This window comes from Burkholderia sp. BCC0044 (assembly GCF_902832955.1).
Lineage (GTDB): Bacteria > Pseudomonadota > Gammaproteobacteria > Burkholderiales > Burkholderiaceae > Burkholderia.
In genome coordinates, this window is the sequence record NZ_CADFDO010000004.1 from 610,952 (window position 1) to 1,065,441 (window position 454,490).

General features: G+C 67.6%; 428 protein-coding genes and 5 pseudogenes (1 of these 433 cut by a window edge). 164 read left to right on the forward strand and 269 right to left on the reverse strand.

Annotation, left to right across the window (positions count from 1 at the left end):
- The 15 genes from HWX14_RS25410 to HWX14_RS25480 all read right to left on the reverse strand — a co-directional run.
- A protein-coding gene (locus HWX14_RS25410; RefSeq protein ID WP_175885109.1) for a LysR family transcriptional regulator crosses the window boundary here: on the reverse strand, positions 1-177 show its start. Its footprint begins 747 nt before the window's first position; the window shows 177 of its 924 coding nt (coding positions 1-177); its start codon is at positions 175-177; its stop codon lies off the left edge, out of view.
- A 221-nt stretch (positions 178-398) separates the two neighbouring features.
- Positions 399-689, reverse strand: a complete 291-nt coding sequence (locus tag HWX14_RS25415) for a hypothetical protein (protein ID WP_175885110.1) — start codon at positions 687-689, stop codon at positions 399-401.
- A 155-nt stretch (positions 690-844) separates the two neighbouring features.
- Entirely contained in the window at positions 845-1,270 is a 426-nt protein-coding gene (locus HWX14_RS25420) for an Hsp20/alpha crystallin family protein (RefSeq protein WP_175885111.1), read from the reverse strand.
- 36 nt (positions 1,271-1,306) lie between these two features.
- Positions 1,307-1,750: an Hsp20/alpha crystallin family protein gene (locus HWX14_RS25425; RefSeq protein WP_175885112.1), complete on the reverse strand. Its 444-nt coding sequence runs from the start codon at positions 1,748-1,750 to the stop codon at positions 1,307-1,309.
- A 369-nt stretch (positions 1,751-2,119) separates the two neighbouring features.
- On the reverse strand, positions 2,120-2,311 hold the full coding sequence (locus HWX14_RS25430) for a hypothetical protein (RefSeq protein WP_175885113.1): 192 nt from the start codon (positions 2,309-2,311) through the stop codon (positions 2,120-2,122).
- Between the two features lie 173 nt (positions 2,312-2,484).
- Positions 2,485-3,501, reverse strand: a complete 1,017-nt coding sequence (gene rfbB / locus HWX14_RS25435; RefSeq protein ID WP_175885114.1) for a dTDP-glucose 4,6-dehydratase — start codon at positions 3,499-3,501, stop codon at positions 2,485-2,487.
- Complete coding sequence (gene rfbD / locus HWX14_RS25440) at positions 3,498-4,382, reverse strand: dTDP-4-dehydrorhamnose reductase (RefSeq protein ID WP_175885115.1); 885 nt, start codon at positions 4,380-4,382, stop codon at positions 3,498-3,500. The genes rfbB and rfbD overlap by 4 nt, the downstream gene beginning before the upstream one ends.
- Complete coding sequence (gene rfbC / locus HWX14_RS25445) at positions 4,379-4,960, reverse strand: dTDP-4-dehydrorhamnose 3,5-epimerase (RefSeq protein WP_175885116.1); 582 nt, start codon at positions 4,958-4,960, stop codon at positions 4,379-4,381. Before rfbC ends, rfbD begins: the two co-directional genes overlap by 4 nt.
- Positions 4,957-5,853: a glucose-1-phosphate thymidylyltransferase RfbA gene (gene rfbA / locus HWX14_RS25450; protein ID WP_175885117.1), complete on the reverse strand. Its 897-nt coding sequence runs from the start codon at positions 5,851-5,853 to the stop codon at positions 4,957-4,959. The genes rfbC and rfbA overlap by 4 nt, the downstream gene beginning before the upstream one ends.
- 109 nt (positions 5,854-5,962) lie before the next feature.
- Positions 5,963-7,360 carry an MFS transporter gene (locus tag HWX14_RS25455; RefSeq protein WP_175885118.1) on the reverse strand — a complete coding sequence of 466 codons (1,398 nt, stop codon included), beginning with the start codon at positions 7,358-7,360 and terminating at the stop codon, positions 5,963-5,965.
- Entirely contained in the window at positions 7,357-8,076 is a 720-nt protein-coding gene (locus HWX14_RS25460; protein WP_175885119.1) for an ABC transporter ATP-binding protein, read from the reverse strand. The genes HWX14_RS25455 and HWX14_RS25460 overlap by 4 nt, the downstream gene beginning before the upstream one ends.
- Positions 8,073-8,858, reverse strand: coding sequence for an ABC transporter ATP-binding protein (locus HWX14_RS25465; RefSeq protein ID WP_175885120.1), 786 nt, complete (start codon positions 8,856-8,858; stop codon positions 8,073-8,075). The genes HWX14_RS25460 and HWX14_RS25465 overlap by 4 nt, the downstream gene beginning before the upstream one ends.
- Entirely contained in the window at positions 8,855-9,742 is an 888-nt protein-coding gene (locus HWX14_RS25470; protein WP_175885121.1) for a branched-chain amino acid ABC transporter permease, read from the reverse strand. The genes HWX14_RS25465 and HWX14_RS25470 overlap by 4 nt, the downstream gene beginning before the upstream one ends.
- The gene (locus HWX14_RS25475) at positions 9,735-10,628 is read right to left on the reverse strand and encodes a branched-chain amino acid ABC transporter permease (protein ID WP_175885122.1); all 894 of its coding nucleotides are present in this window, start codon (positions 10,626-10,628) and stop codon (positions 9,735-9,737) included. Before HWX14_RS25475 ends, HWX14_RS25470 begins: the two co-directional genes overlap by 8 nt.
- 36 nt (positions 10,629-10,664) lie before the next feature.
- The gene (locus HWX14_RS25480; protein ID WP_175885123.1) at positions 10,665-11,765 is read right to left on the reverse strand and encodes an ABC transporter substrate-binding protein; all 1,101 of its coding nucleotides are present in this window, start codon (positions 11,763-11,765) and stop codon (positions 10,665-10,667) included.
- A 318-nt stretch (positions 11,766-12,083) separates the two neighbouring features.
- Between HWX14_RS25480 and HWX14_RS25485 the strand changes: the two genes are divergently transcribed.
- From HWX14_RS25485 to HWX14_RS25530, 10 genes are all read left to right on the forward strand, one after another.
- Positions 12,084-12,434 (forward strand): RidA family protein, encoded by a 351-nt coding sequence (locus HWX14_RS25485; RefSeq protein WP_175876157.1) that lies wholly within the window; start codon positions 12,084-12,086, stop codon positions 12,432-12,434.
- A 12-nt stretch (positions 12,435-12,446) separates the two neighbouring features.
- The gene (locus tag HWX14_RS25490; RefSeq protein ID WP_175885124.1) at positions 12,447-13,691 is read left to right on the forward strand and encodes a D-amino acid dehydrogenase; all 1,245 of its coding nucleotides are present in this window, start codon (positions 12,447-12,449) and stop codon (positions 13,689-13,691) included.
- Positions 13,688-14,497, forward strand: coding sequence for an aspartate/glutamate racemase family protein (locus HWX14_RS25495; protein WP_175885125.1), 810 nt, complete (start codon positions 13,688-13,690; stop codon positions 14,495-14,497). Before HWX14_RS25490 ends, HWX14_RS25495 begins: the two co-directional genes overlap by 4 nt.
- 90 nt (positions 14,498-14,587) lie before the next feature.
- Positions 14,588-15,289 carry a GntR family transcriptional regulator gene (locus HWX14_RS25500; protein ID WP_126365612.1) on the forward strand — a complete coding sequence of 234 codons (702 nt, stop codon included), beginning with the start codon at positions 14,588-14,590 and terminating at the stop codon, positions 15,287-15,289.
- Positions 15,290-15,444: 155 nt separating this feature from the next.
- Positions 15,445-16,329 carry a glycosyltransferase family 2 protein gene (locus HWX14_RS25505; RefSeq protein WP_175885126.1) on the forward strand — a complete coding sequence of 295 codons (885 nt, stop codon included), beginning with the start codon at positions 15,445-15,447 and terminating at the stop codon, positions 16,327-16,329.
- Between the two features lie 78 nt (positions 16,330-16,407).
- Positions 16,408-17,343, forward strand: coding sequence for a dihydrodipicolinate synthase family protein (locus tag HWX14_RS25510; RefSeq protein ID WP_175885127.1), 936 nt, complete (start codon positions 16,408-16,410; stop codon positions 17,341-17,343).
- Between the two features lie 104 nt (positions 17,344-17,447).
- Complete coding sequence (rhmD, locus tag HWX14_RS25515; protein WP_175885128.1) at positions 17,448-18,626, forward strand: L-rhamnonate dehydratase; 1,179 nt, start codon at positions 17,448-17,450, stop codon at positions 18,624-18,626.
- Positions 18,627-18,727: 101 nt separating this feature from the next.
- A complete protein-coding gene (locus tag HWX14_RS25520; protein WP_175885129.1) occupies positions 18,728-19,516 on the forward strand; it encodes an SDR family NAD(P)-dependent oxidoreductase in 789 nt (262 codons plus the stop codon).
- Positions 19,517-19,533: 17 nt separating this feature from the next.
- Entirely contained in the window at positions 19,534-19,848 is a 315-nt protein-coding gene (gene rhaM, locus HWX14_RS25525; protein ID WP_175885130.1) for an L-rhamnose mutarotase, read from the forward strand.
- Between the two features lie 51 nt (positions 19,849-19,899).
- Entirely contained in the window at positions 19,900-20,796 is an 897-nt protein-coding gene (locus tag HWX14_RS25530) for an amidohydrolase family protein (protein ID WP_175885131.1), read from the forward strand.
- 116 nt (positions 20,797-20,912) lie between these two features.
- Here HWX14_RS25530 and HWX14_RS25535 read toward each other — a convergent pair whose 3' ends face one another.
- Positions 20,913-21,767, reverse strand: a complete 855-nt coding sequence (locus HWX14_RS25535) for an SDR family oxidoreductase (RefSeq protein ID WP_175885569.1) — start codon at positions 21,765-21,767, stop codon at positions 20,913-20,915.
- A gap of 139 nt (positions 21,768-21,906) precedes the next feature.
- Between HWX14_RS25535 and HWX14_RS25540 the strand changes: the two genes are divergently transcribed.
- The gene (locus HWX14_RS25540) at positions 21,907-22,242 is read left to right on the forward strand and encodes a helix-turn-helix domain-containing protein (protein ID WP_244130331.1); all 336 of its coding nucleotides are present in this window, start codon (positions 21,907-21,909) and stop codon (positions 22,240-22,242) included.
- A 19-nt stretch (positions 22,243-22,261) separates the two neighbouring features.
- On the opposite strand, the gene HWX14_RS25545 is transcribed toward HWX14_RS25540, so the two are convergent.
- From HWX14_RS25545 to HWX14_RS25575, 7 genes are all read right to left on the reverse strand, one after another.
- Positions 22,262-22,531: a hypothetical protein gene (locus tag HWX14_RS25545; RefSeq protein ID WP_244130332.1), complete on the reverse strand. Its 270-nt coding sequence runs from the start codon at positions 22,529-22,531 to the stop codon at positions 22,262-22,264.
- 114 nt (positions 22,532-22,645) lie between these two features.
- The gene (locus tag HWX14_RS25550; RefSeq protein WP_175885133.1) at positions 22,646-22,960 is read right to left on the reverse strand and encodes a helicase; all 315 of its coding nucleotides are present in this window, start codon (positions 22,958-22,960) and stop codon (positions 22,646-22,648) included.
- Positions 22,961-23,098: 138 nt separating this feature from the next.
- A complete protein-coding gene (tkt, locus tag HWX14_RS25555) occupies positions 23,099-25,144 on the reverse strand; it encodes a transketolase (protein WP_175885134.1) in 2,046 nt (681 codons plus the stop codon).
- Between the two features lie 279 nt (positions 25,145-25,423).
- A complete protein-coding gene (locus HWX14_RS25560; protein WP_175885135.1) occupies positions 25,424-26,383 on the reverse strand; it encodes an enoyl-CoA hydratase/isomerase family protein in 960 nt (319 codons plus the stop codon).
- A 227-nt stretch (positions 26,384-26,610) separates the two neighbouring features.
- Positions 26,611-26,982, reverse strand: coding sequence for a BON domain-containing protein (locus tag HWX14_RS25565; protein WP_175885136.1), 372 nt, complete (start codon positions 26,980-26,982; stop codon positions 26,611-26,613).
- Positions 26,983-27,094: 112 nt separating this feature from the next.
- Positions 27,095-28,033: a LysR family transcriptional regulator gene (locus HWX14_RS25570; RefSeq protein ID WP_175885570.1), complete on the reverse strand. Its 939-nt coding sequence runs from the start codon at positions 28,031-28,033 to the stop codon at positions 27,095-27,097.
- A gap of 273 nt (positions 28,034-28,306) precedes the next feature.
- The gene (locus HWX14_RS25575) at positions 28,307-29,287 is read right to left on the reverse strand and encodes an NAD(P)H-quinone oxidoreductase (protein ID WP_175885571.1); all 981 of its coding nucleotides are present in this window, start codon (positions 29,285-29,287) and stop codon (positions 28,307-28,309) included.
- A gap of 194 nt (positions 29,288-29,481) precedes the next feature.
- On the opposite strand from HWX14_RS25575, the gene HWX14_RS25580 reads away from it, so the two are divergent.
- Positions 29,482-30,354: a LysR family transcriptional regulator gene (locus HWX14_RS25580; RefSeq protein ID WP_244130333.1), complete on the forward strand. Its 873-nt coding sequence runs from the start codon at positions 29,482-29,484 to the stop codon at positions 30,352-30,354.
- Positions 30,355-30,382: 28 nt separating this feature from the next.
- On the opposite strand, the gene HWX14_RS25585 is transcribed toward HWX14_RS25580, so the two are convergent.
- Positions 30,383-33,145: a LuxR C-terminal-related transcriptional regulator gene (locus tag HWX14_RS25585; RefSeq protein WP_175885138.1), complete on the reverse strand. Its 2,763-nt coding sequence runs from the start codon at positions 33,143-33,145 to the stop codon at positions 30,383-30,385.
- 339 nt (positions 33,146-33,484) lie between these two features.
- Here HWX14_RS25585 and HWX14_RS25590 point away from each other — a divergent pair, with 339 nt between their 5' ends.
- On the forward strand, positions 33,485-33,904 hold the full coding sequence (locus HWX14_RS25590; RefSeq protein ID WP_175885139.1) for a nuclear transport factor 2 family protein: 420 nt from the start codon (positions 33,485-33,487) through the stop codon (positions 33,902-33,904).
- 68 nt (positions 33,905-33,972) lie between these two features.
- Here the strand turns inward: HWX14_RS25590 and HWX14_RS25595 are convergent, their stop codons facing one another.
- Complete coding sequence (locus HWX14_RS25595; RefSeq protein ID WP_175885140.1) at positions 33,973-35,637, reverse strand: fatty acid--CoA ligase; 1,665 nt, start codon at positions 35,635-35,637, stop codon at positions 33,973-33,975.
- A 319-nt stretch (positions 35,638-35,956) separates the two neighbouring features.
- Here HWX14_RS25595 and hchA point away from each other — a divergent pair, with 319 nt between their 5' ends.
- The 4 genes from hchA (at position 35,957) to HWX14_RS25615 (ending at position 41,303) form a co-directional block, all read left to right on the forward strand.
- Entirely contained in the window at positions 35,957-36,838 is an 882-nt protein-coding gene (hchA, locus tag HWX14_RS25600) for a glyoxalase III HchA (protein WP_175885141.1), read from the forward strand.
- Positions 36,839-37,759: 921 nt separating this feature from the next.
- Positions 37,760-39,457, forward strand: coding sequence for a M4 family metallopeptidase (locus tag HWX14_RS25605; RefSeq protein WP_175885142.1), 1,698 nt, complete (start codon positions 37,760-37,762; stop codon positions 39,455-39,457).
- A 433-nt stretch (positions 39,458-39,890) separates the two neighbouring features.
- Entirely contained in the window at positions 39,891-40,733 is an 843-nt protein-coding gene (locus tag HWX14_RS25610; protein WP_175885143.1) for a hypothetical protein, read from the forward strand.
- Positions 40,734-40,982: 249 nt separating this feature from the next.
- Positions 40,983-41,303, forward strand: a complete 321-nt coding sequence (locus HWX14_RS25615; protein ID WP_175885144.1) for a hypothetical protein — start codon at positions 40,983-40,985, stop codon at positions 41,301-41,303.
- Between the two features lie 70 nt (positions 41,304-41,373).
- On the opposite strand, the gene HWX14_RS25620 is transcribed toward HWX14_RS25615, so the two are convergent.
- Both HWX14_RS25620 and HWX14_RS25625 read right to left on the reverse strand, forming a co-directional pair.
- Positions 41,374-42,363, reverse strand: coding sequence for an ABC transporter substrate-binding protein (locus HWX14_RS25620; RefSeq protein WP_175885145.1), 990 nt, complete (start codon positions 42,361-42,363; stop codon positions 41,374-41,376).
- A gap of 61 nt (positions 42,364-42,424) precedes the next feature.
- A complete protein-coding gene (locus tag HWX14_RS25625; RefSeq protein ID WP_175885146.1) occupies positions 42,425-42,769 on the reverse strand; it encodes a DUF3088 domain-containing protein in 345 nt (114 codons plus the stop codon).
- A 492-nt stretch (positions 42,770-43,261) separates the two neighbouring features.
- Between HWX14_RS25625 and HWX14_RS25630 the strand changes: the two genes are divergently transcribed.
- From HWX14_RS25630 to HWX14_RS25645, 4 genes are all read left to right on the forward strand, one after another.
- Positions 43,262-44,446, forward strand: coding sequence for a porin (locus HWX14_RS25630; RefSeq protein ID WP_175885147.1), 1,185 nt, complete (start codon positions 43,262-43,264; stop codon positions 44,444-44,446).
- Between the two features lie 150 nt (positions 44,447-44,596).
- Positions 44,597-45,853, forward strand: a complete 1,257-nt coding sequence (gene soxC, locus HWX14_RS25635) for a sulfite dehydrogenase (RefSeq protein ID WP_175885148.1) — start codon at positions 44,597-44,599, stop codon at positions 45,851-45,853.
- Positions 45,846-46,370 (forward strand): cytochrome c, encoded by a 525-nt coding sequence (locus HWX14_RS25640; protein ID WP_175885149.1) that lies wholly within the window; start codon positions 45,846-45,848, stop codon positions 46,368-46,370. The genes soxC and HWX14_RS25640 overlap by 8 nt, the downstream gene beginning before the upstream one ends.
- An 88-nt stretch (positions 46,371-46,458) precedes the next feature.
- On the forward strand, positions 46,459-47,646 hold the full coding sequence (locus tag HWX14_RS25645; protein ID WP_175885150.1) for an LLM class flavin-dependent oxidoreductase: 1,188 nt from the start codon (positions 46,459-46,461) through the stop codon (positions 47,644-47,646).
- A 39-nt stretch (positions 47,647-47,685) separates the two neighbouring features.
- On the opposite strand, the gene HWX14_RS25650 is transcribed toward HWX14_RS25645, so the two are convergent.
- The 7 genes from HWX14_RS25650 to HWX14_RS25680 all read right to left on the reverse strand — a co-directional run bounded on the left by HWX14_RS25650 (position 47,686) and on the right by HWX14_RS25680 (position 54,559).
- Positions 47,686-48,903, reverse strand: a complete 1,218-nt coding sequence (locus tag HWX14_RS25650) for an acyl-CoA dehydrogenase family protein (RefSeq protein WP_175885151.1) — start codon at positions 48,901-48,903, stop codon at positions 47,686-47,688.
- A gap of 114 nt (positions 48,904-49,017) precedes the next feature.
- Positions 49,018-49,905 carry an ABC transporter permease gene (locus HWX14_RS25655; protein WP_175885152.1) on the reverse strand — a complete coding sequence of 296 codons (888 nt, stop codon included), beginning with the start codon at positions 49,903-49,905 and terminating at the stop codon, positions 49,018-49,020.
- The gene (locus tag HWX14_RS25660) at positions 49,902-50,909 is read right to left on the reverse strand and encodes an ABC transporter ATP-binding protein (protein ID WP_175885153.1); all 1,008 of its coding nucleotides are present in this window, start codon (positions 50,907-50,909) and stop codon (positions 49,902-49,904) included. The genes HWX14_RS25655 and HWX14_RS25660 overlap by 4 nt, the downstream gene beginning before the upstream one ends.
- Positions 50,910-50,976: 67 nt before the next feature.
- A complete protein-coding gene (locus HWX14_RS25665; RefSeq protein WP_175885154.1) occupies positions 50,977-52,008 on the reverse strand; it encodes an ABC transporter substrate-binding protein in 1,032 nt (343 codons plus the stop codon).
- Positions 52,009-52,056: 48 nt separating this feature from the next.
- Positions 52,057-52,983: a TauD/TfdA family dioxygenase gene (locus tag HWX14_RS25670; RefSeq protein WP_175885155.1), complete on the reverse strand. Its 927-nt coding sequence runs from the start codon at positions 52,981-52,983 to the stop codon at positions 52,057-52,059.
- 214 nt (positions 52,984-53,197) lie between these two features.
- The gene (locus HWX14_RS25675) at positions 53,198-54,205 is read right to left on the reverse strand and encodes an SDR family oxidoreductase (RefSeq protein WP_175885156.1); all 1,008 of its coding nucleotides are present in this window, start codon (positions 54,203-54,205) and stop codon (positions 53,198-53,200) included.
- Between the two features lie 72 nt (positions 54,206-54,277).
- Positions 54,278-54,559, reverse strand: a complete 282-nt coding sequence (locus tag HWX14_RS25680; protein WP_175885157.1) for a hypothetical protein — start codon at positions 54,557-54,559, stop codon at positions 54,278-54,280.
- 286 nt (positions 54,560-54,845) lie between these two features.
- Between HWX14_RS25680 and HWX14_RS25685 the strand changes: the two genes are divergently transcribed.
- Positions 54,846-54,983 carry a hypothetical protein gene (locus HWX14_RS25685; protein ID WP_175885158.1) on the forward strand — a complete coding sequence of 46 codons (138 nt, stop codon included), beginning with the start codon at positions 54,846-54,848 and terminating at the stop codon, positions 54,981-54,983.
- 64 nt (positions 54,984-55,047) lie between these two features.
- Here HWX14_RS25685 and HWX14_RS25690 read toward each other — a convergent pair whose 3' ends face one another.
- The 3 genes from HWX14_RS25690 to HWX14_RS25700 form a co-directional block, all read right to left on the reverse strand.
- Entirely contained in the window at positions 55,048-55,317 is a 270-nt protein-coding gene (locus tag HWX14_RS25690; protein ID WP_175885159.1) for a DUF2934 domain-containing protein, read from the reverse strand.
- Positions 55,318-55,343: 26 nt separating this feature from the next.
- Positions 55,344-55,769, reverse strand: a complete 426-nt coding sequence (locus HWX14_RS25695) for a CBS domain-containing protein (protein ID WP_175885160.1) — start codon at positions 55,767-55,769, stop codon at positions 55,344-55,346.
- A gap of 71 nt (positions 55,770-55,840) precedes the next feature.
- Positions 55,841-56,551, reverse strand: coding sequence for an MgtC/SapB family protein (locus tag HWX14_RS25700; RefSeq protein WP_175885161.1), 711 nt, complete (start codon positions 56,549-56,551; stop codon positions 55,841-55,843).
- Between the two features lie 502 nt (positions 56,552-57,053).
- Between HWX14_RS25700 and HWX14_RS25705 the strand changes: the two genes are divergently transcribed.
- The 3 genes from HWX14_RS25705 (at position 57,054) to HWX14_RS25715 (ending at position 60,792) form a co-directional block, all read left to right on the forward strand.
- Positions 57,054-57,338, forward strand: a complete 285-nt coding sequence (locus HWX14_RS25705; protein WP_011545460.1) for a helix-turn-helix transcriptional regulator — start codon at positions 57,054-57,056, stop codon at positions 57,336-57,338.
- Entirely contained in the window at positions 57,328-58,632 is a 1,305-nt protein-coding gene (locus HWX14_RS25710) for a HipA domain-containing protein (protein WP_175885162.1), read from the forward strand. The genes HWX14_RS25705 and HWX14_RS25710 overlap by 11 nt, the downstream gene beginning before the upstream one ends.
- Before the next feature lie 213 nt (positions 58,633-58,845).
- Positions 58,846-60,792, forward strand: a complete 1,947-nt coding sequence (locus tag HWX14_RS25715) for an ATP-binding protein (RefSeq protein ID WP_175885163.1) — start codon at positions 58,846-58,848, stop codon at positions 60,790-60,792.
- A 208-nt stretch (positions 60,793-61,000) separates the two neighbouring features.
- On the opposite strand, the pseudogene HWX14_RS25720 reads toward HWX14_RS25715, so the two are convergent.
- The 12 genes and pseudogenes from HWX14_RS25720 to HWX14_RS36620 all read right to left on the reverse strand — a co-directional run.
- A pseudogene (locus tag HWX14_RS25720) lies at positions 61,001-61,441 on the reverse strand (oxidoreductase); the annotation flags it as partial.
- A gap of 195 nt (positions 61,442-61,636) precedes the next feature.
- Positions 61,637-61,828 carry a hypothetical protein gene (locus HWX14_RS25725; protein WP_175885164.1) on the reverse strand — a complete coding sequence of 64 codons (192 nt, stop codon included), beginning with the start codon at positions 61,826-61,828 and terminating at the stop codon, positions 61,637-61,639.
- Between the two features lie 47 nt (positions 61,829-61,875).
- Positions 61,876-62,697, reverse strand: coding sequence for an alpha/beta fold hydrolase (locus HWX14_RS25730; protein ID WP_175885165.1), 822 nt, complete (start codon positions 62,695-62,697; stop codon positions 61,876-61,878).
- 289 nt (positions 62,698-62,986) lie between these two features.
- Positions 62,987-64,381: a TolC family outer membrane protein gene (locus HWX14_RS25735; protein WP_175885166.1), complete on the reverse strand. Its 1,395-nt coding sequence runs from the start codon at positions 64,379-64,381 to the stop codon at positions 62,987-62,989.
- The gene (locus HWX14_RS25740; RefSeq protein WP_175885167.1) at positions 64,324-65,634 is read right to left on the reverse strand and encodes an HlyD family efflux transporter periplasmic adaptor subunit; all 1,311 of its coding nucleotides are present in this window, start codon (positions 65,632-65,634) and stop codon (positions 64,324-64,326) included. Before HWX14_RS25740 ends, HWX14_RS25735 begins: the two co-directional genes overlap by 58 nt.
- Positions 65,625-66,620: a GNAT family N-acetyltransferase gene (locus HWX14_RS25745; protein ID WP_175885168.1), complete on the reverse strand. Its 996-nt coding sequence runs from the start codon at positions 66,618-66,620 to the stop codon at positions 65,625-65,627. The genes HWX14_RS25740 and HWX14_RS25745 overlap by 10 nt, the downstream gene beginning before the upstream one ends.
- Complete coding sequence (locus tag HWX14_RS25750) at positions 66,617-67,198, reverse strand: 2OG-Fe(II) oxygenase (RefSeq protein ID WP_105787107.1); 582 nt, start codon at positions 67,196-67,198, stop codon at positions 66,617-66,619. The genes HWX14_RS25745 and HWX14_RS25750 overlap by 4 nt, the downstream gene beginning before the upstream one ends.
- Positions 67,199-67,261: 63 nt before the next feature.
- Complete coding sequence (locus tag HWX14_RS25755; protein WP_175885169.1) at positions 67,262-69,355, reverse strand: peptidase domain-containing ABC transporter; 2,094 nt, start codon at positions 69,353-69,355, stop codon at positions 67,262-67,264.
- A 19-nt stretch (positions 69,356-69,374) separates the two neighbouring features.
- On the reverse strand, positions 69,375-69,554 hold the full coding sequence (locus HWX14_RS25760) for a hypothetical protein (protein WP_146124490.1): 180 nt from the start codon (positions 69,552-69,554) through the stop codon (positions 69,375-69,377).
- Positions 69,555-69,584: 30 nt separating this feature from the next.
- A complete protein-coding gene (locus tag HWX14_RS25765; protein WP_175885170.1) occupies positions 69,585-70,526 on the reverse strand; it encodes a TraB/GumN family protein in 942 nt (313 codons plus the stop codon).
- Positions 70,527-71,284: 758 nt separating this feature from the next.
- On the reverse strand, positions 71,285-71,836 hold the full coding sequence (locus HWX14_RS25775; RefSeq protein WP_175885572.1) for a hypothetical protein: 552 nt from the start codon (positions 71,834-71,836) through the stop codon (positions 71,285-71,287).
- Positions 71,837-71,903: 67 nt separating this feature from the next.
- Positions 71,904-72,412, reverse strand: a pseudogene (locus HWX14_RS36620) (ATP-binding protein); the annotation flags it as partial.
- Between HWX14_RS36620 and HWX14_RS25785 the strand changes: the two are divergent.
- Positions 72,362-72,682: a LysR substrate-binding domain-containing protein gene (locus HWX14_RS25785; protein ID WP_279611842.1), complete on the forward strand. Its 321-nt coding sequence runs from the start codon at positions 72,362-72,364 to the stop codon at positions 72,680-72,682. The pseudogene HWX14_RS36620 and the gene HWX14_RS25785 overlap by 51 nt on opposite strands.
- Positions 72,683-73,077: 395 nt before the next feature.
- On the opposite strand, the gene HWX14_RS25790 is transcribed toward HWX14_RS25785, so the two are convergent.
- The 9 genes from HWX14_RS25790 to HWX14_RS25830 all read right to left on the reverse strand — a co-directional run bounded on the left by HWX14_RS25790 (position 73,078) and on the right by HWX14_RS25830 (position 82,830).
- Entirely contained in the window at positions 73,078-73,608 is a 531-nt protein-coding gene (locus HWX14_RS25790; RefSeq protein ID WP_175885172.1) for an OsmC family protein, read from the reverse strand.
- A gap of 60 nt (positions 73,609-73,668) precedes the next feature.
- Complete coding sequence (locus HWX14_RS25795) at positions 73,669-74,739, reverse strand: substrate-binding domain-containing protein (protein ID WP_175885173.1); 1,071 nt, start codon at positions 74,737-74,739, stop codon at positions 73,669-73,671.
- A gap of 167 nt (positions 74,740-74,906) precedes the next feature.
- A complete protein-coding gene (locus HWX14_RS25800; protein WP_175885174.1) occupies positions 74,907-75,968 on the reverse strand; it encodes an ABC transporter permease in 1,062 nt (353 codons plus the stop codon).
- Positions 75,965-77,527, reverse strand: a complete 1,563-nt coding sequence (locus tag HWX14_RS25805; RefSeq protein WP_175885175.1) for a sugar ABC transporter ATP-binding protein — start codon at positions 77,525-77,527, stop codon at positions 75,965-75,967. The genes HWX14_RS25800 and HWX14_RS25805 overlap by 4 nt, the downstream gene beginning before the upstream one ends.
- Before the next feature lie 102 nt (positions 77,528-77,629).
- A complete protein-coding gene (locus HWX14_RS25810) occupies positions 77,630-79,012 on the reverse strand; it encodes an LLM class flavin-dependent oxidoreductase (protein WP_175885176.1) in 1,383 nt (460 codons plus the stop codon).
- A gap of 26 nt (positions 79,013-79,038) precedes the next feature.
- Complete coding sequence (locus tag HWX14_RS25815; protein WP_175885177.1) at positions 79,039-79,806, reverse strand: ABC transporter permease subunit; 768 nt, start codon at positions 79,804-79,806, stop codon at positions 79,039-79,041.
- The gene (locus HWX14_RS25820; protein WP_175885178.1) at positions 79,803-80,537 is read right to left on the reverse strand and encodes an ABC transporter permease subunit; all 735 of its coding nucleotides are present in this window, start codon (positions 80,535-80,537) and stop codon (positions 79,803-79,805) included. Before HWX14_RS25820 ends, HWX14_RS25815 begins: the two co-directional genes overlap by 4 nt.
- Before the next feature lie 4 nt (positions 80,538-80,541).
- Complete coding sequence (locus HWX14_RS25825) at positions 80,542-81,345, reverse strand: transporter substrate-binding domain-containing protein (protein ID WP_175885179.1); 804 nt, start codon at positions 81,343-81,345, stop codon at positions 80,542-80,544.
- A gap of 177 nt (positions 81,346-81,522) precedes the next feature.
- The gene (locus HWX14_RS25830) at positions 81,523-82,830 is read right to left on the reverse strand and encodes an NtaA/DmoA family FMN-dependent monooxygenase (protein WP_175885180.1); all 1,308 of its coding nucleotides are present in this window, start codon (positions 82,828-82,830) and stop codon (positions 81,523-81,525) included.
- Positions 82,831-83,177: 347 nt separating this feature from the next.
- Here HWX14_RS25830 and HWX14_RS25835 point away from each other — a divergent pair, with 347 nt between their 5' ends.
- From HWX14_RS25835 to HWX14_RS25860, 6 genes are all read left to right on the forward strand, one after another.
- Complete coding sequence (locus HWX14_RS25835; RefSeq protein WP_175885181.1) at positions 83,178-84,344, forward strand: MsnO8 family LLM class oxidoreductase; 1,167 nt, start codon at positions 83,178-83,180, stop codon at positions 84,342-84,344.
- Complete coding sequence (locus tag HWX14_RS25840) at positions 84,341-84,916, forward strand: GNAT family N-acetyltransferase (RefSeq protein WP_175885182.1); 576 nt, start codon at positions 84,341-84,343, stop codon at positions 84,914-84,916. The genes HWX14_RS25835 and HWX14_RS25840 overlap by 4 nt, the downstream gene beginning before the upstream one ends.
- A gap of 75 nt (positions 84,917-84,991) precedes the next feature.
- Positions 84,992-86,632, forward strand: a complete 1,641-nt coding sequence (locus HWX14_RS25845; RefSeq protein ID WP_175885183.1) for an ABC transporter substrate-binding protein — start codon at positions 84,992-84,994, stop codon at positions 86,630-86,632.
- A 61-nt stretch (positions 86,633-86,693) separates the two neighbouring features.
- On the forward strand, positions 86,694-87,704 hold the full coding sequence (locus tag HWX14_RS25850) for an ABC transporter permease (RefSeq protein WP_175885184.1): 1,011 nt from the start codon (positions 86,694-86,696) through the stop codon (positions 87,702-87,704).
- A gap of 13 nt (positions 87,705-87,717) precedes the next feature.
- Complete coding sequence (locus tag HWX14_RS25855) at positions 87,718-88,587, forward strand: ABC transporter permease (protein ID WP_175885185.1); 870 nt, start codon at positions 87,718-87,720, stop codon at positions 88,585-88,587.
- Positions 88,584-90,260, forward strand: coding sequence for an ABC transporter ATP-binding protein (locus HWX14_RS25860; RefSeq protein ID WP_175885186.1), 1,677 nt, complete (start codon positions 88,584-88,586; stop codon positions 90,258-90,260). Before HWX14_RS25855 ends, HWX14_RS25860 begins: the two co-directional genes overlap by 4 nt.
- A 124-nt stretch (positions 90,261-90,384) precedes the next feature.
- Here HWX14_RS25860 and HWX14_RS25865 read toward each other — a convergent pair whose 3' ends face one another.
- Positions 90,385-90,597 carry a twin transmembrane helix small protein gene (locus HWX14_RS25865; protein ID WP_006489184.1) on the reverse strand — a complete coding sequence of 71 codons (213 nt, stop codon included), beginning with the start codon at positions 90,595-90,597 and terminating at the stop codon, positions 90,385-90,387.
- A complete protein-coding gene (locus tag HWX14_RS25870) occupies positions 90,594-90,944 on the reverse strand; it encodes a hypothetical protein (protein ID WP_060310533.1) in 351 nt (116 codons plus the stop codon). The genes HWX14_RS25865 and HWX14_RS25870 overlap by 4 nt, the downstream gene beginning before the upstream one ends.
- Positions 90,945-91,186: 242 nt before the next feature.
- Between HWX14_RS25870 and HWX14_RS25875 the strand changes: the two genes are divergently transcribed.
- Positions 91,187-91,945: a YoaK family protein gene (locus HWX14_RS25875; protein WP_175885187.1), complete on the forward strand. Its 759-nt coding sequence runs from the start codon at positions 91,187-91,189 to the stop codon at positions 91,943-91,945.
- Between the two features lie 100 nt (positions 91,946-92,045).
- On the forward strand, positions 92,046-92,231 hold the full coding sequence (locus HWX14_RS25880) for a ribbon-helix-helix protein, CopG family (RefSeq protein WP_006489181.1): 186 nt from the start codon (positions 92,046-92,048) through the stop codon (positions 92,229-92,231).
- A 50-nt stretch (positions 92,232-92,281) separates the two neighbouring features.
- Here HWX14_RS25880 and HWX14_RS25885 read toward each other — a convergent pair whose 3' ends face one another.
- Both HWX14_RS25885 and HWX14_RS25890 read right to left on the reverse strand, forming a co-directional pair.
- Positions 92,282-93,118 (reverse strand): spermidine synthase, encoded by an 837-nt coding sequence (locus HWX14_RS25885; protein WP_175885188.1) that lies wholly within the window; start codon positions 93,116-93,118, stop codon positions 92,282-92,284.
- Positions 93,119-93,184: 66 nt separating this feature from the next.
- Positions 93,185-93,526 (reverse strand): zinc ribbon domain-containing protein YjdM, encoded by a 342-nt coding sequence (locus HWX14_RS25890; RefSeq protein WP_175885189.1) that lies wholly within the window; start codon positions 93,524-93,526, stop codon positions 93,185-93,187.
- 372 nt (positions 93,527-93,898) lie between these two features.
- Here HWX14_RS25890 and HWX14_RS25895 point away from each other — a divergent pair, with 372 nt between their 5' ends.
- The 3 genes from HWX14_RS25895 to HWX14_RS25905 all read left to right on the forward strand — a co-directional run bounded on the left by HWX14_RS25895 (position 93,899) and on the right by HWX14_RS25905 (position 95,353).
- Positions 93,899-94,162, forward strand: a complete 264-nt coding sequence (locus HWX14_RS25895; protein WP_244130338.1) for an HPr family phosphocarrier protein — start codon at positions 93,899-93,901, stop codon at positions 94,160-94,162.
- A gap of 65 nt (positions 94,163-94,227) precedes the next feature.
- Positions 94,228-94,449 (forward strand): hypothetical protein, encoded by a 222-nt coding sequence (locus tag HWX14_RS25900; protein WP_175885191.1) that lies wholly within the window; start codon positions 94,228-94,230, stop codon positions 94,447-94,449.
- 337 nt (positions 94,450-94,786) lie between these two features.
- Positions 94,787-95,353 (forward strand): GNAT family N-acetyltransferase, encoded by a 567-nt coding sequence (locus HWX14_RS25905; RefSeq protein ID WP_175885192.1) that lies wholly within the window; start codon positions 94,787-94,789, stop codon positions 95,351-95,353.
- 22 nt (positions 95,354-95,375) lie between these two features.
- Here the strand turns inward: HWX14_RS25905 and HWX14_RS25910 are convergent, their stop codons facing one another.
- Both HWX14_RS25910 and HWX14_RS25915 read right to left on the reverse strand, forming a co-directional pair.
- Positions 95,376-95,597, reverse strand: a complete 222-nt coding sequence (locus HWX14_RS25910) for a hypothetical protein (RefSeq protein WP_175885193.1) — start codon at positions 95,595-95,597, stop codon at positions 95,376-95,378.
- A 23-nt stretch (positions 95,598-95,620) separates the two neighbouring features.
- On the reverse strand, positions 95,621-95,953 hold the full coding sequence (locus HWX14_RS25915; RefSeq protein ID WP_175885194.1) for a hypothetical protein: 333 nt from the start codon (positions 95,951-95,953) through the stop codon (positions 95,621-95,623).
- Between the two features lie 599 nt (positions 95,954-96,552).
- Here HWX14_RS25915 and HWX14_RS25920 point away from each other — a divergent pair.
- Positions 96,553-97,263: a response regulator gene (locus HWX14_RS25920; RefSeq protein ID WP_175885195.1), complete on the forward strand. Its 711-nt coding sequence runs from the start codon at positions 96,553-96,555 to the stop codon at positions 97,261-97,263.
- A gap of 67 nt (positions 97,264-97,330) precedes the next feature.
- Here HWX14_RS25920 and HWX14_RS25925 read toward each other — a convergent pair whose 3' ends face one another.
- The 3 genes from HWX14_RS25925 to HWX14_RS25935 all read right to left on the reverse strand — a co-directional run bounded on the left by HWX14_RS25925 (position 97,331) and on the right by HWX14_RS25935 (position 102,109).
- The gene (locus tag HWX14_RS25925; RefSeq protein WP_244130339.1) at positions 97,331-98,959 is read right to left on the reverse strand and encodes an efflux transporter outer membrane subunit; all 1,629 of its coding nucleotides are present in this window, start codon (positions 98,957-98,959) and stop codon (positions 97,331-97,333) included.
- 62 nt (positions 98,960-99,021) lie between these two features.
- The gene (locus HWX14_RS25930; RefSeq protein WP_175885197.1) at positions 99,022-100,614 is read right to left on the reverse strand and encodes a DHA2 family efflux MFS transporter permease subunit; all 1,593 of its coding nucleotides are present in this window, start codon (positions 100,612-100,614) and stop codon (positions 99,022-99,024) included.
- Between the two features lie 85 nt (positions 100,615-100,699).
- Positions 100,700-102,109, reverse strand: coding sequence for an HlyD family secretion protein (locus HWX14_RS25935; RefSeq protein ID WP_175885198.1), 1,410 nt, complete (start codon positions 102,107-102,109; stop codon positions 100,700-100,702).
- A gap of 160 nt (positions 102,110-102,269) precedes the next feature.
- Between HWX14_RS25935 and HWX14_RS25940 the strand changes: the two genes are divergently transcribed.
- Positions 102,270-102,482: a hypothetical protein gene (locus tag HWX14_RS25940; protein ID WP_175885199.1), complete on the forward strand. Its 213-nt coding sequence runs from the start codon at positions 102,270-102,272 to the stop codon at positions 102,480-102,482.
- Between the two features lie 200 nt (positions 102,483-102,682).
- Positions 102,683-103,156 carry an NUDIX hydrolase gene (locus HWX14_RS25945; RefSeq protein ID WP_175885200.1) on the forward strand — a complete coding sequence of 158 codons (474 nt, stop codon included), beginning with the start codon at positions 102,683-102,685 and terminating at the stop codon, positions 103,154-103,156.
- Here the strand turns inward: HWX14_RS25945 and HWX14_RS25950 are convergent.
- From HWX14_RS25950 to HWX14_RS25970, 5 genes are all read right to left on the reverse strand, one after another.
- Entirely contained in the window at positions 103,131-103,613 is a 483-nt protein-coding gene (locus tag HWX14_RS25950; RefSeq protein WP_175885201.1) for a DUF1641 domain-containing protein, read from the reverse strand. The genes HWX14_RS25945 and HWX14_RS25950 overlap by 26 nt on opposite strands.
- A 114-nt stretch (positions 103,614-103,727) precedes the next feature.
- Positions 103,728-104,207 (reverse strand): BON domain-containing protein, encoded by a 480-nt coding sequence (locus tag HWX14_RS25955; protein ID WP_175885202.1) that lies wholly within the window; start codon positions 104,205-104,207, stop codon positions 103,728-103,730.
- 181 nt (positions 104,208-104,388) lie between these two features.
- Complete coding sequence (locus HWX14_RS25960; RefSeq protein WP_175885203.1) at positions 104,389-104,895, reverse strand: low affinity iron permease family protein; 507 nt, start codon at positions 104,893-104,895, stop codon at positions 104,389-104,391.
- 162 nt (positions 104,896-105,057) lie between these two features.
- Entirely contained in the window at positions 105,058-105,798 is a 741-nt protein-coding gene (locus tag HWX14_RS25965) for an FRG domain-containing protein (protein ID WP_175885204.1), read from the reverse strand.
- A gap of 139 nt (positions 105,799-105,937) precedes the next feature.
- Positions 105,938-106,321: a DUF305 domain-containing protein gene (locus HWX14_RS25970; protein WP_175885205.1), complete on the reverse strand. Its 384-nt coding sequence runs from the start codon at positions 106,319-106,321 to the stop codon at positions 105,938-105,940.
- Between the two features lie 169 nt (positions 106,322-106,490).
- Here HWX14_RS25970 and HWX14_RS25975 point away from each other — a divergent pair, with 169 nt between their 5' ends.
- The 5 genes from HWX14_RS25975 (at position 106,491) to HWX14_RS25995 (ending at position 114,323) form a co-directional block, all read left to right on the forward strand.
- Positions 106,491-108,329: a thiamine pyrophosphate-requiring protein gene (locus HWX14_RS25975; RefSeq protein ID WP_175885206.1), complete on the forward strand. Its 1,839-nt coding sequence runs from the start codon at positions 106,491-106,493 to the stop codon at positions 108,327-108,329.
- A gap of 298 nt (positions 108,330-108,627) precedes the next feature.
- Positions 108,628-109,689, forward strand: a complete 1,062-nt coding sequence (gene coxB, locus HWX14_RS25980; RefSeq protein ID WP_175885207.1) for a cytochrome c oxidase subunit II — start codon at positions 108,628-108,630, stop codon at positions 109,687-109,689.
- Between the two features lie 13 nt (positions 109,690-109,702).
- Positions 109,703-112,342: a cytochrome c oxidase subunit I gene (ctaD, locus tag HWX14_RS25985; protein ID WP_175885208.1), complete on the forward strand. Its 2,640-nt coding sequence runs from the start codon at positions 109,703-109,705 to the stop codon at positions 112,340-112,342.
- A complete protein-coding gene (locus HWX14_RS25990; RefSeq protein ID WP_175885209.1) occupies positions 112,339-112,740 on the forward strand; it encodes a cytochrome C oxidase subunit I in 402 nt (133 codons plus the stop codon). Before ctaD ends, HWX14_RS25990 begins: the two co-directional genes overlap by 4 nt.
- Positions 112,731-114,323, forward strand: a complete 1,593-nt coding sequence (locus tag HWX14_RS25995) for a cytochrome c (protein WP_175885210.1) — start codon at positions 112,731-112,733, stop codon at positions 114,321-114,323. Before HWX14_RS25990 ends, HWX14_RS25995 begins: the two co-directional genes overlap by 10 nt.
- 78 nt (positions 114,324-114,401) lie before the next feature.
- Here HWX14_RS25995 and HWX14_RS26000 read toward each other — a convergent pair whose 3' ends face one another.
- Together HWX14_RS26000 and HWX14_RS26005 are read right to left on the reverse strand one after the other, a co-directional pair.
- Positions 114,402-114,767: an addiction module antidote protein gene (locus HWX14_RS26000; RefSeq protein WP_175885211.1), complete on the reverse strand. Its 366-nt coding sequence runs from the start codon at positions 114,765-114,767 to the stop codon at positions 114,402-114,404.
- Between the two features lie 45 nt (positions 114,768-114,812).
- Positions 114,813-116,273: an efflux transporter outer membrane subunit gene (locus tag HWX14_RS26005; RefSeq protein ID WP_175885212.1), complete on the reverse strand. Its 1,461-nt coding sequence runs from the start codon at positions 116,271-116,273 to the stop codon at positions 114,813-114,815.
- Positions 116,274-116,350: 77 nt separating this feature from the next.
- Here HWX14_RS26005 and HWX14_RS26010 point away from each other — a divergent pair, with 77 nt between their 5' ends.
- From HWX14_RS26010 to HWX14_RS26025, 4 genes are all read left to right on the forward strand, one after another.
- Positions 116,351-116,968, forward strand: coding sequence for a TetR/AcrR family transcriptional regulator (locus tag HWX14_RS26010; protein WP_175885213.1), 618 nt, complete (start codon positions 116,351-116,353; stop codon positions 116,966-116,968).
- 82 nt (positions 116,969-117,050) lie between these two features.
- A complete protein-coding gene (locus HWX14_RS26015) occupies positions 117,051-118,175 on the forward strand; it encodes an efflux RND transporter periplasmic adaptor subunit (protein WP_175885214.1) in 1,125 nt (374 codons plus the stop codon).
- On the forward strand, positions 118,172-121,312 hold the full coding sequence (locus tag HWX14_RS26020) for an efflux RND transporter permease subunit (protein WP_175885215.1): 3,141 nt from the start codon (positions 118,172-118,174) through the stop codon (positions 121,310-121,312). The genes HWX14_RS26015 and HWX14_RS26020 overlap by 4 nt, the downstream gene beginning before the upstream one ends.
- A 35-nt stretch (positions 121,313-121,347) precedes the next feature.
- Entirely contained in the window at positions 121,348-122,154 is an 807-nt protein-coding gene (locus HWX14_RS26025; RefSeq protein WP_175885216.1) for an oxidoreductase, read from the forward strand.
- A 108-nt stretch (positions 122,155-122,262) separates the two neighbouring features.
- Here HWX14_RS26025 and HWX14_RS26030 read toward each other — a convergent pair whose 3' ends face one another.
- From HWX14_RS26030 to HWX14_RS26065, 8 genes are all read right to left on the reverse strand, one after another.
- Positions 122,263-124,068 carry a tannase/feruloyl esterase family alpha/beta hydrolase gene (locus tag HWX14_RS26030; protein WP_244130340.1) on the reverse strand — a complete coding sequence of 602 codons (1,806 nt, stop codon included), beginning with the start codon at positions 124,066-124,068 and terminating at the stop codon, positions 122,263-122,265.
- A 164-nt stretch (positions 124,069-124,232) separates the two neighbouring features.
- The gene (locus tag HWX14_RS26035) at positions 124,233-124,631 is read right to left on the reverse strand and encodes a RidA family protein (RefSeq protein WP_175885217.1); all 399 of its coding nucleotides are present in this window, start codon (positions 124,629-124,631) and stop codon (positions 124,233-124,235) included.
- A 108-nt stretch (positions 124,632-124,739) separates the two neighbouring features.
- Complete coding sequence (benD, locus tag HWX14_RS26040; RefSeq protein WP_175885218.1) at positions 124,740-125,516, reverse strand: benzoate diol dehydrogenase BenD; 777 nt, start codon at positions 125,514-125,516, stop codon at positions 124,740-124,742.
- Positions 125,513-126,535, reverse strand: coding sequence for a benzoate 1,2-dioxygenase electron transfer component BenC (gene benC, locus HWX14_RS26045; RefSeq protein ID WP_175885219.1), 1,023 nt, complete (start codon positions 126,533-126,535; stop codon positions 125,513-125,515). Before benC ends, benD begins: the two co-directional genes overlap by 4 nt.
- Before the next feature lie 39 nt (positions 126,536-126,574).
- On the reverse strand, positions 126,575-127,063 hold the full coding sequence (gene benB / locus HWX14_RS26050) for a benzoate 1,2-dioxygenase small subunit (RefSeq protein WP_175885220.1): 489 nt from the start codon (positions 127,061-127,063) through the stop codon (positions 126,575-126,577).
- On the reverse strand, positions 127,060-128,418 hold the full coding sequence (locus HWX14_RS26055; protein WP_175885221.1) for a Rieske 2Fe-2S domain-containing protein: 1,359 nt from the start codon (positions 128,416-128,418) through the stop codon (positions 127,060-127,062). The genes benB and HWX14_RS26055 overlap by 4 nt, the downstream gene beginning before the upstream one ends.
- A gap of 115 nt (positions 128,419-128,533) precedes the next feature.
- Entirely contained in the window at positions 128,534-129,484 is a 951-nt protein-coding gene (gene catA, locus HWX14_RS26060; protein WP_175885222.1) for a catechol 1,2-dioxygenase, read from the reverse strand.
- Between the two features lie 504 nt (positions 129,485-129,988).
- Entirely contained in the window at positions 129,989-130,483 is a 495-nt protein-coding gene (locus HWX14_RS26065) for a GNAT family N-acetyltransferase (protein WP_175885223.1), read from the reverse strand.
- 317 nt (positions 130,484-130,800) lie between these two features.
- Here HWX14_RS26065 and HWX14_RS26070 point away from each other — a divergent pair, with 317 nt between their 5' ends.
- From HWX14_RS26070 to HWX14_RS26080, 3 genes are all read left to right on the forward strand, one after another.
- Positions 130,801-132,270, forward strand: a complete 1,470-nt coding sequence (locus HWX14_RS26070; protein WP_175885224.1) for a benzaldehyde dehydrogenase — start codon at positions 130,801-130,803, stop codon at positions 132,268-132,270.
- Positions 132,271-132,284: 14 nt separating this feature from the next.
- Positions 132,285-133,412, forward strand: a complete 1,128-nt coding sequence (locus HWX14_RS26075; protein ID WP_175885225.1) for an NAD(P)-dependent alcohol dehydrogenase — start codon at positions 132,285-132,287, stop codon at positions 133,410-133,412.
- Between the two features lie 170 nt (positions 133,413-133,582).
- A complete protein-coding gene (locus HWX14_RS26080) occupies positions 133,583-134,746 on the forward strand; it encodes a helix-turn-helix domain-containing protein (protein WP_244130370.1) in 1,164 nt (387 codons plus the stop codon).
- Between the two features lie 219 nt (positions 134,747-134,965).
- Here HWX14_RS26080 and HWX14_RS26085 read toward each other — a convergent pair whose 3' ends face one another.
- Positions 134,966-135,868, reverse strand: a complete 903-nt coding sequence (locus HWX14_RS26085) for a LysR family transcriptional regulator (protein ID WP_175885227.1) — start codon at positions 135,866-135,868, stop codon at positions 134,966-134,968.
- Between HWX14_RS26085 and HWX14_RS26090 the strand changes: the two genes are divergently transcribed.
- A complete protein-coding gene (locus tag HWX14_RS26090) occupies positions 135,867-136,808 on the forward strand; it encodes a glucose 1-dehydrogenase (RefSeq protein ID WP_244130341.1) in 942 nt (313 codons plus the stop codon). The genes HWX14_RS26085 and HWX14_RS26090 overlap by 2 nt on opposite strands.
- A 25-nt stretch (positions 136,809-136,833) precedes the next feature.
- Here HWX14_RS26090 and HWX14_RS26095 read toward each other — a convergent pair whose 3' ends face one another.
- Entirely contained in the window at positions 136,834-138,036 is a 1,203-nt protein-coding gene (locus HWX14_RS26095; protein WP_175885228.1) for a sugar transporter, read from the reverse strand.
- A 197-nt stretch (positions 138,037-138,233) separates the two neighbouring features.
- Between HWX14_RS26095 and HWX14_RS26100 the strand changes: the two genes are divergently transcribed.
- The 5 genes from HWX14_RS26100 to HWX14_RS26120 all read left to right on the forward strand — a co-directional run bounded on the left by HWX14_RS26100 (position 138,234) and on the right by HWX14_RS26120 (position 143,737).
- Positions 138,234-138,908: an HAD family hydrolase gene (locus tag HWX14_RS26100; protein WP_012336648.1), complete on the forward strand. Its 675-nt coding sequence runs from the start codon at positions 138,234-138,236 to the stop codon at positions 138,906-138,908.
- A gap of 641 nt (positions 138,909-139,549) precedes the next feature.
- Positions 139,550-140,512 carry a class I SAM-dependent methyltransferase gene (locus HWX14_RS26105; protein ID WP_175885229.1) on the forward strand — a complete coding sequence of 321 codons (963 nt, stop codon included), beginning with the start codon at positions 139,550-139,552 and terminating at the stop codon, positions 140,510-140,512.
- Between the two features lie 13 nt (positions 140,513-140,525).
- Complete coding sequence (locus tag HWX14_RS26110) at positions 140,526-141,620, forward strand: methyltransferase type 12 (protein ID WP_175885230.1); 1,095 nt, start codon at positions 140,526-140,528, stop codon at positions 141,618-141,620.
- Between the two features lie 12 nt (positions 141,621-141,632).
- Positions 141,633-142,688 carry a Rieske 2Fe-2S domain-containing protein gene (locus tag HWX14_RS26115; protein WP_175885231.1) on the forward strand — a complete coding sequence of 352 codons (1,056 nt, stop codon included), beginning with the start codon at positions 141,633-141,635 and terminating at the stop codon, positions 142,686-142,688.
- On the forward strand, positions 142,685-143,737 hold the full coding sequence (locus HWX14_RS26120; protein WP_175885232.1) for a Rieske 2Fe-2S domain-containing protein: 1,053 nt from the start codon (positions 142,685-142,687) through the stop codon (positions 143,735-143,737). Before HWX14_RS26115 ends, HWX14_RS26120 begins: the two co-directional genes overlap by 4 nt.
- Before the next feature lie 35 nt (positions 143,738-143,772).
- Here HWX14_RS26120 and sdhB read toward each other — a convergent pair.
- From sdhB to HWX14_RS36895, 9 genes and pseudogenes are all read right to left on the reverse strand, one after another.
- A pseudogene (gene sdhB, locus HWX14_RS26125) lies at positions 143,773-143,976 on the reverse strand (succinate dehydrogenase iron-sulfur subunit); the annotation flags it as partial.
- Between the two features lie 43 nt (positions 143,977-144,019).
- A complete protein-coding gene (locus tag HWX14_RS26130) occupies positions 144,020-144,241 on the reverse strand; it encodes a hypothetical protein (RefSeq protein ID WP_124478963.1) in 222 nt (73 codons plus the stop codon).
- A 149-nt stretch (positions 144,242-144,390) separates the two neighbouring features.
- Entirely contained in the window at positions 144,391-145,515 is a 1,125-nt protein-coding gene (locus HWX14_RS26135; RefSeq protein WP_175885233.1) for a putative zinc-binding metallopeptidase, read from the reverse strand.
- A gap of 31 nt (positions 145,516-145,546) precedes the next feature.
- On the reverse strand, positions 145,547-146,029 hold the full coding sequence (locus tag HWX14_RS26140) for a hemerythrin domain-containing protein (RefSeq protein ID WP_175885576.1): 483 nt from the start codon (positions 146,027-146,029) through the stop codon (positions 145,547-145,549).
- 282 nt (positions 146,030-146,311) lie between these two features.
- Positions 146,312-146,719 (reverse strand): hypothetical protein, encoded by a 408-nt coding sequence (locus HWX14_RS26145; RefSeq protein WP_244130342.1) that lies wholly within the window; start codon positions 146,717-146,719, stop codon positions 146,312-146,314.
- Positions 146,719-147,090, reverse strand: coding sequence for a hypothetical protein (locus HWX14_RS26150; protein WP_175885234.1), 372 nt, complete (start codon positions 147,088-147,090; stop codon positions 146,719-146,721). The genes HWX14_RS26145 and HWX14_RS26150 overlap by 1 nt, the downstream gene beginning before the upstream one ends.
- A gap of 51 nt (positions 147,091-147,141) precedes the next feature.
- The gene (locus tag HWX14_RS26155) at positions 147,142-147,390 is read right to left on the reverse strand and encodes a CsbD family protein (protein WP_124702634.1); all 249 of its coding nucleotides are present in this window, start codon (positions 147,388-147,390) and stop codon (positions 147,142-147,144) included.
- 408 nt (positions 147,391-147,798) lie between these two features.
- Positions 147,799-148,506: a succinate dehydrogenase/fumarate reductase iron-sulfur subunit gene (locus HWX14_RS26160; protein WP_011545529.1), complete on the reverse strand. Its 708-nt coding sequence runs from the start codon at positions 148,504-148,506 to the stop codon at positions 147,799-147,801.
- Positions 148,507-148,597: 91 nt separating this feature from the next.
- Entirely contained in the window at positions 148,598-148,840 is a 243-nt protein-coding gene (locus HWX14_RS36895; protein WP_175885577.1) for a DUF6566 family protein, read from the reverse strand.
- A 177-nt stretch (positions 148,841-149,017) separates the two neighbouring features.
- Here HWX14_RS36895 and HWX14_RS26170 point away from each other — a divergent pair, with 177 nt between their 5' ends.
- From HWX14_RS26170 to HWX14_RS26230, 13 genes are all read left to right on the forward strand, one after another.
- On the forward strand, positions 149,018-149,713 hold the full coding sequence (locus HWX14_RS26170; protein WP_175885235.1) for an MgtC/SapB family protein: 696 nt from the start codon (positions 149,018-149,020) through the stop codon (positions 149,711-149,713).
- The gene (locus HWX14_RS26175) at positions 149,710-150,048 is read left to right on the forward strand and encodes a hypothetical protein (protein WP_175885236.1); all 339 of its coding nucleotides are present in this window, start codon (positions 149,710-149,712) and stop codon (positions 150,046-150,048) included. Before HWX14_RS26170 ends, HWX14_RS26175 begins: the two co-directional genes overlap by 4 nt.
- The gene (locus HWX14_RS26180; RefSeq protein ID WP_175885237.1) at positions 150,045-152,246 is read left to right on the forward strand and encodes a VTT domain-containing protein; all 2,202 of its coding nucleotides are present in this window, start codon (positions 150,045-150,047) and stop codon (positions 152,244-152,246) included. Before HWX14_RS26175 ends, HWX14_RS26180 begins: the two co-directional genes overlap by 4 nt.
- Complete coding sequence (locus HWX14_RS26185; RefSeq protein WP_175885238.1) at positions 152,237-153,028, forward strand: endonuclease/exonuclease/phosphatase family protein; 792 nt, start codon at positions 152,237-152,239, stop codon at positions 153,026-153,028. Before HWX14_RS26180 ends, HWX14_RS26185 begins: the two co-directional genes overlap by 10 nt.
- Positions 153,029-153,057: 29 nt before the next feature.
- Positions 153,058-153,546, forward strand: a complete 489-nt coding sequence (locus HWX14_RS26190; RefSeq protein WP_175885239.1) for a phage protein NinX family protein — start codon at positions 153,058-153,060, stop codon at positions 153,544-153,546.
- Positions 153,547-153,695: 149 nt separating this feature from the next.
- The gene (locus HWX14_RS26195; protein WP_175885240.1) at positions 153,696-157,088 is read left to right on the forward strand and encodes a maltotransferase domain-containing protein; all 3,393 of its coding nucleotides are present in this window, start codon (positions 153,696-153,698) and stop codon (positions 157,086-157,088) included.
- Positions 157,088-160,498: a maltose alpha-D-glucosyltransferase gene (gene treS, locus HWX14_RS26200; RefSeq protein ID WP_175885578.1), complete on the forward strand. Its 3,411-nt coding sequence runs from the start codon at positions 157,088-157,090 to the stop codon at positions 160,496-160,498. Before HWX14_RS26195 ends, treS begins: the two co-directional genes overlap by 1 nt.
- Positions 160,495-162,702 (forward strand): 1,4-alpha-glucan branching protein GlgB, encoded by a 2,208-nt coding sequence (gene glgB / locus HWX14_RS26205; protein WP_175885241.1) that lies wholly within the window; start codon positions 160,495-160,497, stop codon positions 162,700-162,702. The genes treS and glgB overlap by 4 nt, the downstream gene beginning before the upstream one ends.
- Before the next feature lie 33 nt (positions 162,703-162,735).
- Positions 162,736-164,850, forward strand: coding sequence for a glycogen debranching protein GlgX (gene glgX / locus HWX14_RS26210; RefSeq protein WP_175885242.1), 2,115 nt, complete (start codon positions 162,736-162,738; stop codon positions 164,848-164,850).
- Between the two features lie 9 nt (positions 164,851-164,859).
- A complete protein-coding gene (gene treZ / locus HWX14_RS26215; protein ID WP_175885243.1) occupies positions 164,860-166,731 on the forward strand; it encodes a malto-oligosyltrehalose trehalohydrolase in 1,872 nt (623 codons plus the stop codon).
- Positions 166,728-168,962 carry a 4-alpha-glucanotransferase gene (gene malQ / locus HWX14_RS26220; RefSeq protein ID WP_175885244.1) on the forward strand — a complete coding sequence of 745 codons (2,235 nt, stop codon included), beginning with the start codon at positions 166,728-166,730 and terminating at the stop codon, positions 168,960-168,962. Before treZ ends, malQ begins: the two co-directional genes overlap by 4 nt.
- Positions 168,959-171,736 (forward strand): malto-oligosyltrehalose synthase, encoded by a 2,778-nt coding sequence (treY, locus tag HWX14_RS26225; protein ID WP_175885245.1) that lies wholly within the window; start codon positions 168,959-168,961, stop codon positions 171,734-171,736. Before malQ ends, treY begins: the two co-directional genes overlap by 4 nt.
- A 503-nt stretch (positions 171,737-172,239) precedes the next feature.
- Complete coding sequence (locus HWX14_RS26230) at positions 172,240-173,490, forward strand: phosphatidylserine decarboxylase family protein (protein ID WP_175885246.1); 1,251 nt, start codon at positions 172,240-172,242, stop codon at positions 173,488-173,490.
- A gap of 22 nt (positions 173,491-173,512) precedes the next feature.
- On the opposite strand, the gene HWX14_RS26235 is transcribed toward HWX14_RS26230, so the two are convergent.
- The 5 genes from HWX14_RS26235 to HWX14_RS26255 all read right to left on the reverse strand — a co-directional run bounded on the left by HWX14_RS26235 (position 173,513) and on the right by HWX14_RS26255 (position 176,127).
- Positions 173,513-173,740, reverse strand: coding sequence for a hypothetical protein (locus HWX14_RS26235; protein ID WP_175885247.1), 228 nt, complete (start codon positions 173,738-173,740; stop codon positions 173,513-173,515).
- Between the two features lie 327 nt (positions 173,741-174,067).
- Positions 174,068-174,397, reverse strand: a complete 330-nt coding sequence (locus tag HWX14_RS26240; RefSeq protein WP_175885248.1) for a DUF1488 domain-containing protein — start codon at positions 174,395-174,397, stop codon at positions 174,068-174,070.
- A gap of 4 nt (positions 174,398-174,401) precedes the next feature.
- Positions 174,402-174,950: a type 1 glutamine amidotransferase domain-containing protein gene (locus HWX14_RS26245; protein ID WP_175885249.1), complete on the reverse strand. Its 549-nt coding sequence runs from the start codon at positions 174,948-174,950 to the stop codon at positions 174,402-174,404.
- A gap of 276 nt (positions 174,951-175,226) precedes the next feature.
- Positions 175,227-175,592: a DUF3022 domain-containing protein gene (locus tag HWX14_RS26250; protein ID WP_175885250.1), complete on the reverse strand. Its 366-nt coding sequence runs from the start codon at positions 175,590-175,592 to the stop codon at positions 175,227-175,229.
- Positions 175,593-175,677: 85 nt separating this feature from the next.
- On the reverse strand, positions 175,678-176,127 hold the full coding sequence (locus HWX14_RS26255) for a hypothetical protein (RefSeq protein ID WP_175885251.1): 450 nt from the start codon (positions 176,125-176,127) through the stop codon (positions 175,678-175,680).
- A gap of 158 nt (positions 176,128-176,285) precedes the next feature.
- On the opposite strand from HWX14_RS26255, the gene HWX14_RS26260 reads away from it, so the two are divergent.
- Together HWX14_RS26260 and HWX14_RS26265 are read left to right on the forward strand one after the other, a co-directional pair.
- On the forward strand, positions 176,286-176,648 hold the full coding sequence (locus HWX14_RS26260) for a DUF3175 domain-containing protein (RefSeq protein ID WP_175885252.1): 363 nt from the start codon (positions 176,286-176,288) through the stop codon (positions 176,646-176,648).
- Positions 176,649-176,690: 42 nt separating this feature from the next.
- Positions 176,691-178,013, forward strand: a complete 1,323-nt coding sequence (locus tag HWX14_RS26265) for a cation:proton antiporter (protein WP_175885253.1) — start codon at positions 176,691-176,693, stop codon at positions 178,011-178,013.
- A 4-nt stretch (positions 178,014-178,017) separates the two neighbouring features.
- On the opposite strand, the gene ligD is transcribed toward HWX14_RS26265, so the two are convergent.
- The 12 genes from ligD to HWX14_RS26325 form a co-directional block, all read right to left on the reverse strand.
- A complete protein-coding gene (gene ligD / locus HWX14_RS26270) occupies positions 178,018-180,825 on the reverse strand; it encodes a DNA ligase D (RefSeq protein WP_175885254.1) in 2,808 nt (935 codons plus the stop codon).
- A 51-nt stretch (positions 180,826-180,876) separates the two neighbouring features.
- Positions 180,877-181,899, reverse strand: a complete 1,023-nt coding sequence (locus tag HWX14_RS26275; RefSeq protein ID WP_175885255.1) for a Ku protein — start codon at positions 181,897-181,899, stop codon at positions 180,877-180,879.
- 72 nt (positions 181,900-181,971) lie between these two features.
- Positions 181,972-184,077: a catalase HPII gene (katE, locus tag HWX14_RS26280; RefSeq protein WP_175885256.1), complete on the reverse strand. Its 2,106-nt coding sequence runs from the start codon at positions 184,075-184,077 to the stop codon at positions 181,972-181,974.
- 130 nt (positions 184,078-184,207) lie between these two features.
- On the reverse strand, positions 184,208-184,594 hold the full coding sequence (locus HWX14_RS26285; RefSeq protein WP_175885257.1) for a DUF3022 domain-containing protein: 387 nt from the start codon (positions 184,592-184,594) through the stop codon (positions 184,208-184,210).
- Entirely contained in the window at positions 184,591-184,752 is a 162-nt protein-coding gene (locus tag HWX14_RS26290; RefSeq protein WP_006498332.1) for a DUF1328 family protein, read from the reverse strand. The genes HWX14_RS26285 and HWX14_RS26290 overlap by 4 nt, the downstream gene beginning before the upstream one ends.
- Before the next feature lie 46 nt (positions 184,753-184,798).
- Positions 184,799-184,987, reverse strand: coding sequence for a DUF3008 family protein (locus HWX14_RS26295; protein WP_006498333.1), 189 nt, complete (start codon positions 184,985-184,987; stop codon positions 184,799-184,801).
- A 73-nt stretch (positions 184,988-185,060) separates the two neighbouring features.
- On the reverse strand, positions 185,061-186,494 hold the full coding sequence (locus tag HWX14_RS26300) for an RNA polymerase factor sigma-54 (RefSeq protein ID WP_175885258.1): 1,434 nt from the start codon (positions 186,492-186,494) through the stop codon (positions 185,061-185,063).
- A gap of 258 nt (positions 186,495-186,752) precedes the next feature.
- The gene (locus HWX14_RS26305; RefSeq protein ID WP_175885259.1) at positions 186,753-187,262 is read right to left on the reverse strand and encodes a ferritin-like domain-containing protein; all 510 of its coding nucleotides are present in this window, start codon (positions 187,260-187,262) and stop codon (positions 186,753-186,755) included.
- 61 nt (positions 187,263-187,323) lie between these two features.
- Positions 187,324-187,635, reverse strand: a complete 312-nt coding sequence (locus HWX14_RS26310; RefSeq protein ID WP_175885260.1) for a hypothetical protein — start codon at positions 187,633-187,635, stop codon at positions 187,324-187,326.
- Between the two features lie 49 nt (positions 187,636-187,684).
- Complete coding sequence (locus HWX14_RS26315; protein ID WP_175885261.1) at positions 187,685-187,996, reverse strand: hypothetical protein; 312 nt, start codon at positions 187,994-187,996, stop codon at positions 187,685-187,687.
- A complete protein-coding gene (locus HWX14_RS26320) occupies positions 187,993-188,241 on the reverse strand; it encodes a hypothetical protein (protein WP_175885262.1) in 249 nt (82 codons plus the stop codon). The genes HWX14_RS26315 and HWX14_RS26320 overlap by 4 nt, the downstream gene beginning before the upstream one ends.
- A gap of 194 nt (positions 188,242-188,435) precedes the next feature.
- On the reverse strand, positions 188,436-188,738 hold the full coding sequence (locus tag HWX14_RS26325) for a hypothetical protein (RefSeq protein ID WP_126365284.1): 303 nt from the start codon (positions 188,736-188,738) through the stop codon (positions 188,436-188,438).
- A gap of 170 nt (positions 188,739-188,908) precedes the next feature.
- Between HWX14_RS26325 and HWX14_RS26330 the strand changes: the two genes are divergently transcribed.
- From HWX14_RS26330 to HWX14_RS26340, 3 genes are all read left to right on the forward strand, one after another.
- Positions 188,909-189,163: a hypothetical protein gene (locus tag HWX14_RS26330; protein WP_175885263.1), complete on the forward strand. Its 255-nt coding sequence runs from the start codon at positions 188,909-188,911 to the stop codon at positions 189,161-189,163.
- Between the two features lie 88 nt (positions 189,164-189,251).
- Positions 189,252-189,683 carry a CBS domain-containing protein gene (locus HWX14_RS26335; RefSeq protein ID WP_058903681.1) on the forward strand — a complete coding sequence of 144 codons (432 nt, stop codon included), beginning with the start codon at positions 189,252-189,254 and terminating at the stop codon, positions 189,681-189,683.
- 91 nt (positions 189,684-189,774) lie between these two features.
- Entirely contained in the window at positions 189,775-190,257 is a 483-nt protein-coding gene (locus HWX14_RS26340) for a PRC-barrel domain-containing protein (protein ID WP_175885264.1), read from the forward strand.
- 126 nt (positions 190,258-190,383) lie between these two features.
- Here the strand turns inward: HWX14_RS26340 and HWX14_RS26345 are convergent, their stop codons facing one another.
- On the reverse strand, positions 190,384-190,863 hold the full coding sequence (locus tag HWX14_RS26345) for a response regulator (RefSeq protein WP_175885265.1): 480 nt from the start codon (positions 190,861-190,863) through the stop codon (positions 190,384-190,386).
- Between the two features lie 233 nt (positions 190,864-191,096).
- On the opposite strand from HWX14_RS26345, the gene HWX14_RS26350 reads away from it, so the two are divergent.
- A complete protein-coding gene (locus tag HWX14_RS26350; RefSeq protein ID WP_175885266.1) occupies positions 191,097-191,771 on the forward strand; it encodes a UdgX family uracil-DNA binding protein in 675 nt (224 codons plus the stop codon).
- Entirely contained in the window at positions 191,768-193,060 is a 1,293-nt protein-coding gene (locus tag HWX14_RS26355) for a divalent metal cation transporter (protein WP_175885267.1), read from the forward strand. Before HWX14_RS26350 ends, HWX14_RS26355 begins: the two co-directional genes overlap by 4 nt.
- Positions 193,061-193,174: 114 nt before the next feature.
- Here HWX14_RS26355 and HWX14_RS26360 read toward each other — a convergent pair whose 3' ends face one another.
- The 7 genes from HWX14_RS26360 to HWX14_RS26390 all read right to left on the reverse strand — a co-directional run bounded on the left by HWX14_RS26360 (position 193,175) and on the right by HWX14_RS26390 (position 197,898).
- Entirely contained in the window at positions 193,175-193,786 is a 612-nt protein-coding gene (locus HWX14_RS26360; protein ID WP_175876030.1) for a hypothetical protein, read from the reverse strand.
- A gap of 59 nt (positions 193,787-193,845) precedes the next feature.
- On the reverse strand, positions 193,846-194,460 hold the full coding sequence (locus HWX14_RS26365; protein WP_175885268.1) for a DUF4142 domain-containing protein: 615 nt from the start codon (positions 194,458-194,460) through the stop codon (positions 193,846-193,848).
- A gap of 34 nt (positions 194,461-194,494) precedes the next feature.
- Positions 194,495-195,352: an SDR family oxidoreductase gene (locus HWX14_RS26370; protein ID WP_175885269.1), complete on the reverse strand. Its 858-nt coding sequence runs from the start codon at positions 195,350-195,352 to the stop codon at positions 194,495-194,497.
- Between the two features lie 127 nt (positions 195,353-195,479).
- A complete protein-coding gene (locus HWX14_RS26375) occupies positions 195,480-196,046 on the reverse strand; it encodes a hypothetical protein (protein WP_175885270.1) in 567 nt (188 codons plus the stop codon).
- Between the two features lie 61 nt (positions 196,047-196,107).
- A complete protein-coding gene (locus tag HWX14_RS26380; RefSeq protein ID WP_175885271.1) occupies positions 196,108-196,407 on the reverse strand; it encodes a DUF2795 domain-containing protein in 300 nt (99 codons plus the stop codon).
- A 27-nt stretch (positions 196,408-196,434) separates the two neighbouring features.
- On the reverse strand, positions 196,435-197,463 hold the full coding sequence (locus HWX14_RS26385) for an SDR family oxidoreductase (protein ID WP_175885272.1): 1,029 nt from the start codon (positions 197,461-197,463) through the stop codon (positions 196,435-196,437).
- 30 nt (positions 197,464-197,493) lie between these two features.
- Complete coding sequence (locus tag HWX14_RS26390; protein WP_175885273.1) at positions 197,494-197,898, reverse strand: BON domain-containing protein; 405 nt, start codon at positions 197,896-197,898, stop codon at positions 197,494-197,496.
- Between the two features lie 243 nt (positions 197,899-198,141).
- Here HWX14_RS26390 and HWX14_RS26395 point away from each other — a divergent pair, with 243 nt between their 5' ends.
- Both HWX14_RS26395 and HWX14_RS26400 read left to right on the forward strand, forming a co-directional pair.
- Positions 198,142-199,461, forward strand: a complete 1,320-nt coding sequence (locus HWX14_RS26395; RefSeq protein ID WP_175885274.1) for a glycosyltransferase family 1 protein — start codon at positions 198,142-198,144, stop codon at positions 199,459-199,461.
- Entirely contained in the window at positions 199,461-200,507 is a 1,047-nt protein-coding gene (locus HWX14_RS26400; protein ID WP_175885275.1) for a UDP-glucuronic acid decarboxylase family protein, read from the forward strand. The genes HWX14_RS26395 and HWX14_RS26400 overlap by 1 nt, the downstream gene beginning before the upstream one ends.
- Before the next feature lie 61 nt (positions 200,508-200,568).
- Here HWX14_RS26400 and HWX14_RS26405 read toward each other — a convergent pair whose 3' ends face one another.
- A complete protein-coding gene (locus tag HWX14_RS26405; RefSeq protein WP_175885276.1) occupies positions 200,569-202,875 on the reverse strand; it encodes a PAS domain-containing protein in 2,307 nt (768 codons plus the stop codon).
- A gap of 119 nt (positions 202,876-202,994) precedes the next feature.
- Between HWX14_RS26405 and HWX14_RS26410 the strand changes: the two genes are divergently transcribed.
- Both HWX14_RS26410 and HWX14_RS26415 read left to right on the forward strand, forming a co-directional pair.
- Positions 202,995-203,693, forward strand: coding sequence for a PIG-L family deacetylase (locus tag HWX14_RS26410; protein WP_175885277.1), 699 nt, complete (start codon positions 202,995-202,997; stop codon positions 203,691-203,693).
- A complete protein-coding gene (locus HWX14_RS26415; protein WP_175885278.1) occupies positions 203,672-204,595 on the forward strand; it encodes a glycosyltransferase in 924 nt (307 codons plus the stop codon). The genes HWX14_RS26410 and HWX14_RS26415 overlap by 22 nt, the downstream gene beginning before the upstream one ends.
- A 17-nt stretch (positions 204,596-204,612) precedes the next feature.
- Here HWX14_RS26415 and HWX14_RS26420 read toward each other — a convergent pair whose 3' ends face one another.
- Entirely contained in the window at positions 204,613-205,980 is a 1,368-nt protein-coding gene (locus HWX14_RS26420) for a sigma-54 dependent transcriptional regulator (protein WP_175885279.1), read from the reverse strand.
- A gap of 558 nt (positions 205,981-206,538) precedes the next feature.
- On the opposite strand from HWX14_RS26420, the gene HWX14_RS26425 reads away from it, so the two are divergent.
- The gene (locus HWX14_RS26425) at positions 206,539-207,543 is read left to right on the forward strand and encodes a sigma-54 dependent transcriptional regulator (protein ID WP_175885280.1); all 1,005 of its coding nucleotides are present in this window, start codon (positions 206,539-206,541) and stop codon (positions 207,541-207,543) included.
- Between the two features lie 51 nt (positions 207,544-207,594).
- Here the strand turns inward: HWX14_RS26425 and HWX14_RS26430 are convergent, their stop codons facing one another.
- A complete protein-coding gene (locus tag HWX14_RS26430; protein WP_175885281.1) occupies positions 207,595-208,545 on the reverse strand; it encodes a glycosyltransferase family 4 protein in 951 nt (316 codons plus the stop codon).
- Positions 208,535-209,623 (reverse strand): glycosyltransferase family 9 protein, encoded by a 1,089-nt coding sequence (locus tag HWX14_RS26435; protein WP_175885282.1) that lies wholly within the window; start codon positions 209,621-209,623, stop codon positions 208,535-208,537. The genes HWX14_RS26430 and HWX14_RS26435 overlap by 11 nt, the downstream gene beginning before the upstream one ends.
- Before the next feature lie 89 nt (positions 209,624-209,712).
- On the opposite strand from HWX14_RS26435, the gene HWX14_RS26440 reads away from it, so the two are divergent.
- Entirely contained in the window at positions 209,713-210,765 is a 1,053-nt protein-coding gene (locus HWX14_RS26440) for an RNA-guided endonuclease TnpB family protein (protein WP_175885283.1), read from the forward strand.
- Between the two features lie 13 nt (positions 210,766-210,778).
- Here HWX14_RS26440 and HWX14_RS26445 read toward each other — a convergent pair whose 3' ends face one another.
- The 9 genes from HWX14_RS26445 to HWX14_RS26485 all read right to left on the reverse strand — a co-directional run bounded on the left by HWX14_RS26445 (position 210,779) and on the right by HWX14_RS26485 (position 221,059).
- Complete coding sequence (locus tag HWX14_RS26445; RefSeq protein ID WP_175885284.1) at positions 210,779-211,780, reverse strand: glycosyltransferase; 1,002 nt, start codon at positions 211,778-211,780, stop codon at positions 210,779-210,781.
- Complete coding sequence (locus HWX14_RS26450) at positions 211,777-213,522, reverse strand: carbamoyltransferase C-terminal domain-containing protein (RefSeq protein ID WP_175885285.1); 1,746 nt, start codon at positions 213,520-213,522, stop codon at positions 211,777-211,779. The genes HWX14_RS26445 and HWX14_RS26450 overlap by 4 nt, the downstream gene beginning before the upstream one ends.
- Before the next feature lie 3 nt (positions 213,523-213,525).
- Positions 213,526-214,734 carry a glycosyltransferase family 9 protein gene (locus HWX14_RS26455; RefSeq protein WP_175885286.1) on the reverse strand — a complete coding sequence of 403 codons (1,209 nt, stop codon included), beginning with the start codon at positions 214,732-214,734 and terminating at the stop codon, positions 213,526-213,528.
- On the reverse strand, positions 214,731-215,342 hold the full coding sequence (locus HWX14_RS26460) for an HAD-IIIA family hydrolase (protein ID WP_175885287.1): 612 nt from the start codon (positions 215,340-215,342) through the stop codon (positions 214,731-214,733). Before HWX14_RS26460 ends, HWX14_RS26455 begins: the two co-directional genes overlap by 4 nt.
- On the reverse strand, positions 215,333-216,082 hold the full coding sequence (locus HWX14_RS26465; protein WP_175885288.1) for an SDR family oxidoreductase: 750 nt from the start codon (positions 216,080-216,082) through the stop codon (positions 215,333-215,335). The genes HWX14_RS26460 and HWX14_RS26465 overlap by 10 nt, the downstream gene beginning before the upstream one ends.
- Positions 216,083-216,279: 197 nt before the next feature.
- A complete protein-coding gene (locus HWX14_RS26470; RefSeq protein ID WP_175885289.1) occupies positions 216,280-216,807 on the reverse strand; it encodes a hypothetical protein in 528 nt (175 codons plus the stop codon).
- Positions 216,749-219,556, reverse strand: a complete 2,808-nt coding sequence (locus HWX14_RS26475; RefSeq protein ID WP_244130345.1) for an ABC transporter transmembrane domain-containing protein — start codon at positions 219,554-219,556, stop codon at positions 216,749-216,751. The genes HWX14_RS26470 and HWX14_RS26475 overlap by 59 nt, the downstream gene beginning before the upstream one ends.
- A gap of 47 nt (positions 219,557-219,603) precedes the next feature.
- Positions 219,604-220,467 (reverse strand): BON domain-containing protein, encoded by an 864-nt coding sequence (locus HWX14_RS26480; RefSeq protein ID WP_175885290.1) that lies wholly within the window; start codon positions 220,465-220,467, stop codon positions 219,604-219,606.
- A 184-nt stretch (positions 220,468-220,651) separates the two neighbouring features.
- Positions 220,652-221,059, reverse strand: coding sequence for a chemotaxis protein (locus tag HWX14_RS26485; protein WP_175885291.1), 408 nt, complete (start codon positions 221,057-221,059; stop codon positions 220,652-220,654).
- 454 nt (positions 221,060-221,513) lie between these two features.
- Between HWX14_RS26485 and HWX14_RS26490 the strand changes: the two genes are divergently transcribed.
- Positions 221,514-223,106, forward strand: coding sequence for an ATP-binding protein (locus HWX14_RS26490; RefSeq protein WP_175885292.1), 1,593 nt, complete (start codon positions 221,514-221,516; stop codon positions 223,104-223,106).
- Between the two features lie 10 nt (positions 223,107-223,116).
- Here HWX14_RS26490 and HWX14_RS26495 read toward each other — a convergent pair whose 3' ends face one another.
- The 4 genes from HWX14_RS26495 to HWX14_RS26510 form a co-directional block, all read right to left on the reverse strand.
- Positions 223,117-223,440, reverse strand: coding sequence for a four-helix bundle copper-binding protein (locus HWX14_RS26495; protein ID WP_175682225.1), 324 nt, complete (start codon positions 223,438-223,440; stop codon positions 223,117-223,119).
- A 34-nt stretch (positions 223,441-223,474) separates the two neighbouring features.
- Positions 223,475-224,680: a zinc-dependent alcohol dehydrogenase gene (locus HWX14_RS26500; RefSeq protein ID WP_124620546.1), complete on the reverse strand. Its 1,206-nt coding sequence runs from the start codon at positions 224,678-224,680 to the stop codon at positions 223,475-223,477.
- 173 nt (positions 224,681-224,853) lie between these two features.
- Positions 224,854-225,342, reverse strand: coding sequence for a hypothetical protein (locus tag HWX14_RS26505; protein ID WP_175885293.1), 489 nt, complete (start codon positions 225,340-225,342; stop codon positions 224,854-224,856).
- Between the two features lie 30 nt (positions 225,343-225,372).
- The gene (locus HWX14_RS26510) at positions 225,373-226,011 is read right to left on the reverse strand and encodes an NAAT family transporter (RefSeq protein WP_175885294.1); all 639 of its coding nucleotides are present in this window, start codon (positions 226,009-226,011) and stop codon (positions 225,373-225,375) included.
- A gap of 122 nt (positions 226,012-226,133) precedes the next feature.
- Between HWX14_RS26510 and HWX14_RS26515 the strand changes: the two genes are divergently transcribed.
- A complete protein-coding gene (locus tag HWX14_RS26515; protein WP_006481288.1) occupies positions 226,134-226,352 on the forward strand; it encodes a DUF6566 family protein in 219 nt (72 codons plus the stop codon).
- A gap of 49 nt (positions 226,353-226,401) precedes the next feature.
- Here the strand turns inward: HWX14_RS26515 and HWX14_RS26520 are convergent, their stop codons facing one another.
- The gene (locus tag HWX14_RS26520) at positions 226,402-226,779 is read right to left on the reverse strand and encodes a DUF5594 family protein (protein WP_175885295.1); all 378 of its coding nucleotides are present in this window, start codon (positions 226,777-226,779) and stop codon (positions 226,402-226,404) included.
- A 42-nt stretch (positions 226,780-226,821) separates the two neighbouring features.
- Entirely contained in the window at positions 226,822-228,351 is a 1,530-nt protein-coding gene (locus HWX14_RS26525; protein ID WP_175885296.1) for an FAD-dependent oxidoreductase, read from the reverse strand.
- Positions 228,352-228,589: 238 nt separating this feature from the next.
- On the opposite strand from HWX14_RS26525, the gene HWX14_RS26530 reads away from it, so the two are divergent.
- A complete protein-coding gene (locus HWX14_RS26530; RefSeq protein ID WP_175885297.1) occupies positions 228,590-229,750 on the forward strand; it encodes an NAD-dependent formate dehydrogenase in 1,161 nt (386 codons plus the stop codon).
- Between the two features lie 30 nt (positions 229,751-229,780).
- Here the strand turns inward: HWX14_RS26530 and HWX14_RS26535 are convergent, their stop codons facing one another.
- The 5 genes from HWX14_RS26535 to HWX14_RS26555 form a co-directional block, all read right to left on the reverse strand.
- Positions 229,781-231,205, reverse strand: a complete 1,425-nt coding sequence (locus HWX14_RS26535) for a PLP-dependent aminotransferase family protein (RefSeq protein WP_175885298.1) — start codon at positions 231,203-231,205, stop codon at positions 229,781-229,783.
- A 361-nt stretch (positions 231,206-231,566) separates the two neighbouring features.
- Positions 231,567-231,815 (reverse strand): hypothetical protein, encoded by a 249-nt coding sequence (locus HWX14_RS26540; RefSeq protein ID WP_006481293.1) that lies wholly within the window; start codon positions 231,813-231,815, stop codon positions 231,567-231,569.
- A 34-nt stretch (positions 231,816-231,849) separates the two neighbouring features.
- The gene (locus HWX14_RS26545) at positions 231,850-232,305 is read right to left on the reverse strand and encodes a DUF1269 domain-containing protein (RefSeq protein WP_175885299.1); all 456 of its coding nucleotides are present in this window, start codon (positions 232,303-232,305) and stop codon (positions 231,850-231,852) included.
- Positions 232,306-232,392: 87 nt separating this feature from the next.
- Entirely contained in the window at positions 232,393-232,845 is a 453-nt protein-coding gene (locus tag HWX14_RS26550) for a phosphate-starvation-inducible PsiE family protein (protein WP_006498395.1), read from the reverse strand.
- Positions 232,842-233,219: a LysR family transcriptional regulator gene (locus HWX14_RS26555; protein WP_175885580.1), complete on the reverse strand. Its 378-nt coding sequence runs from the start codon at positions 233,217-233,219 to the stop codon at positions 232,842-232,844. The genes HWX14_RS26550 and HWX14_RS26555 overlap by 4 nt, the downstream gene beginning before the upstream one ends.
- A gap of 417 nt (positions 233,220-233,636) precedes the next feature.
- On the opposite strand from HWX14_RS26555, the gene HWX14_RS26560 reads away from it, so the two are divergent.
- The 5 genes from HWX14_RS26560 (at position 233,637) to HWX14_RS26580 (ending at position 241,786) form a co-directional block, all read left to right on the forward strand.
- Positions 233,637-234,716, forward strand: coding sequence for a Dyp-type peroxidase (locus tag HWX14_RS26560; protein ID WP_175885300.1), 1,080 nt, complete (start codon positions 233,637-233,639; stop codon positions 234,714-234,716).
- Positions 234,709-235,524, forward strand: coding sequence for a family 1 encapsulin nanocompartment shell protein (locus HWX14_RS26565; RefSeq protein WP_175885301.1), 816 nt, complete (start codon positions 234,709-234,711; stop codon positions 235,522-235,524). Before HWX14_RS26560 ends, HWX14_RS26565 begins: the two co-directional genes overlap by 8 nt.
- A 104-nt stretch (positions 235,525-235,628) precedes the next feature.
- Positions 235,629-235,898 carry a hypothetical protein gene (locus tag HWX14_RS26570; protein ID WP_175885302.1) on the forward strand — a complete coding sequence of 90 codons (270 nt, stop codon included), beginning with the start codon at positions 235,629-235,631 and terminating at the stop codon, positions 235,896-235,898.
- 635 nt (positions 235,899-236,533) lie between these two features.
- Positions 236,534-239,383 carry an AAA family ATPase gene (locus tag HWX14_RS26575; RefSeq protein WP_175885303.1) on the forward strand — a complete coding sequence of 950 codons (2,850 nt, stop codon included), beginning with the start codon at positions 236,534-236,536 and terminating at the stop codon, positions 239,381-239,383.
- A 123-nt stretch (positions 239,384-239,506) separates the two neighbouring features.
- Positions 239,507-241,786 carry an FdhF/YdeP family oxidoreductase gene (locus HWX14_RS26580; protein ID WP_175885304.1) on the forward strand — a complete coding sequence of 760 codons (2,280 nt, stop codon included), beginning with the start codon at positions 239,507-239,509 and terminating at the stop codon, positions 241,784-241,786.
- Positions 241,787-241,921: 135 nt separating this feature from the next.
- On the opposite strand, the gene HWX14_RS26585 is transcribed toward HWX14_RS26580, so the two are convergent.
- Positions 241,922-243,343 carry a cytosine permease gene (locus tag HWX14_RS26585; protein ID WP_175885305.1) on the reverse strand — a complete coding sequence of 474 codons (1,422 nt, stop codon included), beginning with the start codon at positions 243,341-243,343 and terminating at the stop codon, positions 241,922-241,924.
- Positions 243,344-243,733: 390 nt separating this feature from the next.
- Between HWX14_RS26585 and HWX14_RS26590 the strand changes: the two genes are divergently transcribed.
- Complete coding sequence (locus tag HWX14_RS26590) at positions 243,734-244,657, forward strand: LysR substrate-binding domain-containing protein (RefSeq protein ID WP_175885306.1); 924 nt, start codon at positions 243,734-243,736, stop codon at positions 244,655-244,657.
- A 76-nt stretch (positions 244,658-244,733) separates the two neighbouring features.
- Here the strand turns inward: HWX14_RS26590 and argE are convergent, their stop codons facing one another.
- The 4 genes from argE to HWX14_RS26610 all read right to left on the reverse strand — a co-directional run bounded on the left by argE (position 244,734) and on the right by HWX14_RS26610 (position 248,420).
- Positions 244,734-245,897, reverse strand: a complete 1,164-nt coding sequence (gene argE / locus HWX14_RS26595) for an acetylornithine deacetylase (RefSeq protein WP_175885307.1) — start codon at positions 245,895-245,897, stop codon at positions 244,734-244,736.
- The gene (locus HWX14_RS26600; protein ID WP_175885308.1) at positions 245,890-246,567 is read right to left on the reverse strand and encodes a DUF1028 domain-containing protein; all 678 of its coding nucleotides are present in this window, start codon (positions 246,565-246,567) and stop codon (positions 245,890-245,892) included. Before HWX14_RS26600 ends, argE begins: the two co-directional genes overlap by 8 nt.
- An 8-nt stretch (positions 246,568-246,575) precedes the next feature.
- Positions 246,576-247,013, reverse strand: a complete 438-nt coding sequence (locus HWX14_RS26605) for a RidA family protein (protein ID WP_175885309.1) — start codon at positions 247,011-247,013, stop codon at positions 246,576-246,578.
- 75 nt (positions 247,014-247,088) lie between these two features.
- Positions 247,089-248,420 carry an NAD(P)/FAD-dependent oxidoreductase gene (locus HWX14_RS26610; protein ID WP_175885310.1) on the reverse strand — a complete coding sequence of 444 codons (1,332 nt, stop codon included), beginning with the start codon at positions 248,418-248,420 and terminating at the stop codon, positions 247,089-247,091.
- Between the two features lie 363 nt (positions 248,421-248,783).
- On the opposite strand from HWX14_RS26610, the gene HWX14_RS26615 reads away from it, so the two are divergent.
- On the forward strand, positions 248,784-249,071 hold the full coding sequence (locus HWX14_RS26615; RefSeq protein WP_175885311.1) for a hypothetical protein: 288 nt from the start codon (positions 248,784-248,786) through the stop codon (positions 249,069-249,071).
- Between the two features lie 207 nt (positions 249,072-249,278).
- Here the strand turns inward: HWX14_RS26615 and HWX14_RS26620 are convergent, their stop codons facing one another.
- The 4 genes from HWX14_RS26620 to HWX14_RS26635 form a co-directional block, all read right to left on the reverse strand.
- Positions 249,279-249,725 carry a hypothetical protein gene (locus tag HWX14_RS26620; RefSeq protein WP_175885312.1) on the reverse strand — a complete coding sequence of 149 codons (447 nt, stop codon included), beginning with the start codon at positions 249,723-249,725 and terminating at the stop codon, positions 249,279-249,281.
- Positions 249,726-249,959: 234 nt separating this feature from the next.
- A complete protein-coding gene (locus HWX14_RS26625; RefSeq protein WP_244130347.1) occupies positions 249,960-250,565 on the reverse strand; it encodes a hypothetical protein in 606 nt (201 codons plus the stop codon).
- Between the two features lie 34 nt (positions 250,566-250,599).
- Positions 250,600-250,995: a RebB family R body protein gene (locus HWX14_RS26630; protein ID WP_244130348.1), complete on the reverse strand. Its 396-nt coding sequence runs from the start codon at positions 250,993-250,995 to the stop codon at positions 250,600-250,602.
- 12 nt (positions 250,996-251,007) lie between these two features.
- Positions 251,008-251,565: a sigma-70 family RNA polymerase sigma factor gene (locus tag HWX14_RS26635; RefSeq protein ID WP_175885314.1), complete on the reverse strand. Its 558-nt coding sequence runs from the start codon at positions 251,563-251,565 to the stop codon at positions 251,008-251,010.
- 410 nt (positions 251,566-251,975) lie between these two features.
- On the opposite strand from HWX14_RS26635, the gene HWX14_RS26640 reads away from it, so the two are divergent.
- Positions 251,976-252,650, forward strand: a complete 675-nt coding sequence (locus HWX14_RS26640; protein WP_175885315.1) for a Crp/Fnr family transcriptional regulator — start codon at positions 251,976-251,978, stop codon at positions 252,648-252,650.
- Positions 252,651-252,733: 83 nt separating this feature from the next.
- Here HWX14_RS26640 and HWX14_RS26645 read toward each other — a convergent pair whose 3' ends face one another.
- The 4 genes from HWX14_RS26645 to HWX14_RS26660 all read right to left on the reverse strand — a co-directional run bounded on the left by HWX14_RS26645 (position 252,734) and on the right by HWX14_RS26660 (position 254,868).
- Complete coding sequence (locus tag HWX14_RS26645) at positions 252,734-253,057, reverse strand: RebB family R body protein (protein WP_175885316.1); 324 nt, start codon at positions 253,055-253,057, stop codon at positions 252,734-252,736.
- Positions 253,058-253,238: 181 nt separating this feature from the next.
- Positions 253,239-253,598 (reverse strand): RebB family R body protein, encoded by a 360-nt coding sequence (locus HWX14_RS26650; protein WP_175885317.1) that lies wholly within the window; start codon positions 253,596-253,598, stop codon positions 253,239-253,241.
- 192 nt (positions 253,599-253,790) lie between these two features.
- Positions 253,791-254,123 (reverse strand): RebB family R body protein, encoded by a 333-nt coding sequence (locus tag HWX14_RS26655; protein ID WP_174432906.1) that lies wholly within the window; start codon positions 254,121-254,123, stop codon positions 253,791-253,793.
- A gap of 79 nt (positions 254,124-254,202) precedes the next feature.
- Positions 254,203-254,868, reverse strand: coding sequence for a hypothetical protein (locus tag HWX14_RS26660; protein ID WP_175885318.1), 666 nt, complete (start codon positions 254,866-254,868; stop codon positions 254,203-254,205).
- Positions 254,869-255,344: 476 nt separating this feature from the next.
- On the opposite strand from HWX14_RS26660, the gene HWX14_RS26665 reads away from it, so the two are divergent.
- The 4 genes from HWX14_RS26665 to HWX14_RS26680 all read left to right on the forward strand — a co-directional run bounded on the left by HWX14_RS26665 (position 255,345) and on the right by HWX14_RS26680 (position 257,844).
- Positions 255,345-255,500, forward strand: coding sequence for a hypothetical protein (locus HWX14_RS26665; RefSeq protein ID WP_175876061.1), 156 nt, complete (start codon positions 255,345-255,347; stop codon positions 255,498-255,500).
- Positions 255,501-255,709: 209 nt separating this feature from the next.
- Positions 255,710-256,723: a tryptophan--tRNA ligase gene (trpS, locus tag HWX14_RS26670; RefSeq protein ID WP_175885319.1), complete on the forward strand. Its 1,014-nt coding sequence runs from the start codon at positions 255,710-255,712 to the stop codon at positions 256,721-256,723.
- 339 nt (positions 256,724-257,062) lie between these two features.
- Positions 257,063-257,494 carry an STM2901 family protein gene (locus tag HWX14_RS26675; RefSeq protein ID WP_175885320.1) on the forward strand — a complete coding sequence of 144 codons (432 nt, stop codon included), beginning with the start codon at positions 257,063-257,065 and terminating at the stop codon, positions 257,492-257,494.
- Positions 257,494-257,844 (forward strand): DUF1493 family protein, encoded by a 351-nt coding sequence (locus tag HWX14_RS26680; RefSeq protein ID WP_175885321.1) that lies wholly within the window; start codon positions 257,494-257,496, stop codon positions 257,842-257,844. Before HWX14_RS26675 ends, HWX14_RS26680 begins: the two co-directional genes overlap by 1 nt.
- A 22-nt stretch (positions 257,845-257,866) precedes the next feature.
- On the opposite strand, the gene HWX14_RS26685 is transcribed toward HWX14_RS26680, so the two are convergent.
- The 4 genes from HWX14_RS26685 to HWX14_RS26700 form a co-directional block, all read right to left on the reverse strand.
- A complete protein-coding gene (locus HWX14_RS26685) occupies positions 257,867-258,280 on the reverse strand; it encodes a VOC family protein (protein ID WP_175885322.1) in 414 nt (137 codons plus the stop codon).
- Between the two features lie 93 nt (positions 258,281-258,373).
- On the reverse strand, positions 258,374-259,294 hold the full coding sequence (locus HWX14_RS26690; RefSeq protein WP_175885323.1) for a bestrophin family ion channel: 921 nt from the start codon (positions 259,292-259,294) through the stop codon (positions 258,374-258,376).
- A 178-nt stretch (positions 259,295-259,472) separates the two neighbouring features.
- Complete coding sequence (gene cydB / locus HWX14_RS26695) at positions 259,473-260,480, reverse strand: cytochrome d ubiquinol oxidase subunit II (protein WP_011545622.1); 1,008 nt, start codon at positions 260,478-260,480, stop codon at positions 259,473-259,475.
- A 2-nt stretch (positions 260,481-260,482) separates the two neighbouring features.
- The gene (locus HWX14_RS26700; protein ID WP_175885324.1) at positions 260,483-261,883 is read right to left on the reverse strand and encodes a cytochrome ubiquinol oxidase subunit I; all 1,401 of its coding nucleotides are present in this window, start codon (positions 261,881-261,883) and stop codon (positions 260,483-260,485) included.
- Positions 261,884-262,303: 420 nt separating this feature from the next.
- Between HWX14_RS26700 and fdhD the strand changes: the two genes are divergently transcribed.
- The 5 genes from fdhD to moaD all read left to right on the forward strand — a co-directional run bounded on the left by fdhD (position 262,304) and on the right by moaD (position 266,657).
- Positions 262,304-263,176: a formate dehydrogenase accessory sulfurtransferase FdhD gene (fdhD, locus tag HWX14_RS26705; RefSeq protein ID WP_175885325.1), complete on the forward strand. Its 873-nt coding sequence runs from the start codon at positions 262,304-262,306 to the stop codon at positions 263,174-263,176.
- Complete coding sequence (gene glp, locus HWX14_RS26710) at positions 263,173-264,387, forward strand: gephyrin-like molybdotransferase Glp (protein ID WP_175885326.1); 1,215 nt, start codon at positions 263,173-263,175, stop codon at positions 264,385-264,387. Before fdhD ends, glp begins: the two co-directional genes overlap by 4 nt.
- Positions 264,388-264,601: 214 nt before the next feature.
- Positions 264,602-265,726: a GTP 3',8-cyclase MoaA gene (gene moaA / locus HWX14_RS26715; protein WP_175885327.1), complete on the forward strand. Its 1,125-nt coding sequence runs from the start codon at positions 264,602-264,604 to the stop codon at positions 265,724-265,726.
- Between the two features lie 47 nt (positions 265,727-265,773).
- A complete protein-coding gene (locus HWX14_RS26720; protein ID WP_053526677.1) occupies positions 265,774-266,346 on the forward strand; it encodes a molybdenum cofactor biosynthesis protein MoaE in 573 nt (190 codons plus the stop codon).
- A 53-nt stretch (positions 266,347-266,399) separates the two neighbouring features.
- Complete coding sequence (gene moaD / locus HWX14_RS26725) at positions 266,400-266,657, forward strand: molybdopterin converting factor subunit 1 (protein WP_006498429.1); 258 nt, start codon at positions 266,400-266,402, stop codon at positions 266,655-266,657.
- Between the two features lie 166 nt (positions 266,658-266,823).
- Here the strand turns inward: moaD and HWX14_RS26730 are convergent, their stop codons facing one another.
- On the reverse strand, positions 266,824-267,555 hold the full coding sequence (locus HWX14_RS26730) for a GntR family transcriptional regulator (protein ID WP_175885328.1): 732 nt from the start codon (positions 267,553-267,555) through the stop codon (positions 266,824-266,826).
- 154 nt (positions 267,556-267,709) lie between these two features.
- Between HWX14_RS26730 and HWX14_RS26735 the strand changes: the two genes are divergently transcribed.
- On the forward strand, positions 267,710-269,080 hold the full coding sequence (locus HWX14_RS26735) for an adenylosuccinate lyase family protein (protein ID WP_175885329.1): 1,371 nt from the start codon (positions 267,710-267,712) through the stop codon (positions 269,078-269,080).
- Between the two features lie 26 nt (positions 269,081-269,106).
- Positions 269,107-270,513 carry a cation:dicarboxylase symporter family transporter gene (locus HWX14_RS26740; protein WP_175885330.1) on the forward strand — a complete coding sequence of 469 codons (1,407 nt, stop codon included), beginning with the start codon at positions 269,107-269,109 and terminating at the stop codon, positions 270,511-270,513.
- Between the two features lie 109 nt (positions 270,514-270,622).
- On the opposite strand, the gene HWX14_RS26745 is transcribed toward HWX14_RS26740, so the two are convergent.
- Positions 270,623-272,047, reverse strand: a complete 1,425-nt coding sequence (locus HWX14_RS26745) for a PLP-dependent aminotransferase family protein (RefSeq protein ID WP_175885331.1) — start codon at positions 272,045-272,047, stop codon at positions 270,623-270,625.
- Positions 272,048-272,639: 592 nt separating this feature from the next.
- Here HWX14_RS26745 and HWX14_RS26750 point away from each other — a divergent pair.
- The gene (locus tag HWX14_RS26750; RefSeq protein WP_244130349.1) at positions 272,640-272,903 is read left to right on the forward strand and encodes a hypothetical protein; all 264 of its coding nucleotides are present in this window, start codon (positions 272,640-272,642) and stop codon (positions 272,901-272,903) included.
- 10 nt (positions 272,904-272,913) lie between these two features.
- Here HWX14_RS26750 and HWX14_RS26755 read toward each other — a convergent pair whose 3' ends face one another.
- Complete coding sequence (locus HWX14_RS26755; RefSeq protein WP_175885332.1) at positions 272,914-274,326, reverse strand: PLP-dependent aminotransferase family protein; 1,413 nt, start codon at positions 274,324-274,326, stop codon at positions 272,914-272,916.
- A 231-nt stretch (positions 274,327-274,557) separates the two neighbouring features.
- Here HWX14_RS26755 and HWX14_RS26760 point away from each other — a divergent pair, with 231 nt between their 5' ends.
- Together HWX14_RS26760 and HWX14_RS26765 are read left to right on the forward strand one after the other, a co-directional pair.
- The gene (locus HWX14_RS26760; protein ID WP_175885333.1) at positions 274,558-275,787 is read left to right on the forward strand and encodes an FAD-dependent oxidoreductase; all 1,230 of its coding nucleotides are present in this window, start codon (positions 274,558-274,560) and stop codon (positions 275,785-275,787) included.
- Positions 275,788-275,824: 37 nt separating this feature from the next.
- Positions 275,825-276,976 (forward strand): branched-chain amino acid ABC transporter substrate-binding protein, encoded by a 1,152-nt coding sequence (locus HWX14_RS26765; protein WP_175885582.1) that lies wholly within the window; start codon positions 275,825-275,827, stop codon positions 276,974-276,976.
- A 31-nt stretch (positions 276,977-277,007) separates the two neighbouring features.
- Here HWX14_RS26765 and HWX14_RS26770 read toward each other — a convergent pair whose 3' ends face one another.
- From HWX14_RS26770 to HWX14_RS26790, 5 genes are all read right to left on the reverse strand, one after another.
- A complete protein-coding gene (locus HWX14_RS26770; protein WP_175885334.1) occupies positions 277,008-277,928 on the reverse strand; it encodes a hypothetical protein in 921 nt (306 codons plus the stop codon).
- Between the two features lie 90 nt (positions 277,929-278,018).
- A complete protein-coding gene (locus HWX14_RS26775; protein ID WP_175885335.1) occupies positions 278,019-278,342 on the reverse strand; it encodes a TfoX/Sxy family protein in 324 nt (107 codons plus the stop codon).
- 56 nt (positions 278,343-278,398) lie between these two features.
- On the reverse strand, positions 278,399-280,135 hold the full coding sequence (locus HWX14_RS26780) for a site-specific integrase (RefSeq protein WP_175885336.1): 1,737 nt from the start codon (positions 280,133-280,135) through the stop codon (positions 278,399-278,401).
- A 187-nt stretch (positions 280,136-280,322) separates the two neighbouring features.
- Entirely contained in the window at positions 280,323-280,514 is a 192-nt protein-coding gene (locus tag HWX14_RS26785) for a DUF2964 family protein (protein ID WP_175885337.1), read from the reverse strand.
- A 13-nt stretch (positions 280,515-280,527) separates the two neighbouring features.
- Entirely contained in the window at positions 280,528-281,007 is a 480-nt protein-coding gene (locus HWX14_RS26790) for a universal stress protein (RefSeq protein ID WP_175885338.1), read from the reverse strand.
- Positions 281,008-281,311: 304 nt separating this feature from the next.
- On the opposite strand from HWX14_RS26790, the gene HWX14_RS26795 reads away from it, so the two are divergent.
- Positions 281,312-282,073, forward strand: a complete 762-nt coding sequence (locus HWX14_RS26795; protein WP_175885339.1) for a fumarylacetoacetate hydrolase family protein — start codon at positions 281,312-281,314, stop codon at positions 282,071-282,073.
- A gap of 31 nt (positions 282,074-282,104) precedes the next feature.
- Positions 282,105-283,517: a 3-deoxy-D-arabino-heptulosonate 7-phosphate synthase gene (locus tag HWX14_RS26800; protein ID WP_175885340.1), complete on the forward strand. Its 1,413-nt coding sequence runs from the start codon at positions 282,105-282,107 to the stop codon at positions 283,515-283,517.
- A 44-nt stretch (positions 283,518-283,561) separates the two neighbouring features.
- Here HWX14_RS26800 and HWX14_RS26805 read toward each other — a convergent pair whose 3' ends face one another.
- The 3 genes from HWX14_RS26805 to HWX14_RS26815 all read right to left on the reverse strand — a co-directional run bounded on the left by HWX14_RS26805 (position 283,562) and on the right by HWX14_RS26815 (position 286,645).
- Complete coding sequence (locus HWX14_RS26805; protein WP_175885341.1) at positions 283,562-284,614, reverse strand: AraC family transcriptional regulator; 1,053 nt, start codon at positions 284,612-284,614, stop codon at positions 283,562-283,564.
- 148 nt (positions 284,615-284,762) lie between these two features.
- On the reverse strand, positions 284,763-285,089 hold the full coding sequence (locus HWX14_RS26810) for a hypothetical protein (RefSeq protein ID WP_175885342.1): 327 nt from the start codon (positions 285,087-285,089) through the stop codon (positions 284,763-284,765).
- A gap of 32 nt (positions 285,090-285,121) precedes the next feature.
- Entirely contained in the window at positions 285,122-286,645 is a 1,524-nt protein-coding gene (locus HWX14_RS26815; RefSeq protein WP_175885343.1) for a hypothetical protein, read from the reverse strand.
- Between the two features lie 448 nt (positions 286,646-287,093).
- On the opposite strand from HWX14_RS26815, the gene HWX14_RS26820 reads away from it, so the two are divergent.
- Entirely contained in the window at positions 287,094-289,262 is a 2,169-nt protein-coding gene (locus HWX14_RS26820) for a hypothetical protein (protein WP_175885344.1), read from the forward strand.
- A 7-nt stretch (positions 289,263-289,269) separates the two neighbouring features.
- Entirely contained in the window at positions 289,270-289,977 is a 708-nt protein-coding gene (locus HWX14_RS26825; protein ID WP_175885345.1) for a DUF3142 domain-containing protein, read from the forward strand.
- 119 nt (positions 289,978-290,096) lie between these two features.
- Here the strand turns inward: HWX14_RS26825 and HWX14_RS26830 are convergent, their stop codons facing one another.
- Together HWX14_RS26830 and HWX14_RS26835 are read right to left on the reverse strand one after the other, a co-directional pair.
- Positions 290,097-290,933, reverse strand: a complete 837-nt coding sequence (locus tag HWX14_RS26830) for an alpha/beta hydrolase (protein ID WP_175885346.1) — start codon at positions 290,931-290,933, stop codon at positions 290,097-290,099.
- A 142-nt stretch (positions 290,934-291,075) separates the two neighbouring features.
- Entirely contained in the window at positions 291,076-291,909 is an 834-nt protein-coding gene (locus HWX14_RS26835; RefSeq protein WP_175885347.1) for an oxidoreductase, read from the reverse strand.
- 94 nt (positions 291,910-292,003) lie between these two features.
- On the opposite strand from HWX14_RS26835, the gene HWX14_RS26840 reads away from it, so the two are divergent.
- The gene (locus tag HWX14_RS26840) at positions 292,004-292,975 is read left to right on the forward strand and encodes an AraC family transcriptional regulator (protein WP_175885348.1); all 972 of its coding nucleotides are present in this window, start codon (positions 292,004-292,006) and stop codon (positions 292,973-292,975) included.
- Positions 292,976-293,016: 41 nt separating this feature from the next.
- On the opposite strand, the gene HWX14_RS36805 is transcribed toward HWX14_RS26840, so the two are convergent.
- The 3 genes from HWX14_RS36805 to HWX14_RS26855 are packed head-to-tail and all read right to left on the reverse strand — an operon-like array spanning position 293,017 to position 294,763.
- On the reverse strand, positions 293,017-293,148 hold the full coding sequence (locus HWX14_RS36805) for a hypothetical protein (protein ID WP_279611844.1): 132 nt from the start codon (positions 293,146-293,148) through the stop codon (positions 293,017-293,019).
- Between the two features lie 47 nt (positions 293,149-293,195).
- A complete protein-coding gene (locus HWX14_RS26850; protein ID WP_175885349.1) occupies positions 293,196-294,401 on the reverse strand; it encodes an MFS transporter in 1,206 nt (401 codons plus the stop codon).
- A complete protein-coding gene (locus tag HWX14_RS26855; protein ID WP_175885350.1) occupies positions 294,398-294,763 on the reverse strand; it encodes a RidA family protein in 366 nt (121 codons plus the stop codon). The genes HWX14_RS26850 and HWX14_RS26855 overlap by 4 nt, the downstream gene beginning before the upstream one ends.
- 132 nt (positions 294,764-294,895) lie before the next feature.
- Between HWX14_RS26855 and HWX14_RS26860 the strand changes: the two genes are divergently transcribed.
- Complete coding sequence (locus tag HWX14_RS26860; protein WP_175885351.1) at positions 294,896-295,714, forward strand: helix-turn-helix domain-containing protein; 819 nt, start codon at positions 294,896-294,898, stop codon at positions 295,712-295,714.
- 16 nt (positions 295,715-295,730) lie between these two features.
- Complete coding sequence (locus tag HWX14_RS26865) at positions 295,731-296,591, forward strand: PhzF family phenazine biosynthesis protein (protein WP_175885352.1); 861 nt, start codon at positions 295,731-295,733, stop codon at positions 296,589-296,591.
- Positions 296,592-296,618: 27 nt separating this feature from the next.
- Here HWX14_RS26865 and HWX14_RS26870 read toward each other — a convergent pair whose 3' ends face one another.
- Both HWX14_RS26870 and HWX14_RS26875 read right to left on the reverse strand, forming a co-directional pair.
- Positions 296,619-297,782, reverse strand: a complete 1,164-nt coding sequence (locus HWX14_RS26870) for an aldose epimerase family protein (protein WP_175885353.1) — start codon at positions 297,780-297,782, stop codon at positions 296,619-296,621.
- Between the two features lie 104 nt (positions 297,783-297,886).
- Entirely contained in the window at positions 297,887-298,792 is a 906-nt protein-coding gene (locus HWX14_RS26875; protein ID WP_175885354.1) for an AraC family transcriptional regulator, read from the reverse strand.
- Between the two features lie 120 nt (positions 298,793-298,912).
- On the opposite strand from HWX14_RS26875, the gene HWX14_RS26880 reads away from it, so the two are divergent.
- Entirely contained in the window at positions 298,913-299,821 is a 909-nt protein-coding gene (locus HWX14_RS26880; protein ID WP_175885355.1) for a LysR family transcriptional regulator, read from the forward strand.
- A 175-nt stretch (positions 299,822-299,996) separates the two neighbouring features.
- Here the strand turns inward: HWX14_RS26880 and HWX14_RS26885 are convergent, their stop codons facing one another.
- From HWX14_RS26885 to HWX14_RS26905, 5 genes are all read right to left on the reverse strand, one after another.
- The gene (locus HWX14_RS26885; protein ID WP_175885356.1) at positions 299,997-301,484 is read right to left on the reverse strand and encodes a mechanosensitive ion channel family protein; all 1,488 of its coding nucleotides are present in this window, start codon (positions 301,482-301,484) and stop codon (positions 299,997-299,999) included.
- A gap of 111 nt (positions 301,485-301,595) precedes the next feature.
- Positions 301,596-302,021 (reverse strand): DoxX family protein, encoded by a 426-nt coding sequence (locus HWX14_RS26890; protein WP_175885357.1) that lies wholly within the window; start codon positions 302,019-302,021, stop codon positions 301,596-301,598.
- A 230-nt stretch (positions 302,022-302,251) separates the two neighbouring features.
- A complete protein-coding gene (locus HWX14_RS26895; RefSeq protein ID WP_175885358.1) occupies positions 302,252-304,057 on the reverse strand; it encodes a winged helix-turn-helix domain-containing protein in 1,806 nt (601 codons plus the stop codon).
- Between the two features lie 453 nt (positions 304,058-304,510).
- Complete coding sequence (locus tag HWX14_RS26900; protein ID WP_175885359.1) at positions 304,511-305,332, reverse strand: alpha/beta hydrolase; 822 nt, start codon at positions 305,330-305,332, stop codon at positions 304,511-304,513.
- A 64-nt stretch (positions 305,333-305,396) separates the two neighbouring features.
- Positions 305,397-305,828, reverse strand: a complete 432-nt coding sequence (locus tag HWX14_RS26905; protein WP_175885360.1) for a DUF3331 domain-containing protein — start codon at positions 305,826-305,828, stop codon at positions 305,397-305,399.
- A 525-nt stretch (positions 305,829-306,353) separates the two neighbouring features.
- On the opposite strand from HWX14_RS26905, the gene HWX14_RS26910 reads away from it, so the two are divergent.
- Complete coding sequence (locus HWX14_RS26910; protein ID WP_175885583.1) at positions 306,354-307,175, forward strand: alpha/beta hydrolase; 822 nt, start codon at positions 306,354-306,356, stop codon at positions 307,173-307,175.
- Between the two features lie 109 nt (positions 307,176-307,284).
- On the opposite strand, the pseudogene HWX14_RS26915 reads toward HWX14_RS26910, so the two are convergent.
- A pseudogene (locus HWX14_RS26915) lies at positions 307,285-308,852 on the reverse strand (MFS transporter).
- A gap of 83 nt (positions 308,853-308,935) precedes the next feature.
- On the opposite strand from HWX14_RS26915, the gene HWX14_RS26920 reads away from it, so the two are divergent.
- Together HWX14_RS26920 and HWX14_RS26925 are read left to right on the forward strand one after the other, a co-directional pair.
- A complete protein-coding gene (locus tag HWX14_RS26920) occupies positions 308,936-309,964 on the forward strand; it encodes an HlyD family secretion protein (protein WP_175885361.1) in 1,029 nt (342 codons plus the stop codon).
- Positions 309,961-311,397 (forward strand): efflux transporter outer membrane subunit, encoded by a 1,437-nt coding sequence (locus tag HWX14_RS26925; RefSeq protein ID WP_175885362.1) that lies wholly within the window; start codon positions 309,961-309,963, stop codon positions 311,395-311,397. The genes HWX14_RS26920 and HWX14_RS26925 overlap by 4 nt, the downstream gene beginning before the upstream one ends.
- 25 nt (positions 311,398-311,422) lie before the next feature.
- On the opposite strand, the gene HWX14_RS26930 is transcribed toward HWX14_RS26925, so the two are convergent.
- Positions 311,423-312,694, reverse strand: coding sequence for an NAD(P)/FAD-dependent oxidoreductase (locus HWX14_RS26930; RefSeq protein ID WP_175885363.1), 1,272 nt, complete (start codon positions 312,692-312,694; stop codon positions 311,423-311,425).
- Between the two features lie 227 nt (positions 312,695-312,921).
- Here HWX14_RS26930 and HWX14_RS26935 point away from each other — a divergent pair, with 227 nt between their 5' ends.
- The 7 genes from HWX14_RS26935 to HWX14_RS26965 all read left to right on the forward strand — a co-directional run bounded on the left by HWX14_RS26935 (position 312,922) and on the right by HWX14_RS26965 (position 321,172).
- Positions 312,922-313,194 carry a UBP-type zinc finger domain-containing protein gene (locus tag HWX14_RS26935; protein ID WP_175885364.1) on the forward strand — a complete coding sequence of 91 codons (273 nt, stop codon included), beginning with the start codon at positions 312,922-312,924 and terminating at the stop codon, positions 313,192-313,194.
- A 336-nt stretch (positions 313,195-313,530) separates the two neighbouring features.
- Entirely contained in the window at positions 313,531-314,817 is a 1,287-nt protein-coding gene (locus HWX14_RS26940; RefSeq protein WP_175885365.1) for a cytochrome c, read from the forward strand.
- Positions 314,814-315,314, forward strand: a complete 501-nt coding sequence (locus tag HWX14_RS26945; protein ID WP_175885366.1) for a (2Fe-2S)-binding protein — start codon at positions 314,814-314,816, stop codon at positions 315,312-315,314. The genes HWX14_RS26940 and HWX14_RS26945 overlap by 4 nt, the downstream gene beginning before the upstream one ends.
- Positions 315,314-317,575 carry a molybdopterin cofactor-binding domain-containing protein gene (locus tag HWX14_RS26950; protein WP_175885367.1) on the forward strand — a complete coding sequence of 754 codons (2,262 nt, stop codon included), beginning with the start codon at positions 315,314-315,316 and terminating at the stop codon, positions 317,573-317,575. Before HWX14_RS26945 ends, HWX14_RS26950 begins: the two co-directional genes overlap by 1 nt.
- Positions 317,576-317,665: 90 nt before the next feature.
- Positions 317,666-318,583: a LysR family transcriptional regulator gene (locus HWX14_RS26955; protein ID WP_006481367.1), complete on the forward strand. Its 918-nt coding sequence runs from the start codon at positions 317,666-317,668 to the stop codon at positions 318,581-318,583.
- A gap of 180 nt (positions 318,584-318,763) precedes the next feature.
- Positions 318,764-319,981: an MFS transporter gene (locus tag HWX14_RS26960; protein WP_175885368.1), complete on the forward strand. Its 1,218-nt coding sequence runs from the start codon at positions 318,764-318,766 to the stop codon at positions 319,979-319,981.
- A gap of 78 nt (positions 319,982-320,059) precedes the next feature.
- Complete coding sequence (locus HWX14_RS26965) at positions 320,060-321,172, forward strand: alkene reductase (RefSeq protein WP_175885369.1); 1,113 nt, start codon at positions 320,060-320,062, stop codon at positions 321,170-321,172.
- Positions 321,173-321,252: 80 nt separating this feature from the next.
- Here HWX14_RS26965 and HWX14_RS26970 read toward each other — a convergent pair whose 3' ends face one another.
- From HWX14_RS26970 to HWX14_RS26980, 3 genes are all read right to left on the reverse strand, one after another.
- Positions 321,253-321,927: a phosphohydrolase gene (locus tag HWX14_RS26970; RefSeq protein ID WP_175885370.1), complete on the reverse strand. Its 675-nt coding sequence runs from the start codon at positions 321,925-321,927 to the stop codon at positions 321,253-321,255.
- 82 nt (positions 321,928-322,009) lie between these two features.
- Entirely contained in the window at positions 322,010-323,920 is a 1,911-nt protein-coding gene (locus HWX14_RS26975) for an amidohydrolase (RefSeq protein ID WP_175885371.1), read from the reverse strand.
- A 162-nt stretch (positions 323,921-324,082) separates the two neighbouring features.
- Positions 324,083-327,076: a winged helix-turn-helix domain-containing protein gene (locus HWX14_RS26980; protein WP_175885372.1), complete on the reverse strand. Its 2,994-nt coding sequence runs from the start codon at positions 327,074-327,076 to the stop codon at positions 324,083-324,085.
- Between the two features lie 398 nt (positions 327,077-327,474).
- Between HWX14_RS26980 and HWX14_RS26985 the strand changes: the two genes are divergently transcribed.
- Complete coding sequence (locus tag HWX14_RS26985; RefSeq protein ID WP_175885373.1) at positions 327,475-328,395, forward strand: AraC family transcriptional regulator; 921 nt, start codon at positions 327,475-327,477, stop codon at positions 328,393-328,395.
- Between the two features lie 51 nt (positions 328,396-328,446).
- Here HWX14_RS26985 and HWX14_RS26990 read toward each other — a convergent pair whose 3' ends face one another.
- A complete protein-coding gene (locus HWX14_RS26990; protein WP_175885374.1) occupies positions 328,447-329,496 on the reverse strand; it encodes an MBL fold metallo-hydrolase in 1,050 nt (349 codons plus the stop codon).
- A gap of 503 nt (positions 329,497-329,999) precedes the next feature.
- On the opposite strand from HWX14_RS26990, the gene HWX14_RS26995 reads away from it, so the two are divergent.
- On the forward strand, positions 330,000-330,905 hold the full coding sequence (locus tag HWX14_RS26995; protein WP_175885375.1) for a LysR family transcriptional regulator: 906 nt from the start codon (positions 330,000-330,002) through the stop codon (positions 330,903-330,905).
- Positions 330,906-330,932: 27 nt separating this feature from the next.
- Here the strand turns inward: HWX14_RS26995 and HWX14_RS27000 are convergent, their stop codons facing one another.
- From HWX14_RS27000 to HWX14_RS27020, 5 genes are all read right to left on the reverse strand, one after another.
- Positions 330,933-332,402 carry an alginate export family protein gene (locus HWX14_RS27000; RefSeq protein ID WP_175885376.1) on the reverse strand — a complete coding sequence of 490 codons (1,470 nt, stop codon included), beginning with the start codon at positions 332,400-332,402 and terminating at the stop codon, positions 330,933-330,935.
- A 14-nt stretch (positions 332,403-332,416) separates the two neighbouring features.
- A complete protein-coding gene (locus tag HWX14_RS27005; RefSeq protein WP_175885377.1) occupies positions 332,417-333,370 on the reverse strand; it encodes a glyoxalase in 954 nt (317 codons plus the stop codon).
- Between the two features lie 426 nt (positions 333,371-333,796).
- The gene (locus HWX14_RS27010; protein ID WP_175885378.1) at positions 333,797-335,686 is read right to left on the reverse strand and encodes an amidohydrolase; all 1,890 of its coding nucleotides are present in this window, start codon (positions 335,684-335,686) and stop codon (positions 333,797-333,799) included.
- 19 nt (positions 335,687-335,705) lie between these two features.
- Positions 335,706-335,873: a DUF1427 family protein gene (locus HWX14_RS27015; protein ID WP_034185508.1), complete on the reverse strand. Its 168-nt coding sequence runs from the start codon at positions 335,871-335,873 to the stop codon at positions 335,706-335,708.
- A gap of 168 nt (positions 335,874-336,041) precedes the next feature.
- The gene (locus HWX14_RS27020; protein WP_011545683.1) at positions 336,042-336,728 is read right to left on the reverse strand and encodes a hydrolase; all 687 of its coding nucleotides are present in this window, start codon (positions 336,726-336,728) and stop codon (positions 336,042-336,044) included.
- A 306-nt stretch (positions 336,729-337,034) separates the two neighbouring features.
- On the opposite strand from HWX14_RS27020, the gene HWX14_RS27025 reads away from it, so the two are divergent.
- The gene (locus tag HWX14_RS27025) at positions 337,035-337,313 is read left to right on the forward strand and encodes a XapX domain-containing protein (RefSeq protein WP_175885379.1); all 279 of its coding nucleotides are present in this window, start codon (positions 337,035-337,037) and stop codon (positions 337,311-337,313) included.
- A gap of 109 nt (positions 337,314-337,422) precedes the next feature.
- Positions 337,423-338,331, forward strand: a complete 909-nt coding sequence (locus HWX14_RS27030) for a LysR family transcriptional regulator (RefSeq protein WP_175885380.1) — start codon at positions 337,423-337,425, stop codon at positions 338,329-338,331.
- Between the two features lie 157 nt (positions 338,332-338,488).
- On the opposite strand, the gene HWX14_RS27035 is transcribed toward HWX14_RS27030, so the two are convergent.
- The gene (locus HWX14_RS27035) at positions 338,489-339,226 is read right to left on the reverse strand and encodes a YoaK family protein (RefSeq protein WP_175885381.1); all 738 of its coding nucleotides are present in this window, start codon (positions 339,224-339,226) and stop codon (positions 338,489-338,491) included.
- Positions 339,208-339,444: a DUF1427 family protein gene (locus HWX14_RS27040; RefSeq protein WP_175885382.1), complete on the reverse strand. Its 237-nt coding sequence runs from the start codon at positions 339,442-339,444 to the stop codon at positions 339,208-339,210. The genes HWX14_RS27035 and HWX14_RS27040 overlap by 19 nt, the downstream gene beginning before the upstream one ends.
- A gap of 301 nt (positions 339,445-339,745) precedes the next feature.
- Between HWX14_RS27040 and HWX14_RS27045 the strand changes: the two genes are divergently transcribed.
- Both HWX14_RS27045 and HWX14_RS27050 read left to right on the forward strand, forming a co-directional pair.
- Positions 339,746-340,621 carry an alpha/beta hydrolase gene (locus tag HWX14_RS27045; protein ID WP_175885383.1) on the forward strand — a complete coding sequence of 292 codons (876 nt, stop codon included), beginning with the start codon at positions 339,746-339,748 and terminating at the stop codon, positions 340,619-340,621.
- Positions 340,622-340,662: 41 nt separating this feature from the next.
- Entirely contained in the window at positions 340,663-341,805 is a 1,143-nt protein-coding gene (locus HWX14_RS27050) for an FAD binding domain-containing protein (RefSeq protein WP_175885384.1), read from the forward strand.
- A gap of 193 nt (positions 341,806-341,998) precedes the next feature.
- On the opposite strand, the gene HWX14_RS27055 is transcribed toward HWX14_RS27050, so the two are convergent.
- The 5 genes from HWX14_RS27055 to HWX14_RS27075 all read right to left on the reverse strand — a co-directional run bounded on the left by HWX14_RS27055 (position 341,999) and on the right by HWX14_RS27075 (position 345,417).
- Positions 341,999-342,277, reverse strand: coding sequence for a DUF4148 domain-containing protein (locus HWX14_RS27055; protein ID WP_175885385.1), 279 nt, complete (start codon positions 342,275-342,277; stop codon positions 341,999-342,001).
- A 174-nt stretch (positions 342,278-342,451) separates the two neighbouring features.
- Entirely contained in the window at positions 342,452-343,201 is a 750-nt protein-coding gene (locus HWX14_RS27060; protein ID WP_175885386.1) for an amino acid ABC transporter ATP-binding protein, read from the reverse strand.
- Positions 343,188-343,838, reverse strand: coding sequence for an amino acid ABC transporter permease (locus HWX14_RS27065; protein WP_175885387.1), 651 nt, complete (start codon positions 343,836-343,838; stop codon positions 343,188-343,190). Before HWX14_RS27065 ends, HWX14_RS27060 begins: the two co-directional genes overlap by 14 nt.
- Entirely contained in the window at positions 343,835-344,521 is a 687-nt protein-coding gene (locus tag HWX14_RS27070) for an amino acid ABC transporter permease (RefSeq protein WP_175885388.1), read from the reverse strand. Before HWX14_RS27070 ends, HWX14_RS27065 begins: the two co-directional genes overlap by 4 nt.
- 89 nt (positions 344,522-344,610) lie before the next feature.
- Positions 344,611-345,417: a transporter substrate-binding domain-containing protein gene (locus HWX14_RS27075; protein WP_046546696.1), complete on the reverse strand. Its 807-nt coding sequence runs from the start codon at positions 345,415-345,417 to the stop codon at positions 344,611-344,613.
- Between the two features lie 474 nt (positions 345,418-345,891).
- Here HWX14_RS27075 and ansP point away from each other — a divergent pair, with 474 nt between their 5' ends.
- The gene (gene ansP, locus HWX14_RS27080; RefSeq protein ID WP_175885389.1) at positions 345,892-347,382 is read left to right on the forward strand and encodes an L-asparagine permease; all 1,491 of its coding nucleotides are present in this window, start codon (positions 345,892-345,894) and stop codon (positions 347,380-347,382) included.
- Positions 347,383-347,460: 78 nt separating this feature from the next.
- Here the strand turns inward: ansP and HWX14_RS27085 are convergent, their stop codons facing one another.
- Both HWX14_RS27085 and HWX14_RS27090 read right to left on the reverse strand, forming a co-directional pair.
- On the reverse strand, positions 347,461-347,766 hold the full coding sequence (locus tag HWX14_RS27085) for a DUF4148 domain-containing protein (protein ID WP_175885390.1): 306 nt from the start codon (positions 347,764-347,766) through the stop codon (positions 347,461-347,463).
- A gap of 127 nt (positions 347,767-347,893) precedes the next feature.
- Positions 347,894-348,172 carry an AbrB/MazE/SpoVT family DNA-binding domain-containing protein gene (locus HWX14_RS27090; RefSeq protein WP_175885391.1) on the reverse strand — a complete coding sequence of 93 codons (279 nt, stop codon included), beginning with the start codon at positions 348,170-348,172 and terminating at the stop codon, positions 347,894-347,896.
- A gap of 207 nt (positions 348,173-348,379) precedes the next feature.
- Here HWX14_RS27090 and HWX14_RS27095 point away from each other — a divergent pair, with 207 nt between their 5' ends.
- From HWX14_RS27095 to HWX14_RS27105, 3 genes are read left to right on the forward strand one after another with little or no spacing between them, the layout of a single operon-like run.
- Positions 348,380-351,628: an efflux RND transporter permease subunit gene (locus HWX14_RS27095; RefSeq protein WP_175885392.1), complete on the forward strand. Its 3,249-nt coding sequence runs from the start codon at positions 348,380-348,382 to the stop codon at positions 351,626-351,628.
- 50 nt (positions 351,629-351,678) lie between these two features.
- Complete coding sequence (locus tag HWX14_RS27100; protein WP_175885393.1) at positions 351,679-353,106, forward strand: efflux RND transporter periplasmic adaptor subunit; 1,428 nt, start codon at positions 351,679-351,681, stop codon at positions 353,104-353,106.
- Positions 353,107-353,138: 32 nt separating this feature from the next.
- Positions 353,139-354,683 (forward strand): efflux transporter outer membrane subunit, encoded by a 1,545-nt coding sequence (locus HWX14_RS27105; RefSeq protein WP_175885394.1) that lies wholly within the window; start codon positions 353,139-353,141, stop codon positions 354,681-354,683.
- Here the strand turns inward: HWX14_RS27105 and HWX14_RS27110 are convergent.
- From HWX14_RS27110 to HWX14_RS27130, 5 genes are all read right to left on the reverse strand, one after another.
- Entirely contained in the window at positions 354,661-356,121 is a 1,461-nt protein-coding gene (locus HWX14_RS27110) for a heavy metal sensor histidine kinase (RefSeq protein WP_175885395.1), read from the reverse strand. The two genes, HWX14_RS27105 and HWX14_RS27110, sit on opposite strands and share 23 nt — an antisense overlap.
- Positions 356,118-356,795: a heavy metal response regulator transcription factor gene (locus HWX14_RS27115; protein ID WP_175885396.1), complete on the reverse strand. Its 678-nt coding sequence runs from the start codon at positions 356,793-356,795 to the stop codon at positions 356,118-356,120. Before HWX14_RS27115 ends, HWX14_RS27110 begins: the two co-directional genes overlap by 4 nt.
- Positions 356,796-356,955: 160 nt before the next feature.
- Positions 356,956-357,300, reverse strand: a complete 345-nt coding sequence (locus HWX14_RS27120; RefSeq protein ID WP_175885397.1) for a hypothetical protein — start codon at positions 357,298-357,300, stop codon at positions 356,956-356,958.
- A 93-nt stretch (positions 357,301-357,393) separates the two neighbouring features.
- A complete protein-coding gene (locus tag HWX14_RS27125; RefSeq protein WP_175885398.1) occupies positions 357,394-358,134 on the reverse strand; it encodes an SDR family oxidoreductase in 741 nt (246 codons plus the stop codon).
- Between the two features lie 236 nt (positions 358,135-358,370).
- Positions 358,371-359,015 carry a hydrolase gene (locus HWX14_RS27130; protein WP_175885399.1) on the reverse strand — a complete coding sequence of 215 codons (645 nt, stop codon included), beginning with the start codon at positions 359,013-359,015 and terminating at the stop codon, positions 358,371-358,373.
- A gap of 235 nt (positions 359,016-359,250) precedes the next feature.
- On the opposite strand from HWX14_RS27130, the gene HWX14_RS27135 reads away from it, so the two are divergent.
- The gene (locus HWX14_RS27135; protein WP_175885400.1) at positions 359,251-360,147 is read left to right on the forward strand and encodes a LysR family transcriptional regulator; all 897 of its coding nucleotides are present in this window, start codon (positions 359,251-359,253) and stop codon (positions 360,145-360,147) included.
- Between the two features lie 382 nt (positions 360,148-360,529).
- On the opposite strand, the gene HWX14_RS27140 is transcribed toward HWX14_RS27135, so the two are convergent.
- The 3 genes from HWX14_RS27140 to HWX14_RS27150 all read right to left on the reverse strand — a co-directional run bounded on the left by HWX14_RS27140 (position 360,530) and on the right by HWX14_RS27150 (position 363,853).
- Positions 360,530-360,922: a hypothetical protein gene (locus HWX14_RS27140; protein WP_175885401.1), complete on the reverse strand. Its 393-nt coding sequence runs from the start codon at positions 360,920-360,922 to the stop codon at positions 360,530-360,532.
- Positions 360,923-361,093: 171 nt separating this feature from the next.
- Positions 361,094-362,380: an MFS transporter gene (locus HWX14_RS27145; protein ID WP_175885402.1), complete on the reverse strand. Its 1,287-nt coding sequence runs from the start codon at positions 362,378-362,380 to the stop codon at positions 361,094-361,096.
- Positions 362,381-362,428: 48 nt separating this feature from the next.
- Positions 362,429-363,853, reverse strand: a complete 1,425-nt coding sequence (locus HWX14_RS27150; protein WP_175885403.1) for a M20 family metallopeptidase — start codon at positions 363,851-363,853, stop codon at positions 362,429-362,431.
- A 132-nt stretch (positions 363,854-363,985) separates the two neighbouring features.
- On the opposite strand from HWX14_RS27150, the gene HWX14_RS27155 reads away from it, so the two are divergent.
- Positions 363,986-364,882, forward strand: coding sequence for a LysR family transcriptional regulator (locus tag HWX14_RS27155; protein WP_175885404.1), 897 nt, complete (start codon positions 363,986-363,988; stop codon positions 364,880-364,882).
- 275 nt (positions 364,883-365,157) lie between these two features.
- Here HWX14_RS27155 and mdeB read toward each other — a convergent pair whose 3' ends face one another.
- Entirely contained in the window at positions 365,158-367,845 is a 2,688-nt protein-coding gene (gene mdeB, locus HWX14_RS27160) for an alpha-ketoglutarate dehydrogenase (protein WP_175885405.1), read from the reverse strand.
- A gap of 71 nt (positions 367,846-367,916) precedes the next feature.
- Entirely contained in the window at positions 367,917-368,933 is a 1,017-nt protein-coding gene (locus tag HWX14_RS27165; RefSeq protein ID WP_175885406.1) for a 1-aminocyclopropane-1-carboxylate deaminase, read from the reverse strand.
- A 173-nt stretch (positions 368,934-369,106) separates the two neighbouring features.
- Here HWX14_RS27165 and HWX14_RS27170 point away from each other — a divergent pair, with 173 nt between their 5' ends.
- Positions 369,107-369,619 carry an Lrp/AsnC ligand binding domain-containing protein gene (locus tag HWX14_RS27170; RefSeq protein WP_175885407.1) on the forward strand — a complete coding sequence of 171 codons (513 nt, stop codon included), beginning with the start codon at positions 369,107-369,109 and terminating at the stop codon, positions 369,617-369,619.
- A 161-nt stretch (positions 369,620-369,780) separates the two neighbouring features.
- On the opposite strand, the gene HWX14_RS27175 is transcribed toward HWX14_RS27170, so the two are convergent.
- From HWX14_RS27175 to HWX14_RS27190, 4 genes are read right to left on the reverse strand one after another with little or no spacing between them, the layout of a single operon-like run.
- Positions 369,781-370,896 (reverse strand): Rieske 2Fe-2S domain-containing protein, encoded by a 1,116-nt coding sequence (locus HWX14_RS27175; protein ID WP_175885584.1) that lies wholly within the window; start codon positions 370,894-370,896, stop codon positions 369,781-369,783.
- Between the two features lie 24 nt (positions 370,897-370,920).
- Complete coding sequence (locus HWX14_RS27180) at positions 370,921-372,621, reverse strand: tryptophan 7-halogenase (RefSeq protein WP_175885408.1); 1,701 nt, start codon at positions 372,619-372,621, stop codon at positions 370,921-370,923.
- A 51-nt stretch (positions 372,622-372,672) separates the two neighbouring features.
- Positions 372,673-373,755 (reverse strand): monodechloroaminopyrrolnitrin synthase PrnB family protein, encoded by a 1,083-nt coding sequence (locus HWX14_RS27185; protein ID WP_175885409.1) that lies wholly within the window; start codon positions 373,753-373,755, stop codon positions 372,673-372,675.
- On the reverse strand, positions 373,755-375,371 hold the full coding sequence (locus HWX14_RS27190) for a tryptophan halogenase family protein (protein ID WP_175885410.1): 1,617 nt from the start codon (positions 375,369-375,371) through the stop codon (positions 373,755-373,757). Before HWX14_RS27190 ends, HWX14_RS27185 begins: the two co-directional genes overlap by 1 nt.
- Positions 375,372-376,165: 794 nt before the next feature.
- Between HWX14_RS27190 and HWX14_RS27195 the strand changes: the two genes are divergently transcribed.
- Positions 376,166-376,768, forward strand: a complete 603-nt coding sequence (locus tag HWX14_RS27195; protein WP_175885411.1) for a LysE family translocator — start codon at positions 376,166-376,168, stop codon at positions 376,766-376,768.
- Between the two features lie 246 nt (positions 376,769-377,014).
- Here the strand turns inward: HWX14_RS27195 and HWX14_RS27200 are convergent, their stop codons facing one another.
- The 3 genes from HWX14_RS27200 to HWX14_RS27210 are packed head-to-tail and all read right to left on the reverse strand — an operon-like array spanning position 377,015 to position 380,629.
- Positions 377,015-377,986, reverse strand: coding sequence for a PDR/VanB family oxidoreductase (locus tag HWX14_RS27200; protein WP_175885412.1), 972 nt, complete (start codon positions 377,984-377,986; stop codon positions 377,015-377,017).
- A gap of 22 nt (positions 377,987-378,008) precedes the next feature.
- Positions 378,009-379,406: an SLC13 family permease gene (locus tag HWX14_RS27205; RefSeq protein ID WP_175885413.1), complete on the reverse strand. Its 1,398-nt coding sequence runs from the start codon at positions 379,404-379,406 to the stop codon at positions 378,009-378,011.
- On the reverse strand, positions 379,403-380,629 hold the full coding sequence (locus HWX14_RS27210; protein ID WP_175885414.1) for an aromatic ring-hydroxylating dioxygenase subunit alpha: 1,227 nt from the start codon (positions 380,627-380,629) through the stop codon (positions 379,403-379,405). Before HWX14_RS27210 ends, HWX14_RS27205 begins: the two co-directional genes overlap by 4 nt.
- A 274-nt stretch (positions 380,630-380,903) precedes the next feature.
- On the opposite strand from HWX14_RS27210, the gene HWX14_RS27215 reads away from it, so the two are divergent.
- A complete protein-coding gene (locus HWX14_RS27215; protein WP_175885415.1) occupies positions 380,904-381,464 on the forward strand; it encodes a DNA-binding protein in 561 nt (186 codons plus the stop codon).
- 67 nt (positions 381,465-381,531) lie between these two features.
- Here HWX14_RS27215 and HWX14_RS27220 read toward each other — a convergent pair whose 3' ends face one another.
- The 6 genes from HWX14_RS27220 to HWX14_RS27245 all read right to left on the reverse strand — a co-directional run bounded on the left by HWX14_RS27220 (position 381,532) and on the right by HWX14_RS27245 (position 387,633).
- Positions 381,532-382,857 (reverse strand): hydantoinase/carbamoylase family amidase, encoded by a 1,326-nt coding sequence (locus HWX14_RS27220; RefSeq protein ID WP_175885416.1) that lies wholly within the window; start codon positions 382,855-382,857, stop codon positions 381,532-381,534.
- Complete coding sequence (locus tag HWX14_RS27225) at positions 382,857-383,834, reverse strand: dihydroorotate dehydrogenase (RefSeq protein WP_175885417.1); 978 nt, start codon at positions 383,832-383,834, stop codon at positions 382,857-382,859. Before HWX14_RS27225 ends, HWX14_RS27220 begins: the two co-directional genes overlap by 1 nt.
- Positions 383,827-384,693 carry a dihydroorotate dehydrogenase electron transfer subunit gene (locus HWX14_RS27230; protein ID WP_175885418.1) on the reverse strand — a complete coding sequence of 289 codons (867 nt, stop codon included), beginning with the start codon at positions 384,691-384,693 and terminating at the stop codon, positions 383,827-383,829. The genes HWX14_RS27225 and HWX14_RS27230 overlap by 8 nt, the downstream gene beginning before the upstream one ends.
- A gap of 39 nt (positions 384,694-384,732) precedes the next feature.
- Positions 384,733-385,980, reverse strand: coding sequence for an MFS transporter (locus HWX14_RS27235; protein ID WP_175885419.1), 1,248 nt, complete (start codon positions 385,978-385,980; stop codon positions 384,733-384,735).
- 151 nt (positions 385,981-386,131) lie between these two features.
- Positions 386,132-386,455: a hypothetical protein gene (locus tag HWX14_RS27240; RefSeq protein WP_175885420.1), complete on the reverse strand. Its 324-nt coding sequence runs from the start codon at positions 386,453-386,455 to the stop codon at positions 386,132-386,134.
- A 104-nt stretch (positions 386,456-386,559) separates the two neighbouring features.
- Positions 386,560-387,633, reverse strand: coding sequence for a porin (locus HWX14_RS27245; RefSeq protein WP_175885421.1), 1,074 nt, complete (start codon positions 387,631-387,633; stop codon positions 386,560-386,562).
- 332 nt (positions 387,634-387,965) lie between these two features.
- Between HWX14_RS27245 and HWX14_RS27250 the strand changes: the two genes are divergently transcribed.
- From HWX14_RS27250 to HWX14_RS27265, 4 genes are all read left to right on the forward strand, one after another.
- Complete coding sequence (locus HWX14_RS27250; RefSeq protein WP_085043334.1) at positions 387,966-388,880, forward strand: helix-turn-helix transcriptional regulator; 915 nt, start codon at positions 387,966-387,968, stop codon at positions 388,878-388,880.
- 692 nt (positions 388,881-389,572) lie between these two features.
- Positions 389,573-390,499 carry a ribokinase gene (gene rbsK, locus HWX14_RS27255; protein WP_175885422.1) on the forward strand — a complete coding sequence of 309 codons (927 nt, stop codon included), beginning with the start codon at positions 389,573-389,575 and terminating at the stop codon, positions 390,497-390,499.
- A gap of 40 nt (positions 390,500-390,539) precedes the next feature.
- Positions 390,540-391,913: an L-fucose:H+ symporter permease gene (fucP, locus tag HWX14_RS27260; protein WP_175885423.1), complete on the forward strand. Its 1,374-nt coding sequence runs from the start codon at positions 390,540-390,542 to the stop codon at positions 391,911-391,913.
- Between the two features lie 2 nt (positions 391,914-391,915).
- A complete protein-coding gene (locus tag HWX14_RS27265) occupies positions 391,916-392,968 on the forward strand; it encodes an aldose 1-epimerase family protein (protein WP_175885424.1) in 1,053 nt (350 codons plus the stop codon).
- A 58-nt stretch (positions 392,969-393,026) separates the two neighbouring features.
- On the opposite strand, the gene deoR is transcribed toward HWX14_RS27265, so the two are convergent.
- Positions 393,027-393,797 carry a DNA-binding transcriptional repressor DeoR gene (gene deoR, locus HWX14_RS27270; RefSeq protein WP_124557405.1) on the reverse strand — a complete coding sequence of 257 codons (771 nt, stop codon included), beginning with the start codon at positions 393,795-393,797 and terminating at the stop codon, positions 393,027-393,029.
- Positions 393,798-393,943: 146 nt separating this feature from the next.
- Between deoR and deoC the strand changes: the two genes are divergently transcribed.
- Together deoC and HWX14_RS27280 are read left to right on the forward strand one after the other, a co-directional pair.
- Positions 393,944-394,624: a deoxyribose-phosphate aldolase gene (gene deoC / locus HWX14_RS27275; protein ID WP_175885425.1), complete on the forward strand. Its 681-nt coding sequence runs from the start codon at positions 393,944-393,946 to the stop codon at positions 394,622-394,624.
- A gap of 39 nt (positions 394,625-394,663) precedes the next feature.
- Positions 394,664-394,819 (forward strand): hypothetical protein, encoded by a 156-nt coding sequence (locus HWX14_RS27280; RefSeq protein WP_244130352.1) that lies wholly within the window; start codon positions 394,664-394,666, stop codon positions 394,817-394,819.
- A 294-nt stretch (positions 394,820-395,113) separates the two neighbouring features.
- Here HWX14_RS27280 and HWX14_RS27285 read toward each other — a convergent pair whose 3' ends face one another.
- Together HWX14_RS27285 and HWX14_RS27290 are read right to left on the reverse strand one after the other, a co-directional pair.
- Complete coding sequence (locus tag HWX14_RS27285; protein WP_175885426.1) at positions 395,114-396,391, reverse strand: ATP-binding protein; 1,278 nt, start codon at positions 396,389-396,391, stop codon at positions 395,114-395,116.
- A complete protein-coding gene (locus HWX14_RS27290) occupies positions 396,375-397,124 on the reverse strand; it encodes a response regulator (RefSeq protein WP_175885427.1) in 750 nt (249 codons plus the stop codon). Before HWX14_RS27290 ends, HWX14_RS27285 begins: the two co-directional genes overlap by 17 nt.
- Positions 397,125-397,449: 325 nt before the next feature.
- Here HWX14_RS27290 and HWX14_RS27295 point away from each other — a divergent pair, with 325 nt between their 5' ends.
- From HWX14_RS27295 to HWX14_RS27305, 3 genes are read left to right on the forward strand one after another with little or no spacing between them, the layout of a single operon-like run.
- The gene (locus HWX14_RS27295) at positions 397,450-398,706 is read left to right on the forward strand and encodes an efflux RND transporter periplasmic adaptor subunit (protein WP_175885428.1); all 1,257 of its coding nucleotides are present in this window, start codon (positions 397,450-397,452) and stop codon (positions 398,704-398,706) included.
- 12 nt (positions 398,707-398,718) lie between these two features.
- Positions 398,719-401,916 carry an efflux RND transporter permease subunit gene (locus HWX14_RS27300; RefSeq protein WP_175885429.1) on the forward strand — a complete coding sequence of 1,066 codons (3,198 nt, stop codon included), beginning with the start codon at positions 398,719-398,721 and terminating at the stop codon, positions 401,914-401,916.
- Positions 401,913-403,340, forward strand: a complete 1,428-nt coding sequence (locus HWX14_RS27305) for an efflux transporter outer membrane subunit (protein WP_175885430.1) — start codon at positions 401,913-401,915, stop codon at positions 403,338-403,340. The genes HWX14_RS27300 and HWX14_RS27305 overlap by 4 nt, the downstream gene beginning before the upstream one ends.
- An 84-nt stretch (positions 403,341-403,424) precedes the next feature.
- On the opposite strand, the gene HWX14_RS27310 is transcribed toward HWX14_RS27305, so the two are convergent.
- Positions 403,425-403,910, reverse strand: coding sequence for an anthrone oxygenase family protein (locus HWX14_RS27310; protein ID WP_175885431.1), 486 nt, complete (start codon positions 403,908-403,910; stop codon positions 403,425-403,427).
- Complete coding sequence (locus HWX14_RS27315; protein ID WP_175885432.1) at positions 403,907-404,737, reverse strand: NmrA family transcriptional regulator; 831 nt, start codon at positions 404,735-404,737, stop codon at positions 403,907-403,909. The genes HWX14_RS27310 and HWX14_RS27315 overlap by 4 nt, the downstream gene beginning before the upstream one ends.
- Positions 404,738-404,832: 95 nt before the next feature.
- On the opposite strand from HWX14_RS27315, the gene HWX14_RS27320 reads away from it, so the two are divergent.
- Entirely contained in the window at positions 404,833-405,498 is a 666-nt protein-coding gene (locus HWX14_RS27320; RefSeq protein WP_175885433.1) for a TetR/AcrR family transcriptional regulator, read from the forward strand.
- 71 nt (positions 405,499-405,569) lie between these two features.
- Here the strand turns inward: HWX14_RS27320 and HWX14_RS27325 are convergent, their stop codons facing one another.
- The 6 genes from HWX14_RS27325 to HWX14_RS27350 all read right to left on the reverse strand — a co-directional run bounded on the left by HWX14_RS27325 (position 405,570) and on the right by HWX14_RS27350 (position 414,406).
- On the reverse strand, positions 405,570-406,424 hold the full coding sequence (locus HWX14_RS27325) for a 3-hydroxybutyryl-CoA dehydrogenase (protein ID WP_175885434.1): 855 nt from the start codon (positions 406,422-406,424) through the stop codon (positions 405,570-405,572).
- A gap of 38 nt (positions 406,425-406,462) precedes the next feature.
- Complete coding sequence (bktB, locus tag HWX14_RS27330) at positions 406,463-407,656, reverse strand: beta-ketothiolase BktB (RefSeq protein WP_175885435.1); 1,194 nt, start codon at positions 407,654-407,656, stop codon at positions 406,463-406,465.
- A 48-nt stretch (positions 407,657-407,704) separates the two neighbouring features.
- Positions 407,705-409,378, reverse strand: a complete 1,674-nt coding sequence (locus HWX14_RS27335; protein ID WP_175885436.1) for an electron transfer flavoprotein-ubiquinone oxidoreductase — start codon at positions 409,376-409,378, stop codon at positions 407,705-407,707.
- A 36-nt stretch (positions 409,379-409,414) separates the two neighbouring features.
- Positions 409,415-411,205, reverse strand: a complete 1,791-nt coding sequence (locus HWX14_RS27340) for an acyl-CoA dehydrogenase (RefSeq protein ID WP_175885437.1) — start codon at positions 411,203-411,205, stop codon at positions 409,415-409,417.
- Between the two features lie 406 nt (positions 411,206-411,611).
- A complete protein-coding gene (locus tag HWX14_RS27345) occupies positions 411,612-412,772 on the reverse strand; it encodes an AraC family transcriptional regulator (protein ID WP_175885438.1) in 1,161 nt (386 codons plus the stop codon).
- Positions 412,772-414,406, reverse strand: coding sequence for an AMP-binding protein (locus tag HWX14_RS27350; protein WP_175885439.1), 1,635 nt, complete (start codon positions 414,404-414,406; stop codon positions 412,772-412,774). Before HWX14_RS27350 ends, HWX14_RS27345 begins: the two co-directional genes overlap by 1 nt.
- Positions 414,407-414,707: 301 nt before the next feature.
- Between HWX14_RS27350 and HWX14_RS27355 the strand changes: the two genes are divergently transcribed.
- Together HWX14_RS27355 and HWX14_RS27360 are read left to right on the forward strand one after the other, a co-directional pair.
- Positions 414,708-415,499: an HAD-IIB family hydrolase gene (locus HWX14_RS27355; RefSeq protein WP_175885440.1), complete on the forward strand. Its 792-nt coding sequence runs from the start codon at positions 414,708-414,710 to the stop codon at positions 415,497-415,499.
- A 186-nt stretch (positions 415,500-415,685) separates the two neighbouring features.
- Positions 415,686-416,786: an AraC family transcriptional regulator gene (locus tag HWX14_RS27360; protein WP_175885441.1), complete on the forward strand. Its 1,101-nt coding sequence runs from the start codon at positions 415,686-415,688 to the stop codon at positions 416,784-416,786.
- 15 nt (positions 416,787-416,801) lie between these two features.
- Here the strand turns inward: HWX14_RS27360 and HWX14_RS27365 are convergent, their stop codons facing one another.
- A complete protein-coding gene (locus HWX14_RS27365; protein ID WP_175885442.1) occupies positions 416,802-418,313 on the reverse strand; it encodes a HAMP domain-containing sensor histidine kinase in 1,512 nt (503 codons plus the stop codon).
- Positions 418,313-419,032, reverse strand: a complete 720-nt coding sequence (locus HWX14_RS27370; protein ID WP_050016036.1) for a response regulator transcription factor — start codon at positions 419,030-419,032, stop codon at positions 418,313-418,315. The genes HWX14_RS27365 and HWX14_RS27370 overlap by 1 nt, the downstream gene beginning before the upstream one ends.
- Before the next feature lie 661 nt (positions 419,033-419,693).
- Here HWX14_RS27370 and HWX14_RS27375 point away from each other — a divergent pair.
- The gene (locus tag HWX14_RS27375) at positions 419,694-420,251 is read left to right on the forward strand and encodes a type 4 pilus major pilin (protein WP_175885443.1); all 558 of its coding nucleotides are present in this window, start codon (positions 419,694-419,696) and stop codon (positions 420,249-420,251) included.
- Between the two features lie 305 nt (positions 420,252-420,556).
- Here the strand turns inward: HWX14_RS27375 and HWX14_RS27380 are convergent, their stop codons facing one another.
- From HWX14_RS27380 to flgB, 12 genes are all read right to left on the reverse strand, one after another.
- Positions 420,557-421,546: a hypothetical protein gene (locus HWX14_RS27380; RefSeq protein ID WP_175885444.1), complete on the reverse strand. Its 990-nt coding sequence runs from the start codon at positions 421,544-421,546 to the stop codon at positions 420,557-420,559.
- A 109-nt stretch (positions 421,547-421,655) separates the two neighbouring features.
- Positions 421,656-422,570 carry a flagellar hook-associated protein FlgL gene (gene flgL, locus HWX14_RS27385; protein WP_175885445.1) on the reverse strand — a complete coding sequence of 305 codons (915 nt, stop codon included), beginning with the start codon at positions 422,568-422,570 and terminating at the stop codon, positions 421,656-421,658.
- 10 nt (positions 422,571-422,580) lie between these two features.
- Entirely contained in the window at positions 422,581-423,921 is a 1,341-nt protein-coding gene (flgK, locus tag HWX14_RS27390) for a flagellar hook-associated protein FlgK (protein ID WP_175885446.1), read from the reverse strand.
- Positions 423,918-424,298, reverse strand: coding sequence for a flagellar biosynthesis protein FlgJ (locus HWX14_RS27395; RefSeq protein WP_175885447.1), 381 nt, complete (start codon positions 424,296-424,298; stop codon positions 423,918-423,920). The genes flgK and HWX14_RS27395 overlap by 4 nt, the downstream gene beginning before the upstream one ends.
- Before the next feature lie 16 nt (positions 424,299-424,314).
- The gene (locus HWX14_RS27400) at positions 424,315-425,439 is read right to left on the reverse strand and encodes a flagellar basal body P-ring protein FlgI (RefSeq protein WP_175885448.1); all 1,125 of its coding nucleotides are present in this window, start codon (positions 425,437-425,439) and stop codon (positions 424,315-424,317) included.
- A 59-nt stretch (positions 425,440-425,498) separates the two neighbouring features.
- On the reverse strand, positions 425,499-426,164 hold the full coding sequence (flgH, locus tag HWX14_RS27405; protein ID WP_175885449.1) for a flagellar basal body L-ring protein FlgH: 666 nt from the start codon (positions 426,162-426,164) through the stop codon (positions 425,499-425,501).
- Positions 426,164-426,949 carry a flagellar basal-body rod protein FlgG gene (gene flgG, locus HWX14_RS27410; RefSeq protein ID WP_175885450.1) on the reverse strand — a complete coding sequence of 262 codons (786 nt, stop codon included), beginning with the start codon at positions 426,947-426,949 and terminating at the stop codon, positions 426,164-426,166. The genes flgH and flgG overlap by 1 nt, the downstream gene beginning before the upstream one ends.
- A 52-nt stretch (positions 426,950-427,001) precedes the next feature.
- Positions 427,002-427,727 (reverse strand): flagellar basal body rod protein FlgF, encoded by a 726-nt coding sequence (locus HWX14_RS27415; protein ID WP_175885451.1) that lies wholly within the window; start codon positions 427,725-427,727, stop codon positions 427,002-427,004.
- A gap of 4 nt (positions 427,728-427,731) precedes the next feature.
- Positions 427,732-428,901, reverse strand: coding sequence for a flagellar hook-basal body complex protein (locus tag HWX14_RS27420; RefSeq protein ID WP_175885452.1), 1,170 nt, complete (start codon positions 428,899-428,901; stop codon positions 427,732-427,734).
- Complete coding sequence (locus HWX14_RS27425; RefSeq protein ID WP_244130353.1) at positions 428,898-429,608, reverse strand: flagellar hook capping FlgD N-terminal domain-containing protein; 711 nt, start codon at positions 429,606-429,608, stop codon at positions 428,898-428,900. The genes HWX14_RS27420 and HWX14_RS27425 overlap by 4 nt, the downstream gene beginning before the upstream one ends.
- 20 nt (positions 429,609-429,628) lie before the next feature.
- Complete coding sequence (gene flgC, locus HWX14_RS27430; protein WP_175885454.1) at positions 429,629-430,027, reverse strand: flagellar basal body rod protein FlgC; 399 nt, start codon at positions 430,025-430,027, stop codon at positions 429,629-429,631.
- Complete coding sequence (flgB, locus tag HWX14_RS27435) at positions 430,027-430,395, reverse strand: flagellar basal body rod protein FlgB (RefSeq protein ID WP_175885455.1); 369 nt, start codon at positions 430,393-430,395, stop codon at positions 430,027-430,029. The genes flgC and flgB overlap by 1 nt, the downstream gene beginning before the upstream one ends.
- A 209-nt stretch (positions 430,396-430,604) precedes the next feature.
- Between flgB and flgA the strand changes: the two genes are divergently transcribed.
- Complete coding sequence (flgA, locus tag HWX14_RS27440; RefSeq protein ID WP_175885456.1) at positions 430,605-431,363, forward strand: flagellar basal body P-ring formation chaperone FlgA; 759 nt, start codon at positions 430,605-430,607, stop codon at positions 431,361-431,363.
- 26 nt (positions 431,364-431,389) lie between these two features.
- On the opposite strand, the gene HWX14_RS27445 is transcribed toward flgA, so the two are convergent.
- The 17 genes from HWX14_RS27445 to fliE form a co-directional block, all read right to left on the reverse strand.
- Positions 431,390-432,148, reverse strand: coding sequence for a glucosaminidase domain-containing protein (locus HWX14_RS27445; protein WP_175885457.1), 759 nt, complete (start codon positions 432,146-432,148; stop codon positions 431,390-431,392).
- Entirely contained in the window at positions 432,135-432,560 is a 426-nt protein-coding gene (locus HWX14_RS27450) for a hypothetical protein (RefSeq protein ID WP_175885458.1), read from the reverse strand. Before HWX14_RS27450 ends, HWX14_RS27445 begins: the two co-directional genes overlap by 14 nt.
- A complete protein-coding gene (locus HWX14_RS27455; RefSeq protein WP_175885459.1) occupies positions 432,557-432,844 on the reverse strand; it encodes a flagellar biosynthesis anti-sigma factor FlgM in 288 nt (95 codons plus the stop codon). Before HWX14_RS27455 ends, HWX14_RS27450 begins: the two co-directional genes overlap by 4 nt.
- 55 nt (positions 432,845-432,899) lie before the next feature.
- Complete coding sequence (locus HWX14_RS27460) at positions 432,900-433,955, reverse strand: flagellar motor protein MotB (RefSeq protein ID WP_175885460.1); 1,056 nt, start codon at positions 433,953-433,955, stop codon at positions 432,900-432,902.
- Positions 433,952-434,824 (reverse strand): flagellar motor stator protein MotA, encoded by an 873-nt coding sequence (gene motA, locus HWX14_RS27465; protein ID WP_175885461.1) that lies wholly within the window; start codon positions 434,822-434,824, stop codon positions 433,952-433,954. Before motA ends, HWX14_RS27460 begins: the two co-directional genes overlap by 4 nt.
- 54 nt (positions 434,825-434,878) lie before the next feature.
- Complete coding sequence (locus tag HWX14_RS27470; RefSeq protein WP_244130354.1) at positions 434,879-435,547, reverse strand: FliA/WhiG family RNA polymerase sigma factor; 669 nt, start codon at positions 435,545-435,547, stop codon at positions 434,879-434,881.
- Positions 435,548-435,606: 59 nt separating this feature from the next.
- Positions 435,607-436,065 carry a flagellar basal body-associated FliL family protein gene (locus tag HWX14_RS27475; protein WP_175885463.1) on the reverse strand — a complete coding sequence of 153 codons (459 nt, stop codon included), beginning with the start codon at positions 436,063-436,065 and terminating at the stop codon, positions 435,607-435,609.
- Positions 436,062-437,210 carry a flagellar hook-length control protein FliK gene (locus HWX14_RS27480; protein WP_175885464.1) on the reverse strand — a complete coding sequence of 383 codons (1,149 nt, stop codon included), beginning with the start codon at positions 437,208-437,210 and terminating at the stop codon, positions 436,062-436,064. The genes HWX14_RS27475 and HWX14_RS27480 overlap by 4 nt, the downstream gene beginning before the upstream one ends.
- On the reverse strand, positions 437,207-437,506 hold the full coding sequence (locus HWX14_RS27485; RefSeq protein WP_175885465.1) for a hypothetical protein: 300 nt from the start codon (positions 437,504-437,506) through the stop codon (positions 437,207-437,209). The genes HWX14_RS27480 and HWX14_RS27485 overlap by 4 nt, the downstream gene beginning before the upstream one ends.
- A gap of 5 nt (positions 437,507-437,511) precedes the next feature.
- A complete protein-coding gene (fliS, locus tag HWX14_RS27490) occupies positions 437,512-437,901 on the reverse strand; it encodes a flagellar export chaperone FliS (RefSeq protein WP_175885466.1) in 390 nt (129 codons plus the stop codon).
- Positions 437,898-439,265 carry a flagellar filament capping protein FliD gene (gene fliD, locus HWX14_RS27495; protein WP_175885467.1) on the reverse strand — a complete coding sequence of 456 codons (1,368 nt, stop codon included), beginning with the start codon at positions 439,263-439,265 and terminating at the stop codon, positions 437,898-437,900. The genes fliS and fliD overlap by 4 nt, the downstream gene beginning before the upstream one ends.
- Before the next feature lie 15 nt (positions 439,266-439,280).
- Positions 439,281-439,727, reverse strand: a complete 447-nt coding sequence (locus HWX14_RS27500) for a hypothetical protein (RefSeq protein WP_175885468.1) — start codon at positions 439,725-439,727, stop codon at positions 439,281-439,283.
- A gap of 14 nt (positions 439,728-439,741) precedes the next feature.
- Positions 439,742-441,049 carry a FliI/YscN family ATPase gene (locus HWX14_RS27505; RefSeq protein ID WP_175885469.1) on the reverse strand — a complete coding sequence of 436 codons (1,308 nt, stop codon included), beginning with the start codon at positions 441,047-441,049 and terminating at the stop codon, positions 439,742-439,744.
- Positions 441,046-441,735, reverse strand: a complete 690-nt coding sequence (locus HWX14_RS27510; protein WP_175885470.1) for a FliH/SctL family protein — start codon at positions 441,733-441,735, stop codon at positions 441,046-441,048. The genes HWX14_RS27505 and HWX14_RS27510 overlap by 4 nt, the downstream gene beginning before the upstream one ends.
- Positions 441,732-442,709, reverse strand: a complete 978-nt coding sequence (locus tag HWX14_RS27515; protein WP_244130372.1) for a FliG C-terminal domain-containing protein — start codon at positions 442,707-442,709, stop codon at positions 441,732-441,734. The genes HWX14_RS27510 and HWX14_RS27515 overlap by 4 nt, the downstream gene beginning before the upstream one ends.
- A 67-nt stretch (positions 442,710-442,776) precedes the next feature.
- On the reverse strand, positions 442,777-444,411 hold the full coding sequence (fliF, locus tag HWX14_RS27520; protein WP_175885472.1) for a flagellar basal-body MS-ring/collar protein FliF: 1,635 nt from the start codon (positions 444,409-444,411) through the stop codon (positions 442,777-442,779).
- 14 nt (positions 444,412-444,425) lie between these two features.
- A complete protein-coding gene (gene fliE, locus HWX14_RS27525) occupies positions 444,426-444,746 on the reverse strand; it encodes a flagellar hook-basal body complex protein FliE (protein WP_175885473.1) in 321 nt (106 codons plus the stop codon).
- Between the two features lie 408 nt (positions 444,747-445,154).
- Here fliE and HWX14_RS27530 point away from each other — a divergent pair, with 408 nt between their 5' ends.
- The 8 genes from HWX14_RS27530 to HWX14_RS27565 all read left to right on the forward strand — a co-directional run bounded on the left by HWX14_RS27530 (position 445,155) and on the right by HWX14_RS27565 (position 452,410).
- On the forward strand, positions 445,155-446,015 hold the full coding sequence (locus tag HWX14_RS27530) for a flagellin (protein ID WP_175885474.1): 861 nt from the start codon (positions 445,155-445,157) through the stop codon (positions 446,013-446,015).
- A 148-nt stretch (positions 446,016-446,163) separates the two neighbouring features.
- The gene (locus tag HWX14_RS27535; RefSeq protein ID WP_175885475.1) at positions 446,164-447,009 is read left to right on the forward strand and encodes a FliM/FliN family flagellar motor C-terminal domain-containing protein; all 846 of its coding nucleotides are present in this window, start codon (positions 446,164-446,166) and stop codon (positions 447,007-447,009) included.
- A gap of 7 nt (positions 447,010-447,016) precedes the next feature.
- Positions 447,017-447,358 (forward strand): flagellar motor switch protein FliN, encoded by a 342-nt coding sequence (gene fliN, locus HWX14_RS27540; RefSeq protein ID WP_175885476.1) that lies wholly within the window; start codon positions 447,017-447,019, stop codon positions 447,356-447,358.
- Positions 447,355-448,110 carry a flagellar type III secretion system pore protein FliP gene (gene fliP, locus HWX14_RS27545; RefSeq protein ID WP_175885477.1) on the forward strand — a complete coding sequence of 252 codons (756 nt, stop codon included), beginning with the start codon at positions 447,355-447,357 and terminating at the stop codon, positions 448,108-448,110. The genes fliN and fliP overlap by 4 nt, the downstream gene beginning before the upstream one ends.
- Complete coding sequence (locus tag HWX14_RS27550) at positions 448,110-448,382, forward strand: flagellar biosynthetic protein FliQ (RefSeq protein WP_279611845.1); 273 nt, start codon at positions 448,110-448,112, stop codon at positions 448,380-448,382. Before fliP ends, HWX14_RS27550 begins: the two co-directional genes overlap by 1 nt.
- Positions 448,360-449,187, forward strand: a complete 828-nt coding sequence (gene fliR / locus HWX14_RS27555) for a flagellar biosynthetic protein FliR (protein ID WP_244130355.1) — start codon at positions 448,360-448,362, stop codon at positions 449,185-449,187. The genes HWX14_RS27550 and fliR overlap by 23 nt, the downstream gene beginning before the upstream one ends.
- Positions 449,184-450,320 carry a flagellar type III secretion system protein FlhB gene (locus tag HWX14_RS27560; protein ID WP_175885478.1) on the forward strand — a complete coding sequence of 379 codons (1,137 nt, stop codon included), beginning with the start codon at positions 449,184-449,186 and terminating at the stop codon, positions 450,318-450,320. Before fliR ends, HWX14_RS27560 begins: the two co-directional genes overlap by 4 nt.
- Entirely contained in the window at positions 450,317-452,410 is a 2,094-nt protein-coding gene (locus HWX14_RS27565; protein WP_175885479.1) for a flagellar biosynthesis protein FlhA, read from the forward strand. Before HWX14_RS27560 ends, HWX14_RS27565 begins: the two co-directional genes overlap by 4 nt.
- A gap of 417 nt (positions 452,411-452,827) precedes the next feature.
- Here the strand turns inward: HWX14_RS27565 and HWX14_RS27570 are convergent.
- Positions 452,828-453,409: pseudogene (locus HWX14_RS27570) on the reverse strand (OmpA family protein); the annotation flags it as partial.
- A gap of 620 nt (positions 453,410-454,029) precedes the next feature.
- Positions 454,030-454,230 carry a hypothetical protein gene (locus HWX14_RS27575; RefSeq protein ID WP_175885480.1) on the reverse strand — a complete coding sequence of 67 codons (201 nt, stop codon included), beginning with the start codon at positions 454,228-454,230 and terminating at the stop codon, positions 454,030-454,032.
- Positions 454,231-454,490: the final 260 nt, after the last annotated feature.

Sequence of the window (454,490 nt, forward strand, 5' to 3'; positions counted from 1 at the left end):
GACGCGGCGCGTGGTGCGCTCGAAGAGCCGCACGCCGAGCGCGTCCTCGAGCTTGTCGATCCGGCGGCTCAACGCAGGCTGCGAGAGGCTGACCGCTTCGGCAGCCTTGCGGAAACTGCCCGTTTCCACGACCGCGCGAAACGCCTGCAAGTCCGTCAAATCGAAATTGATGCCCACCGGTCAGTCTCCGCCATTCAGATGCGCAGCATTTTGCATGATTCCGTGGGCGTCATGCGTGTGGCGTCGTCCATGCGGCCGCGTTGGCGCGGCGCGGTGTGCGGCACGGCCGGCCGGAATCGCGCGGGCCGCGCCGCGAATCGGGCCGCCCGACGCAATGCTCAAGCGCCGGCGCGGGCCACCCGGGCCCGCGCCGGAAGCATGCTCAGCGTCCGGCGCGATCAGCGCCGTGCGCGTTGTCCGTGATCCGAATCGCGGTTCGACCCGGCTCGATTCCGTCTCACATACCGGTCCGACACGACCGACCGTCGCTGGATCCATGCGAGCGCGAGTTCGAGCGCCTGGTCGCTTGCTTCGCGGGTATCGGCGAAGTCGCCGTCGACGCCGAGCGTCCGGGTTTCACCGTCGCGATCCGTGAGGATCGCCGCCGCCGAGTAGCGGCCCGTCTCCGTGTCGGTCACCACGGCCCGGACCGTATATCCACCATGTTCGATCGTCCTGTTGGTATGCATCAGATGCCTCCTGCAGGGAAATGCGACATGTGCGACGACGCGCCGGCACCGTCGCGCAAGCGAGGCGCCAGCACTTCATGCCGCAAGCGCAAGCACGGATGCCTGCGAGCGGTGCGGATCGCGCCGGCGCGATGACACGCACCCGGCGCGTCCACTCACCCCGCCGTCACCTGGATCCGCCGCGGCTTCGCTTCTTCACGCCGCGGGATGCTCAGTTTCAGCACGCCGTCCCGCAATTGCGCGTCGATGCGCGACACGTCGAAATCCGGGCTGAGCGTGAATGCGCGCGAGAAGTGCGGATGCTGCACTTCGCCGTGCTGCAGGCGCAATCCCGGCGGCGTCGGAATGACGGCCTCCGCTTCGATCGCAAGGCTGCCGTCGTGCACGCGGACGTCGAGCTTGTCGCGCGGCACGCCCGGCAGGTCCGCGTACAACGTGATGCCGTGCGCGTCCTCGACGATGTCGACGGCTGGCGCAATCCGCGTGCGCGGCGTGTCGGGCCGAGCCGCTTCACGGTTCGTCACGGCCGTTCGCGTATCGGCCGGACGGGTGGTCAGTTCAGTGGTGTTCGTGTCACTCATGATGTCCTCCGTCATGCGTTCGTGACGTCGTGCGGTTTACTGGACGGTAATCGCCCGCGGCTTCGAGGCCTCCGACTTGCCGACGCTGATCGTCAGGCAGCCGTTCGCATAGCGCGCGTCGATCTTGTCGGGGTCCGCGTGCTGCGGCAGTTCGACCACGCGGCGGAACGCGCCCATGAACCGCTCGTTCGCGTAGACGCGTCGCTCGTCGTCGGTCGTGCCAGCGTCCGGCGGAGTCCGCTCGCCGCTGATCGTCAGCAGCCGGCGATCGACGGAGATGTCGATCTTCGCGGGGTCGAGACCCGGCGCGAACGCGACGATCTCGACCGTGTCGTCGGTGCTGCCGATATTGACCGGTGGAAACGTACCGGGGCGCGGCGCGCGCAGGCTGGCCGGAAAACCCGTGAACGCGCTGGCCATCTGTCGTTGCAGGCGGTCGAATTCCGCGAGCAGATCGGTGGGGAAGAAGATATCGCTCATGATGGGCTCCTGTTGTCCCCGTGCGAAGGGACGAACCGGACCACGCGCTCCAGTTCGTCCATCCGCGACAGGGTCGCTGACTAACAAATAGAAACACGCAGCGCGTCAACCGCGACTGCCTGAGCGATACCTAAAATAGGATACGTCGAGTGAATTTCAAGGGGGAGGGCGACGGCACTTTGTCGATACGTGCGTGCGCCATGTGGGGGACCCGTCGTCGGAGCGGCCGGCATGGTCGACGTCGAGATGGCTGGTCCGACATGTCCGACGTTGCGCGGAGCGGGGCACGGCGATAGAGGGCGGAATTTGCAACGGCACGCTGGAAAAGACGCGGCGGCGCACCGGCGCCGTCGCGTCGCGTCCACCTGTTCAGCGCGACGGCCCGGACGGTGGCTTCACCTCGGACAGGTCGTCCTCGCGAACCTCGGCCTGACGCACCGTGGTGCCGTCCTCGCCGGTTTCCGAAATATCGGTTTCGAAGGTCTGCTGCCCGTCGTCGCGTTTCTCCGCGGGTTTCTCGGTACCTGTCTGCTTGTCTGCCTGTGGCTGTTGACGTGTCATCTTGCTCTCCTGACCGCAACCTGGGATGTTGCGCACGTTGCAAGTGAGCAAGGCGCGGGCCGCGCGAAGCTTTCAAATAGAAAGGTCCGCGCGATACCGCCAGCAACCCCGGCTTGGCGATTGACCTCGGCCCTCGGCACGGCACGACATCGACGTGCCGAGCGCCACCGCCTCTATACATACCAATCCAGCGTCTTCACGATCCCCGTTTCGAAGCTCTCCGCCGGCCGCCATTGCAGCTCGCGGGCGAGCTTCCCCGCATCGATCGCATAGCGCCGGTCGTGACCCGCGCGATCGGTGACGAAGCGGACGAGGCGCGCATGCGGCGCGTGTTCGGGCCGCCGCGCGTCGAGCAGCGTACAGATCAGCGCGACGATGTCGACATTGCGCCATTCGTTGCAGCCGCCGACGGTGTAGGTCTCGCCGATCGTCCCGCGCCGGATGACCGTGTCGATCGCGCGGCAATGGTCGTCGACGTACAGCCAGTCGCGCACGTTCGCGCCGTCGCCGTACACCGGGATGTCGGTGCCTTCGATGCAATGACGGATCACGGTCGGAATGAACTTCTCGCTGTGCTGGCGCGGCCCGTAATTGTTCGAGCAGTTCGTCGTGGTGACGGGCAATCCGTACGTATGGAAATACGCTCGCACGAGATGGTCTGAACTCGCCTTGGTGGCCGAGTACGGAGAATTCGGCGCATACGGCGTCGTTTCGGAAAAGGGCGGATCGTCGGGGCCCAGCGAGCCGTACACCTCGTCAGTACCGATATGGTGAAAGCGGCGGCGCGCAAGGGCGTCGGCCCTGCCGAGTTTCTGCTCGTTCAGCCAAAGCTGGCGGCACGCGTCGAGCAGCGTCCAGGTGCCGAGCACGTTCGTGCGAACGAATTCGCCGGGGCCGTCGATCGAGCGATCGACGTGGCTTTCGGCCGCGAAGTGGACGACGGTGTCGATCGCATGGTCGCGCAGCAGCGACTCGACGAGCGGCCGGTCGCAGATGTCGCCGAGGACGAAGCGATGACGATCGGCGCCCGGCAGGTCGTCGCCGAGATTGTCGAGGCTGCCCGCATAGGTCAGCAGATCCAGCGTGGTGACGCTGACCTGCGGGTCGTTTTCGAGCAGATGACGCACGAAATTGGCGCCGATGAAACCGGCACCGCCCGTCACGAGAACATGTTTCGGTCGATAGCTCATGGGGTTTGCTTCCAGGTGGCAAACACTTCAGTGAGACCCGCGATCCACGAAGGCGATTCGACCCCGAAGTGTTCTCGCAGGAGGCTGCAGTCGAGCGCGGAATTCGCCGGTCTCGGCGCAGGCAACGGATAGGCATCGGTCCGGATCGGCCGGACCCACGGCACGCGGTCGATGAGGCCGGTGCGCCGCGCCTCGGTGAAGATCGTTTCGGCGAAGCCGTGCCACGTGGTCACGGGCGTGCCGCACAGGTGATAGGTGCCCCAGCGCAGCGCTTCACCGGCCCGGTAGCGCGCCGCGATCGTCAGCAGCGCGTCGGCGAGCGCACCGGCATGCGTCGGCCCGCCGTACTGATCGGCGACGACGCCGACGACCTCGCGCTCGCGCGCCAGGCGCAGCATGGTGCGCACGAAATTGCTGCCGTGCGCGCCGAACACCCATGCGACGCGCAGAATCAGATGACGGTCGGGCAACCGCTCGCGCACCGCTTCCTCGCCCGCGAGCTTGCTGCGGCCATACGTGCCGAGCGGCGCGACGGCGGCGGTTTCCGCATACGGGCCCGGCAGGCGGCCGTCGAACACATAGTCGGTCGACAGATGGATCAATGGAATGCCGCGCGCGGCGCACGCGTCGGCGAGCACGGCCGGGCCGTCGCGGTTCGCCCGCCACGCGGCATCGGGCTCGGCTTCCGCGCGGTCGACGGCGGTCCATCCGGCGGCATTGATCACGAGCGCGGCCCGCTGTTCGTCGAGCGCGCGGCGCACCGCGTCGGCATCGGCGATGTCGAGCGCGGCGCGCGACAGCCCGACGAGCGGCTGCTCGCCCGCGCGCAGCACCAGTTCGCGGCCGACCTGGCCGAGCGCGCCGGTCACGACGATCGTCATCGCGCACTCCCGTATGCCGGCAGCAGCGTCGGCGCGCCGGCGGCCAGTTCGGCGAGCGGCGGCTGCCGCCGATCCTTGTCCGACAACTGATACGGCGCGCCGGAATCCGGCCAGTCGATGCCGATCTCCGGATCGTCCCAGCGCACGCCCGCATCCGAATCGGGATCGTAGTACTGCGTGCACTTGTACGCGAAGTCGGCCTCGTCGGACAACACGCAAAAGCCGTGCGCAAAACCGGGCGGAATCCATAGCATCCGGTGCGATACGTCGTCGAGCTGCGCCCCGAACCAGCGGCCGAAGAACGGCGAGCCGCGCCGGATGTCGACGGCGACGTCGTAGACCGCGCCGCGCGACGCGTGCACCAATTTGCCTTGCGGATTGACCCGCTGGTAATGCAGCCCGCGCAGCACGCCGCGACGCGAGCGCGACTGGTTGTCCTGCACGAAGGTCGCGTCGACGCCTGCGTCGCGCAGCCAGCTTGCCCGGAAGCTTTCGACGAAAAAGCCGCGCGCATCGCCGAACACGCCGGGCTCGATCAGCAGCACGCCGGGCAGCGGCGTCTCGATGACCCGTGTCATGCGGCGACCTCCTTGCTCATCAGATCGAGCAGATAGCGGCCGTAGCCGCTTTTCGCGAGCTTGTGCGCGAGCGTTTCGAGCTGCTCCGCATCGATCCAGCCGAGCCGGTACGCGATTTCCTCGGGGCACGCGATCTGCAGGCCCTGCCGCGCCTGCATCACCTGGATGAAATTGGCCGCGTCGAGCAGCGATTCGTGCGTGCCGGTGTCGAGCCATGCGTAGCCGCGCCCGAGTATCTCGACGTTCAGCGTGCCGCGCGCGAGATACGCGAGATTCAGGTCGGTGATTTCCAGTTCGCCGCGCGCGGACGGGCGCACGGCCTTCGCCAGTTCGACGACGTCGTTGTCGTAGAAATAAAGGCCCGTGACCGCGTAGTTCGATTTCGGCTCGCGCGGCTTCTCCTCGAGGTCGATCGCGCGGCCATCCGCGTCGAACGACACGACGCCGTAGCGCTCCGGATCGCGCACGTAGTAGCCGAACACGGTCGCGCCGGCGGTCCGTGCGGCGGCCTGCTGCAGCAGCGACGACAGCGCGGGCCCGTGATAGATGTTGTCGCCGAGCACGAGCGTCGCCGCGTCGCGGCCGATGAACGGCGCACCGATCACGAACGCCTGCGCAAGACCGTCGGGGCTCGGTTGCGCCGCATACGAAAAGCTCATGCCCCACTGGCTGCCGTCGCCGAGCAGTTGCTGGAACGCGTCGAGATCGCGCGGCGTCGAGATGATCAGCACGTCGCGGATGCCGGACAGCATGATCGTGCTGAGCGGGTAATAGATCATCGGTTTGTCGTACACCGGCATCAATTGCTTCGATACCGAATGCGTGAGCGGATGGAGCCGGGTGCCCGAGCCGCCCGCCAGAATCAGTCCTTTACGGCCAATCGCTGTTTGCATGAGGTCCCTCGCTGCAAGAGGAAAAATGCGTGCGTGATACGCGGAATACACCGAATGCTTCGACGGCGCCGACTACGCCCGATTGCCGCCGATACCCGTGCGTGCCCGGCTACGGCTGCTCGGCGCCCCCGGCGTGAATCGCACGGAATACGATCGCGAAGCCGAGCGCGTACAGCGCGGCGATCACCGCGAAGCCGACGGCCGTCGCGCGGTCCGGATCGTCGATCACGTGCAGGATCACCGATGCGATCGCGATGCCGACGAGCGAACCGATCTGCCGGCTCGCGTTCAGCGACGCGGCGGCAAGGTTCGCGTCCGCCGCATCGGCCGACTGCATCACGACGAGGTTCATCGCCGGAATGGCCTGGCCGGCGCCGAAGTTCGCGAGGCCGACCGCGACGGCCAGCAGCGGATACGGCATCGCCGCGACGCCGACGAGCGCCACGCTGCCGAGCGCGGCGAGCGCGAGCCCGATCAGCAGCGTGCGGCGCGCGCCGAGCCGGGCGCTGACCTTCGCGGATGCGAGATTGCCGATGCCGAACATCGCCATCAGCGGAAACAGCTCGAATCCGGCGACGAGCGCGCTCGCGCCGCGGACGTTCTGCAAATAGAGGCTCAGCAAAAAGATCTCGGCGAGAATGCCGAAGTTGATTGCGAGGCCCAGCGTGCTGCCGGCGACGAAACGCCGGTTCGCGAGCAGCGCCGGTGAAAGAATGCGCGAGTGCGCGTAGCGCTCGCGTAATACGAACGCCGCGGTGGCGGCCAGCGTCACGGCCACGCCGGCGAGGATCGACGGCGAGCGCCAGCCGGCGCTGGGCCCTTCGATCAGCGTGAAGCTCAGCGCGGCGAGCGCGAGCGCGCCGAACAGATGGCCGAGCGCGTTCAACGGGCCGGGATGGCGCGGCGCCCGCGCGATATGCCGGTACGTGAGCCACAGGCCGGCCGCACCGACCGGCAGATTCACCCAGAAGATGCCGCGCCAGCCGATCGCGTCGACCAGCACGCCGCCGACGCAGGGCCCGAGCGCCATCGCGGCCGACACCAGCGCGCCCCAGATGCCGATCATCCGTGTTCGCATCGGCCCTGGCGGGAACGCGAGCGTGAGCAGGCTCAGCGAACTCGGCATGAAGAGCGCCGCGCCGACACCCTGCGCGAGCCGCGCCGCGACCAGTGCACCGCTGGACTGTGCGGCCGCGCACAGCACCGACGCGCCGACGAACAGCGCGAGCCCGGCCACGTAGACGGCTTTCGACCCGTAGCGGTTCGCGAGCGCGCCGCCGAGCAGCAGCAGCGCGGCGAAGCTGAGCGTGTACGCATCGACAACCCACACCAGCGCGGTCAGCGACATCGACAGGCTGGTTTCCATGGCCTTCAGCGCGACGTTGACGATCGTCACGTCGAGCATGGCCATCACGAAGCCGCACGCGAGCGCGACCATCACGAGCACCGGGCGCGCCGCCGCGGATGCGTACGCGCCGGCGGCCGGCGCGGCGCCCCCGCCGCTCATGCGGCCCTCCCGCCGAGGTACAGGCGCCGCATCTCGTCGCTGTCGAGCAGCTCGCCAGCGGAGCCTTCGAGCGCGACGCGCCCCATCGTCAATACGATGCCGCGATCCGCGATGCGCAGCGCCTCGATCGCATTCTGCTCGACCATCAGCACGGCGATATGCTCGGTGTCGCGCATCCGGACGATCGCGTCGAACACCTCGTCGACCATCTTCGGCGACAGGCCCGCCGACGGCTCGTCGAGCAGCAGCAGGACAGGGCGCGGCATCAGTGCGCGAGCGAGCGATACGATCTGCCGCTCGCCGCCGGACAACGCACCCGCCAGCGACCGGTGGCGACGCCGCAGCACCGGGTACTGCTCGCACAGCTCGTCGATCCGCGCCTCGCGCGGAAACGCGGACATCGACTGGCCGCCGAGCATCAGGTTTTCCCGCACGGTAAGCGACGCGAACACGTTGTCGGTCTGCGGCACGAAGCCGATCCCGTACTCGCGGATCTTGCGATGAACCGGCACGCGCGCCACGTCCGTGCCCTGGATCGTCACGCTGCCGGCGCGCGGCAGCACGAAGCCCGCGATCGCCTTCAGCAGCGTCGATTTTCCGCAGCCGTTCGGGCCGAGGATCGTCACGATGTCGATGGCGCCGACCGTGAGCGACACGCCGTGCAGGATGTCGACTTCGGGCGTGTAGCCGGCGACGAGTTCGCGCACGTCGATCATGACGCCTCCAGCGGGCGAGGGGCGGCGTGGGCGCGCCCGAGATAGGCGTCGAGTACGCGACGGTTGCGCTCGAGTTCGGCCGGCCGGCAGTTCGCGATCGTCACGCCGCGGTCGAGCACGACGCAGCGGTCGCACAGCTCGCGGATGAAATGCATGTCGTGCTCGATGACGACCAGCGTGACGCCTTGTTTGCGAATCCGTCGCAGCTCGTCGATCAACTCGCCGCGCAGGTTCGGGTGCACGCCGGCGGTCGGCTCGTCGAGCAGCAGCAGTTTGGGCTCGGTCATCATCGCGCACGCGATGCCCAGCAGCTTTTTCTGGCCGCCGGAGATCGACGCGGCGGAAAGGTGCGCGACGCCCGACAGTTTCAGCTCGTCCAGCAGCGCGGCGGCGCGCGTACGGGTATCGGCATCGAGCGCGCGCGTCGCCCGGCCGCGCCAGAGGGCGGCGGCGATGCCGTGGCGCGCGGACGAAGCCGCCATCGCGAGTTCGAGCACCGACATGCGCGCGGGCATCGACGGCAACTGGAACGTGCGGCGCACGCCCAGCCGCGCGATCCGGTGCGGCGACAGCGCGTCGATCCGCTGGCCGTCGAAGCGGATCGCGCCCGCCGCGAGCGGCGCGAAGCCGGTGATCGCGTTGAGCGCGGTGCTCTTGCCGGAGCCGTTCGGGCCGAGCAGCCCGACGATCTCGCCGCCGTCGACCGACAGCGTGACGCCGGACAGGACGACGTTCTCGCCGTAGCGGATCGTCACGCCGTCAAGATCGAGCAGCGCGCTCATGGCCGCACCTCCAGGCGCTCCGGCACGAGCCCGTGCGGACGCCAGAGCACGCACGCGAGCAGCATCAGGCCGACCAGGCCGAGCCGCACCGCGCCGGTCAGGTCGCTGCCGACGTCGAGCCAGTCCTTGAGAAACGGCGCCAGCGCGTAGACGGCCTGCACGATCAGCGTGCCGACCAGCACGCCCAGGTGGCTGCCGAGGCCGCCGACCATCACGACGGTCCACAGTGCGAAGGTCTCGGACGCGATCATCGCGTCCGGCCCGACATAGCCGATGTACCACGCGGCGAGCGCCCCGGCCAGCGCGGCGGGCAGCGCGCCCGCGATGCACGCACGCGTTTTCAGCGCGAGCGGATCGTAGCCGAAGCAGACCGCGAGCGCGGGCTCTTCGCGCATCACCTTCAGCGCCCGGCCGAAGCGGCTCGCGGTCAGGCGCCGGTACGTCGCGTAGGTGAGCGCGAGGCAGCCGGCCGTGACCGCGAGGAAGGCGAGGTCGGCCCACGGCGCCCGCAGGCCGGGGAACAGCGGCGCGATGCCGCCGATGCCTTGCGCGCCGCCGGTGAGCCAGCTTTCGTTGAGTGCGATCGTGCGCAGGATCTCGGCGATCGCGAGCGTCGCGATCCCCCAGTAGTCGGCGGACAGCTGCCGCCCGAGCCGCGCGACGACGATCGCCAGCGCACCCGCGGCGGCCAGCGCGAGCGCCAGCGCCGAAGGCAGCGGCCAGCCGAGCTGCGACGCGATGCCGGCCGCATACGCGCCGAGCCCGCTGAACGCAATGAAGCCGAAATTGACGAGGCCCGCATAGCCGGCCTGCAGGTTCAGCCCGAGCGCCATCGTCGCGTACAGGCAGCCGACGGTCAGCAAATGGATGACGAAGCTAGACACGCCGTACCTCCCGATCGAAGATGCCGTAGGGCCGGAAAATCAGTGCGACGAGCAGGATTGCGAACGACACCGCGCCGACGTACTCGACCGGAAAGAACTGCATCGGCCGATCGACGAGCCCGCCGAAATCGACGTTCAACGCGACGGTTTCGGCCACCGCGATCAGCAGCGCGCCGGCCGCGGCGCCGAGCGGATTGCCGAGACCGCCCAGGATCGCCGCGGAAAACACCGGAATCAGCAATCCGTAGCCCAGATTCACGTGCACGCTCTCGGTGGCGCCGAGCATCGTGCCGCCGAGCGCCGCCAGCACGCCGCTCGCGAACGTGATCACATTGGTCACGCGCGTCGCGTCGATGCCGGTCGCGAGCGCCAGCGCACGATTCGACGCGAGCGCACGCATCGCGCGCCCGAGGCCGGTGCGGTACAGCAGCGCCGCAAATATCGCGAGCGCGCCGGCCCCGCAGGCGATCGAGCTCAACTGCGGCACGGACAGCGCGACGCCGGCGATCACCATCGGCGGATGCACGTCCTGCGCATACTGCTGCGGCCGCGAGCCGGCGAGGCCGAGCACCAGCGCGACCGCGAGCATCGAGATCGCGAGCGAGCCGATCATCGCCACCGCGCTGCCCGAACGCAGCAGCCTCGCGAACACGAACAGGTTCAGCAGCGTCGCGGCCGTGCCGACCAGCGCGCAGGACACGACCGTCGCGAGCGCGAACGGCAGCCCCGCGCGCTCCAGCCACAGCGTCGCGAACGCGCCGAGCATCGCGTACTGGACATGCGCGATGTTGGGAAAGCGGATCAGCGAATAGAGCGTCGACAGGCCGACCGACACCAGCAGCAGATCGGCGGTGCGGATCAATACGTCGACAATGAATGACAGCATGGCGAAGTCCTCGGGTTCATTCGGGCAGGCGGCCGCTCACTGCTGCGCGACGACCGATTGGCGGTAGACCACCTTCTCGTACGGCTGGACTTCGCGCTGGCCGTCCGCATCGAACGCGATCGCGCCGGTCACGCCGGTATACGACTTGCCCAATGCCGCGAGCGCCGTGCGGATCTTCGCCGGTTCGATGGATTGCGCGCGGCCGATCGCCGCGGCGGACAACAGCGTCGCGTCGTACGCGTAGCTGCCGAACGCCGAGCGCGGGGCCTCGTTGTACGCGGCCTGATAGGCGCTCGCATACGCTTTCGCGCCCGTGCCGAGCGCGGCGACTTCGAGGCCGATCTGGCCTTGCGCGATCTGCGCGGGCGTGTCGCTCGTGCACATCGTCAGGTAGATGCCGTACCACGGATGCTGGTTGAGCCGCATCTCGAATGCCTGCCGGTTCAGCGTCGCGGCTTCCTGGCCATAGGCGCTGTAGACATACGCGTCGGGCTGCGCGCGCGATGCCTGCTCCAGTTCGCGGCGATAGGTCGATTGCCCTTCCGTGTAGAGCACCGTCGACACCACCGTGCCGCCGAGCGCCTCGAAACGCTTCTTGAATTCGCCCGCGATGCCCTGGCCGTAGCCGTTGTTCGGCGCGATCAGCGCGATGCGGCGCAGCTTGCGGGCGTACACGTCCTGCGCGGCGAAGCGCGCGGACAGGTCGTCCAGCCCGATCACGCTGAACGAGCCCGCGCCGATCTTGCGCACCTGCTGGCTCGACGAGCCGATGTTGATGTGCACGTCGCCCTGACGCACGAGGAACTGTCCGACCGGAATCGTCACCGACGACGAGAACTCGCCGAGCACGACCGGCACGTGCTCGACGGTCGCGAGCTTGCGCGCGGCGTCGAGCGCGGTGTTGGCCGAGCCGCCCGAATCCTCGATGCGCACGGCGAGCTTCTGGCCCAGCACGCCGCCTTTCGCATTGATCTGCGCGACGGCAAGCTCGATGCCGCGGCGTTGGTCTTCGCCGATGGACGCACTCGCGCCGGTCAGCGGCAGCACCGCGCCCACGCTGACGTCGGCCTGCGCAGCGCCCGACGCAAGCGCACCGAGCGCGATCCAGACACCGACACTCCACTGACTTGCCTTCATCTTCGTTCTCCCGTCGCATGGTCGGCCGCACGGTTGGCGGCATGGTTTGATATACAGAAGTGTCGACAGAATCACAGAACAAAAATCGTTTGCAAATAAATTTTCGAGTCGCTGTGAGGAATTGGGAAAGACCTGTTTGATATAGAAAAGTCGCCCTTTTTTCATGCATTTATGCACGCGGATAAAGAACGTGGATAGCCGTGGTGCACGGGCGCGCCAATCTGGCGCAATCGGGAATATTTCTGAAAAAAGTGTATACAGAGGTGAATTGCAGTGCTTAAATCTGCCCAACTCGACACGACCTCGGAGGGCAGTCAGATGGTGGAGATCAAGCGATACGGCGTGGGTGAACGGATGAGCCAGCTGGTGGTCGCGGGTGGGCTGGCCTTCGTCGCGGGCCAGGTGGCGGACGACACGTCGCTCGACGTGGCCGGGCAGACCCGTCAGATCCTCGACAAGATCGACCGGCTGCTCGAAGACGCGGGGCTCGACAAGCGCCGGATCGTGTCCGCGAGCATCTGGCTGGCCGACTATCGCAGCTTCGCCGAGATGAACAGCGTGTGGGACGCGTGGGTGCCGCAGGGCGACGCACCGGCACGCGCGTGCGTCGAATCGAAGCTCGCGTTTCCGCAGTACACGGTCGAGATCGCGGCGATCGCCGCGAGCTAGGAGAACCAGACGATGAAGACGATCGTGCTCGGCGGCGGCATCGTCGGCGTAACCACCGCGTACTTTCTCGCGAAGGCGGGCGACGAGGTGACGGTGATCGAACGTCGCGACGGCGTCGCGCTCGAAACGAGCTTCGCGAATGCAGGGTTGATCGCGCCCGGCCATTCGTATACCTGGGCGTCGCCGCGCGCACCGAAGATCCTCTTCAAGTCGCTGTTTGCCGACGGCCAGGCGCTGCGGCTCAAATGGACGCCCGACTGGCGGATGTGGGCGTGGTGCGCGCTGTTCCTGCAGAACTGCACGGCCGAGCGCTCGCGCCGCAACACGTCGATCAAGGTGCGGCTGTGCCGTTATGCGCAGCAGCGGCTTCAACAGGCGACGCGCGACGAGCTGCTCGAATACGACCGGACGAGCGGCGGGCTGTTGTACCTGTATCGCGACCCTGCGTCGTTCGAGCGCGGCGTCGCGAACATGCGGATCCTGACCGACAACGGCCTGCCGCTCGACATCCTCGATGCGCGGGCCACGGTCGAACGCGAGCCGGCGTTGCGTCACGCGGCGGCCGGGATCGCGGGCGCGATCCATTGCCCGAGCGACGAGAGCGGCGACGCGCATCTGTTCACGCGCGCACTCGCCGAGCGCTGCCGAGCGCTCGGCGTCGAATTCCGCTTCGGCACGTCGATCGACGGCGTGCGCGCGAGCGCCGATACGATCGACTACGTCGAGACGTCGCAGGGCCGCGTGACCGGCGATCGATACGTGCTCGCGCTCGGCGCGTATTCGCCGTTCGTCGCGCGCGCGCTCGGCTACCGGTTGCCGATCTATCCGGTCAAGGGGTACTCGGTCACGCTGCCGATCGGCGACGCGCACGAACCGCCTGCGCTCGGCGGCGTCGAGGAGAACCAGCTCGTCGCATGGGCGCGCTTCGGCGACCGGCTGCGGCTGACCGCGACCGCCGAGTTCAGCGGCTACGACACCACGCATTCGCCGGGCGATTTCGCGCACATGCTCGCGACCGCGCAGGCACTGTTTCCGAACGGCGCCGACTATTCGAAGCCGTCCTACTGGGCCGGGCTGCGGCCGATGACGCCGGAGGGCACGCCGATCATCGGCGCATCCCGGCACCGCAACCTGTTTTTCAACACCGGCCACGGCCATATGGGCTGGACCATGTCGTGCGGCACCGCGAAGATCGTCGCGGATCTGATCCACGGCAAGCGGCCCGACATCGACATCACCGGGATGACCCTGCAATGAGCGAACTTCTCTCCACCGCCCAGGATCCGGATGTCGGCGCCGGCCCGGCGCGCGACGCGTACGCCCGCTTCGATTTCTCGCTCGACGCCGGCATCGCGCGGCGCGCGGCGATCGGTCTCGTCGTGCTGGCGACCGATCACACGATCGAATACGAGTGGCGGCGTCTGCTCGCGATCGATGGCGTCGCGTTCTACGAAAGCCGGATCGCGAATTCGGCCGAGATCACGGCCGAGACGCTCGCGCGGATGGACGGCGGGATCTGCGCGGCGGTCGAATTGATCCGGCCTGGCGAGCGCCTCGACGTCGTCGCGTTCGGCTGCACGTCGGCGTCGATGGTGCTCGGCGAGGAGCGCGTGTTCGAGCGCATTCGCGAGGCGCGGCCCGGCGTCGCGTGCACCACGCCGATTACCGCGGCGCGCATCGCGCTGAAGGCGCTCGGCGCGCGCGGGGTCGCGCTGCTGACGCCGTACGAGCGCACGATCAACGATGCGATGGCCGCGTACCTGCGCGCACGCGGCGTCGACATCGTGCGGGTCGGCTCGTTCGAGCACCGCGACGACAACGAGGTCGCCCGCATCGAGCGCGCGTCGATCGAGCACGCGGTGCTGACGCTCGCCGCCGATCCGGCCGTCGACGCGGTATTCGTGTCGTGCACGAGCCTGCGCATCGTCGATGCGCTGGCCGACATCGAAGCGCGCGCGGGCAAGCCGGTGCTGTCGAGCAATCACGCGCTCGCCTGGCACGCGCTGCGGCTTGCGGGCATCGACGATCCCGTGCCGGGTTTCGGCAGCCTGCTGATGCGCTGACGCATGGCTCCGGCATGTAAAAAGACGCGCGCGGGCGAATTGCCGATGGATAATGACGCGCGGTGACAACAGGTGGAACCAGGAGACGAGATGTCGACTTCCGTTATGGCTGGCCGGGAGACCGCGGCGCCCACGCGCACGGGCCTCACGGTCAACGAGATTTACGAGCAGTTGAAACAGATGGCCGTGCTGTACGAGATCCGGCCGGGCGAACGGTTCAACGAGCTGGAGCTTGCCGAGCGCTTCAACGTGAGTCGCACGCCGATTCGCGAGGCGCTGAACCGGCTCGTTGCCGAAAACCTGCTGGTGTTCGTGCCGAACCGCGGTTTCTTCATTCGGGAACTGGAGGGGAAGGATGTGTTCGATCTGTTCGAATTGCGTCGCTCGATCGAGACGACCGCGGTGATGCTCGCGTGCGAACGCGCGTCGGACAACGACATCAAGGCGCTGCGACGCTTCTGGAAGCAGGTGATGAAGAATGCCGCGCGGATGTCGTCGGCCGAGCTGGTCGTCAAGGACGAGCAGTTTCACCTGGAGCTCGCCGCGTTATCGGGCAATGCCGAGATCGGCCGGGTGCTGCAAGGGATCAACGCGCGGATTCACTACGTGCGCTGGGTCGACGTCGATCAGCGACGCAACGAGGCGTTTACCGAGCATCTCGAGATTCTCGACGCGCTCGCCGAACGCGATGCGGCGCGGTGCGCGACGCTGACCGACACGCATATCCGCTGGCGGATGGAGGAGATCACGCGCGTCGTCCAGGCGAGCGTCGTCAAGCTGTACGCAAAATAAGGAAAGACCGGCTGCGGCATTTGCGACGATCGCGCGCAGTACGCGAACGGGGGCAGGCAGGCCGGTCGACGAGACAAGCAGTCGTGCAAAGGAGGACGGGCCGCCCGGATCGACCGGCGCGGCGCATCGCTACTTGATCGTCACGAGGTGCCGTCATGACACACGGTACGTTGGTCACGCTGTACAAGCCGTCCGCGGCGCAGATCGAGCATTTGCTGACCTTGCCCGCAAAAAGCCCCGCCGTCGTCGCGGTCGACAATTCGCCCGTCGCCGATCGTGCACTGTACGCACGGCTCGCCGAAGGCGGCGTCGACGTGATCGCGAATCACAATCGCGGCGGCATCGCCGGTGCGTTCAACGCCGGCGTCGAATTCCTGATCGGCCGCGGCTGCGACGTCTTCTTCATCTTCGATCAGGATTCGCACGTTCCGGACGACTATTTCGACCGAATGCTGGCCGGCTGCGCGCGGGTGGGCGACAGCCGCTTCCTGGTCGGCCCGCGGATCTTCAACCGCAATTTCCAGCGCGACCTGCCGTTGTTCACGGTGCGCCGCTGGTCCGCGCAGATCACGCCGATCCACGGCGGCGCGCACGGCCTGCTGTCGTGCTCGGTCATCATCTCGTCGGGCACCGCGATCTCGCTCGACGCGTATCGCGCGCTCGGCCGCTTCCGCGAGGATTTCTTCATCGACCACGTCGACGCGGAATACTGCATGCGCGCGCAGGCGCACGGCGTGCCGGTATGCGTCAACGCCGACGTGTCGCTGCCCCACGAACTCGGCAGCCCGTCCGCGCAGCAGCACTGGCCGCGCGTCGAGATCTTCGATCAGAGCGCGCTGCGCCACTACTATGCGGCGCGCAACTGCATCCTCGTCGCGCGTGATTACTGGCGCCGTTATCCGGCCATGCTGCTGATCAACCTCATCACGCTCAAGCACGTCGCGTTCGTGCTGCTGCATGCGCGCAACAAGCGCCTGAAGCTGAAGGCAATCTATTGCGGCGTGACGGACGGGCTGCGAGGGCGGTACGGGCGCGTGTGACGCTTGATTTGTCGCGGTATGGGCGCACGACCAACGCGCCACACAATTCGGATCACTGATTATAAGAGAGGATTCCAGATGAGCTTGCCAACGCCGATTCACCGCCGCTATACGGGCGCGTTCTCCGTCGCGCCGACGATCTTCACCGAGTCGGGCGAGATCGACATGCCGGGCCAGAAGCGCTGTGTCGACTTCATCATCGACGCGGGAGCGGACGGCCTGTGCATCCTGGCGAACTACTCCGAACAGTTTTCGTTGACCGACGACGAGCGCGAGCGGCTCATCGCGGCGATCCTCGAACACGTGGCGGGACGCGTGCCGGTGATCGTGACGACCACGCATTTCAGTCCGACGATCTGCGCGGCGCGCAGCCGCGCCGCGCAGGCGGCCGGTGCGGCGATGGTGATGGTGATGCCGCCGTACCACGGCGCGACGATCCGGTGCGGCGAGGCCGCGATCGAGCAGTTCTATGCCGAGCTTTCCGACGCGATCGCGATTCCGATCATGTACCAGGACGCGCCGATGAGCGGCACGCAGGTATCGGCCGCGTTTCTGGCGCGCATCGCGCACACGATTCCGAATCTGCGCTACTTCAAGATCGAGGTGCCGCAGTCGGCGGCGAAGCTGCGCGAATTGATCGCGCTCGGCGGCGACGCGATCGAGGGGCCGTTCGACGGCGAGGAAGCGATCACGCTGCTTGCCGATCTCGATGCGGGCGCAACCGGCAGCATCCTCGGCGGCGGCTATCCGGACGGGCTGCGGCCGATTCTCGCCGCGTATCTCGCCGGGCAGCGCGACGACGCGATCGCCCAGTACGAGCAATGGCTGCCGTTGATCAACTACGAGAACCGTCAGGCCGGCCTGCTGGCGGCGAAGGCGCTGATGAAGGAGGGCGGCGTGATCGCCTCGGACGCGCCGCGTCGTCCGCTCTTGCCGCTGCATCCGGCGACGCGCGCGGGCCTGATCGAGATCGCGCGACGGCTCGATGCGCTGGTGCTGCGCTGGGCACGCTGACGCGACTGCCTCGCAGCACGACCATGCGATTTCCGCCGCAATCCATGCGCACGACGCGCACGGGCGGCCGCCGCACCCGATGACCCAAACAAGGAACCCGAAGAATGAGCATGCCGACGATACGCGCGGTCCGCGCGCTGACGGTGCGTGGTGGCGGTGCCGACTACCACGATCAGGATGCCGGTCACTGGATCGACGACCACATTGCGACGCCGATGTCGCGCTACCCCGAATACCGGCAGAGCCGCCAGTCGTTCGGCATCAACGTGCTCGGCACGCTCGTGATCGAAGTCGAGGCCAGCGACGGCACGGTCGGCTTTGCGGTGACGACCGGCGGCGAGATCGGCGCGTTCATCGTCGAGCGGCATCTCGCGCGCTTCATCGAAGGGCAGCGCGTGACCGACATCGAGAAGATGTGGGATCAGATGTTCCATGCGACGCTGTACTACGGGCGCAAGGGTGTCGTGCTCAATGCGATCTCCGGCGTCGATCTCGCGCTGTGGGATCTGCTCGCGAAGGTCCGGCAGGAGCCCGTGCACCAGTTGCTCGGCGGCAAGGTGCGCGACGAGCTCGAGTTCTACGCGACCGGCGCGCGGCCCGATCTCGCGAAGGAAATGGGCTTCATCGGCGGCAAGCTGCCGCTGCATCACGGCCCGGCCGAAGGAGAGGCCGGCCTGCGCCGCAATCTCGACGCGCTCGCCGAGATGCGTTCGCGTGTCGGCGCCGATTTCTGGCTGATGCTCGACTGCTGGATGAGCCTCGACGTGCCGTATGCGACGCGGCTCGCGCACGAAGCGCACGCGCTCGGCCTGAAATGGATCGAGGAATGCCTGCCGCCCGACGACTACTGGGGCTACGCGAAGCTGCGCCGCGACGTGCCGCGCGGCATGCTCGTCACGACCGGCGAGCACGAGGCGACCCGCTGGGGCTTCCGGATGCTGCTGGAGATGGAGTGCTGCGACATCATTCAGCCGGACGTCGGCTGGTGCGGCGGTCTCACCGAGCTGATGCGGATCTCGGCGCTCGCCGATTCGCGCGGCGTGCTGGTGATTCCGCACGGCTCGTCGGTCTACAGCTATCACTTCGTCGCGACGCGGCACAACAGCCCGTTCGCCGAATTCCTGATGATGGCGCCGCAGGCGGATCGCGTCGTGCCGATGTTCGATCCGCTGCTGCTCGACGAGCCGGTGCCGGTCGGCGGGCGGATGAAGGTACCCGACACGCCCGGTTTCGGCGTGCGCCTGAATCCGGACGTGCGCATGCAGCGCCCGTACGAACACTGAGCGCGCGGAGGCGCGCATCCGCATCGTGATTGATGCCGGCTGGTTCGAATGGCGCGGCAGCCGCTACTGAACGCGTGATGGTCGAGGTGGAGGAGGGCGCAATGACGAAGTTGCTCGAAGACAGGATCGTCGTCGTGACGGGCGGATCGCGCGGGATCGGCCGCGCGATTGCGCTGGCGTGTGCGCGGCATGGCGCGGACGTCGTCGTCAACTACTGGACGAACCCGTTGCTGCCTGCGCAGGCCGATCACGGGATCGACGCGCTCGTCGACGCGATCCGCGCGACGGGGCGCGACGCGCTGGCCGTGCCGGGCGACGTCGCGCAGCCCGACACGGCGCGCGCACTGGTCGCGGCCGCAGTCGAGCGATTCGGCCGGATCGACGTGCTGGCGAGCAATGCCGGAATCTGCCCGTTCCACGGCTTCCTGGACTTGCCGCCCGAGCTGCTGCAACGAACGATGGAAGTGAACCTGCACGGCGCGTTCTACATGACCCAGGCCGTCGCCCGGCAAATGGCCGCGCAAGGGCAGGGCGGCGCGATCGTCGCGACCAGTTCGATCAGCGCGCTGGTCGGCGGCGGCATGCAGACGCACTACACGCCGACCAAGGCCGGCGTCCATGCGCTGATGCAGTCGTGCGCGGTCGCGCTCGCGCCGCATCGGATCCGCTGCAATTCGGTGCTGCCCGGCACGATCCGCACCGAAATCAACGACGACGATCTCGCCGCGCCCGGCAAGACCGAGTACTTCGAGCGCCGGATTCCGCTCGGCCGCCTCGGCGAGCCGGACGACGTCGCCGACTGCGTCGTGTTTCTCGCGTCCGACATGGCGCGCTACGTGAATGGCGCGGCGCTGCTCGTCGACGGCGGCATGTACGTGAACCTTCAGTGAAACCGCGAGGCATGGGCATGGAAACGATCGCCTTCAGGATGCGCCTGCACCCCGGCAAGCGGGACGAATACCGGCGCCGGCACGATGCGATCTGGCCGGAACTGGCCGACGCGCTGCGTGCGGCGGGCATCTCCGACTACTGGATCTTTCTCGACGACGACACCCATCACCTGTTCGCCGTGCTCAAACGGCCGGCCGATCACCGGCTCGCGCAACTCGCCGAAACGGACGTGATGCGCCGCTGGTGGGCGTACATGGCCGACCTGATGGCGACCGGGCCGGACGGGCGCCCGGTCGAGAAATCGCTGGAGCCGATGTTTCATCTGGAGTGACGCAGATCCGTTGCAGCGGATCTGCGTGTCGCACGAACTCACGGAGCCCACATGCAGGTTGTCGATCCCCATGTCCACTTCTGGGACGCCGACGCGCTGAGTTACAGCTGGCTCGATCGCGCGCAGCCGGCATTCTCCGGCGCGGTGGCGGATTTGCCGCGCCGCTACCTGCCCGCTGACTTGCGCGAGGATGCCGGCGCGGATATCGACGTGCTGAAGGTCGTGCACGTCGAGGCGATCCACGATGCGTGGACGACGCCGAGCGAAGTCGACTGGCTGCAGGCGCTTGCCGACGCGCCGGCGAGCGGCGGGATGCCGGACGGCATCGTCGCGGGCGTCGACCTGTTCGCGCCGGACGCACGCATCCGGCTCGCCGGCGCGGCGGCGCATCCGAACGTGCGCGGCATTCGTCAGGTGTTGAACCGGCATCCTGACCGCTGGTACAACTACGTCGACGTGGACTATCTGGCCGAACCGCGCTGGCGCGAGAACTTCGGGATGCTGAGCGAGTTCGGTTTGTCGTTCGACCTGCAGTTGTACCCGGCCCAGGTCGGCGCGGCGCTCGCCGTCATCGACGCGCACCCCGACACGCCCGTGATCGTCAATCACACGGGCATGTTCGTCGACCGGAGCAGCGTGCACGGCTGGCGCGAATGGCGCGACGGACTGCGCGGGCTCGCGCGGCGGGCGAACGTGACGATGAAGCTGTCCGGGCTCGCGATGTTCGACCATCGCTGGACGGTCGAGAGCTTCCGCCCGTACGTGCTGGAGGCGATCGACGTGTTCGGCGCCGCGCGCTGCATGTTCGCGTCGAATTTCCCGGTCGATCGGCTCCATGCCGGCTATCAAGCGCTGTGGCACGCTTACGCGGCGATCGTCGCGGGAGCTGGCGACAACGAGCGCGACGCACTGTTCGTCCACAATGCGATGCGAATTTACCGGTTGTGAGCCACGCGCCCGCCATCGAGCGGCGAGCGTTGTCGCCGAAGTGCGTCCCGGCAGCGTCAGCCGGACGCGCACGCTGCAGCGGCGCTGGGCTGACGCCTCATCGGGACTTGTTCGCCTTAACCGCGCAACGCGGTGGCAACGACGCTCGCCAGCGGCGTCGTGGGTCGACCGATCAGCCGCGCGAGCGCGCCGCCGTCGTCGAACAGCGCGCCGCGCGACGCGGCCACGTCGGCATCGGCGAGGACGCTGGCGAACTCGGGCGGCAACCCGGCGCTCGTCAGCACGTCTGCATAAGCGTCCTGCGCAAGATCGTTGTAGACGACGGTCTTGCCGGACTGCCGCGACACCTCCGCGGCTAGCTGTGCCAGCGTGAACGCATCGTCGGCCGCCAGTTCATACGTTTTTCCTGCATGGCCGTCCGTCGTCAGTGCCACGGCCGCGGCCTCGGCATAGTCCTTCCGCGCGGCGGAAGAGAAGCGCCCCTCCTTCGCGGCCCCGATGAACGCGCCGTGCTCGAGCGCAGCGGGGAGGGCCATCAGATGGTTTTCCGTGTACCAGCCATTGCGCAGGATGACGGCGGGGACGCCCGAGGCCGCGATGACTTCTTCCGTCTGCCGATGCTCGATCGCGAGCCGGGCAGGCGACATGTCGGCGTGCAGCATGCTCGTATAGGCGAGCAACGAGACGCCAGCCTGCCCGGCTGCATCGATCACCGCGCGGTGCAACGGCAGGCGGCCGGCGACTTCGGTCGACGAGATCAGCAGCAGTTTGTCGACACCGACGAACGCGGCGGCGAGCGTTTCAGGCCGCTTGTAGTCGGCCTCGCGTACCACCACGCCACGCTCTTCAAGGTCGCGGACCTTCGCGGGATTCCTGACCGCCGCGACGATCCGGTTGGCCGGCACGGTTTCAAGCAATGCGTCGATCACAAGGCGCCCGAGTTGCCCGGATGCTCCCGTTATTGCATACATGTTCATTCTCTCCGTGATTCGGTAGGTGAGGTTCCAAGTGTAGGGAGGAAGGTTTCCATTGGAAACCATCTATCCATCGGTTACCATCATTTTCAAGTAACCAAATGGAAACCTCGGTGGGACGACGATGGGCTTGAGAATGCGAAAGAAGGTGGAGCCGCTTCCCGGCTGTCCGATGTCGAAATGCATGGCGTTGATCGGCGGCCTGTGGACGCCCGAACTGATCTGGTGCCTGAGCAATGGCCCGCGTCGGTTTTCGGAATTGCGGCGCGACAACCCGACCATCACCGCGAAGGTGCTGACCGGCAGGCTGCGTGATCTGGAGGAGCGGGGCGTGATCCGGCGAAGCGTGTTGCCGACGTCGCCGCCGTCGGTGGAATACGAGCTGACATCGCTGGGCGAGGAACTGCTGCCGGCGATTACGTCGATCGTGGAGGTCGGGTCGCGCCTGCTGCTTCGTGACCGGCCTCGCTAGTCATTCCCCACCGCGCGGGCTACCGCGCGCCCGTCGAACGACTGCGCTTCGTATTCGGCAACGGCTCGTGATGCATCGGCCCCTTGACGAGGTCGCTCATCGCGTCGCGGAGCCAGCGGTTGGCCGGCTCGTGATGAAAGCGCGGATGCCGGTGCGGATAAAGCTCATACGTGGGCGCGGGGAAGGGCAGCGGCAGCAGCGGGCCTGCGATGCGAGCGCCGTTGCGATCAATTTCTTCGGACCGGCGGGGCGTAGCAGTCAGGTCGCGGTGCTGGCGGCGCTGCGGCATCGCTTCTCGCCGGCAATGCGCGCAGCGGGCCTGCGCGCATTGCCGAACGGGACAGCATCGTCACGACGATCCGTGAACGGATCGCCGAGTGTGGCATCACGCCCGAGGAATGCTTTACGCGTCTTTCAACCAGGGCATTTCGACGGGCGACACGACCAGTTGCCGGAATTCGCGTTTCAGATCGAAGATGAACCCGACCAGGATCATGGAGTCGGCGTAAGGAATCGGAAAGACCTGCGGATTTTCCGGGTTACGCAGCGGGCGCTCCGGCGTGTCGGCTGTCGCCGCGGCGTTTTCGCGAACGCTTTCCAGGTCGTCTGCCATGGCCGGCCCGCCGGCTTTCAGCACACGGCTACGCAGCTCGCTGAAGGGTTCGATGCGCGCGGCGTCTTCGTGGTATTCAGGCACTTCATAAACGAACCAGGACATTGTCGTCTCCCATGAGAAGGGGCGCTATTCTAACGCTACGCGAGAATCTGCCGAAAATCGGGGCTGCCCACGTCTTCAGGTGGGCAAGCATTCGCCCGGAACGGCGAGTCATCGATCGACGAGCGGATTGCGGCAATGTCACACGTTGGATAACACCTGATGCGCCGCGCGAACGACCGCATCTACCGTGATGTCGAATTTTTTGTACACGTCGTTGATCTTTCCCGACTCGCCGAAGCTGTGCATGCCGACGAACCGACCCTCCGGTCCGATGTACCGCTCCCATCCGAGTTCGACCGCCGCCTCGACCGCGACTCTCGCCGGAGAAGTGCCCAGCACGGCCCGCTGGTAATCGCGCGGCTGCTCCTCGAACAGCAGGCGGCACGGCATCGATACGACGGCCGTCGGCACGCCTTCCTGCTGCAGGATGTCGCGTGCCTGGACGGCGAGGTCGACCTCCGAACCCGTCGCGAGCAGCGTGAGTTGGCGCGGTCCGCCATCGGCCTCCCGCAAAACATAGGCCCCTCGCGCTGACTTGTTTTCGTTTCCAGGCTCGCTGCGCAGCAGGGGGACCGGCTGTCGTGACAAGGCGAGGAGTGCAGCCCTGCGGGGCTGTTCGAGAATCAGTTCCCAGCACTCCGCCGTCTCGACCGGATCGGCCGGCCGATAGACGGCGAGTTGCGGAATGGCCCGCAGGGCGGCAAGTTGCTCGACGGGTTGATGAGTCGGGCCATCTTCGCCGAGACCAATGGAATCGTGCGTCATCACGAAGATGGAGCGCACCCGCATCATCGCGCTCAACCGGATCGCCGGGCGGCAGTAGTCAGAAAAGCAAAGGAAGGTGCCGCCGTACGGAATGAGGCCGCCATGAAGGGCAATGCCGTTCATCGCGGCGGCCATGCCGTGTTCGCGGACGCCGTAGTGGAGGTATGAGCCTTTGAACCGGCCGGGCTCGATCGCGACTTGATTCTTCGTCTTCGTATTGTTGGACTGCGTAAGATCCGCCGAGCCGCCCAGCAATTCCGGAATCGCGTCGAAGAGATGATCAAGCACTTCACCGCTGGCCTTGCGGGTGGCCATTGCACTGCCCGCGGCAACGAACGCCTGTCGTGCTGCCGCGATCGCCGCCTGCCAGTTGTCCGGAAGCTTTCCGGCATTGCGCCGGTCGAATTCGGCGCGCAGCGCCAGCGGCGTCCGGCGGACACGCTCATCCCACGCGAGTCTCGTCTCGCGGCCGCGCGCCCCGATCTCCCGCCATGCTTTCAGCAAGTCATCCGGGATTTCAAACGGCGGCGAATGCCAATCGAGGATCTGGCGTGCGCCCGCGATTTCATCCTCGCCCGGGGCATCGCTATGGGCTTTTTCGGTGCCAGCCTTCGTCGGAAAGCCGAACCCGATGATCGTCCTGCATGCGATCAGGGTCGGTCGGTCATTCGTAGTCCGAGCGGTCTCGATAGCGCGCCGTATCGCATCCGTGTCGTGACCGTCGATCTCCAGGACGTGCCATCCAGCCGAGTGAAAGCGCTCGATCTCGTTGTCCGAGACCGCGAGCTGGGTGGGACCGTCGATGGAAATCGAATTGTTGTCCCAGAACGCGATCAGTTTGCCCAACCGGAGGTGGCCGGCCAAGGAAATGGCCTCATGGCTGATGCCTTCCATCAGGCAACCGTCGCCGAGAAATACGTACGTGTAGTGATCGACGAGATCATCGCCGAACTGCGCATTCATGACGCGCTCGGCCAACGCCATGCCGACGGATTCCGCGATGCCTTGTCCGAGGGGACCGGTAGTCAGTTCGATTCCGTCGGCGTGCGAGTATTCGGGGTGACCTGGCGTCTTGCTGCCGACTTGCCGGAACCGCTTGAGCTCGTCGAGGGTCATGTCGGCATAGCCCGTGAGATAGAGCAGGCTGTAGAGGAGCATCGATGCGTGTCCGTTGGAAAGGACCAGCCGGTCTCGATCGATCCAGTGGGGGGCGGATGCATCAAATTGCATGAATTCGTTGAACAGGACCGTCGCGACGTCAGCCAGCCCCATTGGCGCACCGGGATGACCGCTGTTGGCGTTCTGTACCGCGTCCATGGCAAGGAAGCGAATACAATTCGCCAGCGCGCGAAGATGCGGGTCTCGTGGGGGCGGCACCGTCTTTGCGGTCGTGCGGGAATTTGCGGTGGGATCACTCATCGGTTCTCCTGTTTGGGCTCGGGAATGGAAGATGAGGCTCCGGGGCAATATGCATACCTTCTCGACGATGGCGAGGTTACGCCGGAATGCGTTTCGTATTGGCGTGGTCCTTGTCGTGAATCCTGGGATTCGACCCTTTTTGATTGATAATCCGCATTATGTAAAGTGAATGATGCGCGGAGGAAAGGCGCCCCCCCGCATCATTCACTGACACGCACTTTTCAAACATGTCGGGCCCGACGGTCCAACTCATCGATCCGCGATGAGCAAGAATGCCGCTCAATCGGCCGGAGGCAGTTTTGCCGAAAGGTCCGGAAACCGAAGCTCGCCTTCATAGGTTTCGGCACCCGCGGCAAGTATCGCTTTCACGCGCGCCTGAATTGCTTCGTGGGCGACACAAAGATCGGCCTCGTGCGCTTCCACCAGCAAACCTTCGGAGAATGAAACGTCGGACCCCATGTCCACGGACTTTTTCAGGTGGGCGATCGTCGTGGGCGGAAAGGTCGAGATGCGGCGCGCGAGCTTGTCCACGAAAGGACCCAGTTCGTTGGCCGGCAGCGCACGGTTGATATAGCCGTAGTGGTCCGCCAGTTCCGCAGAGAAGTCCTCCCCGCTCAACAGTACCTCGAGCGCTCGCGCGCGGCCCATCCGTCGCGGCAACCGCTGCGTGTTGCCGCCGCCCGGAACGAGTCCGCAGATGACCTCCGGTTGACCGAACACCGCGTTGCCGATCGCCGCGAAACACATGTCCGCGGCCAGCGCGATCTCGCATCCGCCGCCCCGCGCGATTCCTTCGACCTTCGCGATCACGGCCTTCGGCATGTTGCGCAGGCGCTCGCCGAGCATTTGCGTCAGGCGGAACGTGCGTGTATTCGACGTCGTTTTCGGCGCAGAGCCGACACGGTGCAGACCCGAGTGGGCGATGAAGAACTTCGGCACGGCGCTTTGCAGCACGACGACATGCACGCTCGCGTCCTGCTCCAGTTCGCGCGTCACCGCGTCGAATTCCGCCGACAGGACCTCGTCGAGCAGGTTCAGCGGCGGGTAGTTCAGCGTGACGGTCGCGACGCCGCCGTCGCGCGCGACCTGGATATGCTTGTAACCGGTATCGCCACTCCCCTGCGATGGAGCGGATTTGTCGGGCGCAGCGCCACGCCCTGTCGATGCGGGCAGCACGCCAGGCGCGAGTGTTGCGGCACCGAGTGACTGGACGAATAAACGTCGTGAGAAAGTCGACATGGCAGATTCCCTGGTTGATTAACAGACCGACGTGCTTACATTCGGCGGTTCAAGCTGTGCAAAATCTTGCGCTTGCCTGCCCGTCTGAGGAAAACCGATGCCCGGCATGGCGACTGGGCCCCTCTTTGAAGTCTGTTTTCGAATGCCGGATCTTTCACCCTGCGAATTCCTCCGAATGCTTGACGTCCGGAGGGCATGGATCGATCAGCAGCGGCCAACATGCCGCATCATTGGCCGCCTTCCATTCGCAACCCGAGCTTACTGGTTACCGACGTTACGCCCGGAACTTGGCGAGCCGCCTCCACCGCAGCCTTATTCTGAGCCTCGTCCGTTATCATTCCCGCCAGCGTCACCTCGCCAGTCTTTGCCTTGGCAAACACGGTTACCTGTGCATTGCCGATGCCGGGCGCCTTTACGATCGCTTGCCGCACCCTCTTCGCGAATTTGCGATTTTCCAGGCGCTCGGCCTTCTTTGCCGAGCGAGACGACGTAGTCGGCGGCTTGGCCGTTTGCGTGTCGGGAGTGTCGGATTGCGCGTAGCAAGTTACAGACATCAACGCGACGACACCGGCCGAAGCGATCATGGAACGTAGCTTCATCATCTTCTCCTCATCAAGAACGAAGCTCAAACAGTGGATTTGGGGCGTCACGGTCTGGCACCCGGTATTGCGGGTGTGTGGCACCTGCAATTTCAATTGAAGCGCACGGACTTTATGCGGGAATCGAATTCAATGCACCTTCGTCGGCCTCCAGCGCCGGCGACAGTGTCATGCGCAGGTGGTCCAGAAATGTTCGGATCTTCGCGTCCATGAACTGCCGAGACACGTATATGGCATAAACATCCAGCATCGTCAGACGGTAGTCGGGCAATACCCTGACAAGCTTCCCGCTTCGTAGATCATCGATAGCTGAATAGATGGCCAGCGACCCGATGCCCATTCCAGCTCGCAGGGCAATCGCCAGTGCTTCCGGTGCGTTCGCCTGAAACGGCGCCGAAAGAACGGAGTGTGATATCACCTCGCCGCGCGCGCCATGCAGCAGCCATTCATCGTTCGGATCGGCAGGCGTGTCGAGCCGCAAACATGTATGGTCGGCGAGATCGGCTGGCTTCGATGGGGTGCCATGTCGATCGAGATAAGCTTTCGACGCGACCAGCACGCTATAGGATCTGCCATAGGGGTGCGCGATATATCCGGAATCAGGAAGACTCGATGCCGTAACCACCGAAATATCGTAGCCGTCTTCCACCAGGTTCGGCATCCTCTGCGAATACGTGATCTCGACGGCAACCTCGGGAAAGGCCGCTTGATAGGCCACGGCTGCTTCGGTTACATGACTCTGTCCCAAGCCAGGCATGGTATGGACACGCAACCGCCCGTACGGCCTGACGAGTGCATTTCTTGCCTCGGCATTTGCCTGGTCGACATCGCCAAGAATTGATAACAGGCACTCGAAATAGCGCCGTCCGCTGTCGGTGAGCGAGATCCGTCGTGTCGTTCGATTCAGCAGGCGAGTCTGCGCGTATTCCTCGAGGCCAGACACCGCTCGCGACACTTGCGCAATCGCAACATCGGTCTGCTTTGCCACGGCCGTAAAGCTACCTGCCTGAACGACACGCACAAATGTGCGCATGTTTTCGAGCATATCCATTTTCATCCATTGCCTTTCATTGCCCGTGCCTGAACCGGCAATTTCGAAGCCTGCTTCTGCACGCCTCGGGGAGGCGCCGGTCGAGCGACAACGTACATGCAATGACGAAATCGCTCGTTCCGCCAAGGCCATGCTCAACTCGACAGTTCGAATTGTCGAACTTTCACCCTCGCAGGATCACCCCCCGCACGGGGGGCTACCCGCCATTCGTTCGTATGAGATGCTCGAAGGACCACGCGACTTTCCGTCGTGGACAATTCGTCAATAGTGTCTCTACGGGCGGAGTACGATCTTGCCGATATGGCGGCCGGAATCCATCAATTCATGCGCCGCACGTGCATCGTGAAGATCGAACAACCGGTACACCTGCGGCTTGACGGTGCCTTGCCGGATCAACGGCCACACGGCGTGCTCCAGCTCGAGAATGATCCGCGCCTTCTCCTCATAGGTGCGCGAGCGCAGCGTCGAGCCGATGTGCGTGAGCCGCTTCGTCAGCATCGGGAACAGGTCGAGTTCCTTTGCCGGGCCATTGATCACGCCGATCTGCACGATGCGGCCATTCAGCGCGGCCGCCGCGAAATTGCGCGCGACGTAGTCGCCGGCGATGATATCGACGATCACGTCGACGCCCTTGCCGTCCGTGAAGCGCGCGACCGCCTCGACGAAATCCTCGCTGCGGTAGTCGATCGCGTGATCGGCACCGAGGCGCACGCTCGCGTCGCGCTGCGCGTCCGAGCCGACGGTCGTGATGATTTTCGACGCGCCGAACGCTTTCGCCAGCATCGTCGCGGTCGTGCCGATGCCGGACGCGCCGCCGTGGATCAGCACGCTTTCGCCGGCCTTGAACCCGCCGCGCTGAAACAGGTTTAGCCAGACCGTCATGAAGGTCTCCGGCATCGCCGCCGCTTCCGTCATGTCGAGACCGTCGGGAATCGCAAGCGTATTGCGTTCGTTCGCGACCGCGTATTGCGCGTAGCCGCCGCCGGGAATCAGCGCGCACACGCGATCGCCGATCGCGAAGCGCGTGACGTCGTGGCCGAGCGCGACGACTTCGCCCGCGACCTCGAGACCGGGAATGTCCGAGGCGCCGGGCGGCGGATCGTACAACCCCTTGCGCTGGAACACGTCGGGGCCGTTGACGCCGGCCGCGTGAATGCGGATCAGCACTTCGCCGATGCCGGGCGACGGCACCGCACGGGTAGTCGGCACGAGCACTTCGGGGCCGCCGGGACGCACGATTTCGATCGCGGTCATGCTGGCGGGGAGCGGTTTCACGTCATCAATCACGATATGATCCTTAACGTTCGTCGATGCCCGACCGATTCACGGGCCTTCCCGGAATCGCGGCATCGCAATGTGTGTGAAGAGAGTCTAGGGGCGATGCTGCGCGCGCACACGCAGCGAATTGCCGATCGGGGAATGCAAAAATGCATCAGTCGGGACACACGATGAACTGGGACGACGCGCGCGTCTTTCTCGCGATTCATCGCGAGCGCACCTTGCGCCGCGCGGCACAGACGCTCGGCGTCGACCAGGCAACCGTCGGGCGGCGGCTCGCGACGCTCGAACACATGCTCGGCGCGACACTGTTCCTGCGCTCGTCGAAAGGCTATCTGCCCACACCGGTCGGCGAACTCGCGTTACGTGCCGCCGAGGCGATGGAGCAACACGCGCACGAACTGGTCCGGTTGACGCAAGGTGTCGACCGGCGGCTCGCCGGCGAAGTGAAGATCACGACCACGGATGCGCTCGCGCTCGAATTCGTGATGCCGTCGATCGCGCGACTTCACGCGAAGCATCCGGACGTATCGGTCGCGTTGAACACGTCGACGCAAGTCCTGAACCTTGCGAAGCGCGAAGCCGATATTGCGGTCCGCACGGTGCGGCCCGAGAATCCCGATCTCGTCGCGCGTCGCCTGGCACGCTGGGACATGGGCCTGTTCGCGTCGCAAGACTATCTGCGCCGGCACGGCGAGCCCGAGCGCGGCCACGCGTTCGCAGGGCACGACCTCGTCGTCTACCAGCCGTACATCGACGCGAGCCGAACCCCGACGATCGCCGGCGAGCCGATCGATGGCGGCCGCATCGTCACGCGCACGACTTCCAATCTGATGATGCGTGCCGCGCTGCGCTCGGGCCTCGGGATCGGCGAGGTTCCGGTTCACATGGGAGAGCGCGACGGGCTCGCGCGCGTGTGGCCGGAACGTGTTCGTGCGGCACCGTACGAAGTGTGGCTCGTCACGCATCGCGACCTGCGCCACACCGCGCGCATTCGCGCGGCGATCGACGAAATCTCGGCGTCGTTCGCCACCCATCGTTGACGCCCGCCGCGTACAGCGCGGCCACCGCTCATTCGTCGCCGGGCCGCACACGCGAGGCATCGAGCGCGAGGCCGCTGCGCACTGCCTGGATGCGCGACGTGACATTGAGCTTTTCGAAGATGTTCTTCAGGTGCCACTTGATCGTCTCCGGCGCGACGCGCAGCGCCCGGGCGATTTCCTTGTTCGACAGACCACGCGCGACGTAGTCGAGGATTTCGGCTTCGCGCGCGCTCAGGCTGGCCACGGCGGGCCTGCCCGCGGGTGTCGCGCTGGCGGCTCGCTGCGCGTCGAATGCGCGCAACAGTTCGCGCGGATACCACCCGCCGAGCGCCGGAAACCGGTCGATCTGCTTCTGCACGCGCGCGAGCATGCGCTCCACCACCGGGCCTTCGTCGACGAAGGTGCGCACGAGCCCGTTACCCTGGCCGTATTCAAGCGCCCGCGCGAGCATCGCGAGCGCCGTATCCTCGTCGCCCGCCTGGTCACATGCCACCGCGCGCAACACGGCCGCCTGCGCCGCGAGCCAGTCGAATCTGCGTGCAGCGAGCACGTCGTGCACGATCGCCGTGATCTGCACGGCTTCGTCGATGCGCGCGTCGGCAAGCAAGAGCCGCGCATGCGCGCATCGCGCCATCTGCCAGGTCTCGACCTGACTCGACGTCTCGTACGGCGCCGCCGCCGGCACCAGCGATGCGAGCGCGCGCTCCACGCGATGCGCCTGTGTGGGCTTCCCTGCGCTCAGGTGCAGCCGCACGCCCGTCGCCATGCAGCCGACGCGCAGCCGCAGCCATTGCCGGCTGCATGCGACGTGATCGGCCTCGTCGAGCAGTTCATGCGCACGCGCGTCGTTCCCCGACTGGAACTGCAACAGCGCGGCGGTCTGCACGAACCGCAGCAGCGGGCCGAGCGAGCACGCCTGCATCGCGATGTCGAAGCGGTCGGCCTGCGCGTCGCGCACTTTCTGCCAGTCGTTCCACTCGTAGTAGATCGCCGACAGGTAACCGGCCGACAGCGCTGTGGCCGCCGACAGGCGCCCCGCTGCCCGCTCCGCGGCACGCAACGCGGTTTCGAACGTCTTCGACGCGTCGTGCAGGCGGCCCGCGACGAATTCCGCGAGCCCGGACATGTTCTGGCGATACACGTTCGCGAACAGCGGCTCGTGGCCGGAGGCCGCGCGCTCGGCCCGTGCGCGGAGCGCCAGCGCGTCGTCGAGGCGCCCCGCGTAGCCGAGCCCGAAGCTCAGCGTCGTCTGCCCGATCTGCTCGATCCACGAGCCTGCCGGTGGGCCGGCCGCCAGCACGCGTTCGCCGAGGCGCAGCGCGTCGGTGCTGTGGTCCGACAGCGCGGTGACCAGCGAGCGGACGGCCAGCAGTTCGGTTGCCGTGACAGCATCCGTATCGAGCCGCCCCGCGTCGACGTCGCCTTCCAGCGTCTCGAGCGCGCGGCGCGCGTCGATCATCTGCATCGACAATGCAAGCGCCCACGCGTGCGCGATCCGCAGCCGCAAGCGGCCGGCCAGCGCTCCAGCGGGCAGGCGCGACACCCAGTCGAGCACGGTGCGCACGTCGCTCGACGCGATGAGCTTCATTGCACATGCTTCGACCCAGCCGGCGGCCGCGTCGAAATCGCCGGCTGCGAGCGCGTGCCGGACGGCGTCCGGCCAGTGCCGCTCGGCCGCATGCCATTCGCTCGCGCGGCGATGCAGCATGGCGACCGAATCGGGCTCTCGCAGTGCGAGTTCCTCGCGCAGATACTGCAAAAACAGCGCGTGATAGCGATAGCGCCGACGGTCGCCGTCGATCGAACGGATGAAGAGGTTGCGTGCGCTCAGCCATTCGAGGCAGTCCAGCCCATCGTCGCGGCCGGTCAGCGCGTCGCACAGCGCCGGCGTCATCTCGTCCAGCACGGCCGTATGCAGCAGAAAGTTCCGGATCGCGGCGGGCACCCGCGTCATCACGTTCTCGTTGAGGTAGGTCGCGATGCCCGCGCGTGCGTGGCTGACCTGTTCGGCGACGCGCGCCGCGTCGCGGTCGTCGTGCAGCGCCAGGGCCGCCAGCTGCAGTCCGGACACCCAGCCCTCGGTGGCCACGCGCAGGCGTTCGATGTTTTCCGCGTTGAGCGCCTTGCCGGCGATCCGCTCGAAGAATGCGCGCGTCTCCGCATCGTCGAAGCGCAGGTCATTCTCGTCGATGCGCACCAACTGGTCACGCGACTCGAAGTAGCTGAGCGGCAGCGCCGGAATCGATCTGCACGCCAGCACGACGTGCAGGTTCGACGGCGCATAGCGCAGCAGCTCGAACATCGCGTCGTGGATCACCGGCGACGACAGGCGATCGAAGTCGTCGAGCATCAGGAACAGTTCGACGCCCGAACTCTCCAGCTCGTTGAGCAGCTCGTCGAACACGGTCTTCAGCGGAATCAGCGCGCGGTCGCGCAGCAGCCGCTGCGCGCGCACGCCGACGCCGCCTGTCGCATCGACGATCGCCGCGACCACGTACGACGAGAAGATCGACGCGTTGTCGTCGTCCCTATCGAGGCTCACCCACGCGACCTTCGCATCCGATGCGACGAGCGCGCTGCGCCATTCCGCGAGCAGCGTGGTCTTGCCGTAACCGGCCGGCGCGCAGACGAGCGTCAGCCGGCGGTCGAGCCCGCGCTGAAGCCGCCCGAGTCGTCCGATGCGCGACACGATTCCGCGGGCCGACGCCGGCGCGAGCTTGGTGCGCACGAGCACTTCGATCCTGTCGGCGGCCGGCGGGCCGGCCGGCTGTCTGCTGTCCCTCGGCGTCATGCTGTTCCCGTTCTCCTTGTGCTGTGCGCGTGTCCGCCGGCGCTGGAAAGCGCGACAGGCGGGCCGGCCGAACGCCCGGCCAACGCGCGCCGCGCACCGAAACAGGATAGCGATTCGGCACCGGCCTTCAAAAGTAGGTGATGTCCGGACCGGTGCGCGCTTGCGGCGCCGCGTTACGGTCCACGATAAAGGACCCGCATTGTTCTCGAACGAATGTCGAATGTTCAGCCCCCCATTCGGGGGGCTACCTTGCGCGGAAAACTCGCTTCATCCTGACTGCTCGGCCCGCGGGCGGCCGTCATCGCCGCTGTCGCAGTACTTTCTCGCCAGGAGTTGCCCATGAACCGTCGCGACGTCGTCGCAGCGTTTTTCGACCGGTATCGCCGGCATGACGTCGACGGCATGCTTGCGCTGTTCGCGCCGGATGCCACGCTCGACTACGTGCCGATCGCCGCGACCGGCCCGGCGGCCGTGCAGGGCAAGGCCGTCTGGGCGGCGCTGCTGGACGCTTTTCCGGACCTGGGCAACGAGGTCGATGCGATCCATGCGGACGACGCCGGCCGTCATGCCACGGCCGAGGTCACCATCGGCGGCACACAGGTGCGGGAATTCGCCGGCATCCAGAACCGCGGGCGCGCGTTCTCGCTCAGGCATGCGTTCGTGTTCGAGTTCGATGCCGACGGCCGCATCGCGCGGCTCGCCGCCTACTGGGACAATGTGCGGCTATTCGAGGATCTCGGCAAGACGACGCTCGGCTGACGCCCGGTCCGGCGGGCCACCGCCGCCGCCGTGTGCGTGTGGCAGGTACGCGGCGTCCGCACCGATGCTCAGTCCGGCTGGTAGCGCGCGCGCAGTGCGCGCTTGTCGATCTTGCCGACACTGGTCTTCTCGATCGAGTCGACGACCAGCACGCGTTCCGGCACCGCGTAGCGCGAGATCAACCCGCGATCGGCTACCTGCTTCACATGGGCTTGCAGCTCCGCCGGTTCGACGCGGCCCGCCTGCTCGTCGGCAAGCACGACGAGCGCGAGCGGCCGCTCGCCCCAGCGCGCGTCCTTCACGCCGATCACAGCCGCTTCCCGCACGGCCGGATGCCGCGACAGGATGTCCTCGAGCTCGAGCGACGACACCCATTCGCCGCCCGTCTTGATCACGTCCTTGATCCGATCGGTGATCTGCAGTCGGCCGTCGGGATCGATGACGCCGATGTCGTTCGTATGCAGATAGCCGCCGGCCCACAGCGCCGCCGATGCCTGCGCATCGCCGAGATAGCCGCGCGTCGCCCACGGCATCCGCACGACCACCTCGCCCGCCGATCGCCCGTCGTGCGGCACGTCGCGAAACTGCGCGTCGACGATGCGCAGGTCGACGAGCGGCAGCGGCAGGCCGGCCCTCGTCCGGCGCGCGATATCGTCGCCCGGCGCGTCGGCGGCCGTGCGCGGCGGATCGATCTGCGCGATCGTCATCAACGGGCACGTTTCCGACATCCCGTATCCGGTGTACACCTCGATGCCGCGCGCGAGCGCCGCCCGTGCCAGTCCTTCCGGCAGCGGCGAGCCGCCGATGATGACCTTCCACGACGACAGATCGGTTCCGGCCGGCGCCGGGCTGTCGAGAATCATCGCAAGCAGCGTCGGCACGCAGTGCGAATAAGTCACCGCTTCGCGCGCGATCAGCGCGAGCAAGCCTTCCGGCGAATAGCGCCCCGGATAGACCTGCTTGAGGCCAAGCGCGGTCGCGATATACGGCATGCCCCACGCATGCACGTGGAACATCGGCGTGATAGGCATGTAGACGTCGTCGCGATGCACGCGCCCGCGCTCGCGGGCGCTCGACAACGCCGCCATGCCGGCCAGCGTGTGCAGCACGAGCTGGCGATGCGTGAACGCGACGGCCTTCGGCAACCCGGTGGTGCCCGTCGTATAGAACGTCGTCGCAACGGTCTGCTCGTCGAAATCGGGAAATGCGAAGTCGGGCGAGCCGGCCGCGACGAGTCGCTCGTATTCGTCGGCGAAGCCGTCGGGCAGTTCGACGTCGTCGCCGTCGGCGATCAGCACGAAGTGCGTCGCCACGGTCAACCGGGCGCGCATGCTCGTCAGCAGCGGCAGGAAATCGCGGTGCACCAGCACGACACGCGCCCCCGAATGGTTGAGCGTGTACAACAACTGATCGGGAGACAACCGGACGTTGGCCGTCATCAGCACCGAGCTCATCATCGGAATCGCGTGGTAGCACTCGAGGTAACGATGGCTGTCCCAGTCCATCACGGCCACGACGTCGCCGGCGCCCACACCGAGCGCCGTGAGTCCGCTCGCGAGCTGGCCGATGCGATGCCGGAACGTCCAGTAGTCGTGCCGGACCCGATCGCCGTACACGATCTCCTGCTCGGGCCGCGTCGCGAGCGGCGCATGCAGCAGTTGCTTGATCAGCAGCGGATACGTATGTGCGGCCGGAGCCGCCGCATCGTCCGGGGACAGGTATGACGAATTCATGAACGCCTCCATAAGCGACCTGGCCGGTCGTCGCGATTGCGGCCACGATACCGGACGGGGCGGATTTCGCGCCCCCCCTGTTCAGGGGGAAGGACGCCGGCGGACCGGCCGGGCGTTCGGCTATTCATACGAACATCGCGGCGGCCGCGACGCCCGCCCCACCTGTTCGGGGGGGCGTTCGCCGCAACACGGCGTTGTAGGATTCATCGCAGCGCGTATCCTCGTCGTGGGGTCCCCATCCGCACCGCCACATGCATCGAGCCCACGCGCCGGCGAACCCATGCCGCCCCCCTGAACCCATCCCGAACAAGGAGCAGCCATGACTTCCGACACGACGCAGATGGACCGAACGCCCGCCCCCGATCCCGCCGAAAACAATGCGTTCTTTCCGTCGCCGTATTCGCTGTCGCAATACACGTCGGCGAAGACCGATTTCGACGGTGCGGACTACCCGAATCCGTACAACGGCGGCAAGTGGAAGGTCCTGATGATCGCGACCGACGAACGCTACGTCCTGATGACGAACGGCAAGATGTTCTCGACCGGCAATCATCCGGTCGAGATGCTGCTGCCGATGCATCACATGCACAAGGCCGGTTTCGAGATCGATGTCGCGACGCTCTCGGGCAATCCGGCGAAGCTCGAGCTGTGGGCGATGCCGAAGGACGACGAAGCGGTGCGGAGCACGTACCAGGAATATCTGCAGAAGCTCAAGACGCCGCTGAAGCTGTCCGACGTGCTCGAGAAGAACGCTGGCGCGGATTCGCCCTACATCGCGGTGTTCATTCCCGGTGGCCACGGCGTGCTCGCCGGCATTCCGTACAGCAAGGACGTCAAACGAACCCTCAAGTGGGCGATCGACAACGATCGGTTCATCGTCACGCTATGCCACGGCCCCGCGTGCCTGTTGTCTGCGGCGATCGACGAGGCCCCGGAGGACTACCCGTTCAAGGACTACGAGATCTGCGTCTTTCCGGACGCGCTCGACACCGGTCCGAACCTCGACATCGGCTACATGCCGGGCCCGCTGCCGTGGCTCGTGGCCGACCGCCTGGAGAAACTCGGGGCCAAGGTGCTGAACAAGGATATGACCGGCCGCTGCCATCAGGACCGCAAGGTGATCACGGGCGATAGTCCGCTCGCGTCGAACGGTGTCGGCAAGCTTGCCGCCGCCGCATTGCTGAAGGAAGTGGGAAGCTGACGCACGTGAAGCCCGCGGAATCGGGCCCGTGGCGCCTATCATCGGTCCAATGCGAGTCCATCCGTGACGTTGTGCGCCCGGCACAAAATCAGGAAGCGATGTGGGAGTGGGATCATCCGCCCGGGGACGGTGGTATACAACCCTTTCCCCTCGCTCGAGTTGGCGAGGTCGACCTTATCGGCGGCGAGTAACGGGGAGCCTCGCCACTCATCCGGCTGTAGCGTCCATGAGTGACGCTTCCGGTCAGTCGACGCAACCGGTCCCGATGAACTCATGCCGAGCCATGCCGACGAGTGAAGGCTCTGCATGGGCGGCACTTCCTTTGTTTGCATGTCGTCCGTTGCGCGAGGTCTATCCATGTGCTGCATGACAAGCTGCGGCGCCAAATGTCGGAAATTTTTCATCGAAAGTAGCCGGTGTTGGATTGCCAGTTACGTCACCGCATCGCTATCCCCGTCGTCCACCATACATTCCATGCACACTCAAATGAATCGCCATCAAAAATGTAAATTTCAACGACCCTTCCAAATCTCATCGAGATAAACGAATTCAAAACAGTAGAAACCAATATTCAATAAGGAAAATTGCAACCCTCACCTCGAATTGTGCTTCACATCGCCCCGCTTTACTCGCCTTCGCAACACCTCCCCCGCCCCGTCGCTGCACCGCTGATCCCCTGGCCACAAGCCTTCACGGCAAGGCCGCCGATACATCCAACGCAGCCTCCACAATCATTTCAAATTCCTCACCAAATCCCGACTTGATTAACAATGCCGACACGAAAAATTAATCTCAAAGAAAATATCTTGTAATTATAAAAACGACCTTCTAGCATCCCCCTGCTGTTCGCGACATGTCTTGTTTAAAAGTCGTCACTTGATGCATTCCTCGAACAAACCCACTCATAACCTGGGGAATTACATGAAGAAACTGTCTCGACTGCTGCCCATCGCCGCGATTACCGCCGCGAGTCTCAGCGCTTTTGCCCAGGCCGGCGACCAGCCGGCCGCGGTCGACAAGGCGCTGCAACTGATCCAGCAGAACCCGGCCGCCTTCAGTGTGGCTATCGGCGGCACGGCCCGCACGTTGAAGTTCGCCGGGCCGCAAGCAACCGCACCGACCGACGGCGATCAGTTCCAGGTACGCGACGTGATCGTCGATCCCGACGGCACCGAGCACGTGCGCTTCGATCGCTTCCATGCGGGCCTGCCCGTGATCGGCGGCGACGTCGTCGTCCATTCGAGCAACGGGCAGTTGAAGCAGGCCAGCGTGACTCAGCTCGCGCCTATCAGCCTCGCCGGCACGATCGGCAAGGTCGGGAACCGCGCCGTCGTACGCAACGCACCCGACATTGGTGCGACGCGCGCCAGACACATCGCGGCCGCGCGCTTCGACTCGGACGTGCGCCGCGTCGACGACGCGGAACTCGTCGTGTTCGCACGCGACGTCACGCCGACGCTGGCCTACGCGGTACGCGTTCATGGCAAGGCGACCGACACGCACGGCGACGCCGTGCTGTACTACGTCGATGCACGCACCGGCACCGTGCTCGACGCACAGGACCTGATCAAGACCGCCGCCGCGACCGGCACCGGCCGCTCGCTGTACTACGGCAACCTGACGCTCACGACGGACCAGACCGGCACGAACGCGTACCGGATGCTCGATCCGGGCCGCGGCGGCGGCTCGGTCTACGATGGTCGCGGCCTGAGCTCGGACGAGGTCGAGCAAGCGAACGATTTGCCGATCTTCGCGAGCAGCACGAACGTGTGGGGCAACAACACGACCACCGACCGGCAGACCGTCGCGGCAGACATCGACTACGGGCTCGCATTGACTTGGGACTACTACAAGACCACGCACAACCGTAACGGCATCTTCAACGACGGTCGCGGCGTGAAAAGCTACGCTCACGTGGTGTTCGATACCGGCAGCGGCACGACGGGCGCGAATGCGGCATGGCTGTCGTCGCGCGTGATGGCGTACGGCGACGGCGAGCCGGGCACTCGCCTGCCGAAACCCGTGGTGTCGGTCGACGTCGCCGGGCACGAGATGAGCCACGGCGTGACCGAGGCCACCGCGAACCTGAATTATTCGGGCGATGCGGGCGGCCTGAACGAGGCGACGTCCGACATTTTCGGCACGCTCGTGAAGTTCTACGCGAACAACCAGAACGATCCCGGCAACTACGTGATCGGTGCGCGCGTGGTGAGCGGCGGCCTGCGCAAGATGTACAAGCAGGATCTCGACGGCCGGTCGTTCAGCTGCTATCCGTCCGGCGGCTTCTCGTGGTCGAATCCGCGCCACGATCCGCATTTCACGTCGGGTGTCGGCAACCGCTTCTTCTACCTGCTGTCGGAAGGGCCGTCGGTGCCGTCGACCGATACCGGCCTGTCGAGAGCGCAACTGGTCTGCAACGGCGACACGACCTTCAGCGGGCTGGGCCGCGACAAGGCCGGCAAGATCTGGTACCGGACGCTGACCGTGTACCTGAACGCCAACTCGAGCTACCCGAACGCGCGGCGTGCATCGATCCAGGCGGCGAACGACCTGTATGGCGCGAACTCGGCCGAAAGCGCGACGGTCGCGCGTGCGTGGAGTGCGGTCGGGGTGAATTGACGGTGCTTGTGTGAATGCGTCGAACGCCGGAAGTCGCGTGACGGTACTTCGCTTCGGAGGAAAGCGATTCGGTCGTGGTCACGCGGCGCTCGGGTGAATGACGGGAAGGTGCCGACCGACCGCCGCGCGTGCAGGCGGCTGGTCGGCAAGTCGTACGTTCCTGCGGTCCGACCGATGAATGTGCATTCGACGGGTATGCATTCCATATGTTGCCAGGCGTGCCGACCTCACATGGTAAGCGTATTCGCGAACCGTTCGGCCGGACGCTCCGCGTGAACACCGTGACATCGTATTGGCGCCGCCGCCCGGGAAGCCGGCTTCCTGAACGAGCCGACAACGCGTTATATTCTGGTCCCAGGCAGGACGATGACGGAAGCCTCCCGCCATCGCCGCCCTTCCCGACGCGCTTCCTCACCCCGAGAGAACGATAAAAATGGACCACGCGCAGTATTTCAGCCAAAGCTCGATCCAGGCCGCGAATCTTCGCCTGCACTATCTGTCGCAGTTGCTGCGCGAGCAGACGGGCTCGATCGTCCAGTACGGCATCCTGCGCGGGTTTCCGATCGGCTTCAGCCACTGGGCCGAAGTCGCGGTCGGCGGCTACTTGCTCGGCACCTACGAGATCGCCGTTTGCGCGATCCTCGAAGCGCTCGGGTCGCCGGAAAAGGTGCTGGTCGACCTCGGGGCCGCCGACGGCATTTTCGGCATCGGCCTGGTCAGGAACAACGTCTTTGCGCGCAGCCTGTGCTTCGAGATGGACGAGCAGCGCCGCCACGCGATCCAGCACCGCGCCGCGGAAATGGGATTGGCGGACCGCGTCTCCGTTTACGGCAAGGCCGATCGCAACCTGCCCGCGATTCTGTCGGAGCACGGCGGGAAGCCGGCCGAACGGGTCATCCTGTGCGATATCGAGGGCGCGGAGTTCGACCTGTTCGACGACGCGCTGCTGGAGCAGCTCTCCGGCAGCCACGTCATCATCGAAATCCACGACTTCCTGCTTTCCGACCCGGAGCAAGCCGCACGCGCCTTCGACGAATTGAGTCAGCGCGCGGGCCAGTACTTCAACGTGTACGAAATCCGCGACGGGCTGCGGGACATTCGCAACATCCCGTTGTTGCGACACTGGTCGGACTGGGACGCATGGCTGATGTGCGTCGAGGCACGCTACCGGATGATGCGATGGCTGTGGCTCGAGCCGAAAAGCCAGCCTCGACGCGCCGATCAGGACATCGATCGCCTGATCCTCGACTACCAGCGCAGGATTTTCGCCGTGTGACGGAGGCAACCGGCGCGTATCGATCCACTGCGCGCCCACCGACCGCGGCGTCACACGTGCCGCACGACGATATCCCACGCGGTTTGTTAAATAGCGTGAGTGACCGACCACGCGCCGGCAATTTGCCTTACCATCGCGCCGTCATCTTGCCCCGCGTCGAACACGGTTGAATCGCCCCCGGATGACGACCGTCTTTTCTTTCCGTAGCCCCATCCGGCGCACCCATTCCACCCGCCCCCAGGACCGATCATGTTCCAGACTCCGGGAGATTCCTTCGTCAGCGGCTCGTTGCTCGGCCTGTGCGTCGAGGTGCCGCTTGCCGCGCTGGTTTCGCTGGCCATGCACGGCGTCGACTGGAACGGCCCGCGCGTCGCGATGCTCATCGCCACGCCCGTGCTGATCGCATGCATTGCGCTGCTGACCCGTCCGGTCGCCTTCAGCACGGTATGGAAGCACAAGCGCTCGCCGTTCGAGCTCGACGACAACGTTCGCGCATCGATTTACGGCCGGCTCTGCGGGATCGCGCTCGGCGTGGTATTCGGCATCATGGTCGCGACGACGTTCGCCTGATCCGGTCGCCCGAATCTTCCGACGAAACCCGCATCACCGCTGACCCGCAAGCGCTTCCCGCTTCATCGCGTCACCCCGCCGCAACCAGCGGATTGAACGACGTATCCCACAACGGCGCGACATGCGCCGGCCCGTCCAGCACGCCGATGCGGGCAAACACGTCCGCGACCTGCTGGTGCTGCGCGACCACGTCGGGTGTCACCGGCAGCAACGCATAGTCTTCGCTGCGCTGGTCGAACATCGTGACGAGATCGGCCACCGGCACACGCGTCTCGCGATTCTGCGCGAGCGCATAGTCGCGGAAATGGCCGTTCGCCCACGCATACGCCCGTCGAAACCGCAGCAGCAGATCGCCGGTCGCCGCGCGGCGACGCGCATCGTCGAGCGTGCGCGGATTCGCGTACACCGGAAAATTGCCCGACAGATAGCCCTTCCCCGTCTTCAGCACGCGGGCGCCGTAGCGGTTGCGCGCGAGCTGGCCGTTGTAGCCGTAGATCGCCCATGCGTCGATGTCGCCGCGATCGTACGCGGACAGCCCGTCGGTCGGCGACAGGTTGATCGGCTGGATGTCGTCGAAGGTCAGGCCGGCTTCCGTCAACTGTCGATACAGGAAATAGTGCGACGTCGTCGCGCGCACGTAGCCGACGCGCTTGCCCTTCAGGTCCGCGATGCTGCGGATCGGCGTGTCCTTGCGCGCGAGCGTGACCTGGTTGTTCAGGTCTTCGCGCACGCGCGAGATGAACTTCACATTGGCCTTCTGGCGCGCGGCGAACACCGCCGGAATTTCGCTGCCCGAACCGATATCGAGCGCATCCGCGTTGAGCGCCTCGATATGCAGCACGCCGTTGTTCAGCTCGCGCCAGTCGATCCGGTATGGCGTGTCGGCGAGCCCGGCCGCCTGCAGCAGCGCACGCCAGCCGCCCTTGTAGGTCGCGACGCGCAACGTCGTGCCGCCCAGGTCGGCATCGGCGGCCGGCGCGGCGAATGCGGCCAAGGGATGCGCCGCGATTGCGGCGCCGGCAAGCAGCAGGCGGCGACGTGCCGCCGACGTTGACGACATCGGGTGCTCCTGTCGATCGAATGGAATCGAATGAAATCGGATGGAAAGTGAAACCGCCGCGTCAGTGCAGCACCGGAAAGCCGTGGCGCTCGGCCAGCAGTTCGAGGATGCGGCGCGCGTCGGTGACGAAGCGCACGTCGCCGAGCGTCTGCGCGTCGTCCGGCGCAGGCAGGTCGCGGCCCAGCACGAGCACCGGCAGGCCTTGATGCGCGTCGTCGAGCGCGTCGATCACCGCGGGCCGCGGCCGCGCGAAGCCGACACGCTTCACGTCGAGACGCACGGCGAGATCGGGCGCGCTTGCCAGCAGCCCTTCGATCGGCAATCCATGCGGACAGACGAAGCGCTCGCCCGGATGCTTCGGATCGGCAAAGCCCGGCTCCAGCAGAAACAGTACATCGCGACTCATGTCGAACGGCTCCTTTTCTCGTTGATCGACCTCATCGGGAAGCGCGCATGCCTGTGCGCGCTGCTGTTCCCGACGCATGCCGGCCAGCGGCCGGATGCCAGACTCTACCGTCGCACCTCGCACGGCCCTACCAACGTTTTGCGGAATCGATATGCGAACGCGCATAGCGCAACGGCCGGTCGTCGCCTAGCGGGCCGTTGTGTAAACGCATCGTCATGCGAACGACGGGTATTGCGTACATCGAACGATTTCATCGATCGATATGACCGCGCGTGTATGTTTGCGGCGAGCGACGTTCGCGGTCCACACGATGCGTTCGCCGCAGCAGTCATGCCGGACGCGATCGCGTCGCCCGTGTCGGGCCGGCGGCAATGCACATTACAAATCGTCCGCGCAGCGAATTACAAACCACGGATCGGCCGTTCAGCGGCGCGTCCGTCGTCAATAGCATCGTGATCCTCGCAAACGTAGTGATAAAAACAGAGGATGATCATGATCAAAAAAACGGTGGTACTGGGTTTGGTTTCGATCGGTTCGGTCGGCGCGCATGCGCAGAGTTCGGTGACGTTGTACGGGGTCGTCGACGCCGGCATCGCGTATACGAACAACCAGGGCGGCGCGAGCAACATCCAGCAGACAAGCGGCAAGCTGAGCGGCAGCCGCTGGGGCCTGAAAGGCGCGGAGGATCTCGGCGGCGGCCTGCAGGCGGTCTTCACGCTGGAAAGCGGGTTCCGGCCGAGCGACGGCGGGCTCGGCCAGGGCGGCCGCCTGTTCGGGCGGTCCGCGTACGTGGGCCTCGGCAAGAAAGGGCTCGGCACGTTGACGTTCGGCCGTCAGTACGAGCCGATCACCGATCTCGTCGCGCAATACTCGGGGGCGGGTTTCTGGTCGCCGGCCACGCACGTGGGCGACAACGACAACCTGAACCAGAGCTTCCGGCTGAACAACGCGGTGAAGTTCCGCAGCGACACGATCGCCGGCTTCACGGCCGACCTGCTCTATGCGTTCAGCAACCAGGCCAATGGCGGCGCGGGCACCGGTTTCTCGAACAACAACGCGTGGGGCGCGTCGGCGAACTACGTGAACGGCCCGCTGTCGATCGGCGGCGGCTATGTGCGGTTCAATCATCCGAACGCGACGTCGAACACGAGCGGCGCGGTGGGCGGCGCAACCTCGACCACCGGCAACGACTACAGCGGCGCGTTCTTCTACGGGCTGAACGGCGGCGTACTGAAGCAGCAGATCGGCGCGGTGGGCGCGAACTACGCGCTCGGCCCGACGACGCTCGGCTTCGCATGGAGCCACACGCAGCTCAACTATGTCGACGGCTCGTCGCGCAAGTTCAACAACTACGACGTGAACGCGCGCTACCAGATCACGCCGGCGGCCACGCTGATCGGTGTCTATACGTTTACCGACGGGCGCGCGAGCGGCCTGCCGGGCACGGGCGGCCAGACGCTGAAGCCGCGCTGGCACCAGTTCACGCTCGGGTTCGACTATGCGCTGTCGAAGCGCACCGATATCTATGTATCGGGCATCTACCAGCTCGCGGCCGGCGATGCGAGCACCTCGACGTCGGGCGGCTATCGCAAGATCGCGGCGATCTCGAACATCGGCAGCGCGTCGTCGACGAACCGCCAGCTCGCATTCGTCAGCGGGCTGCGCGTGAAGTTCTGACGGCACGCGCATCGGGCGCGGTGCAACAGGCACGACAGGTGCGTCAAGCACGATAAGCAAAGCGGGAATCGTTGTTTGCCGCGCCTTGCCCGGTTGCCGAAAATGATCGTTTCCCTGCGCGCGGCTCCCGCGCGCAACACGCGTTCGACCATGACCGATTCCCGTTTTCCTCCCCGCGCGCCGCGTCCCGGCCGGCGTACGGCGTTGCGCCAGCTCGCCGGCGGCTGGGCAGCCGCGATGCTGCCCGCCGGCGGTGCGCTCGCGAGCCAGCCGCTCGACGTACCGCCGTGGACGCGCACGCCCGGTGCGCCGCTGCTGTCGCCCCCGTACGGCCTGCCGGGCGAGCATGAACGCGACGTGATTCGCCGCAGCGCGCGCACGCCTGCACTGCCCGGTTCCGGCTCGTCGATGACGCCGCTCGCCGACCTGTTCGGCGACATCACGCCGAACGGGCTCGTGTACGAGCGTCATCACGCGGGCGTGCCGGACATCGATGCGCAGCGTCATCGCGTCGTCGTGCACGGCCTCGTGCGCGAGCCGCGCGTCTTCACGCTCGACGACCTGCTGCGTTTTCCGTCCGAATCGCGGATCCACTTCCTCGAATGCTCGGGCAACACCGGCAGCGAATGGAGCGGCCCGAGCGGGCTGCCGGTTCAGTTCACGCACGGGTTGCTGTCGTGCTGCGAATGGACCGGCGTGCGGCTGTCGACGCTGCTCGACGAAACGGGCATCGATGCCGACGCACGCTGGCTGCTCGCCGAAGGCGCGGACGGCGCGGCGATGACGCGCAGCCTGCCGCTCGACCGGATTCTCGAGCGCGCGCTGGTCGTCTATGCGCAGAACGGCGAACGGCTGCGTCCGGAGAACGGCTACCCGGTGCGACTGATCGTGCCGGGTTTCGAAGGCAATACGAACATCAAGTGGCTGCGACGGCTGAAGCTGGTGCGCGCGCCGGAGATGACGCGCGAGGAAACGTCGAAATACACGAATCTGCTGCCCGACGGCTGCGCGCGCCAGTTCGTGTTCGAGATGGACGCGAAGTCGGTCATCACGCGGCCGTCGGCCGGCCATCGGCTCGGCGCGCACGGCTATTACCCGATCAGCGGCTACGCGTGGTCGGGCCGCGGCCGGATTCGCGCCGTCGACGTGTCGACCGACGGCGGCCGCACATGGCGGCCGGCACGGCTCACCAGCGACGTACGCGATCGTGCGTTGACGCGTTTCGAGGCCGACTGGGTATGGCGCGGCGAGCCGGCCGACCTGCAAAGCCGCGCGACCGACGACACCGGCTACGTGCAGCCGACCCGCGACGCGCTCGTCGCCGCGCGTGGCCTGAACTCGCAGTACCACTACAACGGCATCCAGAACTGGCGCGTCGGCACGGACGGCGAGGTGCGCAATGCGTAAGCCGCTCGCTTGTCTGCTGGCAGCCTGCGCGATGACGTCGAGCGCGTTCGGCGCCGGCTTCGGTCTCGGCCAGCCGATCGATCGCGCGGCGCTCGCCGCGTGGGACATCGACGTCGCGCCGGACGGCAGCGGCCTGCCGCCCGGCGCGGGCACGGTCGCACGCGGCGGCCACGTGTTCGCCGAAAAATGCGCGATGTGTCACGGCGCCGGCGGCGAAGGCGGCGTCGGCGATCCGCTCGTCGGCGGCGCCGGCTCGCTCGCGAGCGCGAAGCCCAAAAAGACGGTCGGCAGCTACTGGCCGTACGCGACGACGCTGTTCGACTACATTCGCCGGGCGATGCCGTACAACGCACCGCAATCGCTGAGCACGGACGACGTCTATGCGGTCACCGCGTACGTCCTCCACCTGAACGGCATCGTGCCCGCCGACGCCCGGCTCGACCTGCGCACGCTGCCGCGCGTGCGGATGCCGAACCGCGACGGCTTCGTGCCCGACCCGAGGCCGGGCAAGCTATGACGCGTGCCGATCCGCTTGCCGCCGCATCCGCCGCATCGGGCAGCGCACCTGCGCGCGTCGCATCGCACCTTTCAGCAAGGACACCTTGATGAGCGATTCCTCCGTCGCCGCCCCGCTCGCGCCGTCGCCGTTCGTCGACGTTCGTTCGCCGGCGGATTTCCCCGACAGCCCCGTGTCGCGCACCCTCGCGCAGCCGCTGATGCTCGGGCTGTTCCTGCCGATCCAGGCCGGCGGATGGAGCGCGTCGACGCTGCCGCGCTCGACCGACTGGACGTTCGACTACAACGCCGATCTCGTGGCCCGCGCCGAAGCGCTCGGCTTCGATCTCGTGTTCGCGCTGTCGCAGTGGTTGCCGAAAGGCGGCTACGGCGGCGTGTTCGACGGCCAGGCGCTCGACTCGTTCATGACGCTGGCCGCGCTGACCGCGCGCACCGAGCGGATCATCCTCGTCGCGACGAGCCACGTGCTCTACGGGCCGTGGCATCCGCTGCATTTCGCGAAGTTCACCGCGACGCTCGACCACATCTCGCGTGGGCGCTGGGGCATCAACGTGGTGACCGGCCATCGCGCGATCGAACACGAGATGTTCGGCTGGAACCGGATCGAACACGACCGGCGCTACGAGATGGCCGCCGAATTCCTCGACGCGGTCCAGCAGTTGTGGGCGCAACCGGATAATTTCAGCTACACGCCCGAGCTATCGAGCTGGCGGCTGGGCGGCGCATTCGTGACGCCGAAGCCGCGCTACGGCCGCCCGCTGCTGATCAACGCGACGGGTTCCGATGCGGGTATCGCATTCGCCGCGCGCTATTCGGACATCGTGTTCGTCACGAGCCCGGCCGGCCCCGACGCCGAACGCGCGATCGACGCGCTGCCCGCGCATACCGCCCGCGTGAAGGCGGCCGCCGCCGCGCGCGGCCGTACGATCCGCACGCTGCTCAATCCGCTCGTGATCTGCCGCGAAACGGCGGCCGAAGCGCGCGCATACCGCGACGCGATCGTCGCGCATGCGGACGAAGGCAGCTTCCACCGCTTCGACAGCGACGCGCACGCGTGGCGCGGCGGTTTCGAGCAGCGTGCGCAGGCCGCCGCGCGCGCGATCGGCGGCAACATCTCGATCACCGGCTCGCCCGACGAAGTCGCCGATACCATCGTGCGGCTGCACCGCGCGGGCATCGACGGCATCCAGTTGAGCTTCTACGACTTCAAGCCCGATCTCGACTTCTTCGGCGAGCGTGTGCTGCCGCTGCTGCGCGAAGCCGGCTTGCGGCGTTGAAACCCGGCGCGGCGGCGCAGCAGCCGCCGGCTGCCGTCGTCAGAACACGCGCCCTTCGGTCAGGTGCGTCGTCACGCCGTTCAACGCGTAATCGCCGATCACGCGTGCCTTGTGCAGCAGCGGGTTGTGGCTGAAGATCGTGCGCAGGTTGCGCCAGTGGCGATCGAAGTTGTGTTCGCGCGCCGTCGCCGACGCGCCGCCCACTTCGAACAACCGCTCGGCCGCATGCAGCGCGAGCTTGCTGACGATCAGTTGCGTGCGCGCGGTCGCGAGCGCGCTGTCGAGCACGAGCGCATCGGCATCGGCCGCGCCGGCTTCGATCGCGTCGGCGGAACGGTCGAGCGCGCGTGCGTTTTCCCGCACGAGCGCATCGATCGCGTGGCTATGCGCGGACAGTTCGCCGACGATCTGCTGGACGAAATGATCGTCGCGCGCGGTCGGCGCCGGGCTGTGCAGCGCGGGACGGCCGTGCGCGAGCACGTAGCGGCGCGCGTCGGCCACCACGTTGCGCACGATGCCCGCGCCCGTCGCGACGAGATGAAGCTGCCGCAGCGCGCCGCCATGACGGCCGACGAGCGTCGACCCGTCGCGCGGGACCACTTCGTCCGCGAACACCTGCACGTCGTTCAGCAACAGGCTGCCGCTCGCGGTCATGCGCTGGCCCATCCCGTCCCAGTCGTCGAGCACCTGCAGGCCGTCGCGCGCCACGGGAACGATCACGGCGAGCGCGTCGCCCTGCTCGTTCTCCACGTTGATGCGCGCGAAATCGGCGAACGCGGTGCCCGTCGAATAGTATTTGCGGCCCGTCACGCGGTAGTGGTCGCCGTCGCGGCGCAGCACGGTCGTGTTCTCGCCCGGGCGCGACGTGCCGCGCTCGGTCGACGCGCCGCCGAAGATCGCGCCGGCCAGCACGCGCTCGAGCTGCACGTCGTTGAACGCCGTGCGCGGCGACAGCCGCAGCGTCTCGGTCTGGTCGTAGTGGATGCGCAGCGCGTGCGCGAGATTCGAATCGGCGGCCGCCAGCGTCGCGATCGTCTCGAACAGGTCGACCAGCGTGCCGCCCAAACCGCCGTGCTCGACCGGAATCCGCAGCGCGCCCAGCGCCGAGCGCCGGAAGATCGCGAAGCCTTCGAACGGCAATTCGCGACGCGCCTCGCGTGGTGCGGCATCCTCGCCGATCGCGGTCGCGAGATCGGGCAGTGCGGCAAGCGCGTCGCGCAATGCGTCGCGCGGATCGACGGCATCACGGGCAGTCATTCGGCGGGTCCTTGTTCGGGTAGATCAGCGAGTATAAGGACGCCCCCGCCGCGCGTGAAAAGCCGATTTCAGCTTACGTTATGCATGCCCCGGGATTGATCGCAGACGGACGCGTCAGTGCTGAATCCCCCAGCGCCGCACGGTCACGCGCTCGAGCGTATCGAACACGAGGTTCTCGACCAGCAGCCCGATCACGATGACCGCCGCGAGGCCCGCGAACACGCGATCCGTATACAGCTCGTTGCGGTTCTGGAAGATGTACCAGCCGAGCCCGCCCTGCCCCGCGCTCGCGCCGAACACGAGCTCGGCCGCGATCAGCGTGCGCCACGCGAAGGCCCAGCCGACGCGCAGGCCCGACAGGATCGACGGCAGCGCGGCCGGCACGAGGATCAGCGCGATCTGGCGCAGGCCCGTGAGCCCGTAGTTGCGCCCGGCCATTTTCAGCGTGGCGGGCACGCCGACGAAGCCGGTATAGATGCTGAGCGCGAGCGGCCACAGCACCGCGTGCACGAGCACGAACAGCAGGCTGCCGGTGCCGAGCCCGAACCACAGCAGCGCGATCGGCAGCAACGCGATCGACGGCAGCGGATTGAACATCGACGTCAGCATCGTCAGCAGGTCGCGGCCGATGCGCGTGGATACCGCGAGCGACGTCAGCGCGAACGCCAGCAGCACGCCCAGCGCATAGCCGCGCAGCAGCACCGACATCGAGATGCCGGTCTTGACCAGCAGTTCGCCCGACTCGATGCCCTGCACGAACGCGGCCAGCGTCGCGCCGAAGGTCGGGACGAGCAGATCGTTCGCGACGATGCGCGCCACGATCTCCCATGCGGCGATCAGCACGAGCGCGATGACGCTGCGGCGAAACCACGCGGCGTCGGCGATGCGGCGCAGCAGCGGCGCGGGCGCCGCGCGTTCGGCGTCGGGCAGCGCGTCGAGCGTGCGCGTGTATTCGTCGCGCACGGGCGGCAGCGGCGGCAGGACCGGATCGATCGTACTCATGATGCGGCGTCCTCCGTCGTCGGTACGTGCGGTGCATGCGGTGCATCGGTGTCGAACAGCAGGCGGTGGATTCGCGCGACGTTGTCGCGGAAGTCGCCGGTGTCGACGTTCTCGAGCGAATGCTCGTGGCTGTTGAGTTCCGCGCGCACACGGCCCGGATGCGGCGACAGCAGCAGAATCCGGTTGCCGACCACCAGCGCCTCCTCGATCGAGTGCGTGACGAACAGCAGCGTGAAGCGGAATTCGTCCCACAGCCGCAGCAGTTCCTCCTGCATCTTGCGGCGCGTGAGCGCGTCGAGCGCGGCGAACGGTTCGTCCATCAGCAGCACGCGCGGCTGCATCGCCAGCGCACGCGCAATCGCGACGCGCTGTTTCATGCCGCCCGACAGCGTATGCGGATAGGCGTCGGCAAACGTGCTCAGGCCGACCTTGTCGAGATAGTGCAGCGCGCGCTCGCGTGCTTCGGCGCGCGACAGCTTCGCGGCGGCGCGCAACGGAAACGCGACGTTCTCGACGACCGTCTTCCACGGCGGCAACTGATCGAATTCCTGGAACACGACGATGCGGTCGGGGCCCGGCCCGCGCACGGGGCGGCCGTCGAGCGCGATCGAACCCGAGACGGGCTCGATGAAGCCGGCGATCGCCTTCAGCAGCGTCGACTTCCCGCACCCCGACGGGCCGAGCAGCACGAAGCGGTCGCTGCCGTACACGTCGAAGCTCACCTGATGCGTCGCGCGAACGATCCGTTCGCCGCTGCGGTATTCGAGGCTGACCTGGTCGATGGCGAGCAGGCGTTCGCTGTGCGCGCCGGCCTGCTCGGCCTGCTCGGCCTGCGCGGCCGAGTGGTCGTCGGCACGTGTATCGGGCACGGCAGACGCAGCCGGCGACGCGCCGCCACGTGCCGCATACGGCGGCAACCAGGTTCGGGGGGAAGTGGCGTTCACGATCGAATCTCTTGCGGGGAAAGCATCAACATACGGCCGGGCGTCGTGCGGACCAACCATCGATTGCGCATATCGAAACCGCGCCGACGCATAAGCGTCGAACGCGGCGTCGCAGCATCGGCGCCGCTCAACTGCCGCCGGCCGTCGCCGGATCGTCGAAGAAGTAGTCGCGCCACGACTTCGGTTCGTTGCGGATCGCGCCGGTGCGATGCATGAACTGCGCGAGCGGCAGCGTGTTCTGCGGCGCGGTCTTGAACTGCACCTGCGGATTGCGCAGGATCTTCAGCAGCAGCGCGCGATCGATCTTCGACCCGTTCACGCGGATATAGGTATCGGCCGCGCGCTCCGGATCGGCCGCGATCTGCCGGGCGGCGTCGGCCAGCGCGGCGACGAACGCACGGTAGGTCTTCGGGTTGTCGTCGCGGAATTTCTCGGTCGCGTACAGCACCGTCGCGGAGCTCGGGCCGCCGAGCACGTCGTACGAATTCAGCACGATGTGCGCGTTCGGATTGCCGGCGAGTTCCTGTTCCTGGAACGGCGGGTTGCCGAAGTGGCCGGTGATCACGTTGCTGTTCGCGAGAATCGCGGCCGTCGCGTCCGGATGCGGAATCGCCTGCGTGAACGCATCGAGCTTGTCGAACTGCTTGTCGCCCCACTGCTTCGCGGCCGCGTACTGCAGCACGCGCGACTGCACCGACACGCCGACCGCCGGCACCGCGATGCGGTCCTTCGCGCTCAGGTCGGCGATCGTCTTCACGTTCGGGTTGCTGCTCACGAGGTAGTACGGAAAATTGCCGAGCGACGCGACGCCCTTCACGTTCTGCCGGCCGCGCGTACGGTCCCACACGGTCAACAGCGGCCCGACGCCCGCGCCCGCGATGTCGACCGCGCCGGACAGCAGCGCGTCGTTCACGGCCGCGCCGCCCGACAGCCGCACCCAGTCGACCTTGATGTCGAGGCCGGCCTTGCGCCCTTCTTTCTCGATCAGTTGCTGGTCGCGCGCGACGTTCAGCATCAGGTAGACGACGCCGAACTGCTCGGCGATGCGGATGCGGCCTTCCGCGTGCGCGGCTTGGGGGATCGCTGCGCCCGCGAAGGCGAGCGCAGCGGTGAGCGTGGCCGCCAGCGCGCGACGCGCCGGCAAGAACGAAAACGACATCGGAACTCCGGTCAGGATGGGGCGGAAATGAATGACGCGGCGCGCGGCTCAGAAAGGCGCGTCGCCTTCGATCGTCGTGCGGTACAGCTTGCGGCGCAGGTGGTCGGGCGTGCCGGCGGCGAGATGCATCAGCGAACGGTTGTCCCAGAACACCAGATCGTGATCGCGCCATGCATGCCGATACAGGTGCTCGGCGCGCACGCTGTGCGCGAACAGTTCGTCGAGCAGCGCGCGGCTTTCGTCGTCGGGTAACCCGACGATGCGCGTCGTGAAATGCTCGCTGACGAACAGCGCCTTGCGGCCGGTTTCCGGATGGGTGCGCACGATCGGATGCACGACCGCCGCGACCTGTGCGATCTGTTCGGGCGACAGGTTCGGCCGCCACGGGCTGCGCGCCTGCAGTTCCGCATAGCGCGCGAGATACGTATGCTCGGCGCGCCGCCCTTCGACCGCGCGGCGCAGGTGCGCGGGCAGCGTATCCCACGCGAGATGCATGTTCGCGAACAGCGTGTCGCCGCCTTCCGCCGGCAGTTCCTGCGCGTGCAGCAGCGAGCCGAGGCTCGGCTTTTCCTTGTACGACAGGTCGGAATGCCAGAAATGGCCGGCGTCGCCGAGCCCGACCGGTTTGCCGTTCTCGACGATGTTCGACACGATCAGCACTTCCGGGTGGCCGGCCAGCGCGAACTGGTGCAGCACGTGAATCTGCAGCGGGCCGAAGCGGCGGCTGAACGCGATGTGCTCGTCCGGCGTGATGCGCTGGTCGCGAAACACCAGCACGTGGTGATCGAGATGCGCGCGATGGATCCGCGCGAAATCGTCGGCGTCGAGCGGTTGCGACAGGTTCAGGCCGATTACCTCGGCGCCGAGCGGCGCGTCGAACGGCACGATGTCGAAATGCTGCGCCGCGCCGTCCGGCCGCAAGGCGGGATGCCCGGCGGAAAGCGTTGCGGCGTCGCGGAGGGGGGTAGTCGTCACGGCACGGCCCTGATTCGGTCAAAACGCGAATCTACGAGGGGGTGCCGGACTGCGTCAACGAAGCGATTCGGATACGTTTATCTGCTGTGGTGATAAAGATCGCTGCTCGCGCATACGGCGCCGATTCGGCGTGGAATCGGGGTGAAATCGTGCGTCCCATGCCGATAGCCGGGGCCGACCGCATCCGGCCGCGTCGGCCTGCACCGGGAGCCGACTAAGGCTGCCCTGCCCCGCCCGACGCGCCATAGATCTGCCCGGTCACGTAGCTCGCGCGCGACGAAAGCAGCTCGACGTAGATCGACGCGATCTCCGCCGGTTGCCCCGGCCGCCCCATCGGCACCTGCTCGCCGAACTTCTCGACGTTGTGCGTCGTCTGTCCGCCGCTAACCTGCAACGGCGTCCAGAACGGCCCCGGCGCGACGCCGTTGACGCGGATCCCGCGCTGGATCATCTGCTTCGCGAGCCCCTTCGTGAAATTCGCGATCGCCGCTTTCGTCATCGCGTAGTCCAGCAGGTTCGCGGACGGGTCGTATGCATTCACCGACGTCGTGTTGACGATCGCCGAACCGGGCGGCATGTGCGCAATGGCGGCCCGCGTGATCCAGAACATCGCGTAAAGGTTGGTGCGCAGCGTCCAGTCGAACTGCTCGGTGCTGATGTCGAGGATCGATTCATGGCTCTGCTGGCGGGCCGCGTTGTTCACGAGGATGTCGAGGCCGCCGAGCGCGGCGACCGCCCGCTCGACGAGCCCGTTGCACGCGCCTTCGCTGCGGATATCGACCGGCAGCGGCACCGCCTTGCGTCCCGCGCTGCGGATCAGGTCCACGACTTCGCGCGCATCGGGCTCTTCGTCGGGCAGATAGACGATCGCGACGTCCGCGCCTTCTCGCGCACAGGCGATCGCCACCGCGCGGCCGATGCCCGAGTCGCCGCCGGTGATCAGCGCCTTGCGGCCGTCGAGCCGGCCGCTGCCGCGATAGCTGCGCTCGCCGTGATCGGGGCGCGGCGTCATGCGGCCCGCGAGGCCCGGCCACGGCTGGTGCTGCTGCGGAAACGGCGCATGCGGATAAAGCGTGCGCGGATCGCGCGGCGCCGTATCGCCGGCGTCGGGCGCGCCGCCGCCCGTCTGCGCGATCGTCGGCAGGGCGACGCTGGCGACCAGTCCGGCCGTCGTGCCCTGCACCCATTTGCGGCGCGATTCGGAAACTTCGTCTGATGACATGGTGGACTCCGGTGCGTGGGTGTCGGAACGGAACGAGACGCGGGGATTCGGCCGCGTCGCCGCTACAGCGCGCTACAGCGGCCGCGGCCGGTTGCCGGAATCGTCGGGCGCGTCGTGCTCGTCGGGCCACGGCTTGCCGGCCGGGTCGTGCACCTCGGTCTGCCCCGGGTCGTCGGGCACGACCTTGCGCGCCCGATCGTCCGGAATCGCGTCGAGTTCGCCGCCGCCGGGCGCATGGCCGGGGCGTGCGGTCGAATCGCCGGCGGGTGTCGGGTTGCGCCGGTTCGGCGCATCGGCCGTCTCGCGTGCCGCGTCGGGCGACGCGGTGTCCTGCCGTTGACTGTCACGGGTCATGAATTTCTCCCTGTCCGGATGCCGATTGCGTTGCGCCGCACCGCGCCGCGACGGGCGGTGCGGCGGCCTGCAACGCTTCCAGCAAGGGACATGCCGTCGTCGGGCTGCGCCGTCGCACCGCCGGCCGGTGAATCGTCGACCGAAATTACAAGCGACGCGTCATCCGGTGCAGTCACGGCGAGGCACGTGGCCGTGCCGATGCGGAAACAAAACGCGGCACGCACGATGCTCGAAAGCGGCATGCCGGTTGCGCGCCGGTGCCCTTTTGACGCCGAGGAGGAAAATCATGAGCGTGACGAACGCGATACCGAACGACGACGATACGACCGACACGCCGGATATTCCGCCGCCCGAGCCCGACGACGAGCGCCACGACGACTTGCCCGACTTGCCGGACCCGACCGAAGTGGGCGAGGACGGCTGACCGAGCGCGCAAACCGTGCAGCGGCCGCGCGGTTTTTCGACGCTGCCGGACGGCGCCCCGCGTTTCACCGCGTGCGCCGCCTTTCGTTCGCAATCTCGTCCGTCGGTATGACGTCGGTGTCCTGCAGCGGCTCGCCGGGGATGCGGCGCTTCGCGGACTGGTCGGCCGGCACATCCGCCGACTGCCCGGCGCCCCCGTCCGCGCCGATGCCCTCGGCATCGAGTTGCTGCTCGGCCCGCTGCCAGTATTCGTCGGCCCGGCCGTCCGGCGCGCCGTCCGCCTGCCACAGCCGGTATGCACGCTCGCGGATCTGCGTTTCCCTGTCTTCGTTCATGTCGTTCTCCGTGTTTGCCATCGCGATCACCGATCCGGACGCGCCGGCGCCGACACCGCGCCGAGCGTCGACGACATCGCGCCGTCCGCGGCGGTCGCCAGATCGCCCAGCGCGACGATGCCGACCAGCCGCTTCTGCCGGTCGACCACCGGCACGCGACGAATCTGCGCGTCTTCCATCTTCTTTTGCACCGCCGACATGTCGTCGTCCTCGTAACACCAGTTCGCCGGCCCGCTGACGACGCCCTCGACCGGCTCGTCCGGCGGCACGCCCATCGACACCGCGCGCACGACGATGTCCCGGTCCGTCAGCATGCCGATCAGCCGCGTGCCGTCGCAGACGGGCAGCGCGCCGACGTTCAGGTCGCTCATCAGCCGGGCCGCCTCGCGCAGGCTCTGCGTCGGGCCGATGGTCGCGGCGTCGCGTGTCATCACTTCCGATACACGTGTCATGTTTCGCTCCTTGATGAACCGCCCACGGCGGCCTGCTGCACGAGCATCGCGCGTTCCGGCCGCCGCCCGCGTCAGTTCTCCGTCGAGCCGCGGACCGACGTCAGGCCGGCCGATTCGGCGATCCGCATCAGTTGCTTCAGCATCACGTCGGCGCCGACTGCTTCGCGCCACTGCACGAGCAGTTCTTCCTCGCGCACCGCGCGGGCGGCCGCTTCGCAAAAGCTTTTCGTCCGGCACGTGAAGCCCGCGTCGCGCAGCTTCGCGGCCAGTTGTTCGCGCGCGGCCGAGCCCGGCGGATATTCGATCGTGACGAGCGCGGTCCTGACGCCGCGCAGGCGCCGCTCGACGAACCGCAGCGGCCAGACGACCAGCAGCGCGAGCACCAGCCCGAGCGCGCCGAGCGACAACTGGCCGCCGCCGATGCATAGCCCGATGACCGTCACGAACCACAGCGTCGCGGCCGTGGTGACGCCCGACACCAGGCCGTCGCGATGCAGGATCGCGCCGCCGCCGATGAAGCCCATCCCGGTCAGGATGCCGAGCGGCAGCCGCATCAGGTCGAGCACCGAGAACGCACCGTCCGGCTTGCCCGCCTGCAGCAGCAGCGCATTGACCTGCAGCATCGACAGGCACGCGGCGAGGCAGACGAGAATCGTCGTGCGCAGGCCGGCCGTCTTGCCGGATTCGCTGCGGTCGACGCCGATCAGCCCGCCGGCGATCAGCGCCAGCGCGATCCTGACGAGAACGTCGTGCCACTGCAGTACGAGCGGCATCGGCTCCATACGCCCTCCCGTGCAAATCGTCATAAGTCGGGGCGCGAACGCCGCCGACGACGCTTGCCGATCGCAAGGATCGGGCCTGCTTTCCGGGTGCGGCGGCGCGTGTAGCGTGTCGGAGGAAATTGTAGAAAGGGGCGTTCTGCGGGCAGCGTGCCACGGTGGCGAAGGGCTTCGGGCCGAATCTGTTCGCGGAACGATCGAGGATCGTCGCTCGGCGCGCGGAACGGGGGGCGGACTGACTGCCGAGGCGGACATCAGCGGGCGCCGTCGTCGGCGTGGCCGGTGGGGCGCGTGCAAAGGTGCCTCGGCCTCCGTCTTTTCCGCATCCGATCGGATACGAATGGCGTCACGGCACGCCTTTCTCGACGATTCGTTCCCGATCGGGAACGAAATGACGATGCAGCTTGCGGGATCCGCCGTTCGTTCCCGTACGAATACGAATGCTGCCGAATCCGGTGAGGTATGCAATACTGTTCCCGCTCAGATACGAAGCACGGAGAACGTCATGTCGGAGTCCCAATCCGTCGACACGATCGGCGCGCTCGCCCACTTCATTCGCGCGGCGCGGATCCAGCAGGGGTTCACGCGGGACGAGCTCGCGAACGCGACCGGACTGTCGCCGAAATTCATCAGCCAGGTGGAAGCCGGCAAGCCGACCGCGCAAATCGGCAAGGTCATGCTGCTGCTGGGCGAACTGGGCGTGCGGCTGTATGCCGAGTCGTCGATCGAGATCTCCGAAGCCACCGCGCTGAAGGCCGCGCAACGCCGCAGGAGCAGCCATGGCGGCTAGAACGCTGATCGCATCCGCGAACGGCGTGCGCATGGGCACGCTGACAGACGACAAGGGGATCTGGTCGTTCGCGTACGACCCGCAATGGCTCGCGTCACCCGTCACATATCCGCTGTCGCCGGCGTTTCCGCTGCGCGCGGGCGTGTTCACCGACACATCGACCGATCGCCCGGTCCAGTGGTTTTTCGACAACCTGCTGCCCGAGGAAGGCATGCGCACGTCGCTCGCGCGCGAGGCGAAGGTCGATGCGGCCGACGCGTGGGGTCTGCTCGCATACTTCGGCCGCGAATCGGCCGGCGCGCTGACGCTGCTGGCCGATGGCGAGCAGGAAACGCCCGGCGGCCTGCAGCCGCTGTCGCTCGACGAACTCGAGCGCCGGATCCAGGCGATGCCCGAGCGCGCGCTGACCGCCACCGCGCCCAAGCGCATGTCGGCGGCCGGCGCACAGCAGAAGCTGCTGCTGGTGTTGCGCGGCGATGCGCCCGACTACACGCTGTTCGAGCCGGTCGGCAGCGAACCGTCGATGCACCTGCTCAAACCCGACATGCGCGCGGCCGGCTATCCGCATTCGGCGATCAACGAGTTCTTCTGCATGCAGCTCGCGAAGAAGATGGGGCTCGACGTGCCCGACGTGCATTTCCTGCGCGCGCCGTCCGCCTGCTACGTGATCGACCGGTTCGACCGCGACATCGCGTCCGAACCGGCCGGGCGCGTGCATACGATCGACGCGATGCAGTTGCTCAACTACGACCGCGGTTTCAAGTATCAGCGGGCGAATGCGCAGGAGCTCGCTCGCGCGATCGACCGCACCAGCACGCGCGCACTGACACGCCTGTCGGTGTTCCGCTGGACTGTGTTCAACGTGGTGGTCGGCAATGCCGACGCGCACCTGAAGAACCTGTCGTTCTTCGTCGACGCGCGCGGCTACCGGCTCGCGCCGTTCTACGACATCGTCAGCACGGTCGTGTATCACACGCCGACGCACCGGCCCGAACATCGCGGCGAGCACTGGCCGCACTGCGAGCTGACGATGCCGCTCGGGACTGCGACGCGGTTCGCCGATATCGACGCGAATGCGCTGGTCGCGTTCGGTCAGGCGCTCGGGCTCAGGGAGAAAGCAGCCGCCAGCGAACTGCAGCGCTTTCTCGAACCGCTCGATCGTCACGTCGAGCAGACGCTCGATGAAGTGCGGAACCTCGCGCACCCGGACGCCGGGGAAATGCGGTTGCTGAATTCGATCGCCGCGATGCCGATCGCGGAGATGGGGCGCGCGCTGCGGCACACGCGCAGTTGAGCGAGGATGCGAGGATTCGCGACCATGGCCATCAACGGTAGGCGAACTTTAAGAGCCGATCCGCCCGGCGTCAGGACCTCCGCATCCTCATCCTGCACAGACACGCGAAACACACCGAGCATTATTGCTATGCAGTCCATAGTGCATTCCATCCATTGATGCGTTGCGTCATATCTGACACCCTCGAAATGTGTCGGCAGCGCATGGGGTGTAATGAAAATGAACGGATTTCGTTTTGAAAATGAAATCGATCGCGCATGCGATACAGTCGACCGGGATCTTGCGGTTCCAGGCGGTTCGAAAACGGGGGCTCCGTCTCCTTCGTCAGACGAAACCCGCTCGCCCAGCCCGGACGAGCCGGGGATCATCAGTCTGATCGGCGTGCTTCAGACGCCGGCATGCTATTTCGACGCAACCGGCGAAGTCGCCGGCATCAACGACGCATGGCTGGCCTACGCCGACCGTCCCGCCGCAACCACGCATCGAGTCCAATGGACGGAGTTGATCCATGCCGAGCATCGATATGCCGCGCTATCGACGCTTCGCGCCGTGCCGCCGGACTCGGACCACACCGCGCTGGAATGCCGACTGGGGCGTTCCCACGACATTGCGCAATGGTTCATCGTCAATCTTCATCGCGTGGGCGCCGGGTGGCTGTGCACGTGTACGAACATCCATGACCTGAAGGTCAAGGAAGACGAACTACGGGATCGCGCCTCGATACAGTCGGACATGCTCAATGTCAGCATCGATTGCATCAAACTGATTTCGCCGGCAGGAAATCTGCTGCACCTGAATCGCGCCGGATGCCTTGCACTCGGTGTCGACGAAGATTCCGGGTTCGGTATGCCGCGGCTGCCGTTGTTACCCGAAGACGTCTGGCCCGACGGAAATATCGCACTGGACGCCGCTCGGCGCGGCGTATTCGGCAGATTTTCCGGGCGAAGCGAGCTTCCGGGGCGCGAGATCCAATACTGGGACAATATGCTGACGCCCCTGCTGGACGCCGACGGAAAGACCACTGCCATCCTGTGTGTGTCGAGAGACGTCACGCGCGAGCGCCTCGCGCTCGATCTGCTTCAGCGTAGCGAGGAGCGGCTCGCCATCGCGGCCCGTGTCGGCGGACTGGGAATCTGGGACTACGACATTGCGTCGGACACACTGCAGTGCGACGAGAACTGGTATCGAATCATGGGTCGCGCGCCGGGCAATCCCATTACCTCGCTTGACCAGTTTCGCCCCTTCATTCATTCGGACGACGTCGACGAGGTCATTCAAGCCACGCAGACTGCGAAAGCGTTCGTTTCATCCGGCAAGGATTATCGGTTCGAATATCGCGTCGTTCGGCCCAATGGCGAAATCCGCTGGGTGCAGTCCACGCTCTATCCGCAGCATGAAAACGGAATCGCCAAACGGACGATCGGGTTCGTGCTCGACGTGACGGAGATCCGATTGGCGCAGCGTCGCCGAGAGGCGTGGCTGCACTTCATTTCCCACGACATGCGCTCGCCCCAAGCGTCGATTCTGGCTTTGATCGATCTTCAGCGAGCCGACGGACGACACACCGCCGCATCGACCCTGCTCGATCGAATTGCCACGTACGCGCAGCGAACGCTGGCATTGGCCGACGACTTCGTTCTGCTGGCGCGCGCCGAGGCGCCGACCTGGGCCGTGGTAGAAACGGATATCGGCAGCGTGGTGCTCGATGCCATAGACGAATTGTGGGCACTGGCTCAGGCGCGACACATCCGGCTCGACGTGAGCATCGGGGACGATGCCTGCGTCGCGCATGTGGAGCCCTTCCTGCTGGTCCGTGCGATCATCAATCTCGTCAATAACGCGATCAAGTTCAGTCCAACGCACGCCACGGTAACCGTCAGGCTGTCGCGCGTCGAGCATGGATATGCGATTGCCGTTTCCGACCATGGCCCCGGCATTTCCGCCGAAGCTCAGCAGCGTCTGTTCGAACCATTTCAACGCTTTCAGGCCGGGCCGTCTCGTTGCCCGCCGGGCGCGGGCCTCGGGCTGGCTTTCGTGAAGACGATTGCGAAGCGATATGGCGGAAGCATCGAGCTCCACACTCGGCCCGGCAAAGGCTGCACATTCGTTTTGACGTTGCCGGACACTTCGTCGCGGATGTTGCCGACCGAGGCTCGATGAGCACGAGGCTCGCCTCGCCACGCGCTTCACGTGCCGATCATCGAGGCTCAGGCCAACCGGGCCCGGGATGATTCGGTTCTCTCGGCCACCGTTGTCGCAACGCGAGGCGAAGCGAAGGTCGATGCGGCCGACGCGCGGATAGGCTGTCGTGCGCGGGTGTCGTGCCGACCCGCCGATACCCGCGCGGCGTGCCGCGAATGCTCAGGCGTCAACCCCGCCCCGCAAAGGCATCGACGCCCGTCGCCGCCGCGGACCACGCCCACAGCCGCGCCGCGTCCTCCGGATCGATCGCATGCGGCCGCACGCCTGATTCCTCATTGCCGCGCGTCACCGTCGCGACGTCGCAATCCTCGCAATAGACACCACCGAGATCGGCCAGGCGCGGCGACGTCGCCGCCCATACCTGAGTTGCCGCCCCCTGCGCAGGCGTCTTGAACGTCGGATCGATCGGCACGCCGTGCTCGTCGACCCAGCCCTGCGCCATCATTTCCTCGCGCGTCAGATGGCGCTGCAGCGGCGTCGCGATCTTGCCGGGATGCAGCGAATACGCGCGAACGCCGAACGGCGCCCCGAGCACGTCGAGCTGCACCGCGAACAACGCGTTGGCGGTTTTCGACTGCCCGTACGCGAGCCATTTGTCGTAGCCGCGCACGTAGAACAAAATAAAGTTGTCACCGTTTGCGAAGTAAAGATGTCACTTCAGCAGTTCGCAGTCACCCAAGAGCTGCGAACCCTTGTGAATTCAAGGATTTGCCCGCCGCGAATTAAAGTTGTCACCGAGCGCGGCGTTGCGAAGAGCGATGTCAACTCCCTCGCGACGTCGTTGCAGCACCGGCGGTCGCGGTCACACGTTGTTCAAAACCTGAGTTTGAGCACACAATCTTGCCGTCGTGATAACAAAGTTATCTTTCGAGACTTTTCGCGACATGATCCGGTATGGAGGAGTGATGGTGGTGATTGCTTGTTCTGGCTCATCCTTGCGCCGGACGGAGTTATTTTGTTGCCCCACGCGCAATTGATTGCGATCCACACCCATGTCGAATAGTCGATTCTGATCGGATCACTTACTCCAAAATTGCACAACTATTTCATGGATATGAGCGGCGCGACAAATTGCTCAAAATGCGGCAACCAGATAGGGATAGCCTCCTTGACAGTGAACATGCCGTGACCGTTCTTACCGAAAGACGGTTCGATAATCATTTTTCCCTGACCGCCAGCCGCCTGAAATGCTGCAAACCATGTTGCAACAACGTCAGGGGCAAAGAACTTGTCGTTCTGAACATAATGCCAAAGTACAGGAATGCGTGTTGTCGTCGCGAAATGCGCAACCGTGTCAGCCATCTGATGCGCGCCACAAGGCGTGCCTGGATGTGTCAACGGGTTCCCGCCGCGGCCACCAGAAAAGTTGACGACAGCGACCAATCCGTCCGGGGCATAGCTTGCTGCTGCCAGCGACGCGAATCCGCCCGCTGATTGCCCTACCAAAACAACACGTTTCCTATCCACCTGAGGCAATGTCTGCGCATATTTGATGGCTGCAAGCACATCCTGTGCTGCTTGCTCGCCGGCAGCAGTGTAATCAGGATGCCGGCAAGAACGCACCTCCTCCTCGTCGACGCCTCCCGTGGCTCCGTAGCCCCGGCGGATCGGCACGATAACAGCAAAACCGAGTTGGACGAACGTCCGAATTTGAGGCAATACACGGTAACGGCCTACTTTCCATCGATCGCGGGAATTAGGCGGACTTCCGTGACTCAAAACAATCAATGGAAATGGACCGGGACCGGCAGGCATATAAGTAGTCGCTACTATGTCCCGCTTATGAGCGTCCGCGCCAACGGACACCTTGACGATGGTTTCGTGCAGATCAGTCGCGATGGCCTGATCGTCGCTCGCTGACATTGCACAGCCGATTAGGGGAACGGTCAAGGCTCCCAACATCAATGGTCGGAGCAACCGGGCAAATATCCATTTTTGACACGTTTGCCTCGGATGTGCAGGAGTCTCCATTGCTTGGCAAGCCGCCTTCGCAACGCCCTCAAACCGCCGATGACGAGTGATTGATGCACCGCGAGTGAAAATTGAATGCGGTTCAGCGGTTGACATATAGTTTCATAGCGGTAGCGTCGGCCCAACGGGGTTGTCTGATAGCAGCAGCGCACGACATTGATTGACTCGTCTCCGTCGGAGATCATTGCACATTCGTTCCCTCGTATATCTCGCGATTAAGCTCGGCGACATAGTATTCAGTGAGATCGGTTGTCAACCGCTTCAATTTAACCTCGGACTGCAGTGCATCAAAAGTCGCCCTGATGGAGTCGGTCTGAGCTGCATATAACCGATCCTCCGCATCGAGCACGTCCACATTGATCTTGACGCCAAGCGCGTATGCCTTTCGGGTCGCGTTGCGCGCTGTAACTGCCGCACGAATGGCTTCGGACAGCGCATGCACCCGAGAAAGGCTCGACGTTAAAGTCAGGTATGCCTGACGTGTTTGCTGACGCACGGTTCGAATGGTCTCAACCAGTTTGCTATCGGCCGAGTCTTTTTCGTCGAGTCGCTGGCGCGTTTTCGCGATCGTGGAGAATCCGTCGAAGATCGGTACGCTAATCTGAATACCGATCGCGTCGGAGTGACCAGCCCGCCCCAAGAGAATGTTGGTCTGGCTTTCCAGATAGGTCGCCGAGCCGCGACTGTGGCTGAGCACGAGCTCCACGGTCGGAAGAAATTCGCTGCGGGCCTCCTTGATTTTCTTTTCGGCAATTCGCGTTTCGAGTCGCGATCTGGCAATACCAAGATTTTCTCCCTCGGCCCGATCCAGCAGATCGGTCAACTCGCCCGGCGACACTGGCCGCAGCGTCCACGCGGACGGCGGTGACTTCACTGTGACTGAGTCGTCGCCAGCGATCTTGCGCAGCTTACTCATCGCGATCTCGACGTCATTCTCAAACTCGGCCAGATCAGCGTCGGACCGAGCGAGTCTCGCGTGAGCATCGTCCACGTCAACCACCGTAACCACACCCAATTCGAACGCATGCCGCGCCGACTCCAACGCTTCCGCCAATGCGACTCGGTGCGCTGCTGCTGCGCGTTGTCTGGCTTCCGCAGCCAGGACGTCGACGTAAGCGGATATCGCATCGGCCAACAGATTCTGGTGCGCCTCCGCCAGCGCGATCGCGTCGCGCGCTTCGGTCAATCTCGCCTCGTCGAGGGTCTGCCATTGCCCGACATTAATCAATGGCTGGGTAAGCGAGAGCGTGAAGCCGTTGGTATGGAAATCCTTTGCGCCCGTGTTTTCCCCGACCAGTGTGCTTCCTTTCTGCATCTTTCCCGATAATGAGACGCGGGGAAGCAAGCCCGCCCTGGCCTCCGGCACGGCCTGCTGTGCCGCGCGAAATTCCGCGCGTGCCGCAGCGAAAGCGGCATTCGCGGTCTCCACATGGTCAATCGTCTGCACGAGATCCCATGCCGGTGCGGCAGCCTGTGCAAATGCCGCCGGCAAAGCAGCCTGACCCAGGGACAGCGCGACTATCGCACGACGCCACCGTAGCGCCCCGAGATCGCGTAGAGCGGCTCCAAAACCCATTCGTAGATTTTCCTCGTTTCGAGAAGGATGTCGGCGTCGACCTTCATACCGTCCTCGAGATTGACTGACCGGCCGTATGCTTTCACCGTCTGCTCATCGAGCTGAACGCGTACTCGATACAGCGTTTCTCTCGAATTGCTGTCCTGCTGCAACAACGTCGGCGGGAGTGCGGTATGCGCTATTTCGATTACGTGACCACCATATTGGCCAAACTTTTCGTACGGAAATGCTTCGTAGCGCAGCAGTACCGCCGAGCCGATCGATATGAGACCGGCTGCGCGGCTCGGCACATACAGGTCTACCACGCACTGCGCATCGTATGGCACCACGCTCACCAAAAGGGTCGCCGACGTAACCGACTGGCCTGGATCGTAGAGCGCTGCCGTGACCCGCCCGCGGATCTGAGAATAGACAACGATTTCCCTCCGGCCCTCGTTGTCGGCAAGCTGGGCACTGAGATCAGCCAGCTTCTGGTCGTACCCGGACAACTCGTTTTGCGCCTGCAGCGGGAAATTACGCTGAGCGCTTTGGGATTGCTGCAAACCAGACAACGTCGCTGCCATATCGCGTTCGACACCGGCCAGTTTGGCTTTCACATCGAGGTTGTCCTGGACTTTCTGCTGCAATTGCGCGAGCGGAAAGTACCCTTGCGCTGCGAGCTGTCGATAGCGGCTGAGGTTTTGCTCATTCGCGTCAACGAGTTCATGCAATGCGCTCGCTTGTGCTCGCATCTGACGGAGTTCGGCCTGAAGATCGCGGACCTTATCGTCGAGCGCTTTTCGCTCTTCGACGAGAATCCGGCTGCGTCGGCTTTTCTCGCTGGATATCTCGTCACGCCGCTCGTTCAAGCTGACGGTGATCGCCTCTTGAGTCTGACCAACGGATGCGCTGCGCCTGTCGCTGTCGATCACGTACAGCGGCGTGCCATTTTCGACCAACTGCCCTTCGTTCACCAGACGTTTGACGACTGTTCCATCGACGGACGCATATACGTGTGCAACCTTTTGCGTCAATTGCACCTGCCCGCCGACGCGCACCCGCCGCGTATAGTTACCGAAAGCGAGAAACGCGCATACTGCCAATGCAAATGCCAACGATGCAATCGTCAGCACCCAGCGCGGCACTTCCTGCGAAAGCAGGACCGTGCCGGGCAAGGTGCGTTGACGGAATTCGAGTGCAGTTTCACGGAACAATGGCCGAGTCAACACATCCGCACGCGGACTCGAAACATCCGAATCGACGTTTATAGCCACAGCGCAAAACTCCCACCGGTAGCATCGAGGCCGAGCCGCTCAAAATAGGCGCGCGAACGCACTACGTTATCGCCAAACGTGTCGAGCATGCGAAGTTCAACTGCGCCGACTGCCCGTGCCCATCGTTTGAATTCATGCAGAAGTCGTAATCCGATCAACCCTCTCCGCCGCGGCGCGACATACAGATGTTCGCATAGCGCTACCTTCGCGTTGGTCCAGGAAAGCTCGTGGAGCACTCCGTGCAGAAAACCTTGAGGTTCTCCGCCGATTCGGGCAACAAGAACACAATGACCCGGATCGACAATTGCCGACGCGATGAACCTCTTCGTCGACGCTTCATCGAAACGAATCGAAGCGTAGCGGCTATCGACGTGCAACTGGCGTGCAAATGTGAGAATTGCAGAACAATCGCCTGGATCTGCCGCGTCTATCGTCAGATGAGCAACTTGCGCGAGACTATAACGGGGTGCCGATTTTGCGACGATCTCATCGATCATCGACGCGTTTAGCGCGATACCGGCTCTCTTGGCTGACACCGGAATACTTTGCAGGAATTTTTTTCCGCTGCCCTGTTCGATCAGGTTCGCGCATTCCATCTCGATTAGGCGGCCAAGCAACGCTTTCGGCACGGCTTTCGCCCTCCCGGAACGGCGATCGATGAGTTTTCCGGTCGCGCAAGCGTCGAGCCACGCCTGAGGTCGTTCCGACGAACAGAACAAGAACGCCAATTCCTCGGCTTCGCGTCCGATCAACTGTGCGACGAGCGGGCGGGCGTGGAGGCCAACCAGTGTCGTCTTGAACCGGTTCGTTCCATATACGCTGTGAAAAAGTCCGGCAGCTTGGACGTCCCCATCGCATTCCCATCGTTTCAGCAGATTTTCGACCCCGAGCAGATGATCGAGGAACGTGCGCCCCGAATGCGAGACCTGGCCCGCACCGGTCTCGACCAGAAATGCTACTTGCTCTTCATGTGATCGTCTGCTCATACGCCGGCCTTTTGGCTCTTGAAAACGATCGAAACACGCAGTTCCGTGCACTCACGACTTGGCGCATGGGCTGCATGCGGAATGGAGCCCGGAAAAGAAACAATTCGCCCGGGTCGAGGATAAACGGCTTTCACGATATCCTGCCCGTCACGCGTATAGAACAGCGTCTCTCCGGACCAGTTCTTGTGCCAGCTCTGATGTGCGTAGTAAATCGTCGAAAAGTAGTTCTCGGTATCGTCGTTATCCGTGTGCACATAGCCCTCGACACCGTAGGTATGACTGTTCGCATAAACCCGCAGCGGTTGGTGTCCCTTCAGCGGGCCAGCGGACAGCAGTTTCCACAGTTCGTAGACTGGGCCGGCCGCCGCGTTATTCGACAGTTCCACCTCGCAGTTCGCCCGACTCTCGATTCCGCCGCCCGCGAAACTGGCATGCCAGAAACAGAAGCGGTCGCGACGGACGTTCGAACGCCAGCCGTATTGCCAAATCGGGCGACGGACCAACTCGCTAAGGCCTTGGCGCAAAGCAGCCGGCACCAGGTCGTCGAAAACAACGATCGTTTTTGCAATGTGCTCCAATTGGCTTCCCCGTTTTTACTGATATGTACCGCAGGTGGGGCCGTCGACTTGCGAACGTGCCCGTTACATGGCCGACACGTCGATAATCCGGTCCGCGCTGGCGATTGTTTCCGGTCGATGTGCGACGACGATTCTCGTCAGCGAAAGTTTCTTGATCGCGTCGTTCACGCGCTTCTCATTTTCCACGTCCAGGTGACTAGTGGCTTCGTCGAGGAGCAATACTGACGGCTGTCGATACAGTGCCCGTGCGAGCAGTACGCGCTGCTTCTGGCCACCGGACAGGACCGAACCCATATCGCCAACCATCGAATTAAAACCCATCGGCATGCGGTTGATGTCGTCTTCGATGGCCGCGATCCTGGCGGACTCACGAATGCGAGCGTGGTCCGGCATTTCGTCGAAGAAGCAGATGTTTTCTGCCAGGGTGCCCGCAAATAGCAGGTCTTCCTGCATGACCGTTCCGATGAGTCGACGGTGCGTCATCGTTCCGAGTGCCTCAATAGGGGAATCGTTTATATGAACGGCACCTGACGTCGGGCGCAGCAAGCCGGCAATAATTTTCAGAATCGTCGTTTTTCCGCTGCCACTCGCACCCACAATCGCGACATGCTCACCAGGATCGACAGTCATACAAAATTTTTTGACGACTTCCGCTTCCTCGTCGGCATAGCGGAACGAAACATCTTTCAGCACTATCCTTGCCGCGGGGAAATGCGTTGCCTCGACACCCGTCGTACGCACTTCTTCCTTTTCGTACATGATGTCGGCCAGGCGGTTCAGCTGGACGTCCAGCATGCGAAATTCGTATGCCTTGTCGACGAGGCTCGTCACACGTTTGGAAAACTGCTCTCGATATGAAAGGTAGGCGAGCAACATGCCGATCGAGAACGCCTTTTCGATCACGGCATTGGCACCCATCACGACGACGATCAGATTTTCGGCACGAAAGATAAAGCTATTTGCGCCGTGGAAGAACACCAGCAACCGCTGCGTACGCAACCATGCGTTCTTTTGTCGAACGATCTGGTTCAACCAGCCGGCGACTCGCGAATGTTCCTTGCCGAACAGTTTGATGCTTTGAATGCCGCGAACGCTTTCGAGCAGATACGTCTGTTGCTTGGCGTCGAAGACGAACTGGCTCTCGTTGGCAGATCTCAGTGCGCCGTACAGTGAAATCCGTAACACGATGTAGATTGCCAGCGCGCAGACGCTAATCAGCGCAAGCTTCGCGTCGTACACGATCATCATCACGAGCGTGCCGATTGACATCGCGCCGTCGAGTACAGCTTCTACCACGCTCGTGCTGAGCGTGTTCTGGATGACGTTGATCGTATTGACCCGGGTAACAATATCGCCGAGGTGCCGTTTTCCGAAAAAGCTGCCCGGCAAATGAAACAATCGACTACCGACGTTGGCGAGCCACTGCACGTTGAGCGATGCGCCCATGTGCGCAACAATCCAAGCGCGCAAGGCTTCGATGGCAGTCTGCGACGTCCAGACAATGCCGAATCCGATGGCAAGGGTCAATACCAGTTGTTCGTCACCGGTAACAAGAGCCTCGTCGGTTACCCATTGTACAAAGAACGGTGTCACGATCGTGCAAACTTCGATCGCGATGGCGAGCAGGAATATCTGCCAAAGCGATCGTTTGAGTCCGACAATGCGTCCAGTCAACTCGCGTACCCGAAGCTTTTCTTTCCGCTTCGCCCGTTTGAATTCCGGGTTGGGCGTTAGTTCGAGCGCGACGCCTGTGAAATGCCTGGACAGTTCCTTCCATTCAACAGTGCTGCGTCCGAGTGCCGGGTCGACGATTTCCACGCCCGAGGAACGGACCCGTTCCAGCACGACGAAGTGATTGAAACTCCAATGCAGAATGCAGGGTAGTTGCAAGTGACGCACTTCATCCAATTCGAGTGACAGTGGGCGCGCCGTCAGTTTCAGATGGCTTCCGATCTCCACGAGGTTGGCGAGCGTCGTGCCTTTGAGGGATACCGAAAAGCGTTGACGCAACTGGCGCAAATCGATTTCATGACCATGGAACGACGCGATCATACAGACGCAAGCTAGTCCACATTCGGCCGCCTCGTTTTGAAGAACGACCGGAACCTTCTTGCGCAATCCGATCTGAAGATTGCCAAATATCTCGAAGAGATTCATGAGGGCAGCAGTAGAGCGACTAGCCGACCAGCGCTTTGACGCCGAGCGCGGCGATGAATATGAGAACCACGATCACCGTGTGTCGCGTCCACTTCGATTGTCCGATTCGGCCACGCTCGGATAGATGCCGTACGCCCAGCGTGATGAGATAGGCCAGCACGCCGATGATGAGGGCGGAGAGAATCGCGTGTTTGTTCATGTTCGAAATTTTGTGTAGGTTGAGCTTGTCTCAGGCGACATCGATGACGAATCCTCTAGCCGCAAGGAGCGTCAGCAAGCCACTGGGTCCGTTGAAGTGGTTGAATCCAACCGCGACGGAAATTGGAGCTGCGATAGGGAATTGCGTTTCAGCCAAGATCCTGTCGGCAAACCGATGGTTTCGCTGATCCAGCATTTTTTCGTTGACGATTTTGTCGATACGCGGGGAGTAAGGATCGAGGGCTGAAATCTCCGTCGCAACTTGCCCGACATCTCCTGTCAGCCATGCTTCCGCAATGCGTGTCAATGCTGTATTGGTTTGTGCTGCGGTCGCGTTCTGTTCAAGATAGCTACGGAGCATCGCGTCTTGAATGTCCTCTGGAAACGAGTCAAACATCACAAACTGTTGCTCAATGCTTTCAAAGCTTTCTATCGGGACATCGTGGCGACGCGCTTCCGCCACGATCTTCGCTTCAACGCTGGTCAGCTTGCCGAGGTCCGCATTTCGCTTCTCGATGTCCTGGAGCAGGATCGAGATGGCCCAAGGTTTCAGTCTTTTGATTTTCTCGATCGGTACCTTAATCGCGTTGATGCGGGTGATGAGAAGTGCGGCGGTCAGCGCAGTCAGATGCATGAACACGTCGTCGTCGTTCGGGTAGCTGCAGTGCCTTATCGCATTCGCCCGGTCGGTGGCGTCATCAGGATTGGCTTCAATAAATACCTTGGCAGACGCGGCGATTTTCTCGACGATACGAGGCGGTAGCCGTTCGTGACGAGGAAGCACGTGAATCGTCGGAATGAGATTGACCACGAGGCCTGTTCCGGAGACAGCTTTCCAGGAAATCCCGTTATTGGGGGCCGATCTTTTCGGCATCGAGGTGTCATCTTGCGGTGCAGCGTCGGCACCGGGAGCAATAGCGTTGATCATGAAAGAAATCACGACTCTCACAAAATCACGGCGGGAAATCGACATACACAATCCACTAGTAGCCAAACGACAGTCGATACCTAACGCCAACTTTGCGTGGTTCGGTCAATACCGCGGGCCTCGACCCAAAGCCGGCCCGCGGCACTTCTGCTAACGGTTAATCACCGCCGCCGTCTCCTCCGCCATCGCCCCCATCGCCGCCGTCCCCGCCATCGCTGGAACCGTCGTCGCCCGAGCTATCGCTGGAATCGCCGCTAACAGCATCACCAACTGCTTCACCGACGGCCTCCCCCGCAATAGCTCCCACCGCGCTACCCACTGCTGCGCCGACCGGCCCACCCACTTCACCGCCGACAAGCCCGCCGACAGCAGCACCGACCGCATTCCCTACGTCACCGGCAGACACGCCACCACTCGGGATTACAAGCTCGTTGTCATTCAGGAGTCTCATGATTGAAAATCTCCATTTCGTTGGATTCTATTAATCGAATGCCCGCTATAAAAGCTTCGGTGAAAATGCAGCCCCGGGAGATTACACGCACGTCTGCGGTTTATCCACTGCATCCACGTCACGGTAAATCGTGATTTTTGCCATACGGGCCGAGCGAGACTATCAAAGCCAACTGGAAAAATCTATTCGATACACCTTTCATGAGCACAAGAAATAATTTCCAGCAGAAAGGTTTTGCATTTAAGATGAAAGATATGCCTGCCATATTAACGACCTCTCTGTCGAACTGTCATATTCGACAGGTCTATATGAAGCGATTTGCGGAATAGAGAGCGGAAGTCCCAAATATTGATCAACCGAGATGGCGTTCGTAATATCTCCGTGTCAACGCCTTGCGGTACTCGGGTTTCATCGGCCGAGCCCTGTCCGGCGCCCAACCCCCACCTCCGTAACTGCCCCCACAGAAGGCGCATCGATATGGCGATTCGAGCAGCCGAATATTCACGATGTAGGGGGCCTCATAGCCGCAGCGGCGGCACGCGGTTTCCAGTTGCCGATAATATGCCGGGGAGGTGTTGAATTTCAGCATCTGGTGCACCACGCTACGGTAGCCGCGAGCAATACAGCTGCGACAGTGGCGAAACAGCGGGCTGTACTGGCGCCGCTGACTCGGGTGCAGCAGCCCGATCTCGAGCGACGCATAGGGGATACCGAGGACGCAGTGTAGTCGCGTAACGCTGACGCTTCCGAATTGCAGTACTACGCCCTCGTACGGGTCGATGTCGGGGCCCATCACCCACGCAACAACGTTCCCGGGTAATGCCTTTACCCTCTCGAACTTCCACAAAATCGACACGAGCGATTCGCAGGGATCCAGCCAGCGCTTGTTGAACACGTAGCCCATCGACGGTGTGAGCTTTTGCTCGTCGAGCGTCAGAATCGGCAAACGCAGCGGTTGGAGCGACGCTCCGCTACGCTGTAGCGAGGACGTGGCCGATCGCACGGCGAGACTGATTAACCACATTGATGCGCCGCGTGCTGCCACAAGGCCGGCTCGGGACAGTAACCCGGCGCATCCACTAACTCGCTTTCCTTCAAAACGATTTAGACCGCACGTGCGAACGACTCCATCGGAATCTCAAGACGGCCCGGCAGACTTGCCTTGTGGCGGGCCGCCTCAAACGCCCGCCAGAACTCACCCGCGTCGTCGAGCAAGCGATAGCCAGCGTCGAAAGCCAGCGGCAGATAGAATCGCGTAAAACTCCAGCCGCTCGCCTCCGGATACGCGGTCTGGTCGTAACCGTTCAGACAGGTCGCGACATCGTCAACGTTGCGAATCCCGTAAAACGGCAGCTCTTCCACCATCAAGCGCGACGATCTGGGTCTTACCAACAATCTGCAGGGCGGTTTTCTGGGAGAGCAGTTCCTGTTGGCCGACGAGAAACGTGAACAGCTTGATCTGCTGGCGATCGAGCGCATCCTCACCGAAACCATCATCATGAATGATCCCGCCGCGATGCGCGAGGCCACACGTCTCGGCTTGGGGGTGTCGTTGATCGCACTGTTAGATGTGCTGCCCGATTTGGAGCGCGGGGATCTGATTCGGCTGCTGCCGGACTGGCACGCCGATGTCGGCGCAATTTCACTCTATTACGCATCACGCACGCTCATTTCGGCCAAGACACGTGTCTTTGTCGATTTCATCGTCAACGCTTTCAAGACCGACCGGGTGGGCCACGTCAGTCCGTAGCGGAAAGCGCGTCCAGAGTCGGGCAATCGCTGGTCCGAGGTGGTGAGGAGGCGTAGGCAGGTCGTGGGCCTCGGCCGATCCGCCGTCGGTCTCGATCACGACATCGACGGCCGGTCCACCTTCGACGCCGCCGTTGATGTGACGTCGTGACGAACGGCAGTAGCGGGGTCGGGCAGAGACATTCAAAACGCCCGGTGCGCGCGCTTAGCGTACGAAAAATTCCCTTTCTTGAGGCCACCCCAACTAGCGCCATGACCGCCCTCGTCGGGCGCGCGATGGTGCGAATCCGTCAACGCCACGCATTCGCATCACGGCCATCGGGATAAGATAAGTATTCTTATCACAATATGCCGATTTCATTTCCAAACTCGGCGGTGCAGCAATCCGTCAGCGCATCACGCGCGGGTATGCCGCAATTCCCCATCGATATGCTGCGGCAACCTCAGCAGATTAAAGATCGGGCACACCTCCTCGACCGCCTGATGCAGCGCCCGAATGGCCTCCGGCGGCTCCGGCGACACGATGTCCAGCGTATAGCGGATGTTGTGCGGAAATACCGGCACATGCTCGAACCCCGGCTGCTGCGCGAGCGGATGCTGGTCGCCGGTGACTTCGACTTCGATCGCGTCGATCTTCAGCCCCCGCTCCGCGGCCTGGATCAACGTGATGTGCGTGAGGCAACTGCCGAGCACGCCAAGCTGCAGTTCCGGCGATGCAGGCCCGAGGTTATAGCCCGCGAAATCGGGCGGGCTGTCGCTGATCACCTGGAAATCGCGAATCCGGATCTCGCGCACGCCGCTGCGACCGAGCGCGCGCACGGTCGCCTTCAGCGACGTCGCCTTGAAATCGGGATCGTTGCGGGCGGCCTGCTGCTTCGCGCGCCACGCATCGCGCTTTTGCGCGAGATAGTCGTTCAGGGTCGTCATGGTCATGTCATCGGTAGGCGGCACGCAGGCGACCGATCGGTTCGCTGCGCGCCGGGGCGATCAGTCGACCGCCGGAATCCACGCGGCCGTCGCCGCGTCGCTCGCGCGGAACGCCGGAAACTTCGCGCCGAGTTCGGCCACGGTGTGAATGTCGTTCTTCACGAGATCGTCGCGCGTGATCAGCGTCGGCTTGACCGCGATGCGCGCGCCCGGGTTTTGCCCGGCGACCAGCAGCGCCGCGGCCCGCACCGACACCGCGCCGACGACCGCCGGATTGGTCGCGGCCGTCGCGACCCATGCGCTGTTCGGCGCGCGGATGGCCTCGATGTCGGCCGTCGAGACGTCCGCGCTGTAGATGTGGATTTTCGACGACAGCCGGGCCTCGTCGGCCGCGAGCTTCGCGCCGCGCGCGAATTCGTCGTACGGCGCGAACACCACGCGAATGTCCGGATTCGCGCGATACGCGGCGGCCGCCTGGTTCGCGACCGACTGCGCGATCGGATTGTCGACGGTGCCCCAGCGCGCCTTTTCCTGCACCTTCGGGTGCGCACGCTTGAAGTCGCGCCACGCGGCATCGCGACGGTCGAGCGGCGCGAATCCGGCCACGTACACATACCCGGCCGAGAACGCGTCGCCGTTGTCCTTCAAGGCCTGATCGAGCAGCAGGTTCGCGAGGTCGCGATCGTTCTGCTCGATCTGCGGCACCTTCGGATTGGCGAGATCGACGTCGAACGCGACGACCTTGATGCCTTTGTCGAGCGCACGCTGAACGACGTCCTTCAGCGATTCCGGCAAGCCGTGATTGACGATGATCGCGGACACGCCGATGCTGATCGCCTGCTGAATCTGCTCGCGCTGTTCGGCCGCATCCTGCCGGCCTTCATAGATGCGCAGATCGACGCCGAGCGCGCGTGCCTGCTTCTGCGCGCCGGCTTCATAGGCCTGGAAGAAATCGCCGGTCGACAGGTAGTTGACGAGCGCGATCTTCACGCCGCCCTTGTCGAACGGCGCCGGCGCACCCTTGAGGGGGCCGGCGTGTGCAGTGGGCATACCGAGCGCGAGTGCGGCGCCCAGTACGAGTGCACCGAGTTTCGGTTCGAGGCGCGACTTTCGGTGAAGCAACGAGCGCATGGCGTGTCTGTCTCCGTATAGGACGATATCGGCTCAATCTATCAGCACGGCACGCGAACTCAAACCGACCGATTCGGCAATCGATATTACTTTGGATAACAAACGGTCAAGCTTGCAGATTACTCGAACCTTTGAGCGCCGAAACCGAGTCTCGGCACCCTCACCCGTCACGCCCGGGCATCCGTACGGCGACCGATGCCGAACGTAAACGCGAGGGCGAGCACGAGCAGCACGCCCTTGATGAAATCCTGCATATAGTAGGGCGCGTTCAGCATCGTGAGCCCGTTGAGCAGCACGCCGACGAACACCGCGCCGACGACCGTGCCGAACACGTTGGGCCGCTTCGCGCCCCACACCGCGTAACCGATCAGCGCGGCCGCCACCGCGTCGAGCAGCAGCGAGTGGCCCGCGCTCACGTCGCCGCGGCCGACCCGCGCGGCGATCAGCACGCCGCCCAGCGACGCGATCGCGCCCGACACCACATACGCGGCGATACGGTAGCGCGCGGCCGGCGCACCGGCCAATCGCGCAGCCGTTTCGTTGCCGCCGATCGCATAGATCACGCGGCCCCAGCGCGTCGCTTCCATCGTGACGCAGGCCAGCACCGTCACCGCCGCGAGCAGCAGCACCGGCAACGGTACGACGTCGAACACGCGCAGCCGGCCGAGCGCGAGGAACGCGTCGGGAAATACGCCCGTCGCGTCCGTGCCGTCGGGCAGCACGGAGCCGGTCGCGAGCGAACGGCCGCCGGTCGGGATCAACTGCAGGCCGGCCAGCAGGAACAGCGTGCCGAGCGTCGCGAGCTGGTCGGGCACGCGCAGCCGCGTGATCAGCAAGCCGTTGAACAGCCCGGCGGCCACGCCAAGCACGACGCAGGCGAGCACGGCCGCCCACGCGCTGCCGTGCCAGACGACCAGTACGTAGCTCGCGGCCATCTGCGCGGTCGCGGCCACGCTGCCGACCGACAGGTCGAAGCCGCCGGCCGCGAGCGTGATCGTCACGCCGATGCCGAGCAACGCGACGATCGACACCGCCTGCAGGATGCTGAACAGATTGTCGACGTTCAGGAACGCGGGCTCCTTGAGCGCGAACACGACCACGAGGATGGCCAGCACGAGCAGGATGCCGGTTCGTTCGAGCGCATCGCGGATACGGGCCGGCACGGGGCGCGACGACCGTTCGACGGATGCGGCTTGATGCACAGCGGAAGAAGAAGTCACGGGTTTCATGAGCAGGCACCCACGATGGAGGAAGTCGGATACAGGCAATCGAGCGTCGCGCGATCGAACCGCACGATACGATCGGCGATCTCGGCGGCTTCCTCGAGATCGCTGACGAACACGATCGTCGTACGCTCGTGCGCATGACGCCGCAGCGTATCGACGATATCGGCGCGCGCGCCCGCATCGATGCCCTGGAACGGCTCGTCCAGCAGCAACAGCCGCGCCGGCTCGGCGTGCCAGCGCGCGAGCACGACCTTCTGCTGGTTGCCGCCAGACAGGTGCGCGACGCGATCGTCGGGCCCGTCGCAGCGAATGCCGAACCGCTCGATCGCCGCCGCGGCGGCCGTGCGCTCGCGCGTTCGGCGCACCGCACCGCTCGCGAACCAGCGCGACAGGAACGGAAAGCCGATCGTGCCCGCGATCGATGCGAACGGCACGCTGTCGGGAAACAGCGACGTGCGCCAGCGATCCTCGCCGGCCAGGAATACGCCGGCGCGAATCGCGTCGGCCGGCGAACGGGGCCGCCACGACCGGCCGTCGAGCGTCATCTCGCCGGCCGCCGCCCGCACCGCGCCGAAGATCGTCCGCGCGAAGCGCGACTTGCCGCCGCCGACGGGGCCCGCGATCGCGACGATCTCGCCGCGCCGGACGTCGAGGTCGAACGGCGTGCTGGTCGGCGTCAGCCGGATCTGCCGTGCGCTGAAGCCTGAGCCGGCCACGGATTCGGCCTGTGCGGCCCTCTCTGGCGCCACGGCCCGCGCACGCGGCAGCGGCCGCCCGATCATCGTTTCCACCGCGGCGTCGAAATCGATCGGCGCGGCCAGATCGGCGACGATCCGGCCGTCGCGGACGATCGCCGCGCGATCGGCAATGCGGCGCAAATCGCCGAGCCGATGCGACACCAGCAGGATGGCGACGCCGTCGCGGCGCAACGCGTCCACCAGCACGAACAGCCGCTCGGCCTCCGCCGCGGACAGGCTCGCGGTCGGCTCGTCGAGAATCAGCAACGACGGCTGCCCGGCCAGCGCGCGCGCCAGGGTCACGCGCTGCTGGTCGGCCAGCGACAGCGAGGCGAGCGGCGCCGCCAGGTCGACGTCGAGGCCGACCCGCGCGGCGAGCGATCGTGCCGCGTCGCGGCGAGCTGCCGGCAGCACGCGCCACGGCGACGCCGGATCGCACAGCCGGTCCAGCAGCAGGTTGTCGGCGATCGACAGCGTCGGCACGACGGCGTCGGCCACCGACTGGTGCACGGTCGCGACGCCGAGCCGCTTGGCCGCGTGCGGCAACGCCGGCCGATACGGTTCGCCGCGCAGCGTCAGCGTGCCGCCGTCCGCTTGCAGCGCGCCGCTCAGGATCTTCACGAAGGTCGACTTGCCTGCGCCGTTCGCGCCCATCAGTGCGACGACTTCGCCGGCGCCGATCGACAGGTCGAGCGCCGACAGCGCGACGGTCGCGTCGAAACGCTTCGCGATGCCCGTGGCGCTCAGGACGGGCGGCGACGCCGATCGAGGGGGGCGATCTTCGCGCCGCGTCGCGTCCACGGTTTCGTTCGTCGCGCGATTCATGCCGGAAGATCCCGGTCGGCACGATGCGGTTGCAGCAGGAACAGTACGTCATCGGTCATGTCACGCCACTCCGCGGAAAGTCGTTCGGTATCGATCGGATCGTCAGCCCGCTTCAGGCACGGGAAACCGGAACGAAGCGCCATGGGCCGTGTCCGGCAGGCGGTCGCGCCCGCTCAGCCGTGAACGGAACGTGCCGCTCGCCGGCGTCGCGCGGTACAGGCCGCGCTTCTTCAGTTCCGGCACGATCAGTTCGGCGAAATCGTCGAGCGTGCCGGGGCTGATCAGCGGATTGAGCATGTAGCCGCTCGTCGTCGACTGCCGCGCATGCTCGGCGAGCTGGTCCGCGACTTCGTCCGGCGCGCCGACGAGGATCAGGTCGGTGCCGCGCGTGACGCTCGCGAACTTGCGCCGCACGTCGCCGGCGGTGAGCGGCTTGCCGCTGCCGTCCGGCCGCACCACGTAGGACGTCAGCCCTTCCGTCTGCGTCGTCAGCGGTTCGTCGTCCGCATAGCGGTCGATGTCGATGCCGGTGTCGCCCGCATAGCTGACGAGTTGCGCGTGCTGGTGATAGTGCTGCTGCAGCGTGTGGTATTTCTCCTTCGCGTCGCTCGACGAGGGCGCGGTCACGATGCGCAGCACCGTCAGCGACTTCACGTCGTCCGCCGCCCGGCCGCGTTCAGCCGCGAGCCGGCGAATCTCGTCGAGGCCCGCGCGAATCTCGTGCGGATTCGACTTCGCGACGAACACCACCTCGGCGTGCTTCGCCGCGAACGCGCGCCCGCGCCCCGACCAGCCGGCCTGGATCAGCACGGGCGAGCGCTGCGGCGACGGTGCGCACACGTGCGGCCCCTGCACGCGGTAGTGCGTGCCTTCGTGCGCGATCGGTCGCACACGGTCGCCACGCGCATAGCGCGGCGCGTGCTTGTCGGCGACGACCGCGTCGTCCGCCCAGCTTCCTTCCCACAGTTTGTACACGACGTCGAGGAATTCCTCCGCGCGCGCGTAGCGTTCGTCGTGGCCGATCATCCGGTCGAGCCCGAAGTTGCGCGCCGCGCTCGACAGGTAGGACGTCACGATGTTCCAGCCGATCCGGCCGTTGCTCAGATGATCGAGCGTGCTGAAGCGGCGCGCGAGCGCGAACGGGTGCTCGTACGTCGTGCTCGCCGTCACGCCGAACGCGAGCCGCTCGGTCTGCGCGACGAGCGCCGGAATCAGCATCATCGGATCGTTCGCGGGCGCCTCGACCGCCCACTGCACCGCCGCGTCGGCCGACCCGCCATAGACGTCGTACAGGCCGAGCACGTCCGCGAAGAACAGCATGTCGAGATCGGCCTGCTCGGCCGTGCGCGCGAGGTTCGACCAGAACGCGAGCGTGTTCGCGCGCAGCCGTTCGTCGGCGGGATGGGTCCACAGGCTCGGCGCGCCGCCGCAGCCGACGCTGGCTTGTTCATACAGGGAAAACAGCAAGGGGCGAGGATCGGACATCGTCGAAATCGGTACCAGGGCAGGAATCAGTTGGGTGCCGCCCACGCGCCGGCCGACGCGCGGCGGCGCGGTGCGGGCACGCGGTCGTCGGGCGTGCGCGTCAGGTAGCGATTGATGCGCTTCTCGAGACGGGCGGCGGGAATGGTCAGCAGCGCGACCAGCACGACATAGACGATCGCCGCGCCGGCCAGCGGTTCGTATACGCGCAACGTCTCGAAGCGCAGCGTATTGGCCGTGCCCATCACGTCGAACACGGTCACGGTCGACGCGAGGACGGTCGATTTCAGCAGCAGGATCGCCTCGCCGGTGAGCGCGGGCAGCGCAAGCCGCCATGCGCGCGGGCCGACGATGCGGCGCAGCACCTGCACGCGCGTCATCCCGTATGCGTGGCCGGCCTCGATCTCGCCGGCCGGCACGCCGGCGATCGCGCCGCGCAGGATCGTCGCGACGTACGCGCTCTCGTTCACGCTCAACGCGACGATCGCGTACCAGAATGCGTCGCGCAGCAGCGGCGACGCCCAGCTGTCGCGCATCCATTCGCGCGGAACGATCTGCCCGAATCCGTAGTACAGCAGATAGAGCTGAACGAGCAGCGGCGTGCCGCGGATCAGCATCAGCCAGCCGCGCGCGGACCAGCGCAGCGGCGTATGGCGTGCACCGGCGGCGAGCGCGAGCGGCACGCCCATCAGCACGCTGGCCGCACCCGACACAAGCGTCAGCGCGAGCGTGGTCGGCACCGCGGCGAGCAGCTTCGGCATCACCGTGTCGAGCAGGAAAGGCAGCGAGAAGATCATGTCGTCGCGCGCCTCGTGCCGCGGTTCGCATGCCGCTCGAGCGCCGCGAAAATGCCGGTCGACGTGATGCTCAGCAGCAGGAACAGTGCGGCCGTGACCAGATAGAAGAAGACGTAGTGCCGCGTCGCGCCGGCCGCGAGCTGGCTCGCCTTCAGCAGATCCGTGAACGAGCCGAGCACGCTGATGAACGACGCGTCCTTGGTCGCGTTCAGCCAGACATTGCCGACGCCCGGCAGCGCGAGCCGCGCGGCGGCCGGGAGCCGGATGCGCGCGAACGTCTGCCAGGGCGTCATCCCGTATGCGTGCGCGGCTTCGATCTGCCCGACCGGCACGTTGACGAGCGCCGCGCGGAAGATGTCGGTGAGATACGCACCCTGGATGAAACCGAGCGACAGCGTGGCGACGACGAACGGATCGAACGCGAAGTCGCCGGATACGATGCCGCTGCCGCGCAGTGCGTTCTCGATGGCGGGTGCGACCGCGTAGAACGCGAGCAGCAGGCACAGCAGCTCGGGCAGCGCGCGCACGAGCGTCGTGTAGAGGCGCGCCAGCCACACGAGCGCCGCGTATCGCGACAGCTTGCCGAGCGCGCCGGCGATGCCGAGCAGCACGCCGGTGCCGAACGACGCCGCCGCGACGCCGAACGTCAGCGCGAACGCGCCCGCGAACACGCGGCCATAACCGCCGTCGCCGAAGGCGAGCAACACGAGCAGCGAATCGTCCGCGGCCATGGGGTCAGCGGCCCTTCTCGATCGTGCCTTTCAGGTTCGGATAGCGGGCGGTGATCGCATCCCACGTGCCGTCCTGCTGCAGTTGCGCGATCGCGGTCGACAGCTTGCCGCGCAGCGCATCGCCGTGCCGCACGCCCGCGCCGATGCCGAGCCCCAGCACCGGATTGTCCGCGCACGTGGCCTTGACCTCGAAATCCTTGCCGTCGCGCGACGCGAGGAACGCCGTGAACAGCCCCTTGCCTTCCTGCACGTAGTCGACGCGACCGGACACCAGATCCGCGAGCGCATTGTCGAACTTGTCGAACGCCTTGATCTGCGCGTCCTGCTTGAAGCGGGCATCGAGGAACGCCGAGAAGTTCGTGCCGGCCTCGACGCCGATCACGCTGCCCTTGAAGGTCGCGGGCACCGCGCAGTCGACGCGGCGGCGGTCGCTTTTCGCGCCGACGAACACCGTCGGCGATTCGTAATACGCGCGGCTGAAATCGATCGCTTTCTGCCGTTCGCCGGTGATCGTCATCGACGACCAGATCACGTCGATCTTGCGGTTCTGCAACGCCGGAATCAGGCCGTCCCATGCAATGTCGGTGAGCTCGCACCGCACGTTCAGCTTGCCGCACGCGGCATCGAGCACGTCGATTTCCCAACCCTTCCACTTGCCGCCGGCGTCCTTCGAAAAGAACGGCGGATACGATTCGGCGTCGATGCCGACGCGCAACGTCGGCTGGGCCGCATGGGAAATCGGCGCGAGGCCGAGCACGAACAGCGCGGCCGCGACACGGCGGACCCTGGAACGCATCAAACGATTCATGTGGCGCATTTCTGAAATAACGTCGGAACGACCGGCGTGGCAGCCGGCAGGAGGCGTGACTGTAATGCGCGCCGATGCGTGTACCAAATGGTTATTTTTGCGATGGATATCTGATCGTGCGATATGCGCCGAACCGCGCACCGGCCAACGTCCTCGCCCGGTACGCGGGTCATCCGTTCACGCCGCCACGGCCTCGCGCCGCAACGCCGGCAGTTCGAGATTCGCGCGGAAATCGCCGCCCACATAGTCGGTATCGAGCAGATCGCGCCGCCGCAATTCGGGCAGCAAGCCGTTGAGCAGCAGGTCTTCCTGATCCGGCTGGCCGAGCCCGTGCAGCGACAGCACGTCGACGAGCCCCGCGCGATAGCGCGCCTCGATCGCATCGGCGAGCTGCTCCGGCGTGCCGGCGACGAACCAGTGGCCGGTCTCCTGCGCGCGGATGATCAGCTCGCGCAGCGTCAGCCGCTGGCGCGCGTAGCCGACGAAGATCGCCACGCGTCCGCGCCGGCGGTGCACGCTGTCGATCGCCGGCAGCAGCGACGCCGGCAGCGGCTGGTCGAGCGGCAGGCCGCTCAGGTCGACACCGCCGCCCAGCATGTCGGCGAGCTTCAACCTGCCCTGTTCGTAATCGATGCGTTCATGCTTGTCGCGCAACCGCCGCGCGACGTCCGCATCGGATTCGCCGATCACCGAATGAAACGAGTTCATCACGAGCGGCGGCCGGTCGCCGCGACCGAATGCGGCCGCCTGCCGGTGCAACTCGGCGACGAACAGGCGCGCATCGTCGAGCGTCGGCTGCGACGTGTAGACGACTTCCGCATACCGCGCGCCGAGCGCCACGCCGCTCGCCGACTGCCCCGCCTGGAACAGCACGGGCCGCCGTTGCGGCGAAGGCGGCACGTTCAGCGGCCCCTGCACCTGGAAATGCGCGCCGCGATAGTCGATCGCGCCGAGCTTCAGCGGATCGACCGAAATGCCGCCGCCCGGCCCGCGCCGCGTCGCGCGCGGATCGTTCGCGTCGAACAGCGCGTTGACGACTTCGACGAATTCGGCCGCGCGCGCATAACGCTGCTCCGGGTCGGGCAGCGCCGCGTCGCCGAAATTCTCCTCGCCGACCGACGACGTGACCGCGTTCCATGCGGCGCGGCCGCCGCTCACGTGATCGAGCGTGCCGATCAGCCGCGCGAGGTTGTATGGATGGTGATACGTAGTCGACACCGTCGCGACGAGCCCGATCGCCGATGTCGCCTGGCTCAGCGCCGCCAGCGCGACGATCGGCTCCTGGCTGCCGGTGGTCCCGGCGAGGCCGGCCGCATCGGCCTGCAGCAGGTCGGCGGTAAAGAGGCCGGTGATCTTCTCGGCTTCCGCCTTGCGCGCGAGCGCCGCCGCGCGCCGCACGCCCTGCGCGACGTCCGCATCGCCGGGCGCGTACAGCACGCTCGCCGCGCCGACGAGCGTCTTCAGCCGTCTGCGTGCGCCGCTCATGACGCGGCTCCGGTCGTCGCGCGATGGCACGCTGCGAGCGCCGTACGTCGTTCGCGTTGCTCGTTCATTCGTATTCCTCGTGATTCCGTTCGGTCGGAGAATCGGAGCATGCCGGCGGCCATCGCGACGGCGAGCGGACTCGCGTCGGACCGTCGGACAGGCTCCACGCACGCGCCGCGAGGCGCGCAGCCAACGACCATAACGCAAGCCCCCCGGGCGGCCGGAACGAATATTTTCGGCTTTCGATATTCTTCTTGATTGTTTGACCGTGCGAACGTCGACGCAAAATAATTCGGCATGCCAAATCCGTTGATCAGGCCGTTTCGACCCGCGCCGATCGCTTCATCATGACGTTCGACGCCCTCCGCTCCCACTTCGATTTGTCCGCTTTGTCCGCATTGCCGTTCCGCTTGAGCGTGCTCGACAAGAGCCCCGTCGCGCCCGGCGAAACCGCCGCCGACGCGCTGGCGCGCAGCGTATCGCTCGCACGCTTCGCCGATGCGGCCGGCTATCACCGCTACTGGCTCGCCGAACATCACAACACCGCCGCGCTCGCATGCCCGTCGCCGGAAATCCTGATCGCGCACGTGCTCGCGCAGACGCGGCGCATTCGGGTCGGATCGGGCGGCGTAATGCTGCAGCACTACAGTCCGTACAAGATCGCGGAAAACTTCAACCTGCTCGCGTCGCTCGCGCCCGGCCGCGTCGATCTCGGCATCGGCAAGGCGCCGGGCGGCCTGCCGCTGTCGACGCGCGCACTGCAGGCCGGCTACGATCCGGCGCGGCGCGCGTCGTTCGCCGATCTGGCCGAGGAACTGAATCGCCACCTCCAGGGCGACGAGGCGACAGCCGACGCGGCCGGTCAGGATGGCGCCGCGCTGCACGCGACGCCACGCCCGCCCGAGCCCGCGCAACCGTTCCTGCTCGGCGCCAGCGCGGAAAGCGCGACGCTCGCCGCGCGGCTCGGCTGGGCGTTCGTCTACGCGTCGCATCTGAATGCGTCCGCGACGGATCTGGAACGAACGTTCGACACTTATCGCCAGGCGTCGGGCGGCTGCACGCCGCTGCTGGCCGTCTCCGCGATCGTCGCCGACACCCGCGACGCGGCGGCGCAGCTCGCGAGCGGACATCAGGGCTTTCGCGTGCAGGTGGGCGACACGCCCGCCGTCAACGTCGGCAGCCTCGAACAGGCGCATGCATACATCCGTCAGGCCGGCGGCGGCCCGCACCGGATCGAGCCGCGCGAAACGCGGATCGTGCACGGCACGCGCGACGACGTGCTGCGCGAGCTCGACGCATTGCATCGTCGTCACGGAATTAGCGAATTCGTCGTCGATACGCCGGTCGCCGATGCCGCGCCGCGGATTGCGTCGCTGCGGTTGCTCGCCGGCGTACCTGCCGACGACGATCACGACACCGCGGCGGCGCGCGACACACTCGGCGGATCGAACGCGCGAGCCCCGCACGCGCGCACGACCACGCATCAACCGGACTTCGAGGGCACCGTGCCATGACCGATACGATCCGCATCGCCGGCGCGGACGACGTGCCGGCCGTCTATGCGTTGCTGCAGGACGCCTACGCGCCGCTCGCGGCGCAAGGCGTGCACTTCACGATCACGCGCTCGCCGATCGAACGCGTCGCGCAGACCGTTGCGCGCGAAACGACATTCGTGCTCGAACACGCGACACCCGCCGGCCGCCCGGCGCTCGCGGCCACGTTGACCGTGCGGTTTCCGTGGGTATCCGGCGAACGCCATCGCACGCCCTATCCGTTCCTGCACTGGTTCGCGGTCGCCCCCGCGTTCAAGCGGCAGGGATTCGGCAACGCACTGATCGCGCACGTCGAGACGCAGTTCCTGGCGTCACAGGTGAAGGCGCCCGCGACGTATCTCGCGACCGCGACCAACCATCCGTGGTTGCAATCGTATTACGAGCGGGGCGGCTACCAGCCGTTCGACCGCTCGACGAACGCGCTCGGCACGCCGCTCGTCTGGCTGAGAAAAATCCTGATCCCGGATCTCTACGCTGATCCTGCGGCGGACGATCCCGCCCGAAACCCGTTGCGCATCCACGCGAACGCATGAAGTGACGTGACGCGCCGGCCCACGCAGCCACGCGAACCGCATCCACCGCTACCACCTCGTAAAAGGCTTTCTCGCATGACATTCGCATTTCCGGATTCCGCGCTGCGCGCGTCGCGCCGCACCGTATCGGCCGCGCTGCTGCTCGCACTCGCACTGCCGCATGCGGCGTTCGCGCAGGGCGCGCCCGTCTCCGGCGGCACGCTGACCTGGGGCGTCGAAACCGAACCCCGCACGCTGAACCCGCAACTGAACGGCCAGGACAAGGTCGAGCTGCTGCTGCGCAACGCGTACGAAAGCCTGCTCGCGCAGAAGCCCGACGGCAGCTACGTGCCGTGGCTCGCGACCGGCTACAAGGTCTCCGCCGACGGCAAGACCTATACGTTCGCGCTGCGCGACGGCGTGAAGTTCACCGACGGCGCGCCATTCGACGCGAAGGCCGTCGCCCGCAATTTCCTGAACGCACGCGAACTGTCGTATGCGGCCGGCAGTCAGCTCGCGCGGCTGATCTCGCACGTCGCGGACGTCAAGACGCCGGACGAGCACACGGTCGTCGTCACGCTCGACGCGCCGTATGCGCCGTTCCTGACCTTCGCCGGCCGGCTGCCGCTGCTGTCGCCGAACGCATTCGACCGGCCCGGCCTGAAATCGGGCGGCCCCGACATCGCGGGCACCGGCCCGTTCATCCTGCGCCGCTACGTGAAGGGCCAGGAAATCGAGTTCGCGAAGAATCCCGACTATCGCTGGGCGCCGCCGACGGCCGGCCACCAGGGCCCCGCGTATCTCGATCGCGTCGTCTACCGGTTCCTGCCCGAATCGTCGGTCCGCACCGGCGCGCTGCTGTCCGGCCAGGTCGACGTGATCGAGGGCGTGTCGGGCAACGACGCCGCGCTGATCCGCAAGAACGCCGATTTCACCTACCGCCGCGCGCTCAACACCGGCACGCCGTACTCGCTGTTCCTGAACGTCGGCTACGGCCCGACGCAAGACGTGAAGGTGCGCCGCGCGCTGCTCGAAGGGCTCGACACGACCGGCATCGTGCAGTCGATCTACCGCGGCGAGCGCACGCGCGCCTGGGGCATCACGTCGCCGATCGATCCGTTCTACGACGCGTCGATCGAAAAGACCTACGGCAACCACCCTCAGCTCGCGAACCAGTTGCTGGATGAAGCCGGCTGGAGCGCGCGCGATAGCGGCGGCTACCGCACGAAGAACGGCGAGCGACTGACGATCGCGGTCGTCCAGGCGCAGGCGACCGTGCGCGATCAGCGCGACGTGCTGCTGCAAGCGCTGCAGGCGCAGGCGCGGCAACGGCTCGGCGTGGACCTGAAGATTCAGTACGTCGACGACGGCACATACGTCGAGGCGCGCAAGAGCGGCAAGTTCGGCTCGATCGCGAACTCGAACACGCCGCCGGACGGCATCGACATCGAAGGCCACTACCTGCCCGTCGATCGCGGCGGCGCGCTGAACTACAGCCGCGCGGCGGCGCCCGAGCTGACGCGCTGGCTGCAGGCGGCCGCGCGCACGCAGAACGTCGCCGAGCGCAAGAAGCTGTACGGCGAGCTGCAGCACTTCGCGATCAACGAGCAGGCGTACGCGCTGCCGCTGTACGAGCCGGAAGACCAGATCGCCGCCGCGAAGGCGGTCCAGGGGCTGCGCTTCCGCTCGTTCGCGCAGATGCCCGAAAACCCGTACGACGTGTGGGTGAAGAAGTAAGCCGACGCGTGTCGGCCTGCCTCGCATCGCCCATCGCGCCACCCCGACAGGAGAGTCGACCATGAACCGTCCGTCGTCCGCTTTCGTCGCCGTCCCGGACGCGGCGCCTGCCGCGCCGCAGCCGGCCGCGTGGCGCCGCTGGCTGCGTTCGCCGATCGCGACGCGGCTCGCCACCGGCGCGCTCGTGCTGTGGGCCGCGGTCACGCTGTCGTTCGCGGCCGTGCATCTCGCGCCCGGCGACATCGTCGGCATCCTGATCGGCGAGCAGTTGAGCACGCCGGAGATCGAAGCCGCGATCCGCCAGGAATGGGGACTCGACGAGCCGCTCGCGCTGCAATACGTGCATTACCTGTGGCGCGTGCTGCACGGCGAGTTCGGCCGCTCGTACATCCTGAACACCGACGTCGCGCCGCTCGTGCTCGGCCAGCTTTGGCCGACGCTGAAACTGACGGGCGCGGCGCTGGTCGTGACGATCGTGTTCGCGGTCGGCCTCGCGGTGCTGACGGCCGGCCGCCGCTGGGCCGGGCGTGCGGCATCGGGCGTCGAGCTGCTGCTCGCGTCGACGCCGTCGTTCTGGCTCGGCATCATGCTGCTGTTCGTGTTCAGCTTCACGCTGAAGCTGTTCCCGGTGGCCGGCGATCGCGGCTTCGCGTCGCTCGTGCTGCCCGCGCTGTCGCTCGGGCTCGCGCAGGGCGCGGTGATCGGCCGCGTGCTGCGGCAAGGCATCGAGCGCGCGCTCGACGAACCGTACGCGCTCACCGTGCGTTCGTGGGGTATCGGCGGGCTCGCGCTGCGCGTGCGCCATGCGCTGCGCCACGCGGCGCTGCCGGCCGTCACGCTCGCCGGCTGGCTCGTCGGCGGCCTGCTGAGCGGCGCGGTGATCACCGAGCAGGTGTTCGGCCGGCCCGGCCTCGGCAAGGTGACGGTCGACGCGGTGCTGTCGAAGGACATGCCGGTGATCCTCGCGATCGCGATCCTGTCGGCGGCCATCTACGTCGCGCTCAGCACCGCCGTCGACCTGCTGTACCTGCTGATCGATCCCCGCCTGCGCGACCGCCGCGCACCGCGTTGAACCGGAGACTTCGATGTCCACGCCCATCGACTTCACGTTGCGCACGCCCGCAACCTTCGCCGCCGCCGGCTGGCTGCGCCGCCATCCGGGCCTCGCGCTCGCCGCCGTCTATCTGCTGCTGAACGCGGTCGCCGTCGTCGCACCCGGCTGGCTCGCGCACTACGATCCGCTGGCGGCCGATCCGCTGTCCGCGCAGCTCGGCAGCAGCGCCGAGCACTGGCTCGGCACCGATCAGCTCGGCCGCGACATCTTCTCGCGGGTCGTGTATGGCGCGCGCTACTCGCTGTCGATCAGCGCGGCCGCGATCGGCGTCGCGACGCTGTTCGGCACCGCGCTCGGGCTGTTCGCGGGCCTCGCGCGCGGCTGGCTCGACGAGCTGATCACGCGCGTGCTCGACGTCGTCTCCGCGTTTCCCGACCTGCTGCTCGCGCTGATGCTGATTTCGTTCACCGGCCCCGGCGCGGTCAACCTCGTGTTCGCGCTCGGCGTCGCGTCGGTGCCGCGCTTCGCACGCGTGGTGCGCGCGCAAACCTTCGTCGTCGCGGCGTCCGGCTATGTCGAGCACGCGCGCACGCTCGGCCTCGCGCCGGCGGTACTGGTGTGGCGGCACGTGTTGCCGCATGCGATCGCGCAGGTGCCGGTGCTCGCGACGATCGGGCTCGGCACGGCGATCATCGGCACGTCGGGGCTGAGCTTTCTCGGGATGGGGCCGCAGCCGCCCGCCGCGGAATGGGGCTTGATGCTCGCCGAAGGCCGCAACTATCTGTACAACGCGTGGTGGATCGCGGTATGGCCCGGCCTCGCGATCACCGCGGCCGTGATCGCCGTGAATGCGCTCGGCGGCTACTGGCAGGCGCGCTTCGAACACCGGGAGACAGCATGAGCACATCCGATGCCGTTGCGCGTGCAACGACTTCCACCGCCGCGCCGCTGGCCCGCATCGAACGTCTGACGATCGGATTTCGCGGGCCGCGAGGAACGCAGGCCGTCGTCGGACCGCTCGATCTCGCCGTGCATGCCGGCGAATGCGTCGCGCTCGTCGGCGAGTCGGGCTCCGGCAAGTCGGTCACCGCGCGCAGTCTGGTCGGGCTGAACGGCCCGCATGCGGTGATCGACGCCGCCCGGTTCGAGATCGCCGGCATCGATGCGCGCGGCCATCGCGAGCGCGACTGGCGCGCGATACGCGGCCGCCGGATCGGCTACGTGCTGCAGGATGCGCTGGTGTCGCTCGACCCGCTGTGGCGCGTGCGCGACCTCGTCGCTGAGGCGTTGCACGATACGCGTCGGCGCGACGTCGCCGCGCGCAGCGCCGACCTGCTGCGCTCGGTCGGCATCGACGATCCGGAGCGGCGGCTGCCGCAGTATCCGCATCAGTTGTCGGGCGGCTTGCGGCAGCGCGTGCTGATCGGCACCGCCATCGCGGGCGGCGCGTCGCTGCTGATTGCCGACGAGCCGACCACCGCGCTGGACATGACCGTGCAACGCCAGATCCTGTCGCTGCTGCGTGCGCGTCGGGACGCCGGCGACGCGATCCTGCTGATCAGCCACGACCTCGCGGTGGTCGCGGACCTGGCCGATCGCGTGCTCGTGATGCGCGCGGGCGAGGTCGTCGAACAGGGGCCGGCACGCGACGTGCTGAGCGCACCGACGCATCCGTACACGCGTGCGCTGCTCGCGGCAATTCCGACTGCCGAGTCGCGCGGGTTCCGGCTCGCGAGCGCCGAGCGCGCTCCGCTGCCGCCGAAGCGCATCGACACGCAGGCCCCGGTGCTGGCCGTCGACGCGCTGACGAAGCGCTATGGCGGCCGCGATGCGCCGCCCGCCGTCGACGGCGTGTCGTTCTCGCTCGCGCGCGGCGAGACGCTCGGCATCGTCGGTGAATCCGGCTCCGGCAAATCGACGGTTGCGCGGATCGTGCTCGGGCTCGTCGAACCCGACGCCGGCACCGTCACGCTCGACGGTCAGCCGTGGAATGGCATCCCGGAAGCCGCGCGGCGCGCCCGCCGTGCGCGGCTGCAACTGATCGCGCAGGACCCGTACAGTTCGTTCGACCCGCGCTATTCAGTCGGCCGGATCATCGGCGAAGGGCTCGACGCGGCAGGTATCCATGGCGACGCACGCCGCCGCCGCGTGCTGCAACTGCTCGACGAAGTGCAGCTCGGGGCCGCGTGCTTCGACCGTTATCCGCGCGAATTGTCCGGCGGCCAGCGGCAGCGCGTCGCGATCGCGCGCGCGTTCGCGTCCAACCCGGCGCTGCTCGTCGCGGATGAACCGGTCAGCGCGCTCGACGTGTCGATCCAGGCGCAAGTGCTCGACCTGCTCGCCGATCTGCAGGCCGAACACGGCACCGCGATGCTGTTCATCTCGCACGACCTGGGCGTCGTGCATCACGTGGCCGACCGGATTCTCGTGATGCGGCGCGGTCGCGTGGTCGAAAGCGGGCCGGTCACGCAGGTATTCGACGCGCCGTCGCATCCGTACACCGCGTCGCTCCTCGACGCACTGCCGACGCTGCCCGGCGCGGCCACCGCCCCCACCCTCGCCGCGCTCGCATGACGGTTGCCCGCCCGCGTCGAACCGCCGCGCCGGGCTGATCGATCGCCGGTTCTCGCCGTCAGGCCCACCGCGGTGCGATATCGCGCGGGATCGAACTGCCCGGCGCCCACGCGACAACCGCGCGTCACCGCCCGATCGGCAACCCGGTCGGCTCGATCCAGCCGAGCTTGTACGCGATCAGCAGCGACAGGAACAGCGTGACCGACAACCCGACGCGCGCGGCGAGCGACCACGCCATCCGCTTGGATTTGCCGCGATCGTGATTCATGAAGTACAGCGCGAAGATCAGGCTCGCGATGATCATCGCGAATGCCACAGAAACCAGCAGGGTTTTCATTGCCGTTGCCTTTGAAGATCCGAATCGGCCTGAATCAGTTCGGCCAGTTTTTGCCGCTCGTCGGCGACGCCGCCGACGCCCGACGCCGGCCAGTCCAACGCGACGCCGTTGCCCAGCGAATCGCGCACCAGCGTTTGGTAGCGCCGGTCGTTGATCGTGCCGTGCGCCATCGTGTCCGAGATCTCGCGCCGGAACGGCAGCGGGAAACTCGCGTACGCGCGCGACAGCGCCGCGTATTGTCTCGCATCGATCTCTTTCGACGATGGTATGACAGTCCAGACCACCACGGCGACGATGGCCGTGAACGGGATCGCCGTGTAGCGAAGGATGAACTTGATCGGGGTCATGAAGCGGTGGGCAGAAGGGATCGCAAGCGCGCGCCGCGCGGCAGCGCAACAGCCAGCCGGCGGCGCCTTGCAGCATTGTACTGAAAGCACCATCCGGCCAACAGAGTATGATAACGACATTATCATGTTCATCACATGATTCGACGGCTCCGGTATCCGGTGCAAGCGGCGTGCCCGTCACGTCGCCCGGCGCCCGTTTTCCGCCTGTACCCGCGAATCCGCGACGATCGAGCGACGCCCTTATGCCAGCGCAGTACTTCCGAAGCCTGACGGGAAAACACCGCAGCGCGACCGCGAACCGCCAGCTCGGGGTGTCGCTCGCGTTCGTCGCCGGCGCGACCAATGCCGGCGGCTTTCTCGCGGTCAGGCAATACACGTCGCACATGACCGGCATCGTTTCGGCGATCGCCGACCAGACGGCGCTCGGCGACGTGCGGCTCGCGCTCGCCGGCATCAGCTCGCTGGGCTCGTTCCTGATCGGCGCCGGTTGCTCGGCGATCCTCGTCAACTGGGGGCGCCGCCGCGGCCTGCACAGCCAGTTCATGCTGCCGCTGCTGGTCGAAGCCGCGCTGCTGTTGCTGTTCGGGCTGCTCGGCAGCCACCTCGCGCTGTGGGAAACGTTCTTCGTGCCGGTGACCGTGACGCTGCTGTGCTTCATCATGGGGCTGCAGAACGCGACGATCACGAAGCTGTCCGGCGCGGAGATCCGTACGACGCACATGACGGGCATCGTGACCGACCTCGGCATCGAGCTCGGCAAGCTGTTCTACTGGAACCGGTCGGCCATCGACGTCGACGCGCACGCGGTGACCGCCAACCGTTCGAAACTGCGGATCCACGCGACGATGCTCGCGTCGTTCTTCGTCGGCGGCCTGGCCGGCGCGATCGGCTTCAAGCACGTAGGCTACGTATCGACCGTGCCGCTCGCCGCGGTGCTCGTCACGCTCGCCATCGTGCCGGTGATCGACGACCTGCTCGCGCTGCTGCGCAGCAAACGCTGATCGCGTCGCGCCACGGGCGGCGCTTCCGGTGCTTCCGGCGATCAAGCCGGAAGTGGATCGATTATAATTTGATTAACATATCGACCACCCTCGCCCCGTCATGGAAACGAAAACCGCCCGCCTGACCGTCCTGATCGATCCCGCGAAGAAGGAAGCCTTCGAGATGCTCTGCGCGGAGCAGGATCTTACGCCGTCGCAAGTGGTGCGGCAGTTGATCCGCGAATATCTCGACCGGCATGGCGTCACGTACAAGACCCGGAGCGCGATCGGCAAACGTGTGAAGTAAGCGCGGCGGCACGGGCCGCGCGGCGCCTGCCCGACGTAAGCCCGACGCCGTTACGCGCCGATCTCCCACCGTGCGTGCGACTGCGCGCGCCACACCAGCCGCCGCGAATCGATGCCCTCGCCGTGCTTCATGCGCCTCGCGGTGGCAGCGAGCTTCAGTTCGCCGGCCTGCGCGCACCCGAGCGCCCGCTCCAGCAGGATACGCAACGACGGCAGCCGGCTGCCGTCCTTCCATGCGAATGCAACGAAGTTGTTGTCGTCGCCGCACGGCACCAGCGCATACGACGAACCGAATACCGATCGCAGTTGCTCGAGATGCTGCGGCAAGGCCGGATCGTCGTCCATGAAGTTGATCGCGAGCACGCCGGCTTCGCTCAGGCGCGCGCGGCACGCATCGAGGAATGCGCCGCCCGTACAGCGGCCGCGCATACCGTCGGCGACGAACGCATCGTGCAGGATCACGTTCGTGCGCACATCCGCCCGTTCCAGATGATCCGCGCCGTCGGCGCATATCACGCGAAAGCGCGCGTCGTCGGCAGGAATCCTGAACACGTCGCGCAACGCGATCACGTCGGGGTTGATCTCGACCGCGTCGATCGACGTGCCGGGCAGATGGCGGTAGCAGTATTTCGCGAGCGACCCGCCGCCGAGCCCGAGCATGCAGATGTGTGCGGGCTCGGGCTGCAACAGCAGGAAACCCATCATCACGCGCGTATAGCCGAGCGCCAGCCGCACCGGGTCGCGCAGCGACATGAAGCTCTGGGTGCCCAAATGATCGAAGTGCAGCGAGACCGCATGCTGCGTCTCCAGCACGAACGGCCGGCCGTCGTTCAGCGGCGTCGCCAGGAACCTGGTGTACGCGTCGTAGGAAGTTCGATCCTCGGCCATGTGCGGGTAATGGGCTGAAAAAGCAGCGGCTGAAAATGCGGATGCAGCGGTCGCCTGACCGTGCGCTCAGACCTTCTTCAGATAGCACGCCTTCAGCATGAAGCCGCCCATGTCGGTCTTGCAGTCGACTTCGTGATCGCCGCCGACGAGCCGGATGCTCTTGACCTTGGTGCCCATCTTCAGCGTGATCGACGAGCCCTTCACGCGCAGGTCCTTGATCAGCACGACCGAATCGCCGTCCGACAGCACGTTGCCGTTCGCGTCCTTGACGACGTCGCCCGCCGGTTCGTCGCCGGCGTCGGCGGCCGCGTCGGCCGACCATTCATGGCCGCAGTCCGCGCACACGGTCAGCGCGCCGTCCGGGTAAGTGTTTTCCATCGCGCATTGCGGGCAGGCGGGGGCGTTCATTGCAGCTTCCATTCGGGGAGGGGTTCGGGTCGGTCGACGATATCGGGCGAGCAGGTTGCGCGCCCGGATGCGCGGCGATGCGCCCGCCGGCAGTGCCGCGGGCCGGCATCGGCGCACACGGCATTATAATGCAATTCACATGATCCAGCCGATGCATTATAATCGTCCACTTTGCGACAATCCGCGAACTTGAATGCGCCTTCGCAGCGGATGTCGGCAAGTTCGCGCCGAATGGCGCGTGCAATCCGCCCGGCCGGCGGCCCACGACCCTGCGGGAAATCGTGACACGGCGGCCGCCCGATGTCCGCGACACGTGCGCAACCATGCATGTCGCGCACCGCCCGCCCACTTGTCCGGAGGCTTTCCAGCATCGTGGCAACCGTCGTGTACGTTGAAATCGGCCCTGCATGGAACCGCAATCGCGGCCATGCCGCGCGCGACGCGACCGTCGACGCGGCACGCCGCTTCGACAGCGACATCCAGCTGATCGCGAACGGGCACAGCAGCAACGCAAAAGACAGCGGCGCGATCGCGTCGCTGCAGGTTCACGGCGGCACGTCGGCCCAGGTGCTCGCCACCGGCCCCGATGAGGAAGCGGCGCTGCACGCGCTGCTGCCGTTGCTCCAGGCAAGCTGACACGCGCGCCGCCGATCCCGCGGCCGCGTGCCGTCCACCCCGAAACGCCATTTCCCGAGGAAGCGATGAACGACACTCTCACGTCCAACACCCCCAACCTGTCGGCCTCCGCGATCTGGGCGCTCGAACGCCTCGCCGATGTCCGCTACGGCCGCGATGCGCCGGCGCTCGGCTGGTCGGTCGAACAGGAACTCGTCGGCGCGGGCTTCGTCAGCCATGCGGCGAACGGGCGCTCCGGCGCGTCGATCACCGCGCACGGTCGCAGTTTCCTGAAGAGCCGCAAGTAATCGCCATCCGGCACGGGCGCGATCCCGCGTCGTGCGCAACACGCGGGCGCGTCGATGGCCGTCGTCTGGAAGCGGGCCGATGGCTCGCTGCGGTTAGTATTCGCGGCAGGCGTTCGCTACGCGGCGGCGAACGGCCCGCATTCGTCGACGCCCGCCTGATGCGCGGGACCGCGACGTCGTCGTCACGCGAACTGGTCCGTGCGGGCACCGCCGGATTCCGGCCATCCGCGCGATGCGGTCGCCTGCCCCGATGCGGACGGGGAATTGCATCCGCGTCGCTGTTCCGCGGTATCGTACGGAACCCAAGCGCGGCGCGCTGCGTCGCCGTCCCTTCCTCATGGAACGCCCGATGACATTCAGCGCCCTGCCGCCCGTCTCGTCCCCGCCCATTCTCGACACACCGCGCCTGATCCTCGAAGGCCATCCGCTCGGTGACTTCGACGCGCTCGCCGCGATGTGGGCGGAGCCCGGCGTCGTCGCACACATCTTCAACGGCACGCCTTCCACGCCGCGCGACTCGTGGATGCGCATGCTCGCGTATCGCGGGCTGTGGCCGCTGCTCGGCTATGGGTATTGGGCGATTCGAGAAAAGGCGTCGGGGCGTTACGTCGGCGATCTCGGCTTCGCGGATTTCCACCGCAACATCGAGCCGCCGATTCGCGGCGTGCCCGAAGCCGGCTGGGCGCTCGCGACGTGGGCGCAAGGCAATGGCTATGCGACCGAGGCGCTCACGGCCGCGCTCGCGTGGCTCGACGCGCAGCAGCGATTCGAGCGCAGCGTGTGCCTGATCGCGCCGACGAATGTCGCATCGATCCGGGTCGCGGAGAAAGCCGGTTACGGCGAGCCGCGGCGCATCCGCTTCAACGACGCCGAATCGCTGATGTTTTCGCGCAAGTGCCGATAGGCGCGGCGAACCGGCGGCCGTGTCAGTCGGCTACCGGTTCGTAGCAACGCATGAAGAGGGCGTCGTCCATCGGCCAGCAGTTGCCGCATTCATCGCGCAGGATCCAGTCGCCCGGCTTCACCGCCCGCCAGCCTTCCGGCGTCGCCACCATCCACCTGCCGTGACGGCGCTCTACCCGTTCGTGGTCGCCGTCGGCGAACCATCGTGTTGCATCGACGTGACTCGTCCGTTTTTTGAATTTCATGTAACCACCGAAGGATACGAATCTTAGTGTCGCGTGGGCGCGGTGCCGGCGTCGAACGACTGTTGCCGCGCCCTCAGCGCGTTCGTCGCCGCGCGGCTCGCGCGCAATGCCGTCCAGCCCTCCGCGATGAGCGCCTCCAGCGTTTCGCGCGCGACGGTGGAAATCCGGACATCGATCTCCTGCACTTTCATCAGCGCCGACACGACCGCGTCCGGCTGATCGGGTGCGAGCGCAACGATAAACGCCGAGCGCATCTCGGCGGCCCGGACGGCCTCGTTCCAGTCGGCACGCGCCACCGCGGTTTCGATCGCATGCGTGAGCGCCTCGAGACTCAGGACGATTTGCAACGACGTCATTTCGCTTCCCCGTGAATCCCGCGAATCATGCTTACTGCCCGCTTGCCTCGCGCGTCGGGAGCCGGCGCGGCATCGATCCGACCCGCATGCATCCGGTTGCGCACGCAAGCAACATGACTCGACGTGTCGTCGAAGCAGGCAGTCGATGCGACCGGGAAACCGACGCCATCGCAGTATGCGAGGCGCGTAAGTCAGGTTCGGGAATTGTAGGGAGCGATACGCGCTAACGTCGGTAATATTTTGTAATGATATGTCGACTAACCTTGCCTGGCCTGGGTTCGGCCGGTGCGAGCGTGGTTCGCTGACGTCGGATCGGCGCAAACGTTTTCGTCTGAAGGATGCGTGCCCGCACATCGTCGCGAGCGCCGCGCCGGATCTCGCCTCGACCCGTTTCGACCTCACACGCGGCGCGGCGCGGCCCGCCCCGCGCTTGCCATCCGGCGGCGGCGACTTGCCCATAGCTAAGCTCACCGAACGATCCAGATTTCGTCACATTCCGTCGGAATGTCGAGCAGTATCATCCACGTCGCTTCGGCCACGACGCGTTCGGACTGGGCCCGACCGCTCGCCACCTTCCCGTTTTGCCCCTTCGCTCACCGATGCCCATCCGAATCCTGCTCGTCGAAGACGACGCCCCGCTGTCCGCGCTGATCGCCGATTATCTGCGCAAGCATCATTATCAGGTGGACACGCTGTTCGACGGCGCCGGCGCGGTGCCGGCGATCGTCGCGAGCCGCCCCGACCTCGTGCTGCTCGACATCAACCTGCCGGGCAAGGACGGCTTCGAGATCTGCCGCGAGGCGCGCATGCACTACGACGGCATCGTGATCATGGTGACGGGCCGCGACGAACCGTTCGACGAATTGCTCGGCCTGGAACTCGGCGCGGACGACTTTCTCCGCAAGCCGTTCGAGCCGCGCCTGCTGCTCGCGCGGATCAAGGCGCAGTTGCGGCGCACGCGCGTGCCGGCGGGCGAGCCCGTGCTGGATTCGCCTCAGCGATACGTGTTCGGCAAGTTCTCGATCGACCGGGCCGATCGCCGCGTGCATCTTCCCGACGGCAGCATGCCGCGCCTGACGTCGACCGAATTCGACCTGCTGTGGGCGCTGGTGTGCCGCGCGGGCGAGGTGGTCAGCCGGGAAGACCTGACGCTGCTGCTGCGCGGCATCGCGTTCGACGGCCTCGATCGTTCGATCGACGGCCGCATCTCTAAGCTGCGCCGCAAGCTGCGCGACGATGCGAACGAACCGAAGCGGATCAAGACGATTCGTTCCAAGGGTTATCAGTTCAGCAAGCACGCGTGGGATTGAGGTCGCGCGTGGGCCGGCGAACGACGTTGCGCGAGCGCGGCCCGCGATGTCGGGCACGCGCTTGCGGCTATCTGGTGCGTGCCGCCTCTGCACCCGCATCCGCATCCGAGTTCGTGCCCGAGCCGGCCTCCCATCCGCCGCCGAGCGCCTTGTACAGCGCGACGAGATCCGTCGTCTTCTGCAACGCGCCCTGCTCGGCCTGCTGCCGCCCCTCCGACCATTGCCGCTCGGCGTCCAGCACGTCGAGGAACGGCGACAGCCCCTTCCGGTAGCGATCGCGCGCGAGATCCAGCGCGCCCTGCTCGGCCTTCACCGCATCGTCCAGCGCAGCCGCGCGCGTCTGGTCGGTGCGGTACACGGCCAGCGCATTGTCGACGTCGCGCAGCGCGACGAGCACCGCCTGCCGGTAGGCGAGCGCCGCTTCGGCCTGGCGCGCCTGCGACAGCCGCAGGTTCGACACGAGCTGCCCGCCGGAGAAGATCGGCAACGAGACGGCCGGCCCGAACGAATAGAACAGATGCGACCAGTGCGCGAGTTCGCGCACGTGCGACGCGCGCAGCCCAACCTGCCCGGTCAACGAGATGTCCGGATAGAACTGCGCGACCGCGACGCCGACGTCGGCAGTGGCCGCATGCAGCTCGGCCTCCGCGCGGCGAATGTCGGGGCGGCGGCGCGCGAGCGTCGACGGCAGCCCGACCGGCACGGTCGGCGGCACGTCCGGCAACGCGCGCGGCGCGTCGAGCCAGTCGTCGAGCGCGCCCGGCGCGCCGCCGACCAGATACGCGAGACCGTTGCGCAGCAGCACGATCTGCTGGTCGAACTGCGGCAGTTGCGCGCGGATCTGCGCGAGCCGGGCCTCGGCGCTGCGCACGTCGAGATCGCTCGCGAGACCGTGCGCGGCCTGCTCGCGCGTCAGGTCGAGCAGGCCGCGCTGTGCGCGTTGCAGGTCGTCGGCCAGCGCGCGCTGCGCTTGCGCGCCGCGCAGTTGCAGATAGGTCTGCGCGACTTCGGCCTCGAGCGACAGCAATGCGTCGTCGCGGCTCGCGACCGCCGCGCTCGTCTGGGCGCCGGCCGCTTCGACCGAGCGGCGCACGCGGCCGAACAGGTCCAGCTCCCACGAAGCGTCGAACCCGGCCTGCCACAGGTTGACCGGCGCTTCGAGCGCATCGAGCGCGCCGCGCGCCCCTTGCTGCACGCTCGCGCCGGTGCCCGGCCCGAACCGGTCGAGCGGCGAGCCGGGCGCGCCGAGACGATCGACGCGCTGGTCGATGCCCTGCTCCTCGACGATGCCTTTCAGGCCGAGCTGTTCGCGCTGATAGCTCGCGCTCGCGCGCACGTCAGGCAAACCCTGGGCGGCGGCCGCGCGGACCTGCGCGCGGGCCTGCGCGATACGCAGCACGGCGGCCTGCACGTCGAGGTTGTCGTGCGCGGCGCGCTCGACGAGCCGGTCGAGCAGCGGATCGCCGAATGCGCGCCACCAGCGCGGATCGGGATCGGCGCTCGTCACCGGCGATGACGGCGCCCGCGCGCCGGGGGCCGATGCCACCGCCGCCGCTGATGCAGCCGATGCGCCCGATGCCGGCGATGCCGCGTCCGCGGCCTGCAAGTCATGCCAGTTGGCCGGCGCCTCGGCCTGCAGGGGCTTGAAATCCGGCCCGACGGTACAGCCCGCGAGCACCGCGCAGGCGGCGAGCATCGCGGCGATCCCGCATGCTCGTGGCGAATGTCGGCGACGGCCGAGTCGGTGCATCGTCATCGTCAATGCCCTCCCGCGCCGCCCGCGGCCTTCGCCGGCGAGAACAGGAACGTCAGCGGAATGCTGAACGCGCAGAACACCGCGAGGATCGCGAACACGTCGATATACGCGAGGATCGTCGCCTGTTCGATGAAGGTCTGGTACAGCCGCCCGCTCGCCGTCTGCAGCGCGGCCGACGGCGGCGCGCCCGTCAGCGCGCCGATCGCGCGCGCGTTCTCCTGCAGCGCGTCCTGGAAGTTCTGCGACAGCGTCGACATGTGCGTGGACAGATGCGCCATGCGCGCCTGCGTGCGCTCGCGGATCAGCGCGGTCGACACCGAGATGCCGATCGAGCCCGCGACGTTGCGGAACATCGTGAACAGCGCGGACGCATCGTCGTTGAGCCGCTGCGGCACGGTCAGATACGCGAGCGTCGTGATCGGCACGAACATGAAGCCGATCGCGAGCGACTGCGCGCAGCGAATCAACATCAGGTGCGTGTAGTCGATGTCCGGCACCAGCGTGCGCGAATAGATCAGCGAAGCGCACAGCAGCACGAAGCCGAACCCGACCAGATAGCGCGTCTGCACGTGCGGCATCAGCCGGCTCACGAGCGGAATCTCGAGCGTGATCAGCAGCGCGCCGGGCGACAGCACGAGCCCCGCGAGCGTCGCCGTATAGCCGAGACGCTGCTGCGCGAGCTGCGGCACGATCACCGCGCTGCCGTACAGCACGGCCGCGAACGTCGCGATCGTCACGCAGCCGAGCGCGAAATTGCGGTCGCGCAGGCACGACAGGTCGACCACCGGTTTCTTCGTGCGCAGCAGCCACAGCGTCGCGCCGACCAGCCCGAGCACCGACAGCACCGCGAAGACGCGAATGAAGTTCGAGCCGAGCCAGTCCTCGTCCTCGCCGCGATCGAGCATCACCTGCAGGCAGCCGAGCCCGATCGCGATCAGCCCGATGCCGATGTAGTCGATCGAGATCCCGCGCTCGGCGCCGCGCCGCCACGGCGGATCCTCGACGAGCTGCATCACCGCGAGCACGGTCAGCGCGCCGATCGGCACGTTGAGCAGGAACACCCAGCGCCACGAGAAATGGTCGGTGATCCAGCCGCCGAGCGTCGGCCCGAGCACCGGCGCGACGACGATCGCGATCGCCGAGATCGAGAACGCGCGGTTGCGCTGCTCGGGCGGGAACGTATCGAGGATGATCGACTGCTGGTTCGGCTGCAGCCCGCCGCCGAACAGCCCCTGCAGTACGCGGAACACGATCAGTTCACCGAGGTTGGTCGCGACGCCGCACAGGAACGAGCACGCGGTAAACGCGGCGATGCACAGCAGGAAGTAGCGCTTGCGGCCGAGCATGCGCCCGAGGAAGCCCGAGATCGGCAGCACGATGCCGTTTGCGACGAGGTACGACGTGAGCGTCCAGGTCGCCTCGTCGTAGCTCGCCGACATCGTGCCGGCGATGTGCGGCAGCGCGACGTTGACGATCGTCGTGTCGAGCACTTCCATGAACGCGGCGAGCGTGACGACGATCGCGATGAGCCACGGGTTCGCGGCGGGACGCCATGCGCCGCCGGACGCGCCGCTGCGGTCGGGCGGCCGGTTCATCGGCGGGCCTCGCGCGGCGGGGACGGCATGCGGGTGTCGGGCATCGGATCGCTCCGGTCGAGACCGGTCGCGGCACGGCGGCCGGTCATTTCAGGTGGACGGTCGGCACGACCGACAGGCCGAGACCGAGCGGCGGACGGTTCGGCAGCGGGCCGTCGAGCACGATCTTCACCGGCACGCGCTGCACGATCTTCACGAAGTTGCCGGTCGCGTTCTCGGTCGGGAACGCGGAGAAGCGCGAGCCGCTGCCGAGCTGGAGGCTGTCGACATGGCCATGCAGGTCGAGATCGGGATACGCGTCGACCGACACGTCGACGTGATCGCCGATACGCATCCGCTCCAGCTGCGACTCCTTGAAATTCGCGGTGATCCATACCTGCGGCGTGACGATCGAGAAGATCGACGTGCCCGCTTGCAGGAACGTGCCCAGTTGCACGTTGCGCCGCGTGACCCAGCCGTCGGACGGCGCGCGCATCTCGCAGTACGACAGGTTCAGGTTGGCCGTCTCGAGCTGCGCGCGCGCCTGCAGCACCTGCTGGCGGCGTTCCTCGACGGCCGTTTCGGCCTGCCGGATCTGCTGCGGCACGAGGCTCGCGGTGCGCGCCTGCGCCTGGGCCATCGCGACGTTCGCGTCGGCGGTCGCGCGCTGCGCGTCGGCCGCGTCGATCGCCTGCTGCGACGTTGCGCGCGCATCGACCGTGCGCTGCCGCTCCTGCGCGGCGAGCGCCTGCCGGTACGCGGCTTCCGCCGATTCGATCTGCGCGCGCGCCTGCCGGTACTGGGCCGGATACTGCACGCGGGCGATGTCGAGCTGCACGCGCGACGCATCGAGCTGCGCCTGCGCGAGACCGAGCTGCGCCTGCGCCGCGTCGACCTGCGCGCGGTAGTCGCGCGGATCGATCTCGACGAGCACGTCGCCGCGCCGCACGAACGTGTTGTCGTCGACCGCGAGCCGCGTCACGTAGCCGGACACGTGCGGCGCGACCGCGACCGCGTTGCCGTCGGTGTATGCGTCGTCGGTGCTTTCCTGGTTGCGCGTCGCGAACCACCAGACGAACCCGGCGATGAGCAGCACGAACACCACCGCGCCGAGGATGATCAGCGGCTTTTTGCCGGGCCGCTTGCGTTCGCCGTCGCCGTTGTTGCCGTCCCCGTCGCCGCCGGTGCGGCCGCCGCGATCGTCGTGCGGATGGTCGTCGCCGCCCCCGCCGCCCGGCGCATCGGTCGAGCGCTCGCCGCTGCGGCCCGGCGCGGCGCCCGAGCCGCCGCCGGACTGGCCGTCGCCCGCACGGGCGACGGTGGCCGGCCAGCGGCCGTGCGGCGGCGCGGACGCCGGCCAGGGCGCGCGCAGCGGCGTCGACGGCAAGACACCGGCCATCGCCGGCGCAAACGCGTCCGGCGCGCCGCTGCCGCGCCGTCCGGGCGTCCACGCGCGCCCGAGCGCGACGCCGAATCGCTCACGAACGGATAACGGACACAAGATCGCATCGGGCATGAATCGGGGCTCCAGGCGGCGGCCGCGGGCGTCATTGCCCGTGCCGACCTCAAGCGCGCGATCAAGCAAGCAGCGGGCCCGGCAACGGGCTTCGTTCGACCCCGGCACGCGCGATGCGCGACAGGTGCACTTCGACCGCTCCGACAGGACGCCGCGAACCATGACACGCTCGCCCCCCTCGCTCGACACCGACACACGCGACGAAGATCGCGGCGACAGCACGCCCGGCCCCGAAGGCAAGCGCCGCGGCACGGCCACGCCGCCGCCGCGCAGCGCGCGCGACCCCGCCGAAGGCAAGCCGGCCGAGCCGGAAGCCGAAACGCCGCCGCGTCGCGCGCCATTCGGCGAACAAGGCGAACACGGCGACGCGTGATCGCCGCGCGTCGTGCCGCCCCACCCAATCGAAGCGGCCGCGATGGACGGCGGCAGAAATGACAAGCCGTTGAAAAATCGCGGCCGGCGGCCGGCAAGCGGGCCCGAAACTGTTCACGCGCGGGCACGCGCGACGGGAAGCAGGCACGCACGTTGCGCCAGAAGCGCATGGATCTTTCAATCACCCGTCGCCTCCCCTGCATGACGCTACCCGATCCGTCCGATTTCCCTGTTCGCGCGGTGCCGCTCGCGCCGCTCGCAAAGGAACGCGCGACGATCGTCTGCCTTCGCAACCGGCGCGTGCTGCTGGTCGCCCGCGGACGGTCGTCGCGCTGGACGCTGCCGGGCGGCGTGATCCGGCGCGGCGAGTCGGCGCTCGACGCCGCGCATCGCGAGCTTCTGGAGGAAACGGGGCTCGCCGATCTCGAGCTCGCGTATTTCTTCTACGTGGACGGCAGCGTGAAACGCCACCACGTGTTCGTCGCGAGCCTGCCGCGCGGCGCGCACGCGTGCCCCGGCCGGGAAATCGCGCTGTGCCGCTGGGTCGGTATCGACGCTGTGCCGCACTGGCCGGCAAGCGCGCCGACGCAGCGGATCATCCGTCAGTTCGCGGGCCTGTGCGCCGCGAGCGACCTGCCACCGGGCGCGGTCACGCGTCTTTCGTCGTCTCGTTGAGCCCGGCGACCGGCGATTGCTGATCGCGCGCGAGCCCTTGTGCGAAGACTTTCAGCCCTTCGAGCAGCGGCGTCAGCGCATCCCACAGCGCCTCGTCGTGCAGCAGCCGGTAGACGCCGCGCACACCAGGCGCGACATGCTCGTGCTGCGCCGGCTGCCATGAGCCGACGTGATGCAGCGCGTCGGCCGCGGCGAACGCGGCGCGGCCGAACTGCTCCGGCGGAATGCGCGACAGCGCCGTCACGAGCACCGCGAGATTCTGCATGCCGCTCTGCATGCCCGGCTTGTCGAGCGCGTCGACGAACGTGTCGGCCAGCCGCGCGTTCGCGCTGACGACCTCGTTCGCGAAGCGCAGGAAGCCGTGCCGATGCAGGCTGCCGAGCAGGTGTTCGAGCGCGTCGTGCGCGCCGGGCTCCGGAGGCGGAGGCGTCGTATCGGGGGGCTGGCGTTCGGTCATGGGCTTGCTCCGGTTGAGGCGCCAGGCTGCCGGGGGTGCCGGCAGCCGTGCGTGCGCCGAATGCGTGTCGTACTCGTTCGCCGGCCCCCGTCGATGCGGGCAGCCGCGGCCGCGTCAGTGAGACTGACCTTCGGGCGGCGCCTTGTATTCGCTGCGCGCGCCCAGCGCGTCCTCGACGTGATGCACGCCATGCAGCGCGGCGACGCCGTCGATCAGCGCCTGCCGTTCGGCCTCCTCGACCTGTCCGGTCAGGCACACGTTGCCGTGCTCGACGCTCACGTCGATGTCGCGCGGGCGACCGACGAGCCGGCCGAGCGCCGCACGCACGCGCTCGGCAACCTGCACGTCGTCCGCATCGCCCGCGAGCCAGTCGGCCCGCAGGCCGGCGATCGCGCCGCGCGCATGATCGGCCGCGCGCTTCAACTGCGTATTCGCATAATCGGTCACGCCGTGCCGGCCCGCAACCGCCTTGTCGCGCAGATACGCGCGGCGACGCCGGCCGGACGACGGATCGAGGAAGTACATCGCGGCCGCTCCGCAGGCGACGGCCACCGCAAGATTCAGCAACGGATTCGAAGGGGTTCTGGAGTTCATGGAGTCACCGTCGGCAGTACCCGGAACGCCCGGGCTTCGTGTCGGTATGCAGCACGTGCCGTTCCCCGCTGCGAGCGTCGCGTTCAAGCGCTCGCGCGGCGATGCGGCGCCGGAAACGACAAGCGTTTGAAAAATCATCGGGCCGCGCCTCGCTCGATCGGAGGAGCGGAAGATCCGACGATCAGGATTCGGGCGGCGCGTCGGCCGTTTCCGCGCGCTTCCCGCCCGGCTCGTCGTCGCCGCGCTCGGCCGCGCGCTGCGCCATCTCGACGTAGGTCTGCGCCAACGCGCGCAATTCTTCCTCGGACGCATCCTCGATCCCGATCAGCCGGTCGCTCGCCGCGCGCGTGACCGCGAGCAGCTCGTCGAGCTTCAGGTGCAACGCCACGCTGTCGCGGTTCTGGTTGCGCTGCAGCAGGAACACCATCAGGAACGTGATGATCGTGGTGCCGGTGTTGATGACGAGCTGCCATGCGTCGGAGTAGTGAAACAGCGGCCCGCTCACGAGCCACAGCACGGTGATGGCGACCGCGCTGCCGAACGCGACCGGCGAGCCGGCCCAGGTGGTCACGCTCGACGCGAAACGTTCGAACGCGCGCGTGACCGCGTGCCCGGCCGGCCGGGGACCGGCGCCGGGCTCGCACGCGGTGTCGCGACGGCTGCTCGGTGGTTCGTTGGGTTCGCGCATGAAAGCCTCCGGATTCGATCGTTTGTTTGAATGCGCGCATGAACCGCGTCGCCGCCCGCCGCGAACCGGACGCAAGCAGGGCAGCTCGGGGCTCGGTCCCGCGTGCGCGCCGTCGCAACAAGCATCGCGCGTGCCCGCCCCGCAAGCCCGTGCGGCCGTGGTTTACCGCGGCGCGTGCGTGTCCTCGTCGTCCGGGAAATAGCGCGTGTCGGTCAGCTGCGCGATGCCGTCGAGATCCGGAAAGATCGTCGCGACGCTCACGCCGACACCGCCGAGTTCCTGCCGGATCGTCGCGAACCGCGCGCCCGGCACGACGATGCGCACCAGACGGCCGGCGAGGTCCGCGTGCTCGTCGAGCGGCACGAACCGCCCGGCGTCGGCGTCGTAACAGTGAATCGTGAACCAGCCGTCCTGCGCGGTGATCCTCGGCATCACGTGGCGCGGCCGGAACACCTTGGTGCGCGTGACCTGCAGCGGGGCGCGCCGTTCGGCGGCGGTCGCGATGTCGGCGGCGTCGTGCGACAGGCACCACACCACGCCGTCTCCGCCCGATTCGCCCGCGCGCCTCACCGCGAACCACAGCGCGGCCAGCGCGTTGCCGGACCAGTCGAGCAGGTGCGTACGCATCCCGTGCTGCTGCGCGAGCGCCAGCCAGTCGCATGCGTCGAGGGCCTGCCCGGGTTCGAGATGCGGCAGCGCGCGCCGCGTGAATTCGTCGAGCATCTGCGCTTCGACGTCGGGCGACGCGCGCTGCCGCGCGATGCCCGGCACGAGCGGCCAGCCGGCGTTGCACTGGCCGCGAAACAGCCGCAGCGCCATCGTCTGCCGCTGCGCGCCGATCACGGCCATGTAGTCGGCGACGCTGTCGATCGACCGGACTTCCGCCGCACGCTCACCGTCCATGCGTCGCGCCTCCTGCCGCGTCCGCCCGTGCTCGCGGCCATCGCATCGGCGCGTGTCCGCTATCGCCGCTGGCCGGATACGGAACCGCCGGTACGGCCGGCCGCGTATCGCCCTGCGTATTTCCGTCTCGCATCACGGGTCACGGCGCCTTGCCGTGCTCCTTCTGCCAGCGCTCCATCAGCGCGATCTCGTCGCGCTGCGCGGCGACGATCCGGCTCGCGAGCTGCCGCAGCGTCGGATCCTTGCCGTATTTCAGCTCGACCTGCGCCATGTCGATCGCGCCCTGGTGATGCGGCGCCATGTGCGCGACGAAATCGCGGTCGGCGTCGCCCGTGTACGGCGCGCTCTCCATCGCTTCCATCATCTTTCGGTCGGCGCGCTTGAACGCCTGCGTGGACGTATCGGGCACGCTGGCTGGATTGGGCGGGCGCAACTGCGCCGCCGCGGGCAGCGCCGCTCCGCACGCGGCCAGCAGCGCGCAGGCTGCACCGCGGCGTATGAACGAACGGTTGAATGCAGACATGTGACGATTCCTCGACAAGAAAGTGAACGATTCGCGTGCGGCATCCTCGCTCGTCAGCACACGTCGTATCGGCCGCAGGCGGGCAACCGCTGTGCCCGACGCACGCCGCGCGGCACGTGCCTTGCGCGGCCGCCCCGCATCGGCTCATCGCGGACCAAGGAGAAACAGCATGGCGACAGTGGCGGATTTCATCGTCGAGCGGCTGTACGACTGGGGCGTGCGCCGCATCTACGGCTACCCGGGCGACGGCATCAACGGCTTTTTCGGCGCGCTCAGCCGCGCGGACGGCAAGATCGAATTCATCCAGGCGCGCCACGAGGAGATGGCGGCCTTCATGGCGTCCGCGCATGCAAAATTTACAGGCGAGCTCGGCGTATGCGTCGCGACGTCCGGCCCCGGCGCCGCGCACCTCGTGACGGGCCTGTACGACGCGCGGCTCGACCACATGCCGGTGCTCGCGATCGTCGGCCAGCAGGCGCGCGCGGCGCTCGGCGGCCACTACCAGCAGGAAGTGGATCTTCCGGCGCTTTTCAAGGACGTTGCGGGCGCATTCGTCCAGCTTGCGACGGTGCCCGGCCAGGTGCGCCATCTGGTAGACCGCGCGGTGCGCACCGCGCTCGGCGCGCGCACGGTCACCGCGCTCGTGCTGCCGAACGACCTGCAGGAGCTCGACTACGCGCCGCCGAAGCGTGCGCACGGCACCGTGCATTCGGGCGTCGGCTACACCGCGCCGAAAGTCGTGCCCTATGCGGACGACCTGCGGCGCGCGGCCGACGTGCTCAATGCGGGCTCGAAAGTCGCGCTGCTGGTCGGCGCCGGCGCGCTGAAGGCGACCGACGAGGTCATCGCGGTGGCCGACCGGCTCGGCGCGGGCGCCGCGAAAGCGCTGCTCGGCAAGGCCGCGCTGCCGGACGACCTGCCGTGGGTCACCGGCTCGATCGGGCTGCTCGGCACCAAGCCGAGCTACGCGCTGATGACCGAATGCGACACGCTGCTGGTCGTCGGCTCCGGCTTTCCGTATTCGGAATTCCTGCCGAAGGAAGGCCAGGCGCGCGGCGTGCAGATCGACCTGAAGGCCGACATGCTGAGCCTGCGCTACCCGATGGAAGTCAACCTCGTCGGCGACAGCGCCGAGACGCTGCGCGCGCTGCTGCCGCTGCTGAACGAGCGTCGCGACACCGCATGGCGCGACCGGATCGCGAAATGGAACCATGACTGGCACGACACGCTCGCGGCCCGCGCGGCCGCGAAGGCGAGCGCCGGGCGCGGCGTGAATCCGCAGCGCGCGTTCACCGAGCTGTCGCCGCGCCTGCCCGACGACGTGATCCTGACGAGCGATTCGGGCTCCTGCGCGAACTGGTATGCGCGCGACCTGATGATGCGGCGCGGGATGATGGGGTCGCTGTCCGGCGGGCTCGCGTCGATGGGCGCGGCGGTGCCGTATGCGATCGCCGCGAAGTTCGCGCATCCGCGGCGCCCGGTGATCGCGATGGTCGGCGACGGCGCGATGCAGATGAACAACATGGCCGAGCTGATCACCGTCGCGAAATACTGGCGCCAGTGGCCCGACCCGCGCTGGATCTGCATGGTGCTGAACAACGAGGACCTGAACCAGGTCACGTGGGAACAGCGCGTGATGGAAGGCGACCCGAAGTTCGACGCGTCGCAGCAGATCCCGAACGTGCCGTACTACCGCTTCGCGACGCTGGTCGGCCTCAAGGGCATCTACGTCGACGATCCGGAGCAGCTCGGCGCCGCGTGGGACGAGGCGCTCGCGTCCGACCGGCCGGTCGTGCTCGAAGTGAAGAGCGACCCCGAGGTGCCGCCGCTGCCGCCGCACGTGACGCTGCAGCAGGCGAAGCATTTCGCCGAAACGCTGGTGAAAGGCGACCCGCGCGAGGGCAACGTGATCGTCGAGACCGCGCGGCAGGTGTTGTCGGCCGTGCTGCCGGGCGACCACGGCGACAAGGCCGGCAAGGGCAGCAAGGACGGGAAAGGCGAATCGTAAGGCCCCGGGACGGCGCGACGTTCGCGGTCGGTTCTGCCGTTTTGCGATGATGGCCGGCACGCCGCCGCTGCCGCTGTCGCGTCGCTCCGGAACTTGAGCAGCACAGCAAACTGGCTGCCGCCCGCCACACGCGCGCGTAAAAACGCGTCACTCAATTTACAAGGCGGCTGTAACGCACCGGCCGTCGTGCCCGCCATCCCGCCCCCGCACGGCTGCCTACCTGCGAGCCGCGCGCGCACGAAACTTGCTCTGCCGCGAACGGCCGTCGTCACGCCGCCGAATGCGGCAAGGAGTCGTGTTGCTCGTTCCGCTCTCCAGGAAAACACGTCGTATCGCATGCATCGCACCGTTCGCGTGGGCGGTCGCGCCGATCGTCGCGCGCGCGGCCGCCGAGCCTGCCGAGCCCGGCAATCCGGCCGCGCCGCTGCCGCTCGCGTACGTCGTCCACGCGGCCGGCCCCGCCGCGCAGCCGGTCTTCGTGCTCGGCTGGGCGCTGCTCGCGCTGTGCACGTTCGTCTGCGTCGCGATCGCGGCGCTGCTGCTGATCGCGCTGTTTCGTCGGCGCGCGCAGGCGGGCGGTGGCTACGGCAGCGGGCTGGCCATCGTGACCGTGGGCACCGCGATCTCGATCCTGCTGCTGTTCGGCGCGCTCGTGTACATGCTGCGCGTGCTGGGCGCGATCGCCGCGCCGCCGCGTCCGCCCGCGCTGACGATCACCGTGACCGCGCAGGACTGGTGGTGGGCCGTGCGTTATCCGGACGATGCGGACGGCCCGGGCTTCGTCACGGCGAACGAGATCCATATTCCGGTGGGCGAGCCCGTCGCGATCGAACTGAAGAGCGCCGACGTGATCCACGCGTTCTGGGTGCCGCAGCTCGCCGGCAAGACCCAGACGATTCCCGGCCAGACCAACCGCCAATGGCTGCAGGCCGACCGCCCGGGCATCTACCGCGGGCAGTGCTCGCAATACTGCGGCGCGCAGCATGCGCACATGGCGTTCGAAGTCGTGGCCGAGCCGCCGGCCGCATTTCGTGCGTGGCTCGCCGCGCAGCGACAACCGGCCCAGGCGCGCGCGGCAGGCGCCGGCGCCGAACGGCGCGGCCAGCGCGTGTTCGCCGCGCGCTGCGCGGGCTGCCACGCGGTGCGCGGCACCGACGCTACGGGCGACGCCGGCCCCGATCTCACGCACGTCGGCACGCGCCGGCTGCTCGCGGCCGGCACGCTCGACAACACGCCCGACGACCTGCGCCGCTGGATCGCGCATGCGCAGCAGATCAAGCCGCAATCGCTGATGCCGTCGATCGCGCTCGCGCCGCGCGATGCCGACGATCTCGCCGCGTATCTCGCGACGCTGCACTGAACCAAGGATGCCGATGGACATTGCCCGCGACACGCGCGCCCCGCTCACCCGCGTACCCGATCTCGGCGAAGCGCCGCCCGGCTCCGCGCACGAACGCGCGCTGGCTGAGCTGTGGGAATCGGAACCCGGCTGGCGCGGCTGGCTCGGCACCGTCGATCACAAGCGCATCGGGCTGCGCTACATCGTCACCGCGTTCGTGTTCCTGCTGCTCGGCGGCGTCGAGGCGCTCGTGATGCGCATCCAGCTCGCGCGGCCGAACGCGACGCTGCTCACGCCCGCGCAATACGATTCGCTGTTCACGATGCACGGCGTCACGATGATCTTCCTGTACGCGCTGCCGGTGCTGTCCGGCTTCGCGAACTACCTGTGGCCGCTGATGCTCGGCTCGCGCGACATGGCGTTCCCGCGGCTGAACGCGTTCTCGTACTGGGCGTTCCTGTTCGCCGGGCTGTTCCTGTACGCGAGCTTCCCGCTCGGCGCGGTGCCGGACGGCGGCTGGTTCAACTACGTGCCGCTCACGTCGCTCGACTACAGCGCCGGCGCGAACATCGACATCTACGCGCTCGGGATGATCCTGCTCGGCATCTCGACGACCGGCGGCGCCGCTAACTTCGTCGTCACGCTGCTGCGGATGCGCGCGCACGGGATGTCGATCGACCGGCTGCCGATCATCGTATGGGGCACGCTGACCGCGTCGGTCGCGAACCTGGTCGCGGTGCCGTCGGTGAGCCTTGCGTTCCTGCTGCTGTGGCTCGACCGCAATGCCGGCACGCACTTCTTCGACGTCGCGCACGGCGGCCGGCAGCTGTTGTGGCAGCACCTGTTCTGGATGTTCGCGCATCCGTGGGTGTACGTGGTCGTGCTGCCGGCGATGGGGATCGTGTCGGACGCGCTGCCGACCTTCTGCCGGCGGCCGCTCGTCGCGTACGAGGCGGTCGCGGTGTCGACGGTCGCGACGATGCTGATCGGCTTCGAGGTGTGGGTCCACCACATGTTCGCGACGGGCATCGCGCCGCTCGCGCTCGCGCTCTTCGGCGCCGCGAGCATGCTGATCTCGATCCCGAGCGCGGTCGCGGTGTTCGCGTGGATCGCGACGATCTGGACCGGCCGCCCCGTGTTCCGCACGCCGTTCCTGTATTTCGCGGGCTTCGTGCTGATGTTCGTCGTCGGCGGCGTGTCGGGCGTGATGACCGCGGCCGTGCCGCTCGACTGGCAGCTCACCGATACGTACTTCATCGTCGCGCACCTGCATTACGTGCTGCTCGGCATCAACGTGTTCCCGGTGCTCGGCGGCGTCGAGTACTGGTTCCCGAAGTTCACCGGGCGGATGATGAACGAGCGGTTCGGCAAGCTGACGTTCTGGGTCGTGCTGGTCGGCTTCAACCTCGGCTTCTTCCCGATGCACGTTTCCGGGCTGCTGGGGATGCCGCGCCGGATCTATACCTATCCATCGGGGATGGGCTGGGACACGTCGAACCTGCTGACGACGATCGGCTCGTTCGTGTTCGGGATCGGCATCGTGATGTTCGTCGTCAACGCACTGGTGAGCGCGCGGCGCGGCGTGCGTGCCGGCGAGAATCCGTGGGGTGCGGCCGGCCTCGAATGGTCGGTCGCGTCGCCGACGCCCGTGTACAACTTCGCGGTGCTGCCGCTCGTCGCGTCGCGGCATCCGCTGTGGGAAACGCGCGACGATCCGACCCGCACCAGCCTGCGGGTCGGCTACCGGCTCGCGGACGGGCGCGAGGCGCTCGCGGTCACGCCGCTCGCCGCGGCGCCGAGCGCGATCCTGAAGATGCCCGAAGACAGTTGCGTGCCGTTCGTGCTCGCGCTGCTCGCGACCGCCGTGTTCGCGGCAATGCTCGCGCGCTCGCCGACGCTCGTGTGCGTGGCCGTCGCCGGTTGCGCGATCGCCACCGCCGCGTGGCTGTGGCCGCGCCGCGCGCTCGGACAACGCGCGCGCGTGCCGGCCCGCGCCGACACGCAGGCGCCTGCCGCGGCCGCCGGGCGTCATCCGGACGAGCCGTCGTCGGCGACGGTCCCGGCCGGCGCGCCGGCCGCGTGTATCGAGCCGCTGCCGGTCGGCAGTTGTGGCGAACGCGCGGGCGGCTGGTGGGGTGTGCTGACGCTGATCGTGACCGAGGCCGGGCTGTTCGGCTATCTGCTGTTCTGCTATTTCTACCTGCAGTCGCAGTGGTCCGGACCGTGGCCCCCCGAAGGGATGCCGAAGATCGGGCTCGCGGCCATCAACACGGTCGTGCTGCTGTCGAGCAGCGTGTTCGTGTGGCTCGCGGAGCGCGCGGTGCGGGCCGACCGGCAGGCGCGTGCGGTCGCGATGCTCGTCGTCGCGCTGGTGCTCGGCACCGCGTTCGCGCTGGTCCAGTTGCACGAATGGCGCGACCATCCGTACGGCCCGACCGCGCACCTGTACGGCAGCCTCTACTTCACGATCACCGGGTTCCACCTCGCGCACGTCGTGGCCGGACTCGCGATCCTCGCGCTGCTCGCCGGGTGGACGGCCGCCGGTTTCTTCGGCCGCGAGCGACGCGTCGCGCTGACGGTCGGCGGGCTCTACTGGCACTTCGTCGACATCGTGTGGCTGTTCATCTTCACCGCGCTTTACGTATCGCCATTCTGGCTGAGGAGCACGGGATGAACGACGCCCGACGCGCGTGGACACCGCTGCTCGCGATCGCCGCCGGCCTCGTCGGCGCGCCCGCGCTGTGGTTCGCGCAGATGCTGGTGTCCGAAACGCTCGCGTCCACCGCGTGCTATCCGCTCGGCGTCGCGCAGGCCGCGCCGCGCTGGGCGCACGTCGGCGTGTGGCTCGCGCTGATCGCCGCGGGCGCGTTCGCGGCGGCGGCCGCCTGCGCGACGTGGCTCGCGCGCGCGTGGCGGCACCGGCACGATGCCGACGCGCCCGCCGCGACGCGCGACGACAGTACGCGCTTTCTCGCGCGCTGCGGCATGCTCGCCGCGCTCGGTTTCGTGATCGGTCTCGTGTTTACGGGGATCGTCACCGCTTTCGTGGGGCCTTGCAGCCCATGGCGCTGATCTCGTTCGCTTCGTTGCCGTTCCTGTTCCCCGTTCCGGGCCGCCGCGCGGGCGTCGTGTTCGCGGTATGCGTCGCGCTCTGCGGATGCGACGTGCAGCAGGACGACAACGCGGCCGCACCCGGCGGCGATGCGGCCGACGCCGCGTCGGCGGCGGAAGCGCCCGAGCCCGCGTCGGGCTGGCGGTTCGTGCGGATTCGCGCGTCGGCGGCCGATGCCGGTGCGTCGATGTCCGCGCGCGTGAAGGACGACCGTCGGCTGTCACGCGACCGGGATGCGTCGGTGGCGGATTCGACATCGTCGGCGGCGTCCACTGCGCCGCCCGATGCGGCTTCCGCCTCGACCGCCCGCCGCCCGGTGATCGCCGCGGCTGCCGCGAGCGCCGACGCCGCGACGCTCGCGCGCGGCCGCTATCTCGCGCTCGCCGGCGATTGCGCCGCGTGCCACGACGCGGCCGACCATACGCCGTACGCGGGCGGCCAGCCGGTGAATTCGCCGTTCGGGCCGATCTATGCACCGAACATCACGCCGGACCCGACGCACGGCATAGGCAACTACACGCTCCGGCAATTCGACGATGCCATGCGGCGCGGCGTGCGCGCGGACGGCAGCCGGCTGTATCCGGCCATGCCGTATCCGTCGTTCGCACACCTGACCGATGACGACGTGCGCGCGCTGTATGCGTACTTCATGCGCGGCGTCGCGCCGTCCGCGAACGCGGCGAAGCTCACGCAACTGCCGTTTCCGTTCAACCAGCGCTGGGCGCTCGCGCTGTGGAGCCTCGCGTTCGCGAACCGCGACCGCTTCACGCCGCGGCCGTCGCAATCGGCGCAATGGAATCGCGGCGCGTATCTCGTGCAGGGGCTCGGCCATTGCGGCGCATGCCATACGCCGCGCGGGCCGGCCTACAACGAACGCGGCTACGACGAGCGCAGCCCCGCGTTCCTGACCGGCGGCATCAACGATCACTGGTTCGCGCCGAACCTGACCGGCGCGGACCCGGACGGCCTCGGCCGCTGGTCGGCCGACGACGTCGCCGCGTTCCTGCGTAGCGGCCATGCGGCGCGCGGCGCGGTGTTCGGCGCGATGGCGCCGGTCGTCGGCGAAAGCACCGCGCTGCTGACGGACGCCGACCGCCAGGCGATCGCGGTGTACCTGAAGTCGTTGCCCGCGCAACCGACCGCCGCGACGAATCCGCTGGGCGTCGGCGTGCCGCGGCTGACGGCCGCCGGGCCGCGTCCGGAAGGCGGCCAGCAGGCGCCGGGGGCCGGCGTGTATGCGGGGTTTTGTGCGCGTTGCCATGGCGCGGACGGCACGGGCGTGCGCGATCGCGGGCCGGCGCTCGCGGGCAGTTCGATCGTGCTCGCGGCCGATCCGACGAGCACGATCCGGATCGTGGTCGAAGGCGCGCGCCCCGCACCGGGCAAGCCTGGGCCGGTACAACGGATGCCGGCGATGCGCGGCGCACTCACCAGCAGCGAGATCGCCGCGGTGGTCAGTTATGTGCGCGGTGCGTGGGGGAATCAGGCCGCGCCAGTGTCGGAGCGGGATGTGAGGCGGTTGCGGGGGGCGATCGAGCGGTAGCGGCGTGCTGCGCGGCGATCCCGAGCGAGTCGATACGGGCGGGCCCGGCGGGAAGTTTGCAGCCCGGCCCTGACGACATCATCCGTGGGCCGTCGCACGTGCATGCGAGCGGGCGCGCGAGGTCGATTCAGGCGCGGGCGCCGCTTCGGCGGTCTGCGTGGTCGGCGCAACGGTCAGATGTAATCCCAACGCGGCGACGACCTTCATGATCGTGGCAAACTCCGCGTTCCCGCCTTCCGACAACGCACGGTAGAGCGTTTCACGCTTCACACCGGACTCGCGCGCCAGCGCCGTCATGCCGCGCGCCTTCGCGACTTTCCCGAGCGCGACCTGGATGAGTCGAGGATCTCCATCTTCGAACGCCTGCGCCAGGTAGTGACGAATCGCTTCCTCGTCCTTCAGGTACTTCGAACCATCGAATTCGGCCAGTTCGCTGATTTTCATCTTCAAGCCTCCAGTTCGGCTGGCGATCAGGTTCCGATACTACCGCTACCGGCTCGCAACAGCCTGCGCTTCCGGCGCCTGCCATCCACCGCCGAGCGCCTTGAACGCCGCGACCGCCGCGCGCGCCGATTCGGTTCGCGCCTGCACGCGTTCGTCGGACGCGCGCAGCAGGCTTTCGTCGGCCTGCAGCACTTCGATCAGGCTGACGACCCCTTTCTGATAAGCCGCGAACGATGCAGTCCGCGCGCGGGCGAGCGAATTCACGCCGTCGCCGAGAATGGCTGCCTGCTCGTCACGCTTGACGAGCGCGGAGAATGCATTCTCGACGTCCTCGGTCGCGTGCAGCGCCGCGAGCCGATACGCGGCCAGCATTTCGGCATCCTGCCCTTTGGCCTGCGCGATCTGCGCATTGATCCGGCCGAAATCGAACAGCCGCCAGCGCAGCCCGAGCACGCCCGCCGCCTGGTTCGCGCCGCCGGCAAACAGGTTGCCCGCGCCCATCGTCGTCGCGCTGCCGATCAACCCGCTCAGCGAGAACTTCGGGTAATACTCGGCGATGGCCACGCCGATGCGCGCGTTCGACGCCGCCACGCGCCGCTCGGCGACGATCAGGTCCGGCCGGCGCCGCAGCAGTTCGCCGGGCGTGCCCGTCGCCGCGATCCGCGGCGCAACCGGCACGTCGCCGCCGGCGAGCAATTCCGCGCGATGCGTGCCGGGCTGCGCGCCGAGCATCACGTCGAGCGCATTCATCGCCGCGTCCAGCGCCGCTTCGAGCACCGGCACCATCGCGCGAACCTGCGCGAGCGCGCCTTCGGCCTGCCTCACCTGAAGCTCCGCCGCGAGGCCCTTTCCATAGAGCAGGTTGAGGGTCGACAGCAGATCCTGTTCGGTCTGTACCTGGCGCCGCGCGACGTCGAGGCGGCCCTGCAAGCCGCGAATCGTGATGTAGGTATCGGCGGTTTGCGCGGCGACGGCCAGCCGCGTCGCGACCGCCGCCGCTTCGGACGCCTGATAGTCGGCGAGCGCCGCTTCGCGGCCGCGGCGCAATCCGCCGAATACGTCCAGCTCCCAGCTCGCGTTGAGATCGACCTCGTAGTCGTTGCCATGACGGTCGAACCCGGGCGTCGCATTCAACACCTGCCCCAACGGCGTTTCGACCGACTGGTAGACGCGCGCGGCCTGCCCGCTCACATTGCCCGACGGCAGCAGCGCCGCAGTCGCCGCGCCGAGCCCCGCGCGCGCCTGCGCGACACGCGCCGCGGCCTGCTCGAGATCGAGGTTCTGCGCGAGCGCCAGCGTGATGTATCGCGTCAGTTGCGGATCGCCAAAGCCCGTCCACCACGTCGCGAGGTCGGCGTCGGCCGCCGCGTGGCGCTGGTCCACGGCACGCTGGCCCTGGAACTGCTGCGGCATCGTCACGTCCGGCCGCACATAGTCGGGACCGACGGCACACCCCGCCGACAAGATGGCGGCCAGCGCCGCGGCAACGATGGGTTTGGGTAGCATGAGGGCTTTAGCAAAAATCCGGTAGTGACTATAATACCAAATAGTCACTCGATGTCCATTCCTGTCAGCTGCAGCCCATGAAAAAAATCGACCCTTCCCCGGCGCCCGCGCGCGGCCCGGCCGACCACGACGTCCGCGACCAGATCGTGGCCGCCGCCACCGAGCACTTCAGCCGGTACGGCTATGAAAAGACGACCGTGTCGGACCTCGCGAAGGCGATCGGCTTCTCGAAGGCCTATATCTACAAGTTCTTCGAGTCGAAACAGGCGATCGGGGAGATGATCTGCGCGAACTGCCTGCGCGAGATCGAAACGGACGTGCGCGCGGCCGTGACCGCCGCCGAACTGCCCACCGAAAAGCTGCGGCGGATGTTCAGGGTCTCGACCGAGGCGAGCCTCCGGCTGTTCTTCCACGACCGCAAGCTGTACGACATTGCCGCTTCGGCCGCCACCGAAAACTGGCAGTCGGTGCAGGGCTACGAGGCGCGCGTGCAGACGCTGTTGCGGGACGTCCTCCAGGAAGGCCGGCAAAACGGCGAGTTCGAGCGCAAGACGCCGCTGGACGAAACCGCGACGGCGATCTACCTCGTGATGCGGCCGTACCTGAACCCGCTGCTGCTGCAGTACAACCTCGACACGACCGACGCCGCCCCCGCCCAACTGTCCAGCCTCGTCCTCCGAAGCCTCGCGCCGTGATGCGTCACCGTTTGTGACTGTTGACTATATTGGTCACTAGATACACAATGAAAGCCCCGCTCACTTCGTCACTGGGTCTTTCATGGTTCGGCGTCGCCTCGCTTTCTTCGCAGTCGCTTCCGCACTGCCCCTCGCGCTAGCCGCCTGCAGCGGAAAAGCGCCGTCCGATCCGCGCACGGAAGCGCCGCTCGTGCGTACCGCCGTCGTGCAGGCGGCCGTTCCCGCGTCCCGCTCGTTCAGCGGCACCGTCGCCGCGCGCGTGCAGAGCGATCTCGGCTTCCGGGTAGCCGGCAAGGTGCTGGAACGGCTCGTCGATACCGGGCAAGCCGTCAAGCGCGGCCAGCCGCTGATGCGGCTCGATCCGGTCGACCTGAAGCTCGCGGCGCGCGCCCGCGACGAGGCCGTCGCCGCCGCCCGGGCCCGCGCGCGGCAAACCGCCGAGGACGAAGCCCGTTACCGCGACCTGCGCGGCACCGGCGCGATATCGGCGTCGGCCTATGACCAGATCAAGGCAGCAGCCGATGCCGCGAAAGCGCAACTGAGCGCCGCCGAAGCCGACGCCGACGTCGCGCGCAACGCGACCGGCTATGCGCAACTCGTCGCGGACGGCGACGGCGTCGTGATGGAAACGCTCGCGGAGCCCGGTCAGGTCGTCAGCGCGGGACAGCCGGTGGTGCGGCTCGCGCACGCCGGTAGCCGCGAAGCCGTGATCCAGTTGCCCGAAACCCTGCGCCCGGCGGTCGGGTCGGTCGCGCAGGCCGGGCTGTTCGGCAAACCGGACGTCAGCGTCCCCGCGACGCTGCGCCAGCTTTCCGATACCGCGGACGCGAGAACGCGCACTTTCGAAGCACGCTACGTGCTGCAGGGCGCGCTGGCCGATGCCCCGCTGGGCGCGACCGTCACGATCCGCGTGCCGGACGACGCGCGCACGGCTTCGCAAGGCGGCATGCAGGTGCCGATCGGCGCGCTGCTGGACGCGGGCAAAGGGCCCGGCGTGTGGGTCGTCGCCGGTGAACCGGCCAAGGTGGCGTGGCGGCCGGTCAAGGTCGAGCATCTCGACGACGACAGCGCGCGCGTGTCCGGCGACGGCGGGCTCAGGCAAGGCGAGCGCGTCGTCGCGCTCGGCGCGCAGTTGCTGCACGAAGGCGAAGCGGTCCGCGTATCCGCGCCGGTCGCCACGGTCGCGAGCGAAGGAGCACGGCCGTGAGCGAACGCCGATTCAACCTGTCCGCGCTCGCCGTGCGCGAGCGCGCGATCACGCTGTTCCTGATCTGCCTGATTTCGCTGGCTGGCCTCGTGTCGTTCTTCAAGCTGGGCCGCGCGGAAGACCCGGCGTTCACGATCAAGGTGATGACGATCATCACCGCATGGCCGGGCGCCACCGCGCAGGAAATGCACGATCAGGTTGCCGAAAAGATCGAAAAGCGCATGCAGGAGCTGCGCTGGTACGACCGCACCGAAACCTACACGCGCCCGGGCCTCGCGATCACGACGCTGACGCTGCTCGACAGCACGCCGCCGTCGGAAGTGCAGGAGCAGTTCTACCAAGCGCGCAAGAAGATCGGCGACGAAGCGACCAACCTGCCGGCCGGCGTGATCGGCCCGATGGTCAACGACGAATACGCGGACGTCACGTTCGCGCTGTTCGCGCTGAAGGCCAAGGGCGAACCGCAGCGCCTGCTGGTGCGCGACGCCGAAGCGTTGCGCCAGCGGCTGCTGCACGTGGCGGGCGTGAAGAAGGTCGACATCATCGGCGAGCAGGCCGAGCGCATCTACGTGCAGTTGGCGCACGACCGGCTCGCGACGCTCGGCGTGAGCCCGCAGGACGTGTTCGCCGCGCTCAAAGGCCAGAACGTGCTGACGGCGGCCGGCTCCGTCGAGACGCGCGGGCCGGAGATCTTCATTCGCGTGGACGGCGCGTTCGACAAGCTGCAGAAGATCCGCGACACGCCGATCGTCTCGCAGGGCCGCACGCTGAAGCTGTCGGACATCGCGACCGTCGAGCGCGGTTACGAGGATCCGTCGACGTTCATGATCCGCAACAACGGCGAGCCTGCGCTGCTGCTCGGCATCGTGATGCGCGACGGCTGGAACGGGCTCGACCTCGGCCGCGCGCTGGACCATGAAGTCGGCGCGATCAATGCGGGGCTGCCGCTCGGCATGAGCCTGACCAAGGTCACCGATCAATCCGTGAACATCAGCTCGGCCGTCGACGAGTTCATGGTCAAGTTCTTCGCCGCGCTGCTCGTCGTCATGCTGGTGAGCTTCGTCAGCATGGGCTGGCGCGTGGGGCTCGTGGTCGCCGCGGCCGTGCCGCTGACGCTGGCCGTGGTGTTCGTCGTGATGGCCGCCACCGGCAAGAACTTCGACCGCATCACGCTCGGCTCGCTGATCCTCGCGCTCGGGCTGCTCGTCGACGACGCGATCATCGCGATCGAAATGATGGTCGTGAAGATGGAGGAAGGCTATGGGCGCGTGGCCGCGTCGGCCTACGCGTGGAGCCATACGGCCGCGCCGATGCTGGCCGGCACGCTGGTGACCGCAGTCGGCTTCATGCCGAACGGCTTCGCGCGCTCCACCGCCGGCGAATACACGAGCAACATGTTCTGGATCGTCGGGATCGCGTTGATTGCGTCGTGGGTCGTGGCGGTGGTGTTCACGCCGTACCTCGGCGTGAAGATGCTGCCCGAGTTCAGGAAGATCGAAGGCGGTCACGATGCGATCTACGACACGCCGCGCTACAACCGTTTCCGCCAGATGCTGACGCGCGTGATCGCGCGCAAATGGCTGGTTGCGGGGTCCGTCGTCGGCCTGTTCGTCCTCGCCATTCTCGGCATGGCGGTCGTCAAGAAGCAGTTCTTCCCGATCTCCGATCGCCCCGAGGTGCTCGTCGAGGTGCAGATGCCGTACGGCACGTCGATTTCGCAAACGAGCGCCGCCGCGTCGAAGGTCGAGGCGTGGCTCGCGAAGCAGAAGGAAGCGCGGATCGTCACCGCGTACGTCGGCCAGGGCGCGCCGCGCTTCTACCTGGCGATGGGCCCGGAGCTGCCCGATCCGTCGTTCGCGAAGATCGTGGTGCGCACCGACAGCCAGGACGAACGCGACGCGTTGAAGGCGCGCCTGCGCCGCGCCGTCGCCGACGGCCTCGCGCCCGAAGCGCGCGTGCGCGTCACGCAACTCGTGTTCGGCCCGTATTCGCCGTTCCCGGTCGCGTACCGGATCACCGGCCCCGATCCCGACACGCTGCGCGGTATCGCGTCCGACGTGGGGCACGTGATGAACGGCAGCCCGATGATGCGTACCGTCAATGCCGACTGGGGCACGCGCGCGCCGACGCTGCACTTCACGCTGCAGCAGGATCGCCTGCAGGCGGTCGGGTTGACGTCCAGCGCGGTCGCGCAGCAGTTGCAGTTCCTGCTGACCGGCGTGCCCGTCACCGCGGTGCGCGAGGACATCCGGACCGTGCAGGTGATCGCGCGTTCGGGCGGCGATGCGCGGCTCGACCCGGCGCGGCTCGACGACTTCACGCTCGCCGGCGCGAACGGGCAGCGCATTCCGCTGTCGCAGGTCGGCAAGGTCGACGTGCGGATGGAGGAACCGATCCTGCGCTGGCGCGATCGCGTGCCGACGATCACGGTGCGCGGCGACATCGCCGACGGCTTGCAGCCGCCCGACGTATCGGCTGCCATCACGAAGCAGCTTCAACCGATCATGGCCCGGTTGCCGAGCGGCTATCGGATCGACGAAGCCGGCTCCATCGAGGAATCGGGCAAGGCGACGACCGCGATGCTGCCGCTGTTCCCGATCATGCTCGCGATCACGCTCGTCATCATCATCTTCCAGGTGCGCTCGATCTCGGCGATGGTGATGGTGTTCATGACGAGCCCGCTCGGGCTGATCGGCGTGGTGCCGACGCTGATCCTGTTCCGGCAGCCGTTCGGCATCAACGCGCTGGTCGGCCTCATTGCGTTGTCGGGGATCCTGATGCGCAACACGCTGATCCTGATCGGGCAGATCCACCAGAACGAACAGGCCGGGCTGGATCCGTTCCATGCGGTCGTCGAGGCGACCGTACAGCGCGCGCGGCCGGTGATCCTCACCGCGATGGCGGCCGTGCTCGCGTTCATTCCGCTCACGCATTCGGTGTTCTGGGGCACGCTCGCGTACACGCTGATCGGTGGCACGTTCGCCGGGACGATCCTCACGCTGGTGTTCCTGCCGGCGATGTACGCGATCTGGTTCAGGATCGGGCCGGGCCGCACCGCCGGCTCGCATCGCGGCGAGCCCGAACCGGCGTCGCTGACCGACGCCACGCTTGCGGCCACGCTCGACGCGCGCAACTGACCCTTCCCCCATTCACCCTTTCGAAGGAAACAGCCATGTCGAACCCTACCGTTGTCGTCGTGACCGGCGTGTCTTCGGGCATCGGGCGCGCCGCCGCCGAGAAGTTCGCCAAACGCGGGTGCCGCGTGTTCGGCACCGTGCGCAGCATTGCGCGAACGGCGCCCGTCGCCGGCGTCGAGTTGATCGAGATGGACGTGCGCGACGATGCGTCCGTTCAATCCGGAATCCGTACGATCGTCGAGCGGGCCGCGCGTATCGACGTGCTCGTCAACAACGCGGGCACGAGCCTGATCGGCGCGGTGGAAGAAACGTCGATGGACGAAGCGACGGCATTGTTCGACACCAACGTGTTCAGCATCCTGCGCACGGTGCAGGCGGTGCTGCCGCACATGCGCGCACGCCGCAGCGGACGCATCGTCAACGTCAGTTCGGTGCTCGGGTTCTTGCCGGCGCCGTACATGGGACTCTATGCGGCGTCCAAGCATGCGGTCGAAGGGTTGACCGAAACGCTCGATCACGAGGTGCGGCAATTCGGCATTCGTGCCACCCTGGTCGAACCGTCGTTTACGCGGACCAATCTCGACGTCAATGCGCCGCTCGCGAACCTGAAGATCGCCGATTACGACCGCGAACGGACGCTTGCGTCGCGCGCGGTCGTCGACAACGTGAAAGCGGCGCCCGAGCCCGACGGCGTGGCCGCCACCATCGTCGATGCAGCGCTCGGCGCGTGGCGCATGCGACGCGCACCTTCGGGAGAGGCGTCTCTGCTGAGCAAATTGAGACGCTTCATGCCGGCGGGCCCGGTCGATTCGAGCCTGCGCAAGAAGTTCCGGCTCGCGTGACGCGGCAGGCCGAAAGCGTGCGGGTATCGGAACGACCGGGCCGCCGTGTCATCAAGGCGTTCAACACCCTCCTCGCGTATTCGCTTGCCGAACTCGGCGCACCGCCCGTCACTTGCACGAATAGTTCGCCGCGTCCCTGATCGACCCCGAACCGTTGTACGTCGCCTTCGTCGGATACATGCAGACAGGCTGGCTCGCGCTGCCGTCCGCCGACGTCAGCCTGATGCTGGCCGGCGCGTTGCCGTTCTCGACCCAGTTGACCAGCTGCGCATACAGGTCCTGTCGGTCCGCATGCGGCAGCGGCAGCGTATTGGCCGTTTGCGCCGGGCCGGCCGTACCGTTGACACCGCCATAGCCGCTGCAATGCCCCATGCCCGGCACCAGGAACAGCCGGTCGAACTGCTGTACGGCAGGAATACCGCCCATCCGGCTCGCCACGCGTTCGTAGTAGTGGATGCTGCCCGACGGCGTGATCAGCGGATCGGCAAGACCGTGGTAATGCAGCACCTTCGCACCGTGCTTCACGAGCCCCGACAGGTCCGGGTTATCTGTATTGATGTTGCCGAACGACGACTGCAGTGCGATCCCCTGGTCATAGGCGTTCGCAAGACCCGCAAAGCCGAGGCTCTTCCACTTGTTCGCGCCGTTGCCGGTCGCGTTCGTGAAGCTGGTGCCGGCGATGGTCGGGTCCTGCAGCTCCAGCGCGACCAGGTCGGTCGAGATGCTGAACGGTGACGATCCTGCCAGCGCGCCGGTGCCCGTGCCGCGCATCAGGCCGAACCACAGCTGGTTGCTCGCGAGCGACGTGGCCGTTCCGATGTCGGCCGCGGGGCTCGGCACCGAACCGTCGCGCGTCATCCCGTACCAGGTCTTGTTCATCGCGGTTGCCTGCGCGGCCGTCACGCACGCGGCCGTCGTGTTCGTGCCGGTGACAGCGCCGATCTTCACGCCCGAGCACAGCACGTTCGCGTCCTGGGTCGGATCGTAACGGCACCGGGCCGGGTCCATCAGGTAACCGAGATGCTGGCCGCCGACCGTGTCGCACGCGCTGACCGCCGCCCCCGACAGCAGCGACTGCTGCGCATCCGTCAACGTCGCGCCGCCGAGATCGACCTGCGCGACGACCTGCGGATACAGCTCGCCCGTAATGAACTTCGACCAGTTGAACGCAGGCGCGCCGTTCAGGTAGCCGTCGTAATCGGACGGATTGTTCTGCGCTTCGTTGTAACCCTGCCGGCCGCCGGTCGAGCAGCCGTCCCAGTACGCATACTTCTGCGGCGTCGCGTAGTACGCGGCGACCAGCGCCTTCGTCTTGAGCGCCAGTTCGTGCAGGCTGCGCTGCGCGAAGTCCGTCCACAACGTCGTGTTGATCGTGCCGTCCGGATTCATCGCGAACGATCCGTTCTGGATCGTGTGCCCGGTATCCGTCGTGCCGACCACCGCGCCCTCGGACGCCGCGATCGTCGCGGCGTTCGGCACGCCGCCGGCGCTCGCGACCTGTGTCGGATCGTCGTACGCACCGCCTTGCCAACCGCCGCCGCCGAGGTTGTGGATCCGGTGATTCCAGTTCGCCGGCGCCGGCAGCCAGATCTCCATGCCGATGCCCGCCGACGTCGACGGCGCGCCGGCCGGCCCCGCGTGACCGGGGCCGACGTTCAGCTTGACGAGACACAGGTCGCTACCGGCAACCGGCGTCGCGGACGTGGCGGCCGATGCATTCAGCACCAGCGGATCGCCGGCCTTGAACGACTTCACGGCGATGACGGTGGTGTTCGCGTCCGGCGCGAAGCGCTCCTTCATCGTCTGATCGCAGGTCAACGCGGCGTCGGCCGTGCCGCCTCCGGCATCCCGGACTTCGTTGTCGTTGCAACCGGACACCATCAGCACGCCGGCCGCGGATGCCGCGACAGCCATGCCGAAACACCATCCACCACGACGGGTTCTACCGTTGAGCATCGACGCCATTCCACCCCTCCGTTCTCTCTCGATTGATTTGCGTACAGGGAAAGCCAATGCACGCGCCAAAACCGCGGGCATCGCGTTGCACCGCGTGTCGGGCGGCTCATGCGCCGCCGCGACTAGGTCCGCAGCACCGCCACCGCCTTGATCTCGACGATGTAGCCCGGCGCGCCGCCGAGCATGTGCGCGCCGATCGCCGTCCACGCCGGCCGCGGATGCGCATGGAAATAGCGGTCGCGCACCTGCATGAACAGCGGCAGGTCGCGCATGTCGGTGTGGAAAGTCGTCAGGTCGACCACGTCGTCGAACGATGCGCCGGCCGCCTCCAGCACGAGCCTCAGGTTCTCGAACGCCTGCACGATTTGCGCTTCGCGATCCTCGACCAGTTGCATCGCCGCGTCGCGGCCGATCTGGCCGGATACATAGACGGTATCGCCGACCTTGATCGCCGGCGCATAGCCGATTTTTTCGTACACGGCCTCCATGCCGGCCGGGATGATCGCTTCGCGTTTGCTCATGAGTGTCTCCGTGGCCGGACTTGCCGCGCCGGCCGGTTACGTGATGGTCGTCGTGCGCCCGGCAGCGGCGCGTGCACCGTGAAGCAAGCCAATCGGCACGCGCGCCCTTCAACCCGTATCGCCACCCGCGACCGGCAGCACCGTACCGGTGATGTAGCTCGCCTCGTCCGACGCGAGGAACAGGATCGGCGCGATCTGCTCGTCGAGGCTGCCGTAGCGCTTGAAGTACGTCGAGTCGGTCACCTGTCGCACGGCTTCGCCCATCCACGCCTGCTCCTGCTCGGTGTCGCCGGCCGCATTGCGCGGCACGCGGCGCGGCGGCGCGCTGGTGCCGCCCGGTGCGGTCGCGACGACGCGGATGTTGTGTTCCGCGTACTCCATCGCGAGCGCCGACGTCAGTGCGTTCACGCCGCCCTTCGCAGCCGAATACGGCACGCGTCGAATGCCGCGCGTCGCGTTCGACGAGACGTTGACGATCGTGCCGCCGCCGCGCGCGATCAGGTGCGGCAGCACGGCGTGACACGCATAGAGCGTCGGCATCAGCGAGCGGCGGATTTCCGCGTCGATCTGCGCGGGCTCGAACTCGGCGAACGGGCGCATGCGAATCGCGCCGCCGACGCCGTTGATCAGGATGTCGATGCCGCCGAACCGCTGCACCGCATACGCGATTGCCGCGTGCGCGCCCTCATAGGTTTCGAGATCGGCGACGAAGCCTGCCGTCTCGCCACCGGTCGCCTCGGCCGCCACGTCGGCGACGAAATCCGCGCGATCGACGAACAGCACCTTGCCGCCCTCGGCGGCCGCGCGCAGCGCGACGCCGCGGCCGATGCCCTGCGCAGCGCCAGTGACGACGACGACCTTGCCGGAGAATCGTTGCATGGTCATGCCGCCTTTGCCGTGACGTTGGGGGTGAACTTCTCGTAGTGGAAGCTGTTCGGCTTCACGCCTGCGTCGTCGAAGTACTGGCGCACCGCATCGACCATCGGCGGCGGTCCGCACAGATACACGTCGACGTCGCCGTCGTTCAGCGCATCGGCCGGGATGTGCTGCGTGACCCAGCCCTTGCGTGCGTGATTCGATGCCGAATCGGCAACGACCGTCGCGAAACTGAAGTTCGGCAGCTTCGCCGCGAGCGCTTCGATTACGTCGACCAGCACCAGATCGAGATCGCGCGTGACGCCGTAGATCAGGTGCACCTTCTGCTGCGAGCCGCTGCGCGCCAGCACTTCAAGCATCGACAGGAACGGCGCGAGGCCCGTGCCGCCGGCGAGGAACAGCAGCGGCCGCTGCACGTCGCGCAGATAGAAGCTGCCGAGCGGCCCATGCAGTTCGAGCGTGTCGCCCAGCCGCGCCGATTCGAGCCACGTGCTCATCACGCCGCCGGGAATCTTCTTGATCAGGAATCCGACCTTCGCGTCGCCCGGCGCGGACGAGAACGAATACGAGCGATGCTGCCCGCTGCCCGGCACGCCGATGTTCACGTACTGGCCCGGCAGGAACGCCGGCGCACTCGCGCCGACATCGAGTTCGAGCACGACCGCCGCATCGTTGTGCTGCTCGACCTTCGTGACCGTCGCGGCAAAACTGCTCTGCCCCGTCTTGCAGGCGACCGACGACGTCGGCACCGCAATCACGCAATCGCTTTGCGGCACCATCTGGCAGGTCAGCACGAGGCCGCCGTCCTTTTCGTCCTCGGTCAGCGCATCGTCGATGTAGTCGTCGCCGAGGTCGTAGCGACCGCTTTCGGCGCGGCACTTGCAGGTGCCGCACACGCCGTCGGAGCAATCCATCGGCAGGTTGATCTTCGCGCGGAAGGCCGCGTCGAGCACCTTCTCGCCGGCCTTGCAGTCGATGAAGCGGGTCACCCCGTCCTCGAAATTCAGTGCAATCTTGTAGCTGGACATCGCGTCACCTCCACTTCCTTTCATGGCAAACCAACGGCATCAGACGTGATAGACGTCGAGCACCTGCCGGATGTAGTCGTTCTTCAGCACGATCTTCTTGTGCGAAATCAGCAGCGCGTCGCCCGCGCGCCGCAACGTGACGAACATCGTGCCGAAGAAGTGATCGGTCACGCGGTAACGGTGGTTCAGCGTGTGGAAGTTGTAGCGCACGTCGACCTCGTCGTCGCGTTCGGCCAGCACCTCGACGTTCGTCACGTTGTGGCTGGTGCGCGGCTCGGGCGTCGATGCGCCGCTGCGCTCGGTCTTGATCCGGAACACGCGATCCTCGAGGCCGCCGCGATCCGCGTAATACATCAGCGAGATCTGGCTGCGCGGATCGTCGGTCGGCCGGTCGTCGTCGTCCCATGCGGGCATCCAGTACGTGACGTCCTCCGTGTAGCAGGTGAGCCACGCGTCCCACTCGCGATCGTCGAGCAGGCGCGCTTCGCGATACAGCGCCGCGCAAATCGTCCGGTAATCGAAGCTCATGCCGCCACCTCCCCGCGTTCCTTCTTCAGCGCATCGCGCATCACGTGCACCCAGTGTTCGTGCTGACACACGAACAGCCCTTCGTCCTCGCTGCGCTCGCCGGAAATGCGCGGGTTCAGCCCCATCTTCTTCGCGTTCTCGTCCGGCCCGTCGATCCACAGCGGCGCGCCGCGCGACAGGTCGTTCCACATCGCCGAGATGCCTGCATAGCCGGCCTGGCACGCGCGGAATTCTTCCAGGTCGTCGGCCGTGCCCATGCCGGTCACGTTGAAGAAATCCTCGTACTGGCGAATCCGCGTCGTGCGGTCCGCGTGGCTCTCGCCCTTCGGCGCGAAGCAGAAGATCGTGACCTCGGTCTTGTCGACGCCGAGCGGCCGCACCACGCGAATCTGCGTGCTGAACTGGTCCATCAGGAACACGTTCGGGTACACGCACAGGTTGCGCGTCTGGTTCACGATGAAATCGGCCTGCACGTCGCCGACGCGCGCCTTGATCTCGTCACGATGCTGGTACACGGGACGTACTTCCGGGTTCATCGTCTGGGTCCACAGCAGGATGTGGCCGTTGTCGAAGCCGTACACGCCCGCGACCGACTTGCTCCAACTGTTCGCGTCGACGGCCTTGGTGCCGTCCTCCTTGCGGCGGCCCATCGTCGCCGCATAGTTCCAGTGCACGGTGCTCACGTGATAGCCGTCGCAACCGTTCTCCATCTGCATTTTCCAGTTGCCTTCGTAGATGTAGGACGAGCTGCCGCGCAGCACTTCGAGCCCGTTCGGCGCCTGGTCGACGATCTGGTCGATGATCACGCGCACCTCGCCGAGGTAATCCTCGAGCGGCAGCACGTCGGCGTTGAGGCTGCCGAACAGGAAGCCGCGATAGTTCGCGAAGCGCGCGACCTTCTTCAGGTCGTGCGAGCCGTGCGTGTTGAACTGCACCGGATACTCGGTCGTCTTCTCGTCCTTCACCTTCAGCAGCTTGCCGGTGTTCGAGAAGGTCCAGCCGTGGAACGGGCACGTGAAGCTGCCCTTGTTGCCGTGCTTGCGGCGGCACAGCATCGCGCCCTTGTGCGCGCACGCATTGATGACCGCGTGCAGCTCGCCGGTCTTGTCGCGCGTGATGACGATCGGCTGACGGCCGATCCACGTCGTGTAGTAATCGTTGTTGTCCGGAATCTGGCTTTCGTGCGCCAGGTACACCCAGTTGCCCTCGAAGATGTGCTTCATCTCGAGCTCGTACAGTTGCGCGTTCGTGAAGATGTCGCGGCGGCAGCGGAAGATGCCGGCCGCCTTGTCATCCTGCACGGCGGTTTCCAGCAGGTGATCCAGTTCGGTGGGGTGGTCGGTCGTGACGGACATGATGGCTCCTCCCATGCGCGTGCCGCGTCCTGCAAGCACGCTCGCATCGGTATCGGTTGAAACTCGGGGAACCGGCCGGCACGGCGGCGCACGCGCGCCGCCGTGCCGCCGGCGGTTATGCGGTGGCGGACGCGCGCAGGCGTTCGACGATCTGGTTGTCCTTGCCCTGCACGCGCGGCGTCAAGACGAAGTTGAATTCGATGTCCTGGTACGCGTCGGTTTTCATCCCGAGTGCGGTGCCGCCGGTCTTTTCGGTCACGGGCGGGATCAGTTCCTCGCGCGTCGCATACGCGAAGTCATCCCAGATCAGCGGATCGCCGGCGATGTTGAACTGCGTCGTCAGTTTGCGATGGCCGTCGCTGGTCACGAAGAAGTGCACGTGAGCGGGACGGTTGCCGTGGCGGCCGAGACGGTTCAGCAACTGCTGCGTCGCGCCCTGCGGCGGGCAGCCGTAGCCGACCGGCATCAGCGTGCGGAATTCGTACTTACCGTCGGCGCCCGTCTTCACCGCGCCGCGCAGGTTGAAGTCGCTCTGCTTGCCGGTCGGGTCGAAGTGCGAATAGAAGCCGTGCGAATTCGCGTGCCAGCATTCGACCAACGCGCCGGCGATCGGCTTGCCGTCCAGATCCTTCACCGTGCCGTGGATCACGAGCGGGCCTGCGCCTTCGTCCGCGTCGAGGTCGATCTTCGCGACGCCGTCGCGCACCGGTGCGCCCGCCACGTACAGCGGCCCCTCGATCGTGCGCGGCGTGCCGCCGTCGAGGCCGATCGCCTTGTCCTCGGCGTCCATCCGGACGTCGAGATACTTCTCGAGACCGAGGCCGGCCGCGAGCAGCGCTGCTTCGCCATCCTGACCGAGCTTGTTCAGATAGTTGACGCCGGCCCACACTTCGTCGGGCGTGATGTCGAGATCGTCGATCGCCTTGAACAGGTCGCCGAGCAGGCGCAGCACGATCTGCTGTGTACGTGCGTCGCCGTTCGTGTCATTTCCGCCTTTCCCGCCCGCGTTCGATGCGGCCTTCAGCAGATCCTGCACTTCCCGGGTATCGAAAACCTTGACGCTCATGATGGTGTCTCCGTGTGTATTTGGGGGTGACGGTCTTTGCCTGACTCGATTACCGCGCGACTTTCGTTTGCCGGTCGCGGGCGCGAGGCACGCATCGATCGCGAGCTGCATCGCTTCCGGGCGACATGGGGCGCGCTGCGTGGGGCTGTTCATGGAACGGATTTATACGCGGCGGGGAAACGGAGCGTCCAATACTTTTGGTTCGGTTTTTTGATACCTGGTGGGTATCGAAACCGTGCTTTAGATCGCCAATATTGCATTGCACCATACCTGTTTTAGCTAGGTATGCGGGCTGGGAGGCTTGCTGGAGCGCGATCGCGCGAATGCGGAATATCGCTGGGGAAGGATGCGGTGCGGCGGGTTTCGGCAGCGGGAAAACCGGCCGAAACCAGCGGCCTGCCGAGTCGATCAGGGTTTTCCTGATGGGAAAACGGTGCGCTGGCCGTCCGGCCTCCGGCTTCGGCGTCGGTTTCCGCGAATGATCGGAAGGAATCGGGTAGGTCGCTATCCAATTGGGCGCTGCATGACGATGAGATCTCCGGTAAATCTCGGACTGCTCGCGCGTCGAATCTCCTCGAAACCCTCGCGCTGCCAGAACGCATAGGCACGAGGATTGGTTGAAACGACTGCAAGTTGTGCGGCGCGATAGCCCCACTCGCCCGCCATCTCGATCAACAGGTTTAAAGCGGTCTTTCCAAAGCCTCGCCCCTGATCCGCTTCGGTGAAAAGCATCAGGCCGATCCATATGCAGTCATCCGTTGGATACGAACGAATCACATCTGCGCAACCGATCATCTCGCGTTCGATAAAGAATCCGAAGACTGATTTTTGTGCCGCATTCGTGCCCACCGGCTTGCCGAAGAAGAAATCGTCGACATCTTCCGTCGAGGGGGAGCGACCTTCAACGAGTTCCGCGTACGAAGGTGCTTCAGTGAAGACGCGCAAGACGTTTGCCCAGTCGCTGGCGGATTCACTGGTAAGCGGGAGCACTGTGAGCATCGGGTACCCGAACGAAATGGAAAATTCGATTCTAGGCGGGTCAATTCGGCAGCGGTGCATTGCACCGTCGCCGCGAACGTCCGTGTGCGGGAGAGTTGAGCGCTCTTCAGGATCGGCGCCAGGCGTGCGGCCCAAATCCGCCCGCCAACTGTTCAATTTCCGCACACCGAATCGCGAACGCCTCCCAATCCACGCGCCTCCCGCGCGTGGGAAAAAACCCGGATACCCCCGCCTCTCGGCCCTCGCCTACCCTCGCGCGCATGCCGGTCGATGCTCACGCAACGATCCGGCCGATCCGAATTTCCCCAGGAGCGCACATGAATAGCAACACCCCCGCACTGTTCGACACCGACGTCTGGCGCGGCAAGACCTTCAACGGACGCTGGCACACAACCCCACACGCCGCCGACGTGATCGAACCCGCAACCGGCAACACGCTCGGCCGCATCGGTCTCGCCGACGCCGCGGCCATGGCCGAAGCATCGGCCGCCGCCCACCGCGCCCAGCCCGCCTGGTTCGCGCTGCCCTACGACGAGCGTGCAGCCGTCCTGCGCCGCGCGGCGGCCGTCGCCGAAACGCACTTCGATTCGATCGTCGACTGGCTCGTGCGCGAAAGCGGCTCGACGCGTGCGAAGGCGGCATTCGAAACGTCCGTCACGATCAAGGCGCTGCACGAAGCAGCCGGGCTGCCGTCGCGCGCGGCCGGCGAAGTGCTGCCGTCGGCGGCCGGCCGGCTGTCGCTCGCGCGCCGCCGCCCGCGCGGCGTGGTCGGCGTGATCTCGCCGTTCAATTTCCCGCTGTACCTCGCGATACGCGCGGTCGCGCCGGCGCTCGCGCTCGGCAACGCGGTCGTGCTGAAGCCCGATCCGCGCACCGCCGTGTGCGGCGGCGTCGCGATCGCCCGCGTGTTCGAGCTCGCCGGCCTGCCCGAAGGCGTGCTGCACGTGCTGCCGGGCGACGGCGCGGCCGGCGCGGCGCTGGTCGCCGATCCGCACGTCGCGATGATCCAGTTCACCGGCTCCACCGCGGCCGGGCGCAAGGTCGGCGAAGCGGCGGGCCGCCATCTGAAGAAGGTATCGCTCGAACTCGGCGGCAAGAACTCGCTGATCGTGCTCGACGATGCGGACCTCGACCGCGCGGTCGCGAACACCGCGTGGGGTGCGTATCTGCATCAAGGCCAGATCTGCATGGCGACCGGCCGCGTGCTCGTGCAGCGCGCGATTCACGACCGCTTCGTCGCGAAGCTCGTCGAGAAGGCGCAAAGCCTGCGCGTCGGCGACCCGGCCACCGGCGACGTCGGCCTCGGCCCGCTGATCAACGCCGCGCAACGCGACCATGCGGCGAGCGTGGTCGATGCGGCGCGGCGCGCGGGCGCGCGCGTCGAGACGGGCGGCGGCCATCGCGGCCTGTTCTTCGAGCCGACCGTGCTGAGCGGCGTCGCGCCGGGCAATCCGGCGTTCGACGAGGAGATTTTCGGGCCGGTCGCGATCGTCGTGCCGTTCGATACCGACGAAGACGCGATCGCACTCGCGAACCGGACCGAATACGGGCTGTCGATGGCGATCCTGTCCGCCGACGTCGGCCGCGCGCTGAGGATCGGCGAGCGGTTGAACACGGGGCTGCTGCACATCAACGACCAGACGGTCAACGACGAAGTGATCAACCCGTTCGGCGGCGTCGGCGCATCGGGCAATGGCTCGAGCATCGGCGGTGCGGCAAACTGGGAGGAATTCACGCAGTGGCAGTGGCTGACGATCAAGGGCGAAGCGCCGCCGTATCCGATTTGACGAGGAGACCGACCATGTACACCGAACACGACACACGCGCCGTCACCGCGGCCGTCGCGCGCTCCGCGAGCGCGCCCTTCTCGATCGAAGCGGCCCGGATCCGCGCGCCGCGCGGCGACGAGGTGCTGGTGCGCGTCGTCGCGACCGGCCTGTGCCATACCGACCTGATCGTGCGCGACCAGTACTATCCGGTGCCGCTGCCGGCCGTGCTCGGTCACGAAGGCGCCGGCGTGGTCGAGGCGGTCGGCCCGAACGTGAAGACGCTCGCGGCCGGCGATCACGTCGTGCTGACCTACGGCGCGTGCGGCCATTGCGCGTCGTGCGTCGGCGGTCACGGCGCGTATTGCCGGCAGTTCTTCGCGCTGAATTTCGGCGGCGCCGACGCCGACGGGCAGACGGCCATCCGCGACGAAGCCGGCCAACCGCTGCACGATCATTTCTTCGCGCAGTCGTCGTTCGCGAGCTACGCGCTCGCGCGCGAGAACAACGCGATCAAGGTGCCGAAGGAAGCGCCGCTCGAACTGCTCGGCCCGCTCGGCTGCGGGATCCAGACCGGCGCGGGCGCGGTGATCAATTCGCTCGCGGTGCGCACGGGCAGCAGCTTCGCGAGCTTCGGCGCGGGCGCGGTCGGGATGAGCGCGGTGATGGCCGCGCGCATCGCCGGCGCGACGACGATCATCGCGGTCGACATCGTGCCGTCGCGGCTCGCGCTGGCGCTCGAGCTCGGCGCGACGCACGCGCTCAACAGCAAGGAAGTCGACGTGGCCGACGCGATCCGTGAGATCACCGGCGGCGGCGTCGACTACGCGCTCGAATCGACCGGGCTGCCGGCCGTGCTGTCGCAAGGAATCGACGCGCTCGGCTCGCGCGGCACGATGGGCGTGGTCGGCGCGCCGAAGCTCGGTACGAAAGCCGAATTCGACGTAAACAGCCTGCTGCTCGGCGGCCACACGATCCGCGGCATCGTCGAAGGCGACAGCGTGCCGCAGACGTTCATTCCGCAGCTCGTGCAGCTGTATCTGCAAGGGCGGTTCCCGTTCGACCGGCTGGTGAAGTTCTATCCGCTCGACCAGATCAACCAGGCGGCGGAAGACAGCAGCAAGGGCCTTACGCTCAAGCCGATCCTGCGGCTGCCGCATTGAGCGCGCGGGCGCCGCGCGTGCCGCCGACGCCCCGCGGCGGCACGCGACGACGCCCTGGTCGGGGAGGAAAATGCCGCATTCCGGGCACCGGGCTATATTACGCATTCGCTCGACACGCCGGCGCGGCACGCGCGCCCGGACATTCGACCCACATGGAGCGCAGCGTGAACATGGCCCCTGAATTCCCTGCACGGCCGGTCGACCTGGACCGGCTCCGCGCCCGCTTCGCCGCGGGCGAGCCGCTGCCGGAAACGGCGTTGCCGGCCAGCGTCGCGCGCTCCTGGCTGCGTTCGCGCGACGCCGGGCTACGTCCATGGCAGACCGCCCGCTATGAAATGCAGCGCGAACCCGACGAATCGCGCGCGGACCGGCGGCTCTATCGCTGCGTCGCGCAGGAGATCGAGCCGCTGTGGGCTGCATTCGGCGGCAGCGAATGGGCGATCATGTGCGTCAATCCGCACGGCACGATCGTCCATGCGCGCCGCAGCCCGCAATGCGACGACGCGCTGCTGACGCCGATCGTCGCCGGGCGCCGGATCGTCGAGCCGAACATCGGCACGACCGCGCCGAGCTGCGTGATTCACGACGGCGCCGAGGCCGTCGTCGCAGGCGCGCAGCATTATCTCGACGAGTTGTCGCGGGTGTTCTGTCTCGCGGTGCCGCTGGTCGGCTTCGACGGCGAAGTGATCGGCGCGCTCGACATCACCGGCATCGGCCGGCGCAACGTCGTGCAGTTGCGCGAACAGTTCCGGCACGCGGCGCTGTCCGCCGAGCAGCGGCTGTATGCGCTGCTGCGCGACTGCCATCTGCTGCAGGTCCAGCATGACGCGCGCTGGCTCGGCACGCCGCTCGCCGGCGTCATCGCGCTCGACGAAGCGGGCCGCGTGCGCGCGGTGAGCCGCCTGGCCCGCCAGATGCTCGACCTCGCGCCTACCGGGCCGGTCGCGCCGGTCGATCTCCGCCAACTGTTTCCCGGCGCGACGCCCGCGCAGCAGCGCCGTTTGCTGACACCGGCGCGCACGCCGCAGCGGATCTCGCGCGACGATGGTAGCCACGTATGGGTGCGCACCGTGCGTGCGCCGCTCGACCGGGCGACGATGGCGCGCCACGCCGACGTGCTCGAAGACGCCGCCGACGTGTGCAACGTCACGTCGGCCGCCGGCCCGCAGGCGAGCCTGCACGAACAGTCGCTCGATGCGATCCGGCGGACGCTCGCCGAGCACGACGGCAATGTGTCGGCGGCCGCGCGGCAACTCGGCATTTCACGCACGACGCTGTATGCGAAGCTCAGGCAACTCGATGCGGCGGGGATCGGGTACGACGGGTCGCATTGACGTTTCGGGGTGAAGCGAGCCGTGTGGCGATGGCGCCAAGTCACTGCCCTCCGCTGATGCAACCGAAATGCCAGCGATCCCTGCCGCGAACGCATCGACCACGGCCGCCAAAGGTGCCGATCCACGGCGGCCCAAAATCGCCCGGGATCAACGATACGGGTGCGTCGGCACCATGATGACGCCGCCGTGTGTCGGCCCACGGCGCAGCCGCCGCGATCCCTACTCCCGCCACGTCGCCTCCGCGAGCTTCGCCACCAGTTCGTCGTACACCACCCGGATACGCCTGGGCATCGGCCCGCGCCGCGGCCGATAGACGTGCAACTTCCACGGCTCGGGCTCGATGCTCGGCAACACCCGCACGAGACGCCCCTTTTTGACATACGGCCGGACCAGATATTCCGAGCACTGACCCAGCCCCACCCCTGCGCACACGGCGTCGATCTCCACCTCGGCGTCGTCCGTCAGGTAAGCCGGCGACGCCGGCACGAACTGGTGCTCGCCGCGAAACATCCACGGCCACGGCCGCCCGCTTGTGCGATCGATCAGGCACGTCACCGGCATCGCTTCGAGCGCCTTGCGGTTTTTCGGCTCGCCCAGCCGCCTGATCAGCGACGGCGCGGCCACCACCCACATCGGCAACGGCCCGACCACGCGCGCGACGAAGCGGTTATCGCCGATCGCGCCGACGCGCACGCCGATGTCGATCTGCTCGTCAACCACCGGCGACGGCACGTCGGACAGCCGCAAATCGGGCACGAGCCCCGGATACCGCTGCATGAGGCCGGTGAGGATCGGCTGCACGTAATGTCGGCCCATGCCCGACGGCGCGGTGATCCGGACGACGCCGGCCGGCTCGTCGCGCTGGCCGGCGGCAGGCCCGAACAGCCCGTCGACGGCGGCCAGCGCGCCCTGCGCGTCGCGCGCGAACGACTGGCCGAACGCGGTGATCCGGATGCTGCGGGTCGTCCGGTGAAACAGCGTTTCGCCGAGCATCTCCTCCAGCTCGCGCACCGCGCGCGTGACGACCTGCGGCGACACGCCGAGCCGCGCGGCCGCGTCGCGAAACGTCGGCGCCGCGGCGGCCGCGGAAAAGATCTTCAGAAGGTCGAGCCGGTTGAGCATGGGAAGCCTCGATGTCACGCGTGAAGAAGCGATTTTAATTCCTTATAGAGGAATTCTGAATGCGCCATTGTTCCATTTTCTTGCCGCCGCCGAGCGACCACAATGCGCTTCAGACGTCGCTTCGCTTCGACGCAACGGATCAACCATCACGGAGAAATGCACCATGAACGCAAGCACGCACGCTGCCCCGCTCGCAGGCCGCATCGCGGTAATCACGGGCGCCAGTTCCGGCATCGGCCGCGCCTCGGCGATCGAACTCGCGCGGCGCGGCGCGAAGGTCGTCGTCAGCGCCCGACGCAAGGCCGAACTCGACCGACTGGTCGACGAGATCGCGACCACAGGCGGCAACGCAACAGCCTTTGCCGCGGATGTCGCGAACGAAGCCGATCTGCGCAAGCTGTTCGATTTCACGGTGTCGACCCACGGACGCCTCGACATCGCGTTCAACAATGCGGGCACCGAAGGCGTGTTCGCGCCGCTGCTCGAGCAGGACGCGGCAAGCTACGACCGCGTGTTCGAACCGAACGTGCGCGGCGTATTCAATTCGATGAAGTTCGCGGCCGACATCATGCTGCGCCAGGGCAGCGGCAGCATCATCAACAATGCGTCGATGGGCGGCGTCATCGGCTTCGAGCATGCGTCGGTGTATATCGTGAGCAAGCACGCGGTGATCGGGATGACGAAGACGGCTTCGATCGAATGGTTCAAACGCGGCGTGCGCGTCAACGCGCTGTGCCCGGGGCTGATCGATACGCCGTTCCATCAGCGCGGCATCTGGCCGTCGGAGGACGCACGGCTCGCCTTTGCCGCGTCGACGCCGGCCGGCCGCTGGGCGTCGGCCGAAGAAATGGCGACGATCGTCGCGTTCCTCGCGTCGGACGATTCCAGCTATGTGTCGGGGCACGCGCTCGTGGCCGACGGCGGCTATTCGGTCGCGTGATCCACCGGGCGGGAGCAGCGCGGCTTCAACGCGCGGGGGCCACGGCCGCCGCTTCCCGTTTCGCATGCAGCCGCAACGCGAGCCACGCGATCCCGCCCGCGAAGATCGCGACCACGCCGCCGAACGTGCCGATCCACGGCAGGCCGAAGTCGCCCGCGATATGGTTGCCGAGCAGCGCGCCGGCGCCGATCCCGACGTTGTACAGCCCGGAGTAGATCGACACGGCGAGGTCGGTCGCCTCCGGCGCGAGCTTCAGCACCCAAGCCTGCATCGCCAGCCCGAAACAGACGATCGCGCCGCCCCACACCAGCGTGTGCACGGACAGCGTGACGATGTTCAGCGCGCACGGGAACAGGATCAGCAGGCAACCCGACAGCGCGACGATCGACGCGAGCAGGAAATCGTCGGGCCGGTGCGGATAGACGCGATTGAAGCAGACCGCGGCCGGCAGGCCGGCGACGCCGAACAGGATCAGCACGTACGTGATCCGGCTGTTGCTCGCATGGTTCACGCTCTGCACGAACGGTTCGATGTACGTGTACGACGTGAAGTGCGCGGACACGACCAGCACGGTGATCGCGTACAGCGCGACCAGCGCCGGCTTGCGCAGGAACACGCCGATGCTGCTCAGCGACCCGGCGCCCTGGCTCGGCAGCAACGGCAACGTGGCGCGCAGCAACAGCAGCGTGACGCCCGCCGCGCCCGCGATGATCAGGAACGTGATCCGCCAGCCGAACGCCTCGCCGATCACGCGGCCGAGCGGAATGCCGGCCACCATCGCGATCGCCGAGCCCATCGCGATCAGGCTGAGCGCCCGGCTTTTGCGGTCGCTCGGCGCGAGCCGCACCGCGAGCGGGATCGAAATCGACCAGAACACCGCATGCGCGCACGCGATGCCGAGCCGGCCGATCATCAGCACCGTGAAATTCCACGCGAAACCGGTCACGACATGGCTGCCGACGAACACCAGCAGCGCCACGCTCAATAGCTTGCGGCGCTCGACGTGCCGCGTGACGAAGGTCAGCGGCAGCGACACGACCGCGACGGCCCACGCGTAGATCGTCAGCATCAGCCCGACGGCCGTCGGCTGCATCTGCAGGCTGTCGCCGATCGCGCTCAGCAGCGCGACGGGCACGAATTCGGTGGTGTTGAAGATGAAGGCGGAGAGCGCCAGGGCCAGAACGCCCCACCACGATTGTTCGGAACTGACGGCGTCGGGGGTTGCCATACGGGGATTCGACGAAGGTTGGGCGCGCGGGCGGCCCGCCCGGCGCATCGGCGCGATTGTACCAGCGCCGTTCGACACGCCGCCGCCGGGCGCGGCGCGTGCGCGGGACATGGCGGTGACACGGCCGCGCGCCGATAATGTGACGAATTGGGTTTTGCCGACGATTTGCCCGGACGCTACCGGACCAGGAGATTCACATGCGCATTGAAACGTCATTTCTGTTCGATCTCGACGGCACGCTCGTCGACAGCGTCTATCAGCACGTCCTCGCGTGGAAGGAAGCGCTCGATGCCGAAGGCATCGAACTGTCGGTGTGGCGCATCCATCGCAAGATCGGGATGAGCGGCGGCTTGTTCCTGAACCAGTTGCTGCGCGAGACGGCCGGCGACATCGACGCCGATCGCGTCGAACGGCTCGCACGACTGCATGCGGCCGCGTACCAGCGGCTGCGCGCGCAGGTCCGGCCGCTGCCGGGCGCGCGCGAGTTGCTCGCCGCGCTGTCGAACGCCGGCATTCGCTGGGCGATCGCGACCAGCGGGCGGATGGAAACCGCGGCGATCAATCTCGAAGCGCTCGGCGTCGATCCGGCGAAGAACGTGGTCGTCACGCGCGATCAGGTGAAATATGCGAAGCCGGACCCGGACCTGTTCCTGACCGCCGCCGCGAAACTGAACGTGCCGATCGAGCATACGGTGGTGGTCGGCGACAGCATCTGGGACATGCTCGCCGCCGCCCGCTGCCGTGCGCTCGGTGTCGGGCTGCTGGCGGGCGGCTATGGCAGCGACGAGCTGGAACGCGCGGGCGCGCTGCGGGTGTATGACGATCCGGCGGATTTGCTGTGGCACCTCGATGAGGTGGCTGCACGGCCGTAGGCGCCGCTCCACCGCGCCCGGTCCGCTCCTGCGGGAGCGGGCATTTCAGTCGAGCTTGACGTCATGCGGCCGCCCGGCCTCGTCCGGCCGCGCAGCCGCGCGCACGATCGTTCGCGGCGCGGCGCGGCTGCTTTTTTGATGCATCGAATCGAAACAATTCCCGCCGCCATTGACAATCACGATTTAAATATTTTCACCGGTCCTTTTTTCCCGTGATTTTAAAACAAACGGGAAGATTCTTGAAAAATCGAATCGCCTCTCATATAACAAATACACTTTGCTTCCGGTTCACGATCGCAGCATTCGAATCGTGAAAACGCGAGCGACATACGGAGCCGAACCGCCCAGCCGGCGCAACCCCTCGTCGCCAGAAGTCCCGCGCGTGATATGGGGTCTGCATCGCGATATTGCGTCACGGCGCTCTTTCCGCCATTTATTCGGGGTCTTATAAATGCGCACGGATCTTTCGCCTTCATAACGCTTCGACAGAAGCATTACATCGATTTATCCGGTAGCACGATCGCACGTACGGCGGGCGCGGAGTATTTTCGCGCCGGCGTTTCGTGATGGCGTGCGCTGCCGCTCGATCGGCGGGCATTGTTTTGTCCGGTTTGACGGAAATGGACGACGCGAGGATTTCGATGAATCAGATCAGCGAACAGGCAATCGCCGAAATACGCGCGCCGCACCGGGCGCCCGCCCTGCCTATCCGTGTGCTGCATGGCGAGACGGTGAGCGACTACGAACGGAAAGTGCAGACGACCTACGCCGGCAGTCCGGACGACTGGCGCAAGGCGATCGGCGAGTACCTGTTGTTCCAGTTCGGCGTTTACGACGATCCGCGCTCCACGCCGCCGATCTCGCTCGATGAATCGGGCATTCGCTACTTCGAACGCCAGCTTCACCTCGCCGGCTTCGACGGCCCCGTTCCCGCCCGGGTCGAACGCATTCTCGACATCGGCTGCGGCTGGGGCTATATCCTCAAGTATCTGGCTGGCCGCTTCCCCGGCTGCATGCGCCTCGATGGTGTCAACGTCAGTCGCGAACAGCTCGACTACTGCGCACGCTTTCATGCGCTGCACGGGCTCGCGGGACGCATCAACCTGTATCAGTGCAACGCACAGGACGTCGATCGACTGCCCGACCCCGCGACACCGTACGATCTCGTGATCATTCGCGGCGTGATCTCGCATTTCCCGAACGCGCTGTACGAAAAGGCGATGCGTGCGCTGCATGCGCGTGTGCGCAGTGGCGGCTCGGTGGTCATCTCGGACAATCTGTACAACGTCGCACTGAGCGAATACGAGTCCGACACGCCCGACGAGGTCGACCGGATCGCGTGCAAGCACCGGAAGACGCCCGACTATTTCAGGCAGGTGCTGATCGACGCCGGGTTCACTATCCGCGACATGCGCGTGCTGCCGTCGAACATCGACGTCGCGCGCTGGCTGATGGATGCCAAGGCCAACATCGACCGCCATTTTCCGCACCGCGCGCCGGACACGCTGGAAGAATTGCGGGTGCTCGCCGAAAACTGGTCCGTCGCGCTGATCAAGAACAAGGTGTCGACCTACAGCATCGTCGCGGTCAAACCGGACGCGTGAGCCGGAGAGCCGCATGCAAGCCTCCGGAACGCCCCGCGCCTTGAGCGCGCCGCCCAGCGAGACGCAAACGCTGGTACTGCCGCTGCCGCGTCTGTCGCTGCCCGTCGCACGGCACCCGCAGCACGAAGCAGTCGAGCAGCAACTCGCGATCGACGACTATCCGTACATCCTGCAGCACTATCGCAGCGACGCAGCGGCACGCCGTTTTCTCGCGCAGCGCATTCCCGCGTATGGCAGCCTGTGCTACCCGAATGCGCGGCCCGATCGCGTGTACGCGGTCCACCGCATGATGCACGTCACGACGCTGATGGACGACGCCTTCACGCATCTGGCGCGCACCGGCGACCAGGCGGGGCTCGACGCGTTGCGCGATCATTGCCTCGCGGCCGTCGACGGCACGCCGCCGCCGGCCGATGCGCCCGCCGCGCGACTGCTGCACGACACGGTGCGCTCGATGCGCACAGGGCGCGACGCGCGCCCGGCGTTTTGGCAGCGGTTCGTCGAATGCGTCCGCGCACAGATCCGCACACAGGCCGATCCAACGGCGACCGACGCATCGCGCCTGTCGCTCGCCGACTATCTGGCGTTTCGCCGGGTCGAAGGCTTCGGCCACTGGATCACGCTGCTCACCGAATACGCGCTCGACATCGACATGGGTCGGCGCCTCGCGCAACACGCGGCGCTGGCCGACGCGCGGGACAGGACGATCGATTCGGTGATCCTCGTCAACGACCTGTTTTCGTTTCGCAAGGAACGATCCGCGCACGAGCGATTCAACGCCGTCTGGATCCTGATGCGCGTCGAGCAGTTGAACGTTCAGGCGGCGCTCGACCGGCTCGCGGCACTCTGCACGTCGAACGAGCGCCGCCTGATCGCCGCGCGCGAAACGGTCGCGACCGGCGTGCTGGCGGGAGACGCCGACACGCAGGCCTACGTGACGGAGCTGGGCTACATGAGTGCGGGCAACGCGGAATTTCATGCGTTCAGCACCCGCTACCACGGCGACGATCTCGGCGGCGGCCGCTTCGCCGGCGGCGAAGTCGCGATGACGGCGCTGCCGACGCTCGAGGAAATCGCGGCGGCGGACCGGCATGCTTCGCCGCGCTGACTGGAGACGCGCATGCACGCACCGATCCCTGTTGTGCCCGAACCCGCCGCCGCTTCTCGACATCGCTACCCGGACGGCTGGTTCGCGCTGGCCTACAGCCGCGACGTCAAACGCGGCACACTGGTCGTCACGCGTTTCATGGGCGAGGACGTCGTGCTGTATCGAACGGCCTCGGGCCTGATTCGCGCGGTCGCGCCGCATTGCCCGCACCTCGGCGCGCATCTCGGGCACGGCGGCGTCGTGCGCGGCGAGGAGATCGTGTGCCCGTTCCATCACCTCGCGTTCGCGCCGGACGGCACCTGCGTGCGCGCCGGGCGGGACGGCAAGCCGCCCGCCGCCACGCTGCGGCAGCGTCACGTGCTCGAATGGAACGGCCTCGTGCTCGCGTGGCAGGACCGGGCGGGGGTTCCGCCGGCGTGGTCGCTGCCCGAACTCGACCTCGACGGCTATTCGCGGCCGCGCGGCGCGTGCCACACGCTGAACGGCAACCTGCAGAATCCGGCCGAGAACGGCGTCGACGTCAACCATTTCAGCCCGGTGCACGGGTGGTCGAATCCGGTGCTCGAGCCGCCGCAAGCCGACGGCCACCGGATGACGATGCGCTCGACGCTCGTGCTGCTCGGGCAACGGCTGCTGCTGGACATCACGATGCACGGCCTGGGCTGCATGGCCGCGCGCATGGAACTGCCGGACCTCGGGCTGCACGCGCGGGTCGTGCTGTTCCCGACGCAGATCGAACCCGATCGCTGGACGTGCCGGGAATTCGTTGCGCTGCGCGTCGAACGCGCGTCGGCGTGGCCGTCGCCGCTGCGCCGGGCCGTGCACGAGATACTCGTGAGCGCCGCGTACCGGTTGTGGTTCGTGCCGCAATTCAAGCGCGACCTGCGCATCTGGGATCACCGCGACTACGACGCGCGCCCGACGTTGATGGCGGGCGAGATGCCGATCATGACGTTCCGGCGCTGGGCCGCGCAGTTCTATCCGGCTGCCGACGGCGACGCGCCCGACGCGCAACACGGCCCCGTGCCGGCGGCCGTCGCACACACCGATCGGGAATTCGCGCGATGACTGCCATGCCGATGCAGGAGCACACGGTGAATGCAGCCGGCCCCGTCGACGAAACCACCCCGCTGCCCTATCCGGACGGATGGTTCGCGCTGTGTTTCAGCCGCGAGCTGAAGCGCGGCACCGTGCTCACGACGCCTTTCATGGGACGCGATGTCGTGCTGTACCGGACGGCATCGGGCGTCGCGTGCGCGGTCGATGCGTATTGCCCGCACCAGGGCGCGCATCTCGGCCACGGCGGCACAGTCGATGGCGAGCGGATCGTCTGTCCGTTCCATCACTACGCGTACGGCCCCGACGGCCGGCGCATCACCGCCGGCTGCACGAAGGGCGGGCAAGCGCTGACGCTTCGCACCCGGCAAGTGCGGGAGTGGAACGGCTTCGTGTTCGTGTGGCAGAACGCCGACGGCCTCGCGCCGACTTGGGAGCTGCCCGAAGTGGACATGACCGGCTTCTCGGCACCTGTCGGCCAAGCTTTCACGCTGCGCGGCGTGATGCAGAACCTGCCGGAAAACGGCTACGACCTCGAGCATTTCGGTGCGCTGCATCGCTGGAAGGACATGAAGCCGCATGCGCCGGTGATCGACGGCCCGCGCATTTCGATGCAGGTGGACATGGCATGGAAGAACATCAAATGGAGCACGCTGATCGGCGTCCATGGCCTCGGTTGCGTGTCGTCCGACCATGAAATGAAGACGATCGGCCTCGAAGCGAAGATCTTCGCGTGCGGCGTGCAGATCGCGCCGCTGCGCTGGACCTTCCGGGACGGTATTTCGTTCCGCTTTTCGTGGCTGTCGAAGTGGCCGGCCCCGTTGCAGCGAATCGTCTACGCCGCGCTCGGCCGGTTGCTGCACCGACTGTGGCTGGTGCCGGTGTTCAAGGAAGACATCATGGTGTGGAGCAATCGCGACTACACGGGCTACGGGACACCGGTCGCAGGCGACGGGCCGTACCCGGTGTTTCAGCGATGGGCGCGGCAGTTCTATCCGGGCGGCGATCGGGCGGCGGCGCAGCGGCGCGGCGCGCATGTCGATGCGTTCGCGGGGAAATAGCGGGAGCCGGCGGTTCCGCCTCGGGATGCTCTGCACTAAACCGTGCGCCTGACCAACATCGTCCGAATCTCCGAAATCGCCTTCGTCGGAATCAGCCCCTTAGAGCACACGTCCGTGCAGTTCATGATCGTCCGGCAGCGGAACAGTCGATACGGATCCTCGAGATCGTCGAGCCGCTCGGCCGTCGCGAGATCGCGCGAATCGGCGATGAACCGGTACGCCTGCAACAACCCAGCCGGAACGAAAGAGCGGCAGCAGGCTGCGGCCGCTCTTCCCGCCGCGTCACTGCGAGGCGGCGGCCGCCGCGCTCGCTTCTTTCGCTTTCTTCGCCGCGTGGTGGTGGCCAAGCGCACATCCGGCCGCCGCACCGACCGCGCCGTGATGGCCGGCGACATGCCCGGCTACCCCACCCACGGCCGCGCCCTTCAGGCACCCAGCCGCCTGAACCGATAGGGAAACGGCCGACAACGCGACGCACACCATTGCGATCGAGAGGAATTTCATGCGGAATTCTCCTGGAAAAAACGACGTGCCCGTGCAGGCCGATCCTGCGTGAAAGCACTCACCGTCTGTACGAAAGACTTGCGACATGCACGACCCGCATGCCGGAAATTCGTATTCGAACCGTTTCGGTTCCCGCCGCGCCCGGACGTTTACCGCACGCCACCCGGCTCCACCCCACTCCCCGCCGCATAGGCGACGAGCGACGGCTGGGCAGCCGCCGCGTCACCCGACGCGGCCACGACATCGTGCACGAAGCGCAGTTTCGCGACGACGGCGGGCGCCAGCACGAACGGATAGGCGTCCGGCGTCCCCATGCTGCGGTTCAGGCTGTTCAGCGCGTAGGTCAGCGGGAACCAGCGCCGCATCAGGCTGCTGAAGCTCGCTTCGTCGACCGACGTCTGGTCGGCCAGCGCCGGCAGGCTCGCGTCGTCGGGGGCAAGCACGAGCCCGCATGCGGTCGCGGTATCGAGCGTATCGACGATATGCAGGTAATGCGCCCACGTCTCGGCCCAGTCTTCCCACGGATGCATCGTCGCGTACTCGCTGACGTACGCGCTCTCCCAGCCCGAGGGTTCGTTATTGGCATAGTGTGCGTCGAGCGCCGCCTGGTAATCGGCACGCTCGTCGCCGAAACAGGCGCGAAACGGCTCGATCCAGCGGCTGCCTCGCACGAGACGGTCGAAGTAGTAGTGCCCGATTTCATGCCGGAAATGGCCGAGCAAGGTGCGATAAGGTTCGCGCATGTCCGTGCGGATCCGCTCCCGCTTCGCGTCGTCTGCTTCGTCGAGGTTCACCGTGATGAGGCCGTTCGCATGGCCGGTCATGACGACCTCGGTATCGGTCGATGCCTTGAACGCGAAGCCCATTCCACGCGCCGGCTGCTGCACGCGCGACTCCACCGGCAAGCCCAGCACGACGAGCGTGTATAGCAGCCGTCGCTTCGCTGCCTCGAGACGGAACCACAGCAGCCGGTTGTCGGGAGACGACAGGTTCGGGATCGTCTCGGTGAGCACGCACGCGCGGCAGAGCGCGTCGTCGCTTTCCGCCGGAATCATCCAGTTGCAAACATGCTCCACGGCGTAGTTCGCGCATTGCCGATAGCGTTTCCCGGGCATGGCCGCGTGCAGGCTACGCCATGTTCCGTCGCCAGCGGGCTCGAACGCGCCGACTTCGCCAACGTCCGGCAGATAGCCGAGCAGTGCATCGCAGCGCTCGCACTTCACGTTCTCGAAGAACACCAGTTGCGAACATCGTCCGCAGTGGAAGGTTTTCATGATGTGCCGTCCGGGTAGAAGATTACATCGCTCAGCGCGGGCGCCGGCCGACCGGCCGCTCTTCGTCCGCCAGCCGCACGTGCATGCGCCGATAGTCGTTCCGGTATCGCCTCGCAAGCGTCGACTTGTCCGTATCGCTCAGGATTTTTCCGGATATCTGAAAGAAGATCTTTTCCTCTTCTTTCAGGTGCTCGTGCAGTTCTTCAGACAGTTTCCTGGCAGTTGCCAGCCAGCCGCGCGAGCCGGGGTCGCGGCCGCGCAGATTGTCGACGATCTCGTCCATCCGGTGATGATCGGCAAGTGCATCGCGCGACGGATGAAGCCCGCGGTCGTCCATCAGGATCGGCGCATAGAGAAAGCGCTCCTCGGCGGCCTCGTGCGCGCCCAGTTCGATGCGCAGTTGTTCGAACAGCATGCCGCGATCGGGGCCCGGCTTCGACCGCAATAGCCGGCGCATCAATGCGCGCTGGATCTGATGACTTTCGCGCAGTGCATCGAAGATCGTTTCGGACATGCAGGACTCTCCCGGGTGATCGGCCTTCGGCGCATCGCGCCGTAGACCCGACATAGTTACAAGACCGGGTGCCTCGCCGACAGTTGCAAATGCACTAGTGCGTATCCACGCCACCTGCGCCCTTCGACAATCCATGTGCAATTGGCAACGGCACTCGACATCGCGCTACCCCGCAGCATGGACGGAAAGACGAGCATTCCGCGCGCTTTCAGCCAACGATACGGGTGGCCCTCTCGCAGAATCAGGCCGCGCGATTGAACGCGCGGATCACGGACAGCGGGATCACGGCACCGATGACTCGATCGACGATGCTGCGGCAGGAGGGCCGCGCGTTGCCTCGCCGGGCGCGTCAAGCCAGGCCCGCCTCGGCCCGAACGCCTGCCGCACGATATCGCGGGTCATCCGACCGATCAATGCGACCAGGCCGGCGCGCACCGCCGTCGCCACGAGGCGTCGCGGCCCGAGGGCCGCCAGACCCACCAGCGCCACGGCAATACTGATGCCGGTCGAGCCGTACAGAGTCGGCAGGCTCGCCGACGGATGTCTGGCCCGGACGCGGGCAGACGACTGCTGCGTCGTGTCGATCACATGGCTCGACGCGGACAATTCCGCGCGTGTTGCCGCCATGCGCGCCAGCAGGACACGCCGCTGCAATTCGAGCGACTGGCGGTCGGATGCGCGTTGCGTCATTACACACTCTCCCGGACGGTGCGGATGTCGCGCTGCAGCTCCTCGCTCAGAACGGAAAACGTGCCGTGCTCGTCACGCGTGCGTACCACGAAGAACGCGCCGATGGACGCGAGCACCCAGAATCCCGCGACAGCCCATGCGACCTCGATCAGGTAACGCGTGTTCGCCGCGCTGACGATCGCTGCCACGCACACGAATGCGAGCCCGAACATCACGCTCAGTCCCAGCAGGGCATACAGGATCAGGTCGCGCATGAAGCGCTTCCGGGCGAGGCCGAGTTCGAGGGCGGCGAGATTCGCATAATCGGTCAGGCGTGCGACCGAAAATTGCGCGACGTGCGACCACTTCCCCAGTCTTGAAAGCAAAGCCATGACATGCTCCGATGCGAACTTGTCCCGGTTTCGACGAACCATCCGTGCCGATCAGCGCTTCGACCACATGGCGCCGATGATGAAACTCACTGCAGCGACGGCCGCCAGCGCGGCAACGGGGTTGTTCGCGGTGACGTCGCGGAGCTGTTCGAGCGCCTCGCCATAGGATTGCTGAACCTTGCCGGCCACTTGGCGCGCCTTTCCATCGAGTTCCATGCGGCTATCGCCGATCGCTTCGCCTACGGCCTCCTGCGCCTTGCCTGCCAGATTGCGTGCCGCGCCTTCCGTTCTTTCAAACATGATCGACTCTCCATTCAATCGAGTTGTCCGACTGCCTGCACACCCATCGATCTCGCGATAGATCGATCCGATGCTCGCGGCTCAGTATAGGGACATGCTTAGGTGGCCGATCATGTTCAAATGCACCGAGAAAACTAGTGCATTTGGATGGGAAAGCGGCGGTCAGCGCGATGCGGCCGGCACACAGCCGGACGTTCCATACACTCGAAATTTTCGATTCTTAACGCATTGACAACCCAGCGTTTCCAAACCAGAAAATTCGTTGTGCCATCGATAATAATCAGCCGCAAAGTCGTCAGCCCGATCTGTTTCTCCAGTTAATGTCGCGCGATGAAGGAGTCGCTACCGCTTTGGTACGAGACGCGCTGGGGCAACGACGAATCGCCCCGCACGCGTCGCCACGTCTCGCTACACCGTCCGCCTGACCAACATCGTCCTGATCTCCGAAATCGCCTTCGTCGGATTCAGCCCCTTCGGGCATACGTCCGTGCAATTCATGATCGTCCGGCAGCGAAACAGCCGATACGGATCCTCGAGATCGTCGAGCCGCTCCGCCGTCGCGAGATCGCGCGAATCGGCGATGAAACGGTACGCCTGCAACAAGCCGGCCGGCCCGACGAATTTGTCCGGGTTCCACCAGTAGCTCGGGCACGACGTCGAACAGCACGCGCACAAAATGCATTCGTACAGCCCGTCGAGCTGGTCGCGCTCCTCCGGCGATTGCAGCCGCTCGCGCGCAGGCGGCGTCGTGTCGTTGATCAGGTATGGCCGGATCGAGTGGTACTGGTTGAAGAAGTCGGTCATGTCGACGATCAGGTCGCGCACCACCGGCAGCCCCGGCAACGGCCGCAGCACGATCTCGCGCGGCAGCGTCTGCATGTTGGTCAGGCACGCGAGCCCGTTCTTGCCGTTGATGTTCATCGCGTCCGACCCGCAGATGCCCTCGCGGCACGAGCGGCGATACGACAGCGTCTCGTCGTCGCACTTCACGCGGCCGAGCACGTCGAGCAGCATGCGGTCGTCCGGATTCACGTCGATCTCGTAGCGCTGCATGTAAGGCGCCGCGTCGCGGTCGGGGTCGTAGCGGTAGATATGCAGGGTGCGCGGATCGCTCATCGGTTCCTCCCGGCGTGGGCCGGCATGGGTTGGCGGGATACTTGCTTTGGGGCGCTGCCGCGGCACACGGCGGCCGCAAGCGCCATGCCGGTCAGTCGTCGTCCACGCGCTTGTCGATCAGATAGCGGCCGCGCTCCAGCCCCGCGCGCAGCGCCTCGACCTCGGTCAGCCATTCGGGGCCGGCGGCCTCCGGTACCACCAGCTCGATGCGCGCGCCGGCGACGTACACCTGGACCTCGTCGCGCCATGCGCCCCGCTCGTTGGGCCGCGCCCATACGAGGATTTCGTGGCCGCGATACGGGTCCCGAACCTGTGCGTCCTGTTGATGTGCCACGGTGGCCTCCTGTCTTATCTGCGATGGCGATGCAAAAAATGCGCGCCGCATGCTCGCCGCGCGCGCCGCGAGCCTTGCGCGCACGCGCCGTGCCCGGCCGGCACGCTGCTTGCGTCCCTTTTCCGCATCGAACCGGTACCGGGCCCGCATCACGCAGGGCCGGAAGGGATGCACATCATGATCGGCCACCTCGAATTACTCGGACGCCTGCTGCTGGCCGCGCTGCTCGGCAGCGTGATCGGGCTCGAACGCGAACGCCTGAACTGGGCCGCCGGGCTGCGCACGCACATGCTGGTATGCGTGGGCTCCGCGCTCGTGATGCTGGTGTCGACCTTCGGCTTCGAGGACGTGCGCGGGCAAAACGGCGTCGTGCTCGATCCGTCGCGGGTCGCCGCGCAGGTCGTGTCCGGCATCGGCTTCCTCGGCGCGGGCTCGATCCTGCTGCGCGGCGAAATGGTGCGCGGGCTGACGACGGCCGCGAGCCTGTGGGCGGTGGCCGGCGTCGGGCTCGCCGCGGGCGGCGGCATGGTGGTTGCGTCGGTCGGCGCGACGGCGATCGTGCTCGCGATCCTCGCCGGCGTGAAGCCGCTCGAGCGGCGCTTCATCGCGCAGCGCCAGCAGCGCACGCTGCTGCTCGTGGCCGAGCGCGGCGGCCTGACGCTCGGCACGCTGCACGAGGCGCTCGGCCCCGGCCGCGTGCGCGTGAAACGGTTCATCGTCCAGCAGTCGGACGACGATCCGGACACCGACGACATCTCCGTCTCGTTCTCGCGCACGAGCGGGCCGGAATTTGCGGCGATCTGCGAGACGCTGCAAAACATCGCGTGCGTACGAACCTGTCAACCCGACACCTCGTCAAGGAGTTTCGTGTGACCCAGACCGACCTGCTCTCCTATCTCGTGACGAGTCAGCTCGCCGCGCGCATGCGCAGCGGCGCCTGGCTCACGACCGGCCAGCTGGTCGGCGCATTGCGCGCGTGGCTCGCGTGCCAGCACGCCGAATGCGACTGGCTCGACCGGATCAGGATCGCGCACGCGTCGGCGACGATCGCGCAGGAAATCTACGACATCGCGATCGCGCACGGCGATCCGCACAGCGGCGAACGCGTGCGGCTCGATGCGCATTCGCCGGAACTGCGGGCGCTGCGCGCACGCTGCGACGCGCTGTTGCAGCGGATCGACGGCGACCGGGACGTCGGCGCCCGATGATCGTGCCGGATCGCACGACCCGCGCCGACGATCCGCGCATCGACGCTGTGCCGGCGGACGGCCCTTCGCGGCACGGCCTGCTCGAACGCGGGCGCAACTGCGACACGATCCGCCACGCGGACCGCTTCGCGATGCTGGTCGACGGCGACGCGTATTTCTCGACGCTGCGCGCCGCGTTGCTGCGCGCACGCCACACGGTGTTCATCGTCGGCTGGGACGTCGACAGCCGGATGCGGCTCGCGCCGGGCGGCGCCGACGACACGTTGCCCGACACGCTCGCGGCCTTCCTGCATGCGCTCGCGTCCGCTCACCACAACCTGCGCATCTACGTGCTCGCGTGGGACTTCGCGATGATCTACGCGCTGGAGCGCGACTGGCCGCCCGTGTATCGGGCCGGCTGGCGCGCGCATCGCGGCATCCGGTTCCGGCTCGACGATGCGCACCCGCGCGGCGCGTCGCATCACCAGAAACTGGTCGTGATCGACGACCGGCTCGCGTTCGTCGGCGGCCTCGACCTGACGCGCGCCCGCTGGGACACGCCCGCGCATGCGGCCGACGATCCGCGCCGCAGCGACGAGCACGGCATGCCGTACGGGCCGTTCCACGACGTGCACGCGATGTTCGACGGCGACGCGGCCGCCGCGATCGGCGAGCACGCGCGGGCCCGCTGGCTGCAGGCGTGCGGGCGCCCGATCGCGATCCGCGCGCAGCGGCATCTCGACCGGGCGGACGACGACCCCGATCCATGGCCGCCCGATGCGCGCGTCGACGTGCGCGACGTGCAGCTCGGCATCGCGTATACGGCGCCGCGCCACGGCGGCCGCGAGCCGGTATTGCAGGTGCGCGCGCTGGTCGAGGACGCGATCCGCGCCGCGCATCGGCACCTGTATGTCGAAAACCAGTACTTCACCGCGGCGGTGGTGCGCGAAGCGTTGTCCGCGCGCCTGGCCGATATGGACGGGCCGGACGTGACGGTCGTCGCGCCGCGCGTGCAGAGCGGCTGGCTGCAGGAAGCGACGATGGGCGTGCTGCGCGCGCGGCTGCACGCGACGCTCGCGTCGGCCGACCGCTTCGATCGCTACCGGCTGCTGTATCCGCACGTCGACGGGCTCGGCGACGGGTGCGTGAACGTGCACAGCAAGGTCGCGATCGTCGACGACGAATGCATCGTGATCGGCAGCGCGAACCTGAACAACCGCTCGATGCTGCTCGACACCGAATGCTGCATCGCGCTCGTCGCGGGCGGCGACGCACGCGTTCGCGCGGCGATCGCCGGCATGCGCGAGCGGCTGCTGGCCGAGCATCTCGGCACGACGCCCGCGGCGGTGGCCGACGCGTTCGCATCCGGGGAACGGCCGAACGTCGTGCTCGACCGGCTGCGCGCGAAGCCGGGCCGCACGCTGCGCACCCTCGACCCGGCCGTGTCGCCGCAATTCGAGGCGCTCGTGCCGGTCAGCGCGCGGCTCGACCCCGAGCAGCCGATCGAGCCGGACCGGTTCGTCCGCGAATTCGTGCCGCACGAGCAGCATCGCACGCTCACCGCGCGGTTTTTCGTGCTGGGCGCGGTGGTGCTCGCGATCGCCGCGCTGGCGCTCGCGTGGCGCTTCACGCCGCTGGGCGCGCATCTGAACGTCGCGTCGCTGTCGCGCGCGGTGGCCGGTATCGCGCGGCTGCCGGCCGCACCGGCGCTGCTGCTCGCGGCCTACGTGGTCGCGGCGACCTTCGCGGTGCCGATCACGCTGCTGATCGCCGCGACGGGGCTCGTGTTCGGCGCGTGGCCGGGCTTCGCGTATGCGGGCGTCGGGTCGATGGCGGCGGCGGCGGCGACCTACGCGCTCGGCCGCTGGCTCGGGCGCGACGCGGTGCGCCGGCTCGCCGGCCCGCGCGCGAACCGGCTGAGCGAGCACATCGGCCGGCGCGGCGTGGTCGCGATGGCCGTGCTGCGGCTGCTGCCGATCGCGCCGTTCACCGTCGTGAACCTCGTCGCCGGCGCGTCGCACATCGGACTGCGCGATTACCTGATCGGCACCGCCCTCGGGATGCTGCCCGGCATCGTGCTGACCGTCACGTTCGCGCACCAGCTGACCGCGGCGCTCAGCCATCCGGGGCCCGGCGCGTTCGCGTGGCTCGCGGCGATCGGCCTCGCGCTGGTCGGCGTGTCGGTCCTGCTCGTGAGGGTGCTGCGACGATGGCGCTGAGTCAGGACCCGGCCCCGCCGCCGCACGTCGTCACCGCCGACGCGGCGCCCGCCGCCGCGCCGGGCGGGCGCGACCTGCGGATCGCGACCTACAACATCCACGGCGGCTACGGTGCGTGGCCGGCGCGTGCGGTCGACCGGATCGCGGCCGTGATCGACGAACTCGACGCGGACGTGATCGCGCTGCAGGAAGTGCCGCTCGGCGGCACCCGCGCGCCGGACGTGCTCGCGCACCTGCGCGACGCGACCGGCATGCACGCGGTGGCCGGCCCGACGATCGACACGCCGGAGCGCCGCTACGGCAACGCGGTGCTGTCGCGCTGCCCGATCCGCGCGGCGCGCACGCTCGACCTGTCGTTCCATCCGCGCGAGCCGCGCGGCGCGCTCGACGCCGACATCGACTGCAGCGCGGGCCCGATCCGCGTGGTCGCCACCCATCTCGGGCTGTCGGCGAGCGAACGCAGCGCGCAGGTGCAGCGGCTGCTCGCCGCGTTCGACACGGGCGCGATGCCGGTGATCCTGCTCGGCGACATCAACGAATGGTTCGTGCGCGGCCGCGCGCTGCAGGCGCTCGTCACGCGGTTCCGGCGCGCGCCGGCGCCGCGCACGTTCCCGACCGTGTGCCCGGTGTTCTCGCTGGACCGGATCTGGATCCATCCGGGCGAGCTGCTGGTCGACGTGGTCGTGCATCGCAGCGCGCGGGCGCGCCACGCGTCGGACCACTATCCGCTGGTCGCCCGGATGCGCGCGACGCCCGCGACGGGCACGGCGCTTGCGCGGTGAGCCGTTTTTCGATCCGACGGAGGCAGCCCATGCGAACCGACGCACTCGACGGAAAGGATCTCGACTACTGGTGCGCACGCGCGTTGTGCGCCGACGACGAAGACACGCTGCGTTTCACGGCCGTCGCGCCGACCGTCGTCGTGACGGCCGCGTGCGACGCGTTCCGGCATCTCGACGCACCGTTCGCGCCGTCCGCGTCGTGGGCCGATGCGGGCGCGGTGCTCGATCGCGTGACCGACCTGCGGATCGCCAGCCACGGCGACGACGTCGAATGCGACGCGACCTTCGTCGACGGCCCGTCGACCTGCGGCGCGCGCGGCCGCGATGCGCGCGAGGCGTTGCTGCGCGCGTTCGTGCGCGCGCGCTTCGGCGACGAGGTGGGCGAGACGCCGCCGTTTCCGCACCGGATCGAACACGGCACGGTGGTGCGGTATGACCCGGGGGTGCCGATTCCGGCTACGGACGACGATCCGGCGACGGGCGACAGTTCGGACATCCGCTCGATACCGCGCATGTAGTACATACGCGAACCCGGCGGTCATGTAAAAACGACAGGCCCCTTCGACCGGGCCTCCCGCACACGCCGTGCCCGCAGGCAATCGCGCGGCAGGCACGCAGGTTGCGACGCATCCGCTTTACCGCTCGCGCCACCCGCTCACGCCACGCCATGGATTCCACACCGCCGTTCGCTCCGCACCTCTACTTCTGCGACGCCCGCCTCGTCGGGCCGCTCGACGCGTGGCCGCAAACCTTCGCGCATATCGCCGGGATGGGCTTCGATCACGTGCTCGTCGGCGCGTTCTGGGCCGCGAGCGTCGCCGGCTTTCCGCGCCACGTGGCTGATTTCCGGCGGCCGGCCCAGTCGTTCGCGACGCGCGCGAGCGCGCTCGAAACCTTCTCTCGCCTCGCGCAACTCGCGAAGGGCCACGGGCTGCGCCTGCTGCTCGAAGTCGTGCCCGACCGGATCGCACGCGAGAACCCGCTGCGCGCCGAGCATCCGGACTGGTACGTCGAGCGCGCGCACGACGACGCGCTGATCGACCCGCGCGGCACCGCGCACGCGCTCGACATCGCGCATGCGAACGCCGGCGACGAAGCGGTGCGCGACGCGCTATCGGCATGGTGGTGCGCGCATCTCGCGACCTTCGCCGATGCGGGCGCGGCCGGCTTCCTGATCGACGCGCCGCATCATCTGCCGGCCGACTGGTGGCCGGGCTGGCGCGCGGCGCTGCGCCGTGCGCGCCCGGACGTCGCGGTGCTCGCCGGCGTGCCCGGCCATGCGCGCGACGCGCTCGCGCAGCTCGAAGCCGCCGGGTTCGACGCGGTGTTTTCATCGGTGCGCTGGTGGGACCTGCGCGCGCCGTGGTTCGCGGACGAACACCGGCTGCTGCGGCGCATCGGCGCGCCGATCGCGTTTCCCGATGCGCCCGACGGCCCGCGTCTGGCCGACGACTGGCCCGACGCACCGGACGACACCGTCGCCCGCGCGTATCGCCGCGCGCTGTGGACGGCCGCGGCCGTCGGCACCGGCTGGCTCGTGCCGATGGGTTTCGAGCGCGGCGTAACGGTGCCGCTGATGGCGCGCGACGCGGATGCCGCGCGCTACCGCGCCGCGTTCGAGCACGCGCGTTTCGACCTGTCTGGCGCGCTCGCCGATGCGAACGCATGGCGGCGCGCCACGCCCGTCGCGGCGGCGCGCGGCGAAATCGTGCAACTGAGCGCGCCGGGCGCGAGCGCGACCGCGCTGCTGCGCGGCACCGGCCCGTCGCTCGAACACGACGACGCGGCGCTGCTGATCGCGCTGAATCCCGATCTCGACGCGCCCGCGACGCTCGACCCCGCGACGATCCTGCCCGGTGTGCCGGGCGGCTTCACGCGTGTCGCCACGCAGGACGGCGCGCAAACGCAGACGCCCGCCGCGCTGGAGCCGTTCACGCTCGCCCCCGGCGCGTATGCGCTGCTGCATGCATGGCGGGCGCCGCCCGTCACGACGCGCGCCGACGCCGCGCACGAACGCACCGCGCTGTCGGCCGCGCTCGTGGCCGACCGGATCGCGATCGAACGCGTCGAGCCGTCGGTCGACGACGGCCGCTTCGCGATCAAGCGCGTGATCGGCGAGCCGCTCGTCGTCGGCGCGTCGATCTTCACGGACGGGCACGCGCATCTCGCGGCCATGCTTCAGTGGCGCGCGGCCGGCGAAGACGGCTGGCGCGAAGTGCCGTTCGAAGCCGAACCGAACGACCGCTGGCACGCACGCGTCACGCTCGACCGGCTCGGCCGTCATGAATTCCGCGTGATCGCGTGGCGCGACGACTGGGCGTCGCTCGTCACCGACATCGAGAAAAAGCGCGCGGCCGGCCAGGACGTGACGCTGGAGGCGCGCGAAGCGCAACTGCTGCTCGCGACCGCGCTGAAGCTCGCCGAGCCGGCCGATCCGCGCGCGCTCACGCGGATGAAGCAGCTCGTCGCCGAACTCAAGGACGCGTCGCCCGACGCCCGCCTCGCGCTGATCGGCGCGCCCGCGCTCGCCGACGCATACGCGGCGCTGCGCTACCGCCCGTTCGTCACGCACGACGCGACGATCTACCCGGTCGACGTCGAACGCCGCAAGGCGCGCTTCTCGAGCTGGTACGAGATGTTTCCGCGCTCGGCGAGCGACGATCCGCACCGGCACGGCACGTTCGACGACGTGATCGCGCATTTGCCGCGCATCCGCGACATGGGTTTCGACGTGCTGTATTTCCCGCCGATCCACCCGATCGGCACGTCCGCGCGCAAGGGCCGCAACAACAGCCTGACCGCCGGCCCCGACGACGTCGGCAGCCCGTACGCGATCGGCTCGCCCGACGGCGGCCACACGGCCGTGCATCCGCAGCTCGGCACGCTCGAATCGTTCCGCGCGCTGGTCGACGCCGCGCGCGGGCACGGGCTCGAGATCGCGCTCGATTTCGCGATCCAGTGCTCGCCCGACCATCCGTGGCTCGCCGCGCATCCGGGCTGGTTCGCGTGGCGGCCCGACGGCTCGCTGCGCTTCGCGGAGAATCCGCCGAAGCGCTACCAGGACATCGTGAACCCCGACTTCTACGCGCCGGACGCGCTGCCCGACCTGTGGCTCGCGCTGCGCGACGCGGTGTTGTTCTGGGTCGACGCGGGCGTGCGGATCTTCCGCGTCGACAACCCGCACACGAAGCCGCTGCCATTCTGGGCGTGGATGATCGACGACGTGCGCGGCCGGCATCCGGACGTCGTGTTCCTGTCCGAGGCGTTCACGCGGCCGGGGATGATGTATCGCCTCGCGAAAGTCGGCTTCTCGCAGTCGTACACGTACTTCACGTGGCGCGAGTCGAAGCGCGACTTCATCGACTACCTGACCGAGCTGACGGCCGGCCCGCCACGCGAATTCTTCCGGCCGAACTTCTTCGTCAACACGCCCGACATCAATCCGCGTCACCTGCAGAACGCGCCGCGTTCGCAGTTCGTGATCCGCGCGGCGCTCGCGGCGACGCTGGCCGGCTCGTGGGGCCTGTACTCCGGTTTCGAGCTCGGCGAATCAGCGCCGCTGCCGGACAGCGAGGAATACGCGGATGCGGAGAAATACGAGCTGCGCGCGCGCGACTGGAGCAAGGCCGCTCACATCGGCACGGAAATCGCGCGGCTGAACCGCGCGCGGCGCGATCACCCGGCGCTGCAGACGCATCTCGGGCTCACGTTCGTCGATGCGGACAACGATTCGGTGCTCGTGTTCATGAAGGCGACGCCGGCGTTCGACAGCGTGGTGATCGTCGCGATCAGTCTCGACCCGTGGCATCCGCAGGCCACGAACTTCACGCTCGACGCGGCGCTGTGGCGCGGCCTCGGGCTGGCCGACGGCGAACCGCTCGATGCGCTCGAACAGGACGCCGCGCACGCGCAAACCTGGCTCGGCCATCGCCAGTACGTGTCGCTCGATCCGCACGTGCGGCCGTACGCAATCTGGCGGCTCGCGCCGTCTCCGGGCGCCGCGCGGGCGGCCGCGCCCGAACCGGACTCCGCCCGCCGCCCTTCGGGAGCGCATGCATGATGAAACGCGAAGATTCCCTCGACGATGTGCGCCGCGCGCAATTCCCGTCGCTCGCGCCGGCCGGCACGCCGCGCCGGCGCCGCGCGCGCCGGCGCGAACCCGCGCTCTGTGCGGACGATCCGCTGTGGTACAAGGACGCGATCATCTACCAGGTGCACGTGAAGTCGTTCTTCGACTCGAACAACGACGGGATCGGCGATTTCCCCGGCCTGATCGCGAAGCTCGACTACATCGCCGAACTCGGCGTCGACACGATCTGGCTGCTGCCGTTCTATCCGTCGCCGCGCCGCGACGACGGCTACGACATCGCCGACTACCGCGACGTGCATCCCGACTACGGCACGCTGGCCGACGTGCGGCGCTTCATCCGCGAAGCGCATGCGCGCGGCATCCGCGTGATCGCCGAGCTGGTGATCAACCACACGTCGGACCAGCATCCGTGGTTCCAGCGCGCGCGCCGCGCGAAGCCGGGCTCCACGCATCGCGACTACTACGTGTGGTCCGACACCGACACGAAATACGCGGGCACGCGGATCATCTTCCTCGACACCGAAACGTCGAACTGGACCCACGACCCGGTGGCCGGCCAGTATTACTGGCACCGCTTCTATTCTCATCAGCCGGACCTGAACTTCGACAACCCGGCCGTCGTGCGCGAAGTGATCCAGGTGATGCGCTTCTGGCTCGACCTCGGCATCGACGGGCTGCGGCTCGACGCGGTGCCGTACCTGGTCGAGCGCGAAGGCACCAACAACGAGAACCTGCCCGAAACACATGCGATCCTGAAGCGGATCCGCGCGACGATCGACGCCGAATACCCGAACCGGATGCTGCTCGCGGAAGCGAACCAGTGGCCGGAAGACGTGCAGGAATACTTCGGCAACGAGGACGAATGCCACATGGCGTTCCACTTCCCGCTGATGCCGCGCATCTACATGTCGATCGCGAGCGAGGATCGCTTCCCGATCCTCGACATCATGCGGCAGACGCCGGCGCTCGCGCCGAGCAACCAGTGGGCGGTGTTCCTGCGCAACCACGACGAGCTGACGCTCGAGATGGTCACCGATTCGGAGCGCGACCTGCTGTGGCAGACCTATGCGAGCGACCGTCGCGCGCGGCTGAACCTCGGCATCCGGCGCCGGCTCGCGCCGCTGATGGAGCGCGACCGGCGCCGCATCGAGCTGATCAATTCGCTGCTGCTGTCGATGCCCGGCACGCCGGTGATCTACTACGGCGACGAGCTCGGGATGGGCGACAACATCCACCTCGGCGATCGCGACGGCGTGCGCACGCCGATGCAGTGGTCGTCCGACCGCAACGGCGGCTTCTCGCGCGCCGACCCCGAACTGCTGGTGCTGCCGCCGGTGATGGGCTCGCTGTACGGCTATGACGCGATCAACGTCGAGGCGCAGACGCGCGACCCGCATTCGCTGCTGAACTGGACGCGGCGCATCCTCGCGACGCGCCGCGCGTCGCAGGCGTTCGGGCGCGGCACGATCCGCTTCCTGCGCCCGGACAACCGCAAGGTGCTCGCGTACCTGCGGGAGCTGGACGGCCACGAGCCGGTGCTGTGCGTCGCGAACCTGTCGCGCGCGTCGCAGGCGGTCGAACTCGACCTGTCCGAATTCGCGGGCCGCGTGCCGATCGAGATGACGTCCGATTCGCCGTTTCCGCCGATCGGCCAGCTCCCGTATCTCCTCACCTTTCCGCCGTACGGGTTCCTGTGGTTCGTGCTCGCCGAGCACGGCCGCGAACCGTCGTGGCGGCAACCGCATGCGGAGCCGCTGCCCGAATACGTGACGCTCGTGATGCGACGCGGCGATACGCGGCCCGACGTGTCGCAACTGCATGCGCTCGCGCACGACGCGCTCGCGTCATGGCTCGCGCGGCGACGCTGGTTCGCGTCGAAGGATCGCAAGATCGGCGACGCGTGGCTGAACGTCGTCACGCCGATTCCGGACGAGCCGTTCCAGTACGCGGAGGCGTGGGTGTCGGCGAGCGACGGCGGCGCCGAACGCTACGTGGTGCCGCTCGCGGCCGCGTGGGGCGGCGAGACGTCCCATCCGCTGTTCGCGCAACTGGCGCTCGCGCGCGTGCGGCGCGGCCATACGGTCGGTTACCTGACCGACGCGTTCGCACTGCCGGCGTTCGCGCGCGGGATGCTGCGCAAGCTGCGCGACGGCGCGACGGTGCCGACGTCCGACGGCGGCCGGCTCACCTTTCTGCCGGAAGACGCGCTCGCCGGGCTCGACCCGGGCGACGAAGCGGAAGTGCGCTGGCTCGCGGCCGAGCAGAGCAACAGCTCGCTCGTGATCGGCGATGCGATCGTGCTGAAGCTGGTGCGCAAGGTCGCGCACGGCATTCATCCGGAAGCGGAAATGAGCCGGCACCTGACGCGTATCGGTTATGCAAACACCGCGACGCTGGCCGGCGAAGTCGTGCACGTCGATCCGGACGGCACGCCGCACACGGTCGCGATCCTGCAGCGCTATGTCGACAACCAGGGCGACGCGTGGACGCGTTCGTTCGATTTCCTGCGGCGCGCGATCGACGAACTCGCGCTGCCGGCCGCGGACGAAGGCGAGGCGGCCGAAACGGACGAGGAGCCCGACGCGCTGCTCGGCTACGCGGCGTTCGCGGGCATCATCGGCACGCGGCTCGGCCAGTTGCACGTCGCGCTCGCGCAGCCGTCCGACGATCCCGCGTTCGCGCCGGAGCGCGCGACGCCCGAGCACGTCGACGGCTGGTGCGTGGACGCGATCGCGTCGTTCGAGCATGCGCTCGACGTGCTGCGCACGCGGCTCGACGCGCTCGATCCGGCCACCCGCGCGTCGGCCGACGCGCTGCTCGCGTCGCGCGACGCGGCGGTGGAGGCGCTCGGCGAACTCGTGCCGCGCACGCTCGACGCGCAATGCACGCGAATTCATGGCGATTTTCATCTGGGCCAGGTGCTCGACGTGCAGGGCGACGCGCTGCTGATCGACTTCGAAGGCGAACCGGCGCGCGCGCTCGAGCGGCGCCGCGCGAAATCGCATCCGCTGCGCGACGTGGCCGGCCTGCTGCGCTCGCTGTCGTACGTGAGCGCGACCGCGCAGTTCGCGATCGAAAAAGCGCCGCCGCAAGCGGCCGGCCGCAAGCGCGCGCTGTTCGACCGCTTCGGACAGGCCGCCGCCGACCGCTTCGTCGAATGCTATCGGGCGGCCGCCGACCTCGCGCCCGCGCGCTTCGTCGATCCGCATTACGCGGACCGCCTGCTCGCGCTGTTCCTGATCGACAAGGCGTCGTACGAGCTGTGCTACGAAGCCGCGAACCGGCCCGACTGGCTGAGCGTGCCGGTCGGCGGGCTCGCGGCGCTGGTCGACCGGCTGCTCGGCGACGGCGTGCTGCCCGACGACGGAGGAAACCCATGACCGACACGCTGTTCGAACGCGCCGATATCGATGCGCTGCTCGCCGGCCGCCATCCCGACCCGTTCGCGTGCCTCGGCCCGCACGAACAGGCCGACCAGGTCGTCGTGCGGGCGCTGCTGCCCGGCGCCGAGCGCGTGCGCGCGCTGTCGCCGGACGGCGCCGAACTCGGCGCGCTCGCGTGCGTCGATCGCGCCGGCTGCTTCGCGGGGACGATCGCGCACGACGGCACCTCGCCCCACTACCTGCTCGCGATCGACTGGCCGCACGCGCATCAGGTGATCGACGACGCGTATGCGTTCGGCACGCTGCTCGACGAAGCGGCGCTCGCGCGCTTCTCGTCCGGCGACCCGGCCGCCGTGCTCGATTGCCTCGGCGCGACGCCGATGCGCATCGACGACACCGACGGCGTGCGTTTCGCCGTGTGGGCGCCAAGCGCGCAGCGCGTGTCGGTGGTCGGCGATTTCAACGCGTGGGACGGGCGCCGCCATCCGATGCGGCTGCGGCGGCCGTCGGGCGTGTGGGAGCTGTTCGTGCCGGGCATCGGCGCGGGCGAGCGCTACAAGTACGAGCTGCGCGCGGCCGACGGGCGCGTGCTGCCGCACAAGGCCGATCCGTGCGCGCGCGCGACCGAAGCGCCGCCGCATACGGCGTCGGTGGTCGCCGACGTCGCAGCGCTCGACGCGTTCGCATGGCACGACGACGCGTGGATGCACGCGCGGCCGCGCAACGACCGCTATCGCGTGCCGTGGTCGATCTACGAGGTCCACGCGGAATCGTGGCAGCGCATCCCCGAGCAGATGGAGCGCAGCGCGACGTGGGACGAACTCGCCGAGCGGCTGATTCCGTACGTGAAGGGAATGGGCTTCACGCACGTCGAATTCATGCCGATCTCCGAGTACCCGTTCGGCGGCTCGTGGGGCTACCAGCCGCTCGCGCAGTTCGCGCCGTCCGCGCGCTTCGGGCCGGTCGACGGCTTCGCGCGCTTCGTCGATCGCGCGCATGCGGCCGGCATCGGCGTGCTCGTCGACTGGGTGCCCGCGCATTTTCCGAACGATGCGCACGGGCTCGCGCAATTCGACGGCAGCGCGCTGTACGAGCATGCCGATCCGCGCGAGGGAATGCATCCCGACTGGAACACCTGCGTGTTCAACGTCGGGCGTACCGAGGTCAGCGCGTTCCTGGTCGCATCGGCGCTCGCGTGGGCGCGCCGCTATCACGTCGACGGGATCCGCGTCGACGCGGTCGCGTCGATGCTGTACCGCGACTATTCGCGCAAGGAAGGCGAATGGGTGCCGAACGTGTACGGCGGCCGCGAGAACCTCGAATCGGTCGCGTTCCTGCGCCGGCTGAACGACACGCTGCACGGTGAAGCCGCGCCGGCCGGCGTCGTCACCGTCGCGGAGGAATCGACCGCGTGGCCGGGCGTCACCGCGCCGACCGCCGACGGCGGGCTCGGCTTCGACTTCAAGTGGAACATGGGCTGGATGCACGACACGCTCGCGTATCTGCACGAAGACCCGATCCACCGCCGCTATCACCACGACCGGATGACGTTCGGGCTCGTGTACGCGTTCTCCGAGCGCTTCGTGCTGCCGCTGTCGCACGACGAGGTCGTGCACGGCAAGGGCTCGCTCGTCGCGAAGATGCCCGGCGACGCGTGGCAGCGGCTCGCGACGCTGCGCGCGTATTTCGGCTTCATGTGGGCGCATCCCGGCAAGAAGCTGCTGTTCATGGGCAGCGAATTCGCGCAATGGTCCGAATTCGCGCACGATGCGACGCCGCACTGGGACTTGCTCGACGCGCCCGCGCATCGCGGCGTGCAGCGGCTCGTGCGCGATCTCAACCGCGTGTATGCGGCCGAACCGGCGCTGCATGCGCTCGACTGCCACGCGGACGGCTTCGCCTGGCTGATCGGCGACGACCGCGACAACAGCGTGTTCGCGTTCGCGCGCCGCGACGACACGGGGCGCCTGGTCGTCGCCGTCTGCAACTTCACGCCCGTGCCGCGCGCCGGCTATCGGCTCGGCCTGCCCGCGCCCGGCCAGTGGCGCGAACTGATGAACACCGATGCCGCGCCGTACGGCGGCACCAACGCCGGCAACGACGGCGCCGTGTGGGCCGAAGCCGTGCCCGCGCACGGCGAGGCGTGGTCGGCGAGCTTGCGCCTGCCGCCGCTCGCGACGCTGTGGTTGACCCCCGCCTGATCACTCACCTCCCCGATACGGAGATCCACCCCCATGCCGACCGCCCTGCCCGACCGTCTCGAACCCGGCCGCAGCTATCCGCTCGGCGCCAGTTGGGACGGCCTCGGGACCAACTTCGCGGTGTTTTCCGCGCACGCGCAGCGCATCCAGCTGTGCGTGTTCGACCCGACCGGCCGCAAGGAACTCGCGCGCCTCGACCTGCCCGAATGCACCGACGAGGTGTGGCACGGCTACCTGCCCAACGCGCATCCGGGCACCGTGTACGGGTTCCGCGCGGACGGCCCGTACCAGCCGCAGCACGGCCACCGCTTCAATCCGACCAAGCTGCTGCTCGACCCGTACGCGCGCAAGCTGGTCGGCCAGTTCCGCTGGTCGGACGCGCTGTTCGGCTATCGCGTGCATTCGAACCGGGCCGACCTGTCGATGGACCGGCGCGACTCGGCGCCAGCGATGCCGAAAGCCGTGGTCGTCGACGAAGCGTTCGACTGGAGCAACGACCGCCGCCCGAACGTGCCGTGGCGCAGCACCGTGATCTACGAGACCCACGTGCGCGGCGCGTCGATGCGCCGCGCCGGGCTGCGCACGCCGGAGCGCGGCACGTTCGCGTCGCTCGCGCATCCGGCGTTCATCGATCACCTGCTGTCGATCGGCGTGACGACGGTCGAGCTGCTGCCGATCCACGCGTTCCTGCAGCAGCGCGAGCTCGTGAAACGCGGGCTGCGCAACTACTGGGGCTACGACACGGCCGCGTTCTTCGCGCCGGAGCCGTCGTATCTGACGACGCGGCGGCTCGACGAAATGCGCATCGCGGTGCGCCAGTTGCATGCGGCCGGCATCGAGGTCGTGCTCGACGTGGTCTACAACCACACGTGCGAAGGCAACCAGCTCGGACCCACGCTGTCGTGGCGCGGCCTCGACAACGCGAGCTACTACCGGCTGCGGCCCGACGATCCGCGTTACCACGTCGACGAAACCGGCTGCGGCAACACGCTGAACATGTCGCATCCGCGCGTCGTGCAGATGGTGATGGATTCGCTGCGCTACTGGGCGACCGCGTTCAACATCGACGGCTTCCGCTTCGATCTCGGCGTGACGCTCGGCCGCGAGGATCACGGCTTCGAGCCCGGCGCGGGGTTCTTCGACGCGTTGCGGCAGGACCCGGTGCTCGCGCAGCGCAAGCTGATCACCGAGCCGTGGGATCTCGGCCCCGGCGGCTATCAGCTCGGCCGCCATCCGCCCGGCTTCGCCGAATGGAACGACCGGTTTCGCGACACCGTGCGGCGCTTCTGGCGCGGCGACGCGGGGCAGCGCCCGGAACTGGCCGCGCGCCTGTCGGGCTCGGCCGACCTGTTCAATCACGGCCGGCGCCGCACGTGGGCATCGGTCAATTTCGTCACCGCGCACGACGGCTTCACGCTCGCCGACCTCGTGTCGTATGCGGGCAAGCACAACGACGCGAACGGCGAGGACAACCGCGACGGCCGCGACGACAACTGCAGCGCGAACTGGGGCGTCGAAGGGCCGACCGACGACGCGGCGATCCGCGACGTGCGCCGGCGCGTCGCACGCTCGATGCTCGCGACGCTGTTTACCGCGCTCGGCACGCCGATGCTCGTGGCCGGCGACGAATTCGGCCGCACGCAGCAGGGCAACAACAACGCCTATTGCCAGGATAACGAACTGTCGTGGCTCGACTGGGACCTGGCGCGCAGCGACGAAGGCGTGGAGATGACGCGCTTCGTGTCGCGGCTCGCGGCGCTGCGGCGCATGTATCCGGTGATGTCGGCGCCGCGCTATCCGTCGGGCGACCGCGACGGCGCGCCGGGCATGCGCGAGATCGGGTGGTTCGACGAACGCGGCGACGCGCTCACCGTGCCCGCGTGGGAGGACGGCGAGCGCCGCGCGCTGACGATGCGGCGCGTCGGCACCGGCCGCACCGGGCGCACCGAGGCGTTGCTCGTGATGCTGAACGCGTCGGCCGACACCATCACGTTCATGCCGCCCGCGCCCGTGCTCGATTACCGGATCCTGCTCGACACCGCGACGCCCGACTCGGGCCCGCGCTCGTGGCCGGAAGCCGGGCTCGACGTCGCCGCGCATGCGGCCGTGATCGCGGTCGCGGCCGTGCCACCCGACCTGTCTTCGTGAGGAGCCGCCATGACGTCCCGTTCCGCCCATTCGCCCGGCACGCACGCGTACGCGTCGACGTTCGGCGCGACCTGCCTCGATGCCGACCGCACGCGCTTCAGGCTGTGGGCGCCCGCGAGCCGCACCGCCGCCGTCGAGCTGCAGGACACGGGCGGCCGCGCGATTCCGATGACGCCCGTCGGCGACGGCTGGTTCGAAACGATCGCGCCGTGCGGCCCCGGCGCGCTGTACCGCTACGTGCTCGACGACGCGCTCGCGGTGGCCGATCCCGCGTCGCGCTTCCAGCCGTACGACGTGCTGGGCCCGAGCCAGGTCGTCGATCCGGCCGCGTACCGCTGGCGCCACGACGCGTGGCGCGGCCGCCCATGGCACGAGACGGTGCTGTACGAGCTGCACGTCGGCGCCTGCGGCGGCTACGCGGCCGTCGAGCGGCGCCTGCCGGCGATCGCCGAACTCGGCGTGACCGCGGTCGAGCTGATGCCCGTCAATGCGTTCCCCGGCGCGCGCAACTGGGGCTACGACGGCGTGCTGCCGTTCGCGCCCGACGCGTCGTACGGACGGCCCGAGGAGCTGAAATCGCTGGTCGACACCGCGCACGGGCTCGGGCTGCAGGTGTTCCTCGACGTCGTGTACAACCACTTCGGCCCCGAAGGCAACCTGCTGCCGCGCTACGCGCCCGACTTCTTCCGCGCTGACCGGCAGACCGCATGGGGGCCGGCGATCGACTTCTCCCGTCCGCAGACGAGCACGTTCTTCATCGACAACGCGCTGTACTGGCTCGACGAATACCGTTTCGACGGGCTGCGCATCGACGCCGCGCACGCGATCGACGACGATGCGTGGCTGCGCGAACTCGCGCGCCGCGCACGCGCGCAGGCGGGCGATGCGCGCCACGTGCATCTCGTGCTGGAGAACGAGCGCAATACCGCGAGCCTGCTCGGCCCCGGCGGCTTCGACGCGCAATGGAACGACGACTTCCACAACAGCGCGCACGTGCTGCTGACGGGCGAACGCGACGGCTACTACCGTGCGTACGCGGACGCGCCGCTGCGCCATTTCGCGCGCACGCTCGGCGAAGGCTTCGCGTACCAGGGCGAGCCGTCGCCGCTGCACGACGGCGCCGCGCGCGGCGAGCCGAGCGCGCACCTGCCGCCGACCGCGTTCGTCGTGTTCCTGCAGAACCACGACCAGATCGGCAACCGCGCGTTCGGCGAACGGCTGCGCGCGCTCGCGAACGACGACGCGGTGCGCGCGGCCACCGCGCTGATGCTGCTCGCGCCGTCGATCCCGCTGCTGTTCATGGGCGAGGAAGACGGCAGCACGCAGCCGTTCCAGTTCTTCACCGACTATCGCGGCGCGCTCGCCGACGCGGTGCGCGACGGCCGGCGCCGCGAATTCGCCGCGTTTCCCGCGTTCGCCGACGCCGCGCATCGCGACGCGATTCCCGACCCGAACGACATCGCGACCTTCGTGCGCTCGTCGTCGCACCATCCGCCCGACGAGTCGTGGCCCGACGCGGCCGCGTGGCGGCGCTTCTACCGTAGCGCACTGGCGGTGCGCGCGGCGCTCGTGACGCCGCACCTGGCCGGCGCGCGGGCGCTCGGCGTCGAGCTGCTCGCCGGCGACGGCGACCCGCCCGCACTGGTCGCGCGCTGGCGCCTCGGCGACGGCAGCACGCTGACGATCGCGCTGAATCTCGGCTCGCACGACGCGACGCTGCCCGCGCTGCCGGTCGGCAAGATCGTGTTCGAGACGCCGCCGCGCGCACGCGACCGGCTGCCCGGCGGGCACGTGCCGCCCCGCGCGTGCATCGCGTGGCGCGACGGCGCGGTCAACCAGGATGCGCGGCATCACCGCGCGAACGGACGGAGCACGTCATGACGACCGACGTCCCGATTGCGGCGCTCGCCCGTGCGGCCGGCCTGGAACCCGACTGGACCGACGCGGGCGGCGTCGCGCGGCGCGTGGACGACGACGCGCTCGTCGCGCTCGTCGACGCGCTCGGCTGGCCGTGCGGGACCGCGATCCAGCGGGTCGACAGCGCGGCGGCGCTCGCCGATGCGAAGGCGTCGCCACCACGCATCGTGACCGGCGATGCCGGCCTGCCGGTGATGCTGCCCGCCACCGTCGCGGCGCCGGGCGCGCGCTTCAGGATCTCGCTCGAAACCGGCGGGCACGTGGACGGCCGCGTGGGCGGCGCGGGCGAACACGGTACGCTGCCGCCGCTCGCGATGCCCGGATATCACGCGCTCGACATCGGCGAGCAGCGCATCGGGCTCGCGATCGCGCCGCCGCGGGCGCAGCCGTTCGACACGTTCGCCCGCGCACCCGACGCGGGCCGCTGGGGCATCGCGGCGCAGCTTTACAGCCTGCGCCGCACCGGCGACGACGGCGCGGGCGACTACACCGCGCTGGCGCGACTGGCCGCGCAGGCGGCGCGGCACGGCGCGCAGGCGGTGGCGATCAGCCCGACGCACGCCGGCTATCCGGCGCTGCCCGCGCACGACAGCCCGTATTCGCCGTCGTCGCGCCGCTGGCACAACGTCGCGTATCTCGACTGCGACGCGGTGCCGGGCGCCGATGCCGCACCGCGCGCATCCGCCGCTACGGCCGCGACCGACGCCGCGCTGATCGACTGGCCGCGCGTGCTGCCAATGAAGCTGCGCCGTCTGCGCGCGTGCTTCGACGCATGGCGCGCCAGCGACGACCCGTCGCGCGATACGTACCAGCGGTTTCGTGCGGCGGGCGGCGCGGCGCTCGACGCGCATGCGCGTTTCGATGCGCTGCAGGCGTTCTGCATCGAGCACGGGATCGGCGCGGACTGGCGGCAGTGGCCCGCGCCGTGGCGCACGCCGGGATCGGCGGAAGTCGATGCGTTCGCGCACGCGCATGCCGACACGATCGCGTTCCACACGTTCCTGCAATGGTGCGCGTCGCGCGCGCTCGGCGACGCGCAGCATGCGGCGCGCGGCGCGGGCATGGCGACCGGGCTGATCGCCGATCTCGCGGTCGGCTCCGATCAGGCCGGCAGCGACGCGTGGGCGCACGGCACGACGCTGCTGCGCGGCGTGTCGCTCGGGGCCCCGCCCGACCTGTTCAACGCGGCCGGCCAGGCGTGGGGCGTGACGACGTGGACGCCCGATGCGCTGCGCGCCGACGGCTTCATGCCGTTCATCGAGCTGCTGCGCGGCGCGTTCGCGCACGCGGGCGGCATCCGCATCGATCATGTGCTCGGTTTCGCGCGGATGTGGATCGTGCCGGACGGCGGCTCGCCGCGCGGCGGCGCGTACCTGCGCTATCCGCTCGACGACCTGGTGCGGCTCGTCGCGCTCGAGGCGGCGCGCCATCGCGCGATCGCGATCGGCGAGGATCTCGGCACCGTGCCGGCCGGGCTGCGCGAACGGCTCGGCGCGCAGGGTGTCGCCGGCATGCGCGTGCTGTGGTTCGAGCGCGACGCGAACGGCGCGTTCCGGCCGCCCGCCGCGTGGGATCGCGATGCGATCGCGATGACGTCGACGCACGATTTGCCGACCGTGGCCGGCTGGTGGCGCGGCGTCGATCTCGGGTGGCGGCGCGTCGCGGCGGAGGCCGAAGCCGCGAAACGGCGCGACGAAGCGCAACCATCGCGCGATGTCGCCGCCCCGAAACCGGACGATGCGAGCACACACGATTCCAACGAGATCGTGCAAGGCATGGCGTTCGGACACGACACCGTGCAGCCCACCGAACCGAATCGCTCGACGCCCCCGCCTCCGCCGCCGCCCGAACTGCTCGCCGCGCATGCCGAACGCGCGACCGAGCGCGCGGCGCTGTGGCACGCGCTGCAGCACGCAGGCTGCGCGCCGGCCGGCGCCGCGGTGCCGCCGGCCGACATGCCGCCGGTGAACGCGATCCTGGCCTACGTCGCGAGCGGCCCGTCGCCGCTCGCGCTGCTGCCGCTCGAGGATCTGCTCGCGCTCGACGCGCAGCCGAACCTGCCGGGCCCGCCGTGCGGCCATCCGAACTGGCGGCAGCGGCTGCCGCGCCCGATCGACGCGCTGTTCGACGCCGACGTGCGCGCACGCATCGCGGCCGTCGCGCACGCGCGCCACGCGCGGAGGCCGGGCCCGTGACCCCACGCGCGACGCTGCGACTGCAGCTGCATGCGGGTTTCACGTTCGACGACGCGGCCGCGCACGCCGACTACTTCGCGCGGCTCGGCGTCAGCCACCTGTACCTGTCGCCGGTGTCGACGGCCGAACCCGGCTCGCTGCACGGCTACGACACGGTCGACTACGGCGTGCTCGGCGCGGAACTCGGCGGCGAAGCCGGCTTCATCCGGCTCGTCGACGCGCTGCGCGCGCGCGGCCTCGGCCTCATCATCGACATCGTGCCGAACCACATGGGTGTAGGCGGATCGTCGAACGGCTGGTGGAACGACGTGCTCGAATGGGGGCCGGCGAGCCCGTACGCGCGCTACTTCGACATCGACTGGCATCCGCCCGACCCGGCGCTCGACGGCAAGGTGCTGTTGCCGTGCCTCGGCGCGCCGTACGGCGATGCGCTCGCGGCCGGCGACATCACGCTGCGCGCCGATCCGGCCGCGGGCTGCTTTTACATCGCGTGCCCCGGGCGGCGGCTGCCCGTGGCCGCCGCCACCTACGCGGAGATCCTGCGCATCGCGAATCGGGCCGACCTGAACGCGCTCGCCGAGCGCTTCGACGCCGCCGCGCCGGCACGCGACAGCGCGCGGCTCGCCGCCGCGCATGCGGCGCTGCGCGATCATGCGGCCGCGCACGGCCCGCACGCGCTCGACGCGGTATTGCGCGGCGCCGACCCGCGCCGTGCGCGCTCGCGCGCGTGCCTGCACCGGCTGCTCGAACGCCAGCACTACCGGCTCGCCTGGTGGCGCACGGCCGCCGACGAGCTGAACTGGCGGCGTTTCTTCGATATCGCGACGCTCGCGGCCGTACGCGTCGAAGACGACGCGGTGTTCGACGCCGTGCATGCGCTGCCGCTGCGCCTGCATGCGGCCGGGCTCGTCGACGGCGTGCGCGTCGATCACGTCGACGGCCTCGCCGATCCGGGCGCGTATTGCCGCCGGCTGCACGCGCGGCTCGCCGCGCAGCGCGATACGCAGCCCTACATCGTCGTCGAGAAGATCCTCGCGCCCGGCGAAGCGCTGCGCAGCGACTGGGCCGTCGACGGCACGACCGGCTACGACTTCATGAACGACGTCGGCGCGCTGCTGCACGACCCGGCCGGCGCCGAACCTCTCGCCGCGCACTGGGCGGCCGTATCGGGCTCGGCGCGCACGTTCGCGCAGGAAGCGCTCGACGGCAAGCGGCGCGTGCTGATGCGCCAGCTCGCCGGCGAACACGCACGGGTCGCGCGGTTGCTGCACGGGATTGCGCGGGCGGCGCCCGCGACGCGCGACGTCAGCCTGATCGCGATCCGGCGCGTGCTCGGCGAACTCGCGGTGCGGCTGCCCGTGTACCGGATGTATCCGGCACGGAGCGCCGAGCCGGCCGACGCCGACCGTCGCGTGCTCGCGCACGCATACGACGGTGCGTACGCGGCGGTCGATCCGACCGACCGGTTCGCGCTCCAGCGCGTCGCCGCGTGGCTCGGCTTGCCGGTCGTGCGGGTGCCGCGCGTGGACGCCGATGCGCTGGTCGCGGCGCGCGTCGCGTTCGCGCAGCTCACCGCGCCGCTGGCCGCGAAGGGCGTCGAGGATACGGCCAACTATCGCTACGGCCGGCTGCTGTCGCGCAATGAAGTCGGCGCCGACGCGGGCGACTTCAGCCTGTCGCGCGGCGCGTTCCATGCGCGCAACCGGCGCCGCGCGCGCACCGTGCCGCACGGGCTCGTCGCGACGGCCACGCACGACCACAAGCGCGGCGAGGACGCACGTGCGCGGCTCGCGGTGCTGAGCGAGGTGCCCGACGCGTGGCGCGCGGTGTCGCTCGACTGGTCCGCGCTGAACCTGCCGCATCGCGGCCGCGCGCACCGCGATCTCGCGTGGACGCCCGGGCCGGCCACCGAGGCGATGCTGTATCAGACGCTCGTCGGCTGCTGGCCGCCGGCGCTCGCCCCCGACGATGCGGCCGGCCTCGACGCGCTCGCGACGCGCGTCGTGCAATGGCAGACGAAGGCGCTGCGCGAAGCGAAGCAGTCCACCGACTGGCTCGCGCCCGAGCCGGATTACGAGCATGGTTGCGAAGCGTTCGTCCGCGCGATCCTGACGCCGCGCGGCGCGGGGGATTTTCCGCATCGGCTGCATGCGTTCGTCGCGCGGATCGCGCCGGCCGGCGTCGTCAACAGCCTGACGCAGACGGCGCTGCGGATCGCGTCGCCCGGTGTGCCCGATCTGTATCAAGGTACCGAATCATGGGATCACTCGCTCGTCGATCCGGACAACCGGCGCGAGGTACCGTTCGCGACGCTGGCGGCCGAACCGGTCGACGGGTCGGTCGCATCGTATTTGTCGGCGTGGCCCGACGCGCGTGTGAAGCGCGCGCTCATCGAGCGGATGCTGGCGCTGCGTGCGCGGTGGCCGACGACGTTCGCGGATGGCGCGTATGTTCCGCTGCGTGTGCGCGGCAAGCTCGCGCGTCACGTGGTGGCATTCGCGCGGTGCGACGACGCGGCGACGGTGGTGGTCGTGGCGACACGGCTCGCGTGCCGGTTGCTGGGGGAAGCGCCCGAGTTGCCGCGCGTGGAGCCGGCGCAATGGGGTGACACGGCGGTCGTGCTGCCGCGCGGCGTTGAAGGGCCGTGGAACGACTGGTTGAATACTCGGGATGCGATCGGTGCGATCGATGCGCCGGAAGGTGTGCTGGCGCTCGATCGCTGTCTGGCCCAGTTGCCCGTGGCGGTGCTCGTCGCGGCGCGGCGTGGAAATTGAAGCTGATGCCCAATCGGCACTCGCTCCGAGTCACCGAAATCGATTTTGTGCAAAACGTGCCGTAAATAATCGATTTTGTGCACGCGTAACCGAATTTCAACCGAAACGCCCGATCGTAAGCGATTTTGTGCAGCCAACGAGATGCGTCGACAGCCTCACGGCCACTCTTCCGGCGGCAACGTCCCGCTGTCGTCTTCCCACAGCGGTTTCGCTGTATCTTCGCCGCGGCTCGGCGTCACCGGCCCGTTTCCGCCGCCATTGCCGCGCGGCGCCGCATGCGGCCGTTTCCGCGTCCGCGTCGGCGTCACGGTCCGCTGCCCGTCGCGGCGACGCTCGTCCGTCGATTCCGCATCGTTCGTCTGTCGTGCGTTCGAAGCTGTAGCCATCTTTCTCTCCTGGGTCATCGAAGGAAACCGGTCGCCCGAACGCAGCAATTTCGGTGCCGCGCGCCGGGCAAGCGTCTTGCTCCCTCGCTTCGCCCCCTAACCCTTCCGGAGGTGACGATGCCGACGAATCGCAATACGCCGCCCGCCACACGCCGCCGCCTCGGCGGATGGATGGCCGCCGAGGAAGCGCACATGGCCGCGTTCCGCGAAAAAATCGCGAGCGAGGCGCGCGCGCATGCCGGCGAGCGGCTGCGCACGCCGGCCGTCCAGGAACTCGCGCGGCTGTTCGACGACAACGCCGTGCTGCGCATGAGCCTGTCGCGCGCGATCGACGAAGCGCGCGAAGCGGGATACCGGCTCGGCTACGCGTCGATCGGCGAGCTGATGACCGTGCTCGACCATCTGATGACCTACACGCCGCCGTTCAGCGAGGAAAGCCTGATCGTGTGCCCGCTGAACGCGTTCTTCGACTGGCCGATGTGCATGCCGTCGGGCCATGCGGTGTTCCGCGACGCATCCGTCAATGCGCAGTTGAAGCGCGTATTGAACGCCTGGTGCGATTTCCTCGGCGGCCCGCATTCGCGCGCGCATCTCGACACGTCCGCGCCCGACGGCTGGTTCTGCGACGAAGCGCGCAAGCGGCTCGGACTGTCGCAGTTCCAGTATCGCGAAGACCAGCCGCACTGGGGCTTCGATTCGTGGAACGACTTCTTCACGCGGCGCTTTCGCGACGGCGCACGGCCCGTCGCGGCGCCCGACGATCCGCACGTGATCGTCAGCGCGTGCGAAGCCGCGCCCTATCACACCGAAACGAACGTGAAGCTGCGCGACACGTTCTGGATCAAGTCGCAGCCGTACTCGCTGCGCGACCTGTTCACGCCCGCCTGGCTGTCGCTCGCCGAGCGCTTCGTCGGCGGCGACGTCTACCAGGCCTACCTGAGCGCGTACAACTATCACCGCTGGCATGCGCCGGTGCGCGGCGTCGTCACGCACGCGTATCGCGTGGACGGCGCCTATTACTCGGTGGCCGAAGCGGAAGGCCCGGACCCGGCCGGACTCAACGACTCGCAGGGCTATATGACGGCGGTCGCCGCGCGCGCGGTGGTCGCGATTTCGAGCGACGATCCCGGCATCGGCACCGTGGCGGCCGTGTTCGTCGGGATGGGCGACGTATCGTCGTGCGTGATCGACGTGATGCCCGGCCAGCGCGTCGACAAGGGCGACGAGATCGGCTATTTCCAGTTCGGCGGGTCGACCTACTGCCTGCTGTTCGAGGCAGGCGTGATCGACCGCTTCCTGCACGCGCCGCCGTTCGACGGGAACACGCCGGTCGTGCAGGTCAACGCGTCCGTCGCGCTCGCGCGGTGAGCACCGCGCGCCGCGCGGCGCCTCACGCTTCCGTCGCGTCGAACCGGGCCCCGTCGTGCCGCTGCACGCAGCGCAGGACCGACAGGCCGTCGGCGGTCAGCGCGGGTCGGTGCTGGCCGGACGCGTCGTCGCGCTCCATCACGATCAGGTGTCGTTCGACGAGCGCGACGATGTCGTCGCGGTCGAGTTGAATCTGTTCCGGTGCGCGGTGCACCAGGAACAGTGCGGCAAATTCGTGGGCGGTCAGCATGCTCGTTTCCCCGTGGCGGCTGCGCACGATGCGACACCGGCGTCGCATCGGCGTGCGGCGCGAATCGTGCGCCGCAACCGTACGGACATGCAGGGACCATGCTAGGCGCTCGTCCGCGGCCGGTGACCGTGCGGCGCGCGCGCCGCGCGATGTGGCACCGAACGGGGTGCGCGAACCGCTGCAAAGTTTTCAACGGCATGTAATGGGCAACGACGGGGCAACGGCGGAGCAACGACGGGGTCACGACGAGGCAACGTCGGGCCCCAGATACGTCCGATGAAACGGGCCAGGAGCAGGCCGGAGACGCATGGCGAAACGGCGGCCCGCTCAGGGCTCCCGCGAGCGAAACAGCCCGGCCCGCGCCGCCCCGGCCGGCGCGCGGAAATACCCGCTATGCAGCACCACGTCGTGGTTGCCGCTCGCCAGCACGTCCGCGCACGCGGCTTCGATCCGCGCTCGGCCGCGCTCGAACGCGTCGCGCAAGTCGGCCTCCAGCGCGGAGCGCGCGCCGAAATGATCTTCCAGCGCCTCGACGGTGATCGCGCAGGCCTGCGGCGCACCGTCGACGTCGACGACGAAGCGCAACTGCAGCGCCGCGCCGTCGAACGTCGGCGGTTCGTCGGTCAGCGTCACGCGGCGTGGGGAATCGGCCGGCATCGTGTCATGCCCTCCGCGCCACGAGACGCTCGACCAGCGCGCCGTTGAACGCGGGCAGGTCGGCCGGCTTGCGGCTCGTGATCAGGTTGCCGTCGCGCACGACTTCCTCGTCGACCCACTTGCCGCCCGCGTGACGGATATCGTCCTGCAAGCTCGGCCAGCTCGTCATCGTCTTGCCCTCGACGAGCCCGGCCGACACGAGCAGCCAGCCGCCGTGGCAGATCGCCGCGATCGGCTTGCCGGCGCCGACGGCCGCCGTCACGAATTCGCGCGCGGCCGGCACCATCCGGATCGCGTCGCCGTTCACGACGCCGCCCGGCAGCACGACCGCGTCGTAGTCGCCTTCGCGCGCATCGTCGAACGTGCGGTCGACCTTCACGCGCTCGCCCTTGTCGACGTGCCGGAAACCCTGGATCTCGCCGGGTTTCTGCGAGATCACGTCCACCTGCGCGCCTTCGGCCGCGAGCGCGCGCTGCGGTTCGACGAGCTCGGCTTCCTCGAAGCCGTCGACCGCGAGAATGGCTATCTTGCAATGCTTCAGCCTGCCGCTCATGAATGCCTCCGTGGATGGGATAGGGGTTGGGAATAAGGCGGCACACGTCGTGCCGTGCCGGTCCCGCAGCAATCTCCGTTCCGGGCGCGCGGGCCGTTGCCCGCCGGCCTCGTCGTTCCGCGCGGATGTCGGGACAACGGGGAACGACCCGCGATCGCCGCCGGCCCGCTCGCGAACGGGCGGGATCGGCCGCTGCACGTCGCCGTGCCCGGCTGCAAAGATTTCAACGGGATGTAACGCGACGCCGTGGCAACGCCGTGCGTCGATCCGGCGCGATTACTGCAGATGACGCGCAGCGTCGAGCATCGCGTCGGTCAGCTCGACCGTCAGCGTCAGGTTCTCGTCGGTATCGGGCAATTGATCGAGCGTCTGCTGCACGGCGTCGTGCAGCATCGCGTGCACGCGCATCCGCGCGCCTTCGTCGAGATCCGCATAGCGTTCCATCGTCGAGCATTCGAGCGCGAGCACGACCGAATGCCGGGCCGCCTCGGGCGGCGCCTCGACGGGGTTCGCCCACGCCGCATGGAACATGACCCTGCCCGTTTCGACGTCGACGTGGACCGTCGTGTCGAGGCCGTCCACGTCGCTTGCGTCGCCGTCGAGCTCGTCGTTCTCCACAAAAATCCGGGAATTCGATTGCATGATGTCCTCCTGCGTGGCGGCGGCGCGCCCGTCCCGGGAAACCGCGCCGCCATCGCGCCGTGCCGGCCCCGCCGGCACGACACCGTCAATAACCGCTGGAACCGCCGCCCGTGCCGCCGGCGCCGCCGCCGCCCGTGCCGGTCGAGCCGGCCGAACCGCCATTGCCGGCGCCCGTACCGCCCGAGCCGCCGGCCCCGCCCGAACCGCCGCCGACCCCGCCGCCCGTGGCGCCGCTGCCGCCCTCGCCCGCGCCGTTCGGGCCGCCGCCCGGCTTCACGTGGCCGGCCGCCCCGCTGTGCGAACGCATCCCGTGCTTCGTGCCGTTACGCTGCGTGCGCGCCGGCGGAGGCGGCGCGGCCGTATTGCCGTTGGTGCCCTGCGTCGACATGTCCATCGACGGATTCGGCGCGCCGGTGCCTTCGTCCGAGCGCTGCGAGTTCTGCGCCCACGCGGCCGGCGCGGCCGCGACGATCGCGACAGCCGCGCAGGCCAGCACGCGCCGCGCGACAAACTTCGATTCGAATGCTGACTTCATGGCGTTTTCTCCCTGTGGAGGATGGCGTGATGGAAATTCCTGCTCCGCTCCTTCAGCAAGGCCCATGCCGCCGTCGGCCACGGTCGCGACGCGGCACGCGGTTTGCGTCCGTGGTCTTCGCACGACTGTCCTGTGACCCCATACGGAGCCCCTGCCTCATGCCTTCTGCTTCCGCTTCCGCTTCCCACTCGCACGGCAAGCGCCACACGCGCCGCCCGGGCCGCGCGCGCAGCGCCGACCCGGCCCACCGCAAGCGCTGGTCCGGCGAAGTCACGCAAAAGAGCGATGCGCTCGACATCGAGCCCGACATCTTCAAATCCGACGATCCGGCCGCGATCGCCGCGTCGCTGAAGCGCTCGGCCGAACACAGCCGCCGCCGCAAGGCGTCGCCGTTCCAGTCGGCGATGTCGATGCTGAACTTCTACGTGAACCGCGCGGGCCGCCATCTGCCGAAAACGCGCCGCGCGACGCTCGAACGCGCGAAGCGGAAACTGCGCGAAGCCTTCGGCCGCAAGCCCTGACGGCCGGCGCGCCGCCCTCTCCCTCCGCTGCGATTCCCACGCATGCATGAAACCCTCTGGTATCTGATCATCGGCGCGGTGCTGCTGGGCATGGGCGTCGTGACGTCCGCGCTGCGTCACCTGCCCTGCAGCTCCGCGATGATTTATCTGGTGCTCGGCGTCGCGCTCGGCCCGAGCGGCGCCGGCCTGCTGCATCTCGACCTCGAACGCGACGGGCAACTGCTGCGCGAGATCGTCGAAGTCGCGCTGCTGGTGTCGCTGTTCGCGATCGGGCTGCGGCTGCGCGTGCCGCTGTCCGACAAGCTGTGGCTCGTGCCGTGCCGGCTCGGGCTGCTCGCGATGATCGTCACCGTGCCGCTGCTCGCGGCGTGCGCGGTGCTCGCGCTGGGTCTCGGCTGGGGCCCCGCGCTGCTGCTCGCGGCGATCCTCGCGCCGACCGACCCGGTGCTCGCGCACGACGTGCAGGTGCACGACCCGGGCGATCGCGACCTGGTGCGCTTCGCGTTGTCCGGCGAAGGCGGGATGAACGACGGCATCGCGCTGCCGTTCGCGCTCGCGGGGCTCGCGCTGTGCGGCGCACCGGGCGCGACGCACGGCATCCCGCCGCTGTCCGGCACCTTCGCGCTCGTCGCGCTGTGGGGCATCCTGGGCGCGGCCGCAATCGGCGGCGGGCTCGGCTGGGTCACGACGAAGACGATCGGCTGGCTGCGCACGCGCCATGCACAGGCGCTCGGCCTCGAAGGCTTCTTCGCGCTCGCGCTGATCGTGCTGTCGTTCGGCGCCGCGCAGCTCGCGCACACGTTCGGCTTCATCGCGACGTTCGCGGCCGGCGTCGCGATGCGCCGCGTCGAGCATCGCGCGAGCGGCGACCGTCCGCCGCGCGAAGTGATCGGCCAGATCGATTCGGAAGACGTGGTCGCCACCGAGAAGCATCCGGACAAAGCGCATGCATTCATGGCCGAATCGGTGCTCGGCTTCACGATCGAGCTCGAACGGATCGCCGAAGCGATCGTGATGACGATGATCGGCAGCGTGCTGTCGACGCTGCCCGGCCCGCTGATCACGTGGGGCGCCGTCGGGCTCGCCGCCGTACTGTTCGTCGCCGTGCGTCCGCTCGCGGTGCTGGTCACGCTCGCCGGCTCGCGCGCGACGCATGCGCAGCGGCGGCTGATGGCGTGGTTCGGCATCCGCGGGATCGGCTCGTTCTACTACCTGCTGTTCGCGCTCGAGCATGGGCCGTCCGACGTCGTGCGCCCGCTCGCGGCGCCGGTGCTGGCCGTCGTGTCCGCGTCGGTGGTCGCACACGGGATCTCCGCGACGCCGCTGATGAACTGGTATTACCGGCTGCAGCAGCATCGGCGCTGACGGTTCACGCGTCGGCGCCGAGCCGCGCCCGCATCGCCGCGGTGATGCGCTGGCGCGCGTTCGCATAGCCTTCCCACGGGTCGCGCTTCAGCGTGTCCAGCCGTTCGTGCAGCGTGTCGATCGTCCATTGCGCGCCGCCCGTCGTGTCGGGCACCTCGTCCCAGTCGAGCGGCACCGACACGCCCATGCCGGGCCGCGCGCGCACCGAATACGCGGCGATTGTGCTCGCGCCGCGCCCGTTGCGCAGGTAGTCGACGAAGATCTTGCCGCGCCGGTGGCGCGGCCCCATCGTCGCGGTGAAACGGTCGGGCAGCGTGCCGGCGACGTGCTGCGCGACCGCGCGCGAGAAGTCCTTCACGTCGTCCCAGCCCGCATGCCGCGTGAGCGGCACGACGACGTGCAGCCCTTTGCCGCCGCTCGTCTTGCAGAACGACACGAGCCCGAGTTCGTCGAGCAGCCCGCGCACGAGTTGCGCGGCATCGATCATCGTGCGCCACGGCAGCGCCGGATCGGGATCGAGGTCGAACACGATGCGGTCGGGCCGCTCGATGTTCGACGCATGCGCATTCCACGTGTGCAGTTCGACCGTGCCCATCTGCGCGGCGCCGAGCAGCGCGTCGACGCTGTCGATCGACAGCAGCGGCCCGTGGCCCGGGTCGAGCCCTTCGTGCTGCGTGACGAACGGAATCTCGCGGCGCTCCGCGTGCTTCTGGAAGAACAGCTCGCCGGCGATGTCGCCGGGGGCGCGCACGAGCGACACGGGCCGGCCTTTCAGGTCGGGCAGCAGCCACGGCGCGACCCATTGCCAGTACCGCGCGAGGTCGAGCTTGCGCGTGCCGCTTTGCGGGTCGAGCACGCGCTCGGGATGCGTGATGCGCACGCGGCCCGGCGTGTCGGGGCCGGACGCGTCGCCTTCGGCGCGGGCGGCCGCACGAGAACGTGACGGGCGCTTGCGATCGGCGGTTTCGTGGGCGGCATGCGATGCGCGCTTGCGTTTGTCGTCGTGCGAGGTCTGGCGTTGATCCATCGTCACCTCCGTTTCCGTGTGTTTGGGCATCTCGCGGACGATCTGCTCGGCCGGCTTGTCCTCGCGCAGCGCGATGAACGCGGCCTGCCGCACGATCCCGTCGCCGGTCCACTCCGCGAATTCGCATTCGGCGACGAGCGTCGGCTCGACCCAGTGCACGCGCGTGCGCGTGCGTTCGCGCGGCGGCGCGTCGAACGGCATCGTGTCGCGCTCGTGCTTATGCAGGATCGCGGCGAGACGGTCGAGCATCCGCGCGTCGAAGCCGGTGCCGACGCGGCCGACGTAGCGCAGCGGGCCGGGCCCGCGCCGCCGCTTGCCGGCCGGCGCCGGTTCGTGCACGCCGAGCAGCAGCGCGCCGAAGCCGTGCCGGCTGCCCGACGGCTCCGTAAATCCGCCGATCACGAACTCCTGCCGACGCCGGCATTTGAGCTTGATCCACGCGGGCGAACGGCCGGCGCGATAGCGCGAGTCCGCACGCTTGCCGATCAGCCCTTCGAGGCCGGTGTCGCACGCGCTCGCGATCAGCGACGCGACGTCCTCGCCGAGATCGGGCGAAAAGCGCACGCGCGCCGGGTCGCTGTCCGCGAGCAGCGGTTCGAGCAGCGCGCGACGCGCGGTGAGCGGCGCGTCGCGCAAGTCGTATCCGTCCAGATAAGGCAGATCGAACACGAAGAAAGTGACCGTGTCCGAGCGGTCCGTGCCGAACGCGTTCTGCAATGCCTGGAAATCGGGCAGGCCGTTTTCGCCGAGCACGACGGCCTCGCCGTCGAGCCATGCGTCGTCGTCGACGTCGAGCGTAGCAAGCGCGTCGCGCTGCGCGCGCAGCTTCGCGGTCCAGTCGCGGCCTTCGCGCGTCATCAGCGTGACGCGCCGGCGTGCGCCCTTGCCGGAAATACGCGCCAGGATCCGGTACCCGTCGAACTTCAGTTCGTAGCACCAGCCGCCCTGGGTCGGCGGTGCGTCGACCAGCGTCGCGAGTTGCGGCGCGACGCGCTCGGGCAGCGGCGCGCGCACCGCGCCTTCGACTTGCGACGGGTCGGTGGGGCGCTGGGTTGCGTGGCTTGCGCGGTTTTTGTGGCTTTCGTGTCGTGCGTCACGTACATCGTCATCCGCGTCGGTGGACGGGCCGCGTCGCGTCGCGCGCTTGCGCTGGCGCGCCGCGCCATTGGACGCACCGTCGTGCACGCTTCCCGGCCGTTCGCCGACGACGTCGAATTCATCGGCGCTGCGCGCATCGTCGTCGCGCTCCTTGATCAGCAGCCACTGCTCCTGACGCCCTTCCTGCCGCCCGCTGCGCACGAGCGCCCAGCCGCCGTGCAGTTTCTCGCCGTCGAGCCGGAACGTCAGCTTGCCCGCCCGATAGCCTTCGCGTGCCTGCGCCACGCCGCCGTCGGGCGTCCACGTGCCTTCGTCCCACACGACGACCGACCCCGCACCGTAATGCCCGGCCGGAATCTCGCCTTCGAACGCCGCGTATTCGAGCGGATGGTCCTCGACGTGCACCGCGAGCCGCTTCACCTGCGGATCGAAGCTCGGCCCCTTCGGCACGGCCCACGACTTCAGCGTGCCGTCGAGTTCGAGCCGGAAGTCGTAGTGCAGCCGGCGCGCGTGGTGCTCCTGGATCACGAAGCGCAGCGGATGGCGCTCGCGCGCGGCGGGCTTCGCGTTCGGTTTCGTGTCCGTTTTCGTATCCGCCTTCGCGCGACGCTTCCCGTGCGCGCCTTCGGGCTCGGGCGTCGCGCCGAAATGGCGCTTGCGGCGATACGGATCGAGCTTGCCGGCCATCGCGTCACCTCGTCGGAACCGGAATCGAAATCGGAGTCGGCGTGATCGGCATCACGCCGCGTGCTTGCGGCGTGCGGCGGTCTTCTTCGCCGCCGCGCCGCTCGCCGCACTGCGTTTCGCGGTAGTCCGCTTCGCCGCGGTTTTCGTCGCCGCGCCTTTCGATGCGGATTTCGCGGCCGGCTTGCGGCGCGCGCCGCCACGCGACGACGATGACGAGGACGACGCCTCGTCCTCTCCTCCGTCACGCTCTTCACGCAGATCCGCCGCGCGCGCACCAGCGCCGCCCTTCAGGCTGCGCTTCAGCAGCTCGGTGAGATCGACCACGTTGCTCGCCGCGCGCCCCGTCTGCGCGGGCCGATCCTCGATCTCCTCGACCTTGCCCGCGCGCACCTTGCGCTCGACCAGTTCGAGGATGTCGTCGCGAAACGTGTCGTGATATTCGTCGGGCGTCCACGTGCCGGACATGTCGTCGATCAGCTTCTTCGCCATCCCGAGTTCGCGCGCGCTGACGCCCGCGCCCTTCGCGTCGTCGGCCGGCACCGACAGTTCGTCGAGCGGCCGCAGCTCCTCCTGCCAGCGCAGCGTATCGAGCGCGAGGATCGGCCCGACCGGGATCAGCGCGCCCAGGTGCTGGCGGTCGCGCATCACCACCAGCGCGATGCCGATCTTGCCGCTGTCCTTCAGCGCGTCGCGCAGGAGCGCATAGACCTTCTCGCCCTTGCGGTCCGGCACCAGGTAGTACGGCGTGTCGAGATAGAGAAACGACACGGCGTCCGCGTCGACGAAGGTCAGGATGTCGACGGTCTGCGTCGACTCCGGATTCGCCGCGCGGATTTCGTCGTCGGTGAGCACGACGTAGCGCTCCTTCTCGTACTCGTAGCCGCGCACGATGTCCTCGCGCGTGACCTCCTTGCCGGTGCGCTTGTTGATCTGCCGATAGCCGATCGGGTCCATCGAGCGCTTGTCGAGCATCCGGAACGACGGCTTCACGGTGCGCGTCGCCGGGAACAGCTGCACGGGCACGTGCACGAGCCCGAAGCTGATCGCGCCTTTCCATATCATCCGCGGTGCCATGCGTGTTCCTCCTTGCCGGATGCGCGCCCGCCCGCGGGCAGGCGCGCCGTTCGGCGCGAGCCGTTGCAGGCCCTATGCCGGCAACTCCGCCGCCTGCTGTTCGCGCGCCCACACGCGATGCTGGCCGAGGTGATCCGACAACGTGTTCAGTACCTGGTCGAGATCGACGGCCTGCCCGACGCACACGCCTTCGGCCGGATCGGGCAGATGCGCGGCGCTGAGCAGTTGCCGCCCCGATCCGACCGCCGCGATCGGTTTCAAATGCTTGAACGCCTCGCGCACGAAATGGCGCGCATCGGCGCTGTGCGCGAGATCGCGGCCATCGCCGTCGCCACCGCACACGAACACCGCGTCGAACATCACCGACGGCATGCCGATGAGCGTCGCCTCCGGCACGATGCCGCCGATCGGCGCGAGCGTCGGCGCGACGATCGTCGGCACCGCGTGCGCGGCCTGCAGCGCGTCGCGCACCTGCTCGACCAGCACCTGATTCACGCCGGGCGTCGCGATCAGCGCGATCTTGCGCGAGCGGATGCCGGGCTTCGAGCGGCCGATCAGGCTCAGCGCGGGCGAGGGTTGCGCGACGGCCGGCGTCGCGGCCGCCTGCGGCGCGGGCAACCCGAGCCGTTCGGCGACCTGCGCGGCCAGCCCCGCGTCGAAGCGCGCGATGATCTCGTTGACCACCCGCTCGCGAATGTGCGGCTGCGTCACCTTGCCGAGCTCGAAGCAGTACGCGTCGCGAATATGCCGCTGTTCGATGTCCGTCATGCTCTGGTAGAACAGCGCGGCCTGCGAGAAATGGTCGGCGAACGATTCGCTGCGTACGCGCACCTTGTGGCCTTCGAGCGGCTCGGGCACGGTCTCGAACCCGCCGCCGGCGGGCGCGGGCGGCGTCTCGCGCGGCCAGCCGCCGCTCGTCGAATTCGGCTCGTACGACGCCTGCCCGACGTTGATCGTCTGCCGATGCATCGCGTCGCGCTGGTTGTTCGCGAACGGGCACACCGGCCGGTTGATCGGAAGCTCGTGGAAATTCGGGCCGCCGAGCCGGCTCAGCTGCGTGTCGGTGTACGAGAACAACCGCCCCTGCAGCAGCGGGTCGTTCGTGAAATCGATGCCCGGCACCACGTGGCCCGGGTGAAACGCGACCTGCTCGGTTTCCGCGAAGAAGTTGTCGGGGTTGCGGTTCAGCGTCATCCGGCCGATCGGCCGCACCGGCACCAATTCTTCCGGCACGAGCTTGGTCGGGTCCAGCAGGTCGAAGTCGAATTGATCCGCGTCGGCCGGATCGATCATCTGCACGCCGAGTTCGAACTCCGGATAGTCGCCGCGCTCGATCGCCGTCCACAGGTCGCGCCGGTTGAAATCCGGATCGTGGCCGCCGATCCGCTGCGCCTCGTCCCACAGCAGCGAATACGCGCCGCTCACGGGCCGCCAGTGGAACTTCACGAAACGCTCGACGCCGGCCGCGTTCACGAAGCGGAACGTGTGCACGCCGAAGCCGTCCATCGCGCGATAGCTGGCCGGCAGCGCGCGGTCCGACATCAGCCACAGCACCATGTGCGTGGTTTCCGGCACCAGCGACACGAAATCCCAAAAGGTGTCGTGCGCGGATGCGCCGGTCGGCATCTCGTTCGGCGCCTCGGGCTTCACCGCATGCACGAAGTCGGGAAACTTGATCGCGTCCTGGATGAAGAACACCGGCATGTTGTTGCCGACGAGGTCGTAGTTGCCTTCCTCGGTATAGAACTTCACCGCGAAGCCGCGCACGTCGCGCACGGTGTCGGACGAGCCGCGCGGCCCCTGCACCGTCGAGAAACGCACGTACACCGGCGTTTCGGCGGCCGGGTCCTGCAGGAACGCGGCCTTCGTGTAGTCGGCCATCGGCTCGTACACGCGGAACACGCCGTGCGCGCCCGAACCGCGCGCATGCACCACCCGCTCCGGAATGCGCTCGTGATCGAAATGCGTGATCTTCTCGCGCATGATGAAATCTTCGAGCAGCGATGGGCCGCGCGCGCCGCCGCGCAGCGTGTTCTGGTTGTCGGCGATCCGCACGCCCTGGTTGGTGCGCAGCGCCTCGCCGTCGGGCCGCGCACGGTTCGCCTCGAGCTGGCGCGATTTCTCGCTGTCGGGTGGTTGCGTCGGCGGCGTCTTGCCGGCGGATGGGGGAGTCGTCATCGTCAGGTGTCCTCGTGGCATTCGGTAGGAAGCCGCCGCCGCACGCGCCGGCATGCTGCGGCGCGCGCGTGCGGATGGCGGGAAGAGCCGGCCCGGCGCGCCGCGCGCGGCTGCCGGGCCGGCTGTGACGTCAGGGCGCGCGCAGCGCCGCGTCGAAGACGACGGGCGTCACGTCGACCGTCACGTTGCACTCGATCGCGGCATCCTCGACGCGCGGCTTGTGCTCGTCCACCGCACGTCGCGCGCGGTCGCACAGCTGCGTGCGTACGCGCAGCCGGTCGGCCGTGTCGAGCATCGCGTAGCGTTCGACCACGTCCGCGTCGAAGCGCATGTCGACCGTGCAGCGCCATTCGCGCGCGTCCTCGTCGGACGGCACGCGCACCCACGACACGTGGATCGTCAGCCGCCCGGACGCGTCGTCCGCATGCACGACGACGGCCGACTGCGACGGAAAGCTGATCGCGAGCGCGTGCTCGAGTTCGGCGACGCGCTGCGACCGGTCGGGCGTCACCGTCATCGGCGCACGACGCCCAGCAGCAACGTGACCAGGAAGATCACGACGAAGATGTAGAACAGGATCTTCGCGATCTCGGCCGCACCGGCCGCGATGCCGCCGAAGCCGAACACGGCCGCGATGATCGCGATGACGAAGAAGATGATGGCGTATCGAAGCATGGAACCCTCCTGGATGACAGCAGTCGTCACTAAACGTCGGCGCCGGTCACGCATCGTGCTTGTGTTTCGGTTTGCCGTGCGTCGGCGTGGAAGCCATTTTCTCGAGCTCTTTCTCGCTCATCGATTTGGCCATCGATTTCGACGGCGGTTTGAGATCCTTCATTTTCGTGTCGCCGCGCTTGGCCGACAGCGCGGCCCCTGCGGCACGCTGCTGGGCCTGGGATTTGGCTGGCATGGTTGCGCTCCTCTCGTTGGCGCGCGAGCCGACGCGAACGCGCGGCACGCGCGGGGTTGGAACAATGGGGCCATCACGCGGCGTCGCGGCGCCGCAGGTCGGCCGGCGGAATCTTCATCGCCTGGCGATACTTCGTCACCGTGCGACGCGCAAGAAGGATGCCGCGGCCCGCGAGGTTCTCCGCGAGCGCGACGTCGGACAGCGGATCGGTATGCCGCTCGGCCGCGATCATGTCGCGGATCAGCACCTTCGCGGCCGACGCCGAGCACACGCCCTTGCCGGCGGCCTCGAGCTTGCGCGGGAAGAAGTGCTTGAACTCGAACGTACCGTGCGGCGTGGCCATGTACTTGTTGCCGGTCGCGCGCGACACGGTCGATTCGTGCAGGTCGAGCTCTTCCGCGATGTCGCGCAGCACCAGCGGCTTCATCGCGATCTCGCCGTAGCGGAAGAAATCGCGCTGCCGCGCGACGATGCATTCGCCCACGCGCTGAATCGTGTCGAAGCGCTTCTGCACGTTGCGGATCAGCCAGCGCGCTTCCTGCAGTTGCTGGCCGAGCGGCGAATCGCGCTCGCCGCTCGACTGCGCGAACAGCGTCGCGTAGCGCTCGTGCAGGCGGGCGCGCGGCAGCACGGCCGGATTGATCGTGACGATCCATTCGTCGCGCACCTGGCGCACGATCACGTCGGGCACCACGTAGTCGCCGCGCGTGCTGCCGTAGTGATTGCCGGGGCGCGGATCGAGCCCGCGCACCAGCGCGCAGGCCGCTTGCAAGGTCTGCTGGTTGCAGCCGACGCGCCGCTGGATCTCGGCCGTCTCGCGGCGCGCAAGGCGCTCCAGATGCTCGCGCGCGATCGCCTTTGCTTCCGCGAGCGCCGGCGTGCCGGCCGGAATCGCGTCGAGTTGCAGCACCAGGCATTCGGACAACGAGCGGGCCGCGATGCCCGGCCGGTCGAGCATCTGCACGAGCCGCAGCGCGACCGACAGATCCTGCTCCGACAGCAGCAAGGCCGGATCGGCGGCGACCAGGAGTTCAGCCAGCTCTTGACGCAGATAGCCGTCGTCGTCCAGCGCATCGATCACGAGGCGCGCGGCCTCGCGGTCGCGCTTGTTGAGCGGATAGAGCCGCAGCGCATCGTGCAGTTGCTGATGCAGCGACGGCTCGGCGGCCATCCATTCGCCCGGCGACAAGCCGTCGGCATCGTCGCCCTGGCGGCTCGTGCCGCGCGGCGCGGGCGCGGCGGTAAACGGCACCTCGCCGTCCGGCGGGCGGATTTCGTCGCGCTCGGGCGTCGCGTCGGGCGCGGCCGCTTCGGTCGGCTGCTCGGGGGTCCCGGCAGCGGTTTCGTCGTCGCCCTGGCCGTCTTCCAGAAACGGGTTCATGTCGAGCGCCTGGCGCAATTCCTGTTGAAACTCGAGCGAGGACAACTGCAGCAGCCGCAGCGACTGTTGAAGCCTCGGCGTAAGTGCAAGATGCTGTCGCATCTGCAGCGCAAGCGAGACGGGCATCGAAAGCCTCCTGACGTTTGATTCGCGGGTTCGCGGTATGTGTTCTACCGGACGTCATGCAGCTTCCATGCCAGTCTCGCGAAGCGCGCTGCGGCGCGGTTCTCGCGGGTTCGTACCCCCTCTCGCCGCGCGCGGGGGCCGCTTTTTTACAAGCCGGGGGCAAGTTAGGGGGCACATATTTCGCTCACGGAAACGGCCCGCGCCGGAAGCGGCCCGATGGCCGCGCCGTCAGCCGCCATTCGCCGCCATCACCCGCCGTCAGCGCTTCGCGTCGATGCGATCGACCGCCGAACGATCGAGAAACGCCGTCGTCAGTTCGGGCAGATGGCGCAGCAGCCACGCGGCCATGTCGCGCTCCTGTTGCAGAATCCCCTCGCAGCACGCGCGAATTTCCGCTTCGCCCGCCGCGTGCGCCGCCGCGACGAGCACGGTGTACGCGGCGATCTCCAATTGCGTGAACGCATAAGCGGCCAGCGCCGTCTTCACGACTTCGTCATCCGCGAGCATGCCGCTCGCGACCTCGCCGTACGCGGCGATGCGCGCGGCGAGATCGCGGGTCGCCGACGGCGACGTGCCGAGCCGCATCAGGCACGCTTCGACGAGCGCCTGCTGGCCGAGCGTCGCATCGAGATGCAGCCGAAGCCGGTCCTGCAATTGCGGATAGTGGCCGACCCGCTTCATCTGCGCGTCGATCATCGTCTCGGCCTGACGCTCCATCGCGTACGCATCGCGCAGCCAGTCCTCCAGGTGCTCGTGCTGATTCGCCATCGCGTTCCTCCGTCCGCAGCGCGGTGCGGCATGCGGTGATGCGTCGCCGCGACGCGTCGTGTCAGTACTGCATCGGCGGCGGCGTGCCCGGCAGCGGCTGGTCGCCCTGCGCGCCGTTCGGGCCGGGCGCCGGCACGTCGGGCGGCACTTCGACGGTCGTGCTCTGCGGCATCGTATTGCCCGGCGACGGACGCGTGTCGTAGCGCGTGTTCGCGTCCGGCATCGTCGTGGTCGACTGCGCGCCGCGGCCGTCGGGCGGCGCGGGCGGCGCCCCGCGTGCGCCGTACGTGCCGTTGGGTTGCGTGCACGCGCCCAGCGCGCACGCGGCGGCGAGCGCACAGGCGCCCACGCGGATGGTCTGGATCGTGTTCATCGAATCCTCCCTGGAATCGACGGCTCCGGGCTGGCCGTGGCGGCACGGCTCAGAGCCGGTTGAAGTGGAAATCGCCCGCATACGCGGTCGGGGCGCGGCGCGCCATCATCGTGTCGAACTCGGCCGCGACGCGCGTGAGCGAGCCGCGTTGCCGGTCGACGTCGGCCTGTTCGAGCGCGGCGAACGCGCCGGCGTCGAACGTCACCGTCAACGACGCCGGATGGCCGTCGACGCGAAAGCCGATATGCAACGCGCCGGCCGGGTGCTCCTCGACGTGGAACGGGATCGCGCGCGCCTCGAAATGGCGGCCGAGCGTCTCGGCGATGTCGCGCAGCATGCCGGGTTTCACGCGAATGCTCATCGCAGGGCCTCCGCTCGCGTTCGCAGCGCGGCCCCCACCGGCAGCGCCCGCACGGGCGGCTCGCGCGACGGCGGCTCGCGTTCGGGCGGCGCATGGCCGGGCGGGTCGCCCTCCGGTTCCCGGTACGGTTCGGGCAGGTCCGGCGGCAGGTCGTCGGGATCGGGCGGCTCGGGGTCCGGCTCGATGTCGGGGAACGGCGGTTCGGGCCGTTGCAGCCACTGCGCGGGTTCGTGTGTCATCGGCATTCCATCGTTGCGGGGTGCGGGTCGCAATCGGCGCGACGGCCGCGTACCGAAGGTTCGCAAGCCGCGTGCCGTCCGTTCGGGTCGCCGCACGCGGGGGTCCTGCGGGGATCGATGCCGAGGCGCGCGATCCGGCGCGAAGCGCCATGCCTTCGCTACACCGCTCGCTGCAAATCTTGCAACTTGCAAGCGCGGCGCTACGCGTCGTACGCGGCCATCACGAGCCACAGCTCGCGGCCGTCGTCGCGCACGCGCGCAGCGAGCGCATACGGATCCGACGGCTCGCACGCGCGCTGCAGCGCAAAACGCGCCGGTTCGGTCGCGCCGAACGTCTCGTCGCCGAGCCGCCGCACGTCGGCCTTGCCTTCGAACATCCGGCGCTCGGGCCGGTAGATCAGCGGTTCGTGCTTCCACGTATCGAAATGGCTTTTCACGGAATCGAATCCGCCGCCGCATACATTGATCTCGTATCGCACCCCTGGTCGTCGTTTCGGAATCATCGTCGTGCCTCCCGCTCGATGTGCGCGCAGCAGACACCCTGTTGCGCTGTGTCGTCATGGTCGCCGTCGTGGTCGTCGCCGATGCAGCGGCAAGTCGCGTGCCGTGCGTGTGGAGCGGGAACGCCGGTTGCGCCACAGGCGGCTCCTCGCCACCCATACGGAGCACCGCCATGAAGGATTCGACCCGGCACGGCCACGACGCACCGGCGCACGAGCGGCAGCCCGACCCGCAACCGCCGCTGAAGGACCAGGACCGCACGCGCACGCGCCATTCGGAACGTCATATCGACAAGCAGCTCGAGGACACGTTTCCGGCGAGCGACCCGCCCGCGACCGGCGGCGTCACGCGCATCGAGCCCGACACGCCGCCCGGCACGCACGACGACGGGCCGTGGGACGACAAGCGCAAACGCGACGACGAGTGACGAGGCGCACCGCGCGCACGGCATGCGGCTTGCTGGATCGCAGTAGCCGCATCGGCACATTGCTTCACCCACCCGCAAGGAGAACTTCATGCATCGCGTCAACGAAATCATGTCGCAGGACGTCGTGCGGATCGCACCGACCGACTCGATCCGTCACGCCGCCCAACTGATGGAGCGCTACGACATCGGCGCGCTGCCCGTGTGCGACAACAACCGGCTGATCGGGATGGTGACGGACCGCGATCTCGCGGTGCGCGCGATTTCGGCCGGCAAGCCGCCGGAGACGCGGATCCACGAGGTCGCATCCGGCCCGATCGAATGGTGCTTCGACGACGATTCGCTGGACGAGATCCAGCACTACATGGCCGACGCGCAACTGCGTCGGCTGCCCGTCGTCGATCACGACAAGCGACTGGTCGGCATGCTGTCGCTCGCCGACATCGCGACGCGCACGGCCAGCCCCGAGCGCGACGACGTGGCGAACACGCTCGAAGGCGTGTCGCAACCGAAGCAGACGTGACGGAGCGATTCCCGCTTCGCCTCGACAACCCCGCGCGACCCTCAGGGCCCGCCCCGGGCACGGTCGCGCCCCACGCAGCCTGGAGGAAACCATGCAGACTTCCGATCAAGGTCGGACCCGCATCATCGGCAAGGGCGCCGCGACGGCGGCCGGCCCCGGCCCCGACGTGATGGCAGCCGATACGCTGGAAGGAGACAAGGTCTATACGACCGACGGCGACGACGTCGGCAAGATCAAGGACATCATGCTCGACGTGCGCTCCGGCCGCATCGCGTATGCGGTGCTGTCGAGCGGCGGCATCCTCGGCATCGGCGACAAGCTGCACGCGATTCCGTGGAGCGCGCTGACGCTCGACACCGAACGCAAGTGCTTCCTGCTGTCGGTATCGTCCGAGCGGATTCGCAACGCACCGGGGTTCGACAAGGACCACTGGCCGGCAATGGCCGACCCGCAATGGGCCGAGCCGCTGCACGAGTTCTACGGCAGCACCCCGTACTGGAGTGCCGGCGACGAGCTCGGGCTGACCGACCCGACCGAGGACCTCGACGACCCGCGTACGGGCGGCCGCCACTGACCGCGCGGTGACGTGACGCAGCGCCGCTTCGGCGGCGCATCCGTTCGACACGCCCCGCCCGCGCGGGGCGTTTTTTTGTCCGCGCGTCGCGGCGCGGGCGTCGCGTCCGACGCGCCGCCAGCCTTTTTACAAGGGTCGTGTAACGTCCTCGTCGGGCGTCACCGCGCCGCCGCTCGCCGATTCGAGGTAGCCCAGCAGCCGGTGCGGCGTCAGCGGCTTCGTGCAGTGCGCGTCGAAGCCGGCCTCCTTCGCCCGTTCGCAATCGCGCCGCGAGACGAGCCCGCTGCACGCGATGAGCAGCATGTCCGACGTTCGCGGATCGCCGCGCAGCCGCGCCGCGAGCTGCAGCCCGTCGAGGCCCGGCATCGCGATGTCGAGCACCACCGCGAACGGCTGCCAGTCGCGCGCGACGTCGCACACGGCGAACGGATCGTCGGCGACCCGGCACTCGAAGCCGCGCGCCTCCAGCAGCAGGCGCAGCGCATCCGCCGCATCGCGATAGTCGTCGACGACCAGCACGCGGCGCGGGCGGCGCGGCACGCTGTCGGGCGCGCGCCACAGCAGCACGTCGTCGGCGGCCGGATCGTCGCCGGGTTCGGGTTGCATCGTGCTTCTCCTGTCGTTGGACGGGTCTGCCACGCAAGGCGCGCGCCCATGCCGACTGCATGCGGCATGCCGGTTGCTGTCTCTTACGCATCGTCGACCCAGGAGTCTTTCATGCGCACGATGCGGCTTCGATCCTCCGGTTTGCTTCCCTCCGCGCGTGCGACCACACGAGCCCCGGCATGTTCCGCGCGCGTGCCGCGCGCCGCGCGTTCGGCCTGCACCGGAGAGGCCGCATGACCCGCAAAACGCCCGACCGCCCGGCACCGACGACGCCCCCGCCGACCGACGACGATGCGCCGGCCACGCTCGACGCGTGCCGCCGCTGCGCGCTGTGGGAACACGCGACGCAGCCGGTGCCGGGCGCGGGGCCCGTCGACGCACCGATCATGCTGGTCGGCGAACAGCCGGGCGACCAGGAGGACCGTGCGGGCCTGCCGTTCGTCGGCGCGGCCGGCCGCATGCTCGACCGCGCGCTCGACGAAGCCGGGATCGAACGCTCGCACGTCTACGTGACGAACGCGGTCAAGCACTTCAAATGGGAACCGCGCGGCAAGCGGCGGCTGCACAAGACGCCCGCGCAGCGCGAAGTGGCGGCGTGCCATTACTGGCTCGAACGCGAGCTGGAAGCCGTGCAGCCGCGCGTGGTGGTCGCGCTCGGCGCGACGGCGCTGCGCGCGGTGCTGCAGGACAACGACGCGACGCTGGAGCGCACGCGCGCGCCGGTGCGCACCGACGACGGCCGGCTCGTCGTCGCGACCTATCACCCGTCATACGTGCTGCGCACGCGCGGCGCCGATTCCCGCGAACACGCGTACCGCACGCTGGTCGACGCGTTGCGCACCGCGTCGCGCCTCGCGCGCGAGCGACGCCACGGCGGCGGGCGTCCGTCGCACGGGGATGCCGGATGAGCGGACTCGACGAAGACGCGCGGCCGGCAGCCGACGCGCCGCTGGCCGCCGCGAAACCGTGGTATCGGCGGCTCGGCCCCGGGCTGCTCGCGGGCGCGTCGGACGCCGATCCGAGCAACGTCGCCGTCTATGCGCAGGCCGGCAGCCAGTTCGGTTTCAACATGCTGTGGATGATCGTCGTCACGCTGCCGATGATGGTCGCCGTGCAGCTCGCGGCGGCGTTCATCGGGCGCCGCAATCGCGAAGGGCTCGTGGCCGGCATCCGCGAGCACTATTCCGAGCGCATCGCGAAGACGCTGATCGCGATGGTCGTGATCGTCAACGTCGTGAACGTCGGCGCCGATCTCGCGGCGATGGGCGATGCGACGGCGCTCGTCGTCGGCGGCCGCAGCTACTGGTATGCGCCGCTCTACGGGATCGCGTCGCTCGCGTTGCAGGTGATGCTGTCGTACGAACGCTACGCGCGCTGGCTCAAATGGATGACGCTCGGCCTGATCGCGTACGTGCTCGAACTCGGCTTCGTGCACGTCGACTGGGGCGGCGTGCTGCATGCGATCGTGCTGCCTCGGATCGCGTTCACGCACGAATACGCGACCACCGCGGTCGCCGTGCTCGGCACGACGCTGAGCCCGTACCTGTTCGTGTGGCAGGCCGCGCTCGAAGTCGAGGAAACCACGGCCGAGCAGCAGAACGGCGAGCGCAACACGCGCCGCGAAACCGAACAGCGCGTCACGTTCGACACGTGGACCGGCATGATCGTGACCAACGCGGTGTCGTTCTGCATCATGGTGATCGGCGCGGCCGTGTTCTTCGCGCGCGGCCGGCACGACATCGGCAGCACCGCGCAGGCCGCCGAGGCGTTGCGGCCGATCGCCGGCGAAGCCGCGTTCCTGGTGTTCGCGTTCGGCATCGTCGGCTGCGGGCTGCTCGCGATTCCCGCGTTCGCGGGCAGCGCGGCCTACGGTTGCGCGGAAGCGTGGCGGTTCCGCGAAGGGCTGAACGAGCCGGTGCGGCGCGCGCCCGCGTTCTATACGGTGCTGGCGCTGTGCGTGATCGTCGGCATCGCGATCTGCTTCAGCCCGATCGACCCGATCCGCGCGTTGTACTGGAGCGCCGTGCTCAACGGCGTGGCGGCGGTGCCGATGCTCGTGCTCGTGATGCTGCTGTCGCAAAAGCGCGATGCGGCCGGCCAGCCCGGCAGCGGCCCGGTATCGAAGGCGTTCGGCTGGCTGGCGGTCGCGCTGATGGCGGCGTCGGTCGCGACGATGCTCGTCGATCTGCTGACGTGAGGAATCGAACCGGGCTGCCTAGATGGTTGCGTACGCAACCTGATGAACCGAAAAACGGGCGAACCGGAAAACGGGCGGCGCCGCCGCGCGCGACGCCGCCCGCTTGCGCGGGTATTACATCATCTTGCCGCGCGAGCGCTCGGCACGTGCCGCATCGGCGGCGGACTCGACCTTCTTCACTTCCTCCGGCGGCGGCAGCACCGCCTTGAAGCCCATCGACTCGATCCACATCTCGCGCGCCCAGCCACGCGTGTGATACAGATGATGATCCTCGTCGGCCTCGACCTCGTCGTGCGCGGCCTTCAGCGCCTTCGCGGCGTCGCTGTCGGGCAACTGGTCGGCCGCATAGCCGATCAGCTCCCAGTTCAGGTGATCCTTGGTTTCGGCCAGCACCACGCACTCGGCCGCAACCACTTGCGCGACCGCCGGGTCGGCCTGCTTCTTCGCCTGCTCGATCACCTGCACCAGCGACTTGCCGGTGGCGGCCACCGCGGCGCGCCCCGGCGATTGCGCATCGGGATCGAGGCCGAGCGTGTCGAATACCTTGCGCAGCACCTCCTGGTGATGCAGCGTCTCGCGATGGTACTTCTCCCATTCCTTGTGCAGGTCCTCATCGGTCGCGCACTGGAGCGCGGCCTCGTAGATCTGCGCGCCGCCAAGCTCGGTCTCGTATGCCTGGCAGAGCAGTTCGAGGATACCTTCGTGCTTCGATTGCCGTTGGGCCATGACTGCTTCTCCGAAAAAGCGGGCCGCACGTGCGGCCCAGGGGTGGAACCGGGCGCGCGTTATTGCGCGCCCACCTTGCGTGCGACCGTCTGCGCCATGCTCAGGTGATGCTTGAGCGTCGGCAGCGTGGATTTCGCGAACGCGCGCAGTTGCGCGTCCTTGCCGTCGCGCGCTTCGTCTTCGAACAACGCGACCGCCTTCTTGTGCGCCTCGGGGCCGGCCGCCGCGAGATACGCGGTGTCGAAGTCGTGCCCGCTCTTGCCGCGCAGCGCCTGCACGTCGGGATCCGAGATCTGTTCGACCTGCGGCTTCATGCCCTTTTGCGCGGCGATTTCGTTGAGCTTCGCGCCCGCCCGGCTGTGATCGGCGATCATCCGTTTCGCGAACGCGCGCACGTCCGCCGACTGCGCCTGCTTCAGCGCGAGCTGGCTCGCCTGTACCTCCGCCTTGCCGGCCATCGCGGCCTTGTCGACGAACTCCGCGTCGGTGCCTTGCGGCGCCTTCGCGATGCCGGCGTCGCCGCCCGCGGCCGCGCCCGATGACGGGTTGATCACGCCGCCCGGCACATGCGAATTCGACGCGGGCGGCACGCTCGGCGCCTGCGCGCAGGCGAGCCCCGATACGGCGAGCACGCCGGCGGCAAGCGCCGCGATCGTCCAGTGGGGGTGTCTCATGTGCTTTCTCCTGGTGCTTGCGTGGAAGCGGCGCTCAGCCGCCGACGATCGCGCCGCCGTTCGGATGCAGCGTCTGCCCGGTCATGTAGCTCGCGCCTTCCGACGCGAGCAGCACGTAGCAGCCGATCAGTTCGTCCGGCTGGCCCGGCCGCTTGAGCGGCACGTTCGAGCCGAATTTCGCGACCTGTTCGGCGGTGAACGTCGACGGAATCAGCGGCGTCCAGATCGGCCCCGGCGCGACCGCGTTCACGCGGATGTCGCGTTCGGCCAGCTCGATCGACAGCGAACGCGTGAATGCGACGATCGCGCCCTTGGTCGCCGAGTAGTCGGGCAGTTTCGGGCTGCCGTGATACGCGGTGACCGACGCCGTGTTGACGATGCGCCCGCCCTGCTTCATGTGCGGCAGCGCGGCCTGCGTGCAGAAGAACATCCCGTATACGTTGGTGCGGAACGTGCGTTCGAGTTGTTCCTCCGACACGTCCTCGATACCCGGCTGCGGATGCTGCTCGCCCGCGTTGTTCACGAGCACGTCGAGCCCGCCGAGCCGCTCGACGGTGCGGGCCACGGCGTCGCGCGCCTGCCGGCGATCGCCGACGTCGCACGCGATCGCCTCGCAGCGCCGGCCGGCCTGCTCGATCAACTGCTTCGTATGCGCGGCGTCGTCGGATTCCGTCAGGTAGACGATCGCGACGTCCGCGCCCTCCTTCGCGAAACCGATCGCCACGGCGCGGCCGATCCCGCTGTCGCCGCCCGTCACCAGCGCGACCTTGCCGGCGAGCTTGCCGCTGCCGACGTAGTCGGCCGCTTCGTCGCGCGGCTTCGGCTGCATATCGCGCTCGGTGCCCGGCTGCTGCGTCTGTTTCTGCGGGGGCGGAGTCTGTGCGGTGGTCATGGGGTCCTCCTTGAACGGGTGCCGCCGATGCTGCGCAAGCGGCATGCCGCGCGCGGCGCACGCCGGCGCGCACGCAGCGGCCGTGTGGCGACGGTTGGCATTGCAAGCGTTTGGAAAAAGGGCGTATTCAGCGCGGGCCGCCGGACGGCGCTTCGTCGGGCCGGCGCACCGGATCGAAATCGCGCCATTCGCCGTCCTGCCAGTCGCCCTCGACGCGCTCGATCGACTTCGCGCCGGTCGCGCGCAGCACGTCCTCGGCGGCCGGCGCGGTGTCGGGCGTCACGCGCGCGGCGAGGATCACGCCGGTTTCGCTCTGCGCGAGCGTGCCCTTGCCTTCAGCCTGCTCGCCGCGCATCCGGCCGAGCGCGCCGCCGAATGCGCCGAGATAAGCGCCGGCCAGCGCGCCGGCGGCCGGCACGAACCAGTAGTGCAAGCCGAGCGCATACACGATCAATCCGACGACGACGCCGATCAGCAGCCCGCGGATCGCGCCGATCATCGCGCCGCGGCCGCCCGGCTTCGCCGCGGTGTCGGCATACACGTCGCCGCCGATCGGGAAGCGCGCGTGCTGGCCGCCGGGGTTCAGGAAAAAGATCGACACGTCGTCGGGCCCGAACGCGCGCTCGTACAGGTGACGCGCCCCACCCTCCGCCTCATCGAACGTCGTGAAACGGCCTGCGACGATCATCGCCATGGTCGTGCTCCTCGTGATGGATGCGCCGCGCGCTCACGCACGCGGCGCGACGGGGCGGCGCTTACATCAGCCGCCCGAGTTCCTTCGATACCGATGCCGGCGTGTCGTACTCGCGCTCGGGAATCTTGCGCAGCATGTCGAGCACCGCCGGGTCCGCATGCGAGCGTTCCGCGCACTGCACGACGTCCGACTTGCTGGCCGGGTAGTCCATCCCCTTCAGCGCCCTCTGCACGTCGACCGGGCTCGGCGGCTTGCCGTGGCCGGACTGATGGCCGCCCTTGTCGTGGTCCTGCTGCGTGCGCTCGCCTTCGTGCGCGCGCGAGTGGCTGTATTCGTGGCCCGTATGTTGTCGGGATGTCATGAAAGCCTCCTTGGAAAATGAACGAAATCACGTCGGCGACCGGCGTGCCCGCGCGAGCGCGGCGACCACCAGCGCCGCCGCACCGAGCGCGACCGCGCCGGCGACCTTCGGCCGCTGCACCACCGTGTTGTACGCACAGCTGCGCAGCACCGGCCCTTCCATGCCCTCGCGCTCGTGCAGCGCGTGGCGCGAGTCGTACAGCGCGTTGTCGTCGCGCGGCCGCGCGGGGCGCACCGTGCGCTGGCCGCGCGAGAACAGCGTGGCCGCGACGCGATCGAACAGGCGCGGCGCGTGATACGCGCTCGCCGACGTGAACTTGGCCGCGCCGCCGACGAACAGCGTGCGGCGCGCGTGCGCGGCCGCGAACAGGATCGCGTCGGCCACCAGGTCGGGGTCGTAGATCGGCGGCGGCAGCTTCGCCTCGACGTTCATGTAGTTCTTCGCGTGCATCACGAACATCGTGTCGATCGCGGCCGGCTTGATCAGCGTGACGGACACCGGCAGGTGATCGGCTTCCATCTCGAGCCGCAGCGAATCGGTGAAGCCCTTCACCGCGTGCTTCGACGCGACATACGCGCTTTGCAGCGGCACCGGCGCGTCGGATGCCTCGCTGCCCATGTTGATGATCGCGCCGCCGTGGAAATCGCTCTTGCGCCGGAAATGGTCGGCCGCGACGAGCGAGCCGTGCACGACGCCCCAGTAGTTGGTGTCGAACAGCCGGCGCTGATCCTCGAGCGGCACCTGGGCGGCCGTGCCGAAGATCGACACGCCCGCGTTGTTGACCCAGGTGTCGAAGCCGCCGTAGGTGTCGGCCGCCGCCGCGGCCGCGCGCTGCAGATCCTCGACGTTGCCGACGTCGCCGGCGACCGGCACCGCGAGGCCGCCGTGCTGACGGATTTCCTCGCACAGCGTGTTCAACGCGTCTTCGTTGCGCGCGAACAGTACGAGCTTCGCGCCGCGCCGGGCCGCCTTGCGCGCGGTGACGAGACCGATGCCGCTGGTCGCGCCGGTAATCACGATCGTCTGTTCGCCGACCGGTTTGAGCATGCAGTTCATCACTGGACTCCTGTTACGGTCGCGTCGCGATTATTTGGGCCGGATAGTCAACTGGTCGCGCACGTCCTGCACGCCGTCGACCTGCTTCACGACGCTGACGGCCTGCGTGCGCTGCTGCTCGTCGGGCACGCTGCCGGTGAGCGTCACGGTGCCGTGCCGTGTCTTCACGTGGATGTCGCCGGCCGACAGACCGCTCGTGCCGACCAGCTCGGCCTTCGCCTTGGTCGTGATCGTCGCGTCGCGGATCTTCGTGCCGGTGCTCGAATGCGACGACGACGTCGAGGACGATGCGGTGCCGTCGTCGCCGGCGGCGACCGCGTTCGGCGCGACCACCATGCACGCGGTGGCCGCGGCGATCGCGACCGCCATGCCGGTGCGCAGCACGCGTTGACGGCGGATGCGCTGGGAGCGGGCTTGCAGCGGGGATACCTTCATCGTGACCTCCTTTCGTCGAGCCGGACGAGCCGGCAGGTGAACGGGAGTCGCGCAAATCGCGTGCCGCGCCGCGTGCGCCGCATGCCTGCGCGCCACCGCGATCAGACGCCCTTTCATCCAACGCGTTGTAATTTTTTCGGCACACCGGGAAGCGGTTTTCCCCGCAATCCAGCGGGCATGCCGATTGCCGAGCGACCGATGACGGCGGCCCGTGTGCGCGGCCCCGATATCGGGAGCATTACCATGCAAAGAATCGCGTTGATCAGTGAACATGCATCGCCGCTCGGAGTGATCGGCGGTGTCGATGCCGGTGGTCAGAACATCTATGTCGCGAACGTCGCGAAGCAGCTCGCGGAGCGCGGCCTCGACGTCGACGTCTACACGCGCTGCGACAATCCGCACTTGCCGGAAGTCGTGCCGATCGGCCCGCGCATGCGCGTGATCCACGTGCCGGCGGGGCCCGCGACCGACGTGCCGAAGGAGCAGTTGCTGCCGTACATGGGGCCGTTCGCGCAGTACATGATCGCGCGCATGCGGCGCGAGCCCGATCCGGTCGACGTGATGCACGCGAACTTCTTCATGTCCGGCGACGCGGCGTTGCGCGTGAAAAAAGCGCTCGGCATCCCGCTCGTCACGACGTTCCATGCGCTCGGCCGCGTGCGGCGGCTGCACCAGGGCACGGCCGACGGCTTCCCCGACGCGCGCTTCGCGATCGAGGACACGCTCGCGCGCCGCTCCGACCGCCTGATCGCCGAATGCCCGCAGGATGCGCTGGACCTGACGACGCACTATCGCGCCGACAGCGCGCGCATCGAGATCGTGCCGTGCGGCTTCGACGCGCGGGAATTCCGGCCGGTGCCGCGCGTCGATGCGCGCGCACGGCTGGGCTGGGCGCAGGACGCATTCGTCGTACTGCAACTGGGCCGCCTCGTGCCGCGCAAGGGCATCGACACGGTGATCGACGCGCTCGCGCGGATGCCGCGCGATCCGCAGCGGCCGACGCACCTGTACGTCGTCGGCGGCAGCCAGCCGACGCCCGACCCCGCGCGCGATCCGGAACTCGCGCGGCTCGCCGCCTTCGCGCACGAACTCGGCATCGCGAACCGCGTGACCTTCGTCGGCCGGCGCGATCGCGACGCGCTGCACCTGTACTACAGCGCGGCCGACGTGTTCGTGACGACGCCGTGGTACGAGCCGTTCGGCATCACGCCGGTCGAGGCGATGGCGTGTGCGGCGCCGGTGATCGGCAGCGACGTCGGCGGCATCCGCACGACGGTCGACGACGGCACGACCGGCTATCTCGTGCCGCCGCGCGACCCGGCCGCGCTCGCCGCGCGCCTGCTGCAACTGCGGGCGCAACCGGACCTGTGCGCGGCGCTCGGCCGCGCCGGCTACCTGCGCGCGCACCGCTTCTATACCTGGCAAGGCGTAGCCGACCGGCTCGTCGACATCTACCGCGACGTCGCCCACGCGCAGCGCGCCGGCACGTCGGCCGGCACCGGCCGGCGCACGCCGGTCGCCACCACGCGAGGCGTGCTCGCACACCGCAAGGAGAATACGTAATGAAGGGCTACGATCGAAAACGCGTCCTCGTCACCGGCGGCGCCGGCTTTCTCGGTTCGCATCTGTGCGAACGCCTGGTGACGGCCGGCCACGACGTGCTGTGCGTCGACAATTTCTACACGGGCACGAAGGACAACATCGCGCACCTGCTCGATGCGCCGAACTTCGAGCTGATGCGGCACGACGTGACGTTTCCGCTCTACGTCGAAGTCGACGAGATCTACAACCTCGCGTGCCCGGCGTCGCCCGTCCACTACCAGCGCGACCCCGTGCAGACGACGAAGACGAGCGTGCACGGCGCGATCAACCTGCTCGGCCTCGCGAAACGCGTGAAGGCGCGCATTTTGCAGGCGTCGACGAGCGAGGTGTACGGCGACCCCGACGTCCACCCGCAGGACGAGCACTATTGCGGCCGCGTGAATCCGACCGGCATCCGCGCGTGCTACGACGAAGGCAAGCGCTGCGCGGAAACGCTGTTCTCGGACTATCACCGCCAGTACGGCGTCGACGTGCGGATCGCGCGGATCTTCAATACGTACGGCCCGCGCATGCACCCGGCCGACGGGCGCGTGGTGTCGAACTTCGTCACGCAGGCGCTCGCGGAACAGCCGCTGACCGTCTACGGCGACGGCAAGCAGACGCGCTCGTTCTGCTACGTGGACGACATGATCGACGCGTTGATCAAGCTGATGGACGAACCGGGCGACGCGAGCGAACCGGTCAATCTGGGTAGCGACGTGGAGATCGCGATGATCGACGTCGCGAGGGAGGTCGTGCGGATCGTCGGCGCGAACGTGCCGATCGAATTCCGGCCGCTGCCGTCCGACGATCCGCGCCAGCGGCGGCCGAATCTCGCGGCCGCGCAGAAGCGGCTCGGCTGGCGCGCGACGACGACGTTCGCGAACGGGCTCGCGCACACCGCGCGCTACTTCATTCAGCGCCAGGTCACGCATCACACGCCCGGCGACCTCGTGCGCAGCACGCGCATCGCGTCGCATCTGCTCGCGCAGGTGCATACGCAGAACCGGCCGGCGCCGACGACCTGACGCGATCGGCGGTGACCGAGGTGACCGGCGCGACCTGCCGCCGCCCGACGCGCGGCGCGCGTCAGCCGTCGCGCTTGGTCACGTGCGCGATCTTGTGCGCGAGTTCGCGCACGTCGACCGGCTTGCACAGGTAGCCGTCGAAGCCGGCCTCCAGCGCGCGGCGTTCGTCGGCGAGGCCCGCGTGCGCGGTGACGGCCAGCACGCGCACGTCGAGCGGGCCGCTGTCGCCGTTCGTCGTGCCGCGCCGCAATGCCTCCAGCAGCCAGAAGCCGTCGCCGTCGGGCATCGCGAGATCGGACAGCACGACCGTCGGCCGCATGTCGGCCGCCATCGCGAGCGCCTCGCGGCCCGACGACGCGATCGCGACCGCCGCGCCGAATGTCGTCAGCGCGGCCGTGAGGCTCGCGCGCGTGGTCGCATCGTCGTCGACGATCAGGATGCGCTGCGTATCGAGCACCAGCGGCTCTCGCCGGCCGACCGCCTGCACCATGCCCCACGCCATCGCGCCGGCCGGCTGCCAGCCCGCCGGCAGCGTCACCGTGAAGGTCGTGCCGCGGTTGCGGCCGGCGCTCGCGACGATCACGCGGCCGCCGTGCAGCTCCGCGATATGCCGCACGATCGACAGGCCGAGACCGAGCCCGCGCCGCGGCGACGCGGGCGAATCGTCCGCGCGGCGGAACATGTCGAACACGTACGGCAGGAACTCGGTCGCGACACCCTGCCCCGTATCCGTGACGGTCAGCACGACGTGCGTGCCGTCGCGCGCGAGCCCGACCGTCACGCTGCCGCCGCCCGGCGTGAATTTCAGCGCATTCGAAATCAGGTTCGACAGCATCTGCCGCAGCCGCTCGGCATCGCCCGACACCACGCAGGCGGCCGCGTCGCAGTCGAATTCGAGCACGATGCCGCCGGCCGACGCGGCCGTCTGGAACGTGCCGACCAGATCGGAGAACAGCCGCACGACGTCGACCGGCGTCGCGTCGAGCCGCAGCTTGCCGGTCGCGAGCGACGATGCGTCGAGGATGTCGCCGACCATTCGCGTGAGCGAGCGCGCGCTGCGGTCGATCGCGTCGATCGCCTGATGCTGCAGCGCATGGTCGCCCGTATTGCGCAGCACCTCGATCCATCCGTAGATCACGTTCAGCGGCGTGCGCAGTTCGTGCGACACCGTGGCCAGCAGCTCGTCCTTCAGCCGGTTCGACGTGTCGGCCTGGTCGCGCGCATCGCGCGCGCCCTGCAGCGAGCGCTGCGCCCGCAGGTCGCGGCGGCGCTGCGCGCCGGTCTCGCGCAGCGTCAGCGACAGCGCGACGCGGGCTCGCGCCTCGCCCTGCACCGGGCACGCCGAGACCGTCGCCCGGAAACGCCGGCCGTCGCGCCGCACGCACAGCAGTTCGAGCGGCCCGACCGGCTCCTCCATCGCGTCGAACGACTCGGCGAGCGGGTTGCGCCGCAGCCAGCGCGTCGCGATCAGCGTGTCGAACCGGCGGCCGCGCGCGTCGGCCTCGTCGTAGCCGAAGATCCGTTGCGCGGCCGCATTCCAGCTCGCGATGCGGCCGCTCGCGTCGATCCCGACGATCGCGTCCGGCGATGCCTCGACGACCGCATGCTGGAGCCGCGACGCGTCGACGCGCGCACGGTCCGCGCCGGCATCGCGCAGCAGCAGCACCGCGCCGTCGAGATTGCCGTCGCCATCGCCGATCGGCGACGCGACCGCGACGATCGGCACCGGATCGCCGCTGCCGCCCTGCAGCCAGTGCCGGTCGGACGTCGCCTCGGCGCCGCCGAGCGCGTGATCGAGCGGCGTGGCCGGCACGCGGCGGCCTTCGTGATCGACGATCCGCAGCACGTCGCGCACCGGCCGCCCGATCGCTTCGTCCGGCCGGCAGCCGACGAGTTCGGCGGCGGCCGCATTCAGATAGGTGAGCCGCCCGTTCGGGTCGGTCGCGATCACGCCGTGCGGCAGCGCACGCAGCACGGCCTCGAACTGCCGGCGCGCGGCCGCCTCATGCCGGCGCGCGCGATCGTTCGTGAGCCGCGTGTGATGCAGCAGCGACGCGACCGCGCAGACCAGCGCCCCGATCAGCATGAACGTGCCGAGCTGCACGAGCCGGTCGGGCAGCGGCGTCGTATAGGCGGCCGGATCGGACAGGAACAACGTCCAGACGAGCAGCCCGCTGACCGCCGTCGACACGATGCCGAACAGGAACGACGTCGCCCACGCGGCGCCGGCGAGCAGCGGGTAATACAGCACGAACGGCAGATTCACGCCGCCGAACCGGATCGCGAGCGTCTGCAGCACGGTCGCGATCGCGACCAGCATCACGGCCGTTGCGTAATTTCCGGCCTGCGGCCGTGCAATTTCGGTCATTGAACACGCTCCTGCGGGGACAGTCGACAGCGGCCCGCGCGGGCGCCGCCGGCGGGCACGACGCATGCTGGCCGATCCGCACCGGCGGCCCGGCCGCTCACGATGGAGATCTTCACGTCATGCCCGACCCGACACGCTGGCTCGTCGTCTCGCCTCATCTCGACGATGCCGTCTTCAGTTGCGGACAACTGCTCGCGCAGGCGCCCGGCTCGATCGTCGTCACCGTGTTCGCGGGGAGTCCGCCCCCCGGCACGCCCGCGCCGCCGTGGGATCGCCGCGCGGGGTTTCGCCACGCCGACGAAGCGGTGCGCGCGCGCCGCGACGAGGACCGCCGCGCGCTCGCGCTGCTCGACGCGCGGCCCGTGTGGCTCGATTTCCTCGACGACCAGTACGGCATTCCGGCTACGTCGACCGCGATCGCAACACGCGTGGCCGCGGCGATCGACGCGCACCCGGGCTTCGGCGTGCTCGCGCCGGCCGGCCTGTTCCACCGCGATCATCTGCAGGTGCAGGAGGCCATGTTGTGGTTGCTGCGTGACGACGATGCGTCGCGCATCTGGCGCTTCTACGAGGACGTGCCCTATCGCCGCATCGACGGGCTGATGGCCAGGCGCGTGATCGGCTGGCGCGAGCGCGGCTGGATCGCGCATCCGGTCGCGACGCCCGGCGGCGGCGATACGAACGGCGCCGCCGCCGCGAAAGCCGCCGCCGTCGATGCGTATGCGAGCCAGGTAACGCTGTTGGAACCTCATATGCGCGCCGCTCTCCGAGAACCCGAAACGTATTGGCGGCTCGAATGCGACGTCACGTCCGCGTAACGCCCGCGCGCGCCGCGCTGCCGCCGGGCGAGCCGCGCGTGACGGCCATCGTGCTGACCTGCCGGCGCGCCGCCGAACTCGCGCGCACGCTCGACCATCTTTCCGCGCTGCCCGACCGGCCGGCGATCGTCGTCGTCGACAACGCGGCGGACGCCGACACGGCCGCGCTGATCCGCGACCGCTTTCCCCACGTCGCGCTCGTGCATGCGCCGGGCAACCTCGGCGCGGCCGGCCGCAATCTCGGCGTCGCGGTCGCCCGCACGCGCTACGTCGCGTTCTGCGACGACGACACGTGGTGGGCGCCCGGCTCGATCGCCGAAGCCGCGAACCTGCTCGACGCGTCCGCGCACGTCGCGGCCGTCACCGCGCGCGTGCTCGTCGGCCCCGACCGGCGCGAGGACCCGACCTGCCGGCTGATGGCCGACAGCCCGCTCGACGCGCCCGTCGCGCTGCCGGGCCGCCCGATCCTCGGGCTGCTGGCCGGCGCGACCGCGTTCCGGCGCGACGCGTTCGTGCGCGCGGGCGGCTACCATCCGCGCTACTTTCTCGGCGGCGAGGAAGCGCTGCTCGCGCTCGACCTGTATCGCGCCGGCTACTGGCTCGTGTATGCGCCGGGCCTGACGGTCCATCACTATCCGTCGACGCAGCGCGACCGGCGAACCCGCACGCACACGGCCGCCCGCAACGACGTATGGACCGCGTGGCTCAGATGGCCGGCCGCCGCCGCGTGGCTGCATACGGTGCGCATGCTGCCGCTGCTGCGCCGCGAACGCGCGATCGTGCGCACGTTCGCCGGCCTGCCGTGGATCGTGCGCGAACGACGCGCGATCCCGCCGCACGTCGAACGCATGCGCCGACGCCTCGAGCGCGACCCGCGCCGCGAGGCCGGAACCGAAACATGAGTGCGATCGTGGCGGCATCAGGAATCCGGCTTCTCCGCTTCGTCTTCCAGTTGCGCGAGCCGGTTGTAGATCGTCTTCAGGCTGACGTCGAGCACCTCGGCCGCCTGCGCCTTCACGCCGCCGCATTGGGCGATCGTGCCGAGGATCAGCTTGCGGTCGACTTCCTCGAGCGGCGTGCCGAACGGCACCGTCACGCGATCTTCATGCGAATCGACCATGCTGGACAGCTCGTCCATGATCGGCGGCGGCAGCGTGTCGATCACGTCGGCGTCGGTGAAGATGCTCGCGCGCTGCACGAAGTTGCGCAGCTCGCGCACGTTGCCGGGCCATTCGTAGGTCTTCAGCGCCTCGCGCGCGGCCGGCGAGAAGCGCAGGTTGCGGCCGCTCTCCTCGTTGTAGCGCTGCAGGAACGCATCGGCGAGCATCGGGATGTCGTCGCCGCGTTCGCGCAGCGACGGCAGCGGGATCGGGAACACGTTGATCCGGTGGAACAGGTCGGGCCGCAGCTTGCCGTCCGCCATCGCGGCCTCCGGGTCGCGGTTCGTCGCGGCGACGATGCGCACGTCGACGTCGATCTCGCGCGTCGAGCCGAGCCGCGTGACGCGCCCGGTCTCCAGCACGCGCAGCAGCTTGACCTGCGATTCGAGCGGCATCTCGGTGATTTCGTCGAGAAAGAGCGTGCCGCCGTCCGCGCGTTCGAAGAAGCCCTTGTGCTGGCGTTCCGCGCCGGTGAAGCTGCCGCGGTCGTGGCCGAACATCTCGCTCTCGACGAGGTTCGCGGCGATCGCGCCGCAGTTCACCGCGAGGAACGGACCGCGGCGGCGCAGGCTCAGGTCGTGCACGGTTTGCGCGGCGAGCTCCTTGCCGGTGCCCGATTCGCCGGTGAGCAGCACCGACGCTTCGGTGCGCGCGACGCGGCCGATCGCGTCGTACACGGCCTGCATCGCGGGCGAGCTGCCGAGCATGCGGCCGAACCGGCCGAGGCGCTGCAACTCCGAACGCAGTTCCGCGATTTCCTCGTGCAGCGCGGTGGTGCGCGGCACGCGCGCGAAGATGCTGTTCAGCCGCTGCATGTTGAGCGGCTTCACCAGATAGTCGGTCGCGCCGCGCCGCAATGCATCGATCGCGGTTTCGAGGCTCGCGTGGCCGGTGGTCAACACCATTTCGCAATGGGCGCGCTTGGGTAATGCGTCGAACAGATCCATCCCGTTGCCGTCGGGTAGCACGAGGTCGCACAGCACGAGATCGGGGGTATGCGTCGAGACGAGCGTGCGCGCTTCTTCAAGCGTCGCGGCCGTATCGCACGTCAACTGCTGCGTGCGTGCGAGCGTGGCGAGCATCGTTCGCGTATCGGCATCGTCTTCGACGATCAGGACATAAGGCATCGAGACTCCTGGTAATGCGGCCCGGCATGCGTCGGCCGGCACCGCGACACGTGCAGCGTCATGCACGTCGGGTAGGCCTGTTCGCGCGGATAACGGGCTGGTGCTGGCCCCACGAACGAATTTTTCAAACAGGAGAACGTGCGTTGCCGCCCGCATGGCGGCGTCGTTCGTCGCTGCAATGGCGACGGCTATCGCGCCTCCTCCCTTCTTGCACGCGCCCGACGGAAATCCCCTTGGGGACGGGCGGAAAAACACGTTCGCAAGCCCGCTATCGGCGTCGACAGGCCCTGGCCCACGACGGCATCTTCAACGCTGCACACGAATGGGCAGATAAGCTGTCTGCACTGAAAACGCGTGCTTAGCAGTATAGAAGAATGGTGTCGTGCATTCGTCGTTCATCGAATAAATCTATCTGCGCACGCAAACCGCATTGCCAGATTCAATGTCGCCGAACCGGTATAAAAGGTATCCTGAATACGTAAATAACGACGCATGCCACGTCGCTTTTTTACCTGGTCACGACACATTCGGTCAAAACTTCCCAACCGGTCATACTCCATGTCGAAATCCGACGATGACGGCACGCGACTGTTCGGCCGTTCGCGAACAATTCAGGATCTGCTGCTGAAAGTGTCGCGCGTCGCCGCCACCCGCGTGAGTGTGCTGGTGGTCGGCGAAAGCGGGGCGGGCAAGGATATCGTCGCCCGCCTCATTCACGACATGAGCCCGCGTCGGCGCGGGCCGTTCGTGCCCGTCAACTGCGGCGCGATTCCGAAAGACATCGCGGAGTCGCAGTTGTTCGGCCACGAAAAAGGCAGCTTCACGGGCGCCGTTGCACAACATGTGGGCATGTTCGAGGCCGCGCGCGGCGGCACGCTGTTTCTCGATGAAATCGCCGAAATGCCGCTCGAACTGCAGGTCAAGCTGCTGCGCACGCTCGAAACCAACACGATCGTGCGCGTCGGCGGCCACGAGGCGATTCCGCTCGACGTGCGGATCGTCGCGGCCACCCATTACGATCCGGTCGAGGCGTTGCGCAGCGGCAGGCTGCGCGAAGACCTGTTCTACCGGATCGCACCGATCGCGCTGCACGTGCCCGCGCTCAGGCAGCGCGAGGACGACGTCGGCGACATCGCGCTGCAGATCGTCGAACGGCTGAATGCGCGGCACCGCACGAGGAAGCGCCTGTCGACGCAGGCGATGAAGGCGCTGCGCGCGTACACGTGGCCCGGCAACGTGCGCGAACTGCGCAACGCGCTGGAGCGCGCGTTCATCCTCGCGGACGAGCAGATCGAACTGCAGTTGCCGCGCCGTCCGCCGCCGCGCGAGGAAGTGCGTCACAACGCGATGACGCTGCATATCGGCACGACGCTCGCGCATACGCAGCAGCGCTTCATCGTCGCGTCGCTGCGGCATTTCAACGGCGACAAGCCGCGCACCGCGAAGGCGCTTGGCATCAGCCTGAAGACGCTGTACAACCGTCTCGCGCTGCTGCCCGAGAATGAGCGCAATGCGGTGAGCGGCAGTAGCGCACCCGCTTCGCCGCCCGCGACGACACCGTGACTGCGGCGGGTCGCGCCGCCGCCTGCACGCCGTCGTCACGTCCTCGCACCGTTACCCCGTCACGTCCCGCAGTGCCGCATCCCAGTCGCGCGCGAAGCGTTCGATGCCGAATCGCTCGCACGCGTCGCGCCTGGCCGCCGCGCCCCACTCTCGCGCCAGTTCCTGATCGCGGATCAGCATCCGCATCGCGTCGATCAGCACGGCCGGCCGCGTATCGGCCACGCCGTTGCTGCCGGTCTTCACGAGTTGCGCCATCTCGGTCGTCGCGAGCGCGACGATCGGCAGCCCGATCATCATCGCCTCGATCACCGCGAGCCCGAGGCTCGTGTAGCGGATCGGATTGAAGAAGAATCGGTAGTGCGACAGGAACTGCGGCAGCGCCGGGTTCGGCACCTCGCCGATCCCGCCGAGTTCGGTCGAGCCCATCCCCACCAGGTCGATCGGCACGCTGTGCCGCACGACCTCGAACAGGTCCGCTCCGAGGCGCCGGCCGCGGCGCGCGAGATTGTTCACCACGGCCACGCCCTTCGGCAGCGTGCCGTGATACTCGACACCATCCGGCATCAGCACGCCGTGTTCGATCACGCGGGTCGGCGTCACGCCGTTGTCCCACATCAACGCGTTGAACGGCGTCACGTGCACCAGCAACACGTTCGGGTCCTGCACCGGATGCAGCGTGTCGGTCGGATGCTCGCGCGGCGGATCGTGCTCGACGAACAGCGTCGGCAGCGCGCGCTGCGCTTCGCTCAGCAGCCGCAGGCGGTCGTGCTGGTAATGCTTCACGTGCTGGTACAGCACGCAGTCGAATTCGGTATCGCGCACGCACTCGGCCGGCACCTCGTGCACGTTGTCGCCCCACGGCAGGTGCCCGACGCGGCCCGCATAACCGGGCGGATGCTGCGGCTTCGTCACGATGTAGAAATCGTGCGGCGCCTGCGACAGGTAATACAGATAGTTGCCATGCACGTGCCAGGTCAGCACGCGCAACCGCTTACGTGACATGACGTCTCTCCTCCGCGAGCAGTTCGCCCGCCCGGTCCATCACGTCGCCGACGCCGATCGCGGTCGCGCACTCGTGCCCGTACGGGCAGGTATCGAACATGCACGGCCGGCACGCCGGATAGTTCGCGAGCACGTGATGGCGTTCGGTGTCGAGCGGCGCCCAGCGGGCCGTATCGCTGCCGCATGCGACGACGATACTCGGCGTGCCGAGCGCCGCCGCGACGTGCGACACGCCCGTGTCGTTGCACAACAGCAGCCGCGCGCGCGCGATCAGCGCGGCGAGCGCGCCGAGCGGCGTGCGGCCGCACAGATTCACGCACGGCCGCCCGAGGTGCTCGGCGAACGCGCCGGCCAGCGCCAGCTCCGCGCGCGTGCCGGTCAGCACGATCTGCCAGCCGTCATCGGCGAGTTGCCGCGCGGCGAGCGCGAAACGTTCGACCGGCCAGCGCCGCGACGCCATCCGCGCGCCGGGATGGACGATCACGTAGCGGCCCGGATCGAGCGCGTGTTCGTCGCAGAGCACGTGCCACAGCGCGTAGTCGAGGCCGCCGAGCGGGAATTCGAGGTAGTCGCCCCAGTCCGCGTAGCCGAGCTGGCGCGTGAGGGCCAGATAGCGCGTCACTTCCGGTTGGTCATCGCGCCACACGAGCGCGCAGTCGAGCGCGGCCGTGCCGCCGTCGGCCGGCACGAAACCGGCCGTGCGCGTTGCGCCGAGCGACGCGACGATCGCGTTCGTGTGCGCGCCGCTGCCGTGCAGTTGAATCGCGAGATCGAAGTCGCGCGCGCGGCATTCGGCGATGAACGCCTCGCGCGTGGCCGCGTCGGGTTCGGGCTGTTCGCCGAGCCCCGGCGCGCCGGGGAACGCGATGAAGCTGTCGATGTAATCGGAGAAGCGCGACGCGAACTCGCGCGCCCACGGCAGGCCGATCAGCGTGATGCGCGCATCGGGTTCGCCGCGCCGCAGCGCGCGCAGCGCGGGCACCGCGCACAGCATGTCGCCGAGCTGCAACGCGCGGAATACCGCGATCCGCTTCGGGCCGCGCGAGCCGTCGGAATCGACGCCGGGATCGAGCTTCATCATTTGCTCCGAGAAACCCCGTCCTTCAGGACGGAGAGGAAAGGCGTGCTGTTGACAGGCAGCTTTTCCCACAGGTTAGGATCACCTACATGATCCTTGTCTACCGCTATCGGGTGAAATCGCTCAACGGACTGCTCAACAAGCAGAGCCGTGTGGTGAACTACGTCTGGAACTTCTGCAATGACACGCAGAAGCACGCGTTGAAGTGGGGCAAGAAGTGGCCTACTGGATTCGACCTGAACGTGCTGACGACCGGCAGCAGCAAGGAACTCGGGATCCATTCCGGCACGGTCAACGCGACGTGCGAGCAATACGCGAAGTCGCGCAGTCAGCACCGTCGGCCCTACCTGCGTTATCGTGGCCGGAAATCGCTGGGCTGGGTGCCACTGAAGGGCCGTGACTTGAAGCGCGAGGGGGACGCGTTCCGCTTTGCCGGCAACACGTTTCGCGTGTTCAACAGCCGGCCGCTTCCCGAAGGCAAGATCAAGGACGGGACCAACTTTGCGCAGGATGCACGCGGCAACTGGTTTCTCAACATCGTGATCGAGATGCCCGATGTGCAGGCCCGACCGATCCGTTCCGGCGTCGGCATTGATCTCGGTCTGAAAGACTTCGCTACACTTTCGACCGGAGAAAAACTGCCGAATGACCGGTTCGGTCGACGCGCGGCGGAAAAGCTGGCGAAAGCGCAACGGGCGCGAAAGCACAAGCGGCATATCGCGAAGCTGCACGCCAAGGTCGCGAATGCCCGGGCGGATTTCCAGCATAAGCTCGCGCTCGACCTGGTGCGGCGTTTCGATTACATCGCGGTCGGCAACGTGTCGGCCGCGAAACTCGCCAGAACCAGGATGGCGAAGAGCGTCTACGACGCATCCTGGTCGTCCTTCCGAAACAAGCTCCGCTACAAAGCGATCGCGCACGGAGCCACGTTCGAGGAAGTGGACGAAAGCGGTTCTACCCAGTCCTGTTCGTCGTGCGGATCGAAAGACAGCACGACGCGGCCGAAAGGTATCGCGGGACTGCGAATAAGAGAGTGGGCCTGTAGTGACTGTGGTGTCGAGCATGATCGAGATACCAACGCTGCTGTGAATATTCTCCGATGCGGACGTGCATCGCCAGGTGTGGGAATCATTTCCCTTTAGGGAGAAGAGGACGTCAAAGGAAGAGTACCCGGAAGTGAAGCGCGCCGCGCATGCGCCAGTACAGCGACACGGGCGGAATCGCGATGGACGTGACGATCATCTCGGCCACATGCGACACCGTGAGCTGCGTGCCGCGCAGCCGCTTCGCGCAGAACCCCGCGGTAATCGCGGCCCACACCGCCGCACACACGATGGCCGGCGCCGGCCAGCCGGCGGCGAAACAGCCGATCGCGCCGAGCGCGGCGAGCACGGCCGCGTAGTAATGCCACGGCGGCGTCGGCCGGATATGCCGCCGATAGGTCGCGCGATGCTTCTTGTACAGCAGTGCATCGAAAAACACCTTCGACTGCGCGCCGATGCTCGATCCCCAACGCGCGGGACGCACCGGATGCACGATGCGCGCGGCGTCGGCGTCGACGATCGGCCCCGCATGCTCGCGCAGCGCGAACATCAGGTCGGCGTCCTCGCGCCACGCGCGCGTGAACCGTTCGTCGAAGCCGCCGATGCGTTCGAGCGCCGCGCGCCGCACGAAGCAGTTCGCGGTCGCGAATTCCGCATGCGCGAGCCCCGCCGCGTCGCGTTCGTAATCGGTCGGGCGCGGCCGCAACGGCACGTCGATCCGGCCGGCCGCGGCCGCCGCCGATGGCTCGGCCAGCAGCGCGGCCGCGCCGTGGCGCAGCCAGGTCGGATCGGGGATCGTGTCGTCGTCGGTGAAGGCGATCAGCGCGCCGCCCGCGCTGCGCCAGCCAACGTTGCGCGCGCCGGCCGGGCCCTGCGTGTCCGGCGCGGTCATGTAGCGGATCACCGGCACGTCGGTCACGCGCGCGCGGCACGCATCGACGACGGCGCGCGCGCTGCCGGCCGGATCGTCGTCCACGACGACGATCTCGTAGGTGGTCGGGTCGAATACCTGCACGCACAGCGCGTCGAGGCAGCGTTCGAGCAGGTCGGGCCGCCGGTAGGTCGGCACGACGACCGACACCACCGGCGGCAGTTGCGTGGCGCGCATGTTCATTTCGGCTTCTCCAGCAGGAACGGGCCGATCACGAGCGCGTCGAGCGGCGACGTCCAGAAGCATTCGATCGCGTCGCGCGGCGAGCACACGATCGGTTCGCCGCGCGTGTTGAACGACGTGTTGACGAGCACCGGCACGCCGGTGAGCGCGTCGAACTCGGTCAACAGCGCATGCAGCAGCGGATGCTGGGTTGCGTCGACGGTCTGCACGCGCGCGGTGCCGTCGATGTGGCGCACCGCCGGAATCTTCTCCGCGCGTTCGGGCACGACGTCGTACACGAACAGCATGAACGGCGCGCGCAGCGGCGTGCCGCGGCCACCGCTGAACCAGTGATGCGCGCGGTCCTCGAGCACGACCGGCGCGACCGGGCGGAAATCCTCGCGATCCTTGATCCGGTTCAGCTTGTGCTGCATGTCCGGATCGATCGGCGACGCGAGGATCGACCGCGCGCCGAGCGCGCGCGGGCCGAATTCCATGCGCCCCTGGAACCAGCCGATCACGCGGTTCGCCGCGAGCAGCGCGGCCGTCTGCGCGGCGACGTCGGCGAGCCGCCGGTACGGCAGCTGCGCTTCCTTCAGGAACGCCTCGATCGCATCGTCGTCGTAGGCCGGCCCCAGATACGCGTGATCCATCCGCCAGCCGCCGCGCGCGCCGCGCATCCGGAAATCGGTCCACAGCGCGGCGCCGAGCGCGGTGCCCGCGTCGCCGGCGGCCGGCTGCACCCACACGTCGTCGAACGGGCCGCGATCGCGGATCTTCGCGTTCATCACGCAGTTCAGCGCGACGCCGCCCGCCATCGCGAGCTGCCGCTCGCCGGTCTCGGCGGCGAGCCAGTCGACCGCCTGCAGCGTCGTCTCCTCGAGCACGAGCTGCAACGCATGCGCGATGTCGCAGTGATGCGGCTCGATCGGCCCGCCGCGTTCGCGCGGCGCGCCGAAGCGCGCGGCCAGATCCTCGTCGCGCACCTCGTAGCGCCCTTCGCCGCGATACTGCACCAGCTTGCGCATCTCGTCGGCGAACACCGGCTTGCCGTACGACGCGAGCGCCATCACCTTGTATTCGTCGGACGAGTGCAGGAAGCCGAGATAACGCGTCAAGCGCTCGTACAGCAGCCCGAGCGAATGCGGCAGGTTGACCTGCCCGAGCCGCCGGTACGATCGGCCGTCGAACACGCCGTAGCTCGTCGTCGCGCGTTCGCCGCGCCCGTCCATCGTCATCACCGCGCAACGCTCGAACGGCGCCGCGAGAAACGCGCTCGCCTCGTGCGCGAGATGGTGCTCGATGAAATGCCAGCGGAACGGCCCGTCGTGCGTGACGCCGCGAAAGCGCCGCTGCAGGTGATGCGGCGCGCCGCCCGCGAGCTGGCGCGGCGCGTTGACGATCGACGACAGGAACAGCGGATGCCACGGCGACGCGCCGTCCTCGCGCGGCGCATGCGCGGACGGCGACAGCGGCAAGGTCAGCGCCGGCGCCGTGCCTTCGCGGTCGAGTTCGAACCACGGGTCGTACGAATACGCGACGTGGTCGACGTCCGCGAGCGTGATGCCGGCTTCCGCGAGGCAATAGTCGATCGCGTGGAAAGGCAGCTCCCAGGTCGAGAACGGCACCGGGCGCTTCGCGTGCTTCACGTGCGTGAAGCGTTCGTCCTCGGCCGCCGCGATCACGACGCCGTCGCGCACGATGCACGCGGCGCTGTCGTGGAAGGCGGCGTTGATGCCGAGCGTATGGATCGGGTCTGGCATGCGTCAGTTCCTCGTGATGACGTGCGCGAACGGAATCACGTTCGATGGGTGCGCCGCGAGCGGCTCGCCGTCGTCGTGGGCGGCAGCCGGCACGGCCGCGCGTTGCGCATGGCGCGCGCTGCCGCGCAGCAATGCGTGCACGGCGGCGGCGACGTCGTCGACGCTCACGCCGCGCAGGCACGGATGGCCGGGCTGGTTGCACACGCTGCGGTAGCAGTTGCGGCACGGCACGTCGACGTTCAGCACACGGTGCGGCACACGCCACGGCGTGTGCTGCGGATTGGTCAGCGCATACAGGTCGACCACCGGCGTGCCGAGCGCGGCCGCGAGATGCACGGGGCCGCTGTTGTTCGACAGCAGCAGGTCGGCCGTCTCGACCAGCGCGCCGAGTTCGCCGAGCGGCAACACGCCGGCGAGCGGCACCGCGCGCGGCCCCGCCCGTTCGCACACCGCGTCGACCAGCGCGCGTTCGTCCGCGCTGCCCGTCACCGCGATGCCGTCGAACAGCGGCGCGACGGCGGCCGCCGCCGCGCCGAACCGCTCGGCCGGCCAGCGCCGCGACGCGGCGGTCGCGCCCGGATGGACGACGAGCCAACGCGGGCGCGCGGCCGCCGCCGGCCGGCGCACGCCGCCGAAGCGCTGCAACGCGGCCTGCAGGCGCGCGTGCACCGCGCGCCGCGCCGCGTCGCCCGGCTCGAACGCCATCCGCCAGTCCGACGTCTTCGCACCGACCGCACGCACCAGCGCGAGCTGGCGCGCGACCTCGTGGCGCACGTGCGATTCCGGCTCGGTTTCCGGCACGCGGTCGGTCAGCAGTTCGTACGGGTTCTCGCGGCAATGCGCGAGCCGCAGCGGAATGCCGGCGAGCCAGCACATCATCGCGGCGGGCAACGGATTCTGGCTGTAGACGGTGAAGATCACGGCCGCGTCGAAGCGGCCGGCCAGCAGCCGGTCGATCATGTCGAGATCGGCCACCGGATCGCCGCGCACGTCCGGATGCTTGACCCACGGCGCGTCGTAGCTCCACACGTCGTCGACCATCGGCAGATGCTGGGCGAGCGCGGCGCCCGTACGCGACGTCAGCAGCGTCAGCTGGCGATCGGTGCCGCTCTCCTTCAGCGCACGCAGCGCGGGCGTGGTCATCAGCACGTCGCCGATGCTGTCGAGCCGCACGCACAGGATGCGGCGGGCGCGGCTCCAGGCGGTGCTCATCGCCGCACCCACGAGCCGTGCCGGCGCACGGCTTCGCGCACGACGATGTCGGCGGCGAGGTCGATGCGATCGACGACGTGGTGCGGCGTGCGCGCGGCGTTGAGCCGCCACTCGGTCTCGTTGCCGCGGTCGACCAGGATCGTGCCGCAGCGCGCGGTGCGGCCGGCCTCGACGTCGTCGAGGATGTCGCCGATCATCCAGCTCCATTCGGGGACGGCGCCGAGCTCGGCCAGCGCGCGGCGCAGCATGCCGGGGCGCGGCTTGCGGCAGATGCAGTCACAGGTGTAGCGCGGCACGCTGCCTCGCGGGTGATGCGGGCAGTAAAAAAAATCCGCCAGCGTCGCGCCGTTCGCTTCGAACAATTCGGCGAGGCGCTGGCGGACCGCGCCAAGCTCGTTTTCGGTAAAGCGGCCGAGCGCGACGCCCGGCTGGTTCGACACGACCGCCAGCGGCATCCCGGTCGCGCCGAGCGTGCGCAGCGCACGGGCCGCGCCCGGCGCGAGGCGCATCCGCGCGGGATCGACGTTGTACGGCACGTCGTCGAGCAGCGTGCCGTCCTTGTCGAGCAGCACCGCGCCGGGCAGCCGCCCTTCGCGCTTCAGGGCCATGACGTCTCCTTCATCGGCAGCACCATCAGCTCCGGCACCACGGTGCCCGGCGGCTGCGTCAGCACGAAGCGCACGGCGGCCGCGACGTGCTCGGGCGGCTGCAGCGTGTCCTCGTCGATGTCCGGAAAACGGTCGAGCAGGAACGGCGTGCGCATCCCGCCCGCGACGATCGCCGACACGCTCACGCCGCTCGGCCGCAGTTCGGCATGCAGCGCGTGCGACAGGCCGAGCAGCCCCCACTTCGTCGCGTGATACGCGGACGCGTTCGGCCACGCGCGCTTGGACGCAGTGGACGCGATGTTGACGATGTGGCCGCTGCCGCGCGCCTTCATCATCGGCACGGCTGCATGACACATCAGATACGGGCCGAACAGGTTCGTCATCAGCACCTGCTGCCACGCGTCGACGCTCACGTCGTCGATCGGCGCGGTCACGTCGATCGCCGCGTTGTTGACGATCACGTCGAGGTCGCCGAGCGACTCGCGCGCATCGTGGATCACCTGCAGCACCGACGCCTCGTCGCGCACGTCGAGCGGCCGGCCCACCGCCTGCCCGCCGTGCCGCTCGAGCCGCTGCGCGACGGCCGCCGCGCGGTCGCCGTCGAGATCGGCGACGACCACGTGCGCGCCGTACTGCGCAAGCTCTTCGCAAATGGCTTCGCCGAGGCCGCGGCCGCCCCCGGTCACGAGGGCGGTCCGGCCGGCGAGCGGCGGTTTGGCTGGGTCGTGAGTCGCGTTCACCTGCACCTCCTGTCGATGTCGAAAAACCATCCGGCTGACGGCGACACTTGTCGCGACAACCGTCCGTGCATGAGGTACAGCGAAAACCGTGCCGGGCCGCGCGTGCCCGCGCCGCATCGGGCCGCGGCGCGCGCTCGCTGGCTTTTTTATAACCTGCTGTAAAAACGGGTCCGGGCCGCCGCGCCTAGGCGGCCCCCTCAAATCGCGAGCCCGTCGGGCGTCGCCTGCGCGCGGTGCTTCGCGAGCGCGCGCAGGCAGTGCGCGATGCAGCCGGCGAACGCCTCGTCGAACCACGGCTGCGCGCCCGACACGCCGACCACGATGCCGCCGAGCGCGACGCCGCCCCACAGGTTCGTGTCGCCCGCGCGCAGCCGGTACGGTTCCAGCGCCTGCACGACGTGGCCGTCGCGGCCCGTTTCCCACGACAGCCGCGCCTTGGCCCGCGCATACGCGCGATAGTCGGCGTCCCAGTCCTTCGGGTCGGGCAGCGAGAACTCGTACAGGATCGCGTCCTCGAACGCCGCGTCGTGCGGCCCGAGCGCCGGGTCCATGATCACGATGTGCAGGCAGCCGCTGTCGCCGACGAAGTCGCTCTGCAGTGCGGCGGACAGCGTCGGCAGCAGCAGCTCGACGGCCGCCACCGCGGCCTGGCGGTCGGCGAACGCGCTACCGGCGCGACGCGCGTTCAGGGCTGCGGGGGTCGTCGGATTCAGAAGGTTCGGCATGGATTTCTCCGGAGGAAAACGCGAGCGCACGCAACGCCGCGATCAGGTCGGCCGCTACCGCGGGCTTGGTCAGGTACGCATGGAAACCGGCTTCGACCGCGCGTGTGCGGTCGCGATCGCGCGCATGGCCGGACAAGGCCAGCGCCTCGAGCGGCGCGCGGCCCTCGCGATCGCGCGCGGCGTCGAGCTGGCGCACGCGCGACATCACCGTGTAGCCGTCCTCCTCGTCGTCGCCGAGATCGATGTCGCAGACGAGCAGCGCCGGCCAGTCGGCGCGGCGCGCGCGCCACAGGTCGTCCAGCAACGCCTGGCCGGACGCATACGCGTGCACGTCGGCGCCGGCCACCTGCAGCAGCGCGGTGAGCGCGTCGCGCGCCTCGTCGTGGTCGTCCACGCACGCGATGCGCAGGCCGTCGAGCGGCTTCGCGGGCGCCGCCGCGCCGGCCGCCGGATTCGCCGTCGCGCCGCCTTGCATCGACGCCGGCGCCACCGCGCAGAGCGGCAGCGACAGGTGCAGCGTCACGCCGGTATCGTCGCGTTCGCGCACGACGTAGCCGCCCGCCTCCTCGATCGCGTCCTGCAAGCGTTCGAGGTCGATCAGCGACAGTTCGGTCGCGTCGACGCCCGCGCACGCGATCGTGATCCGCGCTTCCGGGTCGTGGCGCGCGGTGCGCACCTCGAGCTGCCCGCCGCTGCTCGCGTCGACCGCGCCGCGGCACAGCTCCCACACGAAGCGCCGCAGCGCGGCCGGATCGGCCTTGACGACGAGATCCTCGTCGGTCAGGTGGCGAAACACCGGCACGCCGCGCTGCGCGGCCGGCTCCATCAGCGAATCGAGCACCTGCGACACGAGCGGATTGATCCGCACCGGCTGCCGCGCGAACTTCGCCTCCGTCCGTTCCAGTTCTCGCTGCTTCGCCTGCAGCGACCACATCTGCGCATATACGCCGCCGCTTTCGAGCAGTTCGTCGTGGGTGCCCTGCTCGACGAGCCGGCCGTACTCCATCACGAGGATGCGGTCGGCATCGACGATCGTCGACAGCCGGTGCGCGATGATGAGGCTCGTGCGATGCTGCGCGACGCGCATCAGCTCCTGCTGGATCGCGCGCTCCGAGCGCGTGTCGAGCGCCGACGTCGCCTCGTCGAACACGACGATCGGCGGCGCCTTCAGCAATGCGCGCGCGATCGCGACGCGCTGCCGCTCGCCGCCCGACAGCCGCACGCCGCGCTCGCCGACGCGCGTGTCGTACGCGTCGGGCAGCCGCTCGATGAACGCGTCGAGCTGCGCGCCGCGCGCGGCTGCGATCACCTCGCCGCGGGTCGCGTCGCGCTTGCCGTACGCGATGTTGTACGCGAGCGTGTCGTTGAACAGGATGGTGTCCTGCGGGACGATGCCGAGCGCGTCGCGCAGGCTGCGCTCGGTGACGAGCCGCAAGTCCTGGCCGTCGATCCGGATCGTGCCCGCATCGGGCTGGTACAGCCGGAACAGCAGCCGCGCGAGCGTCGACTTGCCGGAGCCGCTGCCGCCGACCACGGCGATCGTCTGCCCGGGCTCGATGCGGAACGACACGTCGAACAGGATCTGCCGGCTCGGCTCGTAGCCGAAGTCGACGTGCTCGAACTCGATCGCGCCGCCGCGCACGACGAGCGGCTGCGCGCCGGGCGCGTCGCCGTCCTCGCCCGGCTTGCCGCGCGCATCGAGCAGCCCGAACAGCCGCTCGATGTTCGTCATCGCGTCGTTCGCCTCGCGGAACACAAAGCCGAGCGCGTTCAGCGGCAGGCTGATCTGGATGATGTACGCGTTGATCAGCACGAGATCGCCGATCGTCATCGCGCCGCGCGCGACCTGCTGCCCGGCGAGCAGCATCACGGCCGCGATTCCCGCGCCGATGCACGCGCTCTGCCCGATGTGCAGCGCCGACAGCGCGTACTGGTTGTCGACCCCGGCCTCGCGCCATGCGTCGAGCACGCGGTCGAGCCGGTCGCGCTCGACGTCCTCGCGCGCGAAGTACTTGACCGTATCGACGTTCAGCAGGCTGTCGACCACGCGCGAGTTCGACTCGGCCTCCAGCGCGTTCACGCGCCGCTGGTAGCGCATGCGCCGGCGCGTGAACACCACCGTATACGCCGCGTAGACGGCGAACGTGACGAGGATGATCGCGGTGAAGCCGCCGCCGTACTTGCCGATCACGATCACGAGCACCGAGCCGATCTCGATGGCCGTCGGCACGACCGTGAACACCGCGACGCCGAGCAGGTAGCCGATGCCGACCGTGCCTTTCTCGAGGTCGCGCACCACCGCGCCCGTCTCGCGCTGCGCATGAAAGCGCGCGCCGAGCCGATGCAGGTGGCCGAACGTGCGCACGGTAAACGACGCGACCGTATGCTGCGTGACCTGCACGAAGGTCATGTCGCGCACTTCGTTCAGCGCGTTCGACGCGAAGCGCACCACCGCATACGCGAACAGCAGCAGCACCGGCCACGCGATTGGCTGGCCGGCCGCGCGGCCGAAGCCGTCGACGATGTCCTTGAGCAGCAGCGGCACCGACACGGCCGCTGCTTTCGCGAGCACCAGCAGCACGGTCGCCGCGAGCACGCGTGCGCGGTAGTGCCAGATCGCGCGCCACAGTTCGACCGTGATCCGCAGCCGCAGGCCGCGCGCGTCGCGGCGAGGGCGGCGGTCCCGGCGGTCGCGGCCTGCCGCCGCATCACGGTCCTGAATGGGCGTTTCGTCGATTCCGGTCGTCATGCACGCATTGCTCGCGGTCGGGGGCGCGCGGTTTCACGCACGGGCGGTCAGTGGCGCGATTCGCGTTCGCGGCCGGGCACGACGGTGCCGGGCTCGGGGTCGCTCACGGCAGGCTGGGTCGGCGTGACGGTCCGCTGGTCCGGATGCAGCACCGTGCCCGTATCGTGTTCGCCGTCGCGGCGCACGCGCACGCGGTTCTCGACGTCGCGCACGCCCAGGCAGCCGTCGGCCAGATCCTCGATGTCGTGCTTCATCCAGCGCGCCGGCACCGTGCCGTCCAGCTCGACGCGCCCCTCGCTCACCTGCACGCTGACGTCGCTCACGTCGATCTCCAGCGCATGCGCGAGCCGCTCGCATACGTCCTCGCGAATCCGCTCGTCCGAACGCGTATAGCCTTTCGGCCCGCGGCGATGGCGCAGCGCGTCGCGTTCGGTGTCCGGGCCGAAGCGCGACAGGTCGGGGGCGCTGCCGCCGTAGCGCGGGTCGCCGCGTGGGTCGCCGCTCTCGCGCTCGCCGCCGTAGCGGCCCATCCGGTGCTGGCCGCGGAATTCCGGGCGCTCGCCGCCGTAGCGGCCTTCGCGGCCCTCCGCGCGGCGGCCCGGGTCGCCGTAGCCGCGCTCGGCATCCCGCGCCGGCTGGCGCGCGCCGCCCGGCCAGTCCGGGTCGGCCGCGCCGCGCCGCTGGTCGGCCGGGCGCGCGGCGCGCTCGGTCCATTCGCTGCCCCAGTCTTCCGGGCCCACGTCCTCGCTCGCGAAGCGGCGGTAAGCCGATTCGTAGCCTTCTTCCGGCCACTGTGCCGGGTCGTCCGGGATGCCGCGCTCGCCGGCGCCCCGGTGCGCGCGTTCGTTGCGCTCGTGCCAGTCGGGCGGGCCGCCGCGCTCGCCGGATCGTCCGGGATATCGTCGTTGCATCGTGTCTCTCCTTGACTGCCTGCCCCGCGCACGGCCCCATGCCGTGTCGCGGCGCGCGTCGGTCGGGTGAATGCAAGTCGCGTGCCGGCGCCGTTGCCGGGCCGCGACGGTTGCGCGTCGCAGCACCGCGACGCCGCCAGGCGCCCCAATCTGCAACGCGATTGCAGTTTTTGCGTGGCGGGCGTCACGGCGCGGCGCCGGGGTCGTCCGGATCGTCCAAGTCGTCCAAGTCGTCCGGATCGACCGGGTCGCCCGTCTCGTCCGTCTCGTCCGTGAGGCCGGGGTCGCTCAGCCGCTCGGTGCGGTCCGGCTCGATGTCGGCGCCTTCCTCCAGCGTCGAGTCGCCGTCCGCCGACGCGCGCTCGCCGGTGCCCGCGCGGTCCGTGTCGCTGTCGAGCGACGCGTCGCCGCGTTCCAGCGCGTGGTCGTCGAGCGGCGAATCGACGTCGAACGGATGGCGCCGCGCGCCCGCCGTGTCGCTGCCGCTGTCGGACGAGTCGCTCGGGCCGAGCGCACGGCCGTCGCGGCCGCGGCTGGCGTTGTCGTCGTCCGGGCCGGCCGGTTCGTTGTCGGGGTTCAGGGTACTGTTCATGTCGGCCTCCTTGCATGGCTTGCCCGCTGGGCGAGCGGCCGGATGGCCGCCGCACGGCAGGCGGACTGCACGGTCGTGCAAGCGGCATGCCGCGCCGCCCGGTGCCCGCTGGCCGTCCGTCTTCGTCGTGCGCCTTCTCGTCGCCCGCTGCTCGCTGCCCGACCCGCGTTAGCCCGCTGCTCTCTGCTCTCCGCCCTCTGCCCTCTGCTCTCTGCCCGCCGTGCCCATGTCGACGCCGACGCAGACGCCGTGCCGTCGCCGCCGCCGTCGCCGCCGCCAATGCCTACTGCCGGCCGCCAGCACGACCGAGGGCACGGCCGATGCGCACCCATTGCTCAGCCGAATCGAGTTCCATTATTCTTTCGGTCGTGCCAATTCGATTCACATGGCCGCCGCCGGCAGTTCCGGCGGCGGTCGGGCTGCATTCGCCCGCCTGCATTTCCGATCTGTCCCGATGATGAAAGACGACGCCGCCCCTCCGCTGCATCAGCCCCCGTCCGGCTTGCCGGACGCGCGGGACCTGCTGCACCGCTTCGCCGAATTCCGGTTCCAGACCGTGGTCGAGGCGATCACCGATTACGCGGTGTTCATGCTCGACCCGCACGGCAACGTCGCGACCTGGAACGCCGGCGCGCAGCGCATCAAGGGCTACCGCGCCACCGAGATCGTCGGCCACCATTTCTCGCGTTTCTATCCGCCCGACGCGATCGCGGCCGGCCGGCCGTCGCACGGGCTCGAAGTGGCCGCCACGAAAGGCCACTTCCAGGACGAAGGCTGGCGCGTGCGCCAGGACGGCACGCAGTTCTGGGCAAGCGTGACGATCACGCCGGTATACGACGCGGCGCAGCAACTGTGCGGCTTCATCAAGATCACGCGCGACATGACCGAGCGCAAGCGGCTGGAGGAGCTCGAAGCGTCGACGCACCGGCTCAGCGTGTTCATCGCGACGCTCGCGCACGAGTTGCGCAATCATCTCGCGCCGCTGCGCAACTCGGTCGGCGTGCTGCAGAACCTGCCCGATCCGCCGCCCGCGCTCGTGCAGTGTCGCGACGCGGTGAACCGCCAGGTCGCGCAACTGACGCGGCTCGTCGACGATCTGCTCGACGTCGGGCGCATCACGGCCGGCAAGGTCGAACTCGAGGATCGGCCGGTCACCGTGCGCGACATCGTGTGCCGCGGCGTCGAGAGCATCCAGCCGAAACTGGCGGCGCGCGGGCAGTGGATCCGCGTCGACCTGCCGGACGATTCCGTGGTGCTGCACGGCGACGACGCACGGCTCGTCCAGGTGCTGCACAACCTGCTCGACAACGCATCGAAATTCTCGCCGCACGGCGGCCGGATCGACGTCGGCGCGCGGATCGAGGGCCCGTCGGTGGCGATCCAGGTCGTCGATCACGGCGTGGGCATCGCCCCCGGCGCGCTCGAAAAGATCTTCGACCTGTTCGAACAGGACGGCGCGTCGGGCCGCTCGCCGGCCGGCGGGTTCGGGCTCGGCCTGGCGATCTGCCGGTCGTTCGTCGAACTGCACGGCGGGCGGATCGTCGCCGAAAGCGACGGGCCCGGCCACGGCGCGACGTTTACGGTCTGGCTGCCGATCGTGCGAACGACCGGCAACGACTACGCCCCGCAGCCTGCGCCTGTCGCGCCCGCGCAGCCGGCCGCCGCGCCGTTGCGCATCGTCGTCGTCGACGACAACCGCGACTCGGCCGATACGCTCGCGGTGCTGCTGCAACTGAAAGGGCACGCGCCGCGCGTCGCGTACAACGCGAACGAAGCGCTCGCGCTCGCCCGCGATTACGCACCGCAGTTGATGATCCTCGACCTGACGATGCCGGACGTCGACGGCTTCACGCTCTTGCAGGAACTGCGCGCGATCGACGCGCTGCGCGACACCACCTGCGTCGCGCTGTCCGGCCATGCGCGTGCGTCCGACCTCGAGCGCACCGAACGCGCGGGCTTCGACGACCATCTCGTGAAGCCCGTCGAGATGGCCGTCCTCGACGCGCTGCTGCAGCGCGTCGCACGGCAGGTTCAGGACGCGCCGTAAGCGCGCGCGTTCAGACCATCGCGCGGCACATCGCCGCGCACGCCTCGCATGCGAGCGCGCAGCGCCGGCAATGCTCGTGCGCATGCCGAGAACACTCGGCCGCACACAGGTCGCAGGCATGCGCGCACAGCGCGCAAATGCGCGGCGCGAGCCCGCTGCGGCGTGCCATCGCGCCCGACGCGAAGCGGCACAGCTGCGCGCATTCGATGTCGAGCGCGATGCAAGTGGCGAGCGCGTGCACGTCGCGCTCCGCGAGGCAGGCGGCCGCGCAGGTGTCGCACGCGTGCGCGCAGGCGTCGCACGCGGCCATGCAGTTGTCGTATTGATCGGTCATCGCATTGCTCCCAGGTTCGGTTCGATTCGTGTCGTCACGGCGCGAGCTTCACCTTCATCCAGCCCGGCTCGCGCACGTCGAACGCGCGATACGCATCGATCGCGTTCGTCAGCGGCTCGGTGCGCGTGAGCACCGACAGCGGGTCGAACGCGCCGCTGCGCACGAGCTCGACGAGCGGCGGCGTCACCGTCCGGTGATTGCAGTTGCCCATCTTGATCGTCAGGTTGCGGTTCATCGCCTCGCCGATCGGAAACACGCGCGCGGCCGGCGGATAGACGCCGATCACCGAGATCGTGCCGGCCTTCGCGACCGCGCGCACCGCCCACTGCAGCACCTGCGACGGCCCGTCGCCCGGCACCCAGTTGCGGCCGTCCGGCTTGCGGTGCGGCACGATCGCATCGACTTCCGCATCGAATGCGCGCGCGGCGTCGCGATCGGCCGCGGCCGGCCCGTGCGTCGCGCGCATCGCGTCGACGCCCACCGCGTCGATCACGCGATCGACGCCGATCCCGCCGGTGAGCCGCAGCACCGTATCGACCGGATCGTCCTCGGAAAAATCGACGATCTCGGCGCCCTGTGCGCATGCCATCTCGAGCCGCGACGCGATGCGGTCGATCGCGATCACGCGCCCGGCGCCCATCAGCTTCGCGCTCGCGATCGCGAACTGGCCGACCGGCCCCGCGCCGAACACGGCGACCGTATCGCCCGGCTTCACTTCCGCGAGCTGCGCGCCGAAATAGCCGGTCGGGAAGATGTCCGACATCAGGATCGCGCGATCGTCGTCGATCTCGTCGGGCAGGCGAATCAGGCTCGCATGCGCAAGCGGCGTGCGCGCGTATTCGGCCTGCAGCCCGTCGAACGGGCCCGTTTCTGCCGGCCCGCCGAAGAACGACGTGCCCGCGCGCGGCCCGCCCGGATTCGCGACGTCGCATTGCGCGGTGTAGCCCGCGCGGCAGTAGGCGCAGCTGCCGCACGCGATCGTCGACGGGATCAGCACGCGATCGCCGCGCCGCAGGTTGCGCACGTCGCGCCCGACCGCCTCGACGATGCCGACGCCTTCGTGGCCGAGAATCGTGCCGGGTTTCATCCCACCGAGCGTGCCGCGCACCATGTGCAGATCGGTGCCGCAGATCGCGCTGGCAGTGAGACGCACGACCGCGTCGGTCGTCGCGGAGACTTCCGGATCGGGCACCGTGTCGATGCGAATGTCGCCGATGCCGTGAAATACGACTGCTTTCATGTCAGGCCCTCCTTGTCGAAAGCGGAAACGGTGCATATGACCGTCGAGCCGATCGAGCAAGGCATGCGCCTGTGCAGCGCGCGCGGCGCGCCGCGATGCACGTGCCATGACGCACGCGCCGTGATGCGCGGACAGGAAGCGCTTCGATTTCGGGGAAAGACGGGGGCGGCGCGTCAGTCCGCCGGCGGGCCGCCGCCGTCGTTGCCGATGTTGCCGCTATTGCCGTCACGCGCGTTCGAGATCGCTTCGACGAGCTTCAGTTCGTCGTCGATCGACAGCGTCGTGTCGGCCACTTCGCCGCCCAGCGGCGCGAGCGCCGCGCTCAGCGCGTAGATGTCGACCTGCGTCGCGGCCAGCCCGAGCGACACCGTGCCGGGGCGCGCCTTGCGCGCGACGCGGTCGGTCAGCGCATCGTCCACCGGCCGCTCGCGCCACGCGTCGAGCGACGATTCGATATGCGCGACCACGCTGTCGAGCAGCGATCCGGACGACACGCGGCCCGGATCGACTGCATGCGTGCGCAACTGTCCGTCCGTCGAGCATTCGACGATCACGACACCCGCGAGCGCGACGACGTGCCGGTCGCGCAACGTGCCGAGTTCGGCCAGCACGCGACGCGCCGCGTCGAGATCGGGATAGGACAACACGATCAGCGTGTTCATCAGCGACTCCTTGCAATCGAACGGGCACGCTCAGTGCGGCAGCCCGAACGCGGCCTTCAGGCTCGCGACGATCATCTGCATCGCGATCGCCGCGAGAATCATCCCCATCAGGCGCTGCGTGACGGCCGTCACGCGCGGCGACAGATAATGGCCGATCAGCGGCGCCGACAACAGCGACACGGCCAGCAGCACGAGAAACGCACCGAGCCCGAGCGCGAACGCGAGTTCCTGCGCGGTCGCGACGGCGCTGTGCCCGAGCACGATCATCGTCGCGATCGTGCCGGGGCCGACCAGCAGCGGGATCGTCAGCGGGTAGATCGCGACGCTTTCGGCGGCCGTCGGATCGGCGCCTTCGTCGCTGCCCGGCGCATGCTGGCGGCTCGGTGCGCCATGCAGCATCGACAGCGCGATCAGCAGCACGAGCAACCCGCCCGCGAGGCGGAAATCGTCGATCGTCAAACCGAACACGCGCAGGATCGCGCCGCCCGCGACGGCCGACACGATGCAGCCGACCGTCACGCCGATCGCGGCCGTCAGCGCGACCTTGCGGCGCACGCCGTCCGCTGCGCCTTCGGTCAGCGACAGGAACACCGGGATGTTCGCGATCGGGTTCATGATCGCGAACAGCGCCGCGAATACCTTGATCGAAAAGGTCAGGTCGAAGGCCACAGGGTCGCTCCCGTCACGCGCGGCAAATGACAGGCAGCCGTCGGTTCGTTTTCGATGCGCGGCGCACGCCATGCTGATACGATCCACGCACCACGTTCATTCACGACGGAGGGCCCCGTTCGATGCAAGCCACCGACACTTTCATGGGTCACGAAATTCGCGTCGACGCGACGCGCAACGCGAACGGCGCGTGGGTCGCGCAGGTGCGGATCTTCCGCGACGGTGCGCCCGTCGATCTGCCCGCGCCCGAACTCGTCACGCCCGAATGGCTCACGTGCGACGAGGCGCTGCGCGGCGGCATCGATCAGGGGCGCGTGATCATCCGAACGCGCGACCGGTAACCGCGCGCGGTTCGGCCGCACGCCATCGGCCTGCGTCGCACGATGCCCGTCACGCATCGAAATCGAGGTCGCCGATCAGGATCTCGCGATCGCGCTGCGTCCGGCTGCTGAAATCGACCGGCAACTCCATCTGCCAGCGCTCGATCGTGACCGGCAGCGCCGCGAGATAGCGATCGAAGCGGCTGCGGTCGGGCTCGGCCAGCAGATCGGCGACCGCATCGTCGCGCCACGCGAGCCGCGCGTTCAACCGATTCGGCAGGCCGACCGTCGACGTGAGGCCGATCACGTCGACGCAGGTCGGGCTGCCCTGCCCGTCGTGCGGCACGACGTCGACCTTCACTTCACCGGGCTGATAAAGGCCACGCAGGCGCGTCGCGATGCGCGGCGCGAACTCGGTTTCGAAACGGGCACGGACGTCGGGGTTCATCTCATCTCCCTTCAAGGTTCGGTGGGTATCGTCATGCTGCTTTTATGCCGACGCCATCTGCCGCTCGAGCGCCGCTTCGGCCTTCAGGCTGTCGAGATCGCGGGCGATCGTCACGACCGCGAGCCGCGTGTTGCCGCGCCAATACGCGATCGAGCAATCGTGCGCGCCGAGGTCGCCGTCGATCTCGACGCGATCCCATTGCTCCGCATGCCCGACATAGCGGATCGTCAGGTCGTAATGCTGGCTCCAGAAAAACGGCACCGCGTCGAACGGCCGCTGCTGGCCGAGCATGTTGCGCGCGGCGACGATGCCCTGCCGCTCGGCGACGACCCAGTGCTCGACGCGAATCCGCTCGCCCGTCAACGGATCGGGCCAGCGCGCGATATCGCCGGCCGCATAGATGCCGGGCGCGCTCGTCTGCAGGAAGCGGTCGACCGTCACGCCGCGCTCGACGGCGAGCCCCGCGTCCTGCGCGAGCCCGACGTTCGGATGCACGCCGATGCCGACCAATACGACATCGGCCGGCAGCACGTCGCCGTTCGACAGCGTCACGCTGTCCGGTTCGATCCGCGCGGGCGTCGTGCCGAGATGAAACACGACGCCGTGCGCTTCGTGCAGCGCCTTGATCGTGTCGCCGAGCGCATCGCCGAGCACGCGGCTCATCGGATGCGTATCGGGCGCGACCACCTGCACGTCGAGCCCGCGCGTGCGCAACGCGGCGGCCGCTTCGAGCCCGATGAAGCTCGCGCCGACCACCACGCAGCGGCGCGCGGTTTTCAGCTTCGCGATCAGCGCATCGCAATCGGCGCGCGAGCGCAACGTACAAACGTGCGGTAAATCGGCGCCGGGCACATTCAGCCGATTCGGCTCGGCGCCGGTCGCGAGCAGCAGCGCGCCGTATTCGATACGGCTGCCGTCGGCCAGCTCGACCGCCTGTTGCGCGGGATCGATGCGCGCGACCCGCGTGTTGCAGCGCACGTCGATCCGCTGCCCGGTATAGAACGACGGCGCGCGCAGCGGCAGCCAATCGGCCTCTGCCGTGCCCGCGAGGTAATCCTTCGACAGGTTCGGCCGGTCGTACGGCGGATCGGCATCGGCGCTCAGCAGCGTGATCGGATGCGGATAGCCTTCCTGCCGCAGCGTGACGGCCGCTGCGATCGCAGCGGCACCACCGCCGACGATCACGACCGACGCGGGCAGCCCGGCCGCCTTCGGCGCAGGCGGCACAGTGGCCGGCCGCGCATCGAGTACAACGGCGCGGCCGTCGCGCCGCTCGACGCGCCAGCACGGCAGCCCGTCGAGCGCCGGCGCGCGCTCCATTTCGCCGGTGCGCAGGCAGAACGCCGCGTGATGCCACGGGCAGCGAATCGTGTCGCCGACCACCAGGCCCTCGGCCAGCGGGCCGCCGTAGTGCGGGCATTGCGCGCCCACCGCGAACAGTTCGTCGCCGCGGCGCACGAGCAGCACCGCCGCATCGCCGACATGGCCTTCGATCATCGCGCCGTCGGCGAGATCGTCGAGCGCGATCCCTTGCGTGAGATCGGGGCGTGAGGACGCATCGCTTCCAGTCATGACGTGGCTCCCGAAAAGTCAGGTAACGATCCCATTATCGACATCCCTCCTGAAAAGAACAGGTACAGACGCCCCGCAGCGCACGCAAACGCGGACTGTAGCTTGTACGCGATCCACGACCGGCGTAGAACGTGATCGACGTTGCGGCGCAACACGCCGGCCGCGCTGCAAGGGGCCGGGGGCCGCGCGACCCGCGCAATCCGCGTGCCACCTTCCGCTGTCAAAGGAGCGCTACCCGATGGCTACCGTGCTGTGCGTGCTCTACCCCGATCCCGTCGACGGCTATCCGCCGCGCTACGTGCGCGACGCGATTCCGGTCATCACGCGCTATGCGGACGGTCAAACCGCGCCGACGCCGGCCGGCCCGCCCGGCTTCCGGCCCGGCGAACTCGTCGGCTCGGTGTCCGGCGCGCTCGGCTTGCGCGGCTATCTGGAAGCGCATGGCCACACGCTGATCGTCACGAGCGACAAGGACGGCCCCGACTCCGAATTCGAGCGCCGACTGCCCGAAGCGGACGTGGTGATTTCGCAGCCGTTCTGGCCCGCGTACCTGACGGCCGAACGGATCGCCCGCGCGCCGAAGCTGAAGCTCGCGCTCACGGCCGGCATCGGCTCCGATCACGTCGATCTGGACGCCGCCGCACGCGCGCACATCACGGTTGCCGAAGTCACCGGCTCGAACAGCATCAGCGTCGCCGAGCACGTGGTGATGACGACGCTCGCGCTGGTGCGCAACTATCTGCCGTCGCATGCGATCGCGCAGCAGGGCGGCTGGAACATCGCCGACTGCGTGTCGCGCAGCTACGACGTCGAAGGGATGCATTTCGGCACGGTCGGCGCGGGGCGCATCGGCCTCGCCGTGCTGCGCCGGCTGCAACCGTTCGGCCTGCATCTGCACTACACGCAGCGCCACCGGCTCGATGCGTCGATCGAGCAGGCGCTCGCGCTCACGTATCACGCCGACGTGGCGTCGCTCGCGAGCGCCGTCGATATCGTCAACCTGCAGATTCCGCTGTACCCGTCGACCGAGCACCTGTTCGACGCGGCGATGATCGCGCGGATGAAACGCGGCGCGTACCTGATCAACACCGCGCGCGCGAAGCTGGTCGACCGCGACGCGGTCGTGAATGCGCTCACGTCCGGCCATCTCGCCGGCTATGGCGGCGACGTGTGGTTTCCGCAGCCGGCGCCGGCCGATCACCCGTGGCGCAAGATGCCGTTCAACGGGATGACGCCGCACATCTCCGGCACGTCGTTGTCCGCGCAGGCGCGCTATGCGGCCGGCACGCTGGAGATCCTGCAATGCTGGTTCGACGGCAGGCCGATCCGCAACGAATACCTGATCGTCGACGGCGGCACGCTCGCGGGCACCGGCGCGCAGTCGTATCGGCTGACGTGACGTCGCGTCGCGTCGCGCGCGGCGGCGCGCTCAGCCGACGCAGGCTGCGGCGAGCTTGCCGACCGCGACGACCGCCTGCTCGATTTCCGGCGACCACGGGCTGCTGTAGTTCAGCCGGATGAAGTTCCGGTAGGTGTCCGCGATCGAGAACATGTAGCCGGGCCCGATCGTGATCCCCTGCTCCAGCGCAAGCTGGTACAGCCGCATCGCATCGACCTGCGCGGGCAGCTCGACCCACAGCACGTAACCGCCCGCCGGGCTCGAAATACGCGTGCCTTCGGGAAAGAATCGCGACACCATCGCACGCATCAGGTTCGCCTGCTGCGCATACGCCTTGCGAATCCGCCGCAGGTGATGTTCGTAGCCGTCGCGTTCGAGAAACTCCGCGATCGCGAGCTGCGGCAACGACGGCGTCGCGAGCGTATTGAGGAACTTCAGTTTCTCGACCTGTTCGCGGTAGCGGCCCGGCAGCGCCCAGCCGATCCGGTACGCGGCCGTCAGGCTCTTCGAGAACGACGAACAGTGCAGCACGATGCCATGTCGGTCGAACGACTTCAGCATGCTCGGATGCGTGTTGCCGAAATACAGTTCGTTGTATACGCCGTTCTCGATGATCGGCAGGTCGGCCTTCGTTGCGAACTCAACCAGTTCGCGCTTGCGCTCGTCCGGCATCTGGAAGCCGAGCGGATTCTGGAAATTCGGCATCACCATGCACGCGGCGATCGGCTGCGACTTCGCGATCGCGGCCAGCGCCGCGATGTCGATCCCGTATTCCGGATGCGTGGCCACTTCGATCGCCTTCATCCCCATCCGCTCGATCGCATGCAGCATCGCGTAGAACGTCGGCGATTCCACCGCGATCGTGTCGCCCGGCTTCGCGACCGCCTGCAGGCACAGGTTGATCGCCTCCGTCGCGCCCACCGTCACGATGATCTCGTTCGGGTCGACCGACATCCCGTTTTCCAGATAGCGGCGCGCGATCTGCCGGATCAGCCGCGGGTGTCCGGGTGGCAGCCCGTCGGTCACGCCCCACAGCGACTTGTCGCGGCCGGCCGCATACGCGTAGCGGTTCAGCTTCTCGAACGGAAACAGGCTCGGGTCCGGATACGGCGAGCCGAGCGGCACCGCGTCGTCCGTGCCGATCGAGCGCAGCGTCGACAGCACGAGCCGGCTCACGTCGACCGACGACGAGATCGCGATCGGCTTCGACGGCCGCAACTCGCGCACCGGCGCATGGCCGTCGTCGCGCCGCAGGTTCACGAAATAGCCCGACTGCGGCCGGCTTTCGAGCAGCCCGCGGCTTTCCAGCAGCAGATATGCATGCAGCACGGTCGTGATGCTGATCCGGTGCTGCTGGCTCGCCTGCCGCACCGACGGCACACGATCGCCGTGTCGATATACGCCTTGCCGAATGAGTCGCTCTACGTCGTTCGCAAATTTCTCGTAGAGCTTCATCCGCCTCGCCCCGCCAGCGATGAACCGGCCTGCGCCGCATGGGCCGCACGGCCGCGCCGACGCACGAAGCCGGATAGCCGTCGCCGGGTGCGGGTGTCCCGGTTCGAACCTCGTCCGTTACCGAAATTGAAGGCGGATAGCAATGCGAATCTCATCTAGACAAGGTTCGGCATCCTACTGCGTCATTTCGGCGAATGTAAGTGACAGTTTGGCGAGGAAACGCCAAATCCGGCCGGCGTGGTGAACAGATGCGCACGCGACGGCGCGGCCGCCGTTCGCCGTGCGCACGTCACGATGTACCGCCGAAGGCAGGCAAGTCGGTGGCGACGCGAAGCCCGGCCATGCGCGGGCTCGCTCGCAATCAGGCGTCGTCGACGTTGTCCGCGTAGTGGTCGATCGCGACCTTGCACTCGTCGAACACCACCGTCAGCAGCGCGACGTCGTTCGACTCGAGCCACTTGCGGATCTGCAGGAACTGGCCGGTGCCGAGATCGGCGAGGCGGCCCGGATCGTCGGTCGTCACGTCGACGCTCGCGATCGCGCGGTTGCCGGGCAGCGGCGACAGCGTCGCCGCGATGTCGAAGCGGCGATACGATTGATCGATGCGCATGCAGTTCTCCCGAATCGGTTCGAAAGGGGTGCGCTCAGTCGAGCGCCTGGCGAAAGACCTTGCCGCCGAATCCCGTGACGACGTTGTCGACCGAGAACGGCGTGTCCTCCTTCGCTTCGAGAATGACCGCCACGCTGCCAGGCACCAGCCGCGCCGCGACCGTCTCGACGAACGTGCCGTCGAGCAGCGCATTGCCGGCCGCTTGCGCGAGAATGCCGGCGCCCGCGCCGGCCGCCATGCCGGTCACCACACCGAGCGGCCCGGCGAGCAGGCCGAGCAAGCCGCCCGCGATCGCACCGATCACGCCGCCCTTGAACGGCCGCGATTCGGCGTCGAGCACTGCGAGCTTGCCGTTCGCGTCCTTCTCGACGACGACGCCATTCTCGATGTGGAATCCTTCGTTCTTCTCCGACAGTGCGTCGAAATCGTGCGCGGCCTGGCGGGCCGTCTCGACGCTGCCGAACACGGCGACGATCAATTGCCTGGTCATGCGACACCTCGCTTGATTGAATGAATGAGGGTGAGCCGCCGCGCCGCGTACGGCGCGCCGCGCTTCGCTTCGAACGCTGCCCGCGCGTTACTTGCGGGCATGCACGTCGTCCTCGACATCGTCGACATCGGCCGGAAAGCGATGCTGGCCGAAACTCAGGATCAGCACGCCGACCGCGAGCAGCACGATCCCGAAGGTCGTCATCAGCATCCGCTCGGGGCTGTCGGTCGCGCCGCGCAGGATCAGGTCGCGCGCGAGCGACGTCATCGCGATGAACAGCGGAAACCGCACCGGCAGCCGGCCGAGCCGCAGGTAGCGCAAATCCATCGCGAGCACTTCCAGATACAGGAACATCAGCAGCAGATCGGTCAGCGACACTTCGCCCGCGAGCACGACCTTCCACGCTTCCTGCGTCATCGCGAACGCGGTGGCCAGCCCGATCACGACCAGCCCGGCCAGCTCGGCCGCGTGAAGGAAATGGCCGAAGCGGCGACGGATGCGCTCGGCGGCCGTATCGGCGGATGCAGTGGACGTGTTCAACGCGTTATCCGGTGCAGGGTCGTAGGGGCGGCGATCGATGCGCCATCGCCGCGGCGGGTGGTGTCGGGCAACGGAAAGCCCGCGACGGGCGAACGGGAAACCGTTGCGCACGCACCGGCTCCGCTCGCGCCGGTCGCCTGAGCGACCGCGGACAGCGTGCGCCGGCAACACGCGTAAAACGCGACGCCGGCGTCGGTGCACACGACCTCGTCGCCCGAGCGGTCCAGCAACAACCGGCAGCCGAGATAGCGTTCGAGACCGTCGAGCCGCGCGCTCACCTGTGCGACGTCGAGCTTCAGATCGGACGCCGCGCCGGACAGCCCGCCATGCTCGACGATTGCACCGAAAATACGCATCGCTTCCAGAAGGTTCATCATGATGGCCGTCGTCGGGCGGAGCGGAACCTAATCTACTGCACGCGACACGCACGCTCAAGAGCACAGCGCCGCGCGCGCCAGGAGTACAGCTGCGCGGGCGCCGCACAAAACCCGGCCCTGGTTGATCCATTCGAATGACAGATCGTCGATACGTGTTCCAAAGACCCGCCGAAGCTGCTAGATTGCAGGCTCGACGACGTTACGCGGTGCGGCAGCTCACGCGCCGGGCGAACGCGCGGCGCCAGGTCTGCCTCCCCTTCGCGCCGGGGGCCGGCCGCCGCTGCTGCGGCCCGTTGCGCGATGCCCGCGCAACGTCCTTCATCCGCATGTCACCAAGCACAGAGAACAGTCGCATGACACAGTTCAACCGTTCGCCTTCGCGCGCCGCGGCTGCCGCGGCCCGTCCGTCCCGACATGACTGACCGGCAGGCCGCGATGCAGACACCTCCTCCCCCGCTCTCCCAGGCCGTACACAGCACGATCACGCGCAGCGCGATCTTTCTCGTGGCGACGATCAATCCCGGCGCCGATCACGCCGACACGATCCGTTCGTGGTGCGGCGACATCGCCGCGCTCGTGCGCTCGGTCGGCAAGCGCGTGCCGGGCGGCAACCTCACGTGCGTGTGCGGCTTCGGCTCCGACGCATGGGATGCGCTGTTCGGCGAGCCGCGCCCCGCGTCGCTGCATCCGTTCCGCGAATTCGGCGCCGGCCAGCGCGTCGCGGTTGCGACGCCCGGCGACATCCTGCTGCACATCCGCGCGGAAGCGATGGATCTGTGCTTCGAACTGGCGACGCAATTGCTCAATGCGCTCGGCGACGCGGTCACGGTCGTCGACGAGGTGCACGGCTTCCGCAATTTCGACCAGCGCGCGATGATCGGCTTCGTCGACGGCACCGAGAACCCGGAAGGCCGCGAAGCGGTCGACTTCACGGTGATCGGCGACGAAGACGCCGAATTCGCGGGAGGCAGCTACGTGCTCGTGCAGAAGTACCTGCACGACATGGCCGGCTGGAACGCGCTCGCGGTCGAGACGCAGGAGCGCATCATCGGCCGCACCAAGCTGTCCGACATCGAGCTCGCGCCGGACGTGAAGCCGTCGTGCTCGCACAGCTCGCTGACCACGCTCGACGAGGGCGGCCAGGAAGTGAAGATCCTGCGCGACAACATGCCGTTCGGGCGCCCGGGCGCCGGCGAATTCGGCACTTATTTCATCGGCTATGCGCGCTCGCCGGCGCCGATCGAGCAGATGCTCGAGAACATGTTCGTCGGCCGCCCGCCCGGCAACTACGACCGCCTGCTCGACTACAGCCGCGCGGTCACCGGCTCGCTGTTCTTCGTGCCGTCGGCCGACCTGCTCGAAGCGCTCGCCGACCGCCCGGCGCCGGCCGCCGAAGCCACCCCACCGGAATCCACGTCGTCCGCGCCTGCCGCACCGCATCGCGACGGCTCGCTGAACATCGGCTCGCTGAAAGGAACCCCGACCTATGAATAACCTGCATCGCGAACTCGCCCCGATCTCGTCGTCCGCCTGGGAACAAATCGAGGAGGAAGTGGCGCGCACCTTCAAACGATCGGTGGCCGGCCGCCGCGTCGTCGACGTCGACGGCCCCGCAGGCCCCGAGCTGTCGGCCGTCGGCACCGGGCACCTGCTCGACGTCGCCGCGCCGCGCGAGCTCATGAACGCGCGGCTGCGCGAAGCGCGCACGATCGTCGAGCTGACGGTGCCGTTCGAGCTGAGCCGCGACGCGATCGACAGCGTCGAGCGCGGCGCGCGCGACGCCGACTGGCAGCCGGCGAAGGAAGCCGCGCAGCGGCTCGCGTTCGCCGAAGACGGCGCGATCTTCGACGGCTACCACGCGGCCGGCATCGTCGGCATCCGCGAAGGCACGTCGAACCGCCGGCTCACGCTGCCGGCGGACGTCGGCGCGTACCCGGACGCGATCAGCGACGCGCTGGAAGCGCTGCGCCTCGCCGGCGTCGACGGCCCGTACTCGGTCGTGCTCGGGTCGGACGCGTACACCGCGCTCAGCGAAGCGCGCGACCAGGGCTATCCGGTCCTCGGCCATATCAAGCGGATCGTCAGCGGCGAGATCATCTGGGCGCCGGCGATCAGCGGCGGCTGCGTGCTGTCCACGCGCGGCGGCGATTACGAGCTGCACCTCGGGGAAGACGTGTCGATCGGCTACACGAGCCACACCGACAAGAGCGTCCGCCTGTACCTGCGCGAAACGTTCACGTTCCTGATGCTGACGAGCGAGGCATCGGTGGCCGTGGCGCCGCAGGGCAACGCGGCCGCCTGAGCGCGGTTGCCGGCGCGCGCTGCCCGCCCGGGCGTCGCGCGCGGCGGCCGCGCCGCCGGCCGCAGGTTCGTCGCCGATCCAGTCCATCTTGCATAGAGGATCTCATGAGCGAATCGAATGATGCATTACAGGCGCTGCAGGCGTCTGTCGCGACCCTGAAGCAGACGGTCGATGCGAACGCCAGCCGCCAGGCCGGCGACACCGCCGTGCTGTTTACCGTCGTGTCGCTGATGCTGGCCGAGCTGCCGCCCGACACGCGCAACCTGATCGAGGATTCGTTCTCCGTCTGGGCCAATGGTCTGCAGAATGCGTCATTGTCGACGTACGTGAAGCAGATCGCGCGACAAAGGCTCGCGATGACAGTCACGGACTGACACCCCACCACGGTCGCGCGATGTCGGGCCCGCACCGTGCAACCCGCCCTCGCCTTCGCCGGCCCCACGACGCGCATCCGCGGTGCGTGCGGGGTCGGTCGTCACCGCGTCGCGCCCGCGCCGCGCGTCGCGTCCCGTTCTGCGCGTCCGGCTTCGCCCCCCGTTTGCCCGCTGCCGGCACCCTGCGCGCCGATGTCGCACCGCGCGCCGTTCGCGCGCCGCCCGTTCCCGCCCCCTTCCCCCGCAAGCCGCCCGCGCCGCGCACGCCCGCGCCGCCGTGCGCACGCCCGTCTGTACTCCTTGCCGCAGAATCGCGCGCGCATGTGAGGGTGCAATTCACGGCCGGTCCGGCACGGAACTGTGTCTTGGATGGCCCGCGCCGATTCGCTATTTTGAACGCAGTCGAAGCGATGCCGTGGGCTCCTCGCAGCACTCGCGCTTCCCGCCCCGACCGCGATCGTGCGCCACGCCGGCGCGCGCTGCGCGACCGCACGGGTGCGGCACGCGCGCCGCCGCGGTGCGCGCCGTGCCGTGCGCGTCGTGCGCGCCGTCCGGTCGCGATCGGGACGCGCGAGCGCCGCACCGCATCGGGCTTCACCCTTCGACCCACCTTCACCGACAGGAGCCAGACCACCATGCCCGCACTTTGCGATATCTGTCACGCCCGGCCGGCCGTCGCGCGCGCCACCGTGATGCAGGACGGCGAGCGCAAGACGATCTCGATCTGCGATTACCACTTCCGACAGCTGATGCGGCATCAGAGCATGCTGAATCCGTTCGATTCGCTGCTGGGCGGTGGCGGACCGTCGTCGCTGTTCGGCGGCCTCGGCGACGACTCACCGCTCGCCGCCGAGATTCCGCGCGAATCGGTCGACCCGACCGACGCATTCAGCGAACAGACGCTCGAACTGCTGCAGCGCGCGGCCGAGAAGGCGCACGAGCTGCGCCGCAGCGAGCTCGATTCCGAGCACCTGCTGTACGCGCTCGCGGACACCGACGTGTGCGCCGCGCTGCTGAAGGAACTGAAGCTGTCGCCAGAGGACATCAAGTCGTACATCGACGCGCATGCGCACACCGGCACGGCCGACCCCGATGCGCCGCTCGACAAGCTGTCGATCTCGCCGCGCGTGAAGAAGGCCGTGCAGTACGCGTTCCAGGCGTCGCGCGATCTCGGCCACTCGTACATCGGCCCCGAACACCTGCTGATCGGACTCGCATCGGTGCCGGACAGCGTCGCCGGCACGCTGCTGAAGAAATACGGCGTGACGCCCGAGGCGCTGCGCCAGAAGGTCGTGAAGGTGGTCGGCAAGGGCGCGGAGGACGGCCGCGTCGATGCGCCGACCGGCACGCCGAACCTCGACAAGTTCGGCCGCGACCTCACCGCGATCGCGCGCCAGGGCAAGCTCGATCCGGTGCTCGGCCGCGCGCAGGAAATCGAGAGCACGATCGAGGTGCTCGCGCGCCGCAAGAAGAACAACCCGGTGCTGATCGGCGAGCCGGGCGTCGGCAAGACGGCGATCGTCGAAGGGCTCGCGCAGCGCATCGTCAACGGCGACGTGCCCGAAGTGCTGCGCGACAAGCGGCTCGTCGAAGTCAACATCAACTCGATGGTGGCCGGCGCGAAATATCGCGGCGAATTCGAGGAACGCGCGAAGCAGCTGATCGACGAAGTGACCGCGAAGCAGGACGAGCTGATCCTGTTCATCGACGAGCTGCATACGATCGTCGGCGCGGGCCAGGGCGGCGGCGAAGGCGGCCTCGACATCGCGAACGTGCTGAAGCCCGCGCTCGCGCGCGGCGAGCTGAGCCTGATCGGCGCGACGACGCTCAACGAATACCAGAAGTACATCGAGAAGGACGCCGCGCTCGAACGCCGCTTCCAGCCCGTGTTCGTGCCGGAGCCGAGCGTCGAGCAGACGATCGTGATCCTGCGCGGGCTGCGCGACAGCCTCGAGGCGCACCACCAGGTGACGTTCGCCGACGACGCGTTCGTCGCGGCCGCCGAGTTCGCCGACCGCTACATCACGTCGCGCTTCCTGCCCGACAAGGCGATCGACCTGATCGACCAGGCCGCCGCGCGCGTGCGGATCGGCGCGACGTCGCGCCCGGTCGACATTCAGGAAGGCGAAGCGCAGATCGCGCAACTGAAGCGCGAGCAGGACTATGCGACGTCGCGCAAGCGCTTCGACGAAGCGAAGCAGTTCGAAGAGCAGATCAACGCGAAGCAGACGGCCGTCGACGAGATGATGGAGGCGTGGCAGCGCAAGACCGGTTCGGAAACGCTCGAAGTGACCGTCGAATCGGTGGCCGAGGTCGTGTCGCGGCTGACCGGCATCCCCGTGTCCGAACTCACGCAGGAAGAACGCCAGAAGCTGCTGAAGATGGAGGAGCAACTGCGCGAGCGCGTGGTCGGCCAGAGCGACGCGGTGGTCGCCGTCAGCGATGCGGTGCGGCTGTCACGTGCGGGGCTCGGGCAGACGCACCGGCCGATCGCGACGTTCCTGTTCCTCGGGCCGACGGGCGTCGGCAAGACCGAACTCGCGAAGGCGCTGGCCGAGACCGTGTTCGGCGACGAGCAGGCGATCATCCGCATCGACATGTCGGAATACATGGAGCGGCATGCGGTCGCGCGGCTGATCGGCGCGCCGCCCGGCTACGTCGGCTACGACGAAGGCGGCCAGCTCACCGAGCGCGTGCGACGCCGCCCGTACAGCGTGATCCTGCTCGACGAGATCGAGAAGGCGCATCCGGACGTCTACAACGTGCTGCTGCAGGTGTTCGACGACGGGCGTCTGACCGACGGCAAGGGCCGCGTCGTCGATTTCAGCAACACGATCATCATCGCGACCAGCAACCTCGGCGCGGCGATCATCATGGACAACCTCACGCAGCCGGAAGCCGCGCGCAAAACCGACAAGGCGATCCGCGAGGAACTGATGCAGGTGCTGAAGGGCCATTTCCGTCCCGAGTTCCTGAACCGGATCGACGAGGTGATCGTCTTCCACGCGCTGTCGAAGGAGAACATCCGCGCGATCGTGCAGATCCAGCTCGACCGCGTGGTGCGCACGGCCGCCGCGCAGGACATCACGCTCGTGATGGGCGACTCGCTCGTCGCGCACCTGACCGAAGCCGGCTACCAGCCGGAATTCGGCGCGCGCGAGCTGAAACGACAGATCCGGCAGACCATCGAGACGCGGCTCGCGAAGGAGATCCTCGCCGACCGGCTGAAGTCGGGCGACAAGTGCGAGGTCGACTACGACAAGGACAGCGACGAAGTGACGTTCAACACGCTCGCCGCGCCTGAAGCGAAGGAAGCCAAGGACACGAAAGACGCGAAGGACGCCGACGGCAAGGCCAAACCGAACGGCAAGGCCGCCAAGGCAGCAGCGGACGCGAAGTCGGACGACGCACCCGCCGACGCCCCGCCGCCTGCCGCGAAGCCGTCGGGCAAGAAGTCTTCCGGCGCGAAGAAGGACGCGCACTAAAAAAACGCGTGCCCTGCCACCCGGGGCACGCATGATCGGCTTCGCCCTCTGGACGGAGCCGCCCCACGCCGCGACACGGCGCAACCGAGCCACCCGCACCGGGCCCGGCTATTGGAGATTCACATGACAAATCGACGCGAAGTGCCAGGCATCAGGAAATACGACGGGCCCGCCGGCGGTTGGGGCGCGCTTCGCGCGACAGCCGATGCGGTGCGCACGCAGATGGAAACCATCGAGGCGCCGATCGTGCTGATGCGGACCAACCAGCCCGACGGCTTCGACTGCCCCGGCTGCGCGTGGCCGGACAAGGAACACAAGTCGACGTTCCAGTTCTGCGAGAACGGCGCGAAGGCCGTCACGTGGGAAGCGACGACCAAGCGCGTGACGCCCGAGTTCTTCGCGGCGAACACCGTGTCGTCGCTGCTGCGCATGTCGGACTACGAACTGGAGAACATGGGCCGGCTCACGCATCCGCTCGTCTACGACCGCGCGACCGACACGTTCCGCGCGATCGAATGGGACGACGCGTTCGCGCGCATCGGCGAAGTGCTGCGCGCGCTGCCGCCCGAGCAGGTCGAGTTCTACACGTCGGGCCGCGCGTCGAACGAAGCCGCGTACCTGTACCAGCTGTTCGCACGCGAGCTCGGCACCAACAATTTTCCCGACTGCTCGAACATGTGCCACGAGCCGACCAGCGTCGGCCTGCCGCAGTCGATCGGCATCGGCAAAGGCACCGTATCGCTGGAGGATTTCGACCACTGCGAGCTGATCATCTCGATCGGCCACAACCCCGGCACGAACCATCCGCGGATGATGGGCACGCTGCACGAGTGTTCGCGCCGCAACGTGCCGATCATCGTGTTCAACCCGCTGCGCGAGCGCGCGCTCGAACGCTTCGCCGATCCGCAGGACATGATCGAGATGGCGTCGTTCGGCTCGACGCGGATCGCGTCGACGTACTACCAGGTCGACGCGGGCGGCGACGCGGCCGCGCTGAAGGGCATCATGAAGGCGCTGCTGAAGCTCGAGGCCGAACGCGGCGACGTGCTCGACCGCGACTTCATCGCACAGCACACCAACGGCTTCGACGCGTTCTCGGCCGACCTCGAGGCCACGTCGTGGGACGACATCGAACGCGCGAGCGGCCTGAGCCAGGAGCAGCTCGAACAGGTCGCGCTCGCGTATGCGAAGTCGAACGCGACGATCGTCACGTACGGAATGGGCGTCACGCAGCACAACAAGGGCACGGCAACCGTACGCCTGATCGCCGACCTGCTGCTGATGCGCGGCAACATCGGCAAGCCCGGCGCCGGCGTGTGCCCGCTGCGCGGCCATTCGAACGTGCAGGGCAACCGCACGGTCGGCATCACCGAAAAACCGTCGGCCGAATTCCTGAAGAAGATCGAGGACGTGTGCGGCTTCACGCCGCCTTCGCAGCACGGGCATGACGCGGTGCAGGCCATGCAGGCGATGATCGACGGCACCGCGAAGGCGCTGCTGTGCCTCGGCGGCAACTTCGCGGTCGCGCTGCCTGATCCCGAGCTGTCGTTCCCCGCGATGGCGAAGCTCGACCTGAGCGTGCATCTCGGCACGAAGCTGAACCGTTCGCACCTGCTGGTCGGCAAGGAAACCTTCATCCTGCCGGTGCTCGGCCGCACCGAGCTCGACATGCAGGCCACCGGCCGGCAATCGATCACCGTCGAGGATTCGATGTCGATGGTCCATGCGTCGGCCGGCAAGCTCAAGCCCGCGTCGGACCAGTTGCGCTCGGAGCCCGCGATCGTCGCCGGCATCGCGCATGCGACGCTGCCGAACAGCAAGGTCGCGTGGCTCGACCTGATCGCCGACTACGACCGCATCCGCGACCTGATCGACAAGACGGTAGCCGGCTTCGACGCGTTCAACGAGCGGATCCGCACGCCAGGCGGCTTCCGCCTGCCGTTGCCGCCCACCGAGCGCGTGTGGCCGACGCCGACCGGCAAGGCGATGTTCTCGGTCTACAAGGGCGTGAAGGAAGACGCGGACGTGCTCGGCGCCGAGCAGGTGCTGCGGCTGATCACGCTGCGCAGCCACGACCAGTACAACACGACGATCTACGGGCTCGACGATCGCTATCGCGGCGTGTTCGGGCGGCGCGACGTGCTGTTCATGAACGCGGCCGATCTCGCGAAGTACGGGCTCGAACACGGCGACCTCGTCGACATCGAGACGGTCACCGCGTCGGGCCGTACGCTGCGCCTCGAGAAGATCACCGCGATCGAGTACGACATCGCGCCGGGCTCGGTCGGCGCGTACTACCCGGAAGCGAACGTGCTCGTGCCGCTCGACTACATCGACAAGGAAAGCGGCACGCCGTCGTACAAGTCGGTGCCGGTGCGCGTCGCGCGCTCGGCTGTGGTCTGATCCGCCGGTGGGCAGAGGTCGCGGCACACGCCGCGCCCTTCTGCCCGCCTGCCGCCCTGCGCTTCCTGCTCGCGGCCGCCGCATCGCCATCGATGCGGCGGCCGTTTCATTTGATCGCGTCGAACGACGCCGCGCTTACCGCGCCGCCGTCGGCGGCAGGTGCGCGCCGCCCTGCCGGCGCCGATACGCGCTGTCGCGCGTCGCAAGCCAGTAGTACAGCGGCGACGTCAGCAGCAGGCCCACGAGCCACGACAGGTCCGCACCGCCCAGATGCGCGGGAATCGGGCCCGCATACATCGGCGTGTTCATGAACGGAATCTGCACGGCGATGCCGATCGCATACGCGAGCAGCGCCTGCGGATTGAAGCGGCCGTAGATGCCGCCGTCCGCCATGAAGATCGACTGGATGTCGTACTTGCCCTTGTGGATCACGTAGAAGTCGATCAGGTTGATCGCCGTCCACGGCACCAGCACGACCAGCAGCGCGAGCACCAGATCGACGAGGTTGCCGACGAAGTTCGTCGACGCGCCGATCGCCGCGTAGCAGCATGCGACGAAGATCACGACCGACACCACCGCGCGTGCCTTCGCGGTCGGAATCCACTTGTACGCGAACGTCTGCACCGACGTGATCACCGCGAGCACCGCGCCGTACAGGTTCAACGCGTTGTGGCTGATCACGCTCAGCAGGAACAGCACGAGCATCAGCGGGCCGAGCGGGCCCGTCGCCTGCTTGACCGCATCCATCGTGTCCATGCCGGCCGGCACCGCGAGCACCGCGACGGCACCGAAGATGAACGCGAGCGTCGAGCCGATCGTGCAGCCGAGGTAGGTCGCCCAGAACGTCGACGCGACGCCGACGTTCTCCGGCAGATAGCGCGAATAGTCCGACACGTACGGCGCGAACGCGATCTGCCACAGCGCCGACAGCGACACCGTCGCGAGCCAGCCCGCGAAGTCGAAGCCGCCGCGCGTCAGGAAATCGGCGGTGTGCACGTGCGACAGGATCATCCAGAAGCCGACGGCGATGCCGATGCCGAGCACCCACGTGCCGATGCGGTTCAGGATGTGGATGAACCGGTAGCCGACGATCCCGATCAGCCCGGAGCCCACCGCGCCGATCACGATGCCGACCGGCACCGGCACCGACGACGCGATGCCGTGCACCGACTTGCCGGCGAGCACGATGTTCGACGCGAAGAAGCCGACGTACATCACGGCCGCGATCACCGTGACGAGCAGCGCGCCCCACGAGCCGAACTGCGCGCGGCTCTGGATCATCTGCGGGATGCCCATCTGCGGGCCCTGCGCCGAATGCAGCGCCATCAGCACGCCGCCGACCGCCTGGCCGACGACGATCGCGACGATGCCCCACATCAGGTTCAGGTGGAACATCTGCACGCCGAGCGCGCCGGTCACGATCGGCAGCGGCGCGATGTTGCCGCCGAACCAGAGCGTGAACAGGTCGCGCACCTTGCCGTGGCGTTCCGTGGGCGGCACATAGCCGATCGTGTGCTTCTCTATCATCGGGGACGCATTGCGTTCCGCGTTCGTCATGGTGAAGTCTCCTGTCCTGCGCGCGATGCGCGCTTGCCGTTTCCGCCGGCGCGCGTCGGGGTGCGCGCCGGCAATCGGTCCGGATACGCGAACGACGCCGCGCCGCGTGCACGCGCGGCGGCGCCGAACGAAGCGGCGCGTGCGCCGCAAGCGGGGACGGATGACATGTCCCGCCGGCGCACGCGGCCGCGTCGCGATCCAGGTTGGAGACGATGGTGCGCCACGTGCATCGGGACCGGAAAATACTAAAAATATTTCCGCGACATACGAAAAAGCTCTGCAGCGGAAATTTCGGCGCCGATCGAGTTCGGGTAAGGTGCCAGGGTCTGTTTCCCCATGGAACGCGCATGCGCCCGCGGCGGCACGCCGGGGCGGGCATCCGAGGTGCTTGTGGCTCACTACACTTTGCGGCAACTGAAATACTTCATCACGACGGTCGAATCCGGCAGCGTCGCCGAGGCGTCGCGTCAGCTCTTCATCGCGCAGCCGTCGATTTCCAGCGCGATCAAGGGGCTGGAAGAGAGCTTCGGCGTGAAGCTGTTCATTCGCCATCACGCACAGGGCGTGTCGCTGACGCCGAGCGGCACGCGCTTTTACCGGAAAGCGCAGGAACTGCTGCGCATCGCGCACGAGTTCGAACAGAACGCGCTCGCCGACAACGACGTGATCGCCGGGCAGATCGACATCGGCTGCTTCGAGACGGTCGCCCCGCTCTACCTGCCGCAACTGATCGCGGGTTTTCGCGAGCGCTACCCAGGCGTGAACATCCGGCTGCGCGACGGCGACCAGCAGGAACTCGTGCAGGGGCTGACGTCCGGCACGTTCGATCTCGCGCTGATGTACGACCACGATCTCGATGGCACGATCGAAACCGAGCCGCTGATGCCGCCGCAGCAGCCGTACGTGCTGTTGCCGGAGAATCACCGGTTCGCGGGGCAGACGCACGTGTCGCTGCGCGACCTGTGCGTCGAGCCGATGATCCTGCTCGACGTGCAGCCGAGCCGCACGTACTTCGTCAGCCTGTTTCATGAACTCGGGCTCACGCCGAACATCGTGTTCGGCTCGCCGTCGATCGAGATGGTGCGCGGGATGGTCGGCCAGGGCTTCGGTTTCTCGCTGCTCGTCACGCGTCCGCATTCCGACTATACGTACGACGGCCAGCGCGTCGTGACGATCGGCCTCAGCGAAACGGTCAGCCCGTCGGGGCTCGTGAGCGCGCGGCTGAAGCGCGGCCAGCTCACGAAACAGGCGCAGTCGTTCGTCGATTTCTGCCGCGAGCGGCTCGCGCAGATCGTCGCGGAAGCGGCGCGATGAGGACGACAGGGTCGCGATAGCGAACAGGAGAACGCACGCGCCGCCGGATGCGGCGCGTGCGTTGTCGGCCGCCCGTTCAGGCGGCTGAAGCGAGATACGCGGCCAGGCGACCCAGCATCGCGTCGCATCCGTGCAGCTGTTCGAGCGTGACGAACTCGTCGGGCTTGTGCCCCTGGTCCATGCTGCCGGGCCCGCACACGACGGTCGGAATGCCGGCCTGCCCGAACAGCCCGCCCTCGGTGCCGAACGCTACCGTGCCGAACGCATCGGAGCCGCTCAGCAGCGCGAGCACGCGCGCCGCCTCGCTGTCCGGCGCGGTCGCCAGCCCCGGATACGCGCCGAGCGGCTGCAATTGAATGTCGGTATCGGTCTGCACCGCGCGCATCTTCGGCAACAGTTCGGATTCCGCATAGTCCTGCAGCTTTCTCGGCACGTCGTGCGCCTCGAAATCCGGCAGCGCGCGCACTTCGAAATCGAACGCGCATTCGGCCGGCACGATGTTCAGCGCGCGGCCGCCCTTGATCAGCCCCGTCTGCACGGTCGAGAACGGCGGATCGAAGCGGCTGTCGTGTCGTTCGGGGTGTGCGAGCGCCGCGCCGATCTCGCCGAGGCGGCCGATCAGCTTCGCCGCATAGTCGATTGCGTTGACGCCCGACGGCGCGTACGCCGAGTGACACGCGGCGCCCTTCACGTGGCAGCGCATCGCGAGCTTGCCCTTGTGACCGAGCACCGGCTTCAGTTCGGTCGGCTCGCCGATCAGGCAGAGGCGCGGCCGATGCTCGCGCGCCGCCAATGCGTCGAGCATCGGGCGCACGCCGAGACAGCCGACCTCTTCGTCATAGGAAAACGCGAGATGCACGGGCACGCTCAGCGGCCGCGCGACGAACGCCGGCACGGCGGCAAGCACCGATGCGATGAAGCCCTTCATGTCGGCCGTGCCTCGGCCGTACAGGCGGCCGTCGCGCTCGGTCAGCCGGAACGGCTCGACCGTCCAAGCCTGCCCGTCGACGGGTACCACGTCGGTATGGCCCGACAGCGCAACGCCGCCGCGATCGCGCGGGCCGATCGTCGCGTACAGGCTCGCCTTCGTGCGTTCCGCGTTGTAGAACAGTTCGCTCTCCACGCCGAAATCCGCGAGATAGTTGCGGATGAAACCGATCATTTCGAGGTTCGAATCGCGGCTGACCGTCGCGAAGCCGATCAGCCGTTCGAGCAGCGCACGGGTCGACGGATCACGCATCGCCCGGCACTCCGTAGCTCGGCGCGGCGGTCGGGTTCAGCGCGCGCGTCTGATAGTCCTGCATCTGCGGCCGATACGCGCGCCACAGCGCATCGAGCTGCCCGATCGGATCGGCATCGGCCCAGTCGACGCGCAAATCGACGATCGGCCAGGTCACGTCGCCGGCCACCTTCAGCGCGGCCGAATGTACGGGCCCGGCCTCGCCGCCGGCCGCTATCGCCGCGTGCATCGCGGCCAGCAGGCGATCGGCGAGCAGCCCGGGCGCGTGCTCGAAGGCCCGCACCATCGCGTCGATCACGGCCCGCGCGGCCAGCAAATTGCCTGCTGCCGCGCATTGCTCGCCCTGCACCGCGTGATGCGTGCCGAGCGCCTCCTTGCCGGTGAAGCATGCGGTGTGCCCCTGCCCGTCGATCGCCGTCACCTGCCGGTACTGACTCCAGCCGTTCGCGCTCAACGCACGGTCGAGCGCCGCGGCGGGCGCGAGCTGGTCGTGCTCGATCAGGTCGAGGATCTGCGGGCCTAGTGCCGGCAGCGTGATGTTCTGCGTCGCGACGGCGCCCACGCCCGCGCGCACCCACGGGCAGCGCGCGCCCACCGCGATGCTCGACGAGCTGATCGCGATCCCGAGCTGGCCCGTCTCCGGGCAGCGCCCGACGATGGAGAAAGTCATGTCGCCTCCTATGCGCGGTTCGGCTGCCGGTTGTCGGGGATCACCGCGATCACGTCGATCTCCATCAGCCACTGCGGCTGGCCGAGCGCGGAGACGACGAGCCCCGTCGAGATCGGATAGACGCCCTTCAGCCACTTGCCGACTTCCTGGTATACGGGTTCGCGATAACGCGGGTCGATCAGGTAGGTCGTCGTCTTGACGATATGCGTGATGTCGCTGCCGGCTTCCTCGAGCAGCTGCTTGACGTTCTTCATCGCCTGTTCGGCCTGCGCGCGTGGGTCGCCGAGGCCGATCAGGTTGCCGTCGAAATCGGTGCCGACCTGGCCGCGCACGTAGACGGTGTTGCCGGCCCGCACGGCCTGGCACAGATCGTTGTCGAGCGTCTGGTTCGGGTAGGTATCCTTCGTGTTGAACATGCGGATACGCGTATGGGTAGGCTGGCTCATCGAGGTCCTTCGAGTGTCGGTGGGTTCGGCCGCCGCGCCGGAAGCGGTCGCGGCGAAGCGCGTAATGTCAGCGAATCAGTTCGCCGCTTCGGCGAGCGGGCGGGCGTCGGGCTGCGCAGATTGCGCAGATTGCGCGGCCGCTCGATGCTGCGACGCATCGTGGTACGCGAGGTACTTGCGCTGCGTGACGATGTGATCGGCGATGTGCTTCGCGTCGTGCCACACGCCCCAGATGAAGCTGGAGCCGCGCCGCGACAGCCACGGCAGCCCGAGGAAATAGATGCCCGGCTCCTTCGACACGCCGCGCTGATGTTGCGGCTTGCCGTTCGGCCCGAACGCGTCGACCTTCAGCCAGCCGTAGTCGACCGCATAGCCGGTAGCCCAGACGATCGACGTGACGCCCGCGCCGGCGAGATCGAGCGACAGGATCGGATGCGCGACGCAGTCGGGGTCCGGCAGGATGCGCCGGGCGTCCGGCTCTTCCGGCAGGTCGAGGCCGTTGCGCGCCGCGTACGCGTCGGCCGTGTCGAGCAGCGACAGGTAGTTCTCGTCGCCGCGCGCGAGATGGGTCGCGAGATCGCGTTCGAACACGGCCACGCCGCCGTCGAACGACTTCGTCAGCCCGACCAGCGTCACGCCCTGGTTCGCGAGCGCGCGGAAATCGACCGTATGGCCGCCGCGCGCGCCGCTCACCGCGATCGTCACGTGTTCGCGGCCGGGCGTCGCGACTTCCTTGTCCCATTCGCCGAGCACGCCGAGCCACCAGCAGAAGTCGCGGCCGCGATACGCGCGCGGCGGGCGATCGTGCGGGCCGACCGACAGATACACCTGCCGGCCCGCGCGCCGCAGCTCGTCGGCGATCTGCACGCCCGACGAACCGGCGCCGACCACCAGCACCGCGCCTGCCGGAAGCTGGCCCGGGTTGCGATAGTCGGCGGAATGGATCTGCACGACGCGCGCGTCGTCCGGCGCGATCGGCGGAATCACCGGGCGCTGGAACGGGCCCGTCGCGACCACCACGCGGTTCGCCTCGAACGTACCGTCCGAGGTTTCGACGACGAAGCCCGGCTTGCCCGTGTTGCGCACGACCTGCTTCACTTCGACGCCGGTGCGGATCGGCGCGCCGAACTTGCGCGCATACGCTTCGAAGTAGTCGGCGACCTGGTCCTTCGTTGCGAACGCATCGGGATCGAGTCCGTCGAATTCGAGGCCGGGGAAGCGGTCGTGCCACGCGGGGCCGTTCGCGACCAGCGAATCCCAGCGCCCGGTGCGCCAGCGTTCGGCGATACGGTCGCGCTCCAGCACGAGGTGGGGCACGCCCAGCTTGCCCAGGTGCTCGCTCATGGCCACGCCGGCCTGCCCGGCGCCGACGACGAGCGTATCGATTGAGGTTGTTTCGACTGCCACGGCTGTCTCCTTCGGAAGTGCGGCTCGCCGCGAGGCTCCGGTGCTTGTGCCGCCGCGCGAGTGGGAATGGAGACATTCTGCTGACAGCCACGCGTGGGCGAAATGAGGTTTTTTGTGGTTGTTGACGAGAAAAAAGCTGGGGGTCGATCTGCGATGCCGCTATCGCGCCCTCGCTATGCGTGGGAGCGCGCTTGCGTTTCCCGCCCGCGACGACGCAGACATCCTGCGTTCCGACACCGGATCGGCGCTGGCGGCAAGGAAACTCGGCGGCAGGGTCGAAATACGAGCGCAGCATCTGCCGCGCCATACAGGAACGAAGCATGCTCGTTCATCGTTGCCGAGTATTCAATGGAGGACGGCTCGATGAAACCCATGACAATTGCAACACGTCGAATTCTGGCGACCCTCATGGCAGGCGGCGCACTCGCTGCGACCAGCACGGCCTTCGCGCAAGGCTACGGCGCACCGCAACCCAGGTACGAAGAGCGAGACCGCGCCCCGGCGGCAGGTGTATCGGTCGAGATCGGCATGCACGGCGACCGCTACTGGGACGGCCATCGCTACTGGGAACGCGACGAGTGGAGGCATCGTCATCCGCGGGATCGTGATCCGTGGCGCGAGCATGAGCATGAACACGAGCATCGTGAATAGTGACGACTCGCCGCGCGGAGCATGCGCAACCTCCGTGCGAAGCGGGTTAAAAATCAGACTTCGATGCTGAAGCGCGCCGGTAACCGAGCGCAAACTGCGTGTCATCACACTTATCCAGATCAGGTTGAATGCGGCCTCGTCCGACAGGAGATGGCCGCACCCTTTTATGACCTTGCGCCGTTGCATGATTGCCCGATCAACTGTCGGCTACACGTTGGCCCACGCGTCGGTGCCCTTCTGATACTGCATCACGCCGCCGTGGAGCCGCACCCGCAGGTTGCCGTCCGGCACCTGCACCCAGTTGATCATGCCGAGGCTCATCATCAACGCGGCGAAGAAATCCTGCACCTCTTGCGACACGTTGGCCTGCCAGACGTCGATGCGCCCGAGGCACGCACGCATGTCGCCGCTCTGCTGCATGATCGTCTCGACCTGTCCGGCGACATTCGCCGCCGTATCGTAGACCTTCGTGCCGCCGTCGCCGACGATCGACAGATGGATGCCGCGCACCAACGTCGGCTGGCCCGGCGTCTGCTCGACGAGCGCGATGCAGCTCGTCATCGCGCCGAAATCGATTTCCGTCGCATCGCCCCATTTGCGCTCGCCAACTCCCAGCGGCGCGAGACCGTGTACGTTCTGGATGATGTAGGACATGGGTTCCTCACATGATTGGACAGGACTGCCGGTGGCAGGCCGCGACGTGTTCGACCCGGAACGTGCGTCGCGCCCGCCGCTCACATCCCGCATCGGGCCTGCCGGCCCGGCGGGTCGTGTCGATTGAGACTGTTTCGCCCGCTGCACGCGTGGCACGCGATTGCCCCGCGATTCAGCGGCATGATTGCCCGCGACGTTCGTCATCCGCGCCGCGCCCTGCGTGCGTTACGTGTCTTACGTGCCCTTCTTGTCCAGCAACGCCTGATACTTCTGCAGGCTTTCGTCGATCCGGTCGAGCGCGACACTCGCGGCCTCCCCTTCGATCGCCTCCGCCGCGCCCGCGACGATCGCCGCGGTCGCGACGAACAGGTCCGTCAACAGCAGGCCCACCGCATCCATCGCCATGCCTTTCACGTCCTCGTCGACGGTCTTCTGCGCGAGGTCCTTCATCAGCACGCTCTTGCCCGCGATCGCCAGCGACGTCGTCGCCTCGAAGTAGTTGGCCGCCGCCTGCGCGACCATGCCGCCGGCCTGCGTGATCATCATGTTCGGGCCGACGGCGATCTGCGTCGTCGCGTAGGACGCCGTCTCCGCGTTGATCGCCTGCACGGTCTGCAGCGCCGACGGCGCGGACCCGGTCGCACCCGCGATCTGGTCCGGCGCCTTCAGCGCATCGGTGAACCTGCGCGCCCGGTTGACCGGCCACGCGCGCTTGCCTGCCGGCGCCGCGGCGTCGTGCGGCGCGACCTCGGCGCGCGCCGTTGCTTCGGCTGAGGCGTCCGCGACATCGTCCGGCGCCTGCGTCGCGCCGTCTGCCCGTCCGCCCAAAAGACCTTTCATGTTCATGATCAGGAATCCCGATAGTCGTCGCGAACTAATGCGTGGAACCCGTCGGCGAGCCGCCCGCCGCGGGCAGCGACGCGCCGCCCGATGGCGGCTTCGGCGAGGCTTCGACGGACAGGATCATGGCCACGGCCTTCGACACGACGGCGTTCGAAATCTGGTTCAGCGCCGCCTGCTGCTGGGTCATGTTCTGCGCCGAGATGCCGACGGCCTGGCTGAACATCTGGTACAGCATGCCCAGCGCCTGGGCCGGCGATCCCGCGACGACGCTGACGTTGGTCTGCGTCAGCGCGTCGGTAATCTGCTCATTGACTTTGTCTGCCACGAGGCCTCCTCGGATCTCGGCTCCGGCATGCGATTGAAGGAACGGGCGGGCCGGCAGGCCATCGACGCCGCGCATGCCGTTAGGAACGCTGCGTGCCGGCATTCGTGAACGCGCTCATGCGAGTTCCTCGCGCAACTTCTTGCGCAGCAGCTCGACGCGCTTTCTGGCCAGCGGCTCGTTGATCCCGAGCGTCGCGGCGATGTGGAAATACGGCCGATCCTCCTCGAACTTCAGCGTGAACAGCATCTGCTGCTGCGGGGACAGCATCGACAGCGCCTGCTCGAGGCGCAGCAGCTGTTGCCGGAGCAGGAGCTGCTGCTCGACCGACGGCGCGTGGCCGGCCAGCTCGACGGCGTGATCGTCGTCCCAGCCCGGGTCGAATTCGAGCATCCCGCTTTCGCGCAGACGGCGGCGCGCGCCATCGAGGAACGCGTGGTTCAGCGCCAGGAAGAGAAAGCCCGTCAGGTTCCGCACGCGCTCGGGCGAGCGCTGCAGGTAGATGTGGACCTTGAGTGCGGTATCGGAAAGCAGTTCGTCGGCACGGTGAATATCACCCTTGCACAACAGGCGCGCGCGGCGCCGCAATTTCCCCTGCATTTCCCGCCAAGTGCGGTCGAGCTGCTGCGCCGGAGACTCGGGCGGCGGGGCAGCGTGCTGGTTCGAGGTTGTCATCCCGTGTCTTCCTTTTTTATGGAAAACACAGAATCGATTCGATGCCGCGAATGGCGCTGTTACCCGTGTAACACCGATATAACGATAATCGGTTTCGGTAAATTTTCTTGATTATTATGAACGGAAATTTTAATTCACCGGCATAGCCCGATCCGTCGTTTCAGGTACGCCGCGGGCCTGACTGAATAACGGCATTGCGATGAAAAAAAACGACTGCCGCCGCGATGCGTCCCGGCGCCGGCTTACCGCATTCCCTGTCGGCCGAACCCGCGCGCTTGCCGCCGAAGTGCCGCCCGGTCCGGGCCGCTCGCCGATTATTTCAATACTTTCATTATTCATTTTTCACGCAATGCCGAAGGCAGCGTTTTTCGCTAGGTGGCCGTATCGTCAAACAACCTCGCGCGGAAAACATGCCTGCCCTTGCTAACGCTCAAACGCTGCGCAATATACCGATACTCGCCGATCTTCCGGAAGACCTGCTCGCCCACATCGAGCGGCATGTCACGCCGTGGCCCGAGCACGGCAATCGCCTGTTGTTCTTCAAGGGCGATCCGGGGGAATTCGTCGCGTTCGTGCACCACGGCCGCGTCTACAAGACGCTGCACGAACCCGGCGGACGCGAGATCATTCTCGGCCACTCGATGCCGGGCGACCTCATCGGCGAGAACACGCTGATTCGCGCGCACCGGCGCAGCTTCACCGCCCAGTTGAGCCCCGACTGCCGCGTGTCGCTGCTGCATCGCCAGCACTTCGCGCCGCTGCAGGTCAACGCCGAATTCATGGCGCGCATCCACGAGCAGCTGTGCCGGCACATTCACCAGTTGAGCGACTTCGTCGAGTCGGCGTGCCTGTACCGGCTCGAAGCACGGCTCGCGCGCCATCTGCTGAACCGCATGCAAGGGAATGATCTCGAGGTGCCGCTGCCGGAGAACCAGAGCATCCTCGCCGCGATGCTCAACGTCAGCCGGCCGCGGCTGAACAGCAGCCTGCGGAAGATGCAGCGCGACGGCCTGATCCGGCTACACGAACACGGCGTGACGATTCGGAAACCGGAGCAGCTCCGGACCATCGTCGACGCCAATTGACGCCCGCCCCGGCAAGCGCGCGCGTGACGCGGCGCCGCCGTGCGGGCAGATAGCGCGCCGCGTTGCGCGGCGCGCGGTGAAGGTCAGCCGCGCCCGTGGCCGAGGGCGTTCATCAACTGCGCGATGGCCGCCAGTTGCGAGACGAAGCTGTCGTTCGCCGACCGCGCCGCGGCGGCCTGCGCCACCGGCGAGCCCGCATAGAGCTGCATGATGCCGACGGTCGTGGCGGCGAGGTTGGACGCCGCCTGGTTCGCCTGCATCTGCACCGCATTGTGCAGCAGGATCGCGGACGCATGGCTGTTCGACTGCATCAGCGTGCCCAAGGCCACGGCGGGCGCTTCGCCCACTACCTTGACGTTGGCTTGCGTGACGGCATCGGTCATCGCAGGGGAAACCTGTTCCGGCATGTCGTTGCTCCTGATTTGCTCGCCGCTGCGGCGCAGTCGTGGCGAAAGCATGGGTGGGATCGGTCGGCGTCGGCGATACGCGGCCGGGTGTTCGGCGTCATGGGCGTCGAAACGACGTCGGGCGCCGGGCGACAGCCACCGCGATCGGGGCCGCCGCCCGGCGCCGACGCCGGGTTACGCGTCAGGCCAGCGCCTTGCCGAGCGCCAGCACGTCAGCCAGCACGGACAGCACGCCGTTCGAGCCGATTTCGGTCGCGGCGGCACCCGCGCTCGCCGGCCCGAGCGTGTACAGCTGCATCGTGCCCACGTTCGTCGAGGTCGGCAGTTGCACCGCCGACTGCGACTGCTGCTGCACGGCGTTCTCGAACAGCACGCTGAGCGAATGGCTCTGGGCCTGGTACAGCGAGCCCGTTGCCATCGCGGGCGCTTCGCCGACCACCTTGACGTTGGTCTGCGTGACCGCGTCGGTGATCGCTGCGTTGACCGCACAGGTCTTGCAAGGGTCTTTCGTGTCAAGCGGATCGTTGACGTCGTTTGCCATCGTATTTCTCCTGGTTCGCGAACGGGCGCCGCATCGAATCGGCTCTGCCCGCTCTGTCGTTTGCTCCGGAACACCACGCGGCACCGTTGGTCAGGCGCCGGCGGTCATGCTGCGATCCGCGGCACGGCGGCGGTATCGGCGGCGCGTACCGCTTGCGCCGCCGCTCGACCACGGTGCTGCGACGACGCCTGACTACTTGGCCACGGCCTTCCCGATCGCGATCACGTCGGCCAGAATGGAAATGATCCCGTTCGCGCCGATTTCCGTGGCGGCCGCGCCCGCGCTTTCCGGCCCGATCGTGTAGAGCTGCATCGTCCCCACGTTCGTCGACGTTTGCGACTGGATCGCGGCCTGCGACTGCTGCTGCACCGCGTTCTCGAACAGGATGCTGAGCGAATGGCTCTGGGCCTGGTACAGCGAGCCCATCGCCATTGCCGGCGCTTCCGCGACCACCTTGACGTTGACCTGTGTGACCGCATCGGTAATCGCGGGATTGACCTGGCACACTTGACACGTATCAGCCATTTGTTGCTCCTTGGTTCACGTAGTTGAGAGGTCGCACACGGGGCCGGCCGGCTTCGCGTTCGGCCGCATGACCCGCGTGCTACTCCATGGACGCTGGGCGGGGCGTATCGTGAACGGCGGCAGTGGGTTCGGTGGGTTCGGGCGGGCCGGCGTCGATGCTGTGCAACCGGTCCTCCATCGCGTCGAGCCTGGCGGTGAGCCGTTCGGCAAGCCCTTCTGCAAGCCCTTCGGCGAGCCGTTCCGCGAGCGCATCGCCGTATTGGCGGAAGCATGCTTCGATTTCCTGCCGGATCAGGCCCGTCAACTGTTCCCCAATCATCGTCAGCGCCTCGCGGGTGCTGTCCTGGATCCCGGCCGGGCCGGATGCCTGCGCGTCGCCGGCCGACTCGTGCGCGTCGAGCACCCCCGATACTTTCCGCTGTTCCGACGCGAGCATGCCGAGGGTCGTCTCGTTCTGCGTGTCGATCGTTTGCAGGATGCCGCGCATCTTCTCGTACGCCTTTTGCTGATTGAGCTGCAGAAAATGCTTGACCTGTTCGCGCGCCTCTTGCCGGGTTTTGAACTGCGGCAACGGCGGCTTCGCGGCGCTCGCCTGCGTGGCCGGGCCGGCGGCAGCCGCCGGCGGGTTTCCGTGCCGGCTCGGCAGCCGCTCCAGCAGCGCCTGTTCTTCGCCGGGCTCGAGAGGCCGCCCCAGCCGCTTCTCCGCGAGCTGCCGCAGCAGCGGGTCGAGTGCTTCGTTGCTCATGGCTCACACCTCCTCGAGGTTCGCTCGCGGCACGGGGACGTGCGGTTCGGTGTCGGATGGACGCCGCGCCACGGCGGCTTGGTCGGCGTGCTGCAACGGATATCGCATGGGGTTCTCCGGGAAAGGGATGAGCGACGGCCTTGCCGGAAATTCGGCAGGACTGCTGCAAGGACGAACCGTGCGACGTGTCTGTGAAATCGGCCGGCGCGGCGCGACCGCGGCCGTTCCCGACAATTCTTGACTGTGTCCTGCCCATCGAACTGGTAGGATCCCGGTCACCTCGACGCGGACGGCCGGCACGGCCTCTCAACTGTCCCCTTTTTCAAAGCCGAACGGCTGGTAAACTCTGCGCTCGTGTCCGGATGACCCGGGCGCCGAACAGCACCCCAGCCCCGTAGAACCCCGCAACACCCCGGCCTCGCCCCGCGCGACCCGTTGCAGTAACCGTTGGAGTGGCGCACCCCGCGCCTGCAAGCATGAAGAAATCGACGCAGCCCACCCGTCCCCCGCGCGACAAGGACCGCACGCCGCTCGTACGCGCCGGCGCGTGGCTGCTGATGGCCGGCCTGCTGTACCTGCTGTGGCCGTCCGCCGAAACCGCCTACCTCGCGATGGAGTCGGTGATCCGTTGACGCACACGTCCGCCCGCGCACTACGCTATACTGCCGCGATGGAAACAAAACCCGCCTCGCCGATCGTGTATTGCTGGTGGCGCGCCTGACCCAGGCGGCCCGTTTCCTTTTGCATGTCCCAAACGTGATGCCGCCAGCCATGGCGGCATTTGCGTTTCTGCGCTGACATCATGGCTGGCGGCTTCGATAACCCGGAGTCAACGACGACCATGACGCAACCCACCCGCCCGACCATCCTCACCGGCGACCGCACGACCGGCCCGCTGCATCTCGGCCACTACATCGGCTCGCTACGCGCACGCGTGCAGATGCAGCACGAGGCGACGCAGTTCCTGCTGCTCGCCGATACGCAGGCGCTGACCGACAACATGGGACGCCGCCAGCGTGTCACCGAGAACGTGATCGAGGTCGCGCTCGACTATCTCGCCGTCGGCATCGACCCGGCGATCTCGACGATCGTCGTGCAGTCGCAGGTGCCCGAGCTTGCCGAGCTGTCGCAATACCTGCTCAACCTCGTCACGGTCGCGCGCCTCGAACGCAATCCGACCATCAAGGAAGAAATCCGCCTGCGCGGGTTCGAGCGCGACATCCCGGCCGGCTTCCTGACCTACCCGGTGAGTCAGGCAGCCGACATCACTGCGTTCAAGGCGACGCACGTGCCGGTCGGCGACGATCAGTTGCCGATGATCGAGCAGACCAACGAACTCGTGCGCCGCTTCAACGCGACCGTCGACAAGCCGGTGCTGGTCGAATGCGAGGCCGTGCTGTCGTCGGTCACGCGGCTGCCGGGCATCGACGGCAAGGCGAAGATGAGCAAGTCGCTCGGCAACGCGATCACGCTCGGCTCGACGCCGGACGAGATCGCGCAGGCCGTGAAGGACATGTACACGGACCCGAACCACCTGCGCGTGAGCGACCCCGGCCAGGTCGAGGGCAACGTCGTGTTCACGTTCCTCGATGCATTCGAGCCGGACGTGGCGAAGGTCGACGAGCTGAAGGCCCACTATCGCCGCGGCGGGCTCGGCGACAGCGTCGTCAAGCGCGTGCTGAACGAGCGGCTACAGGCATTGATCGAGCCGATCCGTGCGCGCCGTCGAGAGTTCGAGGCCGACAAGGCCGAAGTGATGGCGACGCTGAAGCGCGGCACGCTGCATGCACGGGAAGTGGCGGGGGCGACGCTCGCGGAGGTGAAGGGGGCGATGGGGCTGACGTATTTCGATTGAGCGATGCAATGGCGGCGTGCATTGCGCTCACTACGCGATGCACGCTCGACATGGAACGCAATCGGCAACAATTCGAAAACCTTCCGTCCCTGGCATCACATCGAAGAAAAAGACCGGCTGCGCGAGCGGTCCGTGCGGCCTTTCCGCCACCACGCGGCCAGAAACGGCTGTCGTGTGGCTCTCGCGTGAGTCGCTCGTCAACGCCACCGCAGCAGCTGGCCTACCTTCGACATTGCCCCGCAAAGACGACTTCGCTAACGTAGCCCGCCAACAACAACGATGGCGAACGGGGACGTACAACGCGTGCGGCCTGCATCGCCTATATCCCGAGGGCACCGCGTGAATACCACCTATTGCTACCGAAACGAACGAAACCTGACTCCGATCGAGTTGTTCTTCCTGATTGCCGCAGACGAAACCTGCAAGCAGCTCGGCATCGACGATGTCGAGGCGGTCGTTCTGATACTGTCGGGTCTACCCATTCTTCCAACCCGAGCCAAGCCGTCCGGCACGACCCGAGGCACGTCCGTCGCATCAGTCATGTCGAGGTCGATATTCCGGTATGAATTCAAGCGCAAGGTATTGCCGACCGTCACGCTGAACAGCATCAAGAGATTGCGGATCATCCTGACGCATCGGCTGGCCGTGTTTGTCGGACGAACCATACCGGGTGTCGGCTGGGTGATACTTGGAACGGATGTCTTCCATATTGTCCGGAGCACCATTTACCGGTACAACCGGATTGTGAAACCAGAGGACAGGATTTTCTAATGGGCGACCGACACAACTGGGAAGCGCTGGAAGCGTTCGTTCGCAAGGAAGCCGCTGTCTCGGACAAGCGCCGTATTACAGAGCAAACCTCCATCTCGGACGACCTGGGGCAGACCGGAGACGACGCCGACATCTTCATGGAACGCTTTTTCGACCGATTCGACGTCGATCGCGGAGACTACGATTTTGGGCGTTACTTCCTGATGGAGGGCGAGGGGCTGCTATATCACGTGTTGCGAAAATACCTGTTCGGAAAGCCCCATACGTTCCAGCGACATGCCTTGACTGTCGGCATGCTGAGCAAAGCGATATCGCTCGGGACGTGGGACTCCGAGGCGATCGAAAACTGACGACCGCAGGGCATCACCACCGTCACGCCCCCTCGCCCACCGCCCCCGCCGCGTGACACACGGCCTCGACCCGGTTGCCGGCCGGATCGACCAGAAAAGCCGCGTAGTAGTCGCCGTGGTACTGCGGCCGCAAGCCGGGTTCGCCGTCGGACTGACCACCCGTCGCGAGCCCTGCCTCGAAAAACGCATGCACCTGCTCACGGGAAGCGGCCTTGAAACACCAGTGCCGCTTGCTCGTCCCGACTTCAGCGGGATCCAGATACACCGCCAGAAAAGTCGACTCCGGATCATTCGCGCTGCAACGTTCGCCATAGCCGAGCGCATTGGCCCGGTCATAAACCTTGGTCGCGCCGAGCGCAGCCATGACGGCATCGTAGAAGGGGCGTGCCAGGTCGATATCCGGCACACCGATCGACACGTGATCAAGCAGTTGCATGGTGTTGGCTCCATTGAACGAGCACGAGTCTACACAACCGCCCCCGCTCCAGCCGATCAACCTTACCGACGACTACACTACCGCCCCCGCCGCCTACGTGATCTGATACGTCGACGCCGGCACGAACTCCTCGGGCATCGGCCGATCGCCGAGTTCGAGCACCGACCGCTCGATCGTGCGCGTGATCGCATCGAGCGCGAGCGCGTTCGGCGCAAGGCCGAACGGCTCGGCCACCTCGTTCGCGATCGCCTCGAGCGCGATCAGCGTGTAGGAAATGAACACGCAGATCAGCGGCGTGAAGAACTCCGTCGAATCGACGAGCCCGAACGGCAGCAGCACGCAATACGCATACACGGTGCGATGCAGCAGCACGCTGTACGAAAACGGGATCGGCGTAGACAGGATGCGCTCGCAACCACCGACCGACTTGCCGAGCTCGTCGAGTTGCGTCTCGAACATCCAGCAGGTCGCGTCGCTGCCGGGCGCGCGCCCCAGCGCACGGACGATGCCGCCGCGCAGTTCGTCGAGGATCGCGACCGGCTTGTAGCATTTGCCGCCGAGCGCGGTCGTGCGCTCCGCCCCGAGAATGCGCTGCAGGTCCGCGCTCGGATCGGTATGGCGCAGCTGGTGTTTCAGCGCATACGCGAGCGCGATCAGCAAATCGGCGAGCCGGTTGCGCTCGGCGTCGCTCACGCCGTCGGGCAGGTAGCGATGCAGTTGCGACGTCACGGCGCGGGCGGCGATCAGCAGGTTGCCCCACAGATGCCGCGCCTCCTTGAAGCGCTCGAAGCTCGCGTTGTTGCGAAACCCGAGGAAGATCGCGAGCGCGAGCCCGAACAGCGTGAACGGCGCGGTGTTCAGCGGAATCTTCTCGCCGAAGATGCGCCCGTTCGTAAAGACCGCCAGCGTGCTGACGATCGCCATGAACACGAGCTGCGGAATGATCGATTGCAGCACGGAGCCGTTCCATACGAACAGCATCCGGAGCCAGTTCTGTCGTGGTCTGACGATCATGATGTTTTCTCGACTGCCAAAGGAATACGCAACGCAACCCGTTGCGCCCGCACCTAATGTGCAACGGCCCGCGCGTGGCGGGCCGCTTTTCGGTCGGATGCCGGATCAGGCCGCGCCGCGCGTGATGATACGCGAGCGCCGCGCCCCGTCACCTCGCTTGCCACTCAGCGATAGCCGCTCAGTGATAGCCGATGTCGCCCTCGCGCACCTTGCCGCGGAACACGCGGTACTGCATCGCGTTGTACACGAGGATGATCGGCAGCACGATCACGGTGCCGACGAGCGCGAACAACTGGCTCGAATGGCTCGACGACGCGTCCCAGATCGTCAGCGACGGCGGCACGATGTTCGGCCAGATGCTGATCACGAGCCCCGTGTAGCCGAGGAACACGAGCGCGAGCGTCAGCAGGAACGGCGTGGCCTCGTGCGCACGCTTCACCGTGTGGAAGATGCCCCACACGCACGCGACGACGAGGATCGGCACCGGCAGGAACCAGCCGAGGTTGCCGCTGCCGAACCAGCGGTGCGCGACGGCCGGCAGCCCGATCACGGTCCACAGGCTGACCACGCCCATCACCGCGAGCAGCACGCCCGTGAGCGGCTTCATCAGCAACCGCATCTTGCGCTGCAGTTCGCCGTCGACCTTCAGGATCAGCCAGCCGCAGCCGAGCGTCGCATAGGTGACGAGCACGCCGATCCCGCACATCATGCTGAACGGCGACAGCCAGTCGAACGGCCCGCCCGCGAACTGGTTGTTCTCGATCTTGATGCCCTGCAGCAGCGAACCGAGCACGATCCCCTGGCAGAACGCCGCCAGCGCCGAGCCGCCGATGAACGCGAGATCCCACATGTGCTGCGTGCGGGTGGCCTTCGCGCGCAGCTCGAATGCCGCGCCCCGGAAGATCAGCCCGACCAGCATCAGCACCAGCGGCAGGTAATTGGCCGGCAGCAGCGTCGAATACACGACCGGGAACGCGCCGTAGAGGCCCGCGCCGCCGAGCACGAGGAACGTCTCGTTGCCGTCCCACACCGGCGCGACGGTGTCGAGCATCACCTGGCGCTCGGCCTTCGCATCGAAGAACGGGAACAGCAGCCCGATGCCGAGATCGAAGCCGTCCAGCATCACGTAGATGAATACGCCGAGGCCGATGATCGCGGCCCAGACGACAGGAAGATCGATGTGCATGGTTACTCCGCCTCCGTGACGTTCAGCGGCGTGGACAGCGCGCTCTTGCGCAGCCCCGGATGCCGGTGCAGCTCGATGTAGCCGGCCTGGGCCGCCGGCCCGCGCTTCATCAGTTTCATCATGTAGTAGATCCCCGTTCCGAATACCAGGAAATACACGACCACGAAGACCAGCAGCGACACGCCGACCTGCTGCGCGGTGAGCGGGGAGACCGAGTCGATCGTGCGCAGCACGCCGTACACGGTCCACGGCTGCCGCCCCACCTCGGTCGTGATCCAGCCGGCCAGCAGCGCGACGATGCCCGACGGCCCCATCGCCACCACGAACCACTGGAACCAGCGCGTCTCGTACAGGCGCCCGCCCTTTCTGAGCAGCAGCCCGAGCAGCGCAGTGAGCAGCATCAGCATCCCGAGGCCGGCCATGATCCGGAACGTCCAGAAGATGATCGGCGAATACGGGCGGTCCTGCGGCGCGAATTCCTTCAGCCCGCGAATCTCGCCGTCCCAGCTGTGCGTGAGGATCAGGCTGCCGAGGTGCGGCACCTGGATCGCATAGCGGGTGGTTTCGGCCTGCATGTCGGGCAGCCCGACGAGGTTCAGCGCGGTGCCGCCCTTCTCGGTTTCCCACAGCCCTTCGATCGCCGCGATCTTCGCCGGCTGGTATTCGCGCGTGTTCAGCCCGTGCGCGTCGCCGACGACGATCTGGATCGGCGCGAGCACCAGCAGCATCCACAGCGCCATCGAGAAGCTGCGCTTCACCGGCTCGTCGCGCCGCCCCTTCAGCAGGTGCCACGCGCCGCACGCGGCGACGATGAAGCCTGCGACGATGAACGCCGCGATCGTCATGTGCACGAGACGGTACGGAAACGACGGGTTGAAGACGATCTTGAACCAGTCGACCGGCACGACGAGGCCGTTCTCGATCTTGTAGCCTTGCGGCGTCTGCATGAAGCTGTTCGACGCGAGAATCCAGAACGTCGAGATCAGCGTGCCGACCGCGACCATCAGCGTCGCGAAGAAGTGCGCGCGCGGGCTGACGCGCTGCCAGCCGAACAGCATCACGCCGAGGAAGCCGGCTTCGAGGAAGAACGCCGTCAGGACTTCGTACGTGAGCAGCGGCCCGGTGATGTTGCCCGCGACGCGCGAGAACCCGGACCAGTTGGTGCCGAACTCGTACGCCATCACGACGCCGGAGACCACGCCCATCCCGAAGCCGATCGCGAAGATCTTCGACCAGAACTGAAACATGGATTTGTAGGCGGCGTCGCCGGTGACGAGATAGCGCCATTCCAGCACCGCCAGGAAGCTCGCCATGCCGATGCTGATCGCGGGGAACACGATGTGGAACGACACCGTGAATGCGAATTGCAATCGGGCGAGATGGAACGCATCGAAGATTTCCATGACCGTAATTTGCTCGTGGTTGTGAGGACGTACGCTCGAAGCAGGAAATCGCGCGACGGCTTGGCGACAACACGTGCGAACACAACCGGTCGCTCGCACGGCATCGAAGCGTGAATGACGATATCGCGTTTGCCACGATACTCGCAATCACTCGAACGTGCGCTGAAACTGTGCTGCTTGCGCCGCCGAAGATGTGTGTACGGAAAATAGTTTTCGTGCCGGCGGGACGCTCAGCTGTACTGCTTTCCGCGTGGCGGCGCTGTACCTCGGGCGCACTGTTCACCTCACTTAACATCTTATGCAACGCCTGTCCGCGGCGGCTGCGCGCCCTTCGGCGCCCGCCCGGCGGCATCGATTCCCGTGGTTCGGCGCCTGCGCCGAGCCCGGCCGGCCCGCCGGCCGCCCCCTGGAGAAAACCGCATGGAGTCCTGCACCCGCCGCGACGAGCCGACCGGCAGCACCGCGTGCCATGTGACACGCCATCGTGCCGGCAACGCGCGCGACGCCGTCGATCGCGTCGTCGACGAAACGCCGGTTGCACTCGTGTTCAACGGCATCTCGCATACGGTGATGATGGCGACGCCGATCGACCTCGACGCGTTCGGCCTCGGCTTCGCGCTGAGCGAAGGCATCGTCGAACGTGCGTCGGACGTCTTCGACATCGAAAGCGAATGCCGGCCCGGCAGCGCCGAAGTGCGGCTCACCGTGTCGCAGCAGGCGTTCATGGCGCTGAAGGCGCACCGCCGCGCGCTGGCCGGCCGCACGGGTTGCGGCGTGTGCGGGATCGAGAGCATCGCGCAGCTCGACCTGCATCCGCCGCGTATCGCGGCCGCCGGCACGGCCGCGGGCATCGGCGCCGACGCGATCGCGCATGCCGCGCGTGCATTGCCGGCCCGGCAGACGCTGATGCGCGAGACGGGCGGCATCCATGCGGCCGCGTGGTGCGACCGCGACGGCGCCGTGCTCGACGTATTCGAGGACGTCGGCCGCCACAACGCGCTCGACAAGCTGATCGGCCAGCTCGCGCGCCGCCGCGCGGACCTGCGCGCGGGCTTCGTGTTCCTGTCGAGCCGCGCGAGCTACGAACTGGTGCGCAAGGCCGCGCGGGTCGGCATCCCGATGATCGCGACGATCTCGGCGCCGACGTCGCTCGCGATCGACGTCGCCCGCGAAGCCGGCGTGCGGCTGCTCGGTTTCTGCCGCAACGACGGCTTCGTCGAATACGTGTCGCCTGCTGCCGTTCACCCCGATCCACCAGCGCCTGCACCAGCGCAACCCGCCTGCTCGTCATGACACACCTGTCCGATTTCGATACCGCGCAGCAGCAATTCGCCGGCGCGTTCGCGCCGCTCGAGCGCACCAGGTCCGTGCCGATCGCGCAAGCGGCCGGCCACGTGCTCGCCGAGCCGCTGACGGCCGTGCTCGACCAGCCGCCGACCGACCAGAGCGCGATGGACGGCTACGCGGTGCGTCATGCGGACCTCGCGCACGGCGAGCCGCTGCGTGTCGCGCAGCGCTGCTATGCCGGCGATACGCCCGCGCCGCTCGCGCCGCGCACGGCCGCACGCCTCTTCACCGGCAGCCTGATTCCGCCCGGCGCCGACACCGTCGTGATGCAGGAGCATGCGCACGAACGGGACGGCGGCGTCACGTTCGACGCGCCCCAACGCAGCGGGTCGCACATCCGCCGCCGCGGCGAGGAAGTGCGCGCCGGCGATCGGCTCGTGTCGGCCGGCGTGCGGATGGGCGCGATGCACGTCGGCGTGGCCGCCGCGCAGGGGTTCGCCCACGTCCACGTGCGTACGGCGCTGCGCGTCGGCATCCTGACGACCGGCGACGAACTCGTCGCGTGCGGGGAGCCGCGTGCGCCGCAGCAGATCTACAACAGCAATGCGCCGATGCTCGCCGCGCTGGTCGCGGGAACCGGCGCCGACGTCGCGATGAGCCTGCACGCCGCCGATACGGCGACCGCCGTCGATCGCGCGTTGCGCGACCTGCATGCGCAGTGCGACCTCGTGATCTGCGTCGGCGGCGCGTCGGTCGGCGACAAGGATCTGCTGCGTCCGGCGCTGACCGCGCTCGGCGCGTCGTTCGTCGTCGCCGGCGTGCGCATGAAACCCGGCAAGCCGGTCGCGCTCGCGCGGCTCGATGCGCGGCCCGTGGTGCTGCTGCCCGGCAATCCGGGCGCCGCGATGACGGCATTCGCGCTGTTCGTCGCGCCGCTGATCCGCCGCCTGCAGGGGCGCGACGCGCGCCTGCCGGTCGTGCCGTCGCTGCCGATCGACACCGGCTTCGAGCCGGATGCGCAGCGCGAGCGCTTCGTGCGCGTGCGCTGCACGGTGGACGCCGACGGCGCACCGGTGCTCGACACGCTGCGTCAGCAAGGCGCCGGCACGCTGCAGTCGCTGGTGCAGGCGAGCGGGCTCGCGCGGCTGCCGGCCGGGCGCACCATCGCGCGCGGCGACGCGGTTCCGTACTACGAATTCGCGCGCTGGCTCGCATGAGCGCGACGCCGAATAGCCGCCCGATGCGGCGCTTTCGCCCCCTTCTCCGCGCCTGTCGCGCTTCCCGCGCGGCGAACTGTATTCCTGCAATTCGGGCGCGATTGTGTCTCTGCCGGCCAAACCCGGCGGACTATGCTCACGATGAGGCTCGTCACGACCGGTGCGCCGACACGTCGGCACCCGCACCGAACGACGACGCCGCTCCGCTTACTTCATGCAGGCCGACGACCCGATCGTGAATGCCATCGTTTCCGCCGCGCCGGCCGTCGCCGCTTCATCCGGCGGCGCGTCGCCCGGCGCTGTCCCCCGCCCGTCCGACACGCTCGGCCGGCCGCTGCGCGACCTGCGCCTGTCCGTCATCGACCAGTGCAACTTCCGCTGCGGCTACTGCATGCCGCGCGAAAGCTTCGGCGCCGACTACGCGTTCATGCCGTCGTCCGAGCGCTTGTCGTTCGCGCAACTGGAAAAGATCGCCCGCGCGTTCACGTCGCTCGGCGTCGAGAAGATCCGCATCACGGGCGGCGAGCCGCTGCTGCGCCGCCACCTCGAAACGCTGATCGAACGGCTTGCCGCGCTGACGACCGTCGACGGCAAGCCCGTCGAAATCGCGCTGACGACCAACGGCTCGCTGCTCGCCGCGAAGGCACGCACGCTGCGCGATGCGGGGCTGTCGCGCGTGACCGTGAGCCTCGATGCGCTCGACGACGCGGTGTTCCGCCGGATGAGCGACGCCGACGTGCCGGTGTCGCGCGTGCTGGCCGGCATCGAGGCCGCGCAGGCGGCCGGGCTCGCGCCGGTCAAGGTCAACGCGGTGATCGAGCGCGGCGTGAACGACGACCAGATCCTGCCGCTCGTGCGGCACTTCCGGCACACGGGCGTGGCCGTACGTTTCATCGAATACATGGATGTCGGCGGCGCCAGCTTCTGGTCCGGCGACAAGGTCGTGCCGGCCGCGAGGATGCGCGCGCTGATCGACGAACACTACCCGCTCGTGCTCGTCGGCGAACCGGGGCACGACGCCACCGCGATTCGTTGCGCGCACATCGATGGCGCGGGCGAAGTCGGCTTCATCGCGAGCGTGTCGCATCCGTTCTGCGGCACCTGCTCGCGCGCCCGCGTGTCGGCCGACGGCCAGCTTTATACGTGCCTGTTCGCGACCCAAGGCACCGACCTGCGGCCGTGGCTCGACGACGCGGCGTCGACCGCCGACCTCGCCGCCGCCGTGCGCGCCCGCTGGACGCAGCGCGACGACCGCTATTCCGAGCGCCGGGCCGCACGGCCGGCCCGCGCGGCGGGCAAGACCTATCCGACCGTGCGCATGTCGCTCGTCGGCGGCTGACGGGCCGCCGCGCGACACCGGATGCGCCGCCCACTGGAGAACCTGTCATGACGACCTTCACCGAATCCCGCGCCGGGCTGCCGGACGATCCGCCGCGTGCGGGCAGCGCCCCGCCGCCCGTCGACGCGGCCGACCCGCACCCCGAATCGGCGCCCGCGATCGCCGCCGGCTTCGAAGTGCGCGTGCAGCATGCGCCGATCGACGCGGGCGCGGAGCTTGCACCGATCGTTCGCAATCCGAATGTCGGTGCGGTCGTGAATTTTCTCGGGGTCGTGCGCAAGGAAGGCGACGTCGACGACGTCGTCGCGCTGGAAGTCGAGCACTACCCGACGATGACCGAACAGGCGCTGTGGAGCATCGTCGAGGAGGCCACGGCGCGCTGGCGGCTCGAAGCGGTCAGGATCGTGCATCGCGTGGGCCGCATTCCGCTGGGCCAGCCGGTCGTGCTGGTCGTCGTGGCCGCCGCGCATCGCGCGTCCGCGTTCGATGCATGCGAATTCCTGATGGATTTCCTGAAGACCCACGCGCCGTTCTGGAAGAAGGAAATCCGGCACGACGGCGAATCCGGCTGGGTCGAGGCGAAGGCGCACGACGATCAGGCGATGCGGCGCTGGGGCTGACCGCGTTCGCTTCGCGTTTTTCGATTCCGCCGTTCCCTGCTCGAGACATCCGAATGAAACTGACGATCAAATACTTCGCGAGCATTCGCGAACAACTGGCGCTCGACGAAGAAACCGTCGAGATCGACGCCCGCGAACTCACCGTCGACGCGCTGCGCGGCACGCTGGCCGCGCGCGACGCGCGCAGCGCGGACGCACTGCGGATGGACCGCCCCGTGCGGGCGGCCGTGAACCTCGAAATGGTGACCGGGGAATTCGTCGTGCGGGAGGATAGCGAGGTCGCGTTCTTCCCGCCGGTGACGGGGGGATGACGCGACGCGCGGGGCTGCGCGCTTCGATGCAGTCATTTCGCCGCGATCGGCGCATCGATCGCGAACGCACACGCGCTCACCGCACCGGCGTCAAAGCAGATACCGGGCAGACCTGCTGTCTGCTTCGGCGTGCCGCTGTGGACGGCACTTTCACCCGTCCGCCCGTTCAACTCTCGGACCGTTTCAGCCTCATGGAAACAGAGAATCGTTCGGCCGGGTGAATGCTGATCGAGATTTCGAACGCCACGCCTGTCGAATCGAGATAACGCCGCACGATTTCGAGCGCGGCCGTTCCCGCCGGGATCCGTAGTCGCGCAGCCATTTCCGGCGAGACGTTCACCGCCTGCACATTCTGCTGGATCTCTGCGACGCATCGTCCGTAACGCGCTTCAATCAATGCACTGATCAGCGTATCCGGCTCGTGGCGAGCCGTCTCCGCGATCTCCAGATAGCCCGGATCGATATAGACGTCCGTCCAGCCGATCGGCGGACGCGTCGCGTCGCGTTCCACGCGCAGGCTCGAAATGCGCAGCCAGCGTGCGCCTTCTTCGCACTTCAGAACCTTCGCGAGCGCGCCCTCCGCCGCGAGCTCCTCGATCGACTGCACCACGCGCAGGTTCTCCGAACCGAACTGGACGAGATCTTCGATCGAAGCGAGCGACGGCCGGAAGTCGTTTTTCGGTTGCGCGGATTCGACACGCGTTCCCGCGTTCTTGCGCCGCGACACGAAGCCAAGTTGCTGCAGCTCGTGCAGCGCCGCGCGAACCGTGTGCCGGCTCGTCTTGTACAGATCGCGCAATTCAAGCTCGGTCGGCAAGTACGAGCCGACCGGAAAGCGGCCGGACGCGATGCCTTCAGTCAGGTCGCGCGCGATCTCGGCGAAGTGGGGTCTGTTCATTTTCTCTGCGTATCGGTCATCGCCGACAGTTTAAGGGTAAACATCGCTGGATCAATATGTCCGGACATAATACGCTTCCATATGTCCGGACATATTGAGGCACTCGATGTTGAAGGCCCGATGTCTTTCCCCGTTTCCGCTTCCAGAGGTCGCCATGCCCAGCCGCACCATCCCTGTCTCCAGCACCGTCGTCGATTCGATTCTGTTTCGGGATGCCTTCGGCACCGCGAAAATGCGCGCGTTGTTCTCCGATTACGCGCTCGTGCAGCGCTACATCGACGTCGAAGTCGCGCTCGCGAAGGCCGAGGCGCGTGTCGGTGTGATTCCAGCCGAAGCGGCCGACGTGATTGCACGGGAAGCGAGCATCGAGCGCATCGATTTCGATCACATGCGCGAGGAGACGGACATCGTCGGCTATCCCATCCTGCCGCTCGTGCACCAGCTCGTCGCGATGTGCGGGGACGCGGGCCGCTACGTGCATTGGGGGGCAACGACGCAGGACATCATGGATACCGCCGTGTCGCTGCAAGTGAGGGATGCGCTCGATTCGATCGACGGCGACATCCGCGCGTTGCGCGGCATCCTTGCCGATCTCGCGCGCAAGCATCGCGATACCGCGATGGCGGGTCGCACGCATCTGCAACAGGCGCTGCCGGTCACGTTCGGATACAAGGCCGCAATCTGGCTCGCGATGTTCGACCGACATCAGCAGCGGCTCGCGGAGCTGCGCTCGCGCGTCGCGGTCGTCGAGTTCGCGGGCGCGGCCGGCACGCTGGCGTCGCTCGGCGACAAGGGTTTCGACGTCCAGAAGGCGCTTGCGGAAGAACTGAAGCTCGGTGTGCCCGCAACGACGTGGCACGTCGCGCGCGACGGCTTCGCCGAAGCGGTGAACCTGCTTGCGCTGGTCACGGGCTCCCTCGGCAAGATCGCGATCGACATCATGATCATGGCGTCGAACGAGTTCGCGGAAGTGTATGAACCGTTCGTCAAGGGGCGCGGCGCAAGCAGCACGATGCCGCAGAAGCGCAATCCGATCTCGAGCGAGCTGATGCTGGCGGCGGCGAAAGCGGTGCGGCAGCACGCGGGCCTGATGGTCGACGCGATGATTCAGGATTTCGAGCGCGCGACAGGTCCATGGCATGCGGAATGGATCGCGATTCCGGAGAGCTTCATCCTGACATCGGGGGCGCTGCATCAGGCGAAGTTCGCGCTCGGCGGGCTGATCGTCGATGCGCAACGGATGAAGCAGAACCTCGGCATCAGCAACGGGCTGATTGTCGCCGAAGCCGCGATGATGCAGATCGCGCCGTTCACCGGGCGCCAGCAGGCGCACGACATCGTGTATGACGCGTGCCGCACGGTCAACGAGAAGGGCGGCACGCTCGCCGAAGCGCTGGCCGCACTGCCCGACGTGACCCGGCACTTCGATCGCGACGCGATCGAACGCATGACGGATCCCGTCAACTACCTGGGCCTCGCCCCACAGATGGTCGATCGGGCGATCGCACTGTCCCGCGAAATCTGAACGGACGTCGTGGAGGAGACACCATCATGAATCACGCACAGACCTCGCGCGACGAACCGGTCGCCCCGGCGCCGAAGCGCCCGTGGTATCGCAAGCTCGGCATGCAAGTGCTCGCGTCGCTGGTGCTCGGCATCGTCGCCGGGCTGCTGTTTCCGAAATTCGGCACGCAGTTGAAGATTCTCGGCGACGTTTTTCTCGCGCTGATCAAGGCCGGCGTTGCGCCGCTCGTGTTCCTGACGATCGTGCACGGCATCGCTTCCGCCGGCGACGTGAAGAGCGCGGGGCGGGTCGGCTGGCGGGCGATCGTCTACTTTGAAGTCGTGTCGACGATCGCGCTGGCGTTCGGCCTGGTCGCCGGCAATCTGCTGCAGACCGGCCAGGGCATGACGTCCGTGGCGCTCGGCAAGGTGTCGGTCACCGCGGCAAAGGCGGCGCCGCAAGGGTTCACCGAATTCGTGATGCATCTCGTGCCAGACAACTTCATCGGCGCGTTCGCGAAAGGCGAACTGCTGCAGGTGGTCGTGCTCGCGGTGATGGTCGGCATCGGCATTCTCGCGATTCCCGAAGGGCGGCGCGCGCGAATCAACGCCGGGCTCGACCAGATATCGGAGGTCATGTTCTCGTTCATCAATCTCGTGATGAAGCTTGCCCCGCTCGGCACCTTCGGCGCGATCGCGTTCGCGGTCGGCAGCAACGGGACAGCCGTGCTGGTCGCGCTCGCGCAACTGGTGCTCAGCTTCTACGCGATCGTGGTGCTGTTCATCGTGGTCGTGATGGGCATCGTCGCGAAGCTGGCCGGCTTCAGCATGTGGCGCTTCATGCGCTACATCAAGGACGAGCTCCTGATCGTGCTCGGCACCGCGTCATCGGAAAGCGCGTTGCCGCGTCTGCTGATCAAGCTCGAGCGACTCGGCTGCGCGAAGCAGACGGTCGGTCTCGTGCTGCCGACCGGCTATGCGTTCAATCTCGACGGGACGTCGATCTTCATGGCGACGGGCGTGATGTTCATCGCGCACGCGTACAACGTGCCGCTCACGTTCGAGCACCAGATCGGCATCCTGCTGCTGATGCTGTTGACGTCGAAAGGCGCCGCGACGGTATCCGGCGGATCGTTCGTCGTGTTCGCGGCGACGGTGACGTCGACGGGGCTGCTGCCGGTAGAAGGACTCGCGCTGATCTTTGGCGTCTACCGCTTCATGTCGATGGCGATTGCAACGTGCAATACGATCGGCAACAGCCTGGCCACGGTAGTCGTTGCGAAATGGTCCGGTACGTTCGATGAGACGATCGCCCGGCGCCACCTGTACCCGGAACGTTATCCCGCGACAGCGCGTGCCGATGCGAAGCTCGACGATGGCAACCTTCTTCCCGAAGACGCCGACGACGTGAATCCGCATTCGCCGGGGATGCCGCTCAAGCGCGGCGGTCTGTAGCACTGGTTTGGGGCGAAAGCGACGCCCACGAAAATCCACGAAGAACCCAAACGAAGCCGGCACGAGGCCGGCTTCGTCATCGACGCGCAACGCCCCGCAAAGCACCCCTTCACCGCATGCACGCCGCGGCCAGCTTCCCGACCGTGATCACCGCCTGCTCGATCTCCGGCGACCACGGGCTGCTGTAGTTCAACCGGATGAAGTTCCGGTAGTTGTCCGTGATCGAGAACATGTAGCCGGGCCCGATCGTGATCCCCTGCTCCAGCGCGAGCTGGTACAACCGCATCGCATCGACCTGCGCGGGCAACTCGACCCACAGCACGTACCCACCCGCCGGACTCGAAATGCGCGTGCCTTCCGGAAAAAACCGCGACACCATCGCACGCATCAGGTTCGCCTGCTGCGCATACGCCTTGCGCAAGCGCCGCAGGTGGTGCTCGTAGCCGTCGCGTTCGAGAAACTCCGCGATCGCCAACTGCGGTAACGACGGCGTCGCCAGCGTATTCAGGAACTTCAGTTTCTCGACCTGATCGCGGTAGCGGCCCGGCAGCGCCCAGCCGATCCGGTACGCGGCCGTCAGGCTCTTCGAGAACGACGAACAGTGCAGCACGATTCCGGTCCGGTCGTAGGATTTCAGCGAACTCGGATGCGTGTCGCCGAAATACAGCTCGTTGTACACGCCGTTCTCGATGATCGGCAGGTCTGACTTCGTTGCGAACTCAACCAGTTCGCGCTTGCGTTCGTCCGGCATCTGGAAGCCGAGCGGGTTCTGAAAGTTCGGCATCACCATGCATGCGGCGATCGGCTGCGACTTCGCGATCGCGGCCAGCGCCGCGATGTCGATTCCGTATTCCGGATGCGTGGCGACCTCGATCGCCTTCATCCCCATCCGCTCGATCGCGTGCAGCATCGCGTAGAACGTCGGTGATTCCACCGCAATCGTGTCGCCCGGCTTCGCGACCGCCTGCAGGCACAGGTTGATCGCCTCCGTCGCGCCGACCGTCACGATGATCTCGTTCGGGTCCACCGACATCCCGTTTTCCAGGTAGCGGCGCGCGATCTGCCGGATCAGCCGCGGGTGTCCGGGCGGCAGCCCGTCGGTCACGCCCCACAGCGACTTGTCGCGGCCGGCCGCATACGCGTAGCGGTTCAGCTTCTCGAACGGAAACAGGCTCGGGTCCGGATACGGCGAGCCGAGCGGCACCGCGTCGTCCGTGCCGATCGAGCGCAGCGTCGACAGCACGAGCCGGCTCACGTCGACCGACGACGAGATCGCGATCGGCTTCGACGGCCGCAGCTCGCGCACCGGCGCATGACCGTCGTCGCGCCGCAGGTTCACGAAATAGCCCGACTGCGGCCGGCTTTCGAGCAGCCCGCGGCTTTCCAGCAGCAGATATGCATGCAGCACGGTCGTGATGCTGATCCGGTGCTGCTGGCTCGCCTGCCGCACCGACGGAATCCGGTCGCCGTGCCGGTACACGCCCTGGCGGATCAGGCGCTCGATATCGTCCGCGAGTTTTTCATAGAGTTTCATCGTGCGTCTCCCGCCGGCGCGCGCAGCGGCGCCGCCCCGCCGTGCGCGTCCAATACGCACGTATGGCACGTCTTGCACGTGTTTCGCCCGCCGACCGGGCCGTCGTGATTCCTGATCTTCCCCTCCGGTTTTGCCTTTTCCATCGCACTGGCTCTCTCTTGAAGATGCGCCGGCAGGGTTCCGGATCAGCTGGATCTGCGGCACTGTGCACTTGATGGCTGGATCTTAAGAGAAGAACAGTTGGCGACGAGTACACACATCGAACGCGCGAACAAGAGTACAGTTCGGCGCGCATCACGCATCGCGGGAAAACTGTACGTCTTATGAAATGGCCGGACGGTCGGGTGGCCGGCACGACGCGGCCGGATCGGCCTGGAACGCCCGGCGCACGGGCGTCCACGCGAGCGGATCAATTGGGGGGCACGACTGCAGGGTTTTCGTTACGAGAGCCACGCGATGCAGTCCACGATCGAACACGTAGCCAGCGTCGTCGTCGGCCGCCGCCGCACGCACGACGGACCCGGCCCGCCAGCGCGATATCGAAACGGAACGCCGGCACCGCCTGAACCGGTTGTCGGATCTGCCGCTGGGCGTGATGGCGCAACAGCGCAGGCAGGTGCCGTCGCTCGTGTTCACCGAAGCGGTTGCGCAAGGGAGGATCGCGATCGACGAATGCCACGTGCGCGTCGGCGCGTGGTCGGTGCATTGCGCGACCGGCCGCGTGACGCGCGACGGCGAGCCGGTCGAGCCCGAGATCGCGCCGCCGCCGTCGCCGCTGCGCGCGGTGCCGTGGCTGCCTTATGACGAAGCGCTGCTGCAGCGGATCGTCGACGTGGTCGCGAGGTTGCTCGACTGAGCCGGCGCCGTCAGATCGAACCGAACAGCGCGCGCGGCCGGTCCTTCAGCGTGCCGGACAGGATGCGCAGCCCGTTGACGAGTTCGTCGCGGGTGGCCGGGCACGCGAGGTTGATGCGCACGCCGTGCTCGAGTTCCGCGCGGTCGACCGCGAAGGTCGACGAAGGCATCACGATCACGCCGCGCGCTTTCGCATTCGCGGCGAAGTCGTCGGCCCGCCACGGCGGCGGCAGCCGCAGCCACACGAACATGCAGGCGGGGTCGGCCTTCAGCTGCCCGGCCGGCAGCAGTTCCCGCGCGAGATCGACGCGCGCGCGAATCTCCGCGAGTTGCGCGGCCATGATCCGCTCGGCCGTGCCGTCCTCGATCCACACCGTCGCGATCAGCATCGACGTGGGCGCCGGCATCCATGCAGTGGTGCGCACGGCTTCCGCGCACAGCGCGACGCTGTCGCGCGGGCAGCTCAGGTAACCGAGGCGCAGCCCCGGCGCGAGGATCTTCGACGTCGCGCCGATATGGAACGTCAGCTCCGGGCACAGCCCCGCGATCGCCGGCAGCCGGTCGCGCACGAGCGGGCCGTACACGTCGTCCTCGATGATCGTCACGTGATGGCGCCGCGCAATGTCGACGAGCGCCATCCGGCGCGCGAGGCTCATCGTCGTCACGGTCGGATTCTGCAGGTTCGGCACGACGAAGATCGCCTTGACCGGCATGCGCTGGCAGATCCGTTCGATCTCGTCGGGCAGCAAGCCGTCGTCGTCGGCCGGCGCGCTGACGATCTCGAACTGGAACACCGGCGCGAGCGCCTTGAGCCCGTAATACGTGAGGCGGTCGGCGACGATCACGCCGTCGGTGCCGATCAGGCTGTTGAGCACCGCATACAGCCCGTGCTGCGCGCCGCTCGTGACGACCACCTGGTCGGGCGACGGCGCGAAGCCCGGCGCGGCCAGCCACTGCGCGCCGGCCGCACGCGCCCAGTCGGGGCCTTGCGGCGGCTGGTATTCCTGCAGCGCGGCAAACCGCGGGTCGTTCGGCAGCGTGCCGAACGTCTGCGCGAGGCTCGCGAGAAATTCGCCGGTCGCCGGGCGGTTCACGGTCAGGTCGATCACGCCGTTGCCCGCCGCCAGCGACGCGCGGGCCGGCTCGATGCTCGGCATCGCGCCGCCGGTGACGAGCGAGCCGCGACGCTTGCTGCCGATCACGAGGCCGCGCAGTTGCAATTCCTTGTACGCGCGCGACACCGTCGACACGTTGATGCCGAGTTCGGTCGCGAGCTGGCGCTGCGGCGGCAGGCGGCTGCCGGGCGGATACATGCCGTTGCGGATTTCCGCCTCGATCGAGCTCGAGACCTCGACGTAGGTCGGCCGCTTCGCCTGCGCCGGCAGGCCGCCATCGCGCTCGCCGGAAAGTTTGTCTGATGCCATCTGTCGCCTATGACCACACAAAAAGCGTTTGTCTGCCGTCTTGGCTTGCCCCGCGATTGTATAGAACCTCCCCGCCCCGTCAATCGTTCATCGAAAGGTCTGCTGAATCAGCGGGTTGAAATCGGGTAAACGCCAGCACCACACAATACAATTTTGATTGCACACAAAAATTGAATGTGTGATTCTTGATTGCATCTTTGTGTGTATCACGTTGACCGGAGGGGAAGCGTCATGGCGAACGTCGCCATCGTGGGTGCGGGCTTCATCGGGCTCGGCGCTGCAGCCTGGCTGCAGCGCGACGGGCATCGCGTGACGTTGTTCGATCCGGCCGGCATCGGCCAGGGCGCGTCGTTCGGCAATGCCGCGACGTTCGCGCCGTACGGTTGCGTGCCGGTGAACGGCCCGTCGGTGTTCCGCAACCTGCCGCATTTCCTGTTCGCCGCCGACAGCCCGCTGCGCATCCGCTGGCCGTACCTGCTGCACGGCGCGCCCTGGCTCGCGCGCTTCCTGCTCGCATCGACGCCCGCGCGCCACGCACGCAGCGCGACTGCGCTGGCCGCGCTGCTGTCGCGCGCCGCCGACGGCTACGCACCGCTGCTCGCGTCGTCACGGCTCGCGGCGTTCGTGCGGCCGCGCGAATGCCTGTACCTGTACGCGCGGCAGGCGTCGTTCGACGCCGCGCAGCCGTCGCTCGCACTGCGACGCCGGCTCGGCGTGCCGTTCGAGACGCTCGATGCAAGCGCGATCCGCCGGCTCGAGCCCGCGCTCGCGCCGATTTTCGCGCGCGGCGTGCTGTTCGCCGGCAGTTGGCATTTCTCCGATCCGCACGGGTTTCTCGGCGAACTGTTCGCCCAGCTCGCCGCCGCCGGCGCGACGCTCGAACGCGCGCGCGTCGAACGGATCGCCCCGGCCGGCGACAGCGTGAACGTGCACGCGGGCGGCACGGTGCGCGCGTTCGATCACGTCGTCGTTGCCGCGGGCGCCCGTTCGCGCGAATTCGCGGCCGCGTGCGGCGACGCGGTGCCGCTCGACACCGAACGCGGCTATCACGTGCAATTCGGCGTGCACGCGCCGATCGTCACGCGGCCGGTCGGCTGGGCCGAGCGCGGCTTCTACATGACGCCGCTCGACGAAGGACTGCGCGCGGCCGGCACCGTCGAACTCGGCGGCTTCGACGCGCCGATGAATCCGTCGCTGGTCGCGTTGCTCACACGCTCTGCGCGCGAAGCCGTGCCGTCGCTCGGCGCACCGACGCGCAGCTGGCTCGGGTTCCGGCCGACGCTGCCCGACGGCGTGCCCGTCATCGGCCGCGCACGCGACAGCGCGCGCGTGATCCATGCATTCGGTCATCAGCATCTCGGCGTGACGCTCGCCGGCATCACCGGGCAGATCGTCGCCGACCTCGTCGCCCAGCGCGCCCCGCCGCTGGACCTCACGCCGTACCGGGCCGCGCGATTCTGACGCGCGCCACGCTTTCCACCCCTGAAGGAGAAGCATGATGAATCGTCGTCACTGGCTGGCATGGCTGGCCGTCTGCTCGATCGGCACGGTCGCGGCGTCCGCGCGGGCCGCGGACCCGGAAACCGTCAAGATCGGCTTCGCCGGCCCGCTGACGGGGCCGGTCGCGCGCGTCGGCAAGGATCTGCAATACGGCGCGCAGCTCGCGCTCGACGAGGAAAACGCGAAGCATCCGACCATCGGCGGCAAACCGGTGCGCTTCGTGCTCGACGTCCAGGACGACCAGGCCGATCCGCGCATCGCGATCCAGGTCGCGCAGAAGCTCGTCGACGACGGCGTGGTCGGCGTGATCGGCCACTACAACTCCGGCTGCAGCATTCCGGCGTCGGCCGTCTACAAGCAGGCGAACGTCGCGATGATCACGCCCGGTTCGACCAATCCGCAACTGACGATGCAGGGCTTCAGGAACGTGTTCCGCACGATGGGGCACGACGGGGTCGGCGGCGTGGTGGCCGGCCGCTTCGCGGTCGAGCAGTTGAAGGCGAAGCGGATCGGCATCATCGACGATCGCACCGCGTTCGGCCAGGGTCTCGCCGATGCGTTCGAGAAAGGCGTGAAGGACGCGCACGGCAGCATCGTCGGCCGCGAGTACACGAACGACAAGGCCGTCGATTTCCGCGGCATCCTGACGACGATGAAGAGCAACAACGTCGACCTGCTGTTCTTCGGCGGGCTCGACGAACAGGGCGCGATGCTCGTCAAGCAGATGCGCTCGCTCGGCATCCGCGCGCAACTGTTCGGCGCCGGCGCATTGAAAAGCAACGCGTTCCTGAAGATCGCCGGCAACGCGGGCGAAGGCACGCAGGATCTGGAGCCTGGCCCGGCGCTCGACAAGCTGCCGTCGGCCGTCGCGTTCGCGCAGCGCTACAAGGCGCGCTTCAACCAGGACGTCGAACTGTATGCGCCGTTCGCGTACGACGCCGCGCTCGCGATGATCGCGGCGGTCCGCAAGGCCGACTCGCTCGATCGCGGCAAGATCGTCGCGAGCCTGCCCGGCGTGTCGGTCACCGGCGTGACCGGCAAGATCTCGTTCGACGAGCGCGGCGACCTGGTCAAGCCGCCGTACACGCTGTTCCGCGTCGAACAGGGGCAGTGGCGCAGCATTCGCACGGTCGGCGGCGCGTCGAACTGATCGACGCCGGGCAGCCGGCGGCAGGCGCCGCCTATCGCGCCGTCTGCTGCCGCTGCACCTCCTGCGCTTTCATCTGCAGATACGCGCCGCGCTCCACTTCATGTAGCTGCTGCGGATACTGCTCGGTCGCGTCGAACCAGCGCGCGAGGCGCTGGTCGACCGGCTTGTCGAGCGTCGCGAGATACGTGTCGATCGCGAGGTAGTAGCGCATCGTGTTGCGCTCCAGCAGCCCGCGCACGCCGCCGACGTACTGCGGCTGCGCGGCCCCGGTGGCGCCGACGTTCGTGAACCCGACCTTGTCGCTGCCGACCGTCGCGAGATAGGTCTTCATCGCCATCCGGCCGACCGTGCCGAAACCATACGAATACGTGAGATGCAGGAACGTGCGCGACGCGCCGACCGGCACGGCCTCGAGCGCGATCCGGTAATCCTTCGTGCCCATCGGCCCGCTGTCGGCGGTCAGGTCCACCTGGAAATAGTCGGGCGTCGCGGCCGCCACGCGATAGCGGAACTGCACGCGATAGGTGTCCGACAGCTTCTGCTCGATCTTGCGGCCGAGGTTCACGTCGAGCACCGGGCCGTTGCCGCCGCTCGACGCATGACAGTACTTCGTGTTCAGGTGCAGGATCAGCACCGCGCACCAGTTCGCGGGGCCTTGCGCGGCATCGTTGAGCTGGCCGTTCACGACCGCGAACGGATAATCGACGACCGCGTAGATGTCGCCCTTCAGCGACGACGATGCTTCCGACGATTCGAGCACCACGGGCCGATGAAACGCGTTGTCCTTCAGTTGAGGCCCGAGGCTGCGGTAGCGGTCGAGCAGCGCGGCCGCGCCGTTTGCGCCCTCCGCGCCGAACGACAGCGCGCTCCAGCCCACACACAGGGTCGCGACGAGCGCGTGCCACGCGCGACGCGCGAGCCGCGTGCCGCGCGAAGGTCCGGATGTCTCCATGTGTTTACTCCGTGGCGCACGATGGTCGCGCGCATGTGTCACAGAATACGCCTGCCCGCCGCGGGCGTGACGTCGCATGCGGCATGATCGTCATCGGCCGCGCTTCACCGGCAGCGGCAATTGCGCAGCGGTGATCCGGATCAGCGTCGCCAGCCATTCGCGATCGTCCCAGCGATCGCCGCCGATGACGAGATGCGGCTTCGCGGTCGCATACGGCGGGGCCTCGTCGCACGCGCCGAGATACGCGCGGCCTTCGGGCGTCGGCTTGACGAACAGCCGGTCGTCGCAGACGAGCGCGACCATCCTGCCGTCGCAATAGACGCCGTATTCGCCGAACATCTTGCGCGCCGATACCGTACCGGCCGCGGCGATCTGTTCGACGATGAAATCGACCGTGCTCTGGCTCGATGCCATAGGGATCTCCGGGATCGAAAAATCGTCAGACCTGCGTCGATGCCGCGCCGTTCCACTCATTTGTCGATACCGAACGCGCTCGACATCTGCCGCGCCCGCTTCACGTCGTCGCCATGCAGGTAGATCGACGTCGTCGAGATCGACGCATGCCGCAGGTTGTCGCGCACCGTCGTCAGCTCCGCGCCGCGCGCCAGCGCGTGCGTCGCATGCGTATGGCGCATCCAGTGCGGGCTCGCCTGGCGCAGCTTGTGCGCGAGCGCCGGGTGGTCGGCTTCGACGGCATCGGCCGTCTGCGCGAAGAAACGCTGCATCACCTTCCACAGCCGCACGCTCGTGATCGCGGCCGCGTCGTCTTCCGCGAGGCTCGGAATCAGCGGCGTATCGGGCCGCCAGCGCGCCGGCGTGACCGGCAGCCGGCGCGCGACCAGATAGCGATCGAGCGCCGTGCGCGCGAGCGGCGGCAGCGCGACGCGAGCGGCCTTGCTGCCCTTGCCGATCACCTTCAGCCACGCGTCGCCGTGCGCGTCCGTCTCGATGTCGCCGAGCGTCGCGCCGACCAGTTCGCTCGCGCGCAGCCCCGTCGCATAACCGAAATCGAGGATGAAGCGCAGCCGTTGCGCGGCGGCCGGCGTCCAGCCCGACTGCGGCGCACCGTCGGCCGTGCGCTTGCCGAACTCGAGCCCGTCGGCGATCGTGCGGACCAGCAGCCACTCGCCTTCGGTGAACGCATGCGACGTATCGAGCGCGGTCACGCCGCGCGTGTCGCGCACCTTCACGCCCGCGAACGGATTCGCGAGCAGGTAGCGCTGCTCGATCAGCCAGCGGAACAGCGCGCCGAGCACCGACAGCGTGTACGCCGCCGACCGCGCGGACAACGCACCGGAAAACGGCCGCCAGTCGGGCGCGCCGCGCGGCCGCACGGGCCCGACCCAGCGTTCGTGCGGCGTCGGGCGGCGGATGAACGCGCGATACGCGAGCGCGTCCTCGGTCGTCAGCGACGACAGCGCGCGGCCGCGCTCGACGATCGCCCACAGGATCAGCCGCTCGGCCTCTTTCCGGTACGCGCGCCGCGTCGCGGCCGCTTCGTGCAGCGACAGCCACGCGTGCACGGCCGCGTAATCGTTGTCCGCATCGAGCGTGCGGGTCGCGCGCGGCGCGCGGAACGTGCCGGCCGAGCCGTCGACTTCGTGCGGCAGCTTCAGGTGCTCCCACGGCACGATGCTGCCGCGCGGCGTCGCGGCGATCAGCGCGCGCGCCCGCTCAGTCAGGTCCGGATGCGCGGCGAAGAACGCCTCGATGCGCCGCGCGCTGGCCATGCCGAGGCCCGCGATCGCACGCCACCACTGGCGCCGGCGCGGAATCCGCACCGTCAGGTCGGCGAGCGTCGCGATCCCGTGCGCACGCAGTGCCACGACCGCGCGCGCCGGCAGCCACAGGCCGACGTCGTCGCTGATTTGCGGGCCCGGCGCACGCGCATGGCGCAACTGGCCGATCGCGTCGGTGGCCGCTTTCGCCTCCCGTAGACGCTCACCGTCCGCGTGGCCGAGCCGGTCCGCGAGATCGGGGCGGCCGACCTGTCGCGCGACACGCACGAGGCGACGGCGAATCGCGCCGATCACGCCACGCGCCGACCGCCCGTCGCCGAGCCGGTCGGGCAGGTAGCGCTCGACGGCCTGGCGCACGGTCATGCCCGCGTACCATGCGCGCAGTGCGGCCAGTTCGTCGGCGTCGGGAAAGCCTGCGGGCGCAGGTGCGGAATCGGGGGGAAGCGGTGAAGCGAGGCGCGGTTTCATGGGCGCCAGTTTGACAGAAGCGCCGAGCGGGCGGCAACGTTGAAGCCGCTGATGATTCAGGCCGGCAGGGACGGCACGAACGCACCGGCGACGACACGCGACCACGCGACATCACGGCGGGGCAACGGCTGTCGCCGGTCGTCGCGAAACCGGGGCAGGACGTGCGCCGCCACCTCCCCCGGGCGCGTCACGCCTCGTCTTTCGGCCCCGGGTTCAGCATCACGACGAAGCCGGCGACGCCGACGATCAACGCGATGGCGCCGCCGCGCAATGCCGTCGCGGCATCGAACAGCAGGCCCGTCACGACGGCCATCATCCCGGCGAGCGACACGAACACGGCGATCGCCGCGACGACGATCCGGTACTGGCGGCGTATCATCGCGCGCGCCGCGTCATGCCGCGGCGGCGGCGGCCGACTCGTCGGCGTCGTCGCCGCGAATCAGCAGCACCGGGCACTTCGAGCCGCGCACGAAACGCTCTGCGACGCTGCCGAGCAGCACGCGCCGGATGCCGCGCCGCCCATGCGTGCCGACCACCGCGAGATCGATCCCGTGTTCCTTCACGTAGCGTTGCAGGCGCTCCGCGACGTCCTCGCCGATGCTCTCGGTCTCGATCAGTTCCGCTTCGCCGTTCGCGCCGGCCAGCGCGATGATCTGTTCCGCTTCGCGCAGCACCTTGCGCCCGTCGTCGCGGATTTCCTCGACGAGCGCGTGCGGATCGAGACGGCCCGCATACGTGAACAGCGCCGACTTGTCGACCACATACACGGCGGTGACGTGCGTATCGCCCGCCAGCGCCACCTTCACGGCTTCGGCAAGCGCCTGTTTCGACGAAGCGCTGCCGTCGACGGCCACCATGATCTTCTCGTACATGCGAACCTCGCTGGGGTGAGTTTTTGCATGGCCGCGCGCGCTGTTGCGTGCAGCCCTGTCTCCATCATCGGCCGACAGCGGGTTCGAACATTGACGGCGGTCAAGCCCGGCGGCGCCCGCGCATGCGGCAAAACGGCGCGACGGGAAGCGGGAGGCTTGTATTTGGGCAACGCCGCGAACCGGCCCGGCAATGCATGCGCCGATGCCCTTTCGAGCGCGCATCGCGCCGAAGGCGCTATCATCGAACGTGCGACTTTCGTCCGGCCCTTTTTTGCCGGCCCCACTTTCAACTCGCTCAACCGACATGACAACGACTACCGAACGCGTGGACGGCGCCGCCCAGCATCTCGTCGCCGCCCGCCATGCCGGCTCGCCCGGCCCGCTGCTGCCCGATGCACTGCGTCCCGACGACATCGACACCGCGCTCGCGATCCAGCAGCGCGTGGCCGACCTGCTCGGCGAACCCGTCGGCGGATGGAAATGCGCGCTGCCGCCGCCCGATCGCGTGATCCTCGCGCCGATCTTCGCGTCGACGATCCGCGAAGCCGATGCGCCGTACCGCGTCGTCGGCGGGCCGATCGTGCGGATCGAACCGGAAATCGCATTCGTGCTCGATCGCGACCTGCCGGCGCGCGAGCAGCCGTACGACGAAGGCGACGTGCGCGCGGCGATCCGGGAAGTGCGCATCGTGCTCGAGATACTCGGCTGCCGTTATGCGGAGCCGGCGCGCGCGTCGAAGTTCGAGCTGCTCGCCGACGGGCAATTCAACCAGGGGCTGTGCGTCGGCCCGGTCGTGCCCGACGGGTTGAACGTGCCGCTCGCGACGCTCGCGCTGTCGTTCGAAGGCGCGCTGAACCGCACGATCGACGGCATTCATCCGGATGGCGATCCGCTGAAGCCACTGGTATGGCTCGTCAATTACCTCGCGTCGCGCGGCGATGCGGTGCGCGCCGGCCAGATCGTGACGACCGGCTCGTACGCGGGCGCGATCGAGGTGCCGCTCGGCGATGTGCTGACGGTGCGCTTCGGCGAGCTCGGCAGCCTGTCGGTGACGTTGACCGCGTGACGGGTCAGGTCTCTTTCACGCCCGGACCGCCATGTCGCTGACACCGCTTCCCGCCCTGCTCGACGCCACCCTGCGCACCGTCGCGCGCCGTTACCGGCTGCCGCCGCTCGAACGCGCGTCGGCGCTGACCGACGCGACGAACCCGGCCACCGCGCTGGCGATCGTGATCGAGGAAGCGCGCCGGATGCGGGCGGACGGCCGCGCGCCCGGCGCGGACTTGCGGCAGCGCTTCATCGATGCGCTCGCGCGGATGATCCGCGACGCGATGGACCCGTCATCCGGCGATCCGTCGTTCCAGGCATCGGTGCTGCGTCACGATGCGCCGAACGTGCGCGAATACGCGTCGCTGTCCGCGCACGCCGAGCAGGACCGGCGCGCGCTCCACTCGGCCGTCAATGCGATCGCGCACCCGGCCAAGCTCGAACGCAGCGCCCAGGCATGGCAGCGCGACGGCCTCGCGCGCCTGCATGCGGCCGCGACCGCGGCGGCGTGGGCCGAATTGCACGCGGCGCTCACGCAACTGCTCGCGCTGCCCGACATGGCCGCCGACGCAGCGTTCGAGCAGGACATCGTCAAACTGAAGGACAGCCCCGCGCTCGAACGCTTGCTGCGACTCGACGCACTGGCCTCGGACGAGGACGTCCGTCGCTACCGCGCGCTATGGGTCCGCCAGGGTCCGCTGGTCGGCAGCACGGTCGCCGTCGCGCAGGGCGCCGCGTCGCAGCGGCGCGGCGCGGCCGTCGAAGCGCTGGCGGCACAGGCGCTCGACGCGCTGGCGCGCAAGCTCGACGCGGTGGACGAGCAGCGCACCTACCGCGTGGTCACGTCGATGCGCGTGCCGTCGTCGATCCCGGGCCGGCACGACCGCGCGAAAACCGAATGGGATGCGATTCTGCTCGAACGCGCGCGCGGCAACGACTCAGCTTCCGCATGGAACGTGCGATTCCTCGTCGAAGCGAAGGCATCCGCGGATGCCGCGACGACCGATCTGCCGCGCCTGCTGCGCGGCCTGACCCTGCTCGCGCAGGCGGCGCCCGACACGGTCTATGCGTTCGAGACGCACCAGGGCACGGTGCGCGTGCATGGCGCATCGCTGCACGCATTGACGACCGACGAAGCGGCGCTGCCGCGCGAAGTGCTGTATTGCTGCGATGCGTCCGCGGACACGACGCCGCGCCTGCTGGGCGCCGCGAGCCGGATGCAGTTGCTGTCCGCGCAGGCGAGCCTCGAATACGCGAGCGCGCTCGCGCAACGGCCGGACGCCGATCCGGACGGCCTCGGCGTCATCTGGCATGCGCTGCTGACCCTGCCGCAATGGCAAGCCGTGCTGCATCAGTACCCGTCGTTGCGGCAGGTGCGCGAGCTGATGGTCGCCATCGACGACTTGCGCGCGGCGCTCGACGAGATGGACGACGGAGGCATCGCCAGCAGCGTCTGTGCGTGATGCTCTAGCGCGCGTTCACCGCGCGATGCTCACGCGCGGCCCGCTCAGTTGGTGAGCACCCCGAACGGCAGCGTCCATCCCGCCAGCCGGCCGCCGTCGCCCCAGCGCGCATCGGCCGCATCGCACGGCAGCAGGATCGGCGCGGCCGCGCACTCGAGCGTCTCCTTCGGCGTGTGGCCGAATTCCGCCTTGAACAGCCGGTGGAAATACTTCTCGTCGGGAAAGCCGTGCGCCCACGCGATTTCCGCGATGCGCTGATGCCGGCGCTGCGGATCGCCGAGCACGTGATATGCGTGACGCAAGCGCCGCCGCGTGATCTGCCGCATCACGCCGCCCTCCTCCTTGAACAACTGATAGAGCCGCGCCCGCGACACGCCGATGTCGCGGCAGATCCGTTCGGGCGTGAGGTCCGGCTCCAGCAGATGCACGTCGATGTAGCGACGCACGCGGTCGACCAGCGCATGCTCGATCGGGCCGCGCGCATCGTTCAACGCCTGCGCGGTCGGCGACACCGCCGCGGCCAGCAGCAACAGCATCGATTGAACGATGCTCGGCACGTCCTGCATGCGCAGGTTCGGCAGGTTCCGGAACAGCGACAGCATCTGGTCGGCGACCAGCCGGCTCACGCCGCTCGTCAGCGTCTGGCCGTGCGCCTGTGCCGCATGGGCCGGCAGCAGGTAGCGGGGCACGACGAGGCTGATCACGTCGCCTGCCTCGACCTTGCTGTCGTTGATCTGCGCGACGTCGTAGACGAACAGCTCGCCCGCGCCCTTGATCAACTCGGGCCCGCCGGTATGGCTCGCGACCCGACCGCCGAGCAGCAGCGTGAAGCGGATCGAATCCTGCCCGTCGAGCCGGATCCTTCGCGGCGTTCGGCGGACCGTATAGATCGGCGCGCGCGAGTGCCAGTGCCGGCCCGACAAGATCAGCGGGCCGAGCGCCGCGCCGCTGGCTTCCGCGTCGCACGGGCCGTGGCCGCCGTCGTCGTCGAGCCGGTAGTCGCACAGCATGTCCTTGACCCAGACGTGGAACCGGTCCGGCTCGGGGTAGTCGATCGTGCGGAACGTGAAAACAGGGACAAAAGCAGCTTGATCCATGACAGTTTTTTTATCGAACCGGCGGACAGGAAGAATCGGTTCGTCGATTATCGGACCAAATTGCGCGGGCGCAAGGCCCGCGCGATGCATCGTCCCTCCAAAGCGATCGACCGACGCCCGGCGGCGGGCGTGGTCGTCATCACGGCCATCAGCGTTGCGGATGGCATTCCCAGTTGTTGTACGTCGGCCGATCGATCGGCGTGAGCCCCGGAATCATGAACACCGTACAGCCGAAACGCCGCCCCCTGCCGGTCGTCGCGTCGTAACTCACCTTCTGGCCGCCCAGCCCGTCCTTCTTCCCGTACTGGACGTTGGCGATCGTGATCTCGTCCGACGACGCGAGCCCGAGCGTCTTCGCGGTCGACGTCTGCACGTCGACCATGTTCATCTGCGTCGAGCCGCACGCGGCGAGCACGAGGCCGGCGACGGTGACGGCTAGCCCGGTCCGGGCGGTGCAATACAAGGTCTGCTTCATGGTTTCTCCTTCATTTCCCCAATGCGAGGCGCTTACGTGCCCGGCGTATAAAAGCTGGCCTGGATCTGGCTGCCGATCGTCGCGACGTACGATTGCCAGAGCAGCGCCATCGCCCCCGTCGCGTTGACGGCCAGCGCGGGCCACGACGCGCTCTGCGGTGCCACCGTCGACGCGCTCCACGCGCCCTTCCGGTAACTGGCGGCGATCACGGCCGAGCCGCCCGGCAAGCCCGTGTCCTGCCACGCAGCCGTCACGTCGCCTCCCGCGTCGACCACGAGCGGCGGGTACTGGATTGCCGCGCCGTTCAGGTGTTCCGTCAGCCGCTGCAACGGCCCCCAGTTGCCGCTGGCATCGGACACGCTCACCTGCAGCGCCGCGCCGCCTTCCGCCCACATCGCAGCGGCCACGCCGTTTTCGTTGACGGCCAGCATCGGCGTCGCGATGAAACCGGTCGGCTCCACGATCGCGGGCGCGACGGGTTGCGACGGCTGCCACCCGGTGCCGGACACATAGCGTTGCGACATCGTCGTGGTAGTGATGTGCCCGCCCGTCACGTCGAGCTGCCCCCAGAGCAGCGTGATGTTGCCCTTCGCGTCCATGCCGGCCACCGGCGAGATGATCGTCGTGAACAGGCTCGTGTTCGATACGGCCTGATTGACGTCGGTCCAGCCGCTGGTCGCGTCGTACGTGGCCGTCCACAACGCCGAGTGCGTATGGTTGGTCTGCCGCCACGCGAGCACGGCGCGGCCGGACGACAGGACCGAGATCATCGGCCCGACGTTGTCGGTGTCGCCGGTCACCGCGCCCGGCCCGCTCTGCACCGGCATCTGGATCAGCGCCGTCGGCGACCACTGGCCGGCCTGCGTGTAGCGCGTCCATGCGATACGCGTATCGAGCAGGCTGATCGACTGGGTCCACGCGACGAGCGTGTTGCCCTGGCCGTCGATCCCGGCCGTATAGGTCGAGCCCGTCACGTCCGGCGCCACTTCGAACGGCGTGCCCCATCCGCCGGCCGGGGTGTACGGCCGCGCCCACAGCGCATACGTGTTCGGGCCCGGCATCCATTCGGTCCAGAACGCGACGGCCTGCCCGCTCGCGTTGCCGACCACGCGCGACGGGCTCGAGCTCGTCGTGTTCATCGAATGCGAGCCGTCGCCCGTGTCGAGCCGCGTCGCGGTTCCCCAGCCGGCGCCCGCGGCATAGCGCGCACCCCACATCTCGTTGCCGTTCGCGCCGGTCGAGCCGTTGGTCATCCACGTGGCGAGCGCATTGCCGCTCGCGTCGATCGTCACGCTCGGGGCGCCCTCCGGCCCCTTGCCGTCCACCGCGGCGGCCGTCGACCAGCCGGCCTGCGGCTGGGTGGCGCCGCCGCCGGTCGGGCTGCCGTTCGACCCGCCGCTCGAACCACCGCCGGGCGACGTCGAGCCGGACGGCGAACCGGGATTCGTCGGCGTCGACGACGATGACGACGCGCCACCGTTCGTCGCGACATCGTCGCCGCCGCATGCGGTCAGCGCGAGCGCGGCGGCCATGACCATCCATGTAATGGGTTTCATCGGAATCCTCTTGTTGTCATTTTCCGGCGCACTCTCGTCTGCCGTTGGCCGATACGACGTATCGTGTCGCCCTTTAAATTGCTAAGCAATGCTATTGAACAGGCATGGAAACCGGCATCCGTTCGCATCCCTCTCATGATCGATTCCGTCGCGCAGATCGACGCGAACGCCGCTTTCGGCAGACCTCCCCCGTCGGGCAGCGCGGACCCGTCAGGTCGTCTATCGTCGGACGTCCGCCACCGCCGGCTGCATCTTAATTCAAGCGATCCGGATTCAAGGTGGCGTTGCGTCCACACTGAGTGGATTTCCATTTCACGGGGCCGGCCCCCGGCGCGGCTCGCGGCGCCGCGCACCGCCGGCTGTCACGCCCCGTGAGGTACGATACGCGCCGGAGCAAAACGCCCCCTGAGAGAACCGGCCGTCGCGGCCCCAACCCGGCACAAGAAAAATGCGAAGAAACCCGACGCTGAACCGAACCCTGTTCGCCGCGCTGGCGGCCAGCCTGCTGTGGATACCCGCCGCCCGCGCCAGCGGGGACGACAGCTGCTACGTGCCGAACACGCTCCGGCAGACTTCATACTCGTGCGGCAACGTACCGATGCTGACGCCCGCCAACGACACGCGCATCAACGCGATGCTGATGATGGTCGACAGCGCCAAGGTCGCGCAGGTGTTTCCGGACCCGAAGGCCATCCCGGCGAAAGAGCGGATCAACCAGATCGTCGTGCCGTTCCCGATGGACTTCTCCGGATGGATCTACATCGGCCAGAAGGAGCCCGACAAGACCGGCGGCGCGGCGGACGCCGATGCGTCGTCGAACCGGTACGCGGACGGCGAAGGCAGCATCTGCCGCAGCATGAGCGCGGGCGCGGACGCGTTCAACGCTGCACTGGGCGGCGCCGGCGGCCTGCCCGCCGACGAAGCTACGCGCCTGCGCGCGGCGCGCGCCGACATCGCGCAGAAGACCTGCGCGGCGGGCGGCGCGAGCGCCGCGTGGACGAAGCCGCCGGTCAAGTCGCCGCTCGGCCAGCAGTTCGCCGCGTACCTCGACGGCACGAACGCGTTCTACCGCGCCGACTTCCTCACCGCGACCCGCGCGTTCGCGAACGCCTCGCACAGCGCGGACCCGTGGCTGAAGGAAACCGGCCTCTACATGGCCGGGCGCGCGCAGTTGAACGCCGCGCAAGCCAACGTATTCGACAACGACAACCCGACGCCGACGCGCGCGCGCGTGACGAAGGTGTCGCTCGACGCGGCGAACACGGTGTTCCAGACCTACCTGAAGGTGTATCCGAAGGGGCGCTATGCGGTGTCCGCGAACGGGCTGCTGCGACGGGTCGCGTGGCTCGGCGGGAACGTCACGCAGCAGGCCGACCTGTACGGCCATGCGCTCGCGCGCTGGTCGCCGGCCACGTCGAACGTGCCGCTGATGCAACTGGCGAACGAACTCGACAGCAAGCTGCTGTTCGGCTCGGCATTCGATGCAAGCCAGATCCAGTCGCCGACCGTGCTCGCCACCGTCGACCTGCTGCGCATGCGCGCGTCGGACAGCAGCGATGCGAGCCGCAAGCCGATGACGCTCGACGAACTGCAGGCGCAGAAGCCGCGCTTCGCGAACGCGCCCGCGCTCTACGACTACCTGCTTGCAACCTGGTACGTGCAGATCGGGCACAAGCCGGACGCCGCCCTCGACCTGCTGCCGCAAACGCCCGCCGCGCCGCTCGACTACTTCGGCCTCAGCCAGCAGGCGCTGCGCGGGTTCGCGCTGGAGGACAGCGGCCAGAACGACAAGGCGCGCCAGCTGTGGCGCGACCTGATCCCGCTCGCGACGTTCCGCTTCCAGCGCGAAATGCTGGAGCTCGCGCTCGCGATCAACCTGGAGCAGGCCGGGCTCGTCAACGACGCGTTCGCCGACGATTCGCTCGTGCAGAACGCCGCGATCCGCGCGGTGCTGCTGCAGCGCGCGGCCAATGCCGACCTGCTGCGCGCGCAGGCGCAGAATCAGGCGACGAGCGGCGCGCTGCGCGACACCGCGCTGTACACGCTGCTGTACAAGGAGCTCACGCGCTCGCACTACGCGGATTTCATCGCCGATACCGCGCTGGTGCCCGGCGCGCCCGCCGCTCCGTTGAAACCGTTCATCGCCGCCGGCACGAAAAACGAAGACGGCTACGCGTGCCTGTCGGCGCACGACATCGCCGCGACGCTGCAGCAGAATCCGGCCGATCCGAAAGGACTGAACTGCCTCGCCGATTTCGTGCGGCTGCATCCGCCCGCGTCCGGCCTCGAAACCGATCCGGTGCCGCCGTGGGTCCGCAGCGCGTCGAACGCGGCCGCCACGCGCGTGCCGCCGACGCTCGGCGCGGCGCCGTCGCAGTTCGCGGGCGCGCCGTACGAGCGGATGTCGAGCTACGTGACCGTGATGGCCGATACGCAGGCGAACCCGAACGACCGCGCATACGCGTTCTACCGCGCGATCAAGTGCTACGCGCCGGGCGGCTCCAACGAATGCGGCGGCAAGGAGGTGCCGAAGAGCACGCGCAAGCGCTGGTTCGATACGCTGAAGACCGCCTATCCGGGCAGCCCGTGGGCGCAGAAGCTTCGCTACTACTGGTAAGCGCCATATGAAGCGCATCGCGTGCGTCGCGCTGCTGCTGGCCGCGCGCGTCGCGCTGGCCGGCACCGTCGACGCCGCGCGGTACGACGCGTTCTGGCTATGGGCGGGCGTGAAGCCGCAGGCGGTCGTGCGCGGCGCGCGCGTCGTCTATGTGCTGCAAGGGCAGATCGAGGCGTCGCCGCGGGACGAGTCGCAGGTGCGCGTGATCGCGCAGGGCGTCGCGCTGCCGCCCGCGCCCGACGCGCGCGTGTGGCTCGTCTATCGTGCGCATACGCTGCGCTGGACGCCGCGCGTCACGCAGATCATGCTCGCGCAACTCGCTCGCTGGCGTGCGTCGGGCCGCACGATCGCCGGCATCCAGATCGACTTCGATGCCGGTACGCGCCATCTGCAGGATTACCTCGCGTTCCTGCAAACGCTGCGCGAGACGTTGCCCGCCGATTGCCGGCTGAGCATTACAGGGTTGCTCGACTGGAGCAGCCGCATCGATACCGACCAGGTCAACCAGCTCAAGGGGATCGTCGACGAAGTGGTCGTGCAGACCTATCAGGGGCGCCGCACGATTCCCGACTATGCGACGTACCTGCCGCGCGTCGCGCGGCTGCAACTGCCGTTCCGGATCGGCGTGATCCAGGGCGGCGAGTGGGATGCGCCGCCGTATCTCGCATCGAATCCGTGGTTCCGCGGTTATGTCGTGTTCCTGCGCAACGAGTAACGGGTAGCGGTTGGCGGGCGAAAACACGGCGAGGACGACCCGGCAACCGCAGCCATCGCCGCTGCCGGATCGCTGCCTTCAACGGCGCCGCCCGCCGCAGCGGGCCGGCGCCGCCATCATTACGCCCGCACGAACGCGAGCAGGTCGGCGTTGAGCACGTCCGCGTTGACCGTCAGCATCCCGTGCGAATAGCCGGGATACGTCTTCAGCGTGCCGTTCTTCAGCAGCTTGATCGACTTCAGCGCGGCATCCGCGATCGGCACGATCTGGTCGTCCTCGCCATGCAGCACGAGCGTCGAGACGGAGATCGACTTCAGGTCCTCGGTCTGGTCCGTTTCCGAAAACGCCTTGATGCCGTCGTAATGCGCCTTCGCGCTGCCTTCCATCCCCTGCCGCCACCAGTTGCGGATCACGCCCTGATGCACGGTCGCGCCTTCGCGGTTGAACCCGTAGAACGGGCCGCTCGGCACGTCGAGGAAGAACTGCGCGCGATTGTCGGCGAGCGCCTTGCGGAAACCGTCGAACACCTCGAGCGGCAAGCCTTCGGGGTTCGAATCGGTTTTCACCATCAGCGGCGGCACCGCGCTGACGAGCACGGCCTTCGCGACGCGGCCGGCCGGCTCGCCGTGCTTCGCGACGTAGCGCGCCACTTCGCCGCCGCCCGTCGAGTGACCGATATGCACCGCATTGCGCAGGTCGAGCGCTTCGACGACCGCGAATGCGTCGGCGGCGTAATGATCCATGTCGTGGCCGTCCCAGACCTGCGCCGAGCGGCCATGGCCGCGGCGGTCGTGCGCGACCACGCGATAGCCATGCTGGACGAAGAACAGCAGTTGCGCATCCCAGTCGTCGCTGGACAGCGGCCAGCCGTGGTGGAACACGATGGGCTGCGCGTCTTTCGGGCCCCAATCCTTGTAGAAAATCTCGACGTTGTCCTTCGTGGTGACGTATGGCATCGCGGTGCTCCTGTGAGGTGGATGGACGTGGCGAACGGGCCGCTGCCATTATCGGCTTTATTGTGAAACCACGACGCCATCGTGCAATGCGATGGCCGATCGTCCACCGGCAGGAAACGAACGACGCCGCCCGCGTCAGCCGTCAGCCGTCCGTCGACACCGTCACGGCTTCCCACGCGCGGATTTCGTCGTCCAGCGCCGCCAGCTTGTTGCGCACGAGCCGCAGCGCGTCGCTGCCGAGCAGCAGATGCGCGGGCGGATGGTCTGCTGCCATCACGGCGAGCATCGCCCGCGCGGCCTTCGCGGGGTCGCCCAGCTGCTTGCCGCTTTTCTCCTCGCGCGCGCGGCGGATCGGGTCGAACAGCGCGTCGTAGTCGGCGATCGAGCGCGGTGTGCGCGCCATCGAGCGGCCGGCCCAGTCGGTGCGGAACGAACCCGGCGCCACGGCCGTCACCGCGATGCCGAACGGCTCGAGCTCCTTGCCGAGGGCCTCGGAAATGCCCTCCAGCGCGAACTTGCTGCCGCAGTAGTACGCGATGCCCGGCATCGTGATGTGCCCGCCCATCGACGTGATGTTCAGGATGCGGCCGCGCCGGCGTTCGCGCATGAACGGCACGACGGCCTTCATCATCGCGACCGCGCCGAACACGTTCACGTCGAACTGCCGGCGCATCTCGTCGAGCGGCGCTTCCTCCATGATCCCTTCGTGCCCGTAACCCGCGTTGTTCACCAGCACGTCGACGGGCCCGACCTTCGCCTCGATGTCCGCGACGACGCCGTCGATGCGGTCGAAATCGGTCACGTCGAGCACGCGCGCGACGGCCGCCTGCGCGGACAGCGCTTCGAAGTCGCGCGCCGCCTGCGCGCTGCGCACCGTGCCGACCACCGTGTGACCGGCGGCCAGCGCCTCCTGGGCCAGCGCGCGACCGAACCCGCTGCTGACGCCGGTAATGAGCATGAGGTTGCCGGATGCCATGTGAGCTTCTCCCGAATGTGGATTGAAGCGTGCATACTAGTCTGGCGAACGATACCGAATAAGCCCGATTCCGCTGATTTTCTTGCACAAAACTATGAGCGCCGCACCCGCCCCTGCCCGATCTCCATCGCCGTCGCCGCGCGAGCGCAAGCGCCTGGTGACGCTGCTGCGCGCGCTGGCGCCCGACGAGGGCTACAACCTGACCGCGCTGCCGAGCGTGCGCATCCTGCGCTCGAACCGCGCGCTGTCGCGCACGCCGGTGCTGTACGACCCCGGCATCGTGATCGTGTGCCAGGGATCGAAGCGCGGCTACTTCGGCGGCGAGCGCTATCTGTACGACGAACACCATTACCTGGCCGTCTCCGTGCCCGTCCCGTTCAGCATGGAAACCGACGCGACGCCTGAGCGCCCGCTGCTCGCGCTGTACCTGCACCTCGATTTCACGCTGGCCGCGGAACTCGCCGCGCAGATCGATCGCGCCGGCGTCGCGGAAACCGTGCAGGCGCCGAAAAGCATGATGTCGACGCCGATGGATGAGGCGATGCACGCGTCGGTGCTGCGTTTCGTCGACGCGATGCAGCGGCCGCTCGACGCCGCGGTGCTCGGCCCGGCGCTGCTTCGCGAGCTGTATTTCCGCGTGCTGACCGGCGCGCAGGGCAACGCGATGCGCAGCGCACTGGCGATGCGCGGGCAATTCGGCCGGATCGGGCGGTCGTTACGCATGATCCATGCCGATTACGCGCAGCCGCTCGACGTGCCGCAACTGGCCGACGCAGCCGGGATGAGCGTGCCGAGCTTTCACAGTCACTTCAAGGCGATCACGCAGGTGTCGCCGATGCAGTACCTGAAGTCGACGCGCCTGCATCAGGCGCGATTATTGATGGTGCGCCAGGACCTGACGGCGGAGGCGGCCGGCTACGCGGTCGGCTATACGAGCCCGTCACAGTTCAGCCGGGAGTTCAAACGCCTGTTCGGCTTGACGCCGGCGAAGGAAACGCAGCGCATGCGCGCGAGCTTCGCGATTCCGGAAGCGTTCGACGATGCGGTGTTCGTGTCGTCGCATTGACGTCATTGACGTGCGCCGAACCGGGCGCGCGACGCACGCGTTCATCGCGCGGCGTCGAGCGCGAGGCCGGCCAGCGACTTCAGGATGAACGCGGTCACGCCCCAGATGTCCTGCGGCTGATCGGCCCAATACCCGCCGCCCGCACGTTCGCCGTCCGCGCATTGCCGCGGCAAATCCGATTCACCAGCGCGGCGAACGGGAACACGACAATTTCCTCGGCTCAACCGGCCGACATCGGTTCGCCCGCGGCACCGACCGTCGCACGGGATGTCCCGATCCACGCGGCCGCCGTCACCGCACCGGCCGCGACGAGCATCATCGCGCCCCACCCGATCCGTTCGACGAGCATGCCTGCCGCCACGGCGCCGCCGGCGCCGGCCGCGTAATACGACGTCAGGTACGCGGCGTTCAACGCACCGGCCCGCGCCGGCTGAATCGCGACGACACGGGCCTGGTTCGCGACCTGCGCGGCGAAACAACCGGCATCGAACAACGCCAGCCCGACGCCCAGCCAGCCCGGATGCCCCAGCGCAACGCCAAGCAGCAACGTGGCAAGCGCCGCCACAGCGAGCCCGCCGCCGATCACCGCGCGATCGCCGAAGCGATCCGTGAGCTTGCCGGCCACGCGCGTCACGCCCAGGCCGAGCACGCCGGCGAGACTGTATGCGCCGATCGCGGCCGCTCCGAGGTTGTACGGCGGCGCGGCCAGACGGATCGCCAGCCCCACCCACACCAGATTGAACGCGAAGAACCACAGCATGCCGGCGCAGGTGCGGCGCCTCAATGCGGCGCTGTCGCGCAACAGCCGCGCAATCGCGCCGATCGTGGCGGCGTGGCCGGAACGCCGCTCGGGGCCACCGCCGGGCAACAGTACGCCACTGCCGACGGCCGCCAGCGCCACGCAACCGGCCAATGCGAGCAGCGCACCTCGCCATCCGCACCATTGCGCCAACGCACCGCCAACGAAACGGCTCAGCAGGATGCCGGCGGAAATGCCCGCGGAGACCACACCCATCGCCCCGCCGCGCCGATGCGGATCCGCGTGCTTTCCGACGACCGCGCTGCATTGCGCCGCGACCGTCGTGGCCGCCCCCACCAACAGGAAGCAGGCGTCGAGCGCGAGCGGCGTCGACGACAGCGACGCGCACGCGAGCACCATCGCGAGCACGCCCATTTGCGCTGGAATGAGCGTGCGCGGACCGAACCGGTCGACCAGCGGAACCAGCAGCGCAAGGCCGGCCAGATAGCCGAGCATCGTCACGGACGCGAGCGTCGCCATCCGCGCGGCCGGCACGCCGAAGCTGCCGGCAATGGCCGACAGCGACGGCTGCAGCGCATAGCCGTTGGCGATCGCAACGCCCGCCGCGAGCGCCAGCATCGCGATCGCGGTGCGGGACAGGAATGCGTGCGGGCCGGCGGCCGTCATGCGACGGTCCGGACCGCGATCGCCTCGACCTCGACGCGAATCTCGGGATCGACGAACGGCAACGCATGGACCAGCGAGAACGCCGGCCGGATATCGCCGTATACCTCGCCGTGCGCCCGTGCCGCGTCCTCCCAATGGTCGAAATCCGCGACCATCAGCCGGCTCTGGACGACATCCGACAGCGCGAATCCGCTGTCCGCGAGGACCTTGCCGAGCGTCGCCAACGCATCGCGTGTCTGCGCATACACGTCGTCGCCTTTGCCGGCCGTCCCCGACACGTAGATCGTGTCGTCGACGACCACGGCACGCGAATAGCCCACCTTGGGCTCCCACGGGGAGCCGGTACTGATCCGTTGACGCATCTTGATGATCCTCCTCGGTAAGGTTCGAAAATCTCACTTACTACTTCGGTAGTAAGTGAGATCGATTCTATACTACTCCGGTAGTTAATCAAGCGCCCCGTGACACGCGTCACGGCAATTCGAGTCCATCACATGAACGAAAACGCGGAACTGATCACGTCATTGATCCGGCTTGGCTTCACGCAATACGAGGCGCAGGCGTACGCCGCCCTCGTCGGGCAAGCCGCGCTGACGGGTGCGGAAGTCGGCCGGCGCGCCGGCATGCCGCCATCGAAGGTCTACGAGACGCTCGGCCGTCTGGAGGCGCGCGGCGCGGTGCTCGTCAACCGCTCCGAGCCGGTCCGCTATGCAGCCGTGCCGCACCGGTCGTTGCTGGAAGAACTGCGCACGCGCTTCAACGCGGATCTCGACCTGGCGGCGGGCGCGCTCGACCGGCTGCCGGCGCGGCAGGAGCCGGGGCTGGTCTGGTCGTTGAGCGGACGCGGAGCGATCGTCAGCGCATTCGCGCGCGCGATCGACCAGGCGAAAACGGAAATCTTCGCGGGCGTGTGGGACGAGGAAATCGACGATCTCGGGCCGCTGCTCGAAGCGGCCGCGGCGCGCGGCGTCGATACGCACGTGGCGATCTACGGCAATCGCACGCTCAACGGCCCGCGCCACTACGACATGGCCAAATGCGGCGCCAGCGCGAGACTTCGGCTCTCGGGCCGACGGCTGGCCGTCGCGGTCGCGGACAACACCGAGGCGGTGGTGGCGGAATTCGGCGACCAGTCGCCCGATCACGCGACGCTGACGACCAATCCGGTCATCGCGCTGCTCGCGGTCGAGTACATCAAGGCCGACGTGAGCGGCCGCGTGTTGATCGACGCGATGAGTCCGGCGGAATACCGGAAAGTGCTGAAGCATCCCGACATGCAGACGATGCTTGCGCCGCTCGACAAGCAGGGCTGACCCACGCGAGATACCGATGCCCCCATACACCTTCCGCCTGCTGAACGTCTTCGCCGAATCGACGTTCGGCGGCAATCCGCTCTGCGTGTTCGACGATGCGCGCGGCATGGACGACGCGACCATGCAGGCGCTGGCCGTGCAGTTCAACCTGTCGGAGACGACCTTCGTGCTGCCGTCCGATCGGGCGCATGCACGCGTGCGCATCTTCACGCCCGGCTACGAGATGGCTTTCGCGGGCCATCCGACGCTCGGCACCGCGCACGTCGTGCGCGACCTGCTCCAGGCCGGCGACGCGCCGTCGCTCGAATTCAAGGCCGGCGTCGTCGACGTCACCGCGCGCGACGACGTGTGGACCTTCATCGCGCCGCACGCCGGCATGCCGAAGACGGCGCCGTGCGCGTTGCCCGATGCGCAGGTCGCGGCGCTGCTCGGGCTCGCGGAGGACGACCTGCTCGCACCGCCGCTGTGGGTCGACACCGGTGCCGACCAGTTGCTGGTTGCGCTCAAGGACCCGGCCGCCGTGCGGCGCGCGCAGCCCGACAGCGCGCACCTCGACATCTGGCCGCGAAGCAGCCTCGGCCGCAAGACCGCCTATGTATTCGCGTTCGACGCCGCGCGCCCGGGGACGGTCGTGTCCCGCTACTTCTTCGTGAAGCAAGGCGGCGGCGTGTCGGAAGATCCCGGCACCGGTTCGGCCTGTGCGAACCTGGGCGGCTGGCTGCTTGCCGCCAGTCACGATCTGCCGGCCGCGTTTCGGGTCGAGCAAGGCGAAGCCGTCGGCCGGCCTTGCCTGCTGCGCTTGTCGGTCGATGCCGCGGGCGAAATCGGCGTCGGCGGGCGCGTGATCGAAATCGGACGCGGCACGATCAACGTGTGATCGGCGCGCGCCCGCCGACGCCTTCACTCATCGCGCGCCCACCCGCCACACCGTCACTTCGTGCAGCGTCTCGCCCGGCTTGAGCGCCGTCGACGGGAAGGCCGGATGATTCGGCGAATCGGGAAAATGCTCGGCTTCCAGCGCGAACGCATCGGTTTGCCGGTACAGCGTGCCGCCCTTGCCCGCGACACTGCCGTTCAACCCGTTGGCCGTATAGAACTGCAGCCCCGGCTGCGTCGTGTACAGTTCGAGAAAACGCCCGGACGCCGGGTCATAAGCGCGCGCGGCAAACGCCGGCGCCGACTGGCCGCCCTGGTCGAGCACCCAGTTCTGGTCGTAGCCATGCGCGATCACGAGTTGCGGATACGCATCGCGCAAATGCGCGCCGATCGGCGTCAACTGGCGCAGATCCATCGGCGTGCCCGCGACGCTCGCCAGTTGCCCGGTCGGAATCGACGTGTCGTCGGTCGGCGTGAAACGCGAGGCGGCGATCTCGATCAATTGCCGCTCGACGCTGCCGCCCGCCTGCCCCGCCAGATTGAAGTAGCTGTGGTTGGTCAGGTTGACGACCGTGTCCGGGTCGGTCGTCGCGCGGTAGTCGATGCGGATCTGGTCGTCGCGGGTCAGCGTGTAGGTCACGTCCGTCGTCAACGTGCCGGGGAAGCCGTTCTCGCCGTCGGGGCTCACGTAGCGCAGCGTGACGCTCGAACCGGTCGCGTCGCTGTGGGTGCCGGTGACCTTCCACACCTTCGCGTCGAAACTGTCGGGGCCGCCGTGCAGCGTGTTCGGCCCGTCGTTGACCGGCAGCTTCCACGTTTTGCCGTCGAGCGCGAAACGCCCGCCCGCGATGCGGTTCGCATACCGGCCGATCAGCGCGCCGAAATGGATGTTGCCGTTGTGCGCTTCGTAGTCGCGCAGCGAATCGAAGCCGAGCACGATGTCGGCCACGTGGCCGGTGCGGTCGGGCACGTCGAGCGCCGTCACGATGCCGCCGTACGTGATGACCTTCAGCGTCACGCCGTGCCGGTTCGCGAGCGTGTACTGGCTCACCGCCTGCCCGGTCGCGGTCGTCCCGTAATCGGCGCGGCTGATCGAAACCTCGGGCACCGCCGATGCGATGGCTGCGTGCAGCCAGAATGTTGCGAACACACCTATCGCGAGCATCGGTTGTCGTGGCCAGCGTCGTTTCATGAAAATCTCCAAAGTGGTGCGGCCCGTGCTCGCGCGCAAGTTGCGTGCCTGCACGTACCGCGTTTGCCATGCTGCGCGTCTCGCCTCCGTCGCAGGCGCGGCGCTCACGTATGGTCCGCGCGCCACCGGCGAGGCGTGACACCGATCAACCGCGTAAACGTTCGCGAGAAATGGCTCTGATCGGCGAAGCCGCATGCAATGGCGATCATGCTCAACGGCACGTTCGGATTGCGCATCCATTCCTTCGCGCGTTCGACGCGCTGCACGATGAGCCAGCGATGCGGCGGCAGCCCGGTCGTTCGATGAAACGCCTTGACGAAATGGCTGCGAGACAACCCGCACGCGCTCGCCACGTCGGCCAGCCCGATGTTGCCGTCGAGGTGCGCGAGCAACAGCTCCTTCGCGCGGCGCGCCTGCGACGGCGTGAGCTTGCCGTCCGACTTTTCCCGCCGTTCGCCGACGCCGCCGTAACGATGCGCGACGTGTGCCTGAAACGCCAGCCCCACGTGATCGACGAAGATCTGCGACGCTTCGCCCGGCCGGGCCAGCGCCGGCAGCAGCGACTGGCCGAGCGCATGGATGATCGAGTCGTGGGTGCTCAGATGCGGCGGCAGATAAAGCTGCGGCCGCTGCCGGCCGCCGAGGTCGTCGACCGTTTCCTCGAGCGTGTGGCGCGGCAGATGGAAATGAAGGCAATCGAACGCGCCCTTGAGGTCGGCCACCCAGCGACGGTCGAGATCGTAGATCGACACGGTTCCCGCGCCATACGGGACGAACGGTGCGGGGCGGCCATCGAGCCACAGATCCTGTTCGCCGAACGCTCGCAACTGCAATACGATGAGATCCGTATTCTCGAGTTCATAGGGCGCGGTCAGCCCCATGTTCCTGCGCAAGCTCTGGAGTCGGACGATACCGATTTGCCCGTGCGGCAACGCTTGCGTGACGACGGTCTGCCTGACGTCGGCCGGCATGAAATCGGACGATGCGGTATCCGGCTGAGCGGCGGTCATGGGGCGATGGGGGAAAGGCGAATAACGGTACCTGCCACTCTAGCAAATCGCGGTGACGCATGCTGCGCGCGCCGCACCGGCACTGGTATGATGCGCCAGCCCCTCCCTACGGAATTCGCGATGAAGCTGTCATTCGAAGCGCTCGAAGCGCTGGACGCGATCGACCGCACCGGCACCTTTGCCGAAGCAGCGGAACTGCTGCATCGCGTCCCGTCCGCACTGACGTATCTCGTGCAGAAACTCGAAAGCGATCTCGGCGTGGCGCTGTTCGACCGCAGCGGGCGACGCGCGAAGCTCACGCATGCGGGACGCATCGTCGTCGAGGAAGGCCGGCGCCTGCTGCGCGCGGCCGAGCAGCTCGAAATGAAGGCACTGCGCGCGCAACAGGGCTGGGAAACGGAAGTCCGCGTCTGTATCGACGAAATCCTGCCGTTCGACGCGCTGTGGCCGTACGTGCACCGGTTCTACGCGCTCGGGATGGACACGCGGCTGCGGCTGTCGACCGAAGTGCTCGGCGGCGCATGGGATGCGCTGATTTCGCGGCGGGCGGATCTCGTCGTCGGCGCGGCGGGCGAACCGCCGGAATTGCCGGGCATCGTCGCGCGGCCGATCGGCTCGCTGAAACACGTGTTCGCGGTCGCGCCGTCCCATCCGCTCGCGGCGCTGCCCGAACCGCTGGCGATGGCGTCGGTCGTCCAGTATCGCGGCGCGGTGATCAGCGATACGTCGCGCGAATTGCAGCCGCAGTCGGTCGCGATCGATGCGGGCCAGCCGTATCTCGCGGTGCCGACGCTGGCCGCGAAACTGGAAGCGCAATGCGAAGGGCTCGCGGTCGGCACGCTGCCGGAATGCATCGCCGCGCGCGCGATCGCCGACGGCAAGCTCGTCGCGCGCCAGGTGACGGGCATGCGCGACACCACGCACTGCTATCTCGCGTGGCGCGGCGACGAGGCGGGCCGCGCGCTGCACTGGTGGGTCGAGCAACTCGACCAGCCCGATCTCGTCGAGCGTTTCACGACGCCGGACTGACGCGCCCGTTCACGGCCCGCCGACGCGCCGGCGGCCGCACGCGCGGCCGCCTCGTCGATGGCGGACGGCCCGGCATCGCGCGCGTCATGCTGCGCCCCGGCACGGCGCCACGCGCCGCAACAGAAAGCGCACGCCCATCCCCTCCCGCCGGCGGCCCTCACGATCCGGCCGCGCGTCAGCCGAGCGAATCGTGCAGCCGCTTCATTTCCTTCTCGAGCCAGCCGATCAGGCTGAACCCCGCGTGCGCCTGCTCGACCGGCGGAATCATCAGCCTTTCCTCGGTCGCGATGTGTTCGGTGAGCGACTCGCACATCAGCCTGCCGAGCGCCGGCTTCCGGCCGATCAGCGCCGACAGATCCTCGCTGCGAAGCTGATGCACGGTCATCGCGGTCACCGCGTGGACGGTCGCATGAAGTCGCGTGCCGGCGAGCACGACCGACTGCCCGATCGCATCGCCCGGCGCCATCCGCCGGACTTCGACGTCGCCGGACGCGCCCGGCACGAACACCGCCGCGACGCCCGATTCGACGATCGTCAGCACGCGCGATTCCGCATTCGACGCATAGATCACGTCGCCCTTGCCGAACGAACGCGATACCAGCGCATCGGCCAGCACGGCCAGATCGTCGTCGTCGACGCGCGCGAACAGTTCGACCGCGCGCAACAGCAGCAGCCGGCGCGATACCGGATGCCCTGGCGAGGTCGATGACGATACAGCCACCGGCACAGGCCCCGCGAGCGGCCGCCACACGACGCCCGCCGCGGCCAGATGCCGATGCGCGAGATCGTAGAGCGCATTGCGCACGGTCGTCTTCTTCTGCAGCGCGTCGACGTAGCAGATGAGTTCGTACTGGATCGCGTTCGCGCGGAACGCCTTCACGACGGCGATCGGCGCGGGGCGCGCGAGCACGTCGAGCGAACTCGCCGCGGCCCGCTCCAGCGCGCCGACGGCGACGGCCGGCCGCACCGCGGGATCGAGGTCGAGCGCGAGCGTGACGCCGTGCAGGCCGGCCGGCTCGCTCAGGTTCACGATGGTGGCGCGCGCCGCCGAGCTGTTCGGCACGACGACCAGGTTGCCGAGGTTGTCGATCAGCTTCGTCGAACGCCAGTTGCTCTCGACGATCCGCCCTTCGAGTTCGCCGATCGACACCGTATCGTCGAGCCGAAACGGTTGCGTGGTGTTCAGCACGAGCCCGGAGAACACGTCGTTCAGCGTGTTCTGGAGCGCGAGACCGAGTATCACCGCGACCGCGCCTGAGGTCGCGACCAAGCCGCTCAACGGCAGGCCGAGCACGTAACCCAGCGCGGCCACCGCGGCCGCGCCGAACACGATGCCCGCGGCGATGTCGTGAAAGAGCCGCTGGCTGTGCCACGCACGCGGCAGCAGCAGATGGTTGAGCAGCAGGCTGAACACGATCGCGCACTGGAGCCACCACGCGATGCAGACGGCCTGGACCACGATCCGGTCGAGCCCGCCGAGCGACGCGGGAACGGCGAGCGGGCTGACGCCGGTCGCGAACAGCACGGCGCTCAGCGCGGCGAACGCCGCGCAGCGCCGGATGGCGCGCGCCACGGGGCGATCGTGCCCGAACAGCCGCCACGCGGCGAGATCGGCGAGCACGATCGGCGCGCCGTAGATCGCCGTATCGGAGAAATTCAACATGTCGGATCGCCAGCGCGGCGCGCGAAAAGGGGGAAGCGGCAGCACGTCGGTCGCCGCGGGAACGGAATCGTCGGGCCCATGGCGTGCGGTCCGTCGGCGCGCTCGTTGCGGCTAGCTACGCCGACGCACGACGCCCGGCAACGGCACCGTCAACACGTAGCGGCCGGCGCCCGCGATCGCGATCGTGCCGAACAGGATCAGCAGCATCCACGCGAACTGCGCATCGCGCAGCGGCCAGTCCGGGTGGACGAACACCAGCGCGACGAGCGTGACGATCATCACCGGCAGCGCCGCCAGCCTCGGGAACAGACCGACGATCATGAAGATCGGGCACACGACCTCCGCGAAGATCGCGAACAGGATCGACAGCGTGCGGCCGAGATGGAACGGATCCTCGATGGCGGCGGCCTCGGCCGTGTAATGCACGATCTTCGGCAAGCCGTGCACCACGAGCAGCAGCACGCTGGCGGCGACACGCAGGAACAGCAGGCCGAGGTCGGTCGCGTGGCGGGAAAGGTCGGACGGGTCAGGTTTCATGCGGCGCTTCGTCGGTTGGGCGGGATGCGCGGCCGCGCGCACGCCGGGCGTTTCGCCGCGCCGGCGTTCAGCGGGGTCGCGCGATGTCGGCGGGCGCACGCGGTCGGCGCGCATGCGTGCCGACGAGGTGCCGGCGCGCTCCGTTCAGGCAATCTACGCGCGCCGCCCGCCGCCGTCCTGTAACCGGGCTGAATCGTTCTGAAACACGGCAGACGCGCGCGAACCCGGCGTCACGACTCGCGCGACGGCAGCTCGGCCTCGGCCGTATCGAGCCCGAGCGCGTGCACTTCCGACCACGCATCGTGCACGACCTGCGTCGACCCTGCGGTATGCGCGAGCGCCGCCGCGTACGCGGCCAGCAACCGCACGCGCGCATCGTCGGACACCGGGGTCGCGTCCGCGTCGCGCATCGCGTCGAGCGCGACGCGCGCCCGCTCGCGGCATTCGTCGACGAGCGACAGATCGAACAGGCAAGGCACCGCGACGGCCGCGAGCGCGATGCCGAGCGCCGCGTCGCCCTGCGCGGAAAACGCCCAGTCGAGCGCCGCACGCAGATTGCCGAGCTCGCGCCGCACCGCATCGAGCCGGGTCGCGCCGTCCGGCTCATTGCCCGGCTCGTCGCCGCCGTGGGTCGCGCGCCGGAACACCGCGAGGAAGTAGGTCGCATGCGCGCGCGCGGCAGCCGCCGCCTCGCCGTGACCGTCGAGCTGCTGTTGCGCGTAGGCCCGCGTGGTGGTCAGCAGCCGGTAGCGCGGCGCACCGTGCGCAGTCTCGAGGATCAGCAGCGACTTCGACACGAGGCCGGCGATCGTATCGAGCAGGTCGGCGCCGGCCAGCCCGTTGGCGCCGACGACCGCGCGCACGGCCTCGATCGAGAAGCCGTCGCGGAACACGCCGAGCCAGCGCAGCAGCAGGCGCTCGGCGTCGCCGAGCAACCGGTAGCTCCAGTCGTACATCGCCTGCAGCGTCTGATGGCGCGGCAACGCGGTGCGAAACCCGCCGGTCAGCAGCCGGAAGTGATCGTCGAGATGAGCGGCCAGCACGTCGATGCCCAGCACGGCCGCACGGGCCGCGGCCAGCTCGATCGCGAGCGGCAGGCCGTCGAGACGGCGGCAGACCGACGCCATCAACGACAGGCTGCGCGTATCGAGCGGAAAACGCGGATCGGCCGCGCGTGCCCGCGCCGCGAACAACTGCACCGCGCTCGCGCTCATCGCCTCGCGATCGCCGGCGCCTTCGCCGGGGACGTCGAGCGGCGGCACCGGGCACACGCGCTCGCCGTGGATGCGCAGCGATTCCCGGCTCGTCGCGAGCACGCACAGCCCGTCGTCCGCGTCGGTGAGCGCGCTCGCGATCTGCGCGGCGGCGTCGAGCAGGTGCTCGCAATTGTCGAGCACGAGCAGCATCCGGCGACGCGCGACGCGGGCGAGCACCGCTTCGAGCGTCAGCGACCCGGTCGGCTGCGCGATGCCGAACGCGCCGGCGAGCGCATCGGGCACGAAGCGCGGACACGCGACGGTCGCGAGCGAAACGAATACGGTGCCTTCGGGAAAGCGTGCATCGGCGCGCGCCGCCGCTTCGATCGCGACCCGCGTCTTGCCGATGCCGCCCGCGCCGACGAGCGTCACGACGCGCGCGCCCTGCAGCGCGGCCAGCACGTCGGCGACCGTCTGTTCGCGGCCGAACAGCGCGCTCGGCGCGGCGGACGGCCGCCACGTCGCGGGACGCACGGGCACGTCGCCGTCGTCCTGCCCGACGACCAGCCGATAGCCGCGACCCGGCACCGTGACGATCAGGTTCCGGTCGCCGGCCAGCGCCTTGCGCAGCGACGCGATGTGCACCTGCAGGTTGTTTTCCTCGACCACGGTGTGCGGCCAGACGCGCTGCATGATGTCGTCTTTCGATACCAGCGCACCGTTCGCCCGAATCAACAGCTCGAGAATTTCGAATGCGCGGCTGCCGATGCGCAGCAGCTTGCCGTTCGAACGAATTTCACGTCTGTCGAGAAAAACGTGAAGTGTTCCAATCCGGATCATGAGAATTTCTTGAGGGTGACATTCAACGGCGCCCCACTGAAATCGGGTGCCGGTTCGGCATCAATGCTACGGTATTTGCATGGTCGAATGATTCAAATTATCAGAATGAACGGCACGAATTTTTTGAAATGACGAAAATCCCGCCACGTGCCGCTGCTTTGCGCCCCGCACCGAAAGGCGGCGGGGCCACGCACGTTTCATGTGCAAATCGTGGATGCGTCCATGAATGCGATTTCGTCATGTCAGACGAAATGCTTTTCGAGCGGAGCAATGCGACGCATTTTCGTTTTGATTCGGCCGGCCGGTTTATTTTCAGGCTGCTCTATTGCGCCGGCCGAATATCCGTCGGCTTATTTGCGCGTTCTCCCGCGCGCTTTCGACGCACTTCGGGCGAGATTCGCCCGCGGAACAGGCGGCGCGTGCCCGCGCCGCCGCCGGCCGGCGTCGTGAAGCTCAGCCCTGCGCGAACGCCAGCAACTCGTCGTTCAGCCGGGCCGCGTGCGTCAGGTAGAGCGCATGCGGGCCGCTTTCGTAGACGCTCAGCGTCGCATTCGGGACGAGTTTCGCGGTGGCGGCGCCGGTCAGCGCAAGCGGCGCCGTCTGGTCGTCGTCGCCATGAATCACGAGCGTCGGCACGTCGAATCGTCGCAGGTCGGCGCGGAAATCGGTCTCGGAAAACGCGCGAACGCACTCGAGCGTGCCCTTCAGCCCGCCCTGCAGCGCCATGACCGACGTCCAGCCGAGCGCCGCGCGCGACACCGTCGAGCCGCCGCGGTTCGAACCGGTAAACAGCGGCCAGAAGCCGTCGAAAAACGCCGCGCGATCGGCCACGATGCCCGCGCGAATGCCGTCGAATACCGCGACGTCCACGCCTTCCGGATGATCGTCGCGGCGCGCGACGAGCGGCGTCACCGAGCCGATCAGCACCGCCTTCGCGAGGCGGCGCGTGCCGTGCCGGCCGATGTAGCGCGCCACCTCGCCGCCGCCCATCGAGAAGCCGACGAGCGTCACGTCATGCAGGTCGAGCGTCTCGAGCAGCGTCGCGAGATCGTCGGCCAGCGTGTCGTAGTCGTAGCCGCTCCACGGTTGGCCGGATCGCCCGAAGCCGCGCCGGTCGTACGCGATGCAGCGCAGGCCGTGCGACGCGAGATGATGCATCTGCACGTCCCACATGTCGGCATTCAGCGGCCAGCCGTGAATGAACACGACCGGGCGGCCGCTGCCCCAGTCCTTGTAGTGAATCGACACGCCGTCGCGGGTGGTGAATGTGCTCATGCGGGTTCCTTTCGAGTAGGGAAGCCGCGTCCACGGACGCGGCCGAAGCGTGCGGTGCCGCGCGTCATGCGCGGGCCTGCCGGGCGACGAACTGCTCGAGCGCCGTCGCGAGCACCATCTCGCGGCAGTTCGCGGGGCGTTTCTCGCCGCGCCACTGCGGTTTGTAGATCGCGTCGCCGACCCGGATCGGCTGCCCGGTGAGTGCGCAGCGCGCCAGCCTGCGCGCCTTCGCGCTGATCCAGCGTTGTTCGTCGTAGCGGCAGCGCGTCGGATCGCTCCACGACACCAGCATCGACGAATCGGTCTGCCGCTCGACGGCGACGATCGCGCTGCGGCGGCGCAGGTCGCCGCTCGACGGTATCGGCGCGTCGTCCCGATGCGGGCGACGCGAGCCGTCCGCCGCTCGCGTGCGCGGCATCGACGGCATCCGGACGCCCGCGGCCGGCAGCGGTCCGAGCGACGTGATCATGTGCTCCCAGCGATTGAAGGCGTCCATGGCGGCTTATCCAGGCAGGTGACGGGCGATGCGGGCCGGTCGGCCCGTTCGCATGGCGCGCAACGTGTGCCGGTGACCCGATGTTGACGATAGTCCCCGTGCGCTGAAGAGTCCCCGTCGCGCGCTTAATTTTTCTGCAGTGCGGCAATTCCGCGCGCGGCGCCGCGGCGTTCAAGAAAATTCAGCCGGATTTCAGTACGGCGCGCAGCACGCCGGGATACGCTCCCGACGGCATTCGTTCGTCCGCGCGCGCCAGTCGACGCGCGGCGGCGCACGCCGGACGGCTGCCGGGCGGGATGGCCGCGGCCGGCCGCCACCGATCCACCATCCCGTGCGGCCTCGCCGCCGCATACCTCAGGAGTCCAGATGCATCCCGAACAGACCGATGCCGTTGCGTCGGCCCGCCGCCGCGACATGCTGCTCGCCGGCGCGACGGCCGTTGCCGCAGCCGCGCTGCCCGCGATGGCGGCCGCGGCCGGCACGCCGTCCCACAGCCCCTCTTCCGCCCATCCAGGAGCGCACACGATGAACACGATCACCACCAAGGACGGCACGCAGATCTACTTCAAGGATTGGGGCAGCGGCCGCCCGGTCGTGTTCTCGCACGGCTGGCCGCTGTGCGCGGACGCGTGGGACGCGCAGATGCTGTTCCTCGTGCAGCGCGGCTATCGCGTGATCGCGCACGACCGCCGCGGCCACGGCCGTTCGAGCCAGCCGTCGCGCGGCAACGACATGAACACGTACGCGGACGATCTCGCCGCGCTGCTCGACGCGCTCGACGTGCGCGAAGCCACGCTCGTCGGCCACTCCACCGGCGGCGGCGAAGTCGCGCGCTACATCGGCCGCCACGGCACGAAGCGCGTGGCGAAGGCCGTGCTGATCGGCGCGGTGCCGCCGCAGATGGTGAAGTCGCCGACCAATCCGGGCGGGCTGCCGATGGACGTGTTCGACGGAATCCGCAAGAACGTCGCGGAGAACCGTTCGCAGTTCTACAAGGATCTGGCCGTGCCGTTCTTCGGTTTCAATCGCCCGAACGCGAAGGTGTCGCAGGGCACGATCGACGCGTTCTGGTCGCAGGGGATGCTGGGCGGCATTCACGGCCAGTACCTGTGCGTGAAGGAGTTCTCGGAAGTCGACTACACGGACGACCTGAAGAAGATCGACGTGCCCACGCTCGTGCTGCACGGCGACGACGACCAGATCGTGCCGATCGACGATTCGGCCCGGCTGTCGTCGAAGATCGTCAAGCACGCGGTGCTGAAGGTGATCGAGGGCGGCTCGCACGGGATGTGCGTGGTCAATGCCGATCGCATCAACGCCGAGCTGCTCGCGTTCCTGCAGGCGTAAGCGCGGCGTCCGTCGCGGCGGCGCGCATGCCGCCGCGACGGACGCGGCAGACGCCGCAGACACGCCGTTCAGGACTTTTCAGGAAATTTCAGATCGCCCGGTGCCGCGCTCACGGCGCCCGCACCGGGCGCAGCAGGATGCCGAGCAGCGCGCCGGCGAGCGCGAACGCCATCGCCACGCGGAAGTTGTCGGCCAGCGCGAGCGTGGTGGCCTGCACGCGCACCGCGCGATCGACGAGCGCATAGGTCGCCTGGTTGCCCGTCGCGAACGTGGCGCCATGCGCGACCAGCGACGCCGCGCCGGCCCGCAGCCGTTCGAGCGTTTCCGGATCCGACAGCGACACATGCAGACCGACGAGATTCGAATGGGTAGCCTCCCTGATCCGCTGAATCACCGCGATCGACGTCGTGCCGAGCTGCCCGCTCAGCAGGCGCGTCGTCTGCACGACCGCGCCGAACGTCAGCGCATGCTCGGCCGTCACGTGCTTGCCGAAGAAGACGATGACCGACGTGAGCGCCATCGTCTGACCGAGCGCCTGCAGCAGTTGCGACGGAATGAAGTCGGGCTCGGCCCACACCGGCGTGAGCCGCGACCCGAGCGCGAACGCGATCGCCACCATCGCGAAGCCGGCGACGATCAGCCGGCGCGGATCGACCCGCTGCAGCAACAGCGCGACGCACGGCGCGAACAGCAGTTGCGGGATCGCGATCCAGCGCAGCGTATCGCCGATCTGCAACGGGCGCAGGCCGTACGTGCTGGCGAGGAACAGCGACGGGATGAAGCTCGTGTTGAGCACGGTGAAGCGCACGAGGCCGACGAGCACGATCAGCAGCGCGATGTTGGGCCGCGCGAGGTAGCCGAGATCGAGCCCCGCGCGCGGCGACGCGAGTTCGTGGATCAGGAACGCGGCGATCATCAGGATGGCGGCGGCCAGCAGCGCGACGATCAGCGGCGACTGCAGCCAGAACAGCCGCTCGCCCTGGTCGAGCGCGATGCACAGGCATGCGAACCCGCCCGCGCCGAGCAGCATCCCGCGCGCGTCGATGCCGGACGCGAAGCGCTTGATCGGCTCGTCGGCGAGCGACAGCATCAGGCACGCGATGAACGGCACGGTCAGCGCCGCGTTCTGCCAGAACAGCCAGCGCCAGCTCAGGTGTTCGCTGTACCAGCCCTCGAGCGTGGCCGACAGGTTCAGCGACATCTCCAGATTCATCGCATACGCGGCGATGCCGAACGGAATCAGCCGCGGCGGCAACGTGCGCACGACGAAGCCGACCGTCAGCGGCACGAACACGCCGGACGCGAGCCCCGCGATCGCCTGGCACACGATTGCGTGCAGAGCGGCAGCACGGTTTCCGCGCCGAGAAACACCACGGCGCCGGCGACCAGCACGCGGCGCGTGCCGAACATGAAGGCCGCCGCGATCGCGAGCGGCCCGACGAACATCTGCGATGCGGTGAACGCGGTGTTGATCCACGCGCCTTCATCGACGCCGACGCCGAGCGCGCCGCGCACGTCGGCAAGGCCAAGCGACGTGATGCGCGACGTCAGCGTCGCGATGATCGCGCCGAGCAGCACGGCCGCGATCGCGGCGATCGACCGAAACGTCGGAATGTCGGAGGCCGGGCCTGCGGCCGGCGCCGGCATGGCACTGCCGGTGGCGAACGTCGTGTTCATCGTCGAGCGGCTCCCGCCTGTCAAGCTGGCGCAAGCATAACGCGGTGCGTCGAAACCTGCCCGTACGTTGGAGTTTGCCGATCATGACCCCGCCCTCCCCCGCGCCGTCGCCCGCCGAGCCCGCGCGTTCGCGAAAGCCGGCCATCGTCGCGATCGCCGCGATCGCGCTGCTGCTCGTCGCCTTGCTCGTGTACGAATTCGATGCGCGCGATCGCGGCACCGACGACGCGTACGTGACCGGCCACCTGCACGTGATCTCGCCGCGCGTCGCCGGCACGGTCGAGCGTGTGCTCGTCGACGACAACCAGTTCGTGCACGCGGGCGACGCGCTCGTGCAGATCGACCGCCGCGACTTCGACGTGCGCGTCGCCGCGCAGCGCGCACGCGTCGCCCAGGCGCATGCCGATGCGAGCCGCGCCCACGCGCTGATCGAGCAGGCGGATGCGGCGCTCGTGTCCGCGCACGCCGATGCCGACAAAGCCGAACTCGATTACGCGCGTGCTCGCGAACTGACCCGCGAGACGCCGCGTGGCTTGTCGAAGCAGGAGTTCGATGCGGCCGATGCCGCCCGCAAGTCCGCCCGCGCGCGCGTCGCGGCGGCCGATGCGCAACGGCGCAGCGCCATCGCCGCCGCCGAGGCCGCCGACGCCGCGTCGAGCCAGAACGACGCCGAGTTGCGCGACGCGCTGCTGCAGCTCGGCTACACAGCGGTCGTCGCGCCGTCGGACGGCTACGTCGGCAAGAAGACCGTCGAGACCGGCGAGCATGTCGCGCCGGGGCAGGCGCTGCTCACGCTGGTCGAGCCGCATCCGTGGATCGTCGCCAATTTCCGCGAGACGCAGCTGCGGCACGTGCGCGCCGGCGACGCCGTGCAACTACGCTTCGATGCGCTGCCGCAACGCACATTCAGCGGCCGCATCGACAGCCTGTCGCCCGCGACCGGCGCGCAGTTCGCGCTGCTGCCGCCCGACAACGCGACCGGAAATTTCACGAAGGTCACGCAGCGCGTACCGGTGAAGATCCTGCTCGACGGCCCCGCCGCATCGGAGCCGCGGATCCGGCCCGGGCTGTCGGTCGTCGTCACGCTGCAACCCGGCGGCGCGTCGCGATGAAGCGCGCGTTCGCCCTGCTCGCCGCGAGCCTGCTGGCCGCGTGCTCGATCGCGCCGCAGCCGCTCGCGCCGGTTCCGGTCGGACACGACGGGTTCCGCCATGCCGATCCGTCGACCGATGCGCGCGCGCCGTCGCTCGCTGCATGGCCCGCGTGGTTCGGCGACCCGCAGCTCGGCGTGCTGGTCGACGCCGCGCTCGCGCACAACCTCGATATCCATGCGGCGGCCGCGCGCGTCGACCAGGCGCAGGCGCTGCTCGGCGTGCGCGAGGCCGCGCTGGCGCCGACCGTGCGCGTCGACCCGTCGTTCAGCCGCACGCGCGTGTCGGGCACGGTCGACAACGCGCTACCGAAGCGCACGATGCACAACTGGTCGGTGCCCGTCGCCGCGCGCTACGAAGTCGATCTATGGGGCCGCTTGCGCGGCGATGCCGACGTCGGCGAACAGAACGTGCTGCAGGCGGCGGCCGACCGCGACGCGGTGCGTCTGCGGGTGGCGACCGAAGTGGCCGTCGATTACCTGACGCTGCGCTACGTCGACGACGATCTCGTGACGCTCACGCGCGCGATCGGGCTGCGGCGCACCGCGCTCGACGTGATCGCCGCCCGCGTGCGGGCCGGCGCGGCGAGCGATCTCGACGGGCTGCGCGCGTCGGCCGATCTCGATACCGCGCACGCCGATCTCGCGGAGAGCCGCCGGCTGCGCGAGAACCTCGTCGATGCCATCGCGGTGCTGACCGGCGTGTCGCCGACCGCATTCGACGTCGACGCGCGCGTCGTGCCCGTGCAGGTGCCGGATGTGCCGGCCGGGCTGCCGTCCGCGCTGCTCGCTCAACGCCCGGACGTATTCGCGGCGGCACGGCGCGCCGACGCGGCGTCGCTCGACCTGGGCATCGCGCGCACCGCGTGGCTGCCGACGCTGACGCTGACCGCCGACGGCGGTTTCGCGACTCGCGATCTGCGGTCGTTTCTCGATCGCAACAGCTCGCTGTGGAGTCTCGGCGCGAACGTCGCGCTGACGCTGTTCGACGGCGGCAAGCGCGACGCCGCGGTGGCCGCCGCGCGAGCCGGCACGGACGTCGCCGACGCGAACTATCGCGCGACCGCGATCGGCGCGTTGCGCGACGTGCAGGATGCGCTCAACGACATCGCCGCGCAAAAAGAGCGGATCGCGCGCTACGACCACGCGGCGCGCGCGACGGACGCGGCGGCGCGGCTGTCGCTGAGCCGTTACGCGCATGGCTACGTCAGCTATCTGGAAGTGATCGACGCCGATCGCGATGCGCTGAATGCGCGGCGCCAGCTGATTCACAGCCGGCAGGCGCTGGCCGTCGCGACGGTGAGCCTCGTGCGTGCGTTGGGCGGCGGGTGGACGCCGCCGGCGCACGCCGGCCGGGACGGGTTACGCGACGCGACGCAGGCCGACGCGAGATGAATGCATCGAGCTGCCCGCGAGCGCATCACGCGCCCGCGAGCCGATGCGCATCCTCGCCGAGAAACCGGTGCACGAAGGTCACGGCCATCGCGCCTTCGCCGACCGCCGACGCGACGCGCTTGACCGAACCCGATCGCACGTCGCCGGCCGCGAACGATCCCGGCACGCTGGTTTCCAGATGATACGGCCGGCGTTCGAGCGGCCACACGCGCTCGAACGCCGGACAGTCGTACAGGTCGCCGCCGGTCACGAGATAACCGTCCGGATTGCGAATGATGTCGGTGTCCTTCGCCCAGTCGGTATTCGGCGCGCCGCCGATGCACACGAACAGGCGCGTGGCAGGCAGCCGTTCGCGCGTGCCGTCCGCCGAGCGAAGCTCGATCGCGTCGAGCCAGCCGTCGCCATGCAGCGCGGCGACGCTCGACCGGTAGCGGACTTCGATGTTCGGCGTGCGCTCGATCCGGTCGATCAGGTAGCGCGACAGCGTGTCCGCGAGCGATGCCCCGCGCACGAGCATCGTCACCTGGCGCGCATGCCGCGCGAAATTCATCGCGGCCTGGCCGGCCGAATTGCCGCCGCCTACGATGAACACCTGCTCGCCCGCGCACATCGGCGCTTCGCTCGACCCGGCGCCGTAGAACAACCCCGCATTGAGAAACGCCGGCTCCTCCGGCAGCCCGAGGCTGCGATATTCGATGCCGGTCGCGCAGATGTTCGCGCGCGCGACCAGGATCGACCCGTCGGCGAGTTCGACGCGGATCTTGCCGTCGACGAACGTCGCATGCACGCCCTCGCGCATCGTCAGCAGCTCGACGCCGAACTTCACCGCCTGCTCGCGCGCGCGTTCCGCGAGCTCCGCGCCCGGGATGCCGTCGGGGAAGCCCATGTAGTTCTCGATCAGCGAACTCGTGCCGGCCTGCCCGCCCACCGCGCCGCGCTCGATCACCACCGCACGCAGCCCTTCGGACGCCGCGTAGACCGCCGCCGACAGCCCGGCCGGCCCCGCACCGTAGATCGACACGTCGTATTCGACGAAACGCGGGCGCGCGACCCAGCCGAGCCGCGCGGCGATCTCGGCCAGCGTCGGCTGGTACAGGCGCGAGCCGTCCGGAAAGATCACGACCGGCAGCCGGATGTCGCGCAGCGGCGCGATGCCGAGCGCCTGCACGCAGTCGGCGTCGGACGTCAGCTCGCACCAGTCGTACGCGATCATGCGCCGCTGCAGGAAATCGCGGATCGCATACGCGTCGCGGCTGCGCGGCAGGCCGACGATCCGTACGTGTTGCGGTTGATCCATGAGCGCCTCCCGATGATGTCGATGTCGAATGCGCCCGGCCGTGCGGCGGTGCCGCGGCCGGACGCTTTCGCGACTGTACGCCGCCGGCGCGCGCCGCGCGGGTCGCTTCATGACAATTAAGGTGCGGCCGCGACGCGACGCTGCACAATGCCGCGTATCCCTCCCGCTTGCGGCCTCGTGCCGGCCCCGCCGCAAGCGTCGCTCCCGCGCCGGCATCGGAGCGCAAGATGGCCAACGCCTGTACGCATCTCGACGAAGCACGCGTGTTCGACACCGACAAGGACTACTGCGAGGAATGCGTCAAGTCGGGCAGCCGCTGGGTGCATTTGCGGATGTGCGTGATCTGCGGGCACGTCGGCTGCTGCGACTCGTCGCCGAATCGCCACGCGAGCCGGCATTTCCGCGCAACCGGCCACCGGCTCGTCCGCTCGATCGAGCCCGGCGAGCGCTGGATCTGGTGTTACGCGGATGAAGTCGTCGCCGGCGAGATGCCGTCGTGACGCGACGCGCGGGGCGGCCGCGGCGATGCCCGCCCGTCATCGTCCCCCGGCGCCGAACCGGGGCTGATCCGGGGCCGGACACCGTTCAGAACGTTTCAGCGCCGCTTCAGGCAACGATCGCGGCCGCTGCGTAGACTGCGTTCATGAGCTGCCGCGCCGGACGGCGCTTGCGCCCGTTATCGACTGCTGGAGTGACCCCATGATCCCCGTCGCCAATCACCGCCGCGCGGCAACACGCTCGCGGCCGCCCCGGACGGCCACGCGCGGCCGACCCGCCTCGTCCGGTGTCGCCGCGCATCGCATCGCTTGCGGCGCACCGCGCCGCCTGGAGCGCGCATGAAGCACAAACGACTCTGGTTCGGCGCGGCCGGCATCGCGATCGTGGGTGTCGCGGTCGCGATCGGCATCATGGTGCGGCCGTCGATCGCGCCGATCGATCCGCCCGCCCCTGCTTCGTTCGATCCGCAACTGGTGCGCGCCGGCGCGCGCGTCGTCGCGCTCGGCGACTGCATCGTCTGCCACACCGCGAAGGACGGCAAGCCGTTCGCGGGCGGGCTGCCGCTCGCGACGCCGTTCGGCACGATCTACGCGACCAACATCACGCCGGACGCCGAAACGGGGATCGGCCGCTGGTCGCGCGATGCGTTCGCCCGTGCATTGCGCACCGGCATCGGACGCAATGGCCAGCCGCTTTACCCGGCGTTTCCGTACATTCATTTCACGCGAATGTCGGACGACGACATCGCCGCCGCGTATGCGTACCTGATGACGCGCGAGCCGGTCCACGCGACGGCACCCGCCAACGACCTGATATTTCCGCTGAACTTCCGGCCGCTCGTCGCATTCTGGAACGTGCTGTTCCTGCGCGAAGGCGCGTATCGACCGGACCCCGCGCAGTCCGCGCAATGGAACCGCGGCAGGATGCTCGTCGACGGGCTCGGCCACTGCGCGTCGTGCCATTCGCCGCTGAACGCGATCGGCGGCGAGCAGCGCGGCCGCGCGTTCGACGGCGGCATCGTCGACGGCTGGGAAGCGCCGCCGCTCAATGCGCTCGGCGATGCCGCGCGGCCGTGGACGCAAGCGCAGCTCGTCACCTACCTGCGCACCGGCCGCGCGAGCGAGCACGGCGCGGCGGCCGGGCCGATGCTGCCCGTCACGCGTGACCTCGCGACGGTGCCGGTGGAGGACGTCGAGGCGATCGCCGCGTACATCCTGTCGATCCAGAAGCCGGCGAACGCGCGGGCGGCCGCGGCCGCGAATGCGGTCGAACGCGCCGCGACCACGCCCGCCGCGCAGCGCGGCGCGACGCTGTTCCAGGCGTCGTGCGCGCAGTGCCACGGGCCGGCCGCGCCGATGCAGTCGATCGGCGAGCGGCCGACGCTTGCGTTCAGCACGGCGGTCAACGCCGATACGCCGCGCAACGCAATCCAGATGATGTTCAACGGGATCGGCTGGCACGGCGAGGACACGCTGAACTATATGCCGTCGTTCATCGACCAGTACGACGACGCGCAGATCGCCGATCTCGCCGCGTACGTGCGCGAGACCTACACCGATCGTCCCGCGTGGTCGGGCGTCGACGCGATGGTCGCGAAGCTCAGAAAAGAGGACACCGCACGATGATCACCCTCACCGTCAACGGCGTGCGGCACACGCTGGACATCGATCCGTCCACGCCGCTGCTGTACGCGCTGCGCAACGACCTGCACCTGCACGGCGCGAAGTTCGGCTGCGGCCTCGGCCAATGCGGCGCCTGCACCGTGATCGTCGACGGCAAGCCGACCTTCTCGTGCCTGATGCCGGTGGCCGCGGTCGGCGCGCGCAGCGTGCGCACCATCGAGAGCCTCGGCACCGCCGAGCATCCGGGCCCGCTGCAGCGCGCGTTCCTCGAGCACCAGGCCGCGCAGTGCGGCTACTGCATCGCCGGGATGATCATGCGCGCGCAGGCGCTGCTCGAACGCAATCCGAAGCCGACCGAACAGGAGCTGCGCACGCACATGGAACCGAACCTGTGCCGCTGCGGCACGCACATGCGGATTCTCGCGGCGGTGCGCTCGGTCGCGGGGCTGCCGGCCCCCGAACCCGCTTCCGCTCCCGTCACGATCAGCAAGGGGCTGTAATGGATTCCCACGACGACATCGACGAAAGCCGCCGGCACTTCATCGTCTCCGGCGCGCTGTTCGTCGCGTTCACGCTCGCGCCTGCGTCGCGCGCGGCCGCGCAGCTGGTGATCGCCGACGAAGGCGCGGCCGTGCACGTGGCGAAGGCCACGCAGGCGCTCGCGGGCAGCCTGAAGACCAATCCGCTGCTCGACGCGTGGGTCAAGATCGCGCCCGACGGCAAGGTCACCGTGTTTACCGGCAAGGTCGAGCTCGGCACCGGCGTGCGCACCGCGCTGCTGCAGGTGGCCGCCGAGGAACTCGACATGAAGCCGTCGCTGATCACGTTCCTGACCGCCGACACCGGTGCGTCGCCGGACGAAGGCTTGACCGCCGGCAGCCATACGATGGCCGACAGCGGCTCCGCGCTGCTGAACGCGACCGCGCAGGTGCGCGCGCTGCTGGTGGAAGGCGCGGCGAAACGCTTCGGCGTCGATCCGCGCGTGCTGACGACCGCCGACGCGGTGATCACGGCGCCCGACGGCCGCACGATGACCTACGGCGACGCGATCCGCACGGTCGACCTGCACCGCAACGCGACGCCCACGTCGCCGCTGAAGAACCCGGCGACGTTCGCGGTGATCGGCACGTCGCTGCCGCGCGTCGACATCCCGAACAAGGTCACGGGCGGCGTCAGCTACGTGCAGGACATGCAGCTGCCCGGCATGCTGCACGCGCGCGTCGTGATGCCGCCGGTGTACGACGCGACGCTGCTGTCGTTCGACGAAGCCGCGATCCTGAAGCTGCCCGGCGTCGTGCGGATCGTGCGCAACGGCAGCATGCTCGCGGTGGTCGCGCAGGGCGAGTGGCAGGCGGTGGTCGCGCAGCGTGCGCTCGCGGCCGGCTGCCGCTGGTCGCCGGGCCGCAAGCTGCCCGAGCGCAGCACCGTGCACGCGGACCTGAAGCGGATCTCGACGCAGCGCATCGAGATCGCGAACACGCACGCGGCCACCGCGCCGGCCGTGAAGACACTGAACGCGACGTTCCTGAAGAACTACCTGCTGCACGGGTCGATCGGGCCGTCGTGTTCGGTCGCGCATCTCGAGAACGGGATGATGACGGTGTGGACCCACTCGCAGGGCGTCTACCCGCTGCGCGACGCGCTCGCCGAGATGCTGTCGATGCCGAAGGCCAGCGTGCGCTGCATTCACACCGAAGGGTCGGGCTGTTACGGGCACAATGCGGCGGACGACGCGGCCGCGCACGCGGCGCTGATCGCCGCCGCGATGCCGGGCAAGCCGATTCGCGTGCAGTGGATGCGCGAACAGGAACACACGTGGGATCACTTCACGCCGGCGATGGTGACCGAGGTCAGCGCATCGCTCGATGCGAGCGGCCATATCGTCGACTGGAACTATGCGTTGTGGAGCAGCTCGCACAACGAGCGGATCGTCAACGCCGGCCGGCTGCTGCCCGCGCGGATGCTCGAGCCGCCGTTCGTGCCCGCGCCGTCGACGCCGATGCTGCAGCCCGAAGGCGGCGGCGACCGCAACGCGATTCCGCTGTATGCGCTGCCGAACCAGCACATCGTCAACAACTTCTCGCCGACGATGCCGCTGCAGACGTCCGCGATGCGTTCGCTCGGCGCGCACACGAACATCTGGGCGATCGAAAGCTTCATGGACGAGCTCGCGCACGCGGCCGGCGTCGATCCGGTCGAATTCCGGCTGCGCCACATGGAAGACCATCGCGCGCGGCAGGTGATCCAGCTCGCCGCGAAGCACTTCGGCTGGCCGCGGCCGCCGCGCGCGCGCAACCGCGGCGTCGGCTTCGCGTTCGGCAAGTACAAGAACCTGATGGCCTACGTCGCGATCGCGGTCGAGGTGTCGGTCGTGCCGGAAACCGGCCAGGTGACGCTCGAACACGCGGAAGTCGCCGTCGACGCGGGCCAGATCGTGTCGCCGGACGGCATCCGCAACCAGATCGAGGGCGGCATCGTGCAGGCCGCGAGCTGGACGCTGTACGAGGCGCTGAAGTACGACACGGAACGGATTCGCAGCTTCGACTGGAGCAGCTACCCGATCCTGCGCTTCTCGGCCGCGCCGCAAAGCGTGAAGGTCCATCTGGTCAATCGCCCCGGCGCGCCGTTTCTTGGGGCGGCCGAGGCGTCGATGGGGCCGACCGCCGGCGCGCTGGCCAACGCGATCTTCGACGCGACCGGCCAGCGCCTGCGCGAAATGCCGTTCGCCGGCGACGCGCTGAGAAAACGCATCGACGCCTAGCGGGTCGGTCGCACCCGCTACGCGATATTTGACGAGACCGCGCCGGCACGTATCGGCGCGGCGAACCGACAGGCTGGAGAACTTCCGACGATGGATACCTTGCTTTCGATGCGCGTATTCACGCGTATCGTCGAAACCGGCAGCTTCACGCGTGCGTCCGACACGACCGGCCTCACCACGCCGCGCGTGTCCGCGCTGCTGAGCGCACTCGAGCAGCATCTCGGCTGCCGGCTGCTGAACCGCACCACGCGCCGCATCTCGCTGACCGAGGACGGTCAGGCCTACTACGAACGTTCCGTCGCGGTGCTGCGCGAGATCGACGACATGGAGGCGTCGGTCTCGCAGGCCCGCAACGTGCCGCGCGGCCGGCTGAAGGTGAACCTGCCGCCCGCGATGGCGAAGCAGGTCGTGGTGCCCGCGCTGCCGGCGTTTCTCGACGCCCATCCGGACATCATGCTCGAACTCGGCGTGACCGACCGGCAGATCGACCTCGTCGGCGAAGGCGTCGACTGCGTGGTGCGCATCGGCGCGCTCGACGATTCGGGGATGATCGCGAAGCGGATCGGCAGCCTGACCACCTGTACGTGCGGCTCGCCTGCCTATTTCGCGCGGTGCGGCGAGCCGCAGACGGTCGACGATCTCGCGCAGCACGTCGCGGTCAGCCACATCTCGGCCGACACCGGACGGCCGCGCCCGTGGGATTACGTGGTCGACGGCGAGCCGCGCATCGTGCAGATGTGCGGCACGGTGGCCGTCAACGACGCGGACAACTACATCGAGTGCGGCGTCGCTGGCATCGGCCTGATCAAGACCTCGCTGTACCTCGTCGAGCCTTACCTGAAATCGGGCCGGCTGCGCGAGGTGCTGACCGATTTCAACGCGCCGGCCCGGCCGATCTCGGTGCTGTATCCGCCCAATCGCCACATCCCGGTCAAGCTGAAGGTGTTCGTCGACTGGCTCGCGGGCCTGTTCGAGCAGATTCCGACGCTGCAGGGCAAACGCGGCTGAACCGATGCGGCGCGGCACCTTTGCGTGCCGCGCAACGCTCGATTGCGCGGCGTCCCGATTCCGGCTTGAGCGATTGATCACTAGTATCGACGGCAATGCGGTGCACCGTATCGCGGCCAGGCGACCTTCATGCCGGCGCGACGCTCCGGTGCCCGGCCTTCCCATTTCCAGGAGTCGACCATGTCAACGGATTCAACACCGCTCGCGCCGCCCGCGCACGGCGTCAAACTCACGCAGGGGCTGATCCTGCTGTTCGCCTTCAGCTGCGGCGCGATCGTCGCGAACCTGTACTACGCGCAGCCGATCACCGAGCTCATCGCGCCGGGCCTGCACATGTCCGGCAACACCGCGAGCCTGATCGTGTCGCTGACGCAGATCGGCTACGCGCTCGGCCTGTTCTTCATCGTGCCGCTCGGCGACCTGCTCGAAAACCGCAAGCTGATGATCGTGACGGCCGTCGTGTCGATCGCGAGCCTTGCTGCGGCGGCGTTCGTGCGCACGCCGGGGCTCTTTCTCGCGATTTCGCTGCTGATCGGCTTCAGCTCGGTGGCCGTGCAGATCCTCGTGCCGCTCGCCGCGCACCTCGCACCCGACCATTCGCGCGGCCGCGTCGTCGGCACGATCATGAGCGGGCTGCTGCTCGGCATCCTGCTCGCGCGGCCGCTGTCGAGCGTGGTGGCCGACGCGTTCGGCTGGCGCTTCGTGTTCGCGGCCGCGGCCGTGCTGATGACGCTCGTCACGGCCGTGCTCGCGCTGACGATTCCGTCGCGCCAGCCCGATCACCGCGCGACCTATTTCGAGCTGATCGGCTCGCTGCTGCACCTCGTTCGCACGATGCCGGTGCTGCGCCACCGCGCGTTCTACCAGGGGCTGATGTTCGCGTCGTTCAGCCTGTTCTGGACCGCCGTGCCCGTCGAACTGACGCGTCACTACGGGTTGTCGCAATCGGCGATCGGCCTGTTCGCACTGGTCGGCGCGATCGGCGCGACGTCGGCGCCGGTTGCCGGGCGCCTCGCGGATGCCGGCCATACGGTGCGCGCGACGCTGATCGCGCTCGTCGCCGGCGCGCTCGCGTATGCGGTCGGGTTCGTGCACGGCGCCGGCCTGTACGGGCTCGTCGTTACCGGCATCGTGCTCGACTTCGCGGTGCAGATGAACATGGTGCTCGGCCAGCGCGAGATCTACGCGCTGCATGCGGCGAGCCGCAACCGGCTGAACGCGCTGTACATGACGAGCATCTTCGTCGGCGGCGCCATCGGCTCCGCGCTCGCGAGCCCGCTGTACGAACACGGCGGCTGGCCGCTCGTCGCCGCGGCGGCCGGCGCGTTCCCGATCGTCGCGCTCGGCCACTACCTGCTCGTCGGGCGGCCGCACGCGCAACGTCACGCCGCGGGTTGAACCGCCCCCACACGTCGAGTCGATCCGTTCGCGGGGCGCGAAGCCGCCCCGCTCCCCGTCGAACCACAGGAGTCCATCATGTCTTCCCTGCTCAGTGCCTACGATCTGCGCGGCCTCGCGCTGCCGAACCGCGTCGTGATGGGGCCGATGACCCGCTCGCGCGCGCCGTCGCGCGGCCTGCCCACCGAACTGATGGCCGAGTACTACGCGCAGCGCGCGTCGGCCGGCCTGATCGTGACCGAGGCCACCAACGTCAGCCCGGCGTCCGCCGCATTCGAACTGACGCCGGGGCTCGTCGACGATGCGCAGGCCGCCGCGTGGAAGATCGTCACCGATGCCGTCCACGCGAACGGCGGACGCATCTTCGCGCAGCTGTGGCACGGCGGCCGCGTCAGCTCGCTGACGCTGCTCGGCGGCGCCGCGCCGCTGTCGCCGTCCGGCGTGAACGACGACCTCGAACAGTTGCAGGTGTGGGCGCAGTTGCAGAACGGCTACTACACGAAAATTCATGCGACGCCGTCGCGCGCGATGACGACCGATGAAGTCGTCGCGGCCGTCGACGAATTCCGGCAGGCAGCCGCGCGCGCGATGGCCGCGGGCTTCGACGGCGTCGAGATCCATGCGGCCAACGGCTACCTGCCGCACCAGTTCCTGTCGTCGACGCTGAACCGCCGCGACGATCGCTACGGCGGATCGGTCGCGAACCGCGCGCGCTTTCTCGAGGACATCGTCGACGCGGTCGGCGGCGTGATGCCGCTGAATCGCGTCGGCGTGCGCATCTCGCCATACGCGAAATACAACAACGTGCGCGACGCCGATCCGGACGCGACGCTCGCGTACGTCGGCCGGATGCTCGACGCAGCGGGCATCGCGTATCTGCACGCGGCCGACACCAACGGCTGGAGCGGCGAGCCCGATCTGCCGCGCATCGTCGAGCACGCGCGCCGGTCGTTCCACGGCACGCTGATCGTCAACGGCGGCATTTCACCGGAAGCCGCGAACGCGCTGATCGACGCGGGCGATGCCGATCTCGTCGCGTTCGCACGGGCGTATATCGCGAACCCGGATCTCGTCGAGCGCATCGCGGCCCGCGCACCGCTCGCGGAACCGAAGGCCGCCGGCTGGTACGGCGGCGACCGCGCCGGCTACGTCGACTATGCGCGGCACGACGCGGCGCAATCGCCCGCCTGATTCGCACATGCGGCGTGCCGGGCGCGGTGGCGCGACGCCTCCGGCCGTGCGTCCGGCCGGCGCACACCGGAGCGCCACCGTCACGTGTCGTTCCACCGCGCGCCCAGCACGCGCCCGCAGAAATTCGGCCGATGGAAATCCGGATCCGCGCGTTCGAGCACGTCCGCGCTCCACGTGCCGAAGGTCGACTGCGGCCGATGCGCGACGCCGCGCGCGACCATGTCCAGATACGCTTCGCGAAAACCGCTGCCGCGCGGGTAAGCCGCGAGCAGCGCAGTGCGCTCGTCGGCGCTATAGGCATCCAAGTCGGTCGCCATCAGGTCGGTCGACACCGCGCACGCCAGTGCGCGAGCAAGCGGCGACGCGCGGACGGCCACCCCCGGCGTCGTATGCAGCGCGATCGCGTGCCACACGTCGTCGCGCATGCGCCGCGAACGGCGATGCCGCAGCAGCAGTGCGTGCGCGGCATCCGCGCCGTCGAGTTCGTAACGTTCGGTCGAACGGCAGTACGCGGGGCTCAGCCCCATGTTCGCGTACATCGCGGCGACGTACAGCGCGTCGGCGTCGCACGCGTCGCCGGCACGCCGCGCGGCGAGCGACGCGAGCACGAACACGCGCGCCGCATGATCGGCGAGCGCGGCGGGCAACGACGCGCGGGCCGCATCGGCTGCCTCGGCCGCAATGGGCGTGCGCGGAATGCGAACGCCGGCCACTTCGTCGCCGGTGGCCGATGCGCGCGGGTGCGCAGCATTCATCCTGTCTCCTTCATGCCCCGTGCACGGGGCGGAAAATCGTTCAATGCATGGCGGTGTGCGTCGCGCACCGGCACCGCACCGCTCAAAAGGCGACGCAGCAGCGGCCGAACGCCTCGCAGCGCTCGGCGGCCGCAGTGGCCGTCGGATAGCGCGGCCGCGCGAAGCGGCGCCCGTGACCGCGCGCGCGGCACGCATCGATGCCGGGGGCCGCGCACGCGTCGCCCGCCGCCGATGCATGCGCGGAGTCGCGCGCATCGGTGCCCGGGCCGCCGACGCCCGACGCATCGTCGACGCCTGCGGCGACCGGCGACCATGCGGGGCTGACCGGCGACGGCGGCGGCGCAAGCGGCGAGAATTCCTGTTCCGCGTGCACGACCTTGCCGTCGACGACCGTCAGCACCGACGACAACGCCGGGATACGCCGCGCGTCGACCGTGAAGTAGTCGTCGCTCAGTACCGCGAAGTCGGCATACCGGCCGGGCACCAGCGCGCCCTTGCGATGCTCGTCCGCGGAGAACCATGCGCTGCCGACGGTATAGCGGCGCAGCGCCTCCATCCGGCCGAGCCGGTTGCGCGCCGGATACAGCGCGGTGCCGCCCACGCTGCGCCCCGACACCATCCAGTACAGCGCGACGAACGGGTTGTAGCTCGCCGCGGCCGTCGCGCCGGAACCCGCGCCGACCGGCAGGCCGGCCGCGAGCATCGCGCGGATCGGCGGCGCGCGCATGGCCGCCGCCGCACCATGGCGCGCGATGAACGCTTCGCCCTGGAACGCCATGCGCGGCTGCACGGTGATGCCGCCGCCCAGCGCCGCGACACGTGCGATATTGGCATCCGAAATCGTCTCGCAGCGATCGAAGCACCAGCGCAGCCCGTCGAACGGCGTGTCGCGATCCACCGCTTCGAACACGTCGAGGAAGCGGCCGATCGATTCGTCGTAGGTCGCATGCAGCCGGAACGGCCAGCGGTGGCGCACGAGCAGCCGGACGATGGCCGCCAATTCCGCATCGATCGACGCGGGCAGGTCGACGCGCGGTTCGAGAAAATTGCCGAGATCGACCGCCGAGAACAGCAGCCGCTCGCCCGCGCCGCTCGCGCGCAGGAACGCGTCGCCGCGGCCGGGCGCGGTCAGCGCGATCCATTTCGCGAAGTCGTCGAGCTCGCGGCCGGCGTGCCGCGCGCCCAACGCGTAGGCGATGCGCGTCGTCAATTCGCCGCGCCGCGCGAGCGTCGCGACCGCCGCATAGTCGTCCGGATACGCGAGGCCGTCGCCACCGGCGTCGATCGCGCTCGTCACGCCGACACGGTTCAGCGCGCGCATGAACTGCCGCGTCGAGTTGACCCGGTCGGCCGCATCGAGCCCGGGCGCGCGGGCGAGCGCCGCGACCAGCACCGCCGGGTCCGGACGCGCGAGCAGCAGCCCGGTCGGCCGCCCATGGCGGTCGCGCCGCAGCTCGCCGCCGGGCGGATCGGGCGTGTCGCGCCCGTAGCCGAGCGCGCGCAGCGCGGCCGCATTCAGCCACGCGCTGTCGGCCAGATGCTGGATGAACACCGGCGTGTCGGGCGCGATCGCGTTGAGCTCGGCCGCCGTCGGGCCGCGCTTTTCCGCGAACTGCAGCGCGGTCCAGCCGCCCGCCACGCGCGCCCATTGCGGCGCGGGCGTGCGGCGTACCTGCCGGCCCAGCAGGTCGAGCGCGTCGGCGAGCGACGGCACGCCGTCCCAGCGCACCTCGAGATTGAAGTTCATGCCGCCGCGGATCGCCTGCAGGTGCGCGTCGATCAGGCCCGGAATCACGGTACGGCCGTTCAGGTCGATACGGGTCGTGTGGTCGTGCGCATGGCGCAGCACGTCGCGATCGTCGCCGGTCGCGACGATGGTTCCGTCCTTCACGGCGAGCGCGCGGACGAACGAGCGCTGCTCGTCCTGGGTCGCGATCTTGCCGTTGAACACGACGAGGTCCGCCGAACGCGCGGGTTCCGTCGCTCTAAGCACCGTCGGGCCTCCCGTGCGCGCCGGCGCGCGACGCCGCGCGGCCCGTGCTGCGTGTGCTGCCCGTGCTACGTGTGGCCGCCCACTGGAACGCGGGCGCACCGCACGCGTCGGCACGCCTGCTGCGATCGCGCGGCCGCACTGCCGTACCCGATTCGCGCATCGCTATGCCGCCTGCTGCGCCGCGTCGGCGGCATCGCGTCGCGCACGCGTCAGGCTCGGCGCGAGCGGCGCGTCCGGACGGACGAAGTTCTGCACGCGCAGCAAACGGCGCACGTCGTGGGCGCGCGAATGCGGATCGAAGTGCCGCGCGACCCCGGCGACCAGCGCCGACGCTTGCGCGGTGTGCCCGCGCTCGATCAGGTGATCGGCGAGATCGAGCGAGCCGCGCAGCGCCCACATCGCGGCGCCCTGCGCGTTCGCGGTCTGGATCGCCATCTGCAGATGACGATGCCCGTCGGCCTCGTACGCGACGGCGAGATCCGCGCCGACGGTGCGCGCCTGCTCGAGCATCGCGACGCCTCTCACGCGCAGCAGTTCGGGGACGAACAGATGCTCGCCGTGCGCGCGGCAGCGCGCAAGCGTCGCATCGAGCCGGGTGCGCGCTTCCTCCACGCGGCCGGTCCGCACGAGGCCCTCCGCGTACGCGACGGTCAGCGGCGCGAGCACGCGCCGGAAGCCGCTCGCCTCGACGCGCCGCAGCGCGGGCTCGAGCCGCGCGAGGCCCGCGCCGGGATGGCCGGCCTGGATGTCGAACTGGCCGGTCAGGCATTCCGCGTGACTGCGCCAGATGTCGAAACCGTGCGCGTCGGCGGTCGCGCGCAGCGTCGCGAGATAGTCGGAGGTGATGTCGTGATCGCCGTAGCGCAGCGCGATCGGCACGGCGGCCGCGCCGAGCACGATGCACAGCGTGAGCGGCGACGGGCCGCGGCGCGCATATTCGACCGCCTGTGCGGCGACGCGCATCGCGTGCTCGGGCTCGCCTTGCATCCACAGCAGACGGATCAGCATCGTGCGGCCCAGCGTCGCCATGTCGACGCCCAGCGCGGCCTGCGCGCACGGCGATTCGCCCGCATCGGCGAGCTCGGCCGTCGCCGCCTCCAGCCGCTCGCGCGCCTGCGCGTGCTCGCCGAAGTAATGCAGCGACGTCGCGACCATCGTGTTCGCCAGCAACCGCTGCGAGCGGTCGCCGCGCCGCTCGGCCGCCCGCTCGAAGCGCGTCGCGTAGCGCAGCGATTCGTGAATGTCCGACAGCGTCAGCATCGTGTTCCACAGCCCGACCAGCGCGCGCGCGTCGAACGCATCGTCGCCGATGTGCGCGGCGAGACCGAGCGTGCGGTCCCACATCGCGGCGGCGGCCAGCGCGTCGCCGTCGGTATGCAGCAGCGCCGATGCGCACGCCGCCCGCAATCGCATCTCGCGCGCGGCGTCGACCGGGTCGGCCGCGTCCGTGTCGAGTTCGTCGAGCACCTGGCGCGCGCGCGCCGTGCACGCGCGCATCCGCGACGGCTCCAGCAGCGCGCGCGCCAGCCGGTCGGGCTCGGGCACGCCTGCGGTCTCGGCGGTCTCGGCGGTCTCGGCGGTCTCGGCGGTCTCGGCGGTCTCGGCGGTCTCGGCGGTGTCCGCCCGTTCGTCCGTCGGTTCATCCACGGCCGACGCGGGCGGATCGGCAGGCAGCACGTCGGCGAGCGTCACCACGGGCGCCGCGAGACGCACGGGCGAACGCTCGCGCTCGTACGCCGCATGGCGCGCGACGATGCGCTCGAACTCGCCTTCGTTGTGCAGTTTTTCCAGCGCGTACGCGCGCGTCGATTCGGTCAGCCGGTAGCGCGCATACGCGCCATGGAACTCGACCGTCACCAGCGATTTCGCGACCAGCTCGCCGAGCACCGCGATCATGTCCGCGGCCGACGTGCCGGGCTCGGTGGCGACCGCGTACGCGGCGTCGAACGAAAACGGCCCGATGAAACAGCCCATCCGGCGAAACAGCGCGCGCGCGGCCCGGTCGAGCAGCACGTAGCTCCAGTCGAACGTCGCGCGCAGCGTCTGGTGACGCGGCAGCGCCGAGCGCAGCCCGCCCGTCAGCAGGTTCAGCCGGTCGTCCAGACGCGACGCGACGACCGCGAGCCCGAGCGTCGCCACGCGCGCCGCGGCCAGTTCGATCGCGAGCGGCAGCCCGTCGAGACGCCGGCAGATGTCGCCGATCAGCCGCACGCCGGCTTCGTCGACCGCGCAATCCGGCGCGGCCGCGCGCACGCGTTCCAGGAACAGCGCGACAGCCGAACAACGGACGATTTCCGCGGCGGACGCGTTGCCGTCCGGCACCGCGAGCGGGCTCATGCGCAGCACCGCTTCGGCCGAGATATGCAGCGGCTCGCGGCTCGTCACGAGCACGCGCAGCGAGCCGGCGCTCGACGTCAGCGTTTCGACGAGGCTCGCCACCAGATCGACGATGTGCTCCGCGTTGTCGAGCACCAGCAGGCAGCGCGACGTCGCGAACGCGTCGCCGATGCGCTCGATCGCGGGCACACCCTGCATATCGACGAGGCCAAGCTCGGTGGCTATGGCGATCAGCATGTCGTCGCGCGTCGACGCGCGCGCCAGCTCCACGAACAGCACGCGCTCGCGCGAGCGGCTGCGCACGCCGTGCGCGACGCGCACCGCCAGACTCGTCTTGCCGATGCCGCCCGCGCCGACCAGCGTGACGACCGGCATGCGTTCGAGCATGTCGACGATCTGCGCGATTTCGGCGTCGCGCCCGACGAGCGGCGCGAGCAGCGACGCCGCGGGCGCATCGGGCGGTGCGTCGACGGCAGGCGGTGCAACGACGGCCGGCGCTTCGACCACGGGCACGAGGTCCGGGCCGGGCGACGCGCTCGCCACCAGCAGGTAGCCGCGCCCGGGCACCGTCTTGATCAGATCGCGGCTCGCGCCGAGCGCCTTGCGCAGCGTCGCCACATGCACCTGAAGCCGGTTTTCCTCGACGATCAGGCCCGGCCAGACCGCGTCCATGATGTCGTCTTTCGACACGACCGAACCGCTCGCGCGGTGCAGGACCTCGAGAATGTCGAGCGCGCGCGCGCCGATGCGCAGCGACGCGCCGTGGCGGCGAATGTCGCGCTGCTCGAAATCCACCGACAAAGTTCCGATCTGGATCATGGCCGCCTCCGGGTCCCTCGGGATGGCTGCCGGATGAACGCGGCAGTTCACCCGGCAGGAAGTCCGCGTCCGGCGCACCGTTGCACCGGACGGAAAATGTCGAATTCGGACCGAGTGTAGACGGGCACGCCGTGAAAATCTTGAAGGAAAATGCGCTGCGCGCACATTCCGGGCGGGCGCGGCCGGCACGATCACTTGCGTGTAAAAGTGGGGCGCTATACTCTGCCGGACCGCTCGCGCAGGCGTTGCGCCGGGCTGCGCACTCGCCGCGCATCCGCATTGAAAGCAATTTGTCAGGATGGCGAGCGCACGTTTATGCAAATTCATTTTGAACGTTCGCGTGCGCATCTAAACTGGACTCGTCATTTCACGCTCCGAGTCCCTCGCTGGGGAATTCCATGTCAGACACCGTCATCACCGCGCCGGCGACAGCGCCTCCGCGGCGGCCGAAAGACACGCTCGGCTGCGTGTCGAGCCTGCTGGCGAAGGATGTCGAGACGACGTCCGGCGGCCTGAGGCTCCACCGCAAATGCATGCGCGAAGCGCACGTCGAACGCATCGAGATGCCGCCGTGCGACCGCGGCTTCCTGGTCGGCGTGTCGCTGAGCGCCGGCCACCGCCGCACGCTCTATGGGCGCGCCGGCGCGAGCGAACGCCGGTTCCAGCATCACTCGATCTACATTCGCGACTTCTCGCGCCAGTTCCACGCGGATCTGTACGGCAACTTCGACTTCGTGCTGGTCGAGCTGCCGCATGCGTATCTCGAACGCGTCGGCCCAGAACACGGCGGCCAACCGATCGACGGCCTCACGTGCCGCCCCGACGTGCGCGACCCGGTGCTCGGGCATCTCGCGCACGCGGTGGCCGACAGCCTCGACGCAGGCGGCCCGCTCAACGCGCTGTTCATCGAACAGGTCGGGCTCGCGATGGGCACGCATCTGGTGCGCCGCTACGGCAACGCGCGCACGACCGAGCTCGAGCGCAAGGGCGTGCTGTCTCCCGCGAAGGTGGCGCGCGCGCAGGAGCTGTTGATGGAAAAGGCGGACCTCGGCGTATCGATCGAGGAAGTGGCGAACGAATGCGACCTGTCGCGCGGCTATTTCATCCGCGCGTTCTCGCGCACCACCGGCCGCACGCCGCACCAGTGGCTGCTCGAACAGCGCGTGACACGCGCGCGCGAGCTGATCGAGACGTCCGACATGACGCTCGCCGACATCGCGATCGCGTGCGGCTTCTCCGACCAGAGCCATCTGAACCGCGTATTCGCGCGGATCGTCGGCCATCCGCCCGGCGCGTGGCGGCGCGCACGGTCGCGCTGAACGGCGGCACGGACCCACGCCGGGCCGCATGCCGGATCGCATGCCAGATCGTCACCGCACCGGCGTCGCGTCGTAGTTGACCGGCACCCAGTCGTATTGCGCACCGTCCCGGCGCAGGTGGCCGAGCCCGGGAAACGCGATATGCGCGGCGCCGACGAGATAGCGCCGATCGGCGACGCGCTTCAGCGTGTCCCGCCGCGTGCGGCGGGCGGTGCCGGCATCGCTGTCGTACTGGACCGTCGCGTTCACGTCGCGCAACTGGATCGCCGCCACGTGCACGATGTCGCCCCATGCGAGCAGGCCCGCGTTGCCGCTCTCGATCAGATAGGCCGTATGGCCCGGCGTATGGCCGGGCATCGGCACCGCGCGAATGCCGGGCGCGAGCGTCGCGTCGCCGCGAAACGTCTTGAAGCGGCCGGCCGCGACATACGGTGCGACCGCGGCGGCGGCCGCATCGAAAAACGATGCGAGGAACGCAGGCGCTTGCGCCTTGTTCGCGGGATCGAGCCAGTAAGCGGCTTCCACTTCATTCACCCGCACGATCGCATTCGGAAACGTCATCGCGCCGTTCGACACAATGCCGCCGACATGGTCCTTGTGCAGGTGCGTGAGCAGCACTTCGTCGATCTGCGCGGGCGCGTAGCCGGCCGCGCGCAGGTCGTCGAGCAGCTTGCCGCAGCAGTCACCGTACAGCGTGCCGGCGCCCGCATCCACGAGGATCCGCTTCGATCCGGTATCGACCAGGAACGCGTTGATCGACCCCTGCACGGGCGGCTCCAAGAACGCGCGATCGAGGTCGCGCCGGATCTCGTCCTTCGAGATGTCGCGAAACACCGTGTCGACCGGAAACGGATGGGTGCCGTCGGACAGCGCGATCACCGTGAAGTCGCCGATCTTCTGCCGATAGAAGCCGGGAGGCTGCTGGCCCGCCGCGGCGGGGGCCGGTGCGGTGGAGGGCGCTTCGGGTTGCGCATTGGCGTGGGCATCGGGCTGCACGCCGGCCTGCGCAAACGCCGCAGGCGCCGACAGGCCCGCGCACCCGGCCACGATCAGCAAACGGGCTGCATGCGCAACGCACGCGTGCCGGAACAGGGTCTTCATGCGATCTCCGTGACGAACCGTGCGCGCGCCCGGTCACGAACGGACCGACCCGTGCAACACGCAATGTCGCGCAGCTTATCGGGCGTCGTGGCGAAAATCCTGCGCAGCGCCTGAATTGTCCTGAAGACGCGGCACGCGCGCGCAACCGCCGCACCGGCCGGCGCTAGAATGCGAACCGCAGCAACGCGACGTTGCGACCCGCACAAGGGCCTGTTCACGCTAATAGCGGGCTTGCGAACGTGCCTTTCCGCGCGCAGTGCAAGAAGCAAGGAGCGCCGTTTGGCCGTGCCAAACAAGCGACGCACGACGCCGCCATGTAGGCGGAAAGGCACGTTCCCCTGTTTGGAGAAAATCGTTCGTGGGGCTGGCCCCCAGAAGGGCCGATCGCCGCGTCGTGCTCCTCGCGAATACGTCGAGTATTCGCTTCGTCGCAATCCTTGCGCTCGGCCCTTCTGGGGGCCAGCGCAAGCCCGTTATTAGCGTGAACAGGCCCTAGCAACCCCATGGACAAATTCTCCGCGCTGCGCGCCTTCGTCGAAGTCGCGGAAGCCGGCGGTTTCTCGAGCGCGGGACGCCGGCTCGATCTCGCCGCGTCGTCGGTCGTGCGCGCGGTGGACGCGCTCGAGGCGTCGCTCGGCACCGTGCTGCTGAACCGCACGACGCGCCAGGTCACGCTGTCGGATGCGGGCGCCGTCTACTATGCGCGAGCGAAACGCGTGCTCGGCGAACTCGCCGATGCCGACGCGCTGGTGGCCGACCGCGGCGACGCGCCGTCCGGCCCGCTGCGCGTGTCGGTCCCGGTCGCCTACGGGCTGCGCCGGATCGCGCCGCACGTCGCCGCGTTCGTCGCGCGCCATCCGAAGCTCGACCTCGACCTGCAACTGACCGACGAACGCGTCGATCTCGTGTCCGCGCGGATCGACGTCGCGATCCGGCTCGGCGACGCAGCCCCGACCGCGGACGTCGTCGCGCGGCCGCTCGGCACGTTCCGGCGCTACGTGGTCGCGAGCCGCGCGTACCTCGACGCGCACGGCACGCCCGCGACCCCGGGCGAACTGGTCGATCACGCGTGCCTGCGCTTTCACTTCGGCGTCGACCAGCAGACGTGGACGTTCGCCGGCGCGCAACGCACGACGCAGGTCGTCGTCACCGGCCGGCTGAAATCGAATCACAGCGAGGTGCTGCGCGAGGCCGCGCTCGACGGCGCCGGCATCGCGCTGCTGCCCGACTGGCTCGTCGACGCGGACCTCGAAGCGGGCCGCCTGCAGCGGCTGTTCGACCCGTACGACGTGACGCCGGGCTCGGCGCGCGCGGTAATCACCGCGCTGTACCTGCCGAACCAGCGCGGCTCGAAGCGCGTGACCGCGTTCATCGATTTCGTCGAATCGCTCGCCCGCGCGCGGCCCTGAAACGGGCGACGCGGGCGATGCCATGCGTCACCAGCCGAACTTCGCTTCCATTCCGACGTAATCGGCGTTGCGCGCGCCGAGCGCACGAATCGACGAGCCGAGCTGGAAGTGCACGGCCTCGAGCGCGAGCGCGACGTTCGCGTTCACGAGCCAGTCGACGCGCGCCTGCGCATACATCCCCGTCCACGCGCCGCCCTTGCCTGCCGTGCCCGGCACCGCCGACATCCCCTGCCCGTAGATCGCGTCGGCCGTCGTCTGCCGCCACTGGAAGCCGACGGCGGTGAGCACCGTCACCGAGCTGGCCGGCTTGAAGGTCAGCGACGGCTTCACGTGGATCAGGTTGCTGTACCCGGTATAGCCGGCGAGCGTGAAGTAATAGCCGTTCGGAAACATCGGGTTGAACGTGCCGACGCGCCCGTCGCCCGGATGCGCGTCGCCCGATGCGCCGTCGACCTGGATGCCGATGCGCGGCGTGCCGGCCGTCTTCGCGAACGTGTAGCCGCCCAGCGCGCCGAACGCCCACGCGCCGATCGTGTCCTGCCCGACGTGGCCGGTCTGCAGCATCGCCTCGACGTCCCAGTCGAACCCGTCGGCCTTGCCCGCGTAGCGCATGTCGAACACATCGCGCCGCTCGGTGCCGGACGCATCCGGATAGCGTGCGTTGTCGCGCGTATAGCGCGACCAGTACGCGGACAGATCGCCGGGCCCCGTGCCGGTGCGCTCGACGCGCACGCCGTCGAATCGCAGATGCCGGTTCGACACGTCGTCGAACACGGCCGCATTGCGATACTGCACCGGGCGCGTCACATAGCCGATCAAGCGCCATTTGCCGATTTCGTAATCGGTCCACAGTCCGTCGTACGCCTGCCGCACGTTCGGGCCGTCGCGCACCGACACGAAGCGCTGCAAGTCGAACGCCATTTCCTGCCTGCCGATCCGCGTCTTGAACGTGCCCGGCCCCAGTTGATCGACGTACGCGACGAATGCCTGCTCGATATCGAGCTGATCCTTGTCGACCGGGCCGACCGTGTCCTTGCCGAACGGCCGCGCATCGACGAACTGCACGAATGCCTGGAAGTGCCCGCGATAGCGCAGGTCCGCATGCACGTTCGCGCGCTGGATCACGTAGTTGTCGTCGCGCGCGGCGCCGAGGCCGAACAGCGGCGCGTTGTTCAGTTCGAAGCGCTCGCGCAGGTTCGCGCCGAGCGACAGGTAGGTCGACGGATCGTCGCCGAGCCGTATGTATTTCAGCGCGTCGAACGGCTTGCGCGGCACGCACGGATTCGCGAGCGCCGACCAGTCTTCCTGCCAGCGGTTGAACGACACCGTCGGGCGTTTCGCGGTGCACGCCGCCGTGGCGGCGACAGCCGGCGACGCGGCCGCGCCGGTCGCCGCCACATTGGCCTCGGCATCGGCGCCGACGGCGGACCCCGCGTGCGACGCGGCACCGCTCGCCAGCACGGCGCACGACAGCGCGCCGCGCCACGATCGCTTCATCGGCCGGCGCACCGTCATTTCGACCGCGCGTGGATTTCGGCGACGTAGCCGCCCGGGAACTGCACGAGCGCCGCGTCCCGGCCGTCCGACTTGAACGGCGGCACGAGCACCGTCACGCCCGCGGCTTCGGCCTGCTTCAGCGTCGCGGCGAGATCGGCGACTTCGTAGCCGGTCATTTCGCGCCCGAACGGGTAAGGCAGGTGGCCGTCGGTCGCGAGCACGGTCATCTTGCCGAAGCCCGACTCGATGCGAATGCGGCGGTACGTGTCGTTCGGCCGGCCGATCTCGATGCCCGGCGCATGGCGCACGTCGGACACGATCTTGCCGTGCGAGAACGCGGCGAAGTTGCGTGCGAGCTTGCCCGCGCTTTCCGGCGACACGTACACGCGGTTCTCCGGCACCGTCTGCAGCGCGTCGTAGTTCGGCGCCTGCGTGTGCCAGTACAGCTGCATGTTCACGCCGCCCGGCCAGCGGACGATCGCGTCGCGGCCGATCGGGTCGGGGAACGTCGTCACGACGATGTCCGCGCCATGCGCACGCGCCGACTTCACCGCGACGTCCATGTCGGTGACGAGATAGCCGGTACGTTCCTCGCAGAACGGATACGGGATCGGCGTCTTGAAGCCGAACACCGAGATCGTGCCAACCGGCGTCAGCACGAGTTGCGACATCGTCTGGCTCGGCGTCGGCGTGACCTGGAACACGCCCTGCTTCGACTTCTTGCCGCCGAACGTCGCGACGAAGCTGTCGGTGAAGCGGTCGAAGTCTTCGGGGGCGACGCACACGTGGGTCGTGTCGTACTGCGGGCCGACCGCAATCGCGGGGGAGCGCGCCGCGGCGGCCGGCGACGCGATGTCGTCGAGGTGGGTTTCGTCGGCGAATGCCGGCGTGCCGGCCAGCAGCGCGGCGAGCATGGCCGACGACGCGGCGGTCATGCGCAGCAGGTTGCGCAGTTTCAGTGAACTCATTAGTTTTCTCCTTGATGGTGACGCGCGCGGCCCGGCGCCGCGCGCGGATTCGGATTCAGCGGAATGCCGGCCGCTCATCCGGGCGGCCCGGACGACACGCGAGAAACACGCGCGCCGCGAGCGGCGGCGTGCGCCGCAACCGGACGCGCGCGGCCTCCCGCACGGTCGCAGACGGAGCAGACTCGCCGTTTCAGCACGGTCGTCGCAACATCGCCGGATGGCGGGACCGCTACGAGCGGGGTCTCGTCTATCGTCGAGCACGGTGACGAGGACGAGCCCATCGATCAGTCCCGGATGGTCGAAAAATGCGTTGAGGGCCATGAAACGCGCCATGCGTGTCATGGCCCAGAACTCGGCAGCCCCCACGGCTGCGACACCCGCGTGCGGACCCATGCCGCGGAGTCGCAAGGGGTATGCATCGCCGTATCAGATCGCCCAGCACGAACAGCCGAACGCGCCCCAGAAGCCCTTCGCATCCGACGTCGGCAACACGCTTCCCCATGCGCCCGCGTGCGCATGCTGGTGAACGTTGCATTCGTTCGCGCAGGCACACATCGCAGCGGCCGCCGCGCGCTGCAACGGCGCGCCATTGCGCTGCGTCGCGCCCCAGCCGCCATAGCCGCCGAACTCGCGCACCGGCGACCAGTCCGGCATGGCCGGCGGGATCGGCGCGTCGTGCGACGCGAACGGCCCCGCGCCCCATACGATCTTCCCGTCGACCACCGTCAGCAACGCGGTCGTGCCGGCGATATCGTCCTCCGCGCATGCGAAGAAATCGCGATCCGGAACGACCAGGTCGGCAAGCTGCCCGACCGCGATCCGCCCTTTCTTGCCTTCCTCGTTCGAGAACCACGTCACGTACTCGGTCCACATCCGCAGCGCGGTTTCGCGATCGAGCAGGTTGCGCTGCGGATACAGGCGCAAACCGCCGACCGTCTTGCCGGCCACGAGCCACGCGAGCGACACCCACGGGTTGTACGATGCGACACGCGTCGCGTCGGTGCCGGCCGACACCTTGAGCCCCTTGGCGAGCATCTTCGCGACAGGCGGCGTCGCCTCCGCGGCTTGCGCGCCGTAGCGCTCGACGAAGTATTCGCCCTGGTACGCCATCCGGTGCTGCACCGCGATGCCGCCGCCGAGCGCGGCGATCCGGTCCATCGATTTCTCGGTGATCGTTTCCGCGTGATCGAAGAACCAGTTCAGCCCGTCGAGCGGGATGTCCTCGTTGACCTTCTCGAACACGTCGAGCGCGCGGCTGATCGTTTCGTCGTAGGTCGCATGCATGCGCCACGGCCAGCGGTTTTCCGCGAGCACGCGCACGACGCCTTCGAGATCGTCCTCCATCTGCGCGGGCAGGTCCGGCCGCACGACGCGGAAATCCTCGAAATCGGCCGCGGAAAACACCAGCATCTCGCCGGCGCCGTTGTTGCGGAAGTAGTCGGTGCCATCGTGGTACTTGACGCTCTTCGTCCAGTTCACGAAGTCTTCCTTCTCCGCGTTCGGCTTCTGCGTGAACAGGTTGTACGCGATCCGGATCGTCATCTCGCCCGCGTCGTGCAGCTTGCGGATCACTTCATAATCGTCGGGATAATTCTGCGAACCGCCGCCCGCGTCGATCACGCCCGTCACGCCGAGCCGGTTCAGCTCGCGCATGAAGTGACGCGTCGAGTTGTACTGATACTCGAACGGCAGCTTCGGGCCCTTCGCGAGCGTCGCGTAGAGGATCGTCGCGTTCGGGTTCGCGAGCAGCAGCCCGGTCGGGTTGCCTGCCGCGTCGCGCAGGATCGTGCCGCCCGGCGGCTCCGGCGTGTCCTTCGTATAGCCGACGACGCGCAGCGCCGCCGCGTTCAGCAGCGCGCGATCGTACAGGTGCAGGATGAACACGGGCGTGTCCGGCGCGACTGCGTTGAGTTCGGCGATCGTCGGCAGCCGCTTCTCCACGAACTGATGTTCGGTGAAGCCGCCGACCACGCGCACCCACTGCGGCGCGGGCGTGATCGCGACCTGCTGCTTGAGCATCTCCATCGCGAGCGCGAGCGACGGCACGCCGTCCCAGCGCAGTTCCATGTTGTAGTTCAGTCCGCCACGAATCACGTGGCAGTGGTTGTCGATCAGACCCGGCAGCACGCCGCGGCCGCCGAGATCGACCACCTTCGTCGCGCGGCCCGCGAGCGGCATCACGTCCGCTTCGCTGCCGACGGCGACGAAGCGCCCGGCGGCAATCGCGACGGCCGTCGCGACGGGGTTCGCGCGGTCGAGCGTCGTGAATCGCCCGTTGTGCAGGATCAGATCCGGTTGGGTCACGGTTGCGGTCATATGCATCACCTCTTGTTGATCAGAAGCCAAAGAGTTGTTTGACGGTGGGTAACGCTTGCACGCCGATCAGCATGCCGAGCAACCCGACCAGCGCAATCAACGGCGGTGCGGGAGAGCGAACCTTGATGGCGCTGTAAATCACACCGATCAGCACGCCCGCACCAAGGGAAACCAGATACGGTTCCATGCAATAAATCTCCCGGACAATTTCAAATGCAGGCGCCGTGTTCCGACCGGCATGCCGCGGGCGGCATTCGTGTTTCGGTCACGTCCGCCGCCCGCGGCAATGGCGCCCATGCGGCGCGTTCGCATCGAACCCGCCGCACCGGCATCGGCCGTTGCAGGCCGTCTTCGCTTACTTCGCCGGAACGGGCGCAATCGACTCGTGCGGCGTCGCGGTGCGCTGCGGCGCCTTGTGGAGCATCGTGTACGCGTAGTCCACGCCCATCCCGTATGCGCCCGAATGCTCCTTCGCGATCGCCATCACCGCGTCGTACGTCTCGCGGCGCGCCCAGTCGCGCTGCCATTCGAGCAGGACCTGCTGCCACGTGACCGGCACCACGCCGGCCTGCACCATGCGCTGCATCGCGATATCGTGCGCGGCCTGCGTCGTGCCGCCCGATGCGTCGGAGACCATGTAGATCTCGTAGTCGCCTTCGAGCATCGCGCACAGCGCGAACGTCGTGTTGCAGACTTCGGTCCACAGGCCCGACACGACCACCTTCTTGCGGCCGTTTGCGGCCAGCGCGTCGCGCACCTTCTGGTCGTCCCACGAGTTCATCGACGTGCGTTCGAGCGTCTTCTGGTTCGGGAACACGTCGAGCAGTTCGGGATAGGTGTGGCCCGAGAAGCTCTCGCTTTCGACCGTCGTGATCGTGGTGGGGATGTTGAAGACCTTCGCGGCCTTCGCGAGCCCGACGACGTTGTTCTTCAGCGTCTGCCGATCGATCGACTGCACGCCGAACGCCATCTGCGGCTGCTGGTCGATGAAGATCAGCTGGCTGTTGTGCGGGGTAAGTACTTCAAGCTTCGGATTGCTCATGATGGTGATGTCCTTTGACGCGGAGAAAAATGACGCTCGCCTGGCCGACGAATCCGCGAAGCGTCCAATGCGCGGTGTCGGAAGCGTCGGCAGCCGGCCTGCGTCATTCAATACGCGAATGGCCGACCGCACCAGTTAATTGTTCTGATTCTCACCACGCTCTGAATTCAGACTGAAAAGATCTGAATTTCATTGAATGGACTCACGACGAATGCGCAGACCTGATAGGCTGGCCCAAGACTTTCGGATCGACGCCAGCCCGGTATTCATCCGTATTTTTAACGGCCGTCATTCCATTCCAAACCTATGAAACCGTACATTGCTTCGCTTCTCGCCGGCGTCCTCGCCGGCGTCGTTTACGCGCTGATCGGCGTGCAATCGCCGGCGCCGCCCGCCGTCGCCTTGGCCGGCCTGCTCGGCATTCTGGCCGGCGAGCAGATTCTTCCCGTGGTACGACGGATGGTCGACGGCATCCGGCTGGGAACCGCGTGGCGCGACGCGAAGTGCAGTCAGCACATGTTCGGCGCACTGCCCGGCGCACACGCCGACGCTTCCGTGAAGCGCCGCGAATCGACGCCGACGTGACAGGCAGATGTCGAGCGAATGCGGCGGCGGCCCGTTGTGAACAGGATTGGATTCAGCGTCGCTCGACGGTCCGACACCGCCTGATGTCCTTGCCGCAGCGAAACTCGCCATGAAGCTGTCTTTCGAAGCACTCGAGGCCCTGGACGCGATCGACCGCACCGGTACGTTTGCCGACGCGGCAGAGTTGGTGCACCGCGTGCCGTCCGCACTGACCTACGTCGTACAGAAGCTCGAGAGCGACCTCGGCGTCGCGTTGTTCGATCGCAGCGGGCGTCGCGCGAAGCTCACGCGCGCGGGCCGCGTCGTCGTCGAGGAAGGCCGCCGCCTCCTTCATGCTGCCGAACAACTCGAACGGAAGGCGCAGCGCGCGCAGCAAGGTTGGGAAACCGAGCTCCGCATTTGCATCGCCGAGATACTGCCCTTCGACTTGATGTGGCCATACGTCCATGCGTTCTACGATCTTGAAATGGACACGCGGCTGCGCTTCTCCACCGAAGTGCTTAGCGGCACCTGGGATGCGCTGATTTCGCGGCGGGCGGATCTGATCGTCGGCGCGGCGGGCGAGCCGCCCGAACTGCCGGACATCGTCGCGCAGCCAATCGGCACGCTCCGGCACGTGTTCGCGGTCGCCCCTACCCATCCGCTCGCCGCGCTGCCCGAACCGCTGTCGATGGCGTCGATCGTCGAGTATCGCGGCGCGGTGATCTCCGACACGTCCCGCGAACTCCAGCCGCAGTCGGTCGCGCTCGATGCTGGCCAACCGTATCTCGCGGTGCCGATGCTCGCCGCGAAACTGGCCGCGCAATGCGAAGGACTCGCGGTGGGTACGCTCCCGGACTGCATCGCGGCGCCCGCGATCGCACAAGGCAGGCTTGTCGCGCGGGAAGTCACCGGCATGCGCGACACGACCCATTGCTATATCGCGTGGCGTGCCGACGAAGCCGGGCGCGCGCTACGCTGGTGGGTCGAACAGCTCGGTCACCACGACCTCGTCGACCGGTTCACCGCGCGCGCGTGACGCTGCGCTTTCTGCGAACGGTCGAGCGGTCTCGCGCTTACCGACCTGCATCAAGCGGTTCTCGAAATCCGCGTTGAAGGAAGGAAGAAACGCGGAGCGGCTTCGCCGCCGCCCCCGTCGCGCACGCAGCCGACGCCGCCGCGTGCGGAATCAGCGTTCAGCGCGACGCGGACGGTTCGCTGGTCCGGCCGGATCGCCAGGTGAGGAAACCGAGCGCCGCGAGCGGCAGCGCCAGGGCCCAGAACCCGGCGTACAGGTAGGCGGTCGCCCCCGCGCCCGCACCGAGCGCGAACCCGACAACCGGCGGCAGCGTGCGTCGCAGCCGCGCTCGTGCGGCTTCCCGTTCGGCCGGCGCGGCGATCGGCACGAGCCAATCGAATGCATCGATGACCGCCTGCGTGACGTTGCCGGTCATCACGGTGTTCGCGACGACGGCGCGCGCGGTCAGCCGGCCGTGTGCGTTCTGCACGCCCATTGCCGCCGCGCCGAGCAGCCCGCAGACGATCGTCGCGGGCGCATCGGCGTTGCCGATCGGCGACGCCGCGACGCCGGCGAGCATGAATCCGGCCAGCAGGATCGTCTGCAGCGCGTACAGCGAGCACGCCCGCGGGCCATGCCCGCGCACGCGCATCCGGTGATCGAGCAGGCGGGCGGCCACGATGCCCGCGATGAATGCCGGAAACGCGAGCCACTTGATCGTGAGGCCCTGGCCGACACCGGCGAGGCCCGAGCCGATCAGGATGAAGTTGCCGGTGACGTGCGCGGTAAAGAGCCCGAACAGCGCGACGAAGCCGAGCGTGTCGACATAGCCGGCGATCGAGGCGAGGAACACATCCTCGCCGCGCAGGTGATCGGGGGCCGCGGCGCCCGCTGCCGTTACTTGCGCGGGCTGCATGTCGTGGCTTCCGGAGTTGTGTCGGCGGTGTCCGCGTCGCGGACCTGTGTGGCGTGCACGCGCAATTGCGCGTGCACGAGCGGGATCGCGTGCTCGCGGACGACGATGCCGAGCAGGCGCGCTAGCGCGATCAGCGCCGCCGCGGGCGATTGCACGCGCACGAGGGGGTGCAGGAGGCCGACTGCGACGGCGGCTCCCGGCGAAATCAGATGAGGCATGGTCCGTTCCGGTTGCGCCGCGGGCCGGGCCGGCCGAAGGGCTTCGGCCTCGTGCAGCGGCTCGGAAGCAAGACTAGGGAAGGCGGGCCTGAAAGTCATGGCGGCAAACTGAATCGTTCTGAACGCGCGGGGCGGCGACGCACGCGCGCGACGACCGCCGACGAGCCGGCCGCCACGCCGTGCCGCCGCCTCACACCAGCGTTCAGAACGATTCAGCCACGACGCACATCGCCTGCCCTATGCTCGGACAGCATCGGGCGCGTGCCGTATCGCGCACCGCCCGCAGAACCGGAATTCCCACATGACGACCGACACGCTTGCACTCACCCATCACACCGTTACGGCGAACGGCATCCGCCAGCACGTCATCGATGCCGGCGCGGGGCCCGTCGTCGTGCTGCTGCACGGCTTCCCCGAAACCAGCTTCGCGTGGCGCTTCCAGATTCCTGTGCTTGCACGGCACTATCGCGTGATCGTGCCCGACCTGCGCGGCTACGGCGAAACCGACAAGCCCGCGGCCGGCTACGACAAGCGCAACATGGCGCGCGATCTCGCCGCGCTGCTCGATGCGCTCGGCATCGAGCGCATCGCGCTCGTCGGGCACGATCGCGGCGCACGCGTCGCGACGCGTTTCGCAAAGGACTTCCCCGAGCGCGTCGACCGGCTCGTCGTGATGGACAACGTGCCGACGCGCATCGTCGCGCAGAACATGACCGCGCAAACCGCGCGCGCGTACTGGTTCTTCCTGTTCCACCAGGTGCCCGACCTGCCGGAGGCGCTGATCGCCGGCAAGGAAGCCGAATGGCTCAGCTATTTCTTCGCCGACTGGTGCTACAACCCGCACGCGATCTCGGGCGATGCGTTCGACACGTACGTCCGCGCGTATCGGCGCCCGGGAGCCGTGCGCGGCGCGCTGGCCGACTATCGCGCGAACGCGGAGGACGTGCAGCAGGATCTCGTCGATGCGGAGGTGAGGATCGCGTGCCCGACCATGGCGATCTGGGGCGAGGATTTCTACGCGGTCGGCAAGATGTTCGACATGAAAGCCGTATGGGAAGGCATGGCGACGAACCTGCGTGCCGAGCCGATCGCGCAGTGCGGACATCTGCCGCACGAGGAGCAGCCTGAGCGCGTGAACGCGCTGCTGCTCGATTTCCTCCGCGGCTGGGCCGGCTGACGCCACGCTCGCCGCACGCGGCATCATCGGGAGATCGTCGGATGGAACACGGATCGGGCCGCAAGGCCATCATCGCCGGCGGATCGGTCGGCGGGCTGTTCGCGGCGACCGCGCTGCGCGCGGCCGGCTGGGACGTCCGCGTCTTCGAGCAATCGCCGCACGCACTCGACAGCCGCGGCGGCGGCATCGTGCTGCAACCGCCGATCGAGCGCGCGTTCGCGTTCGGCGGCGTGACGCTGCCGGGCGACTCAGGCGTCGATTCGATCGACCGGATCTACGTCGACGCGCAGGACCGGATCGTGCAGCGCTTCACGATGCCGCAGACGCAGACGGGGTGGAACGTGATCTACACGGCGCTCAAGCGCGCGCTGCCGGCCGACATCATCCACGCCGGCGACGCGTTCGAGCGGTTCGAGCAGGACGGCGAGCGGATCGTCGCGCATTTCGCGAGCGGCCGCGCCGAGACGGCCGACCTGCTGATCGGCGCGGACGGCGGCCGCTCGACCGTGCGCGCGCAGTTGCTGCCGGACGTGCGGCCGACGTATGCGGGCTATGTCGCGTGGCGCGGGCTCGTCGACGAACGCGCGCTGCCCGAGCAGGTGCTGCTTCTGCTGCGCGAACGCTTCACGTTCCAGCAAGGCGATCGGCACCTGTTCCTGACCTATCTGGTGCCCGGCGCCGACGGCGCGACCGAACCGGGCAAACGGCGCGTGAACTGGGTGTGGTACCGGCGTCTCGCGTCCGACCGGCTGCCGTCGCTGTTCCTCGCGCGCGACGGCACGCAGCGCGACGGGTCGCTGCCGCCCGGCGCGATGCGCGACGACAACCGCGCGGAACTCGTCGACGCCGCCGACCGGATGCTCGCGCCGACGCTCGCCGCGCTCGTCGATGCGAGCCCCGCACCGTTCGCGCAGGCGATGGTCGATCTCGCGGCCGCACGCATGGCCTTCGGCCGCGTGGTGCTGCTCGGCGACGCCGCCTGCATCGTGCGCCCGCACACGGCGGCGGGCGTCGCGAAAGCGGCGGACGACGCGGTCGGCCTCGCCGAAGCATTGCGCGACGTCGCACGCGGTGCCGCGTTCGACGCCGCGCTGGCGCGCTGGGACGCCCGTCAGCGGGCGGCCGGCGCGCTATTGTCCGCGCGAGGGATCGCACTCGGCGCGCGGCTGATGGGCGGGGCGTGACGGTTCATCGCGCGGGAGTCGACTGCCGCGCGGTGCGGATCGAAGTCGGGATCCAGCGCGCGCAGCACGCTGGCGCGCCCGCCGTCGTCATCGGGTAGTTGCGGCTGCCCGCGCGCGAAAGCCGGGGCTGCTGCCGCCGCCAGCCACGCGGCGACCGCCAGCCCCGTCACGCGTATCGATACGGCGCCCCGCTTCATTGCGCGCTCGCCGTCGACACCGCGGCCGACGTCGCGGCCATTGCCGTGGTCCGGTCGCCGTGCGCGATCGCATACAGCTCGCGATTGCGCGCGATCGTCTGCGTGCTCGGCGGATAGTCGGAGTTCGACGTCGGCAGCATGCCGTCGCGCTCCGCCTGAATCAGGTCGGCGCGGACATCGGCGCGCGTGACCTCGCCACTGGTGGTTTGCGCGAATGCGACGACCGGTGCGCTCAGCGCACAGGAAATCAGGACCGCACGAATCAGCGTGTTCATGACCTTCACCTCTCAAAGATAGCGTGTTCGCGTCCGCAGATCAGGCCGGACATCCGCTCCGCATCGATGCGATGAGGAGTGGTGTCCATTCTGCGATTCGCGCGCTGTCCGGAAGGTGAGGCTTCGATTACGGTCTTGTCATCTGGTCGCGGCCCGGCCGCACGGCAATGTCAGTCAGCGCGCAACGGTTTCCGGGTTCCGCACGCTGCCCAGAAACCGCGTCAACTCCACCGTCTGCGGCCGCTCGAAGATCTCGTCGGCCGTCCCGCTCTCCCACACGCGCCCCTGGTGCATGAACACGATCCGGTCGCTCACCGCCCGCGCGAAGTTCATCTCGTGCGTGACCATGATCAGCGTCATGTCCTCGCGCGCGAGTTGCTCGATCACGCCCAGCACCTCGCCGACGAGTTCGGGATCGAGCGCGGACGTGATTTCGTCGCACAGCAGCACGCTCGGCTTCATCGCGAGCGCGCGCGCGATCGCGACGCGCTGCTGCTGGCCGCCCGACAGGTGTTCCGGAAACGCGTCGAACTTGTCGCCGAGGCCGACGCGCTCGAGCATCAGTTCCGCGATCGCGCGCGCCTGCTGGCGGTGCGACTTCTTCACCACCGACTGCGCGAGCATCACGTTCTGTCCGGCGCTCAGGTGCGGAAACAGGTTGTATTGCTGGAACACCATGCCGACCTTCAGCCGCAGCGCGCGCAAGTCCGCATGCCGTGCATCGACGCGTTCGCCGTCGACCGAGATCGTGCCCGCGTCGATGCTCTCGAGCCCGTTGAGCGTGCGCAGCAGCGTGCTCTTGCCCGAGCCGCTGCGGCCGATGATCGACACGACCTGCCCGCGCTCGACGGACAGGTCGATGCCCTTGAGCACATGATGGGTGCCGAAGTTCTTTTCGAGACCCCGGCTTTCAACGAGCGGCATGCCATCTCCTTTGCAACGTGCGCGCATAACGGGTAAGCGGATAGCAGAGCGCGAAATAGATCAGCGCGACGAGGCCATATACGACGAACGGCCGGAACGTCGCGTTCGAGATCGCGATGCCGACCTTCGTCAGCTCGGTGAAGCCGATGATCGATACGAGCGCCGTATCCTTCACCGCCTGCACGCCGAAGCCGACCGTCGGCGCGATCGCGATGCGCGCGGCCTGCGGCAGGATCACGTGACGCAACTGCTCGACGTAGCCCATCGCCAGGCTCGCCGACGCCTCCCACTGCCCTTTCGGCACCGCCTCGACGCAGCCGCGCCAGATCTCGGCCAGATACGCGCTGGTGAAGAACGTGAGCCCCGCGGTGGCCGCGACCCACGGCGCAACGTCGAGCCCGACGAGCGGCAGGCCGAAGAACACGATGAACAGTTGCATCAGCAACGGTGTGCCCTGGAACACTTCGATGTAGAGCTTCGCGACGCCGCGCAGCACCGTCGAATTCGACACGCGCATCACGAGCAGCCCGAGGCCGACGAGGCCGCCGGTCACGAACGACACGAGCGACAGCACGATCGTCCAGCGCGCGGCCAGCAGCAGGTTCGCGAGAATCTGCCCGAACGTGAAATCGGTCATCGCGCACCTCGCATGCGGCGGGAGAACAGGCGGCGGCCCATCGCGCCGAGCGTCGCACGCAGCAGCAGCGCCATCGCCAGATACGCGAGCGTGATCACGAAGTACGTCTCGAACGCGCGGAAGTTGCGCGACTGAATGTAGCTGGCCGCGTAGGTCAGGTCGGCCACCGAGATCTGCGACACGACCGCCGAACCGAGCATCGTGATCACGATCTGGCTCGACAGCGCGGGAAACACCTTGGCGAGCGCCTGCGGCAGCACCACGTGGCGCAGCATCTGCGCGCGCGACATCGCCAGCGCGGAGGCGGCCTCCAGATGCCCTTTCGGCACCGCGGCCACGCCCGCGCGCACGATCTCGACCGAATACGCGCCGAGATTGAGCGTCATCGCGAGGATCGCGGCCGTGTATTCGTCGATGTGCACGCCGAGCGCCGGCAAGCCGAAGAAGATGAAGAACAGCTGGACGACGAACGGCGTATTGCGGATCGCCTCGACGTACGCGCCGATCAGCGGGCGCAAGCGCACGGCCGCGCGCGCGTCGGCGCTGTACGCGGCCGCGCCGAGCACGCCGACCGCGACGCCGAGCACGGTCGCGACCGCGGTCAGCGCGAGCGTGATCGCCGCGCCGCTCGCGAACACGCCGACGTACTCGGAAAGTTCGCCGAATTGAAGCTGATAGCTCATGGGAAACGGATAAATTCGGGTTCGGACAACGACACGCGCCGCGCCGGACATCCCGGCCGCGGCGACGTGTCAGGCGACACGGCGATTCGTCACAGTCCGGCCGGCAACGGCTGGCCGAGCCACTTGCGCGACAGCTCGCCCAGCGAGCCGTCCTGCTTCGCATGCGCGATCGCATCGTCGATCTTCGCGAGCAGGCGCGGTTCGTTCTTGTTGACGCCGACGAAGCACGGCGAATTCTTGATCACGAACTTGACCTCGGGGCGGCGCGGCGGATTCTTCGCGAGGATCGCCGCCGCGACGATGTTGCCGGCCGCGATCAGTTGCACCTGCCCCGACAGGAACGCCTGGATCGTCGCGTTGTTGTCCTCGAAGCGCTTGATCGTCGCGTTCGGCGCGAGCTGCGACAGCGCGATCTCCTCGAGCGCGCCGCGCGTGGCGCCGACCGTCTTGCCGGTGAGGTCGGCGGGCGCGCTCACCTTCACGTCGGACGGCCCGAACACGCCCTGGAAATACGGCGCGTAGGCGCTCGAGAAGTCGATGACCTTCTCGCGCTCCGGCGTCTTGCCGAGCGACGAGATCACCATGTCGACCTTGTTGGTCGTCAGGTACGGAATCCGGTTCGCACTGTTCACGGGCACCAGCTTCAGCTTGACGCCGAGCGCCTTGGCAAGGAGTCCTGCCATGTCGATGTCGTAGCCCTGCGGCTGCATATCCGTGCCGACCGAGCCGAACGGCGGATAGTCCTCGGGCACCGCGACGCGCAGCGTGCCGTTCTTCGCGATGGTGTCGAGCGCATCGGCGTGGGCCGGCGCGGCGGCGAACAGCGCGATCACGGGGGCGGCGAGCAGCGCAGCCAGCCAGGTGCGTCGGGGGAACGGTCGGGTCGTCGGGCTCACGGTGAATCTTCCTTGTCTGGTATGTCGTCGTCGGGCAGCGCGCAACGATTGCGCGGCCGACACCACTCCAGCAAAAACCGGGCCATTGCCGTGAAACGCTTGCCGTACGGGCACGAGGCCGAAATGTCGGTGAACCTTTCGGCGAGCTGAATTCCCCATTTCGGTGCACAAACCGGCACCGTCGGTAACGGTTGCCCTCGCAGCGCGCGCCGGCGCACCAAATTACCTATCCGGTTCACCCGTCGCCGCGCCCCTATGCACGGATTCGAACAGGCTCAGTCCAAATTTGCATTCCGTTTGTGACGGGAATTACGGCTGCATACGTTCGCGACGTACCGTGCCGTTCGCCACGCCCGGCGAATCGCAATCAGGACGGGCGCGCCCGATTCCGCGCGCCGCACCTCCGGTACCGGTGGTCCCGATCGTCCCGCGATCGGGATGAATCCAATCCCATCCGTGCGCGAGGATACCGTCATGGCATCGATTCCCGACCCGTCGACAACCGGCGAAACCGACAAACGCAGCTGGCTCGAATCGCACGAAGCCGGCTATCACAAGACCCTCGGCAATCGGCAGGTGCAGATGATCGCGATCGGCGGAGCCATCGGCACCGGGCTGTTTCTCGGGGCCGGCGCCCGGCTGCAGGCCGCCGGCCCGGCGCTCGCGATCGTCTATCTGGTGTGCGGCGCGTTTTCGTTCCTGATCCTGCGCGCGCTCGGCGAGCTCGTGATGCATCGCCCCAGCAGCGGCAGCTTCGTGTCGTACGCGCGCGAATTCCTCGGCGAGAAGGCGTCGTTCGTCGCCGGCTGGATGTACTTCCTGAACTGGGCGATGACCGGCATCGTCGACATCACCGCCGTCGCGCTCTACATGCATTACTGGGCGCCGTTCGCGGCCGTGCCGCAGTGGGTCTTCGCGCTCGTCGCGCTGTGCATCGTCGCGACGATGAACCTGATCGGCGTGAAGTGGTTCGCGGAGATGGAGTTCTGGTTCGCGCTGATCAAGGTCGCCGCGATCGTGCTGTTTCTCGCGATCGGCGCGGCGATCCTCGGCACGGGCATGCCCGTGGCCGGCCATGGCACCGGCATGCACCTGATCACCGACAACGGCGGGTTCTTTCCGCACGGACTGATGCCGGCGCTGGTGCTGGTGCAGGGCGTGGTGTTCGCGTTCGCGGGCGTCGAGCTGGTCGGCACGGCCGCCGGCGAATGCAAGGACGCGCGCAAGGTGCTGCCGCGCGCGATCAACAACGTGATCTGGCGCATCGCGATCTTCTACGTCGCGTCGGTGGTTCTGCTGGTCTGCCTGCTGCCGTGGAGTGCGTACAAGGCGGGCCAGAGTCCGTTCGTCACGTTCTTCGGCGCGCTCGGGGTGCCGGGCATCGGCTCGGTGATGAACCTGGTGGTGCTCACCGCCGCGCTGTCGAGCCTGAACTCCGGCTTGTATTCGACGGGGCGCGTGTTGCGTTCGCTGTCGATGGGCGGCTCCGCCCCCGCGTTCCTCGCGCGGATGAGCGGGCAATCCGTGCCGTACGCGGGCATTCTGGTGACGGTCGCGATCTATGTGGTCGGCGTGCTGCTCAACTATCTCGTGCCGTCGAGCGTGTTCGAGATCGTGCTGAACATCGCGTCGCTCGGCATCATCAGCACATGGGGCTTCATCGTCGTGTGCCAGATGAAGTTTCGCGCCGCGGTCAGGCGCGGCGACGTGGAAGACGTGTCGTTCAGGATGCCGGGCGCGCCCGTGACGTCGTGGCTCACGCTGCTGTTCCTGCTTGGCGTGCTGGTGTTGATGGCATTCGACTACCCGAACGGGACGTGGACGATCGCGTCGATCCCGCTGGTCGCGCTGCTGCTCGTGGCCGGCTGGAAGTGGCTGAGCCGTCGCGCGCGCCGTGCATTGCTGAAGCCGACGATTCCGTCGATCGCGCTCACGCAGAACGTGCTCGAGAAGGGCGACAACTGACTCGCGACTCGCGGCGGCATGCGCGCCGTCCGTTGAAGGAACCGCCGTCGGGCCGCGGACGGCGGTCGACCGCCGCGTTCAGCGATGCTCGTACAACGGCTGCGTGTCGAGCGACGCGAGCGACGACGTAGCCGTCCTGGCCGCGTCGGTCGGCTGGGCAGCGACCGATTGCGCTTGCTGCGCGGCGACCTTCGCCTCGGCAGCCTGGATGTCCTCCGGGTAGTACGGATCGGTGCCGATCGGCCGATAACCGGCCTTTTCGACGCGGACGAGATCGGCGCGCACGTCGGCCCGTGTGACCGCATGGTCGGTGGTTTGCGCAAAGGCGACGATCGGTGCGCTCAGCGCACAGGAAAGCAGGACTGCACGAATCAGGTTGTTCATGATGTTCACCTCTCAAAGATGGCGTGTTCGCGTCCGCAGATCAGGCCGGACATCCGCTCCCCATCGATGCGATGAAGAGTTGGGTGCATTCTGCGATTCGCGCGCTTTCCTGAAGGTGAGGCTTCGATTACGGTTTTGTTATCCGGCCGTATCCAGTCCGATCATCGAGCGGACGCCCCTGTTCGGCGATGGCCCGATTCATGTCCTCGATCGACACCGGTTTCTCGGGCTTCTTCACGACGCCCTTCAGCGATGCGAGCGAGCGTGTGGCCGGGTATATCTCATATCGGCCCGTCGCCTCGTTGAAGCTGAATTCGATCCGGTCTCCGGACTGCAGGCCCAGTTGATTGCGGACGTCCACCGGAATGGTGACCCGCCCCTTTGACGTGATAGTGGCTGCTGTCATTGCGGCACCTCCAATATTTCTTACTTTCTTGTAAGCCATATGAAAAAGCAAGGGCGCGCCGCAGGCGACCAAACGCCGACGCTGCCGCCGCCCGCACAGATAACGGTTTCGTAATCCTCGAGTCAGGGTCGGGTCAACGCCGCGCCGGCAGACTGCGTGCTCGTCGCATCGAATGCGCATCCGAGCCCTGCTTCGAGGAGCACCATCATGTGGATCGTCCGGCTGGCGTTACGCAGGCCCTACACGTTCGTCGTACTCGCGCTGCTGATCTTCATCGCGGGGCCGCTCGCGCTGCTGCGCACACCGACCGACATCTTCCCGAACATCGACATTCCGGTCGTCAGCATCGTGTGGTCGTACAACGGCTTCTCCGCGGAGGACATGGCCAAGCGGATCACGTCGAACTACGAACGCGCGCTCACGTCCGACGTCGACGACATCGAGCACATCGAATCGCAGTCGCTGAACGGCGTGTCGGTCGTGAAGATCTTCTTCCACCCCGGCGCGGACATCAATCGCGCGATCGCGGAAGCCGCAAGCAACTCGGCGTCGATCCTGCGCATCCTGCCGCCCGGCACGCTGCCGCCGAACATCATCACGTACAACGCGTCGACCGTGCCGATCCTGCAGCTCGGGCTGTCGAGCGACACGCTCGCCGAGCAGCAGCTGTACGACCTCGGCAACAGCTTCATCCGCACGCAGCTCGCGACCGTCCAGGGTGCGGCCGTGCCGCTGCCGTTCGGCGGCAAGATCCGCCAGATCGTCGTCGATCTCGATACGCGCGCGCTGCAGGCCAAGGGGCTCGCGCCGATCGACGTCGTCAACGCGATCAACGCGCAGAACCTGATCCTGCCGGGCGGCACCGCGAAGATCGGCACGCACGAATACAACGTGCAGATGAACGGCAGCACGCAGACGGTCGCCGCGCTGAACGACCTGCCGGTGAAGACGATCGGCGGTAATGTCGTGTACGTGCGCGACGTCGCGCACGTTCGCGACGGCTACGCGCCGCAGACCAACATCGTGCGGGTGGACGGCAAGCGCGCGGCGCTGCTGACGGTCGAGAAGACCGGCAGCACGTCGACGCTGACGATCATCGACCAGGTGAAGGCAATGCTGCCGAAGATTGCGGCCGGGCTGCCGAAGGCGCTGCACATCGCGCCGCTCGACGATCAGTCGGTGTTCGTGAAGGCGGCCGTCCAGGGCGTCGTGCGCGAGGCGCTGATCGCCGCGTGCCTGACCGCGCTGATGATCCTGCTGTTTCTCGGCAGCTGGCGCGCGACGCTGATCATCGCGATCACGATCCCGCTCGCGGTGCTCACGTCGCTGCTCGCGCTGTCCGTGCTCGGCCAGACCATCAACATCATGACGCTCGGGGGGCTCGCGCTCGCGGTCGGCATTCTCGTCGACGACGCGACCGTCGCGATCGAGAACATCACGCATCATCTCGAACTCGGCGCGCCGCTCGAGGAAGCCATCCTGACCGGTTCCGGCGAAATCGCGGTGCCGACCTTCGTGTCGACGCTGTCGATCTGCATCGTGTTCGTGCCGATGTTCCTGCTCAGCGGCGTCGCACGCTATCTGTTCGTGCCGCTGGCCGAGGCCGTGATCTTCGCGATGATCGCGTCGTACTTCTTCTCGCGCACGCTGGTGCCCACGCTCGCGATGGCGCTGATGCGCGCCAAAGGCAGCGGCCGGCCGCCGCGCGGCGTACTCGCGCCCCTCGTGCATTTGGCGCGTTTCCAGGCCGCGTTCGAGCATCGTTTCGAGGCCGTGCGGCTACGCTATCGCGCGCTGCTGTCGGCGGCGATCGCGCGGCGCCGCCGCTTCGCGGCCGCGTTCCTGCTTGCGTGCGTCGCGTCGACGGGCCTCTACGCGTTCGCCGGGCAGGACTTCTTCCCGTCGGTCGACACGGGCGAGATCCGCCTGCACCTGCGCGCGCCGACCGGCACGCGGATCGAGGAAACCGCACGGCTGACCGACGAAGTCGAAGCGAAGATCCGCAACGTGATTCCGGCGAACGAACTCGCCGGCGTGCTCGACAACATCGGCGTGCCGGTGAGCGGGATCAACCTCACGTACGACTCGTCGGACCCGATCGGCTCCGGGGACGCCGACGTGCTCGTCACGCTGAAGCCGAATCACGCGTCGACGGCCGCGTACGTCGCGAAGCTGCGCAACGTGCTGGCGCAGGCGTTCCCCGGCGTGACGTTCGCGTTCCTGCCGGCCGACATCGTCAGCCAGATCCTCAACTTCGGGCTGCCCGCGCCGATCGACATCCAGATCGTCGGCAACAAGCTCGACCAGAACCGCGCGGTCGCGAATGCGCTGCTCGCGAAGCTGCGCGGCGTGCGCGGGCTCGTCGACGCGCGCATCCAGCAGCCCGGCGACGAACCGGCGATCAACGTGAACGTGGATCGCACGAAGGCGATCCAGGCCGGCCTCGACCAGCGCGACGTCGCGCAGAACCTGCTGATCGCGCTGTCCGGCAGCTCGCAGACGACGCCGAACTTCTGGCTCGATCCGCGCAACGGCGTCAGCTACCCGGTGCTCGTGCAGACGCCGCAATACACGGTGAATTCGCTGCAGTCGCTCGCGAACGTGCCGCTGCCCGCCGGCACCGCACGCCCTCCGCAGACGCCGGCCGGCGGCCCGGCCGCGGGCGCGCCCGCGCAGAACCTGCTCGGCGCGCTCGGCTCGTTCTCGCGCGCGACGCAGCAGGCCGTGGTGTCGCACTACAACGTACAGCCGGTGCTCGACATTTTCGCGTCGGTGCAGGGGCGCGATCTCGGCGGCGTCACGGCCGACGTGACGAAGCTCGTCGACGCCGCGCGCGCGCAACTGCCGCCCGGCTCGTCGATCGTGCTGCGCGGCCAGGTGCAGGCGATGCACGAATCGTTCGCGGGCCTGCTCGGCGGCCTCGCGCTCGCGATCTCGCTGGTCTACCTGCTGATGGTCGTGAACTTCCAGTCGTGGCTCGATCCGCTCGTGATCGTCGGTGGGTTGCCGGCGTCGCTCGCCGGCATCGCGTGGATGCTGTTCGTCACGCGCACCACGCTGTCGGTGCCCGCGCTGACCGGCACGATCCTGTGCATCGGCATCGCGACCGCGAACAGCATTCTCGTCGTGAACGCGGCGCGCGAGCTGCTCGCGGCCGGCGAGCCGCCGTGGCAAGCGGCGCTCGACGCAGGCTTCAGCCGCTTCCGGCCCGTCGTGATGACCGCGCTCGCGATGCTGATCGGCATGTTGCCGATGGCGCTCGGCCTCGGCGACGGCGGCGAGCAGAACGCGCCGCTCGGCCGCGCGGTGATTGGCGGCCTCGCGTTCGGCACGGTATCGACGCTGCTGTTCGTGCCGGTGCTGTTCGGCTTCGTCCATGCGTGGCTCGCGCGGCGTCGCGACGCCGCGGCACCGCGGCACGCGCAGCACGCACCCGATACGCCTGCGCTGCGTTGAGCGCGGACGCCCTCTCCCCATCCTTCGATTCGCCCAACCCCTGACCCATCATGAACGACTCGATCGAACCCGTCGCTCCGCCGCCCGCCGCCGAAGCAGCCACCGCGGCCGCAGCCGCGCCGCCCGCCGCGCGCGGCGCCGCCCCGGACACGCCGCCGGCCCGCCGCGCCCGCAAGCTCGCCGTGCCGCTCGCGGCCGTCGCGCTCGCCGCCGCGCTGCTCGCGCTCGGCATCGTGCCGCGTATCGATGCCCGCGCCGCGCAGCGTGCGCAGGTAGCCGTGCAGCAGGCGCTGCCGGTGTCCATCGTCGTGCCCGGCGCGGCGCCGGCCGACCAGACGCTGACGTTGCCCGGCTCGGTCGCGCCGTATGCGGACGCATCGATCTATGCGCGCACGAGCGGCTATATCGCGCACTGGAGCGTCGATCTCGGCACGCACGTGAAGGCCGGCCAGACGCTCGCGCAGATCTCGGCGCCCGATCTCGACGCGCAACTGCGCCAGGCGCGCGCCGACGAAGCGAGCGCGCAGGCGAACTACGACTATGCGAAATCGACCGCGCAGCGCTGGCAGGACATGCTGAAAACGCAATCGGTGTCGCAGCAGGACACCGACACGAAGGTCGCGGACATGAACGCGAAGCGCGCGATGCTCGCGTCGGCGCAGGCGAACGTCGCGCATCTTGCCGAACTCGTGTCGTACGAGTCCGTCACCGCGCCGTTCGACGGCGTGATCACCGCACGCAACGTCGACATCGGCACGCTGGTCACCGCGGGCGGCACGCCGGGCAGCCCGGGTTTGTCCGGCGAACTGTTCCATCTCGAACAGACGGACACGCTGCGCGTGTTCGTCGACGTGCCGCAGGACAGCGCGGCCGGCGTGTCGGCCGGCACGTCGGTCTACCTGACGACGCCGCAGTATCCGGGGCGGCGCGTTGCCGCGCGTGTCGCGCGCAGCGCGGGCGCGATCGACCCCGTCACGCGCACGCTGCGCGTCGAGATCGACGTCGACAACCGCGACGGCGCGTTGATGCCCGGTGCGTATGCGCAGGTGCATCTCGTCTTGCCGAGCGCGGCGCCGGCGCTTGAGCTGCCGGTCAGTGCGCTGCTGTTCCGTGCGAACGGCGTGACGGTCGCCACTGTCGGCGCGAACGGGCGTACGGCGCTGAAGACCGTGCAGATCGGGCGGGATTTCGGCACGCGCGTGGAGATCGTCGCGGGGCTCGCGGCGACCGATCGCGTGATCGATAACCCGGGCGATGCGATCACGGCTGGGGAGGCCGTGAAGATCGTGTCGACTGCGCGTGATGCGGCGCCGGTGGCCTCTTCGTCTGCTTCGTCTGCTTCGTCTGCTTCGTCCGCGCAGGCCACGCAAGCCGTGCAACCGGCGTCCGCGACCGGCGCGCTCGACGTGCCGCCGTTGCGCGCGGCCGGCGTCGCACCCGCTGCATCAGCGCCCGCTCCGTCGCCCGCGCGCGGCTGATCCATCGACGACAAACTCACGAAATGCCCGCCATGCGCCTTCCTCATCCGCTTCCGTTCGCTCGCCGTATCGTCGCGCTCGGCGCCGTCGCCGCACTGACCGCCTGCTCGACGCTGCCGCCCTATTCACCGCCCGCCGTCGCGGTACCCGCGCACTATGCGGGCGCCCCGGCCGCACCTACCGCGCAAGCCGGCTGGCGCGCCGCGATGCCGGCCGACACCGCCGCGCGCGGCGCGTGGTGGACCGTCTTCGACGACGCCGATCTGAACGCGCTCGAAACGCGCGTCGACGTGTCGAACCAGACGGTGAAGAAAGCCGTCGCCGATCTGCAGCAGGCGCGCGCGATGGTCGACTATCAGCACGCCGGCTTCCTGCCGACGATCACGGCAGGCGTCGCGCAAAGCCGTGCGCGCGTGTCGCAAAACCGGCTCGGTTCGTCGCTCGCCGGCAAGACGACGCCCGACTACCAGGCCGGCGTGGCCGCGAGCTGGGAGCCCGACGTGTTCGGCCGCGTGCGCGACGCGGTGACCGGCGCGCAGGCGAACGCCGCCGCGAGCGCGGCCGACTTGCAGGCCGTGAAGCTGTCGGTCACGGCCGAACTCGCGACCGACTATTTCGCGCTGCGCTCGCTCGACACGCAGAAGCAGTTGCTCGACGACACGGTGCGCGCGTACGCCGACGCGCTGACGCTGCTCAAGCAGCAACTCGCGGCCGGTGCGATCGACGCATCGGCGGTCGCGCAAGCCGAGACGCAACTCGAATCGACGCGCACGCAGGACACCGACATCGATGCGTCGCGTGCGCAGTTGCAGCATGCGATCGCGACGCTCGTCGGAGAAAGCGCGTCGACGTTCGCGCTGCCGCCGCGCGTGCAGGCGTTCCACGTGCCGGCCATTCCGGCCGGCGTGCCGTCGCAACTGCTCGAACGACGGCCCGACATCGCGGCGGCCGAACGCCGCGTCGCGGCCGCGAACGCGCAGATCGGCGAGGCGCGCGCCGCGTTCTTCCCCGATCTCGTGCTGTCGGCGAGCGCCGGCCTCGAAAGTTCGTTCTTCGCGCCGTGGCTCGCCGCGCCGAGCCTGTTCTGGTCGCTCGGCCCGCAACTCGCCGGCACGCTGTTCGACGGCGGCCGCCGCAGCGCGTCGCTGCGCGGCGCGCATGCGCAATACGACGGCGCGGTCGCCGATTACCGGCAAACCGTACTCGTCGCGTTCCAGCAGGTCGAGGATCAGTTGTCCGCGATCGATGCGCTCGCGTCCGAAGCCGGCAGCCAGCAGCGCGCGACCGACGCAGCCGACCTGTCGCTGCGGCTGACGACGAATCGTTTCAACGCGGGCGCCGTCAGCTATCTGGACGTGGTGACCGCGCAGACGATCGCGCTGACGAACCGGCGCACAGCCGATCAGATCGACGCACGCCGGATCGAGGCGGAAGTCGGGTTGCTGAAGGCGCTGGGCGGCGGCTGGCAGGCGAGCGCGAGCGCAGGCTCAGACGCGGAATCGAACACCGGCGCGAAGGAACATGCGGCAACCGCGCGACCCGACCCTGCCGCCGTCACGCAGCAGGCGGCCGGTTGAACGTAAGCACGAACCGCGTGCCGCGCGCATCGCTTTCGACCTGCGCGGTGCCGCCGTGCAGCTCCATCACCGAGCGCACGATCGCGAGGCCGAGCCCGGCCGTGCCGCCCGGCGCACCGCCGCTGCGAGCCGGGTCGCCGCGCACGAACCGGTCGAAGATCCGCGGCAGCAGCGCGGGATCGATCGGCTCGCCCGGATTCGCGACGACGACGCGCAGCGCATCAGGCGTTTCATCGACACTCAGCGTGATGACCCCACCGGCCGGCGTATAACGCAGTGCGTTCGCGAGCAGATTGCCGACCGCGCGGCGAAACAGCTCGACGTCGGCCGTCAGTTGCCCGTGCCCGTCGACGCGCAGCGCCGAGCCCGCTTCGTCGGCAAGTCCCTCGAAATACTCGGCGATGCGCTCGAGCTCCTCGCGCACGTCGAACGCACGCTGCCGCGTGACGAAACTCGGATGCTCGGCGCGCGCGAGAAACAGCACGTTCTCGATCATCCGCGCGAGACGATCGTATTCCTCGAGATTCGATTCGAGCAGCGTCTGGTACTCGTCGACCGAACGCGGCCGCGCGAGCGCGACTTCAGTGGCGCCGCGCATGTTGTTCAGCGGCGTGCGCAGGTCGTGCGCGAGATCCGCACTGAATTGCGACAGATGCGCGAACGCCTGCTGCAGGCGGCCGAGCATCGCGTTCTGCGCATCGACGAGCGCGCGCAGCTCGGGCGGCGCGCGCGACGCGTCGAGCCGCGTGTCGAGCTTGTCGACCGTGATCCGGCCGGTGTCGTCGACGATCTCGCGCAGCGGCGCGAGCGCCTTGCGGATCAGCCAGTAGCCGAGCAGCAGCGCGAACAACGCGCCGAGCCCGCCGGCGAGCTTGAGCCGGTCGCGGTAACCGTCGAGCAGATCGGCCCGGTCGCGCATGTTGCGCGCGATCGCGACGCGGATCGGCGTGTGGTCGCCGAGCGCGGCCTCGATCACGACGCCGCGCATCGGCGTGCCGCCGTCGGCGGTCCAGGTGACGAGCCGGTCGCTCGTGATCCGGTCGTTCGCGGGCACCGGCACCGCGTGCGGCGCGAACAGCTGCGCGTCGGCCAGCGGAACCGACGCGGCGGCAGGCGCATCGTCGAGCGCAGCGAGCCGGACGTTGTGGCGCGCGAGCACGTCGCCCCGCGCATCGACGACGGCCATCGACAGCGCCTCGTTGCCCAGCACCTGGCTCGTCAGCCGCTCCGCATGCGCACGAACCGCATCGAGCGATTCGAGCTCGCCCGCGAGCCGGCGCGTGTGGCGCGCGGCCAGCACGATGTCGAGATCGTCCTGCGTGTTCACCTGCCGCTCGAGGCCCGCATACACATACGCGCCGACGAGCGCGAACGCGGCCAGCGTGGTCGCGGCGAACGCGAGCGCGAGCGTCGCCGCCAGCGAGCGCGGGCGCGTCACGCGCCGTCCTTCGGTTCGAGCACGTAGCCAACGCCGCGCACGGTATGGATCAGCTTGACCGGGAACGCGTCGTCGATCTTCGCGCGCAGGCGCCGGATCGCGACCTCGACGACGTTGGTGTCGCTGTCGAAATTCATGTCCCACACGTACGATGCGATCTGCGTGCGGCTCAGCACCTCGCCCTGCCGGCGCGCGAGCAGTTGCAGCAGCGAGAATTCGCGCGGCGTCAGGTCGATCCGCGTCGCGCCGCGCTTCACGCGGCGGCGCACCACGTCGATTTCCAGATCGCCGACCGCCAGGTGCTCGGTCTCGCGCGGCGGCCCGCGCCGCGCGAGCGTGCGGATGCGGGCGAGCAGCTCGACGAACGCGAACGGCTTCACGAGGTAGTCGTCGGCGCCGAGTTCGAGGCCGTGCACGCGGTCCTGCACGTCGTCGCGCGCGGTCAGGAACAGCACCGGCGTCGTATGCGTTTCGCGCAGCCGCTTGAGCACGCCCCAGCCGTCGAGCACGGGCAGCATCACGTCGAGCACGATCACGTCGTAACGCTCTTCCTGCGCGAGCGTCAGCCCTTCGGCGCCGTCCTTCGCGAGATCGACGCTGAAGCCCGATTCCTCGAGCCCCTTCTTCAGGTACGCGCCCGTCTTCGGTTCGTCTTCGACTATCAGGATGCGCATGGCCGGCTCCGTCGCATTCGTGGGGACATCCGGCGATGTTACCCGGAAACGGCGACGCGGCTTCGCTGCGTGCAAGCGCGAACGGCGTAGATGACAAAACGGTAATCAGACGGTCAGCCTGGCGTGCGGTCGCGGCGCCAGGCGGCGGATTCCCGTCCCGTCAGCCCCGATGCGCGCTTTCCTGACGCGCAGCCGGATGCGTGATCGTCATTCGGCCTTTCATTCGCCAGAAATTTCCGTCGGGCAGCGCGACGAACGAGTGGAAGATGCCGAGGTCGTAATCCTGGACGTTCACGACCGCCGCGCCGTTCGACTCCTTCCAGCTCACCGCGAAGCTGCCGTTGCCCAGCGGCGCGACCTCGATGTCGACGGTTTCGATCGAAGCGTACGGCCCTTCCTTGATCTCGAAGGTCATGCGTTCGGTGGAGTGCAGCGTCAGATGCACGGTGAATACCGGATAAACCACCAGCATCTGCTGTCCGACCGGAAAGCGATCGAGCGACATTGTCCTGCTCCTCTCGTTGGATCGAGCGATGCCGCCAGCCGGCGAGCGGCCCGAAAGCCGGCGGGACGGCAAGCGTGCACGGCCGGGTGCGTCTCAGGCGATTGCGCCACCGTCCGCGGTCAGGATCGCGCCGGTGATCAAGCTCGCTGCGGGACTTGCCAGGAAAACCACGGCGTTCGCGATTTCTCGCGGTTCGCCGAAACGCCCCAGGGACGTCAGGCTCCGCTGAAAGTCGGCAGCGGCCCCGTTCGCCGGATTGGCATCGGTATCCACCGATCCGGGCTGCACGAGATTGACCGTCATGCCGTTCGGACCGAGTTCGCGCGACAGTCCGCGGGTGAATGCGGTCAGGGCCGCCTTGGACATCGCATAAGCGGTCATGCCGGAAAACGGAACCCGCTCCCCAAGACCCGATCCGATCGAGACGATGCGTCCTCCTGCGGCAAGATGCGGAATGACGGCCTTCGCGAACAGCACCGGCGCGCGTACGTTCACGTCCATCAACGTTTGATAGTCGTGCACATCGAGGTCGGCGATCGTTCCGGAGTGGCCGATCGCCGCGCTGTTGACGAGAATATCGAGGCCGCCCAGCGCCGCCACGGCCTCGCTGACGGCACGCGTGATCGCTTCCGGATCGGCACTGTCGGCCTGGATGGCGGCCGCGCGACGCCCGATGCGCTCGATGGATCGGGCCACCGCGTTGGCTTTGTCCGCGGAACGTTGGTACGTAAACGCGACGTCGGCGCCGTTCTCGGCCAGCGCCAGCGCGATCGCGGCGCCTATGCCTCGAGACCCACCCGTCACCAATGCACGCTTGCCGTTCAGATCGATCATTTGATTGTCCTTTTCTACCCGGCCGCGACTGGAAAGGTCGCCACGGCCGTTATCGCGGAGCAAGCGCCACGCAGTTCGCCGCCCGCTCGATGGATGTCGGAGATAACGGCGAACACGGTCGCTCGGTCGTCGATGTGCGCGAGATCATTCCGTGGAAGAGGGCGAAGGCGGATGACGGGGCCAGCAGCCTGTCTGCCCGGGAGCAGCCCGTCGCGCGGCCCCTTCATCGGTCAGGATCAGCCCGCCACCGGCGTGTTGAGAAGCTGCTGCTCCCAGAAATAGGCGATGCCGCTGCCGGCCGAATGCGGCCCGATCACCTTGTTGAGCTTCTCGGCCGTCTCGGCGCGGGCCCAGTCGCGTTGCCACTCGGCCGCCACCGCCACCCAGGTCATCACGTTCGCGCCGGCCGCGATCATGCGCTGGATCGCGACCTGATGCGCCTCGAGCGAGGTGCCGCCCGACGCATCGGTGACCACGGTCACGTCCCAGCCCTCGCCCAACGCCTGAATGACCGGCATCGCGACGCAGATCTCGGTCCACAGGCCCGCGATGATCAGTTGCTTGCGGCCGGTCGCCTTGACCGCGTCCACGACCTTCCTGTCCTCCCAGGTGTTGATGAAGGTCCGGTCGATCACCGCCTGACCCGGGAACACCTCGGTGATCTGCGGGAACAGCAAGCCGCCGCGCGCCGCGATCACGCTGGTCAGAATGGTGGGGACGCCGAACACCTTGGCCGCCTTCGCGAGACCGGTCGTGTTGTTGACGACCATCTGCGGATCGTGGCTGTTGAGGTTGGCAAGCTGGTAAGGCTGGTGATCGATCAGAACGAGTACGGAATCTTCGGGACGGAGAAGCGAATCGACGCCATTTCGAAAAGTCATGCACATTTCCTCGGTTGCCGGTTGGGAGAAGGACGCGTTTTCAGGAAACGGGCGCTTGTAACGTTCGTCCCCCGAACCCGCATTGTGCTGTCCGCCTCCCCGCTTCGATAGTGCCGTTTCGCGATGAGCTGTGTCGCGGAAACTGGAACACCGACAGCGGGCGTCAGCGAACCGTTCTGCTCGATACGGCAGTACCATTCCGGGACCCCCAACGTTGCGGAGAAAGGAACACCGAATGGATATCGAAGCGCTACGGACATTCGTGGAAGTTGCAGATGCGGGAGGCGTTTCGCCTGCCGCGCTTCGACAGGGCCTGTCCAAGTCGATCGTCAGTCGCCGGCTCGCCGGGCTCGAAGCGGAACTCGGCGTGCAGTTGATTGCACGATCCACCCGCAGGGTGGCGTTGACGGAGGCCGGCGCCGCGTTCCGCGACTATGCGGCCAGGGCATGCGCGGAGATCGACCTGGCCAAGGAGACGATCCTGCCCGCCGGCGACCTGTGCGGCCGCTTGCGGGTTGCCGCGCCGATGTCCCTCGGCCCGGCCCACTTCGCTCCGATACTCGCGGAGTTGGCACGACGCCACCCGCGGCTTCATATTCACACCTCCTACAGCGATCGCTTCGTCGATCTGATCGCCGAGGGGTTCGATTGCGCGATCAGGGTGGGCACGCTGCAGGACTCGAACCTGGTCGCCAGGCGCGTGGGGCCGCTGTTCGGCAAATTCGTCGCCAGTCCGAACTATGTCGAAACGCATGGATCGCCGGAAACGCCACAGGAACTGCTCACCCATCAGGTGCTCATGCAGGGCACCGAATCCTGGCAGCTTCTGGATGGCGACAAAGTGATCACCATTCGTCCACAGGGACGCTTCAAGGCCGACAGCGGCGTGGCGCTCGTCGGCGCCGCGGTGGCCGGCCTCGGCGTGGCGGTGCTCCCCGAGTATCTTGTCGACGAGCACATCGCGTCCGGCGCGCTCTTGCCTGTCATGAAGCGCCATCCGCCTCCCCCGGCGGGTATCTATGTGGTCCGTCCGCCTGGCCAGCATCCGGCGCGGAAGGTGCGGGTGTTGACCGAACTGCTGGTCGAATGCCTGGGGAAGGAGGCAAGCCCGGCGGGAACGACCGCTGCCTAGCGCGTGCATCGAGCCCTGCTTGAGCCTCACGTCAAAACGCGCCGAGGTGGAACTTTCACACGCGCGGCGTGCCGGTGCGGACGCGGGGCTGCATAGCTTTTATTGATCGCGCACCGCGCGCAAACGATTGCACTGAAGACGAAATAAAACGTTCCTGTACCATTCAGATAATAAGGATCACTTCCAGATACGAACAGAACCGGCCTGACACATTAAGTTTCACAGTCGGAACGTATCGCATTTCAGAAGCTGTTGTCTGACAAAACCCGCCGAACGAGCGATGCGAGTGTGTGCGTACAGCATACATCGCATGCTTCGAATACTTCGAATACGAATGGAAATCCGGAAGGCCACATGCCGAAGCAAGACCATTTTCATCGCATTAATAGGTCAATATGTTCTCGGCGATCGCCTGCTTCAACTCCTTCAGAACAAGCGTGAGAAGACGAGATACCTGCATTTCGACGTCGTCGCCCTCGAAAGTAACGAGGGCACGCACCTTGTTTCCTTCAATGCCGCCGAGCCAGTCGAGGTCTTGCGGGCGTGTCGACCACACCAGCAACGGCACGCCTCGCGGCAATCGACTCAATCGGCAATCCGTGCTCGTCGTCACCGCATCGGGACCATTACCCGGCATGAGCGACTCGCTCCATGCACGATGTGCATCGACGGGATCGTCAATCTGGAGAAGCGCGACTTCCGGCACCGCCGTGAAGCGGGCTACGATCGCCGAAACCGCGGCCGCGCCGGGGCTTCGATCAACGACGACACACACGCGCGCCCTTTCCGAAGGCGGTAACAGCCAATTCCACGTCGAAGCCCCCGACGATACCGTGTCCAGTTTCCTTGCACTCATCCCGATCACCTCGCTTGTCGTCGAAACAGTCTCGGACCGCACCCGGCGAAGCAATCGCTCGGCTGTGCGGGATTCTCTCGATGCGCTGCCTTATCGGAGATTCAACATCGATCGGCATCCGCGCAATGCAATCAAACTCAGCACGCCGAGCAGCATCAGGTAAAACGCCGGCGAGGCCAGATTGCCTGTCTGATGGATCAACGATGCGACGATCAGCGGCGCGAAGCCGCCAAAAAGCGTGACGCCGATGTTGTAGCTGATCGCCATCCCCGTCGCTCGGGTTTCTGTCGGAAATACCTCCGCCATCAGCGCCGGCAGCGCGCCAAAATAGACCGCCTTCAGCGTCCCGATCCAGGCCATCATCGCCATGAGCCGCCCCAGATCGGGATGCGCTCCGAGCAATTTGAAAACCGGATAAATGGTCAGAATGAATGCCATCCCGGCCCAGATCATCAGCCTGACGCGGCCGATCCTGTCCGACAGATAGCCGACGAACGGCGTCACGAACGTCAGGATGGCGCCGGTCAACATCGTTGCGATGAAGCCGAAACTGGCGGGCAGATGAAGCTCACGCACCGCGTAGGTCGGAATATAAAGAATGACGTAACTGGCGCCGGTGGAAAGGACGAGCGTACCGATCGCCAACAACATTCTCGCTTTCTGATTGACGAACACTTCCCTTACCGGAAACGAATCGCGCCTTTCACGCGTTGCCCCGTCGGCCTCATGCACGTGCTTTCGCAAGTACAGGCCGACGGGGCCGATCAACACACCAAAGAGAAACGGTATGCGCCAACCCCATGCATCGATCGCGCCTGCATCGAGGGTCAGGGTGAGGAGAACACCAAAACCGGCCGCGAGCATATAGCTCAACCCCTGACTCGCGAACTGGAAGCTCGCGAACAATCCCTTGCGTTCGGGACATTGTTCCACCAGAAACGCGGTGGTGCTGCCGAATTCGCCGCCCGCGGAAAAGCCCTGAAGCAGTCGAGCGCAGATGACCAGAACCGGTGCGATCACGCCGATCGAGTCATAACTCGGCGTCAGCGCGATCGTCGTCGTGCCGATCATCATCGTCACGATCGACACCATCATCGATGCCTTGCGGCCGCGACGATCCGCATACGAACCCAGCACGAGCGCGCCGATCGGTCTGGCCAGATACGAGATCGCGAACGTCCCGAACGTCAGAAGAAGGGATACCCCGCTGCTCGACGCCGGAAAGAAAGCCTTTGAAATCGAGATTGCGAAGAACCCGTAAACCAGTATGTCGAACCACTCCAACGCATTGCCGACGGTTGCGGCGGCCACCAATCGCAATACGTTAGGAGCCTGTTCTCTTGTCGGCGCGGCATCCACCATTTCCATAGTACGCATCTCATTCTCCGTTAGCTGACGATAACAAGTGCATTAAAAACTGGCGTCTTATGCCTGCACGACAAGCGCTCCTTGCTTGCGCCGATCCCGGACGGCGGATGCCGACTCTCCGAGATCCCAAAATATGCCGGCCATGATCTGTAGCGCCTCACGCGCGACGCTTCCAAGCAGGTGTTCGTTCGGTGCGTGCTGGGAGCAGGCTCCATATGAGTGCGGAATCCAGACCGTCGGAAGGCCTAGCACCTCGGAAAAGACATCGTTGGGCAGCGACCCGCCAAGATTGGGAAGCAAATCCGGATGCTTGCCGGTCGTGCGCTCGATCGAATCGAGCGCCCAGGCGACCCACGGATCTTCCGGCGGCAGGCGCGTGGCGCCCATCCGCTCGCCGATTACCACCTCGACCCTATCGAACCCGCACTGATCGAGGTGATGCCGCAGAACTTCTTCGATACGCTCGCAATCCGTACCGACGACGTATCTGAGTTGGCAATGCGCTTGCGCGACGGGCGGAATCGCGCCGACCGGGCTGGTCGGGTTACCGGTGGTAAAGGCCAGCACTTCCAGTGCGTTCCATGCATAGACACGCTCCTGGGCCGTCAGGCCAGGTTCGCCCCAATTGGCATCGACGTGAGGATCGTTGGGCCCGCCACCGACGGCAATATTCTTCAGCGCGATTCGCACCGCATCCGGAATATGCGTCGGCAACAGCGCGTCGACGAGGATCCGCCCGCGCCCGTCGACGAGCGACGAGATCGCGTTCGCGAGTACGGTTCCGGCATTGCCGAGCGCCCCGCCCCAATTTCCGGAATGATGTGCGCCCGACCGGAGCCGGACGGAAAGCGTGAAGTTGACGAATCCGCGCGACCCGAGAAAAACACAGGGGACGTTCGATCTGGCCCGCGGGCCATCCGAAGCGATCAGAATGTCGGCGGCGAGAAGATCCTTGTTCTGCTCGCAGACCGCACGCAGCCCGGGCGATCCTGTTTCTTCCCCCATCTCGAGCAGCAGCGTCGCATTGAAGCCCAGACGTCGATTCCTGGCCGCGATGACTTGCTCCAGCGCGGCCAGGTTGATCGTGTGCTGCCCTTTGTTGTCCGCCGTGCCGCGCCCAAACCATCGGTCTCCGTCAACCGTGATGTTCCATGGCGACATCTGGTCCTTCCACTGCCCGTCATAACCGCGGACGACATCACCGTGCCCGTACATCAGGATCGTTGGAAGCGAGGGATCCTCGATACGCGTGGCAATCAAGAACGGCGCGCTTCCCGCAACCGGGTTCTCGACGATACGAGACTCAAAACCCATACGGTCGATCGACGGCGCGATCTCGTCGACGAGATATGCTCGAAGCTCGCCGGCCCTTCCGGAATCCTGACTTTCCGTCATCATGCGGACGCGTCGCGCGAGATCTTTCAGGAAGCCACCCGAATCGAAATATGTTGTGGCAGAGTCGATTGCTTGGTGGCGCGTCATGGTGATCCTCGCGTGTATCGTGGAGAGCGGGTTGTTCAACCCTGATGGATCGAGCGTACGAAGCCAAAACGCGCACTACAATTGACTTTTTTGCGTGCCCTGCTTTCCAATAACGCAAACTTGGCGGCCGTCATGCACAACGCTGCACTCCGATACTTCCTTGCCGTTGCCAACACCGGTTCGCTGAGCGAGGCGTCGGAGAAGCTGCACGTGTCGATCTCGGCGCTCAGCCGTCAGATTACGAAGCTCGAGGAGGAGGTTGGCTGCCCGCTTTTCGAGCGTCAGGCGCGCGGCATGGTCCCCAACAAGGCGGGGGAGCTATTGGCTGCGCATGTCCGTCGAACCCTGCTTGAAGGTCAGCAGGTGATCGAGGAGATCAAGGCGCTGAATTCATTCGATCGAAGCACGATCCGCGTCTCGACGTCGGAGGCGTTTGCGCGAGATGTTCTCCCTCGCGCCATCACGCAATTTCTGGAAAAGTCGCCCGGCACCACTTTCGAGGTGGCCGTGACTGCACCGGGAGAGGTAACGACACACGTCCGCAGCGGCGCAGCCGATATCGGCTTGACATTCGGTGTCGTACGAGAGCCGGAGATCAATGTCGAGTACACGCAGAGCGCGCCCATTTGCGCGGTCATGCCGCGTTCTCACGCGCTGGCCGGCCACGCGACGGTATCGATGGCCGAGCTGCGTAATTTCCCGATTGCGCTGCTCGACCGCGGCACGACGATCCGTCAACTTTTCGATACGACGGCGAGCCTGGAAAATATCCTCTTCGAGCCCGTCCTGACCTGCAACAACTCGAGCACGCTGTATGCGTTCACTCAGATGTCCGGAGTGATTTCGCTGACCAGCCGCTTGACGGTGCAAGCGCGTCTTGCGGCGGACGGTCTGGTAGCGATACCGATTGATCATCCGGGCATGTCATTGCGGGCGATCCAGATCCAGACCTTGTCGGGCCGAGTGTTGTCGACCGTCTTGGTCGACTTCGTTGGCGAGTTGGTGAAGCAGCTGCATACGACCGACTAGGTACGCGACGACGCCGTATTTGTGACCACCCGGTCCCGCCACCCCATGAACTGGGGCGACAAAGAGACCACGACCCTGAGCAGAACCTCCTTTGCCGTCCGCCCAAGGACGCGCCTTTCTTTTGGTTACTTTTCTTTGGAAGACAAAGAAAAGTGACCGCCGCCCCGCGCAGGGGCGACGCTAATAGACCGTTAGCAAAGCAGGTTCAACGACAAGCGTGTGGAGCACCAACCTAAAACAATGACCCAACACCCTATTCGCCCGGAAGCCCCACATTAGTGCGCCACCAACCCGAAGACATTAGAAGATCCCGATTGCTCGCGAACTTCACTCCCCATCTCCGGCCCCTCGAGGGCCCTCAAACTTGCCTGCACAATAGCTTGAGCATCCACCTCAAAATACCTCCGCAACTGCGCCCGCGAATCGCTTCGACCAAACCCATCGGTCCCAAGCGTGACATACCGCCGTCCTTCCGGAACATACGCACGAACCATTTCCGGAAGCGCCTTCACGTAGTCGGACGCAGCGACAATCGGCCCAACCGTCCCGCGCAGCTGGCTAAAAATCCACGATGCCCCGATATCGCCAGACCCAAGCCGCCATTCCCGCTCGCACCGCGCACCATCCCGCGCCAGCTCGACATAACTGGTAATACTCCAGACGTCCGCCGCCACCTCATGTAACCGTTCGAGTTCGTCTGCCGCCTTGAGCACCTCCCCCATGATCGCGCCGCTGCCGAACAACTGAACCCGCTTCTGAAAGCGGCCTCCTTGTCGAAACAGATACATGCCTTTAACGATACCTTCATGCGAAGCATCAGCAACACTCGGCTGCGCGACGTTCTCATTGGTGACGGTAACGTAATAGAACTCGTCATGCGCATCACTCAGCATGCGCCGCAGCCCATAGTCGACCAGAACCGCCAGCTCACCGGCAAAGGACGGATCGTACGCCCGACAAGTCGGTATCGTCGACGCGAGCAGATGACTCGACCCATCCTGATGCTGCAATCCTTCTCCACCGAGCGTCGTGCGACCCGACGTAGCGCCGACGAGAAAACCTCTAGCCCGCTGATCAGCAGCCGCCCAGATCAAATCGCCGATCCGCTGAAACCCGAACATGCTGTAGTAAATATAGAACGGCATCATCGGAACACCGTGCACGGCGTAACTCGTCGCAGCGGCCGTCCACGACGAGATGGCCCCCGCCTCCGTGATACCTTCCTCGAGAATTTGACCATCGGCCGCTTCGCGATACGAGAGCATCGACGAATTGTCTTCCGGATCGTACAACTGCCCGAACGGCGCGTAGATGCCGACCTGACGGAAAAGATTCGCCATGCCAAACGTTCTGGCCTCGTCCGCCACGATCGGAACCAACCGCGGGCCAAGCTTGGCGTCCTTGAGCAGCGCACCGAGCTGCCTGACGAAGGCGGTCGTCGAACTCATGACCTTGCCGTCCGCATTGATCGAGAAGCCCGCGACGCTCGCCAGTTCGGGCACCACGAGTCGCCCGGATACCGCACGTCGCTGAGGAAGATAGCCGCCGAGCGCTTCGCGACGCTCCCGCAAGTACCGCAGTTCATCGCTATCGTGCGGCGGCCGATAAAACCGCGCTTCCGATGCCTCTTCGTCAGACAGCGGGAGCGCGAATCGATCCCGAAATGCAATCAGGTCGTCCCGCTCCAGCTTTTTCTGCTGATGCGTCGTCATGCGCCCTTGCGCGATCGAGCCCATGCCATAGCCCTTCATCGTCTTGGCGAGCACGACCGACGGTCGACCATTCCTGACCGTCGCCGCGGCAAAAGCGGCATGGATTTTCACGGGATCGTGCCCGCCGCGCCGAAGCATCGCGATGTCGTCGTCGGACAACGACTCCACCAGCGCTCGCAGTTCCGGCGTCCGACTGAAGAACGTCTCGCGATTGAACGTGCCGTCATTGGCCGACAAGGTCTGGAAATCGCCATCGACGGTGTTCGCGAAAGCGCGCTCGAGCACCCCATCATGATCGCGGTCGAGCAACGCATCCCACTCGGAGCCCCAGATGCATTTGATGACGTTCCATCCGGCGCCGGCGAACAACGCCTCGAGCTCGTCGATGACCCGGCCGTTGCCGCGAACGGGGCCATCCAGTCGCTGGAGATTGCAGTTGACGACGAATATGCAGTTGTCGAGCCGCTCGCGCGCCGCGAGCGTCAACGCGGCGATCGACTCGGGCTCGTCCATTTCTCCGTCGCCGAAAAAACCCCACACGCGACGGTCGCCGTGCTCTTTCAAGCCGCGATTTTCCATGTACCGCATGAACCGCGCCTGATAAATGGCGTTGAGCGGCCCCAGCCCCATCGACCCGGTCGGAAACTGCCAGAAGTCCGGCATCAGAAAGGGATGAGGATATGAACTCAATCCCCGGATGCCGGCAGCCTCCGCCACGATCTCCTGGCGATAACGGGACAGCGATTCTTCCGACAGTCGCCCCTCGAGAAACGCCCGAGCGTAGACGCCCGGCGCGGAGTGCGCCTGGAAAAACACCAGATCGCCGCCGTGCACCGCATCCGGGCCGCGGAAAAAATGCTGGAAACCGACCTCGAACAGATCCGCGGCGGAAGCATAGCTGGCAATGTGTCCGCCCAGTTCCCCCTGCGCACGGTTGGCGCGGACCACCATCGCGAGCGCGTTCCACCGTATCAACGCCGCGATCCGTCGCTCGATGTGCAGATCGCCCGGATAGGCCGGCTGCTCGTCGGGCGCCACGGTATTGACGTATGGCGTGACCAACGGCGGCCGCCACGCGATGCGACGGGCCTGTGCGTGCGCCAACAACGTGTCGAGAAGATGGCGTGCACGTGCCTTGCCTTCATCGCCGCCCCACGCATGCAACACGCCATCGAGCGCGTCGCACCATTCCCGGAGCTCCTCCGGGTCGGGGTCCGTCGTCGTGGTCGGGAATCGATTCTGCATGTCCATACTTGGCACCCCGAATTGGCGATATGCACGCCGCGTTCCGACGCCACTTGCAGTCGGAACGCGGCCAAACCTCAACCGTTCTTGAACAGGAAGCTGTATGCATTCAATGCGGGGACGCCGCCGAGGTGCGCATACAACACCCGGGACCCTTCCGGAAACTCGCCCCGGCGCACCTTATCGATCATGCCGTGCATCGACTTGCCTTCATAAACCGGGTCGGTCAACATTCCCTCGGTCTTCGCGCTCAGTCGAATCGCTTCGAGCGTCCCTTCCGACGGCAGGCCGTATTCGGGGCCCCCGTAGCGCGTATCCAGCACCACGTCCGCGTCCTCGATCGGTCGATCGAGTTCCACGAGGTCGGCGGTCTGGCGTGCGATGCGAAGAATCTGTTCGCGCGTCTGCTCGGGTTTGGCCGACGCATCGATACCGATCACGCGATCCGCGCGTCCGTCCGCCGCGAACCCGACGACCATGCCGGCCTGCGTGCTTCCGGTCACCGAACACACGACGATGTAGTCGAACTTGAATCCGAGTTCGGCTTCCTGGGCGCGGACTTCCTCCGCGAAACCGACGAACCCGAGGCCGCCCAGCCGATGCTCGGAACAACCGGCGGGAATCGGATACGGCTTCCCTCCCGCGCTGCGAACACTCTCCATCGCCTGTTCCCAGCTCGGACGAATGCCGATGTCGAAGCCGTCGCTGACCAGCCGAACGTCGGCGCCCATCATGCGGGACATCTGAATGTTGCCGACACGGTCATACACCGCGTCCGAGTAGTTGACCCAATTTTCCTGGACCAGCACGCATTTCAGGCCAAGATGAGCCGCGACTGCCGCGACCTGACGCGTCTGGTTCGACTGGATGCCGCCGATCGATACCAGCGTGTCGGCGCCGCTCGCCAGAACGTCCGGCACGATGTACTCGAGCTTCCGGGTCTTGTTGCCGCCGAACGCCAGGCCGCTGTTGCAGTCTTCTCGTTTCGCATAAAGATGAACTTTGCCGCCCAGCGCCTGGCTGAGGCGGGGCAACTCATGGATGGGGGTGGGTCCGAAGGTCAGCTTGTGGCGAGGAAAGCGATCGAGGTTCACGGAAGTTCTCCGAAAGATGGGCGGTGGGTTCCGACGCCTGATGTCGTCAGGGCGACCGGGCACGAAGAAATTCTAGTGAAATACCCGCGAAACATGGTTGCAAACATATATTCCTTGCCGCGCTTTGAAATACAATTTTCACCATCCCCACGAATGTAAATTTTTTTGAATCGATGAAATCGACAACAAAATTTCTCGACAAATCGCACCCGGATGACGCGAGCCACGTCGAACTTGACCGTACGGACAAAGCGATCCTGCGCGCCCTTCAGAAGGACGCATCGATCTCGAACGTCGCGCTGGCGGCGAAGGTGAATTTGAGCGCGCCGGCCTGCTTGCGCCGGGTCGAACGGCTCAAGAGCCTGGGTTTGATCCGAGGAATCGTCGCGTTGCTCAACGCGCCTGCCCTCGACGCGGGCATGGTCGTGATCATCGGCGTCGTGCTGGATCGATCGACCCCCGAATCCTTTGCCGCGTTTGAAAAAGCGGCCCAGAACGTATCCGGCTGCATGGAATGCCACGTGGTGACCGGCGAGTTCGACTACTTCATGATGCTGCGCACGCGCGACAGCGAAAGCTTCAACCGGCTCCATGCCGAGCAACTGCTTTATCTGCCCGGCGTGCGTCAGATTCGGACTTTCATGGTGCTCAAACAGGTTTTTTCCTCGACGCAGATCGCCATCTAGCGGCTGAGCAAGGCAGCCGTTTCCTGTTCACGCCGGAACAAGCAAGCAACCGCCCGGCTGGCCCGGCTCATGCGCAGCGCGCGAGGTAACGCGCGGTCGCTCGGCGCACCGCAGGTCGCACTCGCCTGACGAAACGACGCGACGCGCCGAGACCGGTTCGCCTAGAGCTGCCTACTCTCGTATTGCCGCTCGCTTGCGCCCACGCGGTCGACCCACCCCCGGTAGAACGCACGGTACTTGAGCACGAGCTTGTCGTACTTGCTGTACGCGCCGCCGCCGTCCGGCTTCATCCCGTTCCATATCTTGACGTCGTACCCCGCGGCCTGCCGGGTCTGGAGCCCGAACAGCACGTAGTCGGTCGCGCGGCGCAGGAGGCCGCCCACCTTCCTGATCGAGATGAGCATGTGCATGACGTTCTTGCCGTCGCTCACCGGCGTCACGCACTGGAGCAGCTTGTATTTGACGACGCCATCCAGCGCAACGGTCATCACGCATCCGCCGGGGTAGCCGTCGAAGTGCAGGTTCATCTGCGACATGTTCAGGCCCAGCGCGCGCGACAACATGCCCAGGGGTCCGAAGTACCGGTTAACGGTGAAGTCGATCCCGGCGCCGAACCACGCGCCCGCCCGCGCCAGCGGCTCGACCTCCGGCCACGCGCGCCAATCGTCGAAGAGCTTGAGCTCGAAGGCCGAGACCGGGAGCGCGTGGACGGGCGTCGCGTGCTGCGCGTCGTAGAAGTTCTCGACGATCCGCAACACCGCCGTGGTCGTCTCGAACGCGAAGTGCAGATGCATGAAGTCGCCGTTGTCGACGTCGGCCGCGGCGATTTCGGGCAGCGGGTGCAGCGGCTGCGCGGAGCCGTACCACACCCACACGTAGCCGTACCGCTCGGCGGTAACCCACGTCGGCTGGCGCGCCCCGCGCGGGACGGGCTCCAGCCGGCGCACCGTCTGGTTGTGGCCGGGAATATGCACGCACTGGCCGTGCTCGTCGTACTGCCAGTGGTGAAACGGGCACTGGATGCATCCGTCCTTGATCTGCCCGTCGGCGAGGTTCGCGCCGAGGTGCGCGCAGTGGCGGTCCATCACCACGGCGCGGCCCGTCGTGCCGCGCCACGCGACGCACGGCCGGCCGAACAGCGTCAGCGCGGTCGGCTTGTCCTTGAGGTCGTCGGAACGCATCGCGACGTACCAGCTCGCGGCCACGCGCGTGGTCGCGTCGTACGCCGCCGACGGATGCGCGTTGGCGCGCACTTGATTCAATTGAACGTCATCTATCATTTTCATTCCGGGTTCGGTCGACTACTTCAGCGCCAGGCCGATGCGGGTCGTGACGTACGCCCTGAGCAGCGCGAACATCGGGTTGTAGTCGAAGTACCGTTTCACCTCCGCCGGCGCGCTGGTCTGCGTCCAGTGCAGCAGCTTCATCGCCGGCAACAGGCTGTACTTCGAGTTGTTGAGCTGCGGTTTGGCGCCGGTGATGCAGTACCCGAAGCCGAACATCGGCTTCGCGAACTCCCGTTCGTTGATGAGCACGTGAATCCGCGCCGCGGCTTCCTCGGCCGACTTGAGCCCGGCGCTCACAGCCTCGACCTCGGCCTTGGCGTCGTTGAACAACTGGTAGTAGCCCTCCATGTCCGCGCACAGGAACCCGAGGTACGGTGCGTTGTCGTCGAGGTGATCGAGGTCGCGCTCGTCGCGCGACGCGCGGAACCTCGCGTGGGCTTGCACGAGCCGGAATTGCCCGAGGATCGTGCCGACTGCCCACAGCCTGTGGAACGCGTCCCACAGGCGGAAGTCCGAGAACGCCGTGTAGCAGCAACTGACGAAGTCGTCGTTGTGGTCCAGCAGCTTCTGCTGCAGGCGCTCGATGTATTCGAAGCGCTCGGGGGAAAAGTCGTCGTCGCGCAGCGCCTTGATCAGGCGCGCCGCGAGCGCATGGATCGTCACCGCGGTGTTCTCGAGCCCGCGGGAGAACAGCGGATCGATGAACCCGTTCGCGTGCAGCATCAGGCAGTAGCGGTCGCCGACGCAGGCGCTCGACGAGAACTGCAGGCGGTCGGTCTTGACCCAGTCGCGCACCGGCACGGCGTCCCGGAACTGCGCCGCGATGCTCGGGAACCGCGCGAGAAATTCGTCGAATTCCTGCTGCGCGGAGATGTCCGTTTTCGGATAGATGCGCGGGTCGAGCTGCAGGCCGACGCTCACCAGGTTGTTGGTCGACCGCGGATGGTTGTTGAACGGAATCACCCAGAGCCAGCCGCCCTCGAACATGTGGTGCAAGGTCCCCTCGTGCCACCGCCAGCGCTGCCCCTTGACCTTGAAGATGTCGTCGAACGGCTTGACCCCGAGCATGTGCGTGTAGAGGCTGCGCGAGTGCGTCTTGAAGCGGCACGGCTCTTCGCGCAGCCCGAACTTGGCCGCGAGCGGCGCGCGCGGGCCGCCGCAGTCGATCATGTAGCGGCCGGTGAACCGTTCGCCCTGGGCGGTGGCCACCGCGACGCCGTCCTTGTCGGCGTGGTATTCGGTCACGCTCGTCTTCTGGCGAACCGTGCAGCCGTACTTGATCGCGGCTTGCAGCAGGTACGCGTCGACGTCCTGCCGGTAATAGTGGCTCTCCGGCCCCCACGGCAGCTCGGGAATCACGCACTGCGTGAACTCCTTCGGGTCGTGCTCCTCGCCGGGCTTGTGGAACACGAAGCCGAAGTTGCGCTTGATGCCCGTGCTCGACGCGACGTAACGCTGCGTCGCATAGAACGACGTGATGTGGTCGAGCTCCGGAATGCCGTAGCGATCGGCGATGATGCGGTTCATCAGCGACGTCTCGGGGATCGACGATTCGCCGATCGTGAAGCGCGGGTGCGACGATTCCTCGATGATCAGCACGCGAAACCGCTGCTTGGCCAGGATGGCCCCCATCTGCGTGCCCGACATGCCCGAGCCGAGGATGATCACATCGTAGTGGTTGTTGTCGCGCCCGTTCACGGGGCTCTGCTGAGTCATGGGGCAAACTCTCCTGGTGAGATGGAACACATGGCCGCGCGCGCCAAGCCGTTAGCGCGCGTCGAGCGCGGCCCGAACGCGCGACCGCGTCGCGCGTGTGAGCGTGAGCAGATCGCCGAGCATGCTCGGTGCATACCCGCCGCTGCCGATCGTGGGGCCGCTTCGCCCGACTTCGTACGCGCGCTCGGCCAATTTGCCGTGCGGCGCGCGAAAGCGCAGCAGAACCTCGAATACGCGGTCGAGCGCCGCCAATCCGGCAACGGGCTCGCCCCGCGCGCGGGCCGCTTGCGCTTCGCCGAGCACGCGGTCGACGAGCGCCGGCCGCCCGGCGAACCGCGCGTAGATCGCCCTGAACGCGGGAAGCACGTAGGGCAGGTACGTCTCCTTGAATTCCACATAACCCCGGTGGTCCGATTGCGCGCCCCACAGCACGTGCTCCAGCACGAAAAGGGGCATTTCGACCGCACCGGGACCGAGGTAGTTCTGGCCGTCGACTCGAATCGGTTCGTAGAACGGACGAAGTTCGTCGTAGAACACCTGCACCGAGATGAAGCGATACGCGTAGACGATCGAGTCGACCATTTTCTGCAGATGGGCCGCCAGCGCGTCGCACCCTTGCGCAAACGCGGGCGAGCGCAGCGGCACGTCGGTCAGCTCGACGGTCAACGCGATGGCCGCCTCGAGGGCCGCCATCGAGATGCGCACGCTCTCGAGCAGGTGCGCCTCGTCGCGCAGCCCGGTGTAGCTGCGCTGCGCGTCGGCCGCCGCAGGGTTCCAGACCGTCACGTGCAGCAGCGTCTCGCGCGGCGGCAGGCCGGTTGCGCGCGCCAGGTCGAGCAGCACCGGCTCGAGGCCGGGCACCGCGTCCACGGGCTCGTGTCCGTGCCGCTTGAGCGACCCGAGGAAGAACCCAATGTCCCGCATCGCGGCGGCGGCTTCGACGAAGCCCCAGCCCGACGGCACGCCACGCGCCGGCAGGAACGCGCGCAACAGGCCGACGATGCCGGGCACATCCCGTTGACGGTTCAGGCCCGGCAGTTGCAGGACGAGTGCGCGCGCCTGCAGCGGATCGCAGGCCGCCACGGCGGCGTGCGTGGCCGCGATCGCGCGTACCCGGTCCGGGGCGCGCTCCACTACAGGATCTCCGGCGTCGCGAGCGTCGGCCCGGGCTGGCTGCGAGACAGCCCCGCGTCGCCGTCACGCAGCGAGCGCAGGTAATCGTGGTTCGTCGGCAACGTCGTCCGCAGACGCTCGGCCTCGCGCCGGATCCGCGCGAACATCGCCTCGGCCTTGTCGATCGACTCCGGCCGGTGCCGCAAGAGCGGCAGCGACCGGTCGGGCAGCAGCCCCAGGCCGGCAAAGATGCAGTAGTAGTTTCCGTTCAACCAGAAGTTCTTGAATTCGTAGTCGAAGGTGTCGTAGTACGTCGAATCGTCGAACGACGTGGTGGTCAGCGGCAGCCCCGCCTTGTAGCGTTCGACCTTCTCCTTGATCGCGTCCGACAGCCGCAGGTCGTGCCGGTTCGCGCGCCAGAACGGCGTGTCGTCGCGCGACGTCGTGAAATAGTGCGCCTGCACGAAATCCCGGCAGTCGTCGAACATGTAGACGATTTCGGCATTGAATGCGTCGGTCAACCGCGGGTCGAACGACGTATCGGGGAAGTGCTTCACGAGCTGGTAAAGCGCCGCGTAGATGAAGTAGATGCCCGTCGATTCCAGCGGCTCCAGAAAGCACGACGACAACCCGATGGACACGCAGTTGTTGACCCACGCCCGCTTGTTGCGCCCGACGCGAAACTTGATCTGGTTGAGCGGCTGCTTGTCCGACAGCCCCCAAAGGTCGAGGAAGTCGGCGGTGGCCTGGTCGCGCGACGTGAACTTGCTCGAGAACACGTAGCCGCTACCGAACCGGCCCAGCATCGGGATCTTCCAGGTCCACCCCGAGTTCATCGCGATCGCCGACGTGTACGGCTCGATCCCGTCGCGCGCGTCGTCGGCGGGCACCGCGCTGGCGACCGCGCTGTCGCACAGCAGGTAGTCGGACATGTCGATGAAGGGCTCCTTCAGCGCCTGGTTGATCAGCAACCCGCGCATGCCGGAGCAGTCGATGAACAGGTCCGCCTCGAGCGTGCGCCCCTCCTTGGTGGACAGGCTCGAGATGTAGCCGCGATCGTTCAGGTGAACCTGCTCGACCTCGTCGACCACGCGCTTCACCCCGCGTTCGGTGGCCCAGCGCTTCAGGAAGTCGGCCACCAGGTGCGCGTCGAAGTGCCACGCGTGGGACATCTGGCGGGTGCCGTCGGGCAGGCACGGCGCCAGCTTGGCGTCGAGCGCCTCGGTCTGCGGGTAGCACGCGTATTCCATCGGCTGCTGGAAGCCCTGTTCGCGCTTGCGCAGCCAGTAGTGGGTCAGCGGCACGCCGTCGCAGTTCGGCACGTTGCCGAACAAATGGTAGAAGTGATCGCCGCGCGAACCGTCGGGAGACTTCCGCCAGTTCACGAACCGGATGGCGGATTTGAACGCGCCGTTCACCTGGGGCATCCACTCGCGCTCCGGTATCCCGAGGAAGTCGAAGAACACCTTCTGCAAACTCGGAATGGTCGCCTCGCCCACGCCGATTCGCGGAATCGCCGCGGATTCGACGAGCGTGATGTTCGCCTGCTGCTGGAGCGCCCGGACGAGGTACGACGCGGACATCCAGCCCGCCGTGCCGCCGCCCACGATGACGATATTCTTGATCGGATTACTCATGAACGCTTCCCATAGGATTTGAAACCTGAATGGATAGTGCCGCCTGGTCGAGTTGAACGGGAAACGCGTCCGCTAACGCGCGATGACGTGTTTGGTCCATCACGACAAATGGCACCCAAAAGGCGCAGTGAATCGCAGCGAAATCAAGCAACAATGCGAATTCCCATTGCACGCGGCGGCACACCGCGCGAGGGATTCGACCTCGACAGATTGACTCTCCGGTACGGGGATCTACATTAGTGCATGAATATGGTCAGTTTCTCTAATTGTTACCAGGACTGTCATACCGCGCACTTGACCTCTGCGACACACCTTAGCAGCGTTCGCGATGGCATATCTCGAAAAATTTCATATCGATCCAAGGTGATTCAGAGAAATTCTAAATCCCGGAAAATATCGACCAAATTTCTCACAATCGACGATTTACGCTTCCCGAAACAACCAGATTTATTCTTCATTTAAATCACACAAACCCAGGGCCATACTTTCCAAGAAAATACGAAATAGCCAACTGCATTCACGCGAAAGAAATAAAGAATTGACCACTTCCAAAACAAAGATCTAGACCTTTTCGCATTTCGGCGCCCTTGATCTCGACCCCAAAAATAATCCGCGTCGTCACCGGAGAATTTCGTCATGATGTGTGCCGGCGGACACGAAGCCCGTGCGATGCAGACGGGCAAGTGCACGGAAGCGCAGATCGAACGGCCGTGCATCAAGGACGACCACTATTTCAGCGGCGCGCCGGCCTTGGCCGGACGCGAACCGCGACACTGACGAATCGAGGAGGCCGCGTGCCCATTCAGGAAGCGTTGCTGAAGATGTCGATGTACGTCTCGCTGGTGCTGATCGTGCCGGGGCCGACCAATACGCTGCTGCTGTCGTCCGGGTTGAAGGTCGGCCTGCGCGGCACCTGGCCGCTCGTGGTCGCCGAGGCGCTCGGCTACGCGATCGCGATTGCCGTATGGGGCTTCTTCCTGTCCACGTTCGCGGCCGGCCGGCCCTGGCTTTATGACGCGGTCAAGCTCGCGAGTTCCGTCTACATCTTTTTCCTCGCGCTCAAGATGTGGACGCATAGCCGCGTGCTGCAGGACGTATCAAGCGCGCCGGTGAGCTTTCGCGACGTGTTCGTCGCGACGATGATGAACCCGAAGGCGCTGCTGTTCTCGAGCACGCTGTTCCCGCTGGAGGCGTTCAGGTCCGCACACTATTTCGCGTGGGCGCTCGTCGTATTTCTGGTCGTGCTCGCGCCAATCGGCGTGGGCTGGTCGTCCCTCGGCGGACTCCTCACTTCGCAACGCGCGTGGGCCGCCCGCACGTCGACGCTGCTGCGCGGCGCGTCGCTCGTGCTGCTGATGTTCTCCGGCACGCTCGTGTACTCGGTCGTGAACCGCTGACCGGCGCGGCGCTTCCCGGCGAAGACGCATTTCGCTTCGCAAGCGTATTCGTCGTGCCGATGCGAGCATGAGCCGGCAATGCGCACGATCGGCGTGATTCTGTCGGGCAAGCCGTTCGGCCCGCTCGATCCCGCGACGCAAAAGCCGGCCAGCTTCAACGTCGATCTGGCGAACGACGTCGCGAAACGGCTCGGCGTCGACGTCGACGTCGAGTTGACGCCCGTGCAGCCGTCGAACCGCGTGCGGTCAGAGATCCAGCACCAGCCGCTCGCCGCGGCATCGCGACACGCACGGCATCATGCAATCGTTGCGGGCCTTGTCCGCCGCACTCAGGAACGCGTCCCGATGATCGGGCGTGCCCTCGAGCACGGTCGTCCGGCATGCGCCGCACACGCCCGCCTCGCACGACGTGGCGACCGCGATGCCGTGCTCGTACAGCACATCGGTGATCGACTGCCCCGGCGGCACGAGCAGCACGCGCTGCGAGCGCGCGAGTTCGATCCGGAACGCGTCGGCCTCGCCGTCGGCAGGCTGCGCGGCTGGCGCGGAAAAATACTCGTGATGAAGCCGCGCATCGCCGAGCGCCGGGCGCGCGATCGTGTCGACGGCCGCCATGAACGGCGCCGGTCCGCAGAAATACAGATGCGAGCGCGAATCCATCGCGCCGACGATCGTCGCGATCGCGTCGCGGGTCGCGTCGGGCGTCAGCCCCGTGTGCAGCGTCGCGACGTCCGCGAGCCGCGATGCGAGCGTCGCCCCGTACGCGGCCGCGTCGGCCGAACGCACGAAGTAGTGGAACGCGAGCGGCCGCCCCGCGCGCACCAGGCTATGCGCCATCGCGAGCAACGGCGTCACGCCGATCCCGGCGGCAAGCAGCACGGCCGGGCTGTCGTCCGGCGCGAGCGGGAAGTAATTCAGCGGCGCGCCGATCCGCAGCACGTCGCCTACCCGGATCGCATCGTGCACATGCGCGGAGCCGCCGCTCGACGCCGGCTCGCGCTTGATCGCGATCTCGTACACGCCGCGCTCGACCGGATCGTTGCACAGCGAATACTTGCGCGTGAGCCCGTCGCGCAGATGCAGGTCGATATGCGCGCCGGCTTCGAACGCAGGCAGGGAGAAACCCGGCGCGTCGCTGACGAGCCGCAGCGAAATCACGTCGCACGCGACGCGCTCGCGCGCAATCACGCGCGCGGCAAGCAGATCGTTTTCGATCATTGGATTCACCGTTCAGGAAAACTCACAGCAGCCCGATCAGCCGCCACCACAACGCATTGACCGGGATCACGAACACCACGCCCAGCAGCGCCGTCGCGATGCAGTACCGGAGCACCGCACCCCGGTCCAGCTGCGCGAGCGCGTTGCCGAACACGATCGGCGGCGACTGATACGGCAGGACCGTGGTCGCATAGCCCATCACCTGCGCGAGCAGGCCGGCCTTCAGGTGCAGCCCCTGCGCGAGCAGGCGCGACACGATCGGCACGTAGAGCGCCGGCTCCGCATTCGACGTGACCGCGAAGCAGACGACGATCGACAGCGCGGTCAGCGCGAAGTACATGAGCATCGGGCTGTCGCGCAGCGCGTCGAGCGCGAGCGTGTCCGGCACGCGCATGTCGAGATGGTTGACGAGCGCGGTCAGCCCGATGATCGCCGCGATGAACCACAGCAGGTCCATCTTCAGCGTCGCGGTGAAGCGCTCGAGCTGCGCGGGCGGCGACGTGCCGAAATAGACGAGCGCGAAGCCGAGCCCGACCCAGCCGGGCGCGATGCGATGCACGGCGTCGGTGAACCAGAGCGCGAGCGTGATCGCCAGCAGCACGATCGCGTGCCATTCGCGGCGACCGAGCGCGACGCGCGCCGCCGGTATCTCGACTTCGCCGACCGTATCCGCGAACAGCCACCAGGACGCGAGCACCAGCACCGCGCCGCGCACGATCACGCCGGCCGGAAAGAACAGCAGCAGATACTCGGAGAAGCGCAGATGCATCCCGTGCGACTGCTCGAGAATCCCCGCCATGATCACGTTCGGCAGGTTCGCGGGCAGCACCGCGGCAGCCAGCTCGTACGAGCCGACGATCACGAGCAGCAGGATGCCGCGCCGCCCGTTCGCGTGCGCGCCGAGCTTCACGACGTCGCAGTAGCCGATCGCGATCGGGATCAGGATCGCGATCCGCCCGAACGTCGACGGCATCACGAGCGACAGCAGGAAGCTCAGCGTCGCGAACGCGAGCAGCGCCTTCAGATACGAGCCGCCGATCCGGCGCGCGAGCGCGATGCCGATCCGTTCGCTCAGGCCGCTCTCCTTCAGCGCGAAGCCGATCGCCGCGCCGCTGAACACGAGCCAGAACGCGCTCGACCCGAAGCCGGAGAAGATCTCGGCGGTAGGCACCGACGTGCAGGTCGCCGCGAGGAAGAAAAACAGCAGCGACACCCACAGGCTCGCGACCGCGCCCGTCGCCCACAGCACGATGCAGGTGAACACGATCGCGACGATGCGGGCGTCGCCGGCCGACAGCGTGCCGCGCGCGCCGAGCGCGGCGACGCTCGCGAGCCCGGCCGCGAGCAGCGCGGCCGTGACGCGGCCGGCCGTCAGCATGCCGGCGCCGCGGCCCGGCCCGCCGAGCGCACCGCCGCTCAAGCGCGCATCACCGGCGAGTTCGCCGGGATCTCGTATTCGACGTGCGACTCGTCGAAGATGTCGCCGAATTCGCGCTGCTGGCGGAACGTCGGGTCCGGCGCGCAGCTCATCGGCAGATAGCCGCCCATCCATGCGCGCAGGTCGGTCACGTCCGGCGCGCCGCCGTATACGTTCGCGACCGGCCGCTCGCCGCGTGCGACCGCGTCGATCTGCTCCTGCAGCATCTGGCGGAACATCACGATCCCGCGATCGGACGCGCCGAGGTTCTCGCGCGAACGATCGAAGATCGGGCCCTGCGTCTCGACCGCCATCGCATCCTGGCTCATGAACGTGTCCATCAGGTAGCGGCCCGCCGCGTCGGTCCGCGCCGGCTGCCGGACGATCTTCGGCGCCTCGTCCGCGGGCGGCTGCGCGCCATCCGCGTTCGGCGCGAACGACACCCAGACGATCCGCGTCGTCGTATCGTCGACCGGCACGCGCCAGTGCATCTCGGTCATGATCCGCAGCATGTTCGGGAACACCATCAGGTTGCCCCAGCCACGGCCCTCGCCTTCGTATTCCCAGCTCTTCACGATGCCCCAGTCGAAGCGCTGGAAGCCGAACCGCTTGAACGGCTTGCCGAACCCGGACGCGTCGCGCATGCCGAGGCGCTCGAAGTATTTCGAGTGCGTATAGAAGGTGTGCGTGACGTCGACGGCGTTTTCCTGCACCTGGAACCAGTTGCACGCGAGATCGTCCTGCACCTCGAAATGGCGGACGCCGTCGTTGCGCACGAGGATGTCCCAGTTCGGAAACGCGGGCTTCTGCTCCACCGGCCCCATGTAGGCGAAGATCAGCCCGCCGCATTCGTGCGTCGCATAGCTGTCGATCAGCTTCTTGCACACGCGGCTCGCCTTCGCCGATTCGAACGGCCGCTCCACGCATTCGCCGGCCGCGTTGTACTGCCAGCCGTGATACGCGCAGCGGATCGTGGCTTCCTCGACGAAGCCGTACAGCAGCGAAGCACCGCGATGCGGGCAACGCTCCTGCACGAGCAGCACGCCGCCGTTGCCGGTGCGCGCGAGCACCAGATCCTCGCCGAGAATCCGCACGCGTTTGGTCTGACCGGCTTCGGCCAGCTCCGACGAATAACCGACCGGATGCCAGTAGCGACGCAGCAACTCGCCGCACGGCGTGCCGGGCCCCACGCGGGTCAGCAATTCGTTGGTGGCGTGGTCAAGCATGAATACACCTCTCTCTCAGGTTGTAGCGGGCTGTATCGCCCCGGAGACGTCTGCGTACCGGCGAACCCTCGAGTCGCGATACGCCCGTCGAAAAATCTATTTTTTTAGACTAAATAAAGTGAAGGAAAAATGCAAGGCGGGAAAATCCACAATTTTCGGCCCGTCATCGCCTTCGCATCGCCAGAAATCGGTCGATGTGTATAATTAAAAAGACGAACGGTACGCGCGATCGCCGAGATCGACGCGCCGCGCGTCGGCCAACCAGGAGGACAAGATGGCGATCATTGGCGTAATGGGCTCGGGCAAGAACGAATGGCCGGAGTGGGCGACGCCGCTCGGAACGTGGATCGCCGCGCAAGGATTCGACCTGCTGACCGGCGCCGGCCGCGGCGTGATGCTGTCGGTCGCGCGCGCCTACGCGACGACGCCGGGGCGCCGCGGCCGCTCGATCGGCATCGTGCCGAGCGAAGCGCACCCGCTGTTCGGCTTCGTGCCGATCGCCGGCTATCCGAATCCGTTCATCGACCTGCCTGTCGTCACGCCACTGCCGCGCAAGGAAGCGGACGCGCCGGACGACGCATTGAGCCGCAACTACGTGAACGTGCTGACGAGCGACGTCGTCGTCGCACTGCCGGGGAGCAAGGGCACGCTCGACGAGATCCGCCTCGCGACGCGCTTCGCGAAGCCGTTGATCTGCGCCGGGCCCGCGAGCGCGTTCGATGGCGTCGCGGCCGGCACGCGCATCGTGTCGACGCTCGATGACGTCTATGCATTCGTGCTCGCGCAGGTGAACCGCGCGGCAGGCGGCGCCGGCGCACACGCGCCGTCGGCGTGAACCGCACGCCTTCCGGCTCCACGGCGCGTCGGCCGCCATCGCTTCCCGTCGCTTCCCGCGTCGCCGGTCACAGCCGCGCAATCGTGTCGGCGAGCACGCGCACACCCAGCATGAAATCATCGATCGACATCGCCTCGTGCGGGTTGTGCGACCCGTGATCGTTGCGCACGAACAGCATCCCGCTTGGCACGCCCGCGTTCGCGAACAGCGCCGCGTCGTGGCCCGCGCCGCTCGGCAGCGTCGCATACGGCACGTCGAGCCGCGTGCACGCGTCGGCCAGCGCGTCGCGCAGCGTGGCATCCATGCGCGCCGGCGCGCTCGCCAGGCGCCGGTCGAAATCGAATCGCACGCCGCGCTCGCGTGCGATCGAATTGCATTCGGCGATCAGCAGCTCATGGAAGACGTCGAGCGTCTCCGTGCTCTCGCTGCGCGCCTCAAAGCTGAAATGCACCTGGCCGGGAATTCGCGAAATCGAATGCTCGTCCTGGTCGGTCGACACGATGCCGGTCGTCACGACGAGATCGATGTTGCGTTCGAGCAGCCGGCACCAGTGCTCGTCGAGCCGCGTGATCAGCTCGGCGACCGCGAAGATCGCGTCGTGCCGCAGGTCGCGCGGCACCGCGCCGGAGTGGCCGGCCTCGCCGATGCAGCTGATGGAGTTGTGCCGCACGTTGCCGCGAATGCCGGACACGACCGCGACCGGCAGCCCGCGCGCGACCATCACGGGCCCCTGCTCGATGTGGAGCTCCAGATACGCCTGCGCGCGCCGCACGTCGAACAGCGGCTTGCGCGCCCGCACCGCGTCGATGTCGACGCCCGCCGCCGCCATGCAGTCGGCCAGCGGGCGGCCGGTGCTGCGATGCTTCATCGCGAGATCGTCCGGCGTCAGCCGGCCGAACAGCGCGCTCGATCCCATGTAGGCCTTGCCGAACCAGGCGCTCTCTTCGCCGCGCAGCGCGATCACGTTCAACGGGCGCGGCGACGCGCAGCCGCCGCGCCGTTGCGCGACGAGGCACAGCAGCCCCGCGACGATGCCCGCGAGCCCGTCGTAGTTGCCGCCATGCGGCACCGAGTCGAGATGCGAGCCGACCCAGATCGCACGCGCATGCGGGTCCGCGTCGGGCAGGCTGAAGACCAGGTTGGCCGCGCGGTCGACGCGCACCGCGATACCCTCGCGTTCGGCGTGCGCCGCCAGCCGCTGCGCGGCCGCCGTTTCGCTGTCGCCGTAGCTCTCGCGCGTGACGCCCACGCCGTCGGCCGACAACACGCGGATCTCGTCGAACCACTGCTCGGCGAGCGCCGTCAGTTCGGCAAGCGGCAGCGCCGCCGCGTCATGCACGTCGTGCACGTCGATGTCCGCCGGTGCGGCCGGCCTGTCGGTATGCGCGTTCATCACGCCCCCGCCGTCGTGCCGCCCGCGCGCGCCGGCGCCGCGCAAAAGCGTCGCCAGCGCTCGCTCAGCTCCGCGTCGAGCCTGACCTGCCCGGTCAGCGACGCGATCGCGCCGATGCCCTCGTCCGCGCAAAACTGCTCGAGCCCGTCGACGATCGTGCGCATCACGCCCGGATCGCGGAACGATGCCGTGCCCACCTGCACCGCGCTCGCGCCGGCGAGCAGGAACTCGATGGCGTCGGCGGCGCTCCGGATGCCGCCGCAGCCGATCACCGGAATCGACACGGCGCGGTAGCACTGGTGGACGAGCCGCAGCGCGATCGGCTTGATCGACGGCCCGGACAGGCCGCCCATCACGTTGCCGAGCGACGGCCGGCGCGTGCGCACGTCGATCGACATGCCGAGCACCGTGTTGCCCATCACGATCGCATCGGCGCCCGCATCCTGCGCCGCTTGCGCGATCTTCGCGATGTTGCCCGCGTTCGGCGTCAGCTTCACCCACAGCGGATGCCCGGTGCGCGTGCGGATCGCGTCGACGACCTGCCGGGTCATGCCCGCGTCCATCCCGAACGCCATGCCGTCCGCCTCGAGATTCGGGCACGAGATGTTCGCCTCGATCGCCGCGACGTCCGGCCGCGACAGCGCCTCGCACGCGCGCGCGAACGCGTCCGCCGTATCGGCGGACACCGACGCGACGACCGGCGTGCCGTGGCCCGTGTACGCGGGCAGCACGTGTTCGAGATAGTCGTCGATGCCGCGGCTCGGAATGCCGATCGAATTCAGCATGCCGTCACCCGCGTCGGCGACACGCGGCGTCGGGTTGCCCGGGCGGCTGACGGGCGACACGCTCTTGATCACGAGCGCGCCGAGCCCGCTCAGGTCGAGCGCATCGCGATACTCGATCGCGAAACAGCCGGATGCCGGCATCACGGGATTGCGCAGGCGCAGTTCGCCCACGCGTACGCTCAGGTCAGCCAACTTCCACCTCCCCCTCCGTCACCACGTCGCGAATCGCGAACACCGGGCCCTCGCGGCACACGCGCCGGAATGCGCGGGTCGCGCCGTCGTCGAACATCCGCACGCACGACAGGCAAACGCCCATCCCGCATGCCATCCGCTGCTCGAGCGCGACCTCGCCGCGCATCGACGGATGGCCGGCGAGCACGCGCTGCAGCAGCGCGAGCAACCGTTGCGAGCCGCACGTGTAGACCGCGTCCGGCCGATCGCGCGCGATTCTCGCGCGCAGCAGCGCGTCCACGTTCGCGACCGCCGACGAGCCGTCGCTGTCGAACACCGCATGCACGTCGGCCGGCGCGCCGCGCAGGAATTCCGCGGTCATCAGGTCGTCCGGCGTGCGCGCCGACATCACGACCGTCAGCGCGATGCCCGCCCGCGCCGCGCGCTGCACGAGCGGCGCCATCGTCGCGAGACCGACGCCGCGCGCGACGAGCAGCAGCCGTCGCGCACCGGCGTCGAGCGTGAACGGGCGGCCGAGCGGCCCGACGATCGACAGCCGCGCGCCGACGTCGAGCTGCGCGAGCGAACGCGTGCCTTCGCCGGTCACGTTGTACAGGAACTCGATTTCGCCGGCGCCGGGGCCGACGCCGTACACGCTCATCGGGCGCGGCAGGAACGGCCGGTGCAGATCGCTGACGGGGCAGACGAGCTGATAGAACTGGCCGGCCTGCGTGACGCTCGCGAGCGGCGCATCGGCGCGCACGCGCAGATAGCGATAGCGCCGGTTCACCGCGCGATGCGCGACCACGTCGCACGCGTGCGTGGCCACCGTGGCCGCCCACGGCTGCGCGCAGGCGCGCGCCCCGTCGATCACGTCCATCGTTCTCTCCTCGTTACGGTTGGGCGGGAGGCACGCGCGTCAGTCGAGCGCGCGGTCCTTCAGTTCCGGAATCAGCGTGACCGTGACGACCATGTCGAGCACGTACAGCGCGGCCAGCATCGCGATCGCGATCTGAAACGAATAGCGCGCGGCGAGCGCGCCGACGACGAGCGGCCCGAGGCCGCCGATCGCACGGCCGACGTTCCACAGCACGTTCTGCGCGGTCGCGCGCACCGCGGTCGGGTACGCTTCGGACATCAGCGTGCCGTAGCCGCCGACCATGCCGTTCACGAACATGCCCATCAGCGCGCCGGCCCACAGCATCGTGGCCGGGTCCGTCAGCCGCGAATACACGAACACCATCGCCACCGCGCCGAGCTGGTACAGCAGGAACGTCGGCTTGCGGCCGATCCGGTCGGCCAGGTGTCCGAACAGCCAGACGCCGGCCATCATCCCGAGCACGGTCACGGCGGTCCACAATCCGGATTTCGTCAGCGAGAAGCCGAGCTGCTTCGACAGGAACGTCGGCATCCAGATCATGATCCCGTAGTAGCCGAAGTTCTGCACCGCGCACAGCACGACGATGCCGATGCTCGTGCGGGTCGTGCGCGCATCGGCGAACAGCAGCCGGAAACGCGCGCCCGTGCGCGCCGGCTGCTGGCTCCGGACGAACACTTCCGGCTCGTGCAGCTTGTTGCGCAGCACCCAGGCGACGATCGCGGGCAGCACGCCGATCGCGAACATGCCGCGCCAGCCGACGCTCTGCAGCAGCAGCGGCGTCAGCAGCGACGCCGCGAGCACGCCGCTCTGCCAGCCGAGCGCCACGTACGACGACACGCGGGCGCGCTTGGCCGCAGGCCACGCTTCGGCCGCGAGCGCCATGCCGATGCCGAATTCGCCGCCGAGGCCGATGCCGGCGATGGTCCGGTACGCGAGCAGATCCCAGAAGCCCTGCGCGAACGCGCACAGCCCGGTGAACACCGCGAAAAGCAGGATCGTCCAGGTCAGCACGCGCACGCGGCCGTAGCGATCGCTGAGCGCGCCGAAAATCACGCCGCCCGCGACCGCGCCGACCAGCGTCCACGTGACGAGCGCCCCCGCCTGCTGCGCGCCGAGCTGCAGCGACGCCGAAATGGCCGGCAGCATGAAGCCGAGGATCAGCAGGTCGAAGCCGTCCATCGCATAGCCGATGGCCGAGCCGGCCAGCACTTTCCATGCGTAGCGCGACACCCGTTCGGGCGGTGCGCCGGCGGGCGCGGCCGCGGAGGATCGAAGGTTCGCTTCCATGATTGTCCGTATCGTGAGGAGGGGAAATCGATGCCGGCGGTCCGCCTTGCGGTCGTTTGTCGTTTTTTTTAGACAGACTGACCGCAACCCGATCGTCGGCATCGCACAGCTTAAGGGCGTGGCCCGGGCAGATTCGCGCCGGCGTCGCGCATCAGACGACCAGTTCCTTCGACACCTGCGCGGCGAAACCGTTGAGCGCCGCGAGCAGCGCGTCGTCCGAGCCCCCGCTCGCATCGCTCAGCCGCCGCGCGTGCTCGCGCAGTTCGGCGAGAAACGCCTGCACCGTCTCCGTGCAGACCGCCACGCCCTCCTGCCGTTCGGCGAACGTCGCGGCCGCCTGTGCGAGCAGCACCAGCGCCGCCGACTCCCGCCCGTGCGGCGCCGCCGCGTCCCGGCAGCGCGTCGCGAACCGGTGAATGTCGGAAAAGCCGACGACGTCCTGTGCCAGCCACTGCGTGGCGTCCATAAGGTTCATGCTTTCCTCCTCGTCTAAATATTTAGACTACCCGCATCAAAAACGGAATGCAAGCGTCCGATGTGTCGGGGTAAACCGGGAAGCCCCGCATCGCGATGCCTGCGTCAGAAACGCGTGCGCAGGCCGGCGCCGTACGTGATGCCGGTCGACAGCCCGCCGACGTGATCGACCTTGATCGCCGAATAGAGGTCGGTGCGCTTCGACAGCAGATAGTCGTAGCCGAGCGCGCCGGTGCTGCGATGCGCGCCGTCGGCGAGCGCTCCGCTCGAATGCGTATACGCGTAGCTCGCCAGCAGCGAACCCACGCCGATCGGCACGCTGACGCCGGCCTGCAGCGTATCGCCGTGGAAGTTGCCGCGCTGCGCGCGGTTCGCGACGTTCATGTACTGCGCGAACAGCTTCACGACACGCCAGTCGTACGACGCGCCGACCTGCACCGTGCGCTGGCTCGACAGGCCCGGCGCCGCGGCGAGCGCGCCGTCGAGATCGCCGGGCGTCGCGCTGAAATTCACGTACTGGAAGACCGCGGCGGCCGCGAACGCGCCGCGCGCGTAGTTCGCGTTGACGCTCCATTTCTTCGCGCCGTTCCGGCCGGCCGTATTGCCGAGTGCATACAGCAGCCCCGCATTGAATCCGCCGAACGTCGAACTCGTATAGGCGAGCGCGTTGTTCCACGCCGAATCGCCGACCACGCCCTCGGCGCCCACGCCCTTGAACGTGTGGAAGATCATCGGCGAGAACGTGTACGAATTGAACAGCGGGTTGAACTGGATCGTCGCGAGATACAGCGGCGTCGTGATCCGGCCAAGACGAAGCTGGCCGAAGCGCGTCTGCAATCCCGCGTACGCATTGCGCGAAAACAGGCTGTCCCCGGCGTAGCGGCCGTACGCGCCGCTTTGCGGTTGAAAGTAGCTTTCGAGCACGAAGAACGCCTTGTTGCCGTTGCCGAGATCCTCGCTGCCGCCGAGCCCCCAGAACGACGTCGTCATCCCGCCGCCCGACTGCACGAGCGCCGTGCGCCCGCCGGGTTGCTTCACCGAACCGACGAAAGCGTCGGCAACGCCGTACAGCGTCACGCTCGACTGCGCGTGCGCGAGCGGCGCGATGCCAATGGCGCCTGCGGCGCCAGCCATCAGGAATCCTGCCCGAAACCGGACGCGCGGGGTGCGCAACGTCATGCTTTTCTCCTCCCGGCGCAATGGGCCGGCACGTGGCAATGTCTGGAAGGGGCGATGCCTCTGTCGCCGACAGCGTCTGCGCGCTCGCCGTTCGTCCAAATATTTAGACGGCATGGACGTGCACGGACACGGCCCGGTCGCAGGCCGTTACCGCGCACAGGACGAGCGCAAGCCGCGGGTGTGCGAACATCCGTTGTCGGCTACGTTAAAATACCCGATACAAAAAAATAGACAAACATCGATCTTCGCGATGCCTCCGGCAGGATGGCGGCGCGGCGCGGTCGCGCAACCCGGTGTCTGTCGATTTTTCACCCGCCACCTAGAGGTACTTCATGTCCACCGCCGGTTCCCGAAAAACGCGTCTGCGCGGCGCGCGCTTCGACTTCGACAGCATTGGCGAGCGCTTGCGCGCGTACCGGATGGCTGCCGAGTTGCGCAGCGAGGATGTCGCCGAGCGCCTGAACATCTCGCGCGCGGCGGTCTACAAGCTCGAACGTGGCGAGATCGTCAAGATCGATACGCTCGAGCGGCTCGCCGCGCTGTTCGGCGTGTCGCTCGCGAACCTGATGGGCGTCGAGGTCGAGTATCACGATTCGGCGATCAGCTATTTCGAGCGCATGCGGCAGATCGAGAGCCGCTCGCAGCGGATCTTCGCGCATTTCGACCCGTTCTCGTTCCTGCTGACCTCCGACGATTACGAAGGCTGGCTGCGCCAGATGCTCGAGGAAAGCATCCCGCCGTCGCTGACCGATGCCGCGTGGCGGCAGACGCTGTCGAAAGTGATGGCGATCCTCGCGGACCGGAAAGCCGCGTTCCGGCGCGCACCGCTGAACGTGACGAGCCTGATCGGGCTGCGCCAGATCGAGCAGTTCCTGCACCACGGCCTGGTCGGCCGCCTCGGGCTGCCGCCGGGCGTGCAGCTCGAGCGCAAACTCGCCGCGCGCCGGGAAGTGATGCGGATCGTCGGGATGCTCGAGGACGATGCGAAAGGCGTGCGTATCGGCATCGTCAGCGACAACCTGCCGAACGAGACCTTCCAGATCTTCGAGGACGACGACAGCGCGCATATCGCGGTATCGCCGTTCCGGCTCGGCGAGCTGCCGAACATTCGTACCGGCATCGCGACGATCACCACGTCGGCGGATGCCGTCGCGATGTACCGGAAGATGATCGACCGGCTGTGGACCGATTCCACGAAGGGGGCCGACGGGGCCCGGCTGCTCGTCGACCTGCTCGACCGGGCGTAGTGCGGCGTCGCATCGACCACGCGCGATCCCGGTTGACCCGCATCGCGCGCGTTGCTGCACTGCGCTTCCTTTTGCGCCGAATCAGGCCGGAGGAATGTCCGTGATCGACTTCTGAGTGCAACGACCCAGGTGCAGGTCATCGTCGCCACCGAGGCGACAAGGCACCCCTCCCGGACGCTCCTCCAAACCTCACCGCACCGCGGAGAATTCAGCGACCGGGCCCGTCGAGGCCCTCGTCTGCCACCGACCTAAATGTGCGCGCGCAACGGTATTGACGTTGAAGCCGCCGTGCGATCGGCGCCCCGTACAGCCGTGCCCCGCCATCGTCATCTGTCACTCTCGAAGAGCGTGCCGATGTCACGTCATTCAATCTGCTTGCATTGAGGCGATTCTCCCGCCGACTCCCAGCCCGCCTAACGCACCCGGAAAAATAAGAATTATCAATGCGTTACATCGCAGCGCTGGATAGCGAAACGCGAAGTACGGTCTTTTTTGCACATCTTCGCCCCGTTCTCCCCGGTACGCCGACAGCGGCACGGGAGCATCTCGTCCGCCTTCCCGCCAGCCAAAAAGTGACCCGCATAACATCATAGGATTGCATTTTCACATTTAATGTGATTTTATTATCACCAATCGCGGCCCATCGCCCCCCCACGCGCACGGCCGCCCCCCATACCAAGGAAGAGACCCAGATGGAGACAATCGCCGTCATCGGCAGCAACATGGTCGATCTCGTGACCTACGTCGCGCGCATGCCCGCCCGGGGCGAAACGCTCGAGGCGCCGAACTTCGAACTCGGCTGCGGCGGCAAGGGCGCGAACCAGGCCGTCGCGGCCGCGCGCCTCGGCGCGCGCGTCGTGATGGTCACGAAGGTCGGCGACGACGTGTTCGCCGACAACACGATCCGCAACTTCGAGCGCGAAGGGATCGACACCACGCACGTGCGCAAGGTCGCCGGCGTGCCGAGCGGCGTCGCGCCGATCTTCGTCGAACCCGATTCGAGCAACAGCATCCTGATCGTCAAGGGCGCGAACCGCCACTTGCAACCGGCCGACGTCGACGCGGCCGCGCCGATGCTCGCCGAATGCGCGCTGATCGTGCTGCAACTCGAGATCGAACTCGACACCGTCTATCACGCGATCGAATTCGGCGCGCGGCACGGCATTCCCGTGTTGCTGAACCCCGCGCCTGCCGTCGCCGACCTCGATTTCGAACGCATCCGTTCCGTCGAGTTCTTCGTGCCGAACGAAACCGAGCTCGCGATCGTGTCGGGCATGCCGGTCGATTCGCGCGAAAGCGCCGCGCGCGCCGCCGAAGCGCTGGTCGCGCGCGGGCTCAAGCATGTGCTCGTCACGCTCGGCAGCAACGGTTCGCTGCTAGTGTCGAGCGACGGCGTGCACCACGTGCCGGGCGTGCCGGTCGACGCGCGCGATACGACGGGCGCCGGCGACGCGTATATCGGCTGCTTCGCACGCTGCTACGCGGCGTCGCGCGACACCGTCGACGCGATGCGCTACGCGTCCGCGTACGCCGCGCATTCGGTCACAGGCCTCGGCACGCAGAAGTCGTACGCCGACGCCGCGACGTTCGAACGCTTCCTCCGCGACGCCGGCATCTGACCGGCGCCTTCATCGACGAGACATTGGGAAGGAGACACCCATGAGCCGAACCCGGATCGAACACGCCCCCGACGGCTATTACCTGAATCGCACGCCGCTCTTCGCGTTCACGCTGCTGTGCTGCCTGTTCGCGCTGTGGGGCACCGCCGCGAACCTGAACGACGTGCTGATCGCGCAGTTCAAGAAATCGTTCTTCCTGTCCGATTTCGAATCGGCGTTCGTGCAGTCCGCGTTCTATCTCGGCTACTTCTTCCTCGCGATTCCGGCCGCGACCGTCGTGAAAAAGTTCAACTACAAGACGACGATCCTCGTCGGCCTGCTGCTCTACACGACCGGCTGCCTGCTGTTCTTCCCGGCCGCGTCGATGGCGAAATACGGGATGTTCCTCGTCGCGCTGTTCGTGATCGCCGCCGGCCTGTCGTTCCTCGAAACGGCGTCGAACTCGTATTCGACGCTGATGGGCCCGCGCGACACCAGCACGCGGCGGTTGAACATCTCGCAGACGTTCTATCCGTTCGGCGCGATGGCCGGCGTCTACATGGGCAGCTTCCTGATCTTCAAGGAAGGCGACGCGTCGCATGCGCAGCTCGCGGCGATGTCGGCCGCCGACGCGCACACGCACCAGCTCGCGATGATCCAGGCCACGCTCGAACCGTACAAATGGCTGATCGTCGTGCTCGTCGCCGTGTTCATCGTGTTCGCGCTCACGCCGTACCCGGCGTGCAAGGGCAACGGTGCGAGTACGGTCACGCACCGGATCGACGCGCGCGGCACGCTCGCGCGCCTGTTCGGCAACCGGCGTTTCGTCGCGGGCGTGATCGCGCAGTTCCTGTATGTGGGCGCGCAGGTCGGCGTGTGGAGCTTCACGATCCGGCTCGCGATGCAGATCGGCGGCCTCACCGAGCGCGGCGCGTCGCGCTACCTGCTCGCGACGTTCTTCGCGTTCTTCGTCGGCAAGCTGGTCGCGACGCTCGTGATGAAACGCGTCGGCCCGGCCAAGGTGCTGATCGTCTACGGCATCCTGTGCATCGCGCTGCTCGCGTATACGATCAGCGTGCACAACATCACCGCCGTGTATGCGGCCGTGTGCGTGAGCATCTTCCTCGGCCCGTGCTGGCCGACGATCTATGGGCTGACGATCGACGGCCTCGGCAAGGACACCGAATACGGCGGCTCGATCCTCGTGATGAGCATCGTCGGCGGCGCGGTCGTGCCGCTGATCCAGGGGCTGATCTCCGATCACACCGGCGGCAACATGCAGCTCGCGTTCGTCGTGCCGCTCGTGTGCTTCGTCGTGATCGTCTACTACGGCTTCTACTGTCTGCGTCACCTGCCGGCTGCCACGCCCGACGCGGCGGCCGACGGTCATGCGGCCGCGCGCTACGCCGCGACGCGCAATACGTCGGGAGCCTGACCATGCGCGGCGAGATCGAACTGCGGCGCGACGACTTCCGCGAAGCGCCGCGCACGCTGTACCGCACCGATGGCCTCACCGTCACAGCGTTCGCGTATCCGTCCGGCGTCGAGGCGCTGAAGCTCGAAAACCGCCGCGGCCATCTCGTCGTGCTGCCGTATCTCGGCCAGATGATCTGGGCCGCCGAATTCGACGGCCGCGACCTGACGATGAAGCACATGTTTCGACAGCCGAAGCGCGCGGCGTCGATCATCGATACCTACGGCTGCTTCATGTTCCACAGCGGGCTGCTGCGCAACGGCTGCCCGGGGCCGGACGACACGCACGCGCTGCACGGCGAGATGCCGTGCGCGCCGATGGACCGCGCGAGCCTCGTCGTCGGCACGGATGCGCGCGGCGCGACGGTCGAGGTGACCGGCGAATACGAATACGTGCAGGGCTTCGGCAGCCATTACGTCGCGCGTCCGTCGGTGCGGCTGGCCGAGCACGATGCGCGGATGACGATCGCGATGGACGTGACGAATCTCGGCGGCGCGCCGATGGACCTGATGTACATGGCGCACCTGAACTACGCGTACGTGCCGGGCGGCCGCTTCGAGCAGTCGCTGCCGCGCGGCGGCATGCGGCTGCGCGACAGCGTGCCCGCGCACGTGAAGCCGACCGCCGCGTGGCGCGACTACACGGCCACGCTCGCGCGCGAACCGGCGCGGCTCGCGACGCTCGATGCGCCCGCGCTGTACGACCCCGAGATCGTGTTCTTCATGAACGGAGTTGAAACAGATGCCGACGGTGTCGCGCATTTCCGGCTCGCGCATCCGGACGGCGGCGCGTTCCACACCGCGTACCGCCCCGCGCAATTCCCGCATGCGACACGCTGGATCCTGCACAACGCGGATCAGCAAGTGGCTGCGTTCGCGCTGCCGTCGACCTGCGAGCCGGAGGGCTACGAAGCGGAACGCCGCAAGGGCCACGTGGCGGCGCTGGCGCCCGGCGCATCGCGCCGCTTCGAGGTCGTCACCGGCTACCTGAGCGCGGCGGAAGCGCGCGATGCCTGACGTGATGAAAAGCGCGACGAAACACGCGAGGCAACGCGCGCGGCACACCCGTGCCGCATCAGGTCACGAGCGCGATCCCGTGCTCGCGAATCGCCGTTTCGTAGCGGCGGCTCAGTTGCCCGTCGGAGATCACGTAGTTGAAATCGGTCAGTTCGGCGAAATAGGCCGCGCGCACTTCGTCGAACTTCGTGTGGTCGACCAGCAGGAAGCGGTTCTGCGCGCGCGCCATCACCTTCTTCTTCGCGTCGACTTCGTGGAAGTTGAAGCACGTGACGCCGCAGCGCTCGCTCACGCCGGCCGCCGAGATGAACGCCTTCGACACGCGCACCGAATCGAGGATGCCCGTTTCGGCGACCGATTCGAACACCATGTTCTGGCGGTGATATGCGCCGCCGCACAGGATCACGTTGCAATGCGGCTTCTGCTGCAGCTTCGCGAACACGTTCAGCGAATTGCAGACCGCCGTGAATTCGAGGTCGTCGGCAATGAAGTCGACGATGAACGGCGTGGTCGACCCGCAGTCGACGAAGATCGTGTCGCCGGTCGTCACGAACTGCGCGGCCAGCTTGCCGATGCGGCGCTTTTCCTCGGTCTGCCGGTTGTTCTCGGCGCTGATCAGGTATTCGCCGATATCGCTGCGCTGCGCGGCGAAATGGCGCGTCACGTAGCCGCCGATCAGGCTGAGGCCGTGCGGGTTGTCCGCGAGATCGCGGCGGATCGTCATTTCGGACACGCCGAACAGCTCGGCGACTTCCCTCAGATGAATCGCGTTCTGCCCTTGCAGCACGTTCATCAATGTCTTGATCCGTTCGCCCTTCTTTGTTTCCATGCCTGTATCCTGCGTGCCCGCCGCGTGAGTCGCCCGTCGTGCCGGGCGCGCGGGCCCGGCCGGAATGTCGTATTTGTAACAAACCGATGTGAAAACATCAACTTTCCGTGTGCCCTGTCCGCACACGATCCGTGGAGTCCTGACACATGCCGCTTTCCAACGCCCAACTCGCCCAAACCATCGATCACACGCTGCTCGCGCCCGACGCGAGCGACGCGCAGATCCGCGAACTCTGCCGTCAGGCGGCCGAGCATCGCTTTTACTCGGTCTGCGTGAATTCGGCGAACGTGCCGCTCGCCGCGCGCGAGCTGGCTGAAACCGGCGTGCTCGTCTGCGCCGTGGTCGGCTTTCCGCTCGGCGCGGGGCTATCCGCCGCGAAGGCATTCGAAGCCACCGCCGCGATCGCGGCAGGCGCCGGCGAGATCGACATGGTGATCAACATCGGCGCGCTCAAAAGCGGCCGCGCCGACGACGTGAAGGCCGACATCGACGCCGTGCATCGCGCCTGCGGCACGGTGCCGCTCAAGGTGATCCTCGAAACCGGGCTGCTGACCGACGATGAAAAGGTGCGCGTGTGCGAGATGTGCCGCGATCTCGGCGTCGCGTTCGTGAAGACGTCGACCGGGTTCGGCCACGGCGGCGCGACGCTTGCCGATGTCGCGCTGATGCGCGGCACGGTCGGGCCGACGCTCGGCGTGAAGGCATCGGGCGGCGTGCGCGACCGCGCGGCCGCGCTCGCGATGCTCGAAGCCGGCGCGACGCGGCTCGGGACCAGTTCGGGGGTGGCGATCGTCAGCGATCAGGCGGGCGGCGGATCGGGGTACTGACACGCGAACGGCCGGCCTTCGCGCATCGAGCGCTCCCGGGTGTCCCAGAGCCTGCGTGGGTACTGGCCGCACCTTCGACGCGAACTGCACACGTTCGATTTCCGCAATCCGCTCGAGTGGCAGCTCGCGGGCGGCAGGATCGCGCGTCGGCTGAACGTGCCGCGGCAGCAGATGCGCGAACCCGAGCCGGAATGAATCGTGGCGGGACCGGTGGAGAGCTGCCACCTGTCCCGTACGCGTGCGTTACGCGTGAAGACCGGCCGGCTGGACCCATCGCACGAGCGGCACCATGCGTGCGGCGCCCGGCAAATGCGCGCGGTTCGGCCAAAGACACTGCCCGCCTCTTTCGCGCATGCGACAACCCCGGCACAATACCGCCCACGCGCTACGACAGCGCCTTCGTCTACCCGTCAACCGGACTCATGGCTATTTGCGTCGTGCCGCCCTTCACGGCGCATGCAAACGGGTGACGACACCGCGCGCGGCGCTTCATTGCGCGGCGCTGTGCTTCGGAAACCTCATCGCTATGACAAGCCCGCCGTCGGCCGCGTTGGAAATCTGCAGCGTGCCGCCGTGATGGCGAACGAGGCGGTGAACGATGGCCAGGCCCAAGCCGCTGTGCGAGGTGCCGCCGCGAGCGGGATCGAGCCGGACAAACGGACGCAGCACGCGATCCAGATCGGGCTCGGATACGCCGGGCCCGTGGTCCCGCACCACGAGTTCGTAGTGCTCGCCATGCGCTCGCGTGGCGATCTCCACGGGCGGCTCGCCGTAGGTCAGCGCATTTTCGACGAGGTTCGAGAGCGTGCGGTCGATATCGACCGTGGGCAGCATGAAGCCGGGCCCCGCGTGAAGATCGAGCGTGACGAGCGCATCCAGGTGCGCTTCGCCGCTCGGACCCGGCGCGCCGGCGTAATCGCGACGACAATACGTGTCCACGCTGATCTGCGGCGAACCTTCGGGGATCTCGCGCGCAAAGTCGAGAAACTGCGTGATGACACGCGACATCGATTCGGTATCGCGCAAGAAACCCTCGCGATCGCCACGGTCGGTCAGCAGGTCAGCCCGCACCTGCATGCGTGTGATCGGTGTGCGCAGGTCGTGCGCGATACTCGCCAGCATCACGGCGCGCTCGCGCTCGGCCACGGCCAGCTCGCCCGTCATGTCGTCAAAGTCGCCGATCAGCTCACGCAATTCGCGCGGCCCGCGCTTGCGCACGATGTTCAGATGGCGACCGGTGCGATATTCGCGCGCGGCTGCGGCAAGATCGCGAATGGGGCGATTCAGTTGCCAGGCAAGCACGACGGCAACCGCGACGGCGAACACCAGCGTCAACGCCAGCATCCCGGTGAAACGGCTCAGCGGCACCTCGGCTTGCGGCAGCACGATGCCACGCGTGCTGCCTGCTTGAAGCACGCGCAGCGTGCCGTCGTCGTCCATTGCCACGTGGGTGCCCGGCGGCAGCACGTGCCGCAATTGCCGTTCGACGGGCCCGTTCGTGTCGCCGCGAAAGCGCTGCGCATCGGCGGCCGGCAGTTGCTTCAGGTCCACGAACGAAATACCGAGGATGTCCGCCACGGACCGCTCACCGCCGCTGTCCTGGCCGCCCATGCTGGCGGCAGCCTCCACTACGCGCGAAATATGGAAGGCGGCGAGGCTCGCGCGGGTTCGCTCGATCAACAGCAGCGACGTGAGGTGAACCAGCACGAGCAGGCCCACCGTGGTGACGACGAGCCGGCCGAACATCGTATCAAGTGGATTCTTCATCGGCCGGGTTGTCGGGAATGAACATGTAGCCGATCCCGCGCACGGTTTGCAGCCGCCGGGGATTGGACGGATCGTCCTCGATCAGGCGGCGCAGGCGCCATACCGGCACGTCGATGCCGCGCTCAGTCACTTCGGCATCCGGACCGTGGAGCAGTTCGATGAGCCGCGTGCGAGATAGCGTTTCCATGGGGTGCGAGGCCAGCACCTCGAGCAGCGCATACTCGCCGCCAGTGAGCTTCACGGGTGTGCCTTCGCACAGCAGCGTGCGCGTCGAGAAATCCAGTTCGAAACGGCCGAACCGGCAAGGTGCGCGCTTCTCCCGCACCGCCGTGGTTCGCGGTGGCCCCTGGCGGCGCAGCACTGCCTGGATGCGCGCGAGCAGTTCCTGCGGCATGAACGGCTTGCCCAGATAGTCGTCCGCCCCGAGTTCGAGCCCCAGCACGCGGTCCACGCCTTCGGCGCGCGCGGTCAGCATGATGACGGGAATCGTGTCGCCGCTCGCGCGCAGTTGCTTGAGTGCGGTGAGGCCATCCACGCCCGGCATCATGAGGTCCAGCACGATGATGGCCGGCCGCTCGCGCTCCAGCCGCCGCACGAGATTCGTTGCATCGTGAAGAACGGAGAACTCGATGCCGCGCTGCTGGAAGAACTTGCGCAGCAGGTCGCGCAGTTCCGCATCGTCGTCGACGAGCAGGACTTGCGGGGCGGTGTCGGGGATGGAAGGTGGGTGCATTTCGGGTACTCAGGGCGGCGTGAGGACGGAATGATGGTAGCCCGGATGCGATCTGACTGGCTTTCGGAATATTACTGTGATTTGCGATCGCTAACGGAACCGGTACGAGGGCCGGGCCGCGAGGGTATTTCGTATGCCGAAGTCCCGATGCCCTTTCCCCTGTCCGGTCACGTCACTGGACAGTAAGTTTCCGTAAGCACAAAAAAATGCGCCATCGGTAGCGTTACGCCTTGTCCAGCACCGGTGCCGCCGAGGTACCCCTGAAGCGTCCGGTGCCGTCCCGTTCTCGCATCGCGCGACATCGCGATGTCCAAACAGGTCAAAGATGAAGACGCCAATCCTCCCGAACCACGCGCACCACCACATGACGTGCAGGCCATGCCGGCTGTTTGCCGCACTCTCGATACTTGCGATAGTCGGAACCGCCGGCTGCAACAGGCAAACCGGCGCACCGCCCGGCGGCTTCGCCTCGCAGACCGCACAGGTGGGCGTGCTCTCGCTCGCGCCGCAGCACATCGTCGAAACCACCGAACTCTCCGGCCGCCTTTCCTCGCAGAAGGTCTCCGACGTGCGACCGCAGGTGAGCGGAATCATCCTCAAGCGCCTGTTCGTGGAAGGCGGCGACGTGAAGGCGGGCCAGGTGCTCTACCAGATCGATCCGGCCACCTACCAGGCTGCCTACGACCAGGCGCGTGGCACGCTCGAAAACGCCCGCGCCACGCTGGCCTCGGCGAAGACGAAAGCGGACCGCTACACCGAACTCGTGAAGATCAACGCCGTGAGCAAGCAGGACTACGACGATGCCGTCGCTGCGGTTCGCGAAGACGCCGCGAGCGTCACGGCCGACGAGGCAGCGCTCGAATCCGCGCGCGTGAACCTCGAATACACGCGCGTGCGTGCGCCCATTTCGGGGCGCATCGGCGCATCGACCGTGACGGAAGGCGCGCTCGTCACCTCGAACCAGACCACCGCGCTCGCCACCATCCAGGCGTTCGACCAGATGTACCTCGACGTCACGCGCCCGAGCATGGAATGGCTGAGGCTTCGCAAGGCCTTCGCTTCCGGGCGCCTGAAGAAGACGGGCAGCGACAGCGCCGCCGTCACGCTCGTGATGGAAGACGGCACCGAATACGCCCACCCCGGCGCGCTGCAGTTCTCCGGCGTCACGGTGGACGCCACCACGGGTTCGGTCACGTTGCGCAGCACGTTCCCGAACCCCGAACGCGAATTGCTGCCGGGCATGTTCGTGCGCGCCCGCCTGGAAGAAGGCGAGAACGACAACGCGATACTCGTGCCGCAGATGGCCGTGACGCGCGCGTCGGACGGCAAGGCGAGCGTCTACGTCGTGGATGCGGCCGGCAACGCGCAGCAGGTGCAAGTCACGGCCGACAACGCATTCCGCGACCAATGGATCGTGACGTCCGGTCTGCACGCCCGCGACCGCGTGATCGTGAGCGGCCTGCAGAGCGTGCATGCGGGCGCGCCGGTCAAGGTGGCGGCCGATACGCCGCAGACGCAGGCGGACGCGGCATCCGCGGCACCCGCGACAGACACGGCCTCGACCGTGTCGGCACAGCGCTGAACGGAGAACGGCATGGCAGAGTTCTTCATCAAGCGTCCCATTCTCGCGTGGGTCATGGCCATCGTCATCATGCTGGTGGGCGCGGCGGCGGTCACGAGTCTTCCCGTCGCGCAGTACCCCACCATCGCGCCACCCTCGGTGCAGGTGACGGCCACTTACCCCGGCGCCTCCGCCGACACCGTCGCTGCAACCGTGACCCAGGTGATCGAGCAGAAGCTGAGCGGCATCGACAACGTGCTGTACATGTCGTCCACGAGCAGTTCCGCCGGGCAGGCCACCATCACGCTGACGTTCAATCCCGGAACGAATCCCGACATCGCGCAGGTGCAGGTGCAGAACAAGGTGACGCAGGCCACGCCTACCCTGCCCCAAACGGTGCAGGAGCAAGGTGTGCAGGTAGCGAAGGCGTCGACGAGCTTCCTCATGATCGTCGCGCTCTCGTCGCCGGGCGGCACCTGGAATTCGGTGGATCTCGGCAACATCATCGCGACCCGGATCGAAGATCCGCTCGCGCAGTTGAACGGCGTGGGCGACGTGACGCTGTTCGGCGCGCAGCACGCCATGCGCATCTGGCTCGACCCGGTGAAGCTGCACAGCTTCGGACTCGCGCCCTCCGACGTGACCACGGCCATCACGAACCAGAACGTCGAGCTTTCCACGGGGCAGGTCGGCGGCTCGCCGGCAACGGATTCGCAGGCCATCAACGCGACCATCCGCTCGTCGAGTCTGCTGACGACCGCTGACCAGTTCGCCAGCATCCTGCTGCGCGTGAACAGCGACGGCTCGCGCGTGCTGCTGAAGGACGTGGCGCGCGTGGAGGTGGGCGGCGACAGCTACGACACGTCGTCGCGTCTGAACGGCAAGCCGGCCTCCGCGCTCGCCATCAAGCTCGCCACTGGCGCCAACGCGCTGGACGCAGCCAACGCGGTGCGCGCGAAGCTCGCCGAAATCCAGCTGCAATTGCCGAAGGACGTCGCGATCAGTTACCCGTACGACACCACGCCGTTCGTTCGCATCTCGATCGAAGAGGTCGTGAAGACGCTGTTCGAAGCGGTCGTACTGGTCTTCCTCGTGATGTACCTGTTCCTGCAGAACGTGCGCGCCACGCTGATTCCCACCATCGTGGTGCCCGTCGCGCTGCTCGGCACGTTCGGTGTGATGTCGATGATCGGTTTTTCGATCAACGTGCTCTCGATGTTCGCGATGGTGCTCGCCATCGGCCTGCTCGTGGACGACGCCATCGTGGTGGTGGAAAACGTCGAGCGCATCATGAGCGAGGAGAAGCTCGGCCCGAAGGAAGCCACGCACAAGGCGATGGGGCAGATTACCGGCGCCCTGGTCGGCGTGACCACCGTGCTCACCGCCGTCTTCATTCCGATGGCGTTCTTCGCGGGCTCCACGGGCGCGATCTACCGGCAGTTCTCCATCACCATCGTCTCGGCGATGCTGCTGTCGGTCATGCTCGCGCTCACGCTCACGCCGGCGCTGTGCGCCACGCTGCTCAAGCGCGCCGACGTGGAGCACCACGAAAAGCGCGGCTTCTTCGGCTGGTTCAACCGGTGGTTCGCCAGGAGCAATGCGGGCTACAGTTCCTCGCTCGCACGCGTGGTCGCGCGGCCCGCGCGTTACGTGCTTCTCTACGGTGTGATCGCCGGCGTCGTGGCGTTGCTCTACGTCACGTTGCCCTCCTCGTTCCTGCCTGACGAAGACCAGGGCTACTTCATCGTGTCGATCAGCGCGCCCGCGGGCACGCCAGCCTCGCGTACGCTGAAGACGGTGGAGGCCGTGGAGCAGTACGTGCTGAAAGACGAGCCGGGCGTCAAGCAGGTCATCGCCATCAACGGCTTCAGCTTCAACGGCCAGGGGCAGAACAACGCCATCGCGTTCGTGACGCTCAAGGACTGGAGCCTGCGCGGTTCGCGCGACAGCGCGCCGGCCATCATCGCGCGCGCCAACCAGCATTTCGCCGGGAATCGCGACGCGCGCATCTTCGTGCTGAATCCGCCCGCCATTCAGGAACTGGGTACGCAAAGCGGTCTCGACTTCGAGATAGAAGACCGCGGCGGCGCAGGCCACGACAAGCTGCTCGCGGTGCGCAACCAGTTTCTCGGCATGGCGTCGAAGGAACCGACGCTCGCGATGGTGCGCCCGTCCGGCCTTGAAGACACGCCGCAGTTGCAGGTGGACATCGACCGCGAAAAAGCCAACGCGCTGGGGCTTTCCATCTCCGACGTCAACGACACGCTGCAGACCGCGTTCGGTTCGTCCTACGTGAACAACTACATCGACACGGGGCGCGTGCAGAAAGTCTACGTGCAGTCGGACGCGCCGTATCGCATGATGCCTGCCGACCTTGGCGACTGGTATGTGAAGGCAAGCAGCAACGCATCGAGTTCGTCGTCTTCATCGTCTTCGAGCACCACCACGAGTACGACAGGCTACGACGCCACGATGGTGCCCTTCTCGTCGTTCGCAAAGAGCCACTGGACGTTCGGGCCGCCGCAGATCGAGCGCTACAACCGGCAGCTCGCCATGGGCGTTTCGGCCGCCACGCGGCCCGGCGTGAGCACCGGCGATGCCATGAACGCGGTCGAGCAGCTCGCGCACAAACTGCCGCCCGGCTTCGCTCTGGAATGGACAGGACAATCCTATCAAGAGAAGCAGGCCGGCTCCCAGGCCACGACGCTCTATGCGATCTCGCTCGTCGTCGTGTTCCTGTGCCTTGCGGGTCTCTACGAAAGCTGGTCGATTCCGCTTGCGGTGCTGCTCGTCGTGCCGCTCGGTGTGCTGGGCGCGTTACTTGCCGCTCATGGGCGCGGACTTTCGAACGACATCTACTTCAAGGTGGGGCTGCTGGCCACCATCGGGCTTTCCACGAAGAACGCCATTTTGATCGTCGAGTTCGCGAAGGATCTGCAGGCGCAGGGGCACAGCCTCGTGGACGCCGTACTCGAAGCCGCCCACATGCGGCTGCGCCCCATTCTCATGACCTCGCTCGCGTTCGTGTTCGGCGTGCTGCCGCTCGTCATCAGTACGGGTGCCGGCGCCGGCGCACGCCACGCCATCGGCACGGGCGTGACGGGCGGCATGATCGCGGCCACGGTGCTCGCCATCTTCTTCGTACCGGTCTTCTTCGTCGTGGTGCGCAGGCTGTTCAAGGAACACGGTCACACCACGGACTCCGCCGACATCATCGAGGGCAACGCATGAAACGCACATTGATCGCCCTTCTTTGCGCGGGCGCGCTGGCAGGCTGCACGCTGGACCCGATGTACCAAAGGCCCGCCGCACCGGTCGATAACACGTGGTCCACCGTGCCCGCGCAGGCGCAGCCGAAGGCCGCGCAGAGCACCGCCGCGGTGCCGCCGGGAGCCGATCTCGGCTGGCGCGACTTCTTCAAGGATCCGCGACTGCAAAAGCTGATCGGACTCGCGCTCGCGAACAACCGCGATATGCGCGTGGCCGCGCTCAACGTGGCGCAGTACGAAGCGCAGTACCGCATTGCGCGCGCCAACGTCGGACCGGCCATCAACGCATCCGGCTCGGTCACGCGCGAACGCGTGGAAGGCTCCACGAGCGCATACAGTTCGAGCAGCGCGAGCGTGGGCCTCACGTCGTGGGAAATCGACTTCTTCGGCCGCCTGCGCAGCCTGAAGCGCCAGGCGCTCGAGCAGTACCTCGCCACGGACGCCGCGCGCACCAGCACGCAGATCAGCCTGATCGCGACCGTCGCCACCGACTATCTGCAACTGCTCTCCGACGAGGCTTCGTTGCAGATCACGCGGAACACCGTGGATGCGGACCAGCACACCTACGACCTCACGGTGAACAAGCTGAAGATGGGCAGCGCGTCGCTGCAGGACGTGCGCCAGGCCGAAAACTCGCTGGCGAGCGCGCGGTCGAGTCTCGCCTCGTACACGCGTGCGGTCGCACAGGACCGCAACAACCTGGTGGCCGAAATCGGCGCGCCGCTGCCCGACGATCTGCCGCAAGGCCCTTCGCTGATGGAAAGCGAGAACACGTTCGCGGACATCGGCGAAGGCGTGCCGTCGGATCTGCTCGCGCGCCGGCCCGACATCGTCGAAGCCGAGCACACGCTGAAGGCCGCCAACGCCAACATCGGCGCGGCGCGCGCCGCGTTCTTTCCGAAGATCGAGCTGACGGCTTCCGCGGGCACCACGAGCGGCAGCCTCTCGAACCTCTTCAAGGCGGGCACGGGCGCGTGGACATTTGCGCCGTCCATCTCGGTGCCTCTCTTCGACTTCGGCTACAACCGCGCCACGCTGGACGTGGCGAAAGTCGAAAAGGACATCGACATCGCCAACTACGAAAAGGCCATCCAGACGGCGTTCAAGGAAGTGTCGAATGCGCTCGCCGGACGCACCACGTATGTCACCCAGGTGGCCGCGGACCGTGACTACGTGAACTCGGCGCAGCAGTACTACGATCTCGCGCAGGCACGCTACCGCAGCGGTACCGACAGCTTCCTGACCCTGCTCGACGCGCAGCGGACGCTCTACGCCGCGCAGCAGCAACTGGTCACGGACATGCTCGCCAAGCAGTCCAACCTCATCACGCTGTACAAGGTGCTGGGCGGCGGCTGGTGGGAGACGGGCACGGTGGCGCAGCGGTAACCGCTGTACGCCCGTGAACGACGTGTATTCACCAATCGCGGGCGTCTTGCTATCGATGAGCGGCACTTCGTCGTAGCGACGGCGCTACCGCGCCGCGATCCCCGCAATGAAGCACACGCTTGCAGCCGCCGACGCCACCGTGCGCACGTGATTCCACTTCGTCCAGTCGTGCACGTAGCGCGCCCACAGTGCCGCGCCTTGCACGCTCGCCGGATCGGCCGCGGCGAGCGCATCGTTGAGCGGTACGTTGACGGCCATCGTCACCGCGAACATGCCGAACACATAGAGCACGCCGCCCGCGACCGCCGCCATCGCGCCCGGCTGGTCGCGATTGAACAATGCGATCACGACAAGCGCGAGCGCCGTCAGCGTCGTGCCGAGGAACAGCGGCATGAACGGCGAACGCACGATGTCGACGTTGATCGCGTTCATCGCGGCCGCGCCGGCCGGCGGCGCGAGCCGGCCGAGCGACGTCATCACGAACGTCGAGAACGCGAAGTACACGCCGGCCATCAACCCGCAGCCGACGGCCGAACCCCACAGCAACGCGGAAGTCACGAACGCGATCATGATCGGGCGCTCCATACGCCGGTGGCGGCTGTTGCACGCGCATAGTCGGCGAAATCGCGCGCCGGCCGCCCGAGCGTCTCTTCGATGCCATACGCCACCGCGCTGTTGCGTCCGTCGAGCACCCCGTCGAACAGGTCGTCGAGCAGCACGACGACCGGCTCCGGCACACCGACCTCGCGCAAGCCCGCGACGAACGCATCGCGCGGAATCTCGCGATAGGCGATCGGTCGCCCGGCGGCCCGCGCGATTTCACCGACCGCTTCGGCAAATGTAAGCGCCCGCGGCCCCGTGACCTCGATCACGCGGTTCGCGAACCGCGCATCGGTGAGCGCGGCCACGGCTACATCGGCGATGTCGTCCGCATCGACGAACGGCTCGCGCACCGCGCCGGCCGGCAGCGCAACTTCGCCGGCCAGCACGCCGTCGAGCAGATAGCCTTCGGAGAAATTCTGGTTGAACCAGCTTGCCCGCACGACACCCCAGCCCACGCCCGACGCCTGCAACACGGCCTCGGCCGCCTGCGCACGCGGCTCGCCGCGCCCGGACAGCAGCACCACGCGCTCGACGCCGCTGTCCCGCGCGAGCCGCGCGAATCCGGCAATCGCGTCCACCGCCCCTTCGACGGCCAGGTCGGGCTGGTAGGTCACATAGGCGGCCGACACGCCGTCGAGCGCGGCGCACCAGGTCGCGGGCGCCGTCCAGTCGAAGCGGACGGCCGACGTGCGCGACACCGGCCGCGTCGCGACGCCGCGCGCGCGCAGCCGGGCATCGACGCGGGCGCCCGTCTTGCCCGAACCGCCGACGATGAGGATGGGAAGTGCCGACATGTGCGTCTCCTTTTGTCAAAAACACGAGAATGTCTCGTATTTCAAAAACACGATAGACTCTCGCATTAGCAACGTCAAGTTTTTCGGGAGACGGCATGGGCCGACAAAAATCGGGGCGGGACGACGAGCCCGACGCGGCGGCAGCGGACGCGCCGGCACGCGCGCGGCTGGTGCCGACGCAACAGCGCAGCCGCGAGCGGTTCGAGCGCATCCTCGCGTGCGCGTCGGAAGTGATGATCGAGAAAGGCTGCGACGCGTTCCGGATGAGCGACATCGTCGAACGCACGGGCATCTCGTTCGGTTCGCTGTATCAGTACTTTCCGGACAAGGCCGCGGTGATCGGCACGCTCGCGGAGCGCTACAACGCAGCCGGGCACGACTGCGTGCGGCGCGATCTCGCCACGATGAAGACGCTCGACGATCTGCACGGCACGCTCGCGCGCATCACGGACAGCTACTACCGGATGTTCGTCGACGAGCCGCTGATGCGCGACATCTGGCGCGCGACGCAGGCCGATCGCGCGCTGCAGGAACTGGACCGCGCGGATGGCGCGTTCCTGGCCGGGATGTTCGCGGATGCGTTGGCGCAAGTCGCGCCCGACACGACCCGCGCGCAGCGCAGCGCATTCGCCGAGCTGATGATGATCCAGATCGCGGCGGCCGTCCGCCATGCGATCACGCTGCCGCCGAAGGCGGCGCGGCAGATTCTCGCGATGTTCAAGCGTGCGCTGCCGCGCGACCTGTCGGTACTCGACGCGTAATCGCGCCGTGCGCGCCGCACAAAGCACGCGGCCGCCCGAAGGCGGCCGCGCGAAGTGGCATGAATCGCCGCTTACTTGCTGTAGTCGTACACCCCACGCCCGGTCTTGCGCCCGAGCCTGCCTGCCGACACCATCTCGCGCAGCAGCGGGCACGCGCGATACTTCGGATCGCCGAAGTCCTTCACGAACACGTCCATCACCGCGAGGCACACGTCGAGGCCCACGAGGTCGGCCAGCGCGAGCGGCCCGATCGGGTGGTTCGCGCCGAGCTTCATCCCCGCGTCGATCTCCTCGGCCGACGCGATCCCTTCGGCCAGCACGAAGAACGCTTCGTTGATCATCGGCACCAGGATCCGGTTCACGACGAAGCCCGGCGAATTGCGCACGCCGATCGGCGACTTGTCGAAACGCTCGGTCAACTCACGCACGGCCGACGCGGTCGCGTCGCTCGTCTGCAGCCCGCGGATGATCTCGACGAGCGGCATCAGCGGCACCGGGTTGAAGAAGTGCATGCCGAGAAAACGCGACGGATCGGCGAGCGGCGCCGCGAGCGCGGTGATCGAGATCGACGACGTGTTGGTCGCGATGATCGCGTCCGCGCGCGCGACGGCCTCGATCTGCTTCAGGATGCGGCCCTTCAGCTCGACGTTCTCGGTCGCGGCTTCGATCACGATGTCGACGGCGGCGAGCTTCGCGTAGTCGGTCGACGTCGTGATGCGCGCGAGCGCCGCATCGCGTGCGGCCGCGTCGAGCTTGTCCTTCGACACGAGCCGCTCGAGGCTGCCCTTCAGCGTCGCGAGGCCCTTGTCGAGCGCGGCGTCGCTGACGTCGATCATCACGACGTTCAGTCCTGCAACGGCGGCGGTTTGCGCAATGCCGTTACCCATGGTTCCGGCGCCCACGACGCCGACGGTTTCGATGGCCATGACGATTCCTGTGTATTCGGATGCTGAGCGGTCGATTATCAGATGTTCTCGAAGATCGCCGCAATCCCCTGGCCGCCGCCGATACACATCGTCACGAGCGCGTAACGCCCGCCGATGCGCTTCAGCTCGTACAGCGCCTTCACCGTGATCAGCGCGCCGGTCGCGCCGATCGGGTGACCGAGCGAGATGCCCGAGCCGTTCGGGTTGACCTTCGCGGGATCGAGGCCCAGCTCCTGCGTGACCGCGCAGGCCTGTGCGGCGAACGCTTCGTTGGCTTCGATCACGTCGAGATCGGTGATCTTCAGGCCCGCACGCTCGAGCGCCTTCTGCGTGGCCGGCACCGGGCCGATGCCCATGTATGCCGGATCGACGCCCGCATGCGCATACGCGACGAGGCGGGCAAGCGGCTTCACGCCCTGCGCGCGCGCGGCGTCCGCGCTCATCATCAGCACGGCCGCGGCCGCATCGTTGATGCCCGATGCGTTGCCGGCCGTCACGGTGCCGTTCTCCTTCACGAACACCGGCTTGAGCTTCGTGAAATCGTCGGAGCCGGCGTCGTGCCGCACGTGCTCGTCGGTGTCGAACGCGACTTCGCCCTTCTTCGTGCGGATCGAGATCGGCAGGATCTGGTCCTTGAAGCGGCCTTCGGCGATCGCGCGCGCCGCGCGACGATGCGATTCGAGCGCCAGCGCATCCTGCGCTTCACGCGAGATGCCGTATTTCTTCGCGACGTTCTCGGCCGTCACGCCCATGTGGATCGTCTGGAACGGGTCGTGCAGCGCGCCGAGCATCATGTCGACGAGCTTCGCGTCGCCCATGCGCTGGCCGAAACGCGCGGACGGCACGCTGAACGGCGCACGGCTCATGTTCTCCGAGCCGCCGCCGATCGCGACGTCGGCATCGCCGAGCATGATCGTCTGCGCGGCCGACACGATCGCCTGCAGGCCCGAGCCGCACAGGCGGTTCACGGTCAGCGCCGGCGTGTGCTGCGCGACGCCGCCGTTGATCGCCGCGACGCGTGCGAGATACATGTCCTTCGGCTCGGTGTTCACGACGTGGCCGAACACGACATGGCCGACCGCATCGCCCGGCACGTTCGCTCGCGACAGCACTTCGGCGACCACCTTCGCACCGAGGTCGGTCGGCGAGAAATCCTTCAGGCTGCCGCCGAAATCACCGATCGCGGTACGGACACCGCTCACCACCACGACTTCCTTCGCTGCATTGCTCATCGTCTTACTCCGGTTCGTTCGCGCCCGCGGGCGCGGGGATGCGTTGCGTTACATGTTCGGGTAATTCGGCCCGCCGCCGCCTTCGGGCGTGACCCACACGATGTTCTGCGTCGGGTCCTTGATGTCGCAGGTCTTGCAGTGCACGCAGTTCTGCGCGTTGATCACCAGGCGCTCGCCGCCGTCGTCGTTCTTCACGAACTCGTACACGGCCGCCGGGCAGAAGCGCGCCTCCGGCCCCGCATACGTGCGCAGGTTCACGTTCACCGGCACGTTCGCGTCCTTCAACGTCAGGTGCGCCGGCTGGTTCTCCTCGTGGTTCGTGTTCGAGATGAACACCGACGACAGCCGGTCGAACGTCAGCTTGCCGTCCGGCTTCGGATATTCGATCGGCTCGCACTGCGACGCCGGCTTCAGCATCTCGTGATCCGCGTGCTGATGATGCAGCGTCCACGGCACGTTGCCGCCCATCACCTTCTGCTCCAGCCCGACCATCAGCGTGCCCAGGTACAGGCCCTTGGCCATCCACTGCTTGAAGTTGCGCGCACGGTACAGCTCCGTGTACAGCCACGATTGCTTGAACGCGTCCGGATAGGCGTTCAGTTCGTCCGACTGACGGCCGGCCTGCACCGCGTCGAATGCGGCGTCGGCCGCCAGCATGCCGGTCTTGATCGCCGCGTGGCTGCCCTTGATCCGCGATGCGTTCAGGAAGCCCGCGTCGTCGCCGATCAGCGCGCCGCCCGGGAACACCGTCTTCGGCAGCGACAGCAGGCCGCCGGCCGTGATCGCCCGCGCGCCGTACGACACGCGCTTGCCGCCTTCGAGGAATGCACGGATCGACGGATGCGTCTTGTAGCGCTGGAATTCCTCGAACGGCGACAGGTACGGGTTCGTGTAGCCCAAGCCCACCACGAAGCCGACCACGACCTGGTTGTTGTCCATGTGATACAGGAACGAGCCGCCGTAGGTATCGGACTTCAGCGGCCAGCCGGCCGTGTGAATCACGAGGCCCGGCTTGTGCTTCGCGGGATCGATTTCCCACAGTTCCTTGATGCCGATCCCGTACGCCTGCGGATCGGCGTTCGCGTCGAGCTTGAACTTCGAAATCAGCTGACGGCCGAGATGGCCGCGGCAGCCTTCGGCGAACAGCGTGTACTTCGCGTGCAGCTCCATGCCGAGCTGGAAGTTCTCGGTCGGCTCGCCGTCCTTGCCCACGCCCATGTTGCCGGTCGCGACGCCCTTCACGGAACCGTCGTCGTTGTAGAGGATCTCCGCGGCCGGGAAGCCCGGGAAGATCTCGACGCCCAGGGCTTCCGCCTGCTGGCCGAGCCAACGCGTGACGTTGCCCAGCGAGATCACGTAGTTGCCGTGATTCTTGAAGTTGTCGGGCAACGCCCAGTTCGGCGTCGTGACGGCGCTTTTCTCGGACAGGAACAGGAAGCGGTCTTCGCTCACCTCGACGTCGAGCGGCGCGCCGCGTTCCTTCCAGTCGGGAAACAGCTCGGTGATCGCGCGCGGGTCCATCACCGCGCCCGACAGGATGTGCGCGCCGATCTCGGAACCCTTCTCCAGCACGCACACGCCGATCTCGGTGCCTTTCTCGGCGGCCAGCTGCTTGAGCCGGATCGCGGCAGACAGCCCGGCCGGGCCGCCGCCGACGATCACGACGTCGTATTCCATCGATTCGCGCGGGCCGTATTGCGCGAGCAAGTCCTGTGTGGTCAAAATCCTGTCTCCTGCTGCGTCCCGACCGTCAGCCGGTCAGAACTGGTCTTCCGTCAACGCGAGCACGCTCTCGTTGCCCTTCGCGCCGACGATCGAGGCTTCGAGCGCACTCGCCTGAACGAGCACGTGCTCCGCATAGCATTGCGCGATCGCGATCTTCGCGTCGAAGAACGCGACGTCGCTCGCGCGGTTCGCGTGCGCCGCCAGCAGCGCGCGCGCCATCTGCCAGCCGCACAGCACGACGCCCGCGAGCTTCAGGTACGGCACGCTGCCTGCGAACACCGCGTTCGGGTCCTGCTTCGCGTTCGCCAGCACGTAGTCGACCACCGACGACAGCGACCGTGCGCCCTTCTCCAGCTGCGCCTTCATCGATGCAGCCGCCGCGCCGTCGATCTTGCCGAGCGCCGCGACCGTGTCGCCGATCTCCGCGATCAGCGCCTTCGCGACCGCGCCGCCGTCGCGCAGCGTCTTGCGGCCGACCAGGTCGTTCGCCTGGATCGCGGTCGTGCCTTCGTAGATCGCGAGGATCCGCGCATCGCGGTAGTACTGCGCCGCGCCGGTTTCCTCGATGAAGCCCATCCCGCCGTGCACCTGCACGCCGAGGCTCGCCACGTCGTTCACCATCTCCGTGCTCCAGCCCTTCACGACCGGCACCAGATATTCGTAGATCGCCTGATGACGCGCGCGCGTCGCCTCGTCCGGATGGCGGTGCGCAATGTCGCTGTGCGCGGCGGCCACATACGCGAGCGCCCGCGCGCCTTCGGTCAGCGCACGCATCGTGCCCAGCATCCGGCGCACGTCCGGGTGATGAATGATCGTCACCGACTGCTTGGCCGAGCCGTCGACCGGGCGGCTCTGCACGCGCTCCTTCGCGAATTCGGCGGCCTTCTGGTACGCGCGGTCGGCCACGCCGATCCCCTGCATCCCGACGCCGAAGCGCGCCGCGTTCATCATGATGAACATGTATTCGAGGCCGCGATTCTCTTCGCCGATCAGGTAGCCGATCGCACCGCCGTGGTCGCCGTATTGCAGCACCGCGGTCGGGCTCGCCTTGATCCCGAGCTTGTGCTCGATCGACACGCAGTGCACGTCGTTGCGCGCGCCGAGCGAGCCGTCTTCGTTGACCAGGAACTTCGGCACGATGAACAGCGAAATGCCCTTCACGCCTTCCGGCGCGTTCGGCGTGCGCGCCAGCACCAGGTGGACGATGTTGTCCGCCATGTCGTGCTCGCCCCACGTGATGAAGATCTTGGTGCCGAACACCTTGTACGTGCCGTCGCCCTGCGGTTCCGCGCGCGAACGCACCAGCGCGAGGTCGGAGCCCGCCTGCGGCTCCGTCAGGTTCATCGTGCCGGTCCATTCGCCCGAGATCAGCTTCGGCACGTAGCGCTGCTTCTGCTCGTCGGTGCCGGCCGTCAGCAGCGCTTCGATCGCGCCGTCGGTCAGCAGCGGACACAGCGCGAACGACAGGTTCGACGCGTTCAGCATCTCGATGCACGGCGTCGCGATCAGCTTCGGCAGCCCCTGGCCGTCGTATTCGGACGGATGCTGCAGCCCCTGCCAGCCGCCTTCGACGAACTGGCGGAACGCTTCGCCGAAGCCCGGCGTCGCGGTCACGACGCCGTCCTTCCAGCTGCTCGGGTTGCGGTCGCCTTCGACGTTCAGCGGCGCCAGCACCTCGCCGCAGAATTTCGCGGATTCGTCGAGCACGGCCTGCGCCGTGTCGTAACCCGCATCCTCGAAGCCGGGCAACTGCGCAACGGTGTCGATGCCCGCGAGTTCCTTCAGCACGAACAGCATGTCCTTGACGGGGGCGTTATAGCTCATGGTCGATGTTCCAATCAGGCGGTGAATAGGGGCGCCACGGGGACTGATGCGGCAAAACCGGTCAGCGCGGGGCGACGTGATGGGCCATCCTAACGCCGGGGGTGCGGATTTTCATTGTCATATCCGGCCCACATGGTGACAAAATCGGCCACGGCGCGCGCCGCCCGCGCCCCTCGCGCGCGGCGGCGAAGCCCGTCGGACGGGCGTCGGCGTCCGGTTGGTCCGTATCGGCAATCGCGGTAACGCGCCCCAAAAAAACGCCCGGGCGCTCGCGCGCCTACCCGGCTCAAAGTAGCAAAGGGAGCCGCTTATGGGAGTGTCCTCTGAAAAACCGGCCGTGAAAACCGCAAAGGAGCCGGTTATGGGATTCGATCCGCGAACCCGCGACGCACGGCCGCCCGTCACGTCACGCGCGGCGCCGGTACGTCCCCGGCGTACTCCCCGTCCAGTGCCGGAATGCGCGATGAAACGCGCTCGGATCGTCGAAGCCGATATCGGCGCCGATCGCCGCAATCGTGTCGGGCGTGTCGGTCAGCCGCTGGATCGCGATATCGCGCCGCAGCTCGTCCTTCAGCACCTGGAACGTCGTCCCTTCGGCGGCCAGGTGGCGGCTCAGCGTACGCACCGAACAATGCAGGTGCTCGGCCGCCTGATCGATCGCGGGCAGGTCCGGCAGCGCCGCCGACAGGTACTGCCGCACCCGATGGCACACGAGCTGTTCGCTGAACGATTCGAAGATCCAGTCGCCCGGCGCGCGCGCGAGGAACTTGCGCAGGTTGCGCTTGCTCTGCCGGATCGGCGCGTCGAGGTAATCGGCGCTGAAACGCATCAGCGTGCGCTCGCGGTCGAACTGCACGGCGCCGGTGAAGAAGTACAGATGATCGACCGCATGGCGCGGCCGCGGGCACGCGAACTCGATCTGCAGCAGCGGGATCTTCTGCCCGATCAGCCAGGAGCACACGCCGTGCACGAGCTTGAGCATCAGCTCCTGGCCGAGCGCGCCGAGCGGGCCCATCGCGTCGTTCGGGCGCAGCAGCACCTGCGCGACGATCTCGTCGCGCTTCGATTCGACGAAGAAATCGTCGAGCAGGATATGGAAGAATTGCCCGAAACGATGCAGCGCCGTTTCGAGGTTGCGCGCATCGAGCAGGCTCAGGCACAGGTACTTCAGCGTGCCGCCGCGCAGCGGGCGCGAGAAGATGCCGGGCATCTCGTCGTCGAGGTCGATCGCGAGCGTGCGGTACAGCGTCGAGAACTGCTCCTCCGTCACGCGCGCATGCGGCTCGCCGAGCAGCTCGATCGGAATGCCGGCGCCGCGCAGGTAGCGCTCGACCACGTCGCGCTGCACGCCCGCGCTCGCGAGAAAGCCGTTGACGAGCGAGATCGGCACCGTCGCGCTCGGCGAAGGCAGCGCACGCCCGGGCCGGGCGGAAAGTGAATCAGAGCCGGTCATCGCGTCCCCGTCGATCGAACCGAGCGCATTGTACTTGAGCGGCCCGCGCGCCACCTTCGGGGTTGTCCGCGCACCGGGCCGCGCAGCCGCGGCCGTGCGGCGCGACGCCGTCATCAGTCGGTGCGGCTGAGTTCCCGGCGCAGGATCTTGCCGACCGTCGACTTCGGCAGCCGGTCGACGAAGCGCACGAGCTTCGGCACCTTGTACGCGGCCAGGCTCGCGCGGCAATGCGCGACGAGCTGTTCCTCCGTCACGTCGGCGTCCGGCGCGAGCACCACGAACAGCTTGACGGCCTCGCCCGTGCGCGGGTCCGGCACGCCGATGCACGCGCATTCGGCGACGCCCGGCAGCGCGGTCGCGACCGCTTCCACCTCGTTCGGATACACGTTGAAGCCCGACACGATGATCATGTCCTTCTTGCGGTCGACGATCCGCAGGAAGCCGGCCGCGTCGAACACGCCGACGTCGCCGGTGCGGAAGTAGCCGTCCGCGGTGAACGCGGCCGCATTCTCGTCCGGCTTCTGCCAGTAGCCGCTCATCACCTGCGGCCCCTTCACGCAGATCTCGCCCGCTTCGCCGATCGCCACCTCGCGATCCTGCTCGTCGAGCAGCTTCACGTCGGTCGACGGCAGCGGCAGGCCCGTGGTGCCCGTGAACCGGTCGATCGACTGCGGGTTGAACGACACGACCGGCGACGTTTCCGACAGCCCGTAGCCTTCGCGGATGAAATTGCCCGTCACCGCCTTCCAGCGCGACGAGATCACGTCGATCACCGCGGCCCCGCCGCCGGCCGACAGCTTCAGCCGCGACCAGTCGACCTCCTTCAGGCGCGGATGGCCGGCGAGCCCCGCGTACAGCGTGTTCACGCCGACGAACACCGTCGGCCGCGCGGCCTTCAGCACGTCGACGAACCGGTCCATGTCGCGCGGGTTCGCGACGAGCCAGTTCTGCGCGCCGATCGCGAAGTAGGACAGGAAATTCACCGTCAGCGCGAAGATGTGATACAGCGGGATCGCCGTGACGACGACCTCTTCGCCCGGCTGGCGCGCATCCGGCACGATCGCCGCGAACTGCGCGATGTTCGCGACGAGATTGCGATGCGACAGCGCCGCGCCCTTCGACAGGCCGGTCGTGCCGCCCGTGTATTGCAGCAGCAACAGGTCCGCGCCGCTCAGCGCGACCGGCTCGCACGCGAGCGATGCGCCGGCGGCGAGGGCTTGCGCGAGCGCGGTCGAACCGGGCGGCAGCGCGTCGCACGTGCCGGCCGGCGCATCGACGACGCCGAGATCCTCACGCCCCACGCTCAGCACGGTGCGCACGCGCGTGCCGCCGACCACGTCCGCGAACGTGCCCATCGACCCGCCGCAGACGACCGCCACCTCGACGCCCGCGTCGTTGAGCTGATGCTCGAGTTCGCGCGCGGTGTAGTGCGGATTCACGTTGACCTGAACCGCGCCGATCTTCGCGACGGCGACGAACACGACCGGAAACGCGAGCACGTTGGGCAGCATCACGGCCACGCGATCGCCCTTGCGCACGCCGACGACCTGCTGCAGATACGCGGCCAGCGCGGTCGACAGGCGCTCGACGTCGGCATAGGTGAGCGTGCGGCCGAACGCATGGAACGCCGGACGATCGGCGAAGCGGTGCATCGCGTCGTCCAGCAGCGCGCTGATGGAAGGATGGCGATCGGCGTCGATCTCGGCGGGGATCGAGCCATACGACCCGGTCCAGTGTCTCTTCGTCATGTCTCACTCCTCTGGGGACGGCACGCCAGCCTGCGTACCGCTCGCACGGCGGCCTGCACGGCCGAAGGACGCGGGCCGCCGCCTGACCGGCGACTATCGCCCGCGCGACGCGCTTTGCAAATGATCCGGGCGGCCGAAAACATGATCGAAACGGACACCCGCGTACGCTCGCTTGTGCACGCCACTCCGCGGGACGCCGCCACGCGCATATTCCAGGGCGCGAATTGCAAAGCAGCAAGCGGCATGGCGCGGCGTGGCGCCGTTCCTCATAATCGACGACCGTCCCTCATTCGCCGAGACCATGCAGCCGCTCGCCCTGGCCCCCGCCGACACCTTCTCGTCCGTTCGATTCGTGCTGACCGACATGGACGAGACCCTGACCCATCGCGGCCGCCTGGCCGCGCAGACCTATGCGGCGCTCGAGCGGCTGCAAGCGCGCGGCATCCGCGTGATCCCGGTCACCGCCGCGCCGGCCGGCTGGTGCGACCAGATGGCGCGGATGTGGCCGGTCGACGGCGTGATCGCGGAGAACGGCGGGCTCTTCATCCGGCGCGGCGCGGACGGGCACGGCGCCGAACGCCGTTACTGGCATGCGGACGATGCGCTCGACGGCGCGCGCGACGCGCTCCGGCGCATCGCGCAGCATGTCGCGAAGGCCGTCCCCGCCGCTCGCCACGCGGACGACCAGGACTTCCGCCTGACGTCGCTCGCGTACGCCCGCAGCGGCGGCGACCAGGACGACCGGATACTCGATGCGCTGGTCGAGGCCGGCGCGGACGCGACCATCAACAACCTGTGGGTGATCGGCTGGGTCGGCGGGTACGACAAGCTGTCGATGTCGCTGCGCGTGCTGGCGGACACGTTCGGCGTCGATGCCGGCGCCGCGCCCGGTTGCGTCGCCTATTCGGGCGACTCCACCAACGACGCGCCGATGTTCGGCTATTTCGCGCATACGGCCGGCATGAGCACCGTGGTCGAGTATCTGCCGCAGTTGCCCGCGCTGCCGCGATGGATCACGCAAGGCCCGGGCGGCAGCGGCTTCGTCGAGTTCGCTGACGCGATCCTGCGCGCGCATCCGGGCGATCGGGGCTGACCGCTGGCGCAGATCGACACGTGGTGCCGGCTCGCGAAACCGTTCGCGTGGCAGGCACGCGTCTTCGACGCCGGCTGATGCGGTGCGGCGCGGGCCCGTATCAGGGTGAACCCGGTGGCGGATGGGACCGTTCCCGAGCAGAATTGCGTGCCGTCAACGATATCGATTCGGACGCAGGATCCCGTCATGCCGCGCAGTGCGCTCTTGAAACCGACCGACGCCGGTCCCGCCCGGCTGCCGGACGCCGCTTCCGCCCCCGCGTTGCGCGAACAGCGCTTCACGCCGGCCAAGCTGGCCGTGCTGGTCGACGTGGCCGCGCAGGCCGGCCTCGACCCGGCGACGGTGCTCGCCGGCACCGGCCTCGCGCCGGCCGACGTCGCGGACCCGTTCACCCTCACGTCGCCGCTGCAGTTCCTGACGGCCGCGCGCAACGCGGTCGGCCGGTACGACGGCACCGACCTCGGCGTGCGCGTCGGCCGCCGGCTGCGCGCGTCGAGCTACGGGATGTACGGCTACGCGCTGCTGTGCTCGGAATCGCTCGCGCGCGCGTTCGATTCGGCCGTCAAATATCACCGGCTCGCGAACGGCATGCTGCCGATCCGCTGGGTCGAACACGGCGACACCGCGTCGTGGCTGTTTCCGGATCGCCATGAAGTCGCGCTGCCCGATCTCGACGAGCCGCTGTACCGCTTCCTGATCGACATGCAGTTCGCGCTGCACGTGACGATCATCAAGGACGTGATGGGCGGATGGTGCGTGCCGGCGCGCGCGCAGTTCGCGCAGCCGCGGCCGCCGCACGCGGCGCTGCTGGCCGACGCGCTCGAATGCCCGATCGCGTTCGACCAGCCGCATCACGTGCTCAGCTATCCGGCGGCATGGCTCACGCGCGCGCCGCAGCTCGCGAATCCGATCACCGCCGCGCAGGTGTCGTCGCACTGCGCGCAGTTGCTCGACGAATTGCGCAGCCAGTCGGGCATCACGCGACGCGTCTACGAGGAACTCACCCGCACGCCGGGACAATTCCCGGACATCGACGCGATCGCCGAGATCCTGTGCATGACGTCGCGCACGCTGCGCCGCAAGCTCGAAGCCGAAGGCACGTCGTACAGCGAACTGCTGACGAGCGTGCGCAAGGCGCTCGCGATCGACTACCTGAGCACGACCACGCTCAGCACCGAGGACATCGCGCTGACGCTCGGCTTCAGCGATGCGGTGGGATTCCGCCACGCGTTCAAGCGCTGGACCGGCACGACGCCGACCGACGTGCGGCGCAAGCGCGGCGGATAACGCCGCCGCCGGCGCTCAGCGTGCGTCGCCCGCCACCGGCGCCGCGACCGCCAGCGCAAACTCGAACACCGCGCCGCGCCCGGGCCGGTCGACGAGCCGGATGCCGCTGCCGTTGAGCGCCAGCATCCGGTGCACGATCAACAGGCCGAGCCCGCCGCTCGTCGCCATGCCGCCGCTCATCGGCCGCTGCGGCCGCTGGAACAGCCCTTCGCGCCGCGCCGCCGGAATCCCTTCGCCGGTATCCGACACGGTCACGATCACGCGGTCGCCCTGCGGCGCCAGCGCGATCTCGACCTCGCCGTGCGCAGGCGTGTGCCGCAGCGCGTTGTCGAGCAGGTTGGTCAGCACGCGCTCGATCATCCCGAGATCGGCCGACACGACCGGCACGCGCGGCGGAATCCGCGCATGCAGCGCGACGCCGCGCGATTGCGCGGCCAGCTCGAATTTCTGGAACACGTCCTGCACGAGATCGACGAGCGAGAACGGTTCGCGCTCGGCCTGCACGCCGCCCGATTCGAGCCGCGCGAGCTCGAACAGCGCCTGCGCGAGCCGCCCGACCTTCGCGCTCTGCGCGAGCGCGATCGACAGGTAGCGCCGCCGTTCCGGCTCGGCCAGCGTGTCGGCCTTCAGCGACAGCGTCTCCAGATAACCGTGCAGCGACGTGAGCGGCGTGCGCAGGTCGTGCGAGATGTTCGTGATCAGTTCGCGCCGCTGCTGGTCCTGGCGCGTCAGGGCGCGCCACTGGTCGCCGATCCGGTCGGCCATCTGCGCGAACGCGGATTCGAGCACCGCGATGTCGTCGCCGCGGCCGCCCGACGGCAAGCGCAGCACCGGCGGCGGCGTGTCGGACGTACCCGGCGCGCCGGGCGCACCGTTCGCGTCGAAGGCGCGCATCGCGGCCGTCAGCCGGCGCAGCGGGCGCGTGATGAAGCTGAATGCGACGAGGCCCGCGAGCAGGCCGAGCAGCGCGACGATCGCCATCGACCACAGCGTCGTGCGCAGCACGTTACCGGCGTCGACGCGCGCGGCGAGCCGGTCATGCGCCTCGCCGAGCAGCACCACGTAGATGTAGCCCGACGGCGGCTGCCCCGCGCGCTGCAGCGGCGCGGCGCTGAACACCTTGCGCGCGTCCGGGCTGCGCGGATCGTCGCCGAGGATCGGCAGCGGCTGGCCCGCGATGAAGCGCTGCACGGGCGCGAGATCGACGCGGTTGCGCTTCACGTGACCGGGCGGCGCGTCGTCGCCCTTGATGCGCCCCGCGTTGTCGAGCAGGTACACCTCGACGCTCGGGTTCACGCCCATCAACTGGCCGAACAGCGTGCGCACGGCGTCGGGGCGCAGCCCGTTCGCGTCCATCAGCGGCGCACTGCTCGCGATGTTGGCGGCCAGGTCGCGCGACAGCGCCTGCACGACTTCCTTCTCGCGCATGTCGTTCGCGCGGATCTGCAGCCACGCCGACGCGCCCGAGCACGCGAGCAGCAGGATCGAGAACGCGAGCGACAGCCGCCGGGTGAGCGTGAGCTTCATCATGCGTCCCGCTGGCCCGGCGCGGCGAGCTTGTAGCCGCGCCCCCACACGGTGAGGATCCGCACGGGCTCGGCCGGATCGGCCTCGATCTTCGCGCGCAGCCGGTTGATGTGGGTGTTGACCGTGTGTTCGTAGCCTTCGTGCTGGTAGCCCCATACGGCGTTCAGCAGATCCATCCGCGAGAACACCTTGCCCGGATGCCGCGCGAAGAAATACAGCAGGTCGAATTCGCGCGGCGTGAGGTCGATGCGTGCGCCGTCGACGCTCGCCTCGCGCGCGATCGGGTCGATCGCGAGCCCCGCGACGTCGAGCGTGCCCGCGTCGATCCGCGAATCGCGCGCGAGCGCATCGACGCGCCGCAGCAGCGCCTTCACGCGCGCAACGAGTTCGAGCACCGAGAACGGTTTCGCGAGGTAATCGTCGGCGCCGAGTTCGAGGCCGAGGATCCGGTGCACCTCGCTCGACCGCGCGCTCGTGATGATGATCGGCGTATAGCGCGTCATCGCCCGCGCGCGCCGGCAGATTTCGAGGCCGTCGACGCCCGGCAGCATCAGGTCGAGGATCAGCGCGTCCCAGTTGCCCTGTTCGAGCAGGCGCAATCCTTCGGCGCCGTCCGCGCTGTGCACGACCTCGTAGCGCTCGTCGCGCAGGTGCAGGCTCAGCACGTCGGCGATATCGGCGTCGTCCTCGACGATCAGGATGCGTTTCGGTTGGTCCATGGCGGTGGGCGGCGGCACGTCGGAGCGGGGTTCGATAACGGTGGTCGACGGGCAATCGGCCCGGGTCGAATCGCGGCAGGAGGCCGCGCTGCCGTCATTGTGCAAAATTTTGCGGCGGAGAGTGATCACATTTCGTTTATCTTTGGATCACGTCCGCGCCGCGAGCCAATACCCGCAAGGTCTGCCGTACCGGCCCCCTGGAACGAGACTCGCGTCGACTCGCCGGAACACTATATAGGCACTAACAAGTAGAAGCGACGAAGCCCCACCTGGCAATCGATCACTTCCAGCATGGCTTAGGGCTAGATTTCCGGTATCCAAAAAAAGTAAGAACTTTGCCGCATTGCCGAAGCCGCCCCTACTTCGCCTGCGCAAAGCGCATCCGCAAGACCTCTACTCGGTTCGGCCGGTCGCGCGAGAGTCGGATGCACTTCGTCGCCACACCGTCGCTCTACATCGCTCGACGCACGACCAGACACGCCTAACGCTCGATGCTTAATTCCGTCGCCACGTCAGCCACATCCCCCTAGGAAAAAATCTATCCGCACAATAAAAAATGAGGCATTGGCCGATGCCATTTTAATCATTGACTGATTTTCACCATGTCAAATATTTATCACAATTCACCAGTCCCGCTGTCTATTATTTTTATAGATTACCAATGAAGAAATCGAAAATTCTTACAAGCAGGTCAATATCTCGGGGCAAGGCACAGAAAGGCTTTACCTTGATTGAAACGCTGGTCGTAATGATCGTTGGCATCGTCATACTGGCAGCGGCAGCCGCAGGCATCGGCAAGCTATTCCGCGCGTCGGAGATCACAGAAGAGGCTGCGAACCTAGTGCAATTGCGAACACAACTGGACAGCCTCAATAGTTATGGCGGTTACAAGGGAATTACCAACGCAGTTGCAATCAAATTCAAGGCTATTCCGACCAACATGTCCGTAAAGGACAACAAGATCTCGAACATATGGGGGGGCGATGTGGTGCTCGGTTCGGCACAAAGCGGAAGAAACGTCTATATCGACTATCACAAGGTGCCTGCCGATGCTTGCCAACAGCTCGTCCTCAAGCTTGCGAATGCAGGGTGGGCGCATATCAATATCAATAATCAGACGATTTCGGCGACGCCTACGTTGAAGGATATCGGTAAGCGTTGCGAAGATGGCGGTGACAACAATATGGTGACCTTCGTGACTGGAAACGCCAAAATGTAACCTCGCCCTCGCCACCAACGGCGCTTCCGTACGCCCCTTCGATGCACTCGGACCGTCGACAAAGCGCGGCAACCCACCGGGGCAAAATCACCTCGCCGTCCTTCATGTTCACGGTCGTTTGCGTCTGCCATGCATTCTTCGTCGGCGAATTGTTCACACCGATCGTCCTCGCCACGAAGCTCGACATCTGTCCCTGCAGCTCGACCTGAATCGCATCAGCCATCCCGGCCGCAACGGCGGCACGTCCGTCAGAGGGTGGCGGAAATAACAAAATCAACGCCGTGGAATCGGCGTATCGCTTTCCTTCACATCCTGAGCAGTGTTTCGACCCTGGCACGACTCAACCCGGACAGCGTCGAAGTCACGACCGCGAGCACGTTGAAATCGGCCGGCCCGGTCAACGCACCCGATATGGAATGAATGACGCGGGACGCCTCTGCATCGGCAAGCTCGTCAGTATTGCCGCGCACTCGCTGACCTGCCGTGTCGAGCTGCGCGCGCAGCGTGCGATCCGCCTGCGCCAGACCGTCGAGCGCGCGCACCACGTCGCGCAATGCCGCGCGCTGCGACGCACGATCGACCAGTTGCCAGCGAGCAGGATCCACGGCTTCCGATACGGCATCAGCTTGGGCGCGGCTGGGCCCGCCCCCGGGGAAACGCTTCCCCCCACCCTGCACCAGCAGATGATCACGCACGTCGGGCCAGCGAGATTCCGGCACGATAAAGTCCACCTGTCCGTTCTCCGCGAGCGACGCGCGCACGCCCGTCGCGGCCAGTGCGCGGTCGAGCCGGCGAGCCAAGGCGGCCGCGTCGAGCGGTGCATCGTCAAAGCCGATGGATACCGACTGCTTGCCCAGACCGGCGGGATGAAACACGAGCGTTTCCGCACCGCCACCGCACCATTGCTCGACATCCAGCGCACGAATGCGAAACGTGCGAACGGCATCGGCTGCCGGACGCACCGTCAACTGCGCATCCAGAACGCCGCCCGTCAGTGCCGTACGGTCGCGCCAAAGTGCGTCGAACGTCTCGATGCGCGCAGCGGTGTCGTGAACGCCATGCCCGGCACCACTCAGCATCGCACCGATCGCCCCCTTCAACGCGCGCAATTGTCCGGTCGCCGCTTCGACGAACACCCGTGTGCGCTGCGCGGCCGTGACCTCCGCATTCAGTTGCGCGTGGCGCGCGGTAAAGGCCGTCGTGGCGCCCGGTGCGCGCACGGCTCGGGCAGCCCTGGCAGACCGCGCCAATACCTGTGGACCGGTCGGCGACATCGCAGCCGGCAGGGCAGCCACGTTCGTACCGGCTCCACCCCGCACGCGGCCAGCGGCGTGTGCGTCGTCACGCCGGGCGGTCAGCTGGCCGGGAACACGTATTGCAGATTGCGTCTTCATGAGCGCGAACTCAGATGGCGTCGAACAGCGACAACTGCTTCATGCGCCCGTAAATCTGGTACGAGCCCTTTATCGCCGTGACGTAGTTGTTGAACTGGTCCATCGCCTCGGCAAAGTCCAGCTCTCCGACCAGACTGGCCGCTTGCCCGTTTGCGACAAGCTGTGCCTCGTGGTTTTCGTTCACCAGGTCCAGCGTATTCCGGGCGCCGCCCAGTTGCGCAATCTTCGCGCTCGACGCATCGATGCCGTTGCTCTTGACCGTGTCCAGCGCCTCTGTCAGAACGGCCCGCACAGCCGGATGGCCTGGATCGACGTCGGGTTTCTCCATCGCAACCACCGCCACTTCGAGCTTGTTCAGCACGTCTGCCAGATGGTCGACCGTGACGTTGGCGGTCTGCGTGACGCCGTGACCGATCACCACCTGTTGCCGTTCGCGATTGCCGGCGTACGCGTAGCGGCTGCCGGCAGGTGCGGCCGGGTCGTAGGCGACAGGCGCCGTGTCCGTCTGCGTGCCCGAGAACAGGTAGTTGCCATCGCCATCCTTCGCGTTGGCTGCATGCTTCAGGTTGTCGAGCAGCGTGCGCAGCGGTCCGGCCAGCGCATTCAGGTCGGCGGCACTATGGCTGCCGTCGGCGGCGGCCAGCAACGAATCGTGCGCGAACATCGTCGTCTCGAGGATACCTTCGAGATGCGCCTCGTTCTTCTGTAGGCGCACCGACAACGTGTCGATGTTCTTCCGATAGCGCTGGAGCACGGCTGTGTCACGCTGGAGCAGCAGCAGTTGCACCGTCGCGATCGGATCATCCGACGCGCGCTGCACACGCTGCCCCGTGGACATCTTGGTGGAAAGATCGGCGGCCTTGCTGTTCGACGCGCGCAGCGTCGCGATCATGGTGTTGCCGAAATGTTGGCTGGCGATACGCATGGCGCGCTCCTCAGAATGCGTGGATCGTCGCGTCGAACAGCTCCTTCGCGACGGAAATGACTTTCATGTTGGCCGCATAGACCTGCCTCGCCTCGGAAACATTGACTGCCTCTTCATCCATGCTGACCCCTGACAGCTCGAGCCAGGCCGCTTCGGACTGCCGACGGACATCGGCGGCCATCGCCAGATTCGACTGGTTCTGCTGGCTCTGGGCCCCGAGCTTGCCAACCAGCAGCGTGTACGCATCGCCCAGCGACGTCTCGCCAAAGCCGGGCAGTTCGATACGCAAGGTACGCAACCCGATCAGCTTGAGCAGGTTGTCGCTGTTGCCTGACGCTGTTCGATCGCCGGAAAAGCCGAGCGCCTCGGGCTTCATCTCGTTGACCGCCAGGCGGCCTGTCGCAGAATCGAACGTGAACAGCGCGGCGCCCGGTGAGCCTTTCATGTCGAAACCGGCGGTGAGCTGCCGATTGACGCTGTCCGCAATTTCACTGGCCAGCGCGCGGACGGCTTCCATCTGCGGCAGCAACGTATCGCGGGCGAACGTCGCCAAGCCGCCCAACGAGCCGCCCACCTTGGCGCCGTCCAGCGGATACTGCGTACCGCCCAGTTCCAGCCTGACGGCAAACGTGCCGTCGGCCCGTGTGTCCACGCCGATCTTGCCGATCTGGTTGCTCGCCACCAGCGGCGTGCCGCCAGCAAGGCTCACGTCCAGGGTGCCGTCGGGCTGACGCACGGTTCGGATATCGGCCAGTGCCGCGAGCTGGTCGATCGCGTGGTCACGCTGGTCGATCAGTTCGGACGGCGCACCGCCAGTGGCTTGCGCATCGGCGACGAGACGGTTCAGGTCGGCAATCGTTCGGGACAGGCCGTTGATCTGCTCCGCCGCGGCCGCGCTCTGCTGACGCAGCGTGTCGAGCTGACCGCGCATCATCTGCTGCAGGTTATTGAAGCTCGTCGCCATGCCGCCGGCGGCCATCAGCACCTGCTGGCGCAGCGCGGAGTTGGTCACATCGGCGCTGACCTCGTCCAGCGCACCGAAAAACTTGTCCATTGAAGATTTGACGCTGCCGTCTTCCAGGCCCATCACTTCCTCCAGCTGGCGGAAATACGGTTGAGCTGCGCCGTGTTGACCGACCGCCCCGTGAGCGGCCCATTTTTGCTGCGTCTTGTAGTGGTCGCCAAAGCGAATCACGGAGTTGACGTCGACGCCACCGCCCACGCGCGAGGTCAGCAATACGCCTTGGCGCGTATAGCCCGCGGTCTGCAGGTTGGCCGTGTTGCGCGCCGACGTATCGAGCGCCGCTCGCGCCGCAAGCGCACCGGACAGGCCGATTCGAGTGATATTCATGATGGAGTTCCAGTATGCGAAAAATACGGCGATGAAGACTCGGTTCGCCTGTCTTTGGACGGCGCACCCTCGGGCGGCAGCATCTGCTCAACCAGCGTGTCGGCAATGCCGAAGCCGCGCTGCCGCGCAATGGCATCGGCCACCGCGCGATTGGCGTAGTCGAGCATTGCGTCGCTCGAACGATCGGTCGAACCGCTGTCGCTCTTGAGCGCATCGGTTGCCTTTTTCATTTCGTTCAGCAACTGCGCGACGAACAGGCCTTCGAACTTCACGGCAGCCTCTTCCACGCGCTTGCGGCAGGCCGGTTCCGCCAGCTTGATCGCGTCAGTCCTGTCCGCGCCGTTCGGTGCATGCAGCAGGTAGCGGGGTTCGGACATCACGGCGGGCACCTCGTCAGATCACCACCAGCTCGCCCGTCAGCGCGCCGGCCTCGGACAGGGCTTGCAGGATGGCCATCAAGTCGTCGGGGGTTGCACCGGTCCGGTTGATCGTATCGACGATCGCCTGGAGGTTTGCCCCCGCCTTCCACTGGAAGGCATTGCCGCCGGTCTGCGCAACCGCGATGTCGCTGACGGGTGCGACCACCGTTCTGCCGTTGGAAAATTCGTTCGGCTGACTGACCATCGTTCCTTCTGCAATCGTCACCTTCAGCGAGCCGTGCGAGACAACCGCCGGTTTGACCGTCACCCCCTGACTGATAACGACCGTGCCGGTTCGCGAGTTAAAGACGATGCGCGGCACCTCTGCCACCGGGTCGACCTTCAGCCCCTTGAGGCGCGCCACGAACGCCACGCGCTGGCTCGGCACCTGCGGGGCGGTCACGTCGACCGAGGTGGCGTCCGCCGTGCGGGCGACGTCGCCGCCAAGCGCGGCGTTGATGGCGTCGACGATCTTCGCGGCCGCCTGAAAGTCCGGACGCTTGAGATTCAGGCGCACGGTGGGCGTATCGGCGAAGTCGGTGGCGATCTCCCGCTCGATCGTCGCGCCCTTCGGAATCCGGCCTGTGGTGGGCGTGTTGACGGTAATGCTCGAGCCGCTGCGCACCTGCAGATTCAGGCCCGGAATCACCAGGTTGCCTTGCGAAAGCGCATAGACCTCGCCGTCGGCCGCGCGCAGCGGCGTCATCAGCAGCGTGCCGCCGCGCAGGCTCTTGGCATCGCCCAGCGACGAGACGGTCACGTCCACTTTCTGACCGCGGCGGTACCCAGGCGGGAACGTCGCGCTCACCATCACGGCGGCGGCGTTGCGCGAGCGCAGGTTCACGTTTTCAGGCAGTCGCGTACCGAACTGCTTGAGCATGTTCGTCAGCGATTGCGTCGTGTATCTGGCCTGGGTGCCGTCGCCCGATCCGGCCAGTCCGACCACGATGCCGTAGCCGACGAGCGCGTTCTCGCGCACGCCTTCCACGTCGACCAGGCTGCCGACGGTCTGCGCGCAGGCGGCGCTGGCGGCGGCAAACGCGACACCCGTGACGATGGCCAGGGCGGCGGCAAGGCGTGCGAGTCGGTTCGGTTTCATCGTGTCTTCCTGTGGTCGAGCGGGCAGCGCCCGGGATCGGTCTGTTGGCGTCCGCCGGGTCAGAACGGCATCCAGGGGCTGTTGAAGAATCGGGTAAGCAAGCCGGGCTGGCTGGCATCCGCGAGCGAACCGCGGCCCGCGTAGGTGATCCGCGCATTCGCCACGCGTTGCGACGACACACGGTTGGTCGAATCGATATCGGTGGCGCGCACGTAACCTGCCAGGCGCACGTTTTCTTCGCCCTGGTTGAGCACGAGCCGCTTCTCCCCGCGTACCTGCAGCAAACCGTTGGGCATGACACGCTGCACCACCACCGTGACCGAGCCGCGCAGCGTGTTTTGCTGCGAGCTGGCGCCCGAGCCGTTGAACCCGCTCTTCGCACCGAGCTCGGCTTCAATCGGCAGCGTCCTGCCGAACAGCGACGGCTTCTTCGCGCTCAGGCTGCTGTCCTTGCCGACCTGCGTGCCGCTCTTCTTGCTGGCCTGAGTGGATTCTTCGAGATCGACCGTCAGCACATCGCCCGCACGAAACGCGCGCACGTCCGACGTGAGCGACCAGGCCTGGTCCGGCACCAGCACGCCGCCCGCCGTGCCGCGACGGATATCGAATGCGGTATCGGGCATATGGTCTTCGAAGTCCGGCAGTTGCCGATCGAACGGACCGGTCGCGCAACCGGCCAGCACGATCAGCGCACCGCACGTCGGCAGCAAGCGCACGGCCTTCATCAACGCGCCGCCTGCGACAGGTACTGCATCATGTTGTCGGCAGCCGACAGCACTTTGGTATTCATCTCGTAGGTGCGCTGCGCGGCGATCATCTCGACCATTTCCTCCACGGCCAGCACATTGGAACCTTCCAGCGCGCCTTGCTTGATGGCGCCGATGCCGTTGCGTCCGGCTTCCCCTTCAGTCGGCGCGCCGCTGGCGGCGGTTTCGGCATACAGGTTGTCGCCCAGGGCCAGCAGACCGGCCGGGTTGACGAACTGTGCCAGCTGAAGCTGACCGACCTCGGCCGGCGCCGTGCCGGCTCCCGTGGTGACGGACACCACGCCGTTCTCGCCGATGGTGATGGCGGTCGCCTCGGGCGGAATATCGATGCCCGGGACGAGGGGGAGGCCCTGCGTATTGGTCAGACGGCCCTGGTCGTTCAGGCGCAACTGGCCGGCGCGCGTGTAGCCCACTTCGCCGTTCGGCATTTCGACCTGCAGAAACCCGTTGCCGGCGATCGCCACGTCCAGTGTCTGACCGGTATCCTGCAGCGCGCCGGTGGTGAACACCTTCTGCGTGCCGGCGATGCGCGTGCCGTTGCCGAGCTGCACGCCCGGCCCGGTAGCGTTGTCCGACACCTGGGCGCCGGGCTGTCGCTCGGCGCGATAGAACAGGTCTTCGAATACGGCACGATCGCGCTTGAAGCCGACCGTGTTCACGTTGGCGAGGTTGTTGGCAATTGCCTGCAGTTTCGCGTCCTGAGCCTGGATGCCCGTCTTGCTGATCCACATCGCATGATTCATGGTTGCCCCTTGGTGAGAATTGATTCGTTTGAATGGCGACGCGCCCGGCCGCCTACCCGCGGATGAGCCGGTTTCCGGCATCGGCCATTTCGTCGGCGACCTTGTAGAGCTTCATCTGCATTTCGAACGAACGCGTGAGCGACATCGTCTGCATCATTTCCTCGACGGCCGAGACGTTGCTGGTTTCCAGGTGACCACCGTTGATCGTCACGCTGCCGTCGGACGCGTATTCGGCGCCGGTACGCGACACGATCAAGCCCCGCTCGTCCTTCGTCAGGTCCGCCGGCTCGGGATTCACCAGCAATAAGCGGCCTGCGTCCTGCACGCCCTTCTCGCCCGCCATCACGACGGAAATCGTGCCGTCCGCGCCGATCGTCAGCGCATCATGTTCCGGCAGCACGATCGGGCCGCCGTCGCCCAGCACGGTGTTGCCGTTCAACGTGAGCGCGCCGTCACCGTCCAGCTGGAGCGACCCGGCGCGCGTGTAGGCCACGCCTCGGCCGGTCTCCACCGCCAGATAGCCGGCACCGTCGATGGCCACGTCCAGCGTGCGCCCCGTTTCGCTCACCCTGCCCGGCGTGTGGGTCACGCGCGTGGACGTGAGCGCCGCGTGGTAGCGCGAGTCGTAGCCATACCCCCTGGCCGCTTCGCTCGTCACGCTGGCCAGATCGGCACGGAAGCCGCTGGTCTGCGCGTTGGCGAGATTGTTGGCCCGGACTTCGAGCGCCCGCAGCGAATGCTCGGCGCCCGTCATCGCGGTGTAGAGAAAGTTGTCCATCGCGTTACAGCGCCTGCATCAGCGTGCGCATCATTTCGTTTTCGGTCGACAACACCTTGGAGTTGGCCTGGTAGTTCTGCTGTGCGCCCATCAGGCTCACGAGTTCGGCCGTCATGTCGACGTTCGACTGCTCGACCGCGCCAACGGCCAGCTTGCCGGCCATGCCGACACCCGGCGTACCGAACAGCGGCTCGCCCGTGGCGGCGCTTGCCTGCCACGCGGATCCGGCTACCGGCACCAGGCCGTTTTCGTTCCGGAACGTCGCGACGGCCAGTTGGCCGGCAGACAGCTTCTTGCCGTTGCTGTACTGCACCTCGATCGACCCGTCCGCGGCCAGCGACACACCGGTCACGGTGCCAGCCTTGTAGCCATCCGCACGATTCCTGGCCGTGGTCCGTTCGCCGCCGAACATCGTCGTCCCCGCGTAGCTGATGGAGATCGACATCGGGGCGGCGCCCTTCGGCGTGCCGAGGTCGAGTTGCACCGTGTCGAGCGGCGCGGTCATGTTGCCGGTGTCGTCGAAGCTCAGATGAGCGGGCCGACCGACCGATTCGCCGTCCATCACGTAATAGACCTGCATGTCGTTGCCGTTGCCCTTCACGAAATACTGCGTGACGGTGTGCTCGCGGCCGAGCGAATCCGTCACGGTGGCGGCCGACATGCCGTTGTACGATTGTGGATTGCCCTTGTCGAACGGCGACACCATCGGCGCCGCCCAGTCGGCGGACATGTTGCCGGCATAGTCGAGCGCGCTGCTGGCCTGCGCGGGAATCGCGCCCGTGGGCACCGCGAGGCCGCCCAGCGTGCCGTCCGTGCCGTAGCCCTGCACGGCACGGCCCATGACATCGACCACGTTGCCGTTCGCGTCGGTGCCAAACACCCCGGCGCGCGAATACACCATCGAACCGTCGGTATCGCGCGAGACGAAGAATCCCTTGCCCGCGATGGCGGCGTCCAGGCCGCGGCCGGTCGTCATCAGGTTGCCGGTGGTATCCATCGATTGCGACGTCGAGCCGATCGCCACCCCCGACGGCATCGCGTCGATGTAGTTCGACGCGAAGTTGGTCCGCCCCGACTTGAAACCGAGCGTGCCGCTGTTCGCGATGTTGTTGCTGATCTGGTTGAGCTGGCCGTTGATGGCGTTGATGCCGGCAAGCGCAATGTTGAAACTCATGACTGGAACCTCTTCGAAATGGGGAGAATCTGGGGCCGCGTCGCGTCGGGCGGCGTGACGGCCGCGTTCGGGCGGCCCAGGAAACGGGTGATGTCCGTGGTGTCCGCATCGCCGACGCCGGCGACCGCCAGGATCACGCGACCTGCCGCGCCCACCCGCACGCCTTGCAGTTCGCCGGTCAGTTCGATGCCGGGCTTTTCGCCGGAATCGGCGACCACGCGCAGCGCATAGCGGCCAGGCGGCAAACCGTGCGCGTCGGGATCGAGGTCGACATCGACGTCGCCCGCCTGCCGCGCACCGAGCGCAATCGTGTGCTCGGTGCCGTCCGGCCCCGTCAGGATCACGTCGACCGACGACGCCGAGGATTCGAGCGTGAAGCCGCCCTTGACCACGGTGTCGTTCAGTTCGACCGCATCCGCACGCACGCGTACCAGCGATCCAACCTGCGAGCCGAGCGTCACGACCAGCATGCTTTCCTGCATGGCCGCCGCGGTGCTGCCCAGGTTGGCCAGCGTCTGCATCGCTTCCACCTGGCTCATCTGCGCAAATTGCGTCACGAACTGGCCGGCTTCCATCGGTGCCAGCGGATCCTGATTCTTGATCTGCGCGACCAGCAACTTGGTGAACATGTGGGACGCGTTGCCGCCGTCATTGCCCGCGCTCGGCGGAGCGGCCGTGTCCCCGATACCCGGCCCGTTGCCGACCATCTTCCGGATGTCCATCGCGTTCAGCCCTCACCCAGGCGCAGCAGGTCCTGCTGCATGCCCTTGATGCGTGCGAGCACCTCGGCGTTGGTGGAAAACGCGCGCGACGCGGCCATCATGTCGGTCATTTCCTCGACGGCGCTCACGTTGGAGTAGAAGACCATGCCGTCCTCGTCGGCGAGCGGATGGTCGGGCTCGTAACGCGCGGTCAGCGCATCGTCGGAGGTAATGACGTCAAGCACCTGCACGCGCGCGCCGCCGTTCTGAAACACCGACGCGAACACCGGCTTGCGCGCGCGGTAAGCCGTCTCCTCGGTGCCGGACGTGCCGGCATTGGCGAGGTTGCTCGCAATCGTGTTGAGCCGCACCGTTTGTGCGGCCATCGCCGAACCGGCGATCTGCGAGATGTCCTTGAAGCTCATCAGACGTTCCCCGTGATGGCGGCCTTGAGACCCTTGATCTTCACGTTGACGAAGGTCAGGCTAGCCTGGAAATCGGCTGCGTTCTGCGAGAACGCAGCCTGCTCCACCCCCAGCTCGACGGTGTTGCCGTCTTGCGACGGGCTGCTCGGCAGGCGGTACCGGGGTTCATCACCGCCGAATTGCAGCGCCGCATCGAACGCGGTGTCGGCCAGCGCGTGATCGAGGCTTGCGCGGAAGTCCAGATCGCGCGCCTGATACCCCGGCGTCGCTTCGTTGGCCAGGTTCGACGCAAGGAGCCTGGTCCGTTCGGCTCGTACTTTCAGTGCCGCGGAATGCACGCCGAGCGCTTGTTCGAGATTCAGTCTCATCGTGGCTGCTTGCCTCCGGAAAATGCCGCACGGTATTGCTCCGGGCAGCGGTTGAGTCATGGACGGAACGGAGGTTACGGGCCAGCAAGCGACGACGCGAAGAATGTGTACAGAACTTGAACGCGGCGCCTTCGAACCGCGGATGCCGCATTCGGCATGCGCGTGCCGCCTCTATAATCGAGCGACCTTCCATTGCAAAAAGGCACGCCATGCCCGCAACAGGCTTTCCGACGCGACTGATCGAGCACGTGATGCTGGCGGCCGTGGCAAGCGGATTCGCGATGCCGCTCGCGGCATCGGCCCAGGTATCCGCGCCGGCAACCGCAAGCGCGAGCGATCCGGCCGTCGCGCAAGTGGAAAAGGCGGCCCGCGCATGGCTCGCGCAGTACGTTGCCGAACACGCGCTGAGCGAACCGCGGGCTTCCGCCACGGTCACGGCGCCACGCCGGCCTGCTCCAGCGTGCGACGCGCCTTACGACATCGTCGCGACCGACACCCGGGTACTCACACGGATGCGCTTTTCCGTGCGTTGCCCAAGTGAGTCCCGCGCCACGGTCTATACGGTGAAAGCGCACATCGATGCACCGGTGCTGGTGGCAACGGCCGCGCTGGCACCCAACCAGCCGCTCTCCGAAGCCAATTTCACACGAGACGTGCGGGACGTCGCGCTCACCCCCGATGCGCTGACCGATCCCGCGCAGGCGGTCGGCCGCACGCTGCGGCGCGCGGTCAGGGCCGGGCAGGTGATTCAGATGCGGCTGCTCAAGGGAGTGGAAGTGATCCGCCGTGGTCAGACGGTGCAGATCGTCGCGGATGGGAGCGGCGTGCAGGTATCGGTACCGGGCACGGCCATGCAAAGCGGCGCAATCGACGACGTGATCCGCGTGAAGAACGCGAGTAGCGGCAAAATCGTTACCGCGCGGGTAACGAGCGCTGGCACCGTCGAACCGATCGGCGCAAGCAAGTAAACAGAATGGCAGCCGGCGGCGGAGCGTCAGCGAACCATTCCCTTCACCTGCCGCGCCATCGTCACGAACTTGCTGACGTAAGCGGGATCAGTCGCGTAGCCACCGCGCTTGAGCGCGCTGGCGAACGCGTGCGCATCGTCGCCCGTGTTGAGCGCGCCGGCATAGCGCGGCGAATCGCGCAGCAACGTCGCGTAATCCAGAAATGCGCCGGCATAACCGCGGTACGCGCGGAAGTGATCAACCATCTTCACGGGCGCACCGTTCACGTACTCGGTGGTGGCGGCCGCGGCCGATTCGCCCTGCCAGCCGCCCGCGGACTTGATGCCGAACAGGTTGTGCGTGGTCTCGCCGCGCGCATTCTTCAACGGCCTGGTGCCCCAGCCGGACTCCAGCGCCGCGTGCGCGGCGATCAGTTCGGGCGCCGTGCCGATCATCGCACCTGCGCGTCGGGCGTGCGGCATGATCTCGGCGAGAAACGCCTGCTGCTCCGGGCCGTCCGAATGCGCGATCGCCGCGCCGGGGCCGTCCGGTATGCGGTGCCCGGCGTCACGGCCTGCCTCTGCGCGGGCACGCATCGCATTGGCCCACGCCACGGCTTGCGACGACAGTTGCAGCTCGGTCGTGCGCTCGAAGCCATTGCGGATCGTGCCGCGAATGTCCCGGTCGAGCGACGCGTACAACGACCCGAACCCGGCCGCCGATGCGCGCGCGGGTGCGGCGGGGGCCGGCGAATCGGCAACCGTGCCCGGCACGGCGGGTGCGAATACGACATCAGGCCGGAACATAGGTATGGCGCTCTCCGTACATCAGGCGCTCCATCGCGTCGTACTGGGCTACCAGCAGCCTGCTGTTGCGGCGCGTGAGAGCCTGGCAGCGGGCTGCCAGCACCTTCACCTCGGCGCAGCGATCGACGAACGACGCCCGTTGCGTCGCGTACCTGTCTCCGGCCAGCAAACGCCGCCCGAACGCCAGCACTGCGCCCGGCGCGTGGCCGAGCCATTCGGTGCGATGACGGCGACGCAGCTCGATGGCATCGGCTTCCGCGGCAATCGATCTCGCAAGCGCGCCCAGCTTCGCGGTATCCAGCCTCAGCGCCGCGGCGAACTGATCCTCGAGCAGTTGCGCGAGCCTGCGGTAGCCGACGCCATCGGCAGCGACATCCGCGAGCAATTGACGGGGGTCACCCTTCGTGCTCATCCACGGCCCCCGTGGTAGCGCTGAATCACGCCCGCGAGCGTGCCGGCATCGAAGCGGATGTCGCCGGCAGCGAGCGCGGCGCGAACCGCGGCCACCCGCGCCGTATCGATTTCCGGTGTGCGATCCAGTGCAATGCGCGCGGCGTCCAGCACCTGGCGATCACGGGTCCTTTCATCCGGCGCCTCGAGCGGGACTGCCGGCGCCTTGCGCTGCGTGTCCTCGTTGCGTGGTGCGCTGTCCGTCCCATTGATGGCGGGTTGTCCCGCCAGATTCGCGATTCGCATGATGTCACCTTGCGGCCCAAGCGGCCCTGAAGTTTGTCTGTACGCCCTCAACCCGTCAGGACGACGGAATCGACGGGCCTGTTAAATCTTTTTTGCCGTCGGGCACGACATCGGCCGGCGAACCGATCCGGCTCGCGTCCGACTCGCCGGCAGAGGCGGCGTTGACGCCACGCGTGAGCGGCACCACATGCTCCGGGCGCCCGAACATGGTCTGGATCGTGCGGGCCCGCTCCGGCGTCAGCATCAGGAATTCGATGCGGCGATTGATCGGGGCGCGGGGATCGTTCGCCAGCGGCGCCCGGTCGGCCATGCCGACGACCTGCAGCACCTGCCTCGATGCCATGCCGCCTTCCAGCAACCAGCGCCGTGCGGACATGGCGCGGTCGCCCGACAGATGCCAGTTCGAGCGCGAGCCAACGTCCGTGCCGCGATAAGGCACCGAATCGGTATGTCCGATCACGAGCATCGAATTGCCGGCCGCGCCCATGAGCTCGCCCAGTCGGGTCAGGACGGGCTGGAACGGCTCCGAGGGTGTCGCGCCGCCACTCACGAACACGCCCCGTTCATCGGTGTCATGCAGCACGATGCGCAGGCCCATCGGGGTGACGATCGCCTGAAGGTTGTCGCGCAACCCGGCTTCTTCGGCCAGCGCGCGCACGCGTGCGGCCAGCGCGTGCAGCGCCTCCCGGGTATCCGCGACCGACCCGGCGGACGTCATGACATCGGCTTCGTTGCCGGCGACACGAGGCGTCCGACCGTCCGGCAACGCCGCGGAATTCAACACGGCGGTGCCCTCCAGTACACCCGAGCCGCCGTCGTACATCATGCTGTCGGCCATCTCGCCAAGCTTCAGGCGCGCTTCCTCTTCATCGCGCGCGCCCAGCACCCACAGCAGCAGGAACAGGCACATCAGCGCGAGACAGAAGTCGGCAAACGCGATTTTCCAGCTGCCGCCGTGGTCGTCGTCGTGACCACGACGGACGGCGCGCTTGACGATCAGGTCCACATGCCCGCTGCTGCTGCGCCCACCCCGCTTGGGGGTGGCGAGTGCCGCCGGCGCGGCCGGTACGACTTCGGCCGTTGCAACGGTCGGTGGGGTGTCGATGCTCATACGCGGCCACGGTCCAGTTGCCCGATCCAACCTTCCAGTTGCACGAAGCTCGGCTTGTTGGTGAGCTGCATCAGGCGACGGCCGGCGTCGATCGCCAGCAGCGGCGGCTTGCCGGCGGCAAAGGTCACCAGCACCACCTTCACGCACTCCAGGTCCGACATCTCCGCCTTCATCACCTGCCTGATCAGGTTGGACAACGGGTCCAGCACGCCATAGCAGAAGAAGATGCCGATGAACGTGCCGATCATCGACGCGGCCACTTTCTCGGCCAGTTCGGCCGCGCTCGCGCCGTCGCTCAGGCCGTTCATGGCCATCACCACGCCCAGCACGGCGGCCACGATGCCGAAGCCCGGCATGGCTTCCGAAATCTTCTGGAGCGAACGTGCCGGCTGCTCCTGGTCTTCGTGAATGGCGACCAGCTCCTGTTCGAGCACGCTCTCCAGTTCATGCGCGCTGATCCTGCCCATGGCCATCAGGCGGAAATTGTCGACGATGAAGGACAGCAACTCGGGATCCGCCAGCACCATCGGATAGCGCTGGAAGAGCGGACTTTCGTGCGGACGCTCGACGTGATTGTCGAGTTGCTTGAGGTCGCGGCCGATGTTCAGCAGTTCATACATCACCAGCAATTGCTGGCGTTGAAATTCCTTGTTGGCCGTCCGCTTGGGCAAGGTCATGACCTTGCGCAACTGCTTGCCCATCTCGACCAGCACGTGGCGCGGATTGCCGAGGACCAGTGCGCCGACGGCGGCGCCGACGATGATCAGCAGCTCGACCGGCTGCCAGAGCTTGCCCAGGTCGCCCCCCATGAACATGAACCCGCCGAATACGCAGGCAAGCACGATGAAAATGCCGAATAGCTGTTGCATGATTCCCTTCCGTCCAGATGCCGCTCCGTGGGAGCGGCAGACGATTGTTCGATGTCAATGCTGGACGAGATGCTTGCGCATCTTGTCCAGCGCGTTCTTGTTGATCTGGCAGATCCGCGCCCGGGTGAGACCCAGCACCGCGCCGATCTCGGCCTGGTTCAGATCGAGTTCGTAATAGAGCTGAATGACCTGCTGCTCGCGTGCATCGAGCACACCCAGCGCCTCTTCCAGCGAGCGGCGCTGGATGATCTGCCCTTCGATGCCGTCGTCGCCGCCGTACTGATCCGCACCGTCTTCCAGCAGCGCGTCGAAACTGACGAACGCCTGTGCGCTGTCGTCCAGCTGCAATTGGTCGTACTCGTCCCCATCGATTTCCAGGGCATCGCACACTTCTTCCTGGGTAGGCTCGCGCCCCAGCTCGCGGCGCAGCGTGCGCTCCGCGCTGCGCAAGCGGTGCGCGCCCTGGCGTGCGGAACGCGGACGCCAGTCCTGGCGCCGCAACTCGTCCAGAATCGCGCCGCGCACACGCACCCGCGCGAAATGTTCGAACTCGTCGTCCGGCTCGCCGTAGCGGCGCAGCGCTTCGAGCAAGCCCATCAGGCCGAGCTGCTCGAGGTCGGCGGTGTCCATCGCGCCGCCGGCGTGCGAACCGAGCTTGCGCACCGTGCGCTTGACCAGCGGCGCGTAATACGCCATCCAGCGTCCTTCGTCGGCGGCGGACATCGCGTGGCCCGCACGCTGCACGCTTTGGTATTCGGTGTAAGTCGTTGCAGTCATCGCATTCAGTCCATCATGACCTTCGTTACCATTACCTTGTCGAAGGGCCGGCGGTCGACGCCGCCGTACGCGTGTTCGTACGCGTTGTCGAGCAACGCGGCCAGTTCGATCGGCCCCATCCGCAGCACCTCGGCCGACGTGCGTCCCGCCAGTGCGCTGTAGGCCGTCGCGCGCAGCACCGGCAAGTGTTCGCGCACCTGCTTTTCGTGCCTCGCGCCGCGGGCGGAGAACACGAGATCCAGCACCAGATAGCGCGGGCGCATATCGCCCTCGCTACCGCGCAGCATCACGATCAGTCTTTCCAGTGGCACGTAACGCGCGCCGGCATCGATCGGCAGGCGAGCGGGCTGGGTACTGACGACGGGCTGCGTGCCAGCCGTGCGTGTCATCACGAAGGCCGTGGCCCCCCCGACGCCTGCCGCCACGGCAATCGCAATCGCCGCGGTCATCAGATTCGGTTTCATGTCGTTCCCTTGTTCATGGGCGCCGTATCGCGCAACCCGAGTTCGAATGCGGTATCGTCGTCAGCCGCCGCCAGCGCACGGCCCGGATCCTGTCGTGGTGTGTCGTCGCGTGCGTGACGGTCGCGGCCGCCGGACGCGTCGGCATCGGTATGCGCGTGCCGGTTCGCGGACACCTGCACGGTGACGTCGCCGCCATGGCGCGCGCCGAGATCCTGGCGCAGACTCTCGCCGATCGCCTGCAACTGGCGCACGACGTCGGCGTGGGTCGCCGACAGATGAACGGCGATGCCCCTGGCGTCCTGATGCAACTCGATACGCACCGACCCGTTCAGATGCGGATGGAGCCGGATTACGGCATGACGGATGTCCTGTGTCGTCTGCACGCTCAGGCGATCACCCAGCGCGTCGATCAGCTTCTGCTGCGGCTCCGTCGGCGTACGCGCGGCAGCCGACGACGGCGCCGGCACGTCGGCGGGTGCCACACCGGCGCGCACCGCCCCGTCACCTGTCACGGTCGACGGGCCGGCGAGCACCGTGGCTTCGGCCGCGACACGCGTATTCAAGGTCGGCGCCGGCGCGACGTTCATGCCGCTGCCGCTGTGCGAATCGGCCGAAGCAGGCGTCGCGCCGAGCCGCTGGGTGAACAGGCGCTCGGCCTGCACCGGATCGATGGCTTCCCGCGCCTCGGCGGGCGACCCAGGCGCCGGATTGATGGCGCCGCGTGCGGACAGGTCCGCCTGTACGGCAGATTGCCCTGCCGCACGTGCCGGCCCAAACGCCTGAACAGCACTGGACGATGCACGGGCGGACGCCGCGTCGTCGGCCACGGTAGCGTCGGCTGTCCGCGCGTCCAGTGCCAACATCAGCCACGGCGCGGTCATAGCGCCATCCTGGAAGGACGGCATCGCGCCGATCGGCGCTTCCGCATCCAGCACTTGCGCCAAGGCCAGAACGACCCGGACATCACGCGCCTCGAACGGATCGGTTCCGGTATCGGTATCCGTGCCGTCCGGCGCCACGGCGCCGGACGCCAACAGGTGCTCAAAATCACTCGGCAACGTCGGCTGCCACACACCGGGATCGGCCACCAGCACGGACGCGCCATCCGGCGCGAGACCGCCGACCGTGGGAAGCCTCGCCATCATGACGGCTCCCCTTGCGCGGCATAGGCCTCCCAGCCCGCTCGCCGGGCGTCGAGGTCATTCATGAGCGCGATCAGCCGCTCGGATTCCAGCGCCAGCAACACGATGGCAGCGCGATGCGCCACCTTCAGCAGTTCGAAGGCTTCTCGCTCGGTGATGCTCAGCATCCGTCTGGTCGCCATGCCGCTCACGACGTCGTGAACTTCATGGTTCAGGCGCCCCAGCGCATCGAAATCGCGCTTCATCGTCGCGTGTCGTACCCGCGACGCGAGTCGCAGCACATAGTCGGTCTGGTCCATCACGGTCATCCGAAGCGTCGATCCACGCCTTCCCAGGCCGCCCGCAGCGTGCGGATCAGCGTCGAGACTTCGTCGATGATGGTCGGATCGAGCGTGAGCCCGGCTTCATTCAGGCGCGCGGTACAGTACGCGTACAGTCGACCGAGATTGATCACGACCTCATTGCCGCCGTCGAAGTCAAGCGCGCTCGTCAGGCCGTGCAACATGCCGATGCACTTGTTCACACTGTTGCCCTTCTCTTCGTAGCGCCCGGCTTCGATATGAGCCCGGGTGCGCGCCATCTCGTCGAGCAGGCCGTCCATCAGCACGATCACCAGACGCACCGGCGACGCGCTCGCCGTCTGGCCCGCGAGGTTGGCCGCCTGGTAATCGTCATAACCGGGTTGAATCATCATTTCTTGTTCCCGCGGAAATCAGCAAGGTTGTCGAGCAGATCCATCGTGTGCTCCATCCGCTTCTGCAGTTCCGCCACACGCGTGAACTGGGACAGATATCGGGCATAGACGCGACTGTATTGAGCATCGAGCGACACCGCCTTCTTGTTCAACGATTTTTCAACATGTTCGACGGAATCCTGACGGTTCTTGATCTGGCCATCGACGGACGACGTCCACATCTTCAGATAGGTGTCCATGCGCCTGGCGATGCCGCGGTCGCCGTCGGTGAACAGCGCATCGAGTCCATTCGGGTTCCTGTCCAGTTCCTTGCCCAGCTTGACTGAATCGAACGACAGCTTGCCGGCACGGTCCGCGGAGATGCCGTAGTCAAGCAACCGTGCATCGCTTGCGGTGCCGCGCAGCAGGTCGTTCATGCGCTGCTGCAGGTTGCGCACGCCTGCATCGCCCACGAACGGGCCGGCCTTGGACGGATCGTCGGGATTGACCTTCGTCAGCTCGGCCAGCACCTTCATCACTTCGTTGTAGGCGTCGACGAACCCCTGCACGGCCTCGGTCGTGCCGCCCTTGTCGAGCCCGATATCGAGCAGCAGCGGTGTATCGCCGGCAGACATTGCCCGCGTAAACGTAATGCCAACGCCCTGGATGCCGGTGAAGGTGTTCGAGCCTTGCCGAATCTCGACGCCGCGCTGGCCGCCCAGCACGAAGATCGCATCACGCGCCGCCGCGAGCTCGTCGGGAGCGCCCGACAGCGCAGCGGCCAACGCCGCATCGTTGATACCCCGGGTGTCGAGCGACATCCCGCCGGCCTCGCCCGTCGCGCCGGAGGTCAGCACGAGGCGCTGCCCGCCGTCGATCGTGACGATCGACGCGGACACCTTGCGCGCGTTACCGGCGGCCTGGTTGATCGCGCGAGCCAGTTCGGCCGGCGACACATTGCCGCCGGCATCGGCATTGGCGGCAGAAAGATCCACGTCGAACGATTCGCCGTCCGCGAGCGCGATCCTGAGCGTGCCGGCATCGTCCGCGCCATACGACGGAATGCCCTTGTACGCCACCTGATGCGCCGCCGCGAGTTGCTTGACGAAAAAGTCATAACGGCCCGGCTGCGCGCCGGCACCTGCCGTGACCTCGCCCAGCGCCGGATTCGACAGCGAGGCCTTTTGCTTGACGATGCGGCTGGCGCCCGACAGGCCCTGCAGCGACGTCTGGAATGCGCTCAATGCACCCTGCAGCCTGGTGAGTGCCGCCTTGGCGGCCGTGTTGCCGGCTTGCTGGCTTTTGAGGCGCTGCCGCGCCCGCTGCATGTATATGTCTGCCAACTCTTTGGCGTCTACGGCTGGGATTCCGATACTGCCGAACATGGCATTCCTCGTTGATCAGGATGAATGGGGGGACGTGCTTCCCTGCGACAGCCGCGTGCGCAGCCATGCCTGGGAAGCCTGTTGATCTTCGCGTTTGCGCTCTCTCGCGCGCTGCTCGGCTTCGAGCGCAGCGACCTTCTTGCGGCGGACCACGTCGATCCGTTCGTGCCGCAGACGCGCATCGCTCAAATCCGCGCGCAGCGACGCCACCATCGCCTCGTGGCGTGCCAGATCGCATGCGTGCCGGTGGATCAGGTCCGCCATCGCGGAACGGTAGCGCGCGCCGTTCATCGCGTGGGCCGGATGCACGTGTACGCCGGTATCGACGCTTTGCATCAGCACGGTCATTCGCGAGATATGGCGGCGATAGCGCGCGCCTTGCTCGTCGCACACAGCGATGTCGGCACTCAGCCGGTCCACTTCCCTCGCGCGCATGGCGACGAGTTTCGACAGCCCGGTCACGACACGTCGGGTATTCATGCGGCGATCTCCATCAGGGTTTCGAGCGTCGCATCCCGCGACGCGGCTTCGTCATGCGGCTGGCACAGGAAGGCCGCGATCCGGTCATGCATCTGCACGGCATGGTCGGTGGCCGGATCCGCGCCGGCCACGTAGCCGCCCAGCGGAATCAGATCGCGCACGTCGGCGTGGCGCGACATCATGTCCTTGACCTTGCGCACCGCATCGATCTGCTCGCGCGGCGCCACCTGCGACATGCAGCGGCTGACCGAGCGCAACACGTCGATCGCCGGGTAATGCCCCTGCGAGGCGAGATCGCGCGACAGCATGATGTGGCCGTCCAGAATGGCACGGGCGGTATCGACCACCGGATCCTGTTCGTCGTCGCCTTCGGCCAGCACGGTGTAGATGGCGCTCATGCGGCCCGCGCCTTCGCCGTTGCCGGCACGCTCCACCAGGCGCGGCAACATGCCGAATACCGAAGGCGGATACCCGCGCGTGGCCGGCGGCTCGCCGAGCGCCAGCGCAACTTCGCGCTGCGCCATCGCATAGCGCGTGAGCGAATCGACCAGCAGCAGGACGTTGCTGCCGGCATCGCGAAAATGCGCGGCGATGGCATGGCAGAGCTCGGTCGCCATCAGGCGCATCAGCGGGGATTCGTCCGCCGGCGCCACCACGACGATGGCCTTGGACATGCCTTCGGAGCCGAGCGCGTGCTCGATGAACTCTCGCACCTCACGGCCGCGCTCACCGATCAGGCCGACCACCACCACGTCCGCGACGGTCTGGCGCGTGATCATGCCGAGCAGCACGCTCTTGCCGACGCCGCTGCCCGCAAACAGGCCGACCCGCTGCCCGCGGCCGAGCGTGAGCATGGCGTCGATCGCGCGCACGCCGACCGCCATCACGCCGTCCACCGGCTGCTTGCGCAGCGGGTTGACGCGCGACGGCGCCAGATCGAGAACGGCGTCGCCGACGAGCGGGCCGCGGCCGTCGATCGGTTCGCCCAGACCGTCGACGATGCGGCCGCGCCACGCGGGGCCGATCGACAAGGTGCGCGTGCCATCGTCCGCGAACACGCGCGCCCCGGCGGCCAGACCCTCGGCAGGCCGGAACGGCATCAGGTACGACACGCCTTCGCGAAACCCGACCGCGCGCGCGGCGAGCCAGCCGTCCGATGCGGTTTCGATACGCGCGAGCTGGCCGGTTGCGAACGCATAGCCTGTGACTTCAAGCAACAGGCCCGAGACGGCGGACAAGCGTCCGACCGGTCGTGCAACGGGAACGTCGCCGAGATCGAGCTTGCCCAGTGCGGCGTCGCTCATGCTGACGCTCCTTGCGCACCCTCGGCAGCCACGCGCGCGAGCTGCGCGGCAATCCGTTCGATGCAGGCGGCAAGACGCTGGCCGCAGCCCGCATCCATTTCCACGTCGCCGGCCTGCACACGGCATTCGCCGGGCGCCAGCCGTTCGTCCGGCACGAGTTGCCAACCCCGTGTCCGCTCGGGCGCCGCGTCGGCGATACGCGTGTAGTCCGCCGGGTTCAGGCGCACACTGACGGACTCGGGCACCCTGGCCAGCGTGTCGAGGGCTTCGTCGACGAACGCGAGAATCTGTTCGGGACGCGCGTCGAGCTCCGCCCGCACAACCTGGCGTGCCACGTCGCGCACGAGCGCGGCCACTTCGCCGCGCACCTTGCGGCGATACGCTTGCTGGACACCCTGAAAGCCCGCAGCGAGCGCATCGATCGGCGCGATCAGTGCATCGAGCGCCGCGCGCATGTCACTGCGTGCCGCATCGGCACCGGCACGCTCGCCATCGGCAAAGCCGTCGGCATGACCGGCGTCGTAACCGGCTTGCCGCGCTTCGTCGAACAGCGCTTCGGCCGGCGCCGCGTGCAACTGCGTGGCGAGCAGGCCGACCTCGTCGGGCAACGCAAACGCGGCGTGCTGCTCGCTGGCCGCCCGAACGTGTGCCAGCGGCGGGAACACATGGCGTCGGTATGCCTTCATCGCAGCACGTCCTCCACGACGAGCTGCAGGTCGATCTCGCCGTCGACAGCCAGCACGCGGATGACGTCCATGATCTCGCGCCGCGCGGCTTCTACCTTGCTGGCGGGCGCCGGACCCGCACGGCGCAGCATGTCTTCGAACGCCTGTGCCGCGCGACGCGGCATCGATCGCAGCAGCGCATCGCGCACGGCCGGGTCGGCCCCCTTCAGTGCAACGCCCCACAGTTCCATATCGACCCGTTCGAGGATGACCGCGATGGTCTCGTCGCCCTGTCTGGCGATGACGGCAAAGTCGTAGATACGGTTTTCCACCGCGGCCACCAGATCCGGATCGCGTGCGCGCAGCAGTTCGACCACGCGCATGCGATCGCCCGGCAAGCGATTGATGATGTCGGCGGCCTGGCGCACCCCTTCCACGGCGGTGCTCTGCGTACCCAGGTTGGCGATACAGCTGTCGACCACGGCTTCCAGATCGCGCAGCAGGTCATAGTCGATTTCGGTCAGGCGCGCGATGTCGAGCAGCACGTGTTCGCGTTGCGCTTCGGGCAGTGCCTGGATCACCAGGCTGGCCTGCTCGGGCGGCAGGAAAGCCAGGAACATAGCCTGCATGCGGACATGCTCGTCGCGCAGGCGGTCGGCCAGCCATTGCGGCTGCGCCCATTGCAGACGCGCCATCTTCGGGCCGATCACGTCGCCGTAGATCTTGTTGAGCACGCTGTTGGCCACCACGCCGCCTAGCGCCATGTCCAGCGAGCGCTGCAGGAACGAGCGCGACGCGCCGCGCACGCTGCTCTGCGCGCGGAAATTCGCAAAGAAGCGCTCGATGGTGTCCTGCACGGCATCGATCTTGACGCCCTGCATGCGTGACATCACGAGCGTGACGCCCAGCAACTCTTCACGAGACAGGCAGCGCAATACGCCCGCCGCGGCCTCTTCGCCCATGCTGAGCAGGATAATCGCAGCACGATCCACCATGCCGAGGTTCAGGATCGGCGCGGCGGGTGGCAAGGCCGGTGCGGCCGCATCCGCGGTTACGAGTTCGTTAGCGCGTGTGTTCATCGTCGCGAATCCATGGTTTGATGACTTCCGCGACCCGTTCAGGGTCTTGGACGGCCAGATGCTTCAGGTGCTCGATCAATACGTCCACATCGGAACCGATCGGCGGCAGATCGGCATCGGTCAGCAGCAACGGCTGCGTGTCGGCCTCGTGGGCCGGTGCGTCGGCGACCCGGATTCCCGTCTCGCGGGGTGCGGCGTCCGTCGCGTGGACCTGCGGATCACGGGCACCGCCGGCCCAGCCGCGCAACACCTTGAGCAGCGGCCGGAAAACGAACAGGAATCCGAACAGCGTACCCATCGTCCATGTCGCCCACGTTCCCATCGTCACGATGTTGTCGGGCTGCTTCCACCACGGCAGCGATGCTGTTGCCGGCGTTCTGTGGAAATCGAGCGAAGACACCACCAGCGCGTCCTCACGGCCCGCATCGATGCCCACGCCGTTGCGCAGGATCTTGTCGACTTGCGCGAGTTGCTCGGGCGTCCATGCCTTGCCGCCATCCGGCGCCGTGGCGTTGTTCAGCACGACGGCCACGTTGAGACGCTTCACCCGCACGGGGCTGCGCTTGATCTGGACGACATTGCGGTCGTAAGCGTATTGACGCGTCTGTGCATTCCTGGCCGAGTGCGGCGTGTCGGGCGCGCTGGCGGCCGACGGCGGCGCCGGACGGTTCGACAGCGAGCCCGGCACGCCCAGTGCGGCCTGGCCGGTGTCCTTCTCGTCGCGGATCGCTTCCTGCGTGATCTTCGGCGCCTCGCCATATTGCTCGCGCGTTTCTTCCACGCGATCGTGGTCCAGTTCCACGACAACGCTCGCGCGGAAGTTGCCTTCGCCTAGCGTCGGCGTGAGCAACTCGCGAATGTTGCGCAGCGTCAGTTCACGCGTCTGCGCGCCAAGCTCGCCGTCGAGTGCGGCGGAGCCCATCGCCGGGTCGATCCGGGCGGACAGGTGATTGCCCGCCTGGTCGACCACCGTGACGCGAGCCGGGTCCAGGTTGGCCACGCTGCCGGCCACCAGAGCGACGATCGCGGCAATCTGTTCCCTGCTCAGCTTGCAGTTGGGCTTGAGCGTGAGTACCACCGAGGCGGAGCTCTTGTCGCCATCGGAGAGAATGAACGACGCCGATTTGGCAATCGACAGATGCACCCGCGCCGACGCCACCGGGTCGAGCGCGACGATGCTTTGCGTCAGCTCGCCTTCAAGGCCACGGCGAAAGCGCACGTCCTGCACGAACTGGCTCACACCCAGCGGGTCGCTCTTGTCCACCTGTTCCAGCCCTGCGGGCAACTTGGCGACGACGCCCCTGGCTGCCAGCATCATGCGCGCGGCGCCGAGCTTATGCTCGGGCACCAGCACCTGGCCGCTATCGGGATGAATGCGGTACGGAATGCCTTCGGCGTCCAGGGCGGTCATCATGTCGGCAACCGACACGGTTTCCTGGGTGCCGAACAGCGGCTTGTAGCGCGCGTTCTGGTGTTGCATCAGCATCATCGCCAGCGCCGTCAGGCAGATCGCCAGGATGACGATCGGCGCCAGCCTGGACAGCGCCGCGGAAGAAGGCCACCGGAAGCCGCTTTCCGGCACGCATCGCGCGACGAGGGTCTTGATTTGATCGAGCACGTCGGCGGTCCTCGTCAAACCTGCATCTTGATGATGTCGTCAAAAGCGCTCATCAGCTTGTTGCGCACCTGGATCATCGTCGAGAACGACAGGCTCGCCTGTTGGCTGGCGAGCATGGCGCCCACGAGATCGTCGCTCGTGCCCGTTTCCACGGCCGTGACGAGTCCGTCGGCATGGTGTTGTTGCGCATCCGTGTCGTGCACGGCCTGCTTGAGCAGATCGGTGAAGCCGCCCGCGACGTCGGCGGAGCCGGCTGCAGGTTGCGGGTCATCGTTGATGACGGCGGCGGTCTGGCGAATCGAATCGAGCATCGCGCTCGAGAGGTCGACATTCATGGCGGCTTCCAGGTCTGATTGGCTATGGGACCGGATTCTGGAGCGCCCCCTGATGCGGGACGAGAATGTTCAATGGAACATTGATCGTCCCGATAGCGCCGGCTGCGGACGGCCAGTGCCTGCACCGCGCCGTCTTCCACACGCGCAATGCACGTTTTGCGGAATCGGAGGAAGCGGCCGTCGACATGACGGCTTCCGGGCAAGTGCTGACGGGAAACGTATCGACCGCTCCTTCCGCCGACGGAACCCGCTGCGACGGGCAAATTCGGCCGCGTTCCGCATCGCCTTTTTCATCGTTCGCACGATCCGGTTTAACACCGACGCGCCGTCCGCCGTCCTGAGCATACGTGGCCGTCTGACAACCAGGCGGCAGCAGTCACCTCAACCCTCACTCAAGGAGTACGTATCATGCTGAGCCTGCACACCAACGCGGCCGCGATGAACATCCAGAAGGCCATCGGCAACACGCGCAGCGACCTGAACACCACCATGACCCGTCTCGGCACCGGCCTGCGCATCAACTCCGCCAAGGACGACGCCGCCGGCCTGCAGATCGCCGTGCGCCTGCAAGCGCAAACCCGCGGCATGGGCGTGGCCATGCAGAACACCCAGAACGCTTCGTCGATGCTGCAAACCGCCGACGGCGCGATGAACGAAGTGACCAACATCCTGTACCGGATGAAGGATCTGGCCACGCAAGCCGCCGACGGCTCGTCCTCCGCCGACGACAAGACCGCCATGCAGGCCGAATACGACGCGCTGGGCAAGGAACTGTTCAACATCACGTCGAATACGTCGTATGGCGGTGCCAAGCTGATCTCGGAAAATGGCAGCAAGCTGTCCGGCGCGGTCGACTTCCAGATCGGTGCATCGGCGTCGGAAAAGATGACCTTCAACGTCGCGACGGAACTGGGCAAGGTCCACACCGACCTCAAGGCGGCAACCAAGACGTACGGCGACAATACCGCAACCGGTGACGATCTCACCGCGACGGCCAACGCCACCATCGGCCTGCTCGAAACCGCGCTCGACAGCGTCGGCGCACTGCGCTCGGCCATCGGCGCCGGTGAAAACCGCCTTGACCACGTCTACAACAACCTGAGCAACATGTCGATGAACACGACCGACGCCGAGGGCCGCATCATGGATGCCGACATGGCGGCGGAATCGGCCAAGATGAGCTCGCAGCAGGTATTGATGCAAGCCGGGATGGCCATGCTCAAGCAAAGCAGCAGCATGAACCAGATGGTGCTGTCGCTGATCCAGTAAGCGCGACCCGCGGTACGCTGGAATCCGAAACCGGTCCGCCCACGAGGCGGCCCGGTTTTTTTGCGCGTTCAGGATCTGTTCAACCTTTTCCGTTCCGTGGCGCCCCACACCGACAATGGAGCCCATTCTTCAAAACGGAACCGCGAACGTGTCGGCACTTTCCCACTCCTCCCACTACGTCCGGACCGCATCGCCGGTGGTGCTCGATCCGTGCATGCTGGGGCGTCCGTACCATTTGCTCGGCGACGTTCTGCAAGACATCCGGCGTCGGATCGACCACACGTTCCACGAACGGTTCAACCTGCGTCGCGGCACGCAATTCGTCAGCACCCGTATCGCCATCTCGGCGATCATGCCGCGCGACGCCGCTGGCTGGCGCACCTATGTGTCCAGTCACGGCCAGATCGCCGTGCGCTGCGACCGCACGCTGCTGCTGGCGCTGCTGGCCTGCCATTACGACACACCGCTCGATGAAGCGACGTTGGCGGCGCCCGGCCCGGAAACCGGCACGGAGCGCCGCTTTGCCGCGCAACACCATACCGCGCTGCTGGCGGCATTTGCCGCCGTGGCGATCGGCGACCAGGTCGAACCCTTTTCCCCCAGCGCGGACACGCCGCCCGGCCCGGGCGCACGCGTGCTGCGCGTCACCATCGAAGACCGCCCGCGCCAGCTTGCCGGCGATATCGAATTCGCGCTGGACGATACGTGGCTCGATCACCTGTTTGCGCGCCTCGATGCGCAATGCCCGCGTCCGGCGCCGCCGGCTCCGGACGGCGCACCGCCCGGCGTCAGCATCCCCGTCACGTTATCGGTGCGCATGTTGAGCCGGGACATGCTCCTGGACGACCTGCTGCGCATCGCGCCCGGCGACGTGCTGCCCGTGCGCCTGCCCGACACCGCCGACGTGCTCGTCAACGACGTACGCCTTTATCGCGCGGCCGTGGCCGAGCAGCGAGGCGCGCTGTGGATCACCTCTTTCGCATTAGTGGAGTAACCCCGACATGACCTCGACCACCGACTTCGACCTCGCCGCACTGGACGACCTGGACCTGGGCGACGCGCCGCAGGGCCGCACCGAAACCGCCGTGCCCCGCGATCCGCTGCGCATGCTGCGACGCATTCCCGTACGCCTGACGCTGGAAGTCGGCGAAGCCGTCGTGCCGCTGGCCGACCTGCTGTCGTACGAAGCCGGCTCCATGATCGAACTCGATCGCCTGGCCGGCGAGCCGTTGATCATCAAGGTGAACGGCACGTCGATCGGCTCGGCCGAGGTGGTCGTTTCGGGCGACCATTACGGCCTGCGCATCATCGAACTGCACGATCTGAGCTCGCTCGCGACATGAAGGCCCGTGCGCCCATTTCCCGTCTGCCGCGCCTGAGCCTCGCGCTCGCCGCCCTCGCGATGCCCGTGCTCGCCCAGGCGGACACGCTGACGCTCGCGTCCAGCGGCGCCGGCGGCCAGGGCTTCACGGTCAAGACGCAGATTCTCGTCCTGATGACGCTGCTCGGGCTGCTGCCCGCGCTGCTGATGACGATGACGAGCTTCCTGCGCTACGTGATCGTGCTGTCGCTGCTCAAGCAGGCGCTGGGCCTGCAGCAAGGGCTGCCGGCGCGCATCGTCACGGGCGTCGCGCTGGTGCTGACCATGCTGACGATGCGGCCGATCGGCGAGGAGATCTGGCGGCAGGCATTCGTGCCGTATGACCAGGGCAAGATGAGTATGCAGGCCGCGCTCACGACGGCCGAACGACCGCTGTCGCGCTACATGCTTGCGCAGACCAACAAGGCCACGCTCGCCCAGATGGCCAAGCTTTCGGGTACCCAACAGATCGCCGAACCGGAGAAGCAACCGTTCCTGGTCAAGCTGTCGGCCTTCGTGCTCAGTGAACTGAAGACCGCGTTCCAGATCGGCGCCATGCTGTTCATCCCGTTCCTGATCATCGACATCATCGTCGCCTCCGTACTGATGGCGATGGGGATGATGATGCTGTCGCCGCTGGTCATCTCGCTGCCGCTCAAGTTGCTGCTGTTCGTGCTGGTGGACGGGTGGTCGCTCACCGTCAATACCCTCATCACGAGCGTAAAGGCCTACTGATGCTGACCCCCGACCTCGCCGCCAGCCTCGCCGTCGATGCATTGCGCCTCGTGCTCGTCATCCTGCTCGTGCTGATCACGCCCGGCCTGCTCACCGGCGTGCTGGTCGCCGTCTTCCAGGCCGCCACGCAGATCAACGAGCAGACGATGAGCTTTCTGCCGCGCCTCGTCACGACGCTCGTCGCGCTCGCGCTGGCCGGCCCTTGGGTGGCCGATCGCGTGATGCGCTACACGGTCGGGATCTTCGGACATGCCGCCCGACTGGCGGGTTGACCGGACCATGGAAGACGTCCTCGCCCAACTTCTGCCGGTCGCGAACACGATCTTCTGGCCGTTCTGCCGGATCGCCGCCGCACTGGCCGCATCGCCGGTTCTGGGCGAGCTGATGGTGCCGATGCGCATGCGCCTGCTGATCGCGCTCGTCCTCGCGCTGGTCGTGCAGCCCGGCATCCCGGCGCCGCCTGCCATCGACCCGCTGTCGCTCGAGGGCATTGCGGCGATGATGGAGCAGGTGTTGATCGGCGGCCTGCTCGGCTTCATGTTCCATCTCGTACTGTCCGTGCTGCAGATTTTCGGCACCGTCGCGTCGTCGCAGATGGGCCTGTCGATGGCGCAAATCAACGACCCGATGAACGGCCAGATGGCCGACGTGCTCACCGGCGTGATGTACGTGGTGTTCATCCTGCTGTTCTTCGCGGTGGATGGCCACCTGATCCTCACGCATGTGCTGGCGCGCAGTTTCGCGGTGTGGCCGGTCGGCCGCTTCGCCTTCGATCTCGATGCGCTCAAGCACCTCGCATTCGCGGTGGGCTGGATTTTCTCCGCCGCCGTCGCCCTGGCGCTGCCGGTGATGTTCGCCACGCTGGTGGTGCAGGCCGGCCTTGGCCTGCTCAATCGCGCGGCGCCGGCACTGAACCTGTTCGCGCTGGGGTTTTCGGTCACGACTATGTTCGGACTGTTGCTGCTGACGCTCCTGTTGCCGTCGCTGCCGGATCACTACGCCCGCATGGTCGAGCACGTACTGGAAATCTACGATCGACTCGCCCCGCCCCCCGTTGGCGGCAAGGAGGCGCGGTGAGCCAGCCACACACCGGCGACAAGACCGAAAAGGCCTCCCCGCAAAAACTGCGCAAGAGCAGACAGGAAGGCCAGGTCGCGCGCTCCCGCGATATCGGGACGGCCGTGGGGATTCTCGTCTCCCTCAAGCTGATCATCGTGCTGGCACCGGGCTGGCTGATCGAATTCAAGCGCATCTTCGCCCTGTCGTTCGCCGATCTGTCCGGCGACGGCCCGCTCGGCAACGCGGGCTCGATGCTGTTTCCGGCCGCGCTCCTGCTGACGGGCAAGATGCTGGCGCCGCTGGCCGCCGTGCCGGCGGGTATCGTCGTCGCGTCGCTGGTGCCGGGCGGCTGGGTCATGAGCCACAAGAACATCGTCCCCAAGGGCAGCCGCATGAATCCCGTTGCGGGGCTCAGGCGCCTGGTCTCCGGCAAGCATTACATGCAGTTCGGCACGACGGTGCTCAAGGCCGTCACGTTGATGGCGACCCTCTTCATCGTCTGCCGCGCGAACCTGCAGGACTTCATCCGCCTGCAAGGCGCACCGCTCATGGACGCGTTGATCGGCGGTGCGGACCTTTTCCTGACTTCCGCGCTCACGCTGGCGGGCGTCATGGCCGTGTTCGCGCTGATCGACCTGCCGGCGCAATGGATCATCTTCATGCGCGGACAGCGGATGAGCAAGCGCGACATCAAGGACGAGATGAAGCAGTCCGAAGGCAAGCCCGAGGTCAAGAGCCGGATCCGCCAGATCCAGCGCCAACTCGCGCGTCAGGGCATCCGCAAGATGGTACCGACCGCCGACGTGGTCGTGATGAATCCCACCCACTACGCCGTCGCGCTCAAGTACGACGAGACGCGTGCGCAGGCGCCGTACGTGGTGGCCAAGGGTATCGACGAAGTCGCGCTGTTCATTCGCGAGGTGGCTCGGGAGCACGGCGTGGACGTGCTCGAACTGCCGCCGCTGGCTCGCGCGATCTACCACACCAGCCAGGTCAATCAGCAGATTCCGGCCGCGCTGTATCGCGCGGTGGCGCAGGTGCTGTCCTACGTGCTGCAGATCAAGGCGTTCCGCAGCGGCAAGAGCGGCATGTCGCCGTCCCTGCCCACCGGCTTCAACATTCCTGAACATTTGCAAAAGGCCCAATCATGACGAACGTGACCGACCTGCTCAAGCGCGTGAAGTTCGCCGCGCCGCTCGCACTGTTCGCCATCCTCGCGATGGTGATCCTGCCGCTGCCGCCGCTCGCGCTGGACATCATGTTCACGTTCAACATCGTGCTGTCCATCGTGGTGGTGATGGTGGCCGTGACCGTCAGGCGGCCGCTGGATTTCTCGGCCTTCCCCACCATCATCCTGGCCGCCACGCTGATGCGGCTGACGCTGAACGTCGCGTCCACGCGCGTGGTGCTGCTCAACGGCCATTCGGGCGCCAGCGCGGCCGGACAGGTGATCGAATCGTTCGCCAACGTGGTGATCGGCAGCAACTTCGTGGTCGGCCTGGTCGTGTTCGTGATCCTGATGATCATCAACTTCGTGGTGGTCACCAAGGGCGCGGAACGCATTTCGGAAGTGTCGGCGCGCTTTACGCTCGACGCGTTGCCCGGAAAACAGATGGCCATCGACGCCGACCTGAACGCCGGCGTCATCACGCAAGAGCAGGCCCAGCAGCGCCGCAAGGACGTCACGACCGAAGCCGACTTCTACGGCGCAATGGACGGCGCATCGAAGTTCGTGCGCGGCGATGCCGTGGCCGGCATCCTGATCCTCGTCATCAACCTGATCGGCGGCGTGGTCATCGGCGTGATGATGCACGGCCTGCCCACCGGCGAAGCTTTCCACAAGTATGCGCTGCTGGCCATCGGTGACGGCCTGGTCGCGCAGATTCCGGCGCTGCTGCTGTCGGCCGCGGCCGCCGTCATCGTCACCCGCATCAACGATTCCCGTGACTTCGAAGAACAGGTCGGCCAGCAGTTGCTGGCGTCGCCGACGGTCCTGTTCAGCGCCGCCGCGTTGATGGCCGCACTGGGCCTGATCCCGGGGATGCCCACGCTGGTGTTCGTGTGCTTCGCCGCGGTGCTCGGTTACGTCGGCTACCGGATGGCGCGACGCCCGTCGCGCGCGCAAGCGGCGAGCGCGGAAGCAACCGCCCGCGCCGTCGAAGCCACGCTCGTCGAACCGGGCGACGAATCGCTCGACTGGAGCAGCCTCCCGTATGTCGATGCACTGTCGGTATCGCTCGGCTACAAGCTGGTGGACATGGTGGACCGTGCGCAAGGCGCCCCGCTCGTGCGGCGCCTGCAGGGCACCCGGCAAAATCTGTCCGAACAGCTCGGCTTCCTGCTTCCGGCCATCGGCGCGCGCGACGACATGAGCCTGTCCCCCGCCGGGTACGCCATCACGCTCAACGGCACCGCGCTGGCCCACGCACAAGTACAGCCTGGCAAGCTGATGGCCATTCCATCGGCCACCGTCTACGGCGAGCTCGACGGCACGCCCGGCGTCGATCCCGCCTACGGAATGCCCGTCACGTGGATCGAGCCGGACCAGAGAGCGGACGCACTCGGCTTCGGTTACCAGGTTGTCGATTGCGCAACGGTCATCGCAACGCACATGGCCAAGCTGATGCGCGAAAACCTGCCCGAGCTGTTCAGCTACGACAACGTAACCGCGCTCATCGACCGCCTGACGAGCATTGCCCCGGCACTGGCCGATGCGCTGGGTAAATCACTCACGCACAGCCAGTTGCGAAAGGTATTCCGCGCGCTCCTGACCGAGCACGTGTCCATCAAGGACATTGAAAGCGTGGCTGCCACGCTGGTGGACGCCGCCGAAACGACCAAGGACCCGCTGCTGCTCGTGGCCGAAGTCCGTTGCGCGCTGCGCCGTCAGATCGTCGCCGGGCTAGGTATCCAGCAGGCGGCACTGAAAGGCTTCAGCCTGACGGCGGAACTCGAGAACATCCTGCTCGGCGCACTGAGCCGGGCCGAACAATCGGGCACGCGTGCGCCGCTGGACAACTTTCCGGTCGAGCCGAACGTGCTCTCGCAACTGCAGACGCACATGCCGGCCGTGGTCGAGCAGATGAAACAGATGGGTACGGCCCCCGTGCTGATGGTGGTGCCGCGTATCCGGCCGATGCTGGCGCGCTACGCCAGGCTGTTCTCGCCAGGCCTGACAGTGCTGTCGTACAACGAGATCCCCGAAAACAAGGAAGTCAGCATCGTCGGATCGCTGGGTTGAGTCGGGTGTTCCCGCCTGACAACCCACGCCCGGCTGAGCCCGCCCCGTGCTTCGGCAGTCCGACGGGGATTTCAGCGACCGCTGTTCATCGGCGTTCCTGAGCCGGGCATCCCGTGCAGGGCTGCATGCGGCAAACGTGACACGCAAATGGAACACAAAAAAACCTCGCTCCTGAAATAGCGAGCGAGGAAAACTCCATCGAGATTCAGAGGCTGAAACCCCGGATTCCAGCCTCTGAACCAATTTCTCACCGCAGGCACTCCGCCGCAATCAGCGCAGTCCTATTTTTTTATAGGCGCAATCCAGGCCTGAAATGACGCCGGGCCTCCGGGACTGTCGCCGGCTTGTGGAAAGCTGGCGAGCTTCGACGTAGCAAACGGTGCGAATGCCGGCCTCGCCGTGAAACGGCATCGGAAAGACGCGGCGGTCGGTCGCGCGCCCCTCGGCCGTCGCGTTGGACGCGACAGGATCGGCACTGCGGCGGCCCGTGACCGACATCGATTGCACCTTCGGCCCGTGCGCTTTCAGATAGCCCGCGACGACTTCCGCGCGGCGCTTCGACAGCGCACGGTTCGATGCGTCGCTGCCGACCGAATCCGTATGGCCGGTGATCACCACTCCCGTATACGTACGGTCTTCACGTCCGCTCAGCAGCTTGTCGAGCGAGGCACGGGCCGCGGTCGTCAGCGTGACCAGACCGGTCGCGAACAGCATGTCGCCGACGAGGTGCACCTGTTCGGCTGCAAGAGCGGCGGTCGACATGGCCCCACACTGAAGCAGCAGCGACGTGGGGGGCGAGCCGTCGCGTGGCGTGCGGGCCGAATTCACGGCGTGCACCGGCTGGTCGCCGCAGACCTTGCGGGCGATCTTCATGCAGATCTGCGGGTCCGACAGGAAGCCGTGGCAGTTCACCTGGAACGTGCGTCCGCGGTCGCGCGGCTGCAGTTCGGATACGCTGTAGGTCGGGCCGGATGCAGTCGAGCACCCGGCGCGGCCCATTGCGGAAAGTGATCCGGACACAGCAATCTGCCCCTCTCCCTTCTACCGAGAATTGCTCGATGCATTTTATTCATCCCCATAACATCAAATAAAATAATTCATCTTTTAATATAAAATACAACATCACCCTGTAAAATAGACGAATTGGATGCTTTCCTTGATTTTTTACACAACAAGATTCCCACCCGATTCTCGTAAACCGGAATTTTCCAGATAGCTTCGTGATTCATCCGCGAGCCTTGTCAAGCAGCCAGGTCTGAAAATGATTTCCAGCCTCGAGGCTGCCGAAAGTGGCACCCGTCGAGTTCGACGTACTCGCGCGTACCCAGCGCACCTGCTCGAGCAGGCCCGCGGGCACGAGCGATTGCGCCACCATCGGACGTTGTCTCGCTGAGTGTGAAACTGAAGTGCGAAGGCCCGCGACCGAGCACGGCTCGTGAAACCGAATTCCACTGCAATTGTGTTCGCGTATTTACTTCCGCGCCGATGTTTCAGTGCCTGGTAGGCCGCGTCGATGTGCTTGTTGCGGATGAGCGCACTCACCAATGGGGCGTTTCAGGACGCCGATGGCTACCTCAAGGAGGTGAGCATGGGTAGCGACCGAATCTCCGCAGGCACCGTCAACGAGGCGTGAAATTTTCATCCAGCCGCGCCAACGTTACGTCATCGCCGTTCACGACAGAGGCGATGAGAGATGCACTCAGCAACAAGAATTCCGAGGCGGGGTACCCCAGTTTCTGCGCGGCCGACTCGACATGACGATAGTCACCGTCATGCATTTCCACGACGACCACCCTGCTTTCCACCTGATCTTTTCTCATTGTCCCTCCCGTTCACTGACTTGGCAGGCTCGCTTCACTTGCCGGTGCCGTGTCGTCAAGTCGCGATCGATCCGCTGCTCGTTATCTGGTTTTTTAACTTACTCAACCCATTCCCCAAGGTCTTCTCCGACACCACCTTGGGCCGAAATCCCCCAAAAACTGGCCGTAAGGATCAGCATTCTCATTGCCGCCACTCTCACCACCATCTCCAATAAAAAAACAAATATCGGTGATTAAATATCTTAAAATAATTTCATATT

Excerpts from the sequence above, each read along its gene's own strand:
- HWX14_RS25415 (WP_175885110.1), bottom strand. The coding sequence starts at position 689 with ATGCATACCAACAGGACGATCGAACATGGTGGATATACGGTCCGGGCC.
- HWX14_RS25420 (WP_175885111.1), bottom strand. The coding sequence starts at position 1,270 with ATGAGTGACACGAACACCACTGAACTGACCACCCGTCCGGCCGATACG.
- HWX14_RS25425 (WP_175885112.1), bottom strand. The coding sequence starts at position 1,750 with ATGAGCGATATCTTCTTCCCCACCGATCTGCTCGCGGAATTCGACCGC.
- HWX14_RS25430 (WP_175885113.1), bottom strand. The coding sequence starts at position 2,311 with ATGACACGTCAACAGCCACAGGCAGACAAGCAGACAGGTACCGAGAAA.
- rfbB (WP_175885114.1), bottom strand. The coding sequence starts at position 3,501 with ATGAGCTATCGACCGAAACATGTTCTCGTGACGGGCGGTGCCGGTTTC.
- rfbD (WP_175885115.1), bottom strand. The coding sequence starts at position 4,382 with ATGACGATCGTCGTGACCGGCGCGCTCGGCCAGGTCGGCCGCGAACTG.
- rfbC (WP_175885116.1), bottom strand. The coding sequence starts at position 4,960 with ATGACACGGGTCATCGAGACGCCGCTGCCCGGCGTGCTGCTGATCGAG.
- rfbA (WP_175885117.1), bottom strand. The coding sequence starts at position 5,853 with ATGCAAACAGCGATTGGCCGTAAAGGACTGATTCTGGCGGGCGGCTCG.
- HWX14_RS25455 (WP_175885118.1), bottom strand. The coding sequence starts at position 7,360 with ATGAGCGGCGGGGGCGCCGCGCCGGCCGCCGGCGCGTACGCATCCGCG.
- HWX14_RS25460 (WP_175885119.1), bottom strand. The coding sequence starts at position 8,076 with ATGATCGACGTGCGCGAACTCGTCGCCGGCTACACGCCCGAAGTCGAC.
- HWX14_RS25465 (WP_175885120.1), bottom strand. The coding sequence starts at position 8,858 with ATGAGCGCGCTGCTCGATCTTGACGGCGTGACGATCCGCTACGGCGAG.
- HWX14_RS25475 (WP_175885122.1), bottom strand. The coding sequence starts at position 10,628 with ATGCTGTCATTCATTGTCGACGTATTGATCCGCACCGCCGATCTGCTG.
- HWX14_RS25480 (WP_175885123.1), bottom strand. The coding sequence starts at position 11,765 with ATGAAGGCAAGTCAGTGGAGTGTCGGTGTCTGGATCGCGCTCGGTGCG.
- HWX14_RS25485 (WP_175876157.1), top strand. The coding sequence starts at position 12,084 with ATGGTGGAGATCAAGCGATACGGCGTGGGTGAACGGATGAGCCAGCTG.
- HWX14_RS25490 (WP_175885124.1), top strand. The coding sequence starts at position 12,447 with ATGAAGACGATCGTGCTCGGCGGCGGCATCGTCGGCGTAACCACCGCG.
- HWX14_RS25495 (WP_175885125.1), top strand. The coding sequence starts at position 13,688 with ATGAGCGAACTTCTCTCCACCGCCCAGGATCCGGATGTCGGCGCCGGC.
- HWX14_RS25500 (WP_126365612.1), top strand. The coding sequence starts at position 14,588 with ATGTCGACTTCCGTTATGGCTGGCCGGGAGACCGCGGCGCCCACGCGC.
- HWX14_RS25505 (WP_175885126.1), top strand. The coding sequence starts at position 15,445 with ATGACACACGGTACGTTGGTCACGCTGTACAAGCCGTCCGCGGCGCAG.
- HWX14_RS25510 (WP_175885127.1), top strand. The coding sequence starts at position 16,408 with ATGAGCTTGCCAACGCCGATTCACCGCCGCTATACGGGCGCGTTCTCC.
- rhmD (WP_175885128.1), top strand. The coding sequence starts at position 17,448 with ATGAGCATGCCGACGATACGCGCGGTCCGCGCGCTGACGGTGCGTGGT.
- HWX14_RS25520 (WP_175885129.1), top strand. The coding sequence starts at position 18,728 with ATGACGAAGTTGCTCGAAGACAGGATCGTCGTCGTGACGGGCGGATCG.
- rhaM (WP_175885130.1), top strand. The coding sequence starts at position 19,534 with ATGGAAACGATCGCCTTCAGGATGCGCCTGCACCCCGGCAAGCGGGAC.
- HWX14_RS25530 (WP_175885131.1), top strand. The coding sequence starts at position 19,900 with ATGCAGGTTGTCGATCCCCATGTCCACTTCTGGGACGCCGACGCGCTG.
- HWX14_RS25535 (WP_175885569.1), bottom strand. The coding sequence starts at position 21,767 with ATGTATGCAATAACGGGAGCATCCGGGCAACTCGGGCGCCTTGTGATC.
- HWX14_RS25540 (WP_244130331.1), top strand. The coding sequence starts at position 21,907 with ATGCGAAAGAAGGTGGAGCCGCTTCCCGGCTGTCCGATGTCGAAATGC.
- HWX14_RS25545 (WP_244130332.1), bottom strand. The coding sequence starts at position 22,531 with ATGCCGCAGCGCCGCCAGCACCGCGACCTGACTGCTACGCCCCGCCGG.
- HWX14_RS25550 (WP_175885133.1), bottom strand. The coding sequence starts at position 22,960 with ATGTCCTGGTTCGTTTATGAAGTGCCTGAATACCACGAAGACGCCGCG.
- tkt (WP_175885134.1), bottom strand. The coding sequence starts at position 25,144 with ATGAGTGATCCCACCGCAAATTCCCGCACGACCGCAAAGACGGTGCCG.
- HWX14_RS25560 (WP_175885135.1), bottom strand. The coding sequence starts at position 26,383 with ATGTCGACTTTCTCACGACGTTTATTCGTCCAGTCACTCGGTGCCGCA.
- HWX14_RS25565 (WP_175885136.1), bottom strand. The coding sequence starts at position 26,982 with ATGAAGCTACGTTCCATGATCGCTTCGGCCGGTGTCGTCGCGTTGATG.
- HWX14_RS25570 (WP_175885570.1), bottom strand. The coding sequence starts at position 28,033 with ATGGATATGCTCGAAAACATGCGCACATTTGTGCGTGTCGTTCAGGCA.
- HWX14_RS25575 (WP_175885571.1), bottom strand. The coding sequence starts at position 29,287 with ATGACCGCGATCGAAATCGTGCGTCCCGGCGGCCCCGAAGTGCTCGTG.
- HWX14_RS25580 (WP_244130333.1), top strand. The coding sequence starts at position 29,482 with ATGAACTGGGACGACGCGCGCGTCTTTCTCGCGATTCATCGCGAGCGC.
- HWX14_RS25585 (WP_175885138.1), bottom strand. The coding sequence starts at position 33,145 with ATGACGCCGAGGGACAGCAGACAGCCGGCCGGCCCGCCGGCCGCCGAC.
- HWX14_RS25590 (WP_175885139.1), top strand. The coding sequence starts at position 33,485 with ATGAACCGTCGCGACGTCGTCGCAGCGTTTTTCGACCGGTATCGCCGG.
- HWX14_RS25595 (WP_175885140.1), bottom strand. The coding sequence starts at position 35,637 with ATGAATTCGTCATACCTGTCCCCGGACGATGCGGCGGCTCCGGCCGCA.
- hchA (WP_175885141.1), top strand. The coding sequence starts at position 35,957 with ATGACTTCCGACACGACGCAGATGGACCGAACGCCCGCCCCCGATCCC.
- HWX14_RS25605 (WP_175885142.1), top strand. The coding sequence starts at position 37,760 with ATGAAGAAACTGTCTCGACTGCTGCCCATCGCCGCGATTACCGCCGCG.
- HWX14_RS25610 (WP_175885143.1), top strand. The coding sequence starts at position 39,891 with ATGGACCACGCGCAGTATTTCAGCCAAAGCTCGATCCAGGCCGCGAAT.
- HWX14_RS25615 (WP_175885144.1), top strand. The coding sequence starts at position 40,983 with ATGTTCCAGACTCCGGGAGATTCCTTCGTCAGCGGCTCGTTGCTCGGC.
- HWX14_RS25620 (WP_175885145.1), bottom strand. The coding sequence starts at position 42,363 with ATGTCGTCAACGTCGGCGGCACGTCGCCGCCTGCTGCTTGCCGGCGCC.
- HWX14_RS25625 (WP_175885146.1), bottom strand. The coding sequence starts at position 42,769 with ATGAGTCGCGATGTACTGTTTCTGCTGGAGCCGGGCTTTGCCGATCCG.
- HWX14_RS25630 (WP_175885147.1), top strand. The coding sequence starts at position 43,262 with ATGATCAAAAAAACGGTGGTACTGGGTTTGGTTTCGATCGGTTCGGTC.
- soxC (WP_175885148.1), top strand. The coding sequence starts at position 44,597 with ATGACCGATTCCCGTTTTCCTCCCCGCGCGCCGCGTCCCGGCCGGCGT.
- HWX14_RS25640 (WP_175885149.1), top strand. The coding sequence starts at position 45,846 with ATGCGTAAGCCGCTCGCTTGTCTGCTGGCAGCCTGCGCGATGACGTCG.
- HWX14_RS25645 (WP_175885150.1), top strand. The coding sequence starts at position 46,459 with ATGAGCGATTCCTCCGTCGCCGCCCCGCTCGCGCCGTCGCCGTTCGTC.
- HWX14_RS25650 (WP_175885151.1), bottom strand. The coding sequence starts at position 48,903 with ATGACTGCCCGTGATGCCGTCGATCCGCGCGACGCATTGCGCGACGCG.
- HWX14_RS25655 (WP_175885152.1), bottom strand. The coding sequence starts at position 49,905 with ATGAGTACGATCGATCCGGTCCTGCCGCCGCTGCCGCCCGTGCGCGAC.
- HWX14_RS25660 (WP_175885153.1), bottom strand. The coding sequence starts at position 50,909 with ATGGTTGGTCCGCACGACGCCCGGCCGTATGTTGATGCTTTCCCCGCA.
- HWX14_RS25665 (WP_175885154.1), bottom strand. The coding sequence starts at position 52,008 with ATGTCGTTTTCGTTCTTGCCGGCGCGTCGCGCGCTGGCGGCCACGCTC.
- HWX14_RS25675 (WP_175885156.1), bottom strand. The coding sequence starts at position 54,205 with ATGTCATCAGACGAAGTTTCCGAATCGCGCCGCAAATGGGTGCAGGGC.
- HWX14_RS25680 (WP_175885157.1), bottom strand. The coding sequence starts at position 54,559 with ATGACCCGTGACAGTCAACGGCAGGACACCGCGTCGCCCGACGCGGCA.
- HWX14_RS25685 (WP_175885158.1), top strand. The coding sequence starts at position 54,846 with ATGAGCGTGACGAACGCGATACCGAACGACGACGATACGACCGACACG.
- HWX14_RS25690 (WP_175885159.1), bottom strand. The coding sequence starts at position 55,317 with ATGAACGAAGACAGGGAAACGCAGATCCGCGAGCGTGCATACCGGCTG.
- HWX14_RS25695 (WP_175885160.1), bottom strand. The coding sequence starts at position 55,769 with ATGACACGTGTATCGGAAGTGATGACACGCGACGCCGCGACCATCGGC.
- HWX14_RS25700 (WP_175885161.1), bottom strand. The coding sequence starts at position 56,551 with ATGGAGCCGATGCCGCTCGTACTGCAGTGGCACGACGTTCTCGTCAGG.
- HWX14_RS25705 (WP_011545460.1), top strand. The coding sequence starts at position 57,054 with ATGTCGGAGTCCCAATCCGTCGACACGATCGGCGCGCTCGCCCACTTC.
- HWX14_RS25710 (WP_175885162.1), top strand. The coding sequence starts at position 57,328 with ATGGCGGCTAGAACGCTGATCGCATCCGCGAACGGCGTGCGCATGGGC.
- HWX14_RS25715 (WP_175885163.1), top strand. The coding sequence starts at position 58,846 with ATGAAAATGAACGGATTTCGTTTTGAAAATGAAATCGATCGCGCATGC.
- HWX14_RS25725 (WP_175885164.1), bottom strand. The coding sequence starts at position 61,828 with ATGGGTGTGGATCGCAATCAATTGCGCGTGGGGCAACAAAATAACTCC.
- HWX14_RS25730 (WP_175885165.1), bottom strand. The coding sequence starts at position 62,697 with ATGTCAGCGAGCGACGATCAGGCCATCGCGACTGATCTGCACGAAACC.
- HWX14_RS25735 (WP_175885166.1), bottom strand. The coding sequence starts at position 64,381 with ATGGGTTTTGGAGCCGCTCTACGCGATCTCGGGGCGCTACGGTGGCGT.
- HWX14_RS25745 (WP_175885168.1), bottom strand. The coding sequence starts at position 66,620 with ATGAGCAGACGATCACATGAAGAGCAAGTAGCATTTCTGGTCGAGACC.
- HWX14_RS25755 (WP_175885169.1), bottom strand. The coding sequence starts at position 69,355 with ATGAATCTCTTCGAGATATTTGGCAATCTTCAGATCGGATTGCGCAAG.
- HWX14_RS25760 (WP_146124490.1), bottom strand. The coding sequence starts at position 69,554 with ATGAACAAACACGCGATTCTCTCCGCCCTCATCATCGGCGTGCTGGCC.
- HWX14_RS25765 (WP_175885170.1), bottom strand. The coding sequence starts at position 70,526 with ATGTCGATTTCCCGCCGTGATTTTGTGAGAGTCGTGATTTCTTTCATG.
- HWX14_RS25775 (WP_175885572.1), bottom strand. The coding sequence starts at position 71,836 with ATGGGCTACGTGTTCAACAAGCGCTGGCTGGATCCCTGCGAATCGCTC.
- HWX14_RS25790 (WP_175885172.1), bottom strand. The coding sequence starts at position 73,608 with ATGACGACCCTGAACGACTATCTCGCGCAAAAGCGCGATGCGTGGCGC.
- HWX14_RS25795 (WP_175885173.1), bottom strand. The coding sequence starts at position 74,739 with ATGCGCTCGTTGCTTCACCGAAAGTCGCGCCTCGAACCGAAACTCGGT.
- HWX14_RS25800 (WP_175885174.1), bottom strand. The coding sequence starts at position 75,968 with ATGAAACCCGTGACTTCTTCTTCCGCTGTGCATCAAGCCGCATCCGTC.
- HWX14_RS25805 (WP_175885175.1), bottom strand. The coding sequence starts at position 77,527 with ATGAATCGCGCGACGAACGAAACCGTGGACGCGACGCGGCGCGAAGAT.
- HWX14_RS25810 (WP_175885176.1), bottom strand. The coding sequence starts at position 79,012 with ATGTCCGATCCTCGCCCCTTGCTGTTTTCCCTGTATGAACAAGCCAGC.
- HWX14_RS25815 (WP_175885177.1), bottom strand. The coding sequence starts at position 79,806 with ATGATCTTCTCGCTGCCTTTCCTGCTCGACACGGTGATGCCGAAGCTG.
- HWX14_RS25820 (WP_175885178.1), bottom strand. The coding sequence starts at position 80,537 with ATGGCCGCGGACGATTCGCTGCTCGTGTTGCTCGCCTTCGGCGACGGC.
- HWX14_RS25825 (WP_175885179.1), bottom strand. The coding sequence starts at position 81,345 with ATGAATCGTTTGATGCGTTCCAGGGTCCGCCGTGTCGCGGCCGCGCTG.
- HWX14_RS25830 (WP_175885180.1), bottom strand. The coding sequence starts at position 82,830 with ATGAGCGGCGCACGCAGACGGCTGAAGACGCTCGTCGGCGCGGCGAGC.
- HWX14_RS25835 (WP_175885181.1), top strand. The coding sequence starts at position 83,178 with ATGACGTTCGACGCCCTCCGCTCCCACTTCGATTTGTCCGCTTTGTCC.
- HWX14_RS25840 (WP_175885182.1), top strand. The coding sequence starts at position 84,341 with ATGACCGATACGATCCGCATCGCCGGCGCGGACGACGTGCCGGCCGTC.
- HWX14_RS25845 (WP_175885183.1), top strand. The coding sequence starts at position 84,992 with ATGACATTCGCATTTCCGGATTCCGCGCTGCGCGCGTCGCGCCGCACC.
- HWX14_RS25850 (WP_175885184.1), top strand. The coding sequence starts at position 86,694 with ATGAACCGTCCGTCGTCCGCTTTCGTCGCCGTCCCGGACGCGGCGCCT.
- HWX14_RS25855 (WP_175885185.1), top strand. The coding sequence starts at position 87,718 with ATGTCCACGCCCATCGACTTCACGTTGCGCACGCCCGCAACCTTCGCC.
- HWX14_RS25860 (WP_175885186.1), top strand. The coding sequence starts at position 88,584 with ATGAGCACATCCGATGCCGTTGCGCGTGCAACGACTTCCACCGCCGCG.
- HWX14_RS25865 (WP_006489184.1), bottom strand. The coding sequence starts at position 90,597 with ATGAAAACCCTGCTGGTTTCTGTGGCATTCGCGATGATCATCGCGAGC.
- HWX14_RS25870 (WP_060310533.1), bottom strand. The coding sequence starts at position 90,944 with ATGACCCCGATCAAGTTCATCCTTCGCTACACGGCGATCCCGTTCACG.
- HWX14_RS25875 (WP_175885187.1), top strand. The coding sequence starts at position 91,187 with ATGCCAGCGCAGTACTTCCGAAGCCTGACGGGAAAACACCGCAGCGCG.
- HWX14_RS25880 (WP_006489181.1), top strand. The coding sequence starts at position 92,046 with ATGGAAACGAAAACCGCCCGCCTGACCGTCCTGATCGATCCCGCGAAG.
- HWX14_RS25885 (WP_175885188.1), bottom strand. The coding sequence starts at position 93,118 with ATGGCCGAGGATCGAACTTCCTACGACGCGTACACCAGGTTCCTGGCG.
- HWX14_RS25890 (WP_175885189.1), bottom strand. The coding sequence starts at position 93,526 with ATGAACGCCCCCGCCTGCCCGCAATGCGCGATGGAAAACACTTACCCG.
- HWX14_RS25900 (WP_175885191.1), top strand. The coding sequence starts at position 94,228 with ATGAACGACACTCTCACGTCCAACACCCCCAACCTGTCGGCCTCCGCG.
- HWX14_RS25905 (WP_175885192.1), top strand. The coding sequence starts at position 94,787 with ATGGAACGCCCGATGACATTCAGCGCCCTGCCGCCCGTCTCGTCCCCG.
- HWX14_RS25910 (WP_175885193.1), bottom strand. The coding sequence starts at position 95,597 with ATGAAATTCAAAAAACGGACGAGTCACGTCGATGCAACACGATGGTTC.
- HWX14_RS25915 (WP_175885194.1), bottom strand. The coding sequence starts at position 95,953 with ATGACGTCGTTGCAAATCGTCCTGAGTCTCGAGGCGCTCACGCATGCG.
- HWX14_RS25920 (WP_175885195.1), top strand. The coding sequence starts at position 96,553 with ATGCCCATCCGAATCCTGCTCGTCGAAGACGACGCCCCGCTGTCCGCG.
- HWX14_RS25925 (WP_244130339.1), bottom strand. The coding sequence starts at position 98,959 with ATGCTCGCCGCCTGCGCGGTGCTCGCGGGCTGTACCGTCGGGCCGGAT.
- HWX14_RS25930 (WP_175885197.1), bottom strand. The coding sequence starts at position 100,614 with ATGAACCGGCCGCCCGACCGCAGCGGCGCGTCCGGCGGCGCATGGCGT.
- HWX14_RS25935 (WP_175885198.1), bottom strand. The coding sequence starts at position 102,109 with ATGCCCGATGCGATCTTGTGTCCGTTATCCGTTCGTGAGCGATTCGGC.
- HWX14_RS25940 (WP_175885199.1), top strand. The coding sequence starts at position 102,270 with ATGACACGCTCGCCCCCCTCGCTCGACACCGACACACGCGACGAAGAT.
- HWX14_RS25945 (WP_175885200.1), top strand. The coding sequence starts at position 102,683 with ATGACGCTACCCGATCCGTCCGATTTCCCTGTTCGCGCGGTGCCGCTC.
- HWX14_RS25950 (WP_175885201.1), bottom strand. The coding sequence starts at position 103,613 with ATGACCGAACGCCAGCCCCCCGATACGACGCCTCCGCCTCCGGAGCCC.
- HWX14_RS25955 (WP_175885202.1), bottom strand. The coding sequence starts at position 104,207 with ATGAACTCCAGAACCCCTTCGAATCCGTTGCTGAATCTTGCGGTGGCC.
- HWX14_RS25960 (WP_175885203.1), bottom strand. The coding sequence starts at position 104,895 with ATGCGCGAACCCAACGAACCACCGAGCAGCCGTCGCGACACCGCGTGC.
- HWX14_RS25965 (WP_175885204.1), bottom strand. The coding sequence starts at position 105,798 with ATGGACGGTGAGCGTGCGGCGGAAGTCCGGTCGATCGACAGCGTCGCC.
- HWX14_RS25970 (WP_175885205.1), bottom strand. The coding sequence starts at position 106,321 with ATGTCTGCATTCAACCGTTCGTTCATACGCCGCGGTGCAGCCTGCGCG.
- HWX14_RS25975 (WP_175885206.1), top strand. The coding sequence starts at position 106,491 with ATGGCGACAGTGGCGGATTTCATCGTCGAGCGGCTGTACGACTGGGGC.
- ctaD (WP_175885208.1), top strand. The coding sequence starts at position 109,703 with ATGGACATTGCCCGCGACACGCGCGCCCCGCTCACCCGCGTACCCGAT.
- HWX14_RS25990 (WP_175885209.1), top strand. The coding sequence starts at position 112,339 with ATGAACGACGCCCGACGCGCGTGGACACCGCTGCTCGCGATCGCCGCC.
- HWX14_RS25995 (WP_175885210.1), top strand. The coding sequence starts at position 112,731 with ATGGCGCTGATCTCGTTCGCTTCGTTGCCGTTCCTGTTCCCCGTTCCG.
- HWX14_RS26000 (WP_175885211.1), bottom strand. The coding sequence starts at position 114,767 with ATGAAAATCAGCGAACTGGCCGAATTCGATGGTTCGAAGTACCTGAAG.
- HWX14_RS26005 (WP_175885212.1), bottom strand. The coding sequence starts at position 116,273 with ATGCTACCCAAACCCATCGTTGCCGCGGCGCTGGCCGCCATCTTGTCG.
- HWX14_RS26010 (WP_175885213.1), top strand. The coding sequence starts at position 116,351 with ATGAAAAAAATCGACCCTTCCCCGGCGCCCGCGCGCGGCCCGGCCGAC.
- HWX14_RS26015 (WP_175885214.1), top strand. The coding sequence starts at position 117,051 with ATGGTTCGGCGTCGCCTCGCTTTCTTCGCAGTCGCTTCCGCACTGCCC.
- HWX14_RS26025 (WP_175885216.1), top strand. The coding sequence starts at position 121,348 with ATGTCGAACCCTACCGTTGTCGTCGTGACCGGCGTGTCTTCGGGCATC.
- HWX14_RS26030 (WP_244130340.1), bottom strand. The coding sequence starts at position 124,068 with ATGGCTGTCGCGGCATCCGCGGCCGGCGTGCTGATGGTGTCCGGTTGC.
- HWX14_RS26035 (WP_175885217.1), bottom strand. The coding sequence starts at position 124,631 with ATGAGCAAACGCGAAGCGATCATCCCGGCCGGCATGGAGGCCGTGTAC.
- benD (WP_175885218.1), bottom strand. The coding sequence starts at position 125,516 with ATGACCATGCAACGATTCTCCGGCAAGGTCGTCGTCGTCACTGGCGCT.
- benC (WP_175885219.1), bottom strand. The coding sequence starts at position 126,535 with ATGTCCAGCTACAAGATTGCACTGAATTTCGAGGACGGGGTGACCCGC.
- benB (WP_175885220.1), bottom strand. The coding sequence starts at position 127,063 with ATGAGCTTCGATTACCGGACGATTTGCGCGGCGCTGTATCGCGAAGCG.
- HWX14_RS26055 (WP_175885221.1), bottom strand. The coding sequence starts at position 128,418 with ATGTCCGTCACGACCGACCACCCCACCGAACTGGATCACCTGCTGGAA.
- catA (WP_175885222.1), bottom strand. The coding sequence starts at position 129,484 with ATGAGCGTCAAGGTTTTCGATACCCGGGAAGTGCAGGATCTGCTGAAG.
- HWX14_RS26065 (WP_175885223.1), bottom strand. The coding sequence starts at position 130,483 with ATGCTCACAGTGCTCCCGCTTACCAGTGAATCCGCCAGCGACTGGGCA.
- HWX14_RS26070 (WP_175885224.1), top strand. The coding sequence starts at position 130,801 with ATGAATAGCAACACCCCCGCACTGTTCGACACCGACGTCTGGCGCGGC.
- HWX14_RS26075 (WP_175885225.1), top strand. The coding sequence starts at position 132,285 with ATGTACACCGAACACGACACACGCGCCGTCACCGCGGCCGTCGCGCGC.
- HWX14_RS26080 (WP_244130370.1), top strand. The coding sequence starts at position 133,583 with ATGGCCCCTGAATTCCCTGCACGGCCGGTCGACCTGGACCGGCTCCGC.
- HWX14_RS26090 (WP_244130341.1), top strand. The coding sequence starts at position 135,867 with ATGGGAAGCCTCGATGTCACGCGTGAAGAAGCGATTTTAATTCCTTAT.
- HWX14_RS26085 (WP_175885227.1), bottom strand. The coding sequence starts at position 135,868 with ATGCTCAACCGGCTCGACCTTCTGAAGATCTTTTCCGCGGCCGCCGCG.
- HWX14_RS26095 (WP_175885228.1), bottom strand. The coding sequence starts at position 138,036 with ATGGCAACCCCCGACGCCGTCAGTTCCGAACAATCGTGGTGGGGCGTT.
- HWX14_RS26100 (WP_012336648.1), top strand. The coding sequence starts at position 138,234 with ATGCGCATTGAAACGTCATTTCTGTTCGATCTCGACGGCACGCTCGTC.
- HWX14_RS26105 (WP_175885229.1), top strand. The coding sequence starts at position 139,550 with ATGAATCAGATCAGCGAACAGGCAATCGCCGAAATACGCGCGCCGCAC.
- HWX14_RS26110 (WP_175885230.1), top strand. The coding sequence starts at position 140,526 with ATGCAAGCCTCCGGAACGCCCCGCGCCTTGAGCGCGCCGCCCAGCGAG.
- HWX14_RS26115 (WP_175885231.1), top strand. The coding sequence starts at position 141,633 with ATGCACGCACCGATCCCTGTTGTGCCCGAACCCGCCGCCGCTTCTCGA.
- HWX14_RS26120 (WP_175885232.1), top strand. The coding sequence starts at position 142,685 with ATGACTGCCATGCCGATGCAGGAGCACACGGTGAATGCAGCCGGCCCC.
- HWX14_RS26130 (WP_124478963.1), bottom strand. The coding sequence starts at position 144,241 with ATGAAATTCCTCTCGATCGCAATGGTGTGCGTCGCGTTGTCGGCCGTT.
- HWX14_RS26135 (WP_175885233.1), bottom strand. The coding sequence starts at position 145,515 with ATGAAAACCTTCCACTGCGGACGATGTTCGCAACTGGTGTTCTTCGAG.
- HWX14_RS26140 (WP_175885576.1), bottom strand. The coding sequence starts at position 146,029 with ATGTCCGAAACGATCTTCGATGCACTGCGCGAAAGTCATCAGATCCAG.
- HWX14_RS26145 (WP_244130342.1), bottom strand. The coding sequence starts at position 146,719 with ATGACGCAACGCGCATCCGACCGCCAGTCGCTCGAATTGCAGCGGCGT.
- HWX14_RS26150 (WP_175885234.1), bottom strand. The coding sequence starts at position 147,090 with ATGGCTTTGCTTTCAAGACTGGGGAAGTGGTCGCACGTCGCGCAATTT.
- HWX14_RS26155 (WP_124702634.1), bottom strand. The coding sequence starts at position 147,390 with ATGTTTGAAAGAACGGAAGGCGCGGCACGCAATCTGGCAGGCAAGGCG.
- HWX14_RS26160 (WP_011545529.1), bottom strand. The coding sequence starts at position 148,506 with ATGAGCGATCCGCGCACCCTGCATATCTACCGCTACGACCCCGACCGC.
- HWX14_RS26170 (WP_175885235.1), top strand. The coding sequence starts at position 149,018 with ATGATCGGCCACCTCGAATTACTCGGACGCCTGCTGCTGGCCGCGCTG.
- HWX14_RS26180 (WP_175885237.1), top strand. The coding sequence starts at position 150,045 with ATGATCGTGCCGGATCGCACGACCCGCGCCGACGATCCGCGCATCGAC.
- HWX14_RS26185 (WP_175885238.1), top strand. The coding sequence starts at position 152,237 with ATGGCGCTGAGTCAGGACCCGGCCCCGCCGCCGCACGTCGTCACCGCC.
- HWX14_RS26190 (WP_175885239.1), top strand. The coding sequence starts at position 153,058 with ATGCGAACCGACGCACTCGACGGAAAGGATCTCGACTACTGGTGCGCA.
- HWX14_RS26195 (WP_175885240.1), top strand. The coding sequence starts at position 153,696 with ATGGATTCCACACCGCCGTTCGCTCCGCACCTCTACTTCTGCGACGCC.
- treS (WP_175885578.1), top strand. The coding sequence starts at position 157,088 with ATGAAACGCGAAGATTCCCTCGACGATGTGCGCCGCGCGCAATTCCCG.
- glgB (WP_175885241.1), top strand. The coding sequence starts at position 160,495 with ATGACCGACACGCTGTTCGAACGCGCCGATATCGATGCGCTGCTCGCC.
- glgX (WP_175885242.1), top strand. The coding sequence starts at position 162,736 with ATGCCGACCGCCCTGCCCGACCGTCTCGAACCCGGCCGCAGCTATCCG.
- treZ (WP_175885243.1), top strand. The coding sequence starts at position 164,860 with ATGACGTCCCGTTCCGCCCATTCGCCCGGCACGCACGCGTACGCGTCG.
- malQ (WP_175885244.1), top strand. The coding sequence starts at position 166,728 with ATGACGACCGACGTCCCGATTGCGGCGCTCGCCCGTGCGGCCGGCCTG.
- HWX14_RS26230 (WP_175885246.1), top strand. The coding sequence starts at position 172,240 with ATGCCGACGAATCGCAATACGCCGCCCGCCACACGCCGCCGCCTCGGC.
- HWX14_RS26235 (WP_175885247.1), bottom strand. The coding sequence starts at position 173,740 with ATGCTGACCGCCCACGAATTTGCCGCACTGTTCCTGGTGCACCGCGCA.
- HWX14_RS26240 (WP_175885248.1), bottom strand. The coding sequence starts at position 174,397 with ATGCCGGCCGATTCCCCACGCCGCGTGACGCTGACCGACGAACCGCCG.
- HWX14_RS26245 (WP_175885249.1), bottom strand. The coding sequence starts at position 174,950 with ATGAGCGGCAGGCTGAAGCATTGCAAGATAGCCATTCTCGCGGTCGAC.
- HWX14_RS26250 (WP_175885250.1), bottom strand. The coding sequence starts at position 175,592 with ATGCAATCGAATTCCCGGATTTTTGTGGAGAACGACGAGCTCGACGGC.
- HWX14_RS26255 (WP_175885251.1), bottom strand. The coding sequence starts at position 176,127 with ATGAAGTCAGCATTCGAATCGAAGTTTGTCGCGCGGCGCGTGCTGGCC.
- HWX14_RS26260 (WP_175885252.1), top strand. The coding sequence starts at position 176,286 with ATGCCTTCTGCTTCCGCTTCCGCTTCCCACTCGCACGGCAAGCGCCAC.
- HWX14_RS26265 (WP_175885253.1), top strand. The coding sequence starts at position 176,691 with ATGCATGAAACCCTCTGGTATCTGATCATCGGCGCGGTGCTGCTGGGC.
- ligD (WP_175885254.1), bottom strand. The coding sequence starts at position 180,825 with ATGGCCGGCAAGCTCGATCCGTATCGCCGCAAGCGCCATTTCGGCGCG.
- HWX14_RS26275 (WP_175885255.1), bottom strand. The coding sequence starts at position 181,899 with ATGGCACCGCGGATGATATGGAAAGGCGCGATCAGCTTCGGGCTCGTG.
- katE (WP_175885256.1), bottom strand. The coding sequence starts at position 184,077 with ATGACGACTCCCCCATCCGCCGGCAAGACGCCGCCGACGCAACCACCC.
- HWX14_RS26285 (WP_175885257.1), bottom strand. The coding sequence starts at position 184,594 with ATGACGGTGACGCCCGACCGGTCGCAGCGCGTCGCCGAACTCGAGCAC.
- HWX14_RS26290 (WP_006498332.1), bottom strand. The coding sequence starts at position 184,752 with ATGCTTCGATACGCCATCATCTTCTTCGTCATCGCGATCATCGCGGCC.
- HWX14_RS26295 (WP_006498333.1), bottom strand. The coding sequence starts at position 184,987 with ATGCCAGCCAAATCCCAGGCCCAGCAGCGTGCCGCAGGGGCCGCGCTG.
- HWX14_RS26300 (WP_175885258.1), bottom strand. The coding sequence starts at position 186,494 with ATGCCCGTCTCGCTTGCGCTGCAGATGCGACAGCATCTTGCACTTACG.
- HWX14_RS26305 (WP_175885259.1), bottom strand. The coding sequence starts at position 187,262 with ATGGCGAATCAGCACGAGCACCTGGAGGACTGGCTGCGCGATGCGTAC.
- HWX14_RS26310 (WP_175885260.1), bottom strand. The coding sequence starts at position 187,635 with ATGAACACGATCCAGACCATCCGCGTGGGCGCCTGTGCGCTCGCCGCC.
- HWX14_RS26315 (WP_175885261.1), bottom strand. The coding sequence starts at position 187,996 with ATGAGCATTCGCGTGAAACCCGGCATGCTGCGCGACATCGCCGAGACG.
- HWX14_RS26320 (WP_175885262.1), bottom strand. The coding sequence starts at position 188,241 with ATGCCGATGACACACGAACCCGCGCAGTGGCTGCAACGGCCCGAACCG.
- HWX14_RS26325 (WP_126365284.1), bottom strand. The coding sequence starts at position 188,738 with ATGATTCCGAAACGACGACCAGGGGTGCGATACGAGATCAATGTATGC.
- HWX14_RS26330 (WP_175885263.1), top strand. The coding sequence starts at position 188,909 with ATGAAGGATTCGACCCGGCACGGCCACGACGCACCGGCGCACGAGCGG.
- HWX14_RS26335 (WP_058903681.1), top strand. The coding sequence starts at position 189,252 with ATGCATCGCGTCAACGAAATCATGTCGCAGGACGTCGTGCGGATCGCA.
- HWX14_RS26340 (WP_175885264.1), top strand. The coding sequence starts at position 189,775 with ATGCAGACTTCCGATCAAGGTCGGACCCGCATCATCGGCAAGGGCGCC.
- HWX14_RS26345 (WP_175885265.1), bottom strand. The coding sequence starts at position 190,863 with ATGCAACCCGAACCCGGCGACGATCCGGCCGCCGACGACGTGCTGCTG.
- HWX14_RS26350 (WP_175885266.1), top strand. The coding sequence starts at position 191,097 with ATGACCCGCAAAACGCCCGACCGCCCGGCACCGACGACGCCCCCGCCG.
- HWX14_RS26355 (WP_175885267.1), top strand. The coding sequence starts at position 191,768 with ATGAGCGGACTCGACGAAGACGCGCGGCCGGCAGCCGACGCGCCGCTG.
- HWX14_RS26360 (WP_175876030.1), bottom strand. The coding sequence starts at position 193,786 with ATGGCCCAACGGCAATCGAAGCACGAAGGTATCCTCGAACTGCTCTGC.
- HWX14_RS26365 (WP_175885268.1), bottom strand. The coding sequence starts at position 194,460 with ATGAGACACCCCCACTGGACGATCGCGGCGCTTGCCGCCGGCGTGCTC.
- HWX14_RS26370 (WP_175885269.1), bottom strand. The coding sequence starts at position 195,352 with ATGACCACCGCACAGACTCCGCCCCCGCAGAAACAGACGCAGCAGCCG.
- HWX14_RS26375 (WP_175885270.1), bottom strand. The coding sequence starts at position 196,046 with ATGGCGATGATCGTCGCAGGCCGTTTCACGACGTTCGATGAGGCGGAG.
- HWX14_RS26380 (WP_175885271.1), bottom strand. The coding sequence starts at position 196,407 with ATGACATCCCGACAACATACGGGCCACGAATACAGCCACTCGCGCGCG.
- HWX14_RS26385 (WP_175885272.1), bottom strand. The coding sequence starts at position 197,463 with ATGAACTGCATGCTCAAACCGGTCGGCGAACAGACGATCGTGATTACC.
- HWX14_RS26390 (WP_175885273.1), bottom strand. The coding sequence starts at position 197,898 with ATGAAGGTATCCCCGCTGCAAGCCCGCTCCCAGCGCATCCGCCGTCAA.
- HWX14_RS26395 (WP_175885274.1), top strand. The coding sequence starts at position 198,142 with ATGCAAAGAATCGCGTTGATCAGTGAACATGCATCGCCGCTCGGAGTG.
- HWX14_RS26400 (WP_175885275.1), top strand. The coding sequence starts at position 199,461 with ATGAAGGGCTACGATCGAAAACGCGTCCTCGTCACCGGCGGCGCCGGC.
- HWX14_RS26405 (WP_175885276.1), bottom strand. The coding sequence starts at position 202,875 with ATGACCGAAATTGCACGGCCGCAGGCCGGAAATTACGCAACGGCCGTG.
- HWX14_RS26410 (WP_175885277.1), top strand. The coding sequence starts at position 202,995 with ATGCCCGACCCGACACGCTGGCTCGTCGTCTCGCCTCATCTCGACGAT.
- HWX14_RS26415 (WP_175885278.1), top strand. The coding sequence starts at position 203,672 with ATGCGACGTCACGTCCGCGTAACGCCCGCGCGCGCCGCGCTGCCGCCG.
- HWX14_RS26420 (WP_175885279.1), bottom strand. The coding sequence starts at position 205,980 with ATGCCTTATGTCCTGATCGTCGAAGACGATGCCGATACGCGAACGATG.
- HWX14_RS26425 (WP_175885280.1), top strand. The coding sequence starts at position 206,539 with ATGTCGAAATCCGACGATGACGGCACGCGACTGTTCGGCCGTTCGCGA.
- HWX14_RS26430 (WP_175885281.1), bottom strand. The coding sequence starts at position 208,545 with ATGTCACGTAAGCGGTTGCGCGTGCTGACCTGGCACGTGCATGGCAAC.
- HWX14_RS26435 (WP_175885282.1), bottom strand. The coding sequence starts at position 209,623 with ATGAAGCTCGATCCCGGCGTCGATTCCGACGGCTCGCGCGGCCCGAAG.
- HWX14_RS26440 (WP_175885283.1), top strand. The coding sequence starts at position 209,713 with ATGATCCTTGTCTACCGCTATCGGGTGAAATCGCTCAACGGACTGCTC.
- HWX14_RS26445 (WP_175885284.1), bottom strand. The coding sequence starts at position 211,780 with ATGAACATGCGCGCCACGCAACTGCCGCCGGTGGTGTCGGTCGTCGTG.
- HWX14_RS26450 (WP_175885285.1), bottom strand. The coding sequence starts at position 213,522 with ATGCCAGACCCGATCCATACGCTCGGCATCAACGCCGCCTTCCACGAC.
- HWX14_RS26455 (WP_175885286.1), bottom strand. The coding sequence starts at position 214,734 with ATGAGCACCGCCTGGAGCCGCGCCCGCCGCATCCTGTGCGTGCGGCTC.
- HWX14_RS26460 (WP_175885287.1), bottom strand. The coding sequence starts at position 215,342 with ATGGCCCTGAAGCGCGAAGGGCGGCTGCCCGGCGCGGTGCTGCTCGAC.
- HWX14_RS26470 (WP_175885289.1), bottom strand. The coding sequence starts at position 216,807 with ATGCCGAACCTTCTGAATCCGACGACCCCCGCAGCCCTGAACGCGCGT.
- HWX14_RS26475 (WP_244130345.1), bottom strand. The coding sequence starts at position 219,556 with ATGACGACCGGAATCGACGAAACGCCCATTCAGGACCGTGATGCGGCG.
- HWX14_RS26480 (WP_175885290.1), bottom strand. The coding sequence starts at position 220,467 with ATGCAACGACGATATCCCGGACGATCCGGCGAGCGCGGCGGCCCGCCC.
- HWX14_RS26485 (WP_175885291.1), bottom strand. The coding sequence starts at position 221,059 with ATGAACAGTACCCTGAACCCCGACAACGAACCGGCCGGCCCGGACGAC.
- HWX14_RS26490 (WP_175885292.1), top strand. The coding sequence starts at position 221,514 with ATGATGAAAGACGACGCCGCCCCTCCGCTGCATCAGCCCCCGTCCGGC.
- HWX14_RS26495 (WP_175682225.1), bottom strand. The coding sequence starts at position 223,440 with ATGACCGATCAATACGACAACTGCATGGCCGCGTGCGACGCCTGCGCG.
- HWX14_RS26500 (WP_124620546.1), bottom strand. The coding sequence starts at position 224,680 with ATGAAAGCAGTCGTATTTCACGGCATCGGCGACATTCGCATCGACACG.
- HWX14_RS26505 (WP_175885293.1), bottom strand. The coding sequence starts at position 225,342 with ATGAACACGCTGATCGTGTTGTCCTATCCCGATCTCGACGCGGCGCGT.
- HWX14_RS26515 (WP_006481288.1), top strand. The coding sequence starts at position 226,134 with ATGCAAGCCACCGACACTTTCATGGGTCACGAAATTCGCGTCGACGCG.
- HWX14_RS26520 (WP_175885295.1), bottom strand. The coding sequence starts at position 226,779 with ATGAACCCCGACGTCCGTGCCCGTTTCGAAACCGAGTTCGCGCCGCGC.
- HWX14_RS26525 (WP_175885296.1), bottom strand. The coding sequence starts at position 228,351 with ATGACTGGAAGCGATGCGTCCTCACGCCCCGATCTCACGCAAGGGATC.
- HWX14_RS26530 (WP_175885297.1), top strand. The coding sequence starts at position 228,590 with ATGGCTACCGTGCTGTGCGTGCTCTACCCCGATCCCGTCGACGGCTAT.
- HWX14_RS26535 (WP_175885298.1), bottom strand. The coding sequence starts at position 231,205 with ATGAAGCTCTACGAGAAATTTGCGAACGACGTAGAGCGACTCATTCGG.
- HWX14_RS26540 (WP_006481293.1), bottom strand. The coding sequence starts at position 231,815 with ATGCGCATCGATCAATCGTATCGCCGCTTCGACATCGCGGCGACGCTG.
- HWX14_RS26545 (WP_175885299.1), bottom strand. The coding sequence starts at position 232,305 with ATGACCAGGCAATTGATCGTCGCCGTGTTCGGCAGCGTCGAGACGGCC.
- HWX14_RS26555 (WP_175885580.1), bottom strand. The coding sequence starts at position 233,219 with ATGAACCTTCTGGAAGCGATGCGTATTTTCGGTGCAATCGTCGAGCAT.
- HWX14_RS26560 (WP_175885300.1), top strand. The coding sequence starts at position 233,637 with ATGACTGACCGGCAGGCCGCGATGCAGACACCTCCTCCCCCGCTCTCC.
- HWX14_RS26565 (WP_175885301.1), top strand. The coding sequence starts at position 234,709 with ATGAATAACCTGCATCGCGAACTCGCCCCGATCTCGTCGTCCGCCTGG.
- HWX14_RS26570 (WP_175885302.1), top strand. The coding sequence starts at position 235,629 with ATGAGCGAATCGAATGATGCATTACAGGCGCTGCAGGCGTCTGTCGCG.
- HWX14_RS26575 (WP_175885303.1), top strand. The coding sequence starts at position 236,534 with ATGCCCGCACTTTGCGATATCTGTCACGCCCGGCCGGCCGTCGCGCGC.
- HWX14_RS26580 (WP_175885304.1), top strand. The coding sequence starts at position 239,507 with ATGACAAATCGACGCGAAGTGCCAGGCATCAGGAAATACGACGGGCCC.
- HWX14_RS26585 (WP_175885305.1), bottom strand. The coding sequence starts at position 243,343 with ATGACGAACGCGGAACGCAATGCGTCCCCGATGATAGAGAAGCACACG.
- argE (WP_175885307.1), bottom strand. The coding sequence starts at position 245,897 with ATGCGTGATCCGTCGACCCGTGCGCTGCTCGAACGGCTGATCGGCTTC.
- HWX14_RS26600 (WP_175885308.1), bottom strand. The coding sequence starts at position 246,567 with ATGACTTTCTCCATCGTCGGGCGCTGCCCGGAGACGGGCCAGCTCGGG.
- HWX14_RS26605 (WP_175885309.1), bottom strand. The coding sequence starts at position 247,013 with ATGAGCCAGCCTACCCATACGCGTATCCGCATGTTCAACACGAAGGAT.
- HWX14_RS26615 (WP_175885311.1), top strand. The coding sequence starts at position 248,784 with ATGAAACCCATGACAATTGCAACACGTCGAATTCTGGCGACCCTCATG.
- HWX14_RS26620 (WP_175885312.1), bottom strand. The coding sequence starts at position 249,725 with ATGTCCTACATCATCCAGAACGTACACGGTCTCGCGCCGCTGGGAGTT.
- HWX14_RS26625 (WP_244130347.1), bottom strand. The coding sequence starts at position 250,565 with ATGAAAGGTCTTTTGGGCGGACGGGCAGACGGCGCGACGCAGGCGCCG.
- HWX14_RS26630 (WP_244130348.1), bottom strand. The coding sequence starts at position 250,995 with ATGCCGGCACGCAGCGTTCCTAACGGCATGCGCGGCGTCGATGGCCTG.
- HWX14_RS26635 (WP_175885314.1), bottom strand. The coding sequence starts at position 251,565 with ATGACAACCTCGAACCAGCACGCTGCCCCGCCGCCCGAGTCTCCGGCG.
- HWX14_RS26640 (WP_175885315.1), top strand. The coding sequence starts at position 251,976 with ATGCCTGCCCTTGCTAACGCTCAAACGCTGCGCAATATACCGATACTC.
- HWX14_RS26645 (WP_175885316.1), bottom strand. The coding sequence starts at position 253,057 with ATGCCGGAACAGGTTTCCCCTGCGATGACCGATGCCGTCACGCAAGCC.
- HWX14_RS26650 (WP_175885317.1), bottom strand. The coding sequence starts at position 253,598 with ATGGCAAACGACGTCAACGATCCGCTTGACACGAAAGACCCTTGCAAG.
- HWX14_RS26655 (WP_174432906.1), bottom strand. The coding sequence starts at position 254,123 with ATGGCTGATACGTGTCAAGTGTGCCAGGTCAATCCCGCGATTACCGAT.
- HWX14_RS26660 (WP_175885318.1), bottom strand. The coding sequence starts at position 254,868 with ATGAGCAACGAAGCACTCGACCCGCTGCTGCGGCAGCTCGCGGAGAAG.
- HWX14_RS26665 (WP_175876061.1), top strand. The coding sequence starts at position 255,345 with ATGAAGAAATCGACGCAGCCCACCCGTCCCCCGCGCGACAAGGACCGC.
- trpS (WP_175885319.1), top strand. The coding sequence starts at position 255,710 with ATGACGCAACCCACCCGCCCGACCATCCTCACCGGCGACCGCACGACC.
- HWX14_RS26680 (WP_175885321.1), top strand. The coding sequence starts at position 257,494 with ATGGGCGACCGACACAACTGGGAAGCGCTGGAAGCGTTCGTTCGCAAG.
- HWX14_RS26685 (WP_175885322.1), bottom strand. The coding sequence starts at position 258,280 with ATGCAACTGCTTGATCACGTGTCGATCGGTGTGCCGGATATCGACCTG.
- HWX14_RS26690 (WP_175885323.1), bottom strand. The coding sequence starts at position 259,294 with ATGATCGTCAGACCACGACAGAACTGGCTCCGGATGCTGTTCGTATGG.
- cydB (WP_011545622.1), bottom strand. The coding sequence starts at position 260,480 with ATGCACATCGATCTTCCTGTCGTCTGGGCCGCGATCATCGGCCTCGGC.
- HWX14_RS26700 (WP_175885324.1), bottom strand. The coding sequence starts at position 261,883 with ATGGAAATCTTCGATGCGTTCCATCTCGCCCGATTGCAATTCGCATTC.
- fdhD (WP_175885325.1), top strand. The coding sequence starts at position 262,304 with ATGGAGTCCTGCACCCGCCGCGACGAGCCGACCGGCAGCACCGCGTGC.
- glp (WP_175885326.1), top strand. The coding sequence starts at position 263,173 with ATGACACACCTGTCCGATTTCGATACCGCGCAGCAGCAATTCGCCGGC.
- moaA (WP_175885327.1), top strand. The coding sequence starts at position 264,602 with ATGCAGGCCGACGACCCGATCGTGAATGCCATCGTTTCCGCCGCGCCG.
- HWX14_RS26720 (WP_053526677.1), top strand. The coding sequence starts at position 265,774 with ATGACGACCTTCACCGAATCCCGCGCCGGGCTGCCGGACGATCCGCCG.
- moaD (WP_006498429.1), top strand. The coding sequence starts at position 266,400 with ATGAAACTGACGATCAAATACTTCGCGAGCATTCGCGAACAACTGGCG.
- HWX14_RS26730 (WP_175885328.1), bottom strand. The coding sequence starts at position 267,555 with ATGAACAGACCCCACTTCGCCGAGATCGCGCGCGACCTGACTGAAGGC.
- HWX14_RS26735 (WP_175885329.1), top strand. The coding sequence starts at position 267,710 with ATGCCCAGCCGCACCATCCCTGTCTCCAGCACCGTCGTCGATTCGATT.
- HWX14_RS26740 (WP_175885330.1), top strand. The coding sequence starts at position 269,107 with ATGAATCACGCACAGACCTCGCGCGACGAACCGGTCGCCCCGGCGCCG.
- HWX14_RS26745 (WP_175885331.1), bottom strand. The coding sequence starts at position 272,047 with ATGAAACTCTATGAAAAACTCGCGGACGATATCGAGCGCCTGATCCGC.
- HWX14_RS26755 (WP_175885332.1), bottom strand. The coding sequence starts at position 274,326 with ATGGCATCAGACAAACTTTCCGGCGAGCGCGATGGCGGCCTGCCGGCG.
- HWX14_RS26760 (WP_175885333.1), top strand. The coding sequence starts at position 274,558 with ATGGCGAACGTCGCCATCGTGGGTGCGGGCTTCATCGGGCTCGGCGCT.
- HWX14_RS26765 (WP_175885582.1), top strand. The coding sequence starts at position 275,825 with ATGAATCGTCGTCACTGGCTGGCATGGCTGGCCGTCTGCTCGATCGGC.
- HWX14_RS26770 (WP_175885334.1), bottom strand. The coding sequence starts at position 277,928 with ATGGAGACATCCGGACCTTCGCGCGGCACGCGGCTCGCGCGTCGCGCG.
- HWX14_RS26775 (WP_175885335.1), bottom strand. The coding sequence starts at position 278,342 with ATGGCATCGAGCCAGAGCACGGTCGATTTCATCGTCGAACAGATCGCC.
- HWX14_RS26780 (WP_175885336.1), bottom strand. The coding sequence starts at position 280,135 with ATGAAACCGCGCCTCGCTTCACCGCTTCCCCCCGATTCCGCACCTGCG.
- HWX14_RS26785 (WP_175885337.1), bottom strand. The coding sequence starts at position 280,514 with ATGATACGCCGCCAGTACCGGATCGTCGTCGCGGCGATCGCCGTGTTC.
- HWX14_RS26790 (WP_175885338.1), bottom strand. The coding sequence starts at position 281,007 with ATGTACGAGAAGATCATGGTGGCCGTCGACGGCAGCGCTTCGTCGAAA.
- HWX14_RS26795 (WP_175885339.1), top strand. The coding sequence starts at position 281,312 with ATGACAACGACTACCGAACGCGTGGACGGCGCCGCCCAGCATCTCGTC.
- HWX14_RS26800 (WP_175885340.1), top strand. The coding sequence starts at position 282,105 with ATGTCGCTGACACCGCTTCCCGCCCTGCTCGACGCCACCCTGCGCACC.
- HWX14_RS26805 (WP_175885341.1), bottom strand. The coding sequence starts at position 284,614 with ATGGATCAAGCTGCTTTTGTCCCTGTTTTCACGTTCCGCACGATCGAC.
- HWX14_RS26810 (WP_175885342.1), bottom strand. The coding sequence starts at position 285,089 with ATGAAGCAGACCTTGTATTGCACCGCCCGGACCGGGCTAGCCGTCACC.
- HWX14_RS26815 (WP_175885343.1), bottom strand. The coding sequence starts at position 286,645 with ATGAAACCCATTACATGGATGGTCATGGCCGCCGCGCTCGCGCTGACC.
- HWX14_RS26820 (WP_175885344.1), top strand. The coding sequence starts at position 287,094 with ATGCGAAGAAACCCGACGCTGAACCGAACCCTGTTCGCCGCGCTGGCG.
- HWX14_RS26825 (WP_175885345.1), top strand. The coding sequence starts at position 289,270 with ATGAAGCGCATCGCGTGCGTCGCGCTGCTGCTGGCCGCGCGCGTCGCG.
- HWX14_RS26830 (WP_175885346.1), bottom strand. The coding sequence starts at position 290,933 with ATGCCATACGTCACCACGAAGGACAACGTCGAGATTTTCTACAAGGAT.
- HWX14_RS26835 (WP_175885347.1), bottom strand. The coding sequence starts at position 291,909 with ATGGCATCCGGCAACCTCATGCTCATTACCGGCGTCAGCAGCGGGTTC.
- HWX14_RS26840 (WP_175885348.1), top strand. The coding sequence starts at position 292,004 with ATGAGCGCCGCACCCGCCCCTGCCCGATCTCCATCGCCGTCGCCGCGC.
- HWX14_RS26850 (WP_175885349.1), bottom strand. The coding sequence starts at position 294,401 with ATGACGGCCGCCGGCCCGCACGCATTCCTGTCCCGCACCGCGATCGCG.
- HWX14_RS26855 (WP_175885350.1), bottom strand. The coding sequence starts at position 294,763 with ATGCGTCAACGGATCAGTACCGGCTCCCCGTGGGAGCCCAAGGTGGGC.
- HWX14_RS26860 (WP_175885351.1), top strand. The coding sequence starts at position 294,896 with ATGAACGAAAACGCGGAACTGATCACGTCATTGATCCGGCTTGGCTTC.
- HWX14_RS26865 (WP_175885352.1), top strand. The coding sequence starts at position 295,731 with ATGCCCCCATACACCTTCCGCCTGCTGAACGTCTTCGCCGAATCGACG.
- HWX14_RS26870 (WP_175885353.1), bottom strand. The coding sequence starts at position 297,782 with ATGAAACGACGCTGGCCACGACAACCGATGCTCGCGATAGGTGTGTTC.
- HWX14_RS26875 (WP_175885354.1), bottom strand. The coding sequence starts at position 298,792 with ATGACCGCCGCTCAGCCGGATACCGCATCGTCCGATTTCATGCCGGCC.
- HWX14_RS26880 (WP_175885355.1), top strand. The coding sequence starts at position 298,913 with ATGAAGCTGTCATTCGAAGCGCTCGAAGCGCTGGACGCGATCGACCGC.
- HWX14_RS26885 (WP_175885356.1), bottom strand. The coding sequence starts at position 301,484 with ATGTTGAATTTCTCCGATACGGCGATCTACGGCGCGCCGATCGTGCTC.
- HWX14_RS26890 (WP_175885357.1), bottom strand. The coding sequence starts at position 302,021 with ATGAAACCTGACCCGTCCGACCTTTCCCGCCACGCGACCGACCTCGGC.
- HWX14_RS26895 (WP_175885358.1), bottom strand. The coding sequence starts at position 304,057 with ATGATCCGGATTGGAACACTTCACGTTTTTCTCGACAGACGTGAAATT.
- HWX14_RS26900 (WP_175885359.1), bottom strand. The coding sequence starts at position 305,332 with ATGAGCACATTCACCACCCGCGACGGCGTGTCGATTCACTACAAGGAC.
- HWX14_RS26905 (WP_175885360.1), bottom strand. The coding sequence starts at position 305,828 with ATGGACGCCTTCAATCGCTGGGAGCACATGATCACGTCGCTCGGACCG.
- HWX14_RS26910 (WP_175885583.1), top strand. The coding sequence starts at position 306,354 with ATGAACACGATCACCACCAAGGACGGCACGCAGATCTACTTCAAGGAT.
- HWX14_RS26920 (WP_175885361.1), top strand. The coding sequence starts at position 308,936 with ATGACCCCGCCCTCCCCCGCGCCGTCGCCCGCCGAGCCCGCGCGTTCG.
- HWX14_RS26925 (WP_175885362.1), top strand. The coding sequence starts at position 309,961 with ATGAAGCGCGCGTTCGCCCTGCTCGCCGCGAGCCTGCTGGCCGCGTGC.
- HWX14_RS26930 (WP_175885363.1), bottom strand. The coding sequence starts at position 312,694 with ATGGATCAACCGCAACACGTACGGATCGTCGGCCTGCCGCGCAGCCGC.
- HWX14_RS26935 (WP_175885364.1), top strand. The coding sequence starts at position 312,922 with ATGGCCAACGCCTGTACGCATCTCGACGAAGCACGCGTGTTCGACACC.
- HWX14_RS26940 (WP_175885365.1), top strand. The coding sequence starts at position 313,531 with ATGAAGCACAAACGACTCTGGTTCGGCGCGGCCGGCATCGCGATCGTG.
- HWX14_RS26945 (WP_175885366.1), top strand. The coding sequence starts at position 314,814 with ATGATCACCCTCACCGTCAACGGCGTGCGGCACACGCTGGACATCGAT.
- HWX14_RS26950 (WP_175885367.1), top strand. The coding sequence starts at position 315,314 with ATGGATTCCCACGACGACATCGACGAAAGCCGCCGGCACTTCATCGTC.
- HWX14_RS26955 (WP_006481367.1), top strand. The coding sequence starts at position 317,666 with ATGGATACCTTGCTTTCGATGCGCGTATTCACGCGTATCGTCGAAACC.
- HWX14_RS26960 (WP_175885368.1), top strand. The coding sequence starts at position 318,764 with ATGTCAACGGATTCAACACCGCTCGCGCCGCCCGCGCACGGCGTCAAA.
- HWX14_RS26965 (WP_175885369.1), top strand. The coding sequence starts at position 320,060 with ATGTCTTCCCTGCTCAGTGCCTACGATCTGCGCGGCCTCGCGCTGCCG.
- HWX14_RS26970 (WP_175885370.1), bottom strand. The coding sequence starts at position 321,927 with ATGAATGCTGCGCACCCGCGCGCATCGGCCACCGGCGACGAAGTGGCC.
- HWX14_RS26980 (WP_175885372.1), bottom strand. The coding sequence starts at position 327,076 with ATGATCCAGATCGGAACTTTGTCGGTGGATTTCGAGCAGCGCGACATT.
- HWX14_RS26985 (WP_175885373.1), top strand. The coding sequence starts at position 327,475 with ATGTCAGACACCGTCATCACCGCGCCGGCGACAGCGCCTCCGCGGCGG.
- HWX14_RS26990 (WP_175885374.1), bottom strand. The coding sequence starts at position 329,496 with ATGAAGACCCTGTTCCGGCACGCGTGCGTTGCGCATGCAGCCCGTTTG.
- HWX14_RS26995 (WP_175885375.1), top strand. The coding sequence starts at position 330,000 with ATGGACAAATTCTCCGCGCTGCGCGCCTTCGTCGAAGTCGCGGAAGCC.
- HWX14_RS27000 (WP_175885376.1), bottom strand. The coding sequence starts at position 332,402 with ATGAAGCGATCGTGGCGCGGCGCGCTGTCGTGCGCCGTGCTGGCGAGC.
- HWX14_RS27005 (WP_175885377.1), bottom strand. The coding sequence starts at position 333,370 with ATGAGTTCACTGAAACTGCGCAACCTGCTGCGCATGACCGCCGCGTCG.
- HWX14_RS27010 (WP_175885378.1), bottom strand. The coding sequence starts at position 335,686 with ATGACCGCAACCGTGACCCAACCGGATCTGATCCTGCACAACGGGCGA.
- HWX14_RS27015 (WP_034185508.1), bottom strand. The coding sequence starts at position 335,873 with ATGGAACCGTATCTGGTTTCCCTTGGTGCGGGCGTGCTGATCGGTGTG.
- HWX14_RS27020 (WP_011545683.1), bottom strand. The coding sequence starts at position 336,728 with ATGAGCAATCCGAAGCTTGAAGTACTTACCCCGCACAACAGCCAGCTG.
- HWX14_RS27025 (WP_175885379.1), top strand. The coding sequence starts at position 337,035 with ATGAAACCGTACATTGCTTCGCTTCTCGCCGGCGTCCTCGCCGGCGTC.
- HWX14_RS27030 (WP_175885380.1), top strand. The coding sequence starts at position 337,423 with ATGAAGCTGTCTTTCGAAGCACTCGAGGCCCTGGACGCGATCGACCGC.
- HWX14_RS27035 (WP_175885381.1), bottom strand. The coding sequence starts at position 339,226 with ATGCAGCCCGCGCAAGTAACGGCAGCGGGCGCCGCGGCCCCCGATCAC.
- HWX14_RS27040 (WP_175885382.1), bottom strand. The coding sequence starts at position 339,444 with ATGCCTCATCTGATTTCGCCGGGAGCCGCCGTCGCAGTCGGCCTCCTG.
- HWX14_RS27045 (WP_175885383.1), top strand. The coding sequence starts at position 339,746 with ATGACGACCGACACGCTTGCACTCACCCATCACACCGTTACGGCGAAC.
- HWX14_RS27050 (WP_175885384.1), top strand. The coding sequence starts at position 340,663 with ATGGAACACGGATCGGGCCGCAAGGCCATCATCGCCGGCGGATCGGTC.
- HWX14_RS27055 (WP_175885385.1), bottom strand. The coding sequence starts at position 342,277 with ATGAACACGCTGATTCGTGCGGTCCTGATTTCCTGTGCGCTGAGCGCA.
- HWX14_RS27060 (WP_175885386.1), bottom strand. The coding sequence starts at position 343,201 with ATGCCGCTCGTTGAAAGCCGGGGTCTCGAAAAGAACTTCGGCACCCAT.
- HWX14_RS27065 (WP_175885387.1), bottom strand. The coding sequence starts at position 343,838 with ATGACCGATTTCACGTTCGGGCAGATTCTCGCGAACCTGCTGCTGGCC.
- HWX14_RS27070 (WP_175885388.1), bottom strand. The coding sequence starts at position 344,521 with ATGAGCTATCAGCTTCAATTCGGCGAACTTTCCGAGTACGTCGGCGTG.
- ansP (WP_175885389.1), top strand. The coding sequence starts at position 345,892 with ATGGCATCGATTCCCGACCCGTCGACAACCGGCGAAACCGACAAACGC.
- HWX14_RS27085 (WP_175885390.1), bottom strand. The coding sequence starts at position 347,766 with ATGAACAACCTGATTCGTGCAGTCCTGCTTTCCTGTGCGCTGAGCGCA.
- HWX14_RS27090 (WP_175885391.1), bottom strand. The coding sequence starts at position 348,172 with ATGACAGCAGCCACTATCACGTCAAAGGGGCGGGTCACCATTCCGGTG.
- HWX14_RS27095 (WP_175885392.1), top strand. The coding sequence starts at position 348,380 with ATGTGGATCGTCCGGCTGGCGTTACGCAGGCCCTACACGTTCGTCGTA.
- HWX14_RS27100 (WP_175885393.1), top strand. The coding sequence starts at position 351,679 with ATGAACGACTCGATCGAACCCGTCGCTCCGCCGCCCGCCGCCGAAGCA.
- HWX14_RS27105 (WP_175885394.1), top strand. The coding sequence starts at position 353,139 with ATGCGCCTTCCTCATCCGCTTCCGTTCGCTCGCCGTATCGTCGCGCTC.
- HWX14_RS27115 (WP_175885396.1), bottom strand. The coding sequence starts at position 356,795 with ATGCGCATCCTGATAGTCGAAGACGAACCGAAGACGGGCGCGTACCTG.
- HWX14_RS27120 (WP_175885397.1), bottom strand. The coding sequence starts at position 357,300 with ATGTCGCTCGATCGCTTTCCGGTCGGACAGCAGATGCTGGTGGTTTAT.
- HWX14_RS27125 (WP_175885398.1), bottom strand. The coding sequence starts at position 358,134 with ATGATCGATCTGAACGGCAAGCGTGCATTGGTGACGGGTGGGTCTCGA.
- HWX14_RS27130 (WP_175885399.1), bottom strand. The coding sequence starts at position 359,015 with ATGACTTTTCGAAATGGCGTCGATTCGCTTCTCCGTCCCGAAGATTCC.
- HWX14_RS27135 (WP_175885400.1), top strand. The coding sequence starts at position 359,251 with ATGGATATCGAAGCGCTACGGACATTCGTGGAAGTTGCAGATGCGGGA.
- HWX14_RS27145 (WP_175885402.1), bottom strand. The coding sequence starts at position 362,380 with ATGCGTACTATGGAAATGGTGGATGCCGCGCCGACAAGAGAACAGGCT.
- HWX14_RS27150 (WP_175885403.1), bottom strand. The coding sequence starts at position 363,853 with ATGACGCGCCACCAAGCAATCGACTCTGCCACAACATATTTCGATTCG.
- HWX14_RS27155 (WP_175885404.1), top strand. The coding sequence starts at position 363,986 with ATGCACAACGCTGCACTCCGATACTTCCTTGCCGTTGCCAACACCGGT.
- mdeB (WP_175885405.1), bottom strand. The coding sequence starts at position 367,845 with ATGGACATGCAGAATCGATTCCCGACCACGACGACGGACCCCGACCCG.
- HWX14_RS27170 (WP_175885407.1), top strand. The coding sequence starts at position 369,107 with ATGAAATCGACAACAAAATTTCTCGACAAATCGCACCCGGATGACGCG.
- HWX14_RS27180 (WP_175885408.1), bottom strand. The coding sequence starts at position 372,621 with ATGACTCAGCAGAGCCCCGTGAACGGGCGCGACAACAACCACTACGAT.
- HWX14_RS27190 (WP_175885410.1), bottom strand. The coding sequence starts at position 375,371 with ATGAGTAATCCGATCAAGAATATCGTCATCGTGGGCGGCGGCACGGCG.
- HWX14_RS27200 (WP_175885412.1), bottom strand. The coding sequence starts at position 377,986 with ATGATCGAAAACGATCTGCTTGCCGCGCGCGTGATTGCGCGCGAGCGC.
- HWX14_RS27210 (WP_175885414.1), bottom strand. The coding sequence starts at position 380,629 with ATGCTTGACCACGCCACCAACGAATTGCTGACCCGCGTGGGGCCCGGC.
- HWX14_RS27215 (WP_175885415.1), top strand. The coding sequence starts at position 380,904 with ATGGCGATCATTGGCGTAATGGGCTCGGGCAAGAACGAATGGCCGGAG.
- HWX14_RS27220 (WP_175885416.1), bottom strand. The coding sequence starts at position 382,857 with ATGAACGCGCATACCGACAGGCCGGCCGCACCGGCGGACATCGACGTG.
- HWX14_RS27230 (WP_175885418.1), bottom strand. The coding sequence starts at position 384,693 with ATGGACGTGATCGACGGGGCGCGCGCCTGCGCGCAGCCGTGGGCGGCC.
- HWX14_RS27235 (WP_175885419.1), bottom strand. The coding sequence starts at position 385,980 with ATGGAAGCGAACCTTCGATCCTCCGCGGCCGCGCCCGCCGGCGCACCG.
- HWX14_RS27240 (WP_175885420.1), bottom strand. The coding sequence starts at position 386,455 with ATGAACCTTATGGACGCCACGCAGTGGCTGGCACAGGACGTCGTCGGC.
- HWX14_RS27245 (WP_175885421.1), bottom strand. The coding sequence starts at position 387,633 with ATGACGTTGCGCACCCCGCGCGTCCGGTTTCGGGCAGGATTCCTGATG.
- HWX14_RS27250 (WP_085043334.1), top strand. The coding sequence starts at position 387,966 with ATGTCCACCGCCGGTTCCCGAAAAACGCGTCTGCGCGGCGCGCGCTTC.
- rbsK (WP_175885422.1), top strand. The coding sequence starts at position 389,573 with ATGGAGACAATCGCCGTCATCGGCAGCAACATGGTCGATCTCGTGACC.
- fucP (WP_175885423.1), top strand. The coding sequence starts at position 390,540 with ATGAGCCGAACCCGGATCGAACACGCCCCCGACGGCTATTACCTGAAT.
- HWX14_RS27265 (WP_175885424.1), top strand. The coding sequence starts at position 391,916 with ATGCGCGGCGAGATCGAACTGCGGCGCGACGACTTCCGCGAAGCGCCG.
- deoR (WP_124557405.1), bottom strand. The coding sequence starts at position 393,797 with ATGGAAACAAAGAAGGGCGAACGGATCAAGACATTGATGAACGTGCTG.
- deoC (WP_175885425.1), top strand. The coding sequence starts at position 393,944 with ATGCCGCTTTCCAACGCCCAACTCGCCCAAACCATCGATCACACGCTG.
- HWX14_RS27285 (WP_175885426.1), bottom strand. The coding sequence starts at position 396,391 with ATGAAGAATCCACTTGATACGATGTTCGGCCGGCTCGTCGTCACCACG.
- HWX14_RS27290 (WP_175885427.1), bottom strand. The coding sequence starts at position 397,124 with ATGCACCCACCTTCCATCCCCGACACCGCCCCGCAAGTCCTGCTCGTC.
- HWX14_RS27295 (WP_175885428.1), top strand. The coding sequence starts at position 397,450 with ATGAAGACGCCAATCCTCCCGAACCACGCGCACCACCACATGACGTGC.
- HWX14_RS27300 (WP_175885429.1), top strand. The coding sequence starts at position 398,719 with ATGGCAGAGTTCTTCATCAAGCGTCCCATTCTCGCGTGGGTCATGGCC.
- HWX14_RS27305 (WP_175885430.1), top strand. The coding sequence starts at position 401,913 with ATGAAACGCACATTGATCGCCCTTCTTTGCGCGGGCGCGCTGGCAGGC.
- HWX14_RS27310 (WP_175885431.1), bottom strand. The coding sequence starts at position 403,910 with ATGATCGCGTTCGTGACTTCCGCGTTGCTGTGGGGTTCGGCCGTCGGC.
- HWX14_RS27315 (WP_175885432.1), bottom strand. The coding sequence starts at position 404,737 with ATGTCGGCACTTCCCATCCTCATCGTCGGCGGTTCGGGCAAGACGGGC.
- HWX14_RS27320 (WP_175885433.1), top strand. The coding sequence starts at position 404,833 with ATGGGCCGACAAAAATCGGGGCGGGACGACGAGCCCGACGCGGCGGCA.
- HWX14_RS27325 (WP_175885434.1), bottom strand. The coding sequence starts at position 406,424 with ATGGCCATCGAAACCGTCGGCGTCGTGGGCGCCGGAACCATGGGTAAC.
- bktB (WP_175885435.1), bottom strand. The coding sequence starts at position 407,656 with ATGAGCAATGCAGCGAAGGAAGTCGTGGTGGTGAGCGGTGTCCGTACC.
- HWX14_RS27340 (WP_175885437.1), bottom strand. The coding sequence starts at position 411,205 with ATGAGCTATAACGCCCCCGTCAAGGACATGCTGTTCGTGCTGAAGGAA.
- HWX14_RS27345 (WP_175885438.1), bottom strand. The coding sequence starts at position 412,772 with ATGACGGCGTCGCGCCGCACGGCCGCGGCTGCGCGGCCCGGTGCGCGG.
- HWX14_RS27350 (WP_175885439.1), bottom strand. The coding sequence starts at position 414,406 with ATGACGAAGAGACACTGGACCGGGTCGTATGGCTCGATCCCCGCCGAG.
- HWX14_RS27355 (WP_175885440.1), top strand. The coding sequence starts at position 414,708 with ATGCAGCCGCTCGCCCTGGCCCCCGCCGACACCTTCTCGTCCGTTCGA.
- HWX14_RS27360 (WP_175885441.1), top strand. The coding sequence starts at position 415,686 with ATGCCGCGCAGTGCGCTCTTGAAACCGACCGACGCCGGTCCCGCCCGG.
- HWX14_RS27365 (WP_175885442.1), bottom strand. The coding sequence starts at position 418,313 with ATGAAGCTCACGCTCACCCGGCGGCTGTCGCTCGCGTTCTCGATCCTG.
- HWX14_RS27370 (WP_050016036.1), bottom strand. The coding sequence starts at position 419,032 with ATGGACCAACCGAAACGCATCCTGATCGTCGAGGACGACGCCGATATC.
- HWX14_RS27375 (WP_175885443.1), top strand. The coding sequence starts at position 419,694 with ATGAAGAAATCGAAAATTCTTACAAGCAGGTCAATATCTCGGGGCAAG.
- flgL (WP_175885445.1), bottom strand. The coding sequence starts at position 422,570 with ATGCGTATCGCCAGCCAACATTTCGGCAACACCATGATCGCGACGCTG.
- flgK (WP_175885446.1), bottom strand. The coding sequence starts at position 423,921 with ATGAATATCACTCGAATCGGCCTGTCCGGTGCGCTTGCGGCGCGAGCG.
- HWX14_RS27395 (WP_175885447.1), bottom strand. The coding sequence starts at position 424,298 with ATGTCCGAACCCCGCTACCTGCTGCATGCACCGAACGGCGCGGACAGG.
- HWX14_RS27400 (WP_175885448.1), bottom strand. The coding sequence starts at position 425,439 with ATGAAACCGAACCGACTCGCACGCCTTGCCGCCGCCCTGGCCATCGTC.
- flgH (WP_175885449.1), bottom strand. The coding sequence starts at position 426,164 with ATGAAGGCCGTGCGCTTGCTGCCGACGTGCGGTGCGCTGATCGTGCTG.
- flgG (WP_175885450.1), bottom strand. The coding sequence starts at position 426,949 with ATGAATCATGCGATGTGGATCAGCAAGACGGGCATCCAGGCTCAGGAC.
- HWX14_RS27415 (WP_175885451.1), bottom strand. The coding sequence starts at position 427,727 with ATGGACAACTTTCTCTACACCGCGATGACGGGCGCCGAGCATTCGCTG.
- HWX14_RS27420 (WP_175885452.1), bottom strand. The coding sequence starts at position 428,901 with ATGAGTTTCAACATTGCGCTTGCCGGCATCAACGCCATCAACGGCCAG.
- HWX14_RS27425 (WP_244130353.1), bottom strand. The coding sequence starts at position 429,608 with ATGGTCGGCAACGGGCCGGGTATCGGGGACACGGCCGCTCCGCCGAGC.
- flgC (WP_175885454.1), bottom strand. The coding sequence starts at position 430,027 with ATGAGCTTCAAGGACATCTCGCAGATCGCCGGTTCGGCGATGGCCGCA.
- flgB (WP_175885455.1), bottom strand. The coding sequence starts at position 430,395 with ATGAGACTGAATCTCGAACAAGCGCTCGGCGTGCATTCCGCGGCACTG.
- flgA (WP_175885456.1), top strand. The coding sequence starts at position 430,605 with ATGCCCGCAACAGGCTTTCCGACGCGACTGATCGAGCACGTGATGCTG.
- HWX14_RS27445 (WP_175885457.1), bottom strand. The coding sequence starts at position 432,148 with ATGTTCCGGCCTGATGTCGTATTCGCACCCGCCGTGCCGGGCACGGTT.
- HWX14_RS27450 (WP_175885458.1), bottom strand. The coding sequence starts at position 432,560 with ATGAGCACGAAGGGTGACCCCCGTCAATTGCTCGCGGATGTCGCTGCC.
- HWX14_RS27455 (WP_175885459.1), bottom strand. The coding sequence starts at position 432,844 with ATGCGAATCGCGAATCTGGCGGGACAACCCGCCATCAATGGGACGGAC.
- HWX14_RS27460 (WP_175885460.1), bottom strand. The coding sequence starts at position 433,955 with ATGAGCATCGACACCCCACCGACCGTTGCAACGGCCGAAGTCGTACCG.
- motA (WP_175885461.1), bottom strand. The coding sequence starts at position 434,824 with ATGCAACAGCTATTCGGCATTTTCATCGTGCTTGCCTGCGTATTCGGC.
- HWX14_RS27470 (WP_244130354.1), bottom strand. The coding sequence starts at position 435,547 with ATGTCCGCCGCCGACGAAGGACGCTGGATGGCGTATTACGCGCCGCTG.
- HWX14_RS27475 (WP_175885463.1), bottom strand. The coding sequence starts at position 436,065 with ATGAAACCGAATCTGATGACCGCGGCGATTGCGATTGCCGTGGCGGCA.
- HWX14_RS27480 (WP_175885464.1), bottom strand. The coding sequence starts at position 437,210 with ATGATGGCGAGGCTTCCCACGGTCGGCGGTCTCGCGCCGGATGGCGCG.
- HWX14_RS27485 (WP_175885465.1), bottom strand. The coding sequence starts at position 437,506 with ATGGACCAGACCGACTATGTGCTGCGACTCGCGTCGCGGGTACGACAC.
- fliS (WP_175885466.1), bottom strand. The coding sequence starts at position 437,901 with ATGATGATTCAACCCGGTTATGACGATTACCAGGCGGCCAACCTCGCG.
- fliD (WP_175885467.1), bottom strand. The coding sequence starts at position 439,265 with ATGTTCGGCAGTATCGGAATCCCAGCCGTAGACGCCAAAGAGTTGGCA.
- HWX14_RS27505 (WP_175885469.1), bottom strand. The coding sequence starts at position 441,049 with ATGAGCGACGCCGCACTGGGCAAGCTCGATCTCGGCGACGTTCCCGTT.
- HWX14_RS27510 (WP_175885470.1), bottom strand. The coding sequence starts at position 441,735 with ATGAAGGCATACCGACGCCATGTGTTCCCGCCGCTGGCACACGTTCGG.
- HWX14_RS27515 (WP_244130372.1), bottom strand. The coding sequence starts at position 442,709 with ATGGTGGATCGTGCTGCGATTATCCTGCTCAGCATGGGCGAAGAGGCC.
- fliE (WP_175885473.1), bottom strand. The coding sequence starts at position 444,746 with ATGAATGTCGACCTCTCGAGCGCGATGCTCGATTCGATTCGCCAGACC.
- HWX14_RS27530 (WP_175885474.1), top strand. The coding sequence starts at position 445,155 with ATGCTGAGCCTGCACACCAACGCGGCCGCGATGAACATCCAGAAGGCC.
- fliN (WP_175885476.1), top strand. The coding sequence starts at position 447,017 with ATGACCTCGACCACCGACTTCGACCTCGCCGCACTGGACGACCTGGAC.
- fliP (WP_175885477.1), top strand. The coding sequence starts at position 447,355 with ATGAAGGCCCGTGCGCCCATTTCCCGTCTGCCGCGCCTGAGCCTCGCG.
- HWX14_RS27550 (WP_279611845.1), top strand. The coding sequence starts at position 448,110 with ATGCTGACCCCCGACCTCGCCGCCAGCCTCGCCGTCGATGCATTGCGC.
- fliR (WP_244130355.1), top strand. The coding sequence starts at position 448,360 with ATGCCGCCCGACTGGCGGGTTGACCGGACCATGGAAGACGTCCTCGCC.
- HWX14_RS27565 (WP_175885479.1), top strand. The coding sequence starts at position 450,317 with ATGACGAACGTGACCGACCTGCTCAAGCGCGTGAAGTTCGCCGCGCCG.
- HWX14_RS27575 (WP_175885480.1), bottom strand. The coding sequence starts at position 454,230 with ATGAGAAAAGATCAGGTGGAAAGCAGGGTGGTCGTCGTGGAAATGCAT.